Here is a 375,267-nt window from a genome sequence, read left to right as displayed (position 1 = left end):
GATCAGTTATTAATCATTCTCGGCTGCAAATGAGCGGTAATGGCGGTAACCTGCACGGTCTGCGAGACTTGCCGGGGACCTATGAGAAATCCGGGTTAGGCTTTATTCTTTTATTGATCGAGACGCATACTGCACGTAATTCCATCCAACTCTTTAGCTATCTTTTCTGCAAGCTCATCTGTGGCCCCCTCAAAGGATAGTTTTCTTTCGAGTTGATGAAGATGAACAAGCACGCTTGTGAATTTTTCATATAAAGATGGCTCAACAAAATACTTTGCTGAAAGCAGACTGCCCTGATCTTCCAGATGAGCGGATATTTTATACCCCACCCACTGCGTATCGAAATCTCGCTTAATTTTCCGAACTGCATGAGCCACTTTATTTTTCTCAAGCAAAAAGATATTTTTTCTGCTCTCGCTTATCGCCCTATACGAGAAAAAGGCTGATACCGCTGCACCGATTGCTGAGACTGCCGCAAACAGGATCTCAAGATTCATACACCACCTTCTGGTTGAAGCCTAACAGCGAATGAGATGAACACACTCGTATAACTCCGAAGCTTTAAGCAAAGTCGGCGAGCCACAGCAACCATATCAAAAGCTTACTAACAGTCACGCTTTTTCCCACAAATTTCCGAGAACCGCTTCCCAATCAACACAGTTAGCCGCTTCCCGCTTTCACCACCAATCCCATGCAGAAGTCGTCACAATCCCGCTATACTCCGAAACCATCAATTCTTCACCCCAAGCTCAATTCCGTAAGGCCTTCAATGACCCACAAAACCAATCTGCGGATTGCCACTCTTTCTCCGGTTCGCTCGCCCATCAGTGCCAACAGCGAACACCGCGCGGCCAAGGCGTTGCAGGGTGGTTCGGGGGAAGCTCGCAGGCGTATGCTGCCGGCTTCGGATGCGCTTCTTCCTTTCGATTGGCCCTGGGCCAACGGTTACGGCACGCTGGCCCACGACAGTTTGCCGATCTTCTTCCAACCGTTTGATTGCTACGAGATTGATCATGCGGCCGCTCGGGAGCGTTCGAAGAATCTGGCTCGTATTTGTAATGACTGGAACGGCGAGATCGAGGCCTGTCAGCTGTTTTTATACGACGACACGGTGGCACTGCTGCGGCTGGATGTCATGATCCAGGTGGACGAGGCCACGCTGGCAACCCTGGTTGAATCTGGCCAGTTAGACCGCACCCTGTCGGATGCGGCAGGGGATGTTTACGGGGCGCTGATTTATCCGGCTTTTCAGACTTATTGCCGGGAGTTTTCGTCACGTTTTGGCAAGCGCAAAGTGGGCGATGAACAACAGCTTCGGGATCCGAACAAGCTGACGGTGTTTAAAGACGTTGCGTTCACCGAAGCCACCGCCCCTGCCAGCCATGTGCTCTGGACCGGGCGCAGCATTGTGGCCAGCCCGGATGAGCTGGATCAGCCTGTGGGTGAGCTGCTGCGCCAGTGGGCGTCTTACGCCGGTTCTATCGACGATCTCAAACAGGCGCGCCACTATGTGGGTTCCGGCAACATTCTGGTGGTGAGTGACCAGCCACAGGACTGCCGTGATGACTGGTTCCGGGGTTTGTCCATCTGCCAGTTCTACAACGCCATTTTGTTTATTTACGGCGCCATTCTGAAATCCAGTTATTCACAGCTCACCGATTTGCTGGGCGCGAAGCGCGCCCGTAACGGGGAGCTGAACCGGTTAATGGCGAACATTACCGTGAGTCTGGACCACCTTGAGTTCAGCCGGTTGGAGTTTAAAGAAGCCCGTGCAGGGGTGCAGGCCAACCGGGCCCGCATCGTGGAAGACACCTGTGCAGCCTGGCAGCTGGATACTCTCATCAGCAGCGCGCTGGAGCGTACCGATTTGATTCGTTCGCGCATTGCCCGGCTGCTGGAGGCGCGTAAATCTCGTGTGGATAAAACCGTTGAGCTGATTCTGGCGGGTATCGGGGGTGTGGCGCTAGTGGAGCTGTTCCTCTCGCTGACCACCGCATCCCGTAGCCTGCCCAGAGATGATTTCCCGGGCATTCTGGATGTGTTCTTGTGGTTGCCGCCCAATGGGGCCATTGCGTTATCGTCTGCCCTGCTGGTGACAATCTTCATCTATATTTATCTGGCCAAACGCTGACTCGCCACTGATAAGGTTTTAACCATGACAGACAATGCTCGTATCCGCTTTTTGGTGCTGTTCTCAATCAGCCCGGAAAAAATGGCCGAGGTGGGCGATTTTGTGGCAGGCCAGTTGTCGCGGCGGTTTGGCGGGGCCACGGTGCTGCAGTCTTCCGACCAGGCAACGCTAACCGGGTTCTGGGCGGACGATGGCCAGGAATTCAAAAACGCCTATGAGGGGGTTATCCACAAGGAGCCGGTGATCAGCCTGATGCTGTCGGTACTGCCCGAGGATGAGGAAGAAGCCTACAGCCAAATCAAGGCCACACTGGCCGAGGCGGCGAAACGCTTTGCGCTGGATTGCCGGCACGTGCATGTGGAAACCCTGCGCGCCTCGGCACGGCATTTTGACCTTCAGGCCGAGGCTTAATGCCGCCCTCCCCGCCAGCCCGATATTGTACCTAGGCCGGTGGGCTGCAATAATCCACTGTCTGTTTGCGCCAAACCTCCGGCAATGTGCGCTGTGAATACCTTTATGCACAGCACCGCCCGCATGGCGAACACATCCACTGCTAGAACATACGGTCCCGATCGCTATGCTGCTGATGATTGATAACTACGATTCCTTCACCTATAACATTGTCCAGTATCTGGCCGAGCTGGGTACCGAGGTTCAGGTGCACCGGAACGATGAGATCACCATTGAGGAAATCGAGGCGCTGAACCCGGAACGGCTGGTGATTTCTCCCGGCCCCTGCACCCCGAATGAAGCGGGTATTTCCATGGAAGCCATTCGCCATTTTGCCGGCAAGCTTCCGATTCTGGGCATTTGCCTTGGCCATCAATCCATCGGTCAGGTGTTTGGCGGCGACACCATTCGCGCGGGGCGCGTGATGCACGGCAAGGTGTCCCCCGTTTATCACAAAGACACCGGCGTATTCCGGGGCCTGAACAACCCGCTGCAAGCCACCCGTTACCACAGTTTGGTGATTGATCAGAATACCCTGCCAGACTGCCTGGAAGTGACCGCCTGGACCCGCAACGAAGACGGCTCCATCGAAGAGATCATGGGCGTTCGCCACAAGACCTTGCCGATTGAAGGCGTGCAGTTCCACCCCGAGTCGATCATGACTGAACAAGGCCACGAATTGCTGCGCAACTTCCTCAAATCATAAGAAAGGACACTCACGCATGGATATGAAACAAGCCCTCGACCGCATTGCCTCCAATCTGGATTTGTCCCGTGAGGAAATGAAGGATGTCATGCGCATCGTGATGAACGGCGAAGCCACCGATGCTCAGGTGGGTGCCTTTCTGATGGGGTTGCGCCTGAAGAGCGAAACTATTGACGAGATTACCGGTGCCACCGAAGTCATGCGGGAGCTGGTCACCAAGGTTACTATCAAGGCCGAACCACTGGTGGATATCGTGGGTACCGGCGGTGATGGTGCCAACCTGTTTAACGTGTCCTCGGCGGCGTCTTTTGTTGTCGCAGCCGCCGGCGGCTTCGTAGCCAAGCACGGTAACCGGGGCGTGTCGTCCAAGAGCGGCAGTGCGGATTTGATTGAGAAAGCCGGTGTGAATCTGAACATGTCCCCGGAAGAAGTTGCCCGTTGTGTGGAACAAATCGGCGTGGGCTTTATGTTCGCCCCGTCGCACCACGGCGCGATGAAGCATGCCATTGGCCCTCGTAAAGAATTGGGTTGCCGGACCATCTTCAACATTCTGGGCCCCATGACCAATCCGGCGGGTGTAAAGCGCCAGCTGATCGGCGTGTTCACCAAGGCCCTGTGCCGCCCCATGGCGGAAGTGATGCAGCGTTTGGGTGCCGAGCACATCATGGTGGTGCACTCGAAAGACGGGCTGGATGAAATCAGCCTGGCCACCGAGACGTATGTGGCCGAACTGAAAGACGGCAACATCACCGAATACAGCATCACCCCGGAAGATCTGGGCATCAAGAGCCAGACCCTTGTGGGCCTGACGGTGGATTCCTCGGACGAATCCCTGAAGCTCATCCGCGCCGCCTTCGGTCGTCAGCACGACGAAACCACCGAAAAAGCCCGCGACATGATTGCTCTGAACGCCGGTGCTGCTATCTATATTGCCGGCCTGGCCAACACGCCAAAAATGGGCGTAGAGATGGCTCTGGATGCCATGGGCTCTGGCCTGGCTGCGGGCAAGATGTCTGAACTTGCCGATTTCTCCCAATGTTTCTGAGGCCGCAATGACCAATAGGCACAATGACCGTACCCCCACCATTCTGCGCAAAATTGTTGACCGCAAATGGCAGGAAGTAGACGAGCGCAAACCGAAAACCTCCATCGCTGACCTCAAAGCCATGGCAGGTGACCAGCCACCGGCGCGCGGCTTCGCCCATGCTCTGCGTTCACGCATTGAACAGCAACAGGCGGCGGTGATTGCCGAGATCAAAAAGGCCTCCCCCAGCAAAGGCATTCTGCGCGACCCGTTCGAGCCGGAAGTCATTGCGGAAAGCTACGAAAAAGGTGGCGCGGCCTGTTTGTCAGTCCTCACTGACCAAGACTTCTTTCAGGGCCACGAAGACTATCTGAAAGCGGCCCGGGCGGCCTGCAGCCTGCCGGTAATCCGCAAGGATTTCATGGTCGCGCCCTATCAGGTGTACGAAAGCCGCGCTATCGGGGCCGACTGCATTCTGCTGATTGCCGCCTGCCTGACCAAAGACCAAATGCAGGAACTGGAAGGCATCGCCCACGAAATCGGGCTGGATGTGCTGGTAGAAGTGCACAACGGCGAAGAGATGGATGATGCCCTGACCCTGAGCACACCGCTGGTGGGCATCAACAACCGCAACCTGCACACCTTTGAGGTGTCGCTGGACACCACCTTCGACCTGTATCAGCGCATTGGTTCTGACCGCTTGGCCATTACCGAAAGCGGCATCATGACGCGCGCAGACGTGCAGGCGATGACCGAGCGCGGCATTTACGGCTTCCTGATTGGTGAATCGTTCATGCGTGCGCCAGACCCCGGCGAGAAGCTGCAAGAACTGTTCAGCTGATTCATCTAGCCATGGAAGTGCAATGACCCGCCCCAGCGCAGAAGCCAACGACCCGATATTGGCCGGCCCTTATTGGCCGGCCTTTTTCCGCTATGCCTTGCCCTCGGTGGCGGGGTTGTTGGCCCTGACCACCGCCAACATTGTCGATGGTATTTTCATCGGTAACTTTGCCGGGGCCGATGCCCTCGCGGCGCTGAACCTGCTGATTCCCTGGTTTACCTTGCTGTTCGGGCTGGCGTTGGCGCTGGCCATTGGCGGCACCGTGCGCGCTGGCCGCTATCTGGGTGAAGGCAACCGGGCTGCGGCCTCCGCGATCTTCAGCAAATGCCTGATGGCCACCTTGGCACTGGCGTTGTCCGGCGCGCTGCTCGGCCTGCTGTTCCATGAGCCCATCTACCGCTTGTTGGGTGCCTCGCCCGCTATCTTCCCCCTGATGTCCGAGTACTTTCTGGTGATCATCTGGGTGATGGTGCTGCAGCTGTTCACCATGGTGCTCTATTACTTTGTGCGGGTAGACGGATTCCCCGGGCTGGCCACCACGGCACTGGTGCTGGGCGCTGCCGCTAACATTGTGCTGGACGCCCTGTTGGTGGGTTATCTGGATTACGGCCTGCGCGGTGCCGCCATCGCTACGGGGCTGGCCCAGTTGCTGCAGTTTGCGGTGCTGGCGCTGTATTTCTACAAACCGGCACGCAAGCTGGTGTTCCGGCTACGGCAACACAACTGGCGCGAAGTGGCCAAGGCCTTCGCCAACGGTGTGTCTGAGTGGATCAACGAGATGTCGGTGGGCCTGGTGATGCTGCTGATCAACTGGCTGTTGATGACCTCTCAGGGTTTGGCGGGCGTAGCCGCATTCACCGTGGTGAATTACCTGATCTTCCTCAGCCTGATGGTGTTTTACGGCATTTCAGACGCCATGCACGTGTTGATCAGCCACAATCTGGGGGCCGGTAACGCCGAGCGCATCCGCCGGTTCATGGGCTGCGGGGCCACGGTGATTCTGACCTTGGCGCTGACGCTGGTGGGTACGGTCTGGCTATTCGGCAATGACGTGGTTCGGCTGTTTCTCGATACCTCGGCGGACCCGGCCACGGCGCAGCTGGCAGACCAGTATCTCGCCATTCTCTGGCCGCTGTTTCTGGTGAACGGCATTAACGTACTGCTGTCGGTGTACCTCACCGCCACCCACCAACCCCTGCCTTCTGCAATGGTGGCCTTCTCGCGGAGCCTGGTGTTACCGGCTCTGCTGCTGGTGGGTATTGCCCGCTTTGCACCGGACTGGCCACTGTTACTGGCGCTGCCGATGGCCGAGTGGCTGACCTTCGGCCTCGCGCTGGCACTGTTCATTCGCTTTCGGCCACAGCGTTTGGTCACATCCGGCACGGCCTAGTGCCAAATGTAAAAGATGTAAATACATTTCAATTGCGCATAATTCTCATTTAGATTGACTCCAAATTCTGACTTTGGAGTTCGACATGGGACCGTCCGCCCGCGCGATTGCCGAACAGGCAAGCTTTCAGGCTTTTCTTCATGGTTACCTGCAGGAAATTGACCCCGGCCAGTGGCGTGAACACACGGTTTTAACGGGGCCATCCGGCCAGTGGACTTGCGAACTGTCGCTTGAGAGCCAGCGTTCCCGCCTCGCCATCGAGATCGTCTATCGTTCTGATCTTGGCCGGCATCGCTACGGCAAAGTACAACAGTGGCTGAATGGCCGTTATAGCTGGGCCGAGATTGAACCCTTTCAGGCCATGTGCCTGCTGGTGCGGGAACTCTATGCCCGTTCGGCCGGCATGGTGCCGGAGCTGCGCAAGCTGCGGGAACTGGAGCTGCTGCATCGGCTGACCGACAGCTACGGGGTGATGACCCGCTACGTAGCCAAACGCCGGCACGACCCGCGCCTTCATCAGAACTGTTTTCTTGAGGCCGAGCAATCGTTGCTGTTCGGCCATGCCAGCCACCCCACCCCGAAAAGCCGTCAGGGCATGCCGGAATGGCAGCAAGACGCCTACGCGCCGGAGCTGGCGAACCGCTTTCAGTTGCATTACTTCATGGTGCACCAATCCTGCGTGGAACAAGATTCGGCAACCGCTTTGCCCGCCAGCACCATGGCGGAGTGCCTGATCAGAGGCGGGCACCCCACATTAAACCTGCCAGAAGACCATGTTCTGATACCGGCCCACCCGCTGCAGGCCCAGTGGTTATTGCTGCAACCTGCGGTGCAAAGCGCGATTCAGGATGGGGCCATTCACCCCCTAGGGGCGCTGGGGCCGGAATTCTCCGCAACCTCGTCCGTGCGCACGTTGTACAGCGAGCAAGCAGACTGGATGCTGAAGTTCTCGATTCCGGTGAAAGTCACCAACTCATTGCGGGTTAACAAGGTGCCGGAGTTACGGGCCGGCGTGGTGATGGCGCGCTTGATTCAACGAACCGGCTTTGCGGAGAGCGAGCCAGCGTTCCGCATTCTGCAAGACCCAGCCTACCTAACGGTCAAACTGCCCGGGCAGGCTGAAAGCGGGTTTGAAATGATTTTTCGGGAGAATCCCTTCCCCGAGGGCGAAGATCACGGCGTGATCAGCCTTGCCGCGCTGACGCAGGACCCACTGCCCGGGCGTAATTCTCGGTTGCTGAGCCTGATTGAAGGTGTCGCGCTGAATGAAAACCGCAGCCTGGCCTCGGTCAGTCAGGACTGGTTCCAGCACTACCTGGCCTGCGCCATTGCGCCCGCGTTGCGGCTTTACGACGAACACGGCATTGCGCTGGAAGCCCATCAGCAAAACAGCCTTCTGGACATTCGCGGCGGCTACCCGCACCGCTATTACTACCGGGACAATCAAGGCTATTACCTGTCGGAAAGCCGGCGAGAATCGCTGACCGCCCTGTGCCCGGATGTGCTCGATACCCCGGAGCTGTTCTATCGGGACGCGATGATCCGGGACCGTTTCTGCTACTACCTGATCGTGAATCAGCTGTTTTCGGTGATTGCCCGCTTTGGTGTGGACGGACTGGTTTCAGAAGCCGTTTTGCTGCGCCAGCTGCGCTGCTTTTTGCAGTCGGAACTGGCGCGTCTGGATGGCCCGGCCCGCCCGCTGGTTGCCATGCTGCTGGAAGACAGCTGCCTGCCCTACAAAGGCAACCTGTTGACCCGTGTACACGATGTTGACGAGCTGAACGCCGAACTGGAAATGGCGGTGTATACCAGCATTCCCAACCCCCTGTGCCGCCGCGTGCAATCCCTGCTACCCAGCCAGATCCGTAAACAAGCCGTTGAGGTGCATCATGGCGCTGCGTAATCCGGTGGCCGAGCCGGCTCTGGCGACTGCACTTTCGGAAACCCCGCAGCAACGGGTGCTCCGGCAACTGCTGGAAGCCTTGCTGTTTGAAGGCCTTGTGCCCTGCTACAAAACCGATTCCCGCAGCGAAGGCTGGCAGTGGCTGAGCTTTCCCGTGGGCACCTTGCAGGCCCGCTGCCGGGGCCGTGTACGGGGCTTCAGCCGCGTTCGTTTAGACATAGAAACGCTGAGTTTTAGCCGCAACAAACGCACGTTGTCCGTGGACTTGCCAGCGCTTATTCAGGAGTTACCCGGTTCCCGCTCACGGCAGCAGCTACTGCTTAACGAACTGACCGCTACCATCACCAATGAAGAACAGCTGCGAAACAGCCATCAAACCCGCACGCTGAACAATCGGCGCTCGCTGCACGGCGAAGCCTTGGACCGTGCGATTCATGAAGGGCACCCCTACCACCCGTGTTTCAAAAGCCGGCTGGGGTTCGGGGCCGACGACTTGATGCGCTACAGCCCGGAAACCAGCAACGGGTTTCGGTTGCACTGGGCGGCCATACCTCGCCGATACCTTTCCAGCCATTTACCCGCTTCAGATCTAACCTTCTGGCAGGCCGAGCTGGGCGAGGAGACCGCCTTTCTGCTGCGCGCGGCGTTTCATCGGGTTGGCATTGATTGGCAAGACTATGGCGCACTGCCGGTACATCCCTGGCAATGGCGACACATCAACACCGGGCCGCTGGCTGCACAGCTTGAGCGTTTCGACATCCGCGATCTCGGGCCATTGGGCGACCGCTACCAGCCTAGCCAATCCCTGCGTTCGCTGTTCAACATGACCCGCCCGAACAAGGCTTGCATCAAGCTGCCACTGGGTATTCACAACACCTCTTCGCGCCGGCATCTGGAGCCGCATTCGGTGCCGTCCGCACCCGCCATCAGCCACTGGCTGGAAGCGATTGTTGAATCAGACCCATGGCTCTCGCGGGATTACCCGCTGCGGCTGTTGCCGGAATACGCCAGCCTGAGCTTTATAGCAAAGCCCGGCACACTGCCCGGGCAACACCCGCTTGAAGGTGAGCTGGCCGCCATCTGGCGCACCAATCTCAGCGCCCGGCTGAACGAGAGCGAACAGGCGGTGCCGCTGAATGCGCTGTTTCAATGGCAGCCAGACGGCCAGCCGTTCATCCAGCCATGGGTGCAGCGTTACGGCCTTGAACCTTGGCTGAACGCCGCCCTCGCGACCCTGATTCTGCCGGTCTGGCACATGCTGGCCGCCCACGGCGTTGGCCTGGAAGCCCACGCTCAAAACAGCCTGCTGATCATGCGCGAAGGCTGGCCCAACGCGCTCTTACTGAGGGATTTTCACGACAGCGTGGAGTACGCCATGGGCTATCTCGCATCCGGTACGCCTGAACCGGATCTGGGCGAAGCGCAAACACAGTACGATCAGGCACCGGACGATCTCTATTACCGGATGACCGGCCCCGAAGCTCTACGGGAGCTGGCCGTGGACACTCTGTTTATCTACAACCTGAGCGAACTGGCGCTGCTGCTGGAAGACGCTTACGGGTTTTCTGAAACCCGGTTCTGGGCATGCGTGCGCAAGCTGCTGGACCAATACACCCAACACCACCCGGAGCTTCAGCACCGACTGGCGCAGCTCGGCTGGAACCAGCCAAGACTGAAAACCGAATCGTTACTGACCCAAAAACTGCAACCGGACCCCGGCAGTCTCAGCCATTGGGTACCCAACCCCCTGGCCATCAACCCGACCGGCTCCTCCGTGCCATTCACAGATCACCAGCAAGCGAGGTTATCGTGACCACTGCTTTTCCTTTGTTTTACGTTGATAACACCCCATACAGCCAGGACGATTGCGACCGCATTGTGGCGCCATTGGCCGACTCCGGGCCGTTCCAAAACCCTGCCACCTGTCGCCTGGCGGTGTGCTTGCAAGATACCGCACACTGGCTGGCCCTGTGCCTTTGGCTGAAACCGCTGGGAGCCAGTGTCTTGCCCATTCATCCCGGCACGCCCCGGCAGGCAGCAAAAACGCTGGCCATCGACACCGGCTGCAGCCATTTGCTGTTCGGTGACAACCTGCGCGATGCGGCCCCGGAGGCTCTTGAAACACCCGAAAATCCGGGCCAGGCCGCGGGTGGCGAGTTGATTCAACTCAGCTCTGGCACCACCGGTAAGCCCAAGACCATCACCCGATCATGGCGGGATATTGACCGGGAGCTCACGGCCTACGTTGACCACTTCACCGAAGCCCAGCCACTCACGCCGGTGGTGGCCTGCCCGGTCACCCATTCCTACGGTTTGATCTGCGGCGTGTTGGCGGCACTGGAACGGGGGGCCACGCCGCATGTGGTGACCAACCTGAACCCGAGGTTCATATTGTCCCGGCTGCGGTCGGTGCCGGAACATCTGCTTTATGCTTCGCCCACATTGGTCAGTCTGTTGATCCGGATACTGCCGCCAAGCGAGACGCTGCATACCGTGATGCTGTCCGGCGCGCCTTTGCCTGCCCCGGTATTGAATCAGCTTCGGGACCGCTGCCAACGGTTATGCCAACAGTACGGTTGTTCAGAAGCCGGCTGTGTTGCCCTCACCGCCAACGTGACCGAGCCCGGTTTGCTAGGCACACCCCTGCCCCACGTATCGCTGGATGCAGGCACCTCCGCAGCGCAACCCGATGACGTAATGATCACCATCAAAGGCAGCGGTCAGCACATTAATACCCGGGATCTGGGCTATTTCGATGCCCATGGCCAACTGCACTTTCTGGCGCGCACCGACGACACCATCAATGTGGCGGGGATCAACGTATACCCCGGCGCGGTGGAAGACGTATACCTGAGCTATCCGGGCATAAGGGAAGCGGTGGCCTATAAGCAAGCCGACAGCTTTGCCGGTGAGCGGGTGTGCCTGCGTTTCGTGGCCGATGCCGAACTGGATATCGATCATCTGAAACAGTGGAGCCGTGAACACCTGTCGCCTCATCAGGTGCCCGCCTTCATCGAGCAGGTCGAAACCATTCCACGACTGCCCAACGGCAAGGTCAGCCGACGGCTATTGAGCGAAGCGCCCGCCCATACGCTTGCTGAGGAGGTGCCCGCATGAGCACCAAGCGCCATGCCGCCATTAAGGCGGTTCTCCAGCAGCACTTACCCAACGCCCGACTGTCGGCGTTCGATGGCAGTGCCCGCTTGAATGCCGATCTGGCCATCGATTCTATCATGTTGCTGCAACTGATCGTGCATCTGGAGCTGGAACACGGCCTGAACCTTCCGGAAGAAACCTTGCTGACGCAGGAACTTGAAACCGTGGACGATCTGGCCCGGCTGCTGGTCGCCAACGACCACAAGGAGCCGTCACTGTGATCAAGGTGCACTGTTTCGTCAGTTGCGTGTGCGAAATCATCAAACGCACACCCGGGGTGGACCACCGCCCGTTCTACTTCGGGGTTTGGGATGCCGATTTTTCGGTGAATGATGAAATGGAGCTGTCGTATCACTCGCCCCACACCCGGCATAACGAGTTCCGCGATTGGTACAAGCTGCTGTATGGCATCAGCATCGAACCGTGGTACGACCACGACGCCGATAAGGAAACCAACATCCAAACCCTGGTGTCGCTGGTGGAAAACCGGCCCTCGGACCGGCAGGTGATGGTGATGCTCGACTTGTACCGTCTGCCTGAACGGGAAAACAAGTTTCACCAAAACCCGTTCCCGCACTACGTGATGCTGGAAACCACCGACAACCCCGATGAATGGTTCATGTCTGACCCGGATTTCCGCTGGGAAGGTGTAATACCCAAAGCCCGGATTCTGGAATCCGTGCGTTCCCCGGCCGCTGCGGGCGGTTTCTATTTCGATGGTTTGAACATACGCCATACGCCGGCAGAAACCGTGGCCGCCTACTTCGCGCAATGCATGAAGACCGACCACAACCCGTTCACCGATGCTCTGCGGCGCATTCTTCGTGCCCATACTGGCCCCGATGCCCGCCAGCCGCTGGCGCACCTGCCCCATGCCTTCCGGGAAATTCCGGTGATGGCGATTCGCAAGTACGCCTATGAACACGCTTTCGCCTGGCTGCTGGAAGATCAGGGCAAACAAGCGGAAGGGGCGCCCTGGTTTGAAGCGATCTGTGAAGACATCGAACGGCTGGTGAAAACCTACACCCAGATCCAGTTCAGGGCCCTGAAGCTGTTGATGTCCGGCAATAACGACCTGCTGGCAAGCGTCGAGCAGTTACTGGATGAACAGGATGAGCGGGAGTTTGCCATCAAGGCCAGCCTGCTCGCCCTGTTCAACGAGTGGCAGCGATATCGCGACATCGGGGTTCCGCACGCCCATACCGAACAAGCCCCTTTGGAGGTGCTGCCATGATTCGTTTTCACCTGTGTACCATTTCGTTCCGGCACCATCTGGTGTCCTTACCCGAGCTGGCCGACTGGGCCAAACACAACGGTTTTGACGGCATTGAACTCTGGGCCGTGCACGCTCGCCATCTGGCCCGGCAACCGGCCCTGGATGGCCACTGGATAGAGCGCCAAGGGCTGCGTATTCCGATGGTCAGCGATTATCTGCCGCTGGATGGCAGCGAAACCGAAGCACTTCGTAAAACCCGGGAGGCTTGTCAGCTGGCAAAGCGCTGGCACGCAAACAAGGTGCGCACCTTTGCCGGGCCCTTAGGCAGTGACAAGGTTTCGCCCAGCCAGCGGCAGGCTATGACACGGCGGCTGCAAACGCTGACCCAGTGCGTGGCTGAAGAAGGTCTTTCTTTAATGTTGGAAACTCACCCGGGCACCCTGGCCGACACCGTGGGCTCCACCCTCGAACTGTTAAGCGACATTGATCACACGGCCTTGGGGATCAATTTTGACGTTCTGCACGTTTGGGAATCCGGTGCCGACCCGCTGGCCGCGCTGAAACAGCTGGCGCCCTGGGTACACCATTGCCACTTCAAGAACATTCAACAACACAACCAGCTTGGTGTGTTTGCGCCCGCTAACGTGTATTCGCCGGCGGGTACGCGTGAGGGCATGGTGCCGGTCTTGGAGGGTGCCTGTGACTACCGGCCAGTACTGGCAGAGCTGGGGGCGTGGCAATCAGAGGGTATCGATCTGGACGTGTCTCTGGAATGGTTCGGTTCAGACAGCTACCGGGTACTGAACAGCGATCTCCGCCAGCTACGCAGGGTGCTGGCAGAGCAGTGCACTCAAACTCAAGCGGTTTCGGGCTTCCACTGAACCTCGGCCACCTCATCGCCGGCAAAGCGGATAAGGTGGGACGCCACCACCTGCCCCAGTTCTTCCAACTCTTCCGCAGTCGGAGCCTGGCATTCCAGAGCCAGCGCTCCATTGAGAGTGCTCAACCTGCATTCTCCGATGGAGAAGGTGAGCAACCCGTTGGTTTCGCTCCATTCCGCTTCGATCTTGTGGCTGAAGTGTTTGCACAAGCGGTTAATCAAACGGCTGGGGTTAGCGGTGGATACTTGGGCGTTCATAAACGGCATAACAATCTCCTTGAGTTCAGCGAACACTGGCGGGCAACGGGCGGTCCGCCAGCACAATGGGTTGACCCTGCGAGCAGCGCTCAATACGGGCTTCAATGCCGTAGGTGTGCGCCAGCAACTCCGGCGTTAACACCTGTTCTGGCGCGCCGAGCACAGCTTGGCCACCGGGCGATAACACCAGAACCTGATCGCAATAGCGCAGGGCCAGGTTGAGGTCATGGCAAGCCACCAGAGCAACCGACTTAGCTTCGGTGGTGGCATCGCGCACGGCGTTCAAAACGTTCAGTTGCCAGTGCAAATCCAGCGCGCTGGTGGGTTCATCCAGCAGCATCAGCGGGGTCTGGCGAACCAAGACTTGAGCCAGCCCCACCATTTGCCGCTGACCACCGGACATTTCCGACAAACGCCGCAAGGCGAGCTGGCGAATGCCCAGCGTGTCAAACACGTTTTCAATAGCCTGCTCGGTCTGTTCACGACTCCAGTCACCCCGAGCGGAACGGCAGGCGCTGAACACGGTTTCGTAGGCCACCAAAGGAATGGCCTGAGGCAAGGGCTGAGGCAGATAACCGATGCGGCGGGTGCGCTGGTACGAGGTCAACGCCGCCAGGTTTTCTCCGGCAAAGGTCATGTCACCGGAAATTGGCAGCAACCCGGCGATGGATTTCAGCAGAGTGGATTTACCCACCGCGTTTGGACCGATCACCGCCACCAAAGCACCTGCTGGTATTTCCGGCAGCGACAGGTTGTTAAACACGGCCCGGTTTCGGTAGCCGGCGGTTACGGATTGCAATTTCAATGTCACAACGCGACCCTCCGGCTGCGGCCAATAATCAGCAGAATGAACAGGGGAATACCCACCAGCGCAGTCACTATGCCCACCGGCAGCACCACACCCGGCACCAGCATTTTGCTGGCGATGGAAGACAACGACAGCAACACCGCCCCGGCCAGCGCACTGCCCGGAAGCAGGAAGCGGTGATCTTCGCCCAGCATCAACCGGGCAATGTGCGGGGCCACCAAGCCGATGAAACCGATTTCGCCGACAAAACACATGGCTGCGGCGGTCAACAGGCTGACCCGCATGAGCACGGTCAGACGCAGCCGTTCAACGCGAATACCCAAACTGCGCGCCTGCTCTTCTCCACTGCGTAGAAGGGTCATAGCCCAAGCATTGCGCAGTGAAAACGGCACACAGACCGCCAGCACAAGCGCAACAATCAAGACTTTATCCATGCTCGCCCGAGCCAGACTGCCCATGGTCCAGAACACGATCTGCTGGACCGATTCGGCATCTGCAACAAACTGAATCAACCCCACCACGGCGTTAATACCAAACAGCAGAGCAATGCCGAACAACACTACTGCATGCACCGAGGCGCCCAGAGAGCGCGACAGAATCAGAATCAACAGCGATGCCACGGCCGCAAACACAAATGCCGACAACGGCAACAAAATATGGGCCGCCAGCCCAAGAAAGGAAATATTGAAGGCAATCACCAGCGACGCACCAAGCGTAGCCGCCGCGCCCACACCTAAGGTGAACGGGCTGGCCAGCGGGTTGTTCAGCACGGTTTGCATCTCGGCCCCGGCGAGGCCCAAGCAAGCGCCCACCACCACGGCCATCAGGGCATAGGGCAAACGGATGTCTTCAATGATGACCCGGGTGCCGGCATCAAGACTGTCCGGGTTCAGCAAACCGTGGATCACATCGCCCAGGCCCAGCATGGACGGCCCGCTGGCGATGTCCACCAGCAAGGCGATCACAGCGGTTACCGCCAGAGCCGCCAGACACAACACCCGGCGCAAGACAAAACGGCGGTATTGGGTGGCCAATGAGGTTCCCGGGACTGAGTTATCCACAGCGCTGTTTGACGAGGGGAACGCCGCACTCATTCGGGCGCCTCCTCAGTACTGATCCAATAAACCCCATCCAACCCGACCGGCTGAAATCGCTGGTAGAATTCCGCCAGCGTCGCCTCCGGATTCAGATCGGCAAAGGCATTCGGGTGAAACCATCGGGCCAGCGCCTGAACCGCAACCACGTTCATGGGGGTGTTGTAGAAGTGGTGCCAGATGGCCATGGCCCGGCCTTCACGAATGGGCTTTACCGCACGTAACCCGGGCCGGTTGGTGGCCTGCGTCAGTGACGCTCGGGCCATGTCTGCGTCGATACCGGCACCAAGCATCACGTAGCTGTAGTTCGCATCCGAGCGGGCGTACTTACGGGAGCCGATGGCCGTGGCCACATAGTAATCCGGCGGGTTGCTGATCAGGTATTCGAGGTTCAGCACACCACTGACACCCGGCACCTTGCCCTTAGCAATGTTGCGCGCGCCAGCGGCTTGGAGGAAATGCCCCATCATGCCTTCGACCATGGTTTCACAGCAGCTGTCGTGAAGGCCCAACCGGCTGTGCAGGAATACCGTGGGCTTGTTTGGCTCCGGAATCTGCTCAATCACGTCGGTCACCTTCATCAGCTGTTGGCGGTAGAACTGGTTGAAGGTTTTGGCCTGCGCTTGCCGGCCTAAGACTTCGCCCAACAGAGCCATGCTTTTCGGCGTGTTCACCAGCGGGTTCTGCCGGAAATCAATGAACACCACGGCGATGCCTGCCCGTTGCAGCTGGTCGATCAACTGGCCGTTATGAGCGCCGGGGCCGTGGCCTTCCAGACTGAAGATGGCGAGATCGGCTCCCATGGCCAGCACGCTTTCCAAACTGAAACTGTCGGCGGAGGTGTGGCCGACACGCGGCACATCCGCCAGCTCAGGGAAAGCTTCCAGATACTGGGCGTACCCGCCCGGATCGGTCATCTCGAAATCGGGCAGCATGCCGGCCAAACGGTCCGGCAAGGCCTCACCCTCCAAAATAGCGAGGGCCGGAATGTAGCGACTTTCGCCCAGCACAATGCGGTTGACCTCATCGGGAAGCTCAACCGAACGGCCGGCCAGATCGGTAACCGTGCGGGCCGCCAACGAAACGTCGGCCCACAAACAGAAAAGGCCGCCCAAAAGGGCGGCTAGAACTCGGGTGCGTAACATCAGCGGCCTCAGAAACGCATGGCCAAGCCGAGGCGGATATCACGGCCCGGTGCGGGTAATCCAACCACTCCTTCGTAGCCGGCAAGATGCTCATAATCGGCGTTGCTGGCGTGGTCGAGGTACTGGTTGTCGCCCACATTCTTGACTGCCAGAGTCAGACGCAGATCTTCGTTGCCGGTAGGTAGCCAGTTCACGAACAGGTCGTGCACGCCGTAGCCCGGTTTGTCGATGGTGCCCACTGAGGTTTCCAGGTTATCAATGCCCTGCACAAACTGGCCCTGCCAGCCAAACTCGAGATTGCGATTCCAGCGGTAAGCCAGATCGGCCACCCAAGTGTCACCGATGGTGTTGCCGAGCAGGTTATGTTCGTAAACGGTCAGTGGCTGGCCATCCACTTCGGCATCGTTACTGTGGAAGCTCAAGCCTGCGCTCAGAGCGTTCCACTGATAGCCCGCGGAGATGCGGTAGCCGTCGGATTCCAGATCACCGATGTTCTCGTAAATGGCCGGTCCGAACAATGCGTCCGCGATGGCATCTTTAACCTCGGAACGGTACACCTCCGCTGACAGGCTGAAGTTCTGATAGACGTAATCGAAGCCGACTTCCGTGTTCTTCGCCTTCTCGCCTTTCAAATCCGGGTCGTTCTGGCCGCGATCAATCTTGAAGGCATCATGGGGCATGGGGCCACGGAAGGCTTCTGCGTAGCCGGCTTTCAAAGTCAGGCCATCCAGCACGTGCCAAGCGAGGCTGGCGTTGGGGCTGACGGCATCTTCACTGAACTTTTGGTCGTTGTTATCGCGCAGGTTGTAGTCGTCGTAACGGGCACCGGTGCTGAGCAGCAGTTGCTGGGTGAGCCACAGATCCGCCTGCAGATACACGCCGAGCACATCGCCGGTTTCCTCTTCAGCACGCTTATCGGTTTCGCCGCCGGCATTGACCTTGTCTTCCCGGTAATCAACGCCGTAGGTCAGGCTGTGATCGCCGAGTTTGCTGGTATTGCGCAGGTCACCACCGATGCTGCGGCTGAAGCCGTAGTAGCGCCCCCAACGATCTTCTACGTTCTGCTCTACTTCTGATTCAGTCTGATACAAGGTGAATTCAGCATCCAGCCAGGGATTCCCTTCCGGCGCGACCGCGTAGTTCAATGTAGTGGTGTCCCGGCGGCCGTCCAGGTCGTAGAGTTTGTTAAAACCGCTCACAACCCACTGCGGACGCTGCGGGCGCTCGCCTTCATCGGTGCGCACTTCGTGGCTGAGGCGCAGGGTTTGGCCGTTGCCAAAATGCCCCACCAATTTCGCCATGCCCATTTGCTGGCGAGCATCGGTGCCCGGGACTTCATCGCCGTTGCCATCTTCATAGCGCTCGTGGTCGCTCTGGCTGACCGACACCAAGGTGCTCCACTGGTCGTTCAGGCGTCCGAAAATCGTGGTGTTCACGCTGTAGCCTTTGGTGTTCGAGAAAGAGCCTAATTTCACCAATGCGCCTACGTCTTCGCCCTCACGCAACAGATCTTCGGGATCTTTGGTCACGAAGCGAATGGCACCGCCCAGCGCGCCCGCGCCCGCCGTGGCTTTACCGGCACCCGTGTCTACTTCGACACGCTTCAGCAGATCCGGATCTACGGCGATACGCCCCGTGTGGTGGAACAACACGCCAGCCTGCGTAGCCCCGTCCACACTCACGTTCAACAACGGATCTTCAAAACCACGCACGTAGACTTTCTGGGCCACACCCACTGAACCACCGACACTCACTTCCGGTTCGCCGGCGAACACATCTTCAAGATCGTCGGCCTGATACCGCTCAAGAGCTTGTGCGTCTACCACTGTGTCTGCGTCTGCCACGCGCTCAGCGGTGACCTGAATAGGATCCAGTGTGACGGGCTCAGCGTGAGCCAGCGGCGCGGCTAATAAAGCCAGCCAGAGAGCACTGCGGCGAAATTGTTTGGGCTGTGCAACCGGGGTTGAAACTGCCATAACGACCATACTCCATTATGATAACCATTCGTATTTGGCATGCATTCTCGATAACTTGTGTCGCTAAGGGAACCGGTTTTACATTTGTTACATCTTTACCGTGAGCCAATGCCGTAAGCTGACTTACAGGAAGCAATAGCCTTTGCCGTGAACCGTTTGCAGCCGATCGCCAGCCACGCCGGCTTCTATCAGCTTGCGGCGAATGCGGCTCAGGTGCATATCCAGACTGCGGTCGTATCGGCTGAACTCTTTTTCGAGCACCACTTGATAGAGGTAGGGTTTGCTCAGGGGTTCTCGTTGGTGCAGCACCAAGATCCAGAGCAAACGAAACTGAATGGGGGTCAGGCTGACCGGGCGCTGCTGGTAAAGCACCTGCATGGTTTGGCGGTCTAACTGCAGTTCGCCCACGGAGAGGATGGGTGGTTCGGCGCGGTGATCGAGAGCACCCCGAGTGCGCCGCAGCAGAGCTTCAATTCTCAGAAACAATTCCGTGAAATTGAACGGTTTGGGCAAACAGTCGTCTGCGCCCTGTTGATAACCTCGAATGCGCTCGTCTTCAGAGCCATCGTTGGTCAGCATCATGACCGGTGTCTGGCAGGTTTTGCGAAGCCTTTGCAGCACTTCAAAGCCATTCATGATGGGCAGAAGCACATCCAGCAGGATCATATCCAGCCGCTGCCCCAGTGCAGCCACCAACGCGTGATCGCCTTGATGGCTTTGCAGCACGGAATACCCACGGGAGGTCAGCTGGGTAGCCAGCTGTTCACTCAAGTGAGGGTCGTCTTCAGCGATCAGAATCTTCGGGGTGTTGTTGGCAGGCGCAGCCATTATTGATATCCAATATTAAATGATAATGAATATCATACGCAGCAAGTACACCTGCCTCAAGTGTCGTAATTATTCGCCCGTTTCGGACAGGGCCTCTTGCAGCAAGGCCAACAGGTGGGGCGGCAGATTACCCGCCAGCTGCAGCGCAGCCTCATGACCCCTCGGGGTCATTTTGGCCCAGGTGCGACGCACAATGGTGAGCCATTTCTCTTTGTCGTAATCCGGATTTTCTTCGTAGAACTGCGCGAAGTAACGCTCCAGAAACACGATGCAAGCCACGTCTTCCAGTAGCTGGGTGTCCGGGTCATTGCGCAATTCCCGCTTGGTAAGGATGGTTTCTACCCGCTCGCATTCATCCTGTGGATAACCACACTCGGCCATGATTTCTGCCGCGCGCCGACCGTGCATCCGCCCGCAGGCCTGACGCCACTGGTAGTAATTCTTCCGGCCTTCCCCGAAATCACTTCTCGGGATGGTCCAGCGCTCAATGTGCTGGGCGCGACAGGCAATCTGCATCCGCTCGGAAGGCTCTGCCTCCAGCGCAAACAACCAACGCGTCATGTGCAGGCTATAGGCGTATTCCTTGGGCAGGCTCTCGCCTTCAACCTGTTCCCTGTTGGGATCGGCCCGATTCGCCCGATCAATGGCCTCGAGGGCCAGCGTCAGTTTGGTGTTTTGCGTCATGTCAGTTCCTTGTAGCAAGCGGATGCAGCCGCTGATCACTTATGCCTGCGAAGATGGCCGCGCCTTGATGCGGTCGTACCAGGCTTGCAGGTTGGTTTGTTCCGGCTTGGGGCGAATATTCACCACACGAGCAAAAGCAACGGTGGTAAAGGCGTTGATGTCGGCCGCGGTAAATTTATCGCAGCAGATGTACTCTTTGCCTTCGAGGTGCTTGTTCAGGAAGTGCATGAACTTTTCCACACCCAGCCCGCACTCTTCACCCCATTCCTTGATCGGGTTCATGCGATCTTTGAAGTACCCAGTGGTGTGCTGAAAGCACATGCCGGTGGGCATGAAGAAGTACAGTTCAATCCAACGTAGCCACTGCTCCACCTGAGCTTTTTCCAGCGCCGTTTCACCCAGCAGCTTCGGCGTGTCGGGATAACTTTCTTCGAAGTAGCGACAGATGGCCATGGTTTCTGCCAAGCAGCTGCCGTCGTCCAGTTCCATCACCGGGACTTTTTTCATCGGGTTCCGCGCTTTGAATTCCGGTGTCAGGTTTTCACCTTTTTCGATGTCTACCTGGACGAACTCAGCCTTATCCAGCAGGCCTTTTTCAGCCATAAAGATACGAACGCGACGCGGGTTCGGTGCACTTTTTGTTTCGAAGATTTTCATGTTGTTGTTACCTTCGGTTTAGGGGTTTTCGATATCCGACTTGAAGGCCTTGATGGTGTCACCGGACTGCGTTTTCAGCAACAATTCTCCGTGACGACCAATATGGCCGGAAACCACTTCAGACATCAGGGTCAGGAACTTGCGCTCCTGATTCATCAAAGAATCGTGGCACGCCATCATGGTGCTGCCCATCTGACCGAACGTCAGGTTCTCTCCGGTCAGAGAATAGCTGCCCATGTAGCGGTTACAAGAAGCGCGGCCACTGATACGGTTTTCATCATGGAAACGGATGGTCATCATGGAACGATCAATGATGCCGTCGCCGGCCAGATCATCCACGACCCATTCTGCGCCCTGGAATAGCCGCTCGCGGTCGCCACCACACCCTTCGAACGTATTGCCATCCACCGTCAGCCGTACTTGCGCCGGATACTGGGCACCGGACATGGGGTTTTCACACAGCTGATGCGCCACTGACACTTCTATTTCGCGCTCATCGACCTTGCCTTCGTAAACACGCCCGTGACGGTTAGCAACGCTCTCACGCAACCACACGCCTTCCAAAACCTCGCCATCGTAGGGCAAGGTCAGGTCCATTCGGTTGTTTTCGATTTCAGCCGACCAGTTAGGCTCTGTGCCCATGGCCTTAAACGAGGATTCTATTGCGCCCGGCTCCAGGCACTCGGGCAAGGCATTACCTTTCAGAGTGAACGTGGCACGCTCGCCTTTAGCCCAGAATCGAGTCTGGGTGTCGCCCGGCGCAACGTATAGTGCGCCTTCATCGGTCGGAGACGGTTTCAGCAGCACACGTCGGTTCAGGTATTCGATGCCAAGAAGCCCGCTTTCTTCCACTCCGGCCACCTTCAGGTCTAACTGGCCACACTGATAAACCCCGTAGTCCGATAAACTTTTCACTTCGGGTTTAGTGGCACACGCTGATACCGCTATACCTGCCGCAACGACGGCAGAAACAGAAAGGGCGCGACGTAACAACATAAAGACATCCTCTGGCATGACAGACTGTAGCAAGCTAGTTTAGTGATTCCCGCGGTTTTTCACCATGGCCATCGTGTCAGTTGGCTGGCAGGCCAACTTCCGCAGTTGCCTTTCCTGCCATGGGAATTGGCTCAAAGTACGGGTAATCTTGGCCAAACATTTTACGGAAGCGTTCTCATGGCTATTAAACTCTATCAGTTTTGCATTTCTCATTACGCCGAAAAGATACGCTGGGCGCTGGATTACAAAGGCATCAACTATCAGACGGTGAATTTGCTGCCCGGCCAGCACGTTAAAACCATCAAGCAGTTGACCAAAGCCGAATCGTCGGTGCCGGTACTGGATCACAACGGGCACATTGTTCAAGGCTCGTCCGCTATTCTGGACTACCTTGATGAAACCTTCCCGGAACGGCCCCTGACGCCCGAATCCCCGAAAGCTCGGCAAGAGGCGTTGGCTTGGGAGAAGAAGCTGGACAACCTGGCCGGCCCGGCCATTCGCACCTGGATCTACCATTACTTCCTGCAGCGCCCGAAGGTGGTGATCCCGCTTCTGGCTGCCGGCACTCCGTTTTATAACAAGATCATGCTCAGCCTGGCCTTCAGCCGGGTTGATGACATCATGCGCAAGTGGATGAAGATCAATCAAACCACCGCGGATGCCTCCCAGCAGACTCTTGAAGCCCTGCTCACCGAGTTGGCCGAGGTGTATGGCAAACAGCCCTACCTTGCCGGCGATCAATTCTCCCGCGCGGACCTGACCGCTGGTGCCTTGCTGGCACCGTTGTTCCAGCCGGAGCAGTACCCGGTGCCCTGGCCTAAGCCCGCGAAAATTCCAAAGCCGGTTCAGGCAGTTTTGGCCGAGTGGCAGGACATCGTGGCACCCGTTGAAGAGATGTACCGTAACAACCGATAACCGCAGGGCCTGTCGCAAAGCGCCACTCACAATGACGCTATAGGACATCGGAAATATCCGAGTGCATGCCATGATAAAGCCTGAACAATAACCAGCATGGGTTTTGTTATGGCTCTGATCGATATGATGCACTCGGTGCTTGAAAACAGCGGACTGCTCGCGCTTTGGGAGACGCTGGCCCCTTGGCTGGCCCTGGATGAGCGGCAACTGATTTTTGTGATCGCCACCCCGGTCTTTATTGCCGTAGCGGTTTGGGAATATCTGAAAATCCGCCACGATCCTAAGCTGATGGATGTTCCCGAAGCGATCCGCAATTTCATGTTAGGCGCGGGTTATCAAACCACTGAGCTGCTGTTTGCCGGGATTATTGCCTTTCCGGTGTATGCGCTGTGTTACCACTATCGCCTGTTCGACATCGAGCTGAACGCCCTTACGGCGGTACTGACCTTCATCGGCGTGGACTTCTGTTACTACTGGATGCATCGTTCCAGCCACCGCATTCGCTGGTTCTGGGCCGCCCATGTGGTTCACCACTCATCCGAACGCCTGAACTTTTCCACTGCCATGCGCCAGAGCGCGACCAATATTTTCAACGGCAACTGGGCGTTCTACCTGCCCATGGCCTTGCTGGGCTTTAATCCGGTGTGGATCGGCGTGGCCTACGCGCTGTCGCTGGTGTATCAGTTTTTTATCCACACCACCTTGATCCATCGCCTGCCGGAAGCCGTGGAATTTGTGTTCAACACGCCCAGCCATCACCGTGCCCACCACGGGCGAAACCGACAGTACATTGATCGTAACTATGGTGGGGTGCTGATCATTTGGGATCGTCTGTTCAACAGTTTCGTGCCCGAAAGTGACGATCTGCCGCCGACTTACGGTATTCCCCGCCAAGTACATTCGAACAATCTGCTGGTACTGTGGACTCACGAATATGTGGATATGTTCCGCGACATGGCCAAACCCGGCAGTCTAAGCTCTCGTTTAAAACATTTGTGGAAACCGCCGGAGTGGCAACGCCCGGTTGCACAGGAACCGGCTAACGCTTATGAACCAACACACTCTGAACCTGACCACCGCTGACGGCCACCGGATTACCGGCACTCTGTTCCAGCCTGAAGCGCCCCTTGCTTGCCTGGTGATCAGCCATGGTATGGCCGAGCACGGCAACCGCTATGCCGGGCTTGCGCAGTGGCTGGGGGAACATCAGATCGCAGTGATCAGCTACCATCATCGGGGCCACGGCCCCGATTGTGCCCCAAGCGATCTGGGCCACTATGCCGACCATCAGGGTTGGGCCAAAGTAATTGGCGATCTTGGCTTGGTCGTCAACCATGCCCGAGCCACCTTCCCTAACCTGCCGCTGAGCGTGCTGGGCCATAGCATGGGCTCTTTCATTGCCCAAAGTTATGCGCAGCAACAGGGTTCTTCGATTGATGCTCTGATACTGAGTGCCTCCAACCGCATCAACAAAGCGGAGCTGATACCCTCGCGGTCACTGATCGGGCTGATCAAGCTGGTTCGCGGCAAACGCCACCAAAGCAAGCTGATTGCCAACCTGACCTTTGGCAAGTTCAACCGCATGTTCCGACCCAACCGGACCGACTGCGACTGGCTAAGCCGGGATGAACAGCAAGTGGATCAATACCTGGCCGATCCGCTGTGCGGATTCGAATGCAGCACCGGGCTGTGGCATGATTTCCTCGGCGGCATGCTCACCATCAACCCGATGGTATGGCGCAAAGATTTACCGGTGCATCTGTTTTCCGGCAGCGAAGACCCCGTGGGTGAAATGGGCAAAGGTATCCGCCAGCATTTTCAAACGATCCGCGAAGCCGGCATTCAGAAGGTGACCTTCCGGCTGTTCGATGGCGGCCGCCACGAGATGCTGAACGAACTCAACGCCGAGGATGTATGGCAACACCTGCTAACGTGTATTCCTACCGCTCAACCTGCGTGCGCCGAGCCTTTGTCGGCCTGATCACGGCCTGCTTGTTTTTGGCCGCCGGGCAGGCCCGGGCCGAGCAAGCCACGGTGGCCGTGGCCGCTAACTTTACCGGCACTATGACGAAGCTGATTTCGCTCTTCGAGCAGCAAACCGGGCATCAGGTTCAAGCCAGTTATGGCTCTACCGGCAAGCTCTACGCCCAGATCCGGCACGGCGCGCCCTACGATGTCTTCCTGGCTGCCGATGCTGAGCGCCCTCGCCTGTTGGCCGAACACAGCGTGGCCGTCGCCGGTTCACAGTTCCCCTACGCAGAGGGTCGGCTGGTGCTCTGGAGTCGCAATCCGGATCTATTCCGCGATGGCCTGCAGTATCTGCAGGGCGAGCCCGAACGCTTGGCGATCGGCAACCCCAAAACCGCGCCCTACGGCATCGCCGCCATCGAAGTGCTCGAGAATCTGGGGCTTGCCGATTCACTCAAGCCGAAACTGGTGAGTGGTGATTCTATTGCTCAGACGTTTCAGTTTGTCGCCACCGGCAATGCGCACGCCGGCTTTGTGGCTCAAGCTCAGGTGCGAGCCTGGAAGGGAAACAAAGACTCGGCGTGGCTGGTGCCAAAAACACTGCATCAACCCCTTAGCCAACACGCCATTTTGTTGAACCGCGGAGCGAACAACGCTGCGGCTCAGGCTTGGCTGGAGTTTCTGAAAGGTGCTAAAGCACAGGCGATCATTCGTGAAGACGGGTACGATACCCCGTAACAGTCCACCCCATGAACTGGCGGAGATTTCATGAGCCCGGAATGGCAGGCCGTTTGGCTGACATTGAAACTGGCAGGCATCACCACCTTACTGCTACTGATTATCGGCACCCCCATTGCCTGGTGGCTGGCCCGCACCCAACACTGGCTGCGCCAACCCATCGCCGCAATAGTGGCATTGCCGCTGGTGTTACCCCCAACGGTGCTGGGCTTTTATTTACTGATTTTGATGGGCCCCGACGGTGCCATCGGCCAACTGACCGAAAGCCTTGGTCTGGGGCTATTGCCGTTTACCTTTGAAGGTTTGGTCGTGGCCTCGGTGATTTACTCACTGCCGTTTACCGTTCAACCCTTACAAAATGCTTTTTTGAGCCTGAACGAAAACCTGTTGGAAGCCGCGGCTACACTGCGAGCTTCTGCCTGGGACCGCTTCGTATCCATTGCGATTCCGTTAGCGCGCCCGGGCTTTCTGACCGCTGCGGTGCTGAGTTTCGCCCACACCATCGGCGAATTCGGCGTCATCCTGATGATTGGTGGCAGCATTCCCGGTGAAACCAAGGTGTTGTCGGTGGCCATTTTCGATCACGTGGAAGCGCTCGAATACACTCAAGCGCATTGGCTTTCTGCCGGCATGCTGGCGTTCTCTTTTGTGGTTCTGGTCTCTTTGTATACGCTGAACGGACGCTTTCAGCCCGGAGTGGTTCGATGAGCCATTCGGAGCGCATTCAGGCCCGATTTCAGTGCCATTTCGATAAGTTCGGGCTGGATGTTGACCTCAACCTGCCCGGCTCTGGCATTACCGCCATCTTTGGCCACTCCGGGTGCGGCAAAACCACCCTGTTGCGATGCATTGCCGGTTTGCAGACTGCCAAAGGCCATCTTTCGGTGCTCGACGAACTCTGGCAAACCGCCAGCCACAGCTGGCCAGTGCACCAAAGGCCTCTGGCCTACGTGTTTCAGGAAACCAGTTTGTTTCCGCACCTGTCGGTTCGAAAAAACCTGCTGTACGGCTACCGCCGGGTGCCCGCCGAGCAACGTAAGATTACCCCGGAACAAGTCTACGACTGGCTTGGCCTGACACCGCTGCTGGACCGTATGCCAGCCCGGCTTTCCGGAGGCGAGCGCCAGCGTGTAGCCATCGGAAGAGCACTGCTGACCAGCCCTCGCTTGCTGCTGATGGACGAGCCTTTGTCAGCGCTGGATCAGCAAAGCAAACAGGACATTTTGCCCTACCTGGAACGCTTGCGAGACACGCTAGCAATACCGGTGCTCTATGTTTCCCACTCCACCGCCGAGGTGGCGAGATTGGCCGACCACATTGTGATGATGGAACGGGGGCAAGTGGTTGCCCAAGGGCCGCTTCAGGAGACGCTGGCGCGAACGGATCACCCGTTCCGGCTGGAAGAAGACGCTGGTGTGATTCTTAATGGGGAAATAGCGGAAGTGGATGACCGCTGGACATTGTGCAAAGTGGTGTTCGATGGCGGCGAGCTCTGGCTTCGCCATCACGACCACCTGAGCTCCGGCATGTCGGTACGCGTTCAGGTATTAGCCCGCGACGTCAGTATTTCCTTGCATGAACACAAAGACCAAAGCATTCAAAACCTGCTGCCGGCAACGGTCGATCACATTGCCCGAGAAGTGGTGCCGGGCATCAGCCTGGTTCGCTTGCTGGCTGGCGGCACTCCGTTTCTCGCCCGTTTGACGTCACGCTCCGTGCATCGACTCCAGCTAACGCTCGGGGGGCAGGTTTGGATGCAGATCAAATCGGTGGCTCTGGCAGACTAACACGCACAAAAAAGCCGCTGCGTTACAGCGGCTTTCTGGTGGTGTTTCTATTGGCTATCAGCGTGTGCCGTAAACCACCATGGTTTTCCCTTTGACCTGTACAAGCCCCTGCTCTTCCAGGGTTTTCAGTACCCGGCCCACCATCTCGCGGGAGCAACCGACAATGCGGCCGATTTCCTGACGAGTGATCTTAATCTGCATGCCGTCCGGGTGGGTCATGGCATCCGGCTCTTTGCACAAATCCAACAGCGTGCGCGCAACCCGACCGGTTACGTCCAGGAAGGCCAGGTCGCCCACTTTACGGGTAGTCTGGCGCAAGCGAGACGCCATCTGCTCGCCGATGAAATACAGAACCCGAGGATCCTGCTGGGCAATTTCACGGAATTTGGTGTAGCTGATTTCAGCCACTTCGCATTCGGTTTTGGCTTTGACCCAAGCGCTGCGCGAATCCATGTTATCGAACAGGCCCATCTCACCGAAAAAGTCGCCGGTATTCAGGTAAGCCATGATCATTTCGCGGCCATCATCGTCCTCAATTATGACGGTAACCGACCCTTTAACGATGTAGAAGAGAGAGTCACTTTTATCGCCCGCATAAATGATGGTGCTTTTGGCTGGGTAACGCCGGCGATGGCATTGGGATAGAAAGTAATCCAGATGTTTGGTTTTCTGCTCAACCGGCTTGATGATAGTAGCCATAATGCGAGACGTGCCTCCTCAGCGTAATGCCGATCCTGATCTTTGTTATATCCCCGCTTTTCCCTGCAGGTTACGGGTTTTTCTATTTAACCACGCAACTTATAACAAGATGGCTGCGCCGGGGCAACTCGAATGCAAAGGCGCGGGTTTTCGAAAGTCTGTGCTAGCATCCGTTCTCATCACCGATTCAACATGGGAGAACCTCACATGAAAGCAACCATAGACTGGACGGGCAATGTCAGTTTTAAAGCCACCAGCGGCACCGGCCACAGTGTTCAGATGGACGGACCACCCGATCTCGGCGGGCAGAATCTGGGGCCGCGGCCCATGGAAATGCTGCTCATGGGTGTTGGCGGTTGTTCTTCCTTTGATGTCATGTCTATTCTGCAAAAAAGTCGGCAAGACGTCACCGCGTGCCACGCCGAACTGGAAGCCGAGCGGGCCGATGCCGTACCGGCTGTGTTCACCAAGATTCATCTGCATTTTGTGGTGACCGGCCGTAACCTGAAAGAAAAGCAGGTAGAACGGGCCGTTAGCCTGTCGGCTGACAAGTATTGTTCGGCGTCTATTATGCTCGGCGCAGCCGGTGTGGAAATCACCCACAGCTTCGAAATTCGAGCCGCGGAATAAGTTGTTAAAGCCCCGCGAGCCGCAGCTTTGCGGGGCATTTTCGGGTAGTGAAAAAAAGTCTCTGCAAACACTATCCATTGGCATAGGTGGTATGCATAATACGCACCTTTCTCCGCCGGTCTGCGCAAAAGGTGAACAACATGTTCACCGGGTCAGTAGTCGGTGGCGGCCTCGGTAGGGGAGTCAACTCACCCTGTCACCATTCATCTCCAATCAACGGAGGGGCTGAGCATGGAATCAAAACTCCAACTGCACGGTTTTAACAATCTGACCAAATCCCTGAGCTTCAACATCTACGACATCTGTTACGCGCAGACCAACGAGCAACGTGAAGCTTATATCGACTACATCGACGAGATGTATAACGCCGAGCGGCTGACCCAGATTTTGTCTGACGTTGTTAAGATCATTGGCGCGAACATTCTTAACATCGCCCGTCAGGATTACGAGCCTCACGGCGCATCGGTCACCATGCTGATCGCCGAGCATGACGTGGAAGACTGCGAAGAGAATTACGACGAATCACCGGGCCCGCTGCCAGACACTATCGTGGCGCACCTGGACAAGAGTCACGTGACGGTTCACACCTACCCGGAGAGCCACCCTCACGATGGCGTCAGCACGTTCCGTGCAGATATCGACGTATCGACCTGTGGCTTGATTTCACCGCTGAAGGTATTGAACTACCTGATCCACAGCTTTGATTCCGACGTGGTCACCGTAGATTACCGGGTACGCGGTTTCACCCGCGACATTGATGGCACCAAGCACTACATTGACCACGACATCAACTCGATTCAGAACTATCTCACTGAAGACACCCAGAACGCCTATCAGATGATCGACGTGAACGTGTATCAGGAGAACCTGTTCCACACCAAGATGATGTTGAAGGATTTCAACCTCGACAATTACGTGTTTGGCACAAACGCGAAAGAGCTTGATCCTGCTGAAGCCAAGTCCATCGAAGACCGGCTGCGCCGGGAGATGCTGGAAATATTCTATTCCCGTAACGTGGAATAATCGCATTGAGAGGCAGCTATTCTCAGCTGCCTCTCAGGCAAATGCCTTGCCCGCCATAAGCCTCTGAACCATGGGGCGCACAATCAAATCCATAGCCAAAGGCATTTTTGTGCCGGGAATCACCAGGGTATCGTGCCGGGACAAACGGCTTTGCGGGATCGCCTGCAGCAGCCAGCTGAAGTCTACATCCGTGACTTCACGAAAGTGAATCACGATCATGCTTTCATCTTCACTCGGCACGTCCCGGGCAATGAACGGGTTCGACGTATCCACTAACGGCACGCGCTGAAAGTTGATGTGGGTATGGGAGAACTGCGGCACAATGTCTTTTACGTAGTCATCCATACGGTTAATGATGGTTTCCACAACCGCTTCCGGGCTATAACCACGCTTGTTCGTATCCCGGTTAATCTTCTGAATCCATTCCAGGTTTACGATCGGTACCACACCGATCAGCAAATCCACATACTGCACCAAATTGAAGTTTTCGCTCACCACACCGCCGTGCAGCCCCTCGTAAAACAGCACATCGGTATCCGCCGGCAATGAACTCCAGGGCGTGAAGGTGCCCGGCTTATGGCCAGCCGCAATCAGGTCATGATCTTCGTCATGAACGTACTGACGGCATCGGCCATTGCCGGTGTGGCTGTAGTCATACATTAGGGCTTCGAGCCGGTCGATGTGGTTGGCCGCAAGCGCGAAATGGTTGCGCTCACCAAACTGGCCTTTCGCGGCCAGGCGCGCCATCTGTTCACGGGTATAACGATGAAAACTGTCACCGCTGACCATCGCGGCATTGATGCCCTCTCGGGCAAACAGCCGCGCAAAAATCTGACCGGTGGTACTGGTGCCCGCTCCGGAGGAGCCGGTCACCGCGATGATCGGGTGGCGCTTAGACATAAAAAAACAGATTTCCTGAGGGTCAGATCAAACTGTTGAGTAGTTTGGGTTTTTCGATAACAAAGCCCTGCGCATAGTCCACACCCAACTGCGTCAGCTTATCCAGAACCTCACGCGTTTCAACTTGTGTTGCCACGACTTCCCGATCCATGAAATGCGCCATATCGACCATCGATTTGACCATAGCCTGATCAGTGGCGTTGGTCGCCAGCTGATGAGTAAACGCACTGTCAATTTTAATCAGATCGATCGGCAGCGTGCGCATGAAGTCATAAGAGTTCGGACCGGTTCCAAAGTTGCCCAAGCAGAACCGGCACCCGAGCTCTTTCATTTCTCCGATAAACCGGGCAACGGCCTGTATGTCGTGGATGGCCGAGGCTTCGGTCAACTCAAACCAAAGGCGTTCGATGGGGGCGTCTTTTTCGCTGAGTTTTTCGTAAATAAATTCCAGCAAAGCCTGGTCGTTCAACGAATGGCCTGACAAATTAATGCAGATACCACCAACGTCCCGGGCATCGGGCTTTTTCTCCTGCAGCCAATCCAGCATATGGCCCACAACCCAACGGTCTACCGCCTGCATTCGGTCATAGCGTTCTGCCATACGAACAAGATCGCGGCCGGTAACCAACTCACCACTGTCATCGTACATGCTGATCAGAATTTCATACTGGGCGGCCGACATTCGGGCTTCTGGATGCAGCGGAATGATCTTCTGGCACCGCAGCAACATCCGGTCATCGGCCGGGTCCCCAAGGTTTGCAACACGAGCCGCTATCTGCTCTTGTCGCGCCTGATCTTCGCTATCCTGATTGTAAACAGAAACGTGCCCTGCACCTCCACGGCGAGCGACAGACAACACCTGTTCAGACGTTCTCAGCCAACGTTCGGCTGAGGTCACAGCGGGGACTGTCGGCACAATGCCCACGTTGGCGGTTAATTCATAAGTTTTACCATCAAAACGGTATTCCGCCGCCTCGATGCTACTGACCAGCGACCGGGCCACTGCGTCTGCCTTGTCATCCGGCACCAGCATCGCAAATTCTGTGCCTTCAACCCGCGACACCGGCATGCCGTCATCAGCATGCTTGCACAGTATGTCGGCCACTTGTTTCAAAGTTTCATCGGCCGCTTTGTGGCCCGCCACGTCGCTCAGCAGCCGGAAACCTTTAAGGTCCAGATGCAGCAGTGTGTGAGTGTCTTCATGTTGCGTGAGCTGATGCTCTAGCAGTCGCTCGAATTCACGACGGTTCAACAAATGTGTCAGGTCATCGTGGGTCGAAACCCAAGACAGTTGGTCGTATACATTCCGCACCATGCGATCAATGCTTTCATCCACCAACGGTTTTTCGTACTGGCTGTCCGGAATCAGGGCACCTTCGCGCATTTTTCTCGCCAAAACGGTCACATCCAGTTCGACCACACGCATACCCTGATGATTCACGAACACAAAGCGGGAGAAGTTGTCCGCAACCCAAACCAGTCGAATGTAATGCAGATCATCCGATTTACTTTGGTCTTTGAACCAATCCCCAACCTGCAGTTGCTGGGCACGATTGATCCAGCGTTGAAGGCTTTTTATTTCCCGCTCGTCGGCATCCGACTTAGCAGGCTTGTCAGACTGAGCCTTCGGCATCTCAACCAAATCGAGAGGCTCGCCAGGCTGCCGGACCATCAGTTGCTTCAGCTCATCCCGTATCTGGGATGACGGGGTTCGGTTGCTGGAAATCGATGCCAAACCGTCCTGAATCAAGCGCAGAAGTTCCGGCAAATTACTGCTGTTACCGGGGCTTTCGGCATAAGCCATTAACGAATCAATCACCGCCAGATAATCCTGCCAGAGCTGGCCTTCTTCCCCCTGCCGTATCCAGGTCAGAGACAAGAGATCACGCCAACCGCCGTCCAACAAGCTCACAACGGCCTTGGGCACCTTACGGCCACCCAGCTTTGCATCCAGCGCGGCGGCCACCGCAGCTTTGGATTCAGCAACTTTCTGAGAGCCCTGTGCCGCTGCGGTCACACGCTCTACGTTGCGACGGTAGGCCAGGTTCTGGCGCTCGATCAGAGTGTCGAGTTCCTCGACGGCTTCGTCAAAAATCACCGTGTCCTGATCAAAGTCGGTCGCTATGCGTTGCACCAACTCATCTACCTTGCGTTGCACCACTGGATTTGGGCGAGCGCCCTTCACGCCAATCTGTGCCAGCCGGTTCATGACACTCCGCACCGGGCTGGAATGGTCCTCAAAGAAGCTGGGATCGCGCATCACCACTTTCAGCACCGGCACCTGCAGCTGGCGCATTTTATCTTGAGCAAAACGGCTTAGTTTGGGGCTTTCGGTGACACTGCGGAAGAACCGATCCACCACGTCCAGAGCGTCTTCACTGTCTTCGCTCAGGCGCGCATTTTCACCACTGCCTTTTACTTTCGCCACAACCCGTTCTTTAAGCGGAACATCGGGCTCGTTGAGATCAGCGGCCTGTATCTGTAGCTCTTGCAGTTCCTGGCTCAGTTCACTGCTGGTCAACGGCCGGGCACCCGGCTCGAACGTTTCTGATGCTGGAACATCCTCCGCAGAGCGACTCATTTTCAGGGATGACAAAAGGTTTCGTACCGTTGCAAACGCATTATGCGCATACTTGGAATACCCTCTGAACTCACCCGAAGCTTTCGACCCGGTTTTCTCTTCTGGCCGAGTTGCCGATGGGTCTGTCGCCTCATCCTCTTTTTTACGCTTCGGTTTGGACTCCGGAGTTTTCGGCGTAACCTGCTCTGCGGCTTGTTCACTGAGGTATTTCGTCAGGTCGAGGTCCGGCAGCACACCGTGCCTGATAAGAATGTTGTTCAGCTCACGATACAGCGGGGCCAACTGGCGAATCACCGCTTGCTCAAAAACTTTCAAACAAACCTTTTCCACATCGCGGCTCACCTTCAGCTGCATCAGCGCATGGTGAAAGGCTTCGCAAACCAGCGCCGGGCCGAGCGGATTATGATGGCCGGTCCGGTTAGATATGCCCAGGTGATCCAATCGCAGTTTCAGTTCGAGCAGGTCACCCCGGTACAAGGTGTCAGCCCGGGTGACCATGACCTTAACCGCAAGCCAATCTTCGAATTCGTCCTTATCGACAACGGACAATAGCGCCCCCGGTGCTCCTTTTTGCTCGGGCTTCAGGGGCGACTCCAGACTGCGGGCCATGTGGTGCCACAAGATGCGCTGGCGACCTTCGAGTTGCCCCGCCGCATCCATGTATTCATTGGCCAACTGATCGCTTGACGCTTTCTGAGCCGCTGTTTTTAACGCGTCTGCGGTGTTTACAAAACAGGCGTCCATCAGCGGCTCAATGAATTGGGTGATTACCCGGGCACATTGATGCAGTACAAACTGAACTCTATCGCTGGGCGCCTGTAGTGATGATCGGCTTTGATTATCGCCACTGCCACACAGCCGTATTAGGGCCTCTATGGCCTCCGGATTCGACCGGACAAAAGAAACACCCATAGCACGCTCGATTCGCCGTGCAGGGCGAACGTGCAGCTCATGATGGACGTTGCTATCCAAGCCACGAAAGCGCACAACAACGTCTTTAGGTTCCGCCTGTTCAAACACACGCCCAAGCTTCAGGGAGGTCTGGCCCGAATAACGGATGTAAAGGCCTTCGGCACAGAAGTCTGCGATTTGGCAGGGTAATGACTCACCGCTACCCACATCGATTTGGGCAGCGAGTTTGATTGGCTGTCGGGGGCTACTGCGACGTTCTCTCGGATCCATCAATAATTGACCAGTGGTTAAGCCGGTTCCGCCACCGGGGGTTAGACACCCGGTATATGTCCCTGTTCAGGTGGAACGTACCACCCACGAAAAATCGGTTAAAGTGGTTGAAGAAATACTCTACAACTCTGCACGCACAACGACAGAATATCGAATGCGAACCTTCACTTCACCATAACATGATGATTCATGAAACAGCTTAGTCAGGTATATCTCATATTGCTACTGTTAGCGGCTCTTCCTGGCTGCTCTTCAGTGAGTTATTACACTCAGGTTATTTCCGGCCATGTCTCGTTAATGATCCGTAGCGAGCCGGTAGATGAAGTTTTGCAGCGGCCCGACACCCCACCGGAACTGTCTCAGGCTCTGTCGTCGGCCCAATCTGCACGTACCTTTGCAGAGCATAGGCTCAAACTGCCGGTTGGCGGTGCGTTTTCCAGCTTTGTGGCTCTCGAGCACCCGTGGGTAGTGGTTAACCTGGTGGCGGTGCCCGAGTTCTCGCTCACACCGAAGCAGTGGTGTTATCCGTTTGTCGGATGCCAGGCCTACCGGGGCTATTTTGATCTGGCGATGGCTAAAGAAGCCCGAAGACACTTCGACAGCCAAGGGTACGATACCTTCATCGGGGCGGTCACGGCCTACTCCACCTTAGGCTGGTTTGATGACCCATTGCACACGGGATTCACCAACCTTTCTGAAGACCGGATGGTTGCCCTGATGTTTCATGAGCTGGCGCATCGGGTGGTCTATTTGAGTGGTGATACCGCGTTCAATGAAAGTTTTGCCACCGCCGTCGAGCTGGAAGGGTTGCGTTTGTGGCTGGAGCGGGAGGGCCAACCGGAGGTATTCGAGCGTGCCTTGCTGCGCTTGGAGCACCGTAATCGGACGCTTGAGTTGGTGAACGACACCAGCGAGACGCTACGCCGTCTTTATGAGCAGCAAAGCGTGCTGAATCGTGAGCAATTGCGGCAGCGAAAACAACAAATCCTCGATGATCTGGCCAACCGATACGAAGCCTTGGCGGCTCACTACCCGGAACCCGGCCCCTTTGGTTCGGCCCCGGTGCAGCTGAACAACGCCAATCTGGCGTTGTTCCAGCAATACAACCAGTATGTGCCGGCCTTCAGGCGATTGCTGAAGGAATCCGGCTTCGATTTCGAACAATTTTACGAAGCGGTTTCCCGGCTGTCAGAACAACCGGAAACCGAACGCAAAAAAGCGCTCAACGCCTTGTCAGAGCGGTTTGACGAACACCTTTGACTTGCGGATCGGGTTGTAGGTGGCGAGCTTGGGGCCTGGTAGGTTTTCCACGGCTGTTGGCTCAAAACCCCGCTCCCGGAACCAGTGTTCGGTTTGGGTGGTCAGCACAAACAGTTTCTCAATGCCCTGCCCCCGCGCCTGTTTCTCGATCATCATGAGGATGTCATCACCACGCCCGGCGCGCCGATAGGATGGGTCCACTGCGAAGCAAGACAACTCGCCGGCCGCTTCATCCGGATAGTGATACAGGGCGGCACAGCCAACCACCGTGCCGTCTCGCTCTGCGACTACGAAGCGGTCAACTTCGGTTTCCAGCATCTCGCGGGAGCGCCGCACCAGTATGCCCTGCTCCTCCAAAGGCTGAATCAATTCCAGAATACCACCGATATCTTCTACCCGGGCCGGGCGAATCTGTTCGTAATGGTCACCGCTGACCAGAGTGCCGGAACCATCCCGTGTGAACAGTTCTTCCAGTAACGCGCCGTCTTCGGCGTAGCTGATAATGTGAGCGCGGCGCACACCTTTCACACAGGCATCGCAGGCCGCTTTCAGAAGAACCGCATCATGGCCGGTCACATTGTTGGCGTTCAGCCGTTCTGTTGCCTGATGAGCTCCCAATTCCCGGATCAGTGATCCGTCCTCATCCAGCAAGCCTTCGTCATCGATAAAGACAATCAGCTTCTCGGCCTTCAACGCGGCCGCCACTTGGCTGCCTACGTCTTCGTAGGACAGGTTAAACGCATCTCCGGTAGGCGAATAACCCATGGGCGGCAACAGCACAATATGGCCCTGCTCAAGCAATCTCTCGATACCCGGGGTATCGATCCGGCGCACTCGGCCGGTGTATCCGAAATCGATGCCATCCAGCACACCCACCGGTTTCGCAGTGACGTAGTTACCGCTGCTGACACGTATTCTGGCGTTGTGCATGGGGGAGTTCACCAACCCCATCGACAACTGGCTTTCCATATAGGCGCGCAACCCACCAATGGCTTCCATGACCAGCGGCAGGTGATCATCCGGGGTCACCCGAAGGCCTCGCTCGAAGGTAGTTTCCAGACCGGCGTCTTCCAAGCGTGACTGAATTTGCGGACGACCACCAAACGCCACCACCAAGCGCACACCCAAGCTGCTGAGCAGTGCAATGTCATGGATGATGTTGATGAAGTTCCGGTGCTCTATGGCATCTCCGGGCATGGTCAACACCACAGTACGACCCCGATGGGCATTAATGTACGGAGATGAGTGGCGAAACCCATGCAGCCAGTCGTTTGATTTCAATCCGGTCTCCCTTTTGAAGCTTTTGCGGCCAGTGATATTGGCCGACTCTCTGTTACAAACAATACTGTTTTATCAGCCCGCTCAGAACCTCGATGGTCGGCTGCAATTGCGACAACTCCAAAAACTCGTCCGGCTGATGTGCCTGATCAATCGAGCCCGGCCCCATCACCAAGGTCTCCAGCCCCAGTTTTTGCAGCCAGGGAGCCTCTGTGGCAAAGGCAACTGCATGCGCTTTATGGCCGGTCAGGGCTTCACAGGCTTTCACCAAACCGGCATCGGCCGGAGTTTCGAACGGCGGCACGCCATCGAACAACGGCTCAAAGGTCAGGCTTAGCTGGCGTCGCTCGGCCAACGGCTGAATGCGACTCAGAATGGCTTGGCGCAGGGCTTCCATGTTCATGCCCGGCAACGGGCGCAGATCAAAGTGCAGCTCACATTGGGCGCAGATTCGGTTTGGGTTGTCGCCCCCGTGGATGCAGCCCAAATTCAGGGTTGGCACTTGCACCGCAAAGTTCGGGTTTCGATATTTCTGCTGCCATTCGGACCGCAACGTCAGCAGTTCCGTCATGGCTTCGTGCATGCCTTCCAACGCGTTGCGGCCGAGATCCGGATTGGAGGAATGGCCCGACTGCCCCTGGAATTTCAACCGCTCCATCATGATGCCTTTGTGCATCCTCACGGGCCGGAGACCGGTGGGCTCACCAATCACCGCATAGCGCGCTTTCGGCTTACCGGCTTCGGCCAGCGCCCGGGCTCCGTTCATCGAGCTTTCTTCATCTGCAGTTGCCAGAATAATCAGCGGCTGCTGCAACGGTTGGTCTATAAAGCGTTTGGCGGCTTCGATGGCCAGTGCGAAGAAGCCTTTCATGTCGCAGGTGCCCAGCCCGTACCAACGGCCGTCTTTTTCGGTCAGGGTAAAGGGGTCGGTCTGCCAGCGTTTATCATCGAACGGCACCGTGTCGGTGTGGCCGGACAACACTAGGCCACCCGGGCCACTTCCAAGGGTCGCAATCAGGTTGTACTTGCCCGGCATCCCGGGCACTTCAAGAATTTCAATGGCGAAGCCCAGTGCTTCCAGCCACTCAGCCAATGTTCGCACGACGGCTTCATTGCTGTGATCCCAATCCGGCGATGCACTGCTGATGGAAGGCAAGGATATCAGCCGCGCCAACATGTCGTGAACGCCCGGTACCCGGCTGTTCGTATCCGTACTTTGCACCATGCCTGCCTCCCGGCTTTAGGTCAGTTTGCCCGGCCCCTCCGCCAGACTTCGAAGCGCGCAACCGCGCGAATCAACATAGGGTACGCCACTTCACCACCTGCAATCATGCGGGCCACTTCTAACTCCCGCTCACCGACACTCACAAGCCTGCCCTCAACCGATTTGCCGTTCGAAAGCGTGACCCGAACGGTTTGGCCCTGCCATGCATCGGCGTTTTCCACAGGCTCTTCAAACCACTGCGCGTGACTCGAGGTTTCGGGGTGAGTGACCGGCTCATAGGCTTCCGGAGCCACTTCCGGTGCCTTCGGCTGCATTCGGGTTAAATACACATCCGGCACCTGGGCGCCGTTATAGGTCACCTGCCACGCAGCTTGTGGCCGCTCTTGAGTCCGTACCGGAACCCCGAACGTGTCACTGCCGAAGTTGGCGTTGAACTGAAGTTCACCGCCTTCGGTCAGCCACTGGCGATACAGTGCAACCAGTTGCCCACTCGCTTGATAGCCTCGCGCTTCCAGACCACGCGCAAGGGCTTTAGCTGCCGTCACGCTCCACTCATTGACGGTAAGAGCCGTTTCCCGGGAGCAATACGCTGAAATGCGTCGCATCAACCCGCCGTCTCGCAAGGTTGCCTCGGCCGTCTGTTCCAGGCCGGTCAAATCGATGCCGGTTCGGGAAACGTTCAAGCGCGCGCCCGGCCAGTTCAGCTCGAGACTTCCTACCGCTGAGGTATGCAATTCAACCGCCAGGCCATCTCGACTTTGTGTCAGCTTGAAATCGCCGCTAATCGAATCTATGCCCATGCGCTTCAGGTCACCACTCCCCAGATGCTGTCTGGGGTCCGGAGCACAGGACAAAGCGATCAGCGGGTTGCCGGCCGTCGACTCGTCAACATCTTCGGTGACCCAGTTCCGGAACATGGTGGGCTCCAGAATCATGCTGGCCCTCTCGATGACCAAGGTCCAGTCACCCGTTGCGGCTCCGGGATTCGCCAATCCAGTCACCAAGTCAATCGGTGAGTGCGCATCCAGCTCAACCAGCCCCATAGTCAAAGGCTGGGTCAACCGGAAGTCCAGCCAACTTGCCTCTTTCAGGAGCAATCGCCCGTCCAGAGCTGAGCTGATTTGCCCCCGTTCGAGAACACCCAGTCTCGACAATTCAGTGCGCACTTCCGCCAACCGTTGATCCGCCAGCCACCAGACACCGGCTTTGTAACCGGCAAAAGCGAGCAAACTGAATACAACCAAAAAAGACAGTAGACGCTTCATCCAATGGCTCCGGATCAGACAGATCAGTTACGGGAAATCAGAGTACCAACACCTTCGTCGGTGAAGATTTCCAGTAAGCAGGCGTTGGCGACTCGGCCATCGATGATGTGCGATGTGCGCACGCCATTTTCCACAGCACTCAACGCGCAACGGATCTTTGGCAGCATGCCGCCATGGATGGTGCCGTCTTCGATCAGCTCATTAACCTGCTGGGCCGTGAGACCAGTGAGCACTTTGTCTTCCTTGCTCTTCAGACCAGCCACGTTGGTCAGGAGCATCAGCTTTTCGGCCTTCATGGCCTCGGCCACCTTACCGGCCACCAGATCGGCGTTGATATTGTACGAAGCACCATCCGGCCCCACACCGATGGGGGCAATCACAGGAATAACATCGCTGCGAGTCAGCATATCGATGACATTAACGTTCACACTGGCGACTTCGCCCACGTGGCCGATATCGATGATCTCGGGGCGTTCGAGCTCCGGTGAGCGGTCAACCACTTCCAGCTTGCGGGCGCGAATCAGATTCGCGTCTTTGCCGGTTAAGCCGATGGCGGTGCCGCCTTGGGCATTGATCAGCGATACGATTTCTTTGTTGACCTGACCGCCCAACACCATTTCCACCACATCCATGGTTTCAGAGTCGGTCACTCGCATGCCGTTCACAAAACGGGACTGGATATTCAGCCGCTCAAGCAGCTCACCAATCTGAGGCCCGCCGCCGTGGACCACGATCGGGTTAATGCCGACCAGTTTCATCAACACCACGTCACGGGCAAAGCTGCTTTTCAGCTCCTCATTTTCCATGGCGTTACCGCCGTACTTAATGACGACGGTCTTACCGGTAAACCGTTGGATATACGGCAGGCCTTGGCTCAGTACCGAAGCGACCTGCATGGCTGTTTCACGATTCAGCGCCATGATGATGTGTTGATCCTTACTGTCAGAGAATGGTTAAAATCAGAAATTTGCGACCAAATCCGGCGCAGCTTTCTGTAGTTGTTCCCGGAACACGGTTTTGATTCGTTCCAGAGCCTCATCCGTTTCTGCCTCAAACCGCAGTACCAGAACAGGCGTGGTATTGGAGGCCCGGCACAGGCCCCAACCGTCAGGGTAATCCACGCGGATGCCATCGATGTTGCTGACGTTGCCATCACCGAAATCACCCAGTTCGCCAAAACGCTCAATGATCGCGAATTTATCGCTTTCCGTCACTTCGACATTCAGCTCCGGGGTGCTGATGTCTTCAGGGAAGTCTTCAAATACTTCGTCACTATGACGGTCTTCAATGCCCAAAATTTCCAGTAGCCGGGCTGCCGAATACAGGCCGTCATCAAAACCGTACCAACGCTCACCAAAGAACACGTGGCCGCTCAGTTCGCCCGCCAGCAACGCCCCGGTTTCCTTCATCTTGGCTTTCATCAGGGAATGGCCGCTTTTCCACATAACAGGGCGGCCACCGGCTTCGGATATCACCCCGGCCAATCGACGACTGCATTTCACATCGTACAGTACATCGGCCCCGGGGTTACGGGAAACTACGTCTCGGGCAAACAACATCATTAGCCGGTCTGGCCAGATGATTTTGCCTTTATTGGTAACCACGCCCAAGCGATCTCCGTCGCCATCAAAGGCAATGCCAATGTCGGCACCGACTTCCTGTACCTTGGCAATCAGGTGCTGTAGATTATCAGGCTTGCCGGGGTCCGGGTGATGGTTCGGGAAGTCACCATCAACATCGCAGAACAGAGGCACCACTTCGCAACCCAGTTCTTCTACCAGAATAGGCGCAAGCTCACCGGCAATACCGTTGCCGGCATCCACCACGACTTTAAGCGGCGCAGCTACCGCAATATCACCCACGATGCGATCAAGGTAAGCGCGACGAACATCGTCCCCAGTCTGTTCACCCTGCCCCGAGGTGAAATCTCCGGTCTGGATGCGTTGATAAAGTTTTTGAATGGCATCACCGGAAAGGGTTTCTCCCCCCAGCATGATTTTCAGACCGTTGTAGTTGGCCGGGTTGTGGCTCCCGGTCACCATCGCACCCGACCCTGTGTTCAGATGATGCGTGGCAAAGTACAGCACCGGGGTGGGCACAGCGCCCACGCGAATCACGTTACAGCCGGCAGCCATAACGCCTTTTGCCAATGCATCTGCCAGTTCAGGGCTGGAATGGCGGCCATCGTAGCCAATGCACAAAGAGACGATACCCCGCTCGGTTGCCTCTGACCCGATTGCCTGACCAATAATTTCCACAACGCCCGCTGAAAGATTTTCGCCAACGATGCCGCGGATGTCGTACGCCCGGAAAATCTCGGCTTCGACCTGAATATCCGGCACCGTGTTTTCAAGCACATCCGGAATGTCTTCATCAAACAAAGGCGCATCCGAGGTGCCTAGCCCCAAAACATCATCGTCGCCATCAAGCATGTCCATGCCCAGGGAACTGTCGCTGTCGAACAAGGCTTCCTCTTTCTCGCTTGGCTTCGGTGCTGGCGCAGAAGCCGTTTTCGGGGCCGCGGTGCCTTTCGCCTGTGACACCCGTTTTTCAACCACTTGGGACACCCTTAACAGCACTTCTCCGGTCGAGGCAACCATATCCCACTGCGTGCTGGGTAGTTTGTGGCGTTCACCACTGAATACTTTGTAAGCCCACTGGGTCATGGCGCTTACCTCTTCACGCACGCTGCGCTGCGCTTTACCCAGCAACAGCCACACGACTGCCGCGGCTACAAGTACTGGAACAAGGACCAACAACGCTAACAAAACGGTACTGACAGGGGGAGCCGGGGGCTTACCCGGCTGATACACAAGATCCCAATCCGGATTCATCAGACTACGTGATATTTCTGTCCCGCTACCGCTGCCTATGCTGATCACGGGGCGCTTGCTGCCCGCTGCCGTCTGCACCAATGCCAGGCGACCACCAATCGTTTCGTTGCTCACTTGCAGCAGGGGCGCCAAATGGTCGGCCTTGAACACCACCAAGACCGTGCCTATCACCGCCTTGCTGACCGAGCTTCTGACCGGGGCAGCAAATTGCAGGTACCATTGGTTATCCCGGGGAAACGCATCGGGCAACATCGGCTGACCATTTTCCGCCCGCTGCGCTAATTCCAGCCCGGCAAAACCGAGCAGATTCTCGCTGTCCCCGGTTCTCGGAATGCCTCGCCGCGGAAACACAAACACAGCGGCAGCGCCGTTCACCGCCGACACCAGCTGGCTGGATAAAGGCCTTAGATCAGACTCGCGAGCAACTGAGTCGATCACAAATTGCTGATTGGCCACTGCCTGAACCTGCCCCTGCAGGGCTTTCAGATAGTGATTCAGCCGCTGTTGCGCACTATCCGCCTCAACATTTACAGCACGCTCAAAATCTTTCGTTGCAACAGGGATCGAAACCAGAAAATGCAGTAAGGCCGCAGAGATCACACCAGCAAGAACCACCACCAACGCCTGGCTAACCGCTACCGAGCTGAGTTTTCTCAGACCACTACCGCCTCGGCTGCCTTTCACTTTGGCTTTCGGCGCGTCCGTTACCGGCTGCTCTTCTGCGGTATCGTTATTGATCTTTTTCTTACCGAATTTCATAGCGCATCCCATCGTTATTTTCTTGTTCCGGACAGACACTTACCTTCGCAGTATAGTCGTCAGACTAACCGAGCGCCGCCACCTGACGACAACCGAATCAGTGACTTCCTGTCGATCCAAAACCGCCTTCGCCGCGGTCGCTGGCGTTAAACTCGGACACCACTTCAAAATCTGCCTGTACCACCGGCACCAGTACCATCTGGGCAAGACGCTCGCCAATTTCGATGGTGAATTCAGTCTGGCCACGATTCCAGCACGACACCATCAGCTCGCCCTGGTAATCCGAATCGATCAGCCCCACCAGATTCCCCAAAACAATGCCGTGCTTATGGCCCAAACCACTGCGCGGCAGAATCATAGCCGCCAGAGCGGGGTCCGCTATGTGTACCGACAACCCCGTTGGAATCAGATGGGTATCGCCGGGGGCCAAGGTAAGTGGCTCTTTCAGGCAGGCACGCAAGTCCAGACCGGCGGACCCTTCAGTTGCGTACTCAGGAAACGGAATTTCGGAACCAATGCGGTCATCCAGAATTCTTACCTGCAATTTTTTTCGAGTCATTACTTGTCGGCCTTCTTGCTGTGTTCTTCGATTAGCGCCACCAGACGGGTGGCAATGTTCTGTTTACTGTCGGGCCCGATGGATTCCTGGCCATTCGGCCAAAAAACAGTGACCGCATTCTGGTCGCTGTTGAAACCTAATCCGGGGGTCGATACATCGTTGGCCACGATCATCTGCAACTTCTTGCGCTGCATTTTATCCATCGCGTAGCGGGCGACGTCAGTGGTTTCGGCGGCAAAGCCCACGGTAAATGGCGCATCGGGTCTGGCGGCAATGGTGGCCAGCGTATCCGGATTACGTACCAGCGAAAGGCTCATCTCATCGTTGGTTTTCTTGATCTTGTCCCCGGCGCAGGTTTGGGGCCGATAATCTGCCACCGCAGCGGTGGCAATAAAGACATCGCAACCTTCACTGACCGCCTGCTGTGAAGCCTGAAGCATGTCCTCGGCGGTGACCACAGAGCGCACTTTCACGCCCTCGGGGGCCGGCAAGGTAACCGGGCCACTGACCAAGGTAACCTCCGCACCCGCAGCCACCGCAGCGCGGGCAATGGCATACCCCATTTTGCCGGAGCTGTGATTGGATATGTAACGTACCGGGTCGATCGGCTCCCGCGTGGGGCCGGCGGTAATCACAAACCGCTTACCGCTGAGCGGTCCGGCTGGCTGCGGCACCTGCTCGGTCAGAATCAGCGTGGCCAACGCAGAAGGTTCCAGCATTCTGCCGGGGCCGGTGTCTCCGCACGCTTGTTCACCCTGATCCGGGCCCCAAATCGTCATTTGCGGATCTTCTGACAATAACCGGAGGTTGCGCTGGGTGCGGTGATTTTTCCACATGGCCTGATTCATCGCCGGCGCTACCGCGATGGGCGCTTCAGTGGCGCAGCACACGGTGGTAAGCAGATCATCGGCCATGCCATGAGCCAACCGAGCCAGAAAGTCCGCAGAGGCTGGCGCAATCACCACCTGATCCGCCCACTTTGCCAGCTCAATATGGCCCATGCCGGCTTCGGCTTCCGGGTCCAACAACGACGTGCGCACAGGCTCGCCGCTCAACGCCTGAAACGTCAGGGGTGTAACGAAGGCTTCTGCCCCCTGAGTCATGATCACACGAACGTCCAACCCGGCTTTTTTCAGCTGCCGAACCAGTTCAGCGCTCTTGTAGGCGGCGATGCCACCGGTGATTCCCAGCAGTATTCGTCTGACGGCCATGAGGGCTCCGTAATCCCGTAAAATGAAAGACTTGTAAGATAGCATGCAAGCCCTGACAGCGCAGCCAGCACGCACGATTGTTCCGTTTACCAAATGTTACCTTTTCGAGTAACCTTTGTAACTTTGAGAACCACGTGCAGGACGCACGCTTTAACCACACCCGCAAGGATGCGATATGAACCAATCCGATTGGCCCAACGATGAACGGCCACGTGAACGACTGCTTGCTCACGGTGCCGAGTCTTTGTCGGACGCCGAGCTTCTGGCCATTTTTTTACGCACTGGTACCGCCGGCATGCCGGTCATGGCGATGGCGCGCCACTTGATCGAAGAATTTTCGAGCCTGCGTGGCCTGATGACGGCCTCCCGTCGCCAGTTTTGCCAAGTAAAAGGTCTGGGCACCGCGAAGTACGCGCAAGTTCAGGCCGCCATGGAAATGGCAAGGCGGGTGATGGATGAACCGCTGCGACAAGGCGACCCTCTGCGCTCTCCCGCCGATACCCGGCGTTTCCTGACCAGCCGCCTGGCCACCTACCCTCACGAAGTTTTTGCCGGCTTATTTCTGGATAACCGCCATCGCGTCATTCAGTACCGGGAATTGTTCCGCGGCACCATCGACGGGGCCGCCGTGTACCCGCGGGAAGTTGTCCGACAGGCCCTGGAAGATAATGCAGCGGCGGTGATTTTCGCGCATAATCACCCGTCCGGAGTGGCCGAACCCAGTCAGGCAGACATCTCTCTGACTCGTCGCCTGAAAGAAGCTCTGGGGTTGGTCGATATCAGGGTTCTTGACCATATGGTTATCGGTCACGGTGAGGTAATATCCCTCGCTGAAAGAGGGTTGATGTAACCGCCATGAAGTCGCGACCGAAAAACTGGCCAAAATCCCAACAATTTTTTGCGTTGGGCCCCCGGTTCTGGTATAAAAGCGTCCCTTTCTGGCGGTATCTGGCGTGTTGCGCCCAGTTTACAGGCGCGAACCGGTAGCAAAGTTAGCTCCGGAGCAACCAGAGACGCGTTAAATAACGAATTCGCATTGATAGACCAGTGCTCAGGTCGGAGGCATGTATGTCCAGAGTTTGTCAGGTTACCGGTAAGCGTCCGGTTACCGGTAACAACGTATCCCACGCGATGAATCACACTCGTCGTCGTTTTCTGCCGAATCTGCAGAACCACCGTTTCTGGGTTGAGTCCGAGAAGCGTTTTGTGAAGCTGCGCGTATCCACTAAGGGCATGCGCATCATCGATAAAAAAGGTATTGACGCTGTACTGGCCGATCTTCGTGCCCGCGGCGAGAAATTCTAAGGAGCTGCATCATGCGCGAAAAAATTAAGCTGGTATCGTCAGCAAACACCGGTCACTTCTACACGACCATGAAGAACAAGCGTAACACTCCGGAAAAAATCGAGATCAAAAAGTACGATCCGGTTGTCCGTAAGCACGTTGCGTACAAGGAAGCCAAGATCAAGTAATTGATCCTGCCTCCACAAAAAACCCGGCCTTCAAGCCGGGTTTTTTATTGCCTGAACATCAAGAAACATTCATGACAAGCGGGCACCGCTTCCTTCTGTCGGCACCAAGGCCTTGGTCAGCTCCGTCATTGCAAGTCGGCCAACCGGCTGACCGTTACGCACAACCCGAAAGACCTGACTCACATCGCCACCCGACTTAGCCAGAACCGACTCCAGGTTATCCGTCTCCAGCACATCACCTGCAAAGGACTCGGCATCGTTCACCGGCCCCATGACCGAACGCACACGCAACACCCGGGCGCGATTGATATCGCTGATGAAATCGACAATATACGGATCGTTAGGCTGCAACAATATGCCTTGAGGATCACCCTGCTGCACCACTTCCCCGTCTTTGAGAATGACCAGATGGTCCGCCAGCTTCAACGCTTCATCCAGGTCATGAGTGATGAAGACAATGGTTTTATGCAATTCAGCCTGCAGTTCCAGCAACAGATCCTGCATGTCCGACCGAATCAGCGGGTCCAGGGCCGAGAAGGCTTCGTCCATCAGCATGACCGGCGAATTCGACACTAGGGCACGGGCAATTCCGACTCGCTGCTGCATACCGCCAGATAGTTGGTGAGGATATTGCTCTTCGCTGCCTTCCAGGCCAACACGGGCCAACCACTTGCGAGCCTCTTCTTCATAGGCCTCACGACCCTGCCCTGAAATTTCCCAGGACAGCCCGGCATTTTCCAACACGGTTTTGTGAGGCAACAACGCGAACTTTTGGAACACCATGGACATTTTCTGGCGCCGCAGCGTACGCAAACCTTCCTCGCCCAACGCCAAAACGTCTTCACCGTCGAACAGGATTTCGCCGGTGGTCGGCTCGATCAGGCGATTTAGGTGGCGAATCAACGTCGACTTACCAGAACCAGACAGCCCCATAATGACGGTGACTTCGCCTTCATGCACATCCACATTAATGTCTTTCAGGCCAAGCACGTGGCCATGTTCGTCTTGCAGACTAGCTTTGCTTGCCCCCTGCCTGACATGCTCTAGCGCGGCTTCCGGTTCCGGCCCAAAAATCTTGTACAAATTGCGAATCGCGATTTTGACATTCTTTGCCACGATACTGCCTCACTGTTTCTGTGCGGAATTGACCCGGGCCAGAGAGGCCTTGGTAACACGGTCAAGAATGACCGCCAGCAATACAATGCCAAGACCCGAAACCAGACCAACCCCTAATTCCAGATTTCGTATGCCTCGCAATACCAACACCCCCAAGCCCGGTGCCGACACCAAAGAGGCAATCACGACCATCGCCAAGCTCATCATTATGGTCTGGTTCACACCGGCCATAATGTTGGGCAATGCCAGGGGAATCTGAACTTTGAACAGTTTTTGCCGGGGCGTCATACCGAATGCATCGGCCGCCTCAATCACTTCTTTGTCCACCAGCCGAATACCCAGATCGGTCAGCCGCACCACGGGAACGATGGCGTAGAGGATAATGGCGATGCCGTACAATTTGGACTCTGTGACACTGAACAGGAAAATCAAGGGGATCAGATACACAAACGGCGGCAGGGTCTGCAGCATATCCAGAACCGGGATAGTCCCCCGTTGCAACCAATCGTTTCGCGCCATAGCGATGCCGATAGGAACCCCGATCAACACGCACAGGAAGGCGCAAACAAAAATAATGGCCAGGGTCTGCATCGCGTATTCGTAGTAATCAATAAACGCTAACAAGCCGATGGAGAAGGCCACAAACGTCACCAGCTTCCAGGACTTGCTCACCAAAAACACCACCGCCAACATCACCGGAATCACTATCCACCAAGGCGTGTTGAGCATGACGTAAAGTGAACCGTCGAGAAACCAGCTCAAAGGCTGGGTAAGCGGGTCCAGAACCAGACTCAGGCTGTCTTTGACCTCCAAAAAGCCCTGTTCAAGCCCCTTGGTAAGATCCCGGGATTGCGGAAACGCTTCGCACGACTCATTCAGCGCGTCCATTGAGGGAAACGGTAAATCCCAAAGCGATTGGGATTCGGCATCCTGCCCTTTGCTCTTGGCCAGCAAATCAGCCATGGATAAGGGGCCAGAGTCTTTATTTTGGCCACACCATTCCTTCAGACCCAAGGTTGAGAATAACCAGTCGTATGTTGCCATCGGGTATGCCTATTTTGTAAAACCGTCAATCAGAATGGGACATTCGGAACATGCCCGGCCCACCTGACGGCGGCAAGCCGGGCTTCGGGTTGGCGCTTTAATTTCCTAGCAGGCGGCTCAGACGTTTTCGGGCATCGTCGTTTAACCACGAAGACCACTCTTCTCCGTAATTGGTCAGGTAGTAGACAGCGGCTTCCTCGGCCGTGGCATTGTTGGCATCCATCCACGCAAGCAAAGAGCTCATGGTTTCAGTTTCAAAACTTAGCTGAGCCAACATCTCTGCCACTTCAGGCTCGCGATCTTCGAAGTCCGGCGTGACGGTGGTCAGCACCGTCGCGGCCGGAAATTCCGACACGGTAGGGTTCTCGGCATCAGGCGACTGGTTCTTGGCATGCACTTCCGGTTTGTATTCACCCAGTTTCACTCGCGTCATGTCGAACTTGCCGAGCGGGACGGTTGGCCCCCAGTAATAGCCAAACCAAGGCTCTTCCTTCTGCACAGCTGATGCCATAGACGACGCCAGAGTCTCACCCGAACCATGATTGAACACATCGATACCGGCCGCCTCGAGATCCAGCGCCCGCACCAGATTGTCGTTAGCGACACGGCAGCCCCACCCGTCGGGGCAGTTGTTGAATCGGCCACCCACCAATTCAGGGTTAGCCATAATCCCTTCAATGGTGGTCAGTTCCGGGTGTTTTTCCGCCAGATAAGTCGGAATCCACCACCCTTCGATACCACCAGGCCGCAACACTTTGGTCAGCGGCTTGATTTTCCCTGCAGCCTCCAAACGCTCGTAGGCTTCGCCAGCGGAGTTTTTCCAGAGTTCAGTAACGATATCCGGCTCGCCGTTTTCGGCAACAGAGGTCACTGCCGGCACAGTGTCTGAAGGCACAACAGTCACATCGCAACCGTAGCCCTGCTCCATGATGAACTTGGCAACGCTGGTGACCACCGTATTAGACGCCCAGTTCATTTCAGTGATCGACACCTCGCCACAGTCGGCACTCGCCAGCGAAGGTATCGTTAGGGCACAAAGTAATGCTGAATAGGAAAGTTTTCTCATAGCTCACTCCCGTCGGTAACACAGTATCTGGGGTGTTTAGTCCGGACGCGGCAATAGCTAATATGATCAATAAGATAACTCGGACCACCTAGGCAATCCGAAACCGCTCGGCCGCCGCCACAAAACGCCCGCGACCACCCAGACTTATCACAATCCATAGACTTCTAAGCATAAGACTTCAGCCCGAAGTTACAAGATTTTTAAAAAATCGGTAGCCTGAGAGGACACAGCGAGGGCAATTAAAAGGTTTCGAGGTAACCCTTGGGCAAGGCAATATCGAGCGAGATCGGCAGGTGGTCTGAGACGGGATAGCTCACCACCCCAGATTGTCGAATCTCCAATGACGGGCTGACCAGAATGTGATCCAACGCTTTTTCGGGACGCCAGCTTGGGAAGCTATGGGCGGTGGCAGGCAATGGTACAAGGTCAGTTTCACGCAGAGGCGTTTGGGTCAGCAACTGCTCGGCATGGGCGTTCATATCCCCCATCAGCACCACATGCTGATATTTACTGATCAGATCACGAACGAAGCCCAACTGACGCTGCTGCGCAGACTTACTCAACGACAGATGCATCTGCACCAACACCAATGGATCTTCTTCCAGACCATAGCGCGCGACGATGGCACCCCGACCCGGGATCAGCCCGGGCAGCTTGTGTTCAGTCACATCCAATGGTTTGTAGCGGCTCAAGAAACCGTTGCTGTGCTGGGCAAGCTGGCCCAGGTTCCGGTTCAGCTGCTGATACCAGTACGGTATGCCTGCGGCTTCGGCCAGATACTGAACCTGATTGACATAACCACTGCGCAGACTGCCGCCGTCGCATTCCTGCAAAGCAACCACGTCGTACTGCCGCAACAGCGTGGCGATACGATCAAGGTTTTCAAAACGGCGGCGATTAGGCAGGAAATGCTGCCAGCTACGGGTCACATAGTGGCGATACGAAGACGTGTTGATACCAACCTGTATATTGAAGGTCAGCAGCCGGATGTGGCGGTGAGGCTCGAAGTCTGGCACGTGCTCGCTTCCCGAACACGCACCACGCGGGGCGGCTTCCTGTGATTTCAATATGCCGTTGATCTGGCTACGAATCCGCTTATACATAATCACCCGGAATCTGAACGGAAACCCTGAAAGCCACACGCATCAGACTTCTCCTTTTACTCCGATACTCCCTGCTCTTTGCTGACCAGGTAATCGACAACCTTCAGTACGTTTTCATGTCCTCTGGCCATGGTTGCCGTGACCACGTACTTACCGTTAACCAGCATAGTCGGAGTCCCGGTAACTTGCGCACCCATAATTTTGCTTTGGGCCTGATGCACGCGCGAGCGAACGGCAAAACTGTTGTAGGCATCCACAAAGGCTTCAGCATCAACACCGTAATCCGCCACAAAATCTGCCAGCGCTTCCGCCGAGTTCAGCGGCCGACGCTCACCTGCCAAAGCTTCAAACAAAGCATCGTGCACTTTATCCAGCTCACCCATGGACTCCAGCGCATAGAATGCGAAAGCATGTGGCGCCCAGCTCTCACCGAGCACAGCCGGCAGGCGAACATAATTCACGTAATCGGGCGCCTTCTCTTCCCACGCCTCTGACAGCGGCTTGAAGTTATAACAGTGCGGGCAGCCATACCAGAACACTTCAGCCACCTCTACTCCGCTGTCGGAGGCTGTGCTAACCGGGGTGGTCAAGGTGCGGTAATGCACACCGTTTTTCCATGTTTCAGCACTGGCGAAGCCACTGAAAGCCAGCGCTGCAGCCATGGTTACTATCAGGGTTAGGGTTCTGATCATGAAAATCTCCGAGCGTTAACGTGTTTGTTCGTTCTATTTAAGTCGCTTGATTATGACCCAGCCACGCTCAAAAGTTCCACAGAGCGTAACAGTAAATAATTACAGAAGGTTAAGAGGCTACCCGCGCCCAAAAACAAAAACCCCGCCGGAGCGGGGTTTTCTGATCTGAGAGGACTGATGAAATCAGTGCAAACCAGATACGTAGTTGGCAACCGCCTCGATTTCAGCGTCCGTCAACTTGGAAGCCACATCAGCCATGATGCTGGCATTCGCGGTAGTGGCACGAGTGCCATCGCGGTACGCTTGAAGCTGCTTGGCAACGTACTCGGCATTTTGACCACCCAGAGCCGGATAACCAGCAGGCTCGTTACCTTTACCGCTCGGGTTGTGACAGCCCGCACAGGCCGGCACGCCAGAAGCCATGTTACCGCCACGGAAAATAGCCTGCCCTTGCGCGATTAACTCTTCGTCAGCGTTCGCCTGATTAACCACCAGCTCCTGCTTGTTGAAGTAGGCTGCAAGATCTTTCAGGTCTTGGTCCGTCATGGCGGTCAGCAAGCCGGTCATCTCTGGTATTGAACGGTCGCCGGACTTAATGTCTGTCAGCTGACGGTACAGGTATTTTTCACCCAAACCGGTCAGTTTCGGATAGCTCGCCATCATCGGCTTAGCGCCACCTTGGCCGTGACAAGCTGCACACACGGCTGCTTTCTGTTCACCCGCTGCCGGATCTCCTGCCCCGTGAGCCATAGCTGACAAGCTAACTCCGAGAACCACTCCTGCGATCAGTCTTTTCATGCCCGCTCCGCTTCTCTCATCTTAGAATCGTGAAAGTATTCTGGTTGTTCGCCGGATGGCCTCTGGGATAAGGCTCAAAACCGGGACTAACAGCGGAACGCGCAGCGCACCGCCGGAAATTGGTGTAGCATTATACATTAATCGTCGATAACTGAAATCCAAAGGAACAGCAACCGTCGTGGACCCTGATCTGACTCAAAAAAGCGTCTCATTCAATAGCGCCCGTTTTCTCATCAGCGCTTCCAAACTGGACGAGTGCCCGCCCGATTACGGCGCCGAGGTTGCCTTCGCTGGTCGTTCTAATGCCGGCAAGTCCAGCGCACTCAACGCCATCACCGTCAACGGCAAACTGGCACGAACCAGTAAAACCCCCGGCCGCACCCGGCTGATCAACTTCTTCAGCCTGAACAAAGAGAACATGCACTTGGTGGACCTGCCTGGCTACGGCTACGCAAAAGTTTCCCGAGACATGAAAGATGACTGGCAAAAACATCTGGGACACTACCTTAACGAGCGCCGCTGCCTTCGCGGCCTGGTATTGGTCATGGATATTCGCCACCCGCTGACCGAATTTGACCAAATGATGATCGAATGGTGCGAGCACAACAAGCTGCCGCTGATGATCCTTGCCACCAAAGCTGACAAACTAAAGTTTGGACAAGCCAAAACAGCGATGCTGGGCATTGCCAATAAATTGAAGAAGTATGAGTACGTGGAACATCTGGTGATGTTTTCGGCCACGTCAAAGCTGGGACTTGATGAATGCCGTTCGGTGCTGACGAATTGGCTGGAGACGCCCGAGGAAATCGAAGGCTGATTACCCTGTCGGGGAAAAAGCCGGCCCACGATGAGTAGGCCGGTAAACGTCAGGGTTTGCGACGTGCTTTGCCCCTCAGAAGAGGCAAACCTGAGAACTCACTCAGGAACAGCAGAGAAGTCCGGTTTTCTGCTGTAATTCGTTCGACCGGCACCACTCACAGAAGTTCAACTTTTATTCAGCTTAAGCGACAACAGAATCACGCTGTTCTGGTAAAACCGGGCGGTACTTTTCTCTTATAGCCAGCACCTCATCACGATATTCGGGCATCAAATAAGGCATCTCAAGCGTCAACACCTGATAGATGCCCTGCTTGAGCGCAGTCAGGCTCAGACCTTCATCGCCCGTGCTGCCATGGGCTGTTTTCAAAAACGCCATCCAGTTGGTTACTACCAGCCAGATATTCAGCGCCATGACTTCACGCAACTCTTCCGGCTGCTCCTGCACAATGCCCGCTTCCGCTAACTTTTCAAAAATCGTTTTCATCGCGGCCAGGCACCGATTGGTGAAATCACGATAATCGCTGCGCAGTCTCGGATCGCAATCCAGCAAGTATTCAAGATCCCGATGAAAAAAACGGTAGCTCCACAACCCATCAAACACCGACTCAAGATAAAAGGTCATGTCTGCGACCGTTAGGGGCCGGTCGTCTGGAATAACCAGGTAATAATCAACCAGCTTTTCGTATTCCTGAAAAATCTCATAGATGATGTCCGACTTGTTCCGGAAGTGGTAATACAGATTGCCCGGAGATATCGCCAAATGAGCGGCAATATGATTCGTCGTTGTGTTCCGTTCGCCCCGCTCATTAAAAAGCTCAAGGCTCGCCAACAGTATTTTGTCTCTGGTCTTCATTCTCACGCCGCAGTTTGTTGTTATCACATTGATGATGGCCCATTAGGCCACCCAGCATTTCTTGACTGAGTAGAGTATATACTCTAATAATAGCTGCTAGCGCAAATTTCATACACTCAGCGCCAACAACAACAGCTTCCAGCACCTTGACTGGAGAGCTCAGGGAGATAGCACAATGGTAGCCACCGTCGTTCAGATGACCGAAAGCAAAACTCAGATTCAACACACCCACCGGGTTTTCGAGAACCAGAAAAAAGCGTTCCGGAATAACCCGATGCCCTCTTCTTCTGAACGCAAAGAGAACCTGAAACGCCTGAAACGCGCCTTGCTGGCCAATCAGGATCGCTTGCTCGAAGCCATCGACCGCGACTTCAGCTGCCGCTCGAAGGATGAATCTTTAATTGCCGAGGTCATGCCGTCGATTCAGGGTATCAACTACACCCTGAAAAATCTGGACAGCTGGATGAAGCCGTCAAAGCGCCATGTCTCTGTACTGTTTCAGCCGGCCAGTAACAAAGTGCACTACCAGCCAAAAGGCGTGGTAGGCGTTATCGTGCCCTGGAACTATCCTCTGTATCTTGCCGTAGGCCCGTTGGTTGCGTCATTGGCCGCCGGTAACCGGACAATGGTCAAAATGTCCGAATTTACACCGCACACCTCGTCGCTGTTCAAAGAAATTATCGAGGGCATGTTCCCGGAAGATCTGGTTTCGGTGATTACCGGTGAAGCCGATGTGGCGGCCGATTTTTCTCGGCGCCCCTTCGATCACCTGCTCTTCACAGGCTCCACTTCAGTGGGCAAATTGGTTATGCGAGCTGCGGCTGAAAACCTGACTCCGGTCACCCTGGAGCTCGGCGGCAAATCCCCTGCGGTGGTATCCCCAGACGTGCCGCTTTCCGATGCTGCCCAACGTATTGCGTTCGGTAAAGCCATCAACGCCGGCCAAACCTGCGTGGCCCCGGATTACGTGCTGTGCCCCGAAGACCGCGTGCAGGCGTTTGTAGACGAGTTCCGCGCTCAGGCATCAACCATGTATCCGAGCCTGCGCGATAACGACGATTACACCGCCATCATTAACGAGCGCCAGTACGACCGCCTGCAAAGCTACCTTGAAGACGCCCGCGCCAAAGGCGCTGAGGTGATCGAGATCAACCCGGCCAACGAAAACATGAAAGATGGCACCCGCAAGATTCCGCTGACCTTGGTACTGAATGCCACCGAAGATATGAAGGTCATGCAGGACGAAATCTTCGGGCCGATCCTTCCCATTGTTACCTACACGGATCTGGACGATGCGATTCATTACATCAACGAACGCCCTCGTCCACTGGCGCTGTATTTCTTTGGCTATGACAGAGCGCAACAAGAACACATCATCGATCAAACCCACTCCGGTGGCATGTGCATCAACGATGCACTGATGCACGTAGCGCAAGATGACTTGCCCTTCGGCGGCGTTGGCGATTCCGGCATGGGCCATTACCACGGTAAGGAAGGTTTTATGACCTTCTCCCATCAACGGGCAATCTTTAGTAAACAGAAATTCAACAGCGGCAAATTCGTTTACGCACCTCACGGAACGGCCGCACACAAGATGATCTATAAACTGTTCATTCGTTAAAACGGCCTTATTCGGCACAGGCACCCGACAATGCGCTCGGGCCCTGTGCCAGTCCTAATAGACCACCAGAAAAGGTGTCCCATGCCTAACCAGACAAGCCACTCTGCCGAGAACAGCCCCCAACTGAGCCGACGAAGCTTCCTGAAAACCGGCGTCGGCGGCGCCTTGTTTTTAGGCACCGTCAGCATGACCGCAGGTCTGTCTGGTTGCGCAACAACTCCCGCTGGCCGAATCAGCGCCGTTGATAGCCGCATGAATGCGAGCTACGAATTCCAGTTTTTAAGTAAAGACGACATAACCCTGTTCGAAGCTTTGCTCCCGGCCCTGTTTGCCACAGCCTTGCCAGAGGACCCCAACGAGCGCCAGTTCGAGATTGCCGCCACCATCGAGCGAATTGATCAGGGCATCGTCCAGTTCGGCGCACCGAATCAGAAAGAGCTACGCAAACTCTTCGACCTGCTGAACTTCGCCCCTACGCGCATCACTTTGGCTCGGGTCTGGTCCGACTGGCCATCCGTCACCACCAAAGAAGCCGGTGCTTTCCTGAACCGCTGGCGCAATAGCCGCCTCGGCTTGCTGAACAACGGCTACATCGCGTTGAGCAAAATCGCCAACGTAGCCTTCTATGGTCACCAGAATCAGTGGCACCTGACCGGTTACCCGGGACCACCCGCCTGGATGGTTGACGCCCTACCTCAATTCAAAAATGCCTGATGACCCCGGAAAACGGAGAGCACTATGTCCATGAATGATCCCATCGCCCGGGGCCTGGCTTCCGGCTGGAACGTGGTCGATGCCAGCAAACTGACTGAAAACCAGACCGTCGAAGCCGACGTTGTCGTCATCGGCACCGGAGCCGGCGGCGGCACCACCGCCGAAATTCTCTCCAAACAAGGCTTTTCGGTAATACTGGTCGAAGAAGGTGGCCTGTATTACCAGAAAGACTTCAAAATGGACGAACAAACCGCCTACGCCACGCTCTACCAAGAAGGCATGAGCCGCACCACGGCCGATGGCGCCATATCCATTCTGCAGGGCCGCTGCGTGGGTGGTTCGACCACCGTCAACTGGACCAGCAGCTTCCGCACGCCGGAGCAAACTCTGAACTACTGGAGCCAAAAGTTCGGACTGGAAGGACTGGCCCCTGAGGTCATGGCACCTTGGTTCGACGGGCGAGAAGAACGCCACACCATGGCACCATGGCTAACACCGCCAAACCAGAACAACGGCATTTTACGCGACGGCTGCGAAGCGCTCGGGTACTCCTGGCAAACCATTCCCCGTAACGTTAACGGCTGCTGGAACTCCGGTTACTGCGGCGTGGGCTGCCCCGCCAATGCCAAACAAGGCGCCCTGCTGACCACCATTCCCGGCGCACTCGATAACCAAGCCCAAATGTTCCACGGCCTGCGCGCCGAGCGACTGGTCATGAAACAAGACCGCATCGACCACCTGCAAGCCACGGCCATGGGCTCAGACGGCGTTACCCCCTCCGGAGTCACCGTCACCTTGAAAGCCAAACACTTCGTGGTGGCCGCCAGCGCCATCGGCTCACCAGGCCTGCTGCTGCGTTCCGACCTGCCGGATCCGTACAACCGCGTCGGCAAACGCTCATTCATCCACCCGGTCAGCGCCTCCGTCGCCCGCATGCCCGCGAAAGTAGAGCCCTTCTACGGCGCACCACAGTCCATTTACTCGGATGAATTCAACTTCAGAAATGGCCACGACGGCCCCATAGGCTACAAACTCGAAGTACCACCACTGCACCCCGGCATGGCAGCCGGCGTTGTACCGGGTCACGGCCAAACACAACGCGATAACCTGGGCCAACTGCCTTGGCTTCAATCCGTCATTGCCCTACTCCGAGACGGCTTCCACCCCGAAAGCCCCGGCGGCACCGTCACCCTCCGTGACGACGGCAGCCCCGTACTCGACTACCCAATGACCGACTACCTGTGGAAAGGCATCCGCCAGTCCTACCTGGACATGGCCGAAATCCAATTCGCCGCTGGCGCAGAAGCCGTCCAAGCCATCCACATGGATTCCGCTTGGCACACCAGCTGGAAAGAAGCCAAAGCCGCCATCAACGAACTCCCGATGAAACCACACCGTGCCCGCATCTTCACCGCACACCAAATGGGCGGCTGCGGCATGGGCAGCAACCCGGAAGAATCCGTGGTCAACGGCTTCGGCGAACACCACCACGTGGCCAACCTAAACATCCACGACGCCTCCATCTTCCCCACCAGCATCGGCGCAAACCCGCAGCTGTCGGTTTACGCACTGGCGGCAAGAAACAGCGTGCGACTGGCGCAGAAGCTCGCAGCGAAAGGCTGAACAAAGGGCAACTGACACTGTCGGGGCGAGCCACTGGGTAGCGCGAGGCACAGGGTGAGGGTTGTCTTCCGGGAGTCTTGAGGGCCAAGGACGGCCCGAAAGAAGCGCACAGGGATGTGCTCGTAGCGTCTCCCGGAAGACAACCCTCGCTCTGTGCTAACTCCGGCTCAAGCAATCCTGCACAAAAGCCCCGGATCAAAAGCACAGGACTACAGCCCGAAAACCAATGCTGCTATGCTACCAAGCATAAAAACCAAGGAGCTGTGCATGCCAAAAGTAATTTACCCAGGCACCTTTGACCCCATCACCAACGGCCACACCGACCTCATTGAACGGGCCGGCCGCATGTTTGATGAAATCGTCGTCGCCGTTGCCTTCAACCCCAAAAAGCAACCACTGCTCAACCTCGACGAACGCTGCGAACTGGTCAGAAAAGCCACAGCACACATTCCCAACGTTACCGTCACCGGCTTCAGCAACCTGCTGGCAGAATTCGTGCGGGAGCAAAATGCCACCGTCATCCTGCGTGGCCTGCGGGCAGTATCAGACTTCGAATACGAATTTCAGCTAGCCGACATGAATCGCCGACTGGCGCCAGAAGTCGAAAGCGTGTTCCTGACACCCTCCAACCACCTGTCCTACATCTCCTCCACCCTGATCCGCGAAATTGCTTCCCTGGGCGGTGATGTATCGGAGTTTGTTGATCCAGCCGTTGCTGAAGCCCTGAAGCAGAAATTCAGCAAGGCCTGAGAACACAAAGAAAGGGAAAGCTGCACCACCGCATAGCGGTGGTGCTGAAACAACCTAAAGCAAAGGCGGCAGCGGAATCTGAACGCCATTAATATCCAGAACCAAATCTTCCATCTGCCCCTTCATCACCAACTCATCACCGTCGCGAACCAAGAGCCCCTGCTTTATCAACGGCGACAACTGCATGCGCACGGCCGGATACTCCTCAGCCAGCGCCAATGGCATCGACACATCCACCGAACCGACCAAGCGCTGCATCACCATCAACATGTTGGCACGCTCATCTTCGGACAGCTCCGGGTGTGAAATGTCCAAAGAGCCCTGAACTTCACCTTCCGGCGTATCGAGGCTCAATTCCCGAACACCTACCGAGAAGCCGCTGGCCGCCAGCCCCCGTACCGCCTCGTTAAACCGCTGCATCAGCGCCATCTGCTGCTGATAGGCAGAGCGCGAATCGGCACCCGCATCCATTGCCATCAACTGCATATCCGTCATGACCGAACTGAATGCGTTCCAGCTTTCAACATCCAAATGATCAACCGACACGGCCACCCGATGCGGGCCATACTCCGCATCGTTGACGCGCACCGCCTCCACAGCCAACACCGCCTCCGAATCAAGCGTCTGGCCGCCGTTACTGGCTTCACTGAGAGTCTCAAAAGAAACGTTGCTGACCGACAAAGCAGGAAGTTCGGCGCTATCCACCACCAAGGCCCCCAAGGTCATAGTGCCTGAACCGGTCCAGACATCACCGCTGAGCAGCGACATGCTCTGTTCTACGTGCAACTCCTGCAGTTTTACATCAGCCCGAGGACCAAGAATGTTCAACTCCGGCCAGACCATCAACACCTCGGCCTGCTCACCCATACGCCCTACTTCTACCCGGGCGAAACCGCCACTGGCGCTGACCGATTCGGGCCGGCCCGGTTGTTCAAACGACACCGGTGGAGCCTGAAATTCGACAACGGCCGAACCCCAAAGTCGGGTTTCCAACGTCAAACTTGGCTCTTCATCCTCGAGCCATTGGGCACCTTCATGTTGCCAGCCCCCATTCGGACTGAAATCCAACAAACTCCCGGTTACCCCGTGGGAAATGGCCACCTCGAAACCGATCTGATCGGCCTCGCCGGTTTTCGGATCAATCAGGGCGAGCGTACCGCTGGCCTGGGCACTGAAAACGCCCCGCTCATAGCGATCTGTTTCTAATCGAACAAACGGCTGCGACTGATTCACCTCTTCCGTCGCCTCTAGCCATTGCTGCTCCGTCAGGTAGCCCACGGCCCACGGCGCTACGCCCGCAACCAGCAAAACGGCTGAGCCAATCATCGTCCATTTGTTCAATTTCAACGTGTCTTTCCTATTCGCACAAAGCGTAGTGAGTTGTTGTTTCTCGCCTAAGGGCTATGGTTTGGATTTGCCCGTCAGCCTTTCCAGTAAAACCAGCTGCGCCGCCACTCGTGGCTCACCCTCTGCCGGCTGGTTCTGGATGTAACTGCCATCAGGCTGCAACATCCATGATTGGCAATTGTCGGCCAGGTAAGCATCCAGATCTTCCTGCAAACGCGCGATCAAAGCGGGCTCTTCAATCGGAAACGCCACTTCGATACGGCTCAGCATGTTTCGTTCCATGCCGTCGGCACTGGCGCAATAGACATCCGGCTTACCCTTGTTTTCGAAGTAGTAAATACGCGTGTGCTCCAGAAAACGCCCGACAATGGAGCGCACCCGTATGTTCTCCGATAGCCCCGGCACACCGGGACGCAGGCAACAAATCCCCCGCACAATCAGGTCAATCTGCACCCCCGCCTGAGAGGCTCGATAAAGGGCCTTAATCAACTGGGCATCCGTCAGCGCATTAAACTTGAAAATAATGCGCCCGTCTTCGCCGTAACTGGCCTCCCGCTCGATGAGGCTAATCAGCCGTTTGTGCATGGAAAACGGCGCATGAAACAGCTTTTTGATCTTTAGCGCCTTACCCATACCGGTCAGTTGCTGGAACAGCTTGTTAACATCATCACCAATGGAATCGTCACAGGTCATGAAGCTGTAATCAGTGTATAACCGTGCGTTTCCGGCATGATAGTTGCCCGTACCCAAATGCACATAACGGGACAGTTTGCCCTCTTCCCGGCGCACAATCAGCAGCATCTTGGCGTGGGTTTTGTAGCCGACAACCCCATACACCACGATGACACCTGCCTCCTGCAACCGACTGGCCAACTCAAGGTTCTCGGCTTCGCTGAACCTCGCCCTTAACTCCACCACCGCTGTCACTTCTTTACCGCGACGGGCGGCATCGGCCAGCGCTTCAACAATTTCCGAGCCGGTGCCCGCCCGATAGAGCGTTTGCCGGATCGCCAAGACCTGAGGGTCTTTCGCTGCCTGGCGCAGTAAATCCACGACCGAACTGAAGTTCTCGAACGGGTGAGACAACAGAATCGGGCGTTTCCGAATCGCTTCAAACATCGATTCTTTGCTGCGTATCTGCCGGGGGATCGCAGGGGAAAAACTGGAATAGGTCAGGTCCGGGCGATCAACCAAACCACTCACTGCAAGCAGCCGAGTCAAGTTTACCGGCCCGTTGACGCGGTAGAGATCTCTTTCACCAAGGCCAAACTCAGTCAGCAGGAAGTGCACCAACTCTTCCGGGCAGTTATCAGCCACCTCCAAACGCACACCGTCGCCAAAACGACGACTCAGCAACTCACCCCGAAGCGCAGAGGCCAAATCTTCCAGATCGTCTTCCAGCTCCAAATCCGCGTTTCGGGTCAGGCGGAACTGATAGCAGCCTTTCACTTCCATACCCGGGAACAGCTCATCAGCGTGGGCGTGGATCATCGATGACAAGAACACCAAATTCTCGCCACCCTCACAAACCTCATCCGGCAGACGCACCAAACGCGGTAAAGACCGGGGTGCTGGCAAAATCGCCATTCCGGTCTCACGACCAAAAGCATCCTTGCCGTCCAGCTCAACTATGAAATTCAGACTCTTGTTGACCAAGCGCGGAAACGGGTGCGAGGGGTCGAGCCCGATCGGACTGACCACCGGCAGGATTTCCTCATCGAAGTAGTTTCTGACCCACTCGGCTTGCGCAGGGGTCCACTCACGACGTCGTATGAAGTGGATATTTTCCTTTTCCAGCGCTGGAAACAGCACATTGTTGAGAATGTCGTATTGCTCTTCGATGTACTCATGAGCAACACGACTGATCTCCGCCAACGCCTGTTCAGGCTGAATACCATCGGCACCGACGGTTTCCCGCCCATACTTCAATTGTTCACGCAGGCCGGCAACCCGGATTTCGAAAAACTCATCCAGATTACTACTGAAAATACAGCAAAAAATCAGCCGGTTAATCAGCGGGTGCGCCGGGTCCATGGACTGTTTTAATACCCGGTAGTTAAACTGAAGCTGACTCAACTCCCGGTTAAACCAGTTTTCACTGGCATCCAGATTGACCTGCTCACCAACCGGAGGCACCTCGACTGGCGCGGGCACACTCAGGTCATCGCTTGTGACTGACTTTGCTTTTGTTATTTCAGTTGTCATCGCTCTCTGCTTCCCTATCCATCGCGAACAGCCTGCTTGTCCTTTACGCTCGTTGGCGATCTCTCATCAATCTAGCGGCACGCACGGCAAAATACGTGAGAATGCCATCAGCACCTGCACGGCGCATCGCCATCAGGCTTTCCATCATCACTGCGTCACCATCAAGCCAGCCGTTTTGCGCAGCGGCCATGTGCATGGCGTATTCACCACTCACCTGATATACAAACGTCGGTACCTGAAGCTCCGTTTTAACGCGGTGCACGATATCCAGATACGGCATGCCCGGCTTGATCATTACCATATCGGCACCTTCCGCCAGATCCATCGCCACTTCATGAATGGCTTCGTCGCTGTTGGCCGGGTCCATCTGGTAAGTCGCTTTATTGCTTTTACCCAGATTACCCGCCGAACCGACGGCGTCCCGGAACGGCCCGTAATAACTCGACGCATACTTGGCAGAATAGGCCAGAATTCGGGTGTTTACGTAACCTGCGGACTCCAGCGCTTCGCGAATCGCGGCGACCCGGCCGTCCATCATATCCGAAGGTGCTACCACATCGGCGCCCGCATCAGCGTGAGACAGCGCCTGATTGACCAGGGCTTCCACGGTGACATCGTTTAACACATACCCGTCATTGTCGATGATGCCGTCTTGGCCGTGAGTGGTGAACGGGTCCAGAGCCACATCGGTAATCACACCCAATTCAGGATGCGCCTGTTTCAGCGCCCGAACAGCACGCTGCGCCAAACCATCAGAATCCCAAGCGCCGGAACCCGACAAATTCTTGTGCTCGGCTGGCACCACCGGGAACAACGCGATCGCCGGAATGCCCAGCTCCACCAGTTCTGCCGCCTGCTCCACCAGCAGGTCGATGCTCAGGCGTTCAACCCCGGGCATGGAGGGAACGGCTTCACGCTGATTCTCCCCTTCCAATACAAACACCGGGTAAATCAGGTTGTCCGCAGTCAGCTGATTTTCACGAACCATACGGCGGGAAAAATCACTGGCGCGATTACGACGCGGACGGGTAAAGGGAAAGCTTCGACCGGAAAGCGGCAGGTGCGGCTTTGACACAGGTAACCTCCTGAACATGAAACCGTGAGAAGAGGCTCCATCATACACCCCGGAGGCGGCCTGTTGCAGGCCTGCGGTCCTGCGCACCCTTGACGGGCAGCAACAAAACGGGAATTCGGGCGGTTAGCCAAACACCGCCCGAACGAAAAACACGTTAGAGCGAGCGGTTATTGAAACCTACATCCACTTTGCGCGGGGTATTCGATTTCAAGGTCGTGTCGACCTCTTCAATTTTGCCACCGCACTGCAGAAAGGCTTCCATATCCGCTTGCAATTGCGCTCTGACACGAGCCCGGCTAGCGATGGAATGATTATCTTCGCCCTCTCCGGCCCAGCTGCCGGACTGATCCAAATTGCCTTCGTCGAATTCACTCATGCTCTTCTCTCCATCAACGAAAACCCCGCTCCCCGTGCCATGAAGGCGCTTCGGCAGGCACACCTTACCTCGACGAAAATCCCACTAAGGCCCCGTCTTGGCGTCTTTATAATCCGGTTTTTCCAGCAGCGCTATTTGCACACTCAATATTTTTTGTAACTTTTTGTAATTTATATTAACTTATTGATTTTATAGCCCATAATTAAGGGCCATCCAAGCCGTCAAAAATTGACACAAAGAATGAACAGTGATTCACTACTTAGGAAGGCAGCATGGCCTATCGTGAAACGGACAAAATGCGTCAGCGGAAAGCCGAAGCCCGCCAAAACATTCTGAAATGTACGGCTCAATGCGTGGCTGAAAACGGCTTCCAAAGCGCTCGAATCACGACGATTGCGAAGTTGGCGGGCGTAGCAACTGGCACCATCTACCGCCATTTCGAATCCCGTGAAGAATTGTTTGCCGAAATTTTTCGGCTGGCTACGCAACGTGAAGTCAACAAAGTGGCCGAAGCGCTGGCCATAGAGGGCAATGCCGTTGAACGATTAAACAACGCCTTGCAGCACTTCGCCAGACGCGCCCTGAAAGGACCAACCCAAGCCTGGGCACTGATTGCCGAACCAGTCGATCCAAAGGTTGAAGAGGAACGACTGCTCTATCGAAAGGCCTACGCCAACCTGTTCGAAGAGATTATTCAGGAAGGCATAGCAGAGGGCTCCATACCCGACCAAGATGCCCGGATCACCAGCACCTGCTTGGTAGGTGCCATATCCGAATCACTGGTCGGACCGCTGTCACCAGCACAGACAGCCTCACTGCCAACAACAAAAACCGATCAAGATGCGCTGATCAACACCATCGTTCGCTACTGCGTAAGGGGGTTGACCGGCACCAGGAGCTAACCATGAGCAAGCCGCTAGACACCTCCCGCAATCGCAACACCAACGCCTCTCCAACCGATCGCTATCTAGCCGCAACACACGAGGTCATCAACCAGCCAAACGTGCTGGCCAACTACAACCTGTTCGAGCAAGACGCCGCTCTGCGGGAAGCTGTATTACGGGAAGGCGCCGCCCACGCCAACGACAGCCTGAGCCGCTTTGGTGCCTGGGCCGGAAAAGCCGAAACCATAGAGCTTGGCCATCAGGCCAACCACAACAAACCCAGCTTCCGCACCCATGATCGTTTTGGCCACAGAATAGACGAGGTCACGTTTCACCCCGCCTATCACGAACTGATGACCACCGCATTGGAAAACGGCTTGCACAGCTCACCCTGGACCAATCCCGGCCAAGGCGCCCAAGTCGCGCGAGCGGCCAAGTACTACATGCACTCGCAGGTAGAAGCCGCCCACTGCTGCCCCATCACCATGACCTTCGCCGCCATCCCCTCTATCCGTAAACAACCGGAAGTGGCGAAGCTTTGGGAACAAAAGATTCTCACCAACGCCTACGACGGCCGAAACCTGCCAGACAGCGAGAAAACCGCCGTCACCATCGGCATGGCGATGACCGAAAAACAAGGCGGCAGCGACGTACGCGCCAACACCACCCGAGCATACGCCATTGGCGCCGAAGGCTCTGGCCAAGCCTACGAACTGGTAGGCCACAAATGGTTCGTCTCCGCTCCCATGTGCGATGCCTTTCTGGTACTGGCCCAAACCACCAGCGGCCTGTCCTGTTTCCTGATGCCCCGATGGCGCCCGGACGGCACCAAAAACCCGTGGCAAATCCAACAACTGAAAAACAAAATGGGTAACGTCGCCAATGCCTCCAGCGAAGTCGAGCTCCGTGGCGCTTTGGCCTGGATGATCGGCGAAGAAGGCCGCGGTGTCCCCACCATCATCGAAATGGTGGCCATGACCCGCTTCGACTGCATGATCGGCAGCTCCGCCGGCATGCGCCAGGCCGTCGCCCAAGCCACCCACCACTGCCACAACCGCAGTGCCTTCGGCGCCCGCCTGAGCGACCAGCCCTTGATGCAAAACGTACTGGCCGACCTGACCATCGAAAACGAAGCCGCCCTCGCCTACACCATGCGAGTCGCCCGCGCTTTAGACACCCAAAACAACGAACACGAACGCCTTCTGGCCCGACTGGCCACCCCCGTCGGCAAATACTGGATCTGCAAGCGCACCCCCAACCACGCCTACGAAGCCATGGAATGCATCGGCGGCAGCGGCGTAATGGAAGACTGCATCATGCCCAGACTGTTCCGGGAATCCCCGGTCAACGCCATCTGGGAAGGCAGCGGCAACGTCCAATGCCTGGACACCCTGCGCGCCATCCAAAAAGAGCCCGAAACCCTCGACGCCTTCTTCAAAGAAGCCGCCGAAGCCAAAGGCACCGACCGCCGCTTCGACCAATTCCTGGCCCAACTGCAAGCCGACTTCTCCGACATCAGCGACTTCCAATACCGCGCCAGAAACCTCGTAGACCGTTTGGCACTTGCCATGCAGGCATCCGTACTGTTGCGCTTCGGCAACCACCACGTAGCCGACGCCTTCTGCGCGTCCCGCCTGCAAAACAACGGCGGCATGAACTATGGCAACCTCCCCTCCGGCACCAACGCCGCAGCCATTATCAAACGGGCAACGCCTATAGTAGGCTAGGGGGAAATTACAGGAGATCTAAACAGGCAACAGAAATCCTGATTGTCACGTGGACTCCCCGAACAGCGTCTGAGAGCGGGCGAGGATTGGCTTTCCAAAAATTTGCGGAGCCATGGATGGCGAAGCAGAAGCGCCACATGGATGTGCCGCAGGAGCGTTTTTTGGAAAGCCAATCCTCGGCTGCTCCGGCACCCATACTGAGTCAAATATGTCGGAATCCCTGAGAAAGCTTTTAAAAGAAGGCAAAACCCCAAAACAACAGCGACACACCATCACCCCCCACGTAGGCCTACTCACCCTGCACTTCCAGCTCTACGCCTGCGAAGACCTAAAAGCCAAACGCAAAGCCTTCACCGCCATGAAAACCATCTGGGGCAAAGAACCCGACTTAGCCGTCAGCGAAACCGCCGACCACGACGCCCTGGACTGCGCCACCTGGACCATCGCCGCCCTAGGCGAATCCGCCCAACAAATCACCCAACGCCTCGACCAAGTCGAAAAAGACATACAGGACCGCATAGACGCCGCCATACTCGACATCCACCGCGAAATAATCTGACAGGCTAAAGTCCAAACACCTAAGGCATAGCATCAACGCAAATCAAGCCTTATACTACGGCCCCTCAGGGACATATGACCTACTAACAGACAGGTCTTGCAGTACATGTGCCAGGCCCCGCCTGGCCCCTCATCCGCAGGGTTTCCGGAACCAACCCTCGGACAATCACTGAAAGTGTGTGGCTCTATGACCGGAAATAAAAAATCCGCCCAAGCCTCAGTCGAGGCCATGTATCGCGTATTTACGGTGCCAGAAGCACCGGAATCCACGCTGAGCCGCATCGACCAAAATATCTCCCGCAACCTCGCCGGCTTCCTTCAAGAACATATAGTCGCCGTCGAACGGGACCTGTCTGACGTAGAAAAGAACTTCGCCGACTCCGCCATCCCGGAAAAACCCGTTTTCGTCTCCGAGCAAGCCCAATTCCTGCTCGACAAACTGGTTGCCAACTCGGTACACACCGCATCCCCGGCCTTCATTGGACACATGACCTCGGCACTGCCCTACTTCATGCTGCCACTGTCCAAAATCATGATTGCCCTGAACCAGAACCTGGTCAAAACCGAAACCTCCAAGGCATTCACCCCCATGGAGCGGCAGGTACTGGGCATGATTCACCGGCTGGTGTACGAACAAGACGGCTCCTTCTACCGGAAGTGGATGCACAGCCCCCGACACGCTCTGGGCGCCATGTGCTCCGGTGGCACCGTAGCCAACCTGACCGCACTCTGGGTTGCCCGTAATCGCGCCTTCCCCGCTGAAGGCAGCTTCCGCGGCTTACACGAAGAAGGCCTGTTCCGTGCCCTGAAGTATTACGGGTACGAAGGTGCCGCCATCGTTGTTTCCAAACGCGGACACTACTCCCTGCGCAAAGCCGCTGACGTACTGGGCTTGGGCCGGGACGCACTGGTTCCCGTAGAAACCGACGACAACAACCGCATCCAGACCGACGCCCTTCGGGACAAGTGTCTGGAGCTGCAAAAACAGAAAATCAAAGTCATGGCCATCTGCGGCGTCGCCGGCACCACCGAAACCGGCAACGTAGACCCCCTTGATGCCATGTCCGATATCGCCCGAGAGTTTGGCGCACACTTCCACGTAGACGCGGCCTGGGGCGGGCCAACCCTGTTCTCCCGCACCTACCGCGGATTGCTGCGCGGCATCGAAAAGGCCGACTCGGTCACCTTCGACGCTCACAAACAGCTCTACGTACCGATGGGCGTTGGCCTGGTGGTGTTCAAAGACCCGAGCCTCGCCAGTGCGGTCGAGCATCACGCCCAATACATTATTCGAAAAGGTTCCCGTGACCTGGGCAGCACCACGCTCGAAGGCTCACGCCCGGGCATGTCCATGCTGATTCATTCCGGCCTGAAAATCCTGGCTCGTGAAGGTTATGAAATCCTGATTGACCAAGGCATCGAAAAAGCCAGACTGTTCGCGGACATGATTACCAAAGAGGCGGATTTTGAACTGGTCACCGAGCCTGAGCTGAACATCCTGACCTACCGGTACTGCCCCGACATCGTGCAGAAAGCGCTGGCTATCGCCAACGAACTGCAAGCCGAAAAGATGAACAGCTGCCTGAACCGCATCACCAAGTTCATCCAGAAAACCCAGCGTGAACACGGTAAAGCGTTTGTGTCCCGTACGCGGCTGGAACCGGCTCGTTACTACCACTTCCCCTGCATCGTGTTCCGAGTGGTACTGGCCAACCCGCTGACCACGCCAGAGATTCTCGAAGACATTCTCAAGGAACAAAAGGAATTGTCGAAAGCGGAGGGTATTGCCGACGAAATCGACATTCTGAACCAAATGGCGAACGCCGTTCTAAAACAGGCCCAGACCGAAGTCAGGTAAAGTGGCAAGCTGCCAGGCAGGGCGCCTGACAGCCTTTTCCGGACTAACCGGGAATTAGTAGAGCGCGTCCTCATCGTCCAGCACTTCGTGCAGGATCTCCAGAAACATCTTATCGGCATCGCTCCAGGCTTCCGGGATCCGGATCGTGGTGCTTGCGCTGATCTCGCGAGCAATCAACTCATCCGAATCCGATTGGCCTTTGTATTTGCGGGCAATGTCCACAGACTTGACCGCAATGGTCGGGTCACTCAGAACTTTCTTAATGAAGACTCGTAGCTCTCCAATCATCTTGGCCTGATGACTTTCAACAGATGAACTCATTCCTTACTCCCGAAATTAGATAGCTGGGGCGCACAGAAGCCCACACACGTGCTGCCTATAGTATGGCCAAAGCGCGGAGCACTAACCAGCCCCGCCCGCCGTCAGACCATCATGCCCCGTAGTGCAAAGAACAAGAAGGCTGCCATCAGTGCAGAGGCCGGCACCGTGATGATCCATGCCGCCGCAATGCGAGTCAGATGGGACCGCTTTACCATTTCCTCTTTATAGATCTTCTTCAGGCGCTTACGCTCAGACTTGGATAGTGGCACTTGCTGCTTTTTCTTCTTCGCGCGCTTCAACAAGCTCTCCATCTCTTCAAGCGTTGCGTTGCGGAAGTCGTCCAAGAAGGGTTTCAGGCGTTCCTGATCAACCGGGTCGTGAGCCTCGATGATCTTGTGAAGCTGGGTCGCATAGTTCGACTTCAGGTACTCCCGAAGGAAGCCAACGCCGAACACGCCACCAATAGCGATGTGGGTCGAGCTGACCGGAAGCCCCAACTGGGAAGCCAGAATAACGGTCAGCGCGGCAGACAAGGCAATACAGAAGGCCCGGGTCTTGTCCAACTCGGTAATCTCGCTGCCCACAGTTTTGATCAGACGCGGACCAAACAGCATCAAGCCAACAGCAAGCCCCAAAGCACCCACCAACATAACCCAAAGAGGAATGCTCGCTGAGGTGACTACGCCGCCACCGGCTTGAATGGCATCGTTAATGGCAGCCAGAGGTCCAATCGCGTTAGCCACGTCGTTAGCCCCGTGAGCAAAGCTGAGCAGAGCGGCAGCGCAAATCAGCGGCCAGGTAAACAGCGTATTCACGCCATCCGTACTGTTTTCCATGGTAGCCGCACGGCGACTCACCAAAGTTCGCATCGCAAAGAACACGGCTGCAGCCACCGCCAAACCAATCAACGAAGCATCAACAATATCGACCTTCACGATCTTCTTGACACCTTTGACCATCAAATAGGTGGTAAAGGCCCAAGCCATAATCGATACCAGCCAAGGTACAAACGTCCGGGCTGACGACACCAGATTCTGGCGGTAAAGAACCGTTTTATTAATGGCGAACAGGAACAGCGCCGCCAGCATGCCACCCAACACCGGAGAAATAACCCAGCTGGCGGCAATCTTGCCCATCACCGCCCAATCAGCGATTTGCCAACCACCGGCCGCGATACCCGCGCCCAGAACGCCACCTACGATCGAGTGAGTCGTAGACACCGGCGCCCCCATCCAGGTCGCCAGGTTGAGCCAAAGCGCACCAGCCAACAGAGCCGCAGTCATAAGCCAGACAAAGGCACGTGGATCGTCCAGAGTCGTCGGATCGATAATGCCGCCTTTAATGGTGGAAACCACGTCACCGCCGGCAATGAGTGCACCGGCCGCTTCAAAAATAGCGGCCAGAATAACCGCTGCCCCCAACGACAGTGCACCCGACCCCACCGCAGGGCCCACATTGTTTGCCACATCGTTGGCACCAATGTTGATGGCCATGTAACCACCAATCACTGCAGCAGCCATCAGCAGCATGCCATTAGGCAAGTCATGGCTGAACGATCCAACTAGCAGCCAGATACCAAGTAAGAAAAGTAGACTTAAACCAACCCTGTAACGCTCTGTGGTTGGACTGCTGAGAAGAGTATCCAGATAACCGCTGGAACGTGCCATAAGCGCTATGCTCTCTTTAACCATTATGGGTTTGACAGATCATCGGGGGCGCACTATAAAATTTTTGGTCAAAAATTGAAACAAAAGTGCGATTCCGGTCACCCTTCACATTGTAGTCAAGTTGCACTCCAATCTTCAGTTCTTTTGGCGCATACTGGACGAAAATGTGTCAATAAGCACAACACAAATGCATGACGATCTAACGCTTAGCCAAGCGCTCTCCACTGAACATGAAGAACAACAGGTATCTCGCTTGCTGACGGGCGCGTCGGTCATGGCTTTGCTGTTTTTATTCGGCATTGGCGCAAAAGCCTGGCATTCCGGCAACACAACTCACGGCGCTATACTCTGGCTTTTTAGCGTACCGATTTTCCTGAACATGATCTGGTTCGCCCGCACCGGCAACCGGGACACTCAAAAAGCCGGTCTGCTCACCTTTGCCGCCATGTTGCTGTCATACCTGATCGCCACCGGTGGTGAAAGCAGCACCGGTCCGCTCTGGTTTTATGCACTACCGCCTTTACTGTTTTTTCTGACAAGCCTTAAAGCCGGTACCGCCATTCTGCTGTTCTGCTATCTCGCTGCACTGATCGTGTTCCAGTTTCCCGATCTACCCGGCATCACCGCAACATACAACAACGATTTCAAGATTCGTTTTTTCGCCACACTCACCTTCGAATCCATTTTTTGTTTTGTTCTTGAAGCAACCCGTCAGTCAGCGCGAAACAAACTGGTTACCTTCGCGCAGGCTCACGAGCATGCTGCCCGCACCGATGAATTGACCGGTCTGGCCAACCGGCGGGAAATGCTAAACCGGCTTAACACCGAATTTTCACGCTACCAGAGAGCCGGACATCATTTCTCCATCGTTCTGATCGATCTCGATTTTTTCAAGCAGGTTAACGACAACCACGGTCACGATGCCGGGGATAAAGTGCTCCAGCGGTTTGCGGAAGTAACTCACGGAGTCATTCGGCAAACTGACGTGGCAGCCCGTTGGGGCGGCGAGGAATTTATGCTGTTACTACCGGACACCACCTTGCTGCAAGCGCTTGCTTTAGCCGAACGGCTGAGATCCGAGATAGCAAGCACCGCCTTCACTCACAATGGCACGACGATGCCGGTCACCCTCAGTGCGGGTGTTTGTTCGATTTCCAACGCGACCTCGATCAACGAGCTACTGAAGCAGGCCGACGTGCAACTTTATTCCGCCAAAGAGGGTGGCAGGAACAGGATATCGCCCCGCGTTCGCAGCCAAGAGAAAGTGCAAGCCTCCCCAACTTGAGTGCATCCATTACCACCGCTATGATCTCGCCACGTATTAAGCCCCTACTCTCAAATAAAGGCAGGATCATGGCAGCAATCCGAATCCTAACTGGCAGCGTCTACGGCGGCGCACTTCAAACGGCCAAAACCATTAAAGAAACACTGGAACCCGAGGGTCACCAGGTGTCTGTACTGGAATCGCCCAGCCTTGAAGACATCACTTCGAATGACGATGCGCTTCTGGTCTGCACCTCAACCACCGGCCAAGGCGAACTGCCTCCCAATCTTCTGCCGTTCTATATCGACCTCAAAGAACAGTTACCTCAACAGCCCGGCCGGCCTTTTGGAATTATTGTGCTCGGCGACAGCTCATACGGCGATACCTTCTGCGGTGCCGGCGATCTTATGGAAGAAGCTCTGTACGAAACCGCCGCTCGCAAAGTAGGTGATACGCTTAAAATCGATGCCCTGGAGACGCTGGAGCCGGAAACCGAAGCCATGACGTGGGCCAAGCAGTGGGTAAAAGAAATCTAATCGGGTATTAGACCGGCATCAAATCGCTACACTTTCCACCTTGAGCCGCCACCATCTAGCGTTCATACTCGATACAGAACGATAAGAATGATAAGAGCGGCAACGCGTGAAATTACTGATCTCGGCACAATGTTTGGCATTTCTGTTGTTAATGCTGGTGACCTCGTCTTCGGCATTCGCAACCCAATCGCCTTATATCCCGGATATGGACTACGTGCGCCTGACACCGGACGCCGAGGTAAAGGCCTCAGACATTCTTGAAACCGGTCGCTGGCAGCGGCTGCCGGAACAAACAGCGAACTTTGGCTACACTCAGGATCAAATCTGGCTACGGTTCTCGATATCCCGCCCCACCAGCGACCAGCTGATCGAAATCAGCTACCCGGCCCTCGACGAGATCGATGTTTACGTCTTTGAAGACGGTCAGCTGATTCAACAGGAAAGCACAGGTGATCAAAAACTGTTCGCCGAGAGAGCGGTTCAACACCCGCTTTTTCTTTTTCCGCTGCAGCTGCAACGCGATGGCGAATACGACATTCTGATTCGGGCGCAAACGCAAGGCGCCATGCAGATTCCCCTCAAACTGTGGGACAGGCAGCAGTACTTCGAGCATGCATCGATTGAAACCCAGTTGCACGCAGGTTATTACGGCATTCTGCTGACCGTCATCTGTTTTAACCTGTTTGTCTTTCTGGCCCTGCGGGAATCCGTTTACTTACTGTACGTGCTTTCGACGTTAGGTTATCTGATCCTGATCGCCAGCCTGAACGGCAGTACATACCAACTCCTCTGGCCCCGCAGCCCAGACATCCAGAGCGTTGCCATGGCGGTGGTGGTGCCACTGGCCGTCGCCTTCTCCTCGATGTTTTCGGCAGTCTTTCTCAAACTCAAACAATCCAGCCCTTTCCTGAACCGAATCTTGGTGCTGATCATCGGGTTAAATCTCGGGTTAGCCGGTTTCAGCTTGTTTGGCGATTACGGCACAGCCATACGGCTGGGTGTGGCCTTTGCAATACCCAGCTGCTTGTTCCTGACAATTCTCGGGCCCATCCAGTGGTATAAAGGCAATCCGCAAGCGTCTTACTACACCATGGCTTGGGGAGCCCTAACACTGGGCAGTGCGGTCACCGGCGCGAATAAAATGGGCTTCATCCCCAATAGCTTCATTACCGCCTATGGCATGCAAATCGGCTCTGTTTTGGAAGCTCTGTTGCTGAATCTGGCGCTGGCCTCGCGGCTCTATCACGAGCGTCAGGACAAACTCAGCGCCAGAGAGGCTGAAATTAACGCGCTGGAAGCCCGCCGATCGGCAGAACTGAAGTTGATGGAACAGGCTCTGCACTATCCACTAACCGGGTTGCCAAACCGCAGCAGCTTCGAAATGTTGCTCAACGACCTCATTCATCAGAACCCCGCAAAACGGTACGCCGTCGTACTTCTGCACTTGAACAACCTGGACCCGGTAACCAAAACACTGGGCCATCGCAATACCGATGCCATTCTTGTCAGAGCCTCCAAACACTACAACGCCGTTGCCCGTGACGTGCCGGGGGCCCAACTGCTTGAAACCAACAGCGGCACCAACTTTTACATGGCGCACTTTGATCCGCAGACTTTTGCCTGCATCGTCGATGCCAACCAATCGGGCGCGGCACAACGCAAATTAGTCCAAAGCCTCGACGAGATTCGCTGGCCGATTGAATTTCTCGGCATGGAAGTGCCCCTGCAGCCGCGCATCGGCATCGCAGTACACCCGGAAAATGGCAACGATGCCAACACCCTGATTCGCAGAGCAGCCATCGCTGAAGGCTCAGGCCGAGCCATCGAGCGAGGCCTGGCCTTCTATAAGCCATCACGAGATTCTTACAGCGCAGATCGACTCACCCTTGTTTCAGAGTTACGACATGCCATCGACAACAACGAGCTGGCGCTGTATCTACAACCCAAACTTGCACTGGCAACGCGCGAGATCATTGGTTTTGAAGCGCTATTGCGCTGGCGTGGCCGAGAGCAAAGCGTCTTCGCCGATGAAATCATTGCCGTTGCCGAGCAAAGCGGCCTGATCAAACCGCTGACTCGCTGGGTAATATCGGAAGCGCTCAAATTGAGAGAGCAGCTTGTGGAGCTTGGTAGCAGCGCGAGCATCGCTGTGAATATTTCACCGAATAACCTGCGGGAACCTGATTTTGCGCTGTTTGTCCGCCAGCAAATGAAACAGCATCCGTCACATCTTGGTTCGATCATTTTTGAAGTCACCGAAACGTCGATGATGCAAGACCCGGCCAATTCGCTGAAAGCTCTGAACTCACTTAACCAAGCGGGCATTCCGCTGTCTATTGACGACTTTGGTTCCGGCTACTCATCACTGTCTTACATCAAACAATTGCCGGCAAAAGAGATCAAAATCGACCGGTCACTGATCACAGACCTATCAGACCGAAAAGAAGACCGGGTGATCGTTCAAACCACGATCAACATGTGCCATAGCTTGGGGTATACCGTAGTGGCCGAGGGAGTCGAAGATGAGGCCACGCTCAACTTGCTGGCCGAGATGGGCTGCGACCAGATTCAGGGCTACTTCCTGACCCGGCCGCTACCTTATGAGGAGATCATCGAATGGTTGGCCGATCAGCCTTGTCGCTCACGGATCAGTGCTTCCTGAGTGGTTGATGCCACCAGCACACCATCCCGCGTGTAGAAGTTACCCCGATTGAAGCCACGACCGCCCGACGAGCTCGGGCTGTCTTTGTCGTAAAGCAGCCACTCATCCATTCGGAAATCCCGGTGGAACCAGATCGAATGATCGAGACTGGCCACCTGCATGTCTGAGCTCATGAACGTCCGCCCGTGGGGGTCGAGCGATGTACCCAAAAAGCTAAAGTCCGATGCATAGGTCAACAGACACCGATGCAAGACCGGGTCATCCGGCAGAATCCCGGCCGAGCGCAACCAGTTCTGCCGGTAGGGTGGACGTTTCTTCGGGTTGAACGGATCACCCGGGTTAACCGGGCGGATTTCGATCGGGCGATCACGGGTCAGTACGTCTCGAAGTTTTTCGGGCACCTTGTCGGCAATCATTTTGCCCCAGTCCTGCTCGGAGCGCAGGGTTTCCGGTGCGGGCGCGTCGGGCATCTCGAACTGGTGACTAAGACCGTCTTCAGCCGCTTGAAAAGACATAGACCCGGTCAGAATTTCTTTGCCGTCTTGTCGAGCGATCACCCGACGCACCGTAAACGAGCCGCCATCCCTGACCCGCTGCACTTCGTAATCAATTGGCATGCTGTGATTGCCAGGGCGCAGGAAATACGCGTGCAAGGAGTGACAAAGCCGGTCGTCAACCGTGCGGCTCGCCGCCATCAGAGCTTGCCCTAGCACCTGCCCACCAAAGACGTGAGGAAACCCCAAATCTTCACTATCGCCTTGAAAATGATCATCCCCGATCGGCGATAAATCCAGCAATTCCACCAGTTTCTTGGTTACATCCAGCATGCCCGCTCCTGTCACATCGTTCGAGAGCTTTCGTAGCTCCTTAGCTTACGAATAGTTTTCTACCTCAGGCGCAGGTTTTACGCAATGCTAATCGGGAAAAGAAACCAGCCCGCCAGAGTCCAGCACCTGAACACCGCTCCCCTAATCCTGATGGATGGGCGGCACCTGTTTCGCCAGTGCCTGTTTCTCAACGGCAAACCGGCCGGTCACAGCAAATCCGAGAACGTCGCCCGACGAAGCCTTGAACACGGCTTTCACATCGGAGCCCTCTTGTTCCACCTGCCATTCGCCTTCCGCGCCTTTTGGCGGCGGGCACACCGCGGTTGGGCAACAAGGCGTTTTGATCATAATCGGCATAGTGCCGTAGCGCACTTCCGTTCGCTGGCCCGTCAAGGTTTTTGCCAGCGCCCGCGCGCTCGCCATTAAGGGCAGAACGTACAACAAAACCTGGCCGTCTACTTCGGCGCAATCTCCCAGTGCAAAAACATCCGGAGCCGAAGTTTCCAGCGCGCGATTCACGGTGATGCCACGGCCAATGTTCAAGCCCGCCGCTCTCGCCAGCTCAACACGAGGACGAAGGCCCACCGCCGAGACCACCAAATCTGCCTCCAGCACTTCACCGTTGCCGAGTGTTACCCGCACACCCTGCTCCTGCCGGTCTACCCGATCTACCACGGTTCCCAAATGGAAACGCGCGCCCAGCTCGGTCAATTCATGCTGAACCGCTTTTGCGGCGGCCTCTGGCAGCAAACTGGGCATTACGTTGGCATCCGGTGCAATGACATCCACCTCGTAGCCACCATTGCGCAGATCGTTGGCAAACTCGCAGCCAATCAAGCCCGCTCCCATAATGGCGACGCGCTTGCCACCGTGCAGGGCTTTTCGGAACGCGCGGTAATCAACCAGATCATTGATGGAATGGATATGCTCCTGGCCATCGCCCTCAATGCCCAGGCGAATCACATCAGCACCCCAAGCCAGCACCAATTTGCCATAACGCAAACGCTCATCACCCAGAATCAAATCACGACTCTCGGTATCAATCCCCGTCACGGTACTAAACGTGCGCACAGTCACGTTCAGCTGTTCCGACATGGCTGCCGTTTCAGCCTGGGCCAAACCATCGGCATCTTTGCCTTTGGTAAAACCGGTCGAGAGCATGGGTTTGGAATAGCTCACACCATCATCGGCGGTGATCATAATGACCGGCGTTTCTTTATCGAGCTTGCGCAGTTCTTTCACCAACGAATATCCGGCGAGCCCGGTACCGACAATAACAATGGGCGCTGGGTGTGACATGTTTGTGCTCCGTCTATCAGCTGATTTCGATCATCTCGAAGTCTTCCTTCCCCACGCCGCAGTCCGGGCATTCCCAATCGTCCGGCACGTCTTCCCAAAGCGTTCCAGGCTCGATACCGTCTTCCGGCCAGCCTTCCGCTTCATCGTATATCAGCCCACAAACCACACACTGCCACTTTTTCATAATCATTCCTCAATCAAAATTCTCGGGCGAAAAACCTGTCCGACAATACATCAATCAATCAAAAGTTCAAGAGCACAGGCGGCTCAAGATCACTCATATTTGAAAACTGCAGCTATCATAACTGCCTCACTCGTACCGACCAATGCCGGATGCGACACGCTCCGCCACTTTACCGGCCAATAGCAGTAATTACACATAACGATCACGCGATCCGCTCTCCCTTCAGGCCTCTCGGTTCGGTATAATCTGCCGTTTTGAGACAGGACCGACCGTTATGACCGATACCGTCGCCGAAATGAACCAAGTGATGGCTGAAGCTGACTGCTTAGTGAATGACCAGCAAGTCAGTACAGCAATCGACAACATGGCGAAAGAGATTACTGATCGCCTGAAAGACAGCAACCCGCTGTTGTTCTGCGTCATGAATGGTGGTCTTATCCTGACCGGCCAGTTGCTTCCAAGGCTTAATTTCCCTGTTCAAGCCGAGTACCTGCATGCCACCCGTTACCGGCAGGAAACCACCGGCGGCATTCTGGAATGGAAGCTGCAACCCGAAGCCGATATGAAAGACCGCACCGTACTGATAGTCGACGACATTTTGGACGAGGGCACTACCCTGTGTGCAATCGCCGATTACTGCAAGGCACACGGTGCCCGTGAAGTTCTGACCGCTGTCCTGGTCGACAAAGATCACAACCGCAAGGCAAAACCTGACCTCAAGGCAGACTTTACCGGTCTGTCGGTCGAAGATCGCTTCCTGTTCGGCTACGGCATGGACTACAAAGGGTACTGGCGTAACGCCCCCGGTATTTATGCTGTCAAAGGACTTTGATACCGCGCCCGGGCTAACCATCCCCCCTACCCATTGGTATCGGTCATTGGCAGCTGCCGGACTCCAAAACCCGGATGTTCACGGCCCGGCTCTCCACTGGTTGCAGGTGGAAGGTTCGTTTACCAAAGCGTTGCAGAAAAAATGCCGCTCAAGCTTTCAGGTAAACGTTATCCGGGAAGGGTTTGCCGAGCCGTCTGACGAAGAAGCTCGGCGCTTATCCATTCCCCGCCGTCAAAAAGCCTGGATCCGGGAAGTGCAGCTGTGCGGGGATGGCCAGCCTTGGGTACTCGCACGCACCATTATCCCCGTCAGCTGTCTTGAAGGCCGTGGCCGGCGCCTGTTGAATCTTGGCAACAAACCCTTAGGCGCGTATCTGTTCAGCAGCCCGGACTGGGTGCGAGGCCCGCTGGAAACCGGGCTCTGCCAACCGGAACTCCCCAACCAACCCCAGCTGGCCCGCCGCTCGCTGTTCCATTGCGGCCAAACCGCTCTCATGGTCTGCGAGTTCCTCTTACCAGCACTGTATCAGCCGCAACACCCGCTTTAACCTGCACCACACTGGTGGCTATAATCAGGCCTCCACCCCTACGCTCGACGAACGGATGATCATCACCATGTTGCAGAACGCTCTGCCTGAGCACGTTCAAGCACGCTTAACCGATTATGCAAAGCTGCTTCGTATCGACCGCCCTATTGGCACCCTGTTACTGCTATGGCCAACCTACTGGGCGCTATGGCTGGCAGGCAATGGCAGCCCATCCGTTGCCAATATAATTATATTCACCCTCGGTGTGTTCATGATGCGAGCCGCTGGCTGTGCGATTAATGATTTCGCCGACCGGGAGTGGGACCGGCACGTGGAGCGCACCCAAGACCGCCCACTAACGACCGGTCGCATTCAAGCCTGGGAAGCCATCGCGCTGTTCGGTAGCCTTTGCCTGATTTCGTTCCTGATGGTGGTACTGTTCACCAATTCGCTCACCTTGTACCTGTCGTTTGGCGGCGCGATTCTGGCGTTCATCTATCCGTTCATGAAACGCTACACGCATCTGCCCCAGCTCTTTCTTGGGGCAGCTTTCAGCTGGGCTATTCCAATGGCTTGGGCCGCCGAAGCCAATGAGCTCAGCCAACTCACCTGGCTTCTATTCACAGCAAACGTTCTCTGGACCGTGGCTTACGACACCTTCTACGCCATGGTAGATCGCGATGACGATTTAAAAGTGGGAATCAAATCGACCGCCGTTCTGTTCGGTGATGCCGACCGAGCCATACTTGCCGTGCTCCAGACTCTGGTGATTCTGGTGCTGATTATGGTTGGGAGGCAGGCAGATCTCGGCAGCTTCTATTACTTAGGCTTAGTGGTCATGGCCTGCTTGTTCGTTTACCAACAATACCTGGCGAAGGATCGTGCCCGGGACGGTTGTTTCAAAGCTTTTCTGAACAACAATTGGGCCGGGCTTGCCGTGTTTGTCGGCTTAATTCTGGACTTAGCGCTGTAACCACCCGCTCCTGTCATAAACTTGTAACCTAGGCACGTTGTAATGGGTCGGTAACAATTCTGGGAGCAACGAATGGACTCCCCTGCTTGATACAGGTTGAAGCTCATGACTGGAAAAACTGTGCTGATCGTTGACGACGAAGCGTCAATCCGTGAAATGATTGCCGTCGCGCTGGAAATGGCCGATTACAACTGCCTCGAGGCTGCCGATGCCCTCGAAGCGCATACCCTGATCGTCGACAAACAGCCCGACTTGATTCTGCTGGATTGGATGTTGCCCGGCACCAGCGGGGTGGAGCTCGCCCGGCGCTTGAAAAAAGACGAGGCCACCGCCGATATCCCCATCATCATGCTCACGGCGAAGGTCGAGGAAGACAACAAGATTCAGGGGCTCGAAGTCGGCGCTGACGACTACATCACCAAGCCATTCAGCCCAAGGGAATTGGTCGCTCGCCTTAAAGCAGTATTGCGCAGGGCAACCCCTGCCGGTGTAGACAGCCCGATTGATGTCGAGGGTCTGATACTCGACCCCGTCAGTCACCGCGTTTCTACGCCGGCCGGCCCTCTTAATATAGGGCCGACCGAATACCGTTTACTTCAGTTTTTTATGACGCACCAGGAACGGGTATATACTCGTACTCAACTGTTGGATCAGGTTTGGGGTGGCAACGTCTATGTGGAAGAGCGCACCGTAGATGTGCACATCCGGCGGCTACGAAAAGCCTTGGGGTCCGACTACGACCATCTGGTTCAAACCGTTCGCGGTGCGGGCTATCGTTTTTCAACCAAAGTGGCCTGACATGTTCGACATCCCTTCTCATCAGACGCAGCACGGCCGGGCAGGTATGGATGCGGTATAACTGGTCCCGTTATTTGCGCCTGATTTTAGCGGGTATCGCCGGGACTACCCTGATTGGCTGGTACTTTGGCTTTCCGCTGTACGGCTTGCTTACCGGACTAACGGTCTATTTATGGTGGACGTTGTTACAGGCCCGCCGCCTTTACCAGTGGCTGGGTAACCCCAGCGCGTCTGACGAGCCGCCCCAAAGCATCGGCATGTGGGGACATATTTTCGACAGCCTGCACAAACTGCATCAAGGTCACCTGAGCAGACAGGACTCTCTGCGATCGCGCATCAACCGGGTACAAGATTCCACCAACTCCATGCGTGAAGGTGTGATTATGACCAACACCAAGGGAGAAATGGAGTGGTGGAACGATGCCGCCGAATATCTTTTGGGTTTCAGGCGCGGCACTGACCGAGGCCAGTACATACAGAACCTGATTCGATCTCCGGCCTTCAAAACCTACTTTGACAAACGGGATTACGCCGAACCTCTAGAGCTGAATTCTCCAGCCAAGCCGCACATTTATCTTGAGTTTCAGATCAACCAGTTCGGGGATGACGACCGCTTGATCGTGGCCAAAGACGTTACCCGGCTGCACCAGCTCGAGCAGATGCGCAGAGACTTTATTGGCAACGTATCCCATGAGATGAGAACACCGCTGACGGTCATCAGCGGGTACCTTGAAACCATGGTCGATCACGGTGAAGAATTACCCGCAAAATGGCGCAGAGCCGTCCAGACCATGGCGACCCAATCGTCTCGAATGGAAGCGCTGATCACTGACCTGATTCTGCTTTCCATGATAGAAACCGGGGAGCACAGCGCCGACCAGGAATCGATCGACGTAAAAGCGATGATTGGTCAAATCGGCAACGATGCCCGAGCCCTCAGTGGCGACAAGAATCACCACATCGATATCAGCGTGGCCGGCCAGCCCCTGCTGAAAGGTGATCACAAGCAACTACGTAGCGCCTTTTCAAATCTGGTTTTCAACGCGGTGAAGTACACGCCACCCGGCGGGCGTATAACGGTTACTTGGAGGTCCGACAGGGACGGAGCTCACCTGTCCGTTAAGGACACCGGCATCGGCATAGACTCAACTCACATTCCGCGCCTAACAGAACGGTTTTATCGAGCTGACCCCAGCCGGCACCAAGACACAGGCGGCACAGGGTTGGGGCTGGCCATCGTTAAACACGTTTTAATCAACCATGACGGCCATCTGGAAATTAACAGCCGTGTTGGCGAAGGCAGTGAATTTACCTGCCATTTCCCGAAAGGACGAGTGATTGAAGGCGTGCCAGAGCAAACCGCGCGCTAGACTGCTCCGGAACGGAACCGAGCCACAAACCGGGACAGGTCTTCCAACTTTTTAGGGTCTTCGTCAACAAAGCGAATGGTCACGCTGACAAAATCCGTATCCTGCCGCTTATCAACCGCCTGCAGCTGGTGCACGTAGCCGTTCAGGCGGGCCATAGCCCCTTCGCCGATATCAATATCCACAACCGCCTGGTCCAGAATGCCCGGAAAGTCCTGATCGCGCTTAGCAATCACACGCACCTCGGTCAGACTGATGTCTTTTACCACCGACTTAAGCGTACTTTCCGCAAATCTCACCGCAGCCACATTGGCCGCTCGGGGTGACGACTTCCGGCTAGCGGGATTGGCTCCGGACGGGGTCAATAACGGGTTTTGAGGGGCTGGGCTTGGCCCTGCATCTTTTGCCACCGGCTCTTGCCCGTCCCGCTTCTGGGTGAGCAAATCGGCAGTGTCCGAAAACGCGCCCACCGGACGACTGGAAGGCGATGCCTTTAGCTCCGCAGCCAACTGCAACCGCCGGCCCATTACCTTCATAATTTTCTTGCTGAGCCCCTCCGGACTGAACGGCTTGCCAAGATACTCGGACACCCCCTCTTTCACCGCCTCAACAACGTGCCCTTTATCACCACGGCTGGTGATCATAATAAAAGGAACCTTCTCGTATTGAGGTTGCTGGCGCATCCATTGCAACAATTCCAATCCCGACATTTCGGGCATTTCCCAATCACACAGCACCAAATCAAACGTTGTGCGCGACATTAGTGATTGCGCCCGGCGACCATTCGGGGCATCGGTTGTTTCAATCATCGGAAAACGCTGTCGCACGGTCCGTTTTATGAGGTCCCGCACGAAACTGGCATCATCCACCACCAGTGCCTTCAAACTCACCATACCTGCCATTGCTCCGGGATTGCTGAATGCCTTCAACTATAGAACATTCACCACGACCTGGGGCCGGATCAACACAAAAAGACAACAATCCCTCGCCTTTCAGAACCCCATTAAACAATTGTCACCTGCCGAGCCTTACGGCGACGTTTCCTTATCGAAAAAACACGCTACCATGGCCGTTCCGATTTCATTATTTGGTTTACGAGGTTCACTGTGGCTCAGCTCATGACACGGACGACATTACGGCGCGCAATTACCGCCCTAACCTTCTCTGCTCTGTCCCTTACCGCGCAGGCAGATTCAGTGTCAGAGGGCGAGCCTACAATGACGGAAACAGCCTTCGCTGAGTGCAAAGAGACGCTGCACGATAAAGCGGTTCAGGGGGGCGTAAGCGAAAAAACGGCAACATCCGTATTGGCAGACGTTGAGTATCTGGAGCGCGTGATTGAACTGGATCGCCGCCAGCCCGAGTTCACCACCACCTTCGCGGACTACTTCAATCGCAGGGTTAACGAAGCCCGCATCACCAAAGGCCGGGAATTACTCCAGGAGCACCACGAACTACTGGCACGCGTAACCGATGAAACCGGCGTGCCCGCTCCCTATCTTCTGGCATTTTGGGGTCTTGAAACCAATTTCGGCAGCTATTTCGGAAAAATGCAGGTGCCCAGCGCCTTGGCCACCCTGGCCTGTGATCCTCGACGAACCACTTTCTTTACCGAACAGTTTGTGGCCGCCTTGCAAATCATCGACGAAGGAGCCATCCCACTCGGGCAAATGGAGGGTTCTTGGGCTGGCGCCATGGGCCACGTGCAATTCATGCCGACGGTATTCCTGAAGCACGCGGTTGATGCCGACGGCGATGGCCGCAGAGATCTGTGGAACAGTCTGCCAGATGCCATGATGTCCGCAGGCCGCTTCCTGCAGTCCATGGGCTGGGATGGCGATTACCGCTGGGGGCGCGAAGTGCTGATTCCACGTAGCTTCGATTTCAATCTGGCGGATGGTCGCCGCTTGCCACTGAGTGAGTGGAACAAGCGGGGCATCACTGACGTCTACGGTAATGCCCTCGACGACGAACCTATCGAAGCCGCATTGGTGGTTCCGGCAGGGCACCAAGGCCCGGCCTTTCTGGCGTACAACAACTTCCGCGTGATCATGGGCTGGAACCGCTCCGAGTTTTACGCCATTTCCGTAGGCCACCTTGCCGACCGCATTGCCGGAGCCGGCGGGCTGAAGAACCCGCCACCAGAAGATCAACCCGCTTTGTCTCGGGATCAGGTGATCCAGCTACAAGAAAGCCTGAGCGAAAAAGGCTATCCCAGCGGGAAAGCCGACGGCATTCTTGGCTCCAACACCCGCAAAGCCATTCGCGCTTTCCAAAAAGCTGAAGGCATGATCGCAGACGGTTTCCCTTCGGCGCAGTTGCTCCAAAAGCTCGAGATCAAGACGAACGGCTGAACTCCTGCCCGAATCCGCGCATAATATCGGCAACTTCAGCAACGATATTATCCGGGCTTCATGGACTCAATCACTCAAATAGCTTTGGGCGCTTCGATTGCCGGCGCAGTCGCCGGCAAGACACTTGGCCGTTCGGCTTTGCTGACCGGTGCGTTTCTGGGCACTCTGCCCGATTTGGATGTGCTGATTGACTACGGCACAGCGGTAGCGAACTTCACCCAACACCGGGGCTTCAGCCATTCGTTGTTGGTGTTGGCCCCTTTGTCATTTCTGATTGCCTGGGGATTGTCCCGCTGGCAGCCGAAGGTGTCATACCCGCGTTGGCTGGCGCTGGTGGGATTGGTGCTGCTTACCCACCCGCTGCTTGACACTTTTACCACCTACGGCACCCAATTGTTATGGCCGTTCGGCGGGCCACTTGCGGTCAGTAGCATCTTCATCATTGATCCACTCTACACCCTGCCCTTGCTGTTCGGATGCCTCGCCTTCCTGGTCCGCCCACCTGCCACCAAATCACTCGCACTAGGCTTGCTCCTGTCATCGCTGTATCTGGGCTGGACCGTTACTGCGCAGCATTTGGTCACCGAGAGAGTCAAGCCAGCCCTTGCTGCAGCTGGCTTGGGCGATGCTGCCCTAATGGTGCAACCAATGCCATTCAATACGGTACTGTGGCGGGCAACGGCGATCACCGATGACATACGCGTGGAAATCGTAACAGGCTTTTTTGACGGGGATAACGAACTAACCCTGGAGCGCTTTGCTCGTGACCCAGAACTCGCCCAATTGGTTTCCCTTCTCCCCGAAGCCCAGCGGCTGGAATGGTTTACCAACGGTTTCTTGCACTATGAACTTAGTAACCAACAAATAACCGCCACGGATATACGCTTGGGAATACCCGGCGCACACCCGTTCACCTTTGCATTGGCCGAAGTTCAGGGCGCAGACCTGACCGCGCTTCCCAGCGGCCAACTACCCCGGCCCGCTATGAATCCGGATGCTCTGCCGGTGCTTTGGTCGCGGCTCACAGGCAAAACACCCGCCCTTTGCCTTCGAACCCTCAGTGCACCTCTGGAAGGGGGGAGCTGTTAATGCGGCTGGACCAATTTATTGCCTCCAGCACAGAGCTCTCGCGCAAAGAAGTCAAAAAAGCGGTGGGCAAAGGGCGAGTGCAGGTAAATGGCGTTACTGTCCGATCAGCAAACCTGCAGGTTGACGACGATGCCGTGGTCGCACTTGATGGCACCAAGGTCCATTTGCCGGGCCATGTCTATTTAATGATGAACAAACCGGCCGGGGTCATCAGCGCCACCACAGATAGCAGCCAACCAACGGCGATTGACCTACTCCCTTCAGATTTCGGCTCGAAGGTCCATATTGCGGGCCGACTCGATAAAGACACTACCGGCCTGTTGCTGCTGACCAGCGATGGCCAATGGTCCCACCAAATCACGTCGCCCCGCAGAGATTGCCCGAAAACCTATCAGGTTGAATTGGCAGAGCCTCTTTCAAGCGAGGCCAAAACGAAGCTGGAAACGGGGCTTTTGCTTAAAGATGAAGACAAACCCACGCTGCCGGCTCGCGTGGTGACTTGCTCGGACACTTCGATCGAACTAACGATTGCCGAAGGCCGCTACCATCAGGTAAAACGCATGCTGGCTGCCGTTGGTAATCATGTGACGGGACTGCATCGGTTGCGTATCGGTGAAATCACACTCGACCCGGCGTTGATACCGGGCCAATACCGGGAGCTGACCGAAGACGAAATTCGTTCTATTGCCCGTTAGGAACACTTGAGGGAGCATTCTTTTCCTGTTCGTAAAGCCGCGCAGCTTTTGCAACCGAGCCAGGTTCACCCGTCGCCAGCCATCGTTTGATGCGCCCGGCATCCCCCATAGGAGAGCGGGTTCCCAAAGAATCCAGCAGGACAGTAATCACGTCTTTTCCGCCCATATCGGAAACCATGACCAAACAGCGCCCTGCCTCCTTGAGATAGCCGGTTTTACTCAGGCTCACACCCCAGCGCTCACTGTGCACCAAGGAATTCGTGTTGCCATAGGACAGGCTGTAGCGGGGTTTTCGGAACTCGGCTCGAAAGTATCCCGTGGTCGAGTACTCACGAATTTGGGGATGCTTTAACGCAGCCTTTGCCAGCAAAATAAGATCAGCGGCTGACGAGACATTCTGTGCCGACAACCCGGTGGGATCGACAAACCGGGTGTTGGCCATGCCTAGCACTCTAGCTTTATTGTTCATCGCTTCAACAAAGCCATCAAATCCTTTCGGGAACGAGCGGGCCAAGGTATAGGCTGCAAAGTTCTCTGAGGCCATCAAGGCGATCCGCAAAACATCTTTCCGGCGCAACTGGGAGCCAACCCGGATACGAGTCCAGGCATTTGCGGCGGCGGGCAGGTGCCGTTCTTCGAACGTCAGCCATTCGTTCATATCCAAACCCGACTCCACAACCACCAAGGCAGTCATCAATTTGGTGACCGACGCTACAGGCACGGGCCGGTCAGCGAACTTTTCCACCAATAAGTTGTTGCCATCTACCAGAGCAACCGCAGCACTCGCGGACGCGAGGTTGGGGCCCTCGAAGGTTTTTCCATGGTTTGCAAACGGCACCAAAACAAGTAATAACAACCACAATCTCATGGAACAACCCATACCGCTATTAACCCACCTTCTGCACAATCTAGAGGGTGGCTACTATAACAGCGCAGCCGTTTGGACGCAGGCGCGAGATACGGTTATTCATAACCTCCTTAAGCGTTATCGGAAATCCTTGTTTGTTTTGATTTTGGACAAGCCGTAGTATTGCGCACCCTTTTGGTGCAATGGAACAAGCATGGGTATTCGTAACGAACGGTTGCGCTGGCAGCTCGCCACCGGGTTGCTGAAGGCGCTTCATCTGGAAAATCTGGCAAAGCGATACAGTCGTAAGACAGTACTCGCCGGTTTCAACCTAATTAATGGCGGCCTCAGCATTGCGCTGGTGTCGTTTGTCGCTCTGGTCACTCAGGAAGCGTTCATTTTCCCATCCTTGGGCGCGACTGCGTTTATCCTGTTTTACATACCCATGGCCCAACCCGCCTCACCCAAGAACACTTTGTGTGGCCATTTGATTGGTGCGTTAATGGGTTTGCTGAGCCTTTACTTGTTTGGCCTGCAAGAACAGTCGTCGGCATTTATGACTGGTGTAGATATGCCCCGTGTTGGTGCAGCGGCTCTATCACTGGGATTAACAGGATGTCTGATGGTGTTGTTCAATGTTGCCCACCCACCCGCGGGTGCAACCGCATTGATCGTATCCTTGGGGTTGATGCCAGACCCGGCCCAGCTTCCTGTGCTGATGGCAGGTGTTGCATTGTTGCTCGCTCACGCTTTCGCCATGAACCGGCTCGCGGGTATTCCTTATCCGCTTTGGTCCACTGAAGCCGGCTCGCCCGCACCATCGACATCGTCAGTCGCGCAGTAAATCAACCGCCGATGATCACGGTGCCGGTACCGATGGTCACCCCACCACAGGATACTGCGCTGCCGGTAATGGCAGCTGGCTGCCCATTAATCATGACCGTCGCCGAGCCTGCAGCAATAGCGCGGGGATGTGGCGGGTGTTTGGGCTTGGAGTGAGGCGCTAAAGGATCGCCTAGTCGGGCAACGGGCTTACCGTCAACCAAGACATCGGGAGAGCCTGCAATGACAGGTGTTGGAGGGAAACCGGCGTGATCCATGCCCAGATCACCCAAAAGTACGATGGGCTTACTCATCCTCTGATTCCTTTCAAAATTGAGTTTAGGGCCGACATCCTATAACGATTTCGGCCCTACCCCAAGCCGGCACTTTCATCCTTAGAAGTGCCGCACACTTCGAACCAGCAATCAGCCGCTGATAAAGACCGGACCGACTCCCAGGTTCCACAGGATAACCGAACCGCCCCGTGTTGTTACCAATATCACCAATGCAACCGTTAGCAACGCGCCGCCATACATAACGGCCCGCTCTTTCTCGATACCCATCACGATAGGCAGCCCGTCGTACATTAACCAAGCGCTATAGGCAGCCGCCGCCAGGAAAACAAACGCATTAAACCATGGAACCGGATACAGCAGAGCAAAGCCTGCAAGGAACATGGGGGTGCAAGAGTAGGCCGCTAGTGCCACTCCGTTGGACGGCACGTGTTCTTCTTTCGCGCCATAGGTCTTGGCCATCCAGTTAATAGCATAACCCAACGCGAACACACCCACGAGCATCGCGACATAGGTCAGAACACTCAGCTGAATGGCACTGATTTCAGTTAACTTGATTAACCGTTCGTTGCCGATCGTCCAGCCAAAATGGGCAGTGGAGATATAGGCACAAATAGGCGCAATGGCGGCTAAAGCCAGCACATAGGCCACGTAGAGTTTCATCGGACTTTCATGTTCTTTACGTATCGATGCCCACTCTTGGCCTGGGTGGGTAAAGAGACCGAACGCATGAGACAGCAGCATAAACTACCCCGCATTTTACTGTTGTTAGTATCGGGACACACGGCACCCGAGATTACTCAGGTTTTCTGCCGTTTGTAGCTTTAACTATAGTCAAGAACAGCGGGGACAACAGGAACGTTTGATTCTATTTCGTTCATAGCCGCGCGCGGTCAGATCATTTGGTTCTTGCAGCCCGACAGTGCAGGCACTTTTCTTTCTCCAGAAACGCAAAAAGGCAGCCGAAGCTGCCTTTTGATGTTGTGCCTGAATCTTTAAAGATTACAGAGCAACAACGTTCTCCGCCTGAGGACCTTTCTGGCCCTGAGTTACGGTGAACTCTACCTGCTGGCCTTCGGCCAGAGTCTTGAATCCTGAGCCTTGAATGGCGCTGTAGTGAACAAATACGTCCGGGCCGCCTTCACGAGTGATAAAGCCAAAACCCTTAGCTTCGTTGAAGAACTTAACAGTACCGGTAACAGTAGACATACGTAAACTTCCTGAAATCAATCATTTTTTCTGCTGCCACACACCATTCTGATGCTGGTCAGCGTGTATACGGAAAAACTGAACTCGCGGGATCAAAAACAGGACGGCACTACTAACTGCGGAGGTACGTCTTATTCATGAACTGCTTTGCTAATCTTTCCTTCAGTAAACACTCTACTCTGGAATATCGGGCTTGCCAAGAGTCTTTGTAAGATTTTGTGTAGGTAAAGATACACAGGCGGGAACCGACTTATTTGCCGGCATTAACCCTTAAGCAAAGTGAAGGTCCAGAAACCAAAAGCAGTCATCAAGATCGAGCCAATAACGTGCAACAATATCCCGGCCAAGGCCGCGGCCCACTTACCGTCTTGAAGCGCGCCAAATATTTCCAGGGAAAAAGTCGAAAAGGTTGTCAGGGCACCACACAATCCGGTGATCGCAAACAAGCGCCATTCCGGTGCCAGCGAATTGTTGATTGAGAAAAAACCAATCAATACGCCAATCAGCCAGCCCCCCAGAAGATTAGCGGCCAAAGTGCCCCAAGGTACCACGTGGTATGAAGCATTCAGCCACAAACCCAAAGCCCACCGAAGGTTGGCACCAATCACGGCGCCAACACTTACGGCAAGGGCAGACAACCACATCTCAGCTCAAGTCCTTAAGCCGGATTGTGGTCGATAAGCGTGTCTTTGTTACGGGCAAACTCATCAAACGGGAAGTCGTCCACGGTCAGCATTTCAAGCACCAGTGCCTCATACTCACGCATGAAGTCGGCTTCCTCTTGAGTGAACACCTCCGCCTTAAGAGCTGCTTCAAAGCGCTCTTCCGGATGCAAGGCTGTCATGGGGAGCTCGCCTTTTGCGTAGGCTTTCGTAGCCTTCCGATACAACTGCTCCGCTTTGTCGTAATCCTTCAGCAAATGGTTGTACTGGGCTACCGGATTTGGCACATCGCCTTCACCGTCAGTTGTCCAGGCACCCGCCAGCAACTTTTTACGCAGTGGGGTGTCTTTGGAGATGGCCTGGGCCAAGGCACGGGTCGACTTATCGCTCGGCTCCGCCCAGCTTCGACCAAGCGGCAGAGTGATCACCCGCAATGCGATGGCCACCGGCCGGTTTGGCAGATTCTTGAGGAACTCGTCCAGTGCGGTTTCGGTGCGATTCAACAGCAAAGTCATGCTGTATTCCATCAGTTCTTTTTCGCCTTCCGCCGGCTGCCCCTCGTGCCAGTTCTTCAGCACCATAGAACCCAGGTACAGGTTCGCCAACATGTCGCCCAAGCGCGCCGACAATAGCTCACGCATCTTCAGCTCGCCACCCAGCGTGGACATAGCGGCATCGGCACACAGCCCGAATGCAGAGCTGAAGCGCGCCAACGCCTGTGCGTATTTGCTGGAAGCGCTGTCGAGCGGTACGTCCGCCTTACCGATACCAAAGGCCTGAGTAAAGGCGCGTGCGGCGTTTCCGAAGATCAGGCCCGCGTGGCCAAAGAAAGCTTCATCGAAGGCTTTCAGATCATCGTTATCTTTAGCAGCCAGCTCTTTCAACACGTATGGATGGCAACGAATGGCGCCCTGCCCGAAGATCATCAGGCTACGGGTCATGATGTTGGCACCCTCCACCGTGATCGATACCGGCATACCACTGTAGCCAATACCGAGGTAGTTACGGGGCCCAAGGGTAACCGCTTTACCACCGTGTACATCCATGGCGTCCGTCAGAATGTCACGCTGGAACTCGGTAAGGTGGTATTTCAGGATGGCAGACGGCACCGCCGGCTTCTCACCCCTGTCAATCATGTTCGCGGTGTGATTAACCGCAGATTGTGCAATGTAAGTCTTGCTGGCAATTCGTGCCAAAGGTGCCTGCACACCTTCCATTTCGGCTACCGGGGTATTGAACTGGCGGCGAACGCGGGTAAAGCCACCCGCCGTACCAACGGAGTACGCCGCTGCACCGGCCGCGCCGGACGGCAGTGTAATACAGCGACCAACCGACAGACACTCAACCAGCATACGCCAGCCTTGGCCGGCCATTTCCTGACCACCGATAATGTAATCCAGCGGAATGAAGACATCCTTGCCCTTGATTGGTCCGTTCATGAACGGCGAACCGATCGGGCAATGACGACGGCCAATTTCCATTCCGTCGGTATCGCGAGGAATCAAGGCGCAGGTAATACCATGATCTTCGGTATCACCCAACAGACCGTCAGGGTCAAACATCCGGAACGCCAGACCCACAACGGTGGCCACCGGAGCCAAAGTAATCCAGCGTTTTTCAAAGTTGAGACGGATACCCAGTACTTCTTTCCCGTCAACTTCCTGTTTGCACACGATACCTGTGTCTGGCAACGACGTAGCATCAGAGCCAGCACGTGGGCCCGTCAAACCAAAGCAAGGAATTTCACGGCCATCGGCCAAGCGCGGAAGATAATGCTTTTTCTGTTCTTCCGTACCGTACTTCAGCAACAACTCACCGGGCCCAAGAGAGTTGGGTACACCGACGGTCACCATCAACATTTCGTTGGCGGCCAACTTCTGCAGTACAGCCGTCTGCGCTTTCGCTGAAAAACCCAAACCGCCGTATTCTTTCGGGATGATCATGCCAAAGAATTTTTCTTTCTTCAGAAAATCCCACAGCTCTTTGGGCAGATCTGCACGCTCAACCGCCAAATCCCATGCGTTACACATGCTCACAGCTTGCGTGCACTGGTTGTCCACGAAGGCTTGCTCTTCTTCATTCAAGCCACTGTGACGATTGATCAGCAGGTTGTGCCAATCCGGGCGACCCGTAAACAGTTCACCATCCCAGCCCACAGTGCCGGCTTCCAAAGCGACCTTCTCGGTTTCCGAGACTTTAGGTGCCACCTTTTTGAAGGTGGCAAACACCCGCGGGGTCAGCCAGTTAATGCGAAATTGCGGCAAGCCGGCAGCTGCGGTGATGGCGGCACCGACAAACAGCACCAAGCTTAACCAGCCGGAGCCAACGAAAAGGGATAGCACGCCCACAACCAACATCACGCCAATAGCGTGCTTGGCGCCCGATTCCCGACGCATTACAAAGAGTAAGCCGGCTATTGCTGCCAGAAAAAGAATCAAGGTCATTTTAGGTTCTCTCTGTCTTCCATGGATTAAAGCCTTTGTCGCATTGACCCAAGGCTCTGGCTAATGATTCGTGTATTCAACTTACCTTAACAGGTGCCCTTGCGCTAGATAACCGCAAGGGCAAATTCACGGTTTAGGTCACGATGTGACAATCACCCGAATGCCTTCCAACGCCAAGCTGGCATGGCCCACGGCTTCGCGCGCCGCCGCTAACTGGTCACGCAGGAAGTCGACTTCCTCATCACGGATCGCCGGGTTAACCTTTTGCAGCGCTTCGAGGCGCCGGATTTCCGGTTCGAAACCCGCTTCAACCTGAGCCAACGCCTGCTCTTTAAGAGGAATCAGGTGTGGATCAGACAGCCGCTCTGCGTGATCCACCATGGTTTCCACCTCAGCTCGAATTTTGGGCACGATTGCCTGAGCCGTGCGCCGACGAATGTTCGAGCACAACTCGTTCAATCGGTCATGAGGCAAAGCCTTCGACAGATCACGGCCATTCACGTCCACCACCAACCGCAGCGGCGACACCGGCAGGTAACGGGTCAACTGCAGGCTTTCGGGGGCCGGGCAATGCACAGCAAAGACCGCTTCCAGCAACAGAGTCCCCGGCGGCAAAGCTTTAACAGACAAATTGGCCAGTGCCGCCTTACCCAGACCGGAACTGGTGACCGAATCCATTACGCCAGTCACCATGGGGTGTTCCCAGCTCATGAACGCCATATCTTCACGCTGCAACGCCTGTTCACGCTCCCAGGTGACCGTCAGGCCATCTTCTGGCAACTCAGCGACATGGCCAGACTGGTACTGCTCTCCGGGCTTAAGCACATCCGCATGTTCGCTGTGGTCTTCAATATCAACCCCCAGAATATCGAAGGCCTGCACCATGTAATCGCGCACCTGAGCCGAGCCTTCTTCCTTTTCAATCTCGGTGATCAGGGCTTCCGCCTCGTCCCGGCGGCAGGAATTCAACTCGATCAGCGCATCCCGCCCATTGTGCAACAGGGTTTTCAGGCGCTTGGTTTCTTCGGCGCTGGCCGCCAGCAGTGGTTCCAGTGCAGCCTGGTCTCCCTCAAGGGCTTTCTGCCAATCGCTACTGACGTGCTCATGCACCGCAACGCCCACTGCGCAGCTTTCAGCAAAGGCATTCAAGCCTTCATGGAACCAACGATACTGAACTTCCTGACTGGTGCCCTGAAGATAGGGGATGTGAATCTGAATAGCCTGTGTCTGGCCGATACGGTCCAAACGCCCAATCCGCTGCTCCAGCAAGTCGGCATTCGCCGGCAAATCAAACAGCACCAGGTGATGGGCAAACTGGAAGTTACGGCCCTCACTGCCAATCTCAGAGCAAATCAACGCCTGCGCGCCCTGCTCGGTATCTGCGAAATACGCAGCAGCGCGATCCCGCTCGACCAGACTCAAGTGTTCGTGGAAGGCGGCACTGCGAATACCTGCCCGCAGCTGCAAATAACTTTCCAGCGCCATGGCCGTATCGGCGCGGGCACAGATGACAACGACTTTCGCCGGGCGAAGACTGGCCAGCTTTTTCTCCAGCCAAGCCACTCGGGGATCTTCCGCCAGCCACTGCTCTTCTCCAGCGGTTTGCTCAGGTGCCAGGCCCGCATCGCCGAACCTGGCCTGTTCATAGAGCTCCGGGCAAGGCAGAGGTTCCGGCAGCGGCTGGCGCTCGGGGAAACCCTTAATCGCGGCGCGGGTGTTCCTGAACAGAACCCGCCCGGTTCCATGACGATCCAGCAAGGCATCGACAATGGCTTGGTGCGCACTCTCTTGTTTCAGCAACTCGGCCAGCTCGTCGCCCAACCAGTTTTGAAGCGCCGCTTTGTCATCTTCAGAGATACGATCCGGTGTTGCCTGCAACCTGCGCACCACCGAATTGATGGCTTCGTATTGCTGCTCTTCCGCACGGAAGGTCTCCAAATCGTGGAAACGGGCCGGATCCAACAAGCGCAAACGGGCAAAGTGACTGGCTATGCCGACCTGCTCCGGGGTTGCGGTTAGCAACAACAGCCCCTTACTGGCAGCAGACAACTCTTCCACCACTTCATATTCCGGGCTTGCCTGTTCCGGTGCCCACGCCAGGTGGTGAGCTTCGTCTACCACCATCAAGTCCCAACCGGCAGCCAAGGCGTGATCGCGGGCCTTCTTGCTCTTCACCAGGAAATCCAGGCTGCACAACACCAACTGGTCCGACTCGAATGGATTTTCGCCATCATCGTCGTCACCGAAGATGTGGTTCACCAGCGCATCGACATCGTCTTGCTGTGCTTTGATGTCGTCGTAACGGCTTTGATCGACGATCGAGAAGCGCAGATTGAACCGGCGAAGCATTTCCACTAACCACTGATGCACCAACGAGTCCGGCACCACAATCAAAGCTCGGCGAGCACGGCCGGTATGCAGCTGGTAGTGCAGAATGAGGCCGGCCTCGATGGTTTTACCCAATCCGACTTCGTCTGCCAACAAAACACGGGGCGCGTGACGTCGGGCCACTTCATGGGCGATGTACAGCTGGTGCGGCAAATGTTGGGTGCGGGCACCAATCAACCCTTGCGCGGCAGACGCCCGGAGCCGGTCCTGGTGTTCAAGCGTGGACACCCGCAAACGGAAGGCACCATTGCGGTCAAACTGTCCCGCAAACAACCGCTGATGGGGTGCTGAAAAGTTCACCGAACCCGCCAGTTTCACTTCCGAAACCTGTACGGTCTGTTCGCCGTCGTCGGCGTGGTACATCAGAATGCCGCCAATTTCTTCTACGGCACGCACGGTATATTTGCTGCCATCAAAGGTTTCAATCTCCTCACCCAACTGGAACACAATTCTGGATAAGGGTGCGTTATCGATGGCGTAGGTGCGTTCTTCATCGGCCGCAGGAAATCCCAGTGTGACCCGGCGACCAGAGATATCGGTAACAATACCCAACCCCAAAGCCGTATCACTGTGGCTAACCCAACGCTGACCGATGGCAAATTCCGATGTTTCCAAGAAACCTCCGCTACAAATTACTGATGTTTTGAATCGTTTTCGTGAACCCAATAGGCTGTTGCACCGCATACGGCGGCCGGAACAACAATCAAGTTCAGTATGGGCACCATGGCTGCCAGCGCGACCGGCAAGCCAAATCCCAGAGCCGACAATCGGCTGGCCGCAAGGTCTCTGCGCAGTTTGGGGAAACTGACCTTGTGGTTATCGGCGGGAAAATCCACGTATTGCAGGGCCATCATCCAGCTATTGAACAGAAACCAGAGCACTGCTGCCGCTAAATTAACAACAGGAATCAGGCCGATAATGAACAACCCTAACGCTCTCGGCAGGTAATAGGCGATTTTCTGCACCTCGCGCCAAAGTGCTCGAGGAATATCTTTCACAATCGCAGCCCAACTCCCTTCGGTGCTGACCTCCTGGCCGGTAAGATGTTTTTCCGTTAATTCGGCGAGATAGCCGTAAAAAGGCGAACCAATCAGGTTCGCGATAATGACAAAACCGTAGGCCAGCATCAGCAAAATCACCACGCCATACAGCAGCCAGAACAGCCAATCCAGGGCTTGCAACCAAGCCCAATCAGGCAGCCACGCCATAGCGCCGGCGATCATTACGGCAAACAGCTCCGCCAGGAAGTAAAACAGTAGTCCGAACAACAGAACGTTGATCACAAGTGGAATGATCACGAACAACCGAAGGCCGGGTTGGCGAATCAGCCTGAACCCCTCTCCCAGGTAGCCCAGTCCTCGAAAAAAGTTTCCCTTGAGCATTGCTGGTGGTCCTCCGCTGCCATGACAATAACGGGGCGCAAAGCATATCATGTCACGTTCAATCCCACAGCCCGCAACTACACCCGGATTTTCTATGCGTCGTTTTCGACAAGCTCTTTATTCACTCTTGCACATGACCCGACTCTGGCAAGCGGTGCTGTTTCTATCCCTTGCGGCTATCTTATATTTGGCAACCACCAGCCAGAGTTACCCCATTCCGTCCTCTACCAACGACAAGATCAATCATTTGATCGCTTTCGCCGAGTTGACCATTGTCACTCGCCTTGCATGGCCGCGCCTCGGTTTTTACTGGTTTGCGCCGGCACTGTTAGGGTTTGGCTTTGCTCTTGAAGCCATTCAGGCTACGTTGCCCTACAGGGATTTCTCTCTGGCCGATGTCGCGGCCGACGCGCTTGGCATTGCTGTCGGCATGCTGCCTTGGCCGGGCGTTCGGCGCATCGGGACAAGCACGTAAGAAAACCTCCTGCGACCTTGTGCGATATATCTCACAAGTCCGTAGGAACTTTCGGCTTCATTGCGTGGGCAGCTCATCACCTGGCACATCAAAATACACATAACCCATTAATTTAACGTAATTATTTCCGAAATCATTCAAAACAGATCCAACTTTTCGTGCCGAGGTCACAGGTTTGCAACAGAAGCCTTGGTATAGTGTTTCTCGTCAGGGATGACAGGGAAATGGACGACGCATTGGACGCACCCCCACAAGGATTGAGGGGAGAGGCAAGGACACATGGACGCCTCGCTTAAGGGAAACTGAATTGGATTGCCGGCTCGGACGCCGGCACCAGGGAAAGGCAAAGGATCCAGCAACATGGCTGTTGCTCACCGCGCAAGGACGCGCTATTTGTTCCGACTGTGAACTGCTCAGGATGGCGGTTCAGTACCTGTGAAGGGCGGCTCCCGAGTCGCCCTTTATTTTTTTCCTTCCCGCTTGCTACCACCCGCCTTCTGCCAGATATATTCGAACCTTATTAAACTCTTCGAACTCATTCAGATCGGGCCAGGTCCTCGCCTCGACGGTGCCTTGAAGCCTATAAGCCTTATTTCCAAGATCTTTAACCCTGGAATCCGCCAATAGCACCTGCTCGGCCGCACGTTGAAAGGCTGCCAACAACGGTCGATTTTCCGGGTCGTAGAGCACATCGGCGGCCGTTACCAGATCGAGATCCTTGGGTCGGTTCGCCCAATCGTCACACAACTCCACCTCAACACCGTTGAGCTTGGCATTTGCTGCGGCGGCATCCAACGCTGCCGGGTCAATGTCACAGGCAATTGAGCGTGCCGCGCCCGCTCGGGCCGAGGCCACCGCTACCACACCGGACCCGGAACCGAAATCCAGCACCGTTTTGCCTTCAACCAGTTCAGGGTGATCCAGAATCCACTGCGCAAGGACCTGGCCACTAGCCCAGCAAAATGACCAGTAAGCAGGCTCCGCAACCACCGCCTGCGCTTCATCATGGCTCAGCGGGCCTTCCAGAACTGAGGGGTCAAACAAATAAAGCGGCATGTTCGGACAACCCGCGGGCGCTGACTCAGCCACGCGGCCCCGGCTTAGCGTCTTACGAAGGTGCTGATTGAGGTGTTCTGGCGTCATCATCGGTCCTGTCAGGTGCATTAACAGACGACATTGTACCCTTAGCCATGATGCCGCGATAATGGCAGTCCGGTATACTTCCGGCTCACTCAAAACCACAGTGACCCGAGGACATGGCCAGTAGACCCGATACCGATGATTACCTGAACCTGTTCCTGAACGATGTGCCGCTAATGGACGTGCGCGCACCGATTGAGTATGACAAAGGCAGCTTCCCAACTGCCGTCAACGCGCCTCTGATGAATGACGAAGAGCGCCATCGCATCGGCATCTGCTACAAGGAAAAGGGACAGGACAAAGCCATCGAGCTCGGCCATCAACTCGTTTCAGGCGACATCAAAGCTCAAAGAATTGAAGCCTGGAAGCGCTTTACCACTCAGCACCCGAACGGCTACCTGTTTTGCTTCCGCGGCGGCCTGCGCTCCAGACTGACTCAACAGTGGATCAAAGATTCCGGTATCGATTACCCGCTTATCAAAGGCGGTTACAAAGCGCTGCGCCGGTTTCTGATCGATAGCCTCGATGCGCTCATCGAAAAACAAGATTTTCAGGTGCTCAGCGGCCGCACCGGCACCGGCAAAACCCGGGTATTGTTAAGCCTTCCTAATCCTGTGGACCTTGAGGGGCTTGCCAATCATCGAGGCTCAAGCTTTGGCCGCCAGGTCAGCCCACAACCTTCCCAGATCGACTTCGAAAACGGTCTGGCAGTAGCGATGCTGAAAGCCCACCACCAAGTAGGCGGCACCATCTACCTTGAAGACGAAAGCCGCCTGATTGGCCGCTGTGCCATGCCTGAGCGCCTACGGGCACGAATGAGCGAATCGGGCTTGCTGATTCTGGAACAGCCCATGGAGGAGCGCATTGCCATCATTCGGGCTGATTATGTGGAAAACATGCTGGCTGATTACATCGCGCGCGATGGCGAAGAAGCCGGTTGGCTCAACTTTCGGGAATACCTGCTCAGTGCTTTGGATCGCATTCGCAAACGTTTGGGTGGTGAGCGGCATCAACTATTACGCGATCAGATGGAGCAGGCGTTGGAGCAACAGGAAAGAGGTTCTGTTGAAGCTCACAACCGCTGGATCCAGAACCTGCTCCAGGACTATTACGACCCCATGTACGACTACCAGCTCAGCCAAAAACAAGGCCGGATACTGGTACGTGGCGGCCCCAGAGAAATCATCGAGTACGCCCGAACCCATCACAATGACCGCCCCAGCGAAGCCTAATTTGCATCACGCGGTTCGCTGACTCTAGGATACGTGCCTATACTGGAGCAGGTTAATTCCTATAAGACAGTAAGTTACCGTGTTTGCACGAGCACTCAAAAACACCAAGGAGCGTTTCTATGGAAGAACTATTCAGCGATAGCGGCAAAGCGTCCGAATTATTGGAGCAAGGCATGGCAATGGTCATGGCCTACGCCCCCAAAGTACTTCTTGCCGTCATTACCCTCATTGTTGGCCTGTGGCTGATCAATCGTTTTGTCGCTGTTTTGGACAAAAAACTGGGCCAAAAAGACCCGACTCTGAACAAATTCCTGTGCGCACTGATCGGCGCTATTCTCAAGATCCTATTGCTGATCTCCGTCGCCTCGATGGTTGGCATTGCCACCACCTCTTTCGTTGCCATTATCGGTGCCGCCGGCCTGGCCGTGGGTCTTGCCTTGCAAGGTAGCCTGGCAAACTTCGCCGGTGGTGTCCTGATCCTGATTTTCAAGCCTTTCAAAGTGGGCGACGCTATCGAAGCTCAAGGCTTCCTTGGCTCTGTTCGTGAAATCACCATCCTCTACACCATTATCGACACCTTCGATAACCGTCGTGTTGTTATCCCGAACGGCCAGCTCTCCAATGCCAGCCTGACCAACATGAGCGTTTACGAGACCCGTCGTTGCGACATGTCCTTCGGCATCGGCTATGGCGACGATATCGACAAAGCCAAAGCGGTTGTCCTGCGCCTGATCCAAGAAGACGAGCGCGCCCTGAAAGATCCGGCGCCGATGGTTGTAGTTGGCAGTCTCGGCGACAGCTCAGTAAACCTCACTGTGCGCGCCTGGACCAAAGCCGGTGACCTGTGGCCGTTCAACTGGGACATGCAGGAACGTGTGAAGAAAGCGTTTGATGCGGAAGGCATCTCTATTCCGTTCCCACAGCGCGATGTGCACATGATCAAAGCCGACTAACCGGAACCCTGTCACACAGGCAGAACCGGTTATTCGCAAACCGAAAATCCTGGGCTAAGCTGTCGGTAAGGCGGGCGAATAATGCTCCGCCTGCTACCGGAGCCGGCCCGGGATTTTTTTTTCGGAAGGCTCTACAACCCTGTCCGTACTGTCAGGAGGTTGTATTTATGCCAGTACAGCAGCTTAAAGATTTCCTGGATCAATCCGGCACGGAATACATGTGCCTTAACCACCCTCCCGCCTTCACCGCACAGGAACTTGCACACCACGTTCAGATTGCCGGTGACAAAGTGGCCAAAACCGTCATTCTGGAACTCGATGGCAAAATGGCCATGCTGGTGATGCCTGCCACCTGGCGCATTCGCTGGGACAGCCTGTCCAGGATTCTCGATACGGACTTCGTGGATCTCGCCGATGAGCAGGCCTTTCAAGATCGATTTCCCGACTGTGAAGTCGGTGCCATGCCGCCGTTCGGCAACCTTTTCGACATGACCGTTTACTGCGCCGAGGCACTGACCGAACAAGAAGACTTGGCGTTCGCGGCCGGCAGCCATACCGAGACCATCCACATGAAGACCCGAGACTTTTTGAGCCTCGTGCAGCCTTTAGTGCTGACGCGCGGCTTCAAAAAACCGGGCACCCAAAAGCCGGCGTGGATGCTCAAGGGCCGCCAGCAATCCTCCGAACCTTCACGCCAGCGGGCAACCAGCATGACCGGCTGACCGCTGCCTTCAACCAAAGGCGTCTATTGCGTTCCATCGCTTGTCTGTTCTTTGCCTTCGCGTAAACTGTGGGCAACAGACAGGAACCCGATATGACTCAAGCTTTTGATATTGTGATCGTCGGTGCCGGCATGGTCGGCGCCGCCCTCGCCACCGGTCTGGGCCGCGAAGGCTTCAATGTGGCCATGGTAGACCGTGCTCCGGCTCCGACGTTCGACTCGAACGCAGCGCCGGACATTCGCGTTTCGGCTTTAAGTGCCGGAAGCGAAGCCTATTTGCAAAGCCTTGGCGCCTGGGATCCTATTTTGGCGATGCGCACCACACCCTACCGCCGCCTCGCCGTTTGGGACGAGGCACCGCATCCGCTCAGCAAACTATTGCCAAGAGCGGCCAACCACGTGGAATTCAATGCCGACGGGCTGAACGCAACGCATTTAGGCCACATTGTTGAGAACTCGGTGACCCAGAAAGGTTTATGGCAGGCGGCAGAAGCCGAACCAACCGTTTCTATACTGGCAGGCCACGGTGTTTCCCGCATTACCCAAAACGAGGCCAGCGCCACGGTAACACTTGAGAATGGCCAAGAGTTGGCCGCAGCCTTGGTGATTGGAGCCGACGGTGCACAATCGCGGGTACGGGACATGGCCGGTATCGGCATCACCAAAGACCAGTACAGCCAGCAGGCCATGATCATTTCCGTGCGTTACCAAGGCGAGGTGCAGGACATCACCTGGCAGGGCTTTTATCCTTCGGGGCCCCGAGCTTTTTTGCCGCTGTACAGCGCCGGCGCGCAATATCCGGGTGAAAGCCGAGGCTCTCTGGTTTGGTACGACTCTCCGGCAGAAATTGCACGCTTGAAAAGCCTGAGTGATGAAGCCTTGATGGCGGAAATCCAGAAAGCTTTTCCACAAGAGCTGCCGCCACTGACCCATATTGAAGACCGGGGCAGTTTCCCCATCGCTCGTCAGCACGCCAAACACTATTATTCTGGCCGCGTGGTGCTCGCCGGCGATGCGGCCCACACCATCAATCCGCTAGCTGGCCAAGGGGTGAATCTGGGCTTTCAGGACGCCGAATGTTTGCAGGGGTTGTTAAAAGAAGCGCGCCGCGGCGGAGATGATCTGGCCAGCACACACTGGCTGGGGCTTTACGAACAACAACGCCGCCCGGCCAACCGGCGCATGATGCTGGCCATGGACCTGTTCTACCACCTGTTCAGCAACACCATTCCGCCACTGCATCTGGCCCGTAACCTCGGCCTTGGCGCAGCCCGCGCCCTGCCCTTTGCCCGCAACAAAGTGGCGCGCTATGCCATGGGGCTGGACAGCCAGCCGCCGGCGATATTTCGTGAAATCACCAACCGTTTACCTATGCCAAACTGGCTTTAAACCGACACTCAACGGACTCAAAGAACAACCAAGGAGCCATTATGTCTGAGACACTTTTTACCAAAATCATCAACCGGGAGATCCCGGCCGACATCGTTTACGAAGACGACCTGACTCTGGCGTTCAAGGACATTAACCCGCAAGCGCCGGTGCACCTGTTGATCATCCCCAAGAAGCACATTGCCACCATCAACGACATTGAAGAAGGCGACCGCGAGGTGGTGGGGCATCTTTACTACGTAGCGGCAAAACTGGCCAAGGAGATGGGCTTTGCTGAAGATGGCTACCGGGTGGTTATGAACTGCGGTGAAAACTCGGGGCAGACGGTGTTCCATATCCATCTGCACCTGCTGGCTGGCAAACCACTGGGCTGGCCGCCGTACACCGACAAAATGAAGCAGGCCTGACCTGCGAGTAGGCAAGCGGGCCGGTGGTGCTGTTCGGGACACGCTCAAGGCATCCCTGCGCGCTTAGCTTTCGCCATCCCTGGCGAAAGATAGTCCCGAACAGCACCACCGGCCCACTTGCTTCTGGCTTCAGCTAAAGCCTGCCCAAAACCGGCCCCGGACTTCAGCGCCCAACCACCCTCTCAGCATCTTCCATGGGCGAGTGTCGAACGTCTTCCCCTTTAGCCATGAAAATCACGTGCTCAGCAATGTTGCAGGCATGATCGCCAATGCGCTCCAAAGCACGCAATACCCACATCACCATCATGCAGCGCGAGATGTTACGGGCATCTTCCATCATGAAAGTCAGCAACGCACGCGCGGCGGCCTGATACTCCTGATCGACCTGCTTGTCTTCTTTCATAACACGTAATGCCTGATCGGAATCCAACCGAGCAAAGGCGTCCAACGCGTCGTGGAGCATACTCAGCACGTGCTGGCCGATGTGGCGAATTTCCACATAGCCCTGTGGGGCCTGCCCTTCTTCTGACAGCTTGATCGCCATTTTGGCAATCTTTTTCGCCTCATCGCCCACCCGCTCAAGGTCGGCCACCATCTTGATCACCGAGATCACCAAACGCAGGTCTCGCGCGGCAGGCTGGCGACGGGCAATCACCAGAATGGCCTCCTCATCAAGGTCCATCTCCATTCGGTCAACTTTTTTATCGTTCTGACGAACGTCTTCTGCCAGCTGACTGTCATTATTGGTGAGTGCTTCAATCGCCCGTTCAACCTGGCTTTCCACCATACCGCCCATGTTCAGAAACTGGGTTTTCAGTTCGGTCAGTTCGTCGTTGAATCTGGCAGAAATGTGATCGCCATATACATGATCTTTTTTATCCGGCATGTCTTTTGCCTCCAGCTGTTCCAGACCTGATTAACCAAAGCGACCGGTAATGTAGGACTCAGTCAATTTGTGATCAGGGGCGGTAAATACTTTGTCGGTGTCGTTCACTTCCACCAGATGGCCGAGGTGGAAGTAGGCCGTTCGATCGGAAACCCGGGCCGCCTGCTGCATCGAGTGGGTAACGATGACGATGGTGTAGCTTTCCGACATTTCCGCGATCAACTCTTCCACTTTGGCCGTCGCAATGGGGTCCAGCGCCGAGCAGGGTTCATCCATCAGAATCACTTCCGGGCTCACCGCAATTGCTCGGGCAATGCACAAGCGCTGTTGCTGGCCACCCGACATACCGGTCGCGGTGGCGTCCAGGCGATCTTTCACTTCGTTCCAAAGCCCGGCTTTGCGCAGGCTGTTCTCTACGATGTCGTCCAGATCGGACTTGCGGTTCGCGAGGCCGTGAATCCGTGGGCCGTAGGCTACGTTGTCGTATATGGATTTCGGAAACGGATTCGGCTTCTGAAAGACCATGCCCACTCGGGCCCGCAACTCCACCACATCCCGCTTGGGATCGTAGAGATCCTGATCGTCCAGCATCAGTGACCCTTTCACCCGGCAGATGTCGATGCTGTCGTTCATCCGGTTCAGGCACCGCAAGAATGTCGATTTACCGCAGCCGGACGGCCCGATAAACGCAATCACCTCGTTGCGGCCTATATCCAGGCTGATGTTCTTAATGGCCGGGCTTTCGCCGTAAAACACTTCTACGTTGCGCAGCTTGAACTTCGGGTCGTCGGCAAATGGCTGACCTACGGTGGTGCCTTCGGTTATCACTGCGTTTTCCGGTTGCTCATTAATCACGGGCTTAGCCACCTTTTCGGACATGTTCTCGGTACGTATCGCTGTTGCATTCATACTGTTCATCGCTGTACTCCTTACCACCGGCGCTCTAGACGTTTGCGCAACCAAATGGCCAAACCGTTCATGGAAATCATGAAAGCCAGCAAAATCATGATGCCGGCGGAGGCCAGTTCAACGAACCCCTGCTCGGCACTGCTGGCCCACTGATAAATCTGCACCGGTAGCACGGTGGCGGAGCTGAAGAAGCCTTCCGGTACCTCGACGATAAACGCCACCATCCCGATCAACAGCAATGGCGCTGTCTCACCTAACGCCTGCGCCATACCAATAATGGAGCCGGTCATCATGCCGGGCATCGCCAGCGGAATGACGTGATGCAGAACCACCTGCATTTTGGAGGCACCAATGCCTTCCGCAGCCTCACGAATGGACGGCGGAACACTTTTGATGGCCGCCCGGCTGGAAATGATGATGGTCGGCAGGGTCATCAACGCCAACACCAAACCACCCAACACCGGCACCGACCGGGGCATGCCGAACACACCGATAAACACGGCCAGCCCGAGCAGGCCGAAAATGATCGACGGCACCGCGGCCAGGTTGTTGATGTTCACCTCGATGAAATCGGTCAGTTTGTTTTGCGGAGCAAACTCTTCCAGATACACCGCTGCGGCCACGCCGGTCGGGAATGCGATCACCAGCGTAACCAGCATGGTCAGCAGCGAGCCCACAATGGCCCCCAGAATCCCCGCGTTGGACGGCTCCCGGGAATCTCCGCGGCTGAAAAACACATCATTGAAGCTGGTTGTAACCACGCCTTGTTCGACCAGTTCATCCACCCAGCGCTGCTGCTGCTCAGACAAACGAATGCTGTAGGCCGGGTTGTCGGCATGTTTGACGTACACCGACACGGTATCGTGTACCAGAAACTCCAGAGTCTGAGTGGAGCCCAACAATTCCGGCTGGGCTTGCAGCAAATCACGGATCTGATTGCTCGCGTAGTTGCCCGATAAACGGCTCAGCTCACGAACGTCCTTTCTGGACTGCGCCTCTGGGAAATAGCGCTGCAGGGCCGCAATGATCGGCGCCTGAAAATCCGCCATAGAGATCTGGTCTTTATCCGTTGGATCTTCCAGATACATCTGCTCACCATCCAGCACCACCTCCAGCGTCATCGTTGTTTTGATGAAACCGGTGTAGCCCTTGCCAATGATATCGGTGAACAGCACCACCAAAGACAACAGCGCAACCGCAATCGCGGTCATGCCATAGAGCCGGAACCTGCGCTCCTTGCGGTAGCGTCGCTTCAGCGACTGGCGAACAATTTCCGCCTGGGTGCGTTGATTAGTCATATTGTTCCCTATATTTGCGAACCACTTTCAGGGCAATCACGTTGAGGGCCAGGGTCAAGATGAACAGCATCATGCCCAAGGCGAAAGCCGCGAGGGTCTTGGCACTGTCGAATTCCTGGTCACCGGTGAGCAGCGTAACGATTTGAACCGTGACCGTGGTCACCGACTCCAATGGGTTCGCGGTCAGGTTGGCCGCAAGGCCCGCTGCCATAACAACAATCATGGTTTCACCAATGGCGCGGGACGCCGCCAGCAAGATACCGCCCATGATGCCGGGCAAGGCCGCTGGGAAAATCACATTCTTCATGGTTTCAGACTGGGTAGCGCCCAGTGCCAGAGAGCCATCCCGCAGAGTGCGCGGCACCGCGTTGATCACGTCATCCGACAGCGATGACACAAACGGGATGATCATGATGCCCATCACCAAACCCGCTGCCAGAGCACTCTGGGACGACGCTTCAAGGCCGACCATTTCAGCCAGATCCCGGATAAACGGGGCAACGGTTAAGGCGGCAAAAAAGCCGTAAACGACGGTCGGCACACCCGCCAGCATTTCCAATAACGGTTTAATAACGGATCGGGCTGATTTCGAGGCATATTCAGATAAGTAGACCGCAGACAACAAACCAGTAGGCACCGCCACCAGCAGGGCGATGGCCGAAATCAGCAAGGTGCCGGTAAACAGAGGGATGATGCCAAACGCTCCGTCCGAGCCCACCTGATCGGCTCGAAGCGCCGTTTGCGGGCTCCAGGACGTACCAAACAGGAATTCGCTAATCGGTACCTTGCCGAAAAAGCGGACGGTTTCGAAAATAACGGAAAATACGATGCCCACCGTCGTCAGTACCGCCATCGCCGCGCAAGCAAAGAAGATCCATCGAAGCGTGCACTCGACGTTCTCGCGGGCGTTGATCTGGGGCTGCACCCGGCTCCATGCGAAAGCCGCACCGAGCACGGCAATCAGAACCACCAGAACCGTCTTGAATTGGCTGCTCTGGGCTTTCAATGCACCCAGTTTATCGGCAGCTCCCACCACCTCTGCCGGGACAAAAGCCGGGTTCAGCTTACCCGCCGCAACATTGTTGATTTGCGACATCAGCAAGCTGGCTTCGCCCGCAGATTTCGGCAACAGCTCTGCTGGCAGCGAACTCACCACTAAGTTTTGAATCACCTTGCCTTCAAACACCGCCCAAGCGGTCAAAACGATCAAGGCAGGAATGGCACACCACAACGCTGCACGTGCTGCGTAATAAAAGGGCAATGCCTTGAGGTTACGGATACCACCCAAGGGGCCGGCAACCGTTCGCGACCGCATGTACGCCAGTCCATAGGCTATGACGGCAATCACCAGAATCAGGGGCAATAGATTGGCCGTTTGCATAGAGTTCTCTGTGTTAGATGAATAATTAACGTCTGGCAGACACAACAAAAAGAACGCGAACCTTTCGGTTCGCATTCTCTCATCTTCCTTGATGATTCTGAGCGATGCTCAGAGTTCGTTACCGGTCATAGGCGTCAGGTTGCGTACCTTTTTGGCCACTTCCATACGCACGTTCCGCGGGTTCGGAATCAGGCCAACATCCACCAGATAACCGTTGTCACCCCAGGCACTTTCACTGGTGAACGCTTCGGCGTATTCCTTGATACCCGGGATCACACTGACGTGCGCACTTTTGATGTAGAAGAACAGCGACCGGGCGACCGGGTAGTCTTCATCGGCAATGCTGTCGGGTGTCGGCTCAACGCCGTTAATCGTAGCTGGCTGAATCTGGCTGGCATTTTCCATCAGGAAACTGTAGCCGAAGATCCCCAAAGTGTCTTTATCCTGAGCCAGACGCTGAACGATCAGGTTGTCGTTTTCACCCGCCTCTACAAACAAGCCGTCTTCACGCATGCTGTGGCACACGCTGCGCATCTCTTTCTTGCCCATCGCCTTGATGAAATCAAAGGTCTTACAGCCACCTTCCATAGCGATTTCAACGAATGCATCACGGGTGCCAGACGTCGGAGGCGGGCCCATTACGCTGATTTCTTTGTTCGGCAGGCTGGAATCGATATCGCTCCACTTCTGGTAGGGGTTGGCTACCAACTTGTCGCCGCCTTTCGGATCAGGCACTTCTTTCGCCAGGGCGAGGAACACCTGACGCAGGCTCAGATCCATCGGCTCAGCTTCTTTGGAGTTGGCAATCACAATGCCATCGGCGCCGATTTTCACTTCGGTGATGTCTTTAACACCGTTGTCCTGACACATCTCGAACTCGCTCTTCTTCATGCGACGAGAGGCGTTCGTGATGTCCGGGTGCTGAGTACCGATACCCGCACAGAACAGTTTCAAACCACCACCGGAACCGGTGGACTCAAGTTTCGGGGTTGGGAAATCGGTATTGCGACCAAAACGTTCGGCCACTACGGTCGCAAACGGGTAGACCGTAGACGACCCGACAATGTTCACGGTATCGCGGGCCATGGCCGGCACCGACACAGCGGCAAGGCTTCCTGCCAAAGCAACAGACGTCAGAGCTGTTTTCAGTTTCATCACGTAGTTATCTCCAATATAAGTGGACGCTGTTTACGTTTCTCTTTCTTCGATAAGTGCATCCTAAAGGGACTCTGTGACAACTTTGTTACAGCTTTTCATAAACATTGCGGCGCACTATGACCATCATTAGTCGAATTTGCTTGCAGAGCGCCGCCACGGCGCTACCATGCTTGCAAAACAACTCACAACATCAGCAGTAACAGGCTAACCAATGACAGCGTTTGATGATGACAGACCGAACCCTCGCGGCGAACTGACCCTTCAGGTAGTGCCACTTCCTTCCGACACCAACGCTAACGGCGACGTGTTTGCCGGTTGGCTGGTTAAGCAGATGGATATCGCCGCCGCCACTATGGCAGGACGCATTTCCCGTGGCCGCAGCGCCACGGTCGCCATGGATCGGATGGAATTTTTATCACCGCTGCGCGTGGGTTCCCAGGTCAGTTGCTACTGTGAACTGGTGGACATTGGCCGAAGCTCAATGAAAATCAATGTGGAAGTCTGGATGCTGGACCGCTTCGCCAAGACTCCCCGAAAGGTTACCGAAGGGCTGTTTGTCTACGTGGCGATTGATGATCAAGGCCGCATCCGGGAAGTGCCGGACCAGCCTCAGTAAACGGCTCGCCGTTAAGTGCGCCGCCCGGCCTCGATCAGCTCATTAACCAGCGTTCGATAGCCTTGTGCCAGCACGGAGGCTTTCCAAGCCTCCGGCGAAGGCGAAGCCGATGGCATTGCCAGAATGGTTTGAAAGCAATCAAACGCTGCGTCCGCCTCTGCATCCACATCTTGCTCGTGGCCTGGGTAGCGACAACTGGCTGGCACGTATTCGCGGTAGGCCAACCGATCCGGCGCCAAGGGCACACACCCGGACGCCATGGCCTCCAGCATCGAAAGGCCTTGGAAATCATGCAGGGCCGTGGAAAGCACCACATCCGCCTGACGCAATAAAGCATCGTACTCGGACCGGCTTGCCAGAAAGCCCCAATGTTCGAGCCGATGGGCGAACTTTGTCTGAATTTCACCAAACGCCTTCGGGTGGTTGCGAAACCCTTCCCCCACAACACTCAACTTGTAGGACTGGCGGCTCTGTTCCAGCCGCTCCAGAAAGTTCAGCAATCGATCCGGGCCTTTGTCGTATTCCCAACGGTGGTTCCACAGTATGTGCGGGCAGGCCCGGTTGATAACGCGAGGTTCGTCTGTGAACAGGCGGTCTTCTATCGGCACCGGGATCACGTCGGATTTTTGCTGAATACGTTCGATGATCCCGCCGGGTACGGCATCCGGCAGTTTATTCAGCAAGGCTTGAGCGCCGTTTAAAAAACTGTCCCGATTCCAGGCACTGTTGAAGGCCACTCGATCCGCCGCCACCGCGCTGTAAAGGTTCACCATCTGGGGCTCAACGCGATCCTGCTGTTGTTGGCTGATCGGGAAGGCAAACTGGTTTTCGTGCATGTAGAGCACGCATGGCGTACCCGCCAACTGAGGGTTCAGCCCCCGCAAGGTTGCGAGGTCCACCATGGAGGTGGCAACCACCAAGTCCCAGCGTTCTTGTAAACAGGGCTCATTCAGCCAGCTCAGGGCATTGCCCCGGATTCGCCACTGAAAAAACCTCGGTGGCAGGGTCAGACTATGCCAATGGAACTCCGGCAACAGATGGGTTAACTGCTCCCGCCAGCGTCTATGACTGGCGGCATCGTAGGCTGACAGGAGCAGAATGCGCGGCTTGGTATCAGGCACACTCCTGATTCCCTATCGTTTGAGGCGTTCGCTCGGGCAACCAGACCGACAGCAGGGCGGCGATGGCAACCAGCGCGGAAGATATCCACAGGCAGGCTTCCAACCCGTATGCCTGATAAACCCAGCCGGACAACACAGTGCCTAGCAGGCGGCCAGCTGCATTCGACATGTAATAGAAGCCCACATCCAGCGAAACGCCATCACCCCGAGCGAAGCTGACAATCAGATAGCTGTGCAGGGAAGAATTGATGGCGAACAATACGCCGAACAGCAGCAAGCCGCCGATTACAGCGACCTGCGCCGACCAGCCCGCCATCAGCGCCCCGGCAATGACTGCCGGAACCACAGCCAATAGCGCTGCCCACAGCACAGTTCCCGATTTACCGTTCGAATGGCCGGTAATTCTGGGCGCTAGTGTCTGAATAAGGCCGTAACCAATGATCCAGCTGGCCATAAAACCGCCCACCTGCCAATGATCCCAGCCAAACACCGTGGCCATATACACCGGAAGCGCCACCACAAACCACACGTCGCGGGCACCAAACAGGAACATACGCGCCGCAGACAGCACGTTGATGGCGCGGCTTTTGGACAGAATCTCCCGAAACTTGGGTTTTGCTTTGCTCTTACCCAATTCCTCTTTGAGCAGAAACAAACTGGCCATCCACACCAGCCCCAGCGCCACGGCCATCAGTATCACAGCGCCCGTGAAACCGGCCGCCATCAACAACACACCGCCCAAGAAGAAACCCACGCCTTTCAGGGTGTTCTTTGAGCCGGTCAGAATGGCCACCCACTTATACAGCTGACCTTGCTGTTCATCCGGCACCAACGTTTTGATACCGCTCTTGGCCGACATTTTGTTGAGGTCTTTGGCAATGCCGGACAAGGCTTGCGCCGCCATCACCCAAGGCACGGTCAACATGGCGGCTGGCACCGCCAGCATCACCAGAGCAACGATCTGCAGGAACAATCCGATGTTCATGGTGCGATTCAGGCCCAGGCGGGCACCGAGATAGCCACCAACCAGATTGGTCACCACCCCGAAAAACTCATAGAAGATGAACAATAGGGCAATGGCTAACGGCGAGTACCCCAGCTGATGGAAATGCAGCACCACCAACATGCGCAACGCGCCATCGGTCAGGGTAAAAGCCCAATAGTTTCCGGTGATGACCAAATACTGACGAATGGCGGCAGTCATATCAGGCCAAGCCCACCTTGCGCGCCAGTTCTACGGTACGGTTCGCGTAACCCCATTCATTGTCGTACCAAGCGTAGATCTTTACCTGACTGCCATTAATGACCAAGGTGGACAAGGCATCAACAATGGAAGACCGTGGGTCAGTTTTGTAATCGATAGACACCAGCGGGCGTTCTTCGTAACCCAAAATATCCTTCAATTCCCCTTCGGCGGCTTCTTTCAACAACCGGTTGACGGTGTCGCGGTCGGTGGGCGTTTCCAGCTCAAATACACAATCGGTCAGCGAGGCATTGGTGAGCGGAACACGCACCGCGTGGCCATCCAACCGCCCTTTCAGTTCCGGGAAAATCTCGATAATCGCCGTAGCGGAGCCGGTGCTGGTCGGAATCAACGAGCTACCACAAGCCCGGGCCCGCCGCAGGTCCTTGTGGGGCGCGTCGATAATGGTCTGGGTATTGGTCAGACTATGGATCGTGGTGATCGAGCCATGCTTGATGCCAAGCTTTTCGTGAATCACCTTAACCACCGGCGCCAGACAGTTCGTGGTGCACGAAGCCGCGGTCACAATTCGGTCGTTGGCTGGATCGAACACGTGTTCATTAACGCCCATCACTATGTTCTTGGCACCGGCTTCTTTCACCGGCGCCGTCACGACCACTCGTTTAACGCCCTGATCCAGATAGGCTTGCAGCACCGACACAGTTTTATTCGCGCCACTCGCTTCGATTACCAGATCGCAGTCAGTCCAATCGGTATCGCTAATCGCCTTGTTGCGAGTGGTACGAATACGCTGACCTTCGATAACCAGATCGTCGCCATCCGCAGAGGCTTCATGACTCCACGTGCCGTGTACGCTGTCGAAATTCAACAGATGCGCCAGAGAACCGGCATCCGCGCCGGGATCGTTAATCGCCACAAACTCCAGCTCAGGCCACTCCCAGGCAGCCCGCAATGCCAACCGGCCAATCCGGCCAAATCCGTTAATACCTACTTTGATCTTGTTCATGGCGATCTCCTTTTATAAATGGCCATTCGCTCAATCTTCAGGAACACCTAGGCGCCGAACGCTCAGCCAATGCGCCAAGCTTCGCCAGTGGTGATTGAATCAACGCCTCATTGTGCGCCGCGGTTTCATCGAGAACCCGCAAGACCCACGCGGGCAAATCAGGGTTAATAGAATAATAGACCCACTGCCCACGCCTTTCTGTGGCCACCAATCCGGTATCTCGCAATATGGCCAAATGGCGACTGACTTTAGGCTGGGACACCTCAAAGGCTTCCGTCAGCTCACAGACGCACAGTTCTCTCTCACGCCGAATCAGCAACAGAGTGATCAAGCGCAGTTCATCGCTCAAGGCCCGGAACAGGACGATGGGACTGAACCCGGCCGACGGTTCGTCAATTTCATATTCAGGCACGGTGCTTCTGGCATCCATCAGACAAGTGTCTCGCTATTGAATATTCGATTATCCATATATATGATTTAAGCGATATTAGGGGTGAATCATGACGATGTAAAGACACCCGAATCCTCACCTTACTGCAGCTGGAACGAATTCCCGCAAGAGCGAATCAAGGAAACCCAATGAGCAAAAGTATCGAAGCCGAATTAGCCTCCGAAGGCATGGACCTATTCGGTCGTTACTTATCAGTCTGGGTCGCTCTCGCCATCATCGCCGGCGTCGCGTTGGGACAATGGGCGCCATCTGTGCCGGAAACCCTGTCTCGTTTCGAATACGCGCAGGTTTCCATCCCCATCGCTCTTCTGATTTGGGCGATGATTTTCCCCATGATGGCGCAGATTGATTTCAGTGCTGTGGTCGGTGTGCGCAAAGAACCCAAAGGCCTGGCGATCACCACAGTCGTAAACTGGCTGATCAAGCCATTCACCATGTTTGCCATCGCCTGGTTTTTCCTGATGGTGGCATTCAAGCCCTTTATTGCCCCTGAGCTGGCGAGTGAATACCTGGCCGGTGCCATTTTGCTGGGTGCCGCCCCCTGCACCGCCATGGTGTTTGTCTGGAGTTACCTCACCAAAGGCGATGCGGCTTATACGCTGGTCCAAGTCTCCCTCAACGACATCATCATGCTGTTCGCTTTCGCGCCCATTGTGGTGTTTCTTCTGGGCATTTCTGACATTCAGGTGCCTTGGGATACGGTGATTCTTTCGGTCGTGCTGTACATCGTCATCCCGCTGACTGCCGGCTACCTGACCCGCCGTGCGCTAATCGCCCGCCGGGGCCAGCCGTGGTACGACGAGGTGTTTATGAAGCGCCTCAGCCCAGTGACACCGGCGGCGCTGATCGTGACACTGGTGCTCCTCTTTGCCTTCCAAGGCGAAGTGATTTTGGAAAACCCGCTGCACATTGCATTGATTGCCGTGCCGCTGATTATCCAGACGGTGTTTATATTTCTACTGGCCTACAGCTGGGCTCGCCTGTGGAAAGTGCGCCACTGCATCGCCGCGCCGGGTGCGATGATTGGCGCCAGCAACTTCTTCGAACTGGCCGTAGCAGCCGCGATTGCCCTGTTTGGCCTGCAATCCGGTGCAGCACTGGCAACCGTCGTGGGCGTGCTGGTGGAAGTGCCGTTAATGCTGGCGCTGGTTAAAATCGCCAACAACACTCGGGACAAATTTCCAACCTAGTCTCCATGATCGCTCGGGGTGCTAGTAGAAACAGCACCCGGAGACTACACCTGTTCAGCTAACGACCACCCTGCTAATATCCCGCCCATCTAAATCACCCTGAACAGCGAACGCTGCCCCGAACGGAACCGAAACCATGGATTTTTTTCAGGCCCTTTTCCTTGGCCTTCTCCAGGGACTGACTGAATTTCTACCCATTTCCAGCTCTGCCCACTTGATTCTCACCCCCGCGTTTTTCGACTGGGATGATCAGGGCGTAGGCTTTGACCTATCGGTTCACATAGGCACTCTGTTGGCGGTGGTTTTATACTTCCGCCGCGATGTATTCGGCATCGCCAGAGATGGTTTGATTTCCGTTGCCCAACGCAAAATCGTCGGCCAAGGCGCCCTCGCTTGGTACTTAGTCATCGGCACCATCCCCGCCGGCTTGGCCGGGTTGGCGTTGCTGGACATGATCGACAACGAACTGCGGGCGGTGGAAGTGATCTTCTTCACCACCCTGATCTTTGGCCTGTTACTCGGCATCGCTGACTGGCTTCCCAAACGCCAACGCACTCTGGACTCTCTAAACTGGAAGGACGCTGTTCTAGTGGGCATCGCCCAAGCCATGGCCCTGGTACCGGGCACCTCCCGCTCCGGCGTCACCATCACCGCCGGCCTGTTCTTGGGCATGAGCCGCGAAACCGCCTCTCGCTTCTCGTTCCTGCTGGCTATTCCCATCATCGTGCTGGCATCTGCGGTGAAATTGCTCGAAGTGGCGACTTCTGACGTGATCGTCGATTGGAGTGGTTTTCTGATTGGCGGGGTCACATCGTTCCTGATGGCCATTACCGCGATCCATTTCTTCCTGAAATGGCTGAATAACGTGGGCATGTGGCCTTATGTGATCTACCGGATTGCCTTGGCCGGGGTTATTTACGCTGTTTTGATGTGATGGTTTTGGTTTGGGAGCTCTGATCTTCGGGGCTTCTGGTTTTGGGGGTGGCAGGTATCGGGGACGGCTTTCCAAAAAGCGCTCGAGCCGTCCGTGGTCGCTTGTGTTCCGCCATCCATGGCTCCACAAATTTTTGGAAAGCCGTCCCCGATACCTGCTCCACACTTCAGAATGGATTTCAGAGGATTTTGAAACACTACAGCCCAACGCAGGAGCTCAACGCTAAGCCCTCCCCCCAAGACATGAAGCCTGCCGATCTATAATCTTTTCAAGAGGCTTGCACACAGTGTGGCGTGCGGGGTTGGGGGTGTCCTTCCAAAAATGTGCGCAGCCATGGATGGCGGAGCAGAAGCGTCACATGGACGTGCCGAAGGAGCGGTTTTTGGAAGGACACCCCCAACCCCGCACATACCACCCAACTAACCCAAAGCTAACAGGCCTCCAACGGCGCATAAGCCAACACCAGCCACTTAGCGCCCTCATCGAAGTTCACCTGAACCCGAGTATGATGCCCTGTACCCTCAGAGTTCATCACAATCCCCTCACCAAACTTCGGATGACGCACCCGCTGCCCCAAACTAAAGCCAGACTGGGCAGCCGAATCCTGCGCGAACATACTCTCGTTAGGCCGCCCCACCATCGCCGGACGCGTCACCGTATTTCGTAACCGAACCTCCTGCAGACAATCCGCCGGAATCTCACGCACAAACCGGGACAACGCGTGGAACTTCTCCTGCCCGTACAAACGGCGGGATTCCGCGTAAGTGAGCACCAGCTTCTTCATCGCCCGAGTGATACCCACATAGGCCAACCGGCGCTCCTCCTCCATACGCCCCGGCTCTTCCAGAGACATACTGTGAGGGAACAAACCTTCCTCGACACCCGCCAGGAACACCATCGGAAATTCCAGCCCTTTGGCCGAGTGCAAGGTCATCAACTGCACACTGTCTTCATGATCCTCAGCTTGAGACTCACCGGCATCCAGCGCCGCCTGCGCAAGAAACTCCGCAAGCGGGTCTACCCCGTCTTCTACCTCATAATCCGACAAGGCATTAACCAACTCCTCCAGGTTTTCCACCCGGGCCTGGCCCTTCTCGCCTTTCTCACTGGCGTGGTAATCCTTCAAACCACTGGCCTCAATCGCCTGCTTCATCAACCCCTGAAGCGAGGCCTCGCCCATCATTTCAGACAAGCCGTTGATGATATCCAAAAACGACTGCAAACCGGTTCGGGCTCGGCCTTTCACCTGACCCGCCGCCAGCAGGCGCTCGGAGGCTTCCCACAACGAAATGCCCTGCTCCGTGGCGTAAGCGCGAATCTCGGCAAGACTCTTGGCGCCAATGCCGCGGGTCGGGATGTTCACCACCCGCTCAAACGCCGCGTCGTCCCGGTGGTACTGAACCAAGCGCAGGTACGCCAGTGCGTTGCGAATTTCCTGGCGGTCGTAAAAGCGCAAACCGCCGTACACCCGATACGGGATGCCCTGGCGCATCAACGATTCTTCCAGCACTCGGGACTGGGCATTCGAGCGATAAAGAATCGCAGCCTCGCTGCGCAAATTGCCCTGATTCACCCAGTCGGTGATGGAATCGGCAATGTAATTGGCTTCGTCCTGCTCGTTAAAAGCCGCGTACAAACTGATGGGCTCGCCATCAGGGCCATCAGTCCAAAGCTCTTTGCCCAGCCGGCCCTGGTTGTTGGCAATCACCGCGTTTGCGGCTTTCAGGATCATCTGGGTAGAGCGGTAATTCTGCTCCAGCCGCACCATGCGAGCGTTAGGAAAATCCCGCTGGTACTGCTGAATGTTCTCGATCTTGGCGCCACGCCAGCCATAAATTGACTGGTCATCATCACCCACCACGGTCAGTGGCACGCGGTTGCTGGCCAGCACCTGCAGCCAGGCGTATTGGATGGTGTTGGTGTCCTGAAACTCGTCCACCAGAATGTGCTGGAACCGGTCCTGGTAATGGGCCAGCAACTCGGGCCGGTGCAGCCAAAGCTCGTGGGAGCGCAGCAGCAATTCACCAAAATCCACCAAACCACCCTGCTGGCACAGTTTTTCGTACTGGCGGTAAATCTTCAGCATGGTGTTGGTGAAGTGGTCGCCGGGGTTTTCCTGAATGTGATCGGCCCGTAAACCTTCGTCTTTCTGGCTGTTGATGAACCACTGGGCCTGCTTGGGGGGCCACTGGCTTTCATCAATCTGGAATTCCCGCATCACCCGCTTGATCAGGCGCAGTTGGTCATCGCTGTCCAGCACCTGGAAGTTTTCCGGCAGGCCGGCATCTTTCCAGTGGGAGCGCAACAAACGGTGAGCAATACCATGGAAAGTGCCAAACCAAAGGCCGCGCGCTGGGATGTTCATCATCTGCTCAATGCGGGAACGCATTTCTTTGGCGGCTTTATTGGTAAAGGTCACGGCCAGAATGCCCGTCGGTGGCACCCGGTCTACGGTCATCAACCACGCCATCCGGTGAACCAGCACCCGAGTTTTGCCACTGCCTGCACCGGCCAGCACCAACAGGTGGTCGTTCTGAGCTGTCACAGCCTCGCGTTGGGCATCGTTCAGGGGGTCAATGATGTGGGAAACGTCCATAGCACCTGGCTTTTTTACTGGTTAAATAAACAGGCTTGGAAGTATAACAGGAGATAACGGGGATTTCTGTTGGGCCGAGGAGTTGAAACATCTATGGTACAGACGCACACGAACAGGTAAAGCTTTTCAGGATACCCCGAAGCTGTATAGCAAGCTCACGGGTGGGGAGGCCTTTTCAGGACTATTGAGGGCCAGGGATGGCCCGAAATAAGCCCCATGGACGGCTTGTAGCGTGTCCTGAAAAGGCCTCCCCGCCCGTGGGCTTTAACTCCAAAAGTTAAAGACTTCAGAATCCGCGAGGAACCGTCTGAGCTTCCACAAACTCGAACAAACCTTCCAAGCCACCTTCTCGGCCAATACCAGAAGCTTTCATGCCCCCAAACGGCGCTTCCGGTGTGGGGCCGGTGCCGGTGTTCCAGCCTACGTGGCCGAAGCGGAGCCCGGCTGCCACACGCTGGGCGCGTTCGGCATCCGCCGTGAATACATAAGACGCCAAACCGAATTCGGTGTCGTTACCAGCCTCCACCACTTCTTCCTCGGTGCGGAACAACGCCATGGGCACCAGCGGGCCGAAGGTTTCTTCCCGGTAGCAACACATGTCTCGGGTGACGCCCATCACCGCCGTTGGCGGGAAGAACAGGCCATCGCCCAGTTCTGAGGGCTGCTTACCAGCGACCAGCGTCGCACCTTTACTCAAAGCATCTTCCAGGTGACGTTTTACTTTGTCGAAGCCGGCCTGATTCACCAGCGGGCCAATATCAACGCCGTCGTTCATGCCGTCTCCAACCGTCATGCGCCCTATCCGCTCCGCCAGTTTCTCACCGAAGGCTTCGGCAACGTCTTCATGAATAAACACTCGGTTAGCGCACACACAGGTTTGGCCGCCGCCCCGGAATTTATTGGCGATCAGGTTATCCGCCGCAGCGTCCAGATCGGCATCGTCAAAGACAATAAACGGCGCGTTACCACCCAATTCCAGGGCCAGTTTTTTCACCTGCTCGGCCGTATCCAGAACCAGCTTCCGGCCCACTTCGGTGGAGCCAGTGAAGCTGATCATCGGCACGTCTTGATGCTCGCACAACACCTTGCCAATCACACTGGCTTTGCCCATCACCAAGTTAACCATGCCCTCGGGTAGATCGAGCTTATCCATCAGCGTAAACAGAGCCACCATGGTCAGCGGGGTTTCGCTGGCCGGCTTGATCACAGACGGGCAGCCTGCGGCCAGCGCCGCCGACAGTTTTTTCGCGATCATGCCGATCGGGAAGTTCCAAGGCACAATCAAACCAACCACACCCACCGGCCGGTAGTGAACGGTCCAGGTACAGTCTTTCGGTTTCTCGGGAATGGTGTGGGCGTCCAGCGCTTCGATGTGCTTAGCGCAATAATCGAAAAAGCCCGCGGCGTATTCCACTTCACCCTGAGCCTCGGGCAGCGGTTTGCCATGTTCCATACACAGGATACGACCAATCTCGTCTTTATTGGCTTTCAGAGCATCCCGAATGTCTTCCAGCCACTTACGGCGGGTTTCGATCGGCCATGGATTCGCCAGCCTCAGCGCGGATTTTCCAGCCTCTACCGCAGCCAAAATGTCGCTTTCCGGCATGGAAGGCACCTCGGCAATCCGTTCTCGAGTCGCTGGATTGAACACCTCGAAGGTATTGCTCCCAACATTATCTACCCAACGTCCGCCAATATAGCCCTTAACATTTTGCAGCAATGGTGACTCAATCATCTCGGCTCCTTTTGGATCACGGATACTGCCCCGATGAAGGGCAGAACGGCTTGTTCATCTATGCCCTCATAGTGGTAGCTGACAGCCACCCTGTAAAGTTCTCTCGTGTTTTTGACGCAACCCAGTTCGTGCCTATACTCGAAGGAGCTAACCAAGGAGGCCGGATATGAAAGCATTCTTCCATCCCTCGCAGGATCTACACATCCCGAAAACGTACTTTACGCGAGGGCAAATGCGCCAGCCCCAGGAGGTGCCGGACCGAACCGTGCAAATGCTGGAGGGCTTGAAAGAGCTCGGCATCCCCGTACTGCAGCCGGCGGATCAAGGCACGGCACCCATTTCCCGGGTGCACGATCTTGGCTATCTGAGATTTCTGGAATCCGCCCACCGCCGCTGGCAGGAAATGGATGACTGGGGTGACGAAGTCATCTCGAACATCTTTGTGCGCTCACCCAACGCCCTGCGCGGGGTGCTCGCGGAAGCGGCTCGCTACCTTGCTGATGGCAGCTGCCCGATCGGCAAGAACACCTGGGAGGCCGCTTACTGGTCGGCGCAAACCGCATTGGGTGCTGCCGATACGTTGATGGCGGGCGAACGCACCGCGTATGCGGTTTGTCGACCACCCGGGCACCACGCTCGCAAAGATGCCGCCGGCGGGTTCTGCTATCTGAATAATGCCGCGATTGCAGCCGAACACCTGAAAAGCCGTTTTCCACGCACGGTAATACTGGATACCGACATGCATCACGGCCAAGGTATTCAGGAAATCTTCTACGACCGGAGCGACGTGCTTTATATATCAATCCACGGCGACCCCACTAACTTCTATCCCGTGGTGACAGGCTTTGAAGATGAACGGGGTGAAGGGGATGGCCTGGGTTACAACATCAACCTACCCATGCCTCACGGTTCCAGCGAAGAGGATTTCTTTACCAAACTGGACGATGCGCTTGCCGCGATCCGTCTGTATCAACCGGACGTACTGATTCTGACGCTGGGCTTTGACATCTACAAGGACGACCCTCAAGCAAAAGTGGCCGTTACGTCAGAAGGTTTTTGCCGCCTCAGCACCCACATACGCCAACTGGGATTACCGACACTGGTCATTCAGGAAGGAGGATACGATCTGGACACCCTTAGCGAGAATGTCCAGCAATTCATGAGGGGGCTCACCGGCTAACGAGCCGGCGTATAGACCTTCACATTGCCGTGCCCGTCGGCCTTCAAATGGCCGGCGTGCATGCGGCTCATGGTGCCTCGATCACAGTACAGCAGATACTGCCCATCAGCCGGCAGGTCCGCCAGTTTCTGATTGATTTCGTAAAACGGAATCTTCAGCACATCGTTACTGGTCAAAGTCAAAGGAGCCCGTTCTTCCTCGGAGGGATGGCGAATATCGATGATTACGTCACCCACTGACGGCGTTTCAACCAGCTCGACTTCTTCCGGTGTCACTACGCTGTCGAGCAGTTCGTTGACCATCACATCCGTGCGGTCCTCAATGGCCTTGGCCAGAACCTCCGGGTTCATTTTCTCTTCTTCTTCCTCAACCCGGTGCAGCTTGGCCCGGGTAACCGGCTTGCTGGAAATCACACCACAATATTCCGGCATGGTTCGGGCAAACGGCTCAGTGCCAATGTCCTTGGCAATCTGAATGATGTCTTGCTTATCCATGGCAATCAGCGGGCGCAAAACCACTTCGTCGCTGGCGCGATCCACCACGTTCAGGTTGGTCAGAGTCTGGCTCGACACCTGGGCCACGGCATCGCCCATGACCAAACCGCCCACGTTGTAATACTGGCCTATTTCGGCAGCCGCTTTCAGCATCATGCGCTTGAGAACCACACCCCAGTGGCGATGGTTCACGGTGCGCATGATCTCTGCCACCACACCTTCAAACGGAACGGAAATGAACTTCACATTGTGCGAGGACGCATACCGTTCCCACAGATAATGGCTAACCTGGCGAACCCCAACCTCGTGGGCAGCACCACCCAAATTGAAGAACAAGAAATGGCTGCGCATACCCCGGCGCATCATCAGGTAGGCCGCCACAGAGGAATCGTAGCCACCGGAAATCAGCGTCATTACCGTTTCAACAGCGCCGATCGGGTATCCGCCCGCGCCTTCATGACGACGATGGGCGATATGAAACTGGTCGTCTTTAACCTCAATGCGTACTTCGATCTGCGGATTCTTCAAATCAACGCCGCGAGCGTTGGTGGCCTGCAGCAGCATGCCGCCCACCGTGCGCTCCAGATCAATCGAGCGGAAATCGTGGTTGCCGATCCGCCGCGCCCTTACCACAAAACTCTTTCCATCAAGCCGATCCGCGAAAGCGGCAATAGCTTTAGCACCCACATCCTGAATATCCACAAACGGGAATACGCCGATTTCCTGGATGGTGGAAATACCCGGAATGCGCACCAGCTCGTCAATCACCGGCCCGGCCAATCCACGCCCTTCCGGCACATCCACATCGATTCGGTCCCAGCTGCCATCCACCCGGATTTCAGAATCCAGCCGCGACAGAATTTTTCGGATGTTCTGCCGCAAATGACGCATTTGCTGCTTACGAACGGGTTTACTCTTGATGGCGACTTCAGAGGCAGGGCGAATCAGCAATTTCATAAGATAAGGACTTCAAATAGATAGAGACGTTGGTTGGAGAAACGTCGGGTAGCGAATTAGCGGGAAAGGGCTTAGTGTAACCTTAAGACCGATATGATCAAAATCAGTCATTGCCGAAACACTCAGGAGTTCTCCAAACGATGACAGAATCCACCATGAATGCACTGGTTTCACCCGAAGGCAGCCTCGAGATTTTATCCAGTCACGAGGTTAATCGGCTCAAGGACAAGAGCGAGGGAGGTCTGTATCGATTATTCCGTCAGTGCGCGCTGGCTGTTCTGAACACCGGCGTTGAAACAGACGACTGCAAAGAATTAATGGAAACCCACGCGGATTTCGACGTACATCTTGTGCCCCAGCCCAGGGGCTTGAAACTGGAATTGGTCAACGCACCGGCCCACGCTTTCGTGGACGGTGAAATGCTCCGGGCAAACCGAGAGCATTTGTTTTCCGTACTGCGAGACATTGTTTACAGCCATTCCCTGCCCAACTTCGTGGAAGGCTTTCGCAAAGACAACCCGGAAGACCTCACCAATTTGGTGTTCCACATCCTTCGTAATGCCCGGGTACTGGAAGCCGGCAGACAACCCGACATTGTGGTTTGCTGGGGCGGGCATTCCATCAGCCACAATGAATACCAGTACAGCAAAGAAGTCGGGCACCAATTGGGTCTGCGCGGGCTGAGTATTTGCACAGGGTGTGGTCCGGGAGCCATGAAAGGCCCCATGAAAGGCGCCACCATCGGCCACGCGAAACAACGCATTAAAAACGGGCGCTACATTGGCATCACTGAACCGGGCATTATTGGCGCTGAAGCCCCCAACCCGATCGTCAATGAACTGGTGATCATGCCGGATATCGAGAAACGTCTGGAAGCCTTTGTGCGCGCAGGCCATGGCGTGATCGTTTTCCCCGGCGGGGTAGGTACAGCGGAGGAAATTCTCTATCTGTTGGGCATACTGCTGCACCCGGACAATGCTGACCTGCCGTTCCCTGTGGTATTCACTGGCCTTCAGGAAAACGCGGAGTACTTCGAGATGATCGACCGCTTCATCCGCGATGCGTTAGGTGACAAAGCCGCCAGCAAATACGACATCATCATTGATGACCCTGTGCGAGTGGCCCAGACGATGAGCCAAGGCATGAAAGACGTAGAAACCTTCCGTCGCGCCATGCAGGATGCCTATTACTTTAACTGGATGCTGAAGATCGACCCGGTGTTCCAGCTACCTTTCGAACCCGATCACGACAACATGCGGGCTTTGGAGCTACACAGGGATCAGCCGCCGCACATGGTCGCCGCTAATTTGCGTAAAGCCTTTAGCGGAATTGTGGCGGGTAACGTGAAGGAAAGCGGTATTCGGAAAATTCAGGAAAAGGGACCGTTCGAGATTTCGGGGGATCCGGCGCTGATTGAGCCGTTAGAAGAAATGCTGGCGCAGTTTATCGAACAAAACCGTATGAAGCTGCCCAGCTCATCCGCTTACAAACCCTGCTATCGAATTGTCAGTGGCGCGGCCTAAGCCGCACCACTGCAATTGATTTGTAAACTGAACCTTACTTACCGCCGGCCGGCAGGCTGGCGTAGTAAGCGGCCAGGTTGGCAATGTCAGCATCGCTCAAACCTGTTGCCTGACCTTGCATTACGGGCGCTTGGCCACCTTGGCGCTGTCCGGCCTTGTAGGCTTTCAAAGCAGCGACCAGGTACTGCTCGTTCTGGCCGGCCAGGTTCGGGTAAATAGGAATCTGAGCAACACCATTTTGACCGTGACAAGCTGCGCATACCGCCGCTTTTGCCTTACCAGCAGCGGCATCGCCTGCTGCCATAGAAGCGGCCGGAGCCACGGCACCCAGTGCGAACAAACCAGCAACTGCGAAGTGTTTCATATTCATAGGGATAACCCTCTCATCTTTTAGGTTTTATAGCCGGCTCAGCGCCGATCTAAATCTAGGACTTACTTATAGCACAACCCATACGGGCTACAAATGCGATAGATCAAGGACATTCAAAGCATCATAATGTCCTTTTACTCTTGAACATACGATGCCACAGTAGGCAAAAACCACAAATGCTCATCAGCTGAATCACCTGCCGATTATCGGAGACAGTGCTCATGCCAGTAGAGGTCCAGGAACTCGCCTGCCGGGAAGGCCACATCGGCCTGCTGACCCTGAATTCCCCGAAAACCCTCAATGCTCTGACCGAAGAAATGGTCGTGCAGGCGCAGGCGGCGCTTAACCGCTGGGCAGACGACAGCCGCATTTGTTTGGTCATTTTACGGGGCAGCGGCGACCGTGCTTTTTGCGCCGGCGGCAACATCCGCGCCCTCTACGAAGATATACGTTCCGAAGGCAGCAGCGACTCAGCCCAACGCTTTTTTACTCAGGAATACCGCCTGAACTACAGCCTGCATCGCTTCCCTAAACCCGTAATCGGTTTGATTCAAGGCATCGTCATGGGCGGCGGCATGGGACTGATGTCCGGATGCCGATACCGCTTGGTGACACCGGATGTCACCTTGGCCATGCCGGAGATCAGTATTGGTCTGTTCCCGGATGTCGGCGCTAGCTGGTTCCTCAACCGCCTACCCGGCCGGCTCGGATTGTTCATGGGCCTGACCGGAGCGCGCTTGAACGCTGCGGATTCACTACGCGTGGGGCTCGCGGACATGATTATCGAATCCGATCACATCGAGCTTTTGCTGCAAAAGCTGCAAGAGGAATATTGGCGGGGCGAGCCCGCAGCCGACGACAACCGCCTGTTCCGGCTGCTTAACCAGGTGGAAGCCGTGGATTATCGAGCACTACCACCGGGCCACTTGGAACAACACGAACAGCGCATTGCCAAACTCAGCGCCGGCACAGAACTTCCAGCCGTGGTTGAACAACTGCTTGGCAGCGAAAGTGACGACCCATGGTGGCACAACTGCATTCAATCCCTGCGCGACGGCTCTCCGGTTACCGCTTGGTTAGTCTGGCATCAACTGCAGAAGGGGCAGCAAATGTCTCTTAAAGACGTGTTTCGAATGGAGCTGGCCATGGCGCTTGAATGCGTCCGACGACCTGACTTAGCCGAAGGCATACGTGCCTTAATGGTCGACAAAGACCAATCTCCGAAATGGAGCTTCGCTTCCGTGGCGGATGTGCCTATGGAGGTTGTGGAGCAACACTTCCAGCCCGAATGGGACGATCAGACCGATCCTATGGGGCTGGAGTAGCCAAGTTTGCGGGTGTTACCGGGTAGCACCCGCATGAATCAACAGCATTTCCAGATCGCGATTGTTCCGTGCACGGGCAAGATCCAACGCTGAGCGGCCGTCATCGCTTCGGTAATTTACATCGGCACCGGCCGCTAGCAGCATTTCTGCAGTCAGCAGATCACCGCTGCCTACCACCTTCATCAATAATGACTCGCCGTTCTGGCTGACATTCACATTCGCGCCTGCCGCCAACAACGCCCGCACCACCGACAGATGGCCACTTTCAGAGGCATGGATCACGGGAGTATAACCGGCAGCGTCCTCACCATTCACATCAGCACCGGCCGCCAGCAGCAGCCGCACGATGCGCCGATTACCATTTGCTGCGGCGACCATTAAGGCAGATTCGCCCGCGGCGGTCGTCGGATTGGGATTAACGCCTTGTGTCAGCAGGTTGAGCACCTCTCGGTCTTCATTAGCCGCCACCGCGCTCATCAACGCATCAGAATGTTCGTTCTTGGGCAGTTCCGGCTTACTGTCCATCGCGTTGCAACCGACCAGCAACAACACGACAAAACCCCAAAGGTACTTAAAAGTGCGGACGTCCATGAGCATAGTTTTGAATCCCTGATAAACGTTCAGCTATTTTGGGCGGCAACCCGCGCCATTTAAATCGAACGGATCACAACTCGGGTCCATTTTTCAGAAGTTCACGAACCAGAGTCCGTAACCCTTTTTCACCCTCTTTCTGCCCAGTACACAGACCGGCATAGCGAACTTCATCCCAAGACCACCCCTGAGTGACCATCCGGCACCACAACGCCAAATCCGATTGCTCCTGAAGCCAAGCCATAACGCCAGAGCACTGCTCTAACTGCCGCAATACCGGAAGCGTTAATTCGAAGCCCCGGTATCCTTCGGAAAAATTCAGCAAATCCCGAAGGTCACCGGCATCCAATCGAGCTGAAGCCGGCAAGTCAGCACCGACCGCGGCCAATAAATCTGGCGCTAAATCGGGCCAATGCCGAGGCACCAGCACCGGCCAATGCTTTGCAAAACGCTCACGCAAACCTTGCGTCAGCTGCCCCCCGACTTCAGACAGGCCACACAACATCTGCACCGGGAACTCGCCGGTACTGGTTTCCTGACGCAGTCCCAAACGCACCACTCGTAAACCGCAAGCCTGCCAAAACGCCAGCAAACCCGACTCGCCGCCAAAACTGGTGCCTAATCCATCCAGCCCCTGCTCTTTGCAGGCATGCCGGGCCTTAGCCACCAGCTGCTTACCAATTCCCAAATGACGATGCTCTTCCGAAACCGCCACCCGAACCACCCTGAGCGTGCGCTGAACCGCCGCCTCTGGAAAACCGCCATGAGTCGCCAGAGATTGCGCCAACATATGCCCACGAGGCCTACGTTCACCCCGCGCAACCTGCTCCGCCAGCTCCGGTGCCAAGCCCCCTTCCACAGACGCCCAAAGCACACCCACGGTCACCCCGTTAACCACCGCGCGCCAACTCTGTGCCCCCGGATCGTCCAGCCACTGCCGGAGATCTGCCGGTGTGGTCCTGTAATGCGCATCCACCAACAAACCAAACGCTTCAGACAGCGCCTGCTCGCTGGCCTTCGCAGGATGCCAGCGCTCAACCACCACATCTTCTACCGCAGGGCTAATCACTTTCGGACTGTTCGCCGACAGCAAAAACAAATCCGAGACCAAACGCTCTAACGGATCACCCGCCGCCCAACGCACCGGCTCGTGCAAACTGACCGACTGCCATTGCGGCGTTTCCCGATCCAGCACCTGCCGAAACCGAATGGCAAAACCCCGGCCTGTGCCTTCATAACCATGCACCGTGCTGGCAAACGCCACCCGCGGCCACCCAAGAAGAACCTCCCGCAACCAGTGCGCTGGCACACCGGCCGCCTCGTCCACCATCACCACCTCGGCGTCGGGTTTGTCGGCCAACAAATCCTGCACCGGCAAATAGCGGATCGACGCGCCGCCTTCCATCACCAACGCATCATCACGGCGCTCTGCCAGCCGCTCACCCAGCGTCTCGGCGGCATGCCGGAAAAAACTCGTTAAATTGTCCACCGCAGGCGAGGTCACCAACACCCGCTGCCGCCCCGCAAGCAACAACTCCGCCGCCGCGATACCTAATGCCGCTGACTTCCCTCGCCCCCGGTCCGCCGTCACCACCAACGGCCGACGCCGCCGACCCAAACCAAATCGCACCAACTGAGACACCAACTGCGCCTGCTCCGGCGTAGTCGCGAGCTCAAAAACCGACGAACCCGGCTTCAGCAACGGCAAAACCGGCGCCTCCTCATGCCCCTGCTGAACCCGAATCACATCCTCATCAGCCGCCAAAACACCGGCCATACGTGTCGCAAAGGCATGGTGCTCTGCTTGATCGAGCCCTGTACGCACATAATCCGGATCACTAAACGTGCCCCAATCCTCCAGCGGCGGCATCAACCAAAACCACAAACCACCCGCCTGCAAGGTCCCCGACAACGCCGCCACCCCATCCGGCGGATTCCCCTGCCAACCGTCCCAAACCAAAACGGACGTTTCCCGCCCCAGCCAGCGCTTGAATTGCTTCGAAGCAATACCGGTCAATCCGGCCAACTCCGCATCTTCGGCACGACCAACCCATAGCGCCTGAGAAGCATCCAACGTTTCCAGACAACCAGACACCCATGAGCGACACCAATCCGGTTCACCTTCCACCAGCACCAGACGGCGTTCACCGGCAGCACGCAGGCTTTCAGTGAGCGCTTGCCAGTTCCTTTTAGCAACAGATGTCATCGTCAAAAGCAGACTCCAAGATAATGCGAGGCATAAAACCCGTCTGAAGTAGTGCCTTGCCGGGTAGCCCTTTCCAAAACTGTGCGCAGCCATGGATGGCGAAGCTCAAGCGCCACATGGATGTGCCGCAGGAGCGTGTTTTGGAAAGGGCTACCCGGCAAGGCACGGGGCGCAATGCACCCATACTCATGCTAAATCAAACAGGGCAACCATTATGGAGCCCAACTACCCCCACCGCCAGTTGCCAAGTACAATACCCACCATGCCAACCAATCCCCAAACACCCGACACCAGCTTCCTCCCGGATTACCTCACCGACGAACAGCGGAACATCATCACCGCCGGTTACGAACACTCGGTGATCACCGCCGTCGCGGGTAGCGGAAAAACCTCCACCCTGGCCTGGCGCATTCGCTACCTGCTGGCCCAAGGCCACGATCCCAACCGCATGCTGGTACTCATGTTCAACCGCAGCGCCCGGGTCGATTTTGAACGCAAACTCCAGCAAGTCTGTGACCAATCCGGATTAGCACCACCGGAAATCCGCACCTACCACGCCATGGGCTACCGGCTCTACAAACGCTTCGTGCGGGAAGGCTACCTACCAGGCTTTTCGGACAAAATTCTCACCGAACAGGAAATCGGCTACCAGGCCTGGATGCTCACACGCAGGCTGGCCCCCGAAGATCTCGCCGACGAAATTCGCCGCAATAAAAAAGACTATGTCGAAACCGCCACCGGCTTCATCGACCTGGTCAAAACCTGCCTGTCGCCCGCCGAAATTGTCTTCGAAGAGCTGGGCTACTCAGACAAGCACAAATACCTGATCGACCTGTTCCACAGCTTCGAACAATGGCGCAAAAGCCAGGGCCGAATCAGCTACGCCGACATGATTTACGAACCGGTCATGGCCATCCACCAGAACCCGCCATTGCAGCGGCTGGTCGGTAATAAAATGGATTTGATTCTGGTGGACGAATACCAGGATACCAACGAAATTCAGCACCTGCTGCTGCGCTACGTGGCGGGTGATCGGGCGAGAGTGACCGTGGTCGGTGACCCGGACCAGACCATCTACGAATTCCGCGGCGCCAAACCGGAATTCATCTTGCGCCGGTTCAGCGACGAATTTGAAAGCCCGCTGGAACAAACTCTGAGCTACACCTTCCGCTATGGCCATCAAGTCGCGCTGTTGGCCAACCATCTGATCTGCCACAACACCGGCCGAAAAGACGTACTCTGCCACTCGCACCCCTCCACTCCAGCCACCCGCGCCGAATTGCATCGCGCGGAGAACGATGGCGACGAGGTGCTCAAGATACTGCAGAGCCACAGCCCTGAAGAAAACAACCAGACCGCGGTGCTGTTTCGGGTCTGGAGCCAGAGTGTACCGATCGAACTAAAACTGCTGGCCCGGCAAATCCCCTACCGGATAGATGCAGGCAAAGGTGCCCTCTTCAGCCGGGAAGTCCAAGCGATGACCGCGCTGTTGATGGTGGTCAGTGGCCGCATCAAACAGCTGCCCGATTCAGATCGATTAGACATCGCCCGGCAAATACTGCGCTTCCCCCACGCCGGCCTGAAAGAGCCCGAACTGGAAAATCTGGCGCAGTTTTTGGCGGGTTTCGGAGAAAGCTGGCACGAACGCTTGCTGGCGATGGATTTTGATGCCCTGCAACCGATGCCGGCCCGAAAGCTGCGCAAGCTTGGTGAAGTCTTGGCCCAACTAAACGGCTATAAAGGCCCTGTCGCTGGCCTGATTCGAATCTACGCCGAGCACACCGACTTATATGACGGCATTCGCAGCCTGGCACTGACCCACGACAGTGCCGAAGAACGCATAGACACCATTCAGGGCTTCCGGGATTACCTGAAAAGCCTGGACACCGATGCCGGCGGCGCGCTGGACCACCTCAAAGCTTTGAAACAACAAGCCGGAGCGAAGGCTGACCAAGGCGTGTTGCTGTCTACCATCCACCGCACCAAAGGCTTGGAATGGCCGGTGGTGATTATTCCCGGCTTACAAGAGAAATACCTGCCCTACAGCCCGCGCCCTCAAGACAACGCGCAATCCCTGCTGGAGAGTGAACGGCGACTGTTATACGTCGGCATGACCCGCGCCCGACAAGCCTTGCACCTGATCACTCGCCCTGTCAGTCAACGCCCCCACCTGGACGGTGATCAGGGGCCCAGCCGATTCGTCTCGGAGCTCTGCTACGGGCTGTCACACGAGCTGGGGTCGCACCTTGATGAACACCTCTCCTCGACTGAAGTTCCCTTGTCCTTGAGCCATGCCACAACCGCTATCAGCATCCGGTACGCCTCTCGCGCAGGTTTAACGTTAGAGGGTACCGAGCCAGATCATGACTCCGATTTAATGGAACCGGTCTGGCATCGCCGGCGTGTCACACATACAGTGTTCGGCGCCGGTGAAGTGGTCAGTGAAGACGAGAGCTCTTTTGAAGTCCGCTTTGACAATGCCGACACTCTGAACTTCAGTAAAAAGAGTGCGCACCTGTACTTCACGGCGAGTACGTAGCTGCACTATCAGTAGAATTCGCAAGCCGCCGGCACCGTAATAACTTTGTGTTTTTGAAACGATTGACCTATTGTTTAGAGGACTAAAGATATTCATTCGGGCATTTTTTACTTGAATGATGGTCAGACCCAAAAAAATCGAAACAGGAGGTTCCGCATGAAGTTCATGCGTCCGGTGGCCCTGGCTGCCCTTGCTACAACCCTTACAGCTCCCGCTCTGGCCGAAAGCCAGCAAACCATCTATCTGAACCCCTTCGCCGGTTACCAGTACTTCGGTGATAAGCGCGATCTGAGTGAAAGCGACACCTACGGTGTGGGTATCGAATACCGCTTCCGCCCTCATTGGGCCGTAGAAGCTGTTTACTCCCGTGCCGACGTAGACCGCAAATACGTGTCCGGTGAATCTGATTTCGATGAGATCCGTGTTGACGGCCTCTACTACTTTGCGAGCCAGGACAAAGCGTGGAACCCGTACGTTTCAATGGGTGCCGGCCACGCAGACTTCGAAGGTGGTCCTGTCCGTACGGCCGGATCCAACCACGACGAAACCCGCGTTAACGTGGGCGCCGGTGTCCGTTACAACATCAGCGACATGATCTCCCTGCGTGCAGACCTGCGTGAATTCCACGGTATCGACGAAAGCACCTTTGACACCATGGCGTCTCTGGGCCTGAGCTTCGCGTTCCACCGCACCACTGCCAAGCCAGCTCCTGCCGACGCAGATAACGACGGCGTGCCCGATACCCGCGACCAGTGCCCGAACACCCCGGCTGGCGCACAGGTTGATAGCCGCGGTTGCGAGCTGGACGCTGACAACGACGGTGTAGCCGACAGCAAAGACCAGTGCCCGAACACTCCGGCTGGTGCTGAAGTAAACAGCCGTGGCTGTGAGCTGGACAGCGATAACGACGGCGTGGTGAACAGCAAAGACCAGTGCCCGAATACCGCAGCTGGCGTTGAAGTTGACGAAAACGGTTGTGAAGGTGTTACCGACACCATCGAAACCATCAACCTGCGTGTTCAATTCCCGCTGAACAGCTCGGTGATTGACGATGCCTACGACCTCGAAATTCGCCAAGTTGCTGATTTCATGGAAGAGCATCCCGGCACCACGGTTGAGATTGCCGGCCACACCGACAACACCGGTAAAGCCGAGTACAACCGCTTCCTGTCGCAGCGTCGCGCTGAAGCCGTCGCTGATCGTTTGGTATCCGCACTGGGCGTTGATGCCGATCGCGTAAGAGCTGTTGGTTACGGTGAAGTTGAGCCGATTGCCACCAACGACACTTCTGCTGGCCGTGCCCAGAACCGTCGTGTAGAAGCCCGCATCCAGGTGCTCCGCTAAGGCACTTTGATACGGTCAAACCAAAGAAGGCGCCCACGGGCGCCTTCTTTGTTTCTACTATTTCTCATGCGTTAACGTGAACAGCATCCAGCAGCAAATTTCTAGGTGTCAAAGAACGCTCGCAGAACGTACCCAAATTCACTCGATACCCCTGCTCTTCCAGATACACCGCATAATCCAATACCAACCACAGCTCGAGCGGCCGCCGAAATAGATGCCGAAGCAACTCATGCCGGCGAACCTGTCGGGACCGTTTCTGCCCCATCGCCAGCCAGTAAGACCAATCAATGTCTGCCGGTAACAACACTCGTTTCTTGTCCGCCGCCCACTGACAAAACCCTTCGAAACTACCGTTATTCAGGCGCGCAGGGTGCGACGGCACGGGCAAGTATCGCCCGGTTTCCGATACGCTTCGTTGCAGCGCATCGAAGCCCAGCCGCCAGATGCGCACTCGAGCTGACTGAGCGCGCTCCCGAGCCGGGGCTGTTACCGTCTCTTGCACCGCCAAGCGAAGTCCCGCCCGGTCTATTTCCAACACATTTTCAGAGTGCCGAGCCTGCTGCGAGAGCAGGCGGTAGGCCCCGTGGCCGCCCAGGTGGTAGCAGCAAGGCGATACACTCAATCGGGCAAGCCCTGCCTCGCTACCTGCGCTCAGGAGTTGCCGGTGCAGATCACCACACGCGTGCAACGCAGCCCCATGATCAATAGCGGGCCAATGCAGCGCCTCAGCCATCACATCCTGCTGCACCACGTGCACCGGATCACCGTATTTCTTCGCAAGGCGATTGCCGTCTTGCACCAACTCCGTGTCCCACTCAAAGCCGAACACGGCTTCAGCCCCTTGCCCCACTAAAGTGCGAGCCAAATGGCCTTTGCCACAACACCAGTCCAGGACACGACCTTTCAATGGCGCAATGGATGCTGCGAAGGCGCCAGCTTGCAAACGCTTCCGGCCCGGCATATCCACCGCGTGGACTTCTCTCAAGGCGGCCTTCGAGCCACGCTCATAGCCTGACAACCGCGGAACAGAAACCAGCTCGTCATAGGCCGAAAGTGCCGGCACAAAGCCCGCAACTTCTTGCGCAAACGCCGACAAATGCTCGTTCCACTCGTCGCATTCCGCGTCTGACCGTTGCTCAAGCCAATTCGCCAGATCTGGATACTGCAGGCACCAATCCGGCTTTGGCTCCATAAACGGCACTGGCCGCCAAAAGCTTTCATGGTTAAGGAGCCAGTCATTGAGCGCCTGCCACTGCTGGAAGAACGATGCGGAGATCTTATAGCCCTCCGGCAAAACGGCCCGGGCGGAACGCATCCAACGACACCGCGGGCTCTTCACCATCAATAACCTGAGCAATCACCGCGGCGCTGCCCGCAGACAATGTCCAGCCAAAGGTGCCATGGCCGGTGTTCAGGTACAGGTTGTCGCGAGGCCCCTTGCCAATAATTGCAGGGCCGTCTGGCGTCATCGGGCGGAAACCTGTCCAGGTTTCCGCCGCATCCAGATCGGCACAACCGGGGTAGCGGGATTCGACCGACTTTCTGATGGTGGCAATTCTAGCCTCGGGAATGTCTCGATTGAAATCAGCCAGTTCAACGAACCCTGTCGCTCTCAAACGATTGCCCAGCCGAGTTGAAACCACCTTGAAATTATCATCATGAACCGTTGCCGTGGGCGCTTTGGCGGGGTCACTCAACGGCACGGTAATGCTGTAGCCCTTAATCGGATAAATAGGCAGCGTTAGCCCCAAAGGCTTAACCAGTTCCGGTGACCAACAGCCGGCTGACACTACCACGGCATCCGCTTCCAGCCGCTCAGGTTTGCCGCTCGCAGTGCGCAACTGCACCGCGTTAACGCGTTGGTGATCCGCCAACAGTGCCTCTACTTCCACCTCATAGCGGAAGTTCACTCCCAGTTCTTCACACACTTGGGCAAGCGCTCGCGAGAACAGGTGACAATCGCCCGTGCCATCGGTGTCATACCGTATCGCACCGTATAATGGCCCGTTGCCGGTCATACCGGGCTCCACTTCACGAACCTCTTGGGGCGACAGCAAATGCGAGGGGACACCTACCTCATTCAGCAGTTCATGTGTCTTACGCAATTCATCCAGCGCCTCTGGCGTGCTGGCTAAATGCATCAACCCGTCATGGGCACCGTCAAACGCCAGATCGTGCTCTTGTTCCAGCGCCAGAAAACGCTCACGGCTGTAGGCGCCCAACTTCAACATGGCCCGCTTGTTAAGCCCAAACAGCCCGGGGGACCAAGCGTAACGTAGCGTTGCCAATAAAAACCGGGTGGCCGCCAGCGAGGGCGGCATCCGCATTTTCAGGGGGCCATCGGTTTTCAGCAGCCACGGCAACGCCTTGAACACCATCGACGGATCGGCCCAAGGATAAACCACACCGTAGGAACGCTGTGCAGCATTGCCCTTACTGGTTTCATTTCCCGCCAGTGAGTGCCGCTCCAGAACCGTTACCTGATGGCCCCGTCGCACCAGCTCCCGTGCTGTTGTTACGCCCACTACTCCGCCACCGACAACCACAATATGCATGGTGTTCTTCCCCTAATCACCGCTTCTGAAATGACGCCCTACTCTCTTCGCTCAGCGCAAACTGGTAAACTCGACCATAGTCGCTCTCAGCATAGCACCCACTCAACTTCCGAGATGGAGTCAGGACACCGGACATGAGCAAGAAACGCCGCGAGATTCCCGTATTTGACCACCCGATCATCGAAACCCACTGCCATCTGGATTACCTGAAAGATCGGCCGCTGGAAGACACGCTCGAACAGAGCCGGCAGGTGAACATTGAAAAAGTTATCACCATCGCCGTATCCCCCGATAACCTTGCGGCCGTCAGAGAACTCAGCCAGATCAAAGACTGGGTGTATGGAACTCAGGGCATTCATCCCCATGAGGCGGAAACATACAACGATCAGGTAGAGGAAGAAATACGTACCCATGCGCAGGACGAAAAGATCGTTGCCGTGGGGGAAATCGGGCTGGATTACTTTTACGACAAAGCTGACCGGGCCACTCAGCGCGAGGTGTTTCGCCGCCAGCTGCAAATCGCCTGTGACAGTGACCGCCCAGTGGTTATTCACAGTCGAGAGGCTGATGATGACACCATCGAGATCCTGAAAGAGTTCGAAACCTCTCTCAAACGCCGCGGCGTGATCCACAGCTTCACATCCGGCCCGGGTTTAGCCCAATACGCATTGGATCAAGGCTGGAACTTGGGCTTTAATGGTATTACCACGTTTAATAAAGCGGAGAACGTAAGGGACATCGTTCGTATGACGCCAATAAGCCAGATTCTTCTTGAAACAGATGCTCCGTTTTTGACCCCGGTGCCTTATCGCGGCAAAGAGAACGCGCCGTTTTATCTACCTTTTGTCGCTGAAAAAATTGCGGAGGTGAAAGGCTTGGCACTGGAAGAGGTCATCGTTCAAACTTACCAGAACAGCCTACGGACCTTTTTCCCCGAGCGATGATCAAACGCATTCCTATCACCGCGCTGCAGGTCGGGATGTACATCACCGACCTGAACAACGACTGGATACCTCACAACACCCAGAGAAAACGCGGTGTGATCCGGAATGAAGCCACCATCGAAAAAATTCGCGCTATGGGCGTCCAGTTCGTCTATATCGATGCCGAAAAAGGCCTGGATACCCAAGACTACGAAACCGCTTCAGAAGTAGACGCGCGCAATGAAGAAGCTCTGCAAAATGCGGGCGAGCATAAACCCGGGGTTTCCGCCAAAGTCTCCCTCGAACAGGAAATGGAGACCGCGCAAGGCATTCATACTCAGGCTCAAGGGCTGGTAGACAGCTTTATGGCCAACGTCAAAATCGGCGCTGCCGTGGATATCGCGCCCATCCACCAACTGGCCGACGATCTGCAAAGCTCGGTCATCAGAAACCCGAATGCTTTAGGGTGTTTGGGGCGCATTCGAGATAAAGACAACTATCTGCTTGAGCACTCCGTTAACCTAAGTGTACTGATGACCCTGTTCGGGCAGTATCGCAAGCTATCAGCGGATGTTCTGCATCAAACCGTGGTGGGCGCCCTGCTTCACGATCTTGGCAAGATCCTGACGCCCGACAACATACTTCACAAAGCTGGCAAGCTAACAGCAGAAGAGTTTGAAGTGATGAAACTGCATGCCCGCCAATCCCGTGACATCTTGCTGGCAACCAAGGGCATAGGCGAGCTCACCGTTATTACGGCAGCCCAGCATCATGAGCGCATAGATGGCACCGGTTATCCAGAAGGCCTGAAGGGTGAGGAGATTTCGATATACGGGCGCATGGCAGCCATCGCTGATGTGTATGACGCGATCACCGCCGACCGCGTTTACCACAAAGGCATGACACCCACTCAAGGCCTGAAGAAACTGCTGGAATGGAGCGGCTCACACCTGGATGCCGCTTTGGTTCAGGACTTTATTCATTGTGTTGGCTTATACCCGGTCGGTTCTCTGGTCTTGCTGGAAAGCGGGCGGTTAGGCGTGGTGACCGAAACCAACGAAGACGATTTACGGTTGCCGGTGGTGCGGGTGATGTACCACACCAAATTCCGGGCTCCCATTACCATTACCGATGTTGATCTTGCCAAACCGGGCAATCAGGACCGCATTCAACGAGCGGTTGACCCCGGCTTATACAAGATCGATGTGGGTAAATTCTTGAGCTACTAACCCAGAGATAAAAACACCCCCATCAGCACGGGCGACAGGAACGACAGCAAAAAGCCCGAAGCAATGGCAACCGGCACACACGCCAAACCACCGCTGCTGCGAATCACCGGCAGGGTAAAGTCCATAGACGTTGCGCCTCCGTATCCGATCGCCATGGCCGGGCGAGCGCTAATCACTACGGGGATGAGCGCCAGAGCAATGATTTCGCGTAGAACATCGTTCAAAAAAGCAACACCGCCCCACGCGGGCCCCATGGCATCACCGATCATGATGCCGGACAAAGAGTACCAACCAAACCCTGAAGCAATCGCCAGCGCCTGGTTCCAGGAAACATCTAACCAAGGCGTGAGGGCCAGCCCGGCAAACAACGAGCTCACCCCCATCGTCAACGCTATGCCCAAGCCTTGACGGTTCATCAACAGCTTGCGCAACGACAAACCAGCATTACGAAGCTGAAGACCAATCAAGAACAACAGCAGCATCAACGCCCAAGTGGCCACATCTTCAACCATCGGCAGCCCGGAAAACCAGAGGTAGCCCAGAAAGCCCCCTACAACCACCGCCAGCAACGGTTTCAAGCCGGCCATAAACAGCCTTCGATAACTCGGCTTTGCACTTTCGTCCGTGGGCCCGATGTCCAACGGCAAAAAGTAATGAAATAGCCAAAGCGCTGCCAGGTTCGCCACCAACATGGCCATCACCAAGCCCGATACCTGATAGGCCATCGTACCCAAATGCGAGAGCAAGCCCTCCATTTGGCCCAAACCGAGACCCAGCAAGACCAAAATGAAGTACACCAAGCCTTCAACCAGGTAGTGAATCACCGTCATCAGCCGGCGATTCGAAAGAGTAAACGCAAAGCCCAAAAACAACGGAGCCAGAATCAGCAAAGCGCCGGTCAGCATAACAGCCTCTGAACAACAGGTATCAAAGAGAGAGCGGGCAGACGAACGCCTGCCGTCGAAGAAAAAGACTTAGTGGAGTTTGTTCGCAGAGCGGTCCTGCACCAACACCCAAGGCGCAACCACAACAGCCCATAGCTCGCTGTTCTTTTCATACCAAGTGCGGGCAAGATCCGGTGACACATCGCCTACCGACTCACTGGCCAGCCACTGTTCGAACTGCGCCTTGTTATCGGCCGTCAGCTGGGCCGCTACCTCGAGAAGATCCAGCTCTGGCTCTACACGCACAACGTGGCCCCGGGCGTAATACGTCTGTAGTTCATGCCAATGAATCCGAGAAGTTTCCAGATTGAGCTTGGCTTTCAATTCGTCCGGCGATGACATGCAATCCTCGTTAAATCGTGCGCGTATTTGGAGGCGAACAGCCTATCTCAAAATACAGTTTTTCGCACCTGCGACGATGATCCAAACAAGGCTCAGGCAAGCTCTTGGTATATTCGGCGAATTTCATCCGCCAACGTCATCGGATCAAACGGTTTCGGTATTACCCCTAGCGCCCCCAGCGACAGATACTCTTCAATTTCCGTACGCTGAATCCGGGCGGTCATAAAAATAACCGGTGTCGTTTGAGTCGCCTCAAGCTTGCGCAATGCCTTCAGAGTCTCGGGGCCATCCATCTCCGGCATCATCACATCCAGAAGGATCAAATCCGGCTGAAAATCCGGTGCAACTTCAACCGCTTCCGCACCCGAACTACAAAGCTTGGCGGAAAAACCTCCAACGTCCTGCAACGCTAACTCCGCGATAGCCCGAATGTCGGCATCATCTTCCACGTATAACACTTTATTCAAATCGTTTCCCTCATACCGCATCACTCGGCGCCTCCTTGGCAAGCTCCGTTGCATTCAAACCGAGTTGGCGCAGCAAGCGCTGGCACTCATTCTCGCCTTGACGATTTTCAGCAATCAACGCGGCAGCCCGCATAATGATCGGCCCTTCCCGGTGGTTGTCGGGCGATAAAAAATGTACCGCCCCGATCAGCTCCCTCAACCCTAACGGAAATTTCCAATGCACTTTCAAACGGTTGCCGTATTCCTCAGACCAGCGCGCTACACATTGTTCGATCTCAGCCTCGGCGAGGGTTCCGCCAGCGGCATCAAACTGATTCAGCACCTTGAGTACCGCCATTTCACCCAACCGACTCAGTACCCCGGCACTTCGATACATCGTAGAGGCTTTACCGATGCGAAGGGCAATTTGATTCGCTTCCCGGGCGACCCGAAGCGAAATCTCCTGATACTGGTCTGCGACCGTTTTCAGCTCAGGTCGCGTCAGCTTCGCCGTCACATCCAGCGCCAATGCCAAAGCCTGGTTCAGAGCCATGGAAACGCCGATACTCCCGATCGCAACTCTCAGTGACTCAACCGGCTGACCTGTCCGTCTGAATGAACTGCTGTTGGCCACATCCAGAATGCGGGCCGTCAAACCAATCTGCTCACGCCAGCGCTCCGCCAGTTCAGACGCAGATAGGGTATCGGCACGGCCGATCAGCTCGATGATCTCGCCCGGGTCAACTTCGGTCGGCAATTGAACCACCGAATTCGAAGACTTGGCCATGAACTCATGCACGGAGGCACTCTCAACACCTTGCGACGGGATGAGATCCGTCAACCGTTGATGCAATAGCTCGATATCCAGCGGTTTGGTGATATACCCACTGATGCCATAATGCGCGGCTTTGATCACGGACTCTCGGTCCGAGCGCCCGGATACAACAACCACCGGAACCACCGAATCGGATCGTCGTATCAGCTTCACCAGCTCCAGACCAGACCCGTCTGGCAACTCCCAGTCCACCAGGTACAGCCCATAGGTGTCTTCTGCCAGATACCTCTTGGCCTCTGTCAGCGACCTGGCCAATGTGACTTGTTGCACCCCGCTCAGGCCAGCGACAATCGACTCAACCAACTCACCCACAAGCTCATCGTCTTCCAGTACCAAGGCCTTCAATGGTCTACTCCTCAATCATCCTGATCTCTGTCTTGGCGTTGATAAACGGTTACACCATTCCGCCCTGCCTGCTTGCGCTCGTAAAGCGCCTGGTCTGCAGCCTCAATCGCCTCGCTAGCTAATGGGAAATCGTTAATCGCGGCAATACCCGCGCTCATGGTCACCTGAAAACTGTCATCGCCTGAGGTGAACACCAATTCCGAGAATCGGGCCCGGATATCATCGATTAACTCCTCGGCTTGCTCGATCGGGCAATCGGATAGCACCACCAAAAACTCTTCACCGCCATAACGCCCGATGGTATCGGACTCTCTGAGACGGTTACGCAACAGATGCGCAAGCGTTCGAATGACGATATCGCCCTGCCCATGCCCCCAAGTGTCATTCACCTTTTTAAAGTGATCGAGATCCAGCATCACAACACAAGAAAACTGGCCGGAACGGCGGCAACGGGCCAATTCGCGCTCCACTTCCTGCTTGATTAACGAATGCTTGAGTAAACCGGTCAGACTGTCTCGGTTCATTAAATCGGACAATTGGCGCGCCCGGTAGCAGCGAATACGAACAGAGCGAACCAGATACTCATCAGTAACCGGCTTTACCAGAAATTCGTCGGCCCCCTTGGCCAGTGCATCCAGCTGGACTTCCGGGTTGTCTTCGGACGACAAATACACAATGGGCAACCCGAGCCAACGGGGCTCGTACCGTATCATCCGGGCCAGGGTCACCCCTGAATGAGCCCGCAGCTGGACATCCATCAATACAATATCCGGTTCAAACGCCGACAAGGCAGACATCATCTTTGTCGGGTCGGAAACCAGCTTGGTTTTCATTCCGGCGTTGTTCAACACCAGACAATAACGCTCGCCCAGTTCCTTATCATCATCCACAATCAACACTCGCCCTTGGGGGCGGGACCCGCGCTCCAGCGCCAGCGATTCAATTCGTTCCGCCAATGCGGGCATATCCAGAGGTTCACTGAAATACGCTGTCGCACCCTGCTCGGCAACACGATAAAGACTTTCAAAGGTGTTTTGGCGACCGATACCGACTACTGGAAATCGGCGGTGTTCGTTCTTTTCGATGTGGTCTGTGCGAAAGCGGAGCACATCCGCCAGATCAGAATCCTGACACAACAGAATGGTGGCACCCGAGCGCTGCTTAAGGTTTTCAATTGCCGCTCGGGATTCGCTCAATGACACCAGATCACAGGCAAAACCATACCCTTGCAAGTCAGCCATCAAACCCGACAAATAGCCTGTATCATGCGCCAGAGCCATGACCTGCACTTGCATTCCGTGAGAGCCTTCATAGGCATCTTCCACTTGATGGGAGTGCTCATCAGCCGTTTCAGGCTTTGTTTGAACGTCGCTCTTTTGAACCAACTCTGTCAGTTCATGAATCTGCATAGCCAAGTCAGCGGGTAAAGCTATTGGATCGTCCGGGCTATCCGTTTGCCTATCCCTTGCTTCAACGACCGGCTTGAGCTGGTTTTCGATCGAGCGCGCCGCTGCACCGAGCTTCGGAAGCCCGAAAGTCCCCGCAGACCCTGCCATGCGATGCAACAGCTGGTAGCACTCCACCAAGCCCAGACGGCTTAACTGTTGTTGCTCGATCTGCCGGGCAAAACGGCCTAACGTTTCTACGTCACTCTGGGCACGTTCGACAAAACGATCCTGCAACAGTTTCAGGCGTTTCTGAAGTTGATCATGGGCTTCGGTGGTCAAAGCATTTCCTCACCAGTTCATTCAGCAGAAGAAATCCACTATCCTGACCTTATGTAAGCATGTTTTCATCATTACGACCACAACGATAAGAGTCTTCCTTGAAAACACTAAACCTTGGCACCCGTGTTGTCCTGATTACCAGCCTGAGCATCATTTTCAGTGTTGTCCTGATTTTGTTTGTGGCGTACGGGCGATTACTGCACGATTTCGAAGAGGTTCTGAGCGAAAGACAAGTGCTTCAGGCCCATTCAATGGCCAGCCGTGTCAATGAAGAACTTTCCATCAGGCTGAATTCCCTGGGCGCTTTTGCCAGCATTCTGACCGATGGCGAAAACTTGCTTCCGATGGATCAACTCAAGTTCGCGATGGGGCGACAGCCCGGGTTGGAAAAGCTGTTCCAGGGCGATCTACTCATTTTTGACACCAACGGCGTAGCGATTGCGGAAAACCGCCACGTACCAAACCGGATCGGAACCGCCTATGCAGATCGCCCCCACTTTAAACGCGCCATGACCTCGAACACGCCCATCGTCAGTCGTCCGATCATTGGTAGACGAACCGGATTACCCTTGCTCTCGTTTCTGGCACCGATACACAGCGACGCCGGCGATTTGTTAGGGCTAGCGGGTGGCACAATCAACCTGACTCAACAGGGCATCCTGCCTGATGATCTCGACCCCGAACCCGGCACATTGCTGAAAGTGCTCGATACCGGACACTTCATCCAGGTGGATGCACTGCAACCGGGAGCCCCAGCCCCTGACTTACCCGCGCCGGGCACAGACATACTGGTTGATTCGGCTTTATCCGGAGTCAACGCCGGGGTTGTTACCGACCTATCCGGAGAACGCTGGGTGTACGCTACCCATCACCTCGACCGGCTTGGCTGGCTGATTCTCAGCGCGGCCCCCTATGCGCAAGTGACCCAACCCGCCAGAGCTTGGTTTAACAACTTCCTTTGGGCCAGTGTCGCTGTCATGGTGCCGTTGCTGTTTTTCGCGTATCTGCTGACCCGGGCCGCAACCCATAGTCTCAGCAGCATGTCAGAAAAAATCTATGGCATGATCACCGGCAACGCGCTCAACACCCGGCTAAGTGTCACCGGCACAACCGAAACCCGGAACCTGGCCCATGCCTTCAACGCCTTGATGGACGAGAGGGAAGCTTTAGACACTCTCAAAAGCCAGTTCGTTTCCAACGTCAGCCATGAACTTCGTACCCCCCTCACCTCGATCAACGGGTCTTTGAAGTTATTGGATTCCGGAGCAACCGGTCAACTGCCGGACAAAGCCAGCGCCTTGATCAAAGTAGCCCTTCGCAACGGCGAACACTTACAAGCACTGATAACTGATCTGCTGGACTTTGACAAAGCTGTTTCGGGAAAACTGCAAATTAACACCACAGCCATCCAGCTAGATGATGCGATTGATAAAGCCTGCGAAGGCAACCAAACCATGGCAAACCATTACGGCGTTCGTCTGGCCAATAAACACTCGGAAAGCCTTGCTGCCTGTGCGGATCCTGAACGATTGCGGCAAATCCTCAATAATTTCATCAGTAACGCCATCAAGTATTCACCCCAAAACGGGTTGATTACGATACAGGCTGAAGCCACCCAGTCGGGCTATATTCGCATCACCGTTAGCGACCAGGGTGACGGTGTTCCCGAACATTTTATACCGAACTTGTTTCAGAGATTTGCGCAGGCAGAAGTCGGATCCTCTCGGGCGAAATCCGGTACCGGGTTGGGGCTGGCGATCTGTAAAGAACTGGCCGAGCTCATGGGCGGCAAAGCGGGCTACTTTTATGACAACGGAGCCCACTTTTGGCTTGAGCTACCACAATCATCCAGCCTGCAAGGAAGCCATCATGAAAACGCCTGACCTCCCGTCTAACGAAGCCAGCCGGCTTGCGGCACTTCAAGCGACCCATTTACTGGACACGCCGCCGGAGGAGCGATTTGATCGGGTTACCCGCCTTGCTGCAAAGCTATTCGATGTGCCGATATGCTTGGTTTCTCTGATTGATTCAGACCGACAATGGTTCAAGTCTTGCCTTGGCCTGGATGTCAGAGAAACCGGAAGGGACATATCTTTTTGTGGCCATGCCATCCTCGGCAGCAACCTTTTTGTCGTGGAAGACGCTCTTACCGATGAACGCTTCTCTGACAACCCTTTGGTCACGGGCCCGCCCGACATACGCTTCTACGCAGGGGCACCCTTGACGGATCTTGAAGGATACCGACTGGGCACCTTGTGCCTCATTGACCGCTCGCCACGGACTTTTTCCGAACAGGACCAGCTAGCGTTGCGAGACTTCGCGGATATCATCGAGCGTGAATTCCGGTATCAGGAACTCAACAGTTACTACACCGACCGGACCCGGGCTCTCAATATTCTCAATGACATCGCTTTGGATACAAGCGGCAAAATCGATCATCGCATTGAACGGGCTTTGGCCATCGCCTGCCAGTATCTGAATATTGACACCGCCATTGTCAGTAAAATCGAAGGCGAGGCTTACACCATACTCTGGCATCACGAACGGCAAACACCCTCACTGCAAAACGGCTTGACGCTGCCTTTGGCTCAGACCTACTGTGCCATTTTAATGAATCAGCCCGATGTACTGGCTATCGATCACATGGCAACGTCGCCCTATCTCGATCTTCCCTGTTACCAAATGTTCGGGCTGGAGAGCTATTTAGCCGCGCCCATATGGGTTAACGGCAATGCCGTGGGCACCCTGAATTTCTCGTCAACGGAGCCACGGCTACCAGGCTTTACCGAAACAGAAAAAACCTTCGTCAGTTTGCTCGCCCGCTGGATTGCCGACCTTATTCAGCAACAAGACCAAGCGGCAACTCTCGATAAGCTGGTTTCGAATGCTCCCGGCATGCTTTACCAGTACCGGCTGTGGCCCGATAACCACAGCAGTTTCCCCTATACCAGCGAAGGCATTCAGAACATCTTCAGCCTGACAGCTGACGACGTTTTCGAGGATGCAGCTGCCGCGTTCGAGCGCATTCACCCGGATGACCTGCCTCTGGTTACCGAATCCATCAAACAGTCGGCTGAGAATCTCGAGCCTTGGGAGGCACAATATCGCGTCCTTTCCCCGGAAGGCCACTGGCGCTGGATTGAAGGTAAAGCCAATCCGGAAAAACTGCCCGAAGGCAGTGTCTTATGGCACGGCTATCTCGTCGATATAGATGAACGGCGGAAAAATGAAGAAATGAAAAACCAGTTCGTATCGACCGTCAGTCACGAGCTGCGCACGCCACTCACGTCTATTGCGGGGTCGTTAGGATTGATTCTTGGAGGTGTCACCGGGGACATTTCTGAAAAAACCCGACAAATGCTGAACATCACCCGCCGCAACGCCGATCAGCTCCGCGCGCTCATCGATGACCTGCTGGACATTGAAAAGCTGGTTAGCGGGAACATGTTGATGGTTATGGAGCAGCACCCCATCGCCGACGTCGTCTCAACCTCAATCGAACACCTACAGTCTTACGCGAACCAAAAAGACGTTCAATTGCACCTAAAGGAAACGTCCGCGGGGCTTGAAGCTAATATTGATCCTCAACGCCTTCAACAGGCGGTCGCGAACTTGCTCTCCAATGCCGTGAAGTTTTCGCCTCCTCGCGAGAATGTCACGATCAAAGTCCGCCAAATGGGCGATCAGGCAATAATCGAGGTTACAGACAAAGGGACAGGCGTTCCCGAAAGTTTCCGAGACCGTATTTTCGAGAAATTTGCTCAAGCGGATGCTTCATCCGCCCGAGCAAAGGAAGGAACAGGTCTCGGCCTTGCGATCACCAAACAGCTCATGCAAGCCATGGGCGGAGATGCCGGCTACGAGTCGGAGGAAGGGGCCGGTGCCACGTTCTGGCTTTCGATGCCCATTCAGGGCCCGGCCGATAACGAGTAACCGAAGCAGGCAAACTACCTGCTTCGGTTCAGCATCATGCTGACTTCAACATTTCCCGCACTACGTAGTGCAGGATACCGCCGTGCATGAAATAGACCGCCTCATTGGCGGTATCAATCCGTGACTTCAAGTCACAGGTTTTGGTGGACCCGTCTGCGTACTTCACGGTCATTTTCAGGGTCTCGCCCGGCTTGATGTCGCCAGCCAACCCTTCGATGCTGATGGTCTCTTCCCCGGTCAGCTTCAACGATTGACGGTTTTCGCCTTCAGGGAACTGCAGAGGCATCACACCCATACCAATCAGGTTGGAACGGTGAATCCGCTCATAGGATTCCGCCACCACGGCCCGAACCCCCAACAACCGGGTGCCCTTGGCCGCCCAGTCCCGACTGGAACCGGTGCCGTATTCCTTACCGGCAATGACCACCAGAGGCGTGCCCTTCTCCTGATACTTCATGGCGGCATCGTAAATCGGCATTTGCTCGCCGGTCGGTACGAATTTCGTGAAACCGCCCTCAACACCGTCCAGCATCTCGTTGCGGATACGCACGTTAGCGAAAGTGCCTCGCATCATCACTTCGTGGTTGCCTCGGCGAGAACCGTAGGAGTTGAAGTTCTTCTGCTCAACGCCCCGCTCCTGCAGGTACTTTCCGGCAGGGCTATCCGGACTGAACGAACCGGCGGGGGAGATGTGGTCAGTCGTCACCGAATCACCTAACAAAGCCAGAATATGCGCATCCCGGATATCTTCCACCGGATCCGGCTCCGGGCCCATGCCTTCAAAGAACGGCGGGTGCTGGATGTAGGTGGAATCGTCAGACCACTTATAGACCTTGGTATTCGGAACATCAATCGCCTGCCAGGTAGCATCGCCATCAAACACCGCTGCGTATTCACTGCGGAACATGCTGGTTTTTACCTTTTCCACAGCGTCGGCAACTTCCTGCTGGCTAGGCCAGAGGTCTTTCAGGTAGACCGGGTTGCCATCCTTGTCTTTACCAAGCGGATCTTCGTGCAGGTTCACCCGAACGTTACCCGCCAGCGCATAGGCCACGACCAAGGGGGGCGATGCCAACCAGTTGGTTTTCACCAGTGGATGAATACGCCCTTCAAAGTTACGGTTACCGGACAACACCGACGCGACGGTGATGTCGCCATCTTCGATGGCTTTCTCGACCGCATCCGGCAGTGGGCCGGAGTTACCAATACAGGTTGTGCAGCCGTAACCCACCAGGTCGAAGCCCAGTTTGTTCAAGTCCTCCTGAAAACCGCCAGCGTTCAGGTATTCGGTCACCACTTTAGAGCCTGGAGCCAGGGACGTTTTTACCCAAGGCTTGGTTTGCAAGCCTTTTTCTACGGCTTTACGGGCGACCAACCCGGCCGCCATCATCACGCTCGGGTTCGAGGTGTTGGTACAAGACGTGATGGCCGCGATCACCACCGCACCCGGGTCCAAACGGGTTTCCTGACCGTTCAGCGTCAACGACCGGCTGCAAGGATGATGATAGCTCTTATCCACACCTACAGCGGTTTGACCACCTTCAGATTCCAGCTCGGCATCCCGTTTTTCAGGTGCATCCGGCCCGCCTTCGTTGGTTGCCATCAGCAGCTCGAAGGCCGCCTTCATATTCTTCAGGGCAACCCGGTCCTGAGGCCGCTTCGGCCCGGCCATACTGGCTTCAACATCATCCATGTTGAGTTCCAATGTGGCGGTGTATACCGGCTCATGACCCGGCTCACGCCATAGGCCTTGCGCTTTGGCGTAGGCTTCAACCAGTGCAATCTGCTCGTCGTCACGGCCAGTCAGTTGCAGGTATTTCAGAGTCTGGTCGTCTACCGGGAAGAAACCGCAGGTGGCCCCGTATTCCGGTGCCATGTTCGCAATCGTGGCACGGTCAGCGACGGGCATGTCTTTCAAGCCATCGCCGTAAAATTCTACGAACTTGCCGACCACACCTTTTTTACGCAGCATTTCGACCACGGTCAGCACCAAGTCGGTGGCGGTGATGCCTTCACGCAATTTGCCGGTCATTTTGAAGCCGACCACTTCCGGAATCAGCATCGACACCGGCTGCCCAAGCATCGCGGCTTCGGCTTCAATACCGCCTACGCCCCAGCCTAAAATGCCCAAGCCGTTAATCATGGTGGTGTGAGAGTCGGTGCCGACCAGCGTGTCTGGATAGGCGATGGTTTTATCGCCTTCCTGCTTTTGCCAAACGGTCTTACCAAGATATTCCAGGTTGACCTGGTGACAGATGCCGGTTCCTGGCGGAACCACACGGAAGTTATCAAACGCTTGCTGGCCCCAACGCAAAAACTCGTAGCGTTCCTGGTTGCGCCGCATTTCGATCTCGACGTTTTTACCGAACGACGATGCCGAGCCAAAGTTATCCACCATCACCGAGTGGTCAATGACCAAATCCACCGGCGACAACGGGTTAATCAGGGCCGGGTCGCCGCCGGCCTTCTTGACCGCTTCGCGCATCGCAGCAAGATCCACCACGCCGGGCACCCCGGTAAAGTCCTGCATGAGAACCCTGGCCGGGCGGAACTGAATTTCGGTATCGGATTTACGATCTTTCAGCCACTGCACCATGGCATCGATGTGGGAACGATCAACGGTAACGCCATCTTCGTTGCGCAGCAGGTTTTCCATCAGCACTTTTAAAGAGAAGGGCAAGCGCTGCAGATCGCCCAATGATTCTTCGGCCTTTTTCAGACTGTAATAATGAAACGTCTTGCCACCGGCATCGAGGGTGGAGAGAGTACTCAGACTGTTGGAACTCGACGATTTATTCGACATGCGTTGCCTCCTCTAATTACGCTCTCGGTTTTGTCCTTATACTTAACTATCGCACCGAAAACGCAGACTTCAACCATTGGTCGGTAAATACTCATGCCCCAACTGACGTTAATAGCGACAGAATAGTAATCTTCCTATTATTCACACTGCCCCCTTTGGTGAATACTGCAAGGTGTCAGCCTGAGCTGACGAACCCCTCGATACGGTAAATACTTTGCGTCCGAACGATCCGAACAACCTCCCCGGCCTGTCCAGCAAAGATTCGCTGATGCTGTTGCGCTCAACAGCCGAGCTTTCTTTTACCTCCATCGTGATCACCGACAAGCAGCACGACATTCTCTACGCCAACCCAGCCTTCTGCCGGATGACGGGTTACTCGCTAGATGAACTCTTCGGCCAGAACCCCAAAATTCTTCAAGGCCCTCTGACCGACCCTCTGGTCATCGAAAAATTGCGACGCGGGCTGAAAGAGCGAGGCTTCTTCGCCGGCTCAACGATCAATTACCGCAAGAATGGCCAACCGTACCTGCTGGAATGGACCATCACGCAAATTAGTGACGACAGCGGAGCGCCCCGTTTTTTCGTGTCCGTCCAAAAAGACATCACGCAACTGGACGCCGAACGGTCCACCGGCAACCTGTTCGCCAAAGCCATTGAGGCGGCCTACGACGGCATTTTTATCACCAGTTCAGAAGGCGTGATCGAGTTTGCCAACCAAGGCTTTGAACTCATTACCGGGTACACGCCTGCCGAAGTCATTGGCCAGACACCCGCGGTGCTGAAATCCGGCAAACACGACAAAGCTTTCTACCAGCGACTGTGGCGCCACCTCCACGAAGGGCTGCCGTTCCGTGCCATGGTGATCAACAAGCACAAAAACGGTCGGGAAATACACTGTCAGCAAACCATTACCGCGGTGAAGGGGGCCAACGGTGCCATCACCCATTACGTCAGCATTATTAAAGACATGACAGAGCGGGTTTTTGATGAGATCAAACTTCAGGAGCAGGCTTCACACGATGCCATGACGGGCCTGCTAAACCGCCGTCGCGGGGAGTTTGAACTGGACACTTTGCTGACTCAGTCCGATGACAGCCGCTCGACATTCTGCGTTCTGATGGCAGACATTGATAACTTCAAAGCAGTAAACGACACCTATGGTCACCCTCGCGGCGATGAAATCATCAAAGTCGTCGCCGATATTCTTGTTGAACACACCCGTAAATCCGACAAATGTGTGCGCTGGGGCGGAGAGGAGTTTACCGTGCTGTTGCCTTTCTGCGATCTGGACAGGGCCACCAGGATTGCCGAAAACATCCGGACTGAGCTCGCCGCCATGACGTTTGAAGACATTGGCAGTGTGACCCTGTCGCTGGGAGTCACCGAATCCACAGCGGGTGATACACCAAGCCAGATTCTGGACCGCGTTGACCAGCGGCTCTACCAATCCAAACGCAACGGCAAGAACCGTGTAACCAGCGAGAACGCCGCCTAGCGATAATGCTGTAAAGGCATCTGGCCAGTGTCTGATATGAGAACAGAGCTGATGCGGGGGTTTGGCACTTCTGTCATTATTGCCTCTGATTTCTGACGGATCAGGACACTAGCCTTGAAACACGATTGTCATTACCACCCGGGCGACCCCGCAAAATGGCACTGCAGTGAGTGCCAGATGCACTATTGCAGCCGGTGTATGCCAGATGCGGATACCCGCCAGCGACAAGCACTCTGCCCGAAGTGCAGCAAAGGGATGCGCTACCTGGGTGCCGCCACGGAAGTGGTCCCCTTCTGGCAACGGATTGGTGCATTCTTCCGATACCCGTTCCATACCGATCCTCTGATCGTTATTGCCATCTGCACGCTGGTGCCGATTGTCGCTCCCGCCAATCTCATCGGGTTACTCATTTGGGTGGTCCTGGCGCTGGCACTGTTCAAATACACGTATGCGGTGATCAATCACACCGCCGAGGGGCACCTCAAGCCGCCCCCGGTGTCGGAAGCTTTTTCCGGTAGCGGCTTCAATATCGTGATTTTGCAGCTTCTGGTTTTTGTCTTGATGGGGGCGTTGGTGACGGCCGCCGCGATGCTCGGCGGCTCCATTTTAATGATGCTGGCCATTGCCTTTGTGGTGCTCGGCTTACCCGCCAGCATCATGGTGCTGGCGATGGAGCGCTCTGTTGGTGCTGCGGTGAACCCGCTGAATCTCGCGGTGCTTATCTCCCGGATTGGCTCGCCCTATTTCTTGCTGTACGGCTATTTAATTCTGCTGACTCTGGCTTCCGGCGCGGCCCAAGACTTCGCCGTCACTCACTTCCCATTGTGGGTAGCGCAGCCACTGGCAGGTTTTCTGAACAGTACGTTTACCCTGATTCTGTTCCACATGCTGGGCTACCTGTTGTTCCAATATCAGGAAGAGCTGGGCTTTGCTGCGGACCTTCAGGACGATGAAGATCTGGCGAGCCATCAACACCGGGACCGCTCCAGTCGGCTGGATGCGGATCTGGACATGAACCTGAAAGACGGCAATTACGACCGCGCTCAGGCAATCCTCAAAGAAGCGCTCAAGAAAGAACGGGATGATCCTCGCAGGCTCGGCCAGCTTTACCAGCTGCTCACCGCTCGCAACGATGTGTCAGAGCTGTACCGGTATCATCCGCGCATCATGACTTGGCTGGCCGACCGCCACGACGGCGACGGTCTGAACGAGCTGATCAAAACGTTGCAAACCCTGGAACCCAACTTCCAGGTAGACGATGCAGATCTAGCTTTGACCTGCGCCACTGCCTTGTATCACCGGCAGCACTTCAAGCCCGCTCTGCGTCTGCTGCAAGACTTCCACAAACGGTTTCCAGACAGCGAGCAATTGGCACCGGCTTACCTGTTGGCGGCACAAGTGCTGGCGAACGGCCTGCAACAATGGGAAAAGGCGAGCGCGTTTCTCAGCTACGTGCAAAAGCGTTGCAGCGGCCATCCTGCCCACAAACACATTGATGTCTGGCTAGAGCAGGCACAAAACCGGGAGCCGCTAAAAGGCCCCAAAGCAAGTTTTCAGATCGCTGAATAACCCTGTAGAAAGGGCCTGGCGCTCAGTTCAGGCCCTGAAGCAGTTGCCGGTAGTGCCGGGCTTTCGGCTCCATCTGCAACTTATCAAACTCGCTGACCATCAGCTGACAGGCTTCGTACAGCATTTCAGGTTCTGCGCGCGTGCGCATCCGCTCAAACGCCTTCTCGGCGGCTTTCAGGTCATTATTCTTCAGACTGGCGAACAACACCCGGTTGTGGTCTTCTGCTGCCAACGGGTGGTGTGCTTCGCCCTTACTGAGGTACTCCTGCCATACAGCAACCAACTGCTCCGGCTGGCGGCGTGTTAATGCATCCGACAAGAGTTCCGTCGTCAGGTCCCGGTAGGCCGGAAGGTCCGGCCGAAGCTTGGCAATTTGATACAGGTGCTCCAACAGGATAGAACGCTCAGGGTAGTGCTCTCTAAGGGCCTCAAACTGGCGTCTGGCCAAATCAAACTCCATGCGCCCAAGACTGGCCATCGCTTGAGCATAGCCGCTCGTAAATCGGGCATCCTGCTCATCGGGCTCCGGCTCATAAAACTCTTCCTTCACTTGCAGCCAACTCTTACCGAGCAACCACACCAGGCCTGCACCGGCGACTAACCCGCCTGCGTGGGCCATGTATGCCACGCCGGTGGCACCGGCAAACCAGTAATCGTAAATTTCCTTGCCCAGCCACACCGGTAGCATGGCAATGGCCGGTGCCCGGAAGTAGTTGAAGTACACCCCTAAAAAATAGAAAAAACGGATTTTCTGCAGGCCGTAAATGGCCACGTACATGCCCATCAACCCGGAAATGGAGCCCGATGCGCCCACCAGAGGAATCTGGCTGCCAGACGAAAACGCGGTGAACACCAAGCCCGACAGTGCACCGCACACCAGATACGCCACCAGAAACCGACCCGGCCCCAAGGCTCGCTCTACCGTGAACCCCAGCAGAAACAGGAATAACAAGTTACCAATGATGTGGCCCCAGCCGCCGTGTAAAAACTGATAACTGATAAGGGTATAAAGCGAAAGTTCCGCCGGCACCAAGCCAAGCTGAAACGCACTCATCTGGCTGATCCAGCGGCCTTCTATATCAGCCCGCGCCTCAACCCAGTGCCGGCGTTCGGCCGGTGCCCAGATGATGTCCGTGTTGTCTTGCAGGTACTGGTAATACTCCCGGTCCATCAGCAGGGTAACGGCTTGCCAGAGCTTATTGTCTTGCTCCCGCAATTGTTGAAACTCCTGCAAATCCAGCACGCTTTGCTGATCGCCCTCGAAGCGGATCTCCCGTTGCAGATAATCCTCGTAAGCCGGCGCTTCCAGTTTCAGCAATCCGCTATCGATGTACTGTTCAAGCGCAGATTCCAGCTTCTGGTCATCGCCGCCCTGATAGAACAGGAACACCAGCAAACAGGCCATGATCAGGCTCAACGTTACCCACGGTGGGCGTTTCCAGTTAACGGAGTTCTCGGCGGGGATAATCAACATAGGCGGTCACTATTCATCACAATCGGTCCTTGATACGCTGCTTTTTACCACAGCGGTGCCTTATTTTCGCGGTGTAATGTCATCAGGCGGTCATACAAGCACTCTTCAATGGGTAACCGTATTCGCGGATCTTGTATCGACTATTCGCCAATTGCTGTTATTGCTCTATAACTAAATAGTACCTGAGCGATAACAAAAAGAACCTGACTTTGATTGCAAGGATACTGCAGATGACGACTCTCGTTTTAGACAACCCTGAAATGCTGGCCAAAGCCGCGCTGCTTTCCGGATTTAACGCAGCTCAGCAACGTCAGGAGGCAGGTCGCCCTCACCGCACTCGCTTTCACTACAGTTTTAACAAGCACACACTGGATGCAACCGATACCGAGATTCTCAAACAGCATGCCGCCTATCTGAAGCGCAACCCCGGCACGCGGATAAAAATTCACGGGCACTCAGACAATTTCGGGTCGGGCGACTATAACCAGTTTTTAGCCCGCCTGAGAGCCCATGCCGTCGTGAAGCTGCTGACGCAGGAAGGCGTATCTCCCTCAGCGATGATCATGACGACCTGGGGCGCGGAACGCCCTCTGGCTCGGCCGGAAGACCACGCAGCCAACCGCCGGGTTGAGCTGGAATACCTCTCAATGGACATCGCTCAAGCCCTTTAATGTAACGCCCGCCGAAACAAAAACGGGGCCACTCAGGCCCCGTTTTTGTTCATTACCGGTGTTAACCGTAAACCTTGCCAACGTTCCATAGCAGCAAAATCGCCGCCACCAGAATCGACAACCAGGTCAGCACCATGCCCACCAACCGCGCCATGTGGGTTTTGCCTTTGCCCTTAATCATGCCGAAGGCGTGCAGAATTCGCCCTACCACCAATGCCATCCCGGTCCAGTAGATCCAGGTTGAAGACACACCGTTCAATTCAGCAATAGCCAGCATGATCAAGCCAACCGGAGCGTACTCCACCAGATTCGCGTGGGCCCGAACCGTTGCCTGAAAGACAGGGTCGTCGTTGACCCCCATGCCGATTTGATACTTAAGCCGGAACCTGACTGCCATGACAGACAGAACCAGCAGCAAAATGCCTGTGACCGCAGCAAAGACAGCCGTAACGGGTATGATCATGTCAGCTCTGCTTTATCTTGTTAACGATGGCTAAAAGCAGCACCGCGCCAGCAGTCGCTGTCACCAGCTCTCCAACCATGCTCTTCACCGCCAGCCCGAGCAGGCCGAAAACAACCCCGCCAATAACGGAGCCGACAATACCAATACCAATATTGGCCAGTACGCCAAAACCTTTGCCTTTCATAATCAGGCCAGCCAACCAGCCAGCAAGACCACCAATAATCAGAAACCAGATCAGACTCATCTATCGGTTCTCCTATCGTTTAATCATTCAACCTTATGCCCCAAAGACTGCCCTGTTTGTTGAGGCTGTTCAAGCAGTTCCGGCCGTACCCGACAACTCGTCTACCGCCTCGGCCATTTGCTTATGGCAACGCTCCATCAGGTCCGTGACATCGGCATTGGTCAAACCCGTGGTTTCGATCGGCGGAAGAATGCGTACCGGTACTGCGCCCCGACGGCCGCACAAGCCTTCGGTTTTGCCGTGGTAGTTGGCTACGCACACCATGGTGATCGGCGCACCTGCGGTAATGGCCATGTGAAACGCGCCTTTTTTAAAGCGCCCAAGCCCCCGGCCCCGGCTGCGAGTACCTTCAGCAAACACCCAAATGCTTTTGCGGTCTTTGTTGATGGCATCGCTGGTGGCCTTCATGATCGCCACAGCTTTATGGGACTGACTCCGGTTAAGAATAATGTTGTCACCCAACCAAAATACCTGACCAAAGAACGGAATCCAGAGCAGCGCAGACTTACCCACCGCTACCGTCCTTGGGGGTAACAGGTCACCAACAACCATCAAGTCGTCGTTCTCCTGATGATTCGCCACGATGACGGTTGGCCGGTCTTGCGGCATATTCTCGGCGCCATACAAAGGCCGCTGCATGCCCAGCACCCGCCGGCAAAAGCGAGCAATAAAACCGGCTAACAAGCGATTGTTGTCCGGGTTAAAAGGCCGTGCCAGATACAGCACTAATGACAATAAACAAATAACGGCAACCGACAACCATGCCAGTATTTTTCGTACCACACCCATACTGTGTTTCCGGATCTCAAAAATTTTGGCGTACAAGTGTACGCCAATTTATAAAATCGCAACAGTAGTGCTTAGCCCCGTTTCAGATACAGGTCGCGCTTTTACAACATAGCGCAAGGGCCCTCTAGCATCCAAAGTGTCAAAGGGATAACAGGTAATTAACAGCACCGAGTCCTCGGCGAGCTGGTGGGTGTCTATCGTCTCTTTACGGCTATCGACAATGCCGACATCGGTGACTTCGTACTGCCGCCATTGCCGATTTTGGTTTTGCACCCGAAGCCGGTAACCCGGCTGCACATTTTGCAAATGACGGAAATGGGTGTCGCGATGGCCAGCCAGAACCAGCGGGCCACGCTCGCCGCCAAACACCCGCCCGGGACCGAAGGCCAGGCTCTCGCCGTGGCCGCCCTCCAGAACGATCATAGAAACCCCCAACTCCGGCAATTCAAGCTTGGCCACAGGCCAGGTGTCAGCCCAGGGCCAGGGCCGCTGCTCTGTTTGTTGAGACTGGCTGTCTGCCCAGGCTTTCTCCAACAATTCCTGAGCCACCAACGCCTTGAACGGTATCCATAATCCAAACATCAGCAGAATAAGCGAGGCACTTGTCAGCAGAACCAAAAAACGCGTCATAGTGCGACCCTCCGGTTCAGCAGTGCCACCGCCAGAGCAAACATCAGCCCCAGCAACCCCAAAGCACTGAGCAGTGGCCAGAAGGTGGCCGTTTGTGGGTATCGCAACATGCCGGACTGACTGCCCGCTGGCAGCAAGGTAGGTAACTGCTCACTTTCAAGATCTTCATAGGTTGGCCGGACCGGTTGCTCCTCCACTGCAACAAAACTGGTAAACGGCGACATCACCTGGTGCACCATCGACAACTTTATAATGTGCGATTCATCCGGCGACTCTCCATTCAGGCTGGCGGCATCCATCAACTCATCAATCCGGCCTCTGGCCCAATGTCGGTTCAAGCCTGTCGCCGGTTCGGCATGATTCAAGTTCAAGCGCGTACTCCAACGACGCCCGCCCGGAAGTTTGCCTGACACTTCCATTTCGCCGGCCGCGGGCACGCCCTGAATCGCTTGCACCAACGGTCGGCCACGGAATAAATCACCCGGTTTAGAGGGCACGGCATTCGATTCTGAACCGTGGGACGGCCAACGCACCTCCAGATCGGTCAGTACAGGAGCCTCCATCGCAGAGAACAGTTTGTTCAACGCCTGATTCACCTCTCCGCTACTGTGGATGGCGGTGTACTCCCCTCGTCCCCAGCGAGCCGCTTCCCGTAAAAAGTGCATATTGGGTGCCGAGCCAATGCCCACCGTGAACATGCGGCGATCATTCAGACCCCGGCGAATCGTCTCGAACAGCGCCGTTTCATTGCCCACGGCACCATCGGTGATGAACACCATTTGCTGGACCAGCGCCTCCACCGGAGCCTTGTCCATGTTCATTGCCAGTGACAAAGCGCCCGCCATTTCCGTACCACCGTCTGCCTGTAAGTTGTGTACATAATGGCGAGCACGGGCCAAATAGTGCCGTTCCGCCGGAACTGGTTGAGAAAACAGGGCGTGGGCCTGGCTGTTGAACTGAACAACGTTGAAATAGTCGCCCGGGCGCAGGGTATCGAGACCACGCAACAAAGCCTTTCGCGCTTGTACCATGGATTCACCGGCCATCGAGCCCGAAGTATCGATTACAAATTGAAGTTCACGGCGCAATACGGGGCCAGTGGTGTCCGGCGGCAACACCATCGCCATCAGAAAGTCCTGCCCCTGCCACTGCTGATAAAACACCGCAGCGGTCGGCTCCCGGCCGGCCACTGGGCGCCAGCGCACGATGACATCTTTGTTCATCAGGAACCGATCGCCTTCGGGCTTTACCGTCACCCGGGTGCCATCAATGTCTGCATGCAGGCTATGGCTCGGGCTGGTGACTTCCGCCAGCGGAAAGCCGCCTTCAATCTCAAGCGTAAAGGTCGCTCTGTGGCTCTGGGGTGATACGTCTTCGGGGCGCACGGTGAAAGGGCTGATCTCATGGGCATCCGGCACTTGATCAGTCGGCATGGCCCAACCAGAGTGCCAGTCTTTAGGCGCTTCGGCGACCACTTCACCGGGCATGTAGCGTGGTGTTAACGTGGTGGGCAGACGCAACTCGAACTCGCCTTGGCGGTAGCTGACCGGTTGTTGGAAGTGCATTTCTACGCTTACCGTTTCGCCCGGCGGAATGTTGGCAATGCGGCTGGTGAATAAGTTTGGGCGTTGCTGTTCGGCCATTGCAGCATGCTGTCCAGCCGCTTTGGCTTTCTCGTAGGTTTTACGAGCCTGCGCCTTCGGTTCGATACGCCCTACAACCCGGCGTTCACCGACCGTCATCACCAAACCGTAGACGGTGGCTTTGTCCGGCAAAGGAAAAACAAACACGCCTTCTTGCCATTGATCGCTGGTGTTTTTGAATTCGCGGGTTAGCTGGGTTTGAGCCAGCAAGCCCGACACCTGCACCTTAAAGTCGCTGTTCAGGATCAGCGCCGGTTGTTGCCAGGTACTTTGCCCGTTCATCAGGTACAGCTGCCCTGCATCTTCTTGGCTATCGTCACTGGCTTCGGCATACAGAGGGTGTACAAACAACATCATCAGAACCGCCAGCCAAAGGCTAACACCTTCGGCAATACGCAGCTTTTTACGGGCAACCAGCTTCAGCGGGCGCGGGACACAAAGGTCGGCTCTTGCGGCCGGATTGGTAAACAGCGTTAGCAACATCATCACGTCATCCTTTTTGTGGCAGTGAGTGATGCCATTGCAACAGTCCGACACGGCTTCACCGTGGCAAAAGCGGGCAAACTGACGGAAAACTATGATGAATTGTGGCAATCCCGCCGCTCTTGCTTGAACCGGGTCTTGAGCATGGTTTAATGGAGCGACATACCGCTGAACGACTGGCTATGAAAAAACACATTGCGCTGATTGAAGACGAAGCAGGCATTCGCGACAACTACCGGGCGGCGTTTGAACGCCGGGGTTATCGAGTGTCCACGTATGGTGACCGGCCTTCGGCTTGGCAAGTGCTGCGCCAGAGCCTGCCCGACCTTGCCATTATTGACGTTGGGCTGGGCGACGAACCGGAAGGCGGCTTTACTCTGTGTCAGGCGCTGCGAGCGCAGTCGGCAACCCTGCCGATTATTTTCCTGACCGCCCGAGACAGCGACATAGACACCGTTCACGGCCTGCGCCTCGGCGCCGATGATTACGTCACCAAAGACATGAGTCTGGACCACCTGTTGGCTCGGATCACCGCCCTGCTTCGCCGAGCCGAGGCCTGGGCCGAAGCCTTGCAAAAACCCGATGAAGTAGTGCAGCGGGGGCGTATGGAAATGAACGTGGATCGAATGACGGTAAGCTGGGACCAACAGCCGGTTGATCTGACGGTGACCGAATTCTGGATGCTGCACTCGCTGGTGCAACACCCCGGCCACGTTCGCAGCCGTGAACAGCTGATGGAAGCCGCCAGCACGGTGCTCGACGACAACACCGTGACCTCGCACATCAAACGCATCCGCCGAAAATTTATGCAACTCGATGGGAGCTTTGACGGCATTCAAACAGCCTACGGTATGGGGTACCGGTGGAACGCCCGTGAGGTCTAACCTGTGAGCCTCATGCGCCAGCTGTTTTTAGCCAGCGTGCTGATGTTGCTGATCCCTTGGGCCGGTCTGAAGTTTGTGCTGGAACTGGATAACGCGCTGCGGGCCCAAGCACTGCAACAGCTGGACGAGAAAGGCGCCCGCTTGGCAGAACTGGCTGGCGATTTCATGCTGGGCGTGCCGGTGGCGGCCGACGGTAACGCTCTCTATGCCGACACCACCACGCAATTCCCGAAAGTGGACGGGTTCACCACCACCTGGCCCGGGTTCAGAGACCACGAAGAACAACTTCCCTGGCAATCCCGCCCCGGTCAGGACCACCTTCGATGGCTGGTCACCAGCAACAACCGGTCTCTTTATTTGCTGATTCAAAAGCGCGATCAGGGCCTGCGCCCGTTCAATCCAAACCAGCCCGAGCAGCCTCATGACCGCGTTGAACTGGTATTGACCCCTCCTCCCGGCCAACTTGAAGCAAACCAACCAAAGACGTGGCTGATCAGAACAACAGCCCCGGGCACCAACGTTCCCGCCCTGATTGACGGCGACGTCGCTCGAACAGACCGCCGGCTTGAGGTGGCTTGGGAAGATCTGGGTTCGCGCTGGCAACTGGAACTGAGAATGCCGAAGCCCGCCCCGGGCAGCCGACTGGGCTTCCAGACAGGGCAATCCAGCGACAGCCACGGCACTGAAGGCACACCGCTCACGCCACCCCCGCTGCTGATCCAACGCAATACGGCCCTTGAACGCGCGCTGGCTCGTCAGCTTAGCACTGGACAACAGGTGACCGTGATCGAACCCGCCGGCTGGATCGCCGCTCACAGCCAAGCAGAAAACCCGATGCCTTCAACCGATTTCGATGACCTGTCCACCGGTCAGATCCTAGAGCAAATCACCCTTAACGCGCTCCGAAGCCTGGTCCGACTGTACCAACCGAAGCCCAAGGCATTGGCGACAACGCATCATCAACTGCACAGGGGTGGTTTACCTGACCACCATTTGGTACACCAAGATGGCACCGTCTGGCTGGCCTCGGAACACACCTTCTTCGGCGGTCGGTCACTCTTGCTCAAGCAGTCGATGGAACAACTGCTCAGCGTTTCCGGCTCGGCTCTGGGTAGCGTATTGGCTCGCAGTCTGCTGATTATTCTGGCACTGACACTGGCTCTGCTCGGCTATGCCAGCTGGTTATCGTGGCGTATCGCGCGCCTGCAGAAGTTGGTCAGCGCCAGCGTTGACGAAGACGGCCGGATTCTCGAATCCATACCCCCTGCCCGCGCCAGCGACGAACTGGGGCAGCTGCAACAACAGTTCGGGCAAATGGTGTCGCGCCTGCAAAGCTACAACCAATATCTGGAAAGTTTTTCCCGCCGCCTGTCTCACGAATTGAAAACCCCCGTGGCCGTGGTTCGCTCATCACTGGAAAACCTTGCTCATAGCCACTCCGAAGACGAGCGCCAACAGTATCTCGAGCGAGCGGCCTCCGCCGCCGAGCGGTTAAGACGCATTTTGAACAGCATGAGTGAAGCCGCTCGGCTGGAGCAGAGCTTTGATCAGGCCGACAAAGAACACTTCGATCTCGCCGAGGTCGTTCGTCAGGCCTGTGCGGCTTACCAACAGCTGGACCCACACCACCAGTATCACTGCGATGAACCCGACACCGCCTGCCCGCTGCTCGGCTCTCCGGAAATGCTGGTGCAAATGCTCGATAAGCTGGTTGATAACGCGCGGGATTTCACACCTGAAGGAGGCGCTATTGAAATGCGTTTGGAGCACGACCCGGAGCACTACACCATCGAAGTATTTAACGAAGGTTCAAACCTGCCAGTGAACCCGGGTGTGGACATTTTCGGGGCGTTTGTTTCCCAGCGTGAAGGTAAAGCCGAGGGCCATCTGGGCCAGGGACTGCTCATTGTTCGTTTAATCGCGGAGTTCCATAGTGGCCGAATTGACGCCCAAAACCAGCACCTTAATGGCATTGACGGTGTCGCCTTCCGCGTTATCATCCCGAAACTTCCCAACGAACCAAGGACTGCCCCGTGACAGCCAAGCCCGTCGCTTTGGATTTTCACCCCCTGCGCGCCGACCTCTATCAGGAACTGCATTCACGGCCGTTTCAGGTACTGCCACCCAGCGCTCGGGTAAGCCACATCGCCGTCATAACCACACCGGAGCAGCGCAAAAACCAGTTTAAACATCTGCAAAGCCTGCACCGAATGCTGGGAGAACCCTGGCCGGAAGAAGAAGTGACCTGCTACGAGCAGACCTTTGATCAGCTTCGCATACGCCGGGAAGTGCACATGGAATTTACCGCGTACACTTTCACCAATTTAGCACCTTCGGACGCAGAGCCTTTCGAGGAAACGGGTATCAGCGCACTGCCACATGGCTGGTTAAAACAACTCCAAGGGACCGTGGTGGCTGCCTTTCATATCGACGTAAGCCCCTCGTCGGCGCACGCCCGCGACGAGCCCGCGTTCATGCGCAGGCATTTTGAAGGCATGCGGCTGGTCGGCAGTAGCCCGCAGGAAGGCGCCGCACGCGTGTTGGGCACTTTCCAGCTGCACAGCGACAACTTCGGCCGCTTCATGGTGATCAACGACAGCATGTCGGACAGCCAATTGGGCCGTCTTGTGCAGCGTTTGATGGAAATCGAAACCTATCGACTGATGTCGCTCCTGGCATTGCCCGTCGCGCGGGACATCACCCCGGCCCTGAACGACATGGACCAACAGCTGGCCACCATCACCCAGGCGTTGGCGGATAACGAGACCCTGGATGAGCAAACCATTCTGGCAAAGCTCACCCACATTGCCGCTAAAATCGAGGCTTTTCGCGCTCACTCGACCTTCCGTTTTTCGGCCACCAAAGCGTACCACCAGCTGGTGCTGACCCGGCTGGAAGAACTGCGGGAAGACGAAGTATCCGGCCATCTGACCATCACCGAGTTCATGACACGGCGGCTCACCCCTGCCGTGAAAACCTGCGAGTCGGTGGGTGTCCGGCTGGAAGACTTGTCGCGCCGGGTAGACCGGGCTTCCGACATGATGCGCACCCGGGTGGAGCTGGCTATTCAAAGCCAGAATCAGGAACTGCTCAGTTCCATGGACCGTCGCTCGCGCATTCAGTTAATGATGCAGCACACCGTAGAAGGCTTCTCGGTGGTCGCCATCTCTTACTATCTGATTGGCTTACTCAGTTTGGGGCTGAGCGCACTGGCAGGAGCCGGTTACCCCGTCAACAAACCGGTGGCGCTCGGAATCGCCATTCCCGTGGTTCTGGCGACGGTGTTTGTTGTTATCCGGCTGATCCACCATCGATTTATTCGTATGGCAGACCGCCAGTAACGCGCCTTAGCTGAACCGGGGGTCGCCCGCAAACTCGCGGTAAAATTGCTGGGCAGATCGACCGTTGCGCACGCCTTTTCGGGTTGCAAAACGGACCGCCTCAAGATGCAGTTGTTCCCGATCGGCCACCGACGGGAACAGCGCGTCCACCGCCTGCAAATAGACATCCTGCGAGAAGGGATAGAACGACAGCTGCAGCCCGAACCGGTCCGCCAGCGACACTTGTTCCTCGATGGCCTCCGCCGGATGCAACTCACCGTCGCGAACCTCGCTTTTCAGGTTATCGCTCATAAACTCGGGCATCAGATGGCGACGGTTCGAGGTGGCGTACACCCGCACGTTTTCAGGAGGTAGTTCTAACGAACCTTCCAACACGCTCTTCAACGCTTTATAGCCCGACTCTCCGACATCAAAAGACAGGTCATCACAGAAGATTACGAACCGGAACGGCAGGTCACAAATGTCATCGACAATTTCCGGCAGGTTCACCAAATCGTCTTTATCCACTTCGATCATCCGCAGGCCCTGATCCTGATAGCGGTTTAACAAAGCCTTGATCAGCGACGATTTCCCGGTGCCCCTAGAGCCCCAAAGCAAGACATTGTTGGACGGCTGCTTGTTCAGGAATCGTTCGGTATTGCGAGACAGAGCCGCTTTCTGCTTGTCGATGCCAGTGAGATCATCCCAGCTAACCGGGTCCAACCGACGAATGTCCCTCAAGCCTGACCGATGACGACGCCATACTGCCGCTGGCGTATGCTGCCAATCGAAAAGACTCTCACTCATAACCTTACTCCTTTTGGTTCTTAATTTGCCTGTGCACGGCCTAGCTTTGCTCAGTCGTCCGGGGGTAGGATCTATAACTATTGGATATTACCAGACACTAGGAGCAAAGCATGGCACGTATCTACGACGACAATTCCCTTTCCATCGGTAATACCCCGCTGGTTAAACTGAACCGGGTGAACGATGGGGCCACCATTTGGGCAAAGATTGAAGGCCGCAACCCGGCGTATTCAGTCAAATGCCGGATTGGTGCGGCCATGATCTGGGATGCCGAGAAACGTGGCGTGCTGAAGCCTGGCATGACCATTGTCGAGCCTACCAGCGGTAACACCGGTATCGCCCTCGCTTACGTAGCCGCTGCCCGGGGCTACAAGCTGGTATTGACTATGCCTGCGTCGATGAGTCTGGAGCGCCGCAAGGTACTGAAAGCACTGGGCGCTGACCTGGTACTGACCGAGCCAGCCAAAGGTATGCCGGGTGCCATTGCCCGTGCGAAGGAAATCGTGGATGCCGATCCAGACAACCACTTCCTGCCTCAGCAGTTCGAAAACCCGGCTAACCCGAAGATTCACGAAGACACCACCGGTCCGGAAATCTGGAATGACACGGATGGTGCCGTTGATATTTTCGTAGCGGGTGTAGGCACCGGTGGCACACTGACCGGCGTATCCCGTTACATCAAAGGCACTCAGGGCAAGGCGATTACCACTGTCGCAGTGGAGCCGACCGATTCCCCGATTATTGGCCAAGTGAAAAGTGGACAGGAACCGAAGCCTGCGCCCCACAAAATCCAGGGTATTGGTGCCGGCTTTATTCCGGGCAACCTGGATATGGACTTGGTGGATCAGGTTGAAGCGGTATCCAATGAAGATGCGATGGCTATGGCACATCGCTTGATGCAGGAAGAAGGCATCCTGTGCGGCATTTCCTGCGGAGCCGCTGTTGCTGCCGCCGTTCGAGTCAGCAAGCAGCCGGAACACAAAGGTAAGAACATTGTGGTGATTCTGCCGGACTCGGCCGAGCGCTACTTGTCCAGCGCACTGTTCGCTGACACCTTTGGCGAACTGGAAAACCAGCAGTAATAAAAAAAAGCGCAGCCGATTTCGGCTGCGCTTTTTACTTTCTGCGTTAACGGATCAGAACTGGAACTTCAGACCCACCCGACCGGTATCAAAGTCCGGACCGCTGTTGTTCACCTGACCGTTAAAATCGTCTTCATCGATGTCAACGTTATAGCGGTTGTATTCCGCAAAGGCCGTGAGCTGTTCCGTTACCCGGAAGTCTACACCGGCCCCCACAAACGGGTTCACTTCGTCGTAAGTTTCGCTTTCATCGAAAGCGTCTACATCAAACGCGGAAGCAAAGGCACCCGCTTTGGCATACACACCAAAGCTCTGCGTTAAAGGCAGGCGACCTATAGCACTCAGCCCGGCACCTTTGAGCTTACCTTCCACATCGTCGTCACCGAAGTTGCCGAAGTCGATGTACTCGGCCTCCAGCGCGAAGAACTCGTTGAACTGGTAACCCAAAGCGGCGCCCAGCATATCGTTTTCATCATCAAATTCACCGCCATGGGACTTATAACCACCATAGCTACCACTGATGTACGGGCCTGAATTGTCACGACTGGTATTGTCTTGTGCCCAAACTGCCGGTGCAGTCAGTACTGCAGCACTTAGAACCGTGGCATACACAACATGAGATTTATAGCTCATAACGCGTCTTCCTCCGTGGTTGGGTTGAGCGTGTTTCCACCCTACCAAGGACAATCGCGTTTTTGGGTTAACCCCGAACTAAGATTTGTTCATCATCTCTTCATCTACTGACCCATCGGCCGTCTGGCTTGGGCTCACCCCCGCCAGCTCAACAACCAATCGCCCCGCACAGGAAACGCTGCTGTAACTCAGCTTCGAAATGCCGTGATGACAGGCTCTGACCGTGCGGTTTACCGGCCGTACCACAGGTATCGCGTCCAGCGCCCGAAAGGTCTCGTCCGCGACTGATAGGTGCACCCGCTTAAGCTTGGTTGCGCCGTGCTGCAAACCGTGGCCCAACACATCCGCCAAGCCCCGCCACCACTGCAGGTTGCTATTGATATGGGTCATACCAGCCACTCCTGAATTTGCTTGCTCACCATAGGGTGATGCGCAAGGCGGACATGATCCACTCCCGGAAAACTAGCCTTCGCCGTCAATTCCCAGCCCTTCCGTCGTGCGCCGTGAGCACTGGAACGATGCACCAACGCATCGCCAAACCAGGCGTTTACGAGGTGGCGCTCAGCTCTCATTATCGCCCCACTAACAGCAAAATGCCGCGCACCAGACAGCAAGGGTTGCTCCTCCGTTCCCGGTTCAAAAACCTCGCCACGGGAGAGGTTTCGGATACCTTCACTGCGCAGATCGATCACTTCACCGACGACCTTCACGTAGTCTCTGGGCACTTTATTCAACTGACTTGCAGCCTTATGGGCACCAATAGCGAGCCAAGAGCCATCATGAGGCGAGCCGATATAGACGCAATCCAACGATTTACCGGCCCAGCTGTGGCCCTTTGCGGAACCGTAATAACAGGCACTACGGATCAGTAAACCACCCATACTGTGGCCCAGAAAAATCAGGCGTTTCACCGGCACCGGCCAGTTCATCACCAACCGTTCTATCAGATCGGCCAAATCCTGGCCGTTGCGGTAAATGGGCCGCCCTGAGTTGAAGCGCAGCTTCAAGGCAGTGGTGTCGCCCAGGGTTTGTGCCAGCTGAGAGCCGTAATGTTCTTCATCCCTACCGGGGAAATCCCAAACCGACTCCAACTCCATTAAGCCATGAAGGGAGAGGCACAGCGTACTGCCCGGTTCAGCCAGTTCCGGATGACCTGCATTCAGCACCTTACCACCGGCAAACAGAGTCATAGGCACGGCGAGCCCATTGCCACGAGCTTCCAACCAGTCCCCTAAAAAGCCACTGGCAATGGCCGAAATGTGTTGTTGAATTTTTCCAGCTGACACCGAAAACACCATGAACGTCTCCTCGTTATACGGGCAGTGTACGCTCTTCCCCAGCTTCCGGTATGGCCCATGTGCAGCCTTGCGGCGCGCGCAAAGCAAACACTCGGACAGTGTGTGTTTCAGCCACTTCAACTATTCTTAATCGCGTCGCAATCTCTATATCAAAAGAATACTGTTAGCCTTACGGCTATTCGATGACGAATACCCTCTAGGATCGAGCAAACTCAGGAGTTGATGAATGCGTTTTGCCTTAATGATCACCGCTCTGATGAGTGCTTTCTTTATCACGGGCACCCACGCAGCCTCGCCATCCGATACCTCAGCGAAGGACCCGGAGGTGCTTGGCTTTGTGGAATGGGTGGTGATGGACGACACCGAAGTCAGGCTGAAAGCGAGGCTCGACACCGGAGCCAAAACGTCGTCTCTGCATGCCGTTAACGTAGAACCTTTTGAGCAAGACGGTGAGGAGTGGGTCAGGTTCAAACTTCCGCTGGGGGACCATGAAGACCAGCCCAGTGAAGGCCAACTGGACCACGAAGATGTGATTCTGGAATTCGAGCGCCCGGTGCACCGTACCGTGCTGATCAAGCGAAAAGGAGCACCGTCACAACGCCGCTATGTCGTGCACATGGAGTTCTGCATTTCCGGCAACCTGCACGAGACCCAGTTTTCCTTGACCGATCGAGGTCGTTTTTCGTATCCGGTTCTGCTCGGCCGTCGTTTCATGCGCGACGACAACATTCTGACCGACTCTGCTCAGAGTTTTATGGCCGCCAAAGAATGTGAATATCGCACGCTTGAGGAGCTGGCGGAACGCCCGGAAGCGCTGAAACGATAGGGCCAAACAATTATCGAGCCTTTTCTGGCTCATCATTCCGAACTCTGAGAAAACTGGCAAAACGGGGCAACCCGGTTGCTGTGAGCCCCCGGTAGCGAAAGGTTACCGTCGCCCCAAGCGGCGGTGGACTGCGCCGGTCGGCATCGCTGAAGCCTGTTCCGATGCGAAACCGGCGACCACTCTCAAGCTCCACTTCCAATGCCCCCGTCAGGCCCTGATACTTTCCCTTTCCGGGCAAGTGGCCAACAACCACGGCTTCCGCATCTTCAAACGTTTTCACCTTGAGTAAGTCATCCGAACGCCCACCGTGGTAAAGGCTGGCTTTGCGCTTGAGCATCAAGCCTTCCCCGCCGGCCGCGACCGTTGTTTCCAGTTTCGTGATCAGGGCTTCATGGTCTGAGATCGGGCTTTGCTCAACCAACACCAGATAGCGCGAGCTCGACTCTTCCACCAGCCTTTTCAATCGCTGGTATCGAGCCGTAAAGGGCGTATTTTTTAGGGGCAGATCAAAGGCATGGAAACGCACGCCCAGCCACTCCTCGGCAACCGGTTGCTGCTTACGAACCACCCCGGATAGCTGCGAAAACTGCCCTCGCCCGCTCCAGAGCTCCCCATCCAACGGCTGATCCGGAAACTGCTCGGTGAACCAAGGCGGCGCAGCATAAACGTGCCCGCCCCGAGACCAGAATTGCTCGCCATCCCAATAGGCGCGCACACCGTCTAGCTTCTCGCTGACCCAATAAGCTTGAAGCTCAACCCCTTGCTGGTAGACATTCGCCAACGGAATAGCCGGAGGCTCGGCCCGGGCTAGCGATGAGTGTATGGACGTAGTGAATAAAACGATAAGACCGACCGCCAGAGCCCATGCCCTGGCGGGTCGGATTGTGAAGAGTGGCATCATCCTTTGCCTTATGACGTCCTGTTAGCGGTTTTTGAGCACTGAAGCGAAAAGGCAACTCTAACTTACTGGGGCCTATCGCTTTTATGATCTGGTTGGAGCTTTTCCGCACTGCAGACATTTCTCACATCGCCAACTGAAATGGTCCTACACAGAAAATCCGTCGTTAAGGTAATTTCAGCCGCCCAAAAAACCATCAGGAGTATCGAATGGATTCCCAAACACTCTCAAGGACCGAACAATGGCTAGGCCCTATCCTGGCTAACCTGAAAAAATACATTCTGGCGATCGCTGGTGTTGCTTTCGTTGTTTTCCTTGCCATGTCGTCCTTCTTTACAACTCAGCTCGGCTACACCTATGTGGTGCAAGATACCTTGTTCGGCAGTATCCGAGTGTTCACCGAGCCCGGCGTTCACTTTAAGGTTCCGATGTTTTCTAACGTTTATACCTACAATCAGGCCATGACGCTCAGCTTTGGCAACCAGGAAAGCGGTGAAAAGATCAAATCTACCCGCCAGCTGACGGAAGTCGAGGTTCAGTTCGCGGACACTTACACTGCCCGCATCCCCGCTACGTTCCGCTTCCGGCTATCGGCCGATCCAGCAAAGATCGTCGCCATGCATCGAGAGTTTCGCAGCTACGACAACCTGATCGACTCCCTGCTTATTAAAAACGCGAAAAACGTAACCGTGGTTACGGCAACCCAGTACACCGGTGAGGAATTTTTTCAAGGTGGCCTGAACAAGTTCAAGGTGCAGCTGGAAGACCAGTTGCAGAACGGCCTGTACGAAACCGAAAGGCGACAAGTTGAAATCGAGCAAACCGACCTGGCAGCCGTCTCTTCCTCTAACGACGATGGCGATCGCCTCGAGCGGAAAGTGCAGCTGGTGTGGAAGAACATCATCCTTCAAGACAAAGCAGGGCAAGCCAAACGCATTGCCAACCCGCTGGATTCCTACGGCATTCAGGTGCGCCAGGTCACCATCGGCCGGCCACTTCCGGAAAAACGTCTGGATGAACTTTTGATCAAGAAAAAAGACCTAGTGGCCAAGCGCATCACTGCGATCCAGGCACAGGAAACCGCTCGTGCAGAAGCCAAAACAGCGCAACTGGAAAAAGAGATCGAAAAAGCCCGGGCAATTCAGGACGCCCAGCGCAGCAAAGAGCTCGCCATTATTTCGAAGCAGAAAGAAGTAGAAATGGAACGCCAACAGGCTCAGCTGGAAACGGTTCGGAAAGAGAAAGAAAAGGCTGTTGCCGTTCTGGAAAAGCAGAAGCAGCTGGAGATTTCTGTCGCCGAGCGTGACATTCAAAAAGCCAATGCAGAAGCCGCCACCTACGCCGCCAAAGCCATTCGTGAGCAGGGTATGGCGGAGGCCGAAGTTGCCAAGGCTCATCTGTTGGCCAAGCAGGCCGCTCGGGACATTTACATGGCTGAGATCCAGCGGGATATTGCTCAGGTAATGTACCCGGCGCTGAAGGATGTCACCATCGACATGCCCGATTATTACGTGGGCGGTGACGGCTCAGGAAACCCAGTCAGCAGTCTGGAAGTGTTCGCCAGTTTGGGGGCCATGGAGCAGCTGCGCAGAGCCGGCGGTCAAACCGCTGCCCGATAAGACAAAGCCCTTACAATCAAGAAATTCGATTGTAAGGGCTCACCAGCTGTCCGATTGTTGATAGCTTGGCGGTTAGACCGCCGTCATTACGCGGTAACGTACTTCAACAGCTCAACCACTTGCTCGGGGGTTTGCGCCCAAGCCATGGCGGCGGCATCCACTTCTTTCAGCGGGTGCACAATGTCTTCATCGTGCAGGGTCACGTAAGGCGTACCCATGGCCGCGCAATAACCGGCATCAAACGCCGCATTCCACTGCTTGTACTTGTCACCGAAGCGAATCACCGCCAGATCACACTGCTCAAGCAGGGTCTTGGTGCGGATCGCATTGACCTTGGAGGACTGGTGATCCCGCCAGAAGTTATTTTCCGGCTTACCCAGAAAATCACCGGCTGCATCGCTGGAATCGTGATCGGTATTGGCAGACACAAACTCTACCGGCAGGCCAGCGGCTTCCGCACCGGCTGCAATCTGCTCACGCCAGTCTGTGTGGATTTCACCGGATAGGTAAACAGTCCAGATCATTATGCTCTCCTGTAGGCATTGAAAGGCTTTGAAAGGCTTTGAACCGAGGATGATACGCCAATACCCGAGGATGTTCACTGCGGGTTATCCGGCACTGGCCGGTAACCCGCAGTCTGGCGCACAGGAACGTGCGTCAGGCCATCAACTTCAACAAAGCTTCTGCAGCCGCGGCTGAAGACGCCGGGTTTTGACCGGTTACCAACCAGCCATCGGTGACCACGTAGGACTGCCAGTCATCCCCCTTACTGTACTGCCCACCGTTGTCTTTCAGCATATCTTCAACCAGAAACGGTACTACGTCGGTCAGGCCAACCGCTTCTTCTTCGGTGTTGGTAAAGCCGGTGACGTTTTTGCCGGACACCAGAGGCTTTCCGTCCTGGCCTTTGACGTGGCGCAGCACGCCGGGCGCGTGACAAACTGCCCCTACCGGGGTGCCTGCCTTAATCGCGTTTTCAATCAACGCAATGGACGTGGGGTCTTCCGCCAGATCCCACAACGGACCATGGCCGCCGGGATAGAACACAGCATCAAAGTCCTCCAGCGAGACATCCGCCAACTTGGCGGTTGAAGCTAATGCGGCCATGGCTTCTGCATCGGCTTCGAAACGATCGGTGGCTTCGGTCAGCGCGTCTTTCTGACTGCTGTTAGGGTCGAGCGGTGGCTGGCCACCCTGAGGCGACGCCAGAACCACCTTGGCTCCTGCGTCTTTGAACACGTAATAGGGTGCAGCGAGTTCTTCCAGCCAGAAACCGGTCTTTTCACCGGTGTTGCCGAGTTGATCGTGGGATGTCAGTACCATTAATACGTTCATCGTCTTTCCTCACCTGATCTGAATGGTTTTTGGGTCAAAGTCCCGAAGGTTAGGCTCCGAAATCCACCACCACTTTGCCGAAGTTCTTGCCTTCCAGAAGACCGATGAAGGCCTCTGGCGCCGCCTCAAAACCTTGAACCCGGTCCTCTTTGATACGAATCTGGCCCGCTTTCAGCCACTGAGTCATTTCTTTAGCAAAAGGCGCGTAGCCGGTTTCATAATGGTCCATGATGATGAAGCCCTGCATGCGGATGCGCTTGCGCAGAATCATACCGGCCAGCATGGGCACGCGATCCGGCCCCTGTGGTAGTTCCGTCGCGTTGTAGTGGGCGATCACACCGCACACAGGGATACGGGCGAAATCGTTAAGCAGCGGCAATACCGCATCAAACACCGCACCACCTACGTTCTCGTAATACACATCAATGCCATCCGGGGCGGCCTTGGCCAGCTCTGCCTCGAAATTCGGCGAATGCCGGTCCAGGCTTTCATCAAAGCCCAGCGTGTCTTTCACGTACTGCTGTTTTTTACCACCACTGGTGATGCCAACCACCCGGCAGCCTTTCAGCTTGGCAATCTGCCCTACCACTGAGCCTACCGCACCGCTGGCCGAGGCCACGACAACCGTTTCACCCGGTTTTGGCTCACCGATGTTCAGCAAACCGTGATACGCGGTAAAGCCGGGCATACCCATCAGGCTCAAGGCGTACGAAGGCTCGGGCAAGCCTTCGACCAACATCAGCCCCGTGCCGTCAGACACTTCGTATTCCTGCCACCCACTACCAGCCAGTACCCGGTCGCCTTTGGCGAACTTCGGATTTTTGGATTCAACCACTTCCGACACCGTGCCGCCGACAATTACCTCGCCAATGTTCAGAGACGGCGCATAGGACGGCGCGTCGCTCATTCGGCCACGCATGTACGGGTCCAGAGACAGGTAACGTGTTTTCAGCAGCACCTCACCTTCATTCAGGCTCGGGATGTCACTTTCCACCAGTTTGAAATCGTCCGGTGTTGGGGCGCCGTTCGGACGCTGGTTCAACACCCACTGACGATTTTTCAACGATGACTGTTCCATGATCTCTTCTCCTCCGTTACAGGCTGGCTTCAAGGGCACGACGGCTGATCTCCGGAGTCACATCTCCGTGCTCACCCAATTTCGTCATGCCATGGCGTTCAAGTTGGCTGATGATGTCGTCGATGGAGCTTTCATCGAGTCCGTAATCTGGCAACCGCGTAGGAATCGAAAGGCTTTCAAAAAACTTGCGGGTGGCCTGAATCGTTTTCTCAATACGCTCGGCTTCAGAGCCTTCCCGAATGTTCCAGACCCGCTCACCATACTGTAGCAACTTTTCAGCTTTCGACTCGCGGCGCACATCCAGCATGCCGGGCAAGACAATGGCCAAGGTCCGGGCATGATCGATACCGTACAACGCCGTGAGTTCATGACCCACCATGTGCGTTGCCCAGTCCTGTGGTACGCCCGCACCGATCAAACCGTTCAATGCCAGCGTCGCGACCCACATCAGGTTGGCTCTCAGCTCGTAGTTTTCCGGGTCTTCCAATACTTTCGGGCCGATCTCGACGAGCGTTTGCAGCAGACCTTCCGCAAAACGATCCTGCACCAAACCATTCGCCGGATAGGTCAGATATTGCTCAATGATGTGCGTAAATGCATCGGCCACCCCGTTGCTGACCTGCTTGGCGGGCAGCGTGAAGGTTTTCACCGGGTCCAGAATGGAGAACGCGGGATACACCAACGGGCTGGCAAACGGCAGTTTCGCCTTCAGGGCTTTGTTGGTGACGACCGCGCCGCTGTTCATCTCGGAACCGGTGGCCGGCAGGGTCAGTACAGAGCCGAATGGAATGGCGTGGCTAATATTCCGCCCGCGTTTCTCAAGAATGCTCCATGGGTCGCCGTCGAAATTCACGGCAGCGGCAACAAACTTGGTGCCGTCAATGACGGACCCACCACCCACTGCCAGCAGGAAGTCGAACTGATCTTGCTCGATCACCGCAACGGCTTTCATCAAGGTTTCATAAGTCGGGTTTGGTTCAATACCACCAAATTCGGCCACGTGCCGGTTGCCCAACGCCTGCTTGACCTCATCAAGGGTACCGGTTTTTCGGGCACTTTCGCCGCCGAACAGCACCAGCACCCGCGCATTGGCCGGTACAAGGTCATCAAGGCGCGCCACCGTGCCTTCACCAAATACGATTCGGGTGGGATTGTAGAACTCGAAATTATTCATATCGCCTCACTCTTAGACCAGTCGTCTAGTGTTTAGGTAAATAAAAAGCCGATCAGATCGGCTTAGTTTTTAACATCTGCTCTCAGTCTAAAACATGATTAGACCAGTCGTCTACATTCGAATGAAAATTCGAATATTGCACCGACATACCACGGGGCCTAGACCAATGACACCAACGCCAACAGCCCAAAGAACAAGCCGATAATCGCGGCCATGGGCAGGGCCTCGGCAGTCGATTGCGTCGGTTTCATGAAGCTACGCTTCAACGCTTTCAGAAAACGCCTGGGGGTGTAGATGTTTTTCCGGTAGTTGGCCTGATAGTACGCCTGCATTTCCTGGGGCATGCTGTTCCGGTCGAAGCGGTACCAGAGTTTTAGTACGCCCAACTGATCCTTCTTGCGGGCCCACTCTCCGATTACGCCCGGCAACAGCCGGAAGAATACGGCTGACCCGAAATCGATGATTTTCGGTTCGCCCGAAGGCGAGCACAGCACGTTACCGGAATTACCCAGATCAAAATGCACCACGCCGCTTGTGTGCATCTGTTGCACCGAGGCGTATAGCTTCACGAAGAAGTCGTTCGGAACACCGCCACGTCGGTTCAGCTCTTTGAGAGGCACACCCTCTACGTGCTGATACTGAAGAGCACCGCTGCAGTCAGCGCACTGATAAACGTCATTAGGGGTAAACGGAAGGCCCTCGACAGCCTTGAGCATTCGATATTCATGCCGGGCCAGCATTCGAAAGTATTGAGTAAGCGGAAACACGAAAGAAGGATAGGTTTTCACCACCTGCTTTCCCCCCGCCGGGTTCTCGGCCACAACGGTTAACGGCTTGTGCCAACGCTTGGCACGCTCAGGGCTTCCACCACACTGTGCACCGACATCAAAACAATCGACAAAACTGCCACTACGAGAACTCATTCCGCCTTCCTTTTGATGGATGTTACCGAGCAATGTCGGAGGAAGGGCCATTATTAGCGGGTGGAAGGGGTTTGAATAATTCGTAAGTCGTATCCTTCATATCACTGAGAATGATATGTAGGACAGCAAAAGGTCGTCGGCGGTATGTTCGGGGCTAGCTCTAATTCAATGAGGCTTTATAGACCAAGCATTTCTTTGGTCGCCGTGAGCGCGCACTCCATGGGCTCCGGGTCCCGGGTGATTTTGCTGCGCAGGCTTGCGCCCAGCCACAACTGGTAAAGGGTGGACGCGGTGACTTTGGCATTCAGAGTCGCTGGCAGGGAACCGTCCTCTATACCCTCTGCAACCGCCTGCTCCAATCGTGCAACAACCCGGGAGGTTTCTCGCGCTAAAACCGCTCGCATGGTTTCAGACAAATCACTGACCTCGGCAGCCAGCTTAACCGTGAGGCATTTACCTTTTGGATCACAGGCCGATTGGGTCTCCAGCCAGGTTTGCCAATAGCTGATCAAACGCTCGGCACCGTTCAGGCCCGGGCGCGACAGCATAGCATCCAGCGTTTCGTGGTAATCGGCAAAATAACTCTTGAGCAACTCTTCACCAAACGCTTCTTTGGAGCCGAAATAATGATAGAAAGATCCTTTCGGCACACCGGCAGCCTGCAGGATCTGATTTAATCCCACAGCGCTAAAACCCTTGCCACTGATGATGACTTGGGCGGTTTCGAGGATGTGGCTGCGCACATCTTGAGTTGCTACTTTTGGTTCCATGGCGAAATTCTAAGTGGGATTAGACCAATTGTCTAGAAAGCAAACACTAACCGGCGATCAGGAGTTTCCGCAGCCTTGGCGTTAAAAACTCATCCTAGGCTGTGAATCACATTTATCAGTGTTACTGATAACGCAAACACGATTAGACCAGTCGTCTACAGTGTGCGATAGTAAGAATCGAAATCGGCAAACACTTTATGGAGCCCACCCTATGATTCTTGTTCACCACCTAAACGACTCGCGCTCTCACCGCATCCTCTGGTTGCTCGAAGAGCTTGGCCTGAATTACGAAGTTCGATGCTACCAGCGCGACCCAAATACCCATTTGGCACCGCCCGAGCTGTTTGACGTTCATCCCTTGGGCAAGTCTCCAGTCATCGAAGATGGCGAGAACATCATCCACGAATCAGGCGCGATCATTGATTACCTCGTTCGGAAATACGCGACCAATCAGCAGCTACAGCCAGAACCAGATAGCTCAGCCTACGAACAGTACGTTCAATGGCTTCACTACGCCGAGGGGTCGGCGATGCTGCCGCTGTTACTGAAGATCTATGTTGGCCAACTCGGGGATAGCGGCGAGCCTCTGCAGCCCCGCATTAACAGCGAACTGGACAACCATTTAGGTTTCATCGAATCATCGCTGGCCGGTAAAACGTACCTGGTTGATGAACAGTTCAGTGCTGCGGACATCCAGCTGAGTTTTGTTGGTGAGGTTGCCCACTCCTTTGGGCTATTGAGCCAGCGCCCCAACCTGAAAGCATGGGTTGAGCGCTTTCAGGCTCGCCCCGCCTATAAGGCGGCGGTTGAACAAGGCGGGGCCTACTCTTTGGCTAACTGATCGGGTCGGCGATCATCTCAAAGAGGAGAGCACGGTGAAGCCGTCATGATTTCTTCCCAGCGCTCCTGAAGGAGCCGCTCAAGATGCCCCCGGATCCAGATAACCCCGGGGTCACGATCGTGGCGGGCGTGCCAGATCAAGTAAAGGCTGGTCGGGTCTACTTTGAACGGTAGCTCGCCCATCCACAGCCCGTTGACGAAGCCGCAGTCCTGACTGATCAGTTCCGGCACGGCCGCAATCAGATCGGTTTCTCTAAGCAGCTCGGGGGCAATCGAAAACTGGTTGACCGTTGCCGCAATCCGGCGGCTCTGGCCTTTCTGGTCGAGATAACTGTCTACGAACCCGTGAACATCTCCGGACATGGTCACCAGCAAATGACGCGCTTCCAGAAATTCCTCTAAAGTGATGGGCTTTCCGGCAAGGGGGTGGTCTTCGCGCATGGCCAGCACGTACCCACTTTCAAACAGCCATGTACTGCGCAAGCTGTGATCGTGGTGATGCAACATTCCCACCGCCAAATCGACGTTCGCTTCACGCAAGCCGTCATGGGTACCCTCGGGCGTATAGGGCACGGCATAGACATCGACGCCCGGTGCTTCTTGCTCCAGCAATTTGATTAACGGGCGCCAGACCATCTCGACGATGACGTCTGTCACCGCGAGCCGGAACTTCCGCTTGGAGGTTTTAGGATCAAACTGCGTGGCGCTTACCGCGTTCGTCAGGGAATACATTGGCCCGCCCACCTGATCCCACAGGCTCAGCGCATAGGATGTGGGCTCGATGTTCCTGCCTTTACGCACGAACACCGGATCGTTCCAGATCTGGCGCATTCTGGAAATCGCATTCGACACCGCAGGCTGGGTCATGGCGAGACGGTCAGCCGCACGAGTAACCGACCGTTCCGTCATGATGGCATCGAAAATATAGAGCAACTGGAGCTCTTGGGTTTTCATCAACAGTTACTCCGGGTGATTCCGTTTAGGTTCTTACAGATTGCCTTTCACAAACGTACGCAGCTCGCTCAGGCTGCCTGCACCGGTTTGGCGAGCGATGGCGCCACCGTCTTGAAAGAGCGCTAACGTGGGGATGGCCCGAATACTCATTTTAGCCGCTACTTCCGGGCTATCATCAACGTTTACTTTAGCTACGGTCAACTGCCCATCAAACTCTTCGGCCAGTTCTTCAAGCAGGGGCGCTATTGCTTTACAGGGGCCACACCAAGGTGCCCAGAAATCAACCAGCACGGGCTGATCGCTCTGAAGGACCGCTTCATCAAAATTCGCATCGGATACATGGATAATGTCAGTCATCGTCATTTCTCCTAAAGAATAAACTGCTGACCGATACCTTGCGACTGAATGACCGGCAATACCAATTTCCCAATCGTATGATCCACATTCACAAACCTGATACCAGCCTCGCCTCTAACGATTGGCTGGCTGAAGCTTTCTTGGCAAACGCTCGAAAGGACAACTGCAGCAGGCTCCGTCACATAATTTTCAGTGATGTATCCCATACCGTTTCCAAATTATTCACAACCGCCCCTGAGCCACATACTGCTCGCCAGCTGATCGCGAGTCGCTTCCGGCTTCGCGATCAATTCACATCCCGAATCGGAGAATGTCCTATGCGTAACCTCGTCCTAGCCGCCCTAGCCTCTCTCGTTGCCTTCGCTACCTTGCCGGCACACGCAAGCCTTGCAGACCGTCAGTCAGACAACGCCCGGGTAGAAACCACCGAACCGGCTCCTTACAGCGGCCAAACAGTTATTCAAGGTGAAATCGTCTCGGATTAAGACGGCTAGCCTTTCCTTTTTATGTTGCATCTTGGCACCAAGGACGGTGCGTTTTTGGTCTAACCTCGCCACGCGCATGCTATGTGTAATTGGTACCGCCTGAATTAACCGTGACCGAGGCTGTGGAATCCAAAGTTGAGGTTGCTATGATCAACCAAGTTAACCCAACCTTAGAAAAATCTTCGCTCCAATACGCTGTTTCTTCAGGAAAAGGATTTCATGCCCAAAACTCGTGCCCATCCCTGCCCTTCGTGCGCAACTAATAGCCTTGAGGCCACCAGCACCCCCTCGATACAGAGCTGCCGACACTGTCACGGAATGTGGTTTGAAGACGGGGCGCTGAACCAAGCCATTGCCAATCGCCATGAGCACATCGACCACTACGATCATGAGCAACACCTGGGCTCGGCACTGCGAACCAGCGACCGACAATGCCGGCGCTGCCGGGTTTCCATGGTCCATTACCAATTGCTGGAGCACTATACGACCGAAATCGACTGCTGCCCGAGTTGCGACGGCGTCTGGCTGGATAAGCACGAAGTCGACCAAGTGATGCACTCCCCGGAACTGAAACGGGCGCTGAACAACCTCAATGAAAAGGTGAGCTGGAAGTCTTGGCTATTTCAGTTTTTTACGGCCATGCCCGTGGAATACAACATCAAGCCCCGCCGCACACCTTGGGTCACCCGAGCATTAATTGCACTTTGCAGCATCGTGTTTATCGCCGGCCTGCTCTCCCCCGAAATCAACGACTGGGTGTTCGCATACTGGGGGTTCAACTCTGAAAACCAGAGCCCTGCACATTTTGCCATCCAGCTCCTTACCTACCAGTTCGTCCACGGCGGCTTCATGCACTTGGCCGGCAACATGTATTTTCTGTGGATCATTGGGGACAACCTGGAAGACGCCCTCGGGCATGGTGCCTTTCTCGTAATGTACCTGTTTGCCGGCGTGATGGCGGCTTTGGCGGAACTGCTATTGTTCGACAGCAGCCAAGGCCCGCTGCTGTTGGTGGGGGCTAGCGGGTCTATCGCCGCGCTATTCGGTCTCTACTTGATGTGGTTCCGCCACGCCAGCCTGACCTTCATGTTCTTTGTTTACCAGAAGAAACTCGCACCCCATTGGTACTTCCTGATCTGGAGCCTGATTAATCTGTTCGGCATGTTCTCAGGCCAAGGCGGTGTGGCTTGGGTGGCCCACTTGGGCGGCTTCGCGCTTGGCCTATTGCTGGGTTATCTGCTGCGGGATTATGTGTTCAGGAAGAATCCGCTGATTGCGATGCTGAATCGGCCGGAGGCTGAGTTGCGGCGTTAGGGTTTCATTCCTTTGCCGAAGTCATCCGAATGTTTTGAGGCAGCGCTTGTACATTTCGTCTGTCTTCTGCTTGTACGTGGCACTGTCCATGTCCCGCCAGTAACGAGGATCCCGGCCTGTGCGCTTGTCATGCTCGGCGGTTACGGGGTCTTTGTCACGATGGGGTTCAAACAAGGGAATGTCCGGCAAAGGGGCCGTGCTGTCCATGTATTGAAGCCAGAAATTCCATAGGGCCTTGTGATCTTCATCGTTAGCAGAAGCTGCCTGAAAGGCAGTGAGGGTCAGGGCTTCCTCCCGATATCGGTGAACCATTGCACCGTAGTAGAGCGGCAACCCCTGGTGGGTGGGTCCGCTGTGGACATAGCCGTCAAACTCGGAAAACGGCGACTGCCAGGCAATCTGGCCGGCATCCCGCTTCTTTTTTGGGTTACGAAAAACCGTGACCAGCCCCCTGCGGCGGTTGAACTCCCAGAGGGGGCCTTTTGGGTCTTTGTAGATCACACTGGGGAAGAGGCGTTCGATCAGGCTAATTGCGCCCCAAATCAGTGCGCATGGACCTCCAATGTACAAAATTACGGGTATATATGCGTTCGTTATATAGCCTTCCAGAGATCTTCCTCCAAAAAAAACTATTGAGAGAAAGTCTATAAATAAAGCAGCTGCTCCCAAAATTATGATGTATTTTGCGAACACTTTAAGTAGTAGCAAATGCCAGGATGAACTCGGCAGGGTGGCATAACGAATACTCTCGTGATCAATCCACCCTATCGGTTTATCACATTTTCCCTCGTCACGAAGTCGCTGAGCGTTTCGTTCACCCAACTCCACATCGGCATCAATATCTTTCGCGTGCCAAGTCCTTAGGAAACCCGCGGGCACCAAATCCGGACTATAGGTTTTAGACAGCTTCTGCCCAGCTGCCCACTGGAATCGGAAGCTTCGGGAGCGCTTGTCCAAATCCCCACGACGGACCCGACGACTGTCTCCTCCGGGGCATAAGGCGGTTGAACTGTAATACGGGCTATCAGGCATCAGGGGATTCAAACCATTCCGTTAACTACCACTTGTTGTTATACAACTTATGGCGATTGTCATTCATAAACTGCTCGTAATCATGCTTGCTCATATCCCGCCAGTAACGGGGGTTTCGGTCCGTTTTGTCGTCATGGCGGATAGTGCGCGGATCTTCGTGACGAAAGGACTCGAATAGCGGAATATCCGGTAGTGGCTGGGGGGATTACACCCTCGCATCTGCAGGCTCCGTACGGTTTAACTGACGATCAGGTGACCTGTTGCTCCTGAAGAAACGCAATCAAGCTGTTCTTGGCGCCCTTTTCAATAAAAGGCCACGGCAGTTTCAGTGTCTTTTCTTTACCATCCGCCAGATAATCGATGGCAAGGTACTTTTTGTTCGACTGATCCAACCGCACAATATCTCGATAGCGGATCAAATGCAGCGAAGAGATCGGCGCCAGCTTCACTTCCATATAGTCATTGAAACAGGTCACCGCCGAGCGAGACGAATTCCAGATACCCACACCAATCAAAACCAACACAAATCCCAGAGGGTACGCCGGCATTTGACGGATGGTCAGAATAGCCACCAGCAAAAAAATGGCGACGCCAATACCACCATATAACTGGGCATTGACTGTGGATTTGGCAACTTTATAAGATTTTTGGACTTCCATGATTACTGCATCTCCTGAAAAAACACTTTACGGCGAGCGTCGTCCAACGTCTGCCGCGCTCCCAGCATTCCGATAACACCAATCGGAAAAAACACCACACACCCGGCGATGTACAGGCCACTACCAACCTTCAAGCTGGCGACATAACTCACCAGTATGCCCGCCGCGTTAAACAGCAGGCCCAGTATCATCACAGCCACCAGAATATCCGGATAGCCTTCGGACAGCAGTGTAAGAAACAGCAGCAGGTGGATGACGACTGATATCCATATCTTTGCATTATTCACTTCAAACTCCTTGTGATAACGATAAGCAACACTTATTGCTGCTCGTTAGCTCCTTGTAACTTGGTCGCTAAAACTCCTTGGCTCTTGACCTTGAACGCTTGTTTAAGCCGAGCCTTCGCTTCCTGGTTGGCCAAAATGTAGGGCAAGGGCCCCAAGGTAAGTAAAAACAGGACAGAATGAAGCACCTTCGCTGGAAATGGCAGTACAGGGAAACTTGACTTAACTCTCCTTTTGAGAAGCCATAATCCATCTTGCAATGGGTCACCCTGCTGATATGTCTTTCCACAAGGGATAATATCCGAGCTGTTATTAATTTCACGGTTCATGAACATCGAAATAGTTTTCCATACACACAAACCATCAAACATATTGTTAACGCCAAATTCTGCTGTTAAATGGTTCGGATCAGTCAGCGAAACGAACTCGAGTTTACTGTCGGATACACTGAATATGGTCCCAACAAGATAACCAAATTGACTACTCACCCGCACCGCAATACTCGCCCACGAGGCTCCTTCCAGTCTGGGCACATGGGCTTTTATCGAATATATAAATGAGGCTTCTCGATCGACGAAAAGCATAGGTTCGAACCTGAACCTGAATCGTTCGCGTATAAGAAAACCCGAAACCAACACTCCCCAAAGAACTGGTAGCAAAGTAAGAAAAGTCTCAAAAAAACTTGAAGTGAAGAAATACCTGCTTTCAAATGCATCCATAACGAATGCTGCAACAAAAATCCCCAAAACAGTCGAAAATATACCCGCTACACCTATAACAAGCATATACGTATCAGCAGAGTTCCAATTACTGCACAGAACCATCGTGTCCCCCCTGATTGCGCGAACTAATCCTCCACCGTTAATAGGAGGGACGGTAAAAGTTGCACACGTTGCAGGTGCCTCATACCAAGTTTCAATCGCGTTCTGCCTGGCCTGCAAGCCAGGCACGCGCAACACGCCGGCACGTTCCTCCCGAAAGAGATCAAATTCATTACCGGAACCAACCAAAACAGCAATATTCTTATAGAAAACAATATCAAGGCTTTGTGGCTTGGTCTCAAGCAACCATCTACGAGCCATTCCTGGAACAAAAAATTCGAAACCATTCAGCTTGTTAACTACACTTGCCGCAGAGTTACTAAATCGCCAGTCCTTTTCTGCAATCTCAGGATTAGCAACCCGATAGACTTGATAACCAACATCCTCGCTATCAAAAGGCTCTTTACTTACTGCACCATTTATTGACTCCCGCCAAAGAACCCTGGCCAATGAACGGCGCTTTTCTTCGTTTATTCGACAAACCGGTTCGTTATTTGACTTGAATGCTTCAGCCGCGGAATTTTGATACCTCCGGTTCAGCCTCCAAACCAATTGCCGGTATATCGCTCGTGCTGCTCCGAAAAAAACAAATATGGGCACAAAGACAGCAAGCAATTTGTAGATAGCATTCATGGTAAAAATTCTTCAGCTAACTGAGGTTTGGACGTTGTACTGATTCAACTGCACATAAACTGGATCTATCCCAGCACAAGAACGAGCACCAACAGGAAAGCCATAATCCCAAGACAGATGCCAATCACCGCACCGGGATCATCCGGATCTTTTTCAGGTGCAGGCACAACCCTGGACTGATCCCACAGAAACGCCTTCAAATCGGAAATGAGTTGAGTGTTAGAGGTTCGAATACCTGTGTACCACTCGTCAGGGAACTCGATGGCCGTCTGCGGCACCACAATAGGCCCGCACATCGAGCCAAAATGAACGGCTCCATTCAACAGCAGACTGTCTCGGCGCAGTGTTCCCCTTGGCAGCTCTGCCGCTGACACTTGCAGGTCTTCCAGTGCTTCAATCACATAACCTTCGGGTAGCTCACCATGCACCAGCACAGGCAACGGTTGTTCGCCGCAAAGCATAGAAGCCAGTGCCGGGAACCGGGTATCGTCCAGGGGAGGATGAAAGATCCGGTCCAGATTATCCGGGCGAAAAGGCCTTAGCCCCGCAAACTGCCCGGGAATCAGCGACACTCGCGAACCAGGCTCTCGCCCCTTCCAGAATAACGTCCAGGCGATGGCCCGAACTATTTTCAAACGCAGAGATTCCGGAACTTCATGACGTCCGGGCGATTCTGGCAACCAGACCTCGTCCGAATAGTCCGTCACTGCCAAGCCATCGCCGCCCAGCCACAGGCACCACTCTGGGTGATCATCAAACACAATGCAGAATTTACGGCCCTCGACTCTATCCAGCTCGTCATCTCCGGGCTCTTCCAGTTCGGCGAAAACCTGACCTTTGCTAACGTCCAGATGAAGCCGGCGTGCATCGGGCATGATCTCATTGTTTATAGCCCGCTCAAGTTCACGAAACGAGTCCAGTAACGCCTCGTCCAGCAATGATGGGTGAGGAACATAGGTGTCCTCAACAAGGTGATCCGCTTCCCTAACTGCATCCTTGGTTACAGCCTCAAAGTTATAGACCGGCGACGCCCAGGTGCCAAAGAGCATCGCCTCCTTGGCCCTCAACTGGCTGAGCTTGCGTGAAGAGAGGATTGAGCCTTCGTTTTCTGCGAACGCAAAAGATTTGCTGTCATCATAAACAAAGAATTCACGGGTTCGCTGAAGGCCGGCCCCACCCTCAATATCGCTGACTTTCCAGATCTGGGCGCTTACGTTAGTGGAGATGCCGCTCTTATTCAGTGCAGGGGAGGCATAAACCTTCGCTTGATAAAGTCTCTCTTGCCCATCATCCAACGTCACCAAGGCTTTCATCCCCAACAGTTCCATGAGTGAACTGTCCATGATGATCTTGGCATCAAACCAGTTCAGCCAAGCTCCCAGCATGTGGGCGTTTCTGGCCAACTCCCGTAACGGTACGGCCCTGACGAAAACATCAGCGTCTTCTGCCAAGACAAGGCGCTCCAGGAGGGCTTCTTGCACTTCATTGACATCCGGGCTTGCCAAAAAACTGTGGTGATCATCAACACTGTGCAGCATTGGTAATTCGAGCCCCGGGTGCTCTCTAATGAACACTGTGTGAAACAGGACGTTGCCCCATTCCCGAATGAGCTTCAGGTGGTTACCACTATTGAGTGCTTCCATAAACTCAGTGGCGGCCGGCACAGGCACATCTTCCTTGATCATAATGGGCAACATCCTTTTCTTGCCTTGTTTACGATTTAGCTCTGAGCTCCATCCTGAGTGAGCAATCTATCCTGTAAGTCACGTATCGCTCTCAACACACGGCTCATTTCTCGCTGTGTTTTTAAGTCCAGCCCCAACTTGCCTTCCATGGTTTTCACCAATGGAACAATAGACCCCTCAAAAATTCGAGCAAAAGCCATCAAAGCATCGCCCACCTGGGGTGGACTGTCCAGATTGACGGTGACGGCCGGGTTCATTTGCACCGCTTGCAAGCCTTCAGCGAGCCCCGATTCGAGTGAGCGTGACAACTGGCTCAGAGCTGTATCGAGATCCAAGCCCGAGTTCCCCTGGCTTTCCAGTCCTGAAGCCAAATGCTGCCCCAGTTGCTGCATGTGTTCCGAGATCAGGCCCAGCTGGCGAACCACTTTCACCCCGGTTTCCTCGTCGCCACCGGCTTGCTGACGGCGGCGGTATTCCTCACAGATGGTCTGCCAGCGTGCCGCTTCTTCGTCATTCATGGTGCCGCGCATCTGCTTGAGCTTGAGCAGGTTTTCTTCGGCACCGTAGGTCAGCAGCTGAGCCTCGCCCTGGTAGTGGTCATCAATCAGGGCTTCCAGCTCCTGGTCACTCATCACCGGCGACAGCTTCTCCGCCAGTTTGTTCATGTTCCGGTAGCTGCCCTGCAGCTTGAAGGTGGGCTCGGTACGATATGCTTCTGCCTGGGCGCTGGAGGCAATGTAAGCCTGATTGACCCGCAACACGGTTTCCCGCACCCGGATCATTTTCTTCAGCAGGGCAACGATTTCATCGCGCTCGGCGGCACTGTAGTCGTGTTCAAAGTCCGAATCTGCCACCGTTTTGCCTTCGGCCAGATCGGCGAACCGGTAAAAGTCCGCCATGCCCCGGGTGGCCAGCGGTGCCAGCACCCGGTTGGAGCTCAGGCTGTTCTCGATGTAGGACAGCGCAAAGGCATGCTCCATGCCCGAGAGCACGTCACCCAGGTTGTAGATGTCGGCCCGGTTGGCGAGCATGTCGGGGACCTTGAAGACTTCGCCGCTTTCGGTATACGGGTTCCCGGCCATCACCACACAGAAACGCTTGCCGCGCATGTCGTAGGTGCGGGTCTTGCCGCGCCACACCCCTTCTATGCGGCGCGTGCCGTCACACAGGGAGATAAATTTCTGCAGGAATTCGGGGTGGGTGTGCTGGATATCGTCCAGATACAACATCACGTTGTTACCCATTTCCAACGCCAGGTTGAGCTTGATCAGCTCCGCTTCGGCGGTGGAATGGGGTGCCTTTTCCGGATCCAGCGACATCACGTCGTGGCCCAGGCTCGGGCAGTTGATCTTCATGAAGATCAGGCCCAGGCGGTTGGCCACGTATTCCATCAGCGTGGTTTTACCGTACCCAGGCGGCGAGATCATCATCAGAAGACCGGACTGGTCGGTGCGGCGGTCTTCACCCGCCGTGCCCATCTGCTTGGCCAGGTTATCGCCAATGATCGGCAGGTAACTCTCGCTGATCAGCTTGTTACGTACAAAGGACGACAGCGGGCGGGGCCTGAACTCATCCAGCCGTAACTGGCCACGCCATTTCTCCAGTACCTGCTGCCGCACCTCCTGCAACTGCTGCCAGCCGGGAATGATTTCCTGCTGGTGATAACGCAGGCGCTCGTCAAATTCATCTAGCTGCAGGCTGAGAATGCGTTCTTCGATACGGGGATGCTGGCCCAGCAGGCCCTCAATCTGGAACGCCAGTTCCACACTGCGAACCGAGGTTTTCACAGTGTCGCCTACATTCAGCACGGCCACGGCTTCTGGCAAATAGTGCAGCAGATGCTGCTGATCCGTCTTGGCCATCCAGGCTTTCAACCAGTGGCTGGTGATGCTCCAGCGAGCGGCCGGCTGATCGGCCACGACCTCCAGTGCCTGCTGATACTGGGCAAACTGGTTATCCCGTTTCAGTGCCTCAACAAAGCCCGCCGCCAGATCCCCGGCATAGCGGGTAATACCGAAGGCTTCGGATTCTTCCGCCAGCTGCCGCACCAGGTACTGGGCTGCGGAATGCACCAGGCTCCGACCATCGCTGCCTGGCCCGGCCAGGCTCAATTGCTGTTCTTCCACAAAGTTTGCGAGCTGCGGTTCCAGTTCCTGCTGCAGGGATTCCAGCAGCTCATCGGACTGCATCATGCGGCTGAGGATACCGGCAGACAGGCACCGGGAACGCAGTTGCTGGCCCGCGCTCTGTTGCTGGCTCAACACGGCCCAGAACAGCATTGCCAGTGCCCGCGCCCTGGGGCTGAAACGCAGCAACCCGGCGTTCTGAATCGCCGGCCACAACGTACTGACGATCAGCGCCGCGTCGTGATCGTGGATGCCTTTCTCGTAACCCTCCCGGTAGCGGGGCGAAGCAAACTTGCGGATGTAACCGGTCAGCTCATCCAGATCCGCGACATTGACCGGCAGGTCTCCGGTCGTGCGGAACTCCTCAATCACCAGTGCCGACAGATACTCCGCCCGGTACACCCGGTCGGATTCCGAAGGCTGGCTCATGTTCCAGTAGCCCCGGAGGCGGTCCAGTTCGGGCTCCTCCAGGCGCTCATAATACTGGGTTCCGGTCAGGTGCAGCAGGACATGATCGTCCCGGGGAATCAGGGTCAGATCCAGCTCCCGCTGGTTAACGCTGAACTTGTGCTTGCCCAGCCGGATAACGGCACCGCCATCCTCAAAGATATCGGCCTTGTCCCGAACGCTGCGCAGGGCGGTGTCCTGAGCCGCTTTGAGCTGGCCCAGGCAATCGTCTGCCTCCATGGCGGCGCCCAGCTCCCGCAACTCTCCGGCCATGCTGCGCAACCGGATAACCATGGCATCAGAGGCGAAGAAGGCGTGCAGCTCTTCCGGGCTGCTGAAACGTTCGGTACGGCGGCCCAGGTTCTTGAGAATCCGGGCGGCAGCATCGGTGAGCGTGGTCACCCGACGCTGTTGCTGGTCCTGGAGCTGCTGGCGCCGTGCCTCGATGCTCTCATGGGCGTTCTCACGCTGCTCCAGAATGGCCGCCAGGAACTCGTCGTATTCGCCAAACTGGCTTTCCAGCTCCTGCAGCTGATCCAGCATCCGGGTCATCAGACCATCGCATTCCCGCACATCCGACAGCGCGCTGACGCCGTTCGCCAGGCTCTGCTCAAACAGCCGGATACGTGCAGCAAACTGCGCCCGGGCTTCCGCACTGCCCTGCTCTTTCAGCCGGATTTCCGCTTCGGAACGCTGCTGGTTGATGGTCGCGTAGATGCCCGAGATGTTATCGGTGATCGCCGTTTCCAGCGCGGCATCGTCACCGCCCATGGACGCCAGCATGCCCTGGATCATGTCCAGGCCTTCGGTCAGTTCCCGATAGCGATCGACAATCTTCTTCAGGGCATCCCGGCTGTCGGCCTCGGCCAGCGCAGTCTGCAACTCGGTCAGGGTCTGGCGGTAGCCATCCAGCGCCTCCGGCGACGCCAGGAAACGGAAGGTGCGCTCGGTCAGCCGGTCCTCAGCCTCGGCCAGCTCCTCTTCAAGAGTGTCGATACGGGCTTTGTCGGCGTAACGCCGATCATTGAGGGTTCGCACTCGGCCGCGATGATCGCGCAAACGTGCCAGGTAACTGACAAACTGATCCGGTGCTTTCCAGCTATCCGGTTTCAGGTCCCGCATCAACGCGCCCTGGTCCTGAGCGACCTCGGTAATGGCAGCTTCAGTCTGGGCGCGAATGCTCTGGACTTTCTCATACTCATCCAGCACCAGCTCTGCGGTACCTCGGATGGTGCTGAGCTGTTGATTTAACTCGGCAAACAAGGCTTCTTCCTGACGCGCTGACAGCCAGAAAAACTGGTCCAGAATACGGTCCACGGTACGAATCAGGTTGGTGAAATGCCGCTCACTGGCGCTGGCGCCCTCCACCAGGGTAACCACCGTATTCAGCTCGGCAATTCCCCGCACCAGCTCGGGATTGCCAATGCGCGCCAGCTCGGAATCGTTGGCGACGTTCGCCGCAGCGTGGAAACTTTCAGAAGTAAACGGCGTTTCCCACACCTGCAGCGGGTGCACCAGCGTAGGTTCCTTGTCGGCATTGAAAATCACCAGATGCCCGTTTTCGAACAGGGCGTAACCGTGACCAATCAATGGCACATCCGCCTGTTTGCGAATCAGGTTGTAGCGGAACAGGATCACCTGACCGGTGCGCTGTTCGAAGAAGACATACAGCATGTCTTCGCCGTTGGGGGCCCGCAAGGTACGCTTGAGCCGGAAATCCCCGTCGGGAATCTGGAAGGTTTTCAGCTCGCCGGTACTCAGGTAGTAACCCGACGGAAAAATCAGGCCGTGATTGTCCGGTAGCGACGCGACGGAACCGGCCATGGCGTCAACCCGCTCGATCTTGCGCTCTGTGCGGTTGAACAGGTAGTAGCGCCAGTGTTCTTCGTTAAACGGCAGAATCCGTACCAGCAGAATCTCGCCCAGATCGGCAAAATCGAAGCTGGCGTCGTCCAGTGACTGGGAATCGGACTCCACCGGGTCCGAGTAGATGCCTTCGCCGGTGGAGGTATTGTTCTCCACCTTGAAAGTAATGTTGCCCCGCAGGTTATCCACAAACAGGGTGTCGGCGATGTTCAGGTGCGGAGAGCGGCCCTGAACCTGGCTGTCGCGGCCCACGGTTCTCCAGGGAAAACTGAAACGTTCCGGGAAAGACAGATCGCGCTCGCCGCGATTATCAATGTAGCGGCTGACCTCACCATCGGGCTTCAGTTCCCAGCGAAACACCCGAAGATCATCAAGCTTGTCACCGATGCGGAACGCCATTAGCAACATGCCTTTGAGAATCACCAGTTGCGACAGCGTGGCGGTGTTGTAGTACTGCTGGAGTTCCCGGAAGTCGGTGGCGAAGCGTTCATCCTTGAGAAACGAACCCTCAATGGCCGCTTCGGTCATCTCGAAGCCGCTGTCGCCATCGTTCAGATGGTACAGCCGGAACACATCTTCAATCACCAGTGTCTTGCGCAAACCCAGCTGCAAGTTGAAACCGAACAACAGCTTGTCGCCCAGACGCACCACATCCCGGGCGATGGCGTTGTTTTCGGTTCGCACCCGGGCCCGGCCCAGCACGTTCATGCCGGCGCTGCCAAAGATCTCTTCCCGGGCCTGGTTCAGCCCGGACACCTGCTCACGCAGTTGCCCGCCCTGCTCTTTCAGCCGGCGCTTGATGGTTTCAAAGGCTGAACCTTCCTGAACAATGCTTTCGAGCTCGGTGCGATCCGTCGACATACCAAATCATCCTGAACCAAAGAGGGGAATGCGGTTAGGGGAAAGCACTCCCGGCACCTTGGGTCCGGTACCGGGAGCCATCGGCCTTATCAGGCCGTCTCGGAACTGCGGTTAGGCTTTTCACCTGCCACCCGGCCGGCAATGTTCGAGAGCGCCGCCTGCAGCGAGGGGGACTTGTCCAGCACGCCCTGAACACTCTTGCCGTAGCCAAGGCCCTGGGCAAACTTCTCGAAAATGCCGCCGTCGCCGCCGATCATTTCGAACTTGGCGTCTTTCAGGGCAGCAGCCATAACCCGGCCATTTTCCAGCATGCCAGCCTTCTGGGCGTCGATCTGGGCCATCACTTCCTTCTCATGAACTTCCAGGTTCATGCGGAACTCTTCAAAGTGACGGGATTCCTCAGACATGCCATCGTAGGCTTTGAGCTTCTCAACCAGGCCAGCCGCTTCGGCCTTGGCCATGGCTTCGCGGGCTTCGGCTTTGGCGTGGCCCATGCGCTGCTCACCTTCGGCTTCGGCCAGAACCATAGCCTTGCGGGCATCTGCCTTGGCAACACCCAGCTTCTCTTCACCCATGGCTTCGGTTTCCAGACGCTGCTCAAGCACCCGGACTTCAGCCATACCGGCTTCTTCATCGGCCTTGGCAGTAACCGATTTAACCTCGGCACGTGCCAAACCATCGGCCCGGATGGCAGACGCCTGGGCTTCCTTGACCTGTGCTTCAGCAAGGCCGTCGGCCGCGGCCATAGCCTGGCGACCGCGGGCCAGCTTCTCGTCAGCCACCGATTTCTTCTCGGCTGCATCCATTTCCGCCTGGGCGGTGACCCGAATTTGCTCAGCTTCCAGCTTGGAGCGCTCAAACGCCGCCTCGGCCGCTTTCACATCTTTCAGCTTCAGTTCTTCGGCATCGGCTTCAGCCGCCACCACTTTCTTCACCTTCAGGCGGTCGGCTTCAGAACGGTTGCGAACATCCTTGATGTTCTCTTCCTCTTCCGCCACGTTGCGCTCAACGGCAATACGCTGGCTGGTGATATCGGCAATTTCCTTGCGTTCTTCTTCCAGCGCCTTTTCCATGCCAATGCGCTCGATTTCCACCGCCCGCTCACGGTTAACATCCTCGAGCTCCCGGGCCTGGCGAATACGCACTTCTTCAATCTGCACCGCACGCTCGCGGGCTTTCATGGCCATTTCAATCTGGCGCTGCTTGTTTTCGTCCGCAATCGCCAGTTCTTCATCTGTCTTGATGCGAGCGGCTTCGGCACGGGCCCGCTCCTGCTCACGCACCTGCTCGGTTTCCGAAGTCTCACGGGCCTGCAGGGTTTCAATTTCCCGGCGCTGACGCGCTTCGGCTTCGGCCTGGCTGCGTTCCAGTTCCAGCGACGCTTCTCGCGCTGACACATTCTTGCGCTGGATTTCCAGTTCCTGGTCCCGCTCCAGACGGTTGGTTTCCACATTGTGAAGCGCGGTGATTTCGGTAATCCGCTTGATGCCCTCGGAATCCAGGATATTGTTCGGGTCCAGCGAGGTCTTCGGTGTCTGCTCCAGGTAGTCGATGGCCACGTCTTCCAGCACGTAACCGTTCAGATCTTCCCCGATGGTCTCGACGATGGAATCGCGGAAACGCTGACGCTCCTCAAACAGCTGCATGAACTCGAGTTTCTTACCAACGGTCTTCAGCGCTTCACTGAACTTGGCATTGAATAGCTCGTTCACGGCATCGCGGTCTGAGGCACGGCCCACACCCACCGACTTGGCCACGCGCAGTACGTCTTCCTGGGTTTCATTCACCCGCAGGTAGAAGGCCACGGTAATGTCGGCCCGCAGGTTGTCCTTACAGATCAGCCCTTCCTTGCCGGTACGATTCAGCTCCAGGGTAATCACCGAGATCTTCATGGTCTCCGCGCGGTGGATAACCGGCAGCACCATGGCCCCGGTGAAATACACCTTGGGCGTGGGCGACAGGTCGTTCACGATCAGGGCCTGGCCCTGGTCCACCTTGCGGTAAAACGCCTTGAACAGGGCCAGTATGCCCAGTATCAGCAGAACCAGGACCCCGACGGTCATGATTGCTGGCATCATCCAAGATAAGTCCATTTAGTCATTCTCCTGCGCTGATTTAAGGAAGTAGGTGCGGGGATTAACCGGCCGATTCGCCGGCGAGGAATTCGGCTTCCGGAACCACCCACCAGGCGTTCTTGTCCGGAATATGCTCGATCAGCACCGCGCGCTCACGATGCGACAGCGGTGTATGGCTACGAACCTGCAGTACCAGGTGGGCACCATCCAGGATCGCTTCAGCCCGGCCTTTGGCTTCCGTAACCGTTGCTGAGGTCACGACACAGGCGGTACCGATAATACGTTTCTGAAGCGGGGGTAAATACGCCCGCCGGAACAGTGGCCGCAGTGGGCGGATAACAACAGCAGTCACCAGAACACTCACCACCAGAGCGCCGGCAATGACTGCCAGGCCGAACAGTGCGTGCAACAAGCCACCAGGCACCATTGCACCGAGCAGCAGCTCCGCAAAATAACTCGTCAACCAGGCGATGAGGAACAACAGGGTAAGCACGAGTGGCAGGGGCACGCCCTGAAGCCCGAGGGTCACCATCAGGCCAGAGAAGTCACCGGAGGCATCAATATCGCCATCGGCCTCGATATCGCCCAGACCCACTAGGGAAATCAGCCAGTAAATGATGGCCACACACAGCAGTACGGAAAAAATGACCGTGGGGAAGGAAAACGCAATTGCGAAGAATGTATCCATACGCGACCAGATATCCGTTCTGGTAAATCCACTGGGCGACAGTCCGTGTCAGACTGACGGGTTGTTTATAACGTAAACAAACTATTTCTTGCAAATGTTTAATTGCGAGGTATAGACTCGGATGATTGACATAAAATGTCAAGCGACAGGACAAGGTTCGTCCGGATCGGCCGAACCGATTCAACGCCACAGGAAGGAGCTATTCGTGGATACCCAATCTCTCACCCTGGCCCTGGGTGACGCCACCCATGCTGGCCGAACCTTCGATGTCATGCCCATTGCCGGCGAAGAACCGGTGCTGCAGGTGATCGTGTCCGGCGCCGAAGAAACACCGGTGTATATTACCGTAACCGACACCCAGATTCTGTGCCTTGCGTACCTTTTCGACGAACAGGAACTGGCCCCGGAACGTCAGAACGAGCTGCATGAAAACATGTTGCGCATCAGTGTTCCCATGCCCTTAAGCTCTCTTGGCAAAACCGGCCAACACTATGTGGTCTATGGCGCACTGAGCCCCGCCTCCGGCACCAGCGAGATCATGCAGGAACTGGTAACCCTCGCCGAGAATGCCATCGACCTGTTACAGACTTTTGAAGACTACCTGGCTTGAGTGAGGACTGAGACATGAGAACCGTACTGAAAAAAATCCTGACCGCCATGCGCGGGGGTGTGAACGAACTGGGTGAAGCCGTTGTCGACGGCCAGGGCAACCGGATTCTGGAACAGGAACTGCGCGATTCCGAGCATGAGCTGAAACAGGCCAAGCAGGAGCTGGCGTCACTGATGGCCGAAGCGGCCTCCCTGGCCCGACAGATCCGTACCGAGCAGGACAGCGCCACCAAGCGTGAAGACGATGCCCGCAAAGCCATCGCGGCTGGCCAGGAAGACCTGGCCCGGGAAGTGGCCGAGCGAATTGTTGGCCATGAACGCCGCGCTTCGGAGCTGACCCAAACCCGGGAACTGCTGCAACAGCGCATTGTGGGCCTGAAAGACCGGGTTCAGAAAGCCGAGAAACAGCTGGCCGACTACCGCCGGGAACTGCAAGTGGTGAAGACCAACGAGCGGGTGCTACGCACCACCGCGCAGATTGACACCAACATCAACAGCCAGCAGTCCTCCCTGAGCACCGCGAAAGAGACATTGGAACGGATTCGCGAGCGCCAGGCCCGGGAAGAAGACCGCCAGACCGCCAGCGCCACTCTGGAAAAAGAACTCACAGGCGCCGACCTGGACGAAAAACTGAAAGCCGCCGGTATTGACGGCGAACAAGATGCAATCGACAACGTACTGGCCCGCCTCAAAGACAGCCCGGCACAGTAAACCCAAAGCCCCCAAACTCCGGGGGCGTCATTCATCAGGTTAATTCCATGGCAAGTAAACCGGATTGGTCAAAAGAGGAGCAGGCGGTGCAGGCCGTACAAATGGCCTTCGACCTCTCCAACGACATTCAGCGCGCCTTTCGGGTCTCTGCGGCAATACAGAACATGACCACCTCCGACATGGTGCGCAAAGTTCTGGAACTGCCCTATCAGAAAACCCGGGCAAGACCGCGTTTGACCATTACCCTAAAAGATGAGGACTTTGAATTGCTGGCCCGAAAGTACGGCCTTGACCCGCAAGATCGGGCGACGATTCGCCAGCGTGTCTCGGAGGATTTACAGGTGTTTGCCCGTAATTATCTGACCGAATCTGTGTGACCACCATCGCAACCGCTCACTGCAAGCTCACTACGACACCAAGCACTGCGATGATCAAAACGGAGGTCAGTGCAGTCATTCGTACAAAGCTTCGGTCTGCCTTAATGCTGACATCGGCCGTTGCAACTGCCGCCTGAGCAGGATGCCCAGGCATATCCGCTTTGGTGTCAGATGCTTCCGTCTGCTCAGGTACCGGGAACGGGTAGAGCGGTTGCCGCCACTCATCGAACAAAGCCTGCTCGGCAGAAGTGATGGCGCTTCGAGGCTTGGGACCGTTACGTAGGTTTCCGTCAGGATTGAGTAGAATCACACCATCATTGTCGTCATAAACCAACCAGCTCTCAGCATCACCAACTTCCTGACCATCCACGATCGACGTGATTGTCCAACGCTGAGCCATGACAGGACCGGTGCCCATTTCCTCATTCGCCGGCAGCTCAAGGAGCTTCGCCCGATACAAGCGTTCGGTGCCAGACTCATCTTTCGCGATACCGGCTAAACCGAGAATATGCAAAATGGAGTCAACCACCACGCCGCCATCTGAACCAGCCCAGACAACCCAAGCGCCCAGCACCGCCGCATTTCTCGCAAGCTCTTTGAGAGCAACCGGCTTTATGGAAATATTCCCGTCACCCGCCGAAAGCCGATACTCCGCCAGCTCTGCTTCAACCGCTTCGGGATCCGTGCCAGCTAGAAAGGCCAAGTGACCGTGCACCTCCACGAGAGCGGGCAGCTCCCCCTCAGAGCCATTTTTTACAAACACGGCATAAAAGGTATGAACTTGCCACTCACGCACCAGTGAAACGTAGTCTTTTGCGGCAACAAGCCTGCCAAACTCTTCAATACAGACAGCTGATTTTTCTTCCATGATTGTGCGTCTCCACCGTTTACAAAAAACTCAATCCCTTGGGCCAAACAGGATCAGACTCCCGCTTGTGACGCCGACTTATGTTCCGTAAAGGACCATGAGCAAAATAATAAAAGCCATAAACCCAGCACATGCCCAAAAAACTCCCGCAATGCCGCCGGGATCTTTTCCACCTTGCACATCCTGCTTCGCCCGATCACTACGACCCAGTTCCGCGAGATAGTATTCAAAGTCCGAGATTAGCTGCGTGTTGGACGTCCGAATGCCGGTATACCATTCCTCGGGAAACTCGATTGCGGCAACAGGTACCATCAGAAACGTGCACATGGAAACGAAGGGCACCGAGCCGTTAACCAATAGCGAATCCCGCCCAACTAATCCGCGGGGAAGATCCGAAGCGGGAACCCGGCACTCTTCCAGAACCTCACAAACGTAACCCTCAGGCACTTCACCGTGAACGAGCACGGGAACCTGCTGTGTACCACACGGCATGCAAGCCAGGGCAGGAAAACGTCCATCGGTCGCATCCGGAACGAAGAGGCGATTCATGTTATCAGGACAAAACGGCTTTACGCCGCCAAACTGTCCCAGCACCAGGTGCGCCGGCTTTCCCGGATCTCGCCCTTGCTAGAACAACACCCAGGCAATCGCCCTTGTAAGTCGCGACCTAAAATGTTCCGGCACTTCATGAATGCCTGCTTCCTTGGGCAGCCAAACTTGCTCGCCGTAATCTGTCATGGCCAGTCCATTACCGCCCAGGGGCAAGCTCCACTCTGGGTGGTCAACAAACAAGATACCGTACCGGCGCCCATCCACCCTCAGAAGCTCATCGCTACCCTGCTCTTCTATTTCAGGCATCACTTGGTCTTCAATAACTTCTAATTGCAGCCTGGTGGCATCCGGCATGATTTGATTATGAACAGCACGTTCGAGGTCATAAAAAGAAAGAAGATTTTCTTCGCCAATAATGGAAGGAGCCGGGACGTAAGTGTCTATGCTTTTAACATTTTCATCCGCTCTATTCTCGCCTTCACCCTTCTCTTCCCAAGCGGCATAGTCGTAGAGCGGCAGGGCCCACCAATCAAACAGTGCCTGCTCATCAGCAGACAGCTCACTGCGATTTTTAGCCACACCTGATGGACCTAAACCCGGCCCGAACACCACAAGCCCGCGATCATCGATGACAAGAGCCTCCTGCACCACTTCTGTCACCGAGTTTCCAGATACGGTGCTGACAACCCAGCTTTGCGCTTTAATTATCTCGACGAACTTGCCCGGATTTTGAAGTTCATGGAGTTTCGCCTGATACAAAAGCTCCTGCCCTGAAGGCTGCTGTTTTATAGCCTTCATTCCGATCAAATGCATCAGTGACGTATTCATGATTACATTGGAACCGGTCCAGCAGAACCACGCGCCTAAAAGGAATGCATTCCTTGCGAGCTCTCCCAAGGGAACCGGTTTGATAAAAACATCTAGCTCTTCATCGAAACCGAAGTCTTCTATGGCTGCCCGGGCCGCCACCGGGTCTGGGCTACCGATGAAGCATCGTGCGTCTTCGATGGGGAGCAAGACAGGCAACTCCAGATCCTGCCGCCTTTTTGCAAATAGCGTATGAAAAATAACGTCCCGCCAGTCCCTTATCAGACCTATGTGGTCCTCACTAGCGATAAGGTCGGTGAAGATCTTCTCTGTTGGTGCAAATGAATCTTCCATGATTATTACTGCCTGCTCATTGAGTTGTGACGATCCTTGATCGTCACAATTCATCTTGGTAATCAGGTTCACTACGCGGCAGCGCAACACCCGCGCGACCTCATTAAAACAGCTGAGTTCCGATTCAGGGCGACTCTCTTGACTGGTAACGGCCTCTTCCCCGCTTTTCTTGCCGTTTCGCCTCACGCCCGGCTTGTCATTCGGAGACCGGCCCCATATTGGTGAAGCGAAGGCCCCGCTCATAAGAACGGGTGAGTTGCTGATTGAGGCTTTTCAGGGTCTCGGATGGTTTGGCCCACTGCTCTTTGGGCAAAGGCGCGGACCAGGCTTTCAATTCCTCTGGCAAGCTCTTCAGGGCCAAGGTCTTGATACGACGTTCGGTAATGATGTGAGCCAAATAACGCTGAAAGAACCAGTCGCCCACTTTCTTGCCCAGCCAGGGTAACAAGGACAGGTCTTTGCGGGCCTGGCGGCATTTGGCTTTGTAGTGGGCCAGGGTTTCATCCTGTTTCGGGTCCGGGCAGGCCTCGGGACCGTTTTCCATAAACTGGCGAATACACTCCCACTGGGCCAGGCCGGCTGTTTCATGACCTACGTTGATACTTGCAGCCGCCAAGGCCGATTCCGGGTCGTCGGGTTTCGGAATCGCCAGGGTGAGAACCGTGTGGGTAGCCATCAGCCCGAGACCGATATCATGACGGGTTTCGATGTAGGCAACTAGTTTTTCCCAGGGGTAGATTTCGTAGACGAGTCTGGGGGCGTGTTTTTTCTTTAGGCGGAGGCCGAAGAAAAGGTAAGTGCCGACCACCAGAACCTCAATTACCAGAGCTGCCAACAAGTAGTTCCGTACACGTTGAACGTATTCCACCGGATTGTTTTCCAAACCAATAGGCGTATACAGAACTGCGGCAATTGTAAAAGCGATCACTATATAGGCTATTCCAGCTGCATTATCTGTCCAAAACGGGAGCTTGAATTCCTTTCCTTCAGTCCAACGCGGGATGGCTACTTGCCGGCGTTGTACGTTAAATCGCACCGGTGGGGTTTCTTTCACGGCTTTGTTACCCAGGAAATGCATGTGCAAGCCCCAGGGTAAAGAAATCAGGAGGTTTCCAACCAGCATTATAAGTGGCGACTCCCAATCCCAACGGCCCAGCGAGTCGGGGCCTAGCGCAAACATCAGACCAAAACCGAAGATACCAATGGATAACACGCTCAAACTCAAGAACAACAACGCAAATTCGGCACCAAACAGCAGGTTTCCGCCCTGCAAATCCTGCCAGCCGTCGGTTTTCCGCCGAATCCAAGTGTTGACGTCCACAGCCCGCTCGCCTGTTGTTACCGGCTCCGGACTCAAGGCCAGCAACCGACCATCTTTGGTGGTACGGCGCACTCCGACTTCCCAGGTGGATTCAGCCGATGGATGAGATGACGAAGTATCGTTGGTGTTGTTCAGATTGGTCATTCCATTAACCGTATATTATTTGGTCTTTTGCATTTAGTAACGAGACCAAACTGTCGACCTCACCCCACAAGCATTGAGGGAAGCACATGCTTTCAAGCATCTCCAAGATTGGCCGGGAGGGCTTCCTGCTCGCTCAGGACGCGTAACTCAGCTTTTCCGCCATCAGGTCTGGCCTGCGCGTTGTATCGATGATGGAGACATCGGTAAACATGTCGTCCACTTTCTGCTTGAAGGTTTTATCACCCATATCCCGCCAGTAACGCGCAGGACGGCCCGTCGCCTGGTCGTGTTTTGCGGTGGTCGGGTCAAGGTGTCGATACTGCTCCAGCATGGGCAGTTCCGGCAGCGGCCTGGTGATATCCATGTAATTCTGAATGAAATCCCAGTAGGCGTAACACATGGTGGGACTGCCATGGGCGCCGAGAAGATCGCCAACGGTAACGTCCAGTTTGCTGTATCGGTGAGAGAGCACCAAATCAAACACACTACCGAAACGGTCCACCCGCGCGCAGCACCAGGCATCGAACTCGTAGAAAGGTTTTTCAACCACTACCGGAGGCTTTCTGGGAAGAAAAGGAAACTTTTTCGGGTATTGCCAGACCTTGATCATGCCGGTGCGACGGTTGAACTCCCACTCAGGACCGCGGCCATTCCGTAAAAGCCATTTCGGGAAGAGGCGGAAGGCCAGATCTGCAATCAAAATGAGAATCCAGCCGCCTCCAAGCATAATAAATTCGAACAAACCAAGACTTTGTATGTACTCAGAATAGTTTCTACTAATGGATGTAAACAACGGCGACATCAAAATCAATGTTATCAAATATCCTGGAGAAACAATGTATGCCCAAATCTTACCCGCAACACTCATCATGTCGAAAAAGCGCGCCTGAAAAGCCAATGGTGCATACCGGAAACACTCGTGATTATTCTCAACGTGAAGTCCGTACTTCGCTGCCAGATCCTCTTTTTTCTCCAGTCGCCGCAACTTCTTGGGCGGATCTCTTGAAATAAAGGCGGGCGGCATTACTTCTCGGGTATTACCCCACGGTAAACGTAAGCTGGCTGAGCGATCTAATCCGGTTCGGTTCAATTCCTGAGTTTGATTGCTTTGCTCGGGAATCGCGTCAGAGCGATAAGCACAGGAGCCGTAATAACTCGGCCAGGTGGAATGAGCAAATTTGCTGCTGCCATCGAATCCAGCTTGAGTGACATTAAATCCATCCCGAGCTGAGTGTAGGCTCATGTCCATATAACTCTTCCTTCGCAAAAGGATGCCCAGGCTCGGGAACCGCCACTTACTAATCTGAGGAAACACTCCGGATGGGCTCTTTCTTCAATCCGGATTTTGCTCGACGCTGACGAGATTGTCGTGAACCACGGCCATAGGCCAACATATCTTCCGGCGTCATGTGCGCATAGCGCACTTTCCTGGCCATCAAGTTTGGGCGTTGTTCGGTGTTGATGCGCAGAACCCGACCAAGCATCTCGTCCTCTTTTTGTTGGAAGGTTTTGTCATCCATGTCCCGCCAATAACGTTCCGGTCGGCCAGCCTCTCTATCATGTTCGGCGGTCACAGGATCCTTGTGTCGATGGGGCTCCAGCACTGGGAATTCAGGTAATGGCCGCGTCACATCCATATAGTTTTGGAGGAAATCCCAGAGTGCGTAGCATGGACGAGGAGATTGGTGCCAACCTAACAGGATGTCTCCGATATGAACCTTGAGCTTGCTGTATCGGTGACACAAGATGAAGTCAAACCTGGGCCCATACTGTGTCGCACCGCCGGCCACCCAGCCATCAAATTCATAAAACGGAGTCTCAGTGACGGTCTCCTGATAGTTCCAAAACAACGGAATTCTGCGTCTATAGTGCCAGATACGAACCACTCCCGTTCGACGGTTAAGTTCCCATTCAGGACCGCGCCCGGCTTTCACGCACCAACGAGGAAAGAATGTAAAAGCGACGGTGGAGGATAGCCACATAGCTGCTGGCATGCCGCTCAAGGCAATGATAAACGGCCAAACATCGTTTAGGGCGGCCACAAAAGATGAATCAGTGAGGTAAATATGCATCAGGTAAGTAACAAGCCCAAGAGGTAAACTCACCCAAAAGAACGCTTTTCCGTAAAGCTCAAACGCGTTAACCACTTTTGATCGGAAAGCTAAAGGTGCATAGCAAATACTCTCATGATCCAGCTGTCCCTGGTCACCAGCTTCAGCAAGCAGATCTTCTCTCTCTTCAATTTTCCGAAGAGCCTCTGGTCGCCAACGAGCAAATAGGTTTGACGGCATCAAATCCTGCGCGGTACCCCAGGGCAGTCTAAAGCCAGCCGAGCGATCCAGCGTCGAGTGATTTAAATCTTGTTGCTGGTCGGGTTGATCTGGTATTAAATCGGAACGGTAAGCATCCGCGCCATAATACCTCCCGATAATCGCTGAAGCGTTCCTTGGCCTATCCAAAATAACGGACCTCTTCGTCGTACCAGAACGGACGGTTCTCTTTGGTGAAGTCCGGCTCGGAATGTTTCAAATCGTCCTTATTGTATACCAGCGGGTCTTCCGGATCAGGCGCCGGGAACACCATTGGTGCTTCCCCTTTGGTAGTTTGGATTTGCAATTGAATCCTGACCTTCCAGTGGTAAGCGCGGGTTTCAGTTAACTCAACGGCTCCCAACCAGCGCTGAGATTCTGTTCTTCGTGTTTGGGGCGAATTCAAATAGACATAGACTCCACCTACAAACTCTTCTTCTCGCAACACGCGAGCTCGAGATTTGTTTTCTGCAACTGGCATAATTCTCCTGTTGGACATATCACTAACTCCCAACAAATACCCCCGCTCAGCCTTCGTTTCTACCAATTGCAAGTGAGGCTTCACTTCGACCATCTCAGCTCCCCTAAACAAGCCCGGGATGGCGCTTTCCACCCTCAACCTGGTGTTTGCCTCGCGGAGAGCAATTAGACGGCTTTCATCTTGCTCGTCCAGTTCTCCCCGAAGTGCCCTGCCTCGCAGAGGATTCGGCTCGATTACGATATTAACGCCCATAAGCAAACTAATCAGGCGATAGTATGCTTCACGAGGCTCTTTCAAAAAGGGCTTCTCCGACATCTGTCCAAAGGGTCCATGCCGCATCCAGATTTCTATAGATTCCTCGCTGAACCACGCCATCAAGGCGGTACCGGAGAGCGCCAGTACTACACCCAGAGTCAGCCAGCCCGCCGGTCCCAGAAATAACAGTCCGGAAGCCCCCGCAACACTGGAAAATGCCAACGCGACGCCACCCGCAGCTACTAAGCCAGCACCAATAGCCCCTTCAGTATTTCCCATCCGATATAGATAGCTGGAATCAAAAGCATATTCGAGTGCCATCAAGAGACCGCCTGCTCCACCGAATAGTTTTCCCCAGGTTGGAGGGCCACCAAAAACCCTGGCAAACGCTTGAGCAAATCTTCCGTTCCATTCACGTGACAGAAGCTGTGTAGATGCACGCTCAATGAGCGCCACATTTTGCAGAAAGCGCTCGGCCAGCATTACCGAAGCGTAGCCTATATCGTAATACGCGCTTCCGGCCCCCGCCATCGCACTCCAAAGCCCTTTTGCTCGAAAATCTCTATCGTAGGCAGCTCCAGCACTTGATACGTTATGCAATTCCATCAACATAACGGCAGCCGGCAAAAGCGGTGAGTTGAGTACTCTGTAAAGGCGTCTGTCTTCTACCTTCCGGACCGTATCGTCCAAAGATCGCACCTCAGCATCTAAAGCTGCCTTGTTCGTCTCGATATCATCGAACGCATCGTTTGCAGCCTCCAGACTTCCATCAACCTTCTCCAGATTACTCAACGCCTTTTCAAGTTTCGCCTCAGCGCCTGCTACCCGTCGAGCCACTGCTGCTGTGGCCGCCGCAGACAAGTCAGATGCTTGGGCAGCGTAACGTTCCCAGATATTCAGCTCTTTCAATGCCTTAGCGTACTGACGCTCTGCCGTATTGAGATGCTTCAGGATTTTTGTAATCTGTTCGTTTTCTGGGACAACCAAGACCAGTGCATCGTCTGCCACACTGGAAGGTATTCCCTGAGTCTTTGCGCGGGTGCGGCTGGTCGAGGCCGTCGCTCGAACCCCGCCTTCGCTTTGTTCCGTAATGTCGCCAAACATTCTTACGGCTCGCCCTTCACCGCCGCTGTCCTCCAAGCCACTGATGCCAATCACGAAGTAACCCTTCTGAGCGGCTTTTGAAAGCCGCTCTAACCTGACTTTTCCGGTAAGTAAAGGTAATGACGCGCGGAGCTGTTGAAAACATCCCCCGTAAAGTTTCATTTGTGCTTCGATCGCATGCGAGAACAACCGCTGCCTCTGAGTGAAAAGAGTCTGTGCGCGGCGATCAATCTCGGATTCTTGGATAGCTATCCGATTCAGACGTGCCTGTGCTTGTTGCCTTGCCTGCTCAGTTCGTTGGTTCTGTTCGATCTGCTCATCAACAGCTTGAACCCGTGCGTCTTTGATTTCTTTTTCAGCCTCAACCCTCTCCTGACTCAATCGATTCAGTTCCGACTCCGCAGCCTTGAGTTGGGTGTCGACATCTTTGAGTTGCTGATTGTGACTAACCAGGGATTGACTTGCACTTTGGACCGCGCCCCAGAGACTGCCATGGATACTCAGCAAGGTCTGGGTTCCTGTCCGAAGACTGGAGGCAAAGGCCGTAGCAAACGCACCCGCCTCGGCTGCTGCAGCCAGTTCCAGTCCGTCCCTAGTCATAACGACGTCTAGCTCTGGAAGGTCAGTGTTTTCCAGTGATGCCAACTCACTGGCCCGGAATTGGCCGTCACCTGAATTTTCATCGGGCTGCGCCTGAGGCTCGTAGGAGCGCTCCAGGTCATTGGCATCAAAGTCCGGGAAAAGCAACGAATACAGTAAGTTGCTTCTCCCTGCGCGACAGAGGTTCTGCAACCACTCTTTACCTATTCCGGATTTCCGAGCGTCTACCCTAGCAGCTAGTACATCACATTCTTCTGGATCCTTAATCGCCTCCTGAATTAGTGAGGACAGAAAATAGAATGCTCCTGCGTAGTCATAACCATCATGGGTAAAGAGATCAACCAAGCTATGCTGCACCCAACTGCGTTGCAGAAGGTCCAACAAATCCTCCTGCAAATCACTCCCATATTGCACCGCTAGTTTTCGTTCAGATACTGCGATCGAACGCTCTAACTCTTTCCGGCCCGCGCCATTCAACTCCCTCATATATTTATTGAGAGGATTGATTTTCCCTCCAAAGTTACTGGGGACAATCGCTGAGTTCACTAACAGGGCAGATTCAAAATAAGGTCGTGCCTTTGCGCGTCTCACTGCAGCATTAGAAAACCATGCGGCTACCTGGCGGCGCTGTTGCAGGTATCGCAACCTTCCAACAGGATCATCAATTCGGATCGCTCCAATTACGCGATCACGGGCATCCTTAACAACATCCTCAGCACTTTGGGTTTCCTCCGGCCAATCAAATACACCGCGATCTTCTGCCTCCGTTGTTTCATCGCCAACTGCTTCCACTTCCCTCAAGGTTCGATGAAGACACTTGGCGAGCACGGTCATTTCAGGGCGTTCGTCTTCATATATTGGGTCTTCCGGATCGGGGTCCTCCTGCCTCTGGTGAACCTGTATAGCTGCCTGCTCGGATAAGGCAGTGTATTCCCCCGTCAGATCCAAGAGGTATTTTTCCGGACGATCAAACTGCGATTCCACCAAAGGGTTTCGACTTCGCTGAGGCGCGAGACAGCTCGCAAGGAAAGCGTTTCTAGCGCGCCTGCTCACAGTGACGGTGTCACCCTCGTCATGTGTTGGCTCTGCAAGAACCATCGAAATGGTATTGCAGCGATCCATTCTGACAAAAGGTTTACGCTGCAAGTAATTGACCCGAGTTCCCGGCCATTGAGACTCACTGAATGCTGCGTGAATGTTAATCCACTTCCCATCTACTCTCGCCGGCAACCAGATTTCTGCTAGTCCTGCACCGGTCACCGCTCGGTAACCAGGTTTTATATCTCCGTTGGTCTCTCGGTAATCGTCAAGAGCCACATCGTGGTAGCGTGTAACGCCCTTATCATCCATTCTCACTTCAAGTTCACGCCATAGCTTCCCCTCATGGAATAGATAAATAAATCCAGGCCGTGACATTACATAGTGAGCCGGGTTTCGGCCCTTGAGAGTCACACCGGATATCAGGGTGGTCGGAATGACGGGGAGAATGACATGGTGCTGCCGCTCTTCTTCTCGATCTATACCAGTTGCATCCTGGAGAAAAGGGACACGAATGGGGTCACCCTCTTCTGCGGCAATCTCCAGCCAAATGTTACGGTTTGGTTGACTCTGCCATGGCCAGATATGAAGAACCGACTCTTCCAAGTCTTCCTTAACCATCCGACTTTCCAGACCTTCTTGCAGATCAGAATCTGTCTCCTCATAAATCCTGAAACTATGCCCTTCCGGATGCTCTTTGCCCATGACTTCGATAATCAGTGATTTACCCTCACAGGCCGGGCTACAACCAGCTGTGGACTGCTTTGCACTATTCTCAGACATCCCTGTCATTCCTTGCGTTCTAAGCGTATTAATTCGGACTCAGACATCGGCCGTATTCAATTTCTGCCACTGAGTTTCTGACAGCGTTGGTAAGGGCAACATGGTGAACGGATTTGGTCTGTCGGTGGTATGCCAACGTTCCTGACCACTTTCTCCGAACCAGTAAATAACTCGCTCAATGACATCCGCTTGGTCCAGAGTCACCGGGGACAAGCGTTGCCATACCTCAGGGTCGTAAAGTCGAAGTAGACCCTGTCGCTCTCCGTCAAAGCGCACTTTCAAACGCGCCCTTAGCCAACTCGTCACGGACTCAAGGCTCTCGGATGACTCCAGAATCAGACCGACAAGCCGCCCCTCCTTCAAACCTTGCAAAGCCCACTGATACTCCGGGCTCTTCTGTTTAGCTTCCAGAACAACGGGGCTTTCGGCCAAGTACTGTTGCCAGTCAGTCTCAGCAAATAAATAAAGCCACTTCGGAACGTCTGCTTGCTCATACAAAGACCGCAAAACCGTTGATTTCTGCTGTGCCTCCAGCACTAAAAAACGCACCTTGTCAGTCGAGAGTTTTGCAAATACCACAACGGGCTCCTTTACTTATCACGCTGTCTGATTCTTACCGCAAGGACAGTTCCTAAGCGGACAAGTACCATCAGGTTGCTGTTGGCACTGCTCAACAATGGCTGTTCTTTGCATGCGGGCTTGCTTCAATCGATGGGCCACAATCGCTTTGGGCTCGGCATTAGATCGCTGCCCAACCTCCGCCAACGCCACCGGCGCCCCAACCCCGCCAGCAGCATCCACCCACCCCGGCATCTCCGGCACCTGCACCTTCTGCCCGCTGCCCTTACCTGCAGCTCCTCCGGCATTCATCTTGATGCTCGCGCCACCGATAGCCACACCGGCGGGATCGATCTTCACGAAGCTGCCGCCGGCCTTCAAGGTGATTTCGGCACCCGCTTCGATCACCGCTTTCTGGCCGGCTTTGATGTGCAGTTCGGTACCGGAATTGCTGAGCCAGGCGGTGCCGGCTTTCAGGTGCAGAGTACCGGTGACATTGAAGCTGTGGTCTTTACCTGTCAGCTCGCGCTTCTCGCCATCTACGGTGTGGTGGCTATTGCCTTTGGTATGGCTGAAGCGGTTGTTTTCGACCGTCAGGTGGCTGTCGTTCTTGATAACTTCGGTGCGGTTGTTTTCCGTCAGCAGATCCAGGTCTTTCTGGGCGTGCACGTAGATCTGCTCTTCGCCCGCTTCGTCTTCAAAGCGTAGCTCGTTGCTGCCCTCACCCTTGTGGGTTTTGGTCTTCAGGGTGGTCCGGGTTTTGTGTTCCGGCAGCGCGTACGGCGGTGTGTTGGTGGCGTGATATGTTCTTCCGGTGATGATGGGCTGGTCCGGGTCGCCGTCCAGGAAGGAGACAATCACTTCGTGGCCGATTCTGGGCAATGCCATGAAACCGTATTGGCCACCGGCCCAGCCCTGGGCCACGCGCAACCAGGCACTTGAGTGTTCGTCGTTCTTGGAATAGCGGTCCCACGGAAATCTGACTTTCACCCGGCCATACTGGTCGCAGTGGATTTCTTCACCCACGGGGCCGGTGACGAGCGCCATTTGGGGGCCCTCCATCACGGGTTTGTGGTTGCACAGGGGGCGCCAGGTTTTGTCGGCCGGGATGGCGCTGAAGGTGTTGTGGTAGCTGGTGGGTTCGCTGCCACCCTCTTCTTCCAGGGCCTGGGGCTGTTTGCCGGTGTGGGTGATGGCGGTGAGCAGCCATTCCCGGTTTAAGCTTTGGCTGTCGTGATCTTGCAGCTCCACTTTGGCACCGGCGGCAAAGTCCGGGCGGTTGCTTTTGCCTTTGGCGGCGGAAGCATCGTTTCTGAGTGCGTCTAATCGGGTCTGAGTAAACGGCTGGCCGCTGGCATCGGCTTTGTAGCGGCCGGGGTAGTCGTAGTGTTGGTAGTCTTCCCGGTGGTTTACACCGCCGGCACTCTGTTCGTGCATCAGAGCGTAAGCAGGGTTCTTGAAGGTGTAATCTTTCATCGCCACCGATGAAGCCCGCACACGCTCTTCGTAGGCGAAGCTGAAGATACAGGCCTGCTGGGTGCTGCCACCGGCTTTGGTGTTGCATTCTACCGGGTCTAATTTGGGCGCATCACCGTGATGGTCGGCGATGACTAACGCGGGCTGCTCTTCACCGTCCACGCTGCCGTGTTGGTAGCGGTAGTGCCAACCTTCTTCCGCAGCCAGTCGTTCTACAAATTTCAGGTCGCTTTCGCGGTGCTGGACGCAGTATTCCCGCTCCTCGGGGGAGCGTTTCAGGTCAAACACCGTATCCACAATGCCCCGCTCTTCCAGCAGCGTGCGCACAATGGCATCGGTGGTCTGGGCCTGAAAAATCCGGCTGTTGTGCATCAAGCCCAAACGCCACACGGGAGGTTGGATCACCACTTCGTAATGGGTGCGGCGATGGCCGGTGTTGCCCCGAACAAATTCGTTCACTACGCCGGTGAATCGGCGCAGGGGCTGGCCGTCTTGCCACACCACCAGATCCACCGGCTGTTCCAGCACATCCGCTGCTTGCACGTCCGGGTCGGTGCTGGCCAATTTTAAGCGGCCATGGGAGAGCGTGGATAAACCTTCGGTGAGCACAAAGCTGGCAACCACGAAGTGGTCTGAGGGGAATTCGCCAATACGGGCGGTGAACTGCAATCCGCTTGCCTGGGGCATAACTTCAGTCCCTGAAGAATGAACATTTCCTTTTCAGCCAGCGCCATCCGGGTGCCGGCTCCCGCCAACCCGAGCGTTCATGCCCGGGCGACGGCACACAGTCTAATACAAGCTGCGGGGTATTCGGTACCCTGCAAGCATCTGCTGTGTGAACGGGTTGGTATTACTGGCTGCATGCAGGCGGTAACGCATCTCGCCATCATCCACTTTGAACATCACATCCACCGCATTACTACTGACTCCGGTGATTTCTGCTTTGTTCAACAGCCGGAAGAGCGCCCAAGGGCCACGTTCGGAAATGCTGCGCGGTGAGCGGTTCACCTGTATCGGCACCAGGGTAATGCGGCTTTCGACGCTGTCACGCAGCGTGTTCGGCCAGACCAGCGGGATGCTTTGGCGAGGCCCATGGGAAAACTCCACCAGTTGCCCGTCGATATTCACCACGGCGCGGCGTTTGTTGTTGGTCAGGTTAAGCGGTTCTAGCGCGAATTCAACATCCAACGTGCCACTGCGGGTGAAGAACGCCTGGCGAATCTGGCGGGCCCGTTCCAAGGCGGCTCGCACATCGCGGCGCACCAAGCTCGCGCGGCGGGCATCGCCGACCTGTTCAGGGTGGTCTTCCAAAAACAGCTTCAGGTTATTGTTGTAGAAAGACTCCAGAATGCCGTCGGGAGCGAAGAAGCGCTCGAAATCCTGCAACGCGGCATCTCGGCTTGCGTCTGTCGCAAACGGGTAATGCCGGGCAAGGGTTTGCTGGAACGGCTGGTACACTTCCCGGTACCACTCCCGCTCAAGCTGGGCCACGGCACGATCAAGCACCACTCGCCAGCTTTCGGTAGCCAGTCGGCTTAACAGGCGGTTCAGCGGCTCGGGCTGATGGCTGGCCATACGCTGGAGCGTGAAGATCGGGTCTGACCCCTGAAGGGCCATGCGCGCTCGGGCAGCACTCAGTGCAGCCTTGCCCGAATCCGGTGATTCCTGAATGCTGCGCATGTACTCGTGCAACTCGGCTACCACCACCATGACTTCTTCCAGACCACTGGGCTGATCGCTGTTTTTGCGAGTCAGCCGGTTCAGGTCGTCGAACTGGCGCTCGATATCCTGCAGCATTCGGTAATGCGGCGACTCCTGCAGCAGTTTTCGAGCCACTTCGGCCTCACCTTCACCGGCAGGAATCAGTTTGGTATTGGCCTGCACCTGGCCAAGCAGGCGTGCCAATGGCTGATGGCCGCTGGTCAAGCTTTCAAGGATACGCACGCCATGATTCAAGTCTTCAAAACGGTGCACATCGATTCGACTGAGCGCGGTGCGCCACACGTTGGCGTAGTTTTCGGCATACAGAGTCTGCAAGCTCGACAGTAACTCGGCTTCATCAGCTTTACTGAAATCCACGTCGTTCCGGCGCCCTAACACCCAGGCATCGACCAGGGCCAATTCCGTTACCGAGCTTGATTGACGCAGGAACCATTTTTCCAGGCCGTCCCGGGTCAACAGTGCCGGAATGGAGAGCGGGTCGTCCTCTGCCGGCAAGGCGTCGCCCTGCGGCTCGCCGTAGGCATCCACGCGAGTGAACACGGTGGCAAAGGCCGGGCCAGAGCTGCGCGCCAACTCCAGCGGCGACTGAAAATCCCGACCGGCTTCCACTTTCAGATCACGATAGACCCTGTCCGGGGTGCTGATCCGACCCAATTCGTGCTGCGCCCACTGCACACTGCTCCGGAAAGGCACCAGTGCCATGCTCGCCGCCTGATCACCTTCGGCGGCCATACCCGCAAGGTTGGTGTGCGCCATCGCGTACTGCAGATGGCTATGCAGCCGGTTCTGTACTTCCCGCTGGCCGGGGAAGCGCGCTTGCCAATACTCGCGCATGTATTCCGATACGATGTCTCCACGGCGGCCGCTTTCGTCATACATCATGCGCAGAACCCGCAAGTGCTCCAACCGCTCAGTGCTGTTATCCGGTGCTTGCCCCATCTCTTCCATCACACCGAACATCAATGCCGGCAGGTACTGGTAAGCCAACATGTCGAGATAGGCAGCATCCACTTCCGGCCCAACTTTATGGCCTTGATACAGGCCCATGTCGGTGACCAGCGGCCACTCTTTACGGTAATCGCCGAACGCCAGGGTGGCTTCTCGAAGCTCATCCAGTGGCTGTAGCAGGTTGCGGCCGGTTGTGTCCGGCTCGTAGCCAACCGGCTGCCAATCGTTCAGGAAGGCGTTAACCCGGTTTTCCACCTGCGCCGCAGCTTCGGCGTTCTTGATGAAATAGTGCTGCCAGCCGGCCGTCATACCTGCGCCGGCACACAGAGCTACGATTGAAGCCATCGCGACTTTCCGGTGGCGCTTTTTGATCACTTTTCGGTTATCACCGGCCAGACCGGCCTCGCGATAGATCACACCCGGGAACAGGTTCTTGGTGAACAAACTGACTGACTGGGCATTCCGCTGCGCCGGTTGAATCGGACCGCTCATCTGGTAATTGCGGGCGGCGGCAGCCACGAAGGCATCTTCAGGCACCCCTTCCTGCAGAACGGAGGTGAAATAAGTGCCCCGCACCAAAGCCGGTGTCGAGAAAGCGTCAGCGGACAGCAAGTCGCTGAGGAACTGCTCTACCGCCGGCTTGAGGCCCGCCAGCTGGCGCGTGAAGGAATACGCTGCCGCCCGCTCTTCAGCCTCCCGGGTATCGGCAAGCACGTCTGGTAAGCGCTGGCTCAGCTCATCCACCAACTCGGTGTATCGTTCCGCGAACTGTTCAAGCCATTCGTCGTGATCTTGCTGGTTATCCAGCTGGAAGGTGAAGCCGAGCGCCTGATCTTTTTCAGCCTTCGACATGGCTCTAACGAACGGGGCAAAGCCGTACATCAAGTCCATTTTTGTGAAGGTGACGTACACCGGCAGGCGCGAGCCCAACTGCTCCATGAGCTCCCTTATCCGGGTGCGTAATAAAATGGCGTGAGCTTCCCGCTGTTGCTCATTGGCCGTGCTCAATCGCGCCAAATCGACGGCAAGGATCAGACCGTTCAGCGGTCTTTGCGGGCGGCTGTTTTCCAGCCAGCCGATAAAGTGGTTCCACAACCGGTTCTGGATTTCACCCGAGGCCCCTTCGCCCTGATTCTGGCTTAGCAATTCGCCGTCTGGATCAATCAGAACGCCGTTATCACCAATCCACCAATCGAAACCGAAGGGGTTGCGATCCCCCCGGTTATTGCGGGTGACATTGGTCAGGGTGTAGGTTTGCCCCGAGCGCTGAATCAGGCTTGTTTTACCGGCATCTTCAAGCCCCATCACCAAATACCACGGCAGGCGATACAAACCTTTTCGGCCCGGCAAGTTGCTCTTGAGTGCCTGTAACTGGCGATCCAGCAACCGTTGTTGCCGGCGCTCCATCGGTAGAATCGGATCTTCTTGCTCTTGTTGCTCGGCCGCTTTGGCCTTATTGACCTTGCTCAACCGGCGAGCCAGCGCCATGCCCCAGAATATGACCACCACCAGAACAACGCCGAGAGTCACCAGCGCCCGCATCTGCCAGGCCACCAACGGGTACTCGCCGTTGATCTCCAGCCGTGGCCCTAACCACCAAGTCGCAACCAATAGGGCGATCACGCCCAAGGTCAGCGTGACCGGGGCGGCGTTACGAAGGTATGGCAGCAGCCATCGACCAATGAGTAATGCTTTTCTCCACATGGTTTCCATTCCTGCGTTTAATGCGTGAGGCGATTACGCCAGCCGTTCCATTTGTTTGATCAAAGCCGGTTCCCAGTCTTCCAGAACCAACCCGTGAACCTGCCCTTGCAGGTCCTGAATCTGTTGTGCAGCCATGGCTTTCAGGCCGCTTTCTTTCATCAGTTTTGCCGTCGCCAAGCGCCAGTAGAATTTCTCCCTAGGCTCGCGAGCGTCGGCCAACCCTTGTTCCAACAACTCCAGAGCGGATGACAGCTTGTTCTGCTGCACCAACTCGAGCGCCGTTTCCAGAGCTTGCTCCCAAGGGTTTGAACTGCCCCCACCGGCTTTGGCCGAAGCCGAGACGGTATGCATCCACTCTGCCGCTTGTTCACTGAGAAACGGTGTTTGGTCGTTGAAGGTCAACTCGGCAAGTTTCGGTAACTGTTCAACAAATTTTTTCAACGCTTCTCGTATCGCTTCCGCACAGCGGTTATGACCCAGAGCTTGGGCCGCACGGGCGCTCAGCCAATGGCCATCGAGCCAAAACGGGCTCACCGATAAGCTTTGCTCAATGCGCTGCCACAAGTCGTTGTCGGGCGTTTTTTCCAACGCTTCTTTGTAATCTGCAACCCGGTCTGCACTGACGGCGGCCAAATCGGTACGAATGCCGTCCCGTGTCGGCGGCAGGCTGGTGATGTTTTGCCAAATGGCGTAACGGCGCAGCTGATAGCCCAAGGGGTTGTCCGGTTCGGTACTGGTCAACAACTCCGCCACTTTCAGCAAGCTTTGGCGGGTTGCTCGTTCGTTGCCAGGGTCCAGAGTGAGATTGCCCAAGGCCGCCGGAGCCGCAGCTGGCTGCGCCGGCGCTTGAGCAGATTGCGTTTGTGCGGGACTTGCCGGCGCAACCGTTGAAGCCAGTTGCTGGCTGCTGCTTTGATCCGGCTTTGGCAACTTATCCACAGCCCGTTTCAACTCGAACAGCGGGTCATCCGGTAAATCCCGGTTCCGCGCCTGCTCATCCAGCTTGGCAATCAGGTCCAGGCAAAACTGCCGCCCATCACCCACACTGGCATCAAAACCCAGACCGTCCACGCTTTTAACCGCACGCTGCACAATCTGGGTGAACAGCATTTTTCGGGCCCGCTGTCCCTTGGCTCCCGGGTAAGGCCACGCGCTTTCCCACCAGTCATCCAACACCCGGTGCAGCAGATACAAGGACAGGGCGAAGTGCTCGCCATCTTTGCCCTGCTGCAAGCTCAGCATGAAAAAGCCTAGTACTTTCAGGTCTTTGCTTCGGTCTGCCAGCAATTGCAGAGATTCGATCTGCACTTTTTGCCAATTGATGTCGTTGTGAGCCAGCGAGCCCACCTTCATCACTTCGTCTTCCAGAAACTCCAGCACGGAATCGTCGGCAAGGTTGTCACCCACACCGGAATCTCCTGGGATGGCGCTGAGAACCTGATCAACGTATGGGTGCTGTTCAATCACTTGCATAGCACTCTCCTCACCAGCCACAGGCTTGTCGCAGAGGGCGAATGGCGTCGCGGTAACCGGTCAGGTCGAACAACAAGCCATCCAACTCCGGTACGTCTGCCTGAATACGAACATCTGGCTGGTGCACGATATCAAGCACCGAACGTATCGCCGGCAGGCCACGGCCAGCACTCACCACCAGCCCTTCATCCCGCACTCGCCAATGGTTGGGTGCCGATGCCAGCGCGACGTCCACCCGCTCCCGGTTGATCGGTTTCGGCAACATTACAGTCAATTCCGTGATGTTGTTGTGGCACTGGAGTGTCAGCACCGGCCGCGGAGGCTGAGCCCCCAAAGCGGCGACCGTTACCATGTGTCCGGCAGCCGAGCCGGTATTGCGGTAGATCGGACCACTGGCATCGCTTTGACCAGCTTGCGCAAAGGCCTGGCGCCAACGTTCGGGCTGGCGAATCACCCCGTCGCTGGCGCCGGTTTCATATCGAGCCAGTGGCGTATCAAACACCTCATCAAAGCACGCCAAGCGGGCCAGCCGATTGGCTTCTTCGGTGCAGGTTTGGGCATCGCTCAGGCGGGTATCCGCTTGCCCGGCGCTGCTTATCAGCAGGAGCGCGAGGCCGATCAGGCCGGCTCGGATTGGGTCTTTCAGGGTCATACGTCGGTTACCTGATACTTCAGACATTTATGGGCCAGCGTTCGCTTGGGTAATCCCAAACTCTCGGCGGCCTGGGCTCGGTTGCCGCGATATTGCTGCAGGCGCTCCCGAATGATGGCGGCCTCGAATGCCTGTGCGGCGGCTTTCAGATCCCGAATTTCCTCGGCCACGGGGATGCCCGGAATCGTCGCCACGTCTGCGACCGCGGAGGCGGCTTGTCCGGCGTCCATCAGCAGATCATCCAATCGCAGTGCCTCGGGTTGAATGTCGCCGTTGGCAGCCGTTTGCAGACAGGCCAGTTCAATGATGTTGCGTAATTCCCGAACGTTGCCGGGAAAGTCATAGCCCGCCAGTCGCTTCAACGCGTGGCTGCTAATGCCCAGTGGTCCACTGCCTTCGCGTTCAACGTAGAGTCGGATGAAATGCCGGCTCAACACTTCGAGATCGTCGGTACGTTCGCGCAGCGGAATCACCCGCAACGGGAATTGGCTGAGGCGGTAGAACAGGTCCCGGCGAAACAGGCCGTCATCAATGCCTTGCTGCAGCGGTTGGTGGGTTGCGGCCACCAAGCGGAAGTCTGAAAACTGTTCTTCCCGAGCGCCCAAGGGGCGGAACTGCCGGCTTTCCAGAACCCGTAACAATTTTGATTGCAGGGCCATGGGCATGTCGCCGATTTCGTCCAGAAACAGGGTGCCGCCGTTGGCCTGCGCCAATAGCCCTTCTTTGGCTTGATCGGCACCGGAGAAGGCGCCTTTGGTGTGGCCGAACAGTTCGCTTTCCAGCAGGGTGTCGGGGATGGCGGCGCAATTCACCACGACCATGGGGCCTTGGGCCCGCTCGGATAGGTCATGAATACCTCGGGCAACCACGTCTTTCCCGCAACCGGTTTCACCCTGGATCAGTACCGACAGCTGGCTGCTGGCCGCGCGCACGACTTGTGCCCGGAGGTTGGTCATGGCTTCGGAGTTGCCCACCAATGTGTGGGACAGTTGCTGGCAGCGCTGGCGTACACTTTCGGCATCGTGCAGGTGGTCCAGCGAGCGTTTAAGCATGCGCCGCTGCCAGACTTGGTCACGGGTTTGCAGTTGGCTGATCCATTGATGCACCAGCAGTTGTTTCAGGCCGGTGTACAAGGGTTGGCCGATAATGCTTTGCCAGTCGTCGTGATCACCGCACAGGGCGAGTACGCCAAGGGTGCGGCCGTCTGCGCCGGTGAGGGGTTCGAGCCAGAGGCTTCTGGGGCGGTCGCTATGTTCGAACAGGGTTTGGAAGCCGGTGTGGTCGAGCCGGTAGCTGGCTGCGCGGGTGAGTTCGCGCGGTTTTCCGGTTTGCAGTACGTGGGCGAAGGGGTGGCTGAAGTCGCCACAGTCGAATTCGCTGGCATCACCTAATTGGCCACAGTGGAGCGTTCGGCCACTGAGGTCGAGTTCGAGGGCCCAGCATTTGCTGAGGCCAAATGCGTTTTCGAGTTGGCGGGTGGCTGTGTCGAGCAAGGCAGGGAGTGTGTCTTGCTTGATCAGTGCTACCGCCAGTTCTATGCCGGTGTGCAGTTCCATCTGCATCCGTCCCATGCTTTCTATCCCAGAACAATGACTTAGGAGATTATCGCCCGCGCATCCTGCGGGGTGGCTTTCCAAAACACGCTGTGAATACATCCTTGTACGCTCCGCTCCGCCCCTCACTGCTTACTGCTCCTGCGTCGCAGTGAGGGTCCTGTCTTGGCCATCCCTGGCCAACCCGTGAAGGGCTTTCACCCTTCACCCATGGCTCCGCAGGGTTTTGGAAAGCCACCCCGCAGGCTACGCTCCGTTTCTATAGGCCGTCAGGCAACGACCCCGATGAACTTTCCGTTGTTCACGCCCAAGGTGACCTTGGTCACCGGCTCTCGTGCCGCCAGCTTTTCCAGCAGCGCCAGGGACACCGGTGGCAGCAATTCACCTTCGATGATCGATTCCAGCATCCGTGCACCGTTTTCGCTTCGGGTGGCGCGGCTGCGGATGGCTTCTACCAGGCCGTCTTCCAGCGCCACTTCGGTGTGGTAGCGGGCCGTGATTTGGTCAGCCAGGCGCTGGAGTTTATCGCCCACGATGCGGTTAAGGGTGTCTTCACCCAACGGCAGGTAGGGCACCACTTCCATACGTGCCAGCAGGGCCGGTTTGAAGAAGTTGGCCAGCTCCGGGTAGAGCGCCTCTTCGATCTTTTCCGGCTCTTCGGCGTGGTTAACGATGGTCTGGTAGCCAAGGTTGGAGGTCAGGAAGAAGACTACGTTTTTGCAGTCGATCAACCGGCCTTCGCCGTCTGCCAGCTCGCCTTTGTCAAAGGCTTGGTAGAACAGGTTGAGGACTTCCGGGTGGGCTTTTTCGACTTCGTCCAGCAGCACTACCGAGTAAGGTTTCTGGCGGATGGCTTCGGTGAGGATGCCGCCTTCGCCAAAGCCAACGTACCCCGGGGGTGAGCCAATCAGGCGGGAAACGGTGTGTTTTTCCTGATATTCGGACATGTTGATGGTGGTGAGGAACTGGCGGCCGCCGTAGAGCAGTTCGGCCAGTTGTACCACGGTTTCGGTTTTTCCCACGCCACTCGGGCCAACCAGCAGGAAAGCGCCCATGGGACGGCCGGGCCGGCGCAGGTCAGCGCGGGCGGTGAGCAGGTGCTGGTGCAGGCAATCAATAGCGGTGTCCTGGCCTTTGATGTGGGCCTGCAGGTATGCCGGCAAGTGGGTGATTTTTTCCAGCTCGTCAGTGGTCATGCGATTGACCGGAATGCCGGTCCAATCGGCGATGACTTCAGCCACTTGGCGGGCATCCACGCGGGCGTGAACCAGCGGTTCGTCGGCTTGAAGTTCCGCCAGTTCCTGTTCGATGGCTGCGGCTTCGTTTTTAAGGTCCGGGCGCTCTTCGTTGTCTGCGTCGGTCGTTGCTTCCGGAGCTTCCGACACTTCTCCGGTGAGCAGTTGTTCGCGGATTTCGACCAAACGAGCCACCAGCTCTCGCTGGTCATTCCAGCTTTGCTCCAGGGCTTCGGATTCAGCGGTAAGCTCGGCAATGCGCTGTTCCAGCGCCTGCTCCCGTTCGTTATCAACCGCTTGGCCAAGCGTGTGTTCCCGGCTCAGCAAGTCTTGTTCCATGGCCATTTGGTGCAATTCGCTGCGCACGTGGCTCAATCGACGAGGCGGGGTGCTCAGGTTCAGGCTGACCCGGGCGCAGGCGGTGTCCAGTACGTCGATGGCTTTGTCCGGCAGTTGGCGGCCGGCCAGATATCGGGCAGACATTTCAGCGGAGGCTTTCAAGGCGCTGTCGGCCACCAGCACTTTGTGGGCTTTTTCGTAGACGGTGCGCAGGCCCCGTAGAATGTGGACAGCCTCACCCGGCGTGGGCTCGTCCAGCGCCACGGGCTGGAAACGGCGGCTCAGGGCCGGGTCTTTTTCGAAGTATTTTTTGTACTCGCGCCAAGTCGTGGCAGCAATGGTGCGCAGCTCGCCACGGGCCAGTGCGGGTTTCAACAGGTTAGCGGCGTCTGAACCGCCCTCGCTGTTACCCGCGCCAATCAAGGTATGGGCTTCGTCGATGAACAGGATGATCGGGGTGGCCGAGCCTTTGACCGCTTCGATGACGCCTTTCAGACGCTTTTCGAACTCGCCTTTCACCGAGGCGCCGGCTTGCAGCGCGCCCATGTCCAGGGTCCAGAGTTCAACGTTTTTCAGGCGGTCCGGCACATCGCCACTCACAATCCGCAGGGCCAGTCCTTCTACCACGGCACTTTTACCCACACCGGCATCGCCGACCACAATGGGGTTGTTCTTGCGGCGGCGGCAAAGGATATCGATCATTTGATCGATTTCGGCATCCCGGCACACCACGGGGTCGAGTTTTTCTTCCCGGGCCAGTTTGGTGAAGTCGGTGGCGTAACGCGTGAGCGGGTCCATGTCGGCTTCGGTCGCTGGCTTGGCCGCACCGTTCTCTGCCAGCTGTGGGCGTTCCACAGAGCCTTCGGTTACCCGGTCGAACTGCTTACGCAGTTGTTCACGGTTAATGTCCACCAAGGCTTGGGCAACTCGTGGCATCAGGTAGCGGTCGGCGTTCATCAACAACGCCAAGAACAAGGCGCCAGAACGCAATTCGCTGTGGCCGAGTTCGGTTGAGGCCAGCAACCAGGCGTCCTGCATCAGTTCCACCAGCAAGGGTGAAAAGGACGGGTATGGCTCGGCGCTTTGTGGCTCGCCGTTCAGACTGTCGCCCACCAGAGGCTGCAGTTGCTGATGGTTGATACCGGTTTGTTCGAGAATCTGACGCACATCGGAAAACGGCGTTTCCAGCAGTTTGAACAGCAGGTGTGCCGGCGTAATTTCCGCCCCTTGTCGGCTGATGCACAGCGCGGCAGACCCTTCCAGAGCCTGACGGGAAATCTCGTTAAGGCGCCCGATCAGCGCCGGTAGTTCTACCCGAATCACAGTGATGTCCTTATTTCGGTAGTTGTTCCAGTACGCTGAGCACATCCCTGATGCGTTCGTTCAGCGCTACGTTATACAAGTGATAAATCCCGACCATGGCCGCGGCAAACGCGCCGGTGATGAGCCAGATGGGCAAGCCCGTTCGCAAACGGTTGCGTGCCGGCACGACGTTTTCCGAGGCATCGGCCAGCGGCTTCGGGTCCCGATCTCCGCGCAGATCACGCAGCTGTTCATACAACCCGCGAACGATTTGCTCGTACTCATCACGGCCGCTTTCCATGACCTTGTAGCGGCCTTCAAAGCCCAGACACAGGCACAGATAGATGAAGCCGAGCATGTCGCGGTAGCGTTCCGGCTCTTTCTCCATGCGCGCCAGAATCGCGAACACTTTTTCGCCGCCCCAGGTTTCGTTGTGGAAACGTGATAGCAACGAGTGCTGCGACCACACGCTGTGCGCCCCCCAGTCGGTGCCCAATACGGCTTCATCGATAAAAGCGCAAAGCACATAGCGGTACGCCACCACGATAGGCCGTTCGTGGCCTTGTTCGATCAGTTCGCGGTCAATAGCCGCCACTTCATCGACCACCTGCTGGTACAGGCTTTCGACATCGTGAAAATCGGCCAACCGGCGAACCCGGATAACCAGCCCCAATAACGGTGTGGCGGCATCAATCAGGCGATTTTCTTCCAGTCCGCGCAGCTGAAAGTGGGTATCACCCAACTCGGTGCGGCGGCCAGTGTTATCGGTGTCCGCGAACAACAACTCACTGAATGCACTATCACCCGTGTCCGTGGTGGTATTTGGTCGATCCATTACCGGTGCATTGGTCATTATTTAGCTCCTGATTGCCCAGAACTGCATTTCCAGCCCCGGATAGCTTCCCGCTACGTGGAAAGCAAAGCCGCTGGCGTTGTCGAGCATTTGCCAGGCCTGGCTCTGGTCATCCAACCGGAAGTACACAAAGCCGGCGTGATACGGCAACTGGCGCGGTGCCACGGGTAACGCCGACAGCGGAATACCCGGCAGCTGCAAGCTGATGAGATCCCGTATTTTTTCCACCGACGCCACTTTGCACTGCTGGGTGAATTGCTTGCGCAGGTCGTCCAGCGGCATATCGGCTTTTACCGCCAGAATGAACTCGGCATCCTTGATCAACTGACCGTCCTGAACCGGTGCCACCGTCAGCCCGTATTGACGTTGCTGCAGAGCAATAGACAATGCGCGCGGTTCCAGAACGGTACTCAGGGCTTGTCGCAGCACCTGCATCAGCGGGCTAAAACAGCCTTCTGGCAGATCGTGATCGTAGGGGGTGTATTCCCGCGGCATTCGGCTCTCGTCGGTGAAGGTCACCAACTCGCCGCACAGTTCCAGCAAGGCTTCATACAAGCGCTCGGGGTGCAACTGGCGCAAGCGTGCCAAATGCATGAACTTAGGGTGCGCCCGGTTCAGCATTTGCAGCAGCATGAAGTCCGACACATCGGCCACACCGCCCTGCCCCGGCGCGCCTACTCGCTCGGCAATGTTGCGGGCACGCTCCTGCATCAAACCGGCCATTTCGCCGACAAATCGCTGCAAGCGAGGCGCTGCACGCACGCTGAGCATGGTGGGCAGGAAGTTAGGGTCCATCACCAAACTGCCGTCTGGCCGCTTCTCCAGAATTCGGCCAATGGCCAAGGCCGCGTAGGCGCTGCGATCTTCACGCTCCAGCATCAAGCGCGGTGCGACTCGCCCGACATCGATGCTGTGAGCATCGCCATCAATGGAGTGCAAATCGCGAATTTCCACAGACAACGCCCTGAAGCGCCCGGCAACCGGCGCATCCGGCCACTCCACTTCCGCCAAGGAATCACTCCCGAGAGGCAACGCCAGATACACCACCTGATTGGCCACTGAAGCATCGGTAATTTCCAAAGGCTCTGGCATCACGTCGTCTTGCGGCAGATTGAAGCGCGTGCCGTCCGGGAACAATCCTGTAGCGCGCACCAGACCCACCCGGCCAAAACTCAGATATTCGGCGTTTAGTTCCAGATCACTGAAGCCGTAGAGGTAGTCCGAAACCGCCAGCGCGCGCTCGTTGATCTGATGTTCCAGATACCGTTGTTGTTGCTGGAAGTGCTGTGGTTTGATGAACAGACCATCACTCCAGACCACTCGATTGCTAACAGCCATCAGCTTTCATCCGAACGTGTCAGTTTTACTTCCCGCTCACGCAGGTTGACCAGCAAGTGGTAGGTGCCACCAATGGGGTCTACCTTCACCACCTTTTTCCACTGCGATAAGTTGGGGTAGGCGTAGAAGGCGATGACACCGATAAAGCGGGTGTCTTCGCTGATTTCGAACGGCTCCACAAACTTGAACTGGCCCGGTACCAGGGTGTAGTCGCTGTGGTCCACGTAGTTGCGGCCCAGCGAGTCTTCCAGGTTATTCAGTAACTGGTCGAAATCACCCGCCATCAATAGCGAACTGTCGCGAAGTTCAATGATTTGAAATGCGATCGGCGTAGGGGCCAATGACTGGTTCGGGTTGACACTCGGTTCGGCCAGCATGGTCAGATCTACCCGGCTGGGCTGATCTTCCGGGTAGCCCACAGGAATATCGGGGTCCCACAACACTTTGGCGGTTTTGGTAACGGCGTTGTAGGGGGTGCTGCACCCCACCAGCAACATAACCATCGTCAGCAAGCTCCATTTGCAGTACTTCACTAGCCATTCTCCCTCTGTAATTGGCGCAAGTGTTGGTCGTAAGCCTGGTCGAATACCTCTTGGAAAAGGCGCTCAAAACCCTGCTGACGACTGGATCTAAGTTCTTGGTAGTAATGTTGATACATGTCCCAGGCCCAACGGCCCTCGTCTTCGTTGTCCTTGAGCCCACGGCGGTATCCGTGGAACCTTCTCAGCAAGGCCTCCGGCGAGAAGGCATGCAGAATCGCGTCCAAGGCTTCGCGAATGGCTTCCTGCGTGGCCCGCTGGTGGTGGTTCAAGCTGTCGAGGCTTTCTCTCACCGCAGCAGGCGCAGATAGGTGAACCGGGCTACGTTCGGCGGCAAACAGGGTTTGAATGGTGCCGTGGTAATCGTTTCCCAGTCGCAGCGGGTTGTCTTCAAGGGGCTGCAAGCGGGTACGCAGCGCCTGATGCCGGGTATCTTCGCTCTGGTGCAGCGTAAGTAAGCCATCCACCACGGCTTTCAGGGTTTGCCCGGCCTCTTCCAGAAACAGCTGCATGTCTTCGCTGTCGGTAAATTCAATGTCCGCCTGCAACCCTCGCAATAAGGGCGCCCCACTGATGTGCTGACGGCTGGCATCCCGGATGGGTGCTCTGGTGTCTGACATTCCCTGTCGCTCCTTTTCCTGATCACTCTGATTGCGGGCCGTGCGGTTCACCGGTAGCCCCATCGCCACATCCCGGTTTTCCCGATATTCCTCATCCACATCAGTAGAACCGGCAAACCAGCGTTCCTCGCTGGCCAGCAGTTCTGGCGTTGATTGCTCATCCGATGCCTCTGGCTTCTGCCAAGGGGCCAGTGGGTCGTTACTTTGAGGCGCGTCGGCCGGGTTTTTCAGCCCCGCCAAAGGCTCGCGGCCTTCCGGCAACGTCTGGCGCTGACTAGATCGCAGCAAGTCGCCTTCATCCACATTCACCAACCGATGATCTTCGGCGTTGGGCTCGTTCAACTCGCTTTGCCCTGCAGAGCCGCCCTGCAACTCCGCCCGGATTTGATACCGGCCAATGCTGACGGTATCGCCATGGTTCAGGCGCGCTCGCCGTCCACGACCTACGGGCTGGGTGCTGCTATTGATATAGGTTCTGCCGCTGCGATCGATCAGGCAGAAACCGCCATCCAGAAAACGCACCTCGGCATGCCCCGCTACCGCACCGGTACGGTGAGGCGATAAACGCCAGGTATCGTTGGCGGCCGTGCCAATCGAGCCGCCTGTTGCACTGAAACGGTGCTCGATGCTGGCGCCACCTCCCGCTTCCGTGGGGTTGGTGATCACCAAGGTTAATTCTGCTGTTTGCGTGGTCACTCTTCTGGCTCCTTGCCTTAACGCCGGATCTGGATTCGCACAGCGGGGCGCTTGCTCGCCCGCTCTGGTGTTACGAAAGAATTCCAGCCCAAACGCAGCTCTTCGCCCATCTGCATGGGCCGTATGTCTTTCGGTCGCATTTCCAGCTCCAGGTCATAGGCCAGTTGCTCCCGTGTGGCGAACTCCACCAGCTTAACCAGCCGTTCGTGCTCAGCACCGTTGGGCAGGAAATCGGCAAAGCGCTGTCGGCTCAGGTTGCGCAACCGAAGTGTGAATTTGCCGCTGCGGTCCCGAATACTCGACCCCATCAGCGTGTCATGGCCGAGGCTTGCATTCGCTTGCCCTAAACGGGTTTGCTGGTCCTCTGCGATCGCCACTTTTCGTAGCACCCACTGTTCAATACTGACGTCGTCCAGATCAAAGCAGTGCGCAACGATCCCACTGACGACTTCCGGAGACCGACTACGCCCCGCCATCAAACCGGCATAGGCCAGCATTTTCGACCAGTTCACCGGCGTGGCCTCCCGGAGGCGGCGATCACCCAGCCCCGTCAGGGAAAACACCAGTTCCGAAAACCCGTCACTGGCACCCGGCTGAAATCGAATGTAGTAGCGGTATTTGCGCCAGGCCCGATGAAACAGGGTTACCAAGCGGTGGTTAAAAAAGTCCAGAAAGTGCCGGCGCACGCCTAAATTCTGGCCCGCTTCCCACGCCAGATCCTCCAGGTAGTAGCCTGGTAATGGCGACTGGGAGCCGTGTAACCCAAGAAAGCTCACTTCCATCTGGTAGGGCGCATGCTCGTGCTCCGGCGATAACGCCGACACCACATCACTGCCCGGAAACCCCAGCCCGGCTGAGGCTGAAAAACGGATGCGCTCTTGCACTGAATCACCCGAGCCGGAGCGTTCCAGATCGTCGCCATGGTGCCGGTGAATCAAATCCACCAGCTGGAAAAAACTGTAGCGCCGCGCGTTTCCGAGAACGGGTTCCAGCCCGGCTACATCAGCGGCTGCTGACCTTGCTGTAACGTCCATGTGTACCGTTCCTGATTCTCTGTATTCACCACTTCCAACTGATGAAAGGCGTTAATGCTGGCGTAGAGCGCAAAGAACTGGCTCAACACCGTGCCAAACAGGTACAAATCGCCTTCACTGGCGAAATTCTGTTGGTCGAGTTTTAGCACTGACCGGATGCCCCGCACCGGCAAACCACGCACCATCCGGTCAACCGGTTGCGTGTTAATCTCGCTGATGCCCGCCAGCCGTTTCTGGGACACCCGCTCGGCCTGGCGATCTACCAGTGCCCGAAAGTCGTATACCCGAAGCACGGTGCGCAAGGCATCCACATCGAGCATCGACAGGTAGTTCAGGGACAGGTTGGAAATCAGCGTCCATAACAAGCTCCCATCCAACGTGGGTCGCAGAGTGGCGGTGGGTCGGGTAATGTTGCTGAACGAAGCGAAGGCCGGTGTGGTTTCTGTGGCCATGCAGATCTCACCCACCGCCAGCTGTTGCGGCAGTTGCCGGTTGGTGCAGGTAAGCGTTAACGAAACCGCTTCCTGGCGATTCAGGCAATCGGATTCGTCGGCGCGCACGAAGGAGATGTAGTGATCAAAGCCATCGCCCCGAACGCTTTCGCGGGTGCGCACGCGGTAATACAACGCGGTGCGGCCACGGTCCCGCTCCACTTCGTGCTGAAAACTCTCAAATGCCGTGTATAAACGGGGCTCGCCGCGCCCTGAGCGGCCTTCTAACCAACCTTCAACCTGCTCGATGCTGAACACTTCGTAGTGCTCGGGGCAGCGGCTGGACGGCGAAATCCGGTACTCGGTTTCACGACCGTTCAAATCCACCGGTTCGCCTTCGTGGCTGAACAAATTCACCGCTGGCGTGCAATACAGCTGCAGGGAATCCCGGGTGACTCGGGTGTCCGGCGGCAAGATACGGCTAAAGTGGAAGCGCAGGCTGATCTCGTCGGCCTGAACTCCGGGTAGGCGCTGCTTCAATCCGGTGACATCGATAAACCGAAACGCCTCGGGGAAGCTCAGGTACTCCTGAATAATCCGGTAGCCGGAGTAAGCATTTTTCGGATACGGCAGCATGGCTTCGTCTGCCGCAAAGCCGACCGGTTTGAGTAACGATGTGGGCAGGCTGTATACGCTGTCGCCCAAGACTAGCTCCATACGGCTGAGATAGTGGTTTAGCCACAAGTACAGGGTTTCTGCGGTGTGGTTGTCGCCGCCCAGATAGAAGCGCAGGCTGTCCATGCCCAGTTGATTCAGTGGCTGGTCGGTGTGCAGGGCCAGATCCACCGATACCGAGGACACTTCTCGGGAATGCTCGGCGTGGGCTTCTGCTACGCTGACGGGAAAGATATCCACAGCCCGGCAGGTGCGGAACCGGCACTGGGTTTGGCGGGTGCTTTCACCCACGGGCCGGCTTTTGATTTCGGTATGGCGCTCTACCCGCTGGCGTTCGCTGATGGCGTGCAGTTGGGGGTCGAAGCGCATGATGGTGCAGCTGGGCACGGGCCGCAGGTAATTAGGCCAGAGCATGTTGAGCAGTGAGTGCGTCAGCTCCGGGAATTCGTCTTCCACTTTTTCGCGTAGTTTGCCGGTCAGGAAGGCAAAACCTTCCAGAAGGCGTTCTACGTCTGGGTCGGTGCTTTGTTCGGATAAAAATCGGGTGAGCTGCGGGTGTGCATCGGCAAATTCCCTGCCTTGCAGCCGCAAAAAGCTCAACTCATCCCTGTAGAACCGATTCAACTTCATAAATACTGCACCAGTCTGGCTCCGAGCGGTTGCTAGGGGTGCTGTCCAAAAGACGCTTCAAGCCCATCCATGGGACGCTTGAGCTTCGCCATCCATGGCTACGCACACTTTTGGACAGCACCCCTAGCAACCACTCTCATCCTTGCCTTTAACCACTCGGATTTATGCTATCCGGTAGTACCGCTTTTCATCTAGGACCAGGTCGATCGTGGTTCTGTCATCACTTCCCGTGACACTCAGATATACCGTGACCTGAAACTTCAACTGCAACGGGTTCGGGCCCGGCGGCAACGCCACCACATCCACCCGTTTCACTCTGGGCTCAAACTTCTCGATACACTGACGGATCGCCCCGCGAATCTGGATACTCAGGTCGTGAGTACCCAAAGTAGCGTCGTTGAAATCCAGCAAGCCCAGGTCCGGAACGCTTGCACTGTTGCCCGGATGAGCGTTCAGCAAACGCACCAAATGGCGCTTAATAGATTCAACCACATGGGTCACTTCGCCCATGCCTTGCCCTGCGGGGGCGGCAGCCTGCTCTAGCCGTTCAAACAGGCTGCCGGTGTTGCGAACACCGTCAGTGGCTGTGTCGCCGAACACGGATTAATCCTTGTCCAGTCGACCAACCAGCGAGAGCTCGAAGTTCGCGCCCATGTACTTAAAGTGCGGGCGCACCGCCAGCGAGATCTGGTACCAGCCCGGGTCGCCTTCAACATCCGACACCACAACCTGCGCGGCGCGCAGTGGGCGACGGCTGCGAACTTCCGCCGGCGGGTTTTCCTGATCGGCAACGTACTGACGAATCCAGGTGTTCAGCTCACGCTCCAGATCCTGACGTTCTTTCCAGGAGCCGATCTGTTCACGCTGCAGCACTTTGATGTAGTGAGCCAGTCGGTTCACGATCATCATGTAAGGCAGCTGGGTACCCAACTTGTAGTTGGTTTCCGCTTCTTTGCCTTCCTTGGTGTTCGGGAACTGCTTGGGCTTCTGCACTGAGTTGGCAGAGAAGAAGGCGGCATTGTCGCTGCCCTTACGCATGGTCAGGGCGATGAAACCTTCTTCAGCCAGTTCGTATTCACGACGGTCGGTGATCAACACTTCAGTCGGAATCTTCGCTTCCAGCTGGCCGAACGACTCGAAGGTGTGTACCGGCAAATCGTCCACAGCACCGCCGCTTTGCGGGCCGATGATGTTCGGGCACCAGCGGTATTTGGCGAAGCTGTCGGTCAAACGGGTGCCCAACAGGTAGGCAGTATTGCCCCACAGGTAGTGCTCGTGATCGCCGGATACGTTTTCTTTGTAGTTGAAGCTACGCACCGGGTTTTCAGTCGGGTCATAGGGTGTACGCAACAGGAAGCGCGGCGCGGTCAGGCCGAGGTAGCGAGCGTCTTCGGATTCACGCAGGGAGCGCCACTTGGCGTATTTCGGGCCTTCGAATACAGCGCTCAGTTCCTTGATGGCAGGCAGTTCCTGGTAGCTGTCCACGCCAAAGAAAGACGGTGCAACCGAAGACAGGAACGGTGCGTGAGCCATAGCGCCTACGGACGACACATACTGCAGCAGCTTCATATCGGGCGTAGAAGGGCTGAAGGCATAGTTACCCACGATCGCACCAACAGGTTCACCACCAAACTGGCCGTATTCGGCCGAGTATACGTGCTGGTAAAAGCCGGTCTGGGTCACGTCTGGAGCAAATTCGAAGTCTTCCAGCAGCTCCTGCTTGGTGGCGTGCAGGATATCTACTTTGATGTTCTCGCGGAATTCGGTGCGGTCGATCATCAATTTCAGGCCGCGCCAGGACGATTCCAGCTCCTGCAACTTGGGGGCGTGCAGAACTTCATCCATCTGCGCGCTGATCTTGCGGTCCAGCTCTACCACCATCTGGTCTACCAGAGCCTTGTTGACCGGTTGGCCTTTTTCGTCGCTTTTTAGCAGGTTGGCAATAAATGTAGCGACACCCTTGCGAGCGACATCGTAACCTTCGTCAGCCGGCGCCATGCGGCTGTTGGCCATAACCTGGTCAAGCAGAGAGCCCTCTGCAACGGTTTCGGAGGCAGCAGATTGCTGCACAGCAGTATCAGACATACCACATCCCTTCAGTACGTTATTGATAATTGGTGTTGGGTGTAACCGGTTTCGGAAACGCGCTTATTCGCCGTTTTCGGTCGCCAGTTCCAGCTCCGCCAGCAGCGATTCCCGTGCACTTTCGTCATCCAGCAGCGCTTGAAGCTTAGAGCGGAATGACGGCACATTGCCGAGCGGGCCTTTGAGGGCAACAAGCGCTTCACGCAGTTCAATCAGCTTTTTCAGCTCAGGAACCTGGCGGGCAATGCTGTCAGGCGAAAAGTCTTCCAGACTTTCGATCTTGAGATTGACCGGCAGGTCATCAGCACCGTCTTCGAGCTTGTTGGATACAGAGGTAGATAAGGTAAGGCCAGCTTCCTTCATGACAGACCGGAAGTTGTTTTTATCCACAGAAATGGCTTTGCGGTCTTCAATGGGGGTTTCTTCAGCATGGCCCTTGAAATCGCCAACCACAAACATCTTTAGCGGCAGCTCGGTTTCAGCCTGCTGATCGCCGGTGGCGGGGACATACTTGATATTAATGCGCTCTTTAGGCGCGACAGAACCATCTTTACCAGACATGACGTGCTCCCTGTGCAATTCATTTGCAGCGTAATTCATTCCTTTGTGTCTGCCATCCTGGCAAACAACAGGCGAGACTCTACACCTGTGTTCGGGCTAGCTCAATAAGCCATCGGCCATAATTGGCTCAAAATGAGTACTCGGGCAAACTTTTGCCAGATTGCCGTAATGCCAAATAGAAAGCTCTTTTAGTCAATGACGGGCATGGCGCCCAAAGCTATACTTCCACAATCCTTATAGGAAGCAACTATTCACACCAAGGACCACAACAATGAGTGACCTGAAAGCCAAGTTTGAAGAGTCAGTAAATTACATCCAGACTGCCGACGGCGATTTCCAACCGTCCAACGAACTTAAGCTGGAATTCTATGCCTTGTACAAGCAAGCCACCGAAGGTGATGTTTCTGGCAAGCGCCCCGGCATGATGGATTTCGTTGGCCGCGCCAAGTACGACGCGTGGGACAAACTGAAAGGCACTTCCAGCGAAGAAGCCATGCAGAAGTATATCGACAAGCTAGAGTCGTTGAAGTAAACCGCTGCAATCGCAACCGTTGATCACGATCAGCGGTTGCGCCCTCTTTCCCGAACGCTCCCCCTCTTCCGCTTCACCTTTGCGCCTTTCAAACGTTTGTCATATGATGCGCGCACCATAAGAACAACAAGTCATTCGGAAGACCTTACACATGGATATTACTGAAGCGCTGGAGCAGTCACGCCCCGGCTTGGTGAACCTTGTTCAAGCTGCTATTCACAAACGCGAACTCAACCAGCGGGCAGAACAAACCTACCTGCACTGGATTAGCCGTTTCGTACTGTTTCACGATTTGAAAGACCCCGGAACCCTGTCGGACGACGATCAGGCGCGTTTTTTTGCGTATCTGAATGAACATCTGCGAGTGTCTCGGGCCCGGCTCAACCAAGCCAGGCAAGCTCTCGAGTTTTTCTACGACGACGTACTGAGCAATACCGAGCAGCGGGACAGCGCCGCTGCATAAGCCAGTGTGCGGTTATGGCCGCTCGGTCATGTTCACATTAAGCGCGTCGTAAGTTCGGTTCTGAGGCGGGCGTATCACGTAGTTATTGCTGTGAATCTGCCCCGGCACGACTTTTGGATTCGCGAAGCGAATATCCACAGGAATCTCGGACCGGCCCAAATCGGTACGTTCGTCCCGGGGCTGCATTGCCAAGGGATCAAGGTAAAAATCTGCGTCTTTGCCCGACTGCACCGGCACGCCCGCTGCGGGCGCTGCTAGACCGCCTTCGATCACGGTATTCGCCAATACCTCTTCATCCATCGAACGGAAAGGAATCGTATCGATGGTTGAGCGCTGTTCGTATTCAAACACCGGGGCATCGGTATCACTGGCTGGCGCCTGACCATACGTCGGCAATGATAGTCCAACCCCTAGCATCAATCCGATGCACGCTCTCCCGAAGCCGTGGCCTGACGTTTTTCCGATGGTGTAGTTAGCGGCATTCATGGCAATCATCCTGATCAGATCGTGCACTCGCTTTGGAGTGACAATTTTTGATCAGTGTATCGCCAAAATTGACAAATCGCTTACCGATTAGACGATTTTGTGACATCTCTCACTCGGTGGACGTGTTGGAGTTATACCGAATGCCTGTAATGACAACGTTTTTCCAACCTTCAGGTGTTTTCACCGATACTTCGTCATCCAGGTATTTTCCAATCAGCGCTCTCGCAAGCGGTGCATTAATACTCAAATAGCCCTTGGTCAGATCAAACTCATCCGCGCCCACCAAACGATAGGTTTGTTCCTCGCCGCCTTCATCCTCGACTGTTACCCAAGCCCCGAAATACACGCGAGTCTGGTCTTCCGGCAGCCGGTCTACCACCGTCAACTCGTCCAGTCGTTTGCTGAGAAAACGCACCCGGCGATCAATCTCTCGTAATTGCTTCTTACCGTAGATGTATTCAGCATTTTCAGACCGGTCGCCTTGAGCGGCAGCTTCGCGCACGGCTTGGGTGACTTCGGGGCGTTTGATTTTCCACAGGTACTGAAGCTCTTCTCGCAGCGCCTGTTCGCCGTCTGGAGTAATGTAGCGGGGCGGATGTCCGGAAGATGTGGGTTTTACCATGATACGTTTGCGCTCAACCTGGCTGGAAAATATGGGGGCATAAAAAAACCCCGTGGATCACGGGGTATAAGGCTAGCGCTGTGCTGGAGGAAGAAGCAACCTTAGTCGGCCTGCCTCTTCGTCTACACTAACTATTATGCAGTTTGACCATTACCCGGCAGTGGCCACTCCATTACCTTTTGGAAAGAGCATCCACAACACCGGTCATCGGGAAATTAGGTTGCACACTCTAGACACTATCGTTAATTTCCCCCTCACTACCCCTTACTCACCATTTTGTGGAGACACACCATGAACACTCAAAAGATTCTGAATCTGGCGCTGAAAGGCGTTGATAGTCTGGGCTTCAAACTGGAAGAACTGGGCATCACCAACAAGGTGAACCGCCACAACATCGCGGCGTTTATGATGGCTGAGCAAAAGCATCTGGAAGGTGAGTGGGACAGCCTGCAGGTGAAAGTGGATCACCGTCGCGCTCAGTTTGAAGCGCTGACCCAGCAAATTGAAAATCGCGCGGAAGCAATCTTCAGCCCGCTAATGGCGCAGGTTAACCGGTTCCGCGCCAGCCACTGAGATTACGCCTGACTGTCTGCGGATGAGCGAGCCTCATCCGCTCCGTCAGTGACCTGCTCAACCTGAGTCGCTCTGATACGTTTTCTGACCCCGGTAAACGCCGGCATCTTGACCGCGACCGTCAGCCCTGGCATCTCCGCTTCAGGATGACTGTCACTGAGCAATATTTCCCCTTGATGAATCTCTGCCACTGCGCTGACCAAGCTCAATCCCAACCCATTCCCCGGCAATGAACGACTCTTGCCAACCCGGTAGAAGCGCTGGAACACCTGATCTTTTTCATCATCCGGGATACCAATGCCGGAATCCTGAACCTCAAAAACGGCGCTGGTTCCTTCTTTACGAACCACGACCACAATACCGCCATGTTCCGGCGTGTACTTGATGGCGTTGTCGATCAGGTTACTGACCATCTGAAACAACAGATCCCGGTCACCCTCAATCATCACTTTGGGTTCCATCACCTGCTTGAACTGCTGATCTTTGTCTTCGGCCAACGCTTCGTAGAGTTCACAAGCATCACCCACCAACTCATCCAGCGAGATCACTTTCATGTCAGCGGTGTTGCCGCGTGTTTCCAGCCGAGCAATTCTCAGCAATGCGTTGAACGTGGCTAGCAGCTGATCGGCTTCGCCCACGGCCCGGCCAACCTGTTCGCGAGCTTCATCGTTATCCACAGAAATCAGGGTACGTTCCAGCTGGTTGCGCAGCCTTGTCAGCGGGGTTCGCAAATCGTGGGCAATACTGTCGGAAACGTGTCGAATGCCTTCCATCAGATACACGATGCGGTCCAGCATCTGATTCAGGTTTTCCGCCAGCTGGTCAAAATCGTCGTCGGTACCGCGGGTCGGAATTCGCAATGAAAGGTGGCCGTTCATGATACGGCGAGAGGTGTTGTTGATCACTTCAATACGGCGGGTGGTGCTTCGGCTCATCAAAAAGCCGCCCAACAAGGCCAGTGCCAAGGTAATGCCCATACCCCAGTTGATTGCGCCTTCGATCACCCGTTTCAGGCTGGTCAGCTCATCAACGTCGCGGCCCACCAGCAACCGAAGACCGCCCTGTACGTCGAAGATGCGTGCACGGGCTAATCGTTCCGGGCCTTGCCAGCCCACGCTGGAGTCCAGAGTAAAGTTGATCCAACCGCTTTCAGCGGTGCGGCTACCTTCCGGCCAGGCTTCAATGTTGCCCGCCAGCTTTAGCAGATCATCGGTAGAAAGAAGGTAAACCGTTTTAGCGTTGGGGTCGCGCGCGACACGTTCCCGGATAATGGTAATCAACCCGTTAACGCCTCGCCCGCGGTACTGCTCTGCGAGGCCTGCAATTTCGGCCTCGATCGTCTCATCAGTCTGAGCGGTCATGAATCCCGCTGTGCGCCAGTATATAAATGCCAGAAGCAAAAATACCGAGGTTGCAAACACCACCATATAAAGCAGCGCCAGCTGGAAAGACGACGTTCTGAGCTGACTAAGCAGTTTCACGCAACATGTATCCCGCACCCCGGACTGTTTGCAGCAAAGGGGTGTCGAATTCCTTATCGATTTTCGCGCGCAGGCGGCTGATGTGCACGTCGATCACGTTCGTCTGGGGATCAAAGTGATAGTCCCAAACTTTCTCCAGCAACATGGTCCGAGTGACTACCTGGCCGGCATTACGCATTAGATATTCCAGCAACCGGAACTCCCGGGGCTGCACATCAATGCTCTGACCGGAGCGTTTAACGGTACGCGCGAGCAGATCCATCTCCAGATCGGCCACTTTCAACACCGTTTCGGTTTCTGCCGCCTGACGATTGCGACGCACCAAGGATTCAATTCGTGCCAGCAGCTCGGTGAACGAAAATGGCTTGGTCAGGTAATCATCACCACCGCCACGCAAGCCTTCAACCCGATCATCCACATCGCCCAGCGCGCTCAAAATCAGCACCGGAACCTGATTGCCGGTGGCCCGCACCGTCTTGATGATGGAAAGGCCGTCCATGCCGGGCAGCATACGATCCACAATCATGATGTCGTATTCTTCACTCGCAGCCATCATCATGCCGTCTTTACCATCGGCGGCGTGATCTACTACGAAATCCGATTCCTTCAGCCCCTTTACCAGGTAACTTGCTACATCCTGATCGTCTTCGATTACCAGTGCTTTCACCGGTGAGCCCTCCTGATAGCGGATAACATTAACTCTAAGGTTACGAAGAACCGGCAGTTCGGGCCAGTTACGATCTTGTAAGAGGGTGTCGCGTCTGACGACGGTCAAGCAATGCGACGCAACCACCCCAGTGTCTGCTCGGTCACCCCGGAGGGCTTGTACTCAGCGCTGGCCCAGCCCTCGTATCCCATCTTATCCAACGCTGGAAAAACATTCGAAAAGTTAATCTCACCAGTACCCGGTTCGTGCCGGCCCGGGTTATCGGCAAATTGCACGTGGGCAATCCACGGCAGCAAACACTCCATGGAGCGCACCACATCCCCTTCCATGATCTGCATGTGGTAGATGTCGTACTGCAACCGAACGTTATCTGCATCCACTTCTTCAATAAGCGCCATCACCTTACCGGAGGTATCCAGCATAAACCCGGGCATGTCCACGCGGGAGTTGATCGCTTCCAGACACAAGGTCAATCCAGCCTCGGAAAAACGCTCGGCGGCATACTGAACATTCGCCACCAGCGTACTCCAAGCTTCGTCCTCACTCAGCGCTTCCGGCTTCAGCCCAGCCAGACAGTTCAACTGCTTGCAGCCCAACACCTTCGCATAAGCGATGCCTTGATCGACCCCGGCCCGAAACTCCTCAACCCGGTCCGGAAAGCAGGCAATACCCCGCTCACCGGCCTGCAAATCCCCCGGCGGCAGGTTAAACAACACCTGAGTCAGCTCATTAGCCTTCAGCTCGGCGGCAATCGCCTCCGCCGGCCACTCATACGGGAACAAATACTCCACGCCACTGAACCCGGCAGCCCGGGCCTTGGCAAAACGCTCAAGAAACGGCACCTCAGTGAACAGCATCGACAAATTGGCCGCAAAACGGGGCATAACAATCTCCTGGTTTCGAGTCTTATGTCTTCGGCCCACGGCCCAAAGAACCCATCAACGCACCGTTCAGGTGCTCCAGCTCCAGCAAAAGCCCACTGTGGTCCACTTCACTGTGCCCGTTTGCCACCAACGACAGATACTCATTATGTACCTGCTGAGACAAAGGCAGCGTCAACCCTTCGGCACGGGCCTCATCCAGAATCATCCGCAAGTCCTTCAACTGAATCCGCGCCGGCGCACCCGGCGCAAAATCCCGGTCAATCATCCGCTGGCCGTGCAGCTCCAAAATCCGACTTCCGGCAAACCCGCCCATCAAAGCCTCCCGAACCGCCGCCGGATCAGCGCCACCCTTGGCCGCCAACAACAAGGCTTCAGACACCGCCCCAATGGTAATCCCGACAATCGCCTGATTCGCCAACTTAGCCAACTGCCCGGCCCCCACCGGCCCAATGCGAGTGCATTTTCCCAGCACCTCGAACACCGGTAACGCCCGAGCCACATCCGCCTCGGAACCACCCGCCATAATGCTCAACCGAGCCTCCGCCGCACCCACCGTGCCACCCGACACCGGCGCATCCAAATACCCCGCACCCTGCTCCGCCGCCAACGCCGCATGACCACGCGCCACCGACGGCTGCACCGAGCTCATATCAATCAACAGCGCGCCGGCCTTCAACGCGGCAATGGCACCTTGCCCCACCAACACATCGTCCACCACCTGCCCGTTCTCCAGCATGGTGATCACCACATCCGCATCGGCCACCGCTTCGGCCGGCGACTTGGCAATGGTGGCTTCGCCGGCAAACGGCTCGCACTTACTCTGCGTTCGGTTCCACAACGTCATTGGATAGCCTGCGTTCAGCAGGTTTCGGGTCATAGGCGCGCCCATCAGACCAATGCCAAAAAACGCGATACGAGGAAGTTCTATAGTCATCTTTAGGAATCCCACTCAAAGGTCCGACGAAGGGGTTGGGGCAGCCTTTCCAAAAATGTGCGCAGCCATGGATGGCGGAGCAGAAGCGCCACAAGGACGTGCCGAAGGAGCGGTTTTTGGAAAGGCTGCGCCAACCCCGTCACCCCGGAGGTATGTTTTGTAACAGATGCGTCGATTATACAAACAAAAACGCCACCAACCGCGAAACGGTGGTGGCGTTTTCAAACACTCAATACAAAAGGGCTACTAAGCCGCTTCCGTCATCTGAGCCTTAATTTTCTTCATGGCGTTCTTCTCTAGCTGCCGAATTCGCTCAGCAGAAACACCATACTTGTCCGCAAGCTCATGCAACGTCGACTTACTGTCCGTCAACCAACGCTCACGCAGGATATCCTGGCTGCGCTCATCCAAAGCACTCAACGCATGCATCAAGCGGCCATTGGAATCCTCAGACCAGTTGGAATTCTCAAGCTGTACCGCCGGATCCGCACGGCGATCCTCAAGGTAATGAGCCGGTGCCTGATACACCGCATCGTCATCATCGTCCATCGGACCGTCAAACGACGCATCACGGGAAGCCAACCGGCCTTCCATCTCGCGCACCACTTTGGGCTCCACGCCCAAATCTGCAGCCACCGCGTTCAGCTCATCGTGATTCAACCACGCCAACTTCTTCTTCTGACTACGCAGATTAAAGAACAGCTTACGTTGTGCCTTGGTGGTCGCTACTTTCACAATGCGCCAGTTACGCAAAATGAACTCGTGAATCTCAGCCTTAATCCAGTGCACAGCAAACGACACCAAGCGCACACCGTATTCCGGATTGAAGCGCTTAACGGCTTTCATCAAGCCGACGTTGCCTTCCTGAATCAAATCCGCCTGAGCCAGACCGTAGCCCGAATAACTGCGAGCAATATGAACCACGAACCGAAGGTGCGAAAGCACCAACTGACGGGCCGCTTCTACATCACCCTCGTAATGCAGCCGTTCCGCCAAATCCCGCTCTTCTTCCACCGTAAGAACAGGAATGCGGCTTGCCGCCTGAATATAAGATTCTAGATTCGCGCCCGGAACCAGTCTGTCAGCCAGCTGTAAACTCGTACCCATGCCTTAACCTCCGAACCTGACGGGCCTAAAATATATCAACAAACTGCAAGACCGCCAAGATCTTAATAAGTTCCCGAGAATTCCAGTAAAACGTTAATTATCAACAATCTGGAAAACTCACCGTGCCTGCCTGAAACGCTACATTAGTTTAATTAAGCTACGCCAGATCAAGCATTGAATTCAATACGGTATTCCCGTGATCTACATCACCCGCCGGCAATTTCCCCCGGCTCTATATCGTCCAGATGACGCTTCACTGCCACCCAAGCGCCTAGCCAGCCTAACAGCATTGCGATGATAATCAATGCTGCCGCACCCTCGAAGCCTAACCCCTGCAATGCAAACTCACTGCGATACAAATCAGCCAAACGTTCGATCGGACCATTTAGCCACCACAACGAAACCTGAATCAACACCCAGGCAACCAAACCGCCCCCCAAACCAAACCAAGCGCCGGAGTACAAAAAAGGTCTGCGCACAAACGCATCGGTACCACCGACCAGTTTCGCCACCAGAATTTCATCACGACGGTTCTCGATCGCTAAACGTACGGTATTACCAATCACCAGGATCACCGCTGCGCCCAACAACAACGATAAAGCCCACACCGCTCGAGCCAGAATATCGGTCATGGCATTCAAACGCTGCAACCAACCCAGATCAACCTGCACCTGATCCACCCGACCCAGGCCTTCAATAAAAGTCACCAGAGCCTGCACGCTTTCAGCCGTGCGCGCGTTCTCTTCGGGCGAAATCAACAAAGTATGCGGCAAAGGGTTCTCGCCCAGAAAATCCAAGGCATCACCCAAGCCCGACGCAGCCCGAAACTCGGCCAAAGCCTGATCTCGTTCCACCAACTCGACCGACAGAATCCGCCCGTCACCGTCTATTTCACGAGCGATATCCCGAGCCTGCTGTACCGACGTATCCATATTCAGATACGCCGTAATCCGGGCACTGCTCTCCCAGCCAGCACTGACACCCTGCAAGCTGGCCAGCAGCAGCAACAAAGCCACCGGTAACGCCAGTGCCACACCCATTACTGTCCATGTCATCAAGCTGGCTATCGGCGTTTTCAGCAAACGCTGAGCAGACGCACGGGCCACCTTACGATGATGGTCCAGATAGCTTTTCGCCTGATTATTAATGGGAGATTTAGTGCGCGTGGCAGCCCCACGCGGGCTTTCAGACTTCTGTCGAGGATCAGCGGCCATTCAACCCTCCTCCGACCGGTGCACTGCCGCCTGCGATCAGCTCACCGTGGTCCAGCGTCAGCCGGCGACGGCCCATTTTGTTGATCAAGGCGATGTCGTGAGTGGCGATCAACACCGTTACACCCACCTGACTAAACTCCGTAAACAGCTGCATAATGTCTGCGGACAATTGCGGGTCGAGGTTACCGGTAGGCTCATCCGCCAGCAGCACCGGCGGCTTATTGACCACCGCACGGGCAATGCCTACGCGCTGCTGCTCACCACCAGAGAGTTGCATGGGGTTCATTTTTTCTTTGCTCAGAAGCCCCACCTTGTCCAGCGCAGCCCGCACCCGCCGGCCGATGTCCCGCGGGGCAACACCCATCACTTCAAGAGGCATGGCCACGTTGTCAAACACGGTGCGATCAAACAACAGTTGGTGGTTCTGAAAGACCACGCCGATGTGGCGCCGAATGTAGGGAATCTGTCGTTTCGGAAGGCTATTAAGGCGCTGGCCGCCAACCACCACTTCACCCGCAGTCGGCCGCTCCATCACCATGATGAGCTTCAACAGGGTACTTTTCCCGGCACCGGAGTGACCGGTCAAAAACGCCAACTCGCCCCGACCGAGATGAAAATTCACCTGGCGCAGGGCGGTGTGATCAGAGTCGTAGCGTTTAGTGACCTGTCGAAACTCTATCATCTAGGTTGAGGCTCCCGAGCCGGGTGTCATTCGTCGAACAAGGCACTGACGAACGTTTCTGAATCAAACGTGCGCAAATCTTCGGCCTGTTCACCCACACCGATGTAACGAATAGGCAGCTGAAGCTGGCGCGCAATGGCAAATACGATACCGCCTTTCGCGGTGCCGTCCAGTTTCGTCAATGTAATGCCTGAAACACCCACGGCCTGTTGGAACACCTGGGCCTGACTCAAGGCATTCTGGCCGGTACCGGCATCGAGCACCAACATGACTTCATGCGGAGCCGACTCATCCAGCTTCTTCATCACCCGAACGACCTTGCTCAGCTCGTTCATCAGGTTGTCTTTGTTCTGCAAACGCCCGGCGGTATCGGCAATCAGGATATCCGTGCCACGGGCTTTCGCCGATTCAATCGCATCAAAGATCACCGATGCACTGTCGGCACCCGTATGCTGGGCGATCACCGGCACGTCGTTACGCTCACCCCATACCTGCAGCTGCTCCACGGCGGCAGCGCGGAAGGTATCGCCGGCGGCCAACATGACGGACTTGCCTTCGCTCTGGAACTTGCGGGTCAGTTTGCCAATGGTGGTGGTTTTGCCAACGCCGTTAACGCCAACGACCAGAATGACGTAAGGCGCTTTGCCGGAGTCAATTTGCAACGGTTTGGTAACGTCTTTCAATAAACCCTGAAGCTCTTCGCGAAGCGCCTTACGCAAGGCCTCGCCGTCTTTGAGCTGATTACGCTCCAGCTTTTCCGTCAATGATTCAATGATTTCCGACGTTGCCGTAACCCCGACATCCGCCATCAGCAAGGATGTTTCGATTTCTTCCAGCAGGTCTTCATCGATTTTCTTACCGACCGAGAACAGATCAGCAAGGCCGCCGGTCAGGCTAGCTCGGGTTTTACCCAAACCTTTCTTGATGCGCTCAAAGACGCTGATTTCCGACTCTGGCTCTGGCTCTGGCTCTGGCTCTGGCTCTGGCTGGGATTTTACTTCCGGCGCCGGAACAACGTCTGGCTCCACAACCGCAGGTTCTTCAGCCGGCGCTTCCGGCGCAACACCTGCAGCCGGCTCAGCGGACTCTTTTTCGGCCTCAGGTATAGGGGCCGGACCTTTGGCAACGTCCGGTTTCCGCTGCGGGACCGGCTTCGGGCGAGGAATCCGCTTACGATTGCCGGTAACGTCCAGCACGAAGAAAAGAACAAGAAGGGCCAACAGGCCAATTGAAATCCACTCTGCCGTCATAGTCTTACCATCTGTCTGAAAATGGGCGCGCGAAAGAAAGCGCACATTCTAGCAGACTGCAGGCGCTAAGTGATGGGTCGCGCGGTTATCGCTCCGCTCTGGCTTTCCGGTACTATTACCGCCCTAATACACCACTCTTCCAGCCCGTGGAGCAGATCATGGCGAAACGCAAACCAGCCCCCCGAAAACCTGGCTTTGGCGCAGCACAAAGCACTGGCCAAGGCGGCAATGGCGAGTTGCGGATCATCGGCGGTGACTGGCGCAGCCGAAAATTACGCTTCCCGGATGTAGGCGGCGTGCGCCCGAGCCCGGCCAGAATCCGGGAAACCCTGTTTAACTGGCTGAACTATCACGTTGCCGGCAGCGACTGCCTGGACCTGTTTGCCGGTTCCGGAGCGCTGGGCCTCGAAGCCCTGTCACGCGGTGCCTCACAAACGACGTTGGTGGACCACACGCCTGCGCTGGCGAAAGCACTGCGGGACAACCTTCGGCTTTTGGACTCGGACAAAGGTGCCGTGATCTGCCAAGACGTTGAGCAGTTTCTGAGCCATCGACAACAGCCGCCGTTCGACATCGTGTTTATGGACCCACCGTTTCGCCAAGGCTGGCTGGACAAGCTGTTCCCGCTGCTGGACTCGGAGCAATGGCTAAAACCCGGAGGCTGGGTTTACGTTGAACACGAAAGCGAACTGCGAACGCCACCCACCCCGAAAAGCTGGGAACTGCACCGCCAAAAGATCGCAGGGCAGGTGAACTACAGCCTGTACCGGGTAACGGCCGAGGCAGGCTCAGAATAAGACCTGAGGAAGAATGGGCACTAAAAACGAAAAAAAGCCCGGATGGGTTAACCATCCGGGCTTTTTCAATACTGCGCTTAATCAGCTCACAGGGCGCAGCGAATAGGCTCGCAGGTGCGCCGAAAACTCTTCCAGATACCGAATACCACTGGCTTCCGCGTCCTTGCACCACTCCATCAAGGCCTGCAGTTTTTCCTGGGGCTTCAGGCCACGCTGACGCCACAGCAGTTGCAATTCTTGGTGCTTTTCATAGATCTGACGCAGAATTTCATTGCGCTCCAGAACCGTCTCCAAATGCGCCTTTTCACGCGGCTTGATGAGCGCTTCTTCGCGATGCAGCAAACGCTTGAGCTTGCGGTACATCGGACGAACTTCCTCATCCATCAAAGACCGCTGCTGGCGCAATACCGGCTTCATCACCCGCTTGCGATACTGGCGCATGATGTCAAAACGATTGTTCGCAATGGCCTGTACAGTTTCCACATCCACGTCCAGCTTGCCGGGCACGTGGTGCGCAATCGGGCGGTAACCTTTCGGCTTGGCCAAACCAAACAACTGGAACAGACGAATGTAACCCCAACCGATATCCACTTCGAACCAGCGGCGCGACAGCTTTGCCGAGTTCGGATAAGTGTGGTGGTTGTTGTGCAGCTCTTCACCGCCGATCAAAATGCCCAGCGGCGAAATGTTGTGGGCATTGTCCGCGCACTCATAATTTCGGTAGCCCAAATAGTGGCCGAGCCCGTTGACAACGCCGGCGGCCCAAACCGGGATCCACATCATCTGCAGAGCCCAGATCCAGATACCGTTCACGCCGAACAATGCCAGATTGATCACCGCCATCAGTGTGATCCCCAAAAACTTATGCGGGGTATACACCTTACGCTCGATCCAGTCTTCTGGCGTGCGCTGTCCGTAACGCTGGAGAATCTCCGGAGTGGCCGACGCGGCGTACAGCTCAGCACCTTCAAACAGCACCTTACGAACACCAAGAACAACCGGGCTGTGCGGGTCTTCTTCGGTTTCACATTTGGCGTGGTGTTTACGGTGAATGGCCGTCCATTCTTTGGTGTTCTGGGCCGTGGTTAACCACAGCCAGAAACGGAAGAAGTGTTTCAGAACCGGGTGCAAATCCAGTGCGTTATGAGCCGAATGTCGATGCAGATACAGCGTAACACTGACGATTGTGATGTGAGTCATCACCAAAGCAGCCACAATTAACTGCCATACAGAAAGGTCTAAAAGACCGTTAAACCACATAAAATTTCCTCGAAAATCAATCTACTTCGACATACGGCACGAGAACACAACTGCGGGCATTCGAAGGGAATTATCCTAAACACACTTTAGCGTACAGCTGTACGCCAGAACAACCATATTTGGTGGACTTTTTGTTACCGTTTACACTTATCCGCTTCGTAAGCGGCGAATGGCGGAGGCTCCGTGCCCGAATTACCTGAAGTAGAAACCACTCGGCAAGGCATCGCTCCCCATTGCGAAGGCCAAACCGTGACCGGGGTTCGTGTACGCAATGGCAAACTCCGCTGGCCAGTCCCTGAAGACCTGCCCGATTTACTGCAACATAAAATCATTCGCGCCGTTGAGCGCCGCGCCAAATACCTGTTCCTGCACCTCGATACAGGCTCTGTCATCGTTCACCTGGGTATGTCAGGCAGCCTGCGGGTCATCACAGACAACAGCCCGGCGATGAAACACGATCACGTCGAGCTGAGTTTGAGTAATGGCCGAATCCTTCGTTTTAACGACCCCCGCCGATTTGGCTGCTGGCTCTGGAGTGAGGACTACCGCGCCCACCCCCTGATCCGGGATCTTGGCCCTGAACCCTTGTCGCCAGATTTCAACGGAGCCTTGCTGTTCCGGCTTTCCCGCGGCAAACAAACGCCAATAAAGTCATTCATCATGGACAACCATGTCGTGGTTGGCGTCGGCAACATCTACGCCAACGAAGCCCTCTATAAAGCGGGCATTCACCCTAAGCGAAAAGCCGGGCGCATCAGCCTGGACCGCTACCACAAACTGGCCGAAGCCATAAAAGAAACCTTAAGTGCCGCCATACTGATGGGTGGCACCACGCTTCGGGATTTCGTTAACAGCGACGGAAAACCGGGGTATTTTGCCCAATCCCTGCTAGTGTATGGTCGCGCCGGTGAAGCCTGTCCGGAATGTCAGGCATCATTAAAAGAAATCCGCATGAACAACCGATCAACCGTCTACTGCCCCCGGTGCCAGCGTTAGCCTTACCCGTTATTCGTGAGCGGCCCCTCTTTTTAGCGAGAAAGCGTTTGAAATTGCGGCAATATGATTCATAGTTAACAGAGAATTCATAACCGTGCGCTATACTTACGCCTTACACCACTGAAATGCGTACAAAGTTTCGGGCTAGAAGTTCCGGTTATGCCGGGCGATTCGTTCAGGAGAGATTACCCATGATTCGCAAGTTTTCCCGCACACTGGTAGCCACTGTCGCCGCCTGCCTTCTCGCGTTTTCATCCATGGGCCACGCCCGTGCAATCGATGAAAGCCCTTCAGCCCTCGCAATGACAACCGACGCAGTACTTTTGCGTCCGGCTCTGCTGGCAACCACCATTGTCGGCACAGCCGTTTATCTGGTGTCTTTGCCGTTTTCCGCCTTGGGTGGCAACGCCGGTGAAGCCGGAGAGGTTCTCGTGGTCGGTCCAGCCAAGGCGACGTTTGTACGCTGCTTGGGCTGCACCCGCAGCGGCCGGAAGCAAGAATCGGTGTCGCAATCTGACGACTGAGCACACCGCTCTCTCCGTATAATTCCGGCTTGCCAGAGGCCGGAATCTAAGGCAGCCTGAAGCGAAATTCTTCGGGCTGTTTTGTTATGGTTGATTGGTCATCACTCGACACAGTGTTTCTGGACATGGATGGAACACTGCTGGATCTGCATTTCGACTCTCATTTTTGGCTGGAACACCTGCCGAAACGTTATGCCGAACAGTTCGACCTGCACCCACAGGAAACCAAAGACCAGCTGATCAGCATGATCATGGCCGAACGTGGAACACTGAACTGGTACTGCACGGATTATTGGAGCGACCGGCTCTCGGTGGATATCACTCAGCTGAAAGCGGAGGTCGGTGATCGCATCGGCTACCGACCACACGTGCATGATTTTCTGGGAGGCCTGCGCGCGGCCGGACTTCACTCGGTCATCGTCACCAACTGCCATCCGGACCCTTTGGCCCTAAAGCTTCAGCGAACCGGTCTGGATCAGCACGTAGACATGATCATTTCCAGCCATGAATTAGGCAAACCCAAAGAAGACAGAGAGTTTTGGAGCGATCTGTCTAAGCGGGTCAGCTATCAGCGCGAACGTACTTTGATGGTCGATGACAGCTTCCCGGTACTTGAAAGCGCGCAAGACGCCGGCATCAGCCAATGCCTGGCGATTCTCGCGCCCGATAGCACTCAAGCGGCCAAACCTCATCACCCTGATATTCCTGGCATTTGTCATTTCGATGAAATCTTGCCGTCTTTGCAAACCCGTCGAACACTGCCATCAGCCTGACGAGGCCGTTATAATTCGAGGGATGATTGCCCGGAGCGCTCATCAGGTAAAAAAGATATGAAGGCTACAAGCACTGAAGATCAAAAAGTACGGCTCGACAAATGGCTGTGGGCGTCGCGCTTCTACAAAACGCGGTCTCTGGCGAAAGAAGCCATAGAAGGCGGCAAAGTCCACTACAACGGCCAAAGAACCAAGCCCGGCAAGATTGTCGAGGCAGGGGCCAAAGTCACGCTTCGTCAGGGCTGGCAGGAGAAGATCGTTGTCATTGATGGCATCAGCGACCGCCGCCGCGGAGCGCCGGAGGCACAGACGCTATACCACGAGACATCAGAAAGTGCCAAAAAACGGGAAGAGCTGGCCTGGCAACGCAAAACCATGCAAGCCGCACAATTGCCTCCCGCGCGGCGGCCCAGCAAAAAAGATCGGCGCAAAATCCAACGATTTCGGGAAGAAAACGACTTGTAGCCCGTTACTACAAGCTCGGAGGCTCCGGCATCAACACACAGAATTCGCTGCCCTGAGCGGGCAATTGACCAACATTTTCAGGAGACACCATGGCATCCCGAGACCAGTTCCAGCGTTTTATCTTTGAGCACAGCCAAGTGCGGGGTGCTTGGGTGCAGCTGGGCGACAGCTACAATGAAATCACCCGACAGGCGCCCTACCCGGACGCAATCCGTGACTTGTTGGGCGAAACACTGGTTGCCAGCGTTTTGCTAAGCAGCACACTCAAGTTCGAAGGTACGGTAGCACTACAAGCCGCGGGCGAGGGCGCTTTGCGCACCTTGATGGCCGAATGCAGCCACGACCGCAACATCCGCGGTCTGGCTCGCTTCGACGACCAAGCCATGAGCGGCGGCACCCTGAACGAGATGCTGGGCGATGGCCGTATGGCGATCACCATCACTCCAGACAAGGGCCAGCGTTACCAGGGCGTTGTTCCGCGGGAAGCTGACACACTCGCCGGCTGTCTGGAAGAGTATTTCGAACGCTCCGAACAGCTTGCTACCAGCCTGTTCCTGTTTGCCAATGAAGGCTCGGCGGCAGGTTTGCTACTGCAACGACTGCCGGGGCATACCGAGGAAGACGACGAGCTCTGGAGCCGGGTAAACCATCTGGCCAGCACCGTAAAGGCTGAAGAGCTGCTTGATCTCGACAGCGAGACCCTTTTACACCGCCTGTTCCATGAAGAAACCGTGCGCCTGTTTGACTCTGAACCAGTGGCATTTCGTTGCAACTGCTCAAGAGAACGCACCCTAGGCGCACTGGAATCGATTGGCAAAGAAGAGTGTTACAGCATTTTGGAAGAGCAAGGCAGCATCGAAATGGACTGCCAGTTCTGTCACGCAAACTATCGCTTCGATAGAAACGACATTGACCATCTTTTCACCGGTCATACGTTACACTGACACCCAACCAATTTATCCGGAAGCCGCGCCAGAAGCGGCCTCCGGAGCAGTCGTTTTTTACCGGCGTCTCTGGCATAATAGCGCGCCTGAATTGACCCGATTGTTCAGAATTCCGCCAACTTTGAAATGCGGACTGGGCAGTCACTAAGACATCCCGAGGGCGAGGTCGAAGTGAGCAACACTTATACTGATCTGAATACAGCACGGCTGGTCGAGCTAGCACTGGCAAGGAACGAAGGCCAACTGGCAGCGAACGGTTCTCTAGTGGTCACCACCGGTGAGCGCACCGGCCGGTCACCGATGGACCGCTTCATTGTTCAGGAGCCCAGCACGGCTGACGATATTCATTGGGGCCCGATCAACCGCCCCTTTGATGCCGATAAGTTCGACGCCCTCTGGGATCGCGTTGAAGCCTACATTGCCGAAAAAGACCAGTTCGTTTCAAACGTTCATGTAGGCTCAGACCCTGAGCATTACCTGGCCGTGAAAATGACCACCGAAACGGCTTGGCAGAACCTGTTCGGCCGCAACCTGTTTATCCGCCCGGAAGCCTATAACCCGGCTGACAAGCAGGAATGGCAGATCCTCAACGCGGCTAACTTCCAGTGCGTACCCGAGCGTGACGGCACCAACTCCGATGGCTGCGTTATCATCAACTTTGCCAAGCGCAAAGTTCTGCTGGCAGGCATGCGCTACGCCGGCGAGATGAAAAAAGCGATGTTCTCTGTGCAGAACTTCCTGCTGCCAGAAAAAGACGTGCTGCCAATGCACTGCTCTGCCAACGTCAGCGAAAACGGCGACACCTGCTTGTTCTTCGGCCTATCCGGCACGGGTAAAACCACTCTGTCTGCAGACCCGCACCGCTTCCTGATCGGTGACGACGAGCACGGCTGGGGCCCGGGCACTGTGTTCAACATCGAAGGTGGCTGCTACGCCAAGTGTATCGATCTGAGCCAGAAGAACGAGCCGATTATCTGGGATGCCATCCGCTTCGGCGCGATCGTCGAAAACGTGATGATCGACCAGGAAACTCGCGAGCCGGATTACACCGACGTTTCCCTGACCGAAAACTCTCGTTGTGCTTACCCGCTTGAGCACGTAGAGAAGCGCGTTCTGGAAAACCGTGCCGGTGAGCCGTCACACATCATCTTCCTGACCTGCGACATGACCGGCGTTCTGCCTCCGGTGTCTATCCTGACTCGTGAAGCGGCTGCATACCACTTCCTGAGCGGCTATACCGCACTGGTTGGTTCTACCGAGATGGGCTCTTCCTCCAAGCTGAAGTCCACGTTCTCAACCTGCTTCGGCGCACCGTTCTTCCCGCGTCCGGCTGGCGTATACGCTGAACTGCTGATGAAGCGTATCGATGAGTTCGGCAGCAAGGTCTTCCTGGTCAACACCGGCTGGACCGGCGGCCCGTTCGGTGAAGGTAAGCGCTTCAGCATTCCGACCACCCGCGCCATCATTGCTGCGATTCAGAACGGCGACCTGGACGACGTGGAAACCGAGCACCTGGATGCACTGAACCTCGACGTGCCCAAGCACATCCCGGGTGTAGACAGCGAACTGCTGAACCCACGCAATACCTGGACTAGCCCGGAGTACTATGACGGCAAGGCTCAGGAGCTGATTGGCCAGTTCGTTGAGAACTTCAAGAAGTTCGACGTGGCGGATGCCATCGTTGAGGCGGGTCCGAAACTCAGCTGAGTTTTCTCCGGCCAAAAAAAAAGCGCCTTGCGAAAGCACGGCGCTTTTTTTGTATTCGGAAGAATCATCAATTGCAGCGAAGGCGAGGCTCCCAGACACCGGTCACCTCGCCCCGTTAAGCCCCTTAAACGGCATAGAACAGTAAGGGAACAAACGCGACCAACACCAGAGATATGCCCATGGCAATCAACGGCATAATGATGCGCTCATGACGCTGATAGAAAGTACCCTCTTCCGCTTGGGCCGCCAGTACCTCGGCTTCTCCGACCACTTGCCGTGTCAGTAGGTGGTTCAAGGCAACCGGCGGGCTCAGGTAACCCAGCTCAAAGGCCACCAGCGTCACCATCCAGAAATGGACCGGGTGGATACCGCTCGAATAGGCAATGGTTGCGACCGTCGCCGTAACCAGAATGACCGCACCAAAGGCATCCATGATCATCCCCAGAACCACCAGGATAACCACCATCAGCACCATCGCCGACCAGGCACTGTCAAACGCCTGCGGGAAGGCTTCCATAATATGGGAACGCTCGATAACCCCACCGATACTGACCGACAGCCCTAATAACAACAGCAGAGCACCGATTTCCGCTGTGGTGTCGTTGGTAGCATTTCGAACGCTTCGTTCCAGCCCCTGGTGACCACCCTCGGATGCTGCCACTCGCTCCCGTTTACGACTCACGTGTTCGTACAACAAAATCGACAACATGATTACAGGCAGCAATCGGGGCGCGGAGAATTCGTCCATTTTTACATCGAGAGCGAAACGGTACAGCAACACCACTGACACGATCACCAGGACATAAGGAATCAACGGCCGCAGGGCGCGGATACTCGCGGGGAACGCTTCTGAACCGGGAGCGAGGTTGAACTGGCTTTGGCGGTTAACGGTGGTCGCAACGATGCCGAACAAGGTCGCGGTCAGCACGAACACCCAAATACCCCAACCGAACAGCTCATCCGTCGTGACTTCGCGGTTAAGATAAGCGATCACCACCACGAGCAAGCAAGGCCGCAACACGACCCCCAGCGAGCCAGACATAGCCGTAGCCGCTAACGCCAGATGACGCCTCGCACCAGCCGCCCGCAATTCACTGTATATCACCGCACCAGCGGCGATCACGAAAATACCGGAGGCACCGGTATAGGCTGTAGGAATGGCGGCAACCAACACCGCAACCACCGCCAGCATCTCCGGCGGCATACGCCATGGCCGAAACACATCGAACACCAGAGTGGCCAGTTTGGTCTGTTTGAGCATCATGCCCACCCAAACGTACAAACCGACATTCAGGAACATATCGGCCAACTCGACCATCTTGCCCAGATAGATACCAATGCCGGACGAGTGACCAATCAGCGCAAAGTAAGTACCTGAAATCAAACACATCACGGTGTACAACGGCACCGCCATGAACGCTTTGCTCGGACTTCCGCCGGGCTCAAGATCATCAGGTACACGAACGAGGCGATACAAACTGGCCAAGGTCAAGCAGGCGAAACCGGCGATCCAGAAGTTGTGTAACAACATTTCTTCACTGGACAATGCCGTGCTGCTGGCAAGGGTAGACTGTCGAAAAATCACACTGGACCCGAGCAACATCGCATTGGCAATCGTCTGCAGGGTCATGGAAACTGTATAATCCAGCCGGGTTTCCATCGCGCGCATGGCAATATGGTGGCGGGTTAGCGTAGCGGTGACGGCACACAACATGACCAATATCACCAATATATAGCGCTGTGCCGCAAGCCCGAACGCAATCAGATCAGCCACAAACAATTCAACGGTCCGATACGCCTTTACACCCGGGGTTAATTTATCCTGTAACTCGGCGTAACTGGTATGGGCTGCGCGGCAATCCGCGGCTGAACGCTCAATGGCCAAGCGGACCTCAGCGGGGTCTTTCTCGAAGTCCCCCAATAGCGCTGCCATGGGGTCGTCAGCCGGCGGCGCTTCGGCCATCTCCTTCGCCACTGCGGCATCCACATCCTGAATGACTTCACACTGAGGCTTAACCGGATCCATCCGGAGCTTGTAATAGCCACCCCACATCTGCTCCCCACCCCGGAGCATCTGGTTATGGATATCACTGCTGGTAGAGAACAGCACCACAGCAAGTAAAAGCAGACAGGCTGGCAGCGAAGAAAACCACTCCAGCCCACTACGGCTCATTCGACCCTGAATCATGACAACGCACTCTGGAAAATGACGGATTTACAACAGATCGTCGAGATCCATGGTTTCAACGGGCGCTCGCTGATCATCCCAGAACGAGCCGAAACGGCCGGATGGTGTCCGATGCCCGGTGTTTTCCATCCACAGCTTGTCGGAGATGGTCACCAACATGTTTCTGGCCATGGCATCAATGAAGCGCCAGTCCTCACTAACCTCAACCGTTTGCTCGGAATCGGCGAAATCACGAATAATGTCCTTCACCAGAGCGATATCATTTTTGTTGGTGGCGGCAATGGCGTGGAAAACGTGGCCCAGGCGAACCCCGGCGTCCTTACCTTGCTCTTGCGCCGCAGCCAACCGCTCGAAGGCATCCTCACCCTGCGGCTGAGTGCCTGGAATCATGGCCCATACGGTAGCTCTCAGCCCCATGGGCGCACCCCACCACTGGTTGTTGTCCAGACACTGACTGGCGCGCCCCACAATCGAACCTGTGTTGAATGGCACGCCAATGGACGAGGCCGCCTGAATCTGCGCACTCAGCGCCTGCATACCCGACAATAACCCGGCCATATAGATGAACTCATCGGCCTCATCGTCAAAGCTTGGGCATTCAGCGCCATCCGGATTGCCATAATGGGTGTTGTGATGCTGCCAACCTTTGTAATAGCGCTTGGCCGCAACGGTATAGGCCCGCTTTTTCTGAATGAATGCGTCTTCAGCCCCGGTGCCGTCATTGGCATACAGCTTCGCCATACCGTCCAGCTCGTGCTCGATGGCACGCTCTTCAGCGCAACCTCCGGCGGAGAGGTATAACATCACGGCAATTTGATCCGGCTCGCTGGTTACACGGCCAAACGACATCAGCAACGGTGCCGTGGCCTCACTCATGGCGCAACCCATCGCCAGATCGTCGGACTGCATCAGGTAAGGCACGGTGTGATTACGGGAAAACCCTTTCATCACGTCACCCGTGGTTTTGTAAACCATGTGGTTGACCACCCCACAGCCACTTAACGCCACGCTGGCTGCAACGGCGGCCACAAAACCCCTTAGCCGTGTACCTGAAGCCATCTTTTTCCGGGAAACTGTCATATCAACTACACCCTTTTATTCTTATGCGTATTCGCAGATCACTGAGGCTCGGGTTTGCACATTTGCGCCAAACCCACTATAGATTGCATACGCTGCCCGCCTGCGCTCGGCAGCTCACACAAAGACAACAATCAAAACAAAAGACAGGAGTACTTTATGCGCAAACCTGAACTTTCCGCCGCTATCGCCGAGCAAGCCGGTCTAACCCGGGAAAAAGCCAGCGAGGTAATCAACGCGGTAACCGATCAGATTACCGCGGCGGCTGCCCGAGGCGACGACATCAGTCTCATCGGCTTCGGCACCTTTTCAGTTCGCAAACGGGAAGCTCGCAGCGGAAGAAACCCGCAAACCGGTGCGACCATACAGATCGCCGCCAGTAAAACCGTTGGCTTCAAGCCCGGCAAAGCGCTGAAAGACGCCGTCAACTGATTCGGCGACAGCCCGCTTGTGCGGGCTATCTTCCCGACTAATTATCTCAGGACGCACATTCCGATCTGGCGCCATCTACCCGGCAACGTATCGCTTTCATCAACTTGATGGCCCGCTCGTCGTACACGCCGTCCTCAAGCAATGACATCCGCACCTGACGAAGCATTTTGTCGTATTCGGCTGTGTCTTCCTGGGGCAGGTTCACCCAAACGTTCTCCGGAATACTGGCTTCCGCTTCGGCGATAATTTCGTAGGCCTCGTCGATACGCTTAATGGATTCATCACGCACCATTTGGCCTGCATCTTCCGGGAATCGCTCGGTATTGATGATCACCTGAAAGTTCATATAACCCAGCGCGTACTTGAATACACCACCCTTGTCGCCGATGCCCTTATAAAGCTCGAGCGGCTGGTAAGCCACCGCAGGCGCATAAGCAAAATCAACGCTGCCGTTATTGAATTTACCGGCAAAATTGGCCGAGTTTGAGCCAACAACCGAAGCGCCCACATGGCGAACCATCCGCACCGAGGCTGTGTCGTAATCCAATGTGGCAATGCGCTTGCCCTGCAGCTTTTCGACCGTATCCAGAGTGCGGTCGCGGGCATGCAGATACACCGCACCCCCGGGGAAGACCCCGGCCACTTCATACGGGCCGTCAATCAGGAACGGACGTGCCTTGGGCTGACTCAAGGTATTGAACAGCAGACGCATTTCCTGCTCACCCGGAATCGCCCCCATGGCCTCGAGGGTCCCGGTAAATTTGTTGAATTCTCGGGCACGGGTACCCGTTAACAACACCGCATCACACTGGCCCGCCTTGAAGTCTTCTGCCGCCACTTTCTCATCGGTGTATGCGCGCAGATTAAGTTTGATTCCACGCTGAAGGGCAACCGGCTGAAATTCTTTGGTAATGGAAAAGAGCGGGCCATTGGCGCCTACCGGATCAAACACACAGAAGGAGCGTTCGATGATGTCTGTCTGAGCTTGCGCATGCATCGGAGCAACGAAACTGGCGCAGAGTGCAGCAGCCGTAGCAAGACGGCGGGTGAATCGAATGGCTTTCACGGGATGACTCCTGATTATTATTGTCAAAAGCATGGACTGGCCTGCTGCCAGCAACTCATTCATTTAAGTGAGTTATGTTAGTTCGAGGGGATCTAGGATACGTTGGCTCAGGTGACTGCCCGCAAGGCCTTTTAGGAATATTGGTTACAAATTGTGATGGATTCGACAGAGGTAGTGCCGCCTCCGTCGAATCCTGTGGTGTACGTTAGTGGTTATCCACCCAAACCGGACGGCCAGCCACCAACGTCAGCTCAACCTTGCCTTCCAGCTTCCGCCCCATCAACGGTGCGTGCTTACCGGTAGACACCAAGGTCTGCTCGGACGGCTGCCAGCTAGCGGCCGGATTGAAGATACACAAATCCGCAACGGCTCCAGACGCTATTTCAGGCGACAATCCAACAATACGCCCCGGCCCCTGGGTAAGCGCGGTCAGCAACCGTTGCCGACTCAATTCGCCGCTTTTCACCAACTCCAAACCCAGCGAAAGCACGCTTTCGATACTGGACAGGCCTGGCTCGGTGGCTGGCAGCGGCGCTTGCTTGGCCGCCGTATCATGAGGCTGATGCTGACTGACGATGGCATCGATCACGCCTGCCTGAACGCCAGCCACCAGAGCTTGACGATCGGCTTCAGAGCGCAGCGGTGGCCGAACGTGGTACCGGCTATCAAAACCCGCCAGCGCCTCTTCGGTGAAGCACAGCTGATGCATGGCCACATCGGCCGTCACGTGAACACCTCGCTTCCGGGCATCCGCCACCATCTCAACACTTCGGCCACTGGATAGCTGGCTTAGGTGCAGTTTCACACCGGTTTCTTCAGCAAGGAGCAGCATTTCCATCACCGCCGCCGTTTCAGCGACCTCGGGTATGCCCAGCAGCCCAAGACGCGTGGTCACCTGACCATCATGAGCATAACCATCCGCCGCCAGCGCCTGATTTTCCGGGCTGAACATAACGGTCAAACCGAAAGTCTGGGCATACGCCATACAACGGCGCAAAATTCGGGCATTTTTAATGCCGCGGGAGCCATTACCCACAGCCACACAGCCGGCGTTTTTCAGACCCGCCAGATCGCTGAGAAGCTCACCCTCCAGCCCTCGGGTAATTGCACCAACGGGCAATACACGGACCGAACCACGCAATGATGCTCCGTCACGAATCAGATGTGTCACTGCACTGGAATCGTTTACCGGCGAGGTTTCAGGTGACGCACACACCGTTGTAAAGCCACCATGGGCGGCGGCCAAGGTTTCTGATGCGATATTCCCTTTTTGGCCGTTACCCGGCTCCCTCAGGTTGCAGCAAAGGTCGATGAACCCCGGAGCAATCACGTATCCACTGGCATCGTATTGCTGATCGGCGTCGGCACTCAGGGCCTCCGCCCCCATGGCCACAATCTTGCCCTCTTTGATTAACAGGCCCGGGTTGTCACTCTCGGTGCCAGCGCCATCAAACAGAGTGCCGCCGGTGATTCTCAGGCTTTCGTATTGTGAACCCGCCTTCATGCCCGGCCCCCTTCTCTTTCCAGCTGCTTTTGCTGTCGTTCCGCCATTTGACCACCCATTGCCATGGACATCACCGCCATGCGAATGGCGATGCCATTGGTGACTTGGTTCAGAATCACCGACTGCGGGCCGTCCGCCACCGCGGATTCGATTTCAACGCCTCGGTTAATCGGGCCCGGATGCATCACAATGCAGTCGGGTTTAGCCAAGGCCAATTTATCCTGATTAAGCCCGTACAAGCGGTAGAACTCCCGTTCGCTCGGCAACAAGGCACCTTCCATGCGTTCTTTTTGCAATCTCAGCATGATCACTACGTCGAGGTCTTTCATACCTCGGGCCATGTCGTATTCAACCGTGCAGCCCAAGTTCTCTACATCCCTAGGCAACAGGGTTCCGGGTGCAATCACTCGCACTTCTTCCGCACCAAGCTCGTTCAGCGCACGAATCTGGGAGCGGGCCACGCGGGAATGCAGAATGTCGCCAACAATGGCCACTTTCAGCCCCGCAAACGATCCCTTGTGCTGGCGAATGGTCAGCATATCCAGCATGGCTTGAGTCGGGTGAGCATGGCGGCCGTCGCCCGCATTGATGATCGCCACCCCGGGGGTCACGCTCTCGGCGATAAAATGAGGCGCGCCGCTCTGGGAATGCCGGACCACGAACATATCGCTGGCCATCGCCTCCAGATTTAGCAGGGTGTCGGAAAGCGATTCGCCTTTGGAGGTAGCCGACGTGGAAATATCGAGATTCAGCACATCTGCCGACAACCGCTTGGCCGCCAGCTCGAAGGTGCTTCGGGTACGGGTACTGGATTCGAAGAACAGATTTACAACAGTGCGCCCCCTCAGCAGGGGCACTTTCTTGATACTGCGTTCACCCACCTCAATGAACGAATCCGCCGTATCGAGGATGTCGGTGAGCAGTTCGCGGTTCAAGCCATCAAGGGTTAGAAAATGTCGCAACTGACCACCCCGGGTCAGCTGCAAGTGGTTCGGGGAAGGGTCAATCGCGGTCATGGCTCGCCTGTTATCAATGGGAAGGTTTTACTGCCCGGTTTCCTGAAACTCAATGTGCAACGGCTCGGGGCCGCGCAGTTTTACTCTCTGATAGGTTTCCAGTTCAAGCACTTTACCGACCACATCCGGCTGGATCGGCAACTCTCTGGCACCCAAATCAATCAATGTGGCGAGTATGATACTGGCAGGACGACCATAATCGAAGATCTCGTTCATGGCAGCCCGAATGGTACGGCCACTCATGATCACATCGTCCACCAAAATGATATCCCGCCCCTCTGTATCAAACGCCAAACTGGACGGTGTCACCGTGGGGTTTAGCCCAATGCGGCTGAAGTCATCACGATAAAACGAAATATCCAACTCGCCAAAATCCTGCTTCAGGCCCAGACGCTTGTTCAGAATGTCGGCAACCCAGACACCACCGGTACGAATACCAATCAGCGCCGGATTCTCGATACCCCGGCGCTCAAGAACATCACGCAATCCTGTTTCCAGCTCGTCCAGCAACGGATTGATATCAAGCAATGCGGTCATTAAAGCCTCGTTAATCAGCTCGGCCGGCTTGTTCCCGGCACCAGGTTTCCAAAATCAACACCGCCGCCAGATCGTCTACACCATGACGGCCGAAATCCCGACTACCACCTTCGGCCATCACCTGACCTTTGGCCTCAAAACTGGTCAAACGCTCATCGACCATTTCCACCGGCACATGGTAACGACCATGAATGCGTTTGCCGAACTTCCGGGCTCTGGCGCACATGTCGTTTTCGGTATCGTCCATGTTCAGCGGCAACCCCACCAGCACCAGGTTCGGCTGCCACTCCGCTAACAAGGCTTCGATCTGGGCCCAATCGGGAATGCCATCCCGGGCCGGTATCATGGCCAGAGGCTGCCCGGTACCCAGCATTTCCTGCCCGGTAGCTACGCCAATGCGGCGGGTGCCAAAATCGAACGCCACCACTCTTCTGTTACCGACTTCAGGCATGCCCCACCGAATCACTCAACTGGCTCAAATCCACACCGATCAATTGGAGAACGGCCTCGTAACGTTTTTCGATGGGGATACGGAACAGTACATCGTCAGTGGCCGGGCATGTCAGCCAGGAGTTGCTGCCCAGCTCTTCCTCTAGCTGGCCTTCACCCCAGCCCGAATAACCTAGCGCCACCAAAAATTCATTCGGCCCATCATCCTGACCGATGCTTTCCAGAACGTCCCGCGAGGTGGTCAATAAGACCTCGTCGGTCACCCGCGCCGTATGCTGCCACTCCCGTCCTGGCGAATGCAGCACGAAGCCTCGCTCGGGCTGGACCGGCCCGCCGGTATACACCGGTATGTCCAACTCCCCGCCTTGCATATCCAGTTGTTCCAGTATTTCACCCAGATGAATACCCAAAGGCTGGTTGATCATCAAGCCCAACGCCCCGTCTTCAGAGTGTTCACAGATGTAAATCACACCACCGTGAAAACGGGGATCGGATAGCCAGGGCGATGCCACCAGAAAATGGTGCTTCAAGCTACCTGCCGCAGTGGTATCGTCAATCATCCTGAACTGAGCCCCCGCTTCTGGAACGACCAGGTTCGTATAATTTCCAACTCATCCGCTTTCTCACGCATGCTTTCCGGGAAAGGCGCAAAAGGTGCAGCCATCCGAACAATGCGAATGGCCGCATCGTCCAGCACCGAGCTGCCCGAAGACTGTAAAATGGCCACTTCTTTTATGGTGCCATCTTTACGAATAGAAACCAGCATTCTCAGATCGCCATAAATGCCCGCCCTTCGTGCCTCTGTCGGGTAATTGATGTTCCCCACCCGGGTCACTTTGCCAACCCAGTCCTGCACATACCATGCGTTATTGGATTTCAGCGTGGAAGCCGCCGTCACTCGCATCACCCGAGGCTTACGCGCATAGGCTTGCTGCTGGGCATCCAGCCGGGCTTCCAGACTGGCAATTTCCAGGCTCCGTTCCATCAGGCTTTTGCGTTTGGCGCGCGGCAAAGGCTCAGGATCTACCTGATCGTTTTGCTGCGCCACCTCGCGGCGAGCTCTGTCCGTCTCGATCACGGCCCGATTCTGGCTTGGCTGCGGCTCCGTTGTGGCTTTCGGCTCCGGTTGCACGTCTGCAACCTCGGGCTGGCTGACTTCGGCCGGTTGAGGCGAGGTCATTTCCAGAGGCTCGTTTTCCGTGCCGCTGCCCTGCTGGTTGGTTTGCGCCAGAAAATCCGCTTGCTCCGGGGCTTGTTCGTCATCAAATTGCGACAGCGTGATTTCCATCGTTTGAGCTACAGAACTGGGTAGTTCCGGCGCAAAGGTGATGCCCAACACAGCGATGGCATGAAGCGCCACCGCCATGAAAAGGGTGAATGAAAACCGATCGAAATCGCTTACCTGAACTGCCATCACGTGTCCTGATTCTGCATCTCGGATACCCGTCGGTAATGCTTACGCTTACTGTTTCAGTCGTCGTTCAATAGCATCCATCAACAACGCTGAAATATCGATGCCAAACTGTGCGTCCAGCTCCCGGATACAGGTTGGGCTGGTCACATTAATCTCGGTGAGGTAATCACCAATGACATCCAGGCCCACAAACATCAGCCCTTTCTGTTTAATCACTGGCGCAACGCGGGCACAGATCTCACGGTCGCGGTCAGTCAGCTCGCGACCTTCCCCACGGCCACCGGCCGCCAGATTTCCGCGATTTTCACCCTGGGAGGGAATTCGGGCAAGCGCATAAGGTACGGGTTCACCATCAATCAGCAGAATACGCTTATCGCCATCCGAGATTTCAGGAACAAACTTCTGCGCCATGGCCTGATGCTCGCCGTAATTCGTCAGGGTTTCAATAATCACCCCGAGGTTGGCATCATTTTCTTTGACCCGGAATATCGACCGGCCGCCCATGCCATCTACCGGCTTCATAATGATGTCGCCGTGCTCGGCGTAGAACTCCCGAAACCGCTGCGAGCTGCGGGTGACGATCAGCGGCGGCGTTAAATCCTCAAACTGCGCGGCAAACAGCTTCTCGTTGCAGTCCCGTAGCGTTGATGGCGGGTTAACAACCAAAGCGCCCTGCTGCTCGGCCGCGTCGAGTATGTATGTCGCCATCAAGAATTCGCGGTCAACCGGGGGATCCTTGCGCATCAGGATAACATCCAGATCACCCAGGGCCCGATCCTGGCTTTCGCCATAACTGAACCAATCGTCCGGGTTATTCCGCACAGTCAGGCTACGGGTGCTGGCCCGAGCCTGACCTCCCGCCAGATACATATCCTGGAGCTCCATGTACTCGAGTTCCCAGCCTCGGTTCTGGGCCGCAAGTAACATGGCCAGCGAGCTGTCTTTCTTGAAATGGATGTCCTCGATCGGATCCATAATGATCCCGAGCCGAATTGCCATAGAGTCTCCTGGAATATCAAGTTGGAAATCTGCAAATAAACCACTGAAAACACGAACCAGGCAGCAGAGTGCATCACTGATAAAGTGCTATGCTGATGATGGTATTGTACCCCAGCCGTAAATGCATCCGCAGAAATCCTGTGGCAATTACGTGACGAGGGATGCAGAAGTACATTTGGTGACAAACAAATACTTTTTATCCAGCCATGGATACTCTATAAATGAGAGGGCTTTATAGAACAACCTTAAGGTTTGTGCTAAAACCCTCTCTAAAATAATGACACCCGCTCGAGCGCAAGGCAGTCGGACAATGGATGACAACTTCGAGAACTTGAAGATCATGGTGATCGACGATAGCAAAACCATTCGTCGCACCGCAGAAACCCTCTTGAAAAAGGTAGGCTGTGAGGTCATCACCGCCACTGACGGCTTTGACGCTCTGGCCAAAATCGCTGATTCCCAACCAGACATCATCTTCGTAGATATTATGATGCCTCGCTTGGACGGCTATCAGACCTGCGCCTTGATCAAGAACAACTCTACGTTCAAGAACACGCCGGTCGTTATGCTTTCGAGCAAGGATGGCCTGTTTGATAAAGCAAAAGGGCGCATCGTTGGCTCGGACCAATATCTGACCAAACCGTTCAGCAAGGATGAACTGCTCAACACCATCCGCCAGTACACGCCTCAGGCGGAACAGTAATCCTGCTGCCACCCAGAACCTTCGAGGAAACCATGGCTCGCATTTTGATTGTTGACGATTCGCCAACAGAAGTTAAAAAGATATCCACCATTCTGGAAAAGCACCAACACGAAGTGCTGACTGCAGATAACGGTGCAGACGGTGTTGCCAAAGCCCGCGCAGAGACTCCGGACCTGGTACTGATGGACGTCGTGATGCCAGGCCTGAACGGCTTCCAGGCAACCCGTCAGCTGACCCGCGCACCGGAAACCGCATCCATTCCGGTTGTGATCGTCACCACCAAGGATCAGGAAACTGACCGAGTGTGGGGAACCCGCCAGGGTGCCAAGGGTTATCTGGTCAAGCCAGTTAACGAAGACGACCTGATCAAAACAATCAATAACCTGATTGCCTGATCCTTCGCCGTGGAGTTAAGCATGTCCGCCGAGGCCGCCCCTTTCGCCGTTCTGACGGATATCGCCCAGCGCAGCCGGGCAATGGCCTCGGGCCTTCCAGAGCAAGAACAAGCTGTTGAGCTTTGGAACGGCATCGGGTTCATCCTCTCCGGCCAACGCTATGTTGCTCCGATGGGCGATGTAACTGAAATACTGCACGTACCCCGGTTTACGCACATACCCGGGGTGCGCCCGTTTATGATGGGCGCGGCCAACGTTCGTGGCCGACTTCTTCCTCTGATAGACCTCGCCAGCTTCTTCGACATTCCCCGCTCTTCCCGCAGCCCGCGTGAACGCCGGGTGTTGGTGATCGAGCAAGGCGATATTTTCAGCGGACTGGTCGTCGATAGCGTTCTGGGCATGCAATATTTCGCAAAAGACAGTTTCCGGGCCAGCCCGAAAGGGGTGCCCGACAACGTTCGTCCGTTTGTAGATGGCGGTTACGAGCGCAACGAAGAGATCTGGAATGTGTTCTCCGCCGCCGACTTGGTGGACGACGAGCGCTTTCTTGATGTCGCACAGTGGTAGGGATGATGGTACTGGCAGGAACGTCACCCTGACCGTCTGCAACCCGATACAACAACTTGCCATTTCCAGAAGAAAAAGGCCGGGAGCCAGAAGATGAAAAACAGAGCCGGAAAACTCAGTATGGGACAGGGAGGCAACAAGCTGATTGCCGGCCTGATCGCAGCACTGATTGCACTCACTATCCTGCTCGTTGTGGTGCTGTTCATCATCAACAAAGACAGCCAGAACGATCAGGAATACATCGCCAACACCGCAGAAATGCGCGTGCTTTCCCAGGAGATCGCGAAGAACGCGACCGAAGCGGCCGGCGGCACAGCCGAAGCCTTCGACCAGTTGCGCCGTTCCCGGGATGAATTCCAGCTGCTCTGGACCAGCGTTACCAAAGGTAATCCGGAAACCGGCCTCCCGCCCAGCGAGCTCGCTCAGCAGAGTAACACTCAGAAATTATGGAACCGGGTGCGCGAAAACGCAGACAGCATCCTGTCCACTCAGGAAGCGGTACTCGGCCTGCACGAAGTTGCCCGCACACTGAACGAAACCATTCCACAGCTTCAGGTTGAGTACGATGACATCGTACAAATCCTGCTGGAAAACGACGCGCCGGCCGAGCAGATCGCACTCGCCCAGCGTCAGTCGCTGCTGGCAGAGCGGATTGTACGCTCGGTCAACAACGTTCTTTCCGGTGATGAAGACGCCGTCATCGCGGCCGACCGGTTTGGTCGTGACGCCAGCCTGTTCGGACGCGTACTGGACGGACAGCTGAACGGCAACCCCGGCATGGGCATCTCGCAAGTGGCTGACGAAGATGCCATTTACGGCCTTGAGGCGGTGGATGAACTGTTCGAGTTCGTTTCCCAGAACGTTGACGCCATCCTTGAAGCCTCTCCCGACCTGTTCAAGGTCCGTCTGGCAGCCAGCGATATCTTCCAGAACTCGGAAGTGCTGCTGACCGAGCTTTCGTCTCTGGCCAACGACTTCAGCAACCAAGCCGAATCGCGTCTGATCAACGCCACACTGGCGTTCGCTATCCTGGCCGCTATGGTTGCCATCGTTGTCTTCATCGGTTTCGCTCTGTACCGGGAAACCCAGTCCCGTCTGACCACCACGCAGGAACAGAACGAACAGAACCAGAACGCCATCCTGCGACTGCTGGACGAACTGGCTGATCTGGCCGACGGTGACTTGACCACCGAGGCTACAGTAACCGAAGACTTCACCGGCGCCATCGCCGACTCCATCAACTTCGCGATCGACCAGATGCGCGGACTGGTACAGTCCATTCGGGGTACTGCGGTACGAGTTGCCTCTGCGGCGCAGGAATCTCAGGCAACGGCCATCCATCTGGCCGATGCCTCCGAGCATCAGGCCCAGGAAATCGCCGGAGCTTCTGCGGCGGTTAACGAAATGGCCGTCTCCATCGACCAGGTATCCTCCAACGCGGCAGAATCCTCTGCGGTTGCCGAGCGCTCGGTTGCCATCGCCAAGAAAGGCGCGGAAGTGGTTCAGAACACCATTCGCGGCATGGACAACATCCGTGAACAGATCCAGGAAACCTCCAAGCGGATCAAGCGACTGGGTGAATCTTCCCAGGAGATCGGTGACATCGTATCTTTGATTAACGACATTGCTGACCAAACCAACATCCTGTCGTTGAACGCGGCGATTCAGGCCTCCATGGCCGGTGACGCAGGGCGAGGCTTTGCGGTAGTTGCGGACGAAGTTCAGCGCCTTGCGGAACGTTCTTCTGCAGCAACCAAGCAGATTGAAGCGCTGGTTAAGACGATCCAGTCTGACACCAACGAAGCCGTTATCTCCATGGAGCACACCACCGCCGAGGTAGTACGTGGTGCTCGCCTGGCACAAGACGCGGGTATCGCGCTCGAGGAAATCGAGAACGTATCCATGAGCCTTGCGGAACTGATCCAGAACATCTCCAACGCGGCACGCCAGCAGTCCTCTTCTGCGTCGCACATTTCCAACACGATGAACGTCATCCAGGAAATCACCTCGCAGACGTCTTCCGGTACCAACGCCACCGCGAAGTCGATCGGAAATCTGGCAGAAATGGCTTCCGAGCTTCGATCTTCTGTTGCCGGCTTTACCCTGCCGGATGAAGAAACGCTCAGCGAAGACAGCGAAAGTTACGACGAATCGGTGGTCAGCTGACCACCGGCCCGGGGCAGCTGAAGGTCTATGGTTCACACACATAACCAAACGGCACCCGCAGACGGCATCTGGTCACTGCGTAAACTCCCGGCCATGGACGATGCGCAGTTCGGTCAATGGCAGAGCCTGCTGGAACACCGCACAGGCATGACCCTGACCTCAGACCGGAGATCGTTTCTGGAAACCAACTTGGGTATCCGGATGCGGGAAATTGGCTGCAACAGCTATCAGGCCTATTACGAACAGATCGTATCGGGCCCGAACGCTATTCAGGAATGGGCCACTTTGGTAGACCGTCTGACGGTTCAGGAAACCCGTTTTTTCCGTGATCCTGACGCGTGCAAGCTGGTGTCAGACTATGTCATGACCCGCCCCCGGGAAGGCCTGAAAAACCAGGCACTGGAAGCTTGGAGTGTAGGGTGCTCAACCGGCGAAGAGCCTTACACACTGGCGATGGTGCTCAACGAGTGCATGGAACAGCTTGGTCTACAGCCCCTGTACGGGGTAACCGGCTCGGACATCAGTCAGCCAGCACTCGTTAAAGCCAAATCCGGCTTGTTCAGCGCCCGCAAGCTGCTGGGCATGGATGAGGCCCTGAAATCCCGGTACTTCCGGCCTGCCGAGCGGAATACCGTAGAAATCGTGAACAGCATCCGTGAACGGGTGTGCTTTGCCAGGCTCAACGTACTAGACCTGAACAAAGCCCCGATGCACGGCATGAACATTATCTTCTGCCAGAACCTGCTGATTTACTTCCGCCGCTGGCGCCGGCGCGAAATTGTTAGACGGCTTTCAGAGCGTCTGGCACCGGGGGGGTTACTGGTGTTAGGCCAAGGTGAACTGACCGATTGGCAGCCACCTGGCCTGCAGAAGGTTCCCTCGGAACATGTACTGGCGTGGATCAAACGCCAGTCCGACGAAGAATAACCGGAGTGGTTATGGGCAATCACCATGACAGTATCGCCCTCGACTGGGTTCGGGGCGAAATACAGGACACGCTGACCCAAGGTCAGCATGCACTCGAAGCGTACGTTGATAATCGTGACGACACCGCGCGCCTGCGCTTCTGCCTGAACTACCTTCACCAGGTGCACGGCACCCTGCAAATGGTGGAACTCTACGGTGCAGCCTTGCTCACCGAAGAGATGGAGAAACTCACCCAGGCCATTCTGAACGAAACCGTCGTTAACATTGATGACGCCCTCGAAGTATTGATGCAGGCCATTCTCCAGTTGCCACAATACCTGGAGCATCTGGGCAGCAGCCGCGACGACTTCCCGATGGTTTTGTTGCCGTTGCTCAACGACCTACGCGCTGCTCGCGGCGAATCGTTGCTGTCTGATACATCGCTGTTCAAGCCGGACCTGACCGCAGCCCGCTTTAATGTAACCGGCAAAGTATCCGAACGCCTTCAAGACCCCAAGGTGCTGGGTCACCTGCGAAAACTGCGGCAGATGTACCAGTTTGCGCTGGCCGGTGTGGTTCGCGAAGAAGATCTGGACGCTCATTTCGGTTACATGCAAAAGGTCATCGACCGGCTCTCGCGCTTGTGCCAAAAAACCGCCCGGGGCGAACTGTGGAAAGCCGCCGGAGCGTTTGTTGAAACTCTCGAAGCACACGTAAACCCGGTTAACACCGCCGTTAAATCGCTGTTGCGCGAACTCGATGGTGAGATTCGCAAGCTGACAGACGAACACGCCGACATTCTGCTTCAGCCTGTTCCTGAAGCTTTATTGAAAAACCTGCTGTACTACGTGGCTCGTGCCCGTGATCTCGATCGCCCGCAGGTCAATTACTTGCGGAAGGCTTATCAGCTATCGGATGCCCTGCCCTCCGATGACGACGTCAGCGAGGCTCGCACACGCGTTTCTGGCCCGGGCCGAGACGCCATTCAGTCGGTGGTCAGTGCCCTAAACGAAGAGCTTGGCCGATTGAAAGACCAGCTCGATCTGTTTGTACGTGCCGAGCATCGGCAAAACACCGAGCTGGACGAACTGCTCCCCGGACTACGTCAGGTCGGCAATACTCTGGCCATTCTCGGCCTTGGTATTCCCCGCAAAGTAGTGACGGAACAAATCGAACTGCTCGAAAAGCTGTGCAACCAAGTAGAAACCATCGATGACGGCACCTTGATGGACATTGCAGGCGCTCTGCTTTATGTCGAAGCCAGTCTGGCCGGCCTCGATGTGGATCGCCATACCGAAGTGTCCGACAGCGTCGATACGGGTGAGCCGACAAACATCGGCTCTCGTGAGCTGTCAGAGGCCAACGAAGCGCTGATCCGGGAATCCCGAAACACCCTGGAACAAGCAAAGTCTGCCATCGTTAACTTCATTGCCTCGCAATGGGACACCCAGGAAATCGAACACGTTCCGGCGCTGCTTCACAGCATTCGGGGCGGCCTTGGGCTGGTGCCTCTTGAGCATATCCCGGACATGCTCGACTCGGCCGAGCGTTACATTTCCGATGTCTTGCTCTCGAGCCAGCAAGTGCCCGATTGGCGCCAGCTGGACACACTGGCCGATGCCATAACCAGTATCGAGTACTACCTCGAACGGGTTGCCGAAGGCATCACCGACAACGACACCATTTTGCGCATTGCCAATGAAAGCTTGGCGAGTCTCGGTTTCCCTGTCGGGGAAGATCCAACATGGAATGGCGCAGGCCAGGTTGAGGCCATGGAGGCCGAAGAGGTTCCGGTTCTTGAGCCGATCCAGGAAGAACCTGGCTCGCCACAAAAAGGCTCCGACAGCGAGCTGTTGGACGATGAAATACTCGGCATTTTCGTTGAGGAAGCCGAGGAAGTTCTGGGTACTATCCAGGAATACTACCCTCGTCTGCGCAAGGATCATGCCGACCGGGATGCCCTCACCGAAGTTCGTCGCGCGTACCACACGCTGAAAGGCAGTGGCCGACTGGTGGGCGCCGAAAGCCTTGCCGAGATGGCGTGGTCGGTTGAAAATCTGCTGAACCGCGTAATCGACCAGACGCTGAAAGCCACAGACGACATGTTTGCGCTTCTCGACGACGTGAATGCGCGCATTCCGGAGCTTATTCAAGACTTCCGCCAAGGCGAAACCACAGGCGACGTTGCGGAACTCATTGCTCGGGCTGAGGCTTTAGCCACCACCCGTCGCACTGACACCGCGGCCACGGAACCCGCCAGCCCGGCGGAAACTCAGGAAACGGCTACCAACGCAGCCGAAGACTCATCAGCGGCCGATACTCCGGCAGAGCCTGTCGTTACTGAGGCAATCGATTCACCCGAGCCCACCACAAACGACGAAGACGATCTCATCGACGACGAGATCCTTGAAATCTTTGTCGAAGAGGCCGGCGAAGTACTCGAAACCATCAACGAGTACCTGCCCATGCTGCTGCGTCAATACGATGATCGCAGCGCGTTAGCCGAAGTAAGACGCGCCTTCCATACCCTCAAGGGCAGCGGGCGGATGGTCGGTGCCGACGTGATCGGGGAGTTGTCCTGGTCCGTGGAGAACATGCTGAATCGGATCATCGAAGGCAGCATCTTCATGAACGACGACCTTGCCGCGCTGCTCCAGGATGTCACCGAAGTCATCCCGGCGCTGGTCAGCGATTTCGAGAATCGGGTTGAGGCCAGTGTCGCCACAGCACCGCTCGAAGCCCGCGCTCACGCCTTGGCCAGTGGCGAGCTCGACACCTCGGCCATGCCTGCGGCGGAGACTCCGGATAGCTTGCCTGATGCGACAACCGACAGCGTTGAATCTGACCATCAGCATTCCGAAGACGCAGATCTGGTCCTGCTCGAGATTTTCGAACAGGAAGCCCAAACTCATCTGCAAACCCTTAAAAATTACCTGCAAGCAGCCCAGCAACAGACAGCGCCCGTCTATACCGATGATCTGTCCCGAGCCCTGCACACCCTGCGTGGCAGCGCTAACACGGCAGGCATTGCTCCGATTGCGGCCATCATTACGCCTCTTGAGCGATTCATCAAAGAAGCCAGAGCGCAAAACAAACGGGCCGATCATGATGTACTCGAACTAATTTCCCGAGCCAGCGATTTCCTGAGCCACGGGTTGGCGCAAATTCATAATGATCCACAAGCCGAACTTGACGGCACTGCAGACTACCTCGAAAACCTCGAAAAGGTCAGCACCGCCACATTCCAAGGTCAGGTTTTTGATGACGACGTAGCGCCGGCAAATCAGGTTTCTTCACAACTGGTTCAGCTATTTTTGGGCGAAGGCCTCGACATCGTCCTGGATGCCGAAACAATTCTGGAAGAATGGGCCGCCGACCCTCAGCAACAAGACGCTCTGTCCACTCTGCGCAGCGAGCTTGAATCTCTGACCGACAACGCCGCGGATGTCGGCTTGGCCGACATCGCCAACCTGGCCGATGCACTCACTCGCCTGTACGGCGCAGTGACCTTGTATGGCCTGCCAAGTAACGGTCAATTCTTTGAAACCGCCAGGAAAGCTCAGGACCAGCTCATCAACCAGATGGATCAGGTGGCAGCCGGGCTGGCGACCGACCCCTGTGACGATGTCATTCTGGAACTTCATGCGTTGACCGATGCGGTTAACCGGAACGATGAGCCGGACCAGTTCGAGCAACAGTTCACCGAAGATCTGGAAGAAATAGACCTCAGTCTCGAAGACAGTGATTTCACTGCCCTAGAGACAGCTGATGAGCAACAAACCACGCTGCCCGACGTCTCCGATGACAGTGAAATGGACGACGAACTGGCGGCTATCTTCCTGGAAGAAGCCAGGGATCTGATTGATAGCACGGCTGAAGCGCTGCAAAACTGGAGTGACGACACAGGCAATATCGATATTCTGCGCCTATTGCAAAGAGATTTGCATACCCTGAAAGGGGGCGCACGTCTGGCCGATATTGAAGCCGTGGGCGACCTGGCACACGAACTGGAAAACCTGTTTGAAGGTCTGACCGAACAGCGGCTTACAATCAACGACACGCTGTCCGACTTGCTGTTCCGGTGTCACGATCGCTTGGCAGGCATGGTCGATGCTCTGGAAGCGCAAGATCAACCAAAACCGGCCCCTGACCTGGTCGTTGAAATCCAGCAATACATCACTGATGCTCAAGGCACCCGACCGGTCACCGATATCGCCCCGGCGGCAGAAACCGCCATCGAATCCGGCGACCGCGCTGAAGCTGCGCAGGATATCGGTGATATTAGTGCCGACGAAGACGCCGACAGCAACGTAGCGGACCTGTCCCATCTGGACCCGGAATTGCTCGGCATCTTCCTGGAAGAAGCCTACGACCTGATCAACTCCACCGGTAGCGCATTGCATACCTGGAGCGAGAATACATCTGACCGCAATATTGCCGCGGAACTGCAGAGAGACGTGCACACCTTGAAGGGTGGCGCTCGCATGGCGGGCGTAGATGCAATCGGCGATTTGACTCACGTTCTTGAAGACCTGTTCGAAAAGGTTGCTGAAGGCCAGCTGGAAGCCAGCAGCACCATGATCGACACCCTGTTTGCTTGCCACGATCGTCTGGCCCAAATGGTCGAACAAGTGGCCACACAGCAGCCTTGCCCGCCAGCAAAACAGCTGGAAGCACAGGTGCAAGCCATCCTGAAGGGCGAAGAAGCTACCGATAGCACCAGCAGTCGTGTTGAAGCCGAGCACGAAGACATTGCTCCGAGCTACGCCGAAGCCGAAGCCGAAGCCGAAGCCGACCTACAGGATGACTCAGCAGCCGACGATATTCTCAGCATCTTCCTCGACGAAGGGCTGGAAATTCACGATTCGATTGCTGAAAACCTGGAGCATTGGCACGAGCAACCGGACGAACTTGCGGCGGTCATGTCACTGCGCCAAGATCTGCACACCCTCAAGGGCGGTGCCCGCCTGTCAGATCTCGATGCCATTGCGGACCTCGCCGAAGCCTGGTCTCAGTTGCTTGACGACACGCTTGCCGGAAGTAAACCGGCGGAAACCGCACTGACGCTGAGCGTTCGCGCGCAAGACAGCCTGCGCTCGATGCTGGCGACCATGGAAGCCGGGCAGCGGCCAGAACTCGATTTCAGCCTCATCGACGCGCTGTCCCAATCCAGTACCGAGATGGTGGACCCGGTTTCCGAAACCGAGCAGGCTGAACCCCAAGTCCAGGAGGCACCAGACCCCGAAGTTCTGGAAATCTTCCTCGAAGAAGCCAATGAAATCATGGACCAGCTCGAGCAGCTGCTGGCCGATTGGCATAAAGAGCCAAGCAACCATCATTTCAATCAAGAGGCTCAGCGAGCCATGCATACCCTGAAAGGGGGTGCTCGCCTGTCTCAGCTCTCAGGATTGGGAGACAAAGCGCATACCTTTGAAACCTTGTTGATCGACCTTGGCGGCAATGCTCCAACCGAGTCGCAGTGGCAGGAAATTGGCCGCCAGCATGACGACATTATCGCAGCCGTAGCGGCGGTTCGTACTCATTATGAGCAAGGTACAGCGCTTCCTGAACCGGAAGAAAGCAAGCCCGCCGAAGCGCCTGCACCGCAAGCCATCGAGGCCGCAGTCACGCAACCGGAGCCCGAGCCAAAACCTGTTGCTCGTAAACCGTCCAGGCTCCGTAACAACAAGGCGGCCGAAGCTCAGCGCGCGGCACAAGAAACCATTCGGGTATCAGCCCCGTTGCTGGACGATCTGGTTAACCTGGCCGGTGAAACCAGTATCACTCGTGGCCGTTTGGAGCAGCAGTCCAGTGACTTCAGCCACACCCTCGACGAGATGGCCGCCACCATTGAGCGTCTGCGCGAGCAGCTGCGTCGAATGGATATTGAAACCGAAACCCAGATTCTGTTCCGTGCCGAACAAGAACACGGTGCAGATTACGGCGAAGACTTCGACCCGCTCGAGATGGACCGATATTCGTCGATCCAGCAGCTTTCACGGGCACTCACAGAGTCCTCGTCGGACCTTGCCGACCTGCGTGAAACATTAGCGGACCGGGTGCGCGATACTGAAACCCTGCTGGTTCAACAGTCCCGCATCAATACCGAGCTTCAAGAAGGTCTGATGAAGACCCGAATGGTTCCATTCGCGTCTACCGTCCCACGGCTCCGTCGGATTGTTCGCCAGATCAGTGGCGAATTGGGTAAGAAAGTCGACTTCGACGTTCGCAATGCCGAAGGCGAGATGGACCGAAGCATTCTGGAGCGCATGATCGCGCCCCTCGAACACATGCTGCGGAACGCCTTGGATCACGGTATTGAAACCCCGCAGGAACGCCGTCAGTCCGGTAAACCTGAAACCGGTGAAGTGGTTCTCTCGCTGACCCGCGAGGGCGGTGATGTGGTGCTTCGCATGATCGATGACGGCAAAGGCATCCCCGCCGATGTGATTCGCGACAAAGCGATTCGTCAGGGCTTGATGCACGAAAACGAAGCGCTTTCTGAGCGGGAAATCCTGCAATTTATCTTGCAGCCCGGCTTCTCCACCGCCGAAAAAGTAACCCAGATTTCCGGCCGTGGCGTTGGTATGGACGTAGTCGCCAGCGAGATCAAACAGCTCGGTGGCAGCCTCGATATCGATTCGTCATTGGGTCGTGGCACTACGTTCACCGTACGTTTACCATTCACCGTATCGGTGAACCGCGCCCTCATGGTGGCCACGGGCGAAGATTTCTACGCCATCCCGCTGAACACCATCGAGGGTATCGTTCGGGTCAGCACCTACGAACTCGAAGAGTATTACAAACCCGATGCACCCATGTACGAGTACGCAGGTCAGAAATACCGCTTGCAGTACCTCGGCAACCTGTTGAACAGCGACCATCATCCCAAGCTGCAAGGTCAGGCGCTGCCGCTGCCGGTCATTCTCGTGCGCGGTGCCGAGCAGCCACTGGCGCTGCAAGTGGATCACCTGATGGGTAGCCGCGAGATCGTCGTTAAATCCCTCGGCCCGCAGTTCAGCACGGTGCGCGGTGTATCCGGTGCCACTATTTTGGGTGACGGTAACGTGGTGGTGATTCTCGACCTGCCAGCCATGATCCGTTCGGACGTGCTGTCTGACCGCCAGCGCCTGGCCAACCTGGCCAAGGAACGCACAACCAGCCGCTTCGAAGAGCAAGTGACCACGGTCATGGTAGTGGACGATTCGGTTACGGTACGGAAGGTGACTTCACGCCTGCTGGAACGGAACGGCATGGAAGTGATCACGGCAAAAGATGGCCTGGATGCGGTGGCACAGCTTCAAGACCACCGCCCGGATGTCATCTTGCTGGATATCGAGATGCCGCGTATGGACGGCTTCGAAGTTGCTAGCTTTGTGCGCCATGATGAAACGCTCAAACATACGCCGATTTGCATGATCACCTCCCGAACCGGCGAAAAACACCGCGAGCGAGCTCTGTCCATTGGTGTGAACGAGTACCTTGGCAAGCCTTTCCAGGAAACCGTGCTGCTTGAAACCATCAAACGGCTGACTGAGAGCGAGTGATGTCCGGCCAGACTGGCCGACCAAAGGTCGGGGTCGTTTCCGATGACGCGTTGCAGCGCCGGCGGCTTCAGGAAGCCGTTGGCAAGTTCGGTTTGGACAGCTGCTTTGCGGGTGATCCCGATCGATTGATCGATTACCCGGAGTTTCCGGAGGCTGATTTGTGGCTGGTCACACTGCAAGATGAAGCAGACCATCCGACCTTTTTCGACCACTTGCTCGGTCACACCGATGCACCCGTTCTATTCGGTGTCGATCTTGCGCCCAAACCTGGCAGCAAAGAGTTTGTTCGCTGGGAAAGGCGCCTTCAGAACAAACTGGAAAAACAGCTGGGGCCTCTGGAAGCATTTGATAGCGCTTGCGATCTGGAAGAACTGGTGGATTGCGAGCCGGCTCCTGAACGGCCGGCGAGCCTGCCAAGTTCCGTCACACCCGCACCGCCGGGTTCACTGGCCAGCGAAATCTGGATACTCGGTGCTTCTCTCGGCGGCCCCGCCGCTGTAAAAGCCTTTTTGGACCAGCTGCCGCCGGGTTTGCCGGTAGGATTTGTTTACGCACAGCACATTGATGGAAATTTTACCGATGTTCTGACTCGGGTATTGGGCCGACACGCCCACTATCAACTTAAAAAGGCCGAGCAAGGCTATCGGATACAGAACGGTGATGTGGTCTTGATGCCGGTCGAACAGGAGTGGTCTTTCGATTCAGAAGGTCGTCTCCTGCAGCTGGACAAACCCTGGCCCGGACCATACGGCCCATCCATTGATCAGGTGCTGCTCAATGTGGCCGACCATTTCGGCAAACACTGCCACGCCATTCTCTTTTCAGGCATGGGCAACGATGGAGCGCTTGCGGCCCCCATGCTGAAAGCCTACGGTAGCCACATCTGGGCGCAGGAAAGCGAGAGCTGCGGCAACAGTTCTATGCCGGACTCCGTCGCAGCAACTGGCTGCACCAGCTTTCGTGGCACACCGGAACAATTGGCTGAAGAACTGCTTAAAACCATCAAGAACAACTGCCTGCTCAAGAGCCGGCACAAACGGGATTCCGCCTGAGGACACACGCTATGAAAGAAAACAGCCAATCCCTATCCTGCGTAATCGTGCCGGTCAGCGACCGGCAATTGCTGCTTCCGAACGTATCCATCGCGGAAGTTGTTGATCTGAACAACACCAAAACGGATCGGGGCACACCCGATTGGCTGGTCGGTTTCATCGACTGGCGCGGCCTCAGCCTGCCGGTGATCTCCTACGATGCCGCCAATGGTAAAGAGCTGGTCGTACCCGGCGGCAACCGGGGCCGAATTATCGTGATCAACACCATCGGCCCCAACCATAGCCAGCTGCCATTCATGGCGTTGGTAACTCAGGGCATTCCCAGTCAAACCCGCCTGACCGAACCCGAAATCAAGAAAGTGGACGCACAGCCCGGGCCCGCCGACCTGATGCAAGTTGAAGTTGACGGCGAAGCCGCCTGGATTCCGAACCTTGAATATCTGGAATCACTGGCGGTAAACGCAAAACCCTGACGTTACGGCGAGCCCCCATAGCGAGCCGCCCTGCAAATGTTATAATGTTGCAAATTTTGCAGGAGCCACCCCATGTCAGAGCGCGCGCTTCCGTACCGCCCTCACAATCATCAAACCTGCGTCAGCCAAGCTCTGACTGACGCACAAGAGATTTGTCGCCAGCAGAATGCCCGTCTGACCCCCATTCGGGAACGGGTTCTCGAGTTGATCTGGCAATCCCATAAGCCTCTGGGCGCTTACGACATTCTGGCCCAGCTCGGGGCTGAAGGGCACAAGGCCGCCCCACCCACCGTGTACCGGGCGCTGGACTTCCTGCTGCAATACGGCCTGATACATCGCATCTCGTCTTTGAATGCCTTTATCGGTTGTGCCCATGCCGGAGAGCATCATCGCAGCACCTTTCTGATCTGCCGTGAGTGCGGCATTGTGCTGGAGTTGGCCGTGGACACTGTGACCAAAGCAATTGAGGCTGCCGCCAAAGCCGAAGCTTTCCAGGTCGAAGACATCACACTGGAAATTTCCGGTTTGTGCCCAAGCTGCCAGGGAAACACCGGCCATGCCTGAACACTTGGTACAGCTGAATCAGTTAACGGTGCGCTTTGATGAACGGGTCGTGGTCGATCAGGTTAATCTTGCGGTTGGCCGTGGCGATATCATTACCATCATCGGCCCCAACGGCGCAGGGAAAACCACCCTGATCAAAACCATTCTGGGTATCCAGAAAGCCACCAGTGGCCAAGTATCCCTGGCACCGGATCTGGTCATCGGATACGTTCCCCAACACCTCTCCCTCGAGGCGACTCTGCCTTTAAGCGTTAAACGTTTCATGTTGCTAAGTGGGCGCCCACTAACTGCCTGTGAAGCAGCATTGCGGCGCACCGGAGTGGGGCATTTGCTCAATGCCTCGGTACATCATCTGTCCGGCGGTGAAAAACAACGTTTGCTGCTGGCACGCGCCCTTGCCCGTCAACCCGATTTATTGGTGCTCGATGAGCCGGCTCAAGGGGTCGATATCAACGGTCAGGCCGCTTTGTACGAACTCATCCGAGAACTCAGAGACGAACTGCACTGCGGCGTGATTATGATCTCCCACGATCTTCATCTGGTGATGGCCGCCACCGACCAGGTTATCTGCCTGAACCAGCACATTTGCTGCAGCGGACACCCGGCGGATATTTCCCATGATCCGGCTTTCATCGAAACCTTTGGTCACCAGGTAGCTGAATCACTGGCGGTTTACCACCACCGGCACAATCACAGCCACGACCTGCACGGCGACGTCGTCACGGAAAACGAACCTCACGGAGCCTGCAACCATGAACATCATTGATCTGATTCTGGGTGACTTTTTCTGGCGGGCATTGCTTGGAGGGCTTGGGGTCGCTCTGGTAGCCGGTCCTCTCGGCTGCTTTGTGGTGTGGCGGCGTTTGGCCTACTTCGGGGATACTCTGGCCCACTCGGCCCTGCTGGGCATCGCGTTAAGCTTTCTAATCAGCATTCCGCTCAATCTTGGCGTGATCATCACCTGCCTGCTCATTGCACTGGCTTTGGTGCTGCTCTCCCGAACCCGAGCTCTGGCCACCGATACCTTGCTGGGTATTCTGGCCCACAGCGCGCTGGCCATCGGCCTGGTAACACTCAGTTTTATGCCGGATATCCGCGTTGATCTTACCGGGTTGCTGTTCGGCGACCTACTTGCAATGAGTCGCCAGGACCTGCTCTGGATATACGGCGGTGCCGCCGTGGTGCTCGCGCTGTTGGCACTGCTGTGGCGACAGTTGTTGATGAGTACCATCCACGAGGAGCTCGCGCGCGTGGAAGGCATCCCGGTAGAGCGGCTTCGACTGGCGTTGATGTTAATGTTCGCTCTGGTTATTGCGGTGGCGATGAAAATCGTAGGCGTGCTGTTGATTACCGCTTTGCTGATCATTCCCGCGGCCACAGCAAGGCGCTTGGCAAAAACACCGGAACACATGCTGGGCCTGGCAATTGTTTTCGGATTTATCGCGGTTTCAGGCGGCCTGACCTTGTCGTGGCACTTGGACACACCGGCAGGCCCATCGGTTGTGGTCACGGCCTTTCTGACGTTTTTGCTGGTCTACGGCGGCGCTCGTAACAGCAGTTATTAAGTCTCTCTCGCTTTTCCGATGGTGCAGACTGGTCTATTGTGGATTGGCTGACCAACGGAAAGCCTGAGGGAGGGTCCTGGCATGGGCAGCAGCCTGGACAGCACGACACTATTTTCGAGAATCCGCGGGGCTCTTTGGTCTGGCTTATGGGTGCCCGTGGTTATTCTGCTGGTTGGAACTACGCTCAGTGTATCCGTCGCCACACGCGTTGCATCCCAAGCCGAAACCCTAGCCTATCAACATTATCAGCAACAGCACCGAACACTGGTTCTCATGGTGCTCGATCAGTTATACCGGCACGGGAACGATGTATCCCTGTTAAAGGTGCCACTGGCGAAAGCCATGCCACAACACCTGCGCCTACGCATTGACACCCTGGACCGACACACCAAAAGACCGCTACTGGAGCTTGGCTCCATCCACACGCCCATGAACCGCCATGCTCTGCGTAGTGAACTGAATGTCGATGGCAATCGATCAATGGTTACCACACTGCCCGACGCCCAACTGCTCACCGCGCCCGCTAAACGTTCCCGCTGGCTGATCCTTATAAGCGGTATAGCATTGTCCTTGCTGGCCTTTTTTCTGTCGCTCTACTTGTGCTGGCGCAATCACCAGCAACGCAAGCTAGCAAGGCGGCAACAAAAAGAGCTGAAGATCCAAAACCAGAAAATCGCCAACCTGAACGTTGAAAAACTCGTTCTAAGACAAGCACTCAACGACAGCGAGAGTCGGTCACGGGATTTAATCAATCTGTCGGGCAACCTGATTGCTGAGCTGGACGAACAGGGCCAAATTTCCTACATCTCGGCCCTCGCGGCCGACATATTCAAGCAAGCACCGTCCGATTTGGACCAAACTCCCTTCCAGCAGCTGGTCGCGCAGGCCGACCAGCAGCGTTTTACGGAATGTCTGGAAGCTGCCCGCACTGACCAGGACATGACTCAGGCCGATCTCGCCCTAGTGGGTGAGCATGCTGAGCAATCCATTCCGGTTACCCTGCGATTGATAGCCTTAACCGACCCGGTAAGAGGTATCGCCGGGTTTCGGCTTAGCGCACAGATCAAATCCCCAGACGTGGATTAGTGTTTCACAGGGGCTGAACCTGCTCCAAAAGCCGCCCTGTCGCGAGCAGCTCCAAAAACTCGTCCCCGAGGCGGTCGCTCTCGGCAATGGCCCGGCGCCAAGACTTCTCCCGCCCGGCATCGTCCCCCAGGTAGGTTTCGAAATCCTTCCGATCCGGCAGTTTGCGGTCCGGCAAGGCGTCCAAATAGTCTCGGGACGGTGATAACAAAAGCACATCTTGCAGGCGAGTGGCGTCGCCCTTGCGCCACGGCAATGTCTTGTCAAACCATCCCGGTACCACTCGATCGGTAAAGTGCGGGTAAAGCACAATCCCGGGCTGCTCATATGGCAGATCAAGGTGGTAATCCAGCAGCCCGCCGTCACGGTAGACCCCGGCCGGGGCTCCCGGAATGTTGTGCACCGCCGACATCACCATCGGGATAGATGCCGAGGCCAGCAAGGCTGATAGCAAATTATCAGGGGTCAGAGCCACTTCATGGCGTGGGAACTCGGCGTGGGTGGATATCGGTGTTTTTTGCCGGGCATCGTGTACAAAGCCCCGCTCCATGAATCGGCTCAGGTGGCGACGGCTGAGCATATTGGCACTGATAGCGCTCATCAGCCCCATACCCAAGCGGCCTTTCGAATCATGCTGCAGCAACCCAAGGCTCCGCACTACCACGACACTCAGCCGGTACACCGGATGGGCCAACAGGTAATCTTCCCGACCACCAAGCAGCTCTTGCAAGAACGCGACACTTTTGCGACTGACTTCCTCGGCACTAACGCCTTTGCTGAAACGCTGCTGGGTGTATAGCTCCGCCAACTTGCTCAATTGGGCGCGAGGGTTGTCAGAGGAAGCCACAGCAGCAAAACGCCAACTCCCTATCGATGAACCAATCAGCGCAATTTCCTGCTCGGCACCGGCCAGCCACTCTCCGAATATGGCCTTGTCCAGACCGCTGATGCCCAGCGCTTTCGGGCCTCCGGCAGCGCCTGGAACCACATGTACATCTGACACTTCCAGTGGTTTCTGTCGCAGCCGTTCCAAGGCGCGGCGGCCAGCTCGGATCGTGAGTGCCGGGGCACGGGTATGAACTGCAGTCATTCGATATCCTCTCGTTAGCTGGCAGGAGTTTAACGAAGGCTCAAGGGTACAGCCAACTGAACAAAATTCATGGCACCCATTGGTATTGTGCATAAATCGTCAATATTGACGTTAAAAACAATCCAATTTCGACTTCTAAGCGAAAACTACCGTGCTAGACTCTAATCAACAAAGGCACAGGGTGCGTGCCGTAGATGATCAGCCGGAGCTGAGTGTGAACCTTCTGTCCTCGCCAGAAACCATGCAGTCTAACCCCAACCTCGCGGTGCTGGGGTTCAGGCGGCAATTGGTTTACCACTTGCACTTCTGGGCTTTTATCGCCGTCGTTCCACTGATTCTCATTCAGTGGCAGCATGGCAATCACTTACTCGCCGGGCTTTTAGCCTTATTCTGTGCCAATGCAGTGCTCGTTATCGGCTGTTTGCGGCTGACCGGCCGGTATTTTCTGAAGGGCTGGCTATTCCCGATTCTGGCCGTGGTTTCCGCCGCCTATTCCACCGCCATCAACGGGCACGCAGGCCTGTACTGGGCCTATCCGGCCGCCATCGCTTTGTTCTTCCTGCTCCCTCTGAAAGAAGCGGGTGTTTGCAACATTCTGTTTGTCACGGTCATGTCGGTAACCTCGTTCCTGAAGTTTTCAGAAGCCGATTTCTGGCGCATCACCTTCTCCCTTGGTTTGAGCTGTGTGTTTGCCATGGTGTTTGCCTGGCTGGTCGGACGCATGCAACAAGAACTGACAAAGCTGGCCACCACCGATCCGCTCACCGGCTGCCTGAACCGCTCTCAGCTTGCCGATATCCTCAACAGCCAGATCCAGATGCGCGAACGCTACGAACGAGTTTCAAGCCTGGTAATATTGGACTTGGACTACTTCAAGGTTATCAATGACCAATGGGGTCATCTGGCGGGTGACAAAGTTCTGAAAGAGCTCGCTCTACGCATTCGGAAACGGCTGCGGGAGAACGATCAACTGTTCCGTATCGGCGGTGAAGAATTCATGATCGTGCTGCCGGAAACCCGCCAAAAGGATGCCGACACTCTGGCTCACCAATTATTAAGTAGCATCAGTGCCACACCCTTTCTGGAAGGTATCCGGGTAACCGCCAGCGCCGGCGTGGCCGAAGTTTGCCAAGGTGAAACCTGGTCGACCTGGCTCAACCGGGCCGATCAGGCGCTGTATACCGCCAAACATCAGGGCCGCAACCAGATTGTAAACGCACCTAAACCCGACTCGGTGGTGGCCTCGGTCGAGGAAGAGCCCTTGCCTCCGATCAGCAAAGGCGGCGAGGTGGCTTAACCCTGCTCCGGCGGTGTTAAAAGGTTCGTTCTGAAATCTCGGTAAGCCGAAAACACGTCCCAAGGCTTCTCAAAATGCGGGTAATGCCCCACACGCCTGAGACTGACCACATCTGCCGAGGGCACCAGCTCACGGTAGCGCCTGACCATGGCGGCACCCGATACCGGGTCTGCCATACCTGAAATGAGCCGCATCGGTTGATTCGCCTGCTGCAGCGCACCCACCCACCGATTGCGATGGCAACGGCGCTCTTCCATAAACTGGATAAGCTCGTGCAGAATGCCGCGGCCGTTGTTGTAATTCAGCAAATGCCAGAAATCCAGCAGATCGTCACCGTCTGGCTGATTGTCTGCACCAAACAGTCGCCGAAAACTTCGCTCAAAAGTGGCTTTGGTAAGCCCCCGACTGATAAACCCGCCCAACGGACTCTTCAGCACTTTCTGTATGAATAAAGGAGAGTGCACTTCGGGAAAGAGGCCGCCATTCAACAAACATACGCTGCTGATCCGAAACCCCAAGGCGCCTTCCTGATCTCTCGCCAACAGTTCCTGCACCACAGAAGTGCCGTAGTCGTGTGCCATCAGGTGCACTTCCGGCAACCCGAGCCCTTCCAACCAGCCCTGAACCAAATCCGCTTGGTCTTCAATGCTGTAACGGTAAGATTGCGGCTTATCGGAAAATCCGAAACCCAGCATATCCAACGCCAATACCTGATAGTGCCGGGTCAACATCGGCCAGAGCCGACTCCAGTCCCAACTGGCCGAAGGGAAACCATGCAGCAGCACTAACGCTTCGCCCTGGCCTGCCATGCGGCTAAAAACGGCATGGCCACCATAGCTGAACCACTTTCCCGTTTGTTGCCAAGCCTCTAACGTGGCAGCCATTTCACACGTTCCTGCCATTGACCCCGACATAAACTGACCCATGATTTGCCCTTACACCCCCTGTGAACAAACAACTTTAGTGCAAAGCTCCATCACTGGCCACCTCGCCCCGGCATCCTTGCCCTCGCTCAGAACCACCGAACAGCCTAAATCATGGAGGTGAAGCGCGATTTGCCTTAAGCTTCACACTTTGACAGGCACACTATCGGGAACCACTATGTCTCTACCTCTTGATGATCTTACCGGCCATTACCACGCGATTCTGGAAGGCTTGGGAGAAAACCCCAGCCGCGAAGGCCTGATGGACACCCCAGCCCGTGCTGCAAAAGCCATGCAGTTTTTAACGCGTGGCTATCAACAGGACCTGCAGAGCCTGGTGAATAATGCAGTGTTCGAGTCAGCTATGGATGAAATGGTGGTGGTCCAGGACATCGAGCTTTACAGCATGTGTGAACACCATATGCTTCCGTTCATCGGCAAATGCCACATCGCTTATTTGCCGCAAGGTAAGGTGCTGGGGCTCTCCAAGTTTGCGCGTATCGTAGATATGTACGCCCGCCGCCTGCAAATCCAGGAAAACCTGACACGGCAAATTGCCGAAGCCGTTGAAAGCGTAACCGGCGCGAAGGGTGTCGGGGTGGTGATCGAAGCACAACATATGTGCATGATGATGCGCGGTGTTGAAAAGCAGAATAGCCGCATGAAAACCTCGATGATGCTGGGCCAATTCCGCAAATCCCAAGCAACCCGCAGCGAGTTCCTGACGCTGATTTCGAGCAACCGCGGATGAATTTGGCACATTACCCTACTTAGATTGGCGTTTTTGGCTGCTGGAAAACGGTTAAGGTTGCGACAGGATAGGCGAGTACCGGCTAACAGCAGCCTTCGGTCGTCGTTTGCGAATCCAGCAGCCTGATCGGATGAGCGCTGCTCCGGTGTTAGCCTTCACTGTTCAGGAGCTGTCATGAGTTCACTAAAAAATAAGACCATCATCATCACTGGCGCCAGTCGCGGAATAGGCCGGGAAGTCGCATTGGCCTGCGCGGCCGAAGGCGCCAACATTGTTATCGCGGCCAAATCTGACCAGCCCCACCCGACACTGAAAGGCACCATTCATTCTGTTGCCAAAGAAGTCGAGGAAGCAGGCGGCCAAGGCCTGGCCATCAAGGTAGATGTCCGAAGCGAAGAAGACGTCGACAACCTGATCGCCAAAACGGTTGAAACCTTCGGCGGCATTGATGGCATTATCAACAACGCGGGTGCCATCGCCCTATCCGGCGTTGAATCCACGCCGCTGAAAAAGCTCGACCTGATGATGCAGATTAACTTCCGTGCGGTGTTTCTGCTCAGCCAAAAGGCACTGCCGCATCTGAAGAAGTCTGAAAACGGGCACATTCTGAGCTTTTCTCCACCACTGGATCTCGACCGCAGCTGGATTCGCAACCACGCGCCCTACACCTTGACCAAATACGGCATGTCGATGTTGACCCTGGGCATGTCCGATGAATTCAAGCGCTACGGTATTGCGGTCAACGCTCTGTGGCCACGCACCGTTATTCGTACCGATGCCATTGCGTTTGCCGGTAAGGAAACCATGGAGCGGGCCCGTACACCCAAAATCATGGCCGATGCGGCTCTGGCCGTGTTGAAAACACAGGGTCGCGAGGTGACCGGTCAGTTGCTCATCGACGAGGATTTTCTACGCACCCAAGGCGTTGAAGAGTTCGAGCATTACCGGGCCAATCCGGAGTTCACCAAAAAGGATTTGATGCAGGATCTCTTTGTGCAAGCCCCCGATGCTTACGTGAAAGGCCCAGTGCCGCCGCTAGCCGGCTGGCCTGACGACGAGTAAAACAACCCACCACATCGTCACGCGCACGAAGGGTGCCGTGATGATGTGGTTACGCCTGTTTGAGACACAGTTACATGCCACCACTCAGCCTTCGCCGTAAGGATCGCGTCGCGATCCTTTCCATGGACAATGGAAGCAACACCAACAATCTCGCCTTCGCACAGCAGCTTTTGGCCCTGCTAAACCAAGTCGTTGATGACAAAACCTACAAAGCACTGATACTGACCTCAAGCGACGAGAAAAACTGGAGTCAGGGCATTGATGTCAGCTGGTTACTGGGCAGCATCCAGAAGGGCAACAGGGACGACGTAAAAGCTTTCTTGTCCACCATGGATGAGATTTACCGCGTCATGTTGCAGTACCCCATGCCGATTATTGCCGCCATCAATGGCCATACCTTTGGCAACGGGGTTGTGATTGCCGCCGCCTGCGACTTCCGGTTTATGCGCAGCAACCGGGGCTACGTGTGCTTCCCGGAGGTCGACATGAACATTCCGTTCCTGCCTGCCCTGATCGACGTAGTTCTCAAAGCCATGCCACAACACACCTTCAACGATATGGTTCTGACCGGGCGGCGCGTGACCGCAGAGGAACTCGCTGGCGCCAGGTTTATAGACCGAACCTTCGATTCAGTTGATGCTTTGAACGATGCCGCGTTAGAGTTTGCAAGAAGCTTCAAAAAAGGTCGCGCCATTTTTGCCGAGCACAAAAGGCGTTTGCATAAACCGGTGCTCGACGCTCTGGCGGACAAAAACCCGCCGGTCATTGAGGCGCTGGACATTCTTTTGTAACCACGCCATCGCAATTTCAAGGAGAACACTTGTGCCCATTGAGAACGATCAAGGCCTTCGAGATATTCTAACCAGCGTTCGCACCATTGCCCTGGTAGGTGCCAGTGAGAAAACCAGCCGGCCATCCCACGAAGTAATGGAGTACCTGCAACGCCAAGGCTACCGGATTATCCCGGTTAACCCGCGGCTTGCGGGCAAACAGGTTCTTGGTGAAATCGTTTACGCAGATCTTTCCTCAATTCCGGAACCTGTCGATATGGCAGAACTCTTTCTAGCCCCGGAGCGCACCGATGCGGTGATCGACCAAGCGATAGCCGAAAACATTCCGGTACTCTGGCTGCAAATCGGTGTCATCAATGAAGCCGGAGCGGAAAGGGCCGAGCAAGCCGGCTTAAAAGTAGTTATGGATCGCTGCCCGAAACGGGAAATTCCAAGGCTCAACATTGCCAGCTAAACCACCGTACTCTATTCTGATAAGAATTCAGGAAATGTGAGCTGGTCTATGTCGTTCAAAGATCACCCAGGGAATGGGCAAGTGCCCCCAACCGCAGCCGGGCGCGCAGGCGCTCGGACAGAGACGTTCTTACACAGGGCCCGCATTCCTGTGGATTTGTTACAACTGGGCATGCGTGTTGTGCAGCTGGACCGCCCCTGGAATGATGTTCCGGTGTTGTTTCAGGGCTTCACCTTGTCCACCCCCGAAGAAGCCAAGGTTTTACGCCAGTATTGTTCGTGGGTTGTTGTGGAAGATGAAGAAACCAAGCTGGCACCCGTTCTAAGCAAAATCCCCCAGCTTCGCCAGAAGACCACTGAACCCATGCCGGAAACCCGCACTCTGGAACAAGAGTTCCCGCGTGCGAAAGAAACCTGGAGCCGAACCCAGGATTTTGTCGACAAAATCACCGTAGACATTATTGAGAACAACACTCTGGAGCTTGGCCAAGCCCGCACTCTCATCAAATCCTGTGTTGAAAGTGTCAAAGCCAACGCCAGTGCCATGCTCTGGATGGGGCGGATCAAAAACCGGGACGCTTACACCGCTGAGCACTGCCTGAGGGTGGCCGTTTACGCCATCGCGTTCGCGCGATTCCTGGGCATGCCGGATGAAGACATCGAAACTGCCGGCATGTGCGGGCTGCTACACGACTTAGGCAAGCTTAAGGTGCCCAGCGCCATCCTGAACAAACCCGGCCCGCTGACACCTGATGAATACGTCATCATGCAGTCACATACCACGCACGGCTTCAACTTACTCAAGCAAGATGAAAGTCTGGAGCCCATCATTCGGGATGTGACCCTGCACCATCACGAACGAGTGGATGGCCATGGCTACCCGACACACCTGCCAGAATCCCAGATCAGCCGTTTTGCCCGGCTAATATCCATCGTCGATACCTACGATGCCATTACCAGCGACCGCTGTTACCGGGACGGACGCTCTCCCGCCGAAGCTCTCAAAATTCTCTACCAGAACCGCGGCCAACAGTTTGACGCCGATTTTGTGGAGGCGTTCATCCGGATGATCGGCATCTACCCTCCTGGCACACTGGTCGAATTGAATACCGGTGAAGTGGCTTGGGTGGTCAGCACGCACCCCGGGCGAAAGCTCAAACCTAAAGTTGAAATCGTACTGGATAAAAACAGGCACAGAATGACACCATATATTCTTGACCTTAGCTTGCAGACAACAGAAGATGGAGAAGTTCGTGAAATTCGTACTCCACTGCCCGACGGTGCATACGGAATAACTATAAACGAGCGAATTCACAACTAGCGACTCACGATAGAAAGGACTCTGCCGTTACCCCTAGTAATACGCCAAGGTAAACCCGGAGCAGAGCGTGACCCCAGCACAGCGCACCATGCCGTTTGTAACGCGCGTCCTAAAAAGCCCTGTCTTCGCGGCTGTTATTTTTTTAGCGTTTTTTGCCTTAGCTTGGGCGCTTCGAGCTGGCCTTATCCAAAAAGACACCCATCAGATTCAAGCCAATCTGGCCAACGAAGCCCATGCCCTGGCTAACAATCTGGAGCGCGAGTTTTCGATACAGGCAGGCGCCTTGGGCCGAATGGCCGCGCGCATGAACAACAACGTTTACCCGTCAAAATCCGTTTGGCAAGCCGACGCCCACACCTACCTCAACGACTTTGGCATTTATCAAGCCATCGAGTGGATTGATAAAGATTTCATTATTCGATGGCTGGAACCCGTTACCGAGAATCAAACGGTTATCGGTTACAACGTAGCCTTTAACGAACAGCGACGCCGGGCTCTGGAACGCTCGGCTGAAACCGGTCAGCCGGACATCTCAGGTATTATCGACCTCCGCCAAGGTCCTAAAGGTATTGTGACCTACCACCCCGTCGGTCAAGGCTCGGAGAATAATGGTTTTATAGCCGGTGTTTTCAAAATGCAGGTACTGGCAAAACAACTGTTAACGGCACGCGTTATCGACCAGTTTCAGGTTGAAATACTGCAACGCGGTGAACCCAGCTACGCCCTGAACACCTCAAGTGATATCAGTGCCGTATTTCGCGAATCCGTGCCGGTTAACCTGCCCTCGCTGGATTGGCATCTTGCCCTGAGCCCCACCAAGGACTGGGTCGAGAATCAACGCAGCCAATGGCCAAGCATCACCTTTGTCAGCGTCATCCTGATGGGAGTTTTGGCCAGTCTGACCACGCTGTTGGGGCAGATGATCTTCAAGCGTACAAACTCACTGCTCAGAACGCGGCTGGAATTGGAGCGTCAGGTCGATGAACGGGTCGCGGTGCAGGTTGATCTGGAACGCTTGGCGTCCACAGATACCTTAACCGGCCTGGCCAACCGTCGTTTCTTCATGGAAGACCTGTCGCACACGTTAAATATTGCTGATCGCCAAATGCGCCAGGTTGCTTTGGTGATGATCGATCTTGACCGCTTTCAGGTTCTCAACGACACCCTGGGCCACCAATTCGGTGACGAGCTGTTGATCAAGGTTTCGGAACGGCTGAATTGCCTCAGTAGCGAAACCATTCTTGTGGCCTACTCAGGTGGTGACGAGTTTATGATTTGCCAACAACAGATGGACGACATTGACGATGTCATCCATCTGATTGGCGAGATCAAACAGTGCTTTGCCGAACCTTTCGAAGCCATGGGGCAAGTTCACCAGATCACCGCCACCATGGGCGTTTCCGTATATCCCCAAAGCGGCCAGGATGCCGACACTCTGCTTCGCAATGCGGATATTGCTCTTTACCGGGCCAAGGATCAGGGCCGCAATACCTATCAGTTCTATACCGAAGGTATGCAAGAGAAAGAGATGATGCGGTTGGAGCTCGACAAGGATCTCAGCGAGGCCTTGGCGAACGATGAATTTGTTTTGTATTACCAACCTCAGTTGAATCTCGACACGGGTGAGATCAATAACGTGGAAGCCCTCATTCGTTGGCAGCACCCGACTCGCGGCTTGTTGTCGCCGGTCGAGTTTATTCCGTTGGCGGAAGAGAGTGGGCGCATTACCGAGATTGGCCGATGGGTGGTATTGGCCGCTTGCCGTCAATTGGCTCGCTGGAAAGGCACTGCGTGCGGGCATTTGCGAATTGCGGTGAATTTATCCGGTCGGGAACTGGAAGATGCCACTTTGGTGGACCACGTGCGGGATGCTCTGACCACTGAAAATATTGCTCCGCACATGCTTGAGCTTGAGTTGACTGAAGAGATTTTCATTCAGAACATTGCTCAGAATCGTAGTCAGTTGTCACAGCTGCATCAATTGGGCACGCGTCTGGCGATTGATGATTTCGGCGTGGGTTATTCATCCTTGGGTTATCTACGAGATTTCCCGGTTGACCAGCTGAAGATTGACCGGTCGTTCATTACCAATGTGACGGAGCGTCATGACGATGCGGTGATTACCCGTGCGGTGATTAATCTGGCCCATAACCTGGGTATTCAGGTGGTGGCCGAGGGTGTGGAAACGGAAGATCAGCTGCATTTTCTACAGGCTCACCGGTGCAATTTGGCACAGGGGTATTTAATCAGCCGCCCGATTCCCGGTGCAGAATTGGAGAAGGCGATCCGTGAGGGTGCCTTGTTTACCGGCCAGCCGGCCACTTCCGAATTGTAATTAACGCACCGGCACTGCAAACTTTGTGGTCTGTTTTTCTTTGGGTGTGATGCATATGTCTGCCAGGTATTTGTCTTCGGAGCAGGACGCGAAGCTTCGTCGCTGGGAGCGCTGGAACCGCAATTATTTCGTGTTTGCGTTTTTTGCGTTGATTCTGGTGCTGGTGTTCAGCAGTCAGCTGGGGATTTCGTCGGGTGATGACTGGGGCGGCCTTGGGGTGCTTCTGGTGTTGCTGGTGATTCCGATCATTGTGTTGCAGTTGCGGTTGGCTTGTCCGGCTTGCGGCACGAAGATTGGCTGGCAGGCCAAGTTGATGGCGCCGGATCAATGTAAGTCTTGTGGTGTTTTTCTGCGTTCTAAAAACTCTTCTTCCTGAAACCTTTGACCTGTGAGTGGGTCATAGGTTTTAAGATTCTGCTATAAGTTTGGGAGATCGCCGTCTCGGTGTGGGTGGCGCTTCCGAAAACCGCTGCCAGTACATCCCTGTAAGCTTGTCTCCGCCATCCTTGGCTCCGAACATTTTCGGAAGCGCCACCCACACCAAGACTCCGCAACCTCTGACGGGGCTTCCCTTCTGCCCATGGACTGACTGGGGGATTTTACGTTATGAAAGTCAAAGAACTCGCCACCGCTGCCGATGTCACCCCGGATACCGTTCGGTTTTATACCCGGGAAGGCTTGCTGCGGCCCAGTCGTAATCCGGACAACAATTATCAGTACTACGATGCCGAGGATCTTCGGCGATTGCGGTTTGCCCGGAAGGCTCGGCAGCTGGGTTTTTCGTTGCCGGAGATTCGGCAGATTTTGGGGCAGGCAGACGAACATCATTCGCCATGCCCGATGGTTCGCGATGTGTTTGAGCAGCGGTTGGCGGAGGTGGAACGAGAGATTGCGGAGTTGCAGCAGTTACGCACCCGGATGGTGTCGGCGTTGTCGGCCTGGCAGGAGATGCCGGATGGTACACCGGACGGGCATACGATTTGTCGGTTGATTGAGCATTGGGACGATCCAGCTACTTGTTCAGATAAGGAGCATTGAGTCATGAGCGAAGCATCTGGTTTGAATACCGCTCTGAGTATTTCCGGAGCCTCGTGTCAGGGTTGCGTGAAGAAAATTCGCAACGCTCTGGAGCCGTTAACCGGAGATGCCGATCTGGTTGAGGTCGATTTAGAGGCACAAACGGTTGCCCTGCCCGAGAATGTGGATAAAGCCGAGGCCGCGAAGATTGTGTCGGATACCGGCTATCCGGCAGAGCCGGTTGTGGCTGAGGAGCCCTCGTCGAGCTGTTGCGCGTCGAAGAAGAGCGATGCCCCCGAAGGCACTGAAGGTCAGTCAGAGCCGGCAAAACCGAAAGAAGGCGCTCAGGCGAAACCGGCCGAGGCTTCCGGCGAAGATCAGGTGCATTTAGCAGTATCCGGCGCTACTTGTGCTTCCTGTGTGAATACTATCGAGAAGGCGCTGTTGTCGGTGCCCGGTGTCACTCATGCGCACATGAATCTGGCGGACAACACCGCCACCGCCACGGGTGCTGCGGATTCTGCCCGGTTGATTCAGGCCATTGAGAGCGCGGGCTACGGCGCCAGTAAGATTGAAGACGAAGACGCGGCCGACGATCGCAAGCAAGAAGAAGACAAAAAACAGTACAAAGCCCTGTTGGTCAAAATGGCCATCAGTTTGGGGCTGGGTATTGCGTTAATGATTTGGGGCATGGGTTTTGGTTCGATGATGGTGTCGAGCGATAACCAGATCACTTGGCTCAATCTCGGCATCCTGACCTTAGGCGTGATGATTGCGACCGGTGGTCATTTTTATATTGGCGCCTGGAAGGCGTTCAAGCATCACAACGCCAATATGGATACCTTGATTGCGTTGGGCACTGGCACGGCGTGGCTGTATTCCATTGTGGTGGTGAGCATTCCGGAGGCGCTGCCGGAGATGGCGCGGCATGTGTATTTTGAAGCGTCGGCGATGATCATCGGTTTGATCAATCTCGGACAGGCTTTGGAGCTGCGCGCCAAAGGCAAAACCTCGGAAGCGGTGCGGCGGCTATTGGATCTTCGGGCAAAAACCGCCCGGGTGATTCGGGACGGCGACGAGCAGGACATTCCGGTAGAAGACGTTCAGAAAGGCGATCGTATTCGCGTTCGCCCCGGGGAAAAACTGCCTGTCGATGGCGTGATTGTTGAAGGCTCTACCCGCATTGACGAAAGCATGCTCACCGGTGAACCCATGCCCGCCAGCAAAGTCGAAGGCGATGAGGTGTCCGCCGGCACCCTGAACACCCACGGTTCCATTGTTTATGAAGCCACACGGGTGGGTAGCGAAACCGCACTGGCGCAAATCATCAAACTGGTGAAGAAGGCGCAAGGTTCAAAACCGGCTATAGGTCGATTGGCAGATAAGATCTCTTCCGTGTTCGTACCCTCGGTGATGCTGATTGCCGTTGTCTCGGCATTAGTCTGGTACAACGTTGGGCCAGAGCCGGCGGTGGTGCACATGATGGTGGCCGCAACCACGGTACTGATTATCGCCTGCCCTTGTGCGTTGGGCCTGGCAACCCCTATGTCGGTGATGGTGGGCGTTGGTAAAGCCGCGGAATACGGCGTGCTGATTCGCCAAGGCGATGCCCTGCAAACCGCCGGTAAGATTGACCTGGTGATTCTGGATAAAACCGGCACGATCACCGAGGGTCATCCGGCGGTGACCCGGGTTCATGCGCTTGATGGCGATGACAATAAACTACTGGCGTTGGCCGCCGGATTGGAGCAGCACTCTGAGCACCCCTTGGCAGAAGCCATTGTGGCGAAGGCAAAGGAAGAAAACATCACTCCCGACAAGGTATCCGGGTTCGAGGCTCTGAACGGCAAAGGGGTGATTGGGCAAGCCAATGGCCAATCCCTGCGTTTGGGTAACCGGCGCTGGCTGGAAGCCGAAGGTTTATCCGTTAATAGCCTGTCTGATGCCGCGAAAGGCATTACCGATGAGGCCGGTACGCCGCTGTATCTGGCGCTTGGCAATAGCGTTCTCGGTGTGATCGGGGTTGCCGATGCCATCAAACCCGACTCCAAAGCGGCCATTGAGCGCCTGCATGACTCCGGCATTAAAGTCATGATGGTGACCGGTGATATCGAGGCCACAGCCCGGGCGATCTCTGACGCAGCTGGAATCGATGATTTCCGCGCAGAGGTGCTGCCGGAAGACAAAGCCGACGTGGTGAACGAGATGCGCAAACAAGGCTATACCGTAGCCATGGTTGGTGACGGCATTAACGATGCACCGGCTCTGGCCGCTTCCGATGTCGGCTTTGCCATCGGCACCGGCACCGACGTGGCCATCGAAAGCGCGTCCATCACGCTAATGCGCGGTTCCTTGCACGGCGTGCCCGATGCCATCGAGATTTCTCAGGCCACGGTTAAGAATATTCGGCAGAACCTGTTTGGCGCCTTTATTTACAACACCTTGGGCATCCCCGTGGCGGCTGGTCTGTTGTACCCCCTGTGGGGCATTCTGATGAGCCCGATTCTGGCCGGCGCGGCCATGTCGTTGTCGTCAGTGACCGTGGTGACTAACGCCAACCGCCTGCGGTTATTCAAAACCAGTCAGAAACCCGTTCAGCACAAGGAGCCGAACTAATGACAACTTTCCTGGTCAATATCAGCGGTCTTGCGCTCATGGCCGCCATTGTGTGGTGGTTCTGGCTTTCCGGTTCAGACAAAAATTCCACAGATAACCAACATCATCACTGAGGTAACCACCATGAAAAAACACACTCTGGCCTTCGGCCTGATGGCTGCTCTGGGATTCTCAACCACCGCCCTTGCCGGCGGCGCGGCCCCGAGTATTCACGTGTACAAATCGCCGACCTGCGGCTGCTGTGGCGACTGGATAGACCATCTCGAAGAAAACGGTTTTGACGTGACGGCCACCAACAGCAACGACATGGGCAGAATCAAAGCCGAAGCCGGCCTGGTTCCCGGACTGGGTAGCTGCCACACAGCGACCGTGAACGGTTATGTTATTGAAGGTCACGTACCGGCTGATGACATCAAACGCTTGCTCAGCGAAGCACCCAAGGCCACCGGATTGAGTGTTCCGGGCATGCCGGCAGGCTCTCCGGGCATGGAGATGGGTGATCGAAAAGACCACTACAAAGTGATTCTATTCAACGACCAAGGCCAAACCCGGGTCTTTGCCGAACACAACTGATCGAACCGAAACTGCGGTTGAGGCTTCTAGGCCTCAACCGGACTTGTCTTAGACAAAAAGCCCCGCCGACAAATCTGACTCACACTGGCAGAACCGTTATACTTCGCTGCATCATCCATTTTAAGCCCAGGTTACTTCTTCATGCTCAATGCCGACGCTCTCAATCAGTTGCGCCAGCTGAAAACCGATATCAAAGAAAACAAGGTGGTCTTCCCCGGAACCGTTAAGTCCACCAACGGGCGTTTTGGGTTCGTTGCCCTCGATGAAGGCCGGGACGTGTTCCTGCCACCCGAGGAGATGCAGAAAGTATTACCCGGCGACCGGGTAAACATCACAGAGCAGGAAGCCGATAAAGGCAAAACCCAGGGCGTCATCGACGAGCTTCTTGAAACCAGCCTGAACACTTTTGTGGGCCGTTATTTGGTCAAAGGCAAAGGCCATTTTGTGGCACCGGAAACCCCGGGCATCAACCGCTGGATTTTCATTCCGCCGAAAGAACGCATGGGCGCTGAGCCTGATGATTTCGTGTATTGTCAGATTCACCGCCACCCGATCAAGGATGGCAAAGGCCAAGCCAGAATCTTGCGCATTATCGGCAAAGCCGGCGAGCCCGGCATTGAGCGTGCCTTTACCCTGGCCAACTTCGACCTGGCCGACGCTTGGCCGGAGCCCGTTCAGCAACAAGCCGACAGCCTGACCGAAGAAAGCATCGCCGCTGTCGCAGACAGCCGCGAAGACCGCACCGAGCAGCCGTATGTGACCATAGATAGCCCGGGCACCCAGGACATGGACGATGCCCTGAAGGCAACGCCAAACGCCACCGGCTGGACTCTGTCGATCGCCATCGCCGATCCCTCGGCGTTGATCGAACCCAACAGCCCGGCCGAGCAGGAAGCCTTCAATCGAGCCACCGCAATTTATTTCCCCGGTGAGCCCTTGCCCATGCTGCCAGACAGCATCAGCACCCGCTTGTGCTCGCTGATGCCCGATGTTCCGCGCCTGGCTCTGGTGTGTGATCTGCAAGTGAACAACGATGGCAGCCTTGGTGATTACAGCTTCCACCAAGCGGTCATCCGCTCTAAAGGCAAGCTGAGTTACGAGCTGGTCGCCCACCTGATCGAAGGCCGGGAAGACGATGAAATCAACGCGTTGCCAGACGACGTCAGCAACAGCTTGGATCAACTGCATCAAGTAGCCACAGCCCTTCGCAAGTGGCGCTCTGAACACGCACTGTTGAGCAGTGACCGCCCGGAATTCCGCCTGCGTCTGGATGAAAACCGCCGCATCCGCCTGATTGAGCCTTCTGTTCAGAACGAAGCACACCGTTTGGTGGAAGAGTGCATGGTCGCAGCTAACCGCTGTGCCGCAGACTTCCTGAGCCAGCAAAGCCACGGCCTGTTCATTCAGCATCCGGGCCTGCGCGACGATCGCGCCGACAACATCCGTAAACTGCTGGAAGGCTATGCCCCGCACTTGGCGGACATCGACGTCAGTAGCGCAGACGGTTTCAAATCGTTGATGAAACAATGCGAGCAACTGGATGCCGAAGTACCGGTGAAGTCCATCTTGTCACGTCAATTGGCCCGCGCCGAGCTCAGCGCCGAACCTGCGCCGCATCAAGGTATGGGGCTGGCTGCGTACACCACGTTCACCTCGCCGCTGCGTAAGTTCTCGGACTATTACGTGCACAGGCTGATCAAAGCCGCCCTTTGGGGTGCGCCCATCACGGCACTGAACAAAGACCAGCTGGAAACGCTGCAAGCGACTCAGTTCCGAGCGCGCCAAGCCGCCAACTCACTGGAAACCTGGCTAAAGGCCGACTTTGCCAAGACGCTTTCGGATGAACCGATGGAAGGCACGATCAGCCGCACGGTACCAGCTGGTTTCTTTGTGCGTTTGGACTGTAACGGTTTGGAAGGCTTCGTCAGCTGCAGGGATTTGGACGGCAAGTTTGGTTTCGATCCGATTACGATGCGACTGGTGCACAATAAGAACGGTCGTATTTTCCAGATCGATCAGCGGGTCACCGTCAGCTTTGCGGGTGTGGACGATGAACGGAGGCAGGTCAACTTCAAGCTGAAGAGTGCTGTCGAAGTGCCAGTCGCCAAACCCTCTACATGACCACAATCAGGACACACTTACGAGCCGTTACATAAATATATATTTCTACACACAGCAAGCCTCTTTAGAAAAAGGGGCTTGCTTTTAATGACTTACTCATCTTTTTCGCAGCACCCTCGGCACTGATCTCTCCAAAGCCAGCCACATTGGCGCTTCCTGCCTAACACCTTCATTAAAAGTTGGTTATAAAGTCATCCTATTGATACTGCTTGGCCTTCCCTTTTGGCTTTCACTTCTTTTATAGGATATCAAGGATGACGTCTCGACCCGTTCATACCTCGCCCATGACACCACGTACTTGCCTTCAGCGCGCCATCACGGCACTTATCGGTTTGAGCATGATCATTCTGCTCTCAGGTTGTCAGACCTTTAATTTTAGCCCCGACAGCGTTCAGGTTACCGGTCCATCAGCCCATGGAACCGCACTGGTCCCCTTTCGTCTTGTGGGCGACGATCAACCAGATTGGTTAATCCCGGCCGACGGTTTAGCACCTGAACTTACCGTTACCCGTCAAACTGAAAAAACCGATCAAGACACCAACTGGCTTAGCGTTCTACTCTACGCGGTCACTCTGACCTTAGTGCCCGCCCACGACGAACACATCTACACCGATAGCTACGAACTCAGCTGGCAAGGTGAACCGTTGGTAAAGAGTGAAATCGAATACACCATCGATACATATTTCACACTCTACTTCCCGACCGCTTTATTCTTCGGCTCCTTAGATTCAGGCCCGGCAATACAACAACAAATTGCCCGAGACTACGTATACGACTTTCATAAAAGTCATGTGCTGACGGTGATTGATCAGCAACGCGAGGAATTTGAGCGCACCGACCCTCAAACCCGCACGGAACTCGCGGACTATCTGTTAGGACCGGGGCAAAACTCGGTATACCGCCCATCGGCACTCACACGCCTCGCCGAGCTCGCCCCGAAAGAGGGTGCGCTGGCCTACCACGCGGAACACGTCTCATTGCCGGGTTATATCCAGGTTCTACCTGAATCAGACCAAGCTTGGCTCATAGGCCCTCAAGGCTTAAACGGTTTTGACCTCCAGGCCAAGCTGAATCAAGGCGTCGCGGCCGACGAGCTGTTGGTGCAGGTGCTGAATGCCTATCCAAAAGACGAAGACGCAATACCCGTTGTGGTAAACAGCCAGATAACCGATATTCGGCAATTCCCCTCCGGTTATTACAACGGCATGACGGACAATCACCGCGAGATACTCAAAGCCGGTGCCCTGCCTGCAGGCTTGGTGGACCGTATGACCAACAAAGCCCCAGACCCGCAACTGCTAATGGCCGCCCGGAGCGGCAAATTGCGCGACGCCAACGGGAACATTCGTATCCCGACCCAAGAGGAACTACTTGAACAGTTGGTGCGCCATGATAACCAGGGCCAATACATGAGCCCGTACACCAGTGACGATGTGCTCGCTGAGTGGGTCAACTCCGCCATCAACGCGAACATTGGTGCCACCGCGGGCACCGGCGTCGGCGCTGTCGCCGGGGCATATCTGGGCGAGAAAGCGCTGGAGCAGATTCCGTTTGTAGGAGGCTTTTTGGGCGGCGCTGTCGGTGCTGAAATCGGAAAAAGCGTCGGGCGCCAGACCGCGATCAGCGCCTCCGGAGGCTGGGAAGCCATTCGCGCCTCGTCCGATCGAAGCTTCGATGATATCGCTTCCATGGCCCGTTATTTAAAAGAAAAATACGGGACCACCGGCAACTACTCAGATGCGATGAACGCCACTCGACAAATCTACCCCGAACTGGCCGAAGTACTCGCGCAAGTCCGCTAACATCCAATGGAGATTAAAATGTTCAGGAAAACGACATTGAAAACGGCCTGCGCCCTGGCCACAGCGAGCCTTGTTTTGTCTGGCTGTGCCAGCAATATCGACAACGCTAAAGGCAAGCCTAGCGTTTACGAAGATGTGTCCACCACCGGCAGTGTGGGAGGCGTAGGCATCGAGAGTCAGGATGTAGTCGCCGTAACAGACAAAATGATGCGCGACATGATGGCTAACCCGCTGCTGACCGGTCGGTCTACCCCGCCGCGCATTATCATCGATAACGAGTACATCAAAAACGAAAGCACATCGGTCGTGAATACCAACATGTTCACTGACCGCCTGCGCATCGAACTGAACCGCGCCGCCAATGGCCGCATGGTTTTCGTTGGCCGCCACTTCTCAGACATGGTCCAGAAAGAACGGGATCTTAAGCGCGACGGCGCTGTCGATGGCGGAACCATTCGCAAAACAGCAGCGCAGGCCGGGGCCGATTTTCGGCTAGGCGGCCGGATTTCATCACTGGACGCGATCGATCGCAACACCGGTACCCAGTCCCGTTACAGTCAAATCAGCTTCGAAATGGTTGATCTTGAGCTTGGCACGATCGTGTGGAGCGGCCTCTATGAAATGAGAAAGGCAGCCCGTGACAATGTGGTTTATCGATAACCGTTTCTTGAAGCCTGCACTGGCCATAGCCATTGCAGGCACGTTGGTCGGCTGCGCAAGCGGCCCCAAGGTGTACGATCGGGCCGCACTGGCACCGGCGGAGCAATCGCTCGTTAACAGTAAGCCAGCCCCTTTGAGGGCTGACTTCCAAAATCTGTTCGAGGAAGGTACACGCAATAAAGTACTGAACCTGATGGAGATCGGGGTCAAAGCTTATCGGTCGGGTTTCCGAGACGAGGCAAAAAACACCCTCACTCAGGCTCGGCTTGAAATCGAGAACGTCTACGCCGACACCGATTCCGCCAGAAAAGCCCGCAGCATCTGGTACGAAGAAGCAGAAAAGGATTTTAAAGGCGAACCCTATGAGCGGGCCATGGTGTACTTCTACCTCGGCCTGATTTATTTAGAAGAAGGCGACTACGGCAACGCACGAGCCAGCTTTCTCGCCGGGTTGCTGCAAGATGCCTTTGCCGAAGAAGAGCAAAACAGCACCGATTTCGCTTTGCTACTTTACTTAGCGGGGTGGTCTGCACTTCAGATGGGCAGCGAACAACTGGCCGAGCAGCATTTCGAAGAGCTCAAGCTTTACCGTCCTGATGCGCCCATTCCAGACCTTACCGACAATGCCTTGTTAATTGTTGAAACCGGGCATTCGCCTCGCAAACTGGGCGATGGTGTAGGCCATTATCAGCTGGTGTATCGCCGAGGAAAAAACTTCAAAGACATTGGGGCTGAGTTTCGCAATGGCGAGCAGTGGTCCCCCGTGTACCCCATGGAAGATATCTTCTTCCAGGCCTCAACCCGGGGCGGCCGTGCCATAGACCGGATTGTTGAAGGGCAAATTCAGTTCAAAGAAAACACTCGCGCTGTCGGCTCCACGCTCAGCTCAGTTAGCCAGAACAGCATGCTGGCTGGTGCTGGAGCCGCAGCCGGCGGGGTAATCGGTGCCGGTTTTGCTGCGGTGAGTCTAATCAGCGTAGCCGCAGACGGTCTTTCAGCGTCAGCTAACACCCGTGCTGACATACGCTACTGGGCCGGGATACCCGATACCGTGCACGTGATGCCGGTCACCGCTACCGACGGACAAGCTGTCACAGTTCGTTTTCTAGATGAATACGGGCGCCCGATTCACGGGCTCAACGATTCAACAGCGTTCAAATTCGATGGTCGCGGTGCGGGTTTGGCCTTTGCCACCTCGCGCCGACCAAACCAAGGAAGCACACAATGAAATCGATCGTTAAAACCCTCACCGCAGCGGCCCTGGGGCTGGGCTTACTGGCAGGTTGCACTAACTTGCCTTCGGACAGCACTCGTCTCACCGAACGCACGGCGCCGATTACCATGAATTCCGTGGTGTTTAGCGATTACAACCTGAGCCGTACCTGGGATGGTGGAATATTTGGAGACGGCGAACGCTACCGGCTCACCGTGGCACAACATGGCCAGCGGGCAACAGCGACAGGCACCACTGAGGTTTATGCCGTACTTCGTAACCACACCGACTATGACTACCAGGTTGAGGCACGCACCCAATTCTTTGATCAAGACGGTGTACCCACCGACGTCAAACCCACCTGGCAGCGCCTCACCGTGTCAGGGAACAGTCTTGCGACTTATCGTGAACTTTCCACCTCTACGCAACCTCTGCAATACCGCGTAGAAGTACGGGAGTTGAACTAATGAAACGTCTGGCCATGGCACTTTGTGTGCCACTGCTGGCGCCGGGTCTGAGTGTTGCAGCCAGCACCAGCCATGAAGCAGCACCGATGATGGCCCCAGCCCAAAAGCCCCTGACCGAGAGTGATCTGCAAGAAGAACGCTTCGCACCTCAACGGCAAGAAAGCGCAGAAAACATCCTCAAGCGATTCAGAGCCGCCTATGGCAGCAACATGCCAAGAGTAGCCGTGTTCTGGAACCGGGCTTTCGATGATCAGGTAAGCGACTGGAGTAGTAACAGCCGAAGCGTCGTATCGGCACGCGGCACTCTTAAAGGTGAAATCCCCGACGGTAAAGTCAGTTTACAGGACGCAAATCAGGCTGCGGCACAAGCAGAATACCGCTCAAACCGGAACCGTGTATCCCTCGGCCCTGCCTTTGAATTGCAAAGCGGTTTGGTCAGCCAGCTTACGGAAGCCGGCGTGACCGTCGTCGACCGCGATGCAATCATGAGGATTACCGATAACGCACTGGAGACCGGTGACTTTTCTCGATTATCCCCGGATCAGCGCCGTCTTGAGATGCGTGCACTCGGTGAACACGCAGATATGTTGATGGTCTTTAACCGTTTAACCGACCGAGCGTTCGAAATCGAAGTGCTGGATGTTCGCAGCGGCGCCATCAAGGCCATGCTCAGTTCTAACGGCATCCCTCCTGAACAACAGAAGGCTCACCAATGGAAAGCAACCGATCACGGTTTCCAGATAATAGAGCAAACCGTGACCCTGAGCGAAATCGGCGAGGAACTCGTACTGCAAACACTGGCTAGCATGTCGCGCTAAAACCCAATTTACGCGCTCAACTGAATGCACATCACTTCGGGCGCGGCCTCAAGAATTAGCACCCTCGGAACGACTGTCGAGCATACCTGTCAGGCGGGCATCTTTCGCCTGCCAGAGCTCTCCCAACCAGCTTTTCATGTTCTGGCGATGCTCGGCATCGTTGGTGTAATCCCGTCCGTTCAGATGTTCCGGAATATGCTGGGTGCGAATATCCATCCGGATTTCAGGCACCTTGCCGCACAGGAAATCCCAGAAGCTGGGTGCGCCGTTCGGGTAAGCAATGGTGACATCCACCAGAGTTTCAATGGAATCACCCATCGCATCCAGCACAAACGCGGCACCGCCCGCTTTGGGAACGAGCAAGTGCTGATACGGTGAATTTTGCTTGTCGTGTTTGGCCTTGGTAAAGCGAGTGCCTTCCACAAAGTTCATCACGCTGACCGGGGTATACCGAAATTTCTCGCAAGCCTTACGAGTGGCCTTCAAATCCTCGCCACGCTTTTCCGGATGCTTGATCAGGTACTCCCGGGTGTACCGCTTCATAAACGGGAAATCGAGCCCCCACCACGCCAAGCCAATCACCGGCACCCAAATCAGCTGCTGTTTCAGGAAAAACTTCAGAAACGGTGCCCGGCGGTTGAACACGCGCTGCATGGCGAAAATATCTACCCAGCTCTGATGGTTGCTGAGCACCAGATACCAGCTTTCCCGCTTCAGATTATCGGCGCCAATCACCTGCCAGTCGGTGCCTTGGGTCAGTTTCATCCAGCCCGTGTTGCAGGCCACCCAAGATTCGGATATCCAGATAATCAGCTTGGTACACAGCACTCGGAAGCCGGTATGAGGAATCACCAGTTTTAACAGTGCCGGGATATACAGCAGCACGCACCAGAACACCGTATTGATGGCCAGAAGGATGGAGTTGATGACACCGATAATGGGAGCAGGCAGAAAACTGAGCATGGTGGTCCTGTTTTGATTATTGTCGCCAAAAGATGCGCCATCATAGCAATCCGCGACGGCCTTGGGCAGTGGCCGAACGTGACCCTTTCGCCGGCACTAAATGACAATTTCGCCATGGACTGAATATGGATTCAGCCTTACGCTTGTCGCAACTCTGATTCTAGCGCATGACGGAAACACTATGCTTAAGCCACTAAAGCTCGCCCTCAACACCGCATCCGACCTGTCCCACAAAAGCTTGCACTACGCCGGCAACGCTTTCGATCGGGTCTTCAAGGCAGCCAGCTTGGTACAGGCTGGGCAAACACCGTTCGAAACTCTACACACCAACGGTCTCGTCAGCCTGCGTTACTACCCGCCTCTGGAAGAGGACGCTATTGAAATTGATGGCCTATCCATCCCCGTCGAACGCTCAGCGCACAAAACCCCGATCGTGATCATTCCACCATTGGCGGTGAACATGCTGATCTACGATCTGTTCCCCACGCGCAGCTTGGTGCGCTTTCTTCGGGCCAAGGGCTTTGAGGTGTATTTGATTGATTGGGGCATCCCTCAGCGAGAACATACTCACTACAACCTGCACACCTATGTTGCAGAACTGTTGCCCGAATACCTGAACCGCGTCCGCGAACACAGTGGCGAGCAAGAATTATCGCTGCATGGCTGGAGCATGGGCGGTATGTTCACCATGTTCTATTCGGCGCTCAGCCAGGATCAGCACATTCGCAACGCCATCGTTGTCGGCCTGCCCATCGACAGCCATGCGTCTGGCGTTCTCGGCATGATCTACCAGCGGCTTGCCGACGTTTCCGGGGCGGTATACCGGCGCACCGGTTTCCACATCCATAAAGTAAAACCGCACTGGTTCCACACCCCGGGCTGGGCCAACACACTTGGTTTCAAATTGACCAATCCAATTGGCAGCGCCATGGGCTACTGGGAGTTGCTGGTACGCTTGGGAGACCGGGAGTTTGTCACCAACCACGCCACGACCTCGGCATTTCTCGACAAAATGGTCGCGTACCCGGGCGGCGTTGTTCAGGACACTCTGGTTCGGGTCTGGGTTGATAACCAGTTGGCAAAAGGGCAAATCCAGATTGGCGACGACTTTGCGCGCCTGGAAAACGTCAACGCCAATCTACTGGCCATCGCCGGGGAAACCGATACCCTGGCAACACCCGGCGCCGCCAAGCGCATCATGGACCACGTCAGCTCTGTGGATAAAACTTTCCGGGTCGCGCCCGGCGGGCACATGGGCATTCTGGCCGGCAGCAAGGCACCACGAGCCAGCTGGCTGGAATTGGCGGATTGGCTGGCCGCGCGCTCAGACTGAGCCTCTGGCGGGGTTTGGCATAAGGGTGCACCGTGACAATCCGGGCACCCTGCCCTAAACTCCAATCGATGAAATCCGTTGATATATTAAATCTCGATCTTCGATCGCTGGCCACGTTCATTGCCGTGCTGGATGAAAGCAGCGTATCCCGCGCGGCCGTTCGCCTGGGCGTTAGCCAATCTGCGGTCAGCCACACCTTGGACCGCTTGCGCTTAGCCTTCGGTGACCCGCTGTTTGTAAAATCAGGGCGAGGCATCGTGCCGACCGAATACGCACTGCGTACCGGCCCCCACATTCGCCACCTGCTGGACGACCTCCGCACCCTACCTTCAGGCCCACCGTTTGAGCCGGCAACCGCCGAGTTCACCTTCACCATTGCCGCCAACGACTACCAGCGGGACCTGCTGTTACCGGGCTTAGTGAAAATCCTGCGCGAGCAGGCACCGGGCATTCATTTACAGGTGATTCCCTCGGGTATTCCCAACCCCGATATGCTCCGAAAAGAAGCCTGCGATCTGGTGATCAGCCCCCACGCCCCGGAGGCCACAGACATCATGCAACGGGGCTTGATGGCCGATCGCATTGTGGTGTTCTACGACCCGAACATGCGCGACGCACCCGTGGGCATGGACGACTACATGAAGGCTGACCACATCACGGTATTGTTCTCGACCGGCGAAAAGCCCGGCCTCGACAGCACACTGGATACCCGCGGCGTTCAGCGCAGAAGCATGGTGACGGTCTCTAACTTCTCGGGCCTTCCCGAGCTATTGCGAGGCACCACCATGCTAGCCTCTGCCCCCGAACGTATGAGCAGCCAGCTGATGCGCGACTTCGCCTACGTGCCGCTACCGTTCGAATACAACCCCTTCACCCTGCTGATGCTCTGGCACCGCCGCCACCAAACCGACCCCGCCCACCGCTGGCTTCGCAACCAGGTAAACTCGGTCGCGGCCACCATGAATGGTTTGAACGACTAATCAATCGATTTCATTCATATATTCAATGAAAATCTGAGCGTTATTTTTTCTGCCTTCGCCCCCTAGACTTCATCACCTCAGCAGACGGCAAGTGTGGGGGTGTCCTTCCAAAAACCGCTCCTTCGGCACATCCCTGTGGCGCTTCTGCTCCGCCATCCATGGCTGCGCACATTTTTGGAAGGACACCCCCCCACTCGCCTCGCAACCATCAACGTGGCGTCAAATTCGTAATGCTCGCACTGACAAGTATCTGGACAACTATTTTATTGGCCGCAGCCGTTGCCCTCGCGCCAATGGCCATCGACATGTATTTGCCTGCATTTCCGCAAATCGGCACCGATTTTGGTGCGAACACCGCGCAAGTTCAGTTAACACTGAGCATTTACATCGGCGGCTTTGCGTTAGCGCAATTAATCTGCGGGCCATTGGCGGACCGCTTCGGGCGCAAACCCATCATGATTGGCGGCATGCTGATATTTGCTCTGGCGAGTATTGGCTGTGCGCTGGCAACGAATATCGAAATGCTGCAACTGTTCCGCTTTCTGCAAGCCCTCGGCGGCTCCGCAGGGCCGGTGCTTGCCCGCGCGATTGTCAGAGACGTGTATACCCCCAGAGACGCTGCCAAAATCCTCGCCATGCTGGCCGGCATGATGGCCCTGGCACCCGCCATAGCGCCCACCTTGGGTGGTTTCATCGTCGCGATCTTTGACTGGCACTGGATCTTCATCGTCATGGCCGCCTATGCCCTGATCATGGTGGCCGTCATCGCCTTCGGCATCCCGGAACCGCTACGGCCCGAAAACCGCCAGCCGTTCCGGATGTGCAGCCTCTTGCGCAACTACCGTTTAGTCAGCACCGACCCCACCTTCATCGGCTACGCCCTCACCAGCGCAGCCGTCTATGGCGGCCTGTTCGCTTACCTGTCGGGCTCTGCCTTCGTGCTGATTGAGGTACTTGGCGTAGCCCCCGAACACTTCGGCCTCTACAACGCCGTAACGGCCGCTGGCTACCTGATCGGCAACATCGCGTCTATCCGTTTAGCGAGCCGGTACACCCCCGATCAAATCCTGCGCTATGGCCTGCTGGGCGGCCTTGTCTCCGGTGCCATCATGGCAGCACTGGCTTATGGCCAGCTCTATAGCCCATGGGCGGTGGTACTGCCGCAAGCCGCTGTTATGGCCTCACTGGGCATGATCCTGCCCCAGAGCATGGCTGGAGCGCTGGCCAATTTCCCGAAAATGGCCGGCTCCGCCTCAGCCTTACTCGGCTTCACCCAAATGGCCGCAGCAGCCGCCGCTGGGGCCTTAGTCGGCCACCTGCACGATGGCACCCCCTTAGTCATGGCCACCATCATCACCGCCTGCGCGGCACTGGCTCTGTTCGCCTACCTGTTTCTTGTGCAGCGTTACCCTGCACAAGACTTTGAAGCGCAGAGTGCCAATTCATAATCTCTAATTCCGTGCATAGTGCTTGGTCAGGGTAGGCCCTCAGACTATTGATATCCCCTCCAACGAATAACAAAGATGAAAACTCATCCGATTTAAGCTAAACAGGGTAAGTACACGAACTCAAAACCAAAAAAGGAGCAACATATGCCAACCAACGTAACTTTGGACGGAAACCCAATCGAACTCAGCGGCACCTTCCCAAGTGCCGGCGACAACGCCGCCCCCTTCACCCTGACCACCAGCGGACTGGAAGAAGTCAAACTCGACAACTGGGCCGGCAAACGAAAAATCCTGAACATCATCCCCAGCATCGACACCGGCGTCTGCGCCACCAGCACCCGCAAATTCAACGAAAAAGCTGGCAACCTGGACAACACCGTCGTCCTCGTCGTCTCTGCCGACCTGCCCTTCGCAGCATCCCGCTTCTGCGGCGCAGAAGGCCTGAACAACGTTGAAACACTCTCAACCTTCCGTAACTACAGCTTCCAGCAAGACTACGGCGTAGGCATCCAAAACGGCCCCCTAGCCGGCCTGTGTGCTCGTGCGGTTGTGGTTCTGGATGAAAATGACAAAGTTATCCACAGCGAACTGGTGAGTGAAATCAAAAACGAGCCAGACTACGAAGCAGCACTGAAAGTTCTCTAACAACTAGAGAACACCCTAACCTCGGCACCGGAGTACCGCTCCCATGCCGAGGCCATAGGGCGAAGACACCCCTCCAAAAATGTGCGCAGCCATGGATGGCGGAGCAGAAGCGTCACAAGGACGTGCCGAAGGAGCGGTTTTTGGAGGGGTGTCTTCGCCCTGTGGCTTACTCCAAATGCCTGATACCAGATCAGCAGATGCACCAATCCCATGACCTGTTAGAATCTGCGCCAAACACCCAACCGAAGGCCCCAAAACCAACGTGCAACAAGCCCTGCAAAACGCCTCCCTAGGCCGCCAGCTCTACCACATGACCTGGCCCATGCTGTTCGGTGTCCTCTCACTGATGACATTCCAACTCACCGACAGCGCCTTCGTCGGCCAACTCGGGCGCGACCCACTCGCCGCACTGGGCTTCACCGTACCCATGCAACAACTCGTCAGCGGCATGTACGTCGGCCTCGGCATCGCCACCACCGCCATCATCTCCCGCACCCTGGGCCAAGGCGACGAACAACGAGCGCAACGCCTCGGCGGCCTCGTCATCGCCATCGGCGCCGGCCTGGCGCTGACCTTATGCATCTCAGTGTGGCTACTACAAACCCTCATACTCGATCTACTCGGCGCCGAAGAAACATTGCGCCCCGTCATCCGCGAATACTGGGCACCGTGGCTCACCTCCGCCTGGGTTGGCGCCATGGTCTACTTCAGCTACTCCATCAGCCGCGCCAACGGCGACACCCGATTGCCCGGCTACATGATGATCGCAACGAGCCTCCTAAACATCGCACTGGATGCCCTCTACATCTTCGTATTCGGCTGGGGCCTGCCCGGTGCTGCCTGGGCCACCATCACCGCCTTCAGCATCGGCGGCCTGGTCATGTACCCGATGCTGCTGAAGCGTCAGTGGCTCCGCTTCGACCTGCTCCAACTGCAATTACTCAAAGCTGCAAAACAATTAGGCAGCATCATGGCTCCCGCCATGGTCAGCCAGTTAATGCCGCCCTTAGCCGCCATACTAGCCACCGCCCTGGTCGCCGGATTCGGTTCAGCGGCGGTGGCCGCCTGGGGCCTGGGCACCCGGCTAGAGTTTTTCTCCATCGTGGTCGTACTGGCACTCACCATGTCTATGCCACCCATGGTCGGGCGCTTGCTGGGTGCGGGGGAAATTGAACAGATTCGCAAACTGGTGCGCATTGCGGTGCGGTTTATCATCGGCTGGCAGCTGTTCATCGGGCTGGTCTGGCTTGGCGCTTCCGGCGTGGTATCGACCCTGTTCAGCTCAGACGCCAACGTACAAGACGTACTGGTTAGCTACCTGCTACGCGTGCCATTGAGCTACAGCGGTTTGGGCGTGTGCATACTGATGGTTTCCATCAACAACGCACTCGGTATGTCCATGCGAGCGCTGCTGATCTCGGTGTTACGCCTGTTTGGCTGCTACCTGCCCATGCTGTGGATTGGCGCCCAAATTGGCGGGCTACCCGGCCTGATGACCGGCGCGCTGATTGGCAATCTGCTCGCTGGAATCATGGCATACAGCCTGTACCGACAGGGCCAGAAAACCCTGGACCAACGCGCTCGCGACTAAGCTCCCGCACGATATTAGCGGCGGCCACAGCCCTTGTGGCCGTCAGGTTACCGACAGCTCACAAAGTCGTAACAGTGAAAAATACCGCTTATTTTTCATGAAGATAAACAAACACAGCCTCGCTAATTTGGCACCACGCTCCGTTCGCCGGTTGTCAACAAAAAGCGCCTGTGCCAGCCTGAATACCGAGCTATATGGCTCAGCAACGAAGCAGCAAAGTTTTACCTCGAGGTAAAGGTTGATGGAACACCTACTCCTTTAGCTCCGAATTCATGCAATTATTTTCAAGACGAGGATAAGGTTATGAATAACGACATTCTGGAAGGCAACTGGAAACAGCTCAAAGGTAAATTGCGCGAACAATGGGGCAAGCTGACCGACGATGACATCGAACAGATCGGCGGCAAAAAAGACAACTTTATCGGTAAGCTGCAAGAAAAGTACGGCATGAAGAAAGACGAAGCCGAGAAAGAGTGGAACAAGTTTTCTAAATAATCGTCACGCCGAAAGCGGCTTCCCCAAACCGATGGTGCACCTCGCACCATCGGTTTTCTTTTGCGTTAGCCCTTTAAGCAAACCGCGCGCGGAAGCTCTCGGGCACCGGGGTCACCTCACGGGTGTTGTAGTTAAAGAAGACAAAACCATATTTCGCCAATGCCACGGGCTGCCCACTTTCCGCTTTGGTTACCCGAAACACGAAGTCTCCTCCGTATTTGTTAAAGTCCATCAGCCCCACTTCAAACCGCAGCATATCCGGATAAAACGATTCACCTTGGTACATGGTGGCAAGGTCGGTGACGATAATGCCATTACCACTCGGATCGGCTTCTTTGATGCCGTTTGCCACGAGGAACTGCGCTCGAGCTTCTGACAGCATCGAAATCAGTGCATCGTTGCCCAGATGGTTGGCGCCGTTAATATCGCTGATTCTAACGGGCAACAGGGTTTCGAAGCTGAAAGCGTCGTCCGGGAATTCCAGTTTGATTCTTGCCACGGTGGTGTCCTGTTTTACGATCATTTTAACGTGGGTGCATCATACCCTTGCGGTTGTGACTTCTCATCTTATGTCGGTATCGGGTATCTTGGGTCTTGCCCTTGCGCTTTTGACTTGGGAGTGGGCAATGATTGGGGTGGGCTTTCCAAAAACCGCTCCTTCGGCACGTCCATGTGACGCTTCTGCTTCGCCATCCATGGCTACGCACATTTTTGGAAAGCCCACCCCAATCATCGCTCGACTATTCGAGGCGCATCTGGAATAACAAAACAAGAGTGATCTATGAGCATTCGTCCTGCGGCCACTTTGGCTCTGACTCGTGATAGCGAAAACGGTATTGAAGTCCTTCTGCTGCAACGCACCTGGGAAGCCATTTTCCTGCCCGGTTACTATGTCTTCCCCGGCGGAGCCGTGAACGAGCAAGAGCCCGAGTGTCGGGATCATGCCATCGGCGTGGAAGATTCCGACATCAGCCAGACCATGAGCTTGGTCGGAGGCGGCGGTGTCGATTACATGCTGGCCGCGGTTCGGGAATGTTTTGAAGAATCCGGGGTTCTGCTGGCCTTGGACAAAACCGGCAAACTGATCGGTGCAGACCATCCTGTTCACGCAGATCGCGATGCCCTGTTCAGGGAAACCATCTGCCTGGCGGATTTGTGCAAGAAGCATGAGTTAACCTTGCCGCTCGACCACTTGGCTTATCTGAGCCACTGGGTCACGCCGCCGGGGCCACCTCGCCGGTTTGATACCCGCTTTTTTGTTGCCGCGGCACCCGAAGGGCAAGCCGCCAGCCATGATGGCGAAGAAACCATCGATCACGTCTGGATTTCCCCGGCACAGGCATTGGCGGAACACAAAGCGGGGCAGCGCTTGCTGGGGCTGCCCACCATCCGCACCTTACGGGTACTGTGTGACTTCAACACCACGTCCGAATTGATGCGGTACGCACACGCCAATCCGCCCGATCCCTTCCCGACGGACCCATGGCCGGCGATTCGCAAAGGCAAACCGGTTCTTCTTGAGCCGAATGCACCGGCTTACGACGAAGCCGTAAAACTCGACCCGGAAGGGGCCGGTTCGGTACAGGCGCAGATTACACCGGGTGAGCCGGTAGAGGTGGCGGCCGGGGTGGTTCGATTGACCGCGCCGAATCCGGGGATGATGACAGGCCCCGGCACCAACACCTACATTCTGGGTTTCGATCGTTTTACTGTACTTGATCCCGGGCCGGCCGATGAAGGCCATATTGAACGTATTCTGGAAGTGACCGGCGGTGCGGTGGATCAGGTCGTGGTCACCCACACCCATCTCGACCACTCACCCGGCACCCGATTGTTAAAAGAACGCACTAACTGCCGGGTTTTCGGCTGGCCAGCACCGGAAGGTGCCAGCCAAGACCGCGCATTCACACCGGATGACATCCCCGAACACGAGGAATTGATCGCCACAGAAGCCGGTGTGCTGAAGGTTTTGCACACCCCCGGCCACGCCTCGAATCACCTATGTTATTTGCTGACAGACCAAGACCTGCTGTTTTCCGGTGACCACATCATGCAAGGCTCGACGGTGGTCATCAATCCGCCAGACGGCGATATGAAGGCCTATGTGGAATCGTTGTACGAATTGCTGGAAGAGAAGATTCAGTTCATTGCCCCGGCCCATGGCTTTCTGATGGGGCAGCCAGAGGCTGTGGTGGATTATCTGATTACCCATCGCTTATCGCGTGAGCACAAGGTGTTCCGTGCGCTGGAAGCGTTGGCTCCGGTCACTCTGAAGGATTTAACCGCGAAGGCTTACGACGATGTGCCGGCCGCAATACACGGGCTGGCGGCCCGCTCCGCGCTGGCACACCTTCTGAAACTGGAGGCCGAGCACAGGGCCTACCAGACAGGAGATCTCTGGCATACCAAGCGCCCGGCGTAACCGTCGGGCTATTTTTTAGCAATCACCCACACCGCGTGAACAATGCCCGGAATGTAGCCAAGAATGGTCAACAGAATGTTGATCCAGAAGTGCTTTCCGATACCCACCTGTAAAAACACGCCCAACGGCGGTAACAGAATCGCAATCAAAATACGCAAAAGGTCCATACAGTTCTCTCCTTAGTCTCGGTATAACAGGACTTAAGATTGCAAGATAGTTCAGTTATACACAATAAGCAGCCGGAATTCGGCCTGGAATCATGAAAGTGGCATTACAGCTTCTTCACAGCCGTATTCATTAGTCGCTGCGAGCCCTATCCTAGGGCCGTTTGGTCAAAGCACTCGAGGATTTATGCTGTTTCAACGTTATTACAACCGCACCACCCCCAAATGGTTCGCCTGTCTGGTTCTGTCCATGACATCCGTGGGTGCAGTGGCCGATACCCAAAATTCAAAGACGGTTTCTGAACCACCGGTTAATCTGGTTGCTCAGTTGGCTGAGGATGAAAGCGTTGAAGACGTCGTTCAATCCGAGCCCCGGCACGACAGTAAAAACACATCGCCAAAGGCCAAAGCATCCGCAGAGCCCAAAGCAACAAAGGCGACTAAAACGGAACCCGCTGCAACCAAAGCCAAGCAGCCAAGGAAGATTGCTCCCAATGTGGATCTGAAAGAAGTCGCGCCCATGCCGGAGCCGGAACCAGCACCCGTTCCGGAATCTGAGCCTACCGATGCCGCGACAACTGACACGGGCGAGCCCGAAGCTCCCATTGCAGCCGAAGAAAACGAGCCAGAGCCGACTGAAGCCGAACCGATTCCTTCGGAAGCCTTCACCTTGCTCGGCAACGAAGTCTTGCCTGGCACCTCGACCCGTCTGGCCTGGACCCCAAACATCCAGATAGCCGGGCTATCCCAAACCACGCCAGTTCTGGTGGTTAACGGTGCTCACGCCGGGCCCACTTTGTGTCTGACCGGTGCCATTCACGGCGACGAGTTGAACGGCATCGAAATCGTACGGCGAGCCATGTACGACCTGGATCCCGCCAAATTGAGTGGCCAAGTCGTTGGTGTGCCCATCGTCAACCTCACGGGTTTCCAGCAAGGCAGCCGTTACCTGCCCGATCGCCGGGACCTGAACCGCTATTTTCCAGGCCGGCCCGATGGCACCTTGGCGGACCGCATCGCGCATTCACTGTTCAACAGTGTGATTCGCCATTGCGACATGTTGGTGGATATCCACACCGGTTCGCTCAAGCGTACCAACTTGCCGCAGCTGCGCGCCGATATGAACAACCCGGAGGTGGCCGAGTTCACCAAGGGCTTTGACCGCATGGCCGTTGTCCACAGTTCCGGCTCGGAAGGCATGTTGCGAACCGCCGCGGTCAATGCAGGCATTCGCGCGGTGACGCTGGAAGCCGGGGAGTCGCTACGCATTCAGGAGCACCAGATCAAAGCCGGTGTGAACAGCCTCAACAGCCTGATGGAAAAACACGGCATGATCTCCCGCATGTTTGTCTGGGGTGATCCGCAGCCGGTGTATTACGATTCGTTGTGGATCCGTGCCCAGCACGGCGGCATTCTGTTCAGCGAAGTCGCCTTGGGGGATCGCGTGTCTGAAGGGGAAATCCTTGGTTACGTCTCGGATCCTATTACCAACGAGCAATACCCCATTCGCTCGAATGCCAATGGCCGCGTGATCGGAATGGCGGTGGATCAAGTGGTGATGGCCGGCTTTGCGGCCTACCACATTGGTACGGAGGCAGAAGTTCCAGGAGAGTAGTATGCTAGGCGTTTAATGCACAACGCCTGAAGGATGACTACGTGGCTGCAGAGAACGCCGGCATCGTGCCCCGCACACCGGGGCTGGCTTATATCGGTTTAGTACTGACGCCCCTGTTCTGGGCCGGTAACGCGGTGATCGCACGGGGAACGGTGGACAGCATTCCGCCGCTCTCCATGTCGTTCTGGCGCTGGGTCATCGCCCTGTGCATTCTGTTACCGTTTGGGTTACCCGGCGTTTGGCGCCACAGGCAAGTGATTCGCCAGCATCTCGGTTCGATGCTGGCCTTGGCCACCTTCAGCGTAGCCGCGTTCAATTCGTTGCTGTATTACGCCGCCCTGACCACCACCGCCACCAACATTGCACTGATCAATTCCACCATCCCGATTTTTGTCGCGCTGCTCGCCTGGCTGCTTTTGGGCGACAGAACGCGCCCGCTTCAAGCGTTAGGCATTGGCTTGGCCATTCTGGGCATTGTCACCGTGGTGGCGCAGGGCGACCTGTCTGTTCTGCTCAACCTGCAAGCGCAACCCGGGGATTTGATTATGGTGGCGGCCGTGGCGAGCTGGGGACTGTTTTCGGTATTGCTCCGGCGACAGGCCGTACCACTGCCACCTCTGACTTTTCTCACCACCCAGATTCTGCTGGGCAGCGGTGTATTGTTTCCGTTTTACCTTGCCGATTTACTGTTCTTTTCCGGCGGCTTCAGCTGGTCCGGTGACACGGCGCTGCCTCTGCTGTACTTCGCCATCTTCCCGGGCATTCTGGCCTACGGTTTCTGGAATTATGGCGTGCAACAGATTGGCCCTGCCAAAGCGGCCATTTTCATGTATCTGGTGCCGGTGTTTGCCTCGGTGCTGGCCAGTGTGTTTCTGGATGAAGCCCTGGGCGCGGCTCACCTGATCGGCGGTGCCTTGATTCTGTCCGGGCTACTGCTGGCAACCCGGGTTGGGCGGCGCCCGCCGGTCTAGCGAGTATCAACGCTTCGCCAAGGCGGCCTCGACTCGGGAGAGTACCTGTTCCAATACCGCTCTGGGGCAACCGATGTTCAGCCGCATAAAGCCGCTACCCGGCTCACCAAAGGTAATGCCCGGGTTCATGCCCACACCCGCCTGCTGCACAAAGAATCGTTTCAGCCCGGCATCGTCTAATCCCAGCTCCCGGCAATCCAGCCACATCAGATAGGTGCCTTCCGGCGCAGACACCCGGATACCTGGCCAGCGCTCGGCAACCTGTTCCAGCACATAGTCCCGATTGCGCTGCAGGTACACCATCAGCTGATCCAACCATGCGCCGCCATGGCGGTAGCCCGCTTCAAAGCCTGCCACGCTGAACGGGTTACACTGAGGCAAGTGGAACGAATCAAACACCGCCTTCATAGCGCGGCGGCGTTCAGCGTCTGGAATCACCAGCGCAGACAACCCCAAACCGGGCATGTTGAAACTCTTGCTCGGGGCAATGGCTGTGACCAGAGCATCCCCCTCATCCGCCAGCCGGGCCAGCATGGTATGAGCGGGTTTGTCCGGATACACCAGATCACAGTGGATCTCGTCAGTCAGCACCGTCAGCTGATGCCGGCGGGCGATCTCAAGCACCGCTTTTAATTCGTCTTCCGTCCACACCCGGCCCACCGGATTATGAGGCGAGCAAAACATCAGAACGCGGGCATCCGGCCGGGCTGCACATTGCTCCAGATGCGCCAGATCCATGCGGTATTGGCCGGTTTCCGCGTCCTGCACCAAGGGATTCTCAATTACCACCCGGCCACTCTGTTTAACAGAGCTAAAGAACGGTGGGTACACCGGCGGCTGGATGATCACGCCTTCACCGGGGGCGGCATAGGCCATGCAGGCGGCATGCAGCGAGGGCACTACGCCCGGCGCCATCAGAATCCACTCTTTCTCGACCCGCCAGTTGTGGCGCTGGGCAAACCAATCCATGATTGACTGATAAAGGCTGTCCGGAAAAATCGTGTAACCGTACACCGGATGCTCAGCCCGGGCTTTCAAAGCGGCGGTGACCGCCTCGGGCGCGGGAAAATCCATATCCGCGACCCACACCGGAATCACATCGTCACGGCCGAACACCGCCTTACGCACATCAAATTTCACCGAGGCGGTGTTTTCTCGTTGTATCGGCTGGTCAAAATCCATAGCTACTGTCATTCCCCGTCAGCGTTACTAACCGCTACTTGTCGAAACCGTTCAGAATTGCGAACCTGCTGAGTTTTAACGCAGCCCGCACCGGAAAATTTATGATCGCGCAAATACTGGCCACCATGCTACCCGTATTCCTGATTGCAGGCTGCGGAGCTTTGTACGGGCGTTACCGCACGCCGGATATTCAGGGCCTTAATGTGCTCAACATGGAGCTGTTTGTGCCCATGCTGGTGTTTGCGGTTTTGGCCGACCAGCAAGCGCCCCTGCAGGATTACGGCTGGCTGGCGCTGGCTGCTACCGTGGTGGTGCTGGGCTCCGGCATTATCCTGTACCCCTTAGCCCGGGTGCTGGATCTGAATCTGAAAACCTTCCTGCCGCCAATGATGTTCAACAACTCGGGCAACATGGGGATACCGCTGCTGGTACTGGCCTTCGGCGAAGCGGCCCTGCCCGCCGCCATCGTGTTGTTCATTGTGGAGATGCTGCTGCATTTCTCCGTCGGTCTGTACATGCTGGACCCGTACACCTCCGTGCTGAAACGCCTGCGCCAACCCATTGTGTTTGCCAGCATCGCAGGCCTTGCGGTGAACTTCAGCGGTGTGGCTCTGCCCAGCTGGCTGCTGGAAGCCCTGAACATGCTCGGCGGCGTGTGTATTCCGCTGATGCTGTTTGCCTTGGGGGTGCGCATGCTGGACGTGGACTTCAGCGACTGGAAGCTGGGCATGATCGGCGCCATCGCTTGCCCCCTCAGCGGACTGGTTCTGGCTTGGCCGCTCATTGCATTGCTTGACCTTCCGGGCTTGCAGGTAGCCGCACTCTGGGTGTTTGCCGCCCTGCCTCCGGCAGTCCTGAACTACATGGTGGCCGAACAGTATCGCCAGGAGCCTCACAAAGTCGCGTCGCTGGTGCTGATCAGCAATCTGGGCAGTCTGGTGGTGATGCCCATCGTGCTGGGCCTGGTGTTCGCTGCAGATTACCTCTAGGCAACTTGCAACAACGCTTTTTATGGCCGATGGTTAGAGCTCAGCTTGCTGATTTCAAAACCGATACGGAGGTCTGCCCTTGAGCGTTCTGCTTCTTGTTATCAGTGCCTTGGTGCTGATTTATTTCAGCATAGGCGGAAAAACCGCTGCAATTGTTATGTCGGCGGCCACCCTGGTTGGCGTGGCTCAGGACGACTGGCACATTCTCAGTTTTTTAATAGGTGGTTTGTTACTGGCGTTGGCGTTGATGATCGTGCTGCCCAGTGACCTGCGCCGGGAAAAACTCAGCCGTCCACTACTTGGCTGGGTCCGTGGCCGATTGCCCAAGCTCTCCTCCACGGAAGAAGAAGCCCTGAAATCCGGCTCGGTAGACTGGGATGGCGAGCTGTTTTCCGGCAAACCGGAATGGAACAAACTGCTGGATGCGGCCCCGGCGCATCTTTCAAGTGAAGAACAAGCCTTCCTCGACGGCCCGGTGGAAGAGCTCTGCAAAATGCTGGATGACTGGCAGATCACCCATGAAAACTACGATCTGCCGGAAGACGTCTGGGCGTTCATCCGCAAGAACGGCTTTTTCGGCTTGGTGATTCCGAAAGAAGACGGCGGCAAGGGGTTCTCCAACACCGCCCACTCCGAAATCGTGATGAAAATTTCTACCCGCAGCGTGTCTGCCGCCGTCACCGTGATGGTGCCTAATTCCTTAGGCCCGGGCGAGCTGCTGATGCACTACGGCACCGACAGTCAGAAGCAACATTACCTGCCACGCCTTGCCGGCGGCGATGAGATTCCTTGTTTTGCCCTGACTTCCCCCATCGCTGGCTCCGACGCCGGCGCCATCCCGGACAAAGGCATCGTCTGCAAAGGGGAGTGGAACGGCGAAGAAGTGATGGGCCTGAAAGTCACCTGGAACAAGCGCTACATCACGCTGGCACCGGTCGCCACCCTGATTGGCCTCGCCATCAAAGTGTACGACCCGGAACACTTGCTCGGCGAACAAGACGAGATCGGCGTAACCTGCGTGCTGGTACCCCGGGATACCGACGGCGTACATGCCGGTACGCGCCATCTACCGATGAACACGGTCTTTATGAACGGGCCCACCTGGGGTACCGAAGTGTTCATTCCGATGGATCAGGTGATCGGCGGCCAGGACATGCTCGGCAAGGGCTGGACCATGCTGCTGGAATGCCTCTCCATCGGCCGTTCTATCTCGCTGCCCGCTTTGGGCACCGGTGCCGGAAAACTGGCCAGCCTGGCCACCGGCTCTTACGCGCTGACCCGGGAACAGTTTGGCCGCACCATCAGCCAGTTTGAAGGAGTTCAGGAAGCACTGGAGCCTATCGCCGGCTACACCTACATGATGGACGCTGCGCGCCTGCTGACCGTGGGCATGCTCGATCGGGGCGTGCGCCCGGCCGTACCTTCAGCCGTTTTGAAGTACCGCAACACCGACCTGATGCGAGAAGTGATTAACCACGCCATGGACATTGTGGCAGGCCGCGGTGTCATCACCGGCCCCCGTAACTTCCTGGCCCGAGCCTACCAGGCAGTGCCGATTGGCATCACCGTGGAAGGCGCCAACATCCTGACCCGCAGCCTGATGATCTTCGGCCAGGGCTCCATTCGCTGTCATCCGTTCATCGTGGATGAAATCGAAGCCGCCGGCATGGAAGATCAAGAAGCAGCGACCAAGAAGTTTGACGGCATTTTCTACAGCCACCTGGCACACACCACCCGCAACTCGTTGCGTGCGTTCGTGCTGGGCCTGACCAAAGGCTGGCTGGAAACCGCCCCCAGACAGGGCGATATCCAAGGCTATTACCGCCAGCTTGGCCGGTTCTCAGCGGCCTTCGCCATGATGACCGACGTCACCTTACTGACGGTAGGCGGTGGCCTGAAAGCCCGGCAACGGCTGTCTGGCCGCATGGCGGACTGTCTGGTGCACCTGTATTACGCCACCGCCGTCATCAAACAATGGCACGAAGAAGGCTACCCGGAAGATCAGCGCAACCTGGTGGAATGGAGCCTGCAGACCTGCCTGCATGACCTGCAGAATTCCATGCGCGAAGCCATCATCAACTTCCCGGTACCGGCACTTCGCTGGCCATTGCGCATTTTGGTATTCCCGCTCGGTGCAACTGGCCTGAATGGCCCCGATGACAAACTGGGCGCGAAAGTGGCCGCCACCATCGTGGACGACACCCCTGTGCGCCAGCGTGTGAGCCGCGGCACCTTCACCACTCAAGACCCGAACGACCCATTGGGCCGTGTGCTGAATGCCTACCGACTGGCTAACGAAACCCACGAGATGCGCCAGCGCCTGCACGAGGCCATTCGCAACCGCAATGAAGATGAGTTGGATGGTATTGCTCTGTTGATGGGCCACCAACGCAAAGAGCTGGTGGACTGGGCCTGTGCTCAGGGCATAGTAACAGCCGACGAGTGCCCGAAACTGGAAGAGGCGCTGACTGCGCTGTACGACGTGATACGCGTTGATGCGTTTGAGCCTGACGGCCTGAAGTCTCTGGCCAAGACCGCCAAAGGTAAACGAAAAGTGGTAGAACGGCCCAAGAAAAAGCACTAACGGCTGATTGGGGGGCGTTCACTCGCCCCTCAAGCCCCCCCGAATCGCTTCATCCACTAACCAGCGCCGCAACGTTTGAATTCCGCGCTCCCGACGGCGGCTGGTTTTCCAGGCAAAATAGAACTTATCCCCCGTCACCACCGCATGGGCCGGCAGCCGCACAAAGTCTTCCGAATCCTTACGGGTACTGAGCATGTAATCGTTGGTCAGCGCGATACCCTGATTAAACCGTGCCGCTTCCAGAGCCAACAGCATATGGCTGAAATGCTGGACCCGAGCGCCACCGGGCAAAGATTGATCCACCGCGCGAAACCAGGCGGCCCAATCGCCAGCCGGTCGGTTAAAAATGCTGTGTGTCGATAGCAAGGGAAATTGCGCAATCTGCTCTGGCGAAATAACCAACTCACTGCGGGCATCGGGCTCCGTATCCCAGCCCATCTCCCGCTGTATCCGCTGCCAGTAATCCTGGCTGCACACCGGGAACAATCGCTCAGTATAGAGATGTTCGTAACTGTAGGCCGGTGCCGAGGTGTAAATGGTGATAAAGCAATCCGCGACCCGATCCGACAACACCGGGTTCTGGCTACTCATCTCCAGCGCCAGATCAATCTGCGGGTGCAAACGCTGCAAGTCCGGCAAACGCGGCACCAACCAACGCACCGCGAAGGAACTGAACACCGACAGCCGCAACCGCGACTCTTCATGCCCCAACAACTGCTCACTGGCCCGTTCGATCTGCAGCAGCGCCGAGCCAATGGCATCGAAATACTGGCGCCCTTCATCCGTCAGCGTCACCACCCGGCCTGAACGCCAGAATAAAGGCTCACCAAGATAGGTTTCCAGCTGTTTGATCTGATGGCTAACGGCACTTTGGGTGATCGACAATTCCTCGGCTGCCGCAGAAAAACTGGTCAGCCGGGCAACCGCTTCAAACACCGGTAAGGCTCTTAGGGGAGGTAGTCTCATCTATCTAAATTTCTAATAGCGGCTAAATAATCATCATTTTATCGGATAGTAAATCACAGATAGACTTGTGTTCACAGTTCACCGAGGCATTCGCCTCATCATCACAATTCAACGGGTAAAAAAGGGGGGGATTAAATGTCAGGCAAAACCGTTAATAGCGCTATCTTGTTACTGGTCATCGGCAACGCTATGGCTATCCTCTCTGATATCTTTATTAAAACGCTGGAGCCCGGGACCTCTGTGTTTCAGTTCGCGTTTCTGCGCCTTGTCCTAACGCTGGTATTCTTGCTGCCGCTGATCGGTAAACTGAACCGTGAGCACCTGTTCAGCGGTTTCGGCATACACGCGCTCCGGGCGCACGTGCATCTGGCCGGTATCCTGGTGATGGTCATCGCCTTGACCAACCTGCCTCTGGCCACCGCGAACGCGTTGTTTTATGCCGCGCCGATCATGGTGATGGCGTTGTCTGCCCTCTTGTTCAGTGAAAAGCTCACGCGGTTGAGTATGGCAACGGTGATCAGCGGTTTTGCCGGCATCATCGTCATCCTGCGGCCGGTGGAATTCAATTGGGCCGCCATCGCGGCACTGGTGTCAGCCCTGACACTCGCCATCAACGCTGTGCTGGTGCGCAAGCTGCCTAAAGAGCAAAGCACGGTGCACAAGCTGTTTCTGAACTACCTGCTGATCATTCCGGCGGCCGGGGCTCTGGCACTGTGGGAAGGCGCCGAATGGCACCCGGAAATGCTGATCAGCGCGGCCGGTTCGGCGTTCTTCATCCTGGGTTACAACATCTCCGTGTTGCTGGCCTACCACCAGGTGGATGCCAATCAGGTGACCAGTGCCGAATACACCGGACTGATCTGGGCGGTTGCGATTGGTTGGATATGGTTTGGCGAAGTGCCCGACGCGTGGTTCATTGTCGGCAGCTTGATGATCATTGTGCCGTTGGTGCTGATCGGCCTGCGCAACCGTAAGCGTTCACCGGCTCGGGGCTTTAACCCCGCGCCGCGAGATCGCGAGTGTTCGGTTAGCGACCAAGCGCCTCAGCGTTCTGAGGAGAGCTGCTCTTTCAAGCAGGATTCAATCGCAAACGTATGATCGCACTGGTCACCCAGCTCGCGGAGTGATTCGGCCAGCCTAAGCAAGTAATCAGTGTTGGGGCCACTGGGCCCCAATGCTTGCGCAATCTGCCGGGCAATATCCGCGGGCGGGGCTTCGCCCAGAAACGCTTCATTATCTTCTGTTGCGATGTACACCAAGCCTTCCGCTTGCCCACCGTCGTCGAAGGTCATGGTGGTGCTGAACCGCAGATAGCCGTTCTTTTCCCGCACATCCAGATGTTCAAACACGCTCGGTGCTACCCGAAACGCCATGCCCTTGCAGACCGCTCCGGGCTGCTCGATCAAGGTGACTACCCGGCCCGGGGCTTCCGGCGTACCTCGATGATCGTGAGAACCTTGCCAGAACCGGCGCGCCCAACCTCGAATGGTGGCAGGCTTTTGCTCCAGAAAGGGAAAATCGACCTTGTAAATCAAAGACCCATAACCAAACAACCACACCGAATCGATGCCCTCGAAATTCTGGCGGGTACGATTGTGGTCAATGGTATTGGCGGCCATGCTTATCCTCGTGTCTTAACATCCAACGCAGTGTCTCAGGCAACCTGGGTGCTGGCAATAAAACCGGCAATACCGGTCAGCACGATTTCAGCGGCCATCGCCGACAAGATCAAACCACTGATTTTCGACATGATGTTCAGGCCGGTTTTCCCCAGCGCCTTCTCCAGATAGCTCGACAGCCGCAGCAATACGCCCAGAAAGAACAGGCTGGTCACAAGCCCCAGCAGGCCACCGACCACTTCCGGTACCTCTTTGAGTTCGGCACCGTAAACCAGAATCGCACCGATGGTCGCCGGGCCGATCATCACCGGAATTGCCAGCGGGACCACCGCAACGTCTTCACGATCTTCGTCTGGCAGGCTGGTCGCGTGATTCCGCGTACCGCTGGTGACCAAACTGATGGCGGTCAGGAACAGCAAAGCACCCGCGCCAATGCGGAACGAGTTCAGAGTAATGCCAATGGCGTTAAACAGCAGCGGCCCGGCAAAGAACAAAATAAGGCCCAGAATCAGTGCTGAAATACAGGCGCGACGAATGATCGACGCTTTCTCCGACGCGGGTAACCCCCGGGTCAGCGCCAGAAACATAGTCACCACGAAGAAGGGTGCGATCAGGAACCAAAAGCGGATGGTACTGCTGAGGTAGGTGGAGAAAAGCGTTTCGAGCATCCAAGGAAATCCGGCAGAGAATTGTTCCGGTAAGGATAGCGCTTAGCTCCGAATTCTGCCGTAAGGAAGTGAACCTATTTCCCGCCCATCAGGCACTTAACGCTTGATGGACGGCTTGCGCGGTTTCTTGGGTTTTGCTGGCCGCCCCTTTGGGCCCGCAGGATTACGCCCGCCCCCTTTTGGGCCATCTCCCGGCTTGCCGCCGGGTCTTCCGGGCCGCTTACCCGGCCCCGGACCTTTACCTCGGCCCTTTCCAGAACCTTTTCCGGGCGCACCACCCGCGCCCTTCCCACCCCGGCCAGCGGCCGGTCGCCCTCCGGGCTTGGCACCCAGACGCGGCGGTTTTCCGCCAGCTCCCGAACGGGCAGGCTTCTTCTTGGGTTTGCTCGATGCGGGCTCGATCGCTTCCGACGAAGAATCCCGCACGGCATCCAACAACGTGGTGAGCTCTTTCTCGGTCAAATCCCGCCATGCTCCCACCGGCAAACCACTGAGGTTCACGTTCATGATCCGCACCCGCTCCAAGCGGGTCACTTCATAACCGAAGTGCTCCGCCATGCGGCGAATCTGCCGGTTTAACCCTTGCACCAAGGTGATACGGAAAACAAAGCGAGAGATTTGCTCAACCGGGCAGGGCTTAGTCACCGTGCCAAGAATCGGAACGCCACTGCTCATGCCCTTAATGAATTCTTTCGTCACCGGCTTATCCACAGTGACGATGTATTCCTTGGAGTGATTGTTACCCGCCCGCAGGATTTTGTTCACCAAATCGCCATTGCTGGTCAAAAAGATCAGGCCTTGGGAGTCCTTGTCGAGCCGGCCAATGGGGAAAATCCGCTCACTGTGGCCCACAAAGCGAACAATGTTGTCGCGTTCGGCGCTGTCGGTGGTGCTCACCACACCCACCGGCTTGTTCAGCGCAATAAAAATCAGGTCTTCTTCATCCCGTGGCTCCACCACCTGGCCATTCACCTTCACCGTATCACCCGGCATCACTTGATCACCGACTTGCGCGCGGCGGCCGTTGATGTGCACGTTGCCTTGTTCGATGTAACGATCCGCATCCCGCCGGGAGCACATCCCGCTTTCGCTGATGTATTTGTTCAAACGGGTGGATGTTTTGGTGGCCATGGTGTCCTGCGGGAGATGGTAGTGAAATCGATGTGAAGTGTGCGCCCGGCACAGAGGGCATCATCCCATCGAGATGCGGGTACGGCAACCGCCCAAGGCAGTTCGTCCGGAGACAGCGGCGAATAGATATAGAACAAATACCATAGTTAGACCAAATGATTACGCAATTTCACTAATATTTTTCACAAAACTTTCATAATTCGCTGTTAAAATAGAGCGCTTTTTTTGTAGCTCGCTAATCGTCAGCGTACTTTATCTGCTCGCCCCTACCGAGCCGTTTTCCTAAACGTGAGGTCGATCATGTCCACCGAATCCCGAATTCGTTGCCCGAAACTCCGTCAACGCATCATGAGCGCCCGGGACGCGGCCGCCCTGATTCCCTCCGGCGTGAACGTCGGTATGAGCGGCTTTACCGGCGCTGGCTACCCGAAAGCGGTACCCGGAGCACTGGCGGAACACATTCGGGCAGCACAAGCGCGGGATGAGAACTTCCGGATCAGCGTGTGGACCGGCGCATCGACCGCGCCAGAGCTGGACGGTGCGTTGGCCGAGGTGAACGGCATTCAAATGCGCCTGCCCTACCAGAGCGATCCTTTGTGCCGCCAGAAAATCAATGATGGCCACATGGAATACATGGACATTCACCTGTCTCATGTCGCCCAGCACGCCTGGTCCGGCTTTTACGGCAAGCTGGATATCGCGGTCATTGAGGTGGTTGGCGTGACGGAAGATGGCAGACTAATTCCCTCCTCCTCCGTGGGTAACAACAAAACCTGGATTGACCAGGCGGATAAAGTGATTCTGGAAGTGAATCACGGCCAAAGTGCCGGCCTCGAAGGCATGCACGACATTTACTACGGCACCGCCCTGCCCCCACGCCGCAAGCCGATTCCGCTGACCCGCCCCGAAGAGCGTTTTGGCGAAAAGTACCTGATATGCCCGCCGGAAAAGATCATCGCAGTGGTGGAAACCAACGCACCCGACCGTAATTCCCGGTTCAGCCCGCCTGATGAAAACTCCCAGCGCATTGCTAACCACCTGCTGGACTTCTTCAGCCGAGAAGTGGAAGCCAAACGCCTGCCGCCGGAGTTGCTGCCGCTGCAATCCGGGGTTGGGAACATCGCCAATGCCGTGATGGCCGGTTTGAACGAAGGCCCCTTCAATAACATGACCGCATTCACCGAAGTGCTGCAGGATGGCATGCTGGCGATGCTGAAATCCGGCAAGCTGGCGAAAGCCTCTGCTACCGCTTTCTCTCTCAGCCCGGAAGCCAACGAAGAGCTGGCCAACAACATCGATTTTTACCGCGACCGCATCGTCCTGCGTTCACAGGAGATCAGCAACCACCCGGAAGTGATTCGTCGCCTGGGTGTGATCGCGCTAAACGGCATGATCGAAGCCGACATCTACGGCAACGTAAACTCCACCCACGTGATGGCATCCCGCATCATGAACGGCATTGGCGGCTCCGGTGACTTTGCCCGCAACGGCTACCTGTCGGTATTCATGACGCCTTCAACCGCCAAGGGCGGCACCATTTCCACCATTGTGCCCATGGTGTCACACGTGGATCACACCGAGCACGATGTCCAGATTGTGGTTACCGAACAGGGCCTCGCTGATTTGCGCGGCCTGCCACCCCGCCAGCGGGCGTTGAACATCATCGAAAACTGCGCCCATCCGGATTTCCGGCCCCAGCTGCGTGACTACTTCGAGCGCGCCTGCAACAGCAAACGAGGCATGCACACCCCGCATCTGCTGAACGAAGCTTTGAGCTGGCACCACCGGTACGAAGCCTTCGGGCAAATGTAAGCAGGCAGACAAACGCACAAAAAAAGCCGCGGGCCCGAGGGCGCGCGGCTAAAAGGGATCGCAGAATCGAAGGGGCGATCAGTAAAGCTTGGCCAGTGACTTCTTGGCAAAGGCATCCACTTCATTCAAGCGGCCTTCTTTCACTTTCACCAGCCACTCAGGATCTTGCAGCAGTGCGCGGCCTACCGCGATCAATTCGAATTCGTGGTTAGTCAAACGCTCAACCAGCTCATCGATACCCGACTGCTCAACCGCTTCTTTCTTGCTGGCGAAGGTGCCGCTGATGAAATCTTCAGTCAGACCAACACTGCCCACCGACATAGTCGGGATGCCAGTCAGCTTTTGGGTCCAGCCGGCAAGGTTCAGGTCGGAGCCTTCAAATTCAGGCTCCCAGAAGCGGCGCGTGGAGGCGTGGAAGATATCCACACCGGCTTCCACCAGCGGCTTCAGGAACTGCTCTAGCTGCTCCGGGCTGTTTACCAGGCGGGCTTCATAGTCCTGCTGTTTCCACTGGGAGAAACGCAGCATGATCGGGTATTCCGGGCCCACGCGGTGGCGAACTTCTTCCACGATTTCCACCACAAAGCGCAGACGGTTTTCCATGCTGCCGCCATACTCGTCGTCACGCTGGTTGGTGCCTTCCCACAGGAACTGGTCCAGCAGGTAACCGTGGGCACCGTGGATTTCCACGCCGTCGAAACCCAGCGCCTTGGCGTCCTGAGCGGCATCACCGAACGCTTTGATCACGTCCTGGATGTCTTCTTTGCTCATGGCTTTGCCGTTGGGCTTACCCGGCGCAAACAAACCTGACGGGCTGTAACCCGGTTCGGACGGATCCGGCTCGGTACCTTCTTGACGAACCGCGCCTACATGCCACAGCTGCGGAAAAATCGCGCCACCGGCTTCGTGCACGGCATCCACCACCTTCTTCCAACCGGCCAGGGCTTCTTCACCATGAAAAGCCGGTACATTCGGGTAACCGTTAGCGCCGGCATGGTTCACAGTGGTGCCTTCGGTGATGATCAGGCCAACCCCGGCTTCCGCACGGCGACGGTAATAATCCACCACGTTCTCACCCGGTACGCCCTTGGGGGAGAAATTACGGGTCATCGGTGCCATGGCTACACGGTTGCGCAGCTTGAGGTTGTGGAGTTCAAACGGTTCAAACATCGGGCCTAGATTCATGCTCATAATTCGGTGCAACCTTGTTAATTTGGTTTCTTAACGCAACCCTATTCAAATTGGTTTCATAATGCAACCCTATTCGGTACACTCACCTACATGGCCAGAAAACGTTTTGATGACTCTAATTGCTCAGTTGCCCGCGCACTCAATGAAGTGGGCGACTGGTGGTCCCTGCTGATCGTGCTACACGCAATGTACGGCACCCGCCGGTTCGTGGATTTCCAGCAACAGCTGGGTATTGCGAAAAACATCCTGTGCGACCGGCTGAGCAAACTGGTGGACAACGAAGTGCTGCGCAAAGTGGAAGCCGGCGAGCACGGCTCTCGCTTTGAATACCGCCTCACCGAAAAAGGCCGGGACTTGTTTCCGGTGGTGGTTGCCCTGCGCCAGTGGGGTGACAAATGGAACCCCGCGCCCGATGGCAAGCAACTGGACCTGCGCGACCGCGCAACCGGCCAGCCCATTCAGCCCGTTAGCGTGTGCAACAGCGACGGCGAACCCTTAACCATTCGCGACGTGTTAGTCGCCGACGACTTGAAAGCCGCAAAAGACGCGGGCTGAACAGTGTGGAAAGCCACATGCCGTGTGGCTTTTTGAGCTATATCAATATCTCGACCCTCTCGTTTCCCTTGCCTTGCGTTTTTTGCGCTAAATCAAAAACACACAAGCCATCACCGGTAAATTGGAGCCATCAATTAATGGCGCAATTCTGGAGATGGATATGTCTCGTAGTTTCAAACTCAGTGTTCTGGCAGCAGCCGTACTGGCCGCAGCACCGGCCGCCCAGGCCTTCGAAGCGGGTGATTTTATTGTTCGGGCAGGTGCTATCCATGTGGCACCGGATGATTCCAGCGATCAGGTTTTGCTGTCCGGCGGCGCGGCTACCGGCTCTGAAGTTGCCGTAGACACCAATACACAGCTGGGTATCCGCGGCACCTACATGTTCACTCCAAACGTGGGTCTTGGTGTACTGGCCGCCACCCCGTTCAAGCACAACATTTCGGGCAAAGGTGGTGCGCTTGATGGTGCCGATATCGGCGAAACCAAACACCTGCCACCCACCATTACGCTTCAGTACTACCCGATGAACAGTACCGAGAACGTGCAACCGTATGTGGGCATTGGCGTTAACTACACCACTTTCTTCGAAGAGAAGTCTGATCTGGGCGACCTGGAACTGGATGACAGTGTAGGTGTGGCAGCAGAAGTGGGCGTGGACTACATGCTAAACGAACAGTTCGGGCTGAACGCCGCTATCTGGTGGGCAGATATTGATACTGAAGCAGAAATCAAAGGCGTGACCGAAAAGCTCGATGTAGAAATCGACCCCATGGTTTACATGGTCGGCTTCACCTACAAGTTCTGATTGCTGCTACGTTTTCAGAGCACACAAAAAAGCGGGACTTTTCAGCCCCGCTTTTTTAATGCCCGGAAAACCGGTTTGGCTTACGCGCTACGGCGCTGAGCCGGGCGACCACTACGGCCTTGCCCTTCACCCTGACCTTGACGACCGCGGCCACCACTGCGGCCAGCAGGCTTAGGCCCGAAGCTCTTGCCATTGCCACCCTGCGGGCGACGGTTACGGGCTTTGCTCGGGTCCGCTTTGGCTTTCGGCTTCAGCGGCAGGTTGTTCTTCGGCTCAAAGCCCTCGATTTCCTTACGCGGCAACTGCTTTTTGATCAGCCGCTCGATACCCGCCAGCAGTTTGCCTTCGTCGGCACTGACCAATGACAAGGCATGGCCTTTCTCGCCGGCACGACCGGTACGGCCGATACGGTGCACGTAGTCTTCCGGTACGTTCGGCAGCTCGAAGTTCACCACTTGCGGCAGCTGTTTGATGTCCAGGCCACGGGCAGCAATATCGGTTGCCACCAGTACACGCACTTCGCCGGCTTTGAAATCCGCCAGCGCACGGGTACGGGCACCTTGTGACTTGTTGCCATGAATCGCGGCGGCGGTGATACCGTCACGCTCCAGCTTCTGGGTCAGACGGTTGGCACCGTGCTTGGTGCGGGTGAAAACCAGTACCTGATCCCAGCTGTTATCACGCACCAGTTTGCTCAACAGCGCCGTTTTCTGGCTCTGATCGACCGGGTAAACCGACTGCTTGATGGTTTCAGCAGAGGTGTTGCGTGCGGCCACTTCAACCTGCACCGGGTTATCCAGCAGGCCTTGGGCCAAGCCACGGATTTCATTGGAGAAGGTAGCGGAGAACAACAAGTTCTGACGCTTGGCCGGCAACAGGGCAAGGATCTTGCGAATGTCGCGGATAAAGCCCATGTCCAGCATGCGGTCGGCTTCGTCCAGCACCAGAATTTCCACTTCGTTGAAGCGCACCGCGTTCTGCTGGTACAGGTCCATCAAACGGCCCGGTGTCGCCACCAGAACGTCCAGACCTTTGCGCAGCTTCATCATCTGCGGATTGATTTTCACACCACCAAACACCACGGCGGCTTTGGTCGGCACGTATCGGCTGTAAAGATTCACGCTGTCGTGAACCTGCGCGGCCAGCTCCCGGGTAGGCGTCAGAATCAGCGCGCGCGGGCCTTTGCCAGCACGCGGCTTTTCCGACAAGCGCTGCAGCAAAGGCAACGTAAAGCCGGCCGTTTTACCGGTACCGGTCTGGGCCGCCGCCATGACGTCTTTACCCGACAGAACCGCAGGAATCGCCTGTAGCTGAATGGGGGACGGGGTATCGTAACCCTGATCGGAAGTGGCACGGACCAGCTGCTCGGACAAACCGAGGGAAGAAAAACTCATAAACGATGTACTCTTGATTGATTCTGCCTCCACGAACACCGTCGTCGGCGAATGCGGGCAGATGCCATGAAAGCTCATGGAATAAAAGACGACTACGGTCACGCGCCGATAATGGGGTGACGTCCTCTGACAGGTCGTATGGAGTGTTCGCAAAGCGGCTTAAAAGCCGAAAACTGCGGAATCCCTAGAGGCAGGATGCGTGCACGGTAACAGAGCACTTTCGAAATAGCCATAAGTGTTTATTGTTAGCTACCGTACGATTTACTTCGCAAAATGGAACTCACGCCGGGTCTTGGGGTCAGTACCCGCTTGTAAGCGATTATTTATTCTATGGAAACAGGAGACGTCATGATCAGCGTAGGTATCGGCCCACTGAGCCTCTCGATTGGGTATCTACTTCTGGTGCTGGCCTTTGTGGTCGCCCTGATCGTCGGCGCTCTGACCGGCCGCAAACGGAAAACTCCGGTGGCCGGTACCTTGGCGGATATTTTTCTGGTGGCCATGGTCACGGCTCGGATTGGCTTTGTGGTGCGTTACTTCGAGCACTACCAGAACGATTTATGGGGCATCATCGATATCCGCGATGGCGGTTTTGATATGGCCACCGGCCTGATTGCGGCACTACTTTTTACTGCCTACCTGATGTGGAAACGTGCAGCCATTCGCCGTGCGCTTGGCTCTGCCGTGGCCGCAGGGCTCATCACCTGGGGCTTTACCAGCGGAGTAATTGGCCTGATCAATCAGCAAACCCAAGGCTTACCGGAGGTGGCGCTGACGAACCTAAACGAGGAGCCGGTCAATCTGGAAGCCATTGCCGGTAACCGCCCCACCGTAGTGAACCTCTGGGCCACCTGGTGCCCACCCTGTATTCGTGAAATGCCGGTGCTGGAGCAGGCCCAACAACGCTACCCGGACATCAACTTCGTGTTTGCCAATCAGGGCGAGCATCCGGAAACCATTCGCAAGTTCCTGATGGAACAAAACCTGAACCTCAGCCATGTGCTCAGTGATCGCCAAGGCCAATTTGGCCGGGTTGTCGGCAGCTACGGCTTGCCCACAACCCTGTTCTACAGCGCCGAAGGCAATCTGGTAGACACGCATTTAGGCGAACTGTCCCACGCCAGCTTAGCGCGCAGCCTTGAGCGCTTTGAAAGCACGGGGCTGGTTGGGGCTGATCAGGCAAATTCCAGGTAGCCGTCTTCAACGGCTTGGCTACACAGCACCTCGATATCCCGTTGGTAATCCTGTACCGCTATCCAGGGCCCATGGGTGCCCTGGCGGGGCAGACTGTCCTCCGCCCGCCGGATATAGCCTGAATCGAGCGCACCCATAACGGTTTCCTCACTGCGGCTGTTCTCATGGTCCCGCGGCACCGCCACCTGGTAGCCGTTGCTGTCCATGTGATTCAACAACCGGCACAGATACTCACTGGCGATATCGACTTTCAGTGTCCAGGGGTTGTTGATGTAACCGAAGATCATCCCGGCGTTGGGCACGCCTTCCACCATGACGCTCTTATAGAGCACCTTTTCCTTGAGCACTACCTCCCGGCCGTCCACCGTTGGTTTTATACCGCCGAGCATTTGCAGGTTCAGCCCGGTTGCCGGAATGATGATATCGGCAGGCAGTTCTTCTCCGGATTTCAGCCGGATACCAGTTTCAGTGAAACGCTCAATGTGGTCGGTTTTCATAGAAGCCTTCCCTGCCTTGATCGCCTTGAACAAATCGCCATCCTTCACCACACACAAGCGTTGATCCCAAGGGTTGTAGTCTGGGGTAAAGTGGCGCATGTCGGCTTTGCCATTCAACTGGCGTTTGACGATCCACAGAAAAAACCGGCGCATGGCCTTCGGGCTCTTGCGGGAATGTTTGTACAACTGTCGTGAGATAAAAAGGTTTCGTGAGCGGGTCAACTTGTACGACAGTTTTGCGGGCAGCACCTTTTGCATCGCAAGGGTGACCTTATCTGTGGACGGCAGGGGCATCAGATAGGACGGCGAGCGCTGTAGCATGGTCACATGCGCGGCGTCTTCTGCCATGGTCGGCACCAGTGTAATGGCGGTTGCGCCACTGCCAATCACCACGACCTTTTTGCCGGTGTAATCCAGATGCTCCGGCCAGTGCTGAGGATGCACGATCTGGCCCTTGAAGTCGGCTTCTCCCGGAAAATCCGGCTTATAACCCTGATCGTAGTCATAGTAACCGGTACAACCCACCAGGAAGTTGGCGGTCCAGGTTTCGAGCTCACCTGTTTCGGCATTCTCGGCGATCAGTTTCCAGCATTTGTCCTCGCTGGACCAGTTCGCCTCCTTCACCGCCAAACCATAATGGATGTGCTTATCAACCCCTTTTTCTTGAGCCGTCTTGCTCAGGTACTGCTTGATTGAAGCACCGTCTGCCAGCACCTTACCGCCGGACCAAGGCTGGAACTTGTAGCCGAAAGTGAACATATCGGAATCGGAGCGGATACCGGGATAGCGAAACAAATCCCAAGTCCCGCCGAGGGACTGGCGGCGCTCCAGAATGGCAAACCGCTTGCCGGGGCACGATCTTTTGAGGTGACAGGCCATACCAATTCCCGAAACGCCTGCTCCGATGATCAACACATCGTAATGCCGATTACCCATGCCAGTTGCTCCCTCTTTAATCATTATTGTTTGAGCATCACCAACACTACGTGTTTCAGTCCCAGCTTCGATTGGCCTGAATCACGTTTCGGGCGGTAAATCCGGTCATTTATGCAAAAAAACCGGTAGCCGCATCCAGCGGGTACCGGTTTCAGGGGTCAGCCTGAGGCTGTCAGACTTGCGTAAACTTACTCTGCAGAGTTGCGGATCAAGAAGTCGAAGGCACTGAGGGATGCCTTTGAGCCTTCGCCCATAGATATCACAATCTGCTTGTACGGCACTGTGGTGGCATCGCCAGCCGCGAACACGCCCGGAATCGAGGTTTCGTTGCGCTCGTTGATCACCACTTCACCATGCTGGCTCAACTCGATGTCGCCTTTCAGCCACTCGGTGTTCGGCACCAGCCCGATCTGAACAAACACACCTTCCAGTTCCACATGGTGCTCTTCACCGGTGGTGCGGTCTTTGTAGTTCAGGCCGCTGACCTTGCCGTTTTCACCCACGATTTCAGTGGTCTGTCCGGAAGTAATGATGTCCACGTTGCCCAGGCTGCGCAGTTTCTTCTGCAGCACTTCGTCGGCGCGCATCTGCTCGCCAAACTCGATCAAAGTCACGTGCCCGACAATACCGGCCAAGTCGATAGCCGCTTCCACGCCAGAGTTACCGCCACCGATCACTGCCACGCGCTTGCCCTTGAACAGGGGGCCGTCACAGTGTGGGCAGTAAGCTACGCCCTTGTTACGGTACTCTTCTTCACCCGGAACACCCATCTGGCGCCAGCGGGCACCGGTAGACAGGATCACCGTTCTGGATTTCAACGATGCGCCGTTCGCCAAACGTACTTCGTGCAAACCGCCCTTAGTTTCAGCCGGGATCAACTTTTCGGCACGCTGCAGGTTCATCACGTCCACGTCGTATTCATTCACGTGCTGTTCCATGGCAGACACCAGTTTCGGACCTTCGGTGTAAGGTACAGAAATCAGGTTCTCGATCGACATGGTGTCGCCCACCTGTCCACCAAAACGCTCGGCGGCCAAACCGGTGGAAATGCCTTTACGGGCGGCGTAGATCGCTGCGGCCGAACCTGCCGGGCCACCGCCAATGACCAGCACGTCAAACGCGTCTTTCTGGTTCAGTCTTTCGGCTTCTTTCGCACCGGCGTTGGTGTCCAGCTTGGCAACGATTTCTTCCAAGGTCATCCGGCCCTGGCCCCAGGACTGGCCGTTCAGGTATACGCTGGGTACCGCCATCACTTCACGCTGCTCAACTTCTTCTTGGAACAGAGCGCCGTCAATGGACGTGTGCTTAATGCTCGGGTTCAACACACTGATCAGGTTCAGCGCCTGTACCACGTCCGGACAGTTCTGGCACGACAGCGAGAAATAAGTTTCAAACTCGAACTCACCGTCCAGTTCCTGAATCTGTTCGATCAGATCCTGGGAAGCTTTCGATGGGTGACCACCCACCTGCAGCAGCGCCAGGACCAAAGAAGTGAACTCGTGGCCCATCGGAATACCGGCAAAGCTCACACCTACATCGGTACCTACCCGGTTGATGGCAAAAGAGGGGCGGCGCACATCCGCAGACTCTTCATCCCGCAGGCTGATCTTGTCAGACATGCCGGCCAGCTCTTCCAGAAGCTCTCTTAGCTCCTGGGACTTGTCGCTGTCGTCATACGCCGCTACCAATTCAATCGGCTGCTGCAGCTTGTCCATGTATGCGTTCAACTGTTGCTTGATATTAGCGTCTAACATAGTGGCTCTTCCCCTCAACACAGGTGAAATCGAATGTTTGCGTGATTAATGGTCGCAAACTGAATATGTCTCTAAGATAAAGATTTACTATTAAAAGCTCAAATTAATTAGTCAAAAGCATTTGATAGTAAATCTCTATCCTTATGTTTCGGCCAATCCCTGCCAACATCCCAAAAAAAAGGCCCGCATGGCGGGCCTTTCATTCGCTTTACCGTTAAGGCAAAACTTAGATCTTGCCAACCAGATCCAAAGACGGAGCCAGAGTAGCTTCACCTTCTTTCCACTTAGCCGGGCAAACTTCGCCTGGATTGTTGCGAACGTACTGAGCGGCTTTCACTTTGCGCATCAGGTCGTCTGCGTCACGGCCGATACCTTCAGCAGTGATTTCCATCGCCTGGATGATGCCATCCGGATCGATCAGGAAGGTAGCGCGGTCAGCAAGGCCTTGGCCTTCACGCATGACACCGAAGTTGTTGGTGATGCTGCCGTTCTGGTCGCCAACCATGTAGTAGTTGATCTTACCGATGGTTTCAGAGCTGTCGTGCCATGCTTTGTGGGTGAAGTGCGTGTCGGTAGACACGGAGAATACTTCAACACCCATCTTCTGCAGCTCTTCGTAGTGATCTGCAACGTCGCCCAGCTCAGTCGGGCAAACGAAAGTGAAGTCGGCTGGGTAGAAGAAGAAAATCGCCCACTTGCCTTTCACGTCTGCTTCAGAGATTTCGACAAACTCGCCCTGTTTGAAGGCGGTTGCGTTAAACGGTTTAATTTCGCTGTTAATAATTCCCATCTCAGAATTTCTCCTGTTGGTACACGTGCGTGTTTATGAATCTACGGTGACTAGATTAAGCAACGAGACACTTTTAGTAAAATTGATTATTCAAAAGATCAGGATAGGTTTACCCTATACCTTGGTGCAACGTCAGCGCGATAATCTATGGTAGGAGCTTGGCAAATATTAGCAATAGGGATTGTAACCACTAGACGCGCTTGGCAGGGTCGTTCAAATCTGTTTTGTGCATAAAAAATGGAGCGTCGCAGACACTCCATTAATCAAAATAACGCATTGGCTACGCGTTTTTAACTCCGGGCACTCCGGCGACGAAGCCCCAACGCAACCAGGCCAAGACCTAACAAAGCCAGTGACGCGGGCTCTGGCACACTAACCGGAGGACGTGGGGTAAACACCAGAAGGTCCTGTGACTTCGCTGAGGTCAGCACATACATATCAAAGCCTTCGCTCTGCGAACTCAAGCCTGACAACCAACCATCCGCAATTCCCCGAGCTCCACTATATTTGCTTGATGTGAAGGTTCCGGTGGTCATGCCATACGATGAATCGGTCTCGTTAATCAGCTCCCAAAGAGCCAACTGGAACGCAGCAGACGTTTTCGCATTCGACACACTGCTCTCATACCCGGTATAGAGCTTGGTGATCGACGAAACCAGCCCGGCATTACCAAAGTGGCTGGTAGCGGTTTTCAGCTCGTAGGTGGTATTGGTTTTATCCAGATAGGTGTCCAGTTCAATACAAAAAGCATCCAGCTTGCTCGACCAAGTGATCGGAGACGCACCCACCGGATTGCTGGTGTTGAAGGCAAACATGCCTGCATAAACATTGTAATTCTTGGAGGTTGCCGTGTTGCTCAACGTGCCGGACTTATAACCGTGTGTAGCGCCGGTGTAGTCCAGATCGATGGTTGGGCCAGCTAAAGCACCACCTGTGAAGAGGGCTCCGGATAGTGCAGCCGTGACGAGAAAACCTGTTGTTTTATTCATGGCGTATTCCTTTATTCCCTTTCTGAGTTCTCTATTACTCAAAAGCAATAGCTGAACCAGAACGGAAAATATGACCATTTTTCAAACAGATTTTTGCAGACAACGCACTCAGACGGGTCGCTTCAGGAAGACATATGTAAAAGATTCCGACACCCAAATCGGCCCCGCATCATGCCGCTGATGCTCAATGCTGAACCGACGACGAAAACACATTCATCACCACAATCCCGCTCACAATCAGCGCCATACCGACAATGGCAGGTAAATCCAGCTTTTGGCCGAACATCGCAGCCCCCACCAACGAAATCAGCACCACACCGGCACCTGCCCAAATGGCATAGGCCACGCCAACCGGAATCTCGTTCAGCACCAACGACAGGAAATAGAACGCCATGCAGTAGCCCAACACCACAATGATGCTGGGCCCCAAATTGGTGAATCCCTCGGAGGATTTCAGGGCGGCAGTGCCCGCAACTTCGGCAATAATGGCAAGGGCCAGATACACGTAACTCATAGTTAAACCTTTCATACTGGGCTCAGGTGTCGGCTGGCGTCATCATGCGGATTCTATGCGCCTTTTGCCAGAGCGCGAGTAAGATCCGCGGCGGGAATTTCCGTGCAGCCACGAACGTTCTGGCCGGCCCACAACGGCGAAAACTCGCCACAATTGGCCTGTTCCGCCGCAGCGCGTAAAGGCGCCAAAGCCGCCGACGCCAACGGGAATGCTGGCGCTGCCGGACTGATAGGCCCCAGCTCCCGCATAATGCGATTTACAATACCTCGGGCCGGTCGACCGGAGAACACGTTAGTTAACGCCGTAACCGCGGCGGCATCGCTTTTGATGGCTGCCCGGTGCAGCGCGCTTGTGTTGGCTTCTGGGCACAGCAGATAAGCGGTTCCCGCCTGCACACCCGCTGCCCCCAGGGTCATGGCAGCCGCTACCCCGTTAGCATCGGCAATCCCACCGGCCGCAATCACCGGCACGTTCACGGCTTGGACAATCTGAGGCACAAGCGCAAAGGTTCCGAGCTGGCTGTTGAGATCTTCCGACAGAAAAATTCCGCGATGCCCGCCGGCCTCCAAACCCTGCGCAATAATGGCGTCGACACCTTGAGCTTCCAGCCAACGGGCCTCTTCTACAGTGGTTGCCGTCGACAGAATTTTTGCGCCCCATGCGCGCACACGATCCAGTAAATCCTGCTCCGGCAGGCCGTAATGAAAGCTGACAACGGCCGGCTCAAACTCCGCCAGCACATCGGCGGCTTCCGCGCCAAAGGGCAAACGGCCCGCCCCGGTGGCAACGTTGTTTTCATCGATACCAAACTCCCGATAATAGGGCGACAGCGCGGCTTTCCATTTTGCGTCCTGTTCCGCATCGGGTTCGGGCTGGGTATGGCAGAAGAAATTCACATTGAAGGGCCGGTTCGTCCTGGCCTTGATCGCAGCCAACTCCTTACGCATGGCCTCTATACCGAGCATTCCACACGGAAGCGACCCCAACCCCCCGGCCTCGGATACCGCAATCGCAAGCTCACTGCCCTGCACGCCCGCCATCGGCGCCTGGATAATGGGAAGCTCGATACCCAGCAGTTCCTGAATGCTCATAAAGCGCCTCTTTCAGTTGAGGATGGAAAAATCACAACGTCATCGCCTTCTTGCCACGGTTGATATTTAACCATGACCTGCTTAAACACCGGGTGATCCAGCCAATCGCGCAGCCATTTCTGAAGCTTGGGGTAAGGCAGGCTGTAGAACACCTCTCGGTCTACATGGGCAAACTGGCGTACGAAGGGCATCACGGCAATATCCGCCAGGCTGATGCGTTCTCCCAGCAGAAACGTATTCTGGCCCAGCAAAGCCTCCAACGCCTGCAAAAACACCTCACCCTGTTGCCGGTATTCCAGCTGGCTTCGTTCAGGATGGCGATCGGCGTATTTATAACGATCCAGCCAGTGCTTGAACTCGTTGTCATTGCGCTCGATCAGCGCATTAGCACTGGCCAGATCGGTGTTGAGCAATCCGTGTGGGTCGCTCTGCTGCAGCGCCCATTCAAGAATGTCCCGGCTTTCCTCAATCACCCGGCGCTGGCTGCCATTTTCCTCAACCAGTTCCAGCACGGGCACCGTGCCTTTTGGGCTGATGGCCAGCATTTGCGCGGGTTTGTTTTTCAGAACGATTTCACGCAGCTCAACCTGCAGCCCGGCAAATACCACACCAAGGCGGGCGCGCATGGCGTAGGGACAACGGCGGAAGGAGTACAGACGGTGTAGTGAAGTGGTAATAATGTGCTGCCTGAGGAATTGAGTGTGAAAAAAGGGCAGAGGCTCTCGCCTCTGCCCGGTTCATTAGGCGGCCTTGTCACCGTCGCTTTCGACTGCGTGTTCTCGGTGCTCAAGGACGTTGCCTGCGCCTTTGATTTCAATGGTCTTAGGCTTCATGGCCTCTGGGATTTCTTTCACCAGGCTAATAGTCAGCAGACCATTACTCAAATCGGCACCGGTCACTTCCACATGATCCGCAAGATTAAACTTGCGCTCGAAGGCCCGGCTGGCGATGCCCTGATACAGGAACTTGCGGTCGCTTTGATCGTCCTGTTTTTTTCCGCGGACGGTCAGAACACCTCTTTCGACCTCGATGCTCAGCTCGCTGCGATCAAAACCGGCCACCGCTAAGGCAATGGAGTACTGGTTATCGTCCAGCACTTCAATGTCGTAAGGCGGATAACCTGCCGAGCCTTGTTCGCTGCGCAAAGCCGAATCAAGCAGCGACGCCATGCGGTCAAAGCCGACGCTGTTGCGATAAAGTGGGGTGAAATCAATTGTATTCATCACACATCCTCCGTTAGAAGCAATACGAAATAAAAACAATCAATTTGGAGTCATGCTCTCATCGAGACGCCTTTCCCCTACTCCCGAAATAGGGTCGCGCGAGCAATTTTTCAAGCCTCTGTGTTGGCTGCCACTAATGAGGATTCTGCTAAGCTTGGTAAAGACCTTAGCGGCATCAACCGTGCCAGGCCGTGTTAGGCATCAAATCCACCGGCGCACCGTTGTTACGTATTGCCGGTATTGATCTCCGAACTTTTCCCGCATAAACCGCTCCTCCGGGAGGATTTGAAACCTGTTCATATACATCACGAAGATCGGGAGCAACAGAAAACTCGCAATATTGCCGAGGAAAGCCCCCCAACCGATTAGCAAGAGCAGGAAACCCACGTACATCGGGTTTCGGCTTATTCGATAGACTCCACTGGTGACCAGGCTAGCTGATTGATCTGGGATTCTTGGATCGACAGTCGTACCTGCGGACCGAAACGCCAAAACGCCAAGCAGGGCGAAAGCGACACCAGCTGATGCCAAAATGAGTGCCACAAGCGGCGACGCAGAAAGTGTGATGCTCAGAGCCGGCAACAACACTGCCGATATCCACATTAAGCCTGCGAAAATAAACACTTGTACAACAGGTGGGATTTTTAGCTCTAATCTCTCCATAACGACTCCTTTGCAGCCTAACGCCTAGCGCACCGGTGACTTTGACGTAGCTAAGCGGAGACAAAGGCATCCGCGTGACGTGCCTGGTTAGCTGTTCTCAAGCATGTATGCCCGAAGCTGCCGCTCATCTCGCATGACATAGAGGACGAGAACTCGCTTCTCATCCTCACGATAAAAAATGCGAAACGGCGGAACCACTACCTCCCGGTATACTGAGTTAGGGAGCTCTGGCGGAATTCGCCCAGACTGAGGAAAATCTTCCAAGCGCTCGGTTTTTTCAAAAACCTCCTGAACCAGCTGACTTGCGGCATCAGGATTATCCAAAGCGATGTACTCAGCGATGGCATCCAGCTCCTGAAGGGCAGGCTCCGTCCAGATTACTTTAGCCATTTACTCATTTTCTCCCTGGCCTCGCTTTGGCTGTACGTTCTTCCCTCAAGTACAGCACGCTCTCCCCGTGAGAGCCCCTCAAGCAACTCAAGTCGACGCTGCATGAACTCGTAATCTTGCACATCAACAAGGTAAGCGGAAGGCTGACCATGCTCCGTGATCAGTATCGGCTCTTTAGACAAATGCAGATCTGCCAGAATTTTTGTGGCTTGACGCTTGAGGTTTGTAACAAGCTCAACTTTCATTGGGTTCACCCTGAATCAAACTGATAGTGACACTATAGTATCACTTTTTCAGGGGGCAACCCTAGCTAATGAGGCTGTAGAAAACCCAAAAATGAGCGAGCATTCCACCGCCTACGATCTCGTTTGTTTTAGCCGGTCAGTTCGCCCAGCAACTTACCGTTTCCGGATTGTTTGTCCTTTATAGACCTCAATCCCGCTATTTCAGTGTTCAAGCACTCGTAACCTTGTGCCCGGGGCGTTTCAGGACGGATTGCCTCGCCCTGTTCACGCAGCCATCTGCCCATAATCCGCCAGCTTTTCAATATTGTGCACCAAGCAATACAGCTGCCATTGCCCCTGCACTTTTCGCTTTCCACGCAGACTAAAACGGTTTAGGCGTTTGGTTGTGCCAATATTGCCGAACACTGGCTCCACCACCGACATGCGGTGGCGGTAGATTTCTTTGCCTTGCGGGCTATCTATCCGATGCTTCATCCAATCCGTGTAGTTCGGAAGCCGTTTGTTTGCGATGGTGAACGAGACTTGCCGGCCGGACCCTTTGCGGTGGTTAGCGGACGCCGGATTCTGCATGCATCGATGTTTCTTCGGGCAATGCCTGCACTGGAGCAGACGGCCTTCGAATTGCACCCGGGTCTTTCCGTTCTCGGTTTCCCGTGTGCCTTGGTAACTAATGGCGTTGCCTGCCGGACAGATACAGGTAAGGCTCACCGGATCGAACTGGAATTCACTTGCAGGAATGATGTTTTTCCATCCGGTTTTGGGCAGGTTCTGGTGCCGTTTTCCGTACTTGCCTTTCTGCTGCGCGAACTTGGGGTCCCGGCTTCGGAATTTGTTGTCCGGCACGTAGCCGTTGATTTGTCGCTCGTGCAGATACTTCATGTTCGCTTCGTTGGCGAAGCCTGTGTCCGCCGTAACTTGGGCTGCTCGTCTTTAGGAATCGGTCTACTTTGGTCATCGCTTCGTCCAGCGATAGGATGGTTTTCGCACGGCGAATGTCCCTATCCAGTTCGGCTTCGGTTTCGGCCTCATCCCGTTCGTGGTGTTCACGCAGATGATGGCGAATCAGCCGCTTCAGCTTGTCGCGTTTTTCACCCAGCTCTTTAAAGGTGCCCGACCATTCTTTCGCGGCGTTCGAGGACATTTTGCAGCCGTCGATGGCAAACAACTCGTTGCCTAGCAAGCCTTGCTCGTGACACACCAGCAACACCTGTTCAAACAGCTCTTCGATTTCTTCAGCGTGGCCGCTAACGAACTTGGCCAAGGTGGTGAAGTGCGGAACGGTGTCGCAGGACAGCGCTTTAAAAATGATGTTGGTTTCACAGCACCACTGGATTTCGCGGCTAGAGGTGATGCCTTTCGAATAGGCGAACAGGATGATCTTCAGAAGAATAGCTGGATCGTAAGCAATGCGGCCGGTGTCGTCGTTGCGGTATTTGGGATGAAACACCGACAAATCCAACTTGTGCTCAATCAGATAATGAACGGCGTGTTCAAAGGTGCCCGGCTGGAGCTGCTCTTGGTAATTGATCACGACCATCGCATCCTGGTCGTAGTTGTAGTGCTTGAAACGAGGCATCCCGACGACTCCTTGTCTGTTTGCTCAATGCTACCAAAACGAGTTCGATTTGGGGTTTTTCTACAGCCTCAACGCTGAAGCACAGCGGCGCCACGTCAGTGGCGTCCGGCGGCCATCGGCCGCGAACTGCTGCGCCTTGTTAAATGGCTCTTTGAGGGTATAGGTGGTACTCGTGGTGACCCACCTTCTCGAAGATCACGCGATCACCAGCTTTTAACTGATGCGCCTCGAAGAAACGCCTAGTTAAGGGACCGCGAACTCTGAAAAAATTCTTCTCACCATCAATGTCAGCCATTACAGGCTCAGAAATGCCAAAGTAAATAGTAGCTCTTTGGCCCGCCTCATCTTCGTTTGAACCACCAATCAGCTCCGATGGAAAAAAATCCAGAATGTCTGATAAAAGGATGTAGTGATTTCTGTATCCACCGGGGGTAATTTTTACGGATCTGAAATTCAAAACTTATGTACTCCTTTACATTTAACGCTTGCAGCATGCGCGCCCTTGGAATGGAGCTGAAAGCGCAATGTAATGGGCGTCGCCGTGCCTGCATTGGTTATGTTCTGATTACATGTGGCAACGTGCTCGAATAATCAGAGTACGTTGTGTAGAAAAATCTTTCCAAATACTCTGTCGTAACCGAGATGTAGTCCGCAATATCCAATATTTGGCCAGCAGTTAGCGCCTCTTCATCATATTTAAAGCCTCGCTTCCTCTTTGCGGAGAGCTTTCTGCGTCGTACCTCCTGCTTAGCATGATCGCGCACCCAGGAGGAATGCATTAATTTGTTTCTCAGTTCCTCGGATTTCTGACACATGTACATTAAATCCTCAAACGTCTTCAGAGGAATTGGAAAAGCCCGGTTTTCAACTTCGTATTCCAGACGCACTAATGATGATAGAGCGCCAAGTTTTGCTTTAAAGGACATTTCGCTGGTTACGAGATGACCTCTATCGACGGAGGTTTTGAGAAGAAAGCTGACTGCTGAGGCGCACTCCGCCTCTAACTCTGAAAAATTTATTGCGATGCGACCGACTGCGTCATGAAAAGGAAGCGCCTCGCCTACCGCATCCTCAAAGGTCGAACCGGTGTAAGAAAACTCCTTGCTAGAACGATCTATCACCGTGCTCTCCTGCACACATAACGCCTTTGTTTAGCGGCGGCCCGACAGGGGCGTCCGGTGGAGGCCGCAGGCCGGAACGAACTACAACAACTTGTTAAGCCCAACTAGAACAGGGCACTAATTGTGCCCCAGTTACTCACTAAAAATGACAGCCCAGTGGACACCACGATACTGATGATTGCCCATTTCACCGTTGCCCTTACACCGGACTGTCCCTCTTCCTGAACCGGCCGAATGATATTTTTGTACACATCCTCATAGTGCTTAGAAACCGTACTAACGCTCCTGAAATGGTGCCTGATTTCTGAGAGAGGGCGCTCCAAAGGCTTGAGCAGCTCGTTACTGGAGATTTGCCTGCTTACCTCATCGAGCTTACGCTGGGTATCAGAAATTGTTTCTGAAAGTTGCTCAGGGTTGAATGTAAGTATCTCGGTGATTCTCTGCTCTATGGAGTCGTAATCATCTTCTATAGAAGAGACCAGTTCGGCTACACGGCTATGAGATTTAGAGTTTATCCCCGCGCCGATAAATGGCCTGAAGCCCTCCTCGCCCACTTCCTCGTAGTAAATAATTCCCGCTTCATTAAGCTCATATAGAGCGGCATCCAACCGATTTCCGTTCGTTACGATTCCGCTAAGATCGGAGCCAACCTCTGACCCCATGAAATCAACTTCTCCTTTTTCGTTGGCATTTTTTATGAAAGCCAACAGAATCCGAAGCTCCTGAAATTTTGTGATTGTTTCTCGCATAGAATCTCAATTTATGTCCAAAACCTCGGACGGCTTAACGCTGGATGTTAAGCGGCGCCTAAGGAGCGCAGCGTAGTAGGCGTCCGGCGGACGGCCGCCAGGCCGGTAGCGAACTTGAACGATTGGTTATGCATTTTTTCCAACATAGGCCTCTAGCTTTTCAGGAACATAAGGCCAAAACATTGCCCAGTCTTCTGGCTTTGGGTAACGCTCCCGGTACTGTTCCCTTTCTCTCCCACTAAGGCTGCCGAACCAATCAACGAATCTGTACCAGTAGTCTTCGCCAGGCCCCATTCGCCAACCGATAGACCCCAACGGTATGTCGGGATACTGAAGCCAAGGCGGAAGCATCTCATTGTCCATTAGCTCGCCCCGTCCGTAGTAAGCGCTGCATAACGTCTTGCTCACCGGAAAATTAGGAGCGCAGCGAGTAATTTTCCGCGTGCAGCAACTTGTTAGCTCTACTCACCCTTTGGGAAATTTGTAATAAACATTGGCAATGGTCGATTTCCAGAAAGCACCTCAATCAGACCTCTTCTCAATGCTGCCTGCTCGTCCTCTGTTTCACCGTGGGCTCGTGGGGAGTACGAAGAATTTTTGATATGTGTTTTGTCAAAGTCATAGTTTAAAACCTGGGCCATCTTATGAAGGAGTTCAACGAGAAGATCTACACGCTTTACGCCCCATTGCTCAATAGGAATGGCTGAATTGTTGAGCAGATCGAGATACTCTTTCCAAGCCTCAATAACCTCCCTTTCCTTTTTATGATCTTTATCAAACTCAAGGTCAATTCTGTTAAGCGCCTCGACATGCGCCCAAGAGACTGTATACGCTCGCGTGGCCATTAAAGTTTTGAATATATTAACTTTCTTCTCCCTGATTTCTTTTTGATTATCAAGGTATCGAGTCAGTCTGACCGCCACGACAGGACCAAGAAAAACCGCTGTTATCATCAGCCAGTCGGCTATTGTCATATATCTATTTCTCCAACTTAATTTGACCGCCCGGTTGGCGTTCGATGATGTGGGCATGGTCGCTAGGAACAATGAGCTGAACTCTCTTTCCATCGACGTCCGTTCCCTCGAGAACCACATCTCTGCCAAATCCGTTAAACAAAACGACGACGTTTTCCAGCGCCTGGTAATCTTCTCCGAAGTGGCTCTCCTTACCGGGAAGTCCATGTAAACTTGCGTACGTTTTGTAGGGCTCCTTCACATGTACGATAGCGCTTTCTGCGCGAGCACCAACCAACCGCATGGCGCCATCTACGAGCTTTCCCGATATACCGCCCACTAAAAGAGGAATGAAAAAAATGACCGCAAGGAGGATGGACTGATGATTCCTCAATCGAGCTTTTTCTTGCTTGCTAGCTTCGTCCTCTCCCTCTAGGTCTCTAACCTTATCTGCGAGCTCTTGTCTCCTGCTCCAAAGTAGAGCGCAACCCCATGCCGAAAAGAGCAGCGTAGCGACTGCAGTCTTGTCCGTAAGTCCAAATACGAAAATGAAAACGGCACCGAATATGGCAAAGACTGCTCCCTCATACCCAGCTTTTCTGACATTAAACGGCTCATATTCTGATTTTTTGTTCAGCAGCTTCTCGCGAAGCTTTAGCATGGTAATAAATAGCCACTGCAAAAAGTGCCATAGTGGGCGTAGAACTAGTCCTAGGCTTGTCAGGCACACCGTGAGGAAAAGATAAATCCCCGAGAAGGCGACGGCGACGAGGATGAATAATAGGCCGTCTCCAACCGATACGCTGCTGGGGAAATGGTCTATTCTCAAGCAGTAAAACAGGAGTACCGCTCCTCCAGTCAGTACACCCACTTTGAATGCTAGCGCAATGACTTTTCCCAGTAGCTCGATATTTTGTTCTAGCTGATCTCTATCCAATCCATTTTACCTTTTTGCTATGGCATCTAGCGCTAACGCCAAAAATAAGCGGCGACCCGACAGGGGCGTCCGGTGGACGGCCGTCAGGCCGGGAACGTACTTGATTGATTTGTTACATGCTGAACTCGGCTACAAGCTCGGTACACAAACCCTCGCCATACTTGGCAGCTACACGGACGTTGAGCCAGTTGCTCGACATATAAAAAAAACTACCGGTGAGCTCTCCACGCGTTTTGATCGCCAGCGGCAGAGATATTTCCTTGCGCTCCTTTGCCTCTTTCATCGTAGCCGACAAGATCAAAAGTCTTAACTCCATGCCATCAAATTCCCGAGGCACCCTGACATGATACATACCGGAAGCTGGGTCAGAATCTGGAGTTATCGTGACAGCCTCATGCTGCTGGGAAAAGGGCTCCAGGCAATCCTCAGCGGAAACGACGCTGCAAAACATTGATAAAAATATAAAAGTTATAAGTTTCATAGGCATGTAACGCTAAGCACAGCGGCGCCCCGACTGGGGCGTCCGGCGGCCTTCGGCCGCGTACTGCTGCGACTTGTTAGTGGCCGGTTACCCGGCGGTTTATCACTGGCACCAAACTCAAATGCCCTTTGCGGTGCAGCTTGCACCCAACCTAGCCCATGGCGCGAGGAACCAGAACACGAAACTCGCGGATTTTGCAGTGTTTTGCGGGGAGAAGAGCTGGACGGTGGTAAACATTTGAAACCAACTCCCTGCTTTACTGCCTGAATCCTTCCGAGGCCCTGGCTATTAACGCTGAAATAAGCGGCGGCCCGACAGGGGCGTCCGGTGGAGGCCGAAGGCCGGAACGAACTTGATTGACTGGTTATGTTTCACCACACCTTCCACCAAGGCTTTGTGTTCTTTGCTTGGGCCTCCGTGAGGATGCCGTTCTTGCGCCGCGCCTCAATCATCTTGGAGAAAGCAGCAAAATCATGCGCCTCCTCGTTAGCCACATACATTAAATCCCCAAAGTTGTCGGCGTAGTCATTCAGATACAGACCATCATCTCCATAGTACTCTGACGCAAATTGGTTTCCTTCTTCGTTAACGTCTTCGTCGGTCAGCTTGCCGTCACAATACTTAAAGAAGAATTCTGTGGCCGATAGCGCGCCGGAAACGACTTTTGCGACATCCTCTGGCTCTTCTTCACCATGAAGCTCTCCCACCCACCCTTGAGCAAAGCACCATTTCATAAAGAGAGCGATATGTACTCCGCCGTATTCTTCAGGTGAGTCGGCCGGAAAATCTCCCCCGTAATGCCAACTGGCATCATCGTATTTCATGCCGTGCCCCTTAAAACATAACGCTTGCAGCATGCGCGCCCACGGAATGGAGCCGAAGGCGCAATGTAGTGGGCGTCGCCGTGCCTGCACTTGTTGGGCTCGCGCCTCATTTCGGCACCCTCGGTCCAGGCACCGTATCAGCTAACTGGCCGGAAAATAGAATTCCCAAGTGCCCGTCATCTAGACACATTCCCAAATCACGGCGAGCACAGAACACACGGACCTCTTCTTGCTTTTTCTCCTCAAGGCAAGAAGTCACATACTCAATAAAGCTCTCAACGACCTGGCGTTCGTCGTGCAATAGCTCTAAACCAACGGACTTTTTCGCAACTCCAAAAGCTCGCTCCCACATTGACGCATATGCATCAAAAACTGGAACGCGTCCATTGAAGTAGAGCTCGTTGAACTTTAGCTTCTCGATTACAACGTTGCCGTGGAGCAAGTCGTTCCTTTCATTCACGAGCGAGTGGTAACGCCTGCAAGACTCGTGGCTATAATCGATATCGGTCTGAAATCCAACGCAGTTGTGTGAAAGGCTCTTGATACGAATGTCGATGGGCTGCCTGATCAAGTTCTCCCTCAGTCTGTCATCCCTCTTCAGGGCAGGCTTCATCAGCAGGTACATCAAGAGGTTCACGAACGCTTCGGCCATTACAGGTAGCATTGACCGAACTCCGAAGCACAATCCAGTGGCCTTCGTGATAATTTCTGCCTGCCGACCCCATTCTTCCGACCATTGTTCGGGGGTTTCGTACTCTCCAATGCCCCCAAGCTGATTCGTCTGTCGCTCGACATCGAGACCTTCAATTTCGGACATCAAGCACTCAACGGAGCTTCGAATACGGTAATAAGGATTGATAAATTCAATCCAATGCTCCAAGGCCTTACGAACTTTCCCCATGGCTCGGCCATATGTAGGGAAAGTCGCCTTGATGCCTACAACCAATTGATCAAGAGCATCACGCGGCAATTCCTCTCCTGAAACCCACAGTTCAGTTCGAAAATTGTGCCCTTGAACCAGAACAATCCGACCGTGAGCAGCTAGGGCCCACTCCCAATGGATTAGGTTTTCGGAATGATCGCCCCGAAGGAAATTCTGTATGCCGTTTGGGGGACCGAATCGACCATAAAGGTAGCAGTACAGATCACCGGGCTTGATTTCGTTGCCGAGCTTCCAATGAGTATCAAAGTGAGGACGATCATCTGATTGGAGCTGCTCCATCAGTTCTCGTGGATGCATCGCAGCAAGCTGCTTTACAAAGTCAGATTCTAGTTTCATAGCGCCCAACGCCGCCATAAACGGCGCGAGCTTGCGAGCGTCCGGCGACCGTAGGGAGCGAATTTAATGGCCTTGTTAGGTGTGTTCATGTGCATCAATACTCGACTGGCCCGAAATGGCCTTTGTAGCCAATTTGGGTTAATACAAGCCGATTGATACATTCGACACGCGCCACGCCTTTTTCCAGCGGGCGCCCAAACAAGGCAAGATTCTTAATCGTGAATGCCTCCGCATACTTGTTCTTCTCTGGATGAAATCGGCGCAAAGAAAGACCGTAAGCGGTTTCAAAAGGATGACCACCCGTACGAATAAGACTGAAGAACGAAGGATAGATGACACCATCAAAACCAGCGCCTCGTGCCGCTAATGCGATAGCACGAGAAATTTCGTATGAATGAGATTTCGCAAGAAAAAGCATATGTATCGCCATATCCAGACTTTCAAACTCAGTGCATTCCTCCTCAAGCACATGAGTCAAATCGAGAAGACGCAAATCTTGCTGAGTCCGTATAGTAGCCACATAAATGTCGTCTTCTGCAGCGGCTCGGCACTCATGGATGCAAACGTCGATATCTTGGGAACCGTACATCACTTGAAGCTCAGTTGAGCACAAGCGCCCATTTCCCGAATACTCAGCCGGGGGGCTATCATACTCCCCCGGGTCCGCAGGCCGATTCGGCTCAATACGAAGGCGATAAAACTTAGTACCTTTAGCGAGTACCCTTGCTGGGTATTCCGTTAGCACTCGCTCTAAAATCTGTGGCCTCATCGCAGGGTCTTGCAGAGCCTTAAGAGGCTCAACTTCACCAACCATCCAAAGTCGGGGGCCATAGTGGAAGAACCCGAGCTTCCCTGCTTCTTCAATCAGCTTAATGTCATTTTCGAGCCATGCAGATGGCGAGATATCACTCTTACGATAGTGATACTCATTGCATTGGATTACGGGCGCTGCACCGTAATCACAGCGGATTGTCGTACCGCTCACGAAGAAACGCCATGCGAGGTCTTCTATATGTTTTTTTGTGAGCTTACGGCCTTCAGTTCTTCTGCAATTCGGGCATACATCTTGTTGTTCGAGGCCATGCTTGGCCGCATCAATTCTCAATCCCTCATCTGCAAAGCATTCAGAGCATAGGAGGGTTGCATTATCCTTGGCCGCTTCGGAAGTCATCTCGATCTCATACACCTAACGCTTGCAGCATGCGCGCCCATGGAGTGGAGCCGAAGGCGCAATGTAATGGGCGTCGCCGTGCCTGCACTGGTTATGTGCTGCTACGGCGCTGCACCACGGTTTTATTGATGATGCGTCGATTGATCTTCTGCTTCCAGGCTACTTGCTTGGGTGACAATTTCCGTTTTCGGCGGGTATCCATCAAGAACTTGTATTCTTGATCGAAGATGTAGCCAAGCTTGAAAGCATGGTAGATCAAGTCTTCGTTTGCATTAGCGGTGTCATCTGACGCTATTCGGCGGAGCCCAGCGAAAAGATTTCCGGTCTCAATGCCGATGAAACGGTTAATACAGACATTGCCCACGTAGGTTGTGTTTCCATTGATCTGGTTGCGGATGTAGCAGTGTTCTTTGATGTCTTGGCCGCAGGGGCAGCTATCAAATTCTTCACTGACCTCCACCCCAATTAGCGCCCATTCAGTTCTCGCGGTATCAAAATCGGTTGCCACTGAAAGGGGAAGGATATGGGCAGCCAACCGTTCTCTATTGTGATCCACATTTACCTCCCCATACACACATAACAGCTAATTATACGAACGAGTTCGTATATCACTCATTCGTAAAACTCCATTCAAACCCACTCAAAAGATGTAAATTTTCTCAAATAAAATAGTCTCTTGAGCACCAATTTCCACAGCTACCGCCGGAGTTATACGCCCTCTTTCGAGTCACTCCCGCTCCCACCACGGGCGTATAACTCCGCCCTTTCTACCCCAATCTTTAAACACTATCAGATAGTTACCTTCTTTTCTCCGGCAAGTTCTGGAGTTTTGCGAACGCGTTCGTATAACTCCACTAATCAGCAGCCTATTGACTTCAACCGATAACGATATACTGTATATAAAAACAGCATCAAAGGATTAGTGGATATGGACATCCCTGCCCCGATACCCGTACAGCCCACCCGTTTTTTGGACAAGGTTCGGTCTTATATGCGCCTGCGAGGGATGGCGTATAAAACAGAGAAAACCTACCTGTTCTGGATCAAACGCTTTATCCGTTTCCATGAACGTCAACATCCTGAAATTATGGGCTCTACAGAAGTAGAAGCATTCCTGTCTCATCTGGTTTTGCATGCAAACGTAAGCGTCTCTACTCAGAGAGTGGCTTTGAACGCACTTGTCTTTCTATATCGCGAATTTCTGGGCAAACCTCTGGATGATCTGAATTTCGAACGCTCCAGAAAACCAGTGAAACTTCCAACGGTATTCAGTGCTGAGGAAGCCAGATCTGTTATTCGCAACCTGAAAGGAGACTACAAGCTTGTTGCCATGCTGCTCTACGGCTCCGGTCTGCGCATCAACGAAGCTCTGCGGCTGAGAGTTAAAGACGTTGATTTTGATATGCAGCAGTTGATTGTTCGTAGCGGCAAAGGCTCTAAAGATCGAATTACGCTGCTTCCGGAGCGCCTCGTCGAGCCGTTAAAACAACAGATCGACTCCGCTCTGCACCTGCATCAAGCGGATCTCTTGAAAGGATCTGGCTCGGTGTATCTTCCAGCGGGCCTCGCACGGAAATATCCAAATGCCAGTCAGGAGCCTGGCTGGCAGTATATGTTTCCCGCACAGACGCTTTCGAAGGACCCTCGTTCGGGCATTCACAGGCGACATCATTTACAGGACCGAACGGTTCAAAAGCACTTTCGTCGCGCTATCCAGGCTGCCGGCATCCGCAAACTAGCCGGCAGTCATACCTTTCGGCACAGTTTTGCCACGCGCCTGCTAGAGGCCGGCTATGATATTCGCACTATTCAGAAGCTCCTCGGCCACTCAGACATACGCACCACAGAAATCTACACCCATGTTGTTCGCAAAGGTGGTTTTGGAGTGCGCAGTCCGGTGGACGAGGGCTTCTGAATGACCTAGACGCGGCGCAGCCTCACCACTCCAACTGCGCCCCGGTCTGGTACTCAATCACCCGCGTTTCAAAGAAGTTCTTCTCCTTGCGCATGGTGGCCTGCTCATCCAGCCAGGGCGAGACGTTTTTCGCGCCCGGGAACGGCTCTTCCAGCCCTACGGTGCGGGCTCTGCGGTTGGCCACAAAGCGGAACTGTTCGCTGTGGTATTCCGCGGAGTAGCCCAGTATCGGGTCGCGCAGGATGTAGTTGGCGTAGTCGCGCTCGGCGGCTTCGGATTCTTCCCACATCTCCCGTACGGCCTTCGGGTCCAGGCTGATGTTTTCTTCTTCCAGGATCTGGTTCACCACTTTCAGGCCGAAGGCGAAGTGCATGGCTTCGTCCCGCAGAATGTACTGAAACTGTTCGCCGGTGCCGCGCATCAGGCCGCGGCGCTGCAGGGCAAAGATGGGGCTGAAGCCGTTGTAGAACCAGCAACCTTCAAACACTGCGGCGAAGAACAGGTACGACATGATGAATTCTTGCAGGTCGTCTTTGTTGCGCAGGTTGATGTCTGGGCGCATGGCGGCGTCCAGCCGGCGGTTGGCCATCTGGATTTTGGCGTTGATCTGCGGCACCACCCGGTAGCGGTTGTAGATTTCGCTTTGGTCCAGGTTCAGGGTTTCAATGCAGTGCTGGTAGGTCCAGGTGTGCAAAGCTTCTTCGTACACCTGGCGCGCTTGGTAGATTTGCAGCTCGGGCGCGGTCATTTTCTCCATCACCGCCAGGCCGATGTTGCGCATGGCCAGTATGTCAGAGGTGGTCAGGTAGGCCACCACGTTTTCGAACACGTGCTTTTCGGCCGGGTTCAGGCGGTGGTGGTAGTCGTGAACGTCTTGCGCCATGTTCACGTCCAGCGGGGTCCAGTGGTTTTTGTTGGCGTTCATGAAGAACTCCCAGGCCCACGGGTACTTGAAGGGCGCCAACTGGTTTACGTCGGTTTCGCCGTTGATGACGCGCTTATCGTCTACGTTCACCGGGGCCACGCTGCTGTGTGCAGCGGGCTGGCTTTGTGGTTTGGTTTCGTCGTCCCAATTCAGCATGGTTATGCCTCTCTGAATAAGTAAGTGGTTACTGACAGGCTTCGCAGTCGGGTTCGTCGATGCTGCACACTTGGGGCTGTGGTGCGGCAACCGGGGCGGCTTGTTCGTTCACGCCGGTGGCACCCAAGGAGCGCAGGTAGTAAGTGGTTTTCAAGCCACGCTCCCACGCCAGCTGGTACAGCTCGTCCAGTTTTTTACCGCTGGGTTCAGCCATGTACAGGTTCAAACTCTGGGCTTGGTCCAGCCATTTCTGGCGGCGAGAGGCGGCTTCCACCAGCCACCGGGCGTCTATCTCAAACGCAGTGGCGTAGCGGGATTTCAGTTCGGTGGGTATGCGGTCAATTTGCTGCACGCTGCCGTCGTAGTATTTGAGGTCGTTCACCATCACGTTGTCCCACAGACCTTCGGCTTTGAGGTCGCGCACCAGTGACGGGTTCACCACGGTGAATTCGCCGGAGAGGTTCGATTTCACAAACAGGTTTTGATACGCCGGCTCGATGGACTGCGACACACCCACGATGTTGGAAATGGTAGCCGTGGGTGCAATGGCCATGACGTTGCTGTTGCGCATGCCGTGTTGGGCGATGAGTTCGCGCACCGGAGTCCAGTCCAAACGGCTGTCGGTGTTCACGTTGATATCGCCTTCGCGACGGGCATTTTTCAGCAGTTCGATGGAATCGATGGGCAGTATGCCCTGGCTCCACAAGGAACCTTCGTAGCTTTCATACGCGCCGCGCTCGGCCGCCAGCTGGGCGGATGCGCGAATGGCGAAATAGCTCAACTGCTCCATGGCCACATCGGCGAACTCCACCGCTTGCGGGCTGGTGTACGGCAGGCCTAGTGCGTAGAGCGCATCCTGGAAGCCCATCAGGCCAAGGCCCACCGGGCGGTGCTTCAGGTTGGAATTACGCGCTTGCGGCACGGCGTAGAAGTTGATGTCGATCACGTTGTCGAGCATGCGCACGGCGGTGTTTACGGTGCGCTCTAGGCGCTGTACATCCAGCTCGCCATTGTGGATGTGGGCCGCCAGGTTCACCGAGCCCAGGTTGCACACGGCGATTTCATCAGCACTGGTGTTCAGGGTGATTTCGGTACACAGGTTAGAGCTGTGGACAACGCCCTTATGCTGCTGCGGCGAACGCAGGTTGCAGGGGTCTTTGAAGGTGATCCACGGGTGGCCGGTTTCAAACAGCACGGTCAGCATTTTGCGCCACAGCTGTTTCGCCGGGATGGTTTTGAACAGCTCGATTTTGCCTTCCGCCGCCAGTGCTTCGTAATGCTCGTAACGCTCGCGGAATTGGTTGCCGTACAGGTCGTGCAGGTCGGGCACGTCGCTGGGGCTGAACAGAGTCCAGTCGCGATCCTGGCGCATGCGTTCGATCAGCAAGTCCGGCACCCAGTTGGCGGTGTTCATATCATGGGTGCGGCGGCGTTCGTCACCGGTGTTTTTGCGCAGTTCCAGAAACTCTTCAATATCCAGATGCCAGCTTTCCAGATAGGCACACACCGCGCCTTTGCGCTTGCCGCCTTGGTTGACGGCGACGGCGGTGTCGTTCACCACTTTCAAAAACGGCACCACGCCCTGGCTTTGGCCGTTGGTGCCTTTGATGCGGGAGCCCAGTGCGCGCACCGGTGTCCAGTCGTTGCCCAAACCGCCAGCCCATTTCGAGAGCATGGCGTTGTCGCGAATGGCGCCGTAGATGTCTTCCAAATCGTCGCCCACGGTGGTGAGGTAGCAAGACGACAGCTGGGAGTGGCGGGTGCCGCTGTTGAACAGTGTCGGCGTGGATGCCATGTAGTCGAACGAAGACAACAGGTTATAGAACTCGATGGCGCGGCTGTTGGGGTCGTCTTCACGCAGCGCCAGGCCCATGGCCACACGCATGAAGAATACCTGTGGCAGTTCCAGGCGGTCGCCTTTCCAGTGCAGGAAGTAACGGTCGTACAGGGTTTGCAGGCCGAGGAAGCCAAACTGTTGGTCGCGCTCGGGCTTGATCGCCGCGCCCAGCTGTTCGAGGTCAAACGCGGCCATGGCTTCGTCCAGCAACTCGTAACGAATGCCAGCGTGAATAAACGCACTCAGGGCCTGTGGATAAACCTCGGCAAGGCTCAGGCTGGTATCGAGATTCAGCGCGTTGACGCTTTCAAGGCGCAGTTGTTCCAGCAGCAAACGAGCCGTCACGGCGCTGTAGTCGGGCTCGCGCTCGATGCGGCCGCGGGCCGTCATGATCAGGGCGCTGAGGACTTCGGCTTCGTCGATGCCGTTGTAGAGGTTGCGGATGGCCTCTTCCACCAACGAATCGCCTTCGATGCCTTCCAGCCCTTGAGAAGCCTGCTCGACTTGGCGTTTCATCAGGCCCAAATCCAGCGGTACGGTGCGGCCACTGGCTTGTTTTACGGTGAGATGGGGGTGCGCTTCCACCGGTTCGTGCTGGGCGCGCTCGCGGGCGTGTTCTTCACGGTAGAGTACGTAGGCTCTGGCTACTTTCTGTTCTTCAGCGCGCATCAGGGCCAGTTCAACTTGGTCCTGAATGTCTTCGATGTGTACCCGGCCACCGGCTTTCAAGCGGCGGCTGATGGCTTGAACAACCTGTTCGGTTACGCGGTGTACGGCATCGTTAATACGGGCAGACCCAGCGGCTTTGTCTCCTTCCACCGCCAAGAAGGCTTTGGTAACGGCTACGCTGATTTTAGAGGGAGTAAAGCTGACCAGATTGCCGTTGCGCTTGATAACCTGCAGGGCTTCTGTGTCGGATGGTGAGGTGGGCCGCGGTTCGGCCAGAGCTGTAGCAGACATACCGTTATCTCCTGAATACGCGTGAGTTCTATAACCTTCGCGTACGCAGGACGAACAAAGCATCAACCCGAGCGGGCTGTCGCTGTGCCATGTTCGTTGCTGCTCACCTTATGGTGCCAAATGCAGGCGCCTGAGTCGCGAAGGTGCAGTCGAGCTGTTTTCTTCGTGGCGATAGAAAACAACACATCTCTGACAGGTCTTCGGACTCAGGGGCGTGAACCTTGTGGTTCAGCCTTGTGTGGCGACTTCCCGGCGGTTGCCAGTGTCAATATGCCACGCTCGTTCCCCAATACCGCTGCGCGTCAGTTCCGGATTCTCACCGGATTCCCGGCTACCTTTTGATCGATGTGTTTGAAAATCGCTCAAAACACAACATCTGGTAGCTAGCCAGAGACACCACAACTATATACACGAACTCTAAGAGAAACAAGATGGCGGAAGCTTTACCCCTTAGGGCGTCGGAAAGCCCTGCAGCAGGATAGCTTTTGCACCCGTGTCGGCCGGCGGCAACTCGCCGCGTTCGGCCAATCGGTGATAGGCCGCATCAAACTCGGCCTTGAGGATTTGCGCGTCGGGTATGGCTGCTGAAAACAACCAGGCCCCGGTTCGGGTTCGGATTTCGGTTTCCTGGATCATGGCATCCGTAAAACCCTTCAACTCTTCCCGCACGGGATCACGGTAATCCAGCAGATAATCGCCACGGCCGCGTTGGAGCATATCGATGGCCGAGCGATGATTCGGAGCATTGGTTATGCGGATGTCGTCCTGCCGTTCCAGCCACGACCGAAGGCCACCATAAGTGAACCCGTTGATGAGTATCACCACCTGATTGCGAAAGCCACTTATGTCTTTGATCGGCGCTTGATCGTCCCGATACCAGGCACTCAACACAACGGAAACCAGGCTGATATCGCTGTCGATCACCGCACCTTCCAATGCAGGCACTTCGGTTAAGCCTAAGGCGAAATCGATGCCGCCCTTTTTCAGGTAGAGATAGGCGCGGCTAACGGGAAGGTACAGAAATTCCAGCTCGTAGCCCGCCTCTTTGGCTACTTTACGCGTTGTCCCCACCATCGCGCCCTCTGGCTCTCCAAACGCGTTCTGGTAGGTCACCGGTGGAAATTCCATATAGGCCACCCGCAGGGTGCGGGTGTCGGAATCGGTGTGCTGGATATTTTCTGCGTGCACGGTACCCACAACCCCGAGGAGACACAGCCCGCTTATCAATACATAGATAAAGCGGCGCCATGCTCTGGGAATGAGAAGGTTAAGGCGCATAACAACCCTCTGGAATCTCTTTATTGATAGCGAAGAGTACCAGATCAATAGATTGTCTGTGCAATCCAATGCTCAGATTGCATCAGAAAGCGTGAGTGACCATATACAACCCGACTCCGCCCATCACCAGTGTATAGGGGAAAGCCATGATCACCATCTTGCCGTAGGACAAGCGTACCAACGGCGCAATGGCCGAGGTGAGCAGAAACAGAAACGCCGCCTGGCCATTGGGTGTGGCCACGCTGGGCAGGTTGGTGCCGGTGTTGATGGCCACGGCCAGAGTCTGGAAGTGTTCGTAGCTGATGCTGCCGCTATCCAGCGCTTGCTTCACTTCGCTGATGTACACCGTTGCAACAAACACGTTGTCGCTGATCATGGACAGTATGCCGTTGGCAATAAAGAACATGCCCGGCTGCTGGCTTTCCGGCAGGCTCAGAACGTAGTCGATAATCGGCTTGAACAGATGCTGCTCGTGGATCACAGCCACTACGGCAAAGAACACCACCAGCAAAGACGTAAACGGCAGAGATTCCTGGAAGGCTTTGCCGATTTTGTGTTCATCGATCACGCCGGTGAACGAGGTGATAAGAATGATCACCAGCAAGCCAATCAGCCCCACTTCGGCAATGTGCAGCGCAAGCCCTAATACCAGAACCACCGCAGCTGCGGCCTGTACCCAGAGCGCTGCTTTGTCGGAAGCGGTGCGGCTGGTGCGTTCGTTTTCAGCAAATTCTTCCAGCACCCGGCGTACGGGTTTCGGCAAACGGCCGCCGTAACCAAACCAGCGCAACTTCTCCAGCGCCCAACAGGTGCACAAGCCAGCAACCAGAACCGGCAAGCTCACCGGGGCCATGTGCAAAAAGAACCCCACGAAATCCCAACCCACCACTTTGGCAATCAGCAGGTTTTGAGGCTCCCCGACCATGGTGGCCACACCACCGAGCGCGGTACCAATGGCGCCATGCATCAACAAGCTGCGCAGGAAGGCCCGGAAGTTTTCGAGATCTTCCCGGTGCAGTTCGACCACTTCGGCATCGCTGTTGGCGTTATGATCTTTCTGTTGATAACCCTTACCGGAAGCGACTTTGTGGTACACCGAGTAAAACCCGACCGCCACACTGATAATCACCGCCGTGACGGTGAGCGCGTCCAGAAACGCGGACAAAATCGCTGCGGCAATACAGAACAGCAAGGAGAGCGCGGATTTTGACCGCACGCCCACCAGAATTTGCGTGAAGGTAACCAGCAACAGCTCCTTCATGAAGTAAATGCCTGCCACCATGAACATCAGCAGCAGAATAACCGGGAAGTTGGTGAGCACTTCGTTGTAGACCGCATCGGCCGAGGTCAGGCCGATCAACAAGGCTTCGACCGCCAGCAACCCACCCGGCAGCAACGGGTAGCACTTGAGTGCCATCGCCAGCGTGAAAATAAACTCACCAATCAATAACCAGCCCGCTACGCCCGGCCCGAACACGTACATCACGATGGGATTGGCGATCAAAAACAATAGAATGACTTGTTTGTACCAGACGGGGGCATTGCCAAGGAAGTTGTGGGTAAAGCCGGACACGATGGAGTTGGGCATTGCTGGGTTCTTCTGAAAGTGGGCGTTTTTAGGTTACGGGGTGGCGCCCATACTTTCCTTGATATTAGTCGGCTTGGTGCTGGCTAAAACGCCTCTGCATGGGCGCCATGCAGAGGGTTTGGAATCGTTATCTGGCGACTGCCAACGATTCTCCAATAAATTGGGAGGCAGTACCTTAAAGTCATTCGGCTAAGAAATAAAGCAAGCTGCGCGAAGCTGATGATCCAGATCATCAGGGTCGAGGGTACGGCTGATAACCTCCAGTCGCGATTCATCAGCAGGTTCCGTTTCCAAGAGCGTTAGTGTGCCTTGCACCGCATTCAACATCCACCACCCATCGGAGGTATACATCACCCCTTTAAAGCGCTCAAAATCCGCATTACTGGCCAGACTTTGCAGTGCGATGGCATCAAACACGGTGTCTTTGTGAATGCGCCAGCCCATGCTGGTGTAGCCATCGCCCGTGTTGAAGTACGTTTGCCAAGGCTCATCCGTCAATGACGGTTTTTCGGCCTGTGCTTTGCTGTGATGATGGTGGTGAGTTTCCGGGAACTGCGGTGGCAGTCGATCAGACTCCCCCATCAGCCATGCCAGAGGAAGCTGCCCTTCTCGGATCTGTTCAATGCGCCGTTTGGCGGGTTTCCAATCACTCGCCCAAGTATCGAACCGCGCTAACTGTTCGGGTGTGCATAGATCCGCCTTGCTCGCGACTAACAGCTCTGCCACCGCCACCTGATCGTGGAACTGCCGGCTGGCAAGCACACGCTCGTCTTCAAGCCTGCGCGGATCAACCAGGCAAACGGATGTGGAAAGATGCAAAACGTCCCTGTAGAACTCACCGGTCAGCGTTTCAATCACTTGGGCCGGGTGCCCCAACCCCGTGGGTTCGATGAACAGCCGGTCAGGGCGCGCAAAACTGATCAAACTGTTGAGACCAATCTGCATAGGCAGCCCGGAGACGCAGCACATGCAGCCGCCGGGCACTTCTTTCACCGCCACGCCCTGATTCGACAGCATGGCGCCATCAATGCCCACTTCCCCAAACTCATTGACCAACACCGCCCAGCGCTCGCCTGCTGGCTTTTGCTTCATCAGATTAAGTATTGCGGTGGTTTTGCCCGCCCCGAGAAAGCCAAGTACCAGATGGGTGGGAATGCGTGCCAATGTGCCAGTCATGGAGTCGTCGCTCTCTGTTGTAATCAAGGTGTGTGGATAAGTACAGGACAGCTGCTTTCAATAAGCCACATAAAAAATATGTTATAACATAACATTTAAATTGTTATAAGATAACAGCTAAAACCTTGAACCATTGATCGGGAGCGCTACGGCCGTTAGCCGGCCGTAACTGAAAGACCTGTCGGCGTGGCCGGTCGATTATTCGACCGTCACGCTCTTGGCGAGGTTGCGAGGCTGGTCTACATCGGTGCCTTTCAGGACCGCGACATGGTACGACAACAGCTGCAGAGGCACGGTGTAGACAATCGGTGCAGTGATTTCGTGGACCGAAGGCAGCTGCATCACGTGAATACCCGGCTCGGCTTTCACGCCAGCGGCTTTGTCGGCAAACACGAACAGTTCGCCGCCCCGGGCACGGACTTCTTCCAGGTTGGATTTGAGTTTTTCAACCAGATCGTTGTTGGGAGCAACAGTGACAACCGGCATCTCGCTGTCCACCAGCGCCAACGGCCCGTGCTTCAGCTCACCGGCCGGGTAGGCTTCGGCGTGGATGTAGGAGATTTCCTTCAGCTTCAGGGCTCCTTCCATCGCCACCGGATACTGTGAGCCACGGCCCAGGAACAAGCTGTGGTTCTTGTCCATAAAGGCTTTGGACATATTTTCGATTTCACCGTCCAATGCCAGAACGTCGCTCACTTGGCCGGGCACCAGGTGCAAGGCTTTAACGATTTCCGCTTCTTTCTCTTCGCTCAGGCCGTTGTGGCGTGCCAAAGCTACAGAGAACAGCAACAAGGCGACCAGCTGGGTGGTGAAGGCTTTGGTGGAGGCCACACCAATTTCCGGGCCGGCTTGGGTCATGATCACCAAGTCGGATTCACGTACCAAAGAGCTTCCCGGTACGTTACAAATAGCCAGTGCGGCACGGAAACCGGCCTTCTTGGCCTGACGCAAGGCGGCAAGGGTGTCGGCCGTTTCGCCAGACTGGGAAATGCACAGGAACAGGGTGTCCTGCTGAATCACGTGCTTGCGGTAACGGAACTCAGAGGCCACCTCAACTGAACACGGCACACCGGCCAGTTCTTCAATCCAGTAACGCGCTACCATACCGGCGTGGTACGAGGTACCGCAGGCAATGATCTGAACGTGGCGCACGTTCTCCAGCAGTTTGGCGGCGTCGGTGCCCAAGGCCTGTTCCAGAACGCGGCTGTCGGTGATGCGGCCAGTCATCGTGGCTTTCACCACTTTCGGCTGCTCGTAGATTTCTTTCAGCATGTAATGGCGGTATTCGCCTTTATCGGCCGAATCTGAGGCATGCTCGAAGCGGGTGATGCTGCGTTCAACGGCATTGCCGTCGCGGTCTTCGATGGCAATCTTGTCCTTGCGGATGTCGGCGATGTCGCCTTCTTCCAGGAACATGAAACGGTCGGTAACCGGCAACAGAGCCAGCTGGTCGGAGGCAATAAAGTTCTCGCCAATTCCGACACCCACCACCAGTGGGCTGCCTTCACGAGACACCACCATGTGGTCGGGCTCATCCGAGTGTACAACGGCCAGCGCGTAGGCACCGCGCAGGCGAGTCATCGCTGTTTTGACCGCTTTGTACAGGTTTTTGTCGGCCTGATAGTGCTTGTTGATCAGGTGAGCAACCACTTCGGTGTCGGTCTGGGAGGTGAACTCGTAGCCTTCGGCTTTAAGTTCGTCGCGCAGTTCCTGATAGTTTTCGATAATACCGTTGTGAACGATGGCCAAACGGTCACCGGACATGTGCGGGTGTGCGTTCTGCTGTGACGGTTCACCGTGAGTGGCCCAGCGAGTGTGGGCAATGCCCATGTGGCCCGCAACGGGGTTGGCTTCGATCGCATCAGCCAGTGCAGCGACCTTACCGACTTCGCGGGCGCGCTGTATCTGGGACTCGGAACCCACAACGGCCATACCTGCGGAGTCGTAACCCCGATACTCAAGTCGGCGCAGGCCCTCCAGCAAAATCCCCTGGACATCCCGTTCAGATACCGCTCCTACAATCCCACACATGCTGCTATCACCTGTTCGTTAATCGGTCTTTACGCTTTTTTAGGCCGTTCCCAGCCTGAAATATTCCGCTGCTTACCGCGAGCCACTGCCAAGTCGTTCTCGGCAACATCGCGGGTAATGGTTGAGCCCGCGCCGATGGTTGCCCCACCTTCGACTTTCACGGGGGCCACCAAGGAAGTGTTGGAGCCAACAAAAACGCCATCACCCAGTTCGGTACGGAACTTATTGACGCCATCATAGTTGCAGGTGATCGTGCCTGCACCCACATTTACATTACGGCCAAGAGAGGCATCGCCTACGTAACTGAGGTGATTAATCTTACTGCCCTCACCCACGATGGCTTTCTTAGTTTCCACAAAATTGCCCACCTTGGTATTGGCCGACAACTCGGTGCCGGGGCGCAATCGTGCAAAGGGGCCTATTTGAGCATTCGCTCCGACCACCGCGCCTTCGATCACGCTGTGGGCTTTAATCTCGGCGCCGTCGGCAATGGTGGCATCTTTAATGACACAACCCGGGCCAATGCTGACATTGCTACCAAGGCTCACCTTGCCTTCGAACACCACGTTAACATCAATCCACAGATCGTTGCCGATGGTGAGCTCACCGCGCACATCAATACGGGCAGGATCGGCCAGAGTAGCGCCTTCAGTCATCAACCGCTCTGCTTGCTGGAGTTGGTACCAACGCTCCAGTTCGGCCAGTTGCAGGCGGTTATTCACGCCCTGCACTTCAAACGCCGTCTGAGGCTGGGACACCGCAACCGTTAAGCTGTGTTCGACGGACATGGCAATGATGTCCGTGAGGTAGTATTCGCCCTGAGCATTGCTGTTAGAAAGCGTGGGTAGCCAGCTCTTCAGGTGCTTGGCAGAAACCGCCAAAATGCCCGTGTTTACTTCTTTGATGGCCTGCTGTTCTGCGGTAGCGTCTTTCTGTTCGACAATGGCCTGCACCTGACCTTCGGCACTGCGCACTATGCGACCGTAACCCTGCGGGTTGTCCAGATCGACGGTAAGCAATGCCAGCCGCTCTTCATCGAGCTGTTCCACCATGCCTTGAAGGGTATCTTTACTGGTCAGCGGTACGTCGCCATACAACACCAGCACCCGGGCGTTATCCGGTAAGTCCGGCAATGCTTGGGCAACGGCATGGCCGGTACCCAGTTGCTCGGTTTGCAGTACCCAGTTGACGCTGTCGTCCTGCAGGGATGCCCGCACTTGGTCTGCGCCATGACCGATTACCGTGTGTATTTTTTCTGCACCCAGCTGCTTCGCGGTTTCAACCACGTGATGCAACATGGGTTTGCCGGCTACCGGGTGTAATACCTTCGGCAGTGCGGACTTCATCCTTGAACCCTGACCGGCGGCCAGAATAACAACGTGTAACGGATTCATGGGGCGAACAACTCCAAATTCGTTGGTCATCTCATAATAAAAAACCGCACCCCGATGCAAGGCCTCCGGTTTCCTTTCGGAATACCAGCGGCCGCCACCTGCGGATGCGGTTCACTGTCAGGCCTGTCCGGGCACTGACGCAAGCACTGCTTATCGCAGGTTCTTGCGCAGTTTCTGGATAGTGCGCAGCTGAGCAGCGGCTTCTGCCAGCTCTGCTGCGGCCCGGGAGTATTCAAACTCGCCTGATTTGTTTGCCAGTGCCTTCTCGGCTTCCTTCTGGGCTTCCAGAGCTGCAGCTTCGTCTACATCTTTTGCACGAACTGCAGAGTCGGCCATCAGGGTTACGAGGTTAGGCTGTACTTCGATGTACCCACCGGATACGTACAGAATTTCCTCGGCGCCACCCTGTTTGATGATCCGCACTGCGCCCGGCTTGAGCGCAGACAGTAGCGGAGCATGGCCAAACTGAATACCAAGCTCACCCTCGGTACCGGTGGCGATTAACATCTCCACCAGACCAGAGTAGATTTTCTCTTCGGCACTTACGACGTCACAATGTACGGTCATAGCCATTTCTTACGCCTCTTGCGTCTGAAAGTGAAGAAAGGTGTTACTTACCTTCCTTCGCCTTCATTGCCTTAGCTTTCTCAATTGCTTCTTCGATGCCGCCGCACATGTAGAACGCCTGCTCTGGCATGTCATCGTAGTCGCCGTTAAGAATTCCTTCGAAGCTGGCGATGGTCTCTTTCAGAGACACGTACTTACCGGGGGAACCGGTGAATACTTCAGCAACGTGGAAAGGCTGAGACAGGAAACGCTCAATCTTACGCGCGCGGGATACGATTAGCTTGTCGTCTTCTGACAGCTCGTCCATACCCAGGATGGCGATGATGTCTTTCAGTTCTTTGTAACGCTGAAGAACGTTCTGAACACCACGAGCAACGTTGTAGTGCTGCTCACCAATCACCAGCGGATCCAACTGACGGGACGTGGAGTCAAGCGGGTCGATCGCAGGGTAGATACCCTTGGAAGCGATGTCACGGCTCAGTACCACGGTCGCGTCAAGGTGCGAGAAGGTGGTGGCTGGGGATGGGTCAGTCAGGTCATCCGCAGGTACGTATACCGCTTGGATAGAAGTGATAGAACCATCTTTAGTGGAGGTAATACGCTCCTGCAGCTCACCCATTTCCTGGGCCAGAGTCGGCTGGTAACCTACCGCTGAAGGCATACGGCCCAGCAGTGCAGATACCTCAGTACCGGCCAAGGTGTAACGGTAGATGTTGTCTACGAACAACAGTACGTCACGGCCTTCGTCACGGAACTTCTCAGCCATAGTCAGGCCGGTCAGTGCTACACGCAGACGGTTTCCTGGGGGCTCGTTCATCTGGCCGTAGACCATCGCTACTTTATCAAGAACGTTAGAGTCCTTCATTTCGTAGTAGAAGTCGTTACCTTCACGAGTCCGCTCACCAACACCTGCGAATACGGAGAGACCGGAGTGCTCTTTCGCGATGTTGTTGATCAGTTCCATCATGTTAACGGTCTTACCAACACCGGCACCACCAAACAGACCAACTTTACCACCCTTGGCGAACGGGCAGATCAGGTCGATAACCTTGATGCCTGTTTCCAGCAGGTCGGCAGAGGCTGACTGGTCAGCATAACCCGGTGCTTTACGGTGAATGCCCCAACGCTCTTCTTCACCGATCGGACCCTGTTCGTCGATAGGACGACCCAGAACATCCATAATCCGGCCCAGAGTTTTTGTACCAACAGGTACAGAAATCGGCTTGCCGGTGTTTTCTGCTTTAAGGCCACGTTTCAGGCCTTCGGTGCTGCCCATTGCGATGGTACGTACAATACCGTCACCCAGCTGCTGCTGGACTTCCAGTGTTGTTTCGCCACCTTCAAGCAGCAGTGCGTCGTAAACGCGTGGCACGGAGTCACGTGGGAATTCCACGTCGATAACCGCGCCAATGATCTGAACGATGTGTCCGCTACTCATGCTCGGTTCCTCGTTATCTAGTAGTCAATAAAACCAGTAGGTTAGTGAGCGCGATCAAACAGATGCTGCGCCGCTCACGATCTCCGAAATCTCTTGTGTGATCGCTGCCTGACGGGCCTTGTTATAGGCCAACTGGAGCTCATCAATGATGCCACCAGCGTTGTCAGTTGCGCTCTTCATAGCGATCATCCGGGCGGCCTGTTCACAGGCCAGATTCTCTACCACACCCTGATACACCTGGGATTCGATATAACGTGGCATCAACCCGTCAAGAATCGGACGTGAGTCCGGCTCGTAGATGTAATCCCACTGGCGACCGATGTCGTCACCTGAACCTTCCGGCAGAGGCAGAAGCTGCTCTGACTTCGGGCTTTGCGTCATGGTGTTCACGAATTCGTTGCTGATCAGGAACAGGCGATCAATCTTGCCTTCCTCGAACGCATTCAGCATTACCTTAACGCTGCCAATCAGCTGTTCCGCACTTGGGCTATCACCCATGTGGGTCAGAGCTGCCACCACATTTCCGCCGTAGCTGCGGAAAAAGGAGGCGGCTTTCTGGCCGATGGCACAGATATCGGTCTCAATACCTTTTTCTTTCCATTCACGCATTTCGCGCACGAGCAGTTTGAACGCGTTCGTGTTCAAGCCACCACACAGGCCACGGTCTGAGGAAACTACAATGTAGCCTACCCGCTTGACCTCACGCTCTTGCATGAACGGATGACGGTAATCTTTATTGGACTTGGCAATATGTCCGATTACCTGACGCATCTTTTCCGCATACGGGCGAGTCGCCTGCATACGGTCTTGAGCTTTACGCATTTTACTTGCCGCCACCATTTCCATGGCGGAAGTGATCTTCTGCGTGCTCTTGATGCTTCCGATCTGGTTACGTATTTCTTTTCCGACGGCCATAAGTCACTGCCTTTTCAAGTTAGACACTCAAAGGGACCAGCAGGCCCGCTTATCTGCGGGCCCAATGGATTTACCAGCTCTGAGTGGTCTTGAATTTCTCCAGAGCAGCTTTCAGGCCGGCAGCGATGTCGTCGTTGAACTTACCATCAGGACCGATTTGGTCGAGCAATTCTTTCTGCTCGGCACGCATCCAGTCCAGAAGTTGTGCTTCAAAGTTCACAACCTTGTCTACGTCAACATCGTCAAGGAAGCCTTCGTTCGCTGCGAACAGCACAGTACCCATTTCAGCCACAGTCATCGGGCTGTACTGGTTCTGCTTCATCAGCTCGGTTACGCGCTGACCATGCTCAAGCTGCTTACGGGTCGCTTCGTCAAGATCAGAAGCGAACTGAGCAAATGCTGCCAGTTCACGGTACTGAGCCAGAGCCAGACGGATGCTACCGCCAAGCTTCTTCATGATCTTGGTCTGAGCTGCACCACCTACCCGCGATACCGAGATACCTGCGTTCATCGCAGGACGGATACCGGAGTTAAACAGGTTGGTTTCCAGGAAGATCTGACCGTCGGTGATGGAGATCACGTTGGTCGGAACGAACGCAGAAACGTCACCAGCCTGGGTTTCGATGATTGGCAGCGCGGTCAAGGAACCGGTCTTACCTTTCACTTCGCCGTTGGTCAGCTTTTCAACTTCTTCAGCGTTGATGCGAGAAGCACGCTCCAGCAGACGGGAGTGCAGGTAGAAAACGTCACCCGGGTATGCTTCACGTCCTGGTGGACGACGCAGCAACAGGGAAATCTGACGGTAAGCAACAGCTTGCTTGGACAGATCATCGTATACGATCAGAGCGTCTTCACCGCGGTCGCGGAAGAATTCACCCATTGAAGTACCGGAGTATGGAGCCAAGAACTGCATAGCTGCAGGATCGGCTGCACCAGCGGCAACGATGATGGTGTGGTCCATAGCGCCGTGCTCTTCGAGCTTACGCACAACCGCAGCGATGGATGACTGCTTCTGACCAACCGCAACGTAGATACACTTAATGCCAGTGTTCTTCTGGTTGATGATCGCGTCGATCGCAACAGCGGTCTTACCGATCTGACGGTCACCGATGATCAGCTCACGCTGACCACGGCCGATTGGAACCATGGTGTCGATCGCTTTCAGACCAGTCTGAACCGGCTCGTCAACGGACTGACGAGCGATAACGCCCGGTGCAACCTTCTCAACAGGAGACGTCTGAGTGTTGCCCAGCTCGCCCTTGCCATCGATCGGGTTACCCAGACCGTCTACTACACGGCCCAGCAGTTCGTTACCAACAGGTACTTCCAGGATACGACCGGTACAACGAACTTTCTGACCTTCGGCCAGATCTTCGTAGTCGCCCAGAACAACCGCACCAACAGAATCACGCTCAAGGTTCAGCGCCATGCCGTATGTGCCGTTGGCAAATTCAATCATCTCGCCGTACATAACGTCGGCCAGACCGTGAATCAGTACGATACCGTCAGAAACGGAAAGGATCGTACCTTCGTTCTTTGCTTCGGAAGAGATATCGAGCTTCTCGATTCTCTTCTTGATGATGTCACTGATCTCGGATGGATTCAGTTGCTGCATGCCTTTGTCCTCAAACCTTGTGCTGAAATCAGGAGCCCAGAGCCTTGGCCATTTTGGCCAGCTTGCCACGGACTGAAGCGTCGATAACCAGGTCGCCTGAGCGTACTACCACGCCGCCGATCAGAGACTGATCCACTGCGGTTTCAAGCTCAACCTTGCGCTCCAGCTTTCTGGACAATGCGTCGATCAGTTTCTGCTGCTCGTCGCCCGACAGTTCGAATGCGGTATCGATTGTCAGCTTAACGGATCGCTCAAGATCTGCACGATACAGGGCGAATAACGCAGAAACTTCTGGCAACAGGGCCAGACGCTTGTTTTCAGCAAGAATCAACAGGAAGTTTCTGAGTGCTTCAGGCAGCGGCTCTTCAAAACAATCTGCGAAGAGTTCCGCCTTGCGTTGCTCAGACAGGCCAGGATTGGCCAGGATGTTCACTACCTCTTGGTCAGCCGCAACCTGAGCTGCGAAAGACAGAGCCTGATCCCACTGATCAACGGCGTTCTGGTCCTGCGCGGCTTTAAAAACGGCTTTCGCGTAGGGTCGGGCTAACGTAGTCAGTTCTGCCATGATGACCCTCTATTAGAGTTCTGCGGCCAGCTTTTCCAGCATCTCGCTGTGAGCTTTGCCGTCGACAGAGGTTTCCAGAATCTTCTCGGCACCGGCAACAGCCAAAGCTGCTACTTCATTTCTCAGTGCGTCGCGAGCCTGAACACGCTCCTGTTGAATTTCTGCCCTTGCCTGTTCAATAAGCTTTTCGCCTTCTTTGCGAGCGTCGTCCTTGGAGGCTTCGACGATCTGGGCGGCACGCTTGTTGGCTTGGTCAATCAGGGCTGCAGCTTCTTCTTTCGCTGTGCGCAGTTCGTTCGCAGCTTTCTCTTGAGCAAGCTCAAGGTCCAGTGATGCACGGTCTGCGGCGGAAAGGCCGTCTGCAATTTTCTTCTGGCGCGCTTCCATGGCTGCCGTGATCGGCGGCCATACGAACTTGACGCAGAACCAGACGAAAATAGCGAAGGCAATTGATTGCCCTATCAACGTAAGGTTTATATTCACGGCAATATACCTCTTGCTATTCGTTGCGTCCTGGTTTCCGGAAATTGGGCGCGGTGACTTGCACCAACGCCCTCAATTCGCGGGCTTATTAACCAGCAACAACGAAGATCAGGTACATCGCGATACCAACACCGATCATGGGAACGGCGTCAAGCAGACCCGCCATGATGAATGCTTTAGTTTGCAGCTGGTTAGCCATTTCTGGCTGACGAGCAGTAGATTCAAGCAGTTTGCCGCCCAGCAGACCGAAACCGATACCGGCGCCCAAAGCACCCAGACCGATGATCAACGCAGCTGCGATAAATACCATTTCCATTGAGAACTCCTCAGTTTTTTCAGATAGTTAAGGGTTTGTGTATTTAAGGGTAAATCAGTGATCTTCGTGCGCTGCACTGAGATAAACCACAGTCAGCACGGTAAAAATAAAGGCCTGAAGCGGGATAACCAGAATGTGGAAAATAGCCCAGGGTACGTTCAACGTCCACTGAACCCACAACGGCAACAAGGCAATCAGGATAAACACAACTTCACCGGCGTACATGTTACCGAACAAACGCAGTGCCAGACTGATTGGCTTGATGATCAAAGCCAGAATCTCGAGCATCAGGTTAACCGGAACCATGGACCAATGGTTGAACGGGTTAAAGGCCAGTTCCTTGGTGAAGCCACCTACGCCTTTCACTTTGAAGCTGTAGAACAAGATCAGCAGGAACACGCCAAACGACATACCAAAGGTGGCGTTCGGATCGGTGGTCGGTACGATCTTGAAGTATTCCAAGCCCATGGCGTGCGCCACATACGGAATGAAATCCACAGGAATCAGCTTCAGAAGGTTCATCAGGAAGATCCAGACGAAAATCGTCAGTGCCAAGGGCGCAATCAGAGGGTTTTTGCCGTGGAATACGTCACGAACAAGCCCTTGAATAAACTCGAAGCACACCTCTACCAGGTTTTGTAAGCCGCTCGGCACGCCTTCGGTTACCCGGGAGGCGGCAAAACGGAACAAGCCCAAGAATAGAAGGCCCATTGCGAGGGACCAACCCAGGGTATCCACGTGGATCGCCATGAAACCCATGTCGGCTGCTTCCTGAGCCGTTCTTGCGAACGTCCAGGTTGCCTCCTCCACGATCGAGCCGTCAGCACGAACGTAAGGTTCACCATTTTCCAATGGTTGAAGCTTGCCATAGGTAAGGTTGGTTAGGTGGTGTTTTATATACTCTACTGGGGTATCAGCTGCCATACTGCTCTCGTCCAGTCATCGCTGTGGTTGCGGCCGGATGAGCCAGCGTAATGCCGTACCCAACACAACCATCACAGCAAAAGTGAATAACAGAGCCGGTACATGTACTGGCTCCATTAAAGTGAAAACGGCCGCAAAAAATATCGCGGTGAGGGCGAGCTTGATGCTCTCAGCCCTAAACATATTCCCTACCGCCACATGAATTTGGCGGGCGCCCTGATACCGAAAGGTTCGATGGGCAAAATACGCGTTTGGTATGACAAAAATAAGACCGCCGATAAATGCGGAATAACCAGCCAAACGACTTTCGGTTAACCATAACAAGCTAAGAATGATCAATGTGGCCATCTCAATGGTCAGCCACTTTGCCAGCGGCACGTACGTGATGGCTTTCCTGTAACGGGTCATATCACCTACTGTCATTCCAAGCGCGCGGAATTATATGTGTTAACCGGTAGCTGTTCAACTGAGTCGCCGGGAAAATTCGGGTATTTTTTGAACAGCGCAATGCGTTCAACGCTTCAATTTCACACAAGTTGTGGTCTGCAACCTATTGCATAACCACATCTGGTGTTTGGCATGCATACTAGGCCTTTCGTACGATGTCGCGAAATTTGCCGGTGTTAGCGAATATGGCCCAGGATTCCATCGAGCTCATCCAGTGACGTGTACTCGATCACCAGTTTTCCCTTGCCGCGCTTGCCATGAGCAATAGAGACACGGGCACCCAAACGCTCAGACAGGTCGTCTTGCAGGGCGCGAATGTTGGGATCAAGCGCTTTCTTCTCTTCGCCCTTTTCTTCAGGGGATTCCTGCTGCAGTCGGCGAACCAACGCTTCGGTCTGACGAACCGAAAGAGATTTTGCCACGACTTGCCGCGCCACTTGCATCTGCTGTTCTGGCGGCAACGTCAGCATGGCCCGGCCATGCCCCATTTCGAGATCACCGTGCTCCAGCATGGTACGTACGTCTTCGGTTAAACCGATCAAGCGAAGCAGGTTGGTAATGGTGGTACGGGACTTTCCCACAGCTTCGGCTACTTGCGCCTGAGTCAGACCAAACTCGTCTTGCAAGCGCTGCAGGGCAAAGGCTTCTTCTATAGGATTCAGGTTTTCACGCTGAATGTTTTCAATCAGCGCCATGGCAATGGCGGCTTCATCCGGTACGTCGCGGATGATGGCGGGGATGCTGTCGAGCTCGGCCAACTGAGTGGCGCGCCAACGACGCTCGCCAGCAATCAGCTCATAGCGACCATCGGCGATGGGGCGAACAACAACCGGCTGCATGACACCCTGTTGGCGAATGGAATCCGCCAACTCCTGCAGCGCAGCGGGATCCATATCACGCCGGGGCTGGTAACGCCCACGCTGAATGAGATCAACAGGTATATCCTGCATCTCGCCGTCGCGTTTTGCGCTGTCGCTGCCCTGATTGAGGTTCACTTTGGAACCCTGTAACAGAGCTCCTAAACCACGTTCGCCCAAGCCTCGCTTCTTCGCCGCCATGGTAGTAGTCATTCTTCCTAGTGAAATAATGGATGCATGGTTGCCTGACGGCGAACTATGTTACACCGCAACGGCGCTGGATGTCTTTTTTGTTCCGTGCCTACGGACCATCTCACCGGCCATTGCCAGATAGGCAATAGCGCCTTTAGACGCTTTGTCGTAATTCAGTGCTGGCATGCCGTAGCTTGGCGCTTCTGCCAAACGCACGTTGCGGGGAATGACCGCCCGATAGACCTTATCGCCGAAATATTCCCGTAGCTGGCCGGATACATCGAGCGTCAGGCTATTGCGCGGATCGTACATGGTACGAAGGATACCTTCCATTTCCAGCTGAGGATTCACGGTTTCCTTAATCTGTTCCACGGTGTTCATCAAAGCCGCCAGCCCTTCCAGGGCATAGTATTCACACTGCATGGGAATCAACACGGAATCGGCAGCAGACAGTGAGTTCACGGTTAGCAGGTTCAAGGAGGGCGGGCAATCAATCAGAATGTAATCGTAATTATCCCGCACGTCACTCAACGCTAAACGCAGCCGGTGTTCACGGCCAATCTCGTTCATCAGCTCAACTTCGGCGGCTGTCAGGTCACCGTTACCCGGCAGCAAATCAAAACCGGCCGGATCGGTTTTCACCATGACTTCTGCAGCCGTTGCCCGCTTGGTCAGCAAATCGTAGCCAGACAGCTCTAGGGCATTTTTATCCACACCACTGCCCATGGTGGCGTTACCTTGTGGATCCATATCGACCAGCAATACCCGGCGCTTGATAGCAACCAGCGAAGCAGCAAGATTGACGCAGGTGGTGGTTTTACCCACACCGCCTTTTTGATTGGTCACTGCAATCACGCGCGTCATGCTTTGCCTCCTGCTGTTGCGGATTACCGGGATGATGGATGCCGGGTGACGATCAACAAATGTCGTTCACCATCTGCACCAGGCACTTTTAGAGAATGGTTGGATTCTACCTGCCAACGGCTTGGAAGGGCAGCCACTTCATCATCCGGATACAGCCCCTTCATAGCAAGGAACTCACCATCTTCCGCCAAAAGTTGTTCACACCAGGTCACCAGATTCTCTAAAGCGGTAAACGCCCGACTGCTGATCTGGCGAAACGGCTGCTCGGGTTGGCAATCTTCGGCACGGCCGTGAATAACATCCACATTTTTTAAACCCAACTCCAACACACACTGGTTCAGGAACCGGGTTTTCTTGCCGTTGCTGTCCAGAAGGGTAAAGCGTTTGTCCGGAAACGCAATGGCCAGTGGTATGCCGGGCATGCCGCCGCCGGCACCTACGTCGAGCAGGTGCTCAGTCGTTACCCAAGGCATGATGCTCAGGCTGTCCAGTAGCTGGCGCGACACCATAACCCGTTCATCACGAACCGCAGTCAGGTTGTAGGCCTTGTTCCATTTGTTCAGCAGAGCGAGAAAAGCCAGCAACTGTTGTTGCTGGCCATCGCTCAAGGAAAGCTGCATCTCCGCCAGCCCGTCTTGGAGCTGGCTTTGCCATTGTGGATAAGTCATAGGTTCTGGATCAGGCGCTTTGCTTGCGGAGAAGGTCCCGCTTTTTCAGGTGAACGAGGATCTGGCTGATCGCGGCCGGGGTCACACCCTGGATGCGAGAAGCCTGAGCGACCGTTTCCGGGCGCACTTCCTTCAGCTTTTGTTTGATCTCGTTGGACAAACCGCCGATCACGTCGTAATCGAGGTCTACCGGCAACCGGGTGTTCTCGTTTTTACGCAAGCGCTCGATTTCGTCTGCCTGACGGGAAATGTAGCCTTCGTACTTCACTTCGATTTCCACTTGCTCGGCCACGACAGGGTCTTCCGCGCGATCACCGCCAATATCAGCAATGTGCTGGTACACGATTTCGGGGCGACGCAGCAGCTCTGCCAGTGACTGATCACGGGTCATCGGCTGCTTGAGGAAACCGTTGGCGCGTTCGCCGGCTTCGGTGTTCGGGTGAATACGGGTTTCTTCCAAACGACGGCGCTCATTGACGATGGCTTCGCTCTTTTCACAGAATTTCTGCCAGCGTTCGTCATCCACCAGACCCAGCTTGCGACCGGTTTCGGTTAAGCGCAGATCGGCGTTGTCTTCACGCAGAATCAAGCGGTATTCGGCACGGCTGGTGAACATGCGGTAGGGCTCACTGGTGCCCATGGTGATCAGGTCGTCAACCAATACACCCAGATACGCTTCGTCCCGGCGCGGATACCATTCGTCTTTCTCTTGGGCACGCAATGAGGCGTTGATACCTGCCAACAGCCCCTGCGCACCGGCTTCTTCATAGCCGGTGGTGCCGTTGATCTGACCGGCAAAATACAGACCCTGGATAAACTTGGTTTCCAACGTGTGGCGAAGATCCTGAGGGTTCAGGTAATCGTACTCGATGGCATAGCCCGGGCGCAGAATGTGGGCGTTTTCGAAGCCGGGAATGGATTGCACGGCTTTGAGCTGAATATCGAACGGCAAGCTGGTGGAAATACCGTTGGGGTATAGCTCGTTGGTGGTCAAACCTTCGGGCTCAACAAAGATCTGGTGCGAATCTTTGTCGGCGAAGCGATTAACCTTGTCTTCAATCGACGGACAGTAACGGGGCCCTACGCCTTCAATATTGCCCGCGAACATGGGCGAGCGGTCGAAGCCACTGCGGATGATGTCGTGGGTTTCTTCGGTGGTCCGGGTTACATAGCAACAGATCTGCTCCGGATGCTCATCGCGGCTACCAATAAATGACATGACCGGTGCCGGGGTATCGCCCCACTGCTCCTGCATAACCGAGAAATCCACAGTGCGCGCATCGATACGCGGCGGCGTACCGGTTTTCAGGCGGCCTACATTGAAAGGCAGTTCCCGCAGGCGCTTGGCCAAGGCATTGGCTGGTGCATCGCCCGCGCGGCCACCGGCATGGTTCTGCATACCGATGTGGATAACTCCACCCAGGAAAGTGCCGGTGGTGAGTACAACGGTTTTGGCGTTAAAACGGATACCGGTTTGGGTAACCACGCCCACCACCTGATCGTTTTCCACAATCAGATCATCGGCGGCTTGCTGGAACAGCGTTAGGTTGGGCTGATTTTCCAGCGTGTGGCGAATCGCCGCCTTGTACAGAATCCGGTCTGCCTGAGCGCGTGTCGCACGAACCGCCGGGCCCTTTCGAGCATTCAATACTCGAAATTGGATACCGGACTGGTCGGTGGCTCTGGCCATGGCGCCACCCAGAGCGTCGATTTCTTTTACCAAATGGCTCTTACCAATGCCGCCAATGGCCGGGTTACAGGACATCTGCCCCAAGGTTTCAATGTTGTGGGTCAGCAACAGGGTTGCTGAACCCATGCGCGCGGCCGCCAGAGCGGCTTCAGTACCGGCATGGCCACCACCAATGACTATGACATCGAAACGGGTCGGAAAATCCACACTACACCTCGGGAATCGGGGGATAAAATCAGGTGCGGGAGTATACCGCTTCATCGAGGAGATTGCAGTCAGAATGTGCAATTTTTAACCAGATTACGGGTAATCACAAATCATTCAAGAGCGAGCAACTAAAAACATTACATGGAGTCATGTTTTTGGTTGCTCGGGAAAACTGAAATCCACGGATTTTCAGTGGTTTGTGATCAGCTCCTGACAAGTTCTTAAAGTTTTTATCCACAGAAAAAATGCTCTAAACAAGCTGTTCAAAAACACCTTAAGCAACTAATAAATAACAACTTTATCATTAATATCCAAAAATCTTCCCGAACTTATCAAACAATTTATCCACAACTCTGTAGTCGTAACGGGCCGGGCGCGATTGATTATGCGGCTCAAAGCTGGCCTGAATCCTCAACCGGCCCCGCGGACAGCCGCTCCAGCTCTTTTTCCACAGCATTGGAGGACTTTGCATATCGGGCCAACAAGTTATACAGAACCGGGATAATAAACAGCGTTAACGTGGTCGCGAAGATCAGCCCCCCGAGAATCACCACACCAATCGCAGCGCGACTTTCCGCCCCGGCACCGGTTGCAATCACTAAGGGCACCGCACCGAAGACTGTGGATATCGTAGTCATCAACACCGGCCGGAAACGGAGAATGGCACCTTCGAGAATGGCATCACGGACTTCGTACCCTTGGTCCCGGAGCTGGTTGGCAAACTCAACAATGAGTATTCCGTTCTTCGCCATCAACCCTAGCAACATGATGATGCCGATCTGACTATAGATGTTCAGGCTGATGCCCGACCAAGCCAACGCCAGCAAGGCGCCGGTGACAGCCAAGGGCACAGACAACATGATGATCAACGGATGAATCCAGCTTTCGAATTGTGCCGCCAGCACCAAAAAGACAATCACAAACGCCAAGGCAAAGGTGACCAAGATGGCGGATGATGATTCCTCGAACTCTCGGGACAAGCCTCGAAACGACACTCGCGCTTCCGGCGGCAAGTTATCCACAGCCAAATTGTTCAGATAGTTGAGCGCAGAGCCCAAGTCGTAGCCGTCGGCCAGCGAGGCACTGATGACCACTGCCGGTAGTCGGTCAATGCGCTTGAGATCCGGGTTAGCACCAATTTCATCCACAGACACCAAGGCTTTTAACGGGATCAACTGCCCCCCTGCCCTCGGTCGCATAAAAATCTGCTCCAGATCATCCGGAGTCGCGCGTTGCGCATCGTCCGCCTGAACAATCACATCGTATTCCTGGCCGCGATCCATGTAGGTGGTGACTTGGCGCGAGGCGAGCATGGTTTGTAGCGTCAGGCCAACGTCTTCTACCGTTATGTCGAGATCCGCCGCCCGATCCCGGTCGATATTGACCCGCAATTCCGGGCGGGTCAGCTCGAAGTCGCTGTCTACGTTCAACAGGTTCGGGTTTTCCTTGGCCCGCTCAACGATTTCTTCACTCCAGGCTTGTACCGATGCGTAATCCGGGCCTGCCACCACGAATTCCACAGGCTGACTGAAACCGCGCTGACCCAGGCCCGGCGGGTTAATTACATTGATACGAACGCCGGAAATGTCTGCAAGTTTTTGTCGTATATCCGAAGTTACCGCCTGCTGCTTCACGGTTCTTTGGTCCCAGGGGGCCAGCCCCATGATCATGAAGGCATTGTCTTCTTCGTTACGAAAACCAACGATCGATAACAGGCGCTCTGCCGTATCGTCATCCAGGTATTCGAGCAACTCTTGTTCAGCTTGTTGAACAAAATGATCGGTAAACTCCACGGTGGAACCCCGCGGCGCTCCAACCGGCATGATGATCACACCGCGATCTTCAGTCGGTGCCAATTCCTGTGGAAGATTTGGATAGATCGCCGCAGCCATGACCAGGCCGGCCACCCCTAACCCCAACAACAAGCCGGATTGGCTCAAGGAAAACCTCAGTGCTTTTTCGTAGCCGCGGGTCAGGCCATTCAATACCTTTTCACTGAATGCCCACAGACGATGCCCTTCTTCTGTTTCGGGGCTGTGTCTGAGCCATTTGGAACACAACATTGGGGCCAGCGTAAGAGCCACCAGACTAGACACAATCACCGCCGCCGCCAGGGTAAAACCGAATTCCGCAAACAGCCGCCCGATGTTGCCGCCCATAAACGAAATCGGCACGAAAACCGCCACCAAGGTCAACGTGGTGGCTATCACCGCAAAGGCGACCTGCTTGGCTCCGTGGTAGGCCGCCAGCAACGGCGGTTCGCCCTCATCAATGCGCCGTTGGATGTTTTCCAGCATCACGATGGCATCGTCCACCACGAGGCCAATCGCCAGAATCACCGCCAGCAGTGTCAGCACGTTGATAGAGAAACCCAGAAAACCCAAACCGATAAAGGCCCCAATAACCGCAACCGGTATAGTCACCGCGGGTATCAAGGTGGCGCGCCAGGAGCGCAGAAACAGGAAAATGACCAATATCACCAGCGACACAGAGATCGCCAGCGTAATCAGCACTTCTTTGATGGAGGCGCGGATGAAGATGGATTCGTCATAGCTTTCGGCAATCGTCACCTCGGGAGGCAAGGTTTCACGAATCGACTCCAACTCGGCTTTCACGGCGTCGGAAACAGCCACCGTATTCGCTTTCGACTGGCGAATGATGCCCATGCCGATGGCCGTCCGCCCACTGGCCCGAAGCCGGCCGACATCGGATTCCACGCCCATGTGTACGTTGGCAACTTCTCCCAAACGCAAAAGATCGTTGCCATCTCGGCGCACCACCAGATTACGGAACTCGTCCACTGTGGATAACCGGCCTTCCGCACGTACGGTGAAATTTCGGGTGGCTGAATCCACCGACCCGGCCGGCAATTCCACGTTATTGGCGCGAAGCGCCTGCTCTACTTCGGCGACGGTAATGTTTCGTGCCGCCAGCTTTTCCCGATCCAGCCACACCCGGATGGCGTAACGGCGTTCGCCGCCAATACGTACATCGGCGACCCCGTCCAGCACTGAAAAGCGATCGCTCAGTACCCGGTCGGCGAAATCGCTGAGTTCGGCTGCGTCCCAAACGTCGCTGGTCAAAGTTACCCACATCATGGGTCGCGCGTCGGAGTCGGCCTTCCTGACCACAGGGGGGTCAGCTTCATCTGGCAGGCGGTTCAGGATGCGCGACACTGCATCCCGCACATCGTTAGCGGCAATATCAATGTTTCGGGAGGTGTTGAATTCAATGTTAGTGCGAGACTCGCCCTGCTCGGTGGAGGATTCAATCGATCGAATACCTTCAATTCCACTGATGCTGCCTTCAATCACCTGCGTGATTTGGCTATCCACTACCTCGGCAGCAGCACCGGTGTATTCGGTTGAAACCGACACCACGGGTGGGTCAATGTCCGGATACTCCCGCACCGGCAAGCCGAACAGCGCCGAGAGTCCAAAAACAACGATTAACAGGCTGAGAACGGTGGCGAACACCGGTCGCTTGATGGAAATATCGGACAGCACCATAGATCAGGACTCCCGAACCGATTCAAACCGGTTTTCGGGAATCGAGCGGTCAGATTCAAGCACCCGAATGCGGTTGCCTGAACTCAGCCGATCTTGTCCGGTGACCACGACCGCGTCTTCGGGACTCAACCCTTCTTTGATTTCCACCCACCCCGGCATGCGATTGCCAATCTGAACCGACACCCGGCGGGCAAGGCCGTCTTCTGCCAAGAACACGTATTTCTCGTCACCCCGCACCATCACAGCCTGTTCCGGCACCACCAGCGCTTCGCGCTCCTGCAGCGTCAGTGACGCGGACATAAACTGCCCAGGTCGCAGCTGGCCATCGGGGTTGTCGATCAGCGCGCGCACCGCCAAGGTTCGGCTTAATTCACTGATGCGGGTAGCCAGTTCCACCAACTGGCCTTCAAATAATTGGTCGGGAAACGCCGGTGACACTGCGGTGACCGGCTGGCCAAGCTCAACTTGGCCGACAAACCGCTCCGGTACTGAAAAGTTCAACTCAAGCTGGCCGCTGGAATCGAGGGTGGTAATGCTGGTTCCGGCTTGCAGAAAGGCACCGGGGCTGATGTCGGATAGCCCGATCACGCCCGCGAACGGCGCTTCGATGCGGTGGTTTTCCAAGCGAACTTTGGCGGCTTCCAGCTCCGCCTCGGCAACCGCCACGGAGGTTTGCAGTTCGTCAACCTGAGACTGGGACACACTGTTGTTGGATCGCAGGCTTCGAGCCCTGTTGTACTGGCGACGGGCATCAGAAAGGCGGGCTTTTAATACCGCCAAATCGGCACGGGCCTGTCGGTCGTCGAGGCGAAGAAGCACATCTCCCTGTTGAACCGGCTGGCCGGGTTTCAGGTTCAGCTCGACCACCCGACCGCTGGTTTCCGTCGTCAACTCAACAGAGTCCGTAGGCCGCAGACTGGCGACCGAAGAAATCCGGTCTCGGATCTGTCGCAGTTCCGGTTGGCTGACGTTGACTGTTGTCGCCTCAACCGGCCGATTTTGTCCGTCGGCATCCGGAAGCTGGCTGAAATAAACCCCCGCTGCCACCAGCACTATGACGATAACTCCCAGTCCTACCAACCACTGCTTCCACATGAATCTCGACAACCTGTCCGTTATTAATTTGACGGGGCAAACCCCGCTCCTTTTTTCTGAATCACCAGCACCACTTCGCCAACTTTAACCCCCCACTTCGTCATCGTGGTCTGATTAATGAGAGTATCCGGCGTAATCAAGTACATCCAATCGTCCATCCGCACATCGATCGTGCCATCCCCATAGGCGACTCTGAGCAGGTAATTCATATGCAAGGCGTTGCCCTGCCAACGCATAGTGCCAGGCTCAACAACGTCTCCAGCATCCGCATTGTAGCTGTTGCCATCCGGCGTTAGAGTCCAGACCCGAGTCTGAACTTCACCGTCACTGAAACGAAATACCTCGTCCAACGTGCCCGTGCCATCGACATCCCAGGTCGCAACTATGTCGGCATCGAAGGTACGAATCACCTCACCGGAAAAGTTCTTGACCACTCCTCGGGCGGAAAGTTCGCCATTAAAAAACACCTTTGGAACCAACACAGGCTCTGCATTCTGGTGAGCATCCAGAGAGGGTCCGGCACACCCTCCAAGCATCACGACCACCAACAGTATAAGACCTGACTGGCGCAAGCTACGGGACTTTCGGGAAACCCAACGACTTTGCATGATATTTACACTCCCTCGCTACAAATAATGATGAACGGCTCAATCATTTACGGCCGCAAAGGTCTGCTCGATCACGCCAAAAACCTCATCGTCATTTCAGCCAATTGTCCAAACTGACAGTGCGCACGGGGCTTTTCGTCAATGGCAGCATTCTTTCAATGCCGTACAACTAAAAGCATCAGGGTCGTTGAGCCCTCTAATGCACACGGGAAGGATTGGATATGCCTCAGTACAAAGCCCCCCTGCGGGATATGAAGTTTCTGATGAACGACGTGTTCGATTATCCACGTCATTACGCGGGTTTGAGTTCAGGCGAGAACGCCACTCCGGATATTGTTGAAGCGATATTGAATGAGTGCGGCCGGTTCTGTGAAGAAGAGCTGAGCCCGTTGTACCAGATCGGTGACGAAGAAGGCTGTAAGCTGGAAAACGGCGAAGTAACCACACCCAAAGGATTCAAAGAAGCCTACAACCAGTACGTGATGGGCGGCTGGCAGGGTCTGTCGGCCCCGGAAGAATTCGGTGGTCAGGGCCTGCCTGCCTCCATGGGCTTGTTCAAACAGGAAATGATGGGTACCGCCAACTGGTCGTTCGCCATGTACCCCGGCTTGTCGCTGGGCGCGATGAACACCATCTACCTGCATGGCAGTGAAGAACAGAAGCAAACCTACCTGGTTCCGCTCACGGAAGGCCGTTGGGGCGGCACCATGTGTTTGACCGAGCCTCAGTGCGGTACCGATCTTGGCCAGGTGAAAACCAAAGCCGAGCCTCAGAAAGACGGTTCCTACAAGCTTACTGGCACCAAGATCTTTATCTCATCCGGTGATCACGATCTGACCGAAAACATTGTCCACATCGTGCTGGCCCGCCTGCCGGGCGCACCAGCTGGTACCCGCGGCATCAGCCTGTTCATCGTTCCGAAGTTCCTGCCCACCGAAGACGGCGGCGTGGGTGAACGCAACGGCGTGAACTGTGGCAGCCTTGAAAAGAAAATGGGCATCAAAGCTTCCGCCACCTGCGTGATGAACTTTGACGACGCTACCGGTTACCTGATCGGCCCTGAGAACGAAGGTCTGGAGTGCATGTTCACCTTCATGAACACCGCTCGTATCGGTACCGCCATCCAGGGCGTTGGCCCGGCCGAACTGTCTTACCAGTGGGCGCTGGAGTATGCCAAAGACCGTCGCTCGATGCGTGCGCTATCTGGTAAGAAAGAACCGGATCAGGTGGCTGACAGCCTGATTCACCATGCCGATGTTCGCCGTATGCTGCTTACCCAAAAAGCCATCGCCGAAGGTGGTCGCGCCATGCTGTACTACGCAGCCAAAACCGCAGACCACATGGTTGAAGCACATACAACCAATGACGAAAAAGCGGTGAAAAAGCACGACGACAAGTTGGGCTTCCTGACCCCTATCCTGAAAGGCTTCCTGACCGAACTGGGCAACGAAGCGGCAAACCTGGGTATGCAGGTGTTTGGTGGCCACGGTTACATCCGTGAGCACGGCATGGAGCAGATCGCTCGGGATACCCGGATCGCCACGCTGTATGAAGGCACCACCGGTATTCAGGCACTGGACTTGCTGGGCCGTAAAGTGTTGTTGATGACCCAGGGTGGCGCGGTACGTGAGTTCACCCTGAAGGTTGCGAACTTCGCTCGTAAGCACCTGACCAACCGCACGCTACGCCCGATGGCCGTAGAACTGCTGAAGCTGACCGCCCAATGGAACCTGCTGACGGTTCGCGTGATGCTTTCCGCTCGCAAAGACCGGGATGTGGTCAGTGCAGCGGCTTACGACTTCCTGATGTACAGCGGTTATGTGTCGATGGCGTACATGTGGTTGCGTCAGGCCGCGGTGGCGACTGACAAGCTGGAGAATGGCGGCGACGAATCAGAAGCCTTCTACCAGACCAAGATCAGCACTGCCGAGTTCTACTACGAGCGTCTGTTGCCCCGTGCTCAAAGCCATGCCACCAGCATGCTGAGCCCGACCCGTAACCTGATGCAGATCGAAGCCGAAAATTTGGCCTTTACCGGATAACTCTCCCGGTAACCTCTCACCCGGGTAGCATGTTCTACCCGGTTTTTTTTTTGCTTGTCAGAGTCCGTATTTGGTCTCAATAGCCTGATACATGCCGTTTTCTTTGATGGCTTCCAGGCTTTCTTGCAACTTCTGAATAACCTCATCCGGGGTGTTCGGGTTCATGGCGAGATACAGTTCAGACTCGTTAAACGAATAAACCGGTTCCAAGCCTTCCACATCTTGCTGTGACGCAAAGTAAGGTCCCGCCAGTCGATCCGAGATCCACAAATCTACCTGGCCCAGTTCCAAACGCTTAGGGTTGATGTCATCGCTTTCCATTTCCGACACTTTATAACCACGCTGCAACAGGTAGTTGGTCATCACGTCGTTGCGAAAGCCGCCGTACAACATGCCTTTGGTATCTTCCAGCTTGTCGATTTTCAGGTCAGTTCCTGCCGCCGCAAAAATTGTCCACAGGTTCTTCGTCAACGGCCCTACCCATTTAAAATTAGGCGCCCGCTCTTCGGTGTAAGTTGTGCAGAAAATGCCGTGGTTTCGTTTGCTCAGAGCACGCTTGTAGCCGTAATCCCAATTTCGCAACTTGATGACATGATCCAGGCCCGATTTATCCAGAATCGCTTTGACCATTTCAGTACAGATGCCGTCCACTTCGTTACCGTTATGCTCGAAAGCACGGCCGGTGGCGCTCATGTTGTACGGAGGGAAGTTCTCGGTATAGATGTAAAGCTTGTCAGAAGCCGACACGGTGGCGGCTCCGCCGCCCAATGCCAGAACGCTCACCAACGCTATGAATTGACCCAGTTTACGCACGGATACTCTCCTTTCTCATTTATAACCTATTGCCGATCATAAAAAATCTGAGCGAATATAAGATGTTAGAGGCTAGAGAGTACCCGATTGCCGGTCATTCGTTGAGCATTAAACTGTTAGTTTTCGTAATGGTGCCCAGCTAAGCTCGTGCTAGAAGGTGACGTTCGCGGATAGCCATAGGCGGCGGCCTTCTTCCACCATTCCGCCAGCAGCCATACCCCGGTTCACATAAATGTATTCAGAAGCCCAATCAGTTACCTCGTTGCCGTTATTATCAACAAAGGTGTAGTTGCTGCCTTCCAGGAAATCTTTGTTAAATACATTATAGATGGTCGCTGTAAGCGTCAGGTTCTCACTGGCCTGATAAGAACCGCCCAAGTGGAATAATGCGTAGTCGCTCAGATCACCGAGTTTTTGATCAATCGCGGTTTCTTCAGCACTCAGGTTTTCCTTGAGGCTAACATAACGGGTCCGTTCACCACGATACTCACCCGACAGCCACAGATCCAGTTGAGACGTAGCCTGCCAATTCAGACGTGCCTGAAGCACATGCTCAGGGGTATTGGTCAAGGGGGCCCCTTTGTTTACACCACTTTTCTGCTCAGTATCGGTATAGGTATAGCTGCTCCGCAGACTCCAAGCCGGCGCAAACTTCCAGTTTGATGCCAGCTCAACCCCTCGGGTTTCCGCCTTTCCAATGTTATCCAACTGATCATAGGTGCCATCCGGAATCAACGAATCACCAGTGATCGTGACGGGAGCTCCATCATCAATCTTGTCACTGAAGCGGGTATAAAAGACCGTTGCATTGGCTTTGAAACCGTTCAGGTTGTCAAAGTATGCACCCATCTCATAGTTGGTACTTTTTTCAGGTTCCAGATCCGGGGTGCCGATGGTCAGTGTTTCACCCTGACTGGTCACACCGTTAACACCGTTGTGCAAGTCGTTAATATCCGGTGTCTTATAACCTTTACTCACACCACCTTTAAAGGTCCAGTTCGCAGAGGAATTCCAAACCAGATAAGCCCGAGGAGTAAAATGGCCAGAGAACGCATCGTGGTCTTCATAACGGCCCCCTAGTGTTAATGCCAGATCGTCTCTCAGGTACCACTCATCTTCAGCAAAAACGGCCCAAGAATTTTGTTTAAACGTGGTATTCGCGATGCCATCGGTCAGTTCGGTATCTCGGTACTGAGCGCCAAGAGTCACAATTTGGCTATCCGTAACAGGTGTGACCAATTTGGTGTCGAAGATCGTGTCTTTAGATTCCAGCTCTCGATCATCGCCACCGACCAAAGCCTGATAGGGAGCATCGTAGGCTGTGCCGATTGTACCGGGCAGAGTGCGTCCTTCAGTTTCGGTAACGTTATAACTCAAATCATTGCTCCAGGTACCAAAACCAAGTTTGCTGGAGTGCCCTAATACCACCTGCTCGCGGTTGAAACGCAACTCATCAGAGTAGCCGTTCGCCACGCCCGGTTTATCTTCACAACTACGGCTTTTGCCGTCCAGCGTTCCCAGCTGGCAGGCGTCATTATTATAAACCTGCTTGCCTTGCTCAGCGTCCAGATAGAATTCGTGCCCCTGGACCGGCACGAACGTCAGCCGGGCACCCACGGTATGATTTCGGCCATCAACCGGTGCTACACCCCGCTTCGGAGCTTCAGAACCGTCTTCAAACTCGAGATCAGACGCTTCACGATCGTAAACACTGCCTCGAACACTCAGGCCAAGGACATTTTCAACTAGCGGGCCGCTAGTATAGAAACTGGTTTTTCCGGTATCCCCAAAATCCCTGTCTTCCTGGAAGGTGTGCTCCAAGGTTACAGAACCTACCCACTTATCAGACACTTTCTTGGTGATGATATTAACAACACCACCAATCGCATCTGAACCATAAAGCGTAGACATAGGCCCACGAATAACTTCGATCCGCTCAATGGCAGACAGTGGCGGCATAAAACTGGTGGAAGTATCACCGAAACCGTTCGGCGTGACGTTGCCGGGAGGATTCTGACGCCGTCCGTCTATCAAGATCAGAGTGTATTCGCTGGGCAGGCCACGGATGCTGATGTTCAATCCACCCGTTTTACCAGTGCTCTGTCTAATATCCACACCTTCCACGGTATCCAAGGCTTCCGCTAAATTCGAAAATTGACTCTGTTGCAGGTCTTGTTGGCTCAATACACTGATGCTGGCGGGCGCATCGGTCACTTTCTGCTCATAACCGGCAGCGGATACCACCAGTTCGTCCAGTTCCATTGGTTGGGCTGCCACTTGAAGGGTATATCCTAAAGATAACAGTGCAACCGATGTCGCCAATGATGTCCTGAACTGCATGAGCCACTCCTTAAGTTGAAAACAAATATCGGGGGCAAATGATAATCCTTTGCATTTGATACTTGCAACAACTTAATAAAAATAAAATAGTTC

General features: G+C 55.5%; 334 protein-coding genes, 2 pseudogenes and 1 riboswitch. Of the genes and pseudogenes, 136 read left to right on the top strand and 200 right to left on the bottom strand.

Features of this window, described 5'->3' with window-relative positions:
• Window positions 1–110: 110 nt before the first annotated feature.
• Complete coding sequence (locus DOQ08_RS15970; protein WP_165823666.1) at window positions 111–497, bottom strand: hypothetical protein; 387 nt, start codon at window positions 495–497, stop codon at window positions 111–113.
• 272 nt (window positions 498–769) lie between these two features.
• Here DOQ08_RS15970 and DOQ08_RS13475 point away from each other — a divergent pair, with 272 nt between their 5' ends.
• The 12 genes from DOQ08_RS13475 to DOQ08_RS13420 all read left to right on the top strand — a co-directional run bounded on the left by DOQ08_RS13475 (window position 770) and on the right by DOQ08_RS13420 (window position 13,698).
• Complete coding sequence (locus DOQ08_RS13475; RefSeq protein WP_114335465.1) at window positions 770–2,131, top strand: hypothetical protein; 1,362 nt, start codon at window positions 770–772, stop codon at window positions 2,129–2,131.
• A 24-nt stretch (window positions 2,132–2,155) separates the two neighbouring features.
• Window positions 2,156–2,542, top strand: a complete 387-nt coding sequence (locus tag DOQ08_RS13470; protein WP_114335464.1) for a hypothetical protein — start codon at window positions 2,156–2,158, stop codon at window positions 2,540–2,542.
• A gap of 166 nt (window positions 2,543–2,708) precedes the next feature.
• The gene (locus tag DOQ08_RS13465) at window positions 2,709–3,287 is read left to right on the top strand and encodes an aminodeoxychorismate/anthranilate synthase component II (RefSeq protein WP_114335463.1); all 579 of its coding nucleotides are present in this window, start codon (window positions 2,709–2,711) and stop codon (window positions 3,285–3,287) included.
• A gap of 16 nt (window positions 3,288–3,303) precedes the next feature.
• Window positions 3,304–4,332, top strand: coding sequence for an anthranilate phosphoribosyltransferase (gene trpD, locus DOQ08_RS13460; protein WP_114335462.1), 1,029 nt, complete (start codon window positions 3,304–3,306; stop codon window positions 4,330–4,332).
• Window positions 4,333–4,339: 7 nt separating this feature from the next.
• Window positions 4,340–5,152 (top strand): indole-3-glycerol phosphate synthase TrpC, encoded by an 813-nt coding sequence (trpC, locus tag DOQ08_RS13455; protein WP_114335461.1) that lies wholly within the window; start codon window positions 4,340–4,342, stop codon window positions 5,150–5,152.
• Window positions 5,153–5,174: 22 nt separating this feature from the next.
• Window positions 5,175–6,542 (top strand): MATE family efflux transporter, encoded by a 1,368-nt coding sequence (locus DOQ08_RS13450; RefSeq protein WP_114335460.1) that lies wholly within the window; start codon window positions 5,175–5,177, stop codon window positions 6,540–6,542.
• An 85-nt stretch (window positions 6,543–6,627) separates the two neighbouring features.
• Window positions 6,628–8,445, top strand: coding sequence for an IucA/IucC family protein (locus DOQ08_RS13445; RefSeq protein ID WP_114335459.1), 1,818 nt, complete (start codon window positions 6,628–6,630; stop codon window positions 8,443–8,445).
• Window positions 8,432–10,258: an IucA/IucC family protein gene (locus DOQ08_RS13440; protein WP_114335458.1), complete on the top strand. Its 1,827-nt coding sequence runs from the start codon at window positions 8,432–8,434 to the stop codon at window positions 10,256–10,258. Before DOQ08_RS13445 ends, DOQ08_RS13440 begins: the two co-directional genes overlap by 14 nt.
• The gene (locus DOQ08_RS13435) at window positions 10,255–11,562 is read left to right on the top strand and encodes an AMP-binding protein (RefSeq protein WP_114335457.1); all 1,308 of its coding nucleotides are present in this window, start codon (window positions 10,255–10,257) and stop codon (window positions 11,560–11,562) included. Before DOQ08_RS13440 ends, DOQ08_RS13435 begins: the two co-directional genes overlap by 4 nt.
• On the top strand, window positions 11,559–11,822 hold the full coding sequence (locus DOQ08_RS13430) for a phosphopantetheine-binding protein (RefSeq protein WP_114335456.1): 264 nt from the start codon (window positions 11,559–11,561) through the stop codon (window positions 11,820–11,822). The genes DOQ08_RS13435 and DOQ08_RS13430 overlap by 4 nt, the downstream gene beginning before the upstream one ends.
• On the top strand, window positions 11,819–12,835 hold the full coding sequence (locus tag DOQ08_RS13425; protein WP_114335455.1) for a DUF6005 family protein: 1,017 nt from the start codon (window positions 11,819–11,821) through the stop codon (window positions 12,833–12,835). The genes DOQ08_RS13430 and DOQ08_RS13425 overlap by 4 nt, the downstream gene beginning before the upstream one ends.
• Window positions 12,832–13,698, top strand: a complete 867-nt coding sequence (locus DOQ08_RS13420; RefSeq protein WP_114335454.1) for a sugar phosphate isomerase/epimerase family protein — start codon at window positions 12,832–12,834, stop codon at window positions 13,696–13,698. The genes DOQ08_RS13425 and DOQ08_RS13420 overlap by 4 nt, the downstream gene beginning before the upstream one ends.
• Here the strand turns inward: DOQ08_RS13420 and DOQ08_RS13415 are convergent.
• The 9 genes from DOQ08_RS13415 to DOQ08_RS13375 form a co-directional block, all read right to left on the bottom strand.
• Complete coding sequence (locus DOQ08_RS13415) at window positions 13,674–13,964, bottom strand: DUF2218 domain-containing protein (protein WP_114335453.1); 291 nt, start codon at window positions 13,962–13,964, stop codon at window positions 13,674–13,676. The two genes, DOQ08_RS13420 and DOQ08_RS13415, sit on opposite strands and share 25 nt — an antisense overlap.
• A 16-nt stretch (window positions 13,965–13,980) precedes the next feature.
• Window positions 13,981–14,766 carry an ABC transporter ATP-binding protein gene (locus DOQ08_RS13410; RefSeq protein WP_114335452.1) on the bottom strand — a complete coding sequence of 262 codons (786 nt, stop codon included), beginning with the start codon at window positions 14,764–14,766 and terminating at the stop codon, window positions 13,981–13,983.
• A complete protein-coding gene (locus DOQ08_RS13405) occupies window positions 14,763–15,857 on the bottom strand; it encodes a FecCD family ABC transporter permease (protein WP_114335451.1) in 1,095 nt (364 codons plus the stop codon). The genes DOQ08_RS13410 and DOQ08_RS13405 overlap by 4 nt, the downstream gene beginning before the upstream one ends.
• Window positions 15,854–17,002, bottom strand: a complete 1,149-nt coding sequence (locus DOQ08_RS13400; RefSeq protein ID WP_114335450.1) for an ABC transporter substrate-binding protein — start codon at window positions 17,000–17,002, stop codon at window positions 15,854–15,856. The genes DOQ08_RS13405 and DOQ08_RS13400 overlap by 4 nt, the downstream gene beginning before the upstream one ends.
• Before the next feature lie 8 nt (window positions 17,003–17,010).
• Window positions 17,011–18,978: a TonB-dependent receptor domain-containing protein gene (locus DOQ08_RS13395; protein WP_114335449.1), complete on the bottom strand. Its 1,968-nt coding sequence runs from the start codon at window positions 18,976–18,978 to the stop codon at window positions 17,011–17,013.
• Window positions 18,979–19,101: 123 nt separating this feature from the next.
• The gene (locus DOQ08_RS13390) at window positions 19,102–19,806 is read right to left on the bottom strand and encodes a response regulator transcription factor (RefSeq protein WP_114335448.1); all 705 of its coding nucleotides are present in this window, start codon (window positions 19,804–19,806) and stop codon (window positions 19,102–19,104) included.
• Between the two features lie 69 nt (window positions 19,807–19,875).
• A complete protein-coding gene (locus tag DOQ08_RS13385) occupies window positions 19,876–20,490 on the bottom strand; it encodes a DUF4202 domain-containing protein (protein WP_114335447.1) in 615 nt (204 codons plus the stop codon).
• 39 nt (window positions 20,491–20,529) lie between these two features.
• Entirely contained in the window at window positions 20,530–21,147 is a 618-nt protein-coding gene (locus DOQ08_RS13380; protein ID WP_114335446.1) for a glutathione S-transferase family protein, read from the bottom strand.
• 18 nt (window positions 21,148–21,165) lie between these two features.
• Window positions 21,166–22,143 carry an META domain-containing protein gene (locus DOQ08_RS13375; RefSeq protein ID WP_114335445.1) on the bottom strand — a complete coding sequence of 326 codons (978 nt, stop codon included), beginning with the start codon at window positions 22,141–22,143 and terminating at the stop codon, window positions 21,166–21,168.
• A gap of 177 nt (window positions 22,144–22,320) precedes the next feature.
• Here DOQ08_RS13375 and DOQ08_RS13370 point away from each other — a divergent pair, with 177 nt between their 5' ends.
• The 6 genes from DOQ08_RS13370 (at window position 22,321) to modC (ending at window position 27,551) form a co-directional block, all read left to right on the top strand.
• Window positions 22,321–23,058: a glutathione S-transferase family protein gene (locus DOQ08_RS13370; RefSeq protein WP_114335444.1), complete on the top strand. Its 738-nt coding sequence runs from the start codon at window positions 22,321–22,323 to the stop codon at window positions 23,056–23,058.
• 108 nt (window positions 23,059–23,166) lie between these two features.
• The gene (locus DOQ08_RS13365; RefSeq protein WP_114335517.1) at window positions 23,167–24,141 is read left to right on the top strand and encodes a sterol desaturase family protein; all 975 of its coding nucleotides are present in this window, start codon (window positions 23,167–23,169) and stop codon (window positions 24,139–24,141) included.
• On the top strand, window positions 24,107–25,039 hold the full coding sequence (locus DOQ08_RS13360) for an alpha/beta hydrolase (protein ID WP_114335443.1): 933 nt from the start codon (window positions 24,107–24,109) through the stop codon (window positions 25,037–25,039). Before DOQ08_RS13365 ends, DOQ08_RS13360 begins: the two co-directional genes overlap by 35 nt.
• Window positions 24,973–25,764, top strand: a complete 792-nt coding sequence (gene modA, locus DOQ08_RS13355; protein ID WP_114335442.1) for a molybdate ABC transporter substrate-binding protein — start codon at window positions 24,973–24,975, stop codon at window positions 25,762–25,764. The genes DOQ08_RS13360 and modA overlap by 67 nt, the downstream gene beginning before the upstream one ends.
• Window positions 25,765–25,794: 30 nt before the next feature.
• Complete coding sequence (gene modB, locus DOQ08_RS13350; RefSeq protein ID WP_114335441.1) at window positions 25,795–26,472, top strand: molybdate ABC transporter permease subunit; 678 nt, start codon at window positions 25,795–25,797, stop codon at window positions 26,470–26,472.
• Entirely contained in the window at window positions 26,469–27,551 is a 1,083-nt protein-coding gene (modC, locus tag DOQ08_RS13345; RefSeq protein WP_114335440.1) for a molybdenum ABC transporter ATP-binding protein, read from the top strand. Before modB ends, modC begins: the two co-directional genes overlap by 4 nt.
• Before the next feature lie 57 nt (window positions 27,552–27,608).
• Here modC and crp read toward each other — a convergent pair whose 3' ends face one another.
• Window positions 27,609–28,250 (bottom strand): cAMP-activated global transcriptional regulator CRP, encoded by a 642-nt coding sequence (gene crp, locus DOQ08_RS13340; RefSeq protein ID WP_114335439.1) that lies wholly within the window; start codon window positions 28,248–28,250, stop codon window positions 27,609–27,611.
• A gap of 207 nt (window positions 28,251–28,457) precedes the next feature.
• Between crp and DOQ08_RS13335 the strand changes: the two genes are divergently transcribed.
• Together DOQ08_RS13335 and speD are read left to right on the top strand one after the other, a co-directional pair.
• Window positions 28,458–28,880, top strand: coding sequence for an OsmC family protein (locus DOQ08_RS13335; RefSeq protein WP_114335438.1), 423 nt, complete (start codon window positions 28,458–28,460; stop codon window positions 28,878–28,880).
• Between the two features lie 231 nt (window positions 28,881–29,111).
• Window positions 29,112–29,903, top strand: a complete 792-nt coding sequence (gene speD / locus DOQ08_RS13330; RefSeq protein WP_114335437.1) for an adenosylmethionine decarboxylase — start codon at window positions 29,112–29,114, stop codon at window positions 29,901–29,903.
• 33 nt (window positions 29,904–29,936) lie between these two features.
• Here the strand turns inward: speD and DOQ08_RS13325 are convergent, their stop codons facing one another.
• Entirely contained in the window at window positions 29,937–30,803 is an 867-nt protein-coding gene (locus DOQ08_RS13325) for a phosphoribulokinase (RefSeq protein ID WP_114335436.1), read from the bottom strand.
• A gap of 22 nt (window positions 30,804–30,825) precedes the next feature.
• Complete coding sequence (locus DOQ08_RS13320; protein WP_114335435.1) at window positions 30,826–34,566, bottom strand: DUF1631 family protein; 3,741 nt, start codon at window positions 34,564–34,566, stop codon at window positions 30,826–30,828.
• Window positions 34,567–34,755: 189 nt separating this feature from the next.
• Between DOQ08_RS13320 and DOQ08_RS13315 the strand changes: the two genes are divergently transcribed.
• Window positions 34,756–35,826, top strand: a complete 1,071-nt coding sequence (locus DOQ08_RS13315) for an aminopeptidase (protein WP_114335434.1) — start codon at window positions 34,756–34,758, stop codon at window positions 35,824–35,826.
• Here DOQ08_RS13315 and argA read toward each other — a convergent pair.
• The 7 genes from argA to coaBC all read right to left on the bottom strand — a co-directional run bounded on the left by argA (window position 35,800) and on the right by coaBC (window position 44,957).
• Window positions 35,800–37,107 (bottom strand): amino-acid N-acetyltransferase, encoded by a 1,308-nt coding sequence (argA, locus tag DOQ08_RS13310; protein WP_114335433.1) that lies wholly within the window; start codon window positions 37,105–37,107, stop codon window positions 35,800–35,802. The two genes, DOQ08_RS13315 and argA, sit on opposite strands and share 27 nt — an antisense overlap.
• 52 nt (window positions 37,108–37,159) lie before the next feature.
• Window positions 37,160–38,329 carry an acetylornithine deacetylase gene (gene argE / locus DOQ08_RS13305; protein WP_114335432.1) on the bottom strand — a complete coding sequence of 390 codons (1,170 nt, stop codon included), beginning with the start codon at window positions 38,327–38,329 and terminating at the stop codon, window positions 37,160–37,162.
• 20 nt (window positions 38,330–38,349) lie between these two features.
• Entirely contained in the window at window positions 38,350–39,594 is a 1,245-nt protein-coding gene (locus tag DOQ08_RS13300; protein WP_114335431.1) for an acetylornithine deacetylase, read from the bottom strand.
• Window positions 39,595–39,617: 23 nt separating this feature from the next.
• Window positions 39,618–40,514: an acetylglutamate kinase gene (gene argB, locus DOQ08_RS13295; protein ID WP_114335430.1), complete on the bottom strand. Its 897-nt coding sequence runs from the start codon at window positions 40,512–40,514 to the stop codon at window positions 39,618–39,620.
• A 39-nt stretch (window positions 40,515–40,553) separates the two neighbouring features.
• Window positions 40,554–43,187, bottom strand: coding sequence for a phosphomannomutase/phosphoglucomutase (locus DOQ08_RS16190; protein WP_114335429.1), 2,634 nt, complete (start codon window positions 43,185–43,187; stop codon window positions 40,554–40,556).
• 97 nt (window positions 43,188–43,284) lie between these two features.
• A complete protein-coding gene (gene dut / locus DOQ08_RS13285) occupies window positions 43,285–43,746 on the bottom strand; it encodes a dUTP diphosphatase (RefSeq protein ID WP_114335428.1) in 462 nt (153 codons plus the stop codon).
• The gene (gene coaBC / locus DOQ08_RS13280) at window positions 43,746–44,957 is read right to left on the bottom strand and encodes a bifunctional phosphopantothenoylcysteine decarboxylase/phosphopantothenate--cysteine ligase CoaBC (RefSeq protein WP_114335427.1); all 1,212 of its coding nucleotides are present in this window, start codon (window positions 44,955–44,957) and stop codon (window positions 43,746–43,748) included. The genes dut and coaBC overlap by 1 nt, the downstream gene beginning before the upstream one ends.
• A gap of 175 nt (window positions 44,958–45,132) precedes the next feature.
• Here coaBC and radC point away from each other — a divergent pair, with 175 nt between their 5' ends.
• The 3 genes from radC to rpmG all read left to right on the top strand — a co-directional run bounded on the left by radC (window position 45,133) and on the right by rpmG (window position 46,429).
• Complete coding sequence (gene radC / locus DOQ08_RS13275) at window positions 45,133–45,807, top strand: RadC family protein (protein WP_114335426.1); 675 nt, start codon at window positions 45,133–45,135, stop codon at window positions 45,805–45,807.
• Between the two features lie 218 nt (window positions 45,808–46,025).
• Window positions 46,026–46,262, top strand: coding sequence for a 50S ribosomal protein L28 (gene rpmB / locus DOQ08_RS13270; protein WP_114335425.1), 237 nt, complete (start codon window positions 46,026–46,028; stop codon window positions 46,260–46,262).
• An 11-nt stretch (window positions 46,263–46,273) separates the two neighbouring features.
• Window positions 46,274–46,429, top strand: a complete 156-nt coding sequence (gene rpmG / locus DOQ08_RS13265; protein WP_114335424.1) for a 50S ribosomal protein L33 — start codon at window positions 46,274–46,276, stop codon at window positions 46,427–46,429.
• A 69-nt stretch (window positions 46,430–46,498) separates the two neighbouring features.
• Here the strand turns inward: rpmG and DOQ08_RS13260 are convergent, their stop codons facing one another.
• The 6 genes from DOQ08_RS13260 to DOQ08_RS13235 form a co-directional block, all read right to left on the bottom strand.
• Window positions 46,499–47,545, bottom strand: a complete 1,047-nt coding sequence (locus DOQ08_RS13260) for a quaternary amine ABC transporter ATP-binding protein (protein ID WP_114335423.1) — start codon at window positions 47,543–47,545, stop codon at window positions 46,499–46,501.
• A 9-nt stretch (window positions 47,546–47,554) separates the two neighbouring features.
• Window positions 47,555–48,589, bottom strand: coding sequence for an ABC transporter permease (locus DOQ08_RS13255; RefSeq protein ID WP_114335422.1), 1,035 nt, complete (start codon window positions 48,587–48,589; stop codon window positions 47,555–47,557).
• Between the two features lie 97 nt (window positions 48,590–48,686).
• Window positions 48,687–49,655 carry an ABC transporter substrate-binding protein gene (locus DOQ08_RS13250; protein WP_114335421.1) on the bottom strand — a complete coding sequence of 323 codons (969 nt, stop codon included), beginning with the start codon at window positions 49,653–49,655 and terminating at the stop codon, window positions 48,687–48,689.
• Between the two features lie 239 nt (window positions 49,656–49,894).
• A complete protein-coding gene (locus DOQ08_RS13245) occupies window positions 49,895–50,758 on the bottom strand; it encodes an endonuclease/exonuclease/phosphatase family protein (protein ID WP_114335516.1) in 864 nt (287 codons plus the stop codon).
• Window positions 50,759–50,814: 56 nt separating this feature from the next.
• Window positions 50,815–51,450 (bottom strand): thiol:disulfide interchange protein DsbA/DsbL, encoded by a 636-nt coding sequence (locus tag DOQ08_RS13240; RefSeq protein ID WP_114335420.1) that lies wholly within the window; start codon window positions 51,448–51,450, stop codon window positions 50,815–50,817.
• A gap of 183 nt (window positions 51,451–51,633) precedes the next feature.
• The gene (locus tag DOQ08_RS13235) at window positions 51,634–52,248 is read right to left on the bottom strand and encodes a c-type cytochrome (protein ID WP_114335419.1); all 615 of its coding nucleotides are present in this window, start codon (window positions 52,246–52,248) and stop codon (window positions 51,634–51,636) included.
• 178 nt (window positions 52,249–52,426) lie between these two features.
• On the opposite strand from DOQ08_RS13235, the gene yihA reads away from it, so the two are divergent.
• Complete coding sequence (yihA, locus tag DOQ08_RS13230; RefSeq protein ID WP_114335418.1) at window positions 52,427–53,065, top strand: ribosome biogenesis GTP-binding protein YihA/YsxC; 639 nt, start codon at window positions 52,427–52,429, stop codon at window positions 53,063–53,065.
• 183 nt (window positions 53,066–53,248) lie between these two features.
• Here the strand turns inward: yihA and DOQ08_RS13225 are convergent, their stop codons facing one another.
• A complete protein-coding gene (locus DOQ08_RS13225; RefSeq protein WP_114335417.1) occupies window positions 53,249–53,920 on the bottom strand; it encodes a TetR/AcrR family transcriptional regulator in 672 nt (223 codons plus the stop codon).
• Between the two features lie 175 nt (window positions 53,921–54,095).
• Between DOQ08_RS13225 and DOQ08_RS13220 the strand changes: the two genes are divergently transcribed.
• The 4 genes from DOQ08_RS13220 (at window position 54,096) to coaD (ending at window position 58,628) form a co-directional block, all read left to right on the top strand.
• Window positions 54,096–55,541, top strand: a complete 1,446-nt coding sequence (locus DOQ08_RS13220; protein WP_114335416.1) for a coniferyl aldehyde dehydrogenase — start codon at window positions 54,096–54,098, stop codon at window positions 55,539–55,541.
• A gap of 81 nt (window positions 55,542–55,622) precedes the next feature.
• Entirely contained in the window at window positions 55,623–56,255 is a 633-nt protein-coding gene (locus DOQ08_RS13215) for a hypothetical protein (protein ID WP_114335415.1), read from the top strand.
• A gap of 24 nt (window positions 56,256–56,279) precedes the next feature.
• Window positions 56,280–57,878, top strand: a complete 1,599-nt coding sequence (locus tag DOQ08_RS13210; RefSeq protein WP_114335414.1) for a GMC family oxidoreductase — start codon at window positions 56,280–56,282, stop codon at window positions 57,876–57,878.
• A gap of 267 nt (window positions 57,879–58,145) precedes the next feature.
• Entirely contained in the window at window positions 58,146–58,628 is a 483-nt protein-coding gene (coaD, locus tag DOQ08_RS13205) for a pantetheine-phosphate adenylyltransferase (RefSeq protein WP_114335413.1), read from the top strand.
• 54 nt (window positions 58,629–58,682) lie between these two features.
• On the opposite strand, the gene DOQ08_RS13200 is transcribed toward coaD, so the two are convergent.
• The 4 genes from DOQ08_RS13200 to DOQ08_RS13185 form a co-directional block, all read right to left on the bottom strand.
• On the bottom strand, window positions 58,683–59,975 hold the full coding sequence (locus DOQ08_RS13200; protein WP_114335412.1) for a DUF945 family protein: 1,293 nt from the start codon (window positions 59,973–59,975) through the stop codon (window positions 58,683–58,685).
• Between the two features lie 54 nt (window positions 59,976–60,029).
• Entirely contained in the window at window positions 60,030–62,180 is a 2,151-nt protein-coding gene (ppk1, locus tag DOQ08_RS13195) for a polyphosphate kinase 1 (RefSeq protein ID WP_114335411.1), read from the bottom strand.
• Between the two features lie 43 nt (window positions 62,181–62,223).
• Window positions 62,224–63,273, bottom strand: a complete 1,050-nt coding sequence (gene hemB / locus DOQ08_RS13190) for a porphobilinogen synthase (RefSeq protein ID WP_114335410.1) — start codon at window positions 63,271–63,273, stop codon at window positions 62,224–62,226.
• Between the two features lie 136 nt (window positions 63,274–63,409).
• Window positions 63,410–63,631, bottom strand: a complete 222-nt coding sequence (locus DOQ08_RS13185; RefSeq protein WP_114335409.1) for a hypothetical protein — start codon at window positions 63,629–63,631, stop codon at window positions 63,410–63,412.
• A 272-nt stretch (window positions 63,632–63,903) separates the two neighbouring features.
• Here DOQ08_RS13185 and DOQ08_RS13180 point away from each other — a divergent pair, with 272 nt between their 5' ends.
• The 4 genes from DOQ08_RS13180 (at window position 63,904) to panP (ending at window position 68,658) form a co-directional block, all read left to right on the top strand.
• A complete protein-coding gene (locus DOQ08_RS13180) occupies window positions 63,904–64,533 on the top strand; it encodes a TetR/AcrR family transcriptional regulator (RefSeq protein WP_114335408.1) in 630 nt (209 codons plus the stop codon).
• A 2-nt stretch (window positions 64,534–64,535) separates the two neighbouring features.
• Complete coding sequence (locus DOQ08_RS13175; protein ID WP_114335407.1) at window positions 64,536–66,242, top strand: isovaleryl-CoA dehydrogenase; 1,707 nt, start codon at window positions 64,536–64,538, stop codon at window positions 66,240–66,242.
• A 208-nt stretch (window positions 66,243–66,450) separates the two neighbouring features.
• The gene (locus DOQ08_RS13170) at window positions 66,451–66,801 is read left to right on the top strand and encodes a DUF503 domain-containing protein (protein ID WP_114335515.1); all 351 of its coding nucleotides are present in this window, start codon (window positions 66,451–66,453) and stop codon (window positions 66,799–66,801) included.
• Between the two features lie 186 nt (window positions 66,802–66,987).
• Window positions 66,988–68,658, top strand: a complete 1,671-nt coding sequence (gene panP, locus DOQ08_RS13165) for a pyridoxal-dependent aspartate 1-decarboxylase PanP (protein WP_114335406.1) — start codon at window positions 66,988–66,990, stop codon at window positions 68,656–68,658.
• 54 nt (window positions 68,659–68,712) lie between these two features.
• Here the strand turns inward: panP and DOQ08_RS13160 are convergent, their stop codons facing one another.
• Together DOQ08_RS13160 and DOQ08_RS13155 are read right to left on the bottom strand one after the other, a co-directional pair.
• Window positions 68,713–68,979 carry a hypothetical protein gene (locus DOQ08_RS13160; protein ID WP_114335405.1) on the bottom strand — a complete coding sequence of 89 codons (267 nt, stop codon included), beginning with the start codon at window positions 68,977–68,979 and terminating at the stop codon, window positions 68,713–68,715.
• 101 nt (window positions 68,980–69,080) lie between these two features.
• Complete coding sequence (locus DOQ08_RS13155) at window positions 69,081–70,646, bottom strand: inorganic phosphate transporter (RefSeq protein ID WP_114335404.1); 1,566 nt, start codon at window positions 70,644–70,646, stop codon at window positions 69,081–69,083.
• Window positions 70,647–70,833: 187 nt separating this feature from the next.
• Here DOQ08_RS13155 and DOQ08_RS13150 point away from each other — a divergent pair, with 187 nt between their 5' ends.
• From DOQ08_RS13150 to DOQ08_RS13140, 3 genes are all read left to right on the top strand, one after another.
• Entirely contained in the window at window positions 70,834–71,931 is a 1,098-nt protein-coding gene (locus DOQ08_RS13150; RefSeq protein WP_114335403.1) for a GGDEF domain-containing protein, read from the top strand.
• A gap of 68 nt (window positions 71,932–71,999) precedes the next feature.
• Window positions 72,000–72,446, top strand: coding sequence for a flavodoxin (locus DOQ08_RS13145; RefSeq protein ID WP_114335402.1), 447 nt, complete (start codon window positions 72,000–72,002; stop codon window positions 72,444–72,446).
• Window positions 72,447–72,552: 106 nt separating this feature from the next.
• Complete coding sequence (locus DOQ08_RS13140) at window positions 72,553–75,108, top strand: EAL domain-containing protein (protein ID WP_227537678.1); 2,556 nt, start codon at window positions 72,553–72,555, stop codon at window positions 75,106–75,108.
• Here the strand turns inward: DOQ08_RS13140 and DOQ08_RS13135 are convergent.
• From DOQ08_RS13135 to DOQ08_RS13125, 3 genes are all read right to left on the bottom strand, one after another.
• On the bottom strand, window positions 75,075–75,935 hold the full coding sequence (locus tag DOQ08_RS13135) for an acyl-CoA thioesterase (protein ID WP_114335401.1): 861 nt from the start codon (window positions 75,933–75,935) through the stop codon (window positions 75,075–75,077). The two genes, DOQ08_RS13140 and DOQ08_RS13135, sit on opposite strands and share 34 nt — an antisense overlap.
• Window positions 75,936–76,076: 141 nt before the next feature.
• Window positions 76,077–77,234: an NAD(P)/FAD-dependent oxidoreductase gene (locus tag DOQ08_RS13130; RefSeq protein ID WP_114335400.1), complete on the bottom strand. Its 1,158-nt coding sequence runs from the start codon at window positions 77,232–77,234 to the stop codon at window positions 76,077–76,079.
• Between the two features lie 16 nt (window positions 77,235–77,250).
• Window positions 77,251–77,418, bottom strand: a complete 168-nt coding sequence (locus tag DOQ08_RS13125) for a rubredoxin (protein WP_114335399.1) — start codon at window positions 77,416–77,418, stop codon at window positions 77,251–77,253.
• A 274-nt stretch (window positions 77,419–77,692) separates the two neighbouring features.
• Here DOQ08_RS13125 and DOQ08_RS13120 point away from each other — a divergent pair, with 274 nt between their 5' ends.
• The 5 genes from DOQ08_RS13120 (at window position 77,693) to phoR (ending at window position 81,917) form a co-directional block, all read left to right on the top strand.
• Entirely contained in the window at window positions 77,693–78,250 is a 558-nt protein-coding gene (locus tag DOQ08_RS13120; RefSeq protein ID WP_114335398.1) for a hypoxanthine-guanine phosphoribosyltransferase, read from the top strand.
• Window positions 78,231–78,797, top strand: coding sequence for a chorismate--pyruvate lyase family protein (locus tag DOQ08_RS13115; protein ID WP_114335397.1), 567 nt, complete (start codon window positions 78,231–78,233; stop codon window positions 78,795–78,797). Before DOQ08_RS13120 ends, DOQ08_RS13115 begins: the two co-directional genes overlap by 20 nt.
• A gap of 55 nt (window positions 78,798–78,852) precedes the next feature.
• Complete coding sequence (ubiA, locus tag DOQ08_RS13110) at window positions 78,853–79,749, top strand: 4-hydroxybenzoate octaprenyltransferase (RefSeq protein ID WP_206074868.1); 897 nt, start codon at window positions 78,853–78,855, stop codon at window positions 79,747–79,749.
• A 105-nt stretch (window positions 79,750–79,854) separates the two neighbouring features.
• The gene (phoB, locus tag DOQ08_RS13105) at window positions 79,855–80,547 is read left to right on the top strand and encodes a phosphate regulon transcriptional regulator PhoB (protein WP_114335395.1); all 693 of its coding nucleotides are present in this window, start codon (window positions 79,855–79,857) and stop codon (window positions 80,545–80,547) included.
• Window positions 80,548–80,597: 50 nt separating this feature from the next.
• The gene (gene phoR, locus DOQ08_RS13100; protein WP_114335394.1) at window positions 80,598–81,917 is read left to right on the top strand and encodes a phosphate regulon sensor histidine kinase PhoR; all 1,320 of its coding nucleotides are present in this window, start codon (window positions 80,598–80,600) and stop codon (window positions 81,915–81,917) included.
• On the opposite strand, the gene DOQ08_RS13095 is transcribed toward phoR, so the two are convergent.
• Window positions 81,914–82,807: a response regulator gene (locus DOQ08_RS13095; RefSeq protein WP_114335393.1), complete on the bottom strand. Its 894-nt coding sequence runs from the start codon at window positions 82,805–82,807 to the stop codon at window positions 81,914–81,916. The genes phoR and DOQ08_RS13095 overlap by 4 nt on opposite strands.
• A gap of 225 nt (window positions 82,808–83,032) precedes the next feature.
• Between DOQ08_RS13095 and DOQ08_RS13090 the strand changes: the two genes are divergently transcribed.
• From DOQ08_RS13090 to DOQ08_RS13080, 3 genes are read left to right on the top strand one after another with little or no spacing between them, the layout of a single operon-like run.
• Window positions 83,033–84,268 carry a lytic murein transglycosylase gene (locus DOQ08_RS13090; RefSeq protein ID WP_114335513.1) on the top strand — a complete coding sequence of 412 codons (1,236 nt, stop codon included), beginning with the start codon at window positions 83,033–83,035 and terminating at the stop codon, window positions 84,266–84,268.
• 60 nt (window positions 84,269–84,328) lie between these two features.
• Window positions 84,329–85,357 (top strand): metal-dependent hydrolase, encoded by a 1,029-nt coding sequence (locus tag DOQ08_RS13085; RefSeq protein WP_114335392.1) that lies wholly within the window; start codon window positions 84,329–84,331, stop codon window positions 85,355–85,357.
• On the top strand, window positions 85,357–86,052 hold the full coding sequence (locus tag DOQ08_RS13080) for a pseudouridine synthase (RefSeq protein ID WP_114335391.1): 696 nt from the start codon (window positions 85,357–85,359) through the stop codon (window positions 86,050–86,052). Before DOQ08_RS13085 ends, DOQ08_RS13080 begins: the two co-directional genes overlap by 1 nt.
• On the opposite strand, the gene pbpG is transcribed toward DOQ08_RS13080, so the two are convergent.
• Window positions 86,039–86,920, bottom strand: a complete 882-nt coding sequence (pbpG, locus tag DOQ08_RS13075; protein ID WP_114335512.1) for a D-alanyl-D-alanine endopeptidase — start codon at window positions 86,918–86,920, stop codon at window positions 86,039–86,041. The genes DOQ08_RS13080 and pbpG overlap by 14 nt on opposite strands.
• 193 nt (window positions 86,921–87,113) lie before the next feature.
• On the opposite strand from pbpG, the gene DOQ08_RS13070 reads away from it, so the two are divergent.
• Entirely contained in the window at window positions 87,114–87,743 is a 630-nt protein-coding gene (locus DOQ08_RS13070; RefSeq protein WP_114335390.1) for an HPP family protein, read from the top strand.
• Window position 87,744: 1 nt separating this feature from the next.
• Here the strand turns inward: DOQ08_RS13070 and DOQ08_RS13065 are convergent, their stop codons facing one another.
• From DOQ08_RS13065 to cysZ, 7 genes are all read right to left on the bottom strand, one after another.
• Entirely contained in the window at window positions 87,745–88,035 is a 291-nt protein-coding gene (locus DOQ08_RS13065; RefSeq protein ID WP_114335389.1) for a type VI secretion system PAAR protein, read from the bottom strand.
• Between the two features lie 111 nt (window positions 88,036–88,146).
• Window positions 88,147–88,758, bottom strand: coding sequence for a Yip1 family protein (locus tag DOQ08_RS13060; protein ID WP_114335388.1), 612 nt, complete (start codon window positions 88,756–88,758; stop codon window positions 88,147–88,149).
• Between the two features lie 258 nt (window positions 88,759–89,016).
• Window positions 89,017–89,223, bottom strand: a complete 207-nt coding sequence (locus tag DOQ08_RS13055; protein WP_008939715.1) for a cold-shock protein — start codon at window positions 89,221–89,223, stop codon at window positions 89,017–89,019.
• 263 nt (window positions 89,224–89,486) lie between these two features.
• Window positions 89,487–89,867, bottom strand: a complete 381-nt coding sequence (gene crcB / locus DOQ08_RS13050) for a fluoride efflux transporter CrcB (protein WP_114335387.1) — start codon at window positions 89,865–89,867, stop codon at window positions 89,487–89,489.
• Window positions 89,868–89,881: 14 nt separating this feature from the next.
• Window positions 89,882–92,329 (bottom strand): acyl-CoA dehydrogenase, encoded by a 2,448-nt coding sequence (locus DOQ08_RS13045; RefSeq protein WP_114335386.1) that lies wholly within the window; start codon window positions 92,327–92,329, stop codon window positions 89,882–89,884.
• A 138-nt stretch (window positions 92,330–92,467) separates the two neighbouring features.
• Window positions 92,468–95,332, bottom strand: coding sequence for an RNA polymerase-associated protein RapA (gene rapA / locus DOQ08_RS13040; RefSeq protein WP_114335385.1), 2,865 nt, complete (start codon window positions 95,330–95,332; stop codon window positions 92,468–92,470).
• Window positions 95,333–95,349: 17 nt separating this feature from the next.
• A complete protein-coding gene (cysZ, locus tag DOQ08_RS13035) occupies window positions 95,350–96,099 on the bottom strand; it encodes a sulfate transporter CysZ (RefSeq protein ID WP_114335384.1) in 750 nt (249 codons plus the stop codon).
• Window positions 96,100–96,193: 94 nt separating this feature from the next.
• Here cysZ and DOQ08_RS13030 point away from each other — a divergent pair, with 94 nt between their 5' ends.
• Window positions 96,194–96,574, top strand: a complete 381-nt coding sequence (locus tag DOQ08_RS13030; RefSeq protein WP_114335383.1) for a VanZ family protein — start codon at window positions 96,194–96,196, stop codon at window positions 96,572–96,574.
• Window positions 96,575–97,057: 483 nt separating this feature from the next.
• Here the strand turns inward: DOQ08_RS13030 and DOQ08_RS13025 are convergent, their stop codons facing one another.
• Entirely contained in the window at window positions 97,058–97,717 is a 660-nt protein-coding gene (locus DOQ08_RS13025; protein WP_114335382.1) for a class I SAM-dependent methyltransferase, read from the bottom strand.
• Between the two features lie 113 nt (window positions 97,718–97,830).
• Here DOQ08_RS13025 and mnmH point away from each other — a divergent pair, with 113 nt between their 5' ends.
• From mnmH to DOQ08_RS13000, 5 genes are all read left to right on the top strand, one after another.
• The gene (mnmH, locus tag DOQ08_RS13020; RefSeq protein WP_114335381.1) at window positions 97,831–98,946 is read left to right on the top strand and encodes a tRNA 2-selenouridine(34) synthase MnmH; all 1,116 of its coding nucleotides are present in this window, start codon (window positions 97,831–97,833) and stop codon (window positions 98,944–98,946) included.
• Window positions 98,947–99,065: 119 nt separating this feature from the next.
• Window positions 99,066–99,899, top strand: a complete 834-nt coding sequence (locus tag DOQ08_RS13015; protein WP_114335380.1) for a mechanosensitive ion channel family protein — start codon at window positions 99,066–99,068, stop codon at window positions 99,897–99,899.
• A 167-nt stretch (window positions 99,900–100,066) separates the two neighbouring features.
• Window positions 100,067–100,621, top strand: a complete 555-nt coding sequence (locus DOQ08_RS13010; RefSeq protein WP_114335379.1) for an aminoacyl-tRNA deacylase — start codon at window positions 100,067–100,069, stop codon at window positions 100,619–100,621.
• A 92-nt stretch (window positions 100,622–100,713) separates the two neighbouring features.
• Window positions 100,714–102,009 carry an FAD-dependent monooxygenase gene (locus DOQ08_RS13005; RefSeq protein WP_114335378.1) on the top strand — a complete coding sequence of 432 codons (1,296 nt, stop codon included), beginning with the start codon at window positions 100,714–100,716 and terminating at the stop codon, window positions 102,007–102,009.
• Between the two features lie 41 nt (window positions 102,010–102,050).
• Window positions 102,051–102,416, top strand: coding sequence for a histidine triad nucleotide-binding protein (locus DOQ08_RS13000; RefSeq protein WP_114335377.1), 366 nt, complete (start codon window positions 102,051–102,053; stop codon window positions 102,414–102,416).
• A 163-nt stretch (window positions 102,417–102,579) separates the two neighbouring features.
• On the opposite strand, the gene phoU is transcribed toward DOQ08_RS13000, so the two are convergent.
• From phoU to DOQ08_RS12975, 5 genes are all read right to left on the bottom strand, one after another.
• Window positions 102,580–103,302, bottom strand: a complete 723-nt coding sequence (phoU, locus tag DOQ08_RS12995; protein ID WP_114335376.1) for a phosphate signaling complex protein PhoU — start codon at window positions 103,300–103,302, stop codon at window positions 102,580–102,582.
• Window positions 103,303–103,332: 30 nt separating this feature from the next.
• The gene (gene pstB / locus DOQ08_RS12990) at window positions 103,333–104,220 is read right to left on the bottom strand and encodes a phosphate ABC transporter ATP-binding protein PstB (RefSeq protein WP_406565365.1); all 888 of its coding nucleotides are present in this window, start codon (window positions 104,218–104,220) and stop codon (window positions 103,333–103,335) included.
• A gap of 11 nt (window positions 104,221–104,231) precedes the next feature.
• Window positions 104,232–105,509, bottom strand: a complete 1,278-nt coding sequence (pstA, locus tag DOQ08_RS12985) for a phosphate ABC transporter permease PstA (RefSeq protein ID WP_114335375.1) — start codon at window positions 105,507–105,509, stop codon at window positions 104,232–104,234.
• Entirely contained in the window at window positions 105,502–106,890 is a 1,389-nt protein-coding gene (gene pstC / locus DOQ08_RS12980; protein WP_114335374.1) for a phosphate ABC transporter permease subunit PstC, read from the bottom strand. Before pstC ends, pstA begins: the two co-directional genes overlap by 8 nt.
• Window positions 106,891–106,998: 108 nt before the next feature.
• Complete coding sequence (locus DOQ08_RS12975; protein ID WP_114335373.1) at window positions 106,999–108,048, bottom strand: substrate-binding domain-containing protein; 1,050 nt, start codon at window positions 108,046–108,048, stop codon at window positions 106,999–107,001.
• Window positions 108,049–108,259: 211 nt separating this feature from the next.
• Between DOQ08_RS12975 and DOQ08_RS12970 the strand changes: the two genes are divergently transcribed.
• Window positions 108,260–108,664: an acyl-CoA thioesterase gene (locus DOQ08_RS12970; protein ID WP_114335372.1), complete on the top strand. Its 405-nt coding sequence runs from the start codon at window positions 108,260–108,262 to the stop codon at window positions 108,662–108,664.
• Window positions 108,665–108,675: 11 nt separating this feature from the next.
• On the opposite strand, the gene DOQ08_RS12965 is transcribed toward DOQ08_RS12970, so the two are convergent.
• The 4 genes from DOQ08_RS12965 to DOQ08_RS12950 are packed head-to-tail and all read right to left on the bottom strand — an operon-like array spanning window position 108,676 to window position 112,425.
• Entirely contained in the window at window positions 108,676–109,785 is a 1,110-nt protein-coding gene (locus tag DOQ08_RS12965) for a tRNA-queuosine alpha-mannosyltransferase domain-containing protein (RefSeq protein ID WP_114335371.1), read from the bottom strand.
• On the bottom strand, window positions 109,778–110,989 hold the full coding sequence (gene arsJ / locus DOQ08_RS12960; RefSeq protein WP_114335370.1) for an organoarsenical effux MFS transporter ArsJ: 1,212 nt from the start codon (window positions 110,987–110,989) through the stop codon (window positions 109,778–109,780). Before arsJ ends, DOQ08_RS12965 begins: the two co-directional genes overlap by 8 nt.
• 1 nt (window position 110,990) lies before the next feature.
• Entirely contained in the window at window positions 110,991–111,995 is a 1,005-nt protein-coding gene (locus DOQ08_RS12955; RefSeq protein WP_114335369.1) for an ArsJ-associated glyceraldehyde-3-phosphate dehydrogenase, read from the bottom strand.
• A gap of 37 nt (window positions 111,996–112,032) precedes the next feature.
• Window positions 112,033–112,425, bottom strand: a complete 393-nt coding sequence (locus DOQ08_RS12950; protein ID WP_114335368.1) for an ArsR/SmtB family transcription factor — start codon at window positions 112,423–112,425, stop codon at window positions 112,033–112,035.
• Between the two features lie 149 nt (window positions 112,426–112,574).
• Between DOQ08_RS12950 and arsB the strand changes: the two genes are divergently transcribed.
• Both arsB and DOQ08_RS12940 read left to right on the top strand, forming a co-directional pair.
• Window positions 112,575–113,636 (top strand): ACR3 family arsenite efflux transporter, encoded by a 1,062-nt coding sequence (gene arsB, locus DOQ08_RS12945; RefSeq protein WP_114335367.1) that lies wholly within the window; start codon window positions 112,575–112,577, stop codon window positions 113,634–113,636.
• Between the two features lie 136 nt (window positions 113,637–113,772).
• Window positions 113,773–114,570, top strand: coding sequence for an undecaprenyl-diphosphate phosphatase (locus tag DOQ08_RS12940; protein ID WP_114335366.1), 798 nt, complete (start codon window positions 113,773–113,775; stop codon window positions 114,568–114,570).
• A 430-nt stretch (window positions 114,571–115,000) separates the two neighbouring features.
• Here the strand turns inward: DOQ08_RS12940 and uvrD are convergent, their stop codons facing one another.
• Window positions 115,001–117,166, bottom strand: a complete 2,166-nt coding sequence (gene uvrD, locus DOQ08_RS12935; RefSeq protein WP_114335365.1) for a DNA helicase II — start codon at window positions 117,164–117,166, stop codon at window positions 115,001–115,003.
• 286 nt (window positions 117,167–117,452) lie between these two features.
• Window positions 117,453–118,901, bottom strand: a complete 1,449-nt coding sequence (locus DOQ08_RS12930; RefSeq protein ID WP_114335364.1) for an NAD-dependent succinate-semialdehyde dehydrogenase — start codon at window positions 118,899–118,901, stop codon at window positions 117,453–117,455.
• A 166-nt stretch (window positions 118,902–119,067) separates the two neighbouring features.
• Here DOQ08_RS12930 and DOQ08_RS12925 point away from each other — a divergent pair, with 166 nt between their 5' ends.
• Complete coding sequence (locus tag DOQ08_RS12925) at window positions 119,068–120,081, top strand: histone deacetylase family protein (RefSeq protein WP_114335363.1); 1,014 nt, start codon at window positions 119,068–119,070, stop codon at window positions 120,079–120,081.
• Here the strand turns inward: DOQ08_RS12925 and thiI are convergent.
• The gene (gene thiI / locus DOQ08_RS12920; RefSeq protein ID WP_114335362.1) at window positions 120,078–121,532 is read right to left on the bottom strand and encodes a tRNA uracil 4-sulfurtransferase ThiI; all 1,455 of its coding nucleotides are present in this window, start codon (window positions 121,530–121,532) and stop codon (window positions 120,078–120,080) included. The genes DOQ08_RS12925 and thiI overlap by 4 nt on opposite strands.
• Window positions 121,533–121,672: 140 nt before the next feature.
• On the opposite strand from thiI, the gene ppnN reads away from it, so the two are divergent.
• Window positions 121,673–123,055 (top strand): nucleotide 5'-monophosphate nucleosidase PpnN, encoded by a 1,383-nt coding sequence (ppnN, locus tag DOQ08_RS12915; protein ID WP_114335361.1) that lies wholly within the window; start codon window positions 121,673–121,675, stop codon window positions 123,053–123,055.
• Between the two features lie 34 nt (window positions 123,056–123,089).
• Here ppnN and DOQ08_RS12910 read toward each other — a convergent pair whose 3' ends face one another.
• Window positions 123,090–123,425, bottom strand: coding sequence for a c-type cytochrome (locus DOQ08_RS12910; protein ID WP_114335360.1), 336 nt, complete (start codon window positions 123,423–123,425; stop codon window positions 123,090–123,092).
• Between the two features lie 221 nt (window positions 123,426–123,646).
• On the opposite strand from DOQ08_RS12910, the gene DOQ08_RS12905 reads away from it, so the two are divergent.
• Entirely contained in the window at window positions 123,647–124,750 is a 1,104-nt protein-coding gene (locus DOQ08_RS12905; RefSeq protein WP_114335359.1) for an enoyl-CoA hydratase/isomerase family protein, read from the top strand.
• A gap of 15 nt (window positions 124,751–124,765) precedes the next feature.
• On the opposite strand, the gene DOQ08_RS12900 is transcribed toward DOQ08_RS12905, so the two are convergent.
• Together DOQ08_RS12900 and DOQ08_RS12895 are read right to left on the bottom strand one after the other, a co-directional pair.
• Window positions 124,766–125,347: an ankyrin repeat domain-containing protein gene (locus DOQ08_RS12900; protein ID WP_114335358.1), complete on the bottom strand. Its 582-nt coding sequence runs from the start codon at window positions 125,345–125,347 to the stop codon at window positions 124,766–124,768.
• 67 nt (window positions 125,348–125,414) lie between these two features.
• Window positions 125,415–127,547 carry a tRNA(Met) cytidine acetyltransferase TmcA gene (locus DOQ08_RS12895; protein WP_114335357.1) on the bottom strand — a complete coding sequence of 711 codons (2,133 nt, stop codon included), beginning with the start codon at window positions 127,545–127,547 and terminating at the stop codon, window positions 125,415–125,417.
• A gap of 214 nt (window positions 127,548–127,761) precedes the next feature.
• Here DOQ08_RS12895 and DOQ08_RS12890 point away from each other — a divergent pair, with 214 nt between their 5' ends.
• Window positions 127,762–130,086, top strand: coding sequence for an ATP-dependent helicase (locus tag DOQ08_RS12890; protein ID WP_114335356.1), 2,325 nt, complete (start codon window positions 127,762–127,764; stop codon window positions 130,084–130,086).
• A 156-nt stretch (window positions 130,087–130,242) separates the two neighbouring features.
• Complete coding sequence (locus tag DOQ08_RS12885; RefSeq protein ID WP_114335355.1) at window positions 130,243–131,430, top strand: OmpA family protein; 1,188 nt, start codon at window positions 130,243–130,245, stop codon at window positions 131,428–131,430.
• 64 nt (window positions 131,431–131,494) lie between these two features.
• Here the strand turns inward: DOQ08_RS12885 and DOQ08_RS12880 are convergent, their stop codons facing one another.
• Together DOQ08_RS12880 and DOQ08_RS12875 are read right to left on the bottom strand one after the other, a co-directional pair.
• Window positions 131,495–132,745, bottom strand: a complete 1,251-nt coding sequence (locus tag DOQ08_RS12880) for a methyltransferase (protein WP_114335354.1) — start codon at window positions 132,743–132,745, stop codon at window positions 131,495–131,497.
• Complete coding sequence (locus tag DOQ08_RS12875; protein WP_114335353.1) at window positions 132,708–133,985, bottom strand: D-amino acid dehydrogenase; 1,278 nt, start codon at window positions 133,983–133,985, stop codon at window positions 132,708–132,710. The genes DOQ08_RS12880 and DOQ08_RS12875 overlap by 38 nt, the downstream gene beginning before the upstream one ends.
• A gap of 134 nt (window positions 133,986–134,119) precedes the next feature.
• On the opposite strand from DOQ08_RS12875, the gene DOQ08_RS12870 reads away from it, so the two are divergent.
• Complete coding sequence (locus DOQ08_RS12870; RefSeq protein WP_114335352.1) at window positions 134,120–134,929, top strand: TatD family hydrolase; 810 nt, start codon at window positions 134,120–134,122, stop codon at window positions 134,927–134,929.
• On the top strand, window positions 134,926–136,137 hold the full coding sequence (locus DOQ08_RS12865) for an HD-GYP domain-containing protein (RefSeq protein ID WP_114335351.1): 1,212 nt from the start codon (window positions 134,926–134,928) through the stop codon (window positions 136,135–136,137). The genes DOQ08_RS12870 and DOQ08_RS12865 overlap by 4 nt, the downstream gene beginning before the upstream one ends.
• On the opposite strand, the gene DOQ08_RS12860 is transcribed toward DOQ08_RS12865, so the two are convergent.
• The 5 genes from DOQ08_RS12860 to DOQ08_RS12840 all read right to left on the bottom strand — a co-directional run bounded on the left by DOQ08_RS12860 (window position 136,134) and on the right by DOQ08_RS12840 (window position 140,776).
• The gene (locus DOQ08_RS12860; protein WP_114335350.1) at window positions 136,134–137,042 is read right to left on the bottom strand and encodes a lysine exporter LysO family protein; all 909 of its coding nucleotides are present in this window, start codon (window positions 137,040–137,042) and stop codon (window positions 136,134–136,136) included. The genes DOQ08_RS12865 and DOQ08_RS12860 overlap by 4 nt on opposite strands.
• Window positions 137,043–137,111: 69 nt before the next feature.
• Window positions 137,112–137,423: a DUF2288 domain-containing protein gene (locus tag DOQ08_RS12855; protein ID WP_114335349.1), complete on the bottom strand. Its 312-nt coding sequence runs from the start codon at window positions 137,421–137,423 to the stop codon at window positions 137,112–137,114.
• A gap of 92 nt (window positions 137,424–137,515) precedes the next feature.
• A complete protein-coding gene (locus DOQ08_RS12850) occupies window positions 137,516–137,911 on the bottom strand; it encodes a response regulator (protein WP_114335348.1) in 396 nt (131 codons plus the stop codon).
• Window positions 137,901–139,049, bottom strand: a complete 1,149-nt coding sequence (locus DOQ08_RS12845; protein ID WP_114335347.1) for a response regulator — start codon at window positions 139,047–139,049, stop codon at window positions 137,901–137,903. The genes DOQ08_RS12850 and DOQ08_RS12845 overlap by 11 nt, the downstream gene beginning before the upstream one ends.
• 11 nt (window positions 139,050–139,060) lie before the next feature.
• Window positions 139,061–140,776: a diguanylate cyclase gene (locus DOQ08_RS12840; protein WP_114335346.1), complete on the bottom strand. Its 1,716-nt coding sequence runs from the start codon at window positions 140,774–140,776 to the stop codon at window positions 139,061–139,063.
• 98 nt (window positions 140,777–140,874) lie between these two features.
• Between DOQ08_RS12840 and DOQ08_RS12835 the strand changes: the two genes are divergently transcribed.
• Entirely contained in the window at window positions 140,875–142,659 is a 1,785-nt protein-coding gene (locus tag DOQ08_RS12835) for a sensor histidine kinase (RefSeq protein WP_114335345.1), read from the top strand.
• Window positions 142,646–144,709 (top strand): GAF domain-containing sensor histidine kinase, encoded by a 2,064-nt coding sequence (locus DOQ08_RS12830; RefSeq protein WP_114335344.1) that lies wholly within the window; start codon window positions 142,646–142,648, stop codon window positions 144,707–144,709. Before DOQ08_RS12835 ends, DOQ08_RS12830 begins: the two co-directional genes overlap by 14 nt.
• A gap of 34 nt (window positions 144,710–144,743) precedes the next feature.
• Here DOQ08_RS12830 and acnA read toward each other — a convergent pair whose 3' ends face one another.
• A complete protein-coding gene (acnA, locus tag DOQ08_RS12825) occupies window positions 144,744–147,512 on the bottom strand; it encodes an aconitate hydratase AcnA (RefSeq protein WP_114335343.1) in 2,769 nt (922 codons plus the stop codon).
• Window positions 147,513–147,726: 214 nt separating this feature from the next.
• Here acnA and DOQ08_RS12820 point away from each other — a divergent pair, with 214 nt between their 5' ends.
• Together DOQ08_RS12820 and DOQ08_RS12815 are read left to right on the top strand one after the other, a co-directional pair.
• Complete coding sequence (locus DOQ08_RS12820; protein WP_114335342.1) at window positions 147,727–149,007, top strand: sensor domain-containing diguanylate cyclase; 1,281 nt, start codon at window positions 147,727–147,729, stop codon at window positions 149,005–149,007.
• 114 nt (window positions 149,008–149,121) lie between these two features.
• Window positions 149,122–150,576: a hypothetical protein gene (locus DOQ08_RS12815; protein WP_114335341.1), complete on the top strand. Its 1,455-nt coding sequence runs from the start codon at window positions 149,122–149,124 to the stop codon at window positions 150,574–150,576.
• A gap of 22 nt (window positions 150,577–150,598) precedes the next feature.
• On the opposite strand, the gene DOQ08_RS12810 is transcribed toward DOQ08_RS12815, so the two are convergent.
• Complete coding sequence (locus tag DOQ08_RS12810; protein WP_114335340.1) at window positions 150,599–152,050, bottom strand: rhomboid family intramembrane serine protease; 1,452 nt, start codon at window positions 152,048–152,050, stop codon at window positions 150,599–150,601.
• A gap of 230 nt (window positions 152,051–152,280) precedes the next feature.
• Here DOQ08_RS12810 and DOQ08_RS12805 point away from each other — a divergent pair, with 230 nt between their 5' ends.
• Window positions 152,281–152,721 carry an OmpA family protein gene (locus DOQ08_RS12805; protein WP_114335339.1) on the top strand — a complete coding sequence of 147 codons (441 nt, stop codon included), beginning with the start codon at window positions 152,281–152,283 and terminating at the stop codon, window positions 152,719–152,721.
• 61 nt (window positions 152,722–152,782) lie between these two features.
• Here DOQ08_RS12805 and DOQ08_RS12800 read toward each other — a convergent pair whose 3' ends face one another.
• The 5 genes from DOQ08_RS12800 to DOQ08_RS12780 form a co-directional block, all read right to left on the bottom strand.
• Window positions 152,783–153,184 (bottom strand): MAPEG family protein, encoded by a 402-nt coding sequence (locus tag DOQ08_RS12800; protein ID WP_114335338.1) that lies wholly within the window; start codon window positions 153,182–153,184, stop codon window positions 152,783–152,785.
• 1 nt (window position 153,185) lies between these two features.
• A complete protein-coding gene (locus DOQ08_RS12795; RefSeq protein WP_114335337.1) occupies window positions 153,186–153,428 on the bottom strand; it encodes a GlsB/YeaQ/YmgE family stress response membrane protein in 243 nt (80 codons plus the stop codon).
• A gap of 69 nt (window positions 153,429–153,497) precedes the next feature.
• Window positions 153,498–154,217 (bottom strand): lysophospholipid acyltransferase family protein, encoded by a 720-nt coding sequence (locus DOQ08_RS12790; protein WP_114335336.1) that lies wholly within the window; start codon window positions 154,215–154,217, stop codon window positions 153,498–153,500.
• Window positions 154,218–154,265: 48 nt separating this feature from the next.
• Window positions 154,266–154,847, bottom strand: a complete 582-nt coding sequence (locus tag DOQ08_RS12785) for a class GN sortase (protein ID WP_114335335.1) — start codon at window positions 154,845–154,847, stop codon at window positions 154,266–154,268.
• Window positions 154,844–157,084 carry a marine proteobacterial sortase target protein gene (locus DOQ08_RS12780; protein ID WP_227537669.1) on the bottom strand — a complete coding sequence of 747 codons (2,241 nt, stop codon included), beginning with the start codon at window positions 157,082–157,084 and terminating at the stop codon, window positions 154,844–154,846. The genes DOQ08_RS12785 and DOQ08_RS12780 overlap by 4 nt, the downstream gene beginning before the upstream one ends.
• Before the next feature lie 71 nt (window positions 157,085–157,155).
• On the opposite strand from DOQ08_RS12780, the gene pdsR reads away from it, so the two are divergent.
• From pdsR to DOQ08_RS12765, 3 genes are read left to right on the top strand one after another with little or no spacing between them, the layout of a single operon-like run.
• Window positions 157,156–157,857 carry a proteobacterial dedicated sortase system response regulator gene (gene pdsR, locus DOQ08_RS12775; protein ID WP_114335333.1) on the top strand — a complete coding sequence of 234 codons (702 nt, stop codon included), beginning with the start codon at window positions 157,156–157,158 and terminating at the stop codon, window positions 157,855–157,857.
• 12 nt (window positions 157,858–157,869) lie between these two features.
• Window positions 157,870–159,894, top strand: coding sequence for an ATP-binding protein (locus DOQ08_RS12770; protein ID WP_227537689.1), 2,025 nt, complete (start codon window positions 157,870–157,872; stop codon window positions 159,892–159,894).
• A complete protein-coding gene (locus DOQ08_RS12765; protein ID WP_114335331.1) occupies window positions 159,891–161,198 on the top strand; it encodes a DUF3422 family protein in 1,308 nt (435 codons plus the stop codon). The genes DOQ08_RS12770 and DOQ08_RS12765 overlap by 4 nt, the downstream gene beginning before the upstream one ends.
• Window positions 161,199–161,204: 6 nt before the next feature.
• On the opposite strand, the gene DOQ08_RS12760 is transcribed toward DOQ08_RS12765, so the two are convergent.
• The gene (locus tag DOQ08_RS12760; protein WP_114335330.1) at window positions 161,205–161,984 is read right to left on the bottom strand and encodes an ATP-binding protein; all 780 of its coding nucleotides are present in this window, start codon (window positions 161,982–161,984) and stop codon (window positions 161,205–161,207) included.
• Between the two features lie 110 nt (window positions 161,985–162,094).
• On the opposite strand from DOQ08_RS12760, the gene cysK reads away from it, so the two are divergent.
• A complete protein-coding gene (gene cysK / locus DOQ08_RS12755; protein ID WP_114335329.1) occupies window positions 162,095–163,066 on the top strand; it encodes a cysteine synthase A in 972 nt (323 codons plus the stop codon).
• Between the two features lie 54 nt (window positions 163,067–163,120).
• Here cysK and DOQ08_RS12750 read toward each other — a convergent pair whose 3' ends face one another.
• From DOQ08_RS12750 to DOQ08_RS12740, 3 genes are all read right to left on the bottom strand, one after another.
• Complete coding sequence (locus DOQ08_RS12750) at window positions 163,121–163,699, bottom strand: porin family protein (RefSeq protein ID WP_114335328.1); 579 nt, start codon at window positions 163,697–163,699, stop codon at window positions 163,121–163,123.
• Between the two features lie 78 nt (window positions 163,700–163,777).
• The gene (locus tag DOQ08_RS12745; protein WP_114335327.1) at window positions 163,778–164,089 is read right to left on the bottom strand and encodes a hypothetical protein; all 312 of its coding nucleotides are present in this window, start codon (window positions 164,087–164,089) and stop codon (window positions 163,778–163,780) included.
• The gene (locus DOQ08_RS12740; RefSeq protein WP_114335326.1) at window positions 164,086–164,997 is read right to left on the bottom strand and encodes a lipase family protein; all 912 of its coding nucleotides are present in this window, start codon (window positions 164,995–164,997) and stop codon (window positions 164,086–164,088) included. Before DOQ08_RS12740 ends, DOQ08_RS12745 begins: the two co-directional genes overlap by 4 nt.
• A 226-nt stretch (window positions 164,998–165,223) precedes the next feature.
• Between DOQ08_RS12740 and DOQ08_RS12735 the strand changes: the two genes are divergently transcribed.
• Window positions 165,224–165,823 (top strand): ATP-dependent zinc protease family protein, encoded by a 600-nt coding sequence (locus tag DOQ08_RS12735; protein WP_114335325.1) that lies wholly within the window; start codon window positions 165,224–165,226, stop codon window positions 165,821–165,823.
• A gap of 10 nt (window positions 165,824–165,833) precedes the next feature.
• On the opposite strand, the gene DOQ08_RS12730 is transcribed toward DOQ08_RS12735, so the two are convergent.
• Entirely contained in the window at window positions 165,834–166,721 is an 888-nt protein-coding gene (locus DOQ08_RS12730) for a DNA ligase (RefSeq protein ID WP_114335324.1), read from the bottom strand.
• A gap of 209 nt (window positions 166,722–166,930) precedes the next feature.
• Here DOQ08_RS12730 and DOQ08_RS12725 point away from each other — a divergent pair, with 209 nt between their 5' ends.
• A complete protein-coding gene (locus DOQ08_RS12725; protein WP_114335323.1) occupies window positions 166,931–168,340 on the top strand; it encodes an SPFH domain-containing protein in 1,410 nt (469 codons plus the stop codon).
• Between the two features lie 86 nt (window positions 168,341–168,426).
• On the opposite strand, the gene DOQ08_RS12720 is transcribed toward DOQ08_RS12725, so the two are convergent.
• The 6 genes from DOQ08_RS12720 to DOQ08_RS12695 form a co-directional block, all read right to left on the bottom strand.
• The gene (locus tag DOQ08_RS12720) at window positions 168,427–168,864 is read right to left on the bottom strand and encodes a YtoQ family protein (RefSeq protein WP_114335322.1); all 438 of its coding nucleotides are present in this window, start codon (window positions 168,862–168,864) and stop codon (window positions 168,427–168,429) included.
• A gap of 133 nt (window positions 168,865–168,997) precedes the next feature.
• Window positions 168,998–169,675, bottom strand: coding sequence for a type 1 glutamine amidotransferase domain-containing protein (locus DOQ08_RS12715; protein ID WP_114335321.1), 678 nt, complete (start codon window positions 169,673–169,675; stop codon window positions 168,998–169,000).
• 49 nt (window positions 169,676–169,724) lie between these two features.
• Window positions 169,725–170,753, bottom strand: a complete 1,029-nt coding sequence (locus DOQ08_RS12710; protein ID WP_114335320.1) for an NADP-dependent oxidoreductase — start codon at window positions 170,751–170,753, stop codon at window positions 169,725–169,727.
• Between the two features lie 16 nt (window positions 170,754–170,769).
• Window positions 170,770–171,927 carry an iron-containing alcohol dehydrogenase gene (locus DOQ08_RS12705; RefSeq protein WP_114335319.1) on the bottom strand — a complete coding sequence of 386 codons (1,158 nt, stop codon included), beginning with the start codon at window positions 171,925–171,927 and terminating at the stop codon, window positions 170,770–170,772.
• A gap of 158 nt (window positions 171,928–172,085) precedes the next feature.
• On the bottom strand, window positions 172,086–172,850 hold the full coding sequence (locus DOQ08_RS12700) for a serine/threonine-protein kinase (protein WP_114335318.1): 765 nt from the start codon (window positions 172,848–172,850) through the stop codon (window positions 172,086–172,088).
• A 176-nt stretch (window positions 172,851–173,026) separates the two neighbouring features.
• A complete protein-coding gene (locus DOQ08_RS12695; protein ID WP_114335317.1) occupies window positions 173,027–173,620 on the bottom strand; it encodes a TetR/AcrR family transcriptional regulator in 594 nt (197 codons plus the stop codon).
• A 211-nt stretch (window positions 173,621–173,831) separates the two neighbouring features.
• Between DOQ08_RS12695 and DOQ08_RS12690 the strand changes: the two genes are divergently transcribed.
• Window positions 173,832–174,461, top strand: a complete 630-nt coding sequence (locus DOQ08_RS12690) for a glutathione S-transferase family protein (protein ID WP_114335316.1) — start codon at window positions 173,832–173,834, stop codon at window positions 174,459–174,461.
• 17 nt (window positions 174,462–174,478) lie between these two features.
• On the opposite strand, the gene DOQ08_RS12685 is transcribed toward DOQ08_RS12690, so the two are convergent.
• Genes DOQ08_RS12685 through DOQ08_RS12675 form a run of 3 tightly spaced genes read right to left on the bottom strand, consistent with a single transcriptional unit; the run spans window position 174,479 to window position 175,977 of the window.
• Window positions 174,479–175,414: a LysR family transcriptional regulator gene (locus tag DOQ08_RS12685; RefSeq protein WP_114335315.1), complete on the bottom strand. Its 936-nt coding sequence runs from the start codon at window positions 175,412–175,414 to the stop codon at window positions 174,479–174,481.
• 33 nt (window positions 175,415–175,447) lie between these two features.
• Window positions 175,448–175,771, bottom strand: coding sequence for a thioredoxin (trxA, locus tag DOQ08_RS12680; RefSeq protein WP_114335314.1), 324 nt, complete (start codon window positions 175,769–175,771; stop codon window positions 175,448–175,450).
• A gap of 11 nt (window positions 175,772–175,782) precedes the next feature.
• The gene (locus DOQ08_RS12675) at window positions 175,783–175,977 is read right to left on the bottom strand and encodes a hypothetical protein (protein WP_114335313.1); all 195 of its coding nucleotides are present in this window, start codon (window positions 175,975–175,977) and stop codon (window positions 175,783–175,785) included.
• A gap of 111 nt (window positions 175,978–176,088) precedes the next feature.
• Between DOQ08_RS12675 and DOQ08_RS15965 the strand changes: the two genes are divergently transcribed.
• Complete coding sequence (locus DOQ08_RS15965; RefSeq protein WP_165823664.1) at window positions 176,089–176,256, top strand: hypothetical protein; 168 nt, start codon at window positions 176,089–176,091, stop codon at window positions 176,254–176,256.
• Window positions 176,257–176,475: 219 nt separating this feature from the next.
• Window positions 176,476–177,570 carry a rhomboid family intramembrane serine protease gene (locus tag DOQ08_RS12670; RefSeq protein ID WP_114335312.1) on the top strand — a complete coding sequence of 365 codons (1,095 nt, stop codon included), beginning with the start codon at window positions 176,476–176,478 and terminating at the stop codon, window positions 177,568–177,570.
• A gap of 21 nt (window positions 177,571–177,591) precedes the next feature.
• Here the strand turns inward: DOQ08_RS12670 and DOQ08_RS12665 are convergent, their stop codons facing one another.
• From DOQ08_RS12665 to DOQ08_RS12630, 8 genes are all read right to left on the bottom strand, one after another.
• Entirely contained in the window at window positions 177,592–178,392 is an 801-nt protein-coding gene (locus DOQ08_RS12665; RefSeq protein WP_133297173.1) for a hypothetical protein, read from the bottom strand.
• Between the two features lie 458 nt (window positions 178,393–178,850).
• Window positions 178,851–179,261, bottom strand: coding sequence for a hypothetical protein (locus DOQ08_RS12660; RefSeq protein WP_114335310.1), 411 nt, complete (start codon window positions 179,259–179,261; stop codon window positions 178,851–178,853).
• Between the two features lie 2 nt (window positions 179,262–179,263).
• A complete protein-coding gene (locus DOQ08_RS12655) occupies window positions 179,264–179,548 on the bottom strand; it encodes a hypothetical protein (RefSeq protein WP_114335309.1) in 285 nt (94 codons plus the stop codon).
• Window positions 179,549–179,580: 32 nt separating this feature from the next.
• Window positions 179,581–180,999, bottom strand: a complete 1,419-nt coding sequence (locus DOQ08_RS12650; protein ID WP_114335308.1) for a hypothetical protein — start codon at window positions 180,997–180,999, stop codon at window positions 179,581–179,583.
• A 65-nt stretch (window positions 181,000–181,064) separates the two neighbouring features.
• Window positions 181,065–182,684: a hypothetical protein gene (locus tag DOQ08_RS12645; RefSeq protein WP_133297172.1), complete on the bottom strand. Its 1,620-nt coding sequence runs from the start codon at window positions 182,682–182,684 to the stop codon at window positions 181,065–181,067.
• A 35-nt stretch (window positions 182,685–182,719) separates the two neighbouring features.
• Window positions 182,720–187,984, bottom strand: a complete 5,265-nt coding sequence (locus DOQ08_RS12640; RefSeq protein WP_114335306.1) for a DNA repair ATPase — start codon at window positions 187,982–187,984, stop codon at window positions 182,720–182,722.
• A gap of 89 nt (window positions 187,985–188,073) precedes the next feature.
• The gene (locus DOQ08_RS12635) at window positions 188,074–190,077 is read right to left on the bottom strand and encodes a hypothetical protein (protein WP_011787107.1); all 2,004 of its coding nucleotides are present in this window, start codon (window positions 190,075–190,077) and stop codon (window positions 188,074–188,076) included.
• A gap of 43 nt (window positions 190,078–190,120) precedes the next feature.
• The gene (locus DOQ08_RS12630) at window positions 190,121–190,747 is read right to left on the bottom strand and encodes a hypothetical protein (RefSeq protein ID WP_114335305.1); all 627 of its coding nucleotides are present in this window, start codon (window positions 190,745–190,747) and stop codon (window positions 190,121–190,123) included.
• A gap of 205 nt (window positions 190,748–190,952) precedes the next feature.
• On the opposite strand from DOQ08_RS12630, the gene DOQ08_RS12625 reads away from it, so the two are divergent.
• The 3 genes from DOQ08_RS12625 to DOQ08_RS12615 are packed head-to-tail and all read left to right on the top strand — an operon-like array spanning window position 190,953 to window position 192,444.
• Window positions 190,953–191,357 (top strand): YjfI family protein, encoded by a 405-nt coding sequence (locus tag DOQ08_RS12625; RefSeq protein WP_114335304.1) that lies wholly within the window; start codon window positions 190,953–190,955, stop codon window positions 191,355–191,357.
• Window positions 191,358–191,371: 14 nt separating this feature from the next.
• Entirely contained in the window at window positions 191,372–192,067 is a 696-nt protein-coding gene (locus DOQ08_RS12620; RefSeq protein ID WP_114335303.1) for a PspA/IM30 family protein, read from the top strand.
• A gap of 47 nt (window positions 192,068–192,114) precedes the next feature.
• Window positions 192,115–192,444 carry a hypothetical protein gene (locus DOQ08_RS12615; protein WP_114335302.1) on the top strand — a complete coding sequence of 110 codons (330 nt, stop codon included), beginning with the start codon at window positions 192,115–192,117 and terminating at the stop codon, window positions 192,442–192,444.
• 16 nt (window positions 192,445–192,460) lie between these two features.
• Here DOQ08_RS12615 and DOQ08_RS12610 read toward each other — a convergent pair whose 3' ends face one another.
• From DOQ08_RS12610 to tssB, 23 genes are all read right to left on the bottom strand, one after another.
• Window positions 192,461–193,312: a hypothetical protein gene (locus DOQ08_RS12610; protein ID WP_114335301.1), complete on the bottom strand. Its 852-nt coding sequence runs from the start codon at window positions 193,310–193,312 to the stop codon at window positions 192,461–192,463.
• Window positions 193,313–193,390: 78 nt separating this feature from the next.
• On the bottom strand, window positions 193,391–193,906 hold the full coding sequence (locus DOQ08_RS12605; protein ID WP_114335300.1) for a hypothetical protein: 516 nt from the start codon (window positions 193,904–193,906) through the stop codon (window positions 193,391–193,393).
• 33 nt (window positions 193,907–193,939) lie between these two features.
• A complete protein-coding gene (locus DOQ08_RS12600; protein ID WP_133297170.1) occupies window positions 193,940–195,097 on the bottom strand; it encodes a hypothetical protein in 1,158 nt (385 codons plus the stop codon).
• A gap of 124 nt (window positions 195,098–195,221) precedes the next feature.
• The gene (locus tag DOQ08_RS12595) at window positions 195,222–196,490 is read right to left on the bottom strand and encodes a hypothetical protein (RefSeq protein ID WP_114335298.1); all 1,269 of its coding nucleotides are present in this window, start codon (window positions 196,488–196,490) and stop codon (window positions 195,222–195,224) included.
• A gap of 133 nt (window positions 196,491–196,623) precedes the next feature.
• Window positions 196,624–197,739, bottom strand: a complete 1,116-nt coding sequence (locus tag DOQ08_RS12590; protein ID WP_227537666.1) for a hypothetical protein — start codon at window positions 197,737–197,739, stop codon at window positions 196,624–196,626.
• A gap of 49 nt (window positions 197,740–197,788) precedes the next feature.
• Window positions 197,789–198,949, bottom strand: a complete 1,161-nt coding sequence (locus tag DOQ08_RS12585; RefSeq protein ID WP_133297169.1) for a hypothetical protein — start codon at window positions 198,947–198,949, stop codon at window positions 197,789–197,791.
• Window positions 198,942–203,060, bottom strand: coding sequence for a hypothetical protein (locus DOQ08_RS12580; RefSeq protein ID WP_114335296.1), 4,119 nt, complete (start codon window positions 203,058–203,060; stop codon window positions 198,942–198,944). The genes DOQ08_RS12585 and DOQ08_RS12580 overlap by 8 nt, the downstream gene beginning before the upstream one ends.
• A gap of 39 nt (window positions 203,061–203,099) precedes the next feature.
• Window positions 203,100–203,639, bottom strand: coding sequence for a DUF4123 domain-containing protein (locus DOQ08_RS12575; RefSeq protein ID WP_114335295.1), 540 nt, complete (start codon window positions 203,637–203,639; stop codon window positions 203,100–203,102).
• 18 nt (window positions 203,640–203,657) lie between these two features.
• Complete coding sequence (locus DOQ08_RS12570; RefSeq protein ID WP_114335294.1) at window positions 203,658–205,781, bottom strand: type VI secretion system Vgr family protein; 2,124 nt, start codon at window positions 205,779–205,781, stop codon at window positions 203,658–203,660.
• 102 nt (window positions 205,782–205,883) lie between these two features.
• The gene (gene tssM / locus DOQ08_RS12565) at window positions 205,884–209,477 is read right to left on the bottom strand and encodes a type VI secretion system membrane subunit TssM (protein ID WP_114335293.1); all 3,594 of its coding nucleotides are present in this window, start codon (window positions 209,475–209,477) and stop codon (window positions 205,884–205,886) included.
• Window positions 209,478–209,501: 24 nt separating this feature from the next.
• The gene (gene tssA / locus DOQ08_RS12560) at window positions 209,502–210,941 is read right to left on the bottom strand and encodes a type VI secretion system protein TssA (protein WP_114335292.1); all 1,440 of its coding nucleotides are present in this window, start codon (window positions 210,939–210,941) and stop codon (window positions 209,502–209,504) included.
• A 10-nt stretch (window positions 210,942–210,951) separates the two neighbouring features.
• On the bottom strand, window positions 210,952–211,593 hold the full coding sequence (gene vasI / locus DOQ08_RS12555; RefSeq protein ID WP_114335291.1) for a type VI secretion system-associated protein VasI: 642 nt from the start codon (window positions 211,591–211,593) through the stop codon (window positions 210,952–210,954).
• A complete protein-coding gene (locus tag DOQ08_RS12550) occupies window positions 211,590–213,155 on the bottom strand; it encodes a sigma-54 interaction domain-containing protein (protein WP_114335290.1) in 1,566 nt (521 codons plus the stop codon). The genes vasI and DOQ08_RS12550 overlap by 4 nt, the downstream gene beginning before the upstream one ends.
• Before the next feature lie 260 nt (window positions 213,156–213,415).
• Window positions 213,416–216,088 carry a type VI secretion system ATPase TssH gene (gene tssH, locus DOQ08_RS12545; protein WP_114335289.1) on the bottom strand — a complete coding sequence of 891 codons (2,673 nt, stop codon included), beginning with the start codon at window positions 216,086–216,088 and terminating at the stop codon, window positions 213,416–213,418.
• Complete coding sequence (gene icmH / locus DOQ08_RS12540; protein ID WP_114335288.1) at window positions 216,054–216,875, bottom strand: type IVB secretion system protein IcmH/DotU; 822 nt, start codon at window positions 216,873–216,875, stop codon at window positions 216,054–216,056. Before icmH ends, tssH begins: the two co-directional genes overlap by 35 nt.
• Before the next feature lie 3 nt (window positions 216,876–216,878).
• Window positions 216,879–218,213 carry a type VI secretion system baseplate subunit TssK gene (gene tssK / locus DOQ08_RS12535; protein ID WP_114335287.1) on the bottom strand — a complete coding sequence of 445 codons (1,335 nt, stop codon included), beginning with the start codon at window positions 218,211–218,213 and terminating at the stop codon, window positions 216,879–216,881.
• Window positions 218,213–218,746 (bottom strand): type VI secretion system lipoprotein TssJ, encoded by a 534-nt coding sequence (gene tssJ, locus DOQ08_RS12530; RefSeq protein WP_114335286.1) that lies wholly within the window; start codon window positions 218,744–218,746, stop codon window positions 218,213–218,215. The genes tssK and tssJ overlap by 1 nt, the downstream gene beginning before the upstream one ends.
• Entirely contained in the window at window positions 218,746–220,068 is a 1,323-nt protein-coding gene (gene tagH, locus DOQ08_RS12525) for a type VI secretion system-associated FHA domain protein TagH (protein WP_114335285.1), read from the bottom strand. The genes tssJ and tagH overlap by 1 nt, the downstream gene beginning before the upstream one ends.
• A 17-nt stretch (window positions 220,069–220,085) precedes the next feature.
• Window positions 220,086–221,102, bottom strand: coding sequence for a type VI secretion system baseplate subunit TssG (gene tssG / locus DOQ08_RS12520; RefSeq protein ID WP_114335284.1), 1,017 nt, complete (start codon window positions 221,100–221,102; stop codon window positions 220,086–220,088).
• Window positions 221,066–222,838, bottom strand: a complete 1,773-nt coding sequence (gene tssF / locus DOQ08_RS12515) for a type VI secretion system baseplate subunit TssF (RefSeq protein ID WP_114335283.1) — start codon at window positions 222,836–222,838, stop codon at window positions 221,066–221,068. Before tssF ends, tssG begins: the two co-directional genes overlap by 37 nt.
• A 162-nt stretch (window positions 222,839–223,000) precedes the next feature.
• Window positions 223,001–223,438 (bottom strand): type VI secretion system baseplate subunit TssE, encoded by a 438-nt coding sequence (tssE, locus tag DOQ08_RS12510; RefSeq protein ID WP_114335282.1) that lies wholly within the window; start codon window positions 223,436–223,438, stop codon window positions 223,001–223,003.
• A 3-nt stretch (window positions 223,439–223,441) separates the two neighbouring features.
• The gene (tssC, locus tag DOQ08_RS12505) at window positions 223,442–224,923 is read right to left on the bottom strand and encodes a type VI secretion system contractile sheath large subunit (protein WP_114335281.1); all 1,482 of its coding nucleotides are present in this window, start codon (window positions 224,921–224,923) and stop codon (window positions 223,442–223,444) included.
• Window positions 224,924–224,986: 63 nt separating this feature from the next.
• On the bottom strand, window positions 224,987–225,484 hold the full coding sequence (gene tssB, locus DOQ08_RS12500) for a type VI secretion system contractile sheath small subunit (RefSeq protein WP_114335280.1): 498 nt from the start codon (window positions 225,482–225,484) through the stop codon (window positions 224,987–224,989).
• Window positions 225,485–225,755: 271 nt separating this feature from the next.
• Between tssB and DOQ08_RS12495 the strand changes: the two genes are divergently transcribed.
• Together DOQ08_RS12495 and DOQ08_RS12490 are read left to right on the top strand one after the other, a co-directional pair.
• Window positions 225,756–226,016, top strand: a complete 261-nt coding sequence (locus DOQ08_RS12495) for an acyl-CoA-binding protein (RefSeq protein ID WP_114335279.1) — start codon at window positions 225,756–225,758, stop codon at window positions 226,014–226,016.
• Between the two features lie 151 nt (window positions 226,017–226,167).
• A complete protein-coding gene (locus tag DOQ08_RS12490) occupies window positions 226,168–226,479 on the top strand; it encodes a phage integrase N-terminal SAM-like domain-containing protein (protein WP_114335278.1) in 312 nt (103 codons plus the stop codon).
• A gap of 12 nt (window positions 226,480–226,491) precedes the next feature.
• On the opposite strand, the gene DOQ08_RS12485 is transcribed toward DOQ08_RS12490, so the two are convergent.
• On the bottom strand, window positions 226,492–226,965 hold the full coding sequence (locus tag DOQ08_RS12485) for a hypothetical protein (protein ID WP_165823662.1): 474 nt from the start codon (window positions 226,963–226,965) through the stop codon (window positions 226,492–226,494).
• A 109-nt stretch (window positions 226,966–227,074) separates the two neighbouring features.
• Window positions 227,075–227,587 (bottom strand): transcription elongation factor GreB, encoded by a 513-nt coding sequence (gene greB, locus DOQ08_RS12480; protein WP_114335277.1) that lies wholly within the window; start codon window positions 227,585–227,587, stop codon window positions 227,075–227,077.
• A 291-nt stretch (window positions 227,588–227,878) separates the two neighbouring features.
• Here greB and DOQ08_RS12475 point away from each other — a divergent pair, with 291 nt between their 5' ends.
• The gene (locus DOQ08_RS12475; RefSeq protein ID WP_114335276.1) at window positions 227,879–228,160 is read left to right on the top strand and encodes a hypothetical protein; all 282 of its coding nucleotides are present in this window, start codon (window positions 227,879–227,881) and stop codon (window positions 228,158–228,160) included.
• A 2-nt stretch (window positions 228,161–228,162) separates the two neighbouring features.
• Here DOQ08_RS12475 and DOQ08_RS12470 read toward each other — a convergent pair whose 3' ends face one another.
• From DOQ08_RS12470 to ftsY, 8 genes are all read right to left on the bottom strand, one after another.
• Window positions 228,163–229,641, bottom strand: coding sequence for a HAMP domain-containing sensor histidine kinase (locus DOQ08_RS12470; protein WP_114335275.1), 1,479 nt, complete (start codon window positions 229,639–229,641; stop codon window positions 228,163–228,165).
• Window positions 229,628–230,308: a winged helix-turn-helix domain-containing protein gene (locus DOQ08_RS12465; RefSeq protein WP_114335274.1), complete on the bottom strand. Its 681-nt coding sequence runs from the start codon at window positions 230,306–230,308 to the stop codon at window positions 229,628–229,630. The genes DOQ08_RS12470 and DOQ08_RS12465 overlap by 14 nt, the downstream gene beginning before the upstream one ends.
• A gap of 104 nt (window positions 230,309–230,412) precedes the next feature.
• On the bottom strand, window positions 230,413–231,192 hold the full coding sequence (gene hyi, locus DOQ08_RS12460; protein WP_114335273.1) for a hydroxypyruvate isomerase: 780 nt from the start codon (window positions 231,190–231,192) through the stop codon (window positions 230,413–230,415).
• Between the two features lie 22 nt (window positions 231,193–231,214).
• Window positions 231,215–232,126, bottom strand: a complete 912-nt coding sequence (locus tag DOQ08_RS12455; protein WP_114335272.1) for an NAD(P)-dependent oxidoreductase — start codon at window positions 232,124–232,126, stop codon at window positions 231,215–231,217.
• A 246-nt stretch (window positions 232,127–232,372) separates the two neighbouring features.
• Entirely contained in the window at window positions 232,373–233,233 is an 861-nt protein-coding gene (rpoH, locus tag DOQ08_RS12450; RefSeq protein ID WP_114335271.1) for an RNA polymerase sigma factor RpoH, read from the bottom strand.
• Window positions 233,234–233,439: 206 nt separating this feature from the next.
• On the bottom strand, window positions 233,440–234,447 hold the full coding sequence (gene ftsX, locus DOQ08_RS12445) for a permease-like cell division protein FtsX (protein ID WP_114335270.1): 1,008 nt from the start codon (window positions 234,445–234,447) through the stop codon (window positions 233,440–233,442).
• Window positions 234,437–235,129, bottom strand: a complete 693-nt coding sequence (ftsE, locus tag DOQ08_RS12440) for a cell division ATP-binding protein FtsE (protein ID WP_114335269.1) — start codon at window positions 235,127–235,129, stop codon at window positions 234,437–234,439. The genes ftsX and ftsE overlap by 11 nt, the downstream gene beginning before the upstream one ends.
• A gap of 26 nt (window positions 235,130–235,155) precedes the next feature.
• Window positions 235,156–236,379 (bottom strand): signal recognition particle-docking protein FtsY, encoded by a 1,224-nt coding sequence (gene ftsY, locus DOQ08_RS12435; RefSeq protein ID WP_114335268.1) that lies wholly within the window; start codon window positions 236,377–236,379, stop codon window positions 235,156–235,158.
• Window positions 236,380–236,537: 158 nt separating this feature from the next.
• Here ftsY and rsmD point away from each other — a divergent pair, with 158 nt between their 5' ends.
• Entirely contained in the window at window positions 236,538–237,176 is a 639-nt protein-coding gene (rsmD, locus tag DOQ08_RS12430) for a 16S rRNA (guanine(966)-N(2))-methyltransferase RsmD (protein WP_114335267.1), read from the top strand.
• Between the two features lie 81 nt (window positions 237,177–237,257).
• On the opposite strand, the gene DOQ08_RS12425 is transcribed toward rsmD, so the two are convergent.
• Complete coding sequence (locus DOQ08_RS12425) at window positions 237,258–238,436, bottom strand: DesA family fatty acid desaturase (RefSeq protein ID WP_114335266.1); 1,179 nt, start codon at window positions 238,434–238,436, stop codon at window positions 237,258–237,260.
• Between the two features lie 183 nt (window positions 238,437–238,619).
• Between DOQ08_RS12425 and mutM the strand changes: the two genes are divergently transcribed.
• The 6 genes from mutM (at window position 238,620) to DOQ08_RS12395 (ending at window position 243,845) form a co-directional block, all read left to right on the top strand.
• Window positions 238,620–239,432 (top strand): bifunctional DNA-formamidopyrimidine glycosylase/DNA-(apurinic or apyrimidinic site) lyase, encoded by an 813-nt coding sequence (gene mutM / locus DOQ08_RS12420; RefSeq protein WP_114335265.1) that lies wholly within the window; start codon window positions 238,620–238,622, stop codon window positions 239,430–239,432.
• 191 nt (window positions 239,433–239,623) lie between these two features.
• Complete coding sequence (locus DOQ08_RS12415) at window positions 239,624–239,956, top strand: hypothetical protein (protein ID WP_114335264.1); 333 nt, start codon at window positions 239,624–239,626, stop codon at window positions 239,954–239,956.
• Between the two features lie 86 nt (window positions 239,957–240,042).
• Window positions 240,043–240,729 (top strand): GMP/IMP nucleotidase, encoded by a 687-nt coding sequence (gene yrfG, locus DOQ08_RS12410; RefSeq protein WP_114335263.1) that lies wholly within the window; start codon window positions 240,043–240,045, stop codon window positions 240,727–240,729.
• 57 nt (window positions 240,730–240,786) lie between these two features.
• Entirely contained in the window at window positions 240,787–241,194 is a 408-nt protein-coding gene (gene hslR / locus DOQ08_RS12405) for a ribosome-associated heat shock protein Hsp15 (RefSeq protein WP_114335262.1), read from the top strand.
• Window positions 241,195–241,283: 89 nt separating this feature from the next.
• The gene (gene hslO, locus DOQ08_RS12400) at window positions 241,284–242,138 is read left to right on the top strand and encodes an Hsp33 family molecular chaperone HslO (protein ID WP_114335261.1); all 855 of its coding nucleotides are present in this window, start codon (window positions 241,284–241,286) and stop codon (window positions 242,136–242,138) included.
• Between the two features lie 171 nt (window positions 242,139–242,309).
• A complete protein-coding gene (locus DOQ08_RS12395) occupies window positions 242,310–243,845 on the top strand; it encodes a phosphoenolpyruvate carboxykinase (RefSeq protein ID WP_114335260.1) in 1,536 nt (511 codons plus the stop codon).
• A 124-nt stretch (window positions 243,846–243,969) separates the two neighbouring features.
• On the opposite strand, the gene DOQ08_RS12390 is transcribed toward DOQ08_RS12395, so the two are convergent.
• A complete protein-coding gene (locus tag DOQ08_RS12390; RefSeq protein ID WP_114335259.1) occupies window positions 243,970–246,033 on the bottom strand; it encodes a TRAP transporter large permease subunit in 2,064 nt (687 codons plus the stop codon).
• 27 nt (window positions 246,034–246,060) lie between these two features.
• Complete coding sequence (locus tag DOQ08_RS12385) at window positions 246,061–247,113, bottom strand: hypothetical protein (protein ID WP_114335258.1); 1,053 nt, start codon at window positions 247,111–247,113, stop codon at window positions 246,061–246,063.
• A gap of 156 nt (window positions 247,114–247,269) precedes the next feature.
• On the opposite strand from DOQ08_RS12385, the gene DOQ08_RS12380 reads away from it, so the two are divergent.
• A complete protein-coding gene (locus DOQ08_RS12380) occupies window positions 247,270–247,542 on the top strand; it encodes an HU family DNA-binding protein (protein WP_114335257.1) in 273 nt (90 codons plus the stop codon).
• Between the two features lie 46 nt (window positions 247,543–247,588).
• Here the strand turns inward: DOQ08_RS12380 and DOQ08_RS12375 are convergent, their stop codons facing one another.
• The 8 genes from DOQ08_RS12375 to gshB form a co-directional block, all read right to left on the bottom strand.
• Complete coding sequence (locus DOQ08_RS12375) at window positions 247,589–248,608, bottom strand: putative solute-binding protein (protein WP_114335256.1); 1,020 nt, start codon at window positions 248,606–248,608, stop codon at window positions 247,589–247,591.
• A 205-nt stretch (window positions 248,609–248,813) separates the two neighbouring features.
• The gene (locus DOQ08_RS12370) at window positions 248,814–250,112 is read right to left on the bottom strand and encodes a dihydroorotase (protein ID WP_114335255.1); all 1,299 of its coding nucleotides are present in this window, start codon (window positions 250,110–250,112) and stop codon (window positions 248,814–248,816) included.
• Window positions 250,109–251,128, bottom strand: a complete 1,020-nt coding sequence (locus DOQ08_RS12365; RefSeq protein ID WP_114335254.1) for an aspartate carbamoyltransferase catalytic subunit — start codon at window positions 251,126–251,128, stop codon at window positions 250,109–250,111. Before DOQ08_RS12365 ends, DOQ08_RS12370 begins: the two co-directional genes overlap by 4 nt.
• A gap of 27 nt (window positions 251,129–251,155) precedes the next feature.
• Window positions 251,156–251,665, bottom strand: coding sequence for a bifunctional pyr operon transcriptional regulator/uracil phosphoribosyltransferase PyrR (gene pyrR, locus DOQ08_RS12360; RefSeq protein ID WP_114335253.1), 510 nt, complete (start codon window positions 251,663–251,665; stop codon window positions 251,156–251,158).
• A 10-nt stretch (window positions 251,666–251,675) separates the two neighbouring features.
• Window positions 251,676–252,116 (bottom strand): Holliday junction resolvase RuvX, encoded by a 441-nt coding sequence (gene ruvX, locus DOQ08_RS12355; protein ID WP_114335252.1) that lies wholly within the window; start codon window positions 252,114–252,116, stop codon window positions 251,676–251,678.
• The gene (locus tag DOQ08_RS12350) at window positions 252,109–252,675 is read right to left on the bottom strand and encodes a YqgE/AlgH family protein (protein WP_206074867.1); all 567 of its coding nucleotides are present in this window, start codon (window positions 252,673–252,675) and stop codon (window positions 252,109–252,111) included. The genes ruvX and DOQ08_RS12350 overlap by 8 nt, the downstream gene beginning before the upstream one ends.
• Window positions 252,672–253,529, bottom strand: a complete 858-nt coding sequence (locus DOQ08_RS12345) for an energy transducer TonB (RefSeq protein WP_114335251.1) — start codon at window positions 253,527–253,529, stop codon at window positions 252,672–252,674. The genes DOQ08_RS12350 and DOQ08_RS12345 overlap by 4 nt, the downstream gene beginning before the upstream one ends.
• 48 nt (window positions 253,530–253,577) lie before the next feature.
• Complete coding sequence (gshB, locus tag DOQ08_RS12340; protein ID WP_114335250.1) at window positions 253,578–254,528, bottom strand: glutathione synthase; 951 nt, start codon at window positions 254,526–254,528, stop codon at window positions 253,578–253,580.
• Between the two features lie 310 nt (window positions 254,529–254,838).
• On the opposite strand from gshB, the gene pilG reads away from it, so the two are divergent.
• The 12 genes from pilG (at window position 254,839) to DOQ08_RS12280 (ending at window position 271,552) form a co-directional block, all read left to right on the top strand.
• The gene (pilG, locus tag DOQ08_RS12335; RefSeq protein ID WP_114335249.1) at window positions 254,839–255,231 is read left to right on the top strand and encodes a twitching motility response regulator PilG; all 393 of its coding nucleotides are present in this window, start codon (window positions 254,839–254,841) and stop codon (window positions 255,229–255,231) included.
• A gap of 32 nt (window positions 255,232–255,263) precedes the next feature.
• Window positions 255,264–255,626 carry a twitching motility response regulator PilH gene (gene pilH / locus DOQ08_RS12330; RefSeq protein WP_114335248.1) on the top strand — a complete coding sequence of 121 codons (363 nt, stop codon included), beginning with the start codon at window positions 255,264–255,266 and terminating at the stop codon, window positions 255,624–255,626.
• A 21-nt stretch (window positions 255,627–255,647) separates the two neighbouring features.
• On the top strand, window positions 255,648–256,193 hold the full coding sequence (locus DOQ08_RS12325) for a chemotaxis protein CheW (protein ID WP_114335247.1): 546 nt from the start codon (window positions 255,648–255,650) through the stop codon (window positions 256,191–256,193).
• A 93-nt stretch (window positions 256,194–256,286) separates the two neighbouring features.
• On the top strand, window positions 256,287–258,359 hold the full coding sequence (locus tag DOQ08_RS12320; RefSeq protein ID WP_114335246.1) for a methyl-accepting chemotaxis protein: 2,073 nt from the start codon (window positions 256,287–256,289) through the stop codon (window positions 258,357–258,359).
• A gap of 27 nt (window positions 258,360–258,386) precedes the next feature.
• Window positions 258,387–259,286 (top strand): CheR family methyltransferase, encoded by a 900-nt coding sequence (locus tag DOQ08_RS12315; RefSeq protein WP_114335245.1) that lies wholly within the window; start codon window positions 258,387–258,389, stop codon window positions 259,284–259,286.
• 11 nt (window positions 259,287–259,297) lie between these two features.
• A complete protein-coding gene (locus tag DOQ08_RS12310) occupies window positions 259,298–266,812 on the top strand; it encodes an Hpt domain-containing protein (RefSeq protein WP_114335244.1) in 7,515 nt (2,504 codons plus the stop codon).
• Window positions 266,812–267,864, top strand: a complete 1,053-nt coding sequence (locus DOQ08_RS12305) for a chemotaxis protein CheB (protein WP_114335243.1) — start codon at window positions 266,812–266,814, stop codon at window positions 267,862–267,864. The genes DOQ08_RS12310 and DOQ08_RS12305 overlap by 1 nt, the downstream gene beginning before the upstream one ends.
• 11 nt (window positions 267,865–267,875) lie before the next feature.
• The gene (locus DOQ08_RS12300; protein ID WP_114335242.1) at window positions 267,876–268,337 is read left to right on the top strand and encodes a chemotaxis protein CheW; all 462 of its coding nucleotides are present in this window, start codon (window positions 267,876–267,878) and stop codon (window positions 268,335–268,337) included.
• 72 nt (window positions 268,338–268,409) lie between these two features.
• Complete coding sequence (locus tag DOQ08_RS12295; protein WP_114335241.1) at window positions 268,410–268,901, top strand: Fur family transcriptional regulator; 492 nt, start codon at window positions 268,410–268,412, stop codon at window positions 268,899–268,901.
• Window positions 268,894–269,667: a zinc ABC transporter ATP-binding protein ZnuC gene (gene znuC / locus DOQ08_RS12290; RefSeq protein WP_114335240.1), complete on the top strand. Its 774-nt coding sequence runs from the start codon at window positions 268,894–268,896 to the stop codon at window positions 269,665–269,667. Before DOQ08_RS12295 ends, znuC begins: the two co-directional genes overlap by 8 nt.
• Complete coding sequence (znuB, locus tag DOQ08_RS12285; protein WP_114335239.1) at window positions 269,654–270,466, top strand: zinc ABC transporter permease subunit ZnuB; 813 nt, start codon at window positions 269,654–269,656, stop codon at window positions 270,464–270,466. Before znuC ends, znuB begins: the two co-directional genes overlap by 14 nt.
• Before the next feature lie 81 nt (window positions 270,467–270,547).
• Entirely contained in the window at window positions 270,548–271,552 is a 1,005-nt protein-coding gene (locus DOQ08_RS12280) for a PAS domain-containing protein (RefSeq protein WP_114335238.1), read from the top strand.
• Window positions 271,553–271,556: 4 nt separating this feature from the next.
• On the opposite strand, the gene DOQ08_RS12275 is transcribed toward DOQ08_RS12280, so the two are convergent.
• Complete coding sequence (locus DOQ08_RS12275; protein WP_114335237.1) at window positions 271,557–272,639, bottom strand: patatin-like phospholipase family protein; 1,083 nt, start codon at window positions 272,637–272,639, stop codon at window positions 271,557–271,559.
• Window positions 272,640–272,853: 214 nt separating this feature from the next.
• Between DOQ08_RS12275 and DOQ08_RS12270 the strand changes: the two genes are divergently transcribed.
• Entirely contained in the window at window positions 272,854–273,936 is a 1,083-nt protein-coding gene (locus tag DOQ08_RS12270; RefSeq protein WP_227537651.1) for a GGDEF domain-containing protein, read from the top strand.
• On the opposite strand, the gene DOQ08_RS12265 is transcribed toward DOQ08_RS12270, so the two are convergent.
• Complete coding sequence (locus DOQ08_RS12265) at window positions 273,933–274,820, bottom strand: alpha/beta fold hydrolase (RefSeq protein ID WP_227537648.1); 888 nt, start codon at window positions 274,818–274,820, stop codon at window positions 273,933–273,935. The genes DOQ08_RS12270 and DOQ08_RS12265 overlap by 4 nt on opposite strands.
• Before the next feature lie 217 nt (window positions 274,821–275,037).
• Between DOQ08_RS12265 and folE the strand changes: the two genes are divergently transcribed.
• The 16 genes and pseudogenes from folE (at window position 275,038) to DOQ08_RS12185 (ending at window position 292,859) form a co-directional block, all read left to right on the top strand.
• Window positions 275,038–275,610, top strand: a complete 573-nt coding sequence (folE, locus tag DOQ08_RS12260; protein WP_114335236.1) for a GTP cyclohydrolase I FolE — start codon at window positions 275,038–275,040, stop codon at window positions 275,608–275,610.
• Window positions 275,611–275,784: 174 nt separating this feature from the next.
• Window positions 275,785–276,603: pseudogene (locus tag DOQ08_RS12255) on the top strand (SDR family oxidoreductase); the annotation flags it as partial.
• A gap of 143 nt (window positions 276,604–276,746) precedes the next feature.
• Window positions 276,747–277,463, top strand: coding sequence for an enoyl-CoA hydratase/isomerase family protein (locus DOQ08_RS12250; protein WP_114335234.1), 717 nt, complete (start codon window positions 276,747–276,749; stop codon window positions 277,461–277,463).
• 31 nt (window positions 277,464–277,494) lie between these two features.
• Window positions 277,495–277,917, top strand: a complete 423-nt coding sequence (locus tag DOQ08_RS12245) for a CoA-binding protein (RefSeq protein WP_114335233.1) — start codon at window positions 277,495–277,497, stop codon at window positions 277,915–277,917.
• A gap of 150 nt (window positions 277,918–278,067) precedes the next feature.
• Window positions 278,068–279,237, top strand: coding sequence for an HD-GYP domain-containing protein (locus DOQ08_RS12240; RefSeq protein ID WP_264756363.1), 1,170 nt, complete (start codon window positions 278,068–278,070; stop codon window positions 279,235–279,237).
• A 67-nt stretch (window positions 279,238–279,304) separates the two neighbouring features.
• Window positions 279,305–281,572 carry a bifunctional diguanylate cyclase/phosphodiesterase gene (locus tag DOQ08_RS12235; protein WP_227537646.1) on the top strand — a complete coding sequence of 756 codons (2,268 nt, stop codon included), beginning with the start codon at window positions 279,305–279,307 and terminating at the stop codon, window positions 281,570–281,572.
• 55 nt (window positions 281,573–281,627) lie between these two features.
• The gene (locus tag DOQ08_RS12230) at window positions 281,628–281,948 is read left to right on the top strand and encodes a hypothetical protein (RefSeq protein ID WP_114335231.1); all 321 of its coding nucleotides are present in this window, start codon (window positions 281,628–281,630) and stop codon (window positions 281,946–281,948) included.
• A 230-nt stretch (window positions 281,949–282,178) separates the two neighbouring features.
• Window positions 282,179–282,610 carry a MerR family transcriptional regulator gene (locus DOQ08_RS12225; RefSeq protein ID WP_114335230.1) on the top strand — a complete coding sequence of 144 codons (432 nt, stop codon included), beginning with the start codon at window positions 282,179–282,181 and terminating at the stop codon, window positions 282,608–282,610.
• 3 nt (window positions 282,611–282,613) lie between these two features.
• Window positions 282,614–285,205: a heavy metal translocating P-type ATPase gene (locus DOQ08_RS12220; RefSeq protein WP_114335229.1), complete on the top strand. Its 2,592-nt coding sequence runs from the start codon at window positions 282,614–282,616 to the stop codon at window positions 285,203–285,205.
• A 123-nt stretch (window positions 285,206–285,328) separates the two neighbouring features.
• The gene (locus DOQ08_RS12215; protein WP_114335228.1) at window positions 285,329–285,778 is read left to right on the top strand and encodes a DUF411 domain-containing protein; all 450 of its coding nucleotides are present in this window, start codon (window positions 285,329–285,331) and stop codon (window positions 285,776–285,778) included.
• Between the two features lie 141 nt (window positions 285,779–285,919).
• Window positions 285,920–287,899, top strand: coding sequence for a ribonuclease R family protein (locus DOQ08_RS12210; RefSeq protein ID WP_114335227.1), 1,980 nt, complete (start codon window positions 285,920–285,922; stop codon window positions 287,897–287,899).
• Between the two features lie 254 nt (window positions 287,900–288,153).
• Window positions 288,154–289,701, top strand: coding sequence for a carboxyl-terminal protease-like protein (locus DOQ08_RS12205; RefSeq protein WP_114335226.1), 1,548 nt, complete (start codon window positions 288,154–288,156; stop codon window positions 289,699–289,701).
• An 18-nt stretch (window positions 289,702–289,719) separates the two neighbouring features.
• The gene (locus tag DOQ08_RS12200) at window positions 289,720–290,361 is read left to right on the top strand and encodes a penicillin-binding protein activator LpoB (protein ID WP_114335225.1); all 642 of its coding nucleotides are present in this window, start codon (window positions 289,720–289,722) and stop codon (window positions 290,359–290,361) included.
• Window positions 290,345–291,589, top strand: coding sequence for a hypothetical protein (locus DOQ08_RS12195; protein ID WP_114335224.1), 1,245 nt, complete (start codon window positions 290,345–290,347; stop codon window positions 291,587–291,589). Before DOQ08_RS12200 ends, DOQ08_RS12195 begins: the two co-directional genes overlap by 17 nt.
• The gene (locus DOQ08_RS12190) at window positions 291,586–292,041 is read left to right on the top strand and encodes a YcfL family protein (RefSeq protein WP_114335223.1); all 456 of its coding nucleotides are present in this window, start codon (window positions 291,586–291,588) and stop codon (window positions 292,039–292,041) included. The genes DOQ08_RS12195 and DOQ08_RS12190 overlap by 4 nt, the downstream gene beginning before the upstream one ends.
• Window positions 292,041–292,859: a hypothetical protein gene (locus DOQ08_RS12185; protein WP_114335222.1), complete on the top strand. Its 819-nt coding sequence runs from the start codon at window positions 292,041–292,043 to the stop codon at window positions 292,857–292,859. Before DOQ08_RS12190 ends, DOQ08_RS12185 begins: the two co-directional genes overlap by 1 nt.
• 48 nt (window positions 292,860–292,907) lie before the next feature.
• Here DOQ08_RS12185 and DOQ08_RS12180 read toward each other — a convergent pair whose 3' ends face one another.
• Window positions 292,908–293,822: an acyltransferase gene (locus DOQ08_RS12180; protein WP_114335221.1), complete on the bottom strand. Its 915-nt coding sequence runs from the start codon at window positions 293,820–293,822 to the stop codon at window positions 292,908–292,910.
• A 181-nt stretch (window positions 293,823–294,003) separates the two neighbouring features.
• Here DOQ08_RS12180 and DOQ08_RS12175 point away from each other — a divergent pair, with 181 nt between their 5' ends.
• The 6 genes from DOQ08_RS12175 to DOQ08_RS12150 all read left to right on the top strand — a co-directional run bounded on the left by DOQ08_RS12175 (window position 294,004) and on the right by DOQ08_RS12150 (window position 300,314).
• Complete coding sequence (locus DOQ08_RS12175) at window positions 294,004–295,155, top strand: alpha/beta fold hydrolase (RefSeq protein ID WP_114335220.1); 1,152 nt, start codon at window positions 294,004–294,006, stop codon at window positions 295,153–295,155.
• Between the two features lie 68 nt (window positions 295,156–295,223).
• Entirely contained in the window at window positions 295,224–296,135 is a 912-nt protein-coding gene (locus DOQ08_RS12170; RefSeq protein ID WP_114335219.1) for a LysR family transcriptional regulator, read from the top strand.
• 230 nt (window positions 296,136–296,365) lie between these two features.
• Entirely contained in the window at window positions 296,366–297,583 is a 1,218-nt protein-coding gene (locus tag DOQ08_RS12165; protein ID WP_114335218.1) for a Bcr/CflA family multidrug efflux MFS transporter, read from the top strand.
• A 144-nt stretch (window positions 297,584–297,727) separates the two neighbouring features.
• Window positions 297,728–298,228 carry a thiol peroxidase gene (tpx, locus tag DOQ08_RS12160; protein ID WP_114335217.1) on the top strand — a complete coding sequence of 167 codons (501 nt, stop codon included), beginning with the start codon at window positions 297,728–297,730 and terminating at the stop codon, window positions 298,226–298,228.
• 310 nt (window positions 298,229–298,538) lie between these two features.
• Window positions 298,539–299,819, top strand: coding sequence for an MATE family efflux transporter (locus DOQ08_RS12155; protein WP_114335505.1), 1,281 nt, complete (start codon window positions 298,539–298,541; stop codon window positions 299,817–299,819).
• 303 nt (window positions 299,820–300,122) lie between these two features.
• Window positions 300,123–300,314 carry a CsbD family protein gene (locus tag DOQ08_RS12150; protein ID WP_114335216.1) on the top strand — a complete coding sequence of 64 codons (192 nt, stop codon included), beginning with the start codon at window positions 300,123–300,125 and terminating at the stop codon, window positions 300,312–300,314.
• Window positions 300,315–300,387: 73 nt separating this feature from the next.
• Here DOQ08_RS12150 and DOQ08_RS12145 read toward each other — a convergent pair whose 3' ends face one another.
• Window positions 300,388–300,813: a thioesterase family protein gene (locus DOQ08_RS12145; RefSeq protein ID WP_114335504.1), complete on the bottom strand. Its 426-nt coding sequence runs from the start codon at window positions 300,811–300,813 to the stop codon at window positions 300,388–300,390.
• A gap of 282 nt (window positions 300,814–301,095) precedes the next feature.
• Between DOQ08_RS12145 and DOQ08_RS12140 the strand changes: the two genes are divergently transcribed.
• Window positions 301,096–302,736, top strand: coding sequence for an MBL fold metallo-hydrolase (locus tag DOQ08_RS12140; RefSeq protein WP_114335215.1), 1,641 nt, complete (start codon window positions 301,096–301,098; stop codon window positions 302,734–302,736).
• An 8-nt stretch (window positions 302,737–302,744) separates the two neighbouring features.
• Here the strand turns inward: DOQ08_RS12140 and DOQ08_RS12135 are convergent, their stop codons facing one another.
• Window positions 302,745–302,903 carry a YqaE/Pmp3 family membrane protein gene (locus DOQ08_RS12135; RefSeq protein ID WP_004581060.1) on the bottom strand — a complete coding sequence of 53 codons (159 nt, stop codon included), beginning with the start codon at window positions 302,901–302,903 and terminating at the stop codon, window positions 302,745–302,747.
• A 184-nt stretch (window positions 302,904–303,087) separates the two neighbouring features.
• Here DOQ08_RS12135 and DOQ08_RS12130 point away from each other — a divergent pair, with 184 nt between their 5' ends.
• Together DOQ08_RS12130 and DOQ08_RS12125 are read left to right on the top strand one after the other, a co-directional pair.
• Entirely contained in the window at window positions 303,088–304,515 is a 1,428-nt protein-coding gene (locus tag DOQ08_RS12130) for a succinylglutamate desuccinylase/aspartoacylase family protein (protein ID WP_227537641.1), read from the top strand.
• Window positions 304,516–304,556: 41 nt separating this feature from the next.
• Window positions 304,557–305,486: a DMT family transporter gene (locus tag DOQ08_RS12125; protein ID WP_114335213.1), complete on the top strand. Its 930-nt coding sequence runs from the start codon at window positions 304,557–304,559 to the stop codon at window positions 305,484–305,486.
• Window positions 305,487–305,492: 6 nt separating this feature from the next.
• Here the strand turns inward: DOQ08_RS12125 and DOQ08_RS12120 are convergent, their stop codons facing one another.
• Window positions 305,493–306,668, bottom strand: coding sequence for a MalY/PatB family protein (locus DOQ08_RS12120; RefSeq protein WP_114335211.1), 1,176 nt, complete (start codon window positions 306,666–306,668; stop codon window positions 305,493–305,495).
• 101 nt (window positions 306,669–306,769) lie between these two features.
• Between DOQ08_RS12120 and DOQ08_RS12115 the strand changes: the two genes are divergently transcribed.
• The gene (locus tag DOQ08_RS12115; RefSeq protein ID WP_114335209.1) at window positions 306,770–307,657 is read left to right on the top strand and encodes an AEC family transporter; all 888 of its coding nucleotides are present in this window, start codon (window positions 306,770–306,772) and stop codon (window positions 307,655–307,657) included.
• Window positions 307,658–307,736: 79 nt separating this feature from the next.
• The gene (locus DOQ08_RS12110) at window positions 307,737–310,241 is read left to right on the top strand and encodes an acyl-CoA dehydrogenase (protein ID WP_114335207.1); all 2,505 of its coding nucleotides are present in this window, start codon (window positions 307,737–307,739) and stop codon (window positions 310,239–310,241) included.
• An 18-nt stretch (window positions 310,242–310,259) separates the two neighbouring features.
• Here the strand turns inward: DOQ08_RS12110 and DOQ08_RS12105 are convergent, their stop codons facing one another.
• A complete protein-coding gene (locus DOQ08_RS12105; protein WP_114335205.1) occupies window positions 310,260–311,207 on the bottom strand; it encodes a LysR substrate-binding domain-containing protein in 948 nt (315 codons plus the stop codon).
• 135 nt (window positions 311,208–311,342) lie between these two features.
• Here DOQ08_RS12105 and DOQ08_RS12100 point away from each other — a divergent pair, with 135 nt between their 5' ends.
• Window positions 311,343–312,305: a DMT family transporter gene (locus tag DOQ08_RS12100; RefSeq protein ID WP_114335203.1), complete on the top strand. Its 963-nt coding sequence runs from the start codon at window positions 311,343–311,345 to the stop codon at window positions 312,303–312,305.
• Here DOQ08_RS12100 and DOQ08_RS12095 read toward each other — a convergent pair.
• The 3 genes from DOQ08_RS12095 to rluF all read right to left on the bottom strand — a co-directional run bounded on the left by DOQ08_RS12095 (window position 312,251) and on the right by rluF (window position 314,625).
• Window positions 312,251–312,826 carry a gamma-glutamylcyclotransferase gene (locus DOQ08_RS12095; protein ID WP_114335201.1) on the bottom strand — a complete coding sequence of 192 codons (576 nt, stop codon included), beginning with the start codon at window positions 312,824–312,826 and terminating at the stop codon, window positions 312,251–312,253. The two genes, DOQ08_RS12100 and DOQ08_RS12095, sit on opposite strands and share 55 nt — an antisense overlap.
• 35 nt (window positions 312,827–312,861) lie before the next feature.
• Entirely contained in the window at window positions 312,862–313,494 is a 633-nt protein-coding gene (locus DOQ08_RS12090) for a MarC family protein (RefSeq protein ID WP_114335199.1), read from the bottom strand.
• A gap of 96 nt (window positions 313,495–313,590) precedes the next feature.
• Window positions 313,591–314,625, bottom strand: a complete 1,035-nt coding sequence (rluF, locus tag DOQ08_RS12085) for a 23S rRNA pseudouridine(2604) synthase RluF (RefSeq protein WP_114335197.1) — start codon at window positions 314,623–314,625, stop codon at window positions 313,591–313,593.
• A 300-nt stretch (window positions 314,626–314,925) separates the two neighbouring features.
• On the opposite strand from rluF, the gene DOQ08_RS12080 reads away from it, so the two are divergent.
• The gene (locus DOQ08_RS12080; protein WP_114335195.1) at window positions 314,926–316,437 is read left to right on the top strand and encodes an acetyl-CoA hydrolase/transferase family protein; all 1,512 of its coding nucleotides are present in this window, start codon (window positions 314,926–314,928) and stop codon (window positions 316,435–316,437) included.
• A 78-nt stretch (window positions 316,438–316,515) separates the two neighbouring features.
• On the opposite strand, the gene DOQ08_RS12075 is transcribed toward DOQ08_RS12080, so the two are convergent.
• The gene (locus tag DOQ08_RS12075) at window positions 316,516–317,628 is read right to left on the bottom strand and encodes an NADH:flavin oxidoreductase (protein WP_114335193.1); all 1,113 of its coding nucleotides are present in this window, start codon (window positions 317,626–317,628) and stop codon (window positions 316,516–316,518) included.
• Between the two features lie 90 nt (window positions 317,629–317,718).
• On the opposite strand from DOQ08_RS12075, the gene DOQ08_RS12070 reads away from it, so the two are divergent.
• Entirely contained in the window at window positions 317,719–318,183 is a 465-nt protein-coding gene (locus DOQ08_RS12070) for a winged helix-turn-helix transcriptional regulator (RefSeq protein ID WP_114335191.1), read from the top strand.
• Window positions 318,184–318,343: 160 nt separating this feature from the next.
• Window positions 318,344–318,988, top strand: a complete 645-nt coding sequence (locus DOQ08_RS12065) for an OmpW/AlkL family protein (protein ID WP_114335189.1) — start codon at window positions 318,344–318,346, stop codon at window positions 318,986–318,988.
• Between the two features lie 80 nt (window positions 318,989–319,068).
• Here DOQ08_RS12065 and DOQ08_RS12060 read toward each other — a convergent pair whose 3' ends face one another.
• On the bottom strand, window positions 319,069–320,382 hold the full coding sequence (locus tag DOQ08_RS12060; protein ID WP_114335187.1) for a DEAD/DEAH box helicase: 1,314 nt from the start codon (window positions 320,380–320,382) through the stop codon (window positions 319,069–319,071).
• A gap of 348 nt (window positions 320,383–320,730) precedes the next feature.
• Between DOQ08_RS12060 and DOQ08_RS12055 the strand changes: the two genes are divergently transcribed.
• A complete protein-coding gene (locus DOQ08_RS12055) occupies window positions 320,731–321,576 on the top strand; it encodes a TlpA disulfide reductase family protein (RefSeq protein WP_114335185.1) in 846 nt (281 codons plus the stop codon).
• Here DOQ08_RS12055 and DOQ08_RS12050 read toward each other — a convergent pair.
• The 22 genes and pseudogenes from DOQ08_RS12050 to DOQ08_RS11940 form a co-directional block, all read right to left on the bottom strand.
• Window positions 321,558–323,009: a flavin-containing monooxygenase gene (locus tag DOQ08_RS12050; RefSeq protein ID WP_114335183.1), complete on the bottom strand. Its 1,452-nt coding sequence runs from the start codon at window positions 323,007–323,009 to the stop codon at window positions 321,558–321,560. The two genes, DOQ08_RS12055 and DOQ08_RS12050, sit on opposite strands and share 19 nt — an antisense overlap.
• A gap of 188 nt (window positions 323,010–323,197) precedes the next feature.
• Window positions 323,198–324,763 (bottom strand): alkyl hydroperoxide reductase subunit F, encoded by a 1,566-nt coding sequence (gene ahpF / locus DOQ08_RS12045; RefSeq protein ID WP_114335182.1) that lies wholly within the window; start codon window positions 324,761–324,763, stop codon window positions 323,198–323,200.
• A gap of 226 nt (window positions 324,764–324,989) precedes the next feature.
• Entirely contained in the window at window positions 324,990–325,553 is a 564-nt protein-coding gene (gene ahpC, locus DOQ08_RS12040) for an alkyl hydroperoxide reductase subunit C (RefSeq protein ID WP_114335180.1), read from the bottom strand.
• Window positions 325,554–325,843: 290 nt separating this feature from the next.
• On the bottom strand, window positions 325,844–326,542 hold the full coding sequence (locus DOQ08_RS12035) for a PEP-CTERM sorting domain-containing protein (RefSeq protein ID WP_165823660.1): 699 nt from the start codon (window positions 326,540–326,542) through the stop codon (window positions 325,844–325,846).
• A 184-nt stretch (window positions 326,543–326,726) separates the two neighbouring features.
• The gene (locus DOQ08_RS12030) at window positions 326,727–327,056 is read right to left on the bottom strand and encodes an SMR family transporter (RefSeq protein ID WP_114335176.1); all 330 of its coding nucleotides are present in this window, start codon (window positions 327,054–327,056) and stop codon (window positions 326,727–326,729) included.
• A gap of 53 nt (window positions 327,057–327,109) precedes the next feature.
• Complete coding sequence (locus DOQ08_RS12025) at window positions 327,110–328,147, bottom strand: NAD(P)H-dependent flavin oxidoreductase (RefSeq protein ID WP_114335174.1); 1,038 nt, start codon at window positions 328,145–328,147, stop codon at window positions 327,110–327,112.
• Window positions 328,144–328,803, bottom strand: a complete 660-nt coding sequence (locus DOQ08_RS12020) for a glutathione S-transferase (protein ID WP_264756365.1) — start codon at window positions 328,801–328,803, stop codon at window positions 328,144–328,146. The genes DOQ08_RS12025 and DOQ08_RS12020 overlap by 4 nt, the downstream gene beginning before the upstream one ends.
• Window positions 328,804–328,887: 84 nt before the next feature.
• Window positions 328,888–329,370: an Hsp20 family protein gene (locus DOQ08_RS12015; RefSeq protein ID WP_114335171.1), complete on the bottom strand. Its 483-nt coding sequence runs from the start codon at window positions 329,368–329,370 to the stop codon at window positions 328,888–328,890.
• 201 nt (window positions 329,371–329,571) lie between these two features.
• Complete coding sequence (locus tag DOQ08_RS12010) at window positions 329,572–330,033, bottom strand: methyltransferase family protein (protein ID WP_114335170.1); 462 nt, start codon at window positions 330,031–330,033, stop codon at window positions 329,572–329,574.
• 87 nt (window positions 330,034–330,120) lie between these two features.
• Complete coding sequence (locus tag DOQ08_RS12005; RefSeq protein WP_114335168.1) at window positions 330,121–330,423, bottom strand: type II toxin-antitoxin system RelE/ParE family toxin; 303 nt, start codon at window positions 330,421–330,423, stop codon at window positions 330,121–330,123.
• Window positions 330,411–330,668, bottom strand: a complete 258-nt coding sequence (locus DOQ08_RS12000) for a type II toxin-antitoxin system Phd/YefM family antitoxin (protein ID WP_022992576.1) — start codon at window positions 330,666–330,668, stop codon at window positions 330,411–330,413. The genes DOQ08_RS12005 and DOQ08_RS12000 overlap by 13 nt, the downstream gene beginning before the upstream one ends.
• A 264-nt stretch (window positions 330,669–330,932) precedes the next feature.
• Window positions 330,933–332,244: pseudogene (locus tag DOQ08_RS16150) on the bottom strand (transposase).
• 139 nt (window positions 332,245–332,383) lie between these two features.
• Window positions 332,384–332,701, bottom strand: coding sequence for a hypothetical protein (locus DOQ08_RS11990; protein ID WP_114335166.1), 318 nt, complete (start codon window positions 332,699–332,701; stop codon window positions 332,384–332,386).
• A gap of 97 nt (window positions 332,702–332,798) precedes the next feature.
• Window positions 332,799–333,365: a hypothetical protein gene (locus DOQ08_RS11985; protein ID WP_114335164.1), complete on the bottom strand. Its 567-nt coding sequence runs from the start codon at window positions 333,363–333,365 to the stop codon at window positions 332,799–332,801.
• Window positions 333,366–333,469: 104 nt separating this feature from the next.
• Entirely contained in the window at window positions 333,470–334,114 is a 645-nt protein-coding gene (locus tag DOQ08_RS11980; RefSeq protein WP_114335163.1) for a hypothetical protein, read from the bottom strand.
• 461 nt (window positions 334,115–334,575) lie between these two features.
• Window positions 334,576–335,088, bottom strand: coding sequence for a DUF6680 family protein (locus tag DOQ08_RS11970; protein ID WP_114335160.1), 513 nt, complete (start codon window positions 335,086–335,088; stop codon window positions 334,576–334,578).
• Between the two features lie 4 nt (window positions 335,089–335,092).
• Entirely contained in the window at window positions 335,093–336,004 is a 912-nt protein-coding gene (locus DOQ08_RS11965) for a hypothetical protein (protein WP_114335158.1), read from the bottom strand.
• A 112-nt stretch (window positions 336,005–336,116) separates the two neighbouring features.
• The gene (locus tag DOQ08_RS11960; protein WP_133297167.1) at window positions 336,117–336,485 is read right to left on the bottom strand and encodes a hypothetical protein; all 369 of its coding nucleotides are present in this window, start codon (window positions 336,483–336,485) and stop codon (window positions 336,117–336,119) included.
• A 371-nt stretch (window positions 336,486–336,856) separates the two neighbouring features.
• Window positions 336,857–337,309, bottom strand: coding sequence for a DUF7832 domain-containing protein (locus tag DOQ08_RS11955; protein ID WP_114335154.1), 453 nt, complete (start codon window positions 337,307–337,309; stop codon window positions 336,857–336,859).
• Window positions 337,310–337,415: 106 nt separating this feature from the next.
• On the bottom strand, window positions 337,416–338,588 hold the full coding sequence (locus DOQ08_RS11950) for a hypothetical protein (RefSeq protein WP_114335502.1): 1,173 nt from the start codon (window positions 338,586–338,588) through the stop codon (window positions 337,416–337,418).
• Window positions 338,589–338,682: 94 nt separating this feature from the next.
• A complete protein-coding gene (locus DOQ08_RS11945; RefSeq protein ID WP_227537635.1) occupies window positions 338,683–339,759 on the bottom strand; it encodes an RES family NAD+ phosphorylase in 1,077 nt (358 codons plus the stop codon).
• Between the two features lie 91 nt (window positions 339,760–339,850).
• Window positions 339,851–340,315 carry a hypothetical protein gene (locus tag DOQ08_RS11940; RefSeq protein ID WP_074214680.1) on the bottom strand — a complete coding sequence of 155 codons (465 nt, stop codon included), beginning with the start codon at window positions 340,313–340,315 and terminating at the stop codon, window positions 339,851–339,853.
• Window positions 340,316–340,687: 372 nt separating this feature from the next.
• Here DOQ08_RS11940 and DOQ08_RS11935 point away from each other — a divergent pair, with 372 nt between their 5' ends.
• Window positions 340,688–341,674: an integron integrase gene (locus DOQ08_RS11935; RefSeq protein WP_114335152.1), complete on the top strand. Its 987-nt coding sequence runs from the start codon at window positions 340,688–340,690 to the stop codon at window positions 341,672–341,674.
• 22 nt (window positions 341,675–341,696) lie between these two features.
• Here DOQ08_RS11935 and DOQ08_RS11930 read toward each other — a convergent pair whose 3' ends face one another.
• The 23 genes from DOQ08_RS11930 to DOQ08_RS11820 all read right to left on the bottom strand — a co-directional run bounded on the left by DOQ08_RS11930 (window position 341,697) and on the right by DOQ08_RS11820 (window position 369,907).
• Complete coding sequence (locus DOQ08_RS11930) at window positions 341,697–342,755, bottom strand: ribonucleotide-diphosphate reductase subunit beta (RefSeq protein ID WP_114335151.1); 1,059 nt, start codon at window positions 342,753–342,755, stop codon at window positions 341,697–341,699.
• A gap of 28 nt (window positions 342,756–342,783) precedes the next feature.
• The gene (locus tag DOQ08_RS11925) at window positions 342,784–345,552 is read right to left on the bottom strand and encodes a ribonucleoside-diphosphate reductase subunit alpha (protein WP_114335149.1); all 2,769 of its coding nucleotides are present in this window, start codon (window positions 345,550–345,552) and stop codon (window positions 342,784–342,786) included.
• 174 nt (window positions 345,553–345,726) lie between these two features.
• Window positions 345,727–345,911: riboswitch (cobalamin riboswitch) on the bottom strand.
• 91 nt (window positions 345,912–346,002) lie between these two features.
• Complete coding sequence (locus tag DOQ08_RS11920; protein WP_114335148.1) at window positions 346,003–346,830, bottom strand: substrate-binding periplasmic protein; 828 nt, start codon at window positions 346,828–346,830, stop codon at window positions 346,003–346,005.
• An 82-nt stretch (window positions 346,831–346,912) separates the two neighbouring features.
• Window positions 346,913–348,418, bottom strand: coding sequence for a sodium/proton antiporter NhaB (gene nhaB, locus DOQ08_RS11915; protein ID WP_114335146.1), 1,506 nt, complete (start codon window positions 348,416–348,418; stop codon window positions 346,913–346,915).
• A gap of 189 nt (window positions 348,419–348,607) precedes the next feature.
• A complete protein-coding gene (locus tag DOQ08_RS11910) occupies window positions 348,608–349,594 on the bottom strand; it encodes a CobW family GTP-binding protein (RefSeq protein WP_206074865.1) in 987 nt (328 codons plus the stop codon).
• A gap of 198 nt (window positions 349,595–349,792) precedes the next feature.
• Window positions 349,793–351,625 (bottom strand): glutamine--fructose-6-phosphate transaminase (isomerizing), encoded by a 1,833-nt coding sequence (glmS, locus tag DOQ08_RS11905; RefSeq protein ID WP_114335145.1) that lies wholly within the window; start codon window positions 351,623–351,625, stop codon window positions 349,793–349,795.
• 29 nt (window positions 351,626–351,654) lie between these two features.
• The gene (glmU, locus tag DOQ08_RS11900) at window positions 351,655–353,019 is read right to left on the bottom strand and encodes a bifunctional UDP-N-acetylglucosamine diphosphorylase/glucosamine-1-phosphate N-acetyltransferase GlmU (RefSeq protein WP_114335499.1); all 1,365 of its coding nucleotides are present in this window, start codon (window positions 353,017–353,019) and stop codon (window positions 351,655–351,657) included.
• A 150-nt stretch (window positions 353,020–353,169) separates the two neighbouring features.
• The gene (locus tag DOQ08_RS11895) at window positions 353,170–353,592 is read right to left on the bottom strand and encodes a F0F1 ATP synthase subunit epsilon (protein ID WP_114335143.1); all 423 of its coding nucleotides are present in this window, start codon (window positions 353,590–353,592) and stop codon (window positions 353,170–353,172) included.
• A 37-nt stretch (window positions 353,593–353,629) separates the two neighbouring features.
• Window positions 353,630–355,024 carry a F0F1 ATP synthase subunit beta gene (atpD, locus tag DOQ08_RS11890; RefSeq protein WP_114335141.1) on the bottom strand — a complete coding sequence of 465 codons (1,395 nt, stop codon included), beginning with the start codon at window positions 355,022–355,024 and terminating at the stop codon, window positions 353,630–353,632.
• Between the two features lie 54 nt (window positions 355,025–355,078).
• Window positions 355,079–355,939 carry a F0F1 ATP synthase subunit gamma gene (gene atpG, locus DOQ08_RS11885; RefSeq protein ID WP_114335139.1) on the bottom strand — a complete coding sequence of 287 codons (861 nt, stop codon included), beginning with the start codon at window positions 355,937–355,939 and terminating at the stop codon, window positions 355,079–355,081.
• Between the two features lie 70 nt (window positions 355,940–356,009).
• Entirely contained in the window at window positions 356,010–357,554 is a 1,545-nt protein-coding gene (gene atpA / locus DOQ08_RS11880) for a F0F1 ATP synthase subunit alpha (protein ID WP_114335137.1), read from the bottom strand.
• A gap of 28 nt (window positions 357,555–357,582) precedes the next feature.
• Window positions 357,583–358,119: a F0F1 ATP synthase subunit delta gene (locus DOQ08_RS11875; protein ID WP_114335136.1), complete on the bottom strand. Its 537-nt coding sequence runs from the start codon at window positions 358,117–358,119 to the stop codon at window positions 357,583–357,585.
• A gap of 12 nt (window positions 358,120–358,131) precedes the next feature.
• A complete protein-coding gene (locus tag DOQ08_RS11870) occupies window positions 358,132–358,602 on the bottom strand; it encodes a F0F1 ATP synthase subunit B (RefSeq protein ID WP_114335134.1) in 471 nt (156 codons plus the stop codon).
• A gap of 88 nt (window positions 358,603–358,690) precedes the next feature.
• On the bottom strand, window positions 358,691–358,918 hold the full coding sequence (gene atpE, locus DOQ08_RS11865; protein ID WP_014423137.1) for a F0F1 ATP synthase subunit C: 228 nt from the start codon (window positions 358,916–358,918) through the stop codon (window positions 358,691–358,693).
• A 54-nt stretch (window positions 358,919–358,972) separates the two neighbouring features.
• On the bottom strand, window positions 358,973–359,842 hold the full coding sequence (atpB, locus tag DOQ08_RS11860; RefSeq protein ID WP_114335132.1) for a F0F1 ATP synthase subunit A: 870 nt from the start codon (window positions 359,840–359,842) through the stop codon (window positions 358,973–358,975).
• A gap of 15 nt (window positions 359,843–359,857) precedes the next feature.
• On the bottom strand, window positions 359,858–360,250 hold the full coding sequence (locus DOQ08_RS11855) for an ATP synthase subunit I (protein ID WP_227537632.1): 393 nt from the start codon (window positions 360,248–360,250) through the stop codon (window positions 359,858–359,860).
• 215 nt (window positions 360,251–360,465) lie between these two features.
• The gene (locus DOQ08_RS11850; protein ID WP_114335130.1) at window positions 360,466–361,347 is read right to left on the bottom strand and encodes a ParB/RepB/Spo0J family partition protein; all 882 of its coding nucleotides are present in this window, start codon (window positions 361,345–361,347) and stop codon (window positions 360,466–360,468) included.
• Window positions 361,348–361,407: 60 nt separating this feature from the next.
• The gene (locus DOQ08_RS11845) at window positions 361,408–362,202 is read right to left on the bottom strand and encodes a ParA family protein (RefSeq protein ID WP_114335128.1); all 795 of its coding nucleotides are present in this window, start codon (window positions 362,200–362,202) and stop codon (window positions 361,408–361,410) included.
• 23 nt (window positions 362,203–362,225) lie between these two features.
• Window positions 362,226–362,870 carry a 16S rRNA (guanine(527)-N(7))-methyltransferase RsmG gene (rsmG, locus tag DOQ08_RS11840; protein WP_114335127.1) on the bottom strand — a complete coding sequence of 215 codons (645 nt, stop codon included), beginning with the start codon at window positions 362,868–362,870 and terminating at the stop codon, window positions 362,226–362,228.
• A 10-nt stretch (window positions 362,871–362,880) separates the two neighbouring features.
• The gene (mnmG, locus tag DOQ08_RS11835) at window positions 362,881–364,767 is read right to left on the bottom strand and encodes a tRNA uridine-5-carboxymethylaminomethyl(34) synthesis enzyme MnmG (protein WP_114335125.1); all 1,887 of its coding nucleotides are present in this window, start codon (window positions 364,765–364,767) and stop codon (window positions 362,881–362,883) included.
• 392 nt (window positions 364,768–365,159) lie between these two features.
• The gene (locus DOQ08_RS11830) at window positions 365,160–368,276 is read right to left on the bottom strand and encodes an efflux RND transporter permease subunit (protein ID WP_114335124.1); all 3,117 of its coding nucleotides are present in this window, start codon (window positions 368,274–368,276) and stop codon (window positions 365,160–365,162) included.
• Window positions 368,277–368,279: 3 nt separating this feature from the next.
• On the bottom strand, window positions 368,280–369,371 hold the full coding sequence (locus DOQ08_RS11825) for an efflux RND transporter periplasmic adaptor subunit (protein WP_114335123.1): 1,092 nt from the start codon (window positions 369,369–369,371) through the stop codon (window positions 368,280–368,282).
• Window positions 369,372–369,394: 23 nt separating this feature from the next.
• Window positions 369,395–369,907, bottom strand: coding sequence for a DUF3833 domain-containing protein (locus tag DOQ08_RS11820; protein ID WP_114335498.1), 513 nt, complete (start codon window positions 369,905–369,907; stop codon window positions 369,395–369,397).
• Window positions 369,908–370,200: 293 nt separating this feature from the next.
• On the opposite strand from DOQ08_RS11820, the gene DOQ08_RS11815 reads away from it, so the two are divergent.
• Window positions 370,201–372,021 carry an acyl-CoA dehydrogenase C-terminal domain-containing protein gene (locus tag DOQ08_RS11815; RefSeq protein ID WP_114335121.1) on the top strand — a complete coding sequence of 607 codons (1,821 nt, stop codon included), beginning with the start codon at window positions 370,201–370,203 and terminating at the stop codon, window positions 372,019–372,021.
• Between the two features lie 57 nt (window positions 372,022–372,078).
• On the opposite strand, the gene DOQ08_RS11810 is transcribed toward DOQ08_RS11815, so the two are convergent.
• Both DOQ08_RS11810 and DOQ08_RS11805 read right to left on the bottom strand, forming a co-directional pair.
• Window positions 372,079–372,834, bottom strand: a complete 756-nt coding sequence (locus DOQ08_RS11810; RefSeq protein ID WP_227537630.1) for a substrate-binding periplasmic protein — start codon at window positions 372,832–372,834, stop codon at window positions 372,079–372,081.
• Between the two features lie 150 nt (window positions 372,835–372,984).
• Window positions 372,985–375,174: a TonB-dependent receptor domain-containing protein gene (locus DOQ08_RS11805; protein ID WP_114335120.1), complete on the bottom strand. Its 2,190-nt coding sequence runs from the start codon at window positions 375,172–375,174 to the stop codon at window positions 372,985–372,987.
• Window positions 375,175–375,267: the final 93 nt, after the last annotated feature.

This window comes from Marinobacter litoralis, from assembly GCF_003336705.1.
Lineage (GTDB): Bacteria > Pseudomonadota > Gammaproteobacteria > Pseudomonadales > Oleiphilaceae > Marinobacter > Marinobacter litoralis.
The sequence above is the reverse complement of the archived record's forward strand: the minus strand, read 5'-3'. Positions and strand labels throughout refer to the sequence as shown.

Bases quoted from the DNA above. Each gene is read 5' to 3' on its own strand.
- DOQ08_RS15970 (WP_165823666.1), bottom strand. From the start codon at position 497: ATGAATCTTGAGATCCTGTTTGCGGCAGTCTCAGCAATCGGTGCAGCG.
- DOQ08_RS13475 (WP_114335465.1), top strand. From the start codon at position 770: ATGACCCACAAAACCAATCTGCGGATTGCCACTCTTTCTCCGGTTCGC.
- DOQ08_RS13470 (WP_114335464.1), top strand. From the start codon at position 2,156: ATGACAGACAATGCTCGTATCCGCTTTTTGGTGCTGTTCTCAATCAGC.
- DOQ08_RS13465 (WP_114335463.1), top strand. From the start codon at position 2,709: ATGCTGCTGATGATTGATAACTACGATTCCTTCACCTATAACATTGTC.
- trpD (WP_114335462.1), top strand. From the start codon at position 3,304: ATGGATATGAAACAAGCCCTCGACCGCATTGCCTCCAATCTGGATTTG.
- trpC (WP_114335461.1), top strand. From the start codon at position 4,340: ATGACCAATAGGCACAATGACCGTACCCCCACCATTCTGCGCAAAATT.
- DOQ08_RS13450 (WP_114335460.1), top strand. From the start codon at position 5,175: ATGACCCGCCCCAGCGCAGAAGCCAACGACCCGATATTGGCCGGCCCT.
- DOQ08_RS13445 (WP_114335459.1), top strand. From the start codon at position 6,628: ATGGGACCGTCCGCCCGCGCGATTGCCGAACAGGCAAGCTTTCAGGCT.
- DOQ08_RS13440 (WP_114335458.1), top strand. From the start codon at position 8,432: ATGGCGCTGCGTAATCCGGTGGCCGAGCCGGCTCTGGCGACTGCACTT.
- DOQ08_RS13430 (WP_114335456.1), top strand. From the start codon at position 11,559: ATGAGCACCAAGCGCCATGCCGCCATTAAGGCGGTTCTCCAGCAGCAC.
- DOQ08_RS13420 (WP_114335454.1), top strand. From the start codon at position 12,832: ATGATTCGTTTTCACCTGTGTACCATTTCGTTCCGGCACCATCTGGTG.
- DOQ08_RS13415 (WP_114335453.1), bottom strand. From the start codon at position 13,964: ATGCCGTTTATGAACGCCCAAGTATCCACCGCTAACCCCAGCCGTTTG.
- DOQ08_RS13405 (WP_114335451.1), bottom strand. From the start codon at position 15,857: ATGAGTGCGGCGTTCCCCTCGTCAAACAGCGCTGTGGATAACTCAGTC.
- DOQ08_RS13400 (WP_114335450.1), bottom strand. From the start codon at position 17,002: ATGTTACGCACCCGAGTTCTAGCCGCCCTTTTGGGCGGCCTTTTCTGT.
- DOQ08_RS13395 (WP_114335449.1), bottom strand. From the start codon at position 18,978: ATGGCAGTTTCAACCCCGGTTGCACAGCCCAAACAATTTCGCCGCAGT.
- DOQ08_RS13390 (WP_114335448.1), bottom strand. From the start codon at position 19,806: ATGGCTGCGCCTGCCAACAACACCCCGAAGATTCTGATCGCTGAAGAC.
- DOQ08_RS13385 (WP_114335447.1), bottom strand. From the start codon at position 20,490: ATGACGCAAAACACCAAACTGACGCTGGCCCTCGAGGCCATTGATCGG.
- DOQ08_RS13380 (WP_114335446.1), bottom strand. From the start codon at position 21,147: ATGAAAATCTTCGAAACAAAAAGTGCACCGAACCCGCGTCGCGTTCGT.
- DOQ08_RS13375 (WP_114335445.1), bottom strand. From the start codon at position 22,143: ATGTTGTTACGTCGCGCCCTTTCTGTTTCTGCCGTCGTTGCGGCAGGT.
- DOQ08_RS13370 (WP_114335444.1), top strand. From the start codon at position 22,321: ATGGCTATTAAACTCTATCAGTTTTGCATTTCTCATTACGCCGAAAAG.
- DOQ08_RS13365 (WP_114335517.1), top strand. From the start codon at position 23,167: ATGGCTCTGATCGATATGATGCACTCGGTGCTTGAAAACAGCGGACTG.
- DOQ08_RS13360 (WP_114335443.1), top strand. From the start codon at position 24,107: ATGAACCAACACACTCTGAACCTGACCACCGCTGACGGCCACCGGATT.
- modA (WP_114335442.1), top strand. From the start codon at position 24,973: ATGGCAACACCTGCTAACGTGTATTCCTACCGCTCAACCTGCGTGCGC.
- modB (WP_114335441.1), top strand. From the start codon at position 25,795: ATGAGCCCGGAATGGCAGGCCGTTTGGCTGACATTGAAACTGGCAGGC.
- modC (WP_114335440.1), top strand. From the start codon at position 26,469: ATGAGCCATTCGGAGCGCATTCAGGCCCGATTTCAGTGCCATTTCGAT.
- crp (WP_114335439.1), bottom strand. From the start codon at position 28,250: ATGGCTACTATCATCAAGCCGGTTGAGCAGAAAACCAAACATCTGGAT.
- DOQ08_RS13335 (WP_114335438.1), top strand. From the start codon at position 28,458: ATGAAAGCAACCATAGACTGGACGGGCAATGTCAGTTTTAAAGCCACC.
- speD (WP_114335437.1), top strand. From the start codon at position 29,112: ATGGAATCAAAACTCCAACTGCACGGTTTTAACAATCTGACCAAATCC.
- DOQ08_RS13325 (WP_114335436.1), bottom strand. From the start codon at position 30,803: ATGTCTAAGCGCCACCCGATCATCGCGGTGACCGGCTCCTCCGGAGCG.
- DOQ08_RS13320 (WP_114335435.1), bottom strand. From the start codon at position 34,566: ATGGATCCGAGAGAACGTCGCAGTAGCCCCCGACAGCCAATCAAACTC.
- DOQ08_RS13315 (WP_114335434.1), top strand. From the start codon at position 34,756: ATGAAACAGCTTAGTCAGGTATATCTCATATTGCTACTGTTAGCGGCT.
- argE (WP_114335432.1), bottom strand. From the start codon at position 38,329: ATGGTGCAAAGTACGGATACGAACAGCCGGGTACCGGGCGTTCACGAC.
- DOQ08_RS13300 (WP_114335431.1), bottom strand. From the start codon at position 39,594: ATGAAGCGTCTACTGTCTTTTTTGGTTGTATTCAGTTTGCTCGCTTTT.
- argB (WP_114335430.1), bottom strand. From the start codon at position 40,514: ATGGCGCTGAATCGTGAAACAGCCATGCAGGTCGCTTCGGTACTGAGC.
- DOQ08_RS16190 (WP_114335429.1), bottom strand. From the start codon at position 43,187: ATGAAATTCGGTAAGAAAAAGATCAATAACGATACCGCAGAAGAGCAG.
- dut (WP_114335428.1), bottom strand. From the start codon at position 43,746: ATGACTCGAAAAAAATTGCAGGTAAGAATTCTGGATGACCGCATTGGT.
- coaBC (WP_114335427.1), bottom strand. From the start codon at position 44,957: ATGGCCGTCAGACGAATACTGCTGGGAATCACCGGTGGCATCGCCGCC.
- radC (WP_114335426.1), top strand. From the start codon at position 45,133: ATGAACCAATCCGATTGGCCCAACGATGAACGGCCACGTGAACGACTG.
- rpmB (WP_114335425.1), top strand. From the start codon at position 46,026: ATGTCCAGAGTTTGTCAGGTTACCGGTAAGCGTCCGGTTACCGGTAAC.
- rpmG (WP_114335424.1), top strand. From the start codon at position 46,274: ATGCGCGAAAAAATTAAGCTGGTATCGTCAGCAAACACCGGTCACTTC.
- DOQ08_RS13255 (WP_114335422.1), bottom strand. From the start codon at position 48,589: ATGGCAACATACGACTGGTTATTCTCAACCTTGGGTCTGAAGGAATGG.
- DOQ08_RS13250 (WP_114335421.1), bottom strand. From the start codon at position 49,655: ATGAGAAAACTTTCCTATTCAGCATTACTTTGTGCCCTAACGATACCT.
- DOQ08_RS13245 (WP_114335516.1), bottom strand. From the start codon at position 50,758: ATGTATAAGCGGATTCGTAGCCAGATCAACGGCATATTGAAATCACAG.
- DOQ08_RS13240 (WP_114335420.1), bottom strand. From the start codon at position 51,450: ATGATCAGAACCCTAACCCTGATAGTAACCATGGCTGCAGCGCTGGCT.
- DOQ08_RS13235 (WP_114335419.1), bottom strand. From the start codon at position 52,248: ATGAAAAGACTGATCGCAGGAGTGGTTCTCGGAGTTAGCTTGTCAGCT.
- DOQ08_RS13225 (WP_114335417.1), bottom strand. From the start codon at position 53,920: ATGAAGACCAGAGACAAAATACTGTTGGCGAGCCTTGAGCTTTTTAAT.
- DOQ08_RS13220 (WP_114335416.1), top strand. From the start codon at position 54,096: ATGGTAGCCACCGTCGTTCAGATGACCGAAAGCAAAACTCAGATTCAA.
- DOQ08_RS13215 (WP_114335415.1), top strand. From the start codon at position 55,623: ATGCCTAACCAGACAAGCCACTCTGCCGAGAACAGCCCCCAACTGAGC.
- DOQ08_RS13210 (WP_114335414.1), top strand. From the start codon at position 56,280: ATGTCCATGAATGATCCCATCGCCCGGGGCCTGGCTTCCGGCTGGAAC.
- coaD (WP_114335413.1), top strand. From the start codon at position 58,146: ATGCCAAAAGTAATTTACCCAGGCACCTTTGACCCCATCACCAACGGC.
- ppk1 (WP_114335411.1), bottom strand. From the start codon at position 62,180: ATGACAACTGAAATAACAAAAGCAAAGTCAGTCACAAGCGATGACCTG.
- hemB (WP_114335410.1), bottom strand. From the start codon at position 63,273: ATGTTCAGGAGGTTACCTGTGTCAAAGCCGCACCTGCCGCTTTCCGGT.
- DOQ08_RS13185 (WP_114335409.1), bottom strand. From the start codon at position 63,631: ATGAGTGAATTCGACGAAGGCAATTTGGATCAGTCCGGCAGCTGGGCC.
- DOQ08_RS13180 (WP_114335408.1), top strand. From the start codon at position 63,904: ATGGCCTATCGTGAAACGGACAAAATGCGTCAGCGGAAAGCCGAAGCC.
- DOQ08_RS13175 (WP_114335407.1), top strand. From the start codon at position 64,536: ATGAGCAAGCCGCTAGACACCTCCCGCAATCGCAACACCAACGCCTCT.
- DOQ08_RS13170 (WP_114335515.1), top strand. From the start codon at position 66,451: ATGTCGGAATCCCTGAGAAAGCTTTTAAAAGAAGGCAAAACCCCAAAA.
- panP (WP_114335406.1), top strand. From the start codon at position 66,988: ATGACCGGAAATAAAAAATCCGCCCAAGCCTCAGTCGAGGCCATGTAT.
- DOQ08_RS13160 (WP_114335405.1), bottom strand. From the start codon at position 68,979: ATGAGTTCATCTGTTGAAAGTCATCAGGCCAAGATGATTGGAGAGCTA.
- DOQ08_RS13155 (WP_114335404.1), bottom strand. From the start codon at position 70,646: ATGGCACGTTCCAGCGGTTATCTGGATACTCTTCTCAGCAGTCCAACC.
- DOQ08_RS13150 (WP_114335403.1), top strand. From the start codon at position 70,834: ATGCATGACGATCTAACGCTTAGCCAAGCGCTCTCCACTGAACATGAA.
- DOQ08_RS13145 (WP_114335402.1), top strand. From the start codon at position 72,000: ATGGCAGCAATCCGAATCCTAACTGGCAGCGTCTACGGCGGCGCACTT.
- DOQ08_RS13135 (WP_114335401.1), bottom strand. From the start codon at position 75,935: ATGCTGGATGTAACCAAGAAACTGGTGGAATTGCTGGATTTATCGCCG.
- DOQ08_RS13130 (WP_114335400.1), bottom strand. From the start codon at position 77,234: ATGTCACACCCAGCGCCCATTGTTATTGTCGGTACCGGGCTCGCCGGA.
- DOQ08_RS13125 (WP_114335399.1), bottom strand. From the start codon at position 77,418: ATGAAAAAGTGGCAGTGTGTGGTTTGTGGGCTGATATACGATGAAGCG.
- DOQ08_RS13120 (WP_114335398.1), top strand. From the start codon at position 77,693: ATGACCGATACCGTCGCCGAAATGAACCAAGTGATGGCTGAAGCTGAC.
- DOQ08_RS13115 (WP_114335397.1), top strand. From the start codon at position 78,231: ATGCTGTCAAAGGACTTTGATACCGCGCCCGGGCTAACCATCCCCCCT.
- ubiA (WP_206074868.1), top strand. From the start codon at position 78,853: ATGATCATCACCATGTTGCAGAACGCTCTGCCTGAGCACGTTCAAGCA.
- phoB (WP_114335395.1), top strand. From the start codon at position 79,855: ATGACTGGAAAAACTGTGCTGATCGTTGACGACGAAGCGTCAATCCGT.
- phoR (WP_114335394.1), top strand. From the start codon at position 80,598: ATGCGGTATAACTGGTCCCGTTATTTGCGCCTGATTTTAGCGGGTATC.
- DOQ08_RS13095 (WP_114335393.1), bottom strand. From the start codon at position 82,807: ATGGTGAGTTTGAAGGCACTGGTGGTGGATGATGCCAGTTTCGTGCGG.
- DOQ08_RS13090 (WP_114335513.1), top strand. From the start codon at position 83,033: ATGACACGGACGACATTACGGCGCGCAATTACCGCCCTAACCTTCTCT.
- DOQ08_RS13085 (WP_114335392.1), top strand. From the start codon at position 84,329: ATGGACTCAATCACTCAAATAGCTTTGGGCGCTTCGATTGCCGGCGCA.
- DOQ08_RS13080 (WP_114335391.1), top strand. From the start codon at position 85,357: ATGCGGCTGGACCAATTTATTGCCTCCAGCACAGAGCTCTCGCGCAAA.
- pbpG (WP_114335512.1), bottom strand. From the start codon at position 86,920: ATGAGATTGTGGTTGTTATTACTTGTTTTGGTGCCGTTTGCAAACCAT.
- DOQ08_RS13070 (WP_114335390.1), top strand. From the start codon at position 87,114: ATGGGTATTCGTAACGAACGGTTGCGCTGGCAGCTCGCCACCGGGTTG.
- DOQ08_RS13065 (WP_114335389.1), bottom strand. From the start codon at position 88,035: ATGAGTAAGCCCATCGTACTTTTGGGTGATCTGGGCATGGATCACGCC.
- DOQ08_RS13060 (WP_114335388.1), bottom strand. From the start codon at position 88,758: ATGCTGCTGTCTCATGCGTTCGGTCTCTTTACCCACCCAGGCCAAGAG.
- DOQ08_RS13055 (WP_008939715.1), bottom strand. From the start codon at position 89,223: ATGTCTACTGTTACCGGTACTGTTAAGTTCTTCAACGAAGCTAAGGGT.
- crcB (WP_114335387.1), bottom strand. From the start codon at position 89,867: ATGTGGTTGTCTGCCCTTGCCGTAAGTGTTGGCGCCGTGATTGGTGCC.
- DOQ08_RS13045 (WP_114335386.1), bottom strand. From the start codon at position 92,329: ATGACCTTGATTCTTTTTCTGGCAGCAATAGCCGGCTTACTCTTTGTA.
- cysZ (WP_114335384.1), bottom strand. From the start codon at position 96,099: ATGCTCAAGGGAAACTTTTTTCGAGGACTGGGCTACCTGGGAGAGGGG.
- DOQ08_RS13030 (WP_114335383.1), top strand. From the start codon at position 96,194: ATGCGTCGTTTTCGACAAGCTCTTTATTCACTCTTGCACATGACCCGA.
- DOQ08_RS13025 (WP_114335382.1), bottom strand. From the start codon at position 97,717: ATGACGCCAGAACACCTCAATCAGCACCTTCGTAAGACGCTAAGCCGG.
- mnmH (WP_114335381.1), top strand. From the start codon at position 97,831: ATGGCCAGTAGACCCGATACCGATGATTACCTGAACCTGTTCCTGAAC.
- DOQ08_RS13015 (WP_114335380.1), top strand. From the start codon at position 99,066: ATGGAAGAACTATTCAGCGATAGCGGCAAAGCGTCCGAATTATTGGAG.
- DOQ08_RS13010 (WP_114335379.1), top strand. From the start codon at position 100,067: ATGCCAGTACAGCAGCTTAAAGATTTCCTGGATCAATCCGGCACGGAA.
- DOQ08_RS13005 (WP_114335378.1), top strand. From the start codon at position 100,714: ATGACTCAAGCTTTTGATATTGTGATCGTCGGTGCCGGCATGGTCGGC.
- DOQ08_RS13000 (WP_114335377.1), top strand. From the start codon at position 102,051: ATGTCTGAGACACTTTTTACCAAAATCATCAACCGGGAGATCCCGGCC.
- phoU (WP_114335376.1), bottom strand. From the start codon at position 103,302: ATGCCGGATAAAAAAGATCATGTATATGGCGATCACATTTCTGCCAGA.
- pstB (WP_406565365.1), bottom strand. From the start codon at position 104,220: ATGAACAGTATGAATGCAACAGCGATACGTACCGAGAACATGTCCGAA.
- pstA (WP_114335375.1), bottom strand. From the start codon at position 105,509: ATGACTAATCAACGCACCCAGGCGGAAATTGTTCGCCAGTCGCTGAAG.
- pstC (WP_114335374.1), bottom strand. From the start codon at position 106,890: ATGCAAACGGCCAATCTATTGCCCCTGATTCTGGTGATTGCCGTCATA.
- DOQ08_RS12970 (WP_114335372.1), top strand. From the start codon at position 108,260: ATGACAGCGTTTGATGATGACAGACCGAACCCTCGCGGCGAACTGACC.
- arsJ (WP_114335370.1), bottom strand. From the start codon at position 110,989: ATGACTGCCGCCATTCGTCAGTATTTGGTCATCACCGGAAACTATTGG.
- DOQ08_RS12955 (WP_114335369.1), bottom strand. From the start codon at position 111,995: ATGAACAAGATCAAAGTAGGTATTAACGGATTTGGCCGGATTGGCCGG.
- DOQ08_RS12950 (WP_114335368.1), bottom strand. From the start codon at position 112,425: ATGGATGCCAGAAGCACCGTGCCTGAATATGAAATTGACGAACCGTCG.
- arsB (WP_114335367.1), top strand. From the start codon at position 112,575: ATGAGCAAAAGTATCGAAGCCGAATTAGCCTCCGAAGGCATGGACCTA.
- DOQ08_RS12940 (WP_114335366.1), top strand. From the start codon at position 113,773: ATGGATTTTTTTCAGGCCCTTTTCCTTGGCCTTCTCCAGGGACTGACT.
- uvrD (WP_114335365.1), bottom strand. From the start codon at position 117,166: ATGGACGTTTCCCACATCATTGACCCCCTGAACGATGCCCAACGCGAG.
- DOQ08_RS12930 (WP_114335364.1), bottom strand. From the start codon at position 118,901: ATGATTGAGTCACCATTGCTGCAAAATGTTAAGGGCTATATTGGCGGA.
- DOQ08_RS12925 (WP_114335363.1), top strand. From the start codon at position 119,068: ATGAAAGCATTCTTCCATCCCTCGCAGGATCTACACATCCCGAAAACG.
- thiI (WP_114335362.1), bottom strand. From the start codon at position 121,532: ATGAAATTGCTGATTCGCCCTGCCTCTGAAGTCGCCATCAAGAGTAAA.
- ppnN (WP_114335361.1), top strand. From the start codon at position 121,673: ATGACAGAATCCACCATGAATGCACTGGTTTCACCCGAAGGCAGCCTC.
- DOQ08_RS12910 (WP_114335360.1), bottom strand. From the start codon at position 123,425: ATGAATATGAAACACTTCGCAGTTGCTGGTTTGTTCGCACTGGGTGCC.
- DOQ08_RS12905 (WP_114335359.1), top strand. From the start codon at position 123,647: ATGCCAGTAGAGGTCCAGGAACTCGCCTGCCGGGAAGGCCACATCGGC.
- DOQ08_RS12900 (WP_114335358.1), bottom strand. From the start codon at position 125,347: ATGCTCATGGACGTCCGCACTTTTAAGTACCTTTGGGGTTTTGTCGTG.
- DOQ08_RS12895 (WP_114335357.1), bottom strand. From the start codon at position 127,547: ATGACATCTGTTGCTAAAAGGAACTGGCAAGCGCTCACTGAAAGCCTG.
- DOQ08_RS12890 (WP_114335356.1), top strand. From the start codon at position 127,762: ATGGAGCCCAACTACCCCCACCGCCAGTTGCCAAGTACAATACCCACC.
- DOQ08_RS12885 (WP_114335355.1), top strand. From the start codon at position 130,243: ATGAAGTTCATGCGTCCGGTGGCCCTGGCTGCCCTTGCTACAACCCTT.
- DOQ08_RS12880 (WP_114335354.1), bottom strand. From the start codon at position 132,745: ATGCGTTCCGCCCGGGCCGTTTTGCCGGAGGGCTATAAGATCTCCGCA.
- DOQ08_RS12875 (WP_114335353.1), bottom strand. From the start codon at position 133,985: ATGCATATTGTGGTTGTCGGTGGCGGAGTAGTGGGCGTAACAACAGCA.
- DOQ08_RS12870 (WP_114335352.1), top strand. From the start codon at position 134,120: ATGAGCAAGAAACGCCGCGAGATTCCCGTATTTGACCACCCGATCATC.
- DOQ08_RS12865 (WP_114335351.1), top strand. From the start codon at position 134,926: ATGATCAAACGCATTCCTATCACCGCGCTGCAGGTCGGGATGTACATC.
- DOQ08_RS12860 (WP_114335350.1), bottom strand. From the start codon at position 137,042: ATGCTGACCGGCGCTTTGCTGATTCTGGCTCCGTTGTTTTTGGGCTTT.
- DOQ08_RS12855 (WP_114335349.1), bottom strand. From the start codon at position 137,423: ATGTCATCGCCGGACGAATTGAAAGCCAAGCTCAATCTGGAAACTTCT.
- DOQ08_RS12850 (WP_114335348.1), bottom strand. From the start codon at position 137,911: ATGCGGTATGAGGGAAACGATTTGAATAAAGTGTTATACGTGGAAGAT.
- DOQ08_RS12830 (WP_114335344.1), top strand. From the start codon at position 142,646: ATGAAAACGCCTGACCTCCCGTCTAACGAAGCCAGCCGGCTTGCGGCA.
- acnA (WP_114335343.1), bottom strand. From the start codon at position 147,512: ATGTCGAATAAATCGTCGAGTTCCAACAGTCTGAGTACTCTCTCCACC.
- DOQ08_RS12810 (WP_114335340.1), bottom strand. From the start codon at position 152,050: ATGTTGATTATCCCCGCCGAGAACTCCGTTAACTGGAAACGCCCACCG.
- DOQ08_RS12805 (WP_114335339.1), top strand. From the start codon at position 152,281: ATGACGACTCTCGTTTTAGACAACCCTGAAATGCTGGCCAAAGCCGCG.
- DOQ08_RS12800 (WP_114335338.1), bottom strand. From the start codon at position 153,184: ATGATCATACCCGTTACGGCTGTCTTTGCTGCGGTCACAGGCATTTTG.
- DOQ08_RS12795 (WP_114335337.1), bottom strand. From the start codon at position 153,428: ATGAGTCTGATCTGGTTTCTGATTATTGGTGGTCTTGCTGGCTGGTTG.
- DOQ08_RS12790 (WP_114335336.1), bottom strand. From the start codon at position 154,217: ATGGGTGTGGTACGAAAAATACTGGCATGGTTGTCGGTTGCCGTTATT.
- DOQ08_RS12785 (WP_114335335.1), bottom strand. From the start codon at position 154,847: ATGACGCGTTTTTTGGTTCTGCTGACAAGTGCCTCGCTTATTCTGCTG.
- pdsR (WP_114335333.1), top strand. From the start codon at position 157,156: ATGAAAAAACACATTGCGCTGATTGAAGACGAAGCAGGCATTCGCGAC.
- DOQ08_RS12770 (WP_227537689.1), top strand. From the start codon at position 157,870: ATGCGCCAGCTGTTTTTAGCCAGCGTGCTGATGTTGCTGATCCCTTGG.
- DOQ08_RS12760 (WP_114335330.1), bottom strand. From the start codon at position 161,984: ATGAGTGAGAGTCTTTTCGATTGGCAGCATACGCCAGCGGCAGTATGG.
- cysK (WP_114335329.1), top strand. From the start codon at position 162,095: ATGGCACGTATCTACGACGACAATTCCCTTTCCATCGGTAATACCCCG.
- DOQ08_RS12750 (WP_114335328.1), bottom strand. From the start codon at position 163,699: ATGAGCTATAAATCTCATGTTGTGTATGCCACGGTTCTAAGTGCTGCA.
- DOQ08_RS12745 (WP_114335327.1), bottom strand. From the start codon at position 164,089: ATGACCCATATCAATAGCAACCTGCAGTGGTGGCGGGGCTTGGCGGAT.
- DOQ08_RS12740 (WP_114335326.1), bottom strand. From the start codon at position 164,997: ATGGTGTTTTCGGTGTCAGCTGGAAAAATTCAACAACACATTTCGGCC.
- DOQ08_RS12735 (WP_114335325.1), top strand. From the start codon at position 165,224: ATGCGTTTTGCCTTAATGATCACCGCTCTGATGAGTGCTTTCTTTATC.
- DOQ08_RS12730 (WP_114335324.1), bottom strand. From the start codon at position 166,721: ATGCCACTCTTCACAATCCGACCCGCCAGGGCATGGGCTCTGGCGGTC.
- DOQ08_RS12725 (WP_114335323.1), top strand. From the start codon at position 166,931: ATGGATTCCCAAACACTCTCAAGGACCGAACAATGGCTAGGCCCTATC.
- DOQ08_RS12720 (WP_114335322.1), bottom strand. From the start codon at position 168,864: ATGATCTGGACTGTTTACCTATCCGGTGAAATCCACACAGACTGGCGT.
- DOQ08_RS12715 (WP_114335321.1), bottom strand. From the start codon at position 169,675: ATGAACGTATTAATGGTACTGACATCCCACGATCAACTCGGCAACACC.
- DOQ08_RS12710 (WP_114335320.1), bottom strand. From the start codon at position 170,753: ATGGAACAGTCATCGTTGAAAAATCGTCAGTGGGTGTTGAACCAGCGT.
- DOQ08_RS12705 (WP_114335319.1), bottom strand. From the start codon at position 171,927: ATGAATAATTTCGAGTTCTACAATCCCACCCGAATCGTATTTGGTGAA.
- DOQ08_RS12700 (WP_114335318.1), bottom strand. From the start codon at position 172,850: ATGAGTTCTCGTAGTGGCAGTTTTGTCGATTGTTTTGATGTCGGTGCA.
- DOQ08_RS12695 (WP_114335317.1), bottom strand. From the start codon at position 173,620: ATGGAACCAAAAGTAGCAACTCAAGATGTGCGCAGCCACATCCTCGAA.
- DOQ08_RS12690 (WP_114335316.1), top strand. From the start codon at position 173,832: ATGATTCTTGTTCACCACCTAAACGACTCGCGCTCTCACCGCATCCTC.
- DOQ08_RS12685 (WP_114335315.1), bottom strand. From the start codon at position 175,414: ATGAAAACCCAAGAGCTCCAGTTGCTCTATATTTTCGATGCCATCATG.
- trxA (WP_114335314.1), bottom strand. From the start codon at position 175,771: ATGACTGACATTATCCATGTATCCGATGCGAATTTTGATGAAGCGGTC.
- DOQ08_RS12675 (WP_114335313.1), bottom strand. From the start codon at position 175,977: ATGGGATACATCACTGAAAATTATGTGACGGAGCCTGCTGCAGTTGTC.
- DOQ08_RS15965 (WP_165823664.1), top strand. From the start codon at position 176,089: ATGCGTAACCTCGTCCTAGCCGCCCTAGCCTCTCTCGTTGCCTTCGCT.
- DOQ08_RS12670 (WP_114335312.1), top strand. From the start codon at position 176,476: ATGCCCAAAACTCGTGCCCATCCCTGCCCTTCGTGCGCAACTAATAGC.
- DOQ08_RS12660 (WP_114335310.1), bottom strand. From the start codon at position 179,261: ATGGAAGTCCAAAAATCTTATAAAGTTGCCAAATCCACAGTCAATGCC.
- DOQ08_RS12650 (WP_114335308.1), bottom strand. From the start codon at position 180,999: ATGAATGCTATCTACAAATTGCTTGCTGTCTTTGTGCCCATATTTGTT.
- DOQ08_RS12645 (WP_133297172.1), bottom strand. From the start codon at position 182,684: ATGATCAAGGAAGATGTGCCTGTGCCGGCCGCCACTGAGTTTATGGAA.
- DOQ08_RS12640 (WP_114335306.1), bottom strand. From the start codon at position 187,984: ATGTCGACGGATCGCACCGAGCTCGAAAGCATTGTTCAGGAAGGTTCA.
- DOQ08_RS12635 (WP_011787107.1), bottom strand. From the start codon at position 190,077: ATGGACTTATCTTGGATGATGCCAGCAATCATGACCGTCGGGGTCCTG.
- DOQ08_RS12630 (WP_114335305.1), bottom strand. From the start codon at position 190,747: ATGGATACATTCTTCGCAATTGCGTTTTCCTTCCCCACGGTCATTTTT.
- DOQ08_RS12620 (WP_114335303.1), top strand. From the start codon at position 191,372: ATGAGAACCGTACTGAAAAAAATCCTGACCGCCATGCGCGGGGGTGTG.
- DOQ08_RS12615 (WP_114335302.1), top strand. From the start codon at position 192,115: ATGGCAAGTAAACCGGATTGGTCAAAAGAGGAGCAGGCGGTGCAGGCC.
- DOQ08_RS12610 (WP_114335301.1), bottom strand. From the start codon at position 193,312: ATGGAAGAAAAATCAGCTGTCTGTATTGAAGAGTTTGGCAGGCTTGTT.
- DOQ08_RS12595 (WP_114335298.1), bottom strand. From the start codon at position 196,490: ATGACCAATCTGAACAACACCAACGATACTTCGTCATCTCATCCATCG.
- DOQ08_RS12590 (WP_227537666.1), bottom strand. From the start codon at position 197,739: ATGGACATGAGCCTACACTCAGCTCGGGATGGATTTAATGTCACTCAA.
- DOQ08_RS12580 (WP_114335296.1), bottom strand. From the start codon at position 203,060: ATGTCTGAGAATAGTGCAAAGCAGTCCACAGCTGGTTGTAGCCCGGCC.
- DOQ08_RS12570 (WP_114335294.1), bottom strand. From the start codon at position 205,781: ATGCCCCAGGCAAGCGGATTGCAGTTCACCGCCCGTATTGGCGAATTC.
- tssM (WP_114335293.1), bottom strand. From the start codon at position 209,477: ATGGAAACCATGTGGAGAAAAGCATTACTCATTGGTCGATGGCTGCTG.
- tssA (WP_114335292.1), bottom strand. From the start codon at position 210,941: ATGCAAGTGATTGAACAGCACCCATACGTTGATCAGGTTCTCAGCGCC.
- vasI (WP_114335291.1), bottom strand. From the start codon at position 211,593: ATGACCCTGAAAGACCCAATCCGAGCCGGCCTGATCGGCCTCGCGCTC.
- DOQ08_RS12550 (WP_114335290.1), bottom strand. From the start codon at position 213,155: ATGCAGATGGAACTGCACACCGGCATAGAACTGGCGGTAGCACTGATC.
- tssH (WP_114335289.1), bottom strand. From the start codon at position 216,088: ATGTGCTCAGCGTACTGGAACAACTACCGAAATAAGGACATCACTGTG.
- icmH (WP_114335288.1), bottom strand. From the start codon at position 216,875: ATGACCAATGCACCGGTAATGGATCGACCAAATACCACCACGGACACG.
- tssK (WP_114335287.1), bottom strand. From the start codon at position 218,213: ATGGCTGTTAGCAATCGAGTGGTCTGGAGTGATGGTCTGTTCATCAAA.
- tssG (WP_114335284.1), bottom strand. From the start codon at position 221,102: ATGGACGTTACAGCAAGGTCAGCAGCCGCTGATGTAGCCGGGCTGGAA.
- tssF (WP_114335283.1), bottom strand. From the start codon at position 222,838: ATGAAGTTGAATCGGTTCTACAGGGATGAGTTGAGCTTTTTGCGGCTG.
- tssC (WP_114335281.1), bottom strand. From the start codon at position 224,923: ATGTCTGATACTGCTGTGCAGCAATCTGCTGCCTCCGAAACCGTTGCA.
- tssB (WP_114335280.1), bottom strand. From the start codon at position 225,484: ATGTCTGGTAAAGATGGTTCTGTCGCGCCTAAAGAGCGCATTAATATC.
- DOQ08_RS12495 (WP_114335279.1), top strand. From the start codon at position 225,756: ATGAGTGACCTGAAAGCCAAGTTTGAAGAGTCAGTAAATTACATCCAG.
- DOQ08_RS12490 (WP_114335278.1), top strand. From the start codon at position 226,168: ATGGATATTACTGAAGCGCTGGAGCAGTCACGCCCCGGCTTGGTGAAC.
- DOQ08_RS12485 (WP_165823662.1), bottom strand. From the start codon at position 226,965: ATGAATGCCGCTAACTACACCATCGGAAAAACGTCAGGCCACGGCTTC.
- greB (WP_114335277.1), bottom strand. From the start codon at position 227,587: ATGGTAAAACCCACATCTTCCGGACATCCGCCCCGCTACATTACTCCA.
- DOQ08_RS12475 (WP_114335276.1), top strand. From the start codon at position 227,879: ATGAACACTCAAAAGATTCTGAATCTGGCGCTGAAAGGCGTTGATAGT.
- hyi (WP_114335273.1), bottom strand. From the start codon at position 231,192: ATGCCCCGTTTTGCGGCCAATTTGTCGATGCTGTTCACTGAGGTGCCG.
- DOQ08_RS12455 (WP_114335272.1), bottom strand. From the start codon at position 232,126: ATGACTATAGAACTTCCTCGTATCGCGTTTTTTGGCATTGGTCTGATG.
- rpoH (WP_114335271.1), bottom strand. From the start codon at position 233,233: ATGGGTACGAGTTTACAGCTGGCTGACAGACTGGTTCCGGGCGCGAAT.
- ftsX (WP_114335270.1), bottom strand. From the start codon at position 234,447: ATGGCCGCTGATCCTCGACAGAAGTCTGAAAGCCCGCGTGGGGCTGCC.
- ftsE (WP_114335269.1), bottom strand. From the start codon at position 235,129: ATGATAGAGTTTCGACAGGTCACTAAACGCTACGACTCTGATCACACC.
- ftsY (WP_114335268.1), bottom strand. From the start codon at position 236,379: ATGACGGCAGAGTGGATTTCAATTGGCCTGTTGGCCCTTCTTGTTCTT.
- rsmD (WP_114335267.1), top strand. From the start codon at position 236,538: ATGGCGAAACGCAAACCAGCCCCCCGAAAACCTGGCTTTGGCGCAGCA.
- DOQ08_RS12425 (WP_114335266.1), bottom strand. From the start codon at position 238,436: ATGTGGTTTAACGGTCTTTTAGACCTTTCTGTATGGCAGTTAATTGTG.
- DOQ08_RS12415 (WP_114335264.1), top strand. From the start codon at position 239,624: ATGATTCGCAAGTTTTCCCGCACACTGGTAGCCACTGTCGCCGCCTGC.
- yrfG (WP_114335263.1), top strand. From the start codon at position 240,043: ATGGTTGATTGGTCATCACTCGACACAGTGTTTCTGGACATGGATGGA.
- hslR (WP_114335262.1), top strand. From the start codon at position 240,787: ATGAAGGCTACAAGCACTGAAGATCAAAAAGTACGGCTCGACAAATGG.
- hslO (WP_114335261.1), top strand. From the start codon at position 241,284: ATGGCATCCCGAGACCAGTTCCAGCGTTTTATCTTTGAGCACAGCCAA.
- DOQ08_RS12390 (WP_114335259.1), bottom strand. From the start codon at position 246,033: ATGATTCAGGGTCGAATGAGCCGTAGTGGGCTGGAGTGGTTTTCTTCG.
- DOQ08_RS12385 (WP_114335258.1), bottom strand. From the start codon at position 247,113: ATGACAGTTTCCCGGAAAAAGATGGCTTCAGGTACACGGCTAAGGGGT.
- DOQ08_RS12380 (WP_114335257.1), top strand. From the start codon at position 247,270: ATGCGCAAACCTGAACTTTCCGCCGCTATCGCCGAGCAAGCCGGTCTA.
- DOQ08_RS12370 (WP_114335255.1), bottom strand. From the start codon at position 250,112: ATGAAGGCGGGTTCACAATACGAAAGCCTGAGAATCACCGGCGGCACT.
- DOQ08_RS12365 (WP_114335254.1), bottom strand. From the start codon at position 251,128: ATGACCGCGATTGACCCTTCCCCGAACCACTTGCAGCTGACCCGGGGT.
- pyrR (WP_114335253.1), bottom strand. From the start codon at position 251,665: ATGACCGCATTGCTTGATATCAATCCGTTGCTGGACGAGCTGGAAACA.
- ruvX (WP_114335252.1), bottom strand. From the start codon at position 252,116: ATGCCTGAAGTCGGTAACAGAAGAGTGGTGGCGTTCGATTTTGGCACC.
- DOQ08_RS12350 (WP_206074867.1), bottom strand. From the start codon at position 252,675: ATGATTGACGATACCACTGCGGCAGGTAGCTTGAAGCACCATTTTCTG.
- DOQ08_RS12345 (WP_114335251.1), bottom strand. From the start codon at position 253,529: ATGGCAGTTCAGGTAAGCGATTTCGATCGGTTTTCATTCACCCTTTTC.
- gshB (WP_114335250.1), bottom strand. From the start codon at position 254,528: ATGGCAATTCGGCTCGGGATCATTATGGATCCGATCGAGGACATCCAT.
- pilG (WP_114335249.1), top strand. From the start codon at position 254,839: ATGGATGACAACTTCGAGAACTTGAAGATCATGGTGATCGACGATAGC.
- pilH (WP_114335248.1), top strand. From the start codon at position 255,264: ATGGCTCGCATTTTGATTGTTGACGATTCGCCAACAGAAGTTAAAAAG.
- DOQ08_RS12325 (WP_114335247.1), top strand. From the start codon at position 255,648: ATGTCCGCCGAGGCCGCCCCTTTCGCCGTTCTGACGGATATCGCCCAG.
- DOQ08_RS12320 (WP_114335246.1), top strand. From the start codon at position 256,287: ATGAAAAACAGAGCCGGAAAACTCAGTATGGGACAGGGAGGCAACAAG.
- DOQ08_RS12315 (WP_114335245.1), top strand. From the start codon at position 258,387: ATGGTTCACACACATAACCAAACGGCACCCGCAGACGGCATCTGGTCA.
- DOQ08_RS12310 (WP_114335244.1), top strand. From the start codon at position 259,298: ATGGGCAATCACCATGACAGTATCGCCCTCGACTGGGTTCGGGGCGAA.
- DOQ08_RS12305 (WP_114335243.1), top strand. From the start codon at position 266,812: ATGTCCGGCCAGACTGGCCGACCAAAGGTCGGGGTCGTTTCCGATGAC.
- DOQ08_RS12300 (WP_114335242.1), top strand. From the start codon at position 267,876: ATGAAAGAAAACAGCCAATCCCTATCCTGCGTAATCGTGCCGGTCAGC.
- DOQ08_RS12295 (WP_114335241.1), top strand. From the start codon at position 268,410: ATGTCAGAGCGCGCGCTTCCGTACCGCCCTCACAATCATCAAACCTGC.
- znuC (WP_114335240.1), top strand. From the start codon at position 268,894: ATGCCTGAACACTTGGTACAGCTGAATCAGTTAACGGTGCGCTTTGAT.
- znuB (WP_114335239.1), top strand. From the start codon at position 269,654: ATGAACATCATTGATCTGATTCTGGGTGACTTTTTCTGGCGGGCATTG.
- DOQ08_RS12280 (WP_114335238.1), top strand. From the start codon at position 270,548: ATGGGCAGCAGCCTGGACAGCACGACACTATTTTCGAGAATCCGCGGG.
- DOQ08_RS12275 (WP_114335237.1), bottom strand. From the start codon at position 272,639: ATGACTGCAGTTCATACCCGTGCCCCGGCACTCACGATCCGAGCTGGC.
- DOQ08_RS12265 (WP_227537648.1), bottom strand. From the start codon at position 274,820: ATGGCTGCCACGTTAGAGGCTTGGCAACAAACGGGAAAGTGGTTCAGC.
- folE (WP_114335236.1), top strand. From the start codon at position 275,038: ATGTCTCTACCTCTTGATGATCTTACCGGCCATTACCACGCGATTCTG.
- DOQ08_RS12250 (WP_114335234.1), top strand. From the start codon at position 276,747: ATGCCACCACTCAGCCTTCGCCGTAAGGATCGCGTCGCGATCCTTTCC.
- DOQ08_RS12230 (WP_114335231.1), top strand. From the start codon at position 281,628: ATGTCTGCCAGGTATTTGTCTTCGGAGCAGGACGCGAAGCTTCGTCGC.
- DOQ08_RS12225 (WP_114335230.1), top strand. From the start codon at position 282,179: ATGAAAGTCAAAGAACTCGCCACCGCTGCCGATGTCACCCCGGATACC.
- DOQ08_RS12220 (WP_114335229.1), top strand. From the start codon at position 282,614: ATGAGCGAAGCATCTGGTTTGAATACCGCTCTGAGTATTTCCGGAGCC.
- DOQ08_RS12215 (WP_114335228.1), top strand. From the start codon at position 285,329: ATGAAAAAACACACTCTGGCCTTCGGCCTGATGGCTGCTCTGGGATTC.
- DOQ08_RS12210 (WP_114335227.1), top strand. From the start codon at position 285,920: ATGCTCAATGCCGACGCTCTCAATCAGTTGCGCCAGCTGAAAACCGAT.
- DOQ08_RS12205 (WP_114335226.1), top strand. From the start codon at position 288,154: ATGACGTCTCGACCCGTTCATACCTCGCCCATGACACCACGTACTTGC.
- DOQ08_RS12200 (WP_114335225.1), top strand. From the start codon at position 289,720: ATGTTCAGGAAAACGACATTGAAAACGGCCTGCGCCCTGGCCACAGCG.
- DOQ08_RS12195 (WP_114335224.1), top strand. From the start codon at position 290,345: ATGTGGTTTATCGATAACCGTTTCTTGAAGCCTGCACTGGCCATAGCC.
- DOQ08_RS12190 (WP_114335223.1), top strand. From the start codon at position 291,586: ATGAAATCGATCGTTAAAACCCTCACCGCAGCGGCCCTGGGGCTGGGC.
- DOQ08_RS12185 (WP_114335222.1), top strand. From the start codon at position 292,041: ATGAAACGTCTGGCCATGGCACTTTGTGTGCCACTGCTGGCGCCGGGT.
- DOQ08_RS12180 (WP_114335221.1), bottom strand. From the start codon at position 293,822: ATGCTCAGTTTTCTGCCTGCTCCCATTATCGGTGTCATCAACTCCATC.
- DOQ08_RS12175 (WP_114335220.1), top strand. From the start codon at position 294,004: ATGCTTAAGCCACTAAAGCTCGCCCTCAACACCGCATCCGACCTGTCC.
- DOQ08_RS12170 (WP_114335219.1), top strand. From the start codon at position 295,224: ATGAAATCCGTTGATATATTAAATCTCGATCTTCGATCGCTGGCCACG.
- DOQ08_RS12165 (WP_114335218.1), top strand. From the start codon at position 296,366: ATGCTCGCACTGACAAGTATCTGGACAACTATTTTATTGGCCGCAGCC.
- tpx (WP_114335217.1), top strand. From the start codon at position 297,728: ATGCCAACCAACGTAACTTTGGACGGAAACCCAATCGAACTCAGCGGC.
- DOQ08_RS12155 (WP_114335505.1), top strand. From the start codon at position 298,539: ATGACCTGGCCCATGCTGTTCGGTGTCCTCTCACTGATGACATTCCAA.
- DOQ08_RS12150 (WP_114335216.1), top strand. From the start codon at position 300,123: ATGAATAACGACATTCTGGAAGGCAACTGGAAACAGCTCAAAGGTAAA.
- DOQ08_RS12140 (WP_114335215.1), top strand. From the start codon at position 301,096: ATGAGCATTCGTCCTGCGGCCACTTTGGCTCTGACTCGTGATAGCGAA.
- DOQ08_RS12135 (WP_004581060.1), bottom strand. From the start codon at position 302,903: ATGGACCTTTTGCGTATTTTGATTGCGATTCTGTTACCGCCGTTGGGC.
- DOQ08_RS12130 (WP_227537641.1), top strand. From the start codon at position 303,088: ATGCTGTTTCAACGTTATTACAACCGCACCACCCCCAAATGGTTCGCC.
- DOQ08_RS12120 (WP_114335211.1), bottom strand. From the start codon at position 306,668: ATGGATTTTGACCAGCCGATACAACGAGAAAACACCGCCTCGGTGAAA.
- DOQ08_RS12115 (WP_114335209.1), top strand. From the start codon at position 306,770: ATGATCGCGCAAATACTGGCCACCATGCTACCCGTATTCCTGATTGCA.
- DOQ08_RS12105 (WP_114335205.1), bottom strand. From the start codon at position 311,207: ATGAGACTACCTCCCCTAAGAGCCTTACCGGTGTTTGAAGCGGTTGCC.
- DOQ08_RS12100 (WP_114335203.1), top strand. From the start codon at position 311,343: ATGTCAGGCAAAACCGTTAATAGCGCTATCTTGTTACTGGTCATCGGC.
- DOQ08_RS12095 (WP_114335201.1), bottom strand. From the start codon at position 312,826: ATGGCCGCCAATACCATTGACCACAATCGTACCCGCCAGAATTTCGAG.
- DOQ08_RS12090 (WP_114335199.1), bottom strand. From the start codon at position 313,494: ATGCTCGAAACGCTTTTCTCCACCTACCTCAGCAGTACCATCCGCTTT.
- rluF (WP_114335197.1), bottom strand. From the start codon at position 314,625: ATGGCCACCAAAACATCCACCCGTTTGAACAAATACATCAGCGAAAGC.
- DOQ08_RS12080 (WP_114335195.1), top strand. From the start codon at position 314,926: ATGTCCACCGAATCCCGAATTCGTTGCCCGAAACTCCGTCAACGCATC.
- DOQ08_RS12075 (WP_114335193.1), bottom strand. From the start codon at position 317,628: ATGAGCATGAATCTAGGCCCGATGTTTGAACCGTTTGAACTCCACAAC.
- DOQ08_RS12070 (WP_114335191.1), top strand. From the start codon at position 317,719: ATGGCCAGAAAACGTTTTGATGACTCTAATTGCTCAGTTGCCCGCGCA.
- DOQ08_RS12065 (WP_114335189.1), top strand. From the start codon at position 318,344: ATGTCTCGTAGTTTCAAACTCAGTGTTCTGGCAGCAGCCGTACTGGCC.
- DOQ08_RS12060 (WP_114335187.1), bottom strand. From the start codon at position 320,382: ATGAGTTTTTCTTCCCTCGGTTTGTCCGAGCAGCTGGTCCGTGCCACT.
- DOQ08_RS12055 (WP_114335185.1), top strand. From the start codon at position 320,731: ATGATCAGCGTAGGTATCGGCCCACTGAGCCTCTCGATTGGGTATCTA.
- DOQ08_RS12050 (WP_114335183.1), bottom strand. From the start codon at position 323,009: ATGGGTAATCGGCATTACGATGTGTTGATCATCGGAGCAGGCGTTTCG.
- ahpF (WP_114335182.1), bottom strand. From the start codon at position 324,763: ATGTTAGACGCTAATATCAAGCAACAGTTGAACGCATACATGGACAAG.
- ahpC (WP_114335180.1), bottom strand. From the start codon at position 325,553: ATGGGAATTATTAACAGCGAAATTAAACCGTTTAACGCAACCGCCTTC.
- DOQ08_RS12035 (WP_165823660.1), bottom strand. From the start codon at position 326,542: ATGAATAAAACAACAGGTTTTCTCGTCACGGCTGCACTATCCGGAGCC.
- DOQ08_RS12030 (WP_114335176.1), bottom strand. From the start codon at position 327,056: ATGAGTTACGTGTATCTGGCCCTTGCCATTATTGCCGAAGTTGCGGGC.
- DOQ08_RS12025 (WP_114335174.1), bottom strand. From the start codon at position 328,147: ATGAGCATTCAGGAACTGCTGGGTATCGAGCTTCCCATTATCCAGGCG.
- DOQ08_RS12015 (WP_114335171.1), bottom strand. From the start codon at position 329,370: ATGAATACAATTGATTTCACCCCACTTTATCGCAACAGCGTCGGCTTT.
- DOQ08_RS12010 (WP_114335170.1), bottom strand. From the start codon at position 330,033: ATGGAGAGATTAGAGCTAAAAATCCCACCTGTTGTACAAGTGTTTATT.
- DOQ08_RS12005 (WP_114335168.1), bottom strand. From the start codon at position 330,423: ATGGCTAAAGTAATCTGGACGGAGCCTGCCCTTCAGGAGCTGGATGCC.
- DOQ08_RS12000 (WP_022992576.1), bottom strand. From the start codon at position 330,668: ATGAAAGTTGAGCTTGTTACAAACCTCAAGCGTCAAGCCACAAAAATT.
- DOQ08_RS11980 (WP_114335163.1), bottom strand. From the start codon at position 334,114: ATGCGAGAAACAATCACAAAATTTCAGGAGCTTCGGATTCTGTTGGCT.
- DOQ08_RS11970 (WP_114335160.1), bottom strand. From the start codon at position 335,088: ATGACAATAGCCGACTGGCTGATGATAACAGCGGTTTTTCTTGGTCCT.
- DOQ08_RS11960 (WP_133297167.1), bottom strand. From the start codon at position 336,485: ATGAAACTTATAACTTTTATATTTTTATCAATGTTTTGCAGCGTCGTT.
- DOQ08_RS11955 (WP_114335154.1), bottom strand. From the start codon at position 337,309: ATGAAATACGATGATGCCAGTTGGCATTACGGGGGAGATTTTCCGGCC.
- DOQ08_RS11950 (WP_114335502.1), bottom strand. From the start codon at position 338,588: ATGAAACTAGAATCTGACTTTGTAAAGCAGCTTGCTGCGATGCATCCA.
- DOQ08_RS11945 (WP_227537635.1), bottom strand. From the start codon at position 339,759: ATGACTTCCGAAGCGGCCAAGGATAATGCAACCCTCCTATGCTCTGAA.
- DOQ08_RS11935 (WP_114335152.1), top strand. From the start codon at position 340,688: ATGGACATCCCTGCCCCGATACCCGTACAGCCCACCCGTTTTTTGGAC.
- DOQ08_RS11930 (WP_114335151.1), bottom strand. From the start codon at position 342,755: ATGCTGAATTGGGACGACGAAACCAAACCACAAAGCCAGCCCGCTGCA.
- DOQ08_RS11925 (WP_114335149.1), bottom strand. From the start codon at position 345,552: ATGTCTGCTACAGCTCTGGCCGAACCGCGGCCCACCTCACCATCCGAC.
- DOQ08_RS11920 (WP_114335148.1), bottom strand. From the start codon at position 346,830: ATGCGCCTTAACCTTCTCATTCCCAGAGCATGGCGCCGCTTTATCTAT.
- nhaB (WP_114335146.1), bottom strand. From the start codon at position 348,418: ATGCCCAACTCCATCGTGTCCGGCTTTACCCACAACTTCCTTGGCAAT.
- DOQ08_RS11910 (WP_206074865.1), bottom strand. From the start codon at position 349,594: ATGACTGGCACATTGGCACGCATTCCCACCCATCTGGTACTTGGCTTT.
- glmS (WP_114335145.1), bottom strand. From the start codon at position 351,625: ATGTGTGGGATTGTAGGAGCGGTATCTGAACGGGATGTCCAGGGGATT.
- glmU (WP_114335499.1), bottom strand. From the start codon at position 353,019: ATGAATCCGTTACACGTTGTTATTCTGGCCGCCGGTCAGGGTTCAAGG.
- DOQ08_RS11895 (WP_114335143.1), bottom strand. From the start codon at position 353,592: ATGGCTATGACCGTACATTGTGACGTCGTAAGTGCCGAAGAGAAAATC.
- atpD (WP_114335141.1), bottom strand. From the start codon at position 355,024: ATGAGTAGCGGACACATCGTTCAGATCATTGGCGCGGTTATCGACGTG.
- atpG (WP_114335139.1), bottom strand. From the start codon at position 355,939: ATGGCCGTCGGAAAAGAAATACGTAACCAGATCGGAAGCATCAAGAGC.
- atpA (WP_114335137.1), bottom strand. From the start codon at position 357,554: ATGCAGCAACTGAATCCATCCGAGATCAGTGACATCATCAAGAAGAGA.
- DOQ08_RS11875 (WP_114335136.1), bottom strand. From the start codon at position 358,119: ATGGCAGAACTGACTACGTTAGCCCGACCCTACGCGAAAGCCGTTTTT.
- atpE (WP_014423137.1), bottom strand. From the start codon at position 358,918: ATGGAAATGGTATTTATCGCAGCTGCGTTGATCATCGGTCTGGGTGCT.
- atpB (WP_114335132.1), bottom strand. From the start codon at position 359,842: ATGGCAGCTGATACCCCAGTAGAGTATATAAAACACCACCTAACCAAC.
- DOQ08_RS11855 (WP_227537632.1), bottom strand. From the start codon at position 360,250: ATGACCCGTTACAGGAAAGCCATCACGTACGTGCCGCTGGCAAAGTGG.
- DOQ08_RS11850 (WP_114335130.1), bottom strand. From the start codon at position 361,347: ATGGCGGCGAAGAAGCGAGGCTTGGGCGAACGTGGTTTAGGAGCTCTG.
- DOQ08_RS11845 (WP_114335128.1), bottom strand. From the start codon at position 362,202: ATGACGCGCGTGATTGCAGTGACCAATCAAAAAGGCGGTGTGGGTAAA.
- rsmG (WP_114335127.1), bottom strand. From the start codon at position 362,870: ATGACTTATCCACAATGGCAAAGCCAGCTCCAAGACGGGCTGGCGGAG.
- DOQ08_RS11830 (WP_114335124.1), bottom strand. From the start codon at position 368,276: ATGGTGCTGTCCGATATTTCCATCAAGCGACCGGTGTTCGCCACCGTT.
- DOQ08_RS11825 (WP_114335123.1), bottom strand. From the start codon at position 369,371: ATGTGGAAGCAGTGGTTGGTAGGACTGGGAGTTATCGTCATAGTGCTG.
- DOQ08_RS11820 (WP_114335498.1), bottom strand. From the start codon at position 369,907: ATGCTTGGAGGGTGTGCCGGACCCTCTCTGGATGCTCACCAGAATGCA.
- DOQ08_RS11815 (WP_114335121.1), top strand. From the start codon at position 370,201: ATGCCTCAGTACAAAGCCCCCCTGCGGGATATGAAGTTTCTGATGAAC.
- DOQ08_RS11805 (WP_114335120.1), bottom strand. From the start codon at position 375,174: ATGCAGTTCAGGACATCATTGGCGACATCGGTTGCACTGTTATCTTTA.